Source organism: Oceanobacillus phoenicis, from assembly GCF_047238145.1.
GTDB lineage: Bacteria > Bacillota > Bacilli > Bacillales > Amphibacillaceae > Oceanobacillus.
The window spans coordinates 230686-617500 of sequence record NZ_JBDFME010000001.1 but is presented as its reverse complement, the minus strand read 5'-3'; the positions used below and the strand labels follow the sequence as shown (position 1 = coordinate 617500).

Here is a 386815-nt window from a genome sequence, read left to right as displayed (position 1 = left end):
AATCCGTCTGGCAATTTCAAGCTGTGATGGGGAGGGAAATTGAGTACCGAAGTTCCGGATTTCACACTGCCAAGAAAAGCCTCTAGTTAGATCATAGGTGCCCGTACCGCAAACCGACACAGGTAGGCGAGGAGAGAATCCTAAGGTGAGCGGGAGAACTCTCGTTAAGGAACTCGGCAAAATGACCCCGTAACTTCGGGAGAAGGGGTGCTCCTTCATAGGAGGAGCCGCAGTGAATAGGCCCAAGCGACTGTTTAGCAAAAACACAGGTCTCTGCGAAGCCGAAAGGCGAAGTATAGGGGCTGACACCTGCCCGGTGCTGGAAGGTTAAGGGGACGAGTTAGCTCTTCGGAGCGAAGCTTTGAACCGAAGCCCCAGTAAACGGCGGCCGTAACTATAACGGTCCTAAGGTAGCGAAATTCCTTGTCGGGTAAGTTCCGACCCGCACGAAAGGTGCAACGACTTGGGCACTGTCTCAACGAGAGACCCGGTGAAATTATACTATGCGTGAAGATGCGCATTACCCGCGACAGGACGGAAAGACCCCGTGGAGCTTTACTGTAGCCTGATATTGAATGTTTGTGCAGCTTGTACAGGATAGGTGGGAGCCTTTGAAACGTGAGCGCTAGCTTACGTGGAGGCACCCGTGGGATACCACCCTCGCTGTATGAACATTCTAACCCAGGACCGTGATCCGGTTCGGAGACAGTGTCAGGCGGGCAGTTTGACTGGGGCGGTCGCCTCCCAAAGAGTAACGGAGGCGCCCAAAGGTTCCCTCAGAATGGTTGGAAATCATTCGTAGAGTGTAAAGGCAGAAGGGAGCTTGACTGCGAGACCTACAAGTCGAGCAGGGACGAAAGTCGGGCTTAGTGATCCGGTGGTTCCGCATGGAAGGGCCATCGCTCAACGGATAAAAGCTACCCCGGGGATAACAGGCTTATCTCCCCCAAGAGTTCACATCGACGGGGAGGTTTGGCACCTCGATGTCGGCTCATCGCATCCTGGGGCTGTAGTCGGTCCCAAGGGTTGGGCTGTTCGCCCATTAAAGCGGTACGCGAGCTGGGTTCAGAACGTCGTGAGACAGTTCGGTCCCTATCCGTCGTGGGCGTTGGAAGTTTGAGAGGAGCTGTCCTTAGTACGAGAGGACCGGGATGGACACACCGCTGGTGTACCAGTTGTTCCGCCAGGAGCATGGCTGGGTAGCTACGTGTGGAAAGGATAAGTGCTGAAAGCATCTAAGCATGAAGCCCCCCTCAAGATGAAACTTCCCATCACTTCGAGTGAGTAAGATCCCTCAGAGACGATGAGGTTGATAGGTCCGAGGTGGAAGCGTGGTGACACGTGCAGCTGACGGATACTAATTGATCGAGGACTTATCTAAGTATATAAAGCGACAGGATCTGTACATCAACGTACAGACTGGACGTTCTCTGAATGAGATAAAGGAAATACAAAGAGTCGTTAGACGATTTGATATTGACTTATCGTAAGGAAGAGAAGGAAGTCTGCTAGTTGATAGAGACTGGAGCTAGAATAGAATGATGTCACGTTACTCTTATTTAGTTTTTAGGGTACAATCCTAAAAAAGTGTTGCATTTTGTCTAAGAAATGCATATAATATAACTTGTCCTTATTTTTTTTGGACTACATATTACACGAAAGTCTGGTAGCGATAGCGAAGAGGCCACACCTGTTCCCATGCCGAACACAGAAGTTAAGCTCTTCAGCGCCGATGGTAGTTGGGGCTTTGCCCCTGCAAGAGTAGGACGCCGCCAGGCAACGAAAAAGAGTTAAGCAGAGAGTGCTTAACTCTTTTTGTTATAATTAGATTCATATGTAATTAAACAATAGCATAATTATATACTTGGTTGAATCAATTTCATAATAAGATATTTTGAATGAAGTCTGAATGCTACACTGTTTAACATTGCAGACTAAAGTTTTTAGCAGGTTAACTTAGTTAATTAATAAAGAGGGGAGGTACGTGTATGACTTCCTTAATGGAACATTTAATGGGGGAAGACTTTTTAGTTATTGCTGGTAGGTTGTTTATTGCATTAATACTATCTGGTTTAATCGGATTTGAACGAGAAATTAATAACCATTCAGCAGGTTTTCGTACACATATATTAGTAGGTGTTGGATCTTGTCTAATGATGATATTATCACTATTTGGATTTTTAAGCTTTATGGAAATGCATGATAATGTTCAATTTGACCCTGCTCGTATTCCTTCTTATGTTATTAGCGGAATAGGGTTTTTAGGGGCGGGAACCATTATTGTTTATGGAGGGACGATACGTGGGCTTACTACAGCAGCATCCATTTGGACCGTAGCAGGTATTGGTTTGGTTATAGGGGCAGGAATGTATAGTGTCGCTATTGTAGCTACTCTAATTATCCTTGTTAGTTTAATCTTCCTTAATCAAATAGAAAATCTATTTCCGAAATATAAGTCTAGCTTCTTTTTAGAAATCATTGTAACTGATGGATTTCATCTGTCTACAGCTGTAGAAGTAATTGAAAAAAATCATTTCACCGTTAAACGAGTTGAGATTCAAACGCTAGAAGGTGGACAAAGAAAAATACATGTTTGGACAAATATAAGAAAAAATAAAGATTTAATGAATGTATTTGATGAAATTTCAAGTATGGGCTCTGTTCTAAATATATCTAAACTAAATTAACCTTATATCGTAAGTGATACTTGAAATAAAAAAGGTCTCTTACGATATAAGGTTTTTGTTTTGATTTTAGTATTATTTGTCTAAAATAAGATATGTAATCTATTTGCAACTTCATTTATTTCGCGTATAATAAAGATATAGTCAAAGATAGTCAAAGTCAAAGAAAGAATTGTCATCTTAATATGATATGAGGTGCAAATTATGAGCAATATATCTGACATAATCGAGCAATATTTAAAGCAAGTGTTACAGTCTCAAGGGAAAGATGTTATTGAAATTAAGCGAAGTGAGATTGCTGATCAATTTCAATGTGTACCTTCTCAAATTAATTATGTAATCAACACAAGATTTACAATAGAAAAAGGATATATTGTAGAGAGTAAACGTGGTGGGGGTGGATATATTCGAATTATGCGGATTCAGCATCAAAGTCAATCCGTTTTAATTGATGAGATTATCCAATTAATCGGTGATTCTATCCCACAGCGATCTGCAATCGATATTTTGGAAAGGTTACTGGAAGAAGATCTAATTACAGAGCGAGAAGCTAAACTAATGCTTTCTGCGATTGATAGAACGACGCTTGCGTTTCAATTACCTATACGAGATGAAATACGTGCTCGTATTTTAATATCTATGTTAACAACACTTAAGTATTTGAATAAATAATTCATGTAAGGGGGAATGATTTTTGGAATGCCAAGAATGTCATGAAAACCCAGCGACACTTCATTTTAAACATGTAATCAATGGAGAGGAACGAAAGTTAAGTCTTTGTGAAGCGTGTGCAAAGAAAAAAGGTTATGTTACTTTTCCTGAAGAAGGGTATTCCCTTCATGACCTACTAACTGGATTATTTAATGTAGAAACATTAAATATGAGTTCAACAAGTACGAATCAAATGAAGCAGTTAAAAGAAGTGACATGCTCTTCATGTGGAATGGCTTTTTCCGAATTTAAAAAAATTGGAAAGTTCGGTTGTGCTAATTGTTATTCTTCATTTGCACAAAAGGTTGAACCAATATTTCGTAGAGTTCATGCAGGTAACACAAAACATAATGGAAAAATTCCAAAACGAACAGGAACAAATCTACAAACTAGACGTCAGATTGAAATGTACAAACAAGAATTAAAAAACTTTATTGATGATGAAGAGTTTGAAAAAGCGGCGGAGTATAGAGATAAAATTAAGGAACTACAAGCAAAAACTTCTAAGAAAGATTTGAAAGAGGGTGATGATCAATGACATTAGATAAATTTATTGATCAAGCAATCAGCCCCTGGATGCGTGAGGAAGGACCAGATAAAGATATCGTAATGAGTAGTCGAATCAGACTTGCTAGAAATTTTGCTGATCAAACGTATCCTATATTAGCTAATGAAGAAAAACTAGTGGAGATTCAAGAATTTATTCGAGACGAATATGCAAATAAATCTTTTCAAACGTATAAAGATTTGCAGTATGTTCCTTTGACGGACTTATCACCGGTTGAAAAAAGTGTGTTAGTGGAAAAACATTTAATAAGCCCACACTTAATAAAACATTCCGATTATGCTGCTACATTAATTTCTGAGAATGAGCAAGTGTCCATAATGGTTAATGAGGAAGATCATCTTCGCATACAAGTATATTATCCAGGTCTTCAATTAAAAACTGCTTTAGAGCAATCATTTGCATTAGATGATTGGCTAGAAGAAAAAGTCGATTATGCATTTGATGAGACAAAAGGGTACCTAACAAGTTGCCCCACGAATGTTGGAACAGGAATGAGAGCTTCTGTAATGATGCACTTACCTGCGTTGGTACTAACTAAACAGATTAATCGTTTAATACCTGCGATTAGTCAATTTGGTCTCGTAGTTAGAGGCATTTATGGTGAGGGTAGCGAGGCACTCGGAAATATTTTTCAGGTGTCAAACCAAATCACGTTAGGGAAATCGGAACAAGATATTGTCGATGATTTAGAAAGTGTTGTTCATCAACTTATTGAGCATGAACGAATGGCACGTAATCATATACTAGAAAGAACAGGAACAAAATTAGAGGATCGCATTTTCCGTTCATACGGGACACTAGCATATAGTCGTATTATGGACTCCAAAGAAGCATCTAAATGTATTTCGGATGTTCGACTTGGAATTGACTTAGGTTGGATAGACAACACTTCTGGAAACATTTTGAATGAATTAATGGTTCTCACACAACCAGGATTCTTACAACATTATGCAAATCGATCTCTTCGTCCGGATGAGCGTGATGTTTTACGGGCATCAGTTATTCGAGAGAGATTGAAGCTAGAAGAGTAACAACCTTTAGTTACCTGTTTTATAAGATGTTTAGAGATATGAAATGTAAGGGAATAAGTTAGAAGGCTTCTATTTCTACGTATAAACACATTTTTAATATATAGCCGATATTCGACCTACCGACTATCGATTAAATCTCAGAATAATAGGAGGAAAATCCTTATGATGTTTGGACGCTTTACAGAAAGAGCACAAAAAGTACTTGCATTATCACAAGAAGAAGCAGTACGTTTAGGACATAATAACATTGGTACAGAACACATTTTACTAGGACTTGTACGCGAAGGAGAAGGAATTGCTGCAAAAGCTTTACAATCTCTTGGTTTAGAGGTATCGAAAATACAAGAAGAAGTAGAAAAATTAATCGGTGTAGGGAAACAACCTACACAATCGATTCATTATACACCTCGTGCAAAAAAAGTAGTTGAACTTTCTCAGGATGAGGCAAGAAAATTAGGCCACTCTTACGTAGGTACAGAACATATCTTACTTGGATTGATAAGAGAAGGAGAAGGTGTCGCTGCTAGAGTTCTTAATAATTTAGGAGTTAGTCTTAATAAAGCAAGACAACAAGTACTACAATTATTAGGAAGCAATGAATCGCAAGCAGGTCGTCAAGGACGTGCAGGGCAGCAGTCAAATGCAAGCACACCGACGTTGGATTCATTAGCCCGGGATTTAACCGTTAGTGCAAAAGAAGGTAAGATTGACCCGGTAATTGGGCGCTCAAAAGAGATTGAACGAGTAATCCAAGTGCTTAGCCGTCGTACAAAAAATAACCCAGTCTTGATTGGGGAACCTGGTGTAGGTAAAACGGCAGTAGCTGAAGGGCTTGCACAGCAGATTATTGATAATGAAGTGCCAGAAACATTACGTGATAAACGAGTAATGACATTAGATATGGGTACGGTTGTTGCTGGTACGAAATATCGTGGTGAATTTGAAGATCGCTTAAAGAAAGTAATGGAAGAAATTCGTCAAGCAGGCAATATTATTCTATTCATCGATGAGTTACACACACTTATTGGAGCTGGTGGAGCAGAAGGGGCTATTGATGCTTCGAATATCTTAAAACCATCACTTGCACGCGGAGAATTACAGTGTATTGGCGCAACTACGCTAGATGAGTATCGAAAATATATTGAAAAAGACGCTGCATTAGAGCGACGTTTCCAACCAATTCAAGTTGACGAACCAACATTGGAAGAAACAATCCAAATTTTAAATGGCTTGCGTGATCGTTATGAAGCACATCATCGCGTAACCATTACTGATGAAGCAATTGAAGCAGCGGCGTCACTATCCGATCGTTATATTACTGATCGTTTCTTGCCAGACAAAGCGATTGATTTAATTGATGAGGCTGGATCGAAAGTAAGGTTACGTTCTTATACCGTTCCACCAAACTTAAAAGAGTTAGAACAGAAACTTGATGAAGTCCGTAAAGAAAAAGATGCTGCAGTACAAAGTCAAGAATTTGAAAAAGCCGCATCTTTACGAGACTCGGAGCAACGTTTCCGTGAAGAGTTAGAAACAACGAAAAATGAATGGAAAGAAAAACAAGGTCAAACTGATTCAGAAGTTACCATGGAAGATATTGCTGCAGTTGTTTCTACATGGACGGGAGTACCCGTATCAAAATTGACAAAAGATGAAAGTAATCGCCTTCTAAACATGGAAACAATTCTTCATGATCGTGTGATTGGGCAATCTGAAGCGGTCAATGCAGTTGCTAAAGCAATCCGCCGTGCTCGTGCAGGATTAAAAGATCCGAAGCGTCCAATTGGTTCATTTATCTTCTTAGGACCAACGGGAGTAGGTAAAACAGAACTTGCTCGTGCGTTAGCAGAAGTAATGTTTGCAGATGAAGATGCAATGATTCGTATTGACATGTCGGAGTATATGGAAAGACATGCGACTTCACGTTTGGTTGGTTCTCCACCAGGATATGTCGGGTATGAAGAAGGTGGACAATTAACCGAAAAAGTTCGTCGTAAGCCTTATTCTGTAGTTCTATTAGATGAAGTGGAAAAAGCGCATCCAGAAGTATTTAATATTCTGTTACAAGTTCTTGAAGATGGTCGCCTAACCGATTCAAAAGGAAGAGTGGTTGATTTCCGTAATACGGTTATTATTATGACTTCTAATGTTGGAGCAAGTGAATTAAAACGTAATAAATATGTTGGTTTCTCTTTAGATGATGAGGAGAAAGACTATAAAGATATGAAATCAAAAGTGATGGAAGAATTGAAGAAAGCATTCCGTCCAGAGTTCTTAAACCGTATTGATGAGACTATTGTCTTCCACTCTTTAGAAAAAGAACATATGAAGGATATTGTGACGTTGATGGTAAAACAATTACAAAAACGATTAAAAGAACAAGACCTACATTTATCATTAACGGATAAGGCAGTTGAAAAAATTGCTAATGAAGGCTTTGATCCAGAATATGGTGCTCGACCATTACGTCGATCCATTCAAAAAAATATCGAAGACTTGTTATCCGAAGAGCTATTAAAAGGAGCCATTGAAAAAGAGCAACAGGTGAAAATAGGATTAAATAATAAAGGTGAATTTATTGTTTTACCATAGAAAAAGGTAATATGATGTAACAGAGATAAAGCTAGAGGACTTGATTCTTCTAGCTTTTATTTCCATTTAAGGAATTTTAATGTCAAAACGCTCGGTTGTGGCATAAATATGGAAGATGGATTTGTAAATTGATAGCTTTCTGTAACCTACTACATAAAAAAATAGGCTACAATAATAGAGAAGGGGTTAATAAATTTGGCAAAAAGAAAAACAAAGTTTGTATGTCAAGAATGTGGTTATGAATCAGCTAAATGGATGGGGAAATGTCCGGCTTGTCATCAATGGAATACCATGGTGGAGGAAATAGATCCAGCTTCGGTTAAAGGTCGGACAGGCTATGCTACTAGTACGACATCTGCAGGTAAGCCTGAAAAAATTACAGCAATTGAATCGAAAAAAGAACCTAGAATCACTACAAATATGAAAGAGTTCAACAGAGTGCTTGGCGGCGGAATCGTACTAGGGTCACTTGTTTTAATTGGAGGAGATCCGGGTATTGGTAAGTCAACTCTATTACTCCAAATATCCTCCCAATTGGCAGAAAAAGATATGTCGGTACTTTATGTTTCTGGAGAGGAATCAACTCGTCAAACAAAATTGCGTGCAGATCGACTCGATATTGCAACTGATCAGTTGTATGTTTTATCGGAAACAAATTTATATGATATTAGTAAACAGATAGAAGAAGTAAAGCCGTCCTTTGTAGTTATCGATTCGATACAAACCATATTTAAAGAAGAAGTAACGAGTGCTCCAGGAAGTGTTTCTCAAGTACGTGAATGTACCATGGAGCTTATGAAAATAGCAAAATCAAATGGAATACCTATTTTTATTGTAGGTCATGTAACGAAAGAAGGTTCCATTGCTGGTCCTCGATTATTAGAACATATGGTAGACGCTGTTCTATATTTTGAAGGGGAGCGACATCACACATATCGTATATTACGGGGAGTAAAGAACCGTTTTGGTAGCACAAATGAGATGGGAATATTTGAGATGAAAGAGGAAGGATTACGAGAAGTAATGAATCCGTCTGAGATATTCTTAGAAGAGCGATCAGAAGGGGCAGCCGGATCGACAGTTGTGGCATCGATGGAAGGAACGAGAACGGTATTGGTAGAAATACAAGCATTAATTTCTCCTACTAGCTTTGGGAATCCTCGTCGTACTGCAACAGGAGTAGATCATAATCGTGTACCGCTGTTAATGGCCGTTTTAGAAAAACGTGTAGGGTTGATGCTTCAAAATCAAGACGCGTATATAAAAGTCGCTGGTGGAGTAAAGTTGGATGAGCCAGCTATTGATCTAGCATTAGCTATAAGTATTGCTTCCAGTTTTCGAAATCAACCAACGAATCCGAATGATATTTTTGTAGGTGAAGTAGGATTAACTGGTGAAATTAGAAGGGTTTCGCGAATTGAACAACGTGTACAAGAAGCGGCAAAACTAGGTTTCAAACGTGTGATATGTCCAAAGAATAATTTGGATGGTTGGAATTACCCTAGCGGAATTGAAGTCATCGGTGTATCAAGTGTACAAGAGGCTTTAGATATCGGATTACGTCATTAATAATTCTTTTTATTCTATGAAAAAACCTTATGGGATACTTTTCCAAATAATAGGCAATACTAAGGTTAGGAGGTGAGCGATGGTGCTTAAAAAGATAGTTCATTTATTCTTTATTATATTAGGTGGTACCGTCGGGTATTTATATATACCGGAAATTTTTAGTTTGTTAAACGTAACAGATCCCGCATGGTTGAATTCGCCGATATTAGGTATGATTATTGGTGCTATTATATTCTTCATACTTTCCTACTTATTGGTCGATTATATTGTAGGTTTCTTACGCTGGGTAGAGGATGCACTTATTAAACTCCCAGCAATGGATTTGTTTTTTGGAAGTATTGGTCTAATCGTAGGTTTAGTAATTGCATATTTTATTAATATACCGCTTCAAGATACTGGAATTCATATCTTGTCACAAGTATTACCATTTTTCATTATGATTACTTTTGGATATCTAGGATTCCAAGTAGGTTTTCGTAGACGTGAGGAATTTGGTAATTTAATGCGTGCTAATAAAAAGGGACGTCGTATTCCAGAAGAAAATGCAGCAGCACCGGCTGACAAACCAAAGGCGAAAATATTAGATACAAGTGTAATTATTGATGGAAGAATTGCAGACATTTGTCAAACAAATTTTCTAGAAGGAACCATAGTCATTCCACAATTTGTTTTAGGAGAGTTACAGCATATTGCCGATTCATCGGACACACTAAAACGAAACCGTGGCCGTCGTGGATTGGATATTTTAAATCGTATTCAAAAGGAATTACCGATTCATGTGGAAATTTATGAAGGTGACTTTGAAGAGATCCAAGAAGTTGACAGTAAACTAATCAAATTAGCGAAAGTAATCGATGGTATTGTTGTGACGAACGATTTTAACTTGAATAAGGTTTGTGATTTTCAAGGAGTCAACGTTCTGAACATTAATGACCTAGCAAATGCTGTGAAACCAGTCGTATTACCTGGTGAAGAATTACATGTACAAGTAATTAAAGATGGTAAAGAGCAAAACCAAGGTGTTGCTTATTTAGATGATGGTACGATGATTGTCGTTGAAGAAGGTAGAGACTATATTGGAAAAAATATAGAAGTAGTTATTACAAGCGTTCTACAAACTTCTGCAGGTAGAATGATATTTGCAAAACCAAAATTACTTGAAAAAGCGCTCTAAAAAGGGTATAACTGATAAAGGACGAAGAAAAGTGATAACATGAAATATGTTATCACTTTTTCATATAGAACTTATTCGATGATAAACGAATTCATATTTATTTCCTAAGGAGGCAACAAGTAATGAGTCAAGAAGTTCGCGTGCGTTATGCACCAAGTCCAACAGGGCATTTGCATATTGGGAATGCACGTACTGCATTATTTAATTATTTATATGCAAAGCATTTTGATGGGAAGTTTATTATCCGTACGGAAGACACAGATGATAAAAGAAATGTTGAAGGTGGCGAAGAAAGCCAATTAAAATACTTAAAGTGGTTAGGGCTCCAGTGGGATGAAGGCGCTGATATCGGTGGAGATTATGGCCCTTATCGTCAAACAGAACGCCTTGATATTTATCAAAATTACCTTGATGAATTATTTGAAAAGAACTTAGCCTATAAATGTTATATGACAGAAGATGAATTAGAAGCAGAACGTGAAGAGCAACGTCAAAATGGACAAGTTCCAAAATATTCTGGAGCTCATCGCGATTTAACTCCAGATCAAATCGAACAATTTGAAGCAGAGGGTCGTCAACCAAGTATCCGTTTCCGAGTTCCAAAGAATACGACGTATACATTCAATGACCTAGTGCGCGGACCGATTACATTCGAGTCAAGTGATTTTGGTGATTGGGTTATCGTGAAAAAGAATGGAATTCCAACGTATAATTTTGCTGTAGCGATTGATGATCATTTAATGAAAATCAGTGATGTTTTGCGAGGAGAGGAACATATTTCGAATACTCCAAAGCAAATGATGATTTTTGAGGCATTTGGTTGGGAAGCTCCACGTTATGGACACATGACACTGATTCTTAACGAAGAGCGTAAGAAATTAAGTAAGCGTGATGAACATATTCTCCAATTTATTGAGCAATATCGTAATCTTGGTTATTTACCAGAAGCGATGTTTAATTTCATTAGCTTACTTGGATGGTCTCCGGTTGGGGAGGAAGAGATGTTCACCCAAGCGCAACTAATTGAGATTTTTGATCCAGAAAGACTGTCTACCTCTGCTGCAATCTTTGACCAACATAAGCTGAAATGGATGAATAATGAGTACATTAAAGCTGCGGATCTTGATAGAGTTATCGATCTTGCGTTGCCGCATTTGATAAAAGCAGGAAAACTGCCAGAGGAAATGGATGATGAAACTCATCAATGGGCAGAAAATGTAATCTCACTTTACCGTGAACAGTTACGTTATGGTGCTGAAATCGTGGAACTTACAGAACTATTTTTCCAAAAAGAAATTTCTTATGATGAAGCAGCACGAGAAGTACTTAACGGGGAACAAGTTCCGGAAGTACTACAAGTTTTCACGGATAAATTGATTCACTTAGAGTCGTTTGATAAAGACTCTATAAAAGCGCAATTTAAAGCAACACAGAAAGAGACTGGGCATCGTGGTAAGAAATTATTTATGCCAATTCGTGTTGCAACAACTGGACAGATGCATGGTCCTGAACTCCCGTTTGCAATTGAATTATTAGGTAGAGACATTATTCTTAATCGATTGGATAAACTATTGAAAGAAATGGGAGCATAAGGATTCACATTTAGGCGGATTTGTAATATATTAAGCATATAGAAATCCGATAAACATGAGCTATTAAAATAGATAAAACGTAGAAGAGGGAAAGTAAGATTAATTTGTTTACACAGAGAGAACCACGTTTGCTGAAAGTGGTTTTAGACAATTAATTTGAAGTGCTCCTCGGAGTCTGTGATGGAATACAGAGTACATCACAGCGGAAACTCTGCCGTTATAAGAGCCAAGTTGAGAGAAGCAAAGCTACTTCTCTAAACAGAGTGGAACCGCGCGAGAGGCGTCTCTGTGTATATCATACACAGAGGCGTTTTTTAATGGTCTAGGAAATTATAAAATTTTGGAGCTTTGGCCGTCCAGGACATACGGTGATAAACGGGCGCTTGCGCTTTTGTTAATGAAGGAAGGAGGTTTTCCGTTTGGGTATCTTTAAAATGATGAAAGAGGATATGAATGTTGTATTTGAACAAGACCCTGCTGCTAGAACGAATGTTGAAGTTATGCTTACGTATTCTGGGTTACATGCTGTATGGTCGCATCGAGTTGCCCATTGGTTTTATAAAAAGCGATTGTTGTTTATCGCACGTGTTATTTCACAATTAAGTCGGTTTATCACTGGAATCGAAATACATCCCGGCGCGAAGATTGGTCGTCGATTATTTATTGATCATGGTATGGGAGTTGTCATTGGGGAAACATGCGAAATAGGCAATAACGTTACCATTTTTCAAGGAGTAACCCTTGGTGGTACCGGTAAAGAAAAAGGTAAACGCCATCCAACTATAAAGGATAATGCGCTGATTGCTACGGGCGCTAAAGTGCTCGGTGCAATTACGATTGGTGAAAATTCTAAAGTCGGTGGCGGATCTGTCGTGCTAAAGGATGTACCAGATAACTCAACGGTTGTAGGTGTTCCTGGGCAAGTGGTCGTACAAGATGGAAAAAGAGTACGAAGAGATCTTGATCATCATAAATTACCAGATCCTGTCTCTGATAAATGTGACCATTTACAAACGCAAATTGATGAGCTAAAAGCGGAACTTGCTTCGTTGAAAGAGGAAAGGAGAGTCTTAGAAAATGACCATTCAAATATATAACACGTTAACAAGACAAAAAGAAACGTTCAAACCAATGGAAGAAGGAAAGGTAAAAATGTATGTATGCGGTCCGACTGTATACAACTATATTCACATTGGTAATGCAAGGCCCGCGATTGTGTTTGATACCGTACGTCGATATTTAGAATATAGAGGATTTGATGTAGATTATGTATTAAACTTCACGGATGTTGATGATAAAATCATTAAAACAGCAAAAGAAGTAGGTGAAGAAGTTCCGGCGTTAGCGGATAGATTTGTAAATGCATATCTAGAAGACGTTGGAGCACTTGGTGTAAAAAAAGCTACTAAAAATCCACGGGTAATGGATACGATGGATGATATTATTGCCTTCATTTCAACCTTAATTGAGAAAGGCTATGCGTATGAAGCGGATGGAGATGTATATTTTAAACCAAGATCCTTTGACTCTTATGGCAAACTATCCCATCAATCTATTGATGAGTTACGTTCTGGAGCACGTATTCAAGTAGGAGAGAAAAAAGAAGATCCACTTGATTTTGCATTATGGAAGAAAGCAAAAGACGATGAAATTGCTTGGAAATCTCCTTGGGGTGAAGGAAGACCAGGCTGGCATATTGAATGCTCGGCGATGGTGAAGAAACATTTAGGAGATACGATTGATATTCATGCTGGTGGTCAGGATTTAACCTTCCCACATCATGAAAATGAAATAGCGCAATCGGAAGCAATGAACGGAAAGACTTTTGCAAACTATTGGATGCATAATGGGTATATTAATATTGATAACGAGAAAATGTCGAAGTCACTTGGTAACTTTGTGCTTGCCAGAGATTTAATTCGAGCGCATGATCCAAGAGTGTTACGCTTCTTTATGTTATCTGTCCATTATCGTAATCCGATTAACTTCACAGAAGAACTACTTGAGAGTGCAAAAACAAGTTTAGAGCGTATTCAAACAGCTTATCATAATCTATCTCATCGACGCGATTCAAGCTTAAACTTAACTAACGATGATGCCAAGTGGCTGCAAATCGTAGAAGTTGCTATGAGCAAATTTGAGCAAGATATGGATGATGATTTTAATACAGCGAATGCGATTTCTGTTTTATTTGATTTATCGAAGGAAGCAAATGTTTACCTACAAGAAAATCAAACTTCTACGAAAGTTATAGATGCTTTTCAAGATGCGATTGCACAGATTCTAACAGTATTGGGAATTAATATATTAGAAGATGAAGAAACACTACTTGATGAAACAATTGAAGCGTTAATTGTAGAAAGAAATGAAGCACGTAAAAATCGTAATTTCAATAGAGCGGATGAGATTCGTGATATGCTCAAAGAAAAAAATATAATACTCGAAGATACTCCGCAGGGTGTACGTTGGAAAAGAGGTAAGTAATGAAACAAAGTGATGTGAAGCAGCTAAAAAGCCTTGCCCTTGCTTATATAGGTGATTCTATATATGAATTATTTATTCGAGAGTATCTCTTAGAGCGTGGTACAGTAAATCCTAATAAGTTACATCAATCTGCAACATCGTATGTTGCAGGGAAAACACAGGCAATGGTTATTTTACATTGGTTGGATGTCGATGGATTTCTTACCGAAGAGGAACAAAAAGTTGTTGCACGAGGAAGAAATGCTAAATCAGGATCAGTACCAAAGAATATAAGTGTCCAAACGTATCGGTATAGTACCGCGTTTGAGGCACTTATTGGATATCATTATATGTTAAAGAATCATGATCGATTAGAAGAACTTATTCAAGATGCAATTGAATACGTGGAAGAAAGGAGAGATAACCATGGATAATGAGGTCATTATGGGAAGAAACCCTGTTATGGAAGCTTTAAAATCGGGGCGATCAGTGAATAAAGTAATGGTTACAGAACAAATACAAGGTTCCACATTTCAAAAAATTAATCAATTGGCAAGAGAGGCTGGAACAATTGTACAAAAAGTGCCTCGTTCTAAATTAGATCAGATGGAATTGGGGAATCACCAAGGGGTGGTAGCATATGTAGCATCTTATGCGTATGCCTCTTTAGATGATTTATTTGATCGGGCCAATGAACGTGGAGAGGATCCCTTCTTTATTTTATTAGATGAGTTAGAAGATCCACATAACTTAGGTTCGATATTACGAAGCGCAGATGCGACAGGGGTCCATGGAGTTATTATTCCTAAACGACGTTCCGTTGGATTAACCGCAACAGTAGCAAAAACAGCAGCTGGAGCTATGGAACATATTCCTGTTGTGCGTGTAACCAATATGTCGAATACTATTGATGAATTAAAAGAGCGAAATGTTTGGATTGTAGGAACAGAAGCAGAAGCAGATGAAGACTATCGACAATTAGATGGATCCTTGCCTATTGGTATCGTAATTGGTAACGAAGGTAAAGGCATGAGTCGGCTCGTTCGAAAAAAATGTGACTGGACAGTGGGTTTACCAATGGTCGGACAAGTATCTTCTCTTAATGCGTCGGTAGCTTGCGGACTCTTACTTTATGAAGTCTATCGTAAACGCCATTCTCTTGGAGATCAGTAATGAAAGAGGTCTTGATTGTCGATGGATATAACGTAATTGGTGCTTGGGGAGAATTACAACGACTAAAAGATAAAGATATTGGTCAAGCAAGAGATCGACTCATTGAAATATTGGCGGAATATCAAGCCTTTACTGGAAAGCATGTTATTCTTGTTTTTGATGCCTACTATGTACGTGGTGTAGAGAATAAACAAGAAAAATTTAACATGGACATTATTTATACGAAAGAAAAAGAAACGGCAGACGAGTGTATCGAAAAACTAGTTAAAGAAGTGAAAAACATTCAAACGCAAGTCTATGTAGCAACATCGGATTACGCTGAACAACGGACTATTTTTGGACAAGGGGCATTACGTAAGTCTGCTCGAGAGTTGCTTATTGAAGTGCAGGATATGGATAGAGAGATACATTTCAATTTAGAAGTTCATCGAAAAGCAAAACCACAAGCAAAAATAAAAATTGATAAAGAAATCATGGAAAGGTTCGAACGAATGCGCAGAGGAGAATAATAGCTCGTATGTCTCATCAAAATCATACAATTCGACAAATTATGACCCTAACCGAGTTTAGGTCAAGTTGACGGTATTAAAACGCTTCCTGTATAATATTTCCTATACTATAGAAGCGGAATTGCAGGAGGCGATCTTTGGTGAATATCGGGCAAATAGATACGAGCAACAAGGGTTTAGAACAGCTTGATGATACTGATTTGCTACAATTCATTCGTCAAGGGAATAGTCATGCGTTAGACCTCCTTATACAACGATACATTAGTTTTGTGCGAGGAAAAGCACGGACATATTTTTTGGTAGGTGCTGATAAAGAGGATATTATTCAAGAAGGAATGATTGGTCTATATAAAGCAATACGTGACTATGATGTGGACAAGCTCTCCTCTTTCAAAGCATTTGCAGAATTATGTGTAACAAGACAAATTATTACGGCAATAAAAACAGCAACTCGTCAAAAACATATTCCATTAAATTCATACGTCTCCTTGGACAAGCCGATTTATGATGAAGAATCAGATAGAACACTGCTAGATATAATAGGTGGGTCTATCGATGTCGATCCACAAGAATTATTGATTAGTCAAGAAGATTATGGAACGTTGGAACATAAATTATCGAAATTATTAAGCGACTTAGAAAAGAAAGTATTGCAATTATATTTAGATGGACGTACGTATCAAGAGATTTCAGAGCATTTAAATCGCCATGTGAAATCGATTGATAATGCGTTACAGCGGGTAAAACGAAAATTAGAGCAACTAATGGAATCTAACGGAGTATCTTTGTAAAAAATATAAAACTTATCGACAATAATCGACAACAAGAATCTGAAAATTATGGGAAAATTTTACTGTTTCTTGTAATTGGTGTGATAGATTGCTGTGATGCCGTTGACATAATTCGTGCTAGGTGCTACAGTAATATAGTCTATAATCCCTTCACAAGGGGTGGAATAATGAGTAAAAAAATTACACTGGCATGTGCTGTATGTTCAAGCAGGAATTATTCGACAAACAAAAATGTATCCAGTCAATCTACAAGATTAGAAGTAAAAAAGTTTTGCAAAACATGCGGGAAACATACATTACATCGCGAGACGAAATAAAAGAATGCAATTTACGTTGCATCCGTCTTCAAGATTCGCCTCCAATTAGGAGAAGTAAATCTATTGAAGAGAGGAATTACGGATGGTCAAATTAATGCATTCACTTAACATCAGTTGGGGCTAGGAACCCCGGCGAATGAAGTTTCGTTTTATATAGAATCGTGTGGGTTCGGGGGGTACAATGAATGTTTAAGTTTTTAAGAAATGTATCTAGAGAGATGAAAAAGGTAAGCTGGCCAAAAGGAAAGGAACTTAGAAATTACACTGTTGTCGTTATTTCTACAGTAGTTTTGATGGCCGTATTCTTTTTTGTTGTAGATTTAGGGATTTCTCAACTTTTAAATGCATTTTTTGAATAATTAAGCTATAATAAGGTATACTGTACTAAGCGCATATATATTTAAACTAAAAACCCGGCATTTGCGGGTTTTTTAATGTTGGTAGAAAAAATTTTCTAAAAGACTAATATTTAGTATGTTTGTGAAATTTAATAGCAAGGGAGGGAAGGACAATATATTGTCCTAATAAAGATGGAGAAAAACTGGTATGTCGTTCATACTTACTCAGGGTATGAAAATAAAGTAAAAATGAATCTAGAAAAACGTGTTGAATCTATGGGGATGGAAGATAAAATCTTTCGAGTAATTGTCCCAGAAGATGAAGAGGCTGAGATCAAAAACGGCAAGAAAAAAATGGTGAAGAAAAAGTCATTCCCTGGATATGTGTTAACGGAGATGGTAATGACAGATGACTCATGGTATGTTGTTCGTAATACACCAGGAGTAACTGGATTCGTAGGGTCTAGTGGACATGGTGCAAAGCCAACTCCACTAATGCCTGGTGAGATTGATGTAGTACTAAAACGTATGGGTGTATCTGAGCCAACTGTACAAGTAGATTTCGAGATAAAAGAAAACGTCCGAGTTACCGATGGTCCGTTTACGGACTTTACAGGGTCTATTGAACATATAGACACGGACAAGCAGAAAATTAAAGTACATGTAAATATGTTTGGTAGAGAAACTCCGGTAGAATTAGACTTTTCACAAGTAGAAAAACTATCATAAATTCTCCATCGCTCAAAGCTTGCATTTTTTTGAAATACATGCTAAAATTCTTTTGTTATTCATGTGCCCCAAAGTGGTGCAGATGGTAAATTTGAGTGGGAGGGTTTACCAAATCTTATAACCCTATTACCACATCACGGACTTTAAGGAGGTGTGTCTCGTGGCTAAAAAAGTAATTAAATTAGTTAAATTACAAATCCCAGCTGGTAAAGCTAACCCAGCACCGCCAGTAGGACCAGCACTAGGTCAAGCGGGTGTTAATATTATGGGATTCTGTAAAGAATTCAACGCTCGAACACAAGATCAAGCGGGTATGATTATTCCTGTTGAAATTACGGTATTCGAGGACCGTTCATTTACATTTATTACTAAGACTCCACCGGCAGCAGTACTATTGAAAAAAGCAGCTGGAATCGAGTCTGGTTCTGGTGAACCAAACAAAAACAAGGTCGCTTCTGTTAAACGCGATCAAGTTAAAGAAATCGCTGAAACAAAAATGCCTGATTTAAACGCAGCTGATGTTGATGCGGCAATGCGTATGGTAGAAGGTACTGCACGTAGTATGGGAATCACGATTGAAGACTAATCGATTCCACTATTCAATCAATATGATTTGATTGAAGTTTACAATAAGGGGGTTGCGGCTGGATAACATCCGCAGCCTTATTCGTGAGATGCTAACATGGTATTTTGTTAGTGTGCTTGATAAAAGCCTTGTGCTTTTATAAGTGGGAGGTACAACCGTTATAACCACAATAGAGGAGGAAATAAAATGGCAAAAATCGGTAAGAAGCATCAAGAAGCATTAAAGCTTGTTGATCGCTCTAAATCATATGAAATTCAAGAAGCTGTTGAATTAGCAAAAAAAGCAGCTAAAGCAAATTTTGATGAAACTGTAGAAGCGGCTTTCCGTCTAGGCGTAGATCCGAAGAAAGCAGACCAACAAATTCGCGGTGCGATGGTGTTACCACACGGCACTGGAAAAACACAACGTGTATTGGTATTTGCTAAAGGTGAAAAAGCGAAAGAAGCAGAAGCTGCTGGTGCAGACTATGTAGGTGAAGCAGACTACATTAACAAAATCAACCAAGGTTGGTTTGATTTTGATGTAATCGTAGCTACACCTGATATGATGGCTGAAGTAGGGAAACTTGGCCGTGTACTTGGACCAAAAGGTTTAATGCCAAACCCTAAAACTGGTACAGTAACATTTGAAGTTGAGAAAGCTGTTAACGATATTAAAGCTGGTAAAGTTGAATATCGTGTAGACAAGTCAGCGAATATTCACGTACCGATCGGAAAAATTTCTTTTGATGATCAAAAATTAGTGGATAACTTCGTTGCTCTTACAGAACAATTAGTAAAAGTGAAGCCACAATCTTCTAAAGGTATTTACATGAAGAACGTTTCTATCACTTCTACTATGGGACCTGGAATTAAAGTAGACGTTTCTAACTACCGTTAATTGGTAGTTGACTTTTGTCGGAACGTTCGATATACTAATTTCGGTAATTAAAAGAATACGTTATACCGTAGACAGTGGGGGCTTAAGTAGCTTAATTATCCTGCCGAGGTGTTTATGATGAAGATAGTTTCGCGTTATTAATGCATTGCTATCTGCCATATATAAGCTCTCATGTCTGCATGAGAGCTTTTTACATGTCTAGCTCTAACGTAAGGATCTTGCGTTTTGTATGAATATGTAAAGCACATACAAACGGTGTAATGAGGAATTTTATAGGAGGTGGAACAATGTCAGGGATCATTGAGAAAAAGAAACAAGTGGTTGAAGAAATCGCTGAAAAATTCCGTGCTAGCCAAACAGCTGTTGTTGTTGACTATCGTGGTCTTGACGTAGCAGAAGTAACTGCACTGCGTAAAGAACTACGTGAAGCTGGTATCGAGTTTAAAGTCTACAAAAACACAATGACTCGTCGTGCGGTTGAAGCTGTAGAACTTACAGACTTAAACGACACGTTAACTGGACCAACAGCTATTGCGTTCAGTAACGAAGATGTCGTAGCGCCAGCACGTATCTTGAATAATTTCAAGAAAGAGCATGAGGCATTGGAAATCAAAGGTGGCGTAATTGAAGGACAAGTCGCTACACTTGATCAAATCAAAGAACTTGCAGACCTTCCAAACTACGAAGGTATGGTTTCTATGTTGCTTAGCGTACTTCAAGCTCCAGTTCGTAACTTTGCTTACGTTACAAAAGCTGTTGCTGAGCAAAAAGAAGAACAAGGTGCATAATACACCAATCGGTTTACAAATAAAAATTAATTACAATTAATAGGAGGATTCAATCATGACTAAAGAAGAAATGATTAGCGCAATTAAAGAAATGTCTGTATTAGAACTTAACGACCTAGTAAAAGCTATTGAAGAAGAATTTGGAGTAACTGCTGCTGCACCTGTTGCTGCTGCGGGAGCTGCTGGTGGAGCTGCTGAAGAAGAAAAAACTGAATTTGACGTTGTTCTTAACAGTGCTGGCGCATCTAAGATCAAAGTTGTTAAAGCAGTACGTGAAATCACTGGTCTTGGCTTAAAAGATGCTAAAGACTTAGTAGATAACGCTCCTAAAGCAATCAAAGAAGGCGTTTCTAAAGAAGAAGCTGAAGAAGTTCAAGGTAAACTTGAAGAAGCTGGAGCTACTGTAGAAGTTAAATAAGGAAACCTAAATAAATAAGGAGCTCGCCGTTTTTTTTGGCGGGCTCTTTATCACGAAACCTCCTAACACAATAAAGGAGTAGTAATAGATAGAAGTAAACCACCGGTATAGAAGAAAAAGCACATGCTAGTCAGCTAGGATATTTTTCGGTTATTCGGTGGTTTATTTTTAGATTATAGAGTCTCCAACAAACATTTCATAGTAAAGTAGGTGCCTAAATGTCAGAGCATTACTTTTCCAATAATCCTCAGTCAAAAACTTCACCAAGAACGTGGATGTATGAATTGCGAGGTAGATCCTTTCATTTCACAAGTGATGTGGGTGTCTTTTCAAAGAATGATATTGATTTTGGTTCTCGTCTTCTTATTGAACAATTTCAAGAGCCTCAGATTAAAGGGGATATACTTGATGTGGGCTGTGGGTATGGGCCGATTGGACTTTCGTTAGCTGCGGACATTAAAGACCGTTCAGTTTTGATGGTTGATGTCAATGAACGAGCGGTAGAATTAGCGAAACAAAACGCGAGTGCAAATAGTATAACAAACGTAACCATACAAACAAGCGATCTGTACAGTGCCATTGATGACGCTTCTCGTTTTGCTGCGATTGTTACTAATCCACCGATTCGTGCCGGAAAAAAAGTAGTGCATCAGATTTTTGAAGGTGCAAAGGATTTACTGCTTCCTGACGGAGAGTTGTGGATTGTTATACAGAAAAAGCAAGGTGCCCCATCTGCCAAGGAAAAGCTAAATGATTTGTTTGGTAATGTAGAGGTAGTGAAGAAAGATAAAGGCTATTATATATTAAAAGCGCAAAGCGTTTGACCATCACTTCCGGATATGCTAAGATAGGAAGATGCTAAGATGAGGATACCTTTGTCAAGGGGTATATTCATTAAAAGGAAATGTATATTTTGATCATTAGAGGTAAAACTGATAGAATCGGAAAAATACTGACCGGTTCATTGTTTTCTATAGTTTACCAAAATTTTAGCAATCTGTACAATCAGATTTATGATTGTATAAGAATTATTGCGTGAATGAAGCCATCTGCTCTATCGAGAGATTCATTCTAATAGACAGATGCTTACTTGTTACATGTTGTTAGTTTCAAAGAACATATCTGATTCAAATTGTTCAGTAGGTTCTTTTAAATATGATTCACATTTTTTTAGTAAAGTGCTATTAAAATGTAAGATTTAAGGGGTGAAGCAGTTGACAGGTCAACTAGTTCAGTATGGACGGCACCGCCAACGCAGGAGCTATGCGCGTATCAATGAGGTGTTGGAATTACCAAACCTAATCGAAATCCAAACCGCTTCTTACGATTGGTTCTTAGAAGAAGGTTTACGAGAGATGTTTCAGGATATCTCGCCAATCGAAGACTTTACAGGAAATCTATCGCTTGAATTTGTTGATTATAGTTTAGGTGATCCAAAGTATCCTGTAGATGAAGCGAAGGAAAGAGACGTAACGTACAATGCTCCGCTTCGCGTGAAGGTTCGTTTAATTAATAATGAAACCGGTGAAGTGAAGGAACAAGAGGTATTTATGGGTGATTTCCCGCTTATGACAGAAACGGGAACATTCATTATTAATGGTGCGGAACGAGTAATCGTATCGCAGCTTGTACGTTCTCCGAGCGTATATTATAACGAGAAGATCGACAAAAACGGAAAACGAGGTATCGCTGCAACGGTGATTCCAAACCGCGGAGCGTGGTTGGAATTTGAAACAGATGCGAAAGATATCGCGTATGTTCGTATTGATCGTACTCGTAAGTTACCAATCACTGTACTTTTACGTGCATTAGGATTCGGTACAGATCAAGAAATCACAGATTTACTTGGTGAAAACGAGTATTTACGTAACACACTAGAAAAAGACAATACAGAGAATGCTGAGAAAGCTTTATTAGAAATCTATGAGCGTTTACGCCCTGGAGAACCACCAACTGTAGAAAACGCAAAGAGCTTATTAGTATCTCGTTTCTTTGATCCAAAGCGTTATGATTTGGCGCATGTTGGACGTTATAAAATGAATAAAAAACTTCATATGAAGAATCGTTTATTCAACCAAGTGCTTGCTGAACCAATTGTTGATCCAGAAACTGGTGAAGTGATTGCTGAAAAGGGAAACAAATTAGAACGGAAGTTACTTGATAAAATTCTCCCTTATTTAGAGCGCGCAGAAGATCGTTTTGGAGAATCTGTTCTATCCCCTCACGAAGGTGTGTTAGAAGATGAAATTACGATTCAGTCTGTTAAGATTGTTGACCCGACAGATCCTAATGGAGAAAGAGAACTTACTGTAATTGGTAACGGAGGAGTTACAGATGATGTAAAAAACATTACTCCTGCTGATATCTTATCTTCCATCAGCTATTTCTTCAACTTGCTTCATGAGGTTGGAGGAACAGATGATATTGACCATTTAGGTAATCGTCGTTTGCGTTCTGTTGGAGAATTATTACAAAATCAATTCCGAATCGGATTATCTCGTATGGAACGTGTTGTTCGCGAAAGAATGTCTATTCAAGACACATCTAGCGTTACACCACAACAACTAATTAATATCCGACCGGTTATTGCATCGATTAAAGAATTTTTCGGTAGTTCACAGCTATCTCAATTTATGGATCAAACAAATCCACTAGGTGAGTTAACGCATAAACGTCGTCTATCTGCCCTAGGACCCGGCGGTCTTACGCGTGAGCGTGCAGGCTTTGAAGTTCGAGACGTTCACTATTCCCACTATGGGCGTATGTGTCCGATCGAAACGCCAGAAGGACCTAACATCGGGTTGATAAACTCGCTATCTAGTTATGCGAAAGTGAATAAATTTGGTTTCATTGAGTCTCCTTATCGTCGTGTAGACCCTGAAACTGGTAAAGTAACAAATAAAATTGATTACCTTACTGCGGATGAGCAAGACAACTATATTGTTGCCCAAGCAAACTCTCCGTTAGATGAGGAAAGTCGTTTCCAAAATGAAGAAGTAATTGCGCGTTTCCAAGAGGACAACATTGTGGTTTCCCGCGATAAGATTGATTACATGGACGTATCACCGAAACAGGTTGTTTCTGCTGCGACAGCATGTATTCCATTCTTGGAAAATGATGACTCCAACCGTGCACTAATGGGTGCGAACATGCAACGTCAAGCAGTTCCATTGATGAAACCGAAAGCTCCGATCGTAGGAACCGGTATGGAGTATGTTAACGGAAAAGACTCAGGTGCTGCAGTTATTTGTCATCATGAGGGTGTTGTTGAACGTGTTGAAGCGAAAGAAGTTTACGTTCGCCGCATATCTTATGTTGATGGCAAAGAAGTTGAAGGCGACTTGGATCGTTACGGATTACAAAAATATAAACGTTCCAACCAAGGAACTTGCTATAATCAGCGTCCAATCGTAAGTCAAGGAGACCGTGTAACAAAAGGTGAAGTTCTTGCAGACGGACCTTCTATGGAAGATGGCGAACTTGCACTAGGTCAAAACGTTCTCGTTGGTTTCATGACATGGGAAGGTTATAACTACGAGGATGCCATCATCATGAGTGAACGTCTTGTGAAAGATGATGTATATACTTCCATTCACATTGAAGAATTTGAATCGGAAGCTCGTGATACAAAATTAGGACCTGAAGAAATTACAAGAGATATTCCTAACGTTGGGGAAGATGCACTGAAAAATCTTGATGAGCACGGTATTATTCGTGTTGGTGCTGAAGTAACTGATGGAGATATCCTTGTAGGTAAGGTAACTCCAAAAGGAGTAACTGAGCTTTCTGCAGAAGAACGCTTATTACATGCCATTTTTGGTGAGAAAGCTCGAGAAGTGCGTGACACATCTCTACGTGTTCCACACGGCGGCGGTGGTATCGTTCTTGATGTGAAGATATTTAACCGTGAAGATGGTGACGAGTTACCACCAGGTGTGAATCAACTCGTGCGTGCTTATATCGTGCAAAAACGTAAAATCCATGAAGGGGATAAAATGGCTGGTCGTCACGGTAACAAAGGGGTTATCTCTAAAATCTTACCGGAAGAAGATATGCCGTATCTACCAGATGGAACACCAATCGACATTATGTTGAACCCACTAGGTGTACCTTCACGTATGAATATCGGACAGGTGTTCGAACTTCATTTGGGAATGGCTGCAAGACAGCTAGGTATACACGTGGCAAGTCCAGTATTTGATGGCGCTCGTGAGGAAGATGTTTGGGAAACACTTGAAGAAGCAGGCATGCCTCGTGATGCAAAAACTGTCTTATACGACGGAAGAACAGGTGAAGCATTTGATAACCGCGTATCCGTAGGTGTTATGTATATGATTAAACTTGCGCACATGGTTGATGATAAGCTACACGCTCGTTCAACTGGACCATACTCACTTGTTACACAACAACCACTTGGTGGTAAAGCACAATTTGGTGGACAGCGTTTTGGTGAGATGGAGGTATGGGCACTCGAAGCATATGGAGCTGCTTATACACTACAAGAAATCCTTACCGTTAAATCGGATGATACAGTTGGTCGTGTGAAGACATACGAAGCAATTGTTAAGGGTGATAATGTTCCAGAACCTGGCGTTCCAGAATCCTTTAAAGTATTAATTAAAGAACTTCAAAGTCTTGGAATGGATGTTAAAATGCTTTCCAGCAATGAAGACGAGATTGATATGCGCGAATTAGAGGAAGAAGAAGTTCAGGCTGCAACAAAGCTAAATATTGATGTCGAAGAAAGTGAATAAAACAATTAGCACAGAAGGTTTTAGGGCGACAATCCGAGAACCTTTCTGTTGCTTTCTATATATAACCTGATCCAGTGGTAAAATCGCACATTAAAAAGGGAGGATTGCCCCTTGTTGGATGTAAATAATTTTGAGTACATGAAAATAGGTCTCGCATCACCTGAAAAGATTCGTTCTTGGTCATACGGTGAAGTTAAAAAGCCGGAAACGATTAACTATCGGACTTTGAAGCCAGAAAAAGACGGTCTTTTCTGTGAGCGTATTTTTGGACCACAGAAAGACTGGGAATGTCATTGTGGTAAATACAAGCGCGTACGTTATAAAGGCGTAGTTTGTGATCGTTGTGGAGTAGAAGTAACAAAAGCGAAAGTACGTCGTGAACGTATGGGACATATCGAGCTTGCGGCTCCAGTGTCACACATTTGGTATTTCAAAGGAATCCCAAGTCGTATGGGATTAGTATTGGATATGTCACCACGTGCACTAGAAGAAGTTATTTACTTTGCAGCATATATCGTTACAGATCCAGGAAGTACACCACTTGAGAAAAAACAACTGCTTTCTGAGAAAGAATTCCGTTCTTATTATGATAAGTACGGCAATACGTTTAAGGCGCAAATGGGTGCGGAAGCGATCCGCAAACTTCTTCAAGATATCGACCTTGAAAAAGAGGTTGATGCATTAAGAGAAGAATTAAAATCTGCGCAAGGACAACGTAGAACAAGAGCTATCAAACGTTTAGAGGTAATGGAAGCATTCCGTAATTCTGGTAATGATTCAAGCTGGATGATTTTAGATGTTCTTCCAGTAATTCCTCCAGAAATACGTCCAATGGTTCAATTGGATGGTGGACGTTTTGCAACGTCAGACTTGAACGATTTATATCGTCGAGTTATTAACCGTAATAACCGTTTGAAACGTCTTCTTGATTTAGGGGCACCTAGCATCATCGTTCAAAACGAAAAACGTATGTTGCAAGAAGCTGTTGATGCGTTAATCGATAATGGTCGTCGTGGCCGTCCGGTTACAGGACCTGGTAATCGTCCTTTAAAATCTCTTTCTCATATGTTAAAAGGGAAGCAAGGTCGTTTCCGTCAAAATCTACTTGGTAAACGTGTTGACTATTCTGGTCGTTCCGTAATCGTCGTAGGTCCACATTTGAAAATGTATCAATGTGGGTTACCGAGAGAGATGGCATTAGAATTATTTAAACCGTTTATTATGAAAGAGCTTGTTTCTAGAGGATTAGCTCATAATATTAAATCAGCAAAACGTAAGATCGAGCGTGTGCACCCAGATGTATGGGATGTACTAGAAGATGTTATCAAAGAACATCCAGTACTTCTAAACCGTGCACCAACACTTCACCGTCTAGGTATTCAAGCGTTTGAGCCAACTCTTGTAGATGGGCGTGCAATTCGTTTGCATCCACTCGTATGTACAGCGTATAACGCAGACTTTGACGGTGACCAAATGGCGGTTCACGTACCACTTGGTGCAGAAGCGCAAGCAGAAGCACGTATTTTGATGTTGGCTGCTCAAAACATTCTAAATCCAAAAGACGGTAAACCTGTAGTTACACCGTCACAGGATATGGTGTTAGGTAACTATTACCTAACCTTGGAACGCGAAAATGCTATCGGAGAAGGATCTTACTTTAAAGATACAAACGAAGCATTAATTGCATACCAAACTGGTTATGCTCATCTGCATACTCGTGTTGCTGTTCAAGCATCAAGCTTAAACAACAAAACATTCACAGAAGAGCAAAACAACAAATTGTTACTAACTACTGTAGGTAAATTAATCTTTAATGAGATATTGCCGGACTCGTTCCCGTATATCAATGAACCAACACAACTAAATCTGGAAGAAAAAACTCCGGAGAATTATTTTGTTGATCCTGGTACATCCATTAAAGAAGAAATCCAAAGTCGTGAACTTGTTAAACCGTTTAAAAAAGGTTTCTTAGGAGATATCATTGCTGAAGTCTTCAAACGATTCCAGATCACGGAAACATCTAAAATGCTTGACCGCATGAAAGACCTAGGATTTAGTTATTCTACAAAAGCCGGTATGACAGTTGGTATTTCTGACATTGTTGTACTTGGTGAAAAACAAGGTATCTTAGATGAAGCTCAAGCTAAAGTGGATAAAGTACTCAAACAGTTCCGTCGTGGTTTAATCACAGAAGAAGAGCGTTATGATCGAGTAATTGCTATTTGGTCTGAAGCCAAAGATGTTATTCAAGATAAGTTGATGGACTCCTTGAGCAACCGAAACCCAATCTTTATGATGAGTGATTCCGGTGCCCGTGGTAACGCATCTAACTTTACGCAGCTTGCTGGTATGCGTGGTTTGATGGCCGATCCAGCTGGTAAAATTATTGAGATTCCAATTAAATCAAGTTTCCGTGAAGGTTTAACCGTAATGGAATACTTTATTTCTACTCACGGTGCTCGTAAAGGTCTTGCCGATACAGCATTGAAAACAGCTGACTCAGGTTACTTAACTCGTCGACTTGTTGATGTTGCGCAAGATGTAATCATTCGTGAAGACGATTGTGGAACTGATCGTGGTTTAACTGTTTCAGCATTAGAAGATGGTTCTGAAGTAATCGAGCCACTATTGGATCGTTTAATCGGAAGAACATCTTTTGAAAATGTGAAACATCCTGAAACTGGAGAAGTGCTTGTTGAAAAGAACGAGCTTATTTCTGAAGACCAGGCGAAAACAATTGTTGAGTCTGGTGTACAAGAAGTGACTATTCGCTCTGCGTTCACTTGTAATACGAAGCACGGTGTGTGTCAAAAATGTTATGGCCGTAACTTAGCAACTGGTTCTGATGTAGAAGTTGGAGAAGCAGTAGGTATTATTGCTGCACAATCCATCGGTGAGCCAGGAACACAGCTTACAATGCGTACCTTCCATACTGGTGGGGTTGCAGGAGATGACATCACACAAGGTTTACCTCGTATTCAGGAATTATTTGAAGCGCGTAATCCGAAAGGGCAAGCAGTAATTACTGAAATTGCTGGTACCGTGCATGAATTCAAAGAAGTTAAAGATAAACAAGAAATCGTTGTTCAAGGCGAAGTAGAGCAACGTAGTTACGCAGTACCTTATAATGCAAGAATGAAAGTATCCATCGGAGACACCGTAGAAGCTGGTCAAGAGTTAACGGAAGGTTCCGTTGATCCTAAAGAACTCTTACAAGTTAAAGGTGTTGAAGGGGTACAGGATTACTTGCTTAAAGAAGTACAACGAGTATACCGTATGCAAGGGGTAGAAATTGGCGATAAACACGTTGAAGTAATGGTTCGTCAAATGTTGCGTAAGATTCGTATCGTATCATCTGGAGATACTGAAGTATTACCTGGATCGTTACTTGAATTACATCAATTCAAAGAAGCGAACCATAAAGTATTAATGGAAGATGGAGATCCTGCAACTGGACGTCCAGTACTACTCGGTATTACAAAAGCATCACTAGAAACAGATTCGTTCTTATCTGCTGCATCATTCCAAGAAACAACACGAGTTCTTACAGATGCTGCAATCAAAGGAAAACGCGATGAGCTTCTAGGTCTGAAAGAGAATGTTATTATTGGTAAGCTAGTACCAGCTGGTACTGGAATGCCACAGTATCGTACTCTTGAATCAGGATTAGATATGCCAGAAGCTGTTGAAGAATCTTCAGAAGAAGAAACACAAACAGTTTAATTATTTGAAGTTCTATAAAGACCTTTGATCGTCAATTATAAATAAGCAAACGGAAGCACCAAAAAAATACCTTTTTAGATATTGACATTAAAATTCTAGAATGGTACTATATTCAAGGTGCTTCCGATTATGCTTACAAAGTATTTTCGGGTGTAAAAGTGTAATCGGAACTTACGGATTACAAGTTAACACTAAATGTATTACTAGACTAATCAACGAACAGTGACTAATGTTGATTGATACAAAGAGATATAAGGTTTTTGTGTATATAATACGCAGAGACGTTATTTTTTCCCTAAAGATGAACCACCTGGATGTGTGGTATTACAAATCATGATTCTACGGTCACCGATTGATTAATCACATAAACAAATGAAGGGAGGACATAATCATGCCTACTATTAATCAGCTAGTGCGTAAAGGTCGTGTCAGCAAAACAAAAAAATCTGACTCTCCTGCACTTAATAAAGGCTACAACAGCTTTAAGAAGAGAATGACTGATGAAAACGCTCCTCAAAAGCGTGGTGTATGTACTCGTGTTGGTACACTTACTCCAAAGAAACCAAACTCTGCACTTCGTAAATATGCGCGTGTGCGTTTGTCTAACAATATGGAAGTAACTGCATACATTCCTGGAATTGGTCACAACCTTCAAGAGCACAGCGTTGTACTAATCCGTGGCGGTCGTGTAAAAGACTTACCAGGTGTGCGTTACCATATCGTTCGTGGAGCGCTTGACACTGCAGGTGTTGAAGGCCGTATGCAAGGACGTTCTAAATACGGAACTAAAAAACCTAAAAAATAAATAAAATAATCAACTAGAAGAAAGGAGGATGTAACGATGCCTCGTAAAGGACCAGTACCAAAACGTGATGTATTGCCAGATCCGCTTTATAAATCTAAGTTAGTAACTCGCTTAATTAACCAAATTATGGTTGATGGAAAGCGTGGGAAAGCACAAAAAATTCTTTATAATGCGTTTGAATTAGTCGCTGAAAGAAGTGGACAAAACGCTATGGAAGTTTTTGAGCAAGCTATGAAAAACGTAATGCCTGTACTTGAAGTTCGCGCACGTCGAGTGGGTGGATCAAACTATCAAGTACCAGTAGAGGTTCGTCCAGAACGTCGTCAAGCATTAGGATTACGCTATATTGTTAACTATTCACGTTTACGTGGAGAGAAAACAATGGAAGAACGTCTTGCTAATGAAATTCTTGATGCTTCTAATAACACAGGAGCTGCTGTTAAGAGACGCGAAGATATGCATAAAATGGCAGAAGCGAACAAAGCATTCGCTCATTACCGTTGGTAATATAAATCTAACAAAAGCTTTTATTTTAGGAAGGAGAAGAATACATGGCTAGAGAGTTCTCCTTGGAAAAGACGCGTAATATTGGTATTATGGCCCACATTGATGCGGGTAAAACAACCACTACTGAGCGTATTCTTTTCTACACAGGACGCATTCACAAAATTGGTGAAACTCATGAAGGTGCTTCTCAAATGGACTGGATGGAGCAAGAGCAAGAACGTGGTATTACAATCACTTCTGCTGCAACAACAGCCGCTTGGAAAGATCACCGTATCAACATCATCGATACTCCAGGACACGTAGACTTCACTGTAGAAGTTGAACGTTCCTTGCGTGTACTTGATGGTGCGGTGACTGTACTAGATGCACAATCTGGAGTTGAACCACAAACTGAAACGGTATGGCGCCAGGCAACAACTTATGGCGTACCACGTATCGTATTCATCAACAAAATGGACAAAACAGGTGCTGACTTCTTGTATTCTACGGGTACATTAAAAGAGCGCTTAGGTGCTAACGCACATCCAATTCAGATGCCAATTGGTGCTGAAGATGATTTCCACGGAATTATTGACTTAATTACAATGGATGCTTATTTCTATCTAGATGACTTGGGTCAACGTTCTGAAACACGTGAAATTCCTGCAGAGTTAAAAGATGAAGCAGAAGAGTTACGTGCAAGTTTAATCGAAGCTGTTGCAGAAACTGATGAAGAGCTTATGATGAAATATCTTGAAGGAGAAGAAATCTCCAACGATGAATTAAAAACTGCTATTCGTCAAGCAACACTTAATGTTGATTTTTATCCAGTACTTTGTGGTTCAGCATTTAAGAACAAAGGTGTTCAGTTAATGCTAGACGCAGTACTTGACTACCTACCTGCACCAACTGATGTACCTCCAATCGAAGGTATCATTCCTGGTACAGAGGAAAAAGTTACTCGTCCATCTTCTGATGATGAGCCTTTCTCTGCATTAGCTTTCAAAGTTATGACAGACCCTTATGTAGGTAAACTTACATTCTTCCGTGTGTACTCTGGAACATTAGATTCTGGTTCATACGTGAAAAACTCAGTAAAAGATAAGCGTGAGCGTGTAGGACGTATTCTACAAATGCATGCTAACTCTCGAGAAGAAATCTCAAGAGCATACTCAGGTGAGATTGCTGCAGCAGTTGGTTTGAAAGATACATCTACAGGGGACACTCTTTGTGATGAGAAGAACCTTGTTATCTTAGAGTCTATGGACTTCCCAGAACCAGTTATCTCTGTTGCGATTGAGCCAGAAACAAAAGCTGACCAAGATAAAATGGCAATTGCTTTATCTAAATTAGCTGAAGAGGATCCAACTTTCCGTACTGAAACAAACCCGGAAACTGGTCAAACTATTATCTCTGGTATGGGTGAACTTCATCTTGATATCATTGTTGATCGTTTGAAACGTGAATTTAAAGTAGGAGCTCAGGTAGGGGCGCCTCAAGTTTCTTATCGTGAAACATTCCGTGGATCTGCTGAGGTTGAAGGTAAATTCGTACGTCAGTCTGGTGGACGCGGACAATTCGGTCATGTTTGGGTTAAATTCGAGCCAAACGAAGAAGGTGCCGGATTTGAATTTGAAAACAAAATTGTTGGTGGTGTAGTTCCTCGTGAATACATTCCAGCGGTACAACAAGGTATCGAAGAATCAATGGAAAACGGGGTTCTTGCTGGATATCCGTTAATCGATATCAAAGCGACACTTTATGATGGTAGCTACCATGATGTTGACTCAAACGAAATGGCGTTTAAAGTTGCAGCATCTATGGCTCTAAAAGCTGCTAAAAACAAATGTAACCCAGTTCTTCTTGAGCCAATGATGAGAGTTGAAGTTGTTGTACCTGAAGAGTACATGGGAGATATTATGGGTGACGTAACATCTCGTCGTGGACGTGTAGAAGGTATGGAAGCGCGCGGTACAGCACAAGTTGTTAAAGCGTTCGTACCACTTGCAGAAATGTTTGGTTATGCAACTGCACTACGTTCGAACACACAAGGTCGCGGTGTATACACAATGCATTTTGATCATTACGAAGAAACACCGAAAAGCATTACTGAAGAAATTATTAAGAAAAATGCTGGTGAATAATTGATTTTTTTATAAATCTAACGTATAACATTTAGTAAAGGCCGAGAAATACATTACTGTATTTCTTGGCACTAATACAAATTGGTATTTAATTAAAGGAGGAAACATAAATGTCTAAAGAAAAATTCGATCGCTCGAAAAGTCACGTAAACATTGGAACTATTGGACACGTTGACCATGGTAAAACTACTTTAACTGCAGCTATCACTACTGTAATGGCTAAAAGAAACGGTAGCGGAAATGCTATGGCTTATGACCAAATCGATGGTGCTCCAGAAGAGAAAGAACGCGGAATTACAATCGCAACTTCTCACGTAGAATATGAAACTGAAACTCGTCACTATGCACACGTTGACTGCCCAGGTCACGCTGACTATGTTAAAAACATGATCACTGGTGCTGCACAAATGGATGGAGCTATCCTTGTAGTATCTGCTGCTGATGGTCCAATGCCACAAACTCGTGAGCACATCCTACTTTCTCGTAACGTTGGGGTTCCTACAATTGTAGTATTCCTTAACAAAACAGATATGGTAGACGATGAAGAACTTCTTGAATTAGTAGAAATGGAAGTTCGCGATCTATTAACTGAGTATGACTTCCCTGGTGATGATCTACCAGTTATCAAAGGTTCTGCACTTAAAGCACTTGAAGGCGATGAAGAATACGAAGAAAGAATCGTTGAATTAATGGCTGCAGTTGACGAATATGTTCCAACTCCAGACCGCGACACTGAAAAACCATTCATGATGCCAGTTGAGGATGTATTCTCAATTACTGGTCGTGGTACTGTTGCAACTGGACGTGTTGAGCGCGGACAAGTAAGTGTTGGTGATGAAGTAGAAATCATCGGTCTTGCTGAAGATTCTTCTAAAACAACTGTAACTGGAGTAGAAATGTTCCGTAAGCTTCTTGACTATGCTGAAGCTGGTGACAACATTGGTGCACTTCTTCGTGGGGTTGCTCGTGAAGACATCAACCGTGGTCAAGTATTAGCTAAACCAGGTTCAATTACTCCACATACTAACTTCAAAGCTGAAGTTTATGTACTTTCTAAAGATGAAGGTGGACGTCACACTCCATTCTTCTCTAACTACCGTCCTCAGTTCTACTTCCGTACTACGGACGTAACTGGTGTAATCGAATTACCAGAAGGAACTGAAATGGTAATGCCTGGAGATAACATTGAAATGACAGTTGAACTTATCTCTCCAATCGCGATTGAAGACGGAACTCGTTTCTCAATTCGTGAAGGTGGACGTACAGTAGGTTCTGGCGTTGTTTCTTCTATCCAAAAATAAGTAAACTAAGTAAAAAAACAGACAATGGATTTCCGTTGTCTGTTTTTTTTGATGCATTCTGTTTTAGTACTAAATACTTTAGTACGTACAATTGATCTAATAAAGATAGAACGCTAACCAGATGTATATAGAATTAATCAACTAACATACTCACTTTTAAAAGTAACTATCATGTAATGAGAGAATGAAAACTTCTTACTTATGAAAGTTTCATTATATAAGGAAATTAAAGGATTTAATTTCTTCAATAAAAACCTTGAATTCCCCTTGCAATTACTTATGAAACTATGTATAATAAAAAACTGTGCAAACTTATAGGTATTCACATAATAAGCTTGCATTGACCAATAGTTTTTAGTATACTATTAATGTTGGTCACTTGGTGCGTTGATGCGGAAGGTTGTTGGCACACCCGGCCCCTTTGCCATGGCGAGGGTGTCGAGAAATTTCCGCGGAGAATGTCTATATGAATATGGGCGATAAAGGAGGGAAAATAATGGCAAAAGAGAAAATCAGAATCCGATTAAAAGCATATGATCATCGTATTTTAGATCAATCTGCTGTGAAAATTGTGGATACTGCGAAACGTTCCGGAGCGAAAGTGTCTGGTCCGATTCCATTACCAACTGAGAAATCTGTTTATACAGTTTTGCGTGCGGTGCATAAGTACAAAGACTCTCGTGAGCAATTCGAGATGCGCACACATAAACGTTTAATCGATATTCTCGAGCCTACACCGAAAACAGTTGATGCGCTAATGCGTCTAGACTTACCATCTGGTGTAGATATTGAAATCAAATTATAATTCGTTCTTAATATAGGAGGTGTAACGGATGACGAAAGGAATCTTAGGTCGTAAAATCGGCATGACTCAGCTATTCTCTGATAATGGAGAGTTAATCCCAGTAACAGTAATTCAAGCTGAGCCAAATGTTGTATTGCAAAAGAAAACATTAGAAAATGATGGTTACGAAGCGTTGCAAATCGGTTTTGCTGATAAAAAAGAATCACGTACTAACAAAGCGGAGAAAGGTCATGCTGAGAAAGCAGGCACTGCCCCTAAGCGCTACGTTCGTGAAATCCGTGGCGCAGAGGTTGATAGCTTTGAAGTTGGGCAAGAGATCAAGGTTGACATCTTTGAGTCTGGAGAAAAAATTGATGTAACAGGTACATCTAAAGGGAAAGGTTTCCAAGGTGTAATCAAACGTCATAATCAGCAACGTGGACCTACTACACACGGTTCTCATTTCCATAGAGCTCCAGGTGCAATGGGTGTAATTGATCCAATGCGTGTATTCAAAGGTAAAAAGCTACCAGGTCACATGGGATCTGAACAAGTAACGATCCAAAACCTTGAAGTTGTAAGTGTAGATACGGATAAGAATCTACTATTAATAAAAGGTAACGTGCCTGGCGCGAAAAAATCTTACGTTAAAATCACAAGTGCAGTGAAAGGTAACTAATCACACAAACGAAGGGAGGATATGTCATGCCTAAAGTAGCACTTTTAAAACAAGACGGAAGCAATGTTGGAGACATCGAGTTAAACGATTCTGTTTTTGGTATTGAGCCTAACACTCATGTACTACACGAAGCAGTAGTTATGCAACGTGCATCATTACGTCAAGGTACTCATGCTGTTAAAAACCGCTCTGAAGTACGCGGTGGCGGACGTAAACCATGGCGTCAAAAAGGAACTGGTCGTGCACGTCAAGGTTCAACTCGCTCACCACAATGGGTAGGCGGTGGAACTGTTTTCGGACCAACTCCACGTAGCTACAGCTACAAATTGCCAAAGAAAGTACGTCGTTTAGCACTAAGATCTGCATTATCTTCTAAAGTAAATGAAGAAAGTTTGGTTGTTTTAGAGAACATCACTATTGATGCTCCAAAAACAAAAGAAATTGTAAATATCTTGAAAGGTCTTCAAGTAGATGCGAAAGCACTTATCGTTCTTTCAGAGAAAGACGAAACAGTAATTCGTTCTGCTAACAACCTACAAAATGTTACAGTATTAACTGTTGAAGAACTAAACATTCTTGACTTGCTTACGCATGACAAGCTGATCATCACAAAAGATGCAGCTGAAAAAGCAGGGGAGGTGCTCGCATAATGAAAGATCTACGCGATGTAATTAAACGCCCTGTCATCACGGAACATTCCGCTGATTTAATGGCAGAGAAAAAATATACGTTTGAAGTATCCCCAAAAGCAAATAAAACGGAAATCAAAGATGCTGTAGAAACAATCTTTGGTGTTAAAGTTGAAAAAGTAAACACAATGAACCAAAAAGGTAAATTTAAGCGAATGGGCCGTTACGGTGGTTATCGCCCGAATCGCAAAAAAGCTGTTGTTCAACTAACAGAAGACAGTAAAGAACTAGATTTCTTTGAAGCTTAAAAAATATACTCAGTGAGAAGGAGGGACAACGATGGCGATTAAAAAATTCAAACCAACCTCTAATGGTAGACGTAATATGTCTGTGTCAGATTTCGCAGAGATTACTACAGATACTCCAGAGAAATCCCTACTAAGCCCAATTAGAAAACGCGGCGGTCGTAACAACCAAGGGAAATTAACGGTTCGTCATCAAGGCGGCGGTCATAAACGTCAATACCGTATCATCGATTTCAAACGTGATAAAGATGGTATACCAGGACGCGTTGCTACAATCGAATATGATCCAAATCGTTCAGCGAATATTGCTTTAATTCATTATGCTGACGGTGAAAAGCGTTATATCATTGCTCCTAAAGGAATTAAAGTAGGGCAAGAAATTGAGTCTGGCGAAAATGCAGATATTAAATTAGGTAATGCACTACCGCTTGGAAGTATTCCAGTAGGTACTGTTATTCACAATATCGAATTAAAACCAGGTCGTGGAGCACAAGTAGCTCGTTCTGCTGGTGCAGAAGCTCAAATCCTAGGACGTGAAGAAAAGTATACGCTAGTAAGACTTTCTTCAGGAGAAGTTCGTTTAATACTAACTACTTGCCGTGCTACAATTGGTCAGGTTGGTAATATTGAACACGAACTTGTACGCGTAGGTAAAGCTGGACGTTCTCGTTGGAAAGGTATTCGTCCAACTGTACGTGGTTCTGTAATGAACCCTAACGATCACCCACACGGTGGTGGTGAAGGACGTGCGCCAATCGGACGTAAATCACCAATGTCACCATGGGGCAAACCAACACTTGGTTACAAAACGCGTCAGCGTAATAAACCATCTGATAAGTATATCGTTCGTAAACGTAAAAAATAAACTTAAGTAACGGACGGGAAATAACACCCGTCTTCAACCTGGGAAGGAGGCTTATCCATGGGTCGTAGCTTGAAAAAAGGACCTTTCGCAGATGACCATTTGATGAAGAAAATTGAAGTGCTTAACACAGACGACAAGAAACAAGTTGTTAAAACATGGTCTCGTCGCTCAACAATTTTCCCAACATTTGTAGGTCATACTATTGCAGTTTATGATGGACGCAAACATGTGCCGGTTTATATTACAGAAGATATGGTCGGTCATAAATTAGGTGAATTCGCACCAACTCGTACGTATAGAGGACACGCTGGTGACGACAAGAAAACAAAACGCTAATGAGAGGAGGTACTAGGCATGCAAGCTAAAGCCGTTGCGAAATCAGTTCGTATTGCTCCTCGTAAGGTTCGTTTAGTTGTAGATCTAATTCGAGGAAAAGAGGTTGGCGAAGCCATCGCTATTTTAAATCATACACAGCGTGGAGCTTCTCCAGTCGTAGAAAAAGTACTAAAATCTGCAATCGCAAATGCAGAACACAACTATGAAATGGACTCAGATAGTCTGGTCATTTCTGAAGCATTCGTAAATGAAGGTGCTACATTGAAACGTTTCCGTCCACGCGCTCAAGGACGTGCAAGCAGAATTAACAAGCGCACAAGCCACATTACAGTAGTGGTAACTGAAAAGAAGGAGGGGTAGTCAGTGGGTCAAAAAGTGAATCCAACGGGTCTTCGCGTAGGTATCATTAAAGACTGGGAGTCTAAGTGGTATGCTGGCAAGGACTATGCAGACTTACTACATGAAGATATTAAAATCAGAGAATATCTTGAAAACCGTCTAAGCACAGCTGCTGTTTCTTCCATTGAAATCGAGCGTGCTGCAAACCGTGTTAACATCACTATTCATACTGGTAAGCCAGGAATGGTTATTGGTAAAGGCGGTTCTGAAGTAGAAGCTTTACGTAAATCTTTAAACAACTTGACTGGCAAGCGAGTTCATATCAATATTGTAGAAATCAAGAAAGTTGATTTAGATGCAACATTGGTTGCTGATAGCATTGCTCGTCAATTAGAAAATCGTATTTCATTCCGTCGTGCTCAAAAGCAAGCAATTCAACGTGCTATGCGTGGTGGAGCAAAAGGAATTAAAACACAAGTATCCGGACGTCTTGGCGGTGCAGATATCGCTCGTGCGGAACATTACAGTGAAGGTACAGTGCCACTTCATACTTTACGTGCAGATATTGACTATGGTACAGCAGAAGCTGATACTACGTACGGTAAACTAGGCGTTAAAGTATGGATCTATCGTGGAGAAGTCCTTCCAACTAAAACTGATAAGTAAAGGAGGGGGCTCATTACTATGTTAATGCCTAAACGTGTTAAATATCGTAGACAACATCGTGGTAAAATGAGAGGCCAAGCAAAAGGTGGAACAACCGTTGCTTTTGGTGAGTACGGGTTACAAGCTACTGAAGCTTCTTGGATTACAAGTCGCCAAATCGAGGCTGCTCGTATTGCAATGACTCGTTACATGAAACGTGGTGGTAAAGTTTGGATTAAAATCTTTCCAGACAAACCATACACAGCTAAACCTTTAGAGGTTCGAATGGGTTCTGGTAAAGGTGCTCCTGAAGGATGGGTAGCAGTAGTAAAACCAGGAAAAATTATGTTTGAAATCGCAGGTGTACCGGAAGAGGTTGCTCGTGAAGCATTACGTCTTGCTTCTCACAAACTACCTGTAAAAACAAAATTCGTAAAACGTGAAGAAATTGGTGGTGAAAGCAATGAAGGCTAATGAAATAAGAGATCTAACCACTGCCGAAATTGAACAAAAAGTAAAATCTTTAAAAGAAGAGTTATTTAATTTACGTTTCCAACTAGCTACTGGCCAATTGGAAAACACTGCACGTATTCGTGAAGTACGTAAATCAATTGCTCGTATGAAAACTGTTATTCGCCAACGCGAATTAAGCGTAAATAACTGATTCTACAGAGAGGAGGTTAGCCTCAATGACTGAACGTAATGATCGTAAAGTTTATACTGGCCGTGTCGTTTCTGACAAAATGGATAAAACAATAACTGTTTTGGTTGAAACGTATAAATTCCATAAATTATATGGGAAACGTGTTAAGTATTCTAAAAAATTCAAAGCTCATGATGAAAACAATGTTGCTAAAAATGGTGATGTAGTTCGTATCATGGAAACTCGTCCGTTATCAGCTACAAAACGTTTCCGTTTAGTAGAAGTTACTGAAGAAGCGGTAATTATATAATTAAAGTTCGCTCGGAAGGATTCCGAAGGGAGGTCACAGCGTTATGATTCAACAAGAAACTCGTTTAAAAGTTGCAGATAACTCTGGTGCTCGTGAAGTATTAACCATTAAAGTATTAGGTGGATCTGGTCGTAAAACTGCTAACATTGGTGATGTAATTGTTTGCACGGTGAAACAAGCAACACCAGGCGGCGTTGTCAAAAAAGGCGAAGTTGTAAAAGCAGTTGTCGTTCGTTCTAAATCTGGTGCACGTCGTAAAGATGGTTCATACATCCGTTTTGATGAAAATGCTGCCGTAATTATTCGTGATGATAAAAGTCCAAGAGGAACTCGTATCTTCGGACCGGTTGCACGTGAATTACGTGATGCTCAATTCATGAAAATCGTATCTCTAGCTCCAGAAGTTTTATAAGAAAGAATTACCTTGTCAAGGAGGTGCGTAAAGCATGCATGTAAAAAAAGGTGATAAAGTAAAAGTACTATCCGGCAAAGACCGCGGTAAGGAAGGTACTGTATTAGAAGCATTTCCAAAGAATGAGCGCGTATTAGTAGAAGGCATCAACATGGTTCAAAAACACGCGAAGCCTTCTCAAGAAAACCCACAAGGTGGAATTCTTAATATCGAAGCTCCAATTCATGTTTCTAATGTATTACCAATCGATCCAAAATCCGGAGAACCAACTCGAGTTGGGTACGAAGTGAAAGACGGTAAGAAAATCCGCATCGCTAAAAAATCCGGTGAAGCATTAGATAAATAAGTTGTCTGTGAAAGGAGGGCTACACTATGAACGAATTGAAACAGAAGTATCAAGATGATATCGTATCATCTCTAATGGATAAATTTAATTATAATTCCGTAATGGAAGTACCAAAAGTCGAAAAAATCGTTATCAACATGGGTGTTGGTGATGCAGTTCAAAACTCAAAAGCATTAGATAGTGCTGTAGAAGAACTTTCTCTAATTTCTGGTCAAAAACCATTGATCACTCGTGCGAAGAAGTCTATCGCTGGTTTCCGTCTACGTGAAGGAATGCCAATCGGTGCAAAAGTAACTCTTCGTGGAGAGCGTATGTATGAGTTCTTGCAAAAACTAGTTGCAGTTTCTCTTCCACGTGTTCGTGACTTCCGTGGTATCTCTAAGAAAGCTTTCGACGGTCGTGGAAACTACACTCTAGGTGTGAAAGAACAATTGATTTTCCCAGAAATTAATTATGATAAGGTAAGCAAAATTCGTGGTATGGATATTGTTGTAGTAACAACATCCAACACTGACGAAGAAGCTCGTGAACTTTTAGCTCAGCTAGGCATGCCTTTCCAAAAATAAGCTAAAAGCTAATACAAGGAGGGAAAATTGTGGCTAAAAAATCAATGATTGCGAAACAAAAACGCCCGCAAAAATTCAAAGTACAAGAGTATACTCGTTGCGAACGCTGCGGACGTCCACATTCAGTAATTCGTAAATTTAAACTTTGCCGTATTTGTTTCCGTGAACTTGCCTATAAAGGTCAAATTCCTGGTGTCAAAAAAGCAAGTTGGTAAACCCCGATTCGGGAAGGAGGTAATTAGTAATGGTTATGACAGATCCAATTGCAGATATGCTTACTCGTATTCGTAATGCAAACATGGTAAAACATGAGAAGCTAGAGCTTCCTGCTTCAAATATTAAAAAAGAAATCGCCGATATCCTTAAGCGTGAAGGGTTTGTTAAAGATTACGAGCTAATCGAAGACAACAAACAAGGTGTATTGCGTATCTTCTTAAAATATAGCGCAAATGAAGAAAAAGTAATTTCAGGTATCAAACGTATTAGTAAACCAGGTTTACGTGTTTATGCCAAAGCTGATGAAGTTCCACGTGTACTTAACGGTTTAGGTATTGCAATCGTATCAACATCTAACGGTCTGCTTTCTGACAAAGAAGCACGCTCTCAAGCTGTTGGTGGCGAAGTACTAGCGTACGTTTGGTAATCACTAATTTTTAAATGAGGAGGTGCTAGGTATGTCTCGTGTAGGATTGAAACCTGTAGAGATTCCTGAAGGTGTAGAGCTTAAGTTCGACAACAACACGGTTACTGTTAAAGGACCTAAAGGCGAATTAAGTAGAGAACTACATCCTGATATGAAAATAAATATTGAAGATAATGTACTAACAGTTGAACGCCCAAGTGATCATAAAGAACACCGTGCTTTACACGGTACAACTCGTAGCTTGATCAACAATATGGTAATTGGTGTAAGCAAAGGTTTTGAAAAATCATTGGAAATTAACGGTGTAGGTTACCGTGCTCAAAAGCAAGGTAACAAAACTGTAATTAACGCTGGTTATTCTCATCCTGTAGAACTTGAAGCAATCGACGGTATTGAAATCGAAGTTCCTAAAAACACACAAATTACTGTTAAAGGTATCGACAAAGAATTAGTAGGTGCAATTGCAGCGAACATTCGTGCAATCCGTCCACCAGAGCCTTATAAAGGTAAAGGTATTCGCTATGCGGATGAATACGTACGTCGTAAAGAAGGTAAAACTGCTAAGTAAGCTTAGTTAGGCGAGAAAGGAGTGACCCAGATGATTACAAAACCTGACAAAAATGTCATTCGTAAAAAACGTCATAATCGTGTACGTAGAACACTTTCAGGAACAGCGGAACGTCCTCGTTTAAACGTATACCGTTCTAATAAGAACATCTACGCTCAATTAATCGATGATATCGCAGGAGTTACTGTTGTAAGTGCTTCTACAGTTGATAAAGAGCTAGGAATCGACGGAGGTAACGTTGAAGCTGCTAAGCAAGTTGGCGCAGCGATTGCGAAACGTGCTATCGATAAAGGTTACAAATCAATTGTTTTTGATCGTGGAGGATATTTATATCATGGCCGCATCAAAGCATTGGCAGAGGCTGCCCGCGAGGAAGGTCTTGAATTTTAAAAGATAAAGGAGGTAACCATTGTATGAAGACTAACATTGATCCGAACAAATTAGATCTTGAAGAACGTGTTGTTACGGTAAACCGTGTCGCAAAGGTTGTTAAAGGTGGACGTCGCTTCCGCTTTGCAGCACTTGTTGTTGTTGGTGACAAAAACGGTCATGTAGGCTTTGGTACTGGTAAAGCACAAGAAGTACCAGAAGCTATTAAAAAAGCCGTAGATGATGCGAAGAAAAACTTAATCTCTGTACCAATCGTTGGTACTACAATTCCACATGAAATTCACGGACAGTTTGGTTCTGGTAACGTATTAATGAAACCAGCTGCAGAAGGTACTGGAGTTATCTCTGGTGGACCAGTTCGTGCAATCTTAGAATTAGCAGGTGTAGGTGACATCCTAACAAAATCATTAGGATCGAACACACCAATCAATATGATCCGTGCTACTTTAAACGGATTAACAAACCTAAAAACAGCTGAAGACGTAGCGAAATTACGTGGAAAGTCTGTTGAAGAACTGTTAGGATAAGGAGGGAAACACTATGTCTAAAAAGTTGGAAATAACCCTCAATCGCAGTGTCATCGGTGGCACTGATGTTCAAAAGAAAACAGTTGAAGCATTAGGGTTAAAGAAAATTCGTCAATCCGTTGTACGTGAAGATACTCCAGCCGTTCGTGGTATGGTAAACAGAGTGTCCCACTTATTGACAGTTAAAGAAGTTTAATTAATCATTAGTGTAAAGAGGAGGTGCTCGCATGAAACTTCATGAATTGAAGGCAGCAGAAGGAACTCGTAAAGAGAGAAATCGTGTTGGTCGAGGCATGTCTTCTGGTAACGGAAAAACTTCCGGCCGTGGACACAAAGGACAAAAAGCACGTTCAGGCGGTGGTGTACGTCCAGGATTTGAAGGTGGTCAAATGCCTTTATTCCAACGTCTACCTAAACGCGGATTCACCAATGTGAATCGTAAAGAATACGCAATTGTTAACCTTGATACGTTAAATCGTTTTGAGGAAGGCACTGAAATCACACCAGAGCTATTACTAGAGACAGGTGTCGTAAGCAAACTAAATGCTGGAATTAAGATACTTGGTAAAGGTACTTTAGAAAAGAAACTAACAGTAAAAGCTCATAAGTTCTCCGCTTCTGCAAAAGAAGCGATCGAGACAGCGGGCGGTCAATCTGAGGTGATTTAATTTGTTTCGTACACTCTCCAATTTTATGCGCGTAGCTGATATTAGAAATAAAATCATTTTCACATTATTACTGTTGATTGTATTCCGAATCGGTACATTTATTCCTGTACCATTTACAGATAAAGCAGCAATCGACTTTATGAATGACCAGCAAAATGTATTTGGCTTCCTAAACACATTTGGTGGTGGAGCCTTACAAAACTTTTCTATCTTTGCGATGGGGATAATGCCTTATATAACAGCATCCATCATCATGCAGCTACTGCAAATGGATGTAGTACCTAAGTTTGCAGAATGGAAGAAACAAGGGGAAATGGGACGTAAGAAGATTGCTCAAGTAACTCGTTACGGGACAATTGTTCTTGCATTCGTTCAAGCAATTGCAATGTCAGTCGGCTTCAATGCGATGGCAGGCGGCATGTTGATTGCAAACCCTAATGTTATGAAGTTCTTAACGATTGCGATCGTGCTTACAGGTGGTACAGCATTCCTTATGTGGATGGGTGAGCAAATTACAGCACATGGAGTAGGTAATGGTATCTCTATCATTATCTTCGCTGGTATTGTAGCCGCACTTCCTAACGGTGTTGGACAGTTATACAGCCAGTATTTCGCTAATCCTGGAAATGACTTGTTTATTAACATCGTTATTGTTGCGCTAATTGCTCTTGTAGCAGTTGCTGTAACAGTTGGCGTTATTTTTGTAAACCAAGCATTGCGTAAGATTCCGGTTCAATATGCTAAAAAGCTAGTGAATCGTTCTCCAGTAGGTGGCCAATCTACTCATCTTCCTATTAAGGTGAATGCTGCAGGGGTTATTCCAGTAATCTTTGCAATTGCATTTATGATGGCACCAACGACAATTGCTGGTTTCTTTGAAGGAAATCAAGTAGCAGATTTCATCATTCGTACTTTTGATTATACTTCCCCTGTGGGAATGGTCATTTACGTAGCGATGATAATTGCTTTCACATATTTCTATACGTTTGTTCAAGTTAATCCAGAGCAAATGTCTGAGAATCTACAAAAACAAGGTGGATATATTCCAGGAATTCGTCCAGGTCATAATACGGAAGAATACTTGACTCGCGTAATTAACAGATTAACTTTTGTTGGCGCATTGTTCTTAGCAGTTATCTCTGTATTTCCAATGATCCTAGGTAGTCTTGCGAATCTACCTTCTGCAGTACAAATTGGCGGAACAAGCTTACTAATCGTTGTAGGTGTTGCATTGCAGACGATGAAACAATTAGAAGGACAGCTCGTGAAGCGTCACTACAAAGGATTCATTAAGTAACTTTTGAAGCCAACAAAAGCGAGGGGAAACAATTGAATTTGATTTTAATGGGCTTACCTGGTGCTGGTAAAGGTACACAGGCTGCAAAAATTAATGAAAAATATAACATCCCTCATATTTCAACAGGAGATATGTTCCGTTTAGCTATTAAAGAGGGCACTGAACTCGGTAAACAAGCGAAGGAATATATGGATCGAGGAGATCTTGTTCCAGATGAAGTTACTGTTGGGATTGTTAAGGAACGTCTAGCGAAGGATGATTGTGCAAATGGATTCCTTTTAGATGGATTCCCTCGCACAACCCGACAAGCTGAAGCATTACAAGAACTATTGTCTGATTTAGGTAAGTCAATAGATTATGTCATCCATGTGGATGTACCAGAAGAAAATTTGGTAGAGCGTTTAACTGGACGGAGAATTTGTCCGACTTGCGGAACAGCTTATCATGTAGTGTATAACCCTCCAAAAGAGGAAGGCATTTGTGATAAAGATGGCTCCCAGTTAATTCAGCGAGATGATGACCAACCAGAAACAGTTAAAAATCGTTTAGCTGTTAATATAGAGCAGACACAACCATTACTTGATTTTTATCAAGATAAAGGTTATCTTGTGAAAGTAAACGGAGATCAAGATATCAATGTAGTTTTCCAAGATATTGAATCTATTTTAGAAAAAAAATAATTCACTTATTATCTACTATTCAGTTTAGGTGCATTTCCGTTACTGAAAAGTTATAATGAAACAAGTAATGTGTATTGCTTTGAAATAGTAACAGAAATGATTGGTTATTCAACCTTGATATAGATACTAACGATTGCCTAAGTGATGGTTAGCGCTGATATACGATGACAAATCGATTCCGAGCAGGGTCAGTTTGTACGTATGAAGCAGGAACTGACTTTAGGTCAGCACACAATTCATTATATGAATGTGAACGACCCGGTTTGTCCTGCTGCTGGCCGACGGGGATAGCGTGAAGTCGATCGACCATATAAAGAAGATGGAGCAGCACAGAGTAAATTGCTGTGTTTCCCCGTGAAACCATACAGCCTTCTAGAAACTGGTCGAGTCACAAATAGGAATTTACGGTTTGTCCTAATGTAGATAAGGTTGTGACTGATTTGAAGAAGGGAGATCACACGATGGCGAAAGATGATGTTATTGAAGTAGAAGGTACAGTAACAGATACATTGCCAAATGCGATGTTTAAAGTAGAGCTTGAGAATGGCCATACAGTATTGGCGCATGTATCTGGTAAAATCCGTATGCACTTTATTCGCATTTTACCAGGCGATAAAGTAACGGTTGAACTTTCTCCGTATGATTTAACCAGAGGACGAATTACGTACCGTTATAAATAAACGAGCTCCGATATAAAAGGAGGTAATGATGATGAAGGTAAGAGCATCAGTAAAACCAATTTGCGAGAAATGCAAAGTCATCAAACGCAAAGGTAAAGTAATGGTGATTTGTGAAAATCCAAAACACAAGCAAAAACAAGGCTAATAAACAGGAGGTGCTACTAAGCTATGGCACGTATTGCAGGTATTGATATTCCACGTGATAAACGTGTAGTAATTTCTTTAACTTATATCTATGGAGTCGGAAAAACTACTGCACAACAAATCCTTAAAGAAGCAGGCGTTTCTGAGGACACTCGTGTACGTGACTTAACCGAAGATGAATTAGGTAGAATCCGTCAAGCAGTTGATCAATACAACACTGAAGGTGATTTACGCCGTGAAGTGTCACTAAACATCAAACGTTTGATCGAAATCGGTTCTTATCGCGGAATTCGTCACCGTCGCGGATTACCAGTTCGTGGTCAAAAAACAAAGAACAACTCTCGTACTCGTAAAGGCCCACGTAAGACAATGGCTAACAAGAAAAAGTAATGTAAGGAGGTAAGCTAACGAATGGCACGTAAAACTAATACACGTAAACGTCGTGTGAAAAAGAATATAGAATCTGGTGTTGCACATATCCGTTCTACTTTTAACAACACAATTGTTACAATTACGGATACTCGCGGTAATGCTATTGGATGGAGTTCAGCTGGTGCATTAGGCTTTAAAGGTTCTAAGAAATCAACTCCGTTCGCAGCTCAAATGGCAGCTGAAACAGCAGCTAAGTCTGCTATCGAAAATGGAATGAAAACTTTAGAAGTAACTGTTAAAGGCCCTGGTGCAGGACGTGAAGCTGCAATCCGTTCTTTACAGGCTGCTGGTCTAGAAGTTACAGCTATTGTTGATGTAACTCCAGTACCTCATAATGGTTGCCGTCCGCCAAAACGTCGTCGTGTTTAATTATACCGTATAGAATTTGTCACCCTGTCTATAATGGATGATAAAGCTTAACGGTTTAAAAGTTATATAAATGAATAACGACATCCGAGACAGTTCGTACGAAAGAAATACAGGTAGCGCAGAAACGCCAACTGCCTTATTTGAGGAATTTCGGTTAGACCATATGTCTAGCCGGGGTTTCGACGTTTTAAAGGAGGGTTATGGAATGATCGAAATCGAAAAGCCAAAGATTGAAACGGTTGAAATTAGCGAGAATGCTACATTTGGAAAATTCGTGGTTGAACCGCTTGAACGTGGATATGGTGCCACACTTGGAAACTCCTTGCGTCGTATCTTATTATCCTCACTGCCAGGTGCTGCTGTAACCACAGTACAAATTGATGGAGCTTTACATGAGTTTTCAACAGTTGATGGTGTTGTAGAAGATGTTACAACAATTATCCTCAATCTTAAAAAACTAGCTCTAAAAATTTACTCCGAAGAACCAAAAACATTAGAAATTGATGTTCAAGGTGAAGGTGCTGTAACTGCTGCAGACTTAACGTATGACAGTGATGTGGAAGTAATGAACCCGGATTTGCATATTGCAACGCTTAACAGCAAAGGCAATCTTCATATGAAGCTAATTGCAGAGCGAGGCCGTGGTTATCGTCCAGCAGAAGAGAACAAAAGTGATGATCAACCAATCGGTGTCATTCCGATCGACTCCATCTTCACACCTGTTTCGCGCGTGACTTATCAAGTGGAAAACACTCGTGTAGGTCAAGTGGCAAACTATGATAAATTAACATTGGATGTCTCTACAGATGGAAGCATTCGTCCTGAAGAAGCTGTTTCTTTAGGTGCTAAAATTATCACAGAACATCTTAATATTTTTGTAGGTTTAACAGATGAAGCACAAAATGCCGAAATCATGGTGGAAAAAGAAGAGGATCAAAAAGAGAAGGTTATGGAAATGACCATCGAAGAACTTGATCTATCTGTTAGATCTTACAACTGCTTGAAACGTGCTGGAATCAACACGGTTCAAGAACTTGCGAACAAATCAGAAGAAGATATGATGAAAGTTCGTAATTTAGGACGTAAATCTTTAGAAGAAGTGAAAGTAAAATTAGAAGACCTAGGATTAGGTCTACGAGATGATGACTGATCCAACCAGTCACCTTTAGAGTTTCGAAAAAGGGAGGGATAGTCCGTGGCTAGAAAGTTAGGACGTAAAACAGACAGTCGTATGGCTCTTCTTCGCAACCTTGCATCTGATTTGATTATTCATGAACGGATTGAAACAACAGAAGCAAAAGCGAAAGAGTTAAAATCGATTGTAGAAAAAATGATTACGCTAGGAAAACGTGGCGATTTACACGCTCGTCGTCAAGCTGCAGCATTCTTATACAACAAAGAAGCAGATGAAGACAACAATGTTATTCAAAAGTTATTTGATGATGTTGCTGCACGCTATGAAGATAGACAAGGTGGATACACACGCGTTCTTAAACTTAATGAACGCCAAGGCGATGGCGCTAAAATGGCAATCATCGAATTGGTATAATCTACTCTACATGCGGCAAGGGGCAGGACTCAATCTCTCTCAGAGGTTAATCCAAGCCCTTTTTTTGTAGATTTAATTATATGGTCGCTCAGTATAGTACGGGTGTAGTTGCCCCGTCTCCTAGTGACAATAGGAGATGGTGGCTTCTATCTCCTGATTCTATCGTAAGTTAAATGTCTTTATAAAAAGTATCGCTTCGCTCTAAAACGTAAAATGAATGACAATGGTATAATTTCTCATAACCAAAAAGAAGAGAATCAAGGAGTTTATGTACAATAGAATACTTCTTAAAACTAAAATAGGTGAAAATTAAGGAAATAATGTACTTTATAATTGAGCTCTAAAAGCAATTCAACGGAAAAGCTTAGATGATTTTACATTCAAATGGTTCTTTTTAGTAAACATTATAGTTCCAGTCAGGACGCGCGCTCGTACAGTTATATGATAATTAATCTTTAGGATCAATCGATTTTTTAGTGTGTATTTGACTACTCCAAGCTTTTCACCACAAACCCCAAATATGTCATTCCACAGATTAATTCCCCTAATGTTATAATAATTACCGGACGCATAGAAGTAGTAGTGCTAGTAGTGTACAAGCATTATAGGGTTGCTTAGGTATTAGAGGAGGTTTATAGATGAGCCGTAAAATAGTAGAGTTTAGAAATGTGTCTTTTCGTTATGACGAAGAAGGACCATGGGTATTAAAAAATTGCTCCTTTGAAATATATGAGGATGAATGGCTAGCTATTATTGGTCATAATGGTTCCGGAAAATCAACGATTGCGAAGTTATTAAATGGACTGTTATTCCCGCAAGAAGGGGAAATATATATCGGTGGTACAAAAGTCGATGAAAACACGATATGGGACATTAGAAAAGAAATTGGCATGGTGTTTCAAAATCCCGACAACCAATTTGTCGGTGCAACTGTTCAAGACGATGTTGCCTTTGGAATGGAGAATCGGGGAATACCAAGAGAAATCATGAAAAAGAGAATTGATGAAACCTTACAAGCTGTTCGTATGCAAGATTATCTGTTAACCGAACCTCATCGTTTATCAGGCGGGCAAAAGCAGCGTGTCGCTATTGCTAGTGTATTAGCAATTTCACCTAAAATACTTATATTAGATGAAGCGACTGCCATGCTAGACCCAATAGGTAGAACAGAAATTATGCGAACCGTTAACTCGATTCAGGATTCACAAGGATTGTCTTTGATTACAATTACACATGATTTACAAGAAATAACACGAGCTGATCGAGTAATCGTTATGAATAATGGAGAACGGTGGGATGAGACAACCCCAAGCCAGCTATTCAAAAGAAAAGATGAGCTGAGGGAAATTGGACTAGATGTTCCTTTTGTTGCGCAATTAAGTGATGCATTCCGACGCAATGGAGTAACAATTGAAAATTCACCGTTAAGTCATGAGGAACTGTTGGAGGAACTATGGACATATCATTCAAAAATGTAAGCTATATATATCAAGAAAATACACCTTTTGAACATCGAGCTATAGAGGATTTAAGCTTTACCATTGAGTCTGGCTCCTTTGTTGCAATCATTGGCCATACAGGTTCAGGTAAATCCACACTGATCCAGCATTTGAATGGTTTAACCGTTCCATCGCGTGGTGAAGTAAGGGTTGGAGATTTTGTCCTTAATCAAGATGGAAAGCCAAAAGATATCCGCAATCTACGTAGTAAAGTGGGAGTAGTTTTTCAGTATCCTGAGCACCAACTGTTTGAGGAGACGGTACAAAAAGATATTGCATTTGGACCACAGAACTTTGGTGTTAACGAACAAGAAATTAAGGAACGCATTGCCTCAATAATGCCTTCGGTGGGCCTATCTGATTCGGTGCTAGAACGGTCCCCATTTGATTTAAGTGGGGGACAGAAGCGTCGTGTTGCCATTGCAGGAGTATTGGCAATGAAACCAGAAGTTCTTGTATTGGACGAACCAACTGCAGGTTTAGACCCTCGTGGTCAGAAAGAAATGATGAATATGTTTGACAGCATACATCATAATCAAAATTTAACGACAGTATTCGTCACACATAATATGGAAGATGCGCTTCAATATGCAGATAAAGTAATTATCCTTAATAATGGGAAGAAATTTATGGAGGGCAATCCTCTCGAAGTATTTCGCCAAAGAGAAAAGCTCCAACAAGTTCAATTGGATGTGCCTGAAGTGATTGACTTCATTGATAAGTATAATCAGCTTTTTGGTGATAATCTTGTTTATCAAAACGAAACCATTGTAGATATAGCGACAGAGATGAAGCGAAGATTGGACGGTGGCCGTCATGAATAATGCATTAATAATCGGTCAATATGTACCCGGAAATTCCATCGTCCATCGCTTAGATCCACGTACAAAAATAACGATTGTATTCTTTTTTGTTTTTATCGTGTTCTTGGCGAATAATGTTCCGAGCTACAGCTTATTAACTGTATTTGCACTTTTATGTATGTTTGCATCACGTGTTCCAATTCGATTTGTTGCAAAAGGCTTAATACCTGTTTGGTTCTTAATTGTATTTACATTTATTTTGCATTTATTCGTTACGAAAGAAGGAACATTACTTTTTGATTTTTGGTTTATAGAAATATATTCAGGTGGTCTTATTCAAGGTTTTGCAATTTCATTAAGGTTCTTTTTATTGATATTAGTAACGTCCTTATTAACGCTAACGACCACACCTATTGAAATCACTGATGCTGTAGAGGACATGCTTCATCCTTTGAAAAAGATGAAATTCCCTGTACATGAACTTGCACTAATGATGTCAATTTCTTTACGTTTTATTCCAACGTTAATGCAAGAGACAGATAAGATATCACGTGCACAGGCATCTCGTGGAGTTGACTTCCGAACAGGCCCGATAAAAGATCGTGTGATGGCGGTCATTCCATTACTTGTTCCACTATTTGTCAGTGCATTTAAACGAGCAGAAGAACTTGCGATGGCTATGGAAGCACGTGGATATCAAGGAGGAGAAGGGCGTAGCAAACTACGTGAATTAAAAATTGGACCGATGGATATAAGCATCATGGTTGGATTTGCACTCATCGTTATTGCTTTATTCTTAATAAGAATATATTAGGAAGGAAAGAGGTTGAAATTGGTGAAAAGATTAAAATGCACCATAACGTATGATGGATCTGATTTTGCGGGATTTCAAGTGCAACCAGATCACAGGACGGTACAAGGTGTTTTGGAAAAAGCCTTATTGCAAATGCATAAAGGCCAGTCTATACGAATACAAGCTTCTGGAAGAACCGATACAGGGGTTCATGCTGTAGGGCAAGTCATCCACTTTGACAGTCCTTTGGAAATTCCTGATCGAAATTGGAAACAAGCACTAAATACGTTACTACCGGATGATGTTCGTATTCAGAAAGTAGAAAAGCAAACAGAAGAATTCCATGCTCGGTACAGTGTGAAAGAAAAAGAATATCACTATTTTGTCTATAATGAAGAGGATCCAGATGTGTTCCGTAGAGGATATGTTTATCATGAACCTCGAAAACTGGATTTTGAGCGAATGCAAGAAGCATGTCAGTATTTAGAAGGCACACATGATTTTACGAGTTTTTCTTCAGCAAAGTCTTCGGTGAAAGGAACAAAGATTCGTACATTGTATCATGTTTCTTGTCACCAGACAGGATCTAACATTGAATTTGTTTTTCGGGGAAGCGGATTTTTATATAATATGGTACGTATTATGATGAGTGTATTATTGGATGTGGGTAAAGGAAAGCGTAATCCAGAAGATATTATTGATTTACTAGCTAGTAAAAATCGACAACAAATAGGGAAAACAATAGCTCCACAAGGCTTGTATTTATGGCGAGTCTCCTATGAAGAAAATGGTAATGAAAATTAACAAATTATTTCACCGGCAGCTTGACTTTTACGGCAAGTCGTTATATTATGGTATATGGCATTTTATTTCTAAACCATGATTAGCCCCGGAATCTAATTATGTTAGAATATAAATATTGACAACGAATTTAAATGAATGATTGATATATGGAGGGAAAACTATCATGCGCACAACTTTCATGGCGAATGAAGCGAATATTGAACGCAAATGGCTTGTTGTGGATGCTGAAGGACAACGTCTTGGTCGTTTAGCAAGTGAAGTAGCATCTATCCTTCGTGGAAAGCATAAAGCTACTTACACACCACATGCTGATACTGGAGATAATGTCATCATTATTAATGCTGACAAAATCGAATTAACTGGTAACAAAATCAACGATAAAATGTACTATCGTCACTCTAACCACCCAGGTGGATTAAAAGAGCGTAACGCTTACGAAATGCGTACTAAATACCCAGAGCAAATGCTTGAAATCGCGGTTAAAGGTATGCTTCCAAAAGGACCTCTAGGACGTAAAATGGGCAAGAAATTGCACGTTTACAGAGGAGCAGAACACAACCATCAAGCGCAAAAACCAGAAGTTTATGAGCTTCGCGGATAATTAAAGGGAGGTAAATGAATTGGCACAAGTACAATACTACGGCACTGGACGCCGCAAAAAGTCAACTGCCCGTGTACGCTTAGTACCAGGTACAGGTAATGTAACAATCAATGGTCGTGATGCACAAGACTATTTTCCATATGAAACTCAACTTTTAATCTTGAACCAACCATTAGCTGCTACAGAAACTCAAGGAACTTATGATGTTCTTGTAAATGTAGATGGCGGTGGATTCACTGGTCAAGCAGGTGCAATCCGTCACGGAATCGCACGTGCATTATTACAAGCAGATCCTGAGTATCGTTCTACACTTAAATCAGAAGGATACCTTACTCGTGACGCTCGTATGAAAGAACGTAAAAAATACGGTCTTAAAAAAGCACGTCGTGCGCCTCAGTTCTCAAAACGTTAATATATCAAGTTTTACAAAACCCTCAACCATACGTGGTTGGGGGTTTTTACTTTGTCTAAAGACGTTTAAAAATCTGGAAAAATTCACACATAGCATACATATAACATACACGTAGCATACAATCTATTTTTAATGAGAAAGCAGCCTTTCTCATAGCATATCAATTGCTATAAGTAGCTGCTCGATGTCCTTGTGTGTATAGACTTTATCGGTGATATCTTGGGATGCATGCCCCATGATGCGTTTAATAGACAATTTATTAGCTCCTGCATTATCCATCATGGTCGCAAATGTATGTCTGCAATCGTGTGGCTTGTGCTTTAAGCCTAGCTGTTCCATAATCTTTTTAAATTTTTCATGATAATAAACATAATAGCTCAATTGATTTCCTTCAAAGTTTGTAATTAAATATTCATGATTAGGATCCATACGGTTTTCGATTAATTTATAAATTTTTTTGTGGATAGGTATTAACCTATTCGTACCAGCTTCCGTTTTAAATCCACCTCGGAAAAATCTTCTATCCAAATCTATTTTTTTGTTTTGTACTTCGACAAGTTCCCCGGGTCTTAATCCGGTATATATCATAATCAAAATTGAATCTATATCATCAAAGCGGTCGATATTTTCCCAAAGAATATTAATTTCATCCATTGTAAATGGTTTCCTTGAGCTTTTGGAGTCGTTTTTGGGGAGCTCGACAAACCTAGCGTAATCTTTATGCGTCAGATCGTTTTCCATAGCATGTTTATACATCTGATTAAATAACACTTTTATTTTCTTCTTAGTGCCCCATGACTTATCACAATTATCAATCACTGTCTGCAGGTGTACCTTTCTGATATCATTGAATTTCATATCATGTAAAGACTCTGATCTCTTGAAACTCATCTCGTAGCCAAGTTGGTTCGACTTTGAAATTTTAGGGAACCTTTCTTTCTTAAACTTTTCATATACTTCTTTAAATGTAAGCTTTCCAGATGATAAATCATAAGGATTATTGTTGTAATCAGCTAATGCAACCATAGCTTCTTTTCTGCTTTTATAATAACCTAGATACTCTCGTCTTTGCTTTCCTTCATCATTCCATCCGGTAGTAATTACAACAGCGAATGGTTTTCTTCTGTTGCTAGACAGTTTATATATAGAACCGTACCCATTTGGATTTCTCATTTAATAAAACCTCCTTAAACATAAGCAAGTGTTCTTCGTTTTTGCATGACTGCATTTTTTCTACTTTCATACATTTCAACTCTTCTTACAGAAAAACTATAGTCTACGTTAAATATGCGACTCACTTCTGCAGGTGTAATGGTGTGTAATTCATCTAACATTACTGTTGGTACGCAAAAATAATACATAAATGTGTTTGCTTGCCACTCTTGTAGTTGCACAAATTCATAAGGTAAGTTTTCTTGTCTACCTACATGTAAATATAGATGACCTATTTCATGAACTAAATTCTGCCATCTTGTTATTTCATTAGAATAATTGTTTAAAAAGATAATATTTTTTCCTTTTCTCTTTACAATTTCACTTTCAAACTCCCAATACTTAACTTTAATCCCTAACCCCTTTGTGATTCTCTCGAAGTTTAATTCATTTGGATGATTCACTCGGAGTTTCATCAATAACTGTTGAGTAATTTTCTCAATTCTGGTAGTAGTTAGCATGATGTGACCCCGCTTTATGAGAATATGTGTTCGGTTTATGTGTAAAAGAGATGGCGCACAAAAATTTGTACACCAAGTCTTGGCTATTTCATTGCATCATGTACCCAATATTCATCTGCTATCTCTGGCACACTATCGGGATTTATATTTTCGTAATTAATTTTATCTATTGTTTCTCTACTAAAGTCAGTTCGATAAGCTGCTTTGTCCTCTTGATTTCCGTAACTATCGGAGAATGTCTGTGTAATATCCACTTGGACACTTGTGATTTCTTCTTCATTTTGAAGTTTTTCAAGAAAGTCTATTGTATCCGAGTGCATACCGAAAAGGGCAGTCTCTTCGTCCCAACTTTCGCTACCAATAATGTATACATATGCATTTCCTTCAAGGAAACTTGCTTCATCCACGCTATCTTCACCAAATACCTCTGTAGCATAATATTCAATTCGTTCATCTATTTTAGAAGGTAATTCATCTTCTTTACTTTCTGCAGTTTCCTCGCTATCTGTACCTAGCATAGTTCCGCCTATAGCTACAAAAATGATTGATGATACTAATAATATAAATGCTTTAGATGCTTTCTTCTCTTTCTTTATAACCCCTATAATTGCTAATACAAGACCTACTAAAAGTCCTACTATTCCTAGTAAAATAAAAATTGCCCCCAAGATTAGCCTCCTAAACAAAATGATTTTATATCTATATAAACGATGAATTTAATCATCTTCTTTGAAAGCTTCCCAAATCTTTCTGAGTCTTCTTAAATCTTCTTCTTTACTTTTAGGTAATTCTTTATACCATCTTTCTAAATCTGGATCGTTAATAAAAGCATCGAATGCTTCATCTTCTGTTAAATGTGGTTGATCAGAGTTACCTAATAGGTAATCTGTAGTGACATCAAAGTATTCAGATAGCTTTAGAAGAGTTTTGTGATCAGGTTCGCTATTACCATCTTCATATTTGGCATAGCCTTGTCTAGAAATTCCTAAGTAATCCGCCATATATTTTTGTGTTTTATCTTTCGATTTTCTTAAACTTTTTAGTCTATTAGAAAACATTTGATATCTCCTATCTATATTATATATAAGAGTATACAGCAACAAATAGTTGCTTTAAACGATTGGTAACTAAAAGTTGCAAAAAAGTATTGACAGTAACTAAAAGTTGCGTTTATACTACATATATAGCAACCAAAAGTTGCGGGAAGGTGGTGCTCAGTTTGGAACATTTAAAGCAAACTTTAATAGATGCTAGAACAAAAAAGGGTTTAACACATCAACAAGTGGCGTCTCTTACTGATAAAGGTATAACTAGACAGTATTACGGAATGATTGAAAATGGTTATAGACGACCTTCTGTAGAAGTAGCTATGGCTATTGCAGATGTACTAGATATTGATTGGACAATTTTTTTTAAATCTAAAAGCAACCAAAAGTTGCAAAATAAATTCATGAAGGAGGTAATTTAATTGGAACAACTAACAAAAATATTTGAAGGTCAGCATTTAAGAATTATCGAGCAAAACAACGAACCGTGGTTTGTTGCAAAGGATGTTTGTGAAATCTTAGAAATCAAAAACAGTCGTGATGCTGTCTCAAGGCTAGATGATGATGAGAAAGCTAGTGTCGGTTTAACCGACGGTAGACAAAAACGAAACTATCAAGCTGTTAATGAGTTCGGTTTATACAATTTAGTTTTATCGAGTCGGAAACCAGAAGCAAAACAATTTAAAAGATGGATTACTCATGAAGTTATTCCTTCAATTAGAAAAACAGGTTCTTATGAATTTGATACTTCTCAATTAAGTCCAGAACTACAGCTAATGAATGGACTTGTTAAAGAAATGAATCGACAAGCAATCGAATCATCAGAAACAAAGAAACTGGCAATGCAAGCAAATGAGTCGGTAAATAACATTTCGAACATCGTCTCCATGTCTAGTGACGAATGGAGAAAGACAACAGAAGTAGTTCTAAAAAAGATAGCTAATAAATGGTCCGGAGTTGAACCGTATAGAAGCGTTAGAAATTTGAGTTATGAACGCTTTGAAAAAAGAGCAAGGTGCAAACTTGATATACGACTTAATAACAGAAAAGAAAGAGCTTTAGCACAAGGAATGAATAAGTCATATATCAACAAGATCAATAAGTTAGATGTTATCTCCGAGGATAAGCGATTAGTTGAGATATACATCCAAGTAGTAAAAGAAATGGCTATTCAATTTAAAGTAGATATCAATGATTTTCAAGAAGTTATTTAACCCCTTAATCCACCAAATTAAGGGGTCATGAAAACAAACAATTTGCCAACTGAGGGGTCGGTAATTACATTATAACGCTACAAACATTGATTTACTGTGCACCCCTTGCACCGTATGACAAACGTGCAAACACTGCACGAAAGGGGTGAAATAGATTGTTAGGTTACAAGCAAGTTGAACTACAACTTGATGAATTAAGCGATGAGGAAATAGGTAAACAGCTTAAAAAAATGAGAAAACGCAAAGGTTGGAGTCAAGACGAGATGGGAGATCATATGTATCTTTCCAGAAGTAATGTATCAAGACTCGAAGCAGGTCTCTTATCAATACGTCAATCTCAATTTGTTAGATGGGTAAACAAAACTGATTCACAGGATATTTTCCTTTCAATCATCTTTAATGTTGACCCAAACGTAGCTATAGAAATTCTATCTAATATAGCTAACACAGGAGGAACTGTAGGAAGCATCTTACTAAGTTTAGGAGGGATGATTATATGAAAAAAGATGATGGAGTAGCTTATATCGGTCTTATCATTCTGTTTTTCTTATTAATCAATCATGTATAGGAGGTTATTTCAGTGGAATTAAAGCAAGAACAAGAAACACTTAATATTAGGGTTTCTGATGCAGCTAAGGTTCTTGGCAAATCAGAGCAATTTGTAAGAGTTGGTTTACAAAGGAATCTCTTACCTATAGGCACAGCGGTTAAATTATCTAGCAGATGGACTTATCATATTTCACCAAAAAAATTAAGAGATTATGTAGGAGGATGACACATGACAATAGCAGAGTTACTAAAACAATTAGAAGACGAAAAATACTGTTACAAGTATTGCAGGGAGCAAGAAGGAAAGGCATTAAAAGCAGGGGATTTACAAAAAGCAGTCCTTTATTCAGAAAATGCAAATAGATCATTAAGAGAGATTAAAAGAATCGATTTTTCTATTAGAACTACGAAAGAAGCAGATAGTTTATTAAGAGCAATATTTGCAGAAGAAAAACGCAGAGAGGAGTTAGGAAAAAGATGGACTTAAGAAAGTGGGTGATTAGTTTCTTCATAGGTGAACCGGATCAAACAACCGTACACGATGAAAAAGTATTCTACGCAATTATGGCAACGCCTATCGTTATAGCGTTAGTGACATTCATTATTACATGAAAAAAGAACCCTTTGCAGAGGGCTCCTTAAATAAAAGAATGTAATTTCATTATAAAGCCGATCAATTCAAAAATCAAAACTAATTATGGAGGTCTGAAACATGAAAACAATTCAATTGCACGAGCTTCATTTAAGAAATTTCAAAGGCATTAGAGATTTAGTCATAACTTTTGATGGGAACACAGATATTTTCGGGGATAATGCAACCGGAAAAACAACCACCTTTGATGGGTTTATGTGGCTGTTGTTCGATAAAGATAGCAATAACAAAAAAGATTTTGATATTAAAACCATTGATGATAACGGAAGTGTACAACATGGTCTAGAGCACGAGGTAGAAGCTATTCTCTACGTGAATAACCAGAAGATACAACTTAAAAAGATTTATAAGGAAAAATGGACCAAAAGAAGGGGTGCTCCAAAAGCAGAGTTCACTGGACATACTACAGATTATTTTATCAATGAAGTTCCTAGCAAAAAGAAAGAATTTGAATCAAAAGTACAAGAAATAGTGGACGAGAATGTATTCAAGCTCTTAACGAATCCTTCTTACTTCAACACTCAATTAAATAAAAAAGAGCGCAGAGATCTCTTATTAGAAATTGCAGGAAACGTTACTGATCAAGAAGTGCTCGATAAAAACAAAGAATTACGAGAATTAGAGTCAATACTGGACGGGAGAAGTATTGAAGAGCATAAAAAGGTCATTGCTGCTAAACGGAAAGAAATAAATAAAGAGCTTGACCGCATACCAATCAGAATTGATGAAATAGGTCGAAGTATGCCAGACCTATCAGAACTAGATAAAGAAAAGCTTGAACAAAAAATAAATCAAGTGGATAGCGATATCGACGGAAGGCAAAGCGAGATATCAGAAATTCGAAATGGTAATGCCTTGCTTGATAAAAAAGCTGAAATTCAAAAAGTAGACTTGGAACTTAGTGATATTAAACGTAATCATGAGTCGGATTCTAAAGATGAAATTTATAAATATCGTGCCAAAGTGCAAGAAGAGACATCGAATATGGCTTTACTCCAACGAGATCAGCAAACCATTAAGCAACAAATTAATCACAATGAAGACAATATTAAATCTATGAATCAACATCTTAGTGGACTTCGTGATGAATGGAAACAGATAGACGAAGAAGAATTTACGCACAATGATCAATGTGAATGCCCTACGTGTGGTCAATCTCTGCCAGAGGAGCAATTAACCGAAGCTAGAGAAAAAGCTTTATCAGATTTTAAGATGAAAAAATCGCAAAAACTTGAAGAAATAAATGCCAAGGGCAAACGTGGAAAGGAACAAAAAAATGAACTTGAATTAGAAAATAACAAACTACAAGTGAAAGTCGAAAAGCTTCAATTACAAATAGATGAAAAAGCTTCATCGATTGAAAAGTATAACACCAAATTAGAGCAACTAACTGAGCAAGAATTAGATATTACGGAAAATCAAGATTATATAGCTAAATTAGAAGTGAAAAAGAATCTTAATGACGAACTTAACCAACTAAAAGAATTTGCTGAGGAATCTATTCAGAAGTTGCAACTAGAAATATCGGCTCTTAAGAAAGATAGAGAATTACTGCAATCGGAGTTAAGTAACTTTGCCCTTGTAGATAAATCAAAAGCGCGAATTAAAGAACTTGAATCAGAGCAGGAACGTCTGGGAGAAGAATTTGAACAACTAGAAAAAGAGCTATATCTAACGGAAGAATTTACAAGAACTAAAGTAGATTTACTTGAAGAGAAGATCAATAGCAAGTTTCAATATGCTCGGTTTAACCTTTTTAAACAAAATATTAATGGTGGTTTAGAAGAGGTATGCGACACAACTTATAAAGGAGTGCCTTATGCATCAGGATTGAATAACGCTGCTAAGATCAATATCGGCTTAGACATTATTAATACTTTGTCCAAGCACTATGAAGTAGAAGCGCCAATATTCATTGATAATGCAGAATCGGTTACTGAGTTCTTAGAAACCAACGCACAAATTATAAGCTTAATAGTTTCTAAAAATGATAGTCAACTCAGAGTGGAAAAATTAGAGAAAGCGAGTGTTGCATAAATGACTAATAAAAATCAAGTAGCAGTATTACAAAAGGATATTACGGATGATGTAAATAACAGTTTAACAAGGCTCCAAGATGATGGACTAAAACTTCCGACTAGCTATAACGCTAGTAACGCTTTAAAAAGTGCATTCTTCAAATTGCGTGAAGTAAAGGATAAAAACGGAAAGCCTGCTCTTGAAGTTTGCAGTAGAGAGTCGGTTGCAAATTCATTACTGGACATGGTTGTTCAAGGGTTAAGCCCTGCTAAGACACAATGTTATTTCGTTGTTTATGGTACCCAGTTGCAAATGACCCGTTCCTATTTCGGCACACAAGCAGTTCTTAAACGATTAACAAATGTTAAGGACATTTGGGCAAACGTAATATTTGAGGGTGACGAGTTCGATTATGAGATTGATGGCGGTCGAGAAAAACTATTAAAGCATAATACTAAATTTCAAAATAGAGATAACAAGGTAATTGGTGCTTATGCAGTTGTAAAAACCAATGAGGATGAGGAATTACTAACAGTTATGACTAAAAAAGAGATTGATTCAGCATGGGGACAATCTAAAACTAAACAATCAGTTCACCAGAAGTTTCCTCAAGAAATGGCTAAACGTACCGTAATCAATCGTGCTGCTAAAGCCTTTATAAATACAAGTGATGATAGTGATCTGCTTGTAGAAGCGATAAATAATTCAACGGAAAACGAATATGACAATAGTCGTGTTGATGTAACTCCAGAAGAAGAAGCACAGCAACAAATAACAGAACACGCTAATAGTGAATCTTTAGATATAGATGATGGTGAAGAGTTTACAGAGTACACCGATGTAGATGAAGAGCAAGAAGAACAAGAGCCGGTTACTACTTCTTCAAGTGGGGGACCAGATTTCTAATGATTAACATTCAAACAATCGCTTCTAGTTCGAAGGGAAACTGCTACTACATTTCGGATGGTAGCACTCCCTTACTACTAGAGGCAGGAGTTAAATATAAAGAGATCCAAAAGGCATTGAATTTTAATACTAAAGATATTGCCGGTTGTTTAATAACTCATGAACATGGAGATCACAGCAAAGGCATAAAAGACCTTCTGAGAGTTGGAAAGAACGTCTACATGTCACAGGGAACTAAAGAAACTCTACAGCTAGAGAATAGCAGAATTAAAACGGTAAAGGCAAAGAAACAGTTTCAAATAGGAACGTGGACAATACTTCCTTTTGAAGTAGAGCATGATGTATCTGAACCAATAGGTTTCTTATTGAAAAATAAAGCAGGTGACAAGCTTTTGTTTGCTACTGATACCTATTACATTCGATACAAGTTTAAAGGGCTCACACACCTGTTAATTGAATGCAATTACAGTATCGATATTCTTAATGAGAATATTGCTACAGGTAGAGTTCATAAAGGAATGAAAAAAAGATTAATTCAGTCGCATTTCAGTCTTGAAAACGTAAAAGAGTTCTTGACTGTCAATGATTTATCAAAGGTACAGGAGATTCATTTACTCCACCTTTCGGACAGTAATAGTGATGAAGCTAGATTCAAACGAGAAGTACAGGAACTAACAGGAAAACTGGTTTTTATTGCTTGAATGGAGGTGTATTAATTGGCTAGACCAAAGAAAGAAGGTATGGACTATTTTCCACATGATACAGACGCAGTGAATGATGAAAAATTGGAGGCATTAAGAATGCTTTACGGAAATGATGGATATGCATTTTATTTCATCATGCTGGAACGTATTTACCGCACAAAAGATGCAGAACTTGATATTTCTGACGCAGAAACTATCCAGATACTAAGCAGGAAAGTGTCAGTAAGTCTGGAAACATTCCACAAAATGCTAGAAACATGTTTCAAACGTGACATATTTGACCGGAATTTATATGAACAACATGGAGTATTAACTTCAAAAGGAATACAAAAAAGGGTTGCTCCTGTGGTAGAGAAAAGAGAAAAGATGCGCCAAAAGTACAGTCGTAGCAAGGATAATGGAGTTTCTGACGCAGAAACCGAGCAGAAACCTGACAAAGTAAAGGAAAGTAAAGTAAAGGAAAGTAAAGTAAAGGAAAGTAGAGTAGTAGAAGAACAAAAAATCGACGCTACTACTCCATCGGATGCTATTGTTTTTTATCAAAACAATTTTGGAACGATGCCACCATCCATATCACAGCAAATACTGGACTTCATAAAAGATTTTGGAGATGAGATGGTGACTGCAGCTTTAAATAAAGCTCTTGAACAGAATAAGCCTCATTGGGGCTATGCAAAAAGTATTTTAAATTCTTGGCATAAGAAGGGCATCAAAACGTTAGATCAAGTGAAAGCAGAAGAAATTCAATTTCAAAATCAAAGGAATAGTAGAGGGGTGCATCTTAATCAAGAATCAACTGTTCCAGATTGGTTTAAAGAACGTAGAAAGAATAAGCAATCTTCTTCACCACCAGAAAAGCAAGAAGATAATCGCCTTGATCACGAGGATGTTAATAAACGATTGCAAGAATACTTGAAAGCTTCGGGAGGGAGTTCATGATCTTATTACCACCGATCAAACGAATGAAGGTGAAAAAGCCGAAAGATGGACTTGTATATTGCCTAGAAGATATGAACCGAGTTTATTCAGAAAGCACTATCGAAGAAGTTACACAACTACATGATATGGGTTATTGCATCGAGGATATTGCAGGTCTATTTAATAGAGATGCCGATGAGATATTCATAGGATTATATGATCAAGCAAGGAAAGGGAATTTAAAGCGACCGATTTTTATACAGCCGAGGGAAAGCATATGAAAAAAGATGTCCTAAATGGTGCAATTTTAATCGTCGCTATGTTAATCACAACTTTAATGATTTTTGTATTAGCACCTAAAAAATCACCAGAAGAACCAGAGTTACGTGAATACGAATTAGATATGCCAACACAAGAGGAGATAGAGCTCTATAAGGAGTTCTATCAAGATAAACCTAGTAAATTTAACGACCTATAGGAGGAATAAGAATGCCAGATGTAACTTATGTACTTTACGGAACAACACTAGACAATAAACAAACTTTTCTTTATGCAGGATTGAAAGAATCAGAACTAAATGAAGCAATAGAGGAACACGCTGATATCTATGAGGTTCTTACCTACGATATTTGGAAAAACAGCCATAAGATTTTAAGCAAGCGTAAAACAGTAAATGATCAAGACTTTCAAAAAACTTTTGATCTTATCAATGATTTACAAACTGAACTAGATAGCACTATTGAGAGACAATTAGAAATAGAGAATTTGCTTGTCGAGATTAACGGGGAAGAGCAGGAGGTTTAATATGATCTCACATGCTAACAGGGGGAAGTCCTTTGAACAAGTAATCGAATCATCCAATATGCAGTACCAGTTAAAGAAATGGGCAACGGTTCAAAAAGTGCCCACCCCATGGAGAGTTATTCGCAGAGGAAAACAGATAGTAAGTGCACACCCCGAGAAAAAGAGCACTGTTGACTTTGTAGGGGTGGCAAAAGGAAAGGCAATTGCTTTCGATGCGAAATCAACAAGAGAAACAACACGCTTTCCCATAGGGAACATTGAAGAACATCAAATGCGCTTTCTTAAGAACTACCAAGATCAAGGCGGTACATGCTTCGTATTAATCGAATTCACAAAGTTAAACGAAACCTATTTTGTACCGTTTGATAGTGTATTAGATTACTGGAACAAAGCTATGACCGGCGGTCGCAAGAGTATTCCCTATAAAGATATGGGGCAGTTCCCGAGGATCTTATCGGGTCGAGGGATTGCTTTAGATTATCTTGCAGCAGTCGGATTATAAATAAAATATTTGGAGGTATTAATTATGGACAAACAAATCGTAGACTTAAATGAATTTGCAGGTGGAGCAGTTGCAGAACGTTTCAATTTAGAATTACAAAAGGTGCTAGAAAACTTCACAGATTTAAACACAGATCCAACAGCTAAAAGAAAGATAAATCTAACTGTAACGTTGGTAGCTGATGATGCTCGGGATGTTGTGAAAGCAACTGTACAAGCAAAAACTACACTTGCTCCAGCGAAAGAATTAGAATCGAAAATACTCATGGATTATGACGATGGTGGAGACGTAACAGGCGCAGAGCTAAAATCTGGGATTAAAGGGCAGTCTTATGTTGATATGGAAACCGGAGAAATTAAAGAGGATACAGGAAATAAAATATACAGCTTTAAAAATCCAAAAGGTGAGGTGCAGTAATTATGATAAGAGAAGCTATTCAGTACATTGTCGAACTAGGAAAAACGGATATTCATTATGAAAATGGTCAATCTTTCTCAACAGGGAGATTGCACCTTATTGAAGAGCCCACAGCTTCAAAATTACAGGTTAGGAGTTTATCGGGGTTAGTAGATTACTTGAAGTCTGATTTTGATGATGATGGACAAATTATGATTCAAGTAAATTCCCCCACTCGTGTAAGTGCATTTAAACAACTAAACTCCGATAGAAATCGTGAATACTTGATCGATGCCGAGGCAATGATACCGGAGTTCTACTTTGAAGAATGGTACGACCCAGAAAGTTTTAATATCAAATTGCAATCAACTTTTGTAAAGAATGAAGATAGAGACATTGTTTTAAAAGTAGTTGGTAATATTCGTGAAGAAGATGTAAAAAGCGTTGGTGATAATGGAGTTAGTCAAAGTGTAACCGCAAAAGTAGGCATCGCTCAAGTGGGGCAAGTAGAAGTACCAAACCCTGTACTACTTAAACCGTATCGAACATTTGTAGAAGTTGAACAGCCTGCAAGTGATTTTATATTCCGAATGCAGAATGGTCCAAGATGTGCCTTTTTTGAAGCTGACGGAGGCAAATGGAAACTTGAAGCTATGAGAAACATTAGAGAGTACCTGGAGAAAGAATTGGAACAGAAAATTAACGATAAAAAAATTGTAGTCATCTCATAAAAAAGTGGTGGGGGCTTCTTATCGGAAGTCCCCCATATCACAGGAGGGGTATTGTGAAAATGGTTGATGTACACGAGGATAGCATGAAGGCTTATGTGATAGGTCAGTTAAGACGATTTGGCTTCTTTGAAACAGAAGGAAAATCTTTAAGAGAATTAAAAGTTAAATTAGCGATTTTAAGAGAAACCAGACTAGGGAAATAAGGAGGGCTACAGTGGGACAGTTAAACAATGAGATAAAAACTGCTCAACGAATGGAAGAAATAAGGAATTTCCTTAGAAGTCAAGGAATTACAAAATTAAAAGACGGTACAAAAATAGAGGATGCGGACTATCATGCTTTAGAAAATGCAAATATTAACGTAAAAATTTATCAAGCAAACATGATTAATCAAAGAGATTAATTGTAACTGAGGGGGAAGCATCATGAAAACAAACAATGCCCAAATAAACCTTAATGAGGACGCAATTTATATTGTTCAAGATGGTAAGAAGACAAAGATTATTCCAAAGTATTTTGGAACGGACACGATTGTATATCAAAGAGGCAAGGTGCTAGATATTGAACGTAGTGAACGGGTAAGAGTTGAGGGTCAGGAAAAAATTTAATTGGAGGATGCATATGGAAGCAGTGTGCATAGATGCAACAAACAGTAATGTATTGCAAGAAGGAGTTCACTATTTTGTTTTTCCGCATGGTGAGACCTCCTTCTACGTATCCAAGCTTAACAAAAAAAGCTCACATACAGGCAGTTACAGCAAAGATAGATTTAAAGTTGTTGAAGTTCAACAGGAAATTCCAGAACCGGAAAAAGTAGAGGAATATGTACAAATGGATCTCTTTGAGATAATTTTAGATGATGTTGAAAAGCCACAAACCGAAATGGTTATTATATCTAAAGAATTATTGTCGCCACTAGAATGCAATAAAAGCATGAAATCGAAAGCTTTTAAAGATGTTCAGCAGGAATGGAGCAAACAGGTTAAAGCAATTCAAGATTTTTATAAGTGTTCTTGGTTTGAAGCTAGGGAGATGCTTATACAACATCGAGATGATGAAAAGCCAATAGAATTAAAAATTTAATATTTAAGTCCTTACGGAAAAACCGACGGACAATAGCGAGATTGAGGGGTCTTGCTGTTGTTCGTTTTTTATTTATTGAGAGGGGTCGGTATTGATGAATAGCAAGCAATTAGAAAATTGGGCAGATCAATTATTAATTGAATACGAGGAAGGTCGAAAAGGGCTTAGAACGATGGCTGATGAACTTAATCCGGATGAAAATCCAATAGATAAAGAGGATAAAAGACAGATTAATAGCATGATCACAGATATGAGTTATGCAATGGATTGGATGCGTACTGGAAGAAGACCCGGAAACTTGAGGGGAGTAGATAAGCGTTCTGCGTATCAAAAGCGTGTGCTCTATGATATGGAGTTATTTCCTTCTTTGGATATTGAACCAGAAGAACGAACACTAAGCGAAGAAGAAAAAAAGCAGTTATATGATATCTTAATTGAATTATCTAATCGAGAAAGGCAATGTTATTTGCTTCATATGGCTAACGGAGCAAGTATGAATGAAATATCCAATCAATTAGGTATAACGAAGTCCTCTGTTCAGACGTTTATACAACGAGCGAAGAAAAAAATATCTTGTCATCCAAGTGTCGTACGAAACCGCATTGAGGATGAAAGGGATGTTATATAGTATTTATATTTTATTAAGATTTATAAGCTTTAATTAAAGACCGTTAGGTCTATCTAGATTAAGCACTATAAATATTATGTAGTGGGGGTTGGTGAGTATGTAATGAATTGGGATTCGATTAGAGAAGAATGGGAAAATAGTAAAATTACTTTAAAAGACCTTGCTGCTAAACATGATATAAAAATAGGCACTTTAAAAAGCAGGAAGAGTCGAGAAAGATGGTCAAGGGGTTCACCTAAAAAAGATGCAATTAAATCTAAAAAGGTTGCAACCCCTAAAGAAAAAGATGCACCCATAGAAAAGGTCGAAATTGATGCTCCCGAGCTCACAGATAAACAAAAGAGATTCGTTGAGGAATATATTATAGACCTAAACGCTACTCAATCAGCAATAAGGGCAGGATATAGTGAAAAGAGCGCCAAGCAACAAGGAAGCTACTTATTGACCAATCCGAACGTTCTCACATATATAAAGAAGTTGCGAGAAGAACAAAAAGAAAAGTTATTTCTCGATTCACTATGGGTGCTTGAAAGATTATCTCAAGTAGTGGATAGGTCAATGCAAGCAGAGCCTGTTATGACTTTTGATTACGCAACTAAAGAGATGATTCCTACAGGTGAATATCAATATGATTCAACAGGAGCAAATAGAGCCCTTGAATTAATTGGAAGACATCTAATGATGTTTGATCCTAAAGCTAAAAACATTGATGAAATGACCAAGGCGCAGATTGAAAAAATAATGGCTGATACAGAGTTCACTAAAGCAAGAACACAACTCTTAAAAGGACAGAAGAAAGATACTGGTTTGTTAGATGCATTAATTGAAGGGCGTAAGCGATATGAGCAAGCTAAAGATTGAGTTCTCGGATAAACAGCTAGAAACCATATATCGACCTTATGATTACACCATGGATGTGTTAGAAGGTACTCCAAGAAGCGGTAAAACGACTGCTGGTCATTTCCGTTATGCAGACTATCTAACAAATTCTAGAGATTCAAACCACTTAATTACTGCTTATAACCAAGAGCAGGCATTCCGTTTGTTTATTGATGGCGATGGAACTGGATTAATGCATATATTCGCTGATCTAGCAGAAATCAAACACGATGAACATGGGGATCATTTACAAGTTCATACTCCAAATGGAATTAAGCGTGTTTATTACAAAGGTGGAGCAAAGGCAAATAGCGTTGGTGCTATAACTGGTATGTCATTAGGTAGCGTTGTATTTTGTGAGATTAACCTACTTAATATGGGCATGATTCAAGAATGTTTCAGACGTACTTTTGCAGCACAAGATAGGTATTTCTTGGCTGACCTTAATCCACCTGCACCGAATCATCCTGTTATAAGTGAGGTATTCGATGTTCAAAACACTAGATTGACACACTGGACCATACAAGATAATCCGATAATTAATGAAGAACGTAAACAAGAAATATTTGAAACACTAAGTAAGAACCCGTATTTACTTGATCGTGACTGGTATGGAAAAAGAGTGATGCCAGAAGGCGTTATTTACTCCATGTTTAACCCTGCCGAGCATGAAAAAGCTACATTACTTGGTAAACCCTATGAAATGTTTTTTGTTGCTGATGGTGGTCAATCGGATGCGACTTCCTGCAGTTGTAATATAGTTACACTTTATGATGGGAAGTTTCGCTTAAATAGGGTCGCAAATTATTATCATTCTGGTGCAGAGACGGGACAAGTTAAATCAATGAGCAAATATGCGAAAGAAATAAAGAAATTCGTCCAATGGTGTACCAATAAATATGAGATGCGCTTTTCTGACATGTTCGTTGACCCTGCTTGTAAATCGTTGCGAGAGGAACTACATGATATCCATATTGATACATCTAGGGCAGATAACAACGCATCGGACGCTAAGAAACAAGGCGGGGGAATTGAGGTAGGTATAGAGCGACTTCAAAACTCCATGACCAATGATCAATTTTTCTTGGTTGAAAATGATGAATATGATCATTACAACTTTATTAAAGAAATTGGAATGTATGTCCGAGACGACAATGGAAAGCCAATTGATGATTACAACCATGCTATGGACGAAGCACGATATGCGAACAATCACTTTTATCACAACTATGTATTGTAGGTGGTGAATTAATGTTAAAACGAATTATAGATGCAGTGAAAGGAGGCTTGTATCGAATGGGGTTAATTAAAGGCATAGACAAGATACAAAACCACAAACACATCAATATCAACCAGAATATGTATAACAAAATGTCGATATGGCAAGCATTGTACAAGGGATATTACCCAGATTGGCATGATATTTACGAGTATACGATATCTGGAAAAAAGCATCGTAAGAAAGACACGTTGATGATGGCAAAAACTGCTGCTGCAGAAATGGCTAGTCTGGTATTCAATGAAAAGTGTAATATCAGCATTGGGGATGGAGAGAATAAAACCGCAGAATTTGTGGGAGAAGTGTTAAAACAAAATAAATTTAATAAAAAGTTTCAAGATCACTTAGAGTATAACTTTGCCTTAGGCGGTATGGTCATTAAACCATTCGTAAAAGAAGGTAAGATTATGCTCTCTTTTGTTACTGCAGATAGTTTTATCCCGACAGCTTGGCATAATGATGCTATTACAGAAGGTGTTTTCATTGGAGAATATCATAAAGGCGACAAAAAATATACGCATTTAGAATGGCATACATGGGATAAGAAAGCTAATCAATACATTGTAGACCATGAATTATACGAATCAAACGGTACGGAGTTAGGTGTGCGTGTTTCATTAGAGATCATTTTCCCAGATATGAAAGAGCAATATCGCTTTAACAACTTGAAAAAGCCTTTATTCACTTATTTCAAGCCGAATACTGCAAATAATATTGATTTACAGTCACCGATGGGAATCTCCATATTTGCGAATGCTTTAGATACATTAAAAGCCATCGATACTGCTTTTGATAGTTTTCATAGGGAGTTCAGGTTAGGGAAAAAACGGATTATTGTTCCTGCTCACATGGTTAAAACTGTTGTAGACCCGAAAACACAAGAAATCCAACGTTATTTTGATGATACAGATGAGACATATGAAGCAATGAAATTCAAAGATGATGAAGAAGGGATAAAAGATATTAATGTGACTCTTCGAATTGATGAACATATCGCAGGTATTAATGCTTTATTAAATCTCTATGCTACACAAACAGGCTTTTCTTTAGGCACATTTTCTTTTGATGGACAGAGCGTGAAGACTGCAACGGAAGTAATGAGCGAAAACAGTAAAACATTTAAGTCTAAAAAGTCTCATGAGACGATTATCGAAGGCGGTTTACAAGATGTAATAGAATCGATTATCGCTATTGCCAAGGTCTATAACATCTTTAATGGCAATCAAGATATTGATATTACGGTTACATTTGATGATTCTGTCATCGAGGATAACGCTGCAGAACTAGCTCGAACAATTCAAGAGGTATCTAATAAGCTATTGCCTCGAAAACGAGCAATCATGCGTATATATGGTCTAAATGAAGAGGAAGCACAGGCATGGATGGAGGAAATCAATGAAGAAAATCAAAGCACAAATGCTAGTGATGTTGATTTCTTCGGTACAGGTTCGGATGATGACTAATGGATAAATGGGTATCACAAAACCTTACTAAGCCCGTAACCGATGTTTATTTGTCCATTGAAGACCAGATATTAAGGAATATTGCTAAGAAGATTGCAAGAGATAACAGTATTCTCGCTGATATTGAAAGCAACGGAGATAGGCAATTAATTGAATCGTGGAGGCTAAGTAGATTAAGTAAGCTTGAATCTATTAATAAAGATCATATACAAATCATTGCTTCTCGATCAGGTAAAACCATGCAAGAATTAGAGAAGATGTTATCTAATGCGGGATATAGCGCAGTTGATGAAATAGAGGGAGACATGTTCGAAGGCGCTAAAAAAGGCAAGTTGTTAATGCCACCAGAAGGTGCAAAAGATAGTGACTCCTTAAAAAATGTATTGCTTGGATATCAGCGACAAGCGAAAAATACGCTTAATCTTACAAATACAACCATGATAGACCTATCAAGGCAAAAGTACCTCGATGTTATCAACGATACAACTGGAAAGGTGCTTGCAGGTGTTTCTACTCCGCAACAAGCATTAAGAGAGTCTATCAAAGAACTTGCAAACAAGGGTGTACCTGCTTTAGTAGATAAAAAAGGTAGAGAGTGGTCAACAGAAGCCTATGTAAGCATGGTGATGCGTTCAACAAGCAATAATGTTGCCAATGATATGCAAGATGCTCGCATGGATGAATATGAAGTGGATCTTGTTGAAGTCAGTTCACATGATGGAGCTCGACCTTTATGTGCTCCGTATCAAGGACGAATATTTTCTCGTTCTGGAAATCATCCGAAATATCCGGCGTTAGGTGATACCAGTATGGGACATCCTGCTGGCTTATTTGGCGTGCATTGCGGTCATGTAAAGTATCCATACTTTGAAGGTACAAAGAAAACATACAACCCTGTAAGTAGCGAGAAGAATGATCGTATTTATGAAGAAAGTCAAAAACAGCGTTATCTGGAAAGGGAAATCAGAAAAGCAAAGCGTGAAATGGCTATGATGATTGATCTTGATGATGATATAGGAATTGTTGAAGCTGACGACAGAATAAAGGAGCGTCAAGCGAACTTAAGAAGCTTTATTAAGAGCACTGGACGTACTCGAAATAATGAAAGGGAACAAATACGTTAAGGGGGTGAGGGCTTGCCAGTAAGTAAAAAAGAGCATGAGAAATTAAAGGAACAAGTGGATGGATTGGAAAAAGCATTCTTTCAATTGACGGAAGTTGTAAAGGATTTGAAGGAAAAAGAAAAGGGACCAACTTATTTTAATTAGTCCTTTGAGAAAACCTTGTATATTCGGGAGGCGGTGAGAACATGAAATTAACGAAAAAACATTTAATCGAACAATTCGATAAAGCTAGAGAAGAAAATGCACCATTTGTTTTCGTTGGTATAGAAGCCGAGGGAGTTCAAGAAACAATCTGCATTCCAGAACGTTCATTTGATGAAAAACAAGCATTCTATGATCGTAGTTATACAGATGAATTAGTGCATGTGATGAATAAGAATGTATTTATCAGAGGATTATCTCGTGGAGAATCAAACCAATTAGATATTATTGGTTAATTTGCACCTAGCAGGCAAGCGCTGGGTGCTTTTATTATGCAATAACTCGTAGCTATGCGATAAATAGCAACCTTTACGTGGACTCGACCATGTTAAAAAATGTAAAAGGAGAATGGATATGGACAGAGATTTTTTAAAGAACCTAGGTTTAGAAAGTGAAAGTATCGATAGGATTATGGTTGAACATGGAAAATCAGTAAATGACTTGAAGGAAAAAGCGGAAAAGGCAGATACGCTTGAAAGCCAAGTCAACGATTATCAGCAACAGATTGCTGATCGTGACACACAACTGAAAGACCTCGGAGAAAAGGCAAAGGGTAATGAAGATTTAACTGCTGAAATCGATCGTTTGAAGGAAGAGAATGAAACAACTACGTCAGAGTTGAAACAGAAATTGGAGAAACAAGAGTTTGATCACAAGTTAGAAAACACATTGAAAGATGCCAATGTGAAAAATCCAACTGCTGTTAAAGCTTTACTTAATCTAGATGAAATTAAATTAGATGGTGATAAGTTGCGTGGATTAGATACGCAATTAGAGGGATTGAAGGAATCAGATGATTATCTGTTTCAGTCTGACCAAAGCGCTAATGACCCTAGTTTGGAATATACTCCGGGAAGTCATCAACAAAACGGAGGCGCAGAAGATGCCTTCGCACAAACATTATTAGGAAAATAGGAGATGATTAAACATGCCAAATGCAATTAACTATGCACAAAGATATCAAACGCAATTAGACCAAGTAATAAAACAAACAACACTTACAAATGACCTTGAAACACAAGGAGTAAACTGGATGGGTGCAAAAACGTTCCATGTACCTCATTTATCTGTATCTGGTTATAAGCAACATACCCGAAACGGTGGCTATAATCGAGGTACTGTAGACGTTACACATGAGCCATATACACTTAGTTTTGATCGTGACGTTGAATTCTTCGTCGACCAAATGGATGTAGATGAATCAAATCAAGCTGCAAGTGCTGCAAATGTAACTCGTATATTCTTAACAGAGAATGCGGGTCCAGAAATTGATGCATATCGTTTCTCTAAACTAGCGCAAAAAGCGCAAGAATTGGAACAAGCGAAGGATGAGAACGTAACGGATGGCACTCCGAAAGACGTATTTGAACGATTGAAAGCCGACATTCGAAAAGTACGTAAGTTCGGTACTGCAAATCTTAAAGCCTATGTATCTACCGATGTCATGGATGCCATTGAGAAGTACAAGGAAGGCAAAGGGACTTTTTCTTTACAGAATCAGGATACGACAATTGAAACTCGGGTTACAAATATTGATGGGGTAACACTTATTGAAGTATTCGATATTGACCGTTTCCATACTGCGTATGATTTTACAGATGGTTATAAACCGGCTAATGATGCACAAGAATTAAACTGGATTATTGTTTATAAAGGTGCGATTGTTGCTAAAGCGAAGCTTAATTCTGTATACCTTTTCCAACCGGGGCAACATACCGAGGGTGATGGATACCTATACCAAAATCGTATGTACCATGACTTGTTTGTGCTTAAACACCAAGCTAAAGGCTTAGTTGTATCGAATAAAGCACCGTCATCTGGTGGCGGTGGAGAAGAACAATAAGGGAGGATGAACAAATATGCCATACTTTCGTAAAGACAATGTTGTGTTAAAAGAAAATAATGAAGGACGTATAAAAGAATTACTTGCAATGGGTTATCAGAAGGCAGATGAAAAAGGAAAGGTACTCGGCAAGAAGAAAGAGGAAACCGTAGCTAAATCAACCCATGAAAAAGTTGTAAAAGAAAATAAGGAACTCAAAGAGAAAGTAAAACAACTTGAGAAAGAGCAACAAGAAGAAAATAAAAAGGCATCCTCTAAATAGGGGGTGTCTTTTTGTATATTGATGCAGAGTACTATTTAGATGAGTATGAAGGTACTCCTATGGAAGATGAAAAGGAACTTAATCGTTGTATTAAACGTGCTTCTGATGTAATTGATGGAGAAACTAACTTTTCTATTGATGAGGATAAGCTAGTAGATGTACAAAAGAATTTGTTAAAGAAAGCAACAGCCATAATGACAGAGCATTTTGTAATGAATGGGGGCTATATGGCTACTAAACAACAGGGGACGATGCAAAGTGTGAATGTTGGCTCATTTAGTTACTCCATGAATGCAGAAGCTTCTACTCAAATTCCTAATGGGGTTATGCAGAATCTAGCATATGCAGGCTTGTTGTATAGAGGAATAGGTGCTTATCATGGTCATTAGTCCAATTCCAAAACATTTACTCCCTCACACAATCCAATATAAAGCATATGAGGGCTCTAGTGGATGGGATGGTACTCACGCCCCTCCTCTTAAAATAGAACACGTGAGAGTTACACCTGTAAGCAAATTAAAGCGTACTGCTAATAGTGAAGGTGAAGAAGTCAATCATGTTGTTTTAGTAGATCGAGTCAATTCGTCAGCATTCCCCACTTTTAAAATAAGATCTGAAATCGAGTTTAATGGTGTTAATCGTGAAGTGGTTGATGTTAAACCTCACTATGCGTCTGGTAGTGAACCACACCATTATGAATTGGAACTCAGGTGATTGTATGATTGAAAAAGTAACAACGGAGCTTTTTAACATCGAGAAAAAGAATAAAGAAGCCTTTCAATACTCTCAATATGTATTGGACAGCCTTGTTTTAAAAGATAGTAATTATTACATTCCTGCTCGATCATGGAATACAAGGGATAGTGGTATCACTCATTCCCGACTAGGTTCGGGGGAGGTTCGTTGGGAAACTCCTTATGTAAGAGAGATTTATTTAAATCCAAATTATAATTTTTCTACGGATAAAAATCCAAACGCCAGAGGGCTTTGGTTCGAGGAAGCAAAAGCGAATAATTTAAAACAATGGCTCGACGATTCACAAAAAGCAGCAAGATCAAAATATTAGGAGGTGTGACATGGATTTTTTGGAACGATTAAAGGCTTATACAGAACATTTAACTTACACTCCCTCTGTTATTGAGATAGGGACGTATCAAGAAAATGGAAACAGTATAGCCATTAGACCCTCACCTGCTAATATTAATGATCGCTATATGGACAAAAACAAGATATATCCTTTTCAGTTTCAACTTTTAGTGCATCACAGGGAGAACTTAGAAGCGTATAGAATGATTCATCAATTAGAAAGTCAATATGAAAATTTATCAAATAGAGCTATCACATCCAGTGATGGCTCTTTTAAATTGGTTTCGTTTCAATGTGTAACTACACCATCTTACGTACAAAAAACAAGTTACGGCACTTTATGGTCGGCATTGTTTCAAGCGGAACTATACACATAAAGGAGGATGAAAATGAAACAAGAAATGCATTTAATGAATGCTCATTTGTTTGAAATAAAAACAGGAACTGACGTTTATGCAAGAGTAGGGGCAGGCATTAATTCTGCGGAACCTGCGAATAACGAAGAAACTGACCAAACGAAATACATGATTGATGGTGGTTTCGCTAGTACAGATGTAATCGGAGCTCAAGTGACGTTAGCTTTTTCTGGTCATCGTGATTATGCTGATGCAGCCCAAAATTATATTTTTGGAAAAGTATTAGAATTAGGTCCAACTAGACGTACCGAGTTCCGTTGGACAGAACCAGATGGAACAATATTAGAGGGGGCTTGTACAATCGCTAACATATCGGGTCCAAGTGGTGAAGCAGGAGCGAAAGGTGAGATATCCTTTGAAATCCATTTCAATGGTAAACCAAAGATATCTAGAGAAGGTGAAAATGATGGAGGTACTGGTGGAGGCTCTGAACAATAAATAGAAAGAGGAGATATACATGAGAAAGTTCGAATTTAGTAAAAAATCATATGAAGATATTGATGTACATGGGAGAGTATTTCGTTTGCACCTAGATGATGACAGCATCGCTAAACAGCAAAAGCAAATAAACGAATATTATAAGATCACAAATGATATAAAAACGGATTTAGAACAATTAGAGGTTGAAAAACAGCATGAATTCATTGAGGAAATCAAGGGGATGACGAAAGAACTCTTAAATACATTCTTTGATGAAAATGATGCGTTTGATTTCTTATATGAGGAATCGGGCAGATCTATGTACAACTTAACAGAGATTGTCGAGGTAATTGGTGAAATCATAATGGAACGCTATGAGGACTTGGAGGAAAGAAAAGGTCAGTCCTATCTACAGAAGAAAACTAAAGAGTTCGTGCAATAATGCGTTTAACCGATGAAATTCAAGATCAATTTCTTTACAGAGGGCAAGCAGTCTATTTAGACCTTGCCTTTTCTACTGTAATGAAATTACAAGACCTTGAAAATGATGACCAATTAAGTGATATCTCAAAGATCTCTATTGGGTTACAGATGCTCATAAAAAATTACGATGAGATTGAAATACCAGACTTAATGACCAAGATTAACATGTATAAATTTATTGTCAGTGAGTTTATAAGCTTGAAAGACGAACAAGAGGCACAAGAACAAACACCCAACGAATCTGAGAAGTATGATTCGGGGGCAGAAATATTTGATTATCACGAAGATGCAGAGCGACTCTATGCATCTTTTTTAGTTGATTACAATATCGACTTAATCGAGCAGAAGCACACCCTACATTGGTATAAGTTTATTGCTTTATTTCGTGGACTTAGTAAAGATACGCCAATGAAAGAAGCTATCTACTATCGCACAGTAAAAATACCTGCAGAAACAAAATATAACAAAGAGCATGTTCAGCAATTAAGAAAAGCGAAAAATGCAGTCAAGCTCAAAAAACAGACGAACACACTTCAAAGTGGACTTGCAAAAGCTTCTCAATTCCTAAAGGGAAGCAGGTGAAATAAGTGGATGGCGTAATTAAGATAGGAACAAAGATAGACACCAAAGGTGCTGAGAAAGGCATAGCAGATTTACAAGGCAAATTAAAGTCTGCAGGTGGAAAAATGAAATCCGCAGGTACAGCGATGTCTGTAGCTGTTACTGCTCCCTTAGTCGCCTTAGGTACTATGGCAGTGAAGTCGGCGGATACACTGGACAAAGCCTATAACAATATCCAAGTTGGCACAGGAGCCACAGGTAAAGATTTGGATAAATTAAAAGATAGCTTCAAAGAGGTTTTTAAAAATGTGCCTGCAGATGCCGATGCTGTTTCAAATGCTTTAGCAAATCTTAACACTTATACGGGTGCAACAGGTGACTCTCTAGAAGAAATGACCAGTAAAGTGATGAGAGCATCTAACATGTTAGGTGAGGATGGTGTAGCAAATTCTGAAGCATTCGGTAAAGCCATGAAACAGTGGAAAATTCCTACTGAACAAGGTGGTCAAGCATTAGACGGATTATTCAAGTTAACGCAGGACTATGGTGTTTCGTTAGGTGGGTTATCTGGTCAACTAACAGAATTTGGTCCAGTTCTAGCCAATGCGGGATTTTCGATGGAAGAAACCGCACATTTTATGGCAAGTATGGAGTCAGAAGGCATATCCATGTCACGTGTTATGCCAGCATTAAACGCCTCTTTTCGTAAATGGGCGGGAGAAGGAAAGAACTCTCGTAAAGAATTTGAAAAAGTAATAGATACAATTAAGAATACGGAAGATAGTCAAGAAGCTCTAGCGTTAGCGACTGAGGTGTTTGGTGCTGAGGGAGCACAGCGACTCATGAAAGGTATTCGAAATGGAGCTATTCCTGCATTCGACGAACTAGGCGGTGTAATGGAAGGTACACAAGGTCATATCGATAAAACATATGAAGATACGGAAACCCTAGGAAAAAGGTTTGAACGTTTTAAAAATGAAACCACAACAAATCTTGAGCCTATCGGGAGAATCTTTCTTGATCTAGCTGAAAAATGGATACCTCCATTGATTGAAAAAGTTCAAGCAGTAATGGAGTGGTTTAATAATTTGTCCCCAACCGCACAAAAAGTAATTGTGGTAATAGGTGCAATTGCAGCAGCAATTGGACCCGTTCTAGTTGTATTAGGTTCACTTATAACTGCTATCACTCCAGTAATAGCAATCATCACCAAAATGGGTGGAGTAATGGGGCTTTTATTAAATCCTATAACAATGGGGATAGCGTTAGTAGCTTCATTGGCGACAGTCATTATTTACTATTGGGATGAAATATGGGCAGTAACAAAGGAAGTATTCACTTGGATAGGCGAGTTTTTCGTCACCTTCTGGGAATGGTTAAAAGAAACTTGGAATGAATCAGTAGAAAAACAGAAACAAATGATCAGTGATGCGTGGACGTGGATTAGTGAGACCACATCCTCCATATGGAATGGGATAAAAGATTTCTTTGTTGAATTATGGACAACTATCTCTGAATTCTTCACTGAAACCATAGATGCAATAGTAAAATTTATCGTTGATAGTTGGCAGAAACAAAAAGAAGAATCAGAAAAGAAATTCAAAGAATTATCCACCTTCTTCACCAATATATGGAACACTATCAAGGAGACATTTACTAATGTAATAAAGGCAGTAATTAAGTTTGTTACGGATTCATGGAACAACATTAAGAACACTACATCCAATATATTCAGCGCTATCAAAAGTACGATATCGAAATGGGTCAATGACTGGAAAAATACGATTACAAATATCGTAAATAATATCAAAAATTCCGTAGTCAAAATATGGAACAATTTGAAAGACACCACGAGTAACGTATTCAATAAGATAGGGGACGTAGTATCGAAGGTGTGGAATGGAATCAAAAATACCTCATCTTCCATATGGAATGGGATTAAGAATACCGTATCTGGTGTCGCAAATGGATTGAAGAATAGTATTTCTAATGCATTCAATTCGATTAAGAGTACCATATCCAATGTATGGAATGGTGTCAAATCTACTACCGATAGAATATGGGATGGGATAGTAAGAGCGGTCAAAGGAGCTATTAACGGTGTCATAGGTGCAATAAACGGAATGATTAACGGTTTAAACCGTATTAAAATTAAACTTCCTAAAGTACCAGATTGGGTTCCGGGAATGGGAGGACGGGGTGGAAATACATTAGGTTTTAGCATCCCCAATATCCCTAAGTTAAACATTGGTACGGACTTAATCACACAAGATGGTCTTGCAATGTTACACGCTGGAGAAGCAGTTGTACCCGCAGAGCATAATGGAGCCTACACAGGGGAAGGGAACGGAAAAAGTAAACAACCTGCACAAATTAATCTAGTGATAGGTGGTAAAACATACTCTGCCTTTGTGGAGGATATAACTGATGAACAAGATCGCCAGAATTACAGACTGAAAAAGAAATAGAGGATGATAGTTTATGATATTCAACGGTGTTGATCTTTCACCTTATTTTAAAATTAAATCTATTACAGGTAGAGGGTTCACAAACAACCAACTACTTATTACCGAGATTTCGGGTGCAGATGGAGCTTACGTACATGGCTCAAAAAGACAACCTAGAACACTTAGTATAAATGGGGACATCATTGCGCATGATGAGGAATCTCTTAGATTAACTGTTGATTATCTAAACGGAGTCCTCAATGTTGCAAGAGATGTCCCTATTATTTTTTCTGATGAGCCAGATATTACGTATTATGGCAGACCGTCAGCATCGGAAGAAGGAGAAGAAAAATTCTTCAAAGCAGACGGAACACTTACAATATTCTGTGGTGATCCAAATAAATACGGAAAAGAACACGAACAGCAGATTAATAATAAAGATGGTAATATTGATGGATCTAATAAACTACTGCTTAAAAAGGGCATGAATGAAGTATATCTTGATTATGAAGGTGCTGACCCAAGTGGAATAGGTGTGAGGACTGATGATGGTTTTGACTATTCCTTGTCATTAGGTAGCAATGTGATCAATGTCGATGAAGATATTGAGGTACGACCTTTTATGGTTGCTGATCATCTAGTAAATCTATTACCTACATTTGATTATACAAATGTGTGGACATATACCAATAACTCAGAGACAACAATATTATCTCCCACAAGGATAGAAATGAAAAATGTTAATGAAGGCGACAATGGTGCTATGTATATGAATATTGAGTTGGAAAAAGGTAAAACGTATACACTTTATTGTGATCATAATAGACTTTTAATGGGTCTTTTTATTGATGTAAATGGCAGTGAAATACAAGATTTAGGTAGACCATTCAACTATATAGAGAATAAATTGGTCGTTTTCACAGTTCCAGATGATGATAGAATAGTCGGTTTAAGATTGTTTCTACACACTAACAGAGGAGCACTAGGGACAACTTTCTATTATCAAAATGCCATGTTATTTGAAGGGGAGATATCGGATAGTAAATTACCTAAAAATTATATATATGGTATACAGGGGATAAAAAATCCAACGTTTTATATTACTCATGGCAGTAAAAGAAATTTATATATTGGCTCTAAAGAAATAATAGCTAAGACATCATGGATTTCCTTTTCAGAAAATATAAAAATACGTGAAGGAGACATCATCACTATTTCTTTCTGGGCTAAGACCAATAGTAGGAGTAGTGATAGACTACCGACTCAACTAGTGGGATATTATGGAGATAATGGTACTTTAGATAGAACAAGTACACATCCTTTTGATGCTTATCCCAGTAATACTTGGAGATTTTTCAGCAATACATTCGAAGTAGCGAGTGGGACAAAATCAATGCAATTTTATGCCAGAACAGACCATGATGACATATTGATAAGAGATGTAAAAATAGAAAAAAGCAATTCTCCTACTGATAGATCTGTAGCACCAGAATTGGATACAAATAGGATAATAAAATTCAATGATGAATTCTTCAGAGAAGATTATCTTACTATATCGAGTCTCAATATAACCAAAAGCAGGAGAAGGGTGATGAGGGATGTAGAAAATAATTTTAATACTCTAGCTTCTATCCATGAGGATGTTAATAGTGATGTATCTAAGATAATTAGAATACACCAATTTATGGACTTAAATATATACGACTCTGGAACTTTCGAATCAACAAAGTATGACGGTACTGTACTAAAGCAAACTGCCAATAGTGCTCTGATGGTCGAGGGGGACATGATTCACACTGGCAGTTCATTCTATTTCGTGTCCGTATGGAATAAGGATTCGGGATGGGGAGCAGATTATACACCAACGGACGAAGAGATAAAGGCATATTTGTTGGGATGGAGGATGTATGGAGAAAACTGGTCTGTTCCTTATAATGGTACAGGAACTAAAGTATGGAGGAAAATTCTAAAAGACGGGAAATATGGAGCAAACCCAATAACAAATGTAAATGAAGCATTAACAGATCCAAATGAGGAAATTGGTCGATATAGAGTACTTGCTAGAGAGAAAATTAGACATGTCTTTCCTTACGGTGTGCCAATATTAGTATATAAAGGAACTCAACAAGCCAATACCCATACGATAGACATGACAGTACAGGAAACAACGGATCGTATATCACTATTCAATGGTGACAAGGAGTTACGCTTGATATATCAATTCTCTGCGGGAGACAAAGTATTCTTAGATTTTAAGAGACGCAAAATCCTTATAAATGACGAAATAAGCATGAATGTGATCAGTATGCTTGCCCCTAAATTCTGGGATTTAAATATTGGAGTTAACAACATCAGGATTGAGCCATTGAAGATAGATGCGGTTCTCAAATATAGGGAGGTATATAGATAATGGAAAGAGCAAATGTCTATATATTTGACGATGAAGATAAGTTAATACATGTATCTGATGAATACGTAGATGATGAATCCATATTAGAAGAGGATATCGACAACGACAGTAATAATCTTACTGTCGTTTTTCCTTATACTGCAGATGCATGTGATTATATTGAAGGTGAAAATCAAATTGTTGTAAAAGACCTTCGAGGCGTATACCGCCTTTGGACGATTAAAGAGTTCGAAGATGTTAATGGTGATGAAGGAAAGCTGAAAATGGCAATATGTATGCCTTCTTATGTTGAGCTTAATGATGCTTGGGTTTATGAGAGACGACCACAGGATATGCCAATTAGTGACGTGTTAGATGTTGTACTAGATGGAACTCGATTTGAAAGAGGGCGTACAGGAGATTATGGTACACGCTCAACTAGTTTATACTATCAAAGTGTTATGGAATCTTTAAAACATATTCGCTCCGTATGGGGAGGGGAATATATAGATCGAGTAGAATTTGACGACCATGGAATCACTGGTCGTTTTATTGATTGGGAAAGAAGAGGCGTAAACAATGGTAAACGCTTTGAAATAGATAAAGATATACAATCGATAAGGCGTACTGTGCTACATTATCCTAAAACAGCGCTTATCGGTCGTGGTGGTAGTGTTGAGGTAGGCGAAGGAAATAGTAGAAAGATAACTTTTGAAGATGTGGAATGGAATGTACTAAATGGAGATCCAGTAAATAAGCCGAAAGGTCAAAAATATGTCGGTGATCCAGAAGCACTTGAAAGTTATGGTATTAAAACAAAAGAAGGCAAGATACACCGCATTGGCATCTATGACAATGACAACATCACAAACCCAGAAGAATTACTGCAGGTTACTTGGGAAAATGTTCAAAATAATAGTAAGCCACAGGTGAAATATGAGATGTCTGTCCGTACGTTCTATGGTATTGCAGATTATGAACATGAGCAAGTCTATCTAGGTGATACAGGATACATTATTGATGAAGAGATGCGCCCAGCTTTAACTGTTCAATCGAGAATTATAAAAGTTTCATATAGTATTGGAAATCCATCGGTTGGTGATATAACGGTAGGTAACTTTCTAAGAATAAAAGGTGACGAGAGTAAGTTAGACTGGGTTATTAGTAAAGTAACCGAGAATAGCGGTTCATGGGATAGTGGGGGAATAATTGACGACGATAGTTTTCCAAATGTAAAGCCACCTGCACCAGATAATTTGCAGGCAACTGGGTTATTTTCTTCCATTATGTTGAAATGGGACTATGATCCTTCTGTATATATAGCGGAATATCGTGTATACGGTAGTACGAATGCAAACTTTGTACCATCCGATAGTGATAATTTTCTCTATGCTACTAAGTCCGGAGGATATGCACATGATGCGGAAGTAAACGAACAATGGTATTTCGTCGTATGTACGGTCAATACCCATGGGCAGCGCTCTGATTTTTCGCAAATGGTAATGGCTCAGACCAAGAAAATAGATGGTAATACAGAAGTATCCGAACAAACCATTACGAAAGAGTTACTAGCGCAACAGGCAATGATTGATGAAGTACATCTAAATAACGCTATTATTACAGATGCCCACATTAATGGAAGATTAACAGCTAATGTATTAATGATTGGTGATGGAGCCTTATATGACGATGGATATGATCCCTCAGACAAAGCCGATAAGACATACGTAGATAATGCGATCAATAATCTTGATTTCGAGGGCGCAGATAATTTACTTTCTGATACTAAATTCGAACGTTTTGCTATAGATGGAAATGAAGATCAATGGAGATTCGCCATATTTGGAACTGCAACAGATGTGCAGGGGTATCAACAAAGAGGTGGAGCAATAGGAATATATGTGGATGTAGATGGCTCAGTGAGGTTATATTCCCCTCCATTCATACAAGAATTAAACCTTAATGAGGATATAGTAGTATCTTATGAGGCAAGAATAGTATCAGATACGCTAAGACCATACGTAATGGGGGCGCTAGTAGATAATTTGGATCCTGCTCAGTATAGCCTAACCAATTTTTTAACTGACGAATTGCCAATAGATGATGACTGGACTAGATATATATATAAAATCCCTGCGGGTACTTTCCAAGGTTCTAGCGGAAATGGTTTTTTGGCATTTTATACTAGTTGGGATACAGATGGACGAAGGGACATCCATATAAAAAAGCCAATGGTTATACAATCTAGTGGCGCACAAAAATATAGACCATCACCAGAAGATCAAATAGAAGAATATACACAAAAGAAATACAACTTGTTGCAGAATGGAAGTTTCAATATTGGCAAGCAAGGGTGGAATTTCAGTAATCAATATGCCAATGCCAGAACCACGATACTAGCGCCAGAATCAGACAAACCTAATAGCCATATAGTGCATATTAATCAACAGATTTACAATGGTTTATATTCAATCCAGAATAATAGATATGTATTATCGCAGGCGGGTAACTTTTTCACATTGACTCTTGATGTTAAATTCGATGAAATAGTTGACCCTACAACACAGGATTTTAGAATTATAAGAATCTTGACTTCACCAAATACTGAAGATAATTTGATGAAAGCTGACGGTATACGATTCTCAAACCCTGCACCCAGCACTTGGTCTAATGTAATAATGTTTAGCGATGTTATGGATCAATACCCTAATCTACAAGCGGGGGAATGGGCTAAGTTGGATTTCGAGATACTCATCACCCAAAGGGATATAGAAGATTGGTGGGGAGTGCAGTTTTTAACAACTGGTTGGATAGATGACGATCAAACCATACGAACTACAGACTACTATATTCGTGAGGTAATGCTTGTAAATGGTGGTATACCAAAACAATTTGCTGAAGATCCCACGAGTTTGTGGGCTTATCGCAATTCGATTTATATGGATGGTGGCTCTCTTTATGCTAATTCAGTAACTGCGAATGAAATAGCAGCGGGAACAATAACTGCAAATAGTGGAATAATAGCAAATGCAGCCATTACCAATGCGATGATTCAAGAAATCAGTGCGGAAAAATTAATGGCGGGCAGTGTTATTGCAGAGGATGTTACCATAAAAGGAAGATTGGAAGGTGTATCTGGCACATTTAGTGAATCACTAAATGCATATGATGAGGGGATGTTCAGTCATGACGGTGGATTTGTAAGAGCCATAACCAGTGCATCGAATCTAACTAGTAGACACATTTCCTCTGCAAGATTCCCAACACCATACGAGAGAGATCGTCCAGAACAAACTTTCGTTAAAGGTGGTTATTCTCTAGCGGGTGACAGTTTGCTATTTGTAGAATATACAAGCAAAGATATGATAGATGCAGGACAGGATGAAAGATTTGATAGTGTAGGAAATGTATTAGATGCATTGATATCTCAAGACTATTTCCGATCAAGCCTTGAAATAAATGGTGGGGGGTTGACTTTTACTAGGGGAGCAACAAACCCCAACAATGAAACAGCTACAACAGAAGAAATATTCAATTTGAACTATACAACCTATTCTCAAACGCCATCAGTATCATTCGAATTTTTCGATGATATGAATACTTATATGAGATGGTCATATCAGAGAGACTTGAGAATGAGTGCACGCCATGAACGACATATACTAGATGGTAGTTTCATGATAGACAGTGATGGAGATATTGAGCTAAATAGTGACCTCATTCAGATGACTGATATGATGAAATTGAGAAAAGTAGAATCCAATGATTCAACTAATTTCCACGGTTGGTGGATTACTGAGAAGCTAGACTTAGCTAAAAGATTTGTAGTGCAATTCTATGATGAATACTATGATGATTTTAATGGTAGTGGATATTATACCTATTTTGGGGGAAGATATTCGACATTCTTCGGGATTGAGAGTAGTAGGATTCATTTGGTGGCGGGTCATGAACATTTAACTCAATCCGCCACATTCCATTTGCATGATGATGAGTCTTTATGGCAGATCGATGGATTTAAGAAAATGGGTATAGCAATGGAACAAATGGGATATATAATCATGGGACAAGATATCGATAATATAAATAGCACATCTAATTATCATTTGAAATTTGATTTTACTGGACCTAATAGTAATATAGCTATTGATAGTAATGCACCAGTAGTTTTTAATGAAGTATTGGCATCTCATAAGAATATCGAATCTGGCGGTACTATATTTGGTAGTTCTGGTAATTTTGGAGACATATATTCTAATGGTACTATAACCACAGGACGTGGTAATTATCAAGTAAAAATACATGATGATATGATTGAAGGTGGAAACTCAAGGCTTTATATTAATGGATCTTCTAATACAAGTGGATTTGCGGGTTTGAGATTGCGGGGAGATACAGATCAAACACTAATGTATTTCAATGGGGACAGTACTGGAGGAAGAATATATAGTGATACTATATTCGACAGAACCTATTCTAACTCACCAAATATGTATATTACAGGTTCGGGAACTCTTGGTAGATCAACATCAGCTTCTAAATATAAACTGAATATTGAAGAAGCAGAAACAACTATAAACGAAAGAATTTTAGATTTAGTGCCTAAAAAATGGAATGACAAAGAGAGCACAGAAGCATATGCAAGATATTTAACTAAGAAAGAAAATGGCGAATGTGGGGATGAATTTCTAAAGGAAAATGATATTCCCGTTCTTAAGAAACATTATGGGCTTATCGCTGAGGACTTGGTAGATGTTGGTCTTGATATGTTCGTTCAATATGGAGAACCAGACGAAAATGGGCATGCAGAAGTGGAAGGGATAGAATATGATAGGGCGTGGGTATTATTAATCCCATTAGTGAAAGAGCAAAAATCAAAGATAAAAGAATTAGAAGAAAAAATAGATCAAATTTTAGCCATGATAGAATAATATCATGGCTTCATTATAGTTTATATTTTCAATAGGCAATTAAAAACAATAAGGGAGAGATTTAAATGGATGGATTACAACAACAAATAAGTAACATGTCAAAAGAGGAACTACAACAACAATTATTAAGATCATTTGGTGTTATTGATAAGTTAAAAAAACAATTAGGACAGAAATCGGAGCATATCGCTCTGTTAGAGGTTGATGTAGATGCTTTATCCTCACAATTAAAAAAAACTAATTCTGATATTGCTCAACAAGAAGAAAACGCTGAATAAGCGTTATTTTTTATGATCAAACATAGAGAGTTAGGGGGTCAGCTATGACGAATAAAGAGGAGATGGACAACATGCCTATTTGGCAAGACCATGAGAGGAGAATTACAACCTTAGAAAATACATTCTCTGCTATGTCTCACGAAATGAAGGATGTTAAGTCTACAGTAGAAAAAACAAGTGATGAACAGAAGAAACTACTAAATACTTTAATAGACCACCATCTGTCAACTAACAAGATGAAATTAAGTAATTTTTGGAAGTTGATATTAAATATAACAGGTGCCGGTGGTTTATTAATTACAGTTATTTACGCAATAGTTCAATTCATTAATTAAAGGAGGTGAGAAACATGGACAAGGCGACATTAACACGAACAATCGTATTATTCTTGGCATTAATTAACCAGTTCTTAGTTACGTTTGGACTTAACCCTATTCCAGGTACTGAAACATTGTGGGGGGAAATAGTAACGGTTATCATTACAGGTGTTACTGCTACTATTGCTTGGTTCAAGAACAATTATGTAACTGCAAAAGGTAAAAGCCAGAAAGAAGTATTACAAAGAAATAGACTTATCAAGTAGACACCATAGAAGGTGTTTTTTTAATGCCTAAAAATAATAGGGAGTGATTTAAATGTTAGCAATAGGTAACCGTGGACATGCAGTAAAAACATTGCAACTAGATGCAATTACATTGGGATTTGGTGAATTGTTAGGGAAAGCGGGTGCTGATGGCATTTTTGGTGAGGATACTGAAAAGACTATTGAAGCATTGCAAAAGTGGCTGAAAATCGAAGTGGATGGAATAGCGGGTCCACAGACAAAAAGTTCTATCAGCAAAGCTAAAAATAACGCAGGATTAAAGGGCACACGCAACTTTAACATTCACGAATTTTATTGTAAGGGTTCAAATACGATACTCTCTGGTGGAATGGACAAAAACTTAATTCTTAACTTAGAAACTTTGCGATATGAACTAGGTAATAAGCCAATAAGCATCAACAGTGGCTATCGTACTAAATCTCACAATAAAAGAGTGGGTGGTGCATCAAAATCACAACACTTATACGGTAAAGCTGCAGATATCAAAGTAAAAGGTATTAGTGCATCTAATGTATATAATCAAGCTAATAAAATATTTACTACTGGTGGAGTTGGAAAATATAATACTTTCACTCACGTTGATACTCGTAGTGGCAGAGTTAGATTTACTGGATAAAACAAAAAGCCCTCCTAGTGGGGGCTTCCTTACTTTTTGCCCTTCATTTGTCGTACGGAAGATGTACGAACCCACTTAATTAGTGAATCCCAAATACTAATAAAACATTACAGTATTGTTACGTATATATTTCTTTTATTGCAGAAATAATCAATTTCCAGTACATTTATTTTAAGAATATGTTAAAATTGTTACAAAATAGTAGCAATATATTCCAATAAGTGATATCTTATATTAAGTAACAACTAAATTTGTTAATAATATTCAGATAATTTTATTGGTGTATGGACTAAATTTGGGGTAATAAATATGAAACTAAAGCAATACAATGGTTATCATGGTACAGAAAAATCTTTTGCGGATAGAATAATACAAACATCATTTGTAGTAAATACTCGTCATCAAGGTTCATTGGGAACGGGTATATATTTTCTGGAAGAAAACAAGGACTTAACTAGAGAATATGCTCGATTTCGTCACCCTAATAAAATAATCAAGATCCTTGATTGCAAAATTGAAGTCTCTGAGAATGAAGTGTTTGATACAACAACTCCAGAGCATAGAGAAATTTATAAAGTATATAAAGATATAATCAGGGAAATGATGAAAGAAAACGGATATGATTTCCAGTATGGGTATAGAAACAGCTTTGATGGAGCAGTATATGATTACCTTGCTAAAGATAAGGGGTATTTATTAATTAGAGCAGAAACGTTTACTCCAAGTATAGAGGAACGTGAATTGAAAATTCGATCTAACGTTCCGAATGGAGTAGAATTATGTTTGAGAAATCCTATTAAGGTTATAGATAAACAAATAGTATAATTTAATTCCACTAAGGAGTGGTAATATGAATCATGAAGAATTGAAAAAAGAGTTGAGAAATCGATTTAGAAGTATGACAAAAGAGGAATTTAAGCAGACGTTTGAAGAGTTGGGTGCTATAGTTTCTGAAGGTGAAGGAAAAGTAATATATTCTGAAGAGAATCTATATGAAGACTCAAATGGTGACTTACACACTGGAAATTTTGATATAAATATTAGTAAAATGGTTGACTATGGAAAATATAGTCTTAATTACTCGAAAAAGTTCAAAGTAAACGAAGAAAAGCGAGAGTTCTCTTATGACATTTTAGTTGCCTAATCAGTCTATGAGGCTATTAATTTATAAATTTTGGAGAGATATTATGAATGAAGATTTAAAAAGTTATTTAATATTTGAGGATTACTCTATTTCAGAAATGAATTTTCAGCGTAATTATGATTTTAATAATAAAGAAGAAATCGATTTAAATTTTTCTTTTAATGGATCTGCTGACATCTCTGAAAAAAGAGACCAAGCACAGTTGACTATTACATGTAAGATATTCGAAGAAGAGTTCAATGTTGGAGAAGCTCCATTCTTTCTTAATATACAAATTATCGGTAATTTTAGTTTGAATGTACAAGAGGAAGTTTTTGATATAGAGGGATTTCAAATGAATGGCTTAGCAATTTTGTTGCCTTATTTAAGATCCTTAATAACTAGTTTTACTTCACAATCGGGAATGCCACCGGTTATATTACCTGCGATTAATGTTTATAATGCATTTAAGCTGACTAAAGCAGAAGAAAATGACAAATAAAAGCCCTCACTCTTGTGGGGGCTTATTTATTTAAATAATTTTCCTATACCTTTACCTGCAGCACGTCCAACAATTCTTCTTCCAATCCTTTTTCCGACTTTTCCTTTTTTAACTGCATCAACATCGTTCCAGATGCGCAGAAACTTATATATACTTGATTTCAAACTCATAGTATCCCCCTACGCTCGTCCAATTTAATTAATTTTTCCCTCATTCTTTTTATAAAATTCATGTAATTTTATAGCATTATCTAAACTTATACTTCCGATGTCAATTTGACCTTTCCGAAGTCTAGAAATATTACTCTCGGATATTCCTGTTTCTTTGTTAATTTTGTAACCAGTAATATTGGATTCGATCAATTTATGGATTTCCTCTTTTATTTTTTTAGCGCTCGTTTGGCTCATTGCTATCACCTTTCATAATTACATATAATTTAAATACAAATACAAGTACCCACATGGCTGATACTATTAAGCCACTCCAACTGAGTACATTCATATTGTTGAAATTAGTATCACCAATAAATAAAAGTATTAACATTATCATTAAGAAGTCTTCTGCTGCTATTGTTTTTCTCATAATTTTGAGGAGAATGTGGTATAATATAATTGGGAGAGGGGCGTTGCCCCTCTTGTGTTAGTCTTCGTCTTCGCGGTATCTGTCAGCTATTTCAAGTAGCGCCTTGATTGTTGTGACAACTCCTGCGATGATGAGGACTATATTTCTAACATCCTCCATTTCCTACCTCCTTTCTATACTTTAATTATACTATAATACTCCCTTACATGCAAGTGTTTTTTTACAAATATTCCACTTTTTTCATGTTTACACCTTTTTATTTTTTGTTATAATAAGAACAAACGTTCGTAACAGGAGGGTGAAACATGAAAGGGTTACTTGAAAATTCGAAGGAACTAAAGAGTAAGATAATGATTTATTATATAGACAATAATAATGAAGTAACTCAACGAGTAGTAAGCGTTGTTGAATTAAAAAGAGAACACGTTATAGCTTACTGTCATTATAGAAAACAAGTTCGATCATTTAAGTATGAGAACATCCTTTCATGTGGACCAGTCAAAAGGAGAGTAGGGGCATGAGTGTTAATGACAGAGGTACAATAAAATGGACAGCTATGATGATGCCTGAGCATGTAGAGTTATTGAATCAATTAAAAGAAAAACAAAACAGGAAGCAAAAGCCAATACTTGATGAACAGCAATTTGAGGAAAACGGATTTCAATTAATGATTGCACATAAGGACAACCTTCTCGTAAATATAAAGTATTATTCGAATTATGATTACCACAACATTAAAGGTTACGTGGATAAAATAAATTATCAACATAAATATGTATCTGTAGTTGAAAAGATAAGCTCAGAAGATGATACAAGAATAAATTTTGATGTGATTTTAGAAGTTACTATATTATAGAAGGAAAATCTCTGTTTTTATAGAATATAGGCATATACAACTATAAAAAAGGCGGAGGTTTAATGGCGACTTTATTGGGTTCATATTGGTGTGGATGTTGTAAAGAAGAATTGAAATCAAAAGATGGCGTCATTGTTGGAAATTTAAGGACAATGGTACATATTAAATGTCGTTTATCCAATGCAGAGGATGAAATAGACAGAGGATATGTGGAAGACATGATACTTAAATATAATTTTGGCGAGCCACTCGAATAAGAGTGGTTTTTTTATGTTGATTTAAATGGTATACTGCAGATATCAAATATATAAATTTTATCCTCAGTTTCTTTGGAAGCCTGTGGATAAGTTCGTATAACATACATGTAACATACAAAAACGCCTGCGAGCGTTGAATTTACTGCCCACCTCAGTTCTCAAAACGTTAAGTTTTTGGAATATCAGAAAACCCTCAACCCTTATGGTTGGGGGTTTTACTTTTGCCTAAATTTACTAATTTAATTTATATTCTATTTAAAAGCGAGTGTTATCTTGTAAAAAACTTACCTATTACATATAAAAAGATAGTACTTCATATTTAAACTACTTATACAATGTTAAAACAACAAACCATCGGATATAGTTATTAGTATGGGGAATACAAAAGCCTATCATGCCTTCTATTCATCAGTCGGATTATTGATAATAATTGGGTCTTTATATTAATCAAAATAGAGACAGGACTTAAGTGAGTAGAAAGGAGAGTTATTAGATGAGAAGTTCGCAGAAATGGAACCAAGGTCAAGGTAATTGGGGAGGCAACCAGGCTAATAACTGTAGTAGTACGTCAACAGAATATTGCCCGACAAACGTTTCTCCAACAAAGCAATATGTTAAAACGAATGTATCTAACACGGAAGTGGCTCATTACCACCCAAGCCATACGACGACAGTAAACAAACACATGACTACGCATAAGCATTATTTTCCTCATACGGAATCAGTAGTGAATGATGTTCAAGAGCAGCATATTATGTGTGGCAAGCCACATCATCCATGTCCACCTTGTGACCCTTGTCATAAAAATATACGTTTTTATTAATTCGCATAATAGCCCCGATCACATATACCCCCTATTCTTGGGGGGGTTTATTTGTAATGAATGTGAATAGATGAGATTTTATATAAACAGAATTAATGCAACGAACTGGTTAACTTTTCAACATTGAGCATGGCGAATTTATGCAACATTTATTCCAAACCTTCATTAATAGCAATATAATCTATGCTCATGGGTCGCTATTCTTATATAGAACTAATTTTAAAATAACTAATTAATATATCAGTATTGGATGATTATAAAGAATATATTTTAAGGTTATGGAAAAAATACTCCTGAATATGAACTGAAGGAGGGATAGTATGACTCATCCGAAACCAGATGATAGATCTGATAACGTTGAAAAGATTCAGAATACCATCGACCACACATTAGAAAATCTTAATGAATCAAAAGATTACATTAATGCTCACTCAGAGGAACTAAGCAGTAAAGAAAAAGAAGAATTATTGAGTAAAAATGAAAGAAGAAAAGAAAGTGTAGATGGATTACGATCAGAAATAAAAGATGAAGCGGATTCACAATAAGTGAACTTCTTTTAGTATAAGCATTTTTGCCCGTAGAAAGCAGTGAATCAAGATAATAGGAAACCGAACTATAGCCTCGATGTAAACATCCCTGTCTACTTGACAAGGTAGTTTACGATAAACTATATCTTGGGGTTGTAGTTCGGTTTTCTAATTATTCTGTTCCGTGACCATAGTAAGAACCTCTTACATATTCTCTTCATCAGCTTGGTTTTTATAATAACGTTGCTCTATGTTGTTGTTTCTAAATGTTTTCTGTCCTGGGTGGTGTGCTTCTGCGAAACTACCGCCAGTAACGTCTTTTACTGTATGCACTACGGTAAATGCCGTCTCATCGATACTTTGAACGAGCTTCTTTAAGTAAAATAGACGTTGTTTTGGGATAGCTACATAAATTAAATTTTCTTCGATACCTTTATCATTCTTTTTGGCCGTTAATACAGTTGTATGCGCACCAAGGTTAGTTTGAATGGCTTCTTCGACTTCTTCAGTTTTTTGAGAGAAAATATGAACGACTTTCTTTGATTCAAAACCTTCTAATACATAGTCTGTTACTCTTTTTCCTATGAATAACGCAAGTATTGTATACATCGTATATAAAGGTCCAATTACAAATATACCGGAAATTACTATAGCAGCATCGAGTACAAAGTTCGTACCGGTTAATTCCCAGCCAAACTTGTAATTTAACATTCGCGCAATGGTTGATGTACCTCCAGTTGTGCTTCCTGATCTAAAAATGAATCCAAAGCCAATCCCGGTAAAAACACCAGTAAATAATGCAGCCAGTAGCGGATCTGGTATCCCTGGAACGGAACCTTCTAATAGGTATATAAAAATGGAGAAGAGTGGAATGGTTACGATTGATTTCACTATCATATCTTTTGGTAAGTAGCGATAACCTATTAGGAGCGTTGCTACATTTATAATGAAGGTAGTAAGTGCAGGTGATATGTCCATTCCATGATACATAAGCAGTGCAAGCCCTGGAACCCCACCTTCAGCAAGGGAATTTGGCATTGCAAAAATCGCCACGGAAACCGCAAAGAAAAAAGTACCTACAATTAAAAACATATAATTCTTCATTTAAAAGTGTCCACCTTTTATTTAAAATCAATAGAATGGAATTCATTGTACCATACTAGTTATAACGATACGAGGTATTAATGATAAGTCAACTGTACACTGGAGATAATTTCACAGAAAAGGTAAATGGAGTTAGATATTGTACCTTTCTTAAGTTAGTTGAAAATGTGTATTCTACTATGAACCTTGTCTAATCCATTCAGTTCTTTTATTCATATTATGTAATATGATAGGAGGGAATAGAATGTGTTGTAAAAAGAAGGATCACTATCCTTGTCGACAACAAAGAGAATCAGTAAATCATGGCTGTAAAAAGGTTAATTACTATGACCAAAACACAAATAAGTGTCATAAGAAAGAAAAACGGAAGTATTGCTTCTGTTGCGAAAGGTACTACTAAACCTTTTTATTGCTATACCTCTTAGTTTTAATAACTGAGAGGTACATAAATTAAATGAGAAATAGAGTTAACTGGCGGCCCTTAGGGATTGTTGCAAGGTCATCAAATGTGTAGTATTAATTTGAGTAACAATATAATTTTTATAATGTTAAACTATTGTTAACTTAACATCGCAACCAATTTAGATAAAGATATTTAAGAAGTTATAGAACTATATCCATTAGATTAAAAAAAGGTAGTGGATTTAGCTTATAAATGGCAACTATAATATTATAAAGACATTACCAAGTGTTCAAACTATATGGTTTAGAAAGGGGAAAATTTATTTTGTCTAAGATATTGTCGCAAGAACAACAAGTAAAACTAATGGAAACGCTGAAAGTGCGATTTGAAAAGAATCCGAATCGACATAAAGATATAAAATGGGAAAATGTACAAGCAAAGCTAGAAGTAAATAGCGAAAAGCTTTGGTCTCTCTATGAAATGGAAAGAACAGAAGGTGAACCGGATGTAATTGAATATGATTATAATACCGATGAATATATTTTTTATGATTGTTCTAAAGAGAGCCCAAAGGGGCGCAGAAGTATTTGCTATGATCGTGAAGCATTGGAATCAAGGAAAAAGCATCAGCCAGATAATAGTGCAATTGACGTTGCTGCTGAGATGGGTATTGAGCTATTAACTGAACAACAATATCGCATATTACAAGAGGTAGGTGACTTTGATATGAAAACATCCAGTTGGATAAAAACACCTTCCGATATTCGTGAAGCGGGAGGGGCTATATTTTGTGATTATCGTTATGGACATGTGTTTGTCTATCATAACGGGGCTTCCTCTTATTATGGTTCCAGAGGATTTCGTGGTCTGTTGAGAATATAATTACTGCACATTATTCTTTTAGGTGTTTTTTTATCAATTAAATCTATTTCATATTTGTTAAATTTTATAAAAAAACGAACATTTTTTGATATATCATATATAACTCGCGGATTACAGTTTTTGTTTCTAATAACGAGCAAAATATTGTAGGAGGTAATAATGAAGAAGGCTCATATAACTTTTGTGGTTGTTATTATCGTTTGTATACTAGTTGTTTACCCGAGAGTGTTTGCTTATGGACAATCGAGTACGATTCATGACTTTCCGATTCCAAAAGCTGCTGAGTTAACTCAAATCAATCAACATACGAAGATTTATCATTGGAGCAAGGCTTCTGAAGAAAAGGGAATCCCATCAAGCTATGAATCCTTTATTGAACGGACGGGATGGAAAAAAGGAGAACAAGAAGGTGCTTCTATCATTTTTACAAAAGGGACTAAGACAATAGAATTAATTTCAATGACGAATCAATTAACCATTATTTATTAGAGTGGGAAATTGGTTTCCTACTACTAAATTCGCTATAATAGGGAATGATTCATTTCAAAATAATTATAGAGAGGAAATGATGAGTTGATGAAACAACAAATCGGAGTTATCGGCTTAGCCGTTATGGGAAAAAATATCGCACTTAATATGGAAAGCAAAGGTTTTTCCGTAGCGGTTTTTAATCGTTCTTACGAGAAGACAGAAGGTTTCTTAGCAAATGAAGCAAACGGAAAAAACTTCGTTGGTGCAAAAACAATCGAAGAATTTGTAGATTCTTTGGAAAAACCACGTAAAATCATGTTGATGGTAAAAGCAGGTCCAGCAACAGATGCGACCATTGAATCATTGAAACCACATCTTGATAAAGGTGATATTCTTATCGATGGTGGAAATACATTATATGAAGACACAATTCGTCGAAATAAAGAATTAGATGAATCAGGTATTCATTTCATTGGTACAGGAGTGTCGGGTGGAGAAGAAGGAGCGTTAAATGGTCCATCCATTATGCCAGGAGGACAAGCAGAAGCATATAAATTAGTTGCTCCTATTTTTGAAGCTATTTCCGCAAAAGTAGATAATGATCCTTGTGTAACATATATTGGACCAAATGGTGCAGGTCACTTTGTGAAAATGGTTCATAATGGAATTGAATATGGAGATATGCAATTAATCGCAGAAGCATATGATTTAATGAAAAATGTTCTAGGACTTGATGCAACTGAGCTTCATAACGTATTCAAGGAATGGAATGATGGAGAACTAGACAGTTATCTGGTTGAAATTACTGCAGATATCTTCACTAAAGTGGACGAAGAGACCGGTAAGCCATTAGTGGAAGTAATTCTGGATAAAGCAGGTCAAAAAGGGACTGGAAAATGGACAAGTAAGAATGCGCTTGATTTAGGAGTACCGCTTCCGTTAATTACAGAGTCCGTGTTTGCACGTTTTATTTCTTCCTTAAAAGATGAACGTGTTCGTGCAAGCAAAGAATTAAATGGACCAACGAATGTATCGTTAGATGAAAGTAAAGAGGAACTTATCGAAGCAATTCGCCAAGCACTTTATATGAGTAAAATCGTATCTTATGCGCAAGGATTTGCTCAAATGCGAGCAGCTTCTGATGAGTACGATTGGAATTTAAGTTATGGTGACATCGCGATGATTTGGCGCGGCGGATGTATCATTCGTGCGAAGTTCTTACAAAAGATCAAAGATGCCTATGACAGAGATGCTCAATTACCGAACTTAATGCTCGACCCTTATTTCAAGGAGATTGTAGAAGGTTACCAGTCATCATTACGAAAAGTTGTATCCCTAGCGGTTGCACATGGTATTGCAGTTCCGACATTCTCAAGCGCAATAGCGTACTATGATAGCTATCGTTCAGAAGATTTACCAGCAAATCTAATTCAAGCACAACGTGACTACTTTGGCGCACACACGTATGAGCGAAAAGATAAAGATGGTATATTTCACTCTCAGTGGTTCTAAATTTTAAAGATAAAAAGGATCTGATTAACAATATGTTAAACCAGATCCTTTTTTCTGCCTTATTGTAGACCAAGGGTATTATCAATGTAATGCTGCCTAAAATGTTAGTCTTTTTATAAGTACATTATTTTTTATCTTAAAAGATTGAAAACGATTCTCATTATCATTATAATTACAGATATAAGATGTTTTGTCATTGTAGTACTTGTTGAATAATTTAGTTCTTCATATCTTTTAGGGGGTTGAATAGCAAATGGAAGTCTTTGACGTAACGATTGTTGGTGGTGGTCCCGCGGGTTTATATTCTGCTTTTTATAGTGGTTTGAGAGAAATGAAAACAAAAATCATTGATTATCAAGCAGAACTAGGTGGAAAGGTGCATATTTATCCTGAGAAAGTCATTTGGGATATTGGTGGATTAACACCAATGTCAGGTGAAAACGTGATAAAGCAAATGGTAGAACAAGCAATGACGTTTGATCCAACCGTTGTATTAAATGAAAAAGTGGAATCCATTGATAAAAATGAAATGGGATTATTTCAGTTACATACCGGATCTGGAGAAATTCATTATTCAAAGACTATCATTGTAGCAGTAGGTGGCGGCATTCTACATCCTAAAAGATTAAATATAGAAGGTGCAGAAAAATACGAAGTGACGAATCTAAACTATAAAATAACATCTTTACAACGTTACAAAGATAAACGAGTAATTATCTCTGGTGGTGGTAATTCTGCCGTGGATTGGGCAAACGAGCTAGTAGATATTGCGAAAAGTGTTTATCTGACGTATCGTAAAGATGTTTTGTCCGGACATGAAGCTCAAGTGACAAAATTAATGAAAAGTTCAGCGGAATGTTACTTTAATTGCTCGATCACCAAACTTATCTCTGAAAATAATCAGTCTATCGAACACGTAGAGTTAACTAATCATGAATCTGGGGATATTCTAGCTCTTCCAATTGATGAAGTCATCATCAATCATGGATATGATAGAGATATTGATTTGCTAGACAATAGTCCTTCCCTAGGTGTAGAGATAAAAGATGGGAACTTTATTGCAGGTTCGCCGAATAGTGAATCTTCTGTTCCAGGAATATATGCAGCTGGAGATATACTTCATCATGAAGGGAAGCTACATTTAATTGCAGGTGCTTTTCAAGATGCTGCAAACGCGGTTAACCAAGCGAAAAAGTATATTGATCCACAAGCAAATACATTTGCAATGGTCTCATCACATAATGAATTATTTAAAGAACGTAATGAAAAGTTTAAAGAATCAGCTGCTACAATATAGATGTGAACAGTGCACTGTTTCTTTTGGACTGTTAACTTAGAGTCTTATCCCTATACAAATTGCTTACAATCATTTTTTCGAAAACATGCAGCGTTTTTCTGCATGTTTTTTTATTTTGGCTTAAATAAATTCATTATCTATTGTAGTATGAAGAAGTAATCCAATTTTTCGGAAAAAGGGGGATTCGCCTTTGTTAAAAAAACTATCTTCACAAAATGATGAAATCTATCAATTATCGGCATTTGCTTTTCAGTATGAGTTAACACCAGAAAGATTGGAAGAAAGTAAAAATAAAAAACGGAAGGAGACAGTATGGGGATGGATGGAAGATGATCGTTTGGCAGCGAAACTTCACATCGTTCCTTTAGAAGTTTCTGTACAAGGTAAGCCAATCAAAATGGGAGGTATATCTGCTGTGGCAACTTGGCCAGAATTTCGTAGAAAAGGTATTGTACGAAATTTACTTCAACATGCGCTACAGGAGATGAAGAAAGAAGGACAAGTGCTTTCCTATTTACATCCATTCTCCATACCATTCTATCGCCGATTTGGTTGGGAGATTACGTTTGATGAGAAGGAATACAATATCCCAATGCATCATTTTAAGAGAGATTGGCAGCTAGATAGTGGTAGGGTACAACGAGTGCACAAAGATGATGTATCGATAGTAGAAACAATTTATGAAAAATATACAAATCAATTGAACGGAATGCTACTGAGAGATTCCCACTGGTGGGAGCATAAAATTTTATCGAAAAAGAAATTAATTGCAGTTAGCTATGATCCACAAGGCGAACCAGATGGATATATTCAGTATGAAGTTAAGAAAAATATATTAGAAGTAGAGGAACTCGTACACCTGACACTAGCAAGTAGACGACGTTTGCTTCATTTTATTTCTAATCATGATTCAATGGCGAAAGAAGTAAAAATGGTAGTATCCGGATCTGATGCACTGCCATTACTATTGGATGATCCGCGTTTTGAACAAAAAGTAAGCCCATATTTTATGGCGCGAATTGTCGATGTTTCTGCATTTCTACAACAATATCCATTTTTAGCACCGATGGAAAATTTGTCGATTGAATTGGAGATTACAGATGAATTTGTAGAAGCGAATTCCGGCAAGTATCGACTAAAAAGTAATAAAAAACAAATCTATGTAGAAAAGGAGTCTGAAGAAGCGGTATCCCCAGTCTCCATTACGGTACAACAGTTAGCATCGATAGTATTAGGGTATAAACGTCCGGTAGAGTTAATGGAGCTAGGTCTAATCAAAGGCGAAAAACACCAAATTGAATCGCTTGATCGCATAATTCCACAAACCAAACCATATTTTGCTGACTTTTTCTAATAGGTCTTCATGACTATTGTCGACGAATTAATCAAAATTTCATAGTATTTCATCAGTTATTAAGGTAAAATGACAATTATAGGAAAAGAATGGATAATGCAAAAGGAATGTGACGAAATGACTTATTATGCGCGTTTGTTTCGAATGATTTCGCAGACAAAGGATGAAAGTTTTCGACTAAATAAGGCAGAAGAAGTACGAGGAATATGGAAGATAACTGTGATTTTATCCCTCGTATCAATGGTTATTTACGGAATAACGGCTTTTTTAGGGGTTGGTTCCGAGGAAATATCAAAAAATGGAGTAATGTTAAGTTCTAGCGATTTTGAAGCTAGTAAACTTTGGTTTGTGTTAGGCAGAATGATCTATGGGCTTTTATTTGCAGCACTCGTGATTTTTTTACCATCTCTATTATTCTATTTACTTACAGGAATTCCTTATAAAAAGTTGATCATTATTCAACATACTGCGTTAATAGTGTTATTAATAGAGCGATTGTTGTGGATTCCATTAGCCTTATTTGCTGGATTAAGTTGGCATGTGTCACCGCTCTCTTTTGGAATAATCGCTTCTTACATAACTAATATTCCATGGATTATATACTTTTTTGGAGCGATATCCTTATTTCAAATATGGATTATTTACTTTCAAGCCAATTTTTTGGCGAAGTATTCCGATGTGAGAAATCGTTTTGTTTGGTTAAATGTAATTTTAATTCACTTCTTAGGATGGGTTATTGCAAGTGTTATGGCAAATGTTGATTCATACATCATAAGTGGGTGGTTTGGATGAGGAAATATAAGAAGCATATATTGTGGATAGCGATTACTGCGTTTGTCGTAGTGAATTTTGTCCTCGTTTTATTTGATAAAGAAGAAAAAATAGATCGTGTATCATTTGTACATAGCTGGACTAATAGCCATGAGGCAGACCTTGTAGAAATGTTATATAAGCCTGGTGTGGTTGATGTTGCTGGAGAAGAACATATTTATTTTGATACTTCAAGCGGTGTTTTTCAAGAGTTTATGGTGCAAGAAGGCGATGTGGTGGCTAGCGGCGACCCGCTATTCTCCTATGAAGTCCAAAGCTATTATGAAACGGAAGTAAACTTGAATCAACAAGTCTCTCAAGTGGAAGGTGAGATTTCAGCGATACAGTCTGCTATTACACAAATGGAAACGTATCAAATTCCTGAAGGGGCTACTGGTACACCAAGTGATGTGACGATAAATGAAGAAGAGCTTGAGATAAAATTTCCGCAAAACACGGTGGAAGCAGAATTGTTACGTGAGCAATACTTGATTGAAAAAGAAAACGAACTTTCCCAGAAAACAGCTGAATTACAGAGTTTAGAATCGCAGTTAATGGAATTACAATCATCTGGAAATGTGATTACCGTGAATAGTCCTTTTGATGGTCGAATAAGTGAGGTAAAAGACAGTTTAGAAGATCCTGTAATTACCATACAAGATACAACACTCCATGTTACTGGAGAATTTACGGAAGAAGAAAGAACAAAAGTGGAAGCTGGACTTGCCACACAAATGGAAATAAATGAACTGCCAATAGCACTAGAGGGGACAGTAAGTGAAGTGAGTGATCATCCAACGGAAGTAGGTTTAGAATCAACAAGTGTGTATCCGTTTTCTGTATCGATAACGGAAGAGGATCCAGAAGTATTAGATGCATTGCTACCGGGTTACCATACAGAAGTCGGAATTATCATGGAAGAAGCATTAGGAGCCACTACCCTATTTGAAGATTCAATTGATACGAATCATGTATGGAAGATGCATACGAACGGACAACTTATGAAGAGCCCGATTGAAAAGGGATTACATGTCGATGAGCAAGTAGAGGTTGTGCAAGGGGTAGAGATTGGTGACATGGTTGCAGACGAACCTTCTTCTCAATTCCGGCATGAAGCTACATTTATTACCCCTATCCACATAAAAGAATTATCAAAATCGTCTTTTACATGGGATCAATGGGCACGAAGCTTTGTAACAGGTGTATTATCAAGATAATAAAAATCCAAACTGGCAAAGATAGCCGGTTTGGATTTTTTGGATTGTACGGAATTCTAGATGCCACAACATCCACCTAGAAGTTAATAAATTGAGCCAATTTCATTAAAAAAACTAATTAGTGATAATTTAAACACTAATGTTCGGTTTAGAGGAAATACTTGGGCTTTGATTGGAATGGAAGAAGGAGACTCCTAATCAGAACAACAGAGCTTGAAAAATCCTAGAAAAAGCGGGTTTCTTTTCCTAATTAGTTGAAGCCGTGCCTGCTAAAAAGCGACCATCTGCAATGGAAATCAAACAGAGCAACATTCGGATTTTATACCAAATATCGTTCTTTATATATTTGCTGCATGAGAATACGTAGGATCTTCTGCTATTTTTTTCTGATGATACATAACATTTATAATACCGCCAATAAGCAGGATTATCCCTGTCAAGAAGAACCAAATCATTAAAATAATCACTCCGCCAAGACTTCCATACATATTCGAATAATTTCCGAAGTTTGATACATAAATAGAGAATCCGAATGAAATGATAAGCCAGAGGATACTAGCTGTTAATGTTCCAGGTATAATATGCTTGATTGGAAGTGTCGCATTTGGTGCAAAACGATATAACGCTAGCAATAATAGTGTAATTACTGCAATACTAATTGCAAAACGTGAAATTTGTAGAATCCATTCAAACGATTCATTAATCCCTAAGATAGATATGATCATTGTTAGAATGACATCCCCAAAAACAGGTAGTATAATAGCTGTAATAACTGCAAAAATCATTGCAATGGTAAGGCAAAATGCAATTGCTCTTGTCTTTATAAATGAGCGAGTTTCTTCCACTTCATAGGATTCATTCGATACTTTAATGAATGCATTTATTCCGTTGGAAGCAAACCATAACGTCCCTAAGATACCAACTGTTAATAAGCCACCACGAGGTGTCTCTACCAGGCTCACGATATTATCTTGGAACGTGCTTGCTAGTTCTTCGGGTAAAATAGAAGAAATAAATTGTATGGCATCCTGTGGACTTATATTAAAATAAGGAATAATAGCAAAGGCTACTACGAGTAATGGAAATACAGATAATAAAAAGTAATAAGCTAATGAAGCTGCAAGTAATGGCACATCGTCTTCTTTAAATTTAGTCATAAACGTTTTTACAAAGGATTTTATCTTCATTGGGTCAACCTCCATATCTGGTACTATATGGAACCTATACCCATTCCATAATAAGATTAATCTTTCCTAGAGATAGGAAACGTTTTATTTCTGAAGACAGGTGGTATAATATTGTCTAAGAGGAGGGAATTTTACATATGGCTGTCATTTATGTTGGAATTTTGTTCATCGCAATCGCATTTGCAATTGTTGCATGTTATGCGGCATTCGCATTAAGTCGTTTTTCAGATACGATGCGATCACTTGGAAAATCGATGACGGAATTAGAAAAAGAAATGCATTATATTACACCTCAATTGACGGAATCACTGCAGGAAGCAGATAAATTGGTCGATGATATTAGTGAAAAAGTAAACGCAACCGACAGTGTATTTGATCACGTAGAAGATGTAGGTACTTCGGTACAAACCATGAATCAATTATACCTTCAACAAAAAGAAACACTGTCTGAAGCGGAATTAGAAAAGAAATTACAACCATTTATAACAGGAATTACGTGGAGCGAAGCATTTATGCAAGTATTTAAAATGTATCGAACAGGAAAGGGGTCGTCGATGAACGATTCAACTTCTGTAAATACAGGAAGAGAGGGATAAGCAAATGACGTTAATCGGCATAGGTGTCATTATTATTGGGGTAGCGGCTATCATTTTAGCTATTTTCATTGGACATACGTTAAATAACTTGGCAAGTGTACTAAGTGGAGTAGATAAAACAGTTCAACAATTGCCGGCACAACTGGATGGCATCTTTAAAGAAACTGGGGATATGATTCATGAGAGTAATCAAACTTTAGCAGATGTTAATGACAAATTACAACAGTTAAGTCCGCTTTTCTATATGGTTGGAGATGTAGGAAATGCAACAAGAAAATTCTCCTCTTCTTTAGTAGATGTAACGGATTCCGTAAAAGCACGTACAGAAGCAGGGAGAGATATTGCGGATAAGAATAATCTGGGTGGTTTGTATGGTAGTTTTGCTTTAGGTTACTATTGGTTGAAAAAACGCAGAGAAATGAAGCGCGAGGAAAGGGATTATACCAATGAATAAGCGAGGTAAGCAAACTGCTATCGCTATAAGTGCAGCACTGGGCGCTTCATTAGGATGGATGGTCAGTTCATACATTTCTAACAAACGTTCTTTAGCGGAGAATCAACCACTCCTCGAACGATTGAAAGACTTTGAAAAACAGCTTTATACGGATGGATTTGAAAAGGCGAATGACCTACAAGGTATTCGTCAAGAAGTGGAAAATCGCATCTAAGAAAATAGGATGGAAAAAAGCTAAACGATTGCCGCACCAACGGCCTCATCGTTTAGCTTTTTTAAATAGATAAGAAAGTATAAAAACTTTGGGTTTCAAATTTTCCGTGGACAGAAAATGCCACGTCCAGCTCCAGCGCCCAGAAACTAGGCGACTTCACGAAATCGCCCTACGATAAGTCATCAGCGATTCGTCGCCTCACCGTGATTCCTTTATCTCAGTTGATTCGCTCCACTCGCTACGTTTCTAAACGGGCGCTTACGCTTTTGTTCATAAATATGTTTAATATGTTTCATTATTTATTTCGTGTAGCCAGGAAATAACCAATGGTTGCTAAACCATAAATCCCTTGTAAGTTTTTACTTGCAATCATAGCGTTCGCCTCTTCTGTTCTTTCTTGCAGTCCATCAGCGGTCTTTAAAATAGAAGAAGTTAGTTGATTTGTCGCACGACCGGTATCTCCAATTAAATGAAAGATGGGCGATAACTCTTTAATTTGTTGATTTACTTGCTGTAAAGTGTCGACTCCGGTACCAAGAACGTCTGTAGCTTGAGACGTAATAGTCTCTACTGTGTTTGGTAATTGGTCCGTTGTTTTTTGGACGCTTTGGAATAAATCAGCTAGTTTCATTAATGGCTTAAATAATGCTCCAGCAAGCCCTAATAATGCTATACCAATAATTATAAGGCCAATTCCTATCCATATCATGAGTGTTTCCCTCCGTTTAAGTAATTCTATGGTTAATTGATACCACTGTGTTTGTAGAAGTAAACCTACCTCGTAAATAGCATACCACAAATGTTAAGTCATAAACTGCATTCTTGTCCCATAAATTTAGTAAAAGAGAAGTGAGAAGGAAGGAGCACAAAATATATGGGAAGAAAAAAGAAAATTGCTTTTTGGCTATTAGGTGTATTTTTACTTGCGTATTTATTACAATACCCAATAAATGAGACAAATATGACGGCAAATCAAGGATGGACATTACCTCTTACCGGAAAAACAATTGTGATTGATCCTGGACACGGTGGACCTGATGGTGGAGCGGTTGGATCCGATGATACCGAAGAGAAAGACATCGCTTTACAAGTATCGAAACTTATTCAGTCTTATTTGCAACAACAAGGAGCACTTGTTTATTTAACCAGAGAACAAGATAAGGATTTAGCTGCAGAAGATACGAGTGGACTAGCTCGAAGAAAATCTGAAGATATTCGTAATCGTTTGAAATTCATTCATGATAAAGAACCGGACTTTTTTCTATCCTTACATTTAAATGCATTACCTTCGACACAATGGCGTGGAGCACAAACGTTCTATTATCCAACAAAAGATGAGAATAAACATTTAGCAACGATGATTCAACAAGAAATCATACGAAATTTAGAAAATACAAACCGATCTCCGTTAGCATTAAATAGTATGTATTTATTAAAACATGCCGAAGTTCCAGGAGCTTTGGTGGAAATTGGGTTCTTGTCTAATGTAGAGGAAAGAGAATTGTTAAAAGACGAAGATTATCAACGAAAAATGGCGGCAAGTATTTATGAGGGAATATTACGATATGCGACAGAGGAGCCAGAAGACGAGGAAGAGACAGACTGAAACCGTCACCAAATAGCATATTACTTAGATTTTTTGTGTTTTGTGTTATACTAGCAGGTGGATACAAACACAAGGGATGGTGATGTTCAATGCTAACTAAAGAGAGGGTTGTAGAGCTATTAAGCTCAGTAAAAGATCCTTTTTTACATATAACATTGGAAGAAACTGGGGGAGTTAAGTCTGTTACGATTAAGGAAGACAAAAAACATGTCAGCGTGAAAATCGGTATTTCCAAGACGAATACAGCAGAGCAAATGGAATTACAACAAGAAATCGTTGGTATCTTAAAACGTGATGGGGCAAATACAGTAGGGCTTCGTTTTGAAGCACTTCCAGATGAAGTTATTCAAAAATATCAACCCGCGGCAGAGAAAGCGAAAGAAGCTTCTCTCATGGGTGGTAATTCAAATACAAAATTTATCGCAGTTGCGAGTGGTAAAGGTGGCGTAGGTAAGTCTACGGTTACCGTAAACTTAGCAGTATCATTAATGCGTTTAGGGAAAAAAGTTGGAATTATTGATGCTGATATTTATGGATTTAGTGTTCCAGATATGATGGGTGTAGAGAAAAGACCTGTTGTACGAGGAGAAAAAATAATTCCGGTAGAACGTTTTGGAGTTAAGGTAATTTCCATGGGCTTCTTTGTAGAAGATAACTCACCGATTATTTGGCGCGGCCCAATGCTTGGTAAAATGATAAATAGTTTCTTCTCTGAAGTAGAGTGGGGAGAATTAGATTATCTATTATTAGACTTACCACCAGGTACAGGTGATATCGCCATGGATGTACATGAGCTATTACCAACTTGTAAGGAAGTAATTGTAACGACACCGCATCCAACTGCTGCTTTCGTAGCGGCACGCGCTGGCCAAATGGCAATAAAAACAGACCATGAAATTCTTGGCGTGGTTGAGAATATGGCTTACTTTGAAAGTAAAACAACCGGAGAGAAAGAATATGTATTCGGTAAAGGCGGAGGCAAAAAACTTGCTGATGTACTAAAAACAAAAGTATTAGGACAGCTCCCTCTACAACAACCTTATGAGGAAGAAGATGTTTTTGCGCCTTCTGTGTACCAAGAAGATCACCCAATTGGAAAAGAATATCATAAGATAGCAGCTAAAGTAATTGCCAAGATGGAAGAATAAAGCGAAACAGTGATGTTTTACTTCCCGTTACATGCGGGGTAAAGAATTAGGGTGTCCTGATTGATGGCGGGCACCCTATTCTCATACATATCCAGCCGATTATGGTTAACCACCGCCGCCAGACTCGCTATTGGAACCAGACTGAGACTCTCCAGATCCGCCTTCTTGACCGGATTCATTTGAAGAACCACTTGATTTGCTTTGTTCTTCCGCAGCCTTGAGTAAAATTTCTTCAATTTTGGCTTGGAAAATAGGGGATTGTAAGGTCTCCTGAATCGTTTCTTCTAAATGAGCTCGAAATTGTTGGCTTTTTACAACAGATAGCATTTGCTCAGTAACTTCAGGATTGTTTAACAGTTCAATCATTTGTTTTTGGAATTGACTGTCGTTCATGAGATCTTTCATTAAATTTTTTTGTTCATCAGATATGGTTTGCGCATATGTCTTAACGAACTCTGGATCTTCGAACATCTTTTCCCATGATTTTTTGCTTTCTTCTGAGGTAAGAGCTTCATTAACAGCATTTTTTACGCTGTCTGATTCCATAACTAATAAGTTTTTAAGTTCTTCATCATGCATAATTTCGCGGAGCGCTTTTTTACCATCTTCAGTTTGAAGTATATCAACAACCATTTTTTTGGTTGAATCATATTCGCTTTCGCTTTGACTGTTTTCACCACCACCACAAGCGGCTAAGAATATAAAGAAGGATAAGCTAAGGAGTACAGTACATAGATGTCGTCGTACCATTTTTAGTCCTCCTTTCTATATACTTAATATGTATGATAAATAATTAAAATATGCACATACACAAGAGAAATAAATGTCGTATCATGGTAAAATATTGGGGGAACTGACAGTATGTGCAATAGGAGTGAAAAAGTTTGAATACACGAATCCTTGTAAGTTTTTTATGGAAAACATTTTGGCTAGGTGGACTGGCCGGATTAATTGCAAGCTTCTTTGTTAAACCAGAGCAATATTTAAACTATTTGCAACCGTTTGATGGGATGGAAATTCTAGGACTTATCGTATTCTTTTTAGGATTAGGGTTAACGTTTGCAACCATTAGTTTAACTGGATTTTTTGCGTATTTATTTGTTCATCGGATGGGATTAAGTTTATTCAAAGGGTATTGGCCGACGGTACAAGTAGGTCTAATCGTTTTTGTACTTTTTGACATTATTTATTTTCCTTATCAATCAGCAGATAATGTGGCGCTGTTTTGGTTTATCTTATTAGCAGCAGCGATATTATTAATTGGTTGGATAGTTGCTAAGATTAAAGCCAAAGAAACAAATAAAAAAGCATTTGTTCCAGCGCTATTCTTTATGGTGGTATTTACGACCGTTGAATGGGTGCCGGGATTAATGGTAGATGGAACAGATTATGCATGGCTTATGGTTGTTCCATTACTTGTGTCGAATACATACCAAATTTTGAATTTACATCGATTAAATTTTCAAGAGAAGAAGCCACAGGTTCAAGAAAGTAATGGGCAGGCTAAAAAGAAAGAGAATGAAAAAAAGAAGAAAAAGTAATGTAAAAGATCTCTTTCCTTTTTGGAAAGAGATCTTTTTTAGTCAACGATTTCAGTATTTGCTTTTGCTTGATTAATGATTTCTGAAATGGTTACCGGTTCATAGCCTTTGTTTTTTAAGCCTGGGAGAATGGTTTCTAATGCACCAGCAGTTTGTTTTGCACTATCTGATGCATGCAATAGAACAATATCTCCATTATCAGTCTCTTTCATGATGTAGTCCACAATTACATCTGTACCTGGGTTTTCCCAGTCATTTGGATTTACATTCCAATGAACTACATGGAAACCGAGATCTTCAGCAAGTTCAATAACTTCTTCGTTAAAATGACCATGAGGCGTGCGCAATAAATTAACGTTTTCATATCCTAACTTTTCAAACGCTTCTTGTGCATACAATAGATCTTTTCTTACTTGATCTATCTCTTGATCTAGATAACTTTTGTATCGATAACCAAGCATTCCAATTTCATGTTCTCCATCCGAAATAGCTTGTAGTAGGTCTGGATGACGTTCTGCCCACTCACCACTAATGAAGAACGTTGCTTGTACATCTTCATTTTCTAATTGCTTTAAAATTTCTTTTACCCTCTCTTCACCCCAACTAATATTAAATGTAATTGCGATATCGGGTTCGTCAGCATTACCTTTTGATAAAGCTACAGGTTCTTCGCCGTTAAATACGGAGAGTACTGCATCTTTTTGTGTCCATGCTATAAGAGCGACGATAAATGCTAATGCGATTATCCATGCAGTTCTTTTTCCTCTTAGACGAAAGGAATAGAAATGATCCATTCGTTCTCCTCCTCTACATATACCTTTAATCATATCTATGCATTACACTAATAAATTATGTACAAGCCTGTTTTGTCGAAATCTCTTTAAGAAAATAATGGATGAAATATAGGGTGTTTGGGGAATAGTATAGGATATACAACTCGACCGACAAAATTCATTTGTTTTTGCGAATACTTGTAATACTTAAGTCATTGGAACAGAAAAAGACTTAATGAAATATATTAATAGCAATATATGAATTCATTTAACGGAATTATTTGGTGATATATGAGGTGATCGCATGATTGGATTATTAGTAAATGAGATGGAACAGAAGGAAATGGAGTATTTAATAAAGCGTGAGCTTGAAGAAATCTTATTAGATTTAGATGATACTCGGATTGATCAAATGGTGAAAAGCGCAATGCGAGAACGATATCGATTATTATTTCAATTACTCCGCAGAGTAGCAAGTGAGCAGGAGTGTATGAAGTATATCCCTAAAAGAAAAGGGAATATTTAATTCGGTACCTTTTGTGGTGATCGATGTTATTACTACAAAAGGTTTTTTATCGAATTTTATTTTTTTCTTTAAAAACTATTGCTGAATAAAAAGGATTATGGTATATTAATTTTTGTTGTCGCTTGATGAAACATTTTGCAAGTCACCTTGAACAAACATTTTAAAAAAAGATTTAAAAAAGTGTTGACATCAAATGGATAACGTGATAAATTGTATCTTGTCGCAAAAAACGACAAACACTGAAATTGCTCTTTGAAAACTGAACAAAACAACCAGTACGAAAGAAGAAAAACACCTCGTTTTTCTTAAAAAGAAATGAAGTCAGAAGTTGACTTCTGAAGCACAAGAAACACAACTTTTATGGAGAGTTTGATCTTGGCTCAGGACGAACGCTGGCGGCGTGCCTAATACATGCAAGTCGAGCGCAGGAAGTTATCTGATCCTTTTCGGAGGTGACGATAATGGAATGAGCGGCGGACGGGTGAGTAACACGTAGGCAACCTGCCTGTAAGACTGGGATAACTCGTGGAAACGCGAGCTAATACCGGATAACACTTTTCATCTCCTGATGAGAAGTTGAAAGGCGGCTTTTGCTGTCACTTACAGATGGGCCTGCGGCGCATTAGCTAGTTGGTAAGGTAACGGCTTACCAAGGCGACGATGCGTAGCCGACCTGAGAGGGTGATCGGCCACACTGGGACTGAGACACGGCCCAGACTCCTACGGGAGGCAGCAGTAGGGAATCTTCCGCAATGGACGAAAGTCTGACGGAGCAACGCCGCGTGAGTGATGAAGGTTTTCGGATCGTAAAACTCTGTTGTTAGGGAAGAACAAGTGCCATAGTAACTGATGGCACCTTGACGGTACCTAACCAGAAAGCCACGGCTAACTACGTGCCAGCAGCCGCGGTAATACGTAGGTGGCAAGCGTTGTCCGGAATTATTGGGCGTAAAGCGCTCGCAGGCGGTTCTTTAAGTCTGATGTGAAATCTTACGGCTCAACCGTAAACGTGCATTGGAAACTGGAGGACTTGAGTGCAGAAGAGGAGAGTGGAATTCCACGTGTAGCGGTGAAATGCGTAGAGATGTGGAGGAACACCAGTGGCGAAGGCGACTCTCTGGTCTGTAACTGACGCTGAGGAGCGAAAGCGTGGGGAGCGAACAGGATTAGATACCCTGGTAGTCCACGCCGTAAACGATGAGTGCTAGGTGTTAGGGGGTTTCCGCCCCTTAGTGCTGAAGTTAACGCATTAAGCACTCCGCCTGGGGAGTACGGCCGCAAGGCTGAAACTCAAAAGAATTGACGGGGGCCCGCACAAGCGGTGGAGCATGTGGTTTAATTCGAAGCAACGCGAAGAACCTTACCAGGTCTTGACATCCTCTGAACACTCTAGAGATAGAGTTTTCCCTTCGGGGACAGAGTGACAGGTGGTGCATGGTTGTCGTCAGCTCGTGTCGTGAGATGTTGGGTTAAGTCCCGCAACGAGCGCAACCCTTGATCTTAGTTGCCAGCATTTAGTTGGGCACTCTAAGGTGACTGCCGGTGACAAACCGGAGGAAGGTGGGGATGACGTCAAATCATCATGCCCCTTATGACCTGGGCTACACACGTGCTACAATGGATGGAACAAAGGGAAGCGAACCCGTGAGGTCAAGCAAATCCCACAAAACCATTCTCAGTTCGGATTGTAGGCTGCAACTCGCCTACATGAAGCCGGAATCGCTAGTAATCGCGGATCAGCATGCCGCGGTGAATACGTTCCCGGGCCTTGTACACACCGCCCGTCACACCACGAGAGTTGGTAACACCCGAAGTCGGTGAGGTAACCTTTTGGAGCCAGCCGCCGAAGGTGGGACTAATGATTGGGGTGAAGTCGTAACAAGGTAGCCGTATCGGAAGGTGCGGCTGGATCACCTCCTTTCTAAGGATATATTAAAAAGGCTGAAGCGACTGTTCAGCAACGTACGAACTGGACTGAGCCGTAGGAGATAAAGGAAACACGATGAACGATAGTGAATCGATGTTGATTTATCGTACGAAGGTAAAGGAAGTTCGCTAGTTGCTAGGAGCTGAAGCTAGATTATTACGGAATCGTACTTGGTTGTTTGGTTCAGTTTTGAGAGAGCAATTCTCTTTAAATTTATAATTGAGATGGGCCTGTAGCTCAGCTGGTTAGAGCGCACGCCTGATAAGCGTGAGGTCGGTGGTTCGAGTCCACTCAGGCCCACCATCTAACACAATAGATATATGGGGCCTTAGCTCAGCTGGGAGAGCGCCTGCCTTGCACGCAGGAGGTCAGCGGTTCGATCCCGCTAGGCTCCATTTTTGTACCTTGAAAACTAAATAAGAGTAACAACGACATCAAACAAAAAGATGAAGCAACTATTAAATTAGAAGCTGAATCTATTTAATGTTTTTTTGAAACAAGGCTATTAAATTAGCACGCTTATTTACTGAAATAACTTAGTTAAGTGAATAAGGGCGCACGGTGGATGCCTTGGCACTAGGAGCTGAAGAAGGACGGGACTAACACCGATATGCCTCGGGGAGTTGTAAGTAAACTTTGATCCGGGGATTTCCGAATGGGGAAACCCACTGTTCGTAATGGAGCAGTACCTATACCTCAATACATAGGGTATAGGGAGCAGACCCGGGGAACTGAAACATCTCAGTACCTGGAGGAAGAGAAAGAAACCTCGATTTCCTGAGTAGCGGCGAGCGAAACGGAAAGAGCCCAAACCAGAAAGCTTGCTTTCTGGGGTTGTAGGACACTCCTTTGGAGTTACAAAGAAATTCTTTAAATGAATCGATCTGGAAAGGTCAGCCGAAGAAGGTAACAGCCCTGTAATTGAAAAAGAATTTCCTCCGGAGTGTATCCTGAGTACGGCGGAACACGTGGAATTCCGTCGGAATCCGGGAGGACCATCTCCCAAGGCTAAATACTCCCTAGTGACCGATAGTGAACCAGTACCGTGAGGGAAAGGTGAAAAGCACCCCGGAAGGGGAGTGAAATAGAACCTGAAACCGTGTGCCTACAAGTAGTCGAAGCCCGTTAATGGGTGACGGCGTACCTTTTGTAGAATGGACCGGCGAGTTACGATCTCATGCAAGGTTAAGTGGAAGACACGGAGCCGCAGCGAAAGCGAGTCTGAATAGGGCGAATATAGTATGTGGTCGTAGACCCGAAACCGTGTGATCTACCCATGTCCAGGGTGAAGGTCAGGTAACACTGACTGGAGGCCCGAACCCACGTATGTTGAAAAATGCGGGGATGAGGTGTGGGTAGGGGTGAAATGCCAATCGAACACGGAGATAGCTGGTTCTCTCCGAAATAGCTTTAGGGCTAGCCTCAAGATGATGAGTACTGGAGGTAGAGCACTGATTGGACTAGGGGCCCCTACCGGGTTACCGAATTCAGTCAAACTCCGAATGCCAGTTACTTAAACTTGGGAGTCAGACTATGGGTGATAAGGTTCATAGTCGAAAGGGAAACAGCCCAGACCGCCAGCTAAGGTCCCAAAGTATACGTTAAGTGGAAAAGGATGTGGAGTTGCCCAGACAACCAGGATGTTGGCTTAGAAGCAGCCACCATTTAAAGAGTGCGTAATAGCTCACTGGTCGAGTGACTCTGCGCCGAAAATGTACCGGGGCTAAACGTATCACCGAAGCTGCGGATTGTTCTTACGAACAATGGTAGGAGAGCGTTCTAAGTGCTGTGAAGTCAGACCGTGAGGACTGGTGGAGCGCTTAGAAGTGAGAATGCCGGTATGAGTAGCGAAAAAAGAGTGAGAATCTCTTTCACCGAATGCCTAAGGTTTCCTGAGGAAGGCTCGTCCTCTCAGGGTTAGTCGGGACCTAAGCCGAGGCCGACAGGCGTAGGCGATGGACAACAGGTAGATATTCCTGTACCACCTCATGATTGTTTGAGCGATGGGGGGACGCAGTAGGATAAGGAATGCGCACCGATGGACGTGTGCGCCCAAGCAGTGAGAAAGTCAGATAGGCAAATCCGTCTGGCAATTTCAAGCTGTGATGGGGAGGGAAATTGAGTACCGAAGTTCCGGATTTCACACTGCCAAGAAAAGCCTCTAGTTAGATCATAGGTGCCCGTACCGCAAACCGACACAGGTAGGCGAGGAGAGAATCCTAAGGTGAGCGGGAGAACTCTCGTTAAGGAACTCGGCAAAATGACCCCGTAACTTCGGGAGAAGGGGTGCTCCTTCATAGGAGGAGCCGCAGTGAATAGGCCCAAGCGACTGTTTAGCAAAAACACAGGTCTCTGCGAAGCCGAAAGGCGAAGTATAGGGGCTGACACCTGCCCGGTGCTGGAAGGTTAAGGGGACGAGTTAGCTCTTCGGAGCGAAGCTTTGAACCGAAGCCCCAGTAAACGGCGGCCGTAACTATAACGGTCCTAAGGTAGCGAAATTCCTTGTCGGGTAAGTTCCGACCCGCACGAAAGGTGCAACGACTTGGGCACTGTCTCAACGAGAGACCCGGTGAAATTATACTATGCGTGAAGATGCGCATTACCCGCGACAGGACGGAAAGACCCCGTGGAGCTTTACTGTAGCCTGATATTGAATGTTTGTGCAGCTTGTACAGGATAGGTGGGAGCCTTTGAAGCGTGAGCGCTAGCTTACGTGGAGGCACCCGTGGGATACCACCCTCGCTGTATGAACATTCTAACCCAGGACCGTGATCCGGTTCGGAGACAGTGTCAGGCGGGCAGTTTGACTGGGGCGGTCGCCTCCCAAAGAGTAACGGAGGCGCCCAAAGGTTCCCTCAGAATGGTTGGAAATCATTCGTAGAGTGTAAAGGCAGAAGGGAGCTTGACTGCGAGACCTACAAGTCGAGCAGGGACGAAAGTCGGGCTTAGTGATCCGGTGGTTCCGCATGGAAGGGCCATCGCTCAACGGATAAAAGCTACCCCGGGGATAACAGGCTTATCTCCCCCAAGAGTTCACATCGACGGGGAGGTTTGGCACCTCGATGTCGGCTCATCGCATCCTGGGGCTGTAGTCGGTCCCAAGGGTTGGGCTGTTCGCCCATTAAAGCGGTACGCGAGCTGGGTTCAGAACGTCGTGAGACAGTTCGGTCCCTATCCGTCGTGGGCGTTGGAAGTTTGAGAGGAGCTGTCCTTAGTACGAGAGGACCGGGATGGACACACCGCTGGTGTACCAGTTGTTCCGCCAGGAGCATGGCTGGGTAGCTACGTGTGGAAAGGATAAGTGCTGAAAGCATCTAAGCATGAAGCCCCCCTCAAGATGAAACTTCCCATCACTTCGAGTGAGTAAGATCCCTCAGAGACGATGAGGTTGATAGGTCCGAGGTGGAAGCGTGGTGACACGTGCAGCTGACGGATACTAATTGATCGAGGACTTATCTAAGTTCTTAGAATGATGTCACGTTACTCTTATTTAGTTTTTAGGGTACAATCCTAAATAACAACAGACCAATTAGTCTGGTAGCGATAGCGAAGAGGTCACACCTGTTCCCATGCCGAACACAGAAGTTAAGCTCTTCAGCGCCGATGGTAGTTGGGGCTTTGCCCCTGCAAGAGTAGGACGCCGCCAGGCTGATTTTTGTTATCCAATTATTCTACTTATTCCACAGTAGCTCAGTGGTAGAGCAATCGGCTGTTAACCGATCGGTCGTAGGTTCGAATCCTACCTGTGGAGCCATATGCTTCCATAGCTCAGTTCGGTAGAGCACTTCCATGGTAAGGAAGGGGTCAGCGGTTCAAGTCCGCTTGGAAGCTCTTTAGGTAAACGCTTGTCCTATATAGGATAGAGCGTTTTTTTTGTGTTTATTGCAGGGGAGAAAACTCCATTACAGGCTTGACAATTAGAACGATTAGCGTTCGCAGAAGGCCTTAATAATATGTTCAGCAATAAAATATTAATATCTATTGCAAAAACTCATAACAAATCTATCGCGCAGGTTATACTACGTTGCCTATCGAAACAAAACATTGTTTCTATACCTAAATTGGTGAATAATGAGCGTATAGTTGATAACTTTGACATTTTCGATGTTAAGTTAAACTTAGATGAAATCAATCAAATTAAGTCTCTTGATACCGGAGAAAGTCTATTTTTATCCTACCAAGATCCGGAAACTGCAAAAATGTTAGGTAACTTAAAAGTTGAGTTTTAAATTCAACTTTTCATAAGGTATAGTCTGCTGCAGATAGAGAAGAAGAGTTTAAAGTGACTTTTTAGTTAAGGAGTAAAGCGGTTTAAGTCCGTTGGAAATCTCTAAAAAAAACACTTTTCCCTATAGAGGAAAAGTGTTTTTTTTGCTTTGAATGACCAACTCGGTGTGAAAATTTACTTCATGGAAATTAGTAGGAATATTAGCTGTAGGTACATTTTTTCTGTGGCAAAAAAAATTATAAGATAACCTCAGTAGTAAATTAATTAGGAAAGAGTCTTTTAAAATATATAAGAAAATTAATTCAAGTAATTTATACAATCATCAACAAAGCAACTTTTCTATAAAATAATCAAAGTAAATTATATGTTAAATTTCTGTTTTAGTTATATTAAAATCGAGGAGTTTACTCATGACTAATTATTTGAAAGGGAGGCTTCCGTACCATCCGTCAAATTAAGAAAAAATCCGGTTTATATTAACAGAATAATTCGATATCTGCGCAAAAATAGTTAGAATCTATTATTTTTATGATCAAAAAGTAACCCAAATAAATAATTTCCAATAAATATAAAATACTATATTTGGAAAATAAATGGAAATTGAGTCAGAATTACTATTTCCCTGTCGTTAAATGCCGGTTATAGTGTAGGTGCAAGATATCGTAGTCACTGAAGTAGCGATTAGATTAATAAAAAAGGAGTGATAGGTACCTACATTGAAACGAAAAAAGTTCCAAAAGATTTTCAATCTCGATCGTGTTTAGAAGGCACAGAGCGGTAAGTGTTTTGTCATTTTTGGAAAATGACGCGTTTTCAAAAGGTGCTTATTTGAGTTTTTTATTAAAAGATCTAGGTAACCAATTTTAAAAATGATAATAGAGGTGAAAACATGTTGGAAGAGTTTCTAATCATTTTGTTATTAGCTTCCTTAGCTATTTTCTTTGGAGTTAAAGATAAGATGGTTAATGATAAAAATGTTGCAAGTATACCGGTACGTATAAATGTAAATGGAATTAGAGGTAAATCTACTGTTACTAGATTAATAACAGGGGTTTTACAAGAAGCCGGTTATCATACCGTTGGCAAAACGACAGGAACGGATGCGAGGATGTTATACTGGTTCGACTCTCAAGAGGCTCCTATTAATAGAAGATTGGAAGGTCCAAACATAGGTGAGCAAAGAAAAGTTATTTCGAAAGCATCCGATTTAAAAGCTGATGCTTTAGTAAGTGAATGTATGGCAGTTAAGCCTGATTATCAAATAGTATTCCAAGAAAAAATACTACAAGCGAATATTGGGTTGATTGTTAATGTTCTAGAAGATCATATGGACGTATTAGGGCCAACATTACAAGAAGTTGCAGATTCGTTTTCTGAAGCAATCCCTCATAATGGGGATCTGATTATTAATGATAGTCCCTTTGCGCCACACTTTAAACAGATGGCAAAACAAAGGAATACGAAAGTACATGTATGTGACACATCTATTATCTCGGAAGACTTTCTCAAAAAATTTGAGTATATGGTTTTCCCAGAAAATGCAGCACTAGCTCTAGCTGTGGCTGATGTTCTTGATATTGATCATGATACGGCTTTTAAAGGAATGCTAAAAGCTTGGCCAGATCCTGGTGCTATGCAGATAATTCCAATTGGGGATATGGATAATCCAAGCTTTTTAGTTAATGGATTCAGTGCGAACGATCCAATGTCTACTCTCAATATATGGGAGCGTGTCAAGCAATTGAGTTATCCTACAGACGAGCCAGTTGTTATCATGAATACCCGTTCGGACCGCTTAAATCGTACAGAACAGTTTATCAAACAAGTTTTACCAAATATAGAGGCAGAGACACTAATTGTAATGGGGGATAGCACAGGACTTATAGTAGAGGAGTATAAAAAAGGAACATTTCCTGTTAAGAACCTTTTAGATTTAGAAAAGACAAGCACCGATGAAATTGTACGAGTACTTAAGCCATACTTATCAGATAAGACTATCTATGGTATTGGAAATATCCATGGCGGGGCTGATGAATTAGTAAATCGACTTGAACAAATGAAAATAGTAAAAGAATCTGCTTAGAGAAAGGAATTAAAAAATGTTTGTATTTGATACAGGAGATGTTTATTTAGCTATAGCTGCCGGAGTAATTCTTAGTTTGTTTTATACAGAAAGGACAGGAATTATTCCAGCTGGATTAATTGTTCCGGGATATATTGCCATGATGGTTAACGCCCCAGTGAGTATTGTTGTTACATTTATGATTGCTTTTTTGACCTATTTAATTGTTATGAAAGTAATTGGCAAATTTACGATTTTATACGGAAGAAGAAAATTTACAGCTATGATTATCATTGGAATCATCATGAAAACAATTTTCGATTTTGGGCTACCGGGATATGCAATTCCAGAAGCAGTAGGTGGATTGGTTGCTATAGGGATTATTGTTCCTGGATTAATTGCAAATACGATTGAGAAACAAGGAGTCATACCAACAGTTGGAAGTACAATATTGCTTAGTGGATTTACGTTAGGAACAGTTGTATTAACAAATCTTATTTAGGAGGAATTTAAATGGAAGCTATTTTAGAAAAACCAAAAAAGAAACAACAATCAAGACTGACGTTCAAAGAGTGGGTATTAAAAACAGTTAAAATGCATAAGAAAAGAACAAGCATGGATACAGTTATGGGGTTAATCATCACTACGGTCGTTTTTTTATTATCTTTGGTGTAATTGAAAAATGAACAACAAGAAGCGTTTCATATATAATAAACGTTTTTACATCATTGTTATTGGCTTGGTTATATTGGTATCTTTAATTGTCTTGGGAGTTAAAAACTCAGGAAATGGTATTGAAGACGGCTCGACGGATAATGGTGATTTCACGCTCAATGATTCACCTTCAGAGGATAGCGGTCCCTACGGCGTATCGTCCGACAGTTCAATTGCAACGGAAGTTGGGATGAAAATAATTGAACAAGGTGGCAATGCTGTTGATGCTGCTATCGCAATTAGCTTTGTTTTAGGTGTAGCAGAACCGTATGGATCTGGAATTGGTGGTGGTGGAACGATGATAATTCATCCTAATAATAATCAAGACCCAGTAGTTTATGATTATCGTGAAACCGCACCAGATGATAATGTATCTTCAAGTGGCATAGGGGTTCCAGGTTTTATTAATGGAATGTACCGAGTTCATGAAGATTTTGGAATAATGGATATGGAACAGCTTATTGATCCTTCCATTCATTTTGCTGCAAATGGTATTACGGTTACAGAAACGCTGCATAATGCATTGAAAGCCGATGATGATCGTCTATCCGATTTAGATCATTTATTTCCAGATGGGGAGCCTATTCAAGAAGGAGAAGTTTTAGTACAAGAACAATTAGCAGAAACGTTAGAAGATATTCAAGAAAATGGTCCCCATGCTTTCTATCAAGGCGATATTGCGAATGAGATTACTGAAGAAGATAGTGATATCGAAGAGAAAGACTTGGAGACATATAAAACAGAAGTAAAAGATCCTATACAAGGGAAATTCGGCGATTATGATGTTTTAGCTCCTCCCCCACCATCGGGGGGTGTCATGTTAATTCAGGTTTTGGAAATGGCGGAGTCATTACAAATTGAAGAGACCAAAGACCACCCTTTGGCTTTTTCTTTAAAAATGGGATTAATTAATCGGATAAGTTATAGTGACCGTTTAGAAAATGTAGGTGACCCTAACTATACCGATGTCCCAATAGAAGAAATGATTTCAGAAGACCATATTCAAAATCTCGCATCAAAATTCCAAGGGCTTGATTTATCGGAAGAATATCTTAAAGAGTTGGAATCAGATGCTGATATAGAGAATCACGAGAACACGACACATTTTGTAGTAGTAGACAAAAACGGTATGATGGTTTCCGTAACGAATACACTAAGTGATTTATTTGGATCAGGGGAATATGTGGATGGATTTTTCTTAAATAATCAATTGAAAAACTTTAGTAATAAAGAGGATTCGCCAAATCTTCCTGAGGCTGGCAAGCGTCCTTTTAGTTACACATCGCCAACAATATTAACGAAAGACGATTCTCCTGTAATAGGCATTGGTAGTGCTGGTGGAAGAAAAATTACATCAATGATTGCTCAACAGTTAGTGAAAACCATTAAATTCAATGAACCAATCCAAGCGTCGGTGAACAGTCCTAGAACGTTTCTAGAATTTAACGAGGATGTACTGCAAGTTGAGAAGGATTCCATATTTTTAACGAATCCTGAAGATCTTGGCCTCGATGTTCAATATGTGGATGACACGTCTTATCACGGAAGTGTCCAGGGATTAATTATTGATAATGATAAAATACATGGTTTTAATGACAATAATAGAGACGGCACTTGGAAATCAAAATAATACAATGCTGATGAAGCGTCCGATTCCCATCAACTAACATGTCGTGGACAAGAAGCCCCGGCATGTTAGTAAAAATCAGATCAATATAAGCTGGGAAACAACCTGCCGAAAAATATTAAAAAAGACTTTCTCTTTTATATAGAGCAAGTCTTTTTTTGTGAAGATCAAAATGACTGACTATTCATTCATTTTTGTGGTAAAGTTATAGTAAACGTAAAATTATAAAGGAGAGTGAACCAGTGTGCTTGAAATTTATGATAAAGAAAATATAACCTGTGTTGAAATGACTGCTCCTAAAATGAGTAAAGTATTTATATTTTTAGTCGATGGAATGTTAGTCGATACTGGTCCACAACGATTTGAATCGGAGTTAATTGATTTTTATAAGAATATAACATTTGATTCCGTAGTTCTTACCCATAATCATGAAGATCATACTGGTACAGCTCCCTGGATACAAGATCATTTAAATGTACCAATTTATCTGCATTCTAAAGGAATAGAACTTTGTTCTGACGACACTCCTTATCCGAAATATCGTCAATTAACCTGGGGAGTAAGGAGACCTTTTAAACCTATTGCTGTTAAAGATATGGTTCAATCTCAAAAGAAAGAATGGGAAGTAATCTATACACCAGGTCATGCGAATGATCATATTTGCTTGCTGGATAAACAATCAGGAACGCTGTTTTCTGGTGATTTATTTGTATCATCAAAAACAAAAGTAATCATGAAAGATGAATCGATTCCTCAGATCATGAATTCAATTCGTACCATCCTTAGCTACGATATTCGATCAATATTTTGTTGTCATGCTGGGTATGTTCCAAATGGAAAAGAGAAGTTGAAGCAAAAATTAGATTATCTTGAAAACCTTTATGGAGAAATTAAATTTTTATATGAAAAAGGCAGCTCTATAGAGGAAATTCATTCGAAATTATTTCCAAAGAATTATTCAATAATAGCTGTATCGAATGGAGAATGGGATTCTATGCATATTGTTACTTCCATCGTTAATGATTTAAGGTAATAACAGAGCCCCCCGCTCTGGAGGGCTTTGTTCAACTATATCGTATTATTCTTCTATATTATCATCCCTTTTTTCTTCTGTTGCAGTTCCTTCTGAAGTTTTCGGTTCATCTACGGCTGCGACTTCATTTTTGGGTTGATTAATTTTCGATGCAAGGGCTTGTATGGGCTCTTTTGTATCGGTTGTATTATTTCCTCCACCTGTAATGCGGTTTAACATCGCATTTAAATCCAAGCCAGTCATTTGTTTTAAACTATCTTGCATGTTGGTCATCATTGATGTAACAGAATTTGGAATGCGGTCCATGCCTTTACCGTCGCCATTGTCTAATATGCGGATAGAGTCTACATTGGAGATTGGTTCGGATACTGCACGAGCAAACTCCGGAAGCATTTCAATTACCATTTCAAGTAACATAACTTCTTTGTGTTCATCAATCGCTTTCGCACGCTCACGTATTGCTTGCACTTCTGCTTGGCTCTTCTTAGCAATAACTTCTGCCTCTGCTTCCCCAGCACGTTTTTTCGCTTCAGCAGCAGCCTCAGCGCGTTTTACTTCCTCATAATAATCTGCCTCAGCAGCAGCTCTACGTACTTCTACTTCTTTTTGTTCTAATTCAACTTTACGCTGTCTCTCTAATAATTGAATGTCTAATTCTTCTTGTTTTTTCTGACGATCAACTTTAAGTCGTTCACTTTCGACTTCTAGAGAGCGTTCTGCTTGCTCTAAGGAGTATGCAGCTTCTGTTCTTGCACGCTCCCGATCTGTTTCAGCCTTAATTTTCGCATCGGTAAGTTCCTTGGCTTTTCGAGACTCAGAGATACTGATTTCTTTTTCATAACGTTCAATTTCCACTTGTTCATTCATCTGTGCTTTATGAATTTCTGTTTCTCTTCTGTTCGTAGCTTCTGCAATCTCAGCATGTTTTCTAATTTGTGCAGTTTCCGGTCTACCTAAGTTCGTTAAGTAATCGCTGTTATCTACATCACGTAAATCAGTTAGACCTAAACTAGTGATACGGAATCCCATATCATCAAGCTGTTTCTGGGCGATTTCTGTAACTTGTTGGTTAAAGCTCTCTCGATCATTATTAATATCTTCAACTGTTAACTTGGCAAGAATGGCCCTTAAGTTAGCAGCTAATACTTCGGTAATTTCTTCATCGATCTCATCTTGGTCTTTACCTAGAAATTGTTCTGCGTATCTAGCAATACCTTCTAGAGAATCAGCTACCTTTAACATAGCGACTGCCTCAGCTTCAATGGGTACCCCTTTTAATGTATGTACAGTTGGACTGGTTATTTGTAATTGAAATGCTGTTAAAGGAACTGGTGTAGATGTTTGGAACATTCTCAAACGGTGTCCACCACCACGAATGACTTTCATATATCTGCCTTGATCATCCTGAAATATATTTCTTTCTTTTTCTGGGTCTCCGAGCTTTGGCCCTGTAATTATTAAAGCAACATTTGAGGGAACAGTTTTATAACGTAGTTTCATATAGATAAACCATACAATACCCCCAATAATTGCTAAACCTAGTAATGCTAATAAAATCGTAATGATTAACATAGACTCCATCAAATCACTCCTATAAAAATATATAATTTCCTGCTAGTACTTTTGGCACCTCTCTTTCTATTCAGTCACTAACATTCACAATATCAAATGTATTTGATTATTTCTATAAATTATTAAAATTTATTTGGAAAAATCAGAGAATCTGACCTACTTATTCTTTAAGTGGCTAGGACCGTATAAATGATTTTGTTGATACATTTCTAGTCGGCGTGAGGCAAATGGTTCTGTTACTTTAAATGTTCTTGCTATTGATAAAGCATGCCAATTTTTTTGTTGCACTAGCATAAATGTTGGGATGCAAAAATGGTATGAAAAATAATTTGCTTGATATTCCTGGAGTTCGAAAAATAGAGGATGCATCAATAGCTGATTTCCACTATGTCTCAAGTAATGACACACCTCATGACCAAATTCTTGCCATTTTTGTTCTTGCGTACCTTTGCGAAGAATGATTTCATCATTAAAGCGAAAAGCAACATTTCCATAACTTACTTTAATTCCTAAACGATCGGCAATAGTAATAATATTTAACTGGGAAGGAGAAGAGACTTTGATTGATTTATAAAGGTGATGGATATAATCTTCTAGGTGTGAGTAATGCATGATTACCTCCAATTAAGAACGTATGTTCTATTTTATGTTATAAAAAAAGGTGCTTTCTTCATTGCACCTTCCAATTATTACCTTAATTTGGTAATTATAGTATAAGGTCCTTCTATAAAAATTGCAATAGAACTTAGGCGTTATTTTCATTTTGACTTTTCTTGAATTTGATGTAGTCATAAACATCTTGGATATCTTTCGAGGTAAAGTTTGCTAAATCATTAAACATTAACTCTGCTTCTGGAAACTCTTCTTGAATTTTTTCAATGAATTGCTGTTTTTCATCGTTAGTCTTCAGCTTACCTTCATTTGTACGTCCTAATAAAAAGTCCGTAGATACTTCAAAAATAGAGGCAAATCGACTTAGTTCGTCTCCACGAATTGGCCTATCCCCTGCTTCAATTCGATTCATTACACTTACATTAATTTGAGCAACTTTCGCTAATTCTTTTTGGCTCCAATGTTTCGCTTCGCGTAATTGAATAATACGATTTCCGATATCCATTATTTCATACCACCTATATTTTCTGATTTAGAAATTTATTATAGCATATTTAATAATTGACTGCTAATTTATTTCTTTTTCGGAAATTTTATTGTTGACATTTTTGAAATAGAAATGTACGATAAGTTTACGATTTCTAAAACAGAAATTAAGGAAAGGAGGATAAATATGCGATTAAAAGATATCCTCGTTCAAGAAGATCACTTGCCTTATTCCGCCAAAGAGGAGGACAAGCCTTTTGTTATTGTCTACTCAAATGGAAAAACAAAGATGTCGTATTTGCCGGATCATGGAGAGACAAAAATCATAACTCATCAAGGACAAGTAAAACGTGTTTGTTTTGATGAGGGAGAAGAGTTCAAATAGTATCGCGTGCTACCAGCTAACTGGAGGACATGAGATAACGTTACTGACGTTGCTCATGTCCTTTTTCATTTTAAAGGAGGGATTATTAATGGGAAGAAAACTTGAAGATAAAAATTGGGTAGATCACTTATTAGCAGAGTACGAACATGGAAAAAAAGCATTAGAGGATATGAAGAAAAAATTAGACCCAGAAGTTGAAATGGAACAAAAAGATATCAAAGTAATTGATGAAATGATCAAAGATATGTCCTATGCCATGAATTGGATGCGTATTGGACGAGAACCAGACAGTTATGGTGGAGTTGATAAACGTTCAGCATACCAGCGTAGAGTTATGTACGATATGGATTTATTACCATCCTTAGAGATAGAACCGACGGAAAGAAAGCTTACGGAAAACGAGAAAGTCATGATAACGGAAATATTGTTGGTGCTATCTGCACGAGAAAGGCAGTGCTACCTGTTGCATATGGCGCAAGGGTGGAGTATGGGTGAAATATCTGAGGAACTTAACATTGCGAAATCTTCTGTGCAACAATTTATCCAAAGAGCGAAAAAGAAAGTCGCTTGTCGTACGAAAGACATACAAGCCCACCTATAGGATGAAGGGGGACAACAGAAAATTAGTATTCTCTTCAACAAATTAGATATTTATAGGAGGAATTTTAAATGGCAGAGATGTTACAGGGAAAAAACAAAGTTTTATTATTTCGTTTACTAAATGAAAGTACAAATCAGGCTGCAAAGCTAGTGTTCCAAACGGAACATACATTTTCATACTCACGTGCACTTGATCGTATTATCACGAAAGATGGAACAATTGTAAAAGTTGGGGAATTAGAGTCTGAAGTAAGTATTGAGGCAATTCAGTCTAAAGATGACCCAGTACGAGAAATGTTAGAAGGTGCAGTGAAAAAAGGTGAAAAAATTGAGTTATGGGAAGTAACCGTAGATGAAGCACTAAAAGAGGGAGATAAATACCCAGCTGTATATGCTCAAGGATACTTAGATTCATGGGAGAGTGCTGCGAATGCGGAAGAACAAGCAACAGTATCAAGTAACTTCATTGTAGAATTAGAGCCTCAAGTTGGGATGGCCACATTAACTGCTGAACAAGAAGAAGCTGTTCAGTACGTGTTTCAAGATACTGTAGTAGAAGAAACACCAGTAAATGAGTAAAAAATAAAGAGAGCACAATACGTGCTCTCTAAATCTTGTAAAAGGTGGTATTTCGTATGGAATTTAAAGTTAATAACAAAGAGTATGCATTAAAATTTGGTATAAAGTTTATTAGACAATTAGATGAGGTATATAAAGTTGATTATCAAGGGTTGGAATTCGGAATGGGAGTGAACTTAGCTTATATCAATTTAGTACAAAAAAACCCTACTGTTTTGGTTGAGGTTATTAAAGCTGGGATTTCACATCACACTAATACCCCGAAACAATCAACGATTGAATTAGCTATTGAAGAATATGCAGAAATACATGACGGTTTATCAACTTTATTCACTGAATTATTGGATGAGCTGGGAAAGTCGGTAATGGTCAAAGACACACTCAAAGACTTTCAGGAAAAAGCGGTAAAAAACAAGTAAGGGAAACCTCAAGGGATACGTACGAAACAATTATTATTAATTGTTTTCGATATCTTGGGTTTACATCGTTGGAAGATATTGACTGTTTAACGATGTACGAATATACACTCAGAATGCGATCGTATTATTTAACTAGAGTGGACAAAGAGTATGATATGCACCTTCAAGCATGGCTAAATCACCAAGTTAAAACCAAGCGAACCAAAGGATCCTCTAAAAATCCAAAGCAGGAGTATGTGTATAAAACGTTTCATGATTTCTTTAATTATGAAAAACGATTAAAGAAGGTTGATATAAATCATAAAGATGTTACCACAGAGGAAAAGAAAATGGCTATGGTGGCTGAAGGAGTGAACAAAAGGGAGGAGGTGGAATAAATGTCTAACAGTTTATCTGTAGAGCATTACTTGGAAATAACCGGAGTTAAAAATTATGTGAATCAATTCAAAAATATGTCTAACGAAGTAGGTGCGCTAGGTAATCAACTTATTGATACGGGAAGTTCAGTAAATGGGCTTGTAGATCAATTAAGTGCAGTAAGCGGAGGAATTGGTCCGTTTAAACAATTACAGGATTATCTACAATCTGATACAGTCCAAAGTTTCACAGGGGTATTTACAGGTTTGGTTGGTGCTGTTGATAATACTACTGCTGCAATCCAATCGATGCAAGATGTGGCCAAGAGCCTTCCTAACGCATTTAATTCAATCCAATCAACTGGGAAGAAGTTGTGGGGGGTATTAAAAGCAAATCCTATTCTTACTATTGTTTCTGTGATAGCTGGATTAATAGGGGTTCTTTTTCAATTATATCAAACCAATGAAACGGTTCGAGGAGCAATTGACTCTGCATGGGCAGCAATACAGTCGGTATTTACAGGTACGGTCGATTCCATGAGTAGTATTGATATATCAGGTATTATTTCTACCATCGTCACTACTTTAACTACTATGCTCCCAGTCATGCTAGAAACAGGAATTAGTTTTTTACAAGGTTTTATTAATGGTGTACTTCAGCAAGCACCTCTATTAATAGAGATGGTGACGAGCTTAATCCAGACCATTTTAGGTACATTTACAACCATGCTTCCATTACTAATTGAGGTATTCTCAGGAGTAGTAACATCACTCATTGATTCTATTGTGATCATGTTACCATTACTAATTACGACGATAATTATGTTAATAACAACTATTACTGAAACAATTATCTTATATCTTCCTATGATTTTAGATATGGGAATCCAATTAATAACGGCAATTATCAATGGTTTATTAGTTGCTTTACCAATGATTGTTGAAACTATATTAACAATTGTGACCACATTTATAAACTTAATTGTGGAAAGTCTACCAATGGTTATCGAAGCGGGGATTAGTATATTAACGTCATTAATAAACGGGATAATTACTGTCATACCACAATTATTAAATGTTGGTATGCAACTCATTACATCACTTGTTAATACGGTAATCCAGCTATTACCTGGTTTGATTCAAACGGGTATTCAACTATTAATGTCTTTAATACAAGGTATATTACAAGTACTGCCGTCCTTAATTAGTACAGGAATTCAATTAATTATGCAATTAGCGAAAACAATTTTATCTATGCTACCACAATTATTAAGTGCTGGTGTACAAATCGTACTATCACTATTAAATGGTATTGGTAGTTTACTTGTTCAACTGTTATCGATCGGTAGAGATTTAGTTGCTCGAGTGTTAAGCGGAATTGCTGAAAAGGTGTCCGGACTAGCTACGGCAGGAAAAGATATGGTATTTAAAGCAATAGAGGGTGTGAAAGAAGCAGCGGATAGGTTTGTAACAGCAGGTAAGGATCTTATCTCTGGAATGATTACAGGTATAAAAGATAAGGCGAAAGATCTGGTTAGTTCTGCTGTTCAAGCAGCCAAAGATGCAGTAAACGGTGTATTAAGTTTCTTAGGTATTAAATCTCCATCAAGGTTATTTATGGGGATTGGTGATGACACAATGGAAGGGTTTATTGTTGGAGTTAACCAAATGTCAGGTAAGCTAAGTAAAGCAATGATAAATGTAACAAACGGTGCAACAAAGGCATTTCATGCAGAGATGAGCCCTAACTTGGATTTAGCAGGAGAAGTTAATAACGTACACCAATTTTCTAATCCTCAAAATGTAGCAGTTCAATCGAATATCGAACAAGCAAATCAACCAGCATATATTAATCTACGAATTGGAAATAGCGATTTTCAATCTTTTGTGGAAGATATCTCACATGTACAAGAAAGAAAAGCTTTTCGAACTAGAAGAGTATAAAAAGGGGGAAAGTATATGTATGTATTTACGGATACAACTCCTAGAGAGGAGCCTTTTACAGGCTCCTTTTCTCTACAAACCATTTTCAATAACGTAAATATAGATAATCTTTTATCGGATAAACAAGGAAGGTTTATAACTACGTCTATTTCCGGAAGAAATCTGGCTTCAAAGTCTATAGAAACAAATGAGTATCTAGGTATGCATGGTTTAAGAGAAGGAGATTTTAAATACGAACCAAGAGAAATAGTTGTGAGTTTTTTACTGGAAGATAAAACAAACTCAGGATTTCGCCATAAATTCCAACAACTCTATTCTGTTTTGCAAGGTCAAAAAAGAAAGTTAAGGTTTACTGATGAAAATGCCTACTATCTCGCGACATTTAAAGAAGTGGATATACCAGAGGAGAATTCAAATTCCATAGAAGGAAGTTTGATCTTTTTGTGTACAGATCCCGCGAAATACTTTGAGCGTATAGAGACAGATATTCATCTGGGGAGTGATTTGTATTCTATTGAGTCAATAGAGCCAACATCTTGGGAGATAAAGGTTAATTTTACGGAGAATGTAAGTTATTTTTCATTTAATGAAAGTAATGGAATTTATCTTTATCTTAACTATGAATTTATTGAAGGGGATCAATTGTCCATAGAATTCGATAAGAGAAGAGTTTTACTTAATAGTGAACATGACCTAAGAAAAACTGTTAGTGTACAATCGCGTTATCACCAATTAGTACCTGGAGATACGGAAATTATTACAAGCCACGATTGTACATTAATTTATAATAAAAAAGATTATTCATAGAAAGGAGGGAGTCTATGAGTGAATTATTCATTTTTGATCAAAAAGATCAATTAAAAACTATTATTTCGGAAGATACAGGTTTACTTCAAACGCGTTTCAGGGAGGAAGTTAATCAAATACCGGATACACCATTTCAATTTGAAGTTGAAGCGAACGAAGACATAATGAAATATGTAAAAGAAGAAAATCAAGTCGTATTTCGTGATCGAAGCGGAGACTATCGTTTATTTACTATAAAGGAGATAGATGATACTACAGATATGGGGGTCTCCATTACTACAGCGACTTGTACTTCTGCATTAATGGAACTGAATGAACATATTATAGAAAAGTTGAATTTAAAAGATCAGTCCCTTACTGTAGCGCTTGAAAAGATATTTGAAAAAACAAGATGGCAATTCCAAACTGATTTTATCACTACTCATGCAAATTTAGATATCGAATATCAATCTTCATTAGAAGCTATGTTGATGATTGTTAATATATGGGGAATCGAATTTAAAGATACTATAAGTATTGATGACAATAATAAGATTACTAGAAATGTATCGTTTCAGTATCGTTTAGGTGAGGATAATGGGCTAAGGTTTGAAATAGACTACAATGCTACCAATGTGAATCGGACAATTATTAGCTATCCGAAAACGGCTCTTTATGGACAAGGAGGAACCGTAGATGAGGAGATTATTGACTTTTCTACTGTAGAATGGAAAGTCCAAAATGGTAATCCTGTTGATAAACCTATAGGTCAAAAATGGGTCGGCGATCCGAATGCTCTTAGTAAGTATGGGTTAGATAAAGATGGTACATTAATGCATAGACAAGGTGTTTTTAAAGATACTCAAATTGAAAAACCTGAAGAATTGTTAGAAAAGACATGGAAAGCATTGATTCTAGCACAACAACCAGAAGTAAATTATCAACTTTTGGTAGACATTACTGGAGAACGTATACAGTTAGGCGATACAGCGATATGTATTGATCGTAACTTTGCAAGGCCAATTGAAATACAAACAAGAATCATTGCAATCGAATATGATGTCCTTAGTTCTTCTGATACAGTTCAAGTTGAAATGGGGCAATTTTTAAACTTACATGATGATAGAATTGATAAAGTTATTGAAGATATAGATAAAAATCGAGAAAAGTGGGAAAGCGTCGGTACGATATCCAAAGATAGCTATCCAGATAATAAACCCTCTCCTCCAACGAATGTAGAAGCTTATGGAGCATTTAAGACCATTCAAATATATTGGGATTATACAGATGAAATATATGTTAACGCGTATGAGGTATATGGCTCACAAGTAAAAGAATTTGAACCAGATTCTCAACACTTATTATGGAAAGGAAATGTTTCTGCCTTTTCTCATATAGTTGAGACAGATCAGAAATGGTACTACTATGTTCGGGCTATCAATCATCATGGTACTGCTAGTGATTGGTCAGAACAAGTTGAAGCAAGCACGCATCGTGTGATTAGTGAAGATATATTATTTGGTGAAGAACTAGCAGAAAGAATGCGTGAACTCCATAATATTAACGATATTATCGGTACAGGTGGAGTAAGTTTTGAACAGATATCCCAAGAAGCTAAAAGTCTGATTAATCAACAAGCAAGTGAATATACGGACCGTGAAATTAGTGAAACTCGTGATGGGATAATGGAGAGTGTAAGTAATTTAACGAATGACTTGGAATATGTAGAAGGTCAACTAGTAGATAAAGTGAATACCAATGATGTATATACGATTACCGATATTGACAACATGATAAGCAATAAAGTGGGCTTAACAAGATATGAAACAGATTATAATGGTGTTGTGCAAGATTTAGAGCAACATTCTTCTTTGATTGAAAAAAATGAGAAAGAAATTCGAAATAGAGTAGAGCAAACTATATTTAACAATGAGACTGGCATTCTTAGGCAGTCTATTAGTGATGTTCAGCAATTTGCAGAAGGTATAGAAACGACAGTAAGTAATATTGAATTGGATGTAACTGATAATCAACATCGAATGAATCAAGCAGAATCGACTATTAATCAATTATCAAATGAAATTGATTTGAAAGTAGATGTAGATAATATAGTCTCACAAATCAATCTCAATCGTGAAGGAGTAAAAATAAAAGGTAACCTTATACACCTTGACGGAACTACATTAATTAATGATGGGGTTATTCAGAATGCTCATATTGCTAATGGAACTATTGAAAGAGCAAAGTTAGAGAGGGCAATTATTGGTGAGGCACAGATTGAAGACTTAGCTATTACAAGTGCAAAAATAGCTAGTGTCAATGCAGATAAGATTAACGCCTCTAGATTATCATCCATTTCAGCTGACTTAGGAACTGTTCGAGCTGGAAGATTATTGAGTAATAATAACAATATGGATTTAAATTTGAATACAGGAAGTCTTACAATGCGGAATGCTGAATTTACGTTTGGTGGTGGGGCGAAAATTCAGTTTACAGATAATGGTAATTGGTTGTATTACACAAACGGAGATGTTTACTCCGGTTTGCTTTTTGGTGAATCATTGCGAGGGAACGGTAGACCTTTCGTTTCTTTAGGAGTTAGTGATTATAGTTTAAGTGTAAATGATAATTCATTTAACGGTATTCGTATCCATAGTGGTTGGGTAGAGAATAATGCTGATGGGGTAATGACTAATATTATTTCAAATAGACTATGGTTAAATTCAAGCCCCAGTTATGATGGAGGGGGTTGGATAATTGAAAATGCTTGGACGGGGAATCATTATCGAACAATCTATGGTGCTAATTCAGCTTCTTATAATTATAATTTAGGATTACCAGGCAGTCGTTTTTATAGTATTTATACTGATAGAATCGAAGGAGACAATATTTATTTTAACTATCCTTTTAGCGGAAGTAGATTAGGATATATTATGGAAAATACAGTGAAAAGTGGAAGAAATCCTGCTTTTAGACCACAATATGGTGGCGAATTGTATTATGATTTAGGTACGAGTTATCATAGATGGACGAATATTTACTCCCAAAACAGTTTACAAACCCCTTCTGACGAAAGATTAAAAGAAGATATAGAAGATAATACACTAGGATTAGATTTTATCAAAGATATTGGAACTATAACATACCGTTTAAAACCGATTGGAGATAATACACAAAAAAGACCTATTCAATTTGGAGTTTCAGCTCAAAGTTTTAGAACAGTACTTGAAAAATATGATGTAGACATTAATGATTATGAAATTCTACAAATTGGTGAGGATGGTATGTATGGAATGAAGTATGAACAACTTGTATCACCAACTATAAAAGCTGTTCAAGAGCTAGATAGAAAATTAGAAGAAGAAAAGAACTGTCAAAGTACTAATTATGAGTTACTAATTAATGAGTTAAATAAATTAATGAAAGAGATTAAAGAATTAAAGGAAAGGTAACATAATTCTAATAGTAGTTAGAATGATAAGTAGGGGATCTGTTAAAAGTACAGGATACTGCACTATTATGAGGGTACATTTCTATAATAGCGATGAAGTAGAGTTTTCCTATCTAACCTTATTTTATTCTATATAAAATAAATACTTTTGATACTAATATGTGATATATATAATGTTAAATGAAAAAAGTTATTAGATTTGAAAGTAACTAAGAAGTGACTTCTAATATTTAAGAAAGTAACACTTGGAGGTAATACAAAAATGATCAAAATACAGAACAAACACTTAAAAGATGCTGCAGAATTCTTACAGAATACGATTTCAGCTAAAGGAAATGAAAACATTCATCGAATGAGGGTTGTAAAAGCAATAAACGAAAAATATGAGAGTATTGCTGAAGAGGAGTTAATATTATTAAAAGAATATGCTAATACAGATATCAATGGAGAACTAATAAAAAATGAGTCCGGTGGTATTGAGATTAGTGATCCATATGGGTTTAATAAACAACATAAAGAACTATTTGATGAGTATTATATATTTGATGATAAAAATCTTGAATCTGCCAGCCAAACAGTGAAAAGATTGGTAAATGATTGTGATAAAGAATTATCGGGGAAAGAAGCTGAAATACATTTTATTTTAGTAGAATCCTTTGAATCTAACGATAATCAATAGATCAATAAAGCTATTAAATTTAACGCTGGATAAGCGTTATTTTTTATGATGAAAACTTATAATTTCCAACCGATAAAGAAAAGTGGAGGTGCTAAATGCAGATAGACTGGAGTCCATTAAGTTCATCAATGGATGCATTATTGGTTGGAATGTTAAAAGTCTTGGGTATCCCTTTCGTAGTTTCGATAGTTGTTATTATCATTCTGTCTTTGTTAAAGGTCCCCAACAAGATAATCTCTATTATTTACCCAATAGTCTTCCTTATTACTTGTTATATGTTGTTTATGAGTTTATAGGATTAGAATGATAAGCGATGAGGATAGGAGGTAAGAATGCTAAATAAAGAGGTGGAGCCTATGGACAAAACACAGCAGGATATTTTAGAAATTCGAAATGATATAAAAAATATAAAAGATGATGTTAATAGATTACAAATGAATGATGCTAAACAAGATGAAAAAATCGTTAATTTACAGTCAACATTGGCATCTATACAAGATGATACAAAGTGGATTAGACGTATGATTACTAAAGCAATTGTTACCGCACTTATTACAGGAATAATAAGCGGAGCAATTGCTTTGTTTTTAGCAAAATTTTAAATGAGGTGATTGTATGGATAAAGCAACTGTTACGCGCACTTTAGTATTGTTCATAGCGTTAGTCAATCAAATTTTAGTTACGTTTGATCTTAATCCTATCCCAGGCAATGAAACAATTTGGTATGAAACCATTACAACAATACTAGTGTTTAGCGCTGCTATATGGTCTTGGTTCAAAAACAATTACATTACCTTACGTGGTAGAAAGCAAAAAGAAATCCTACAGGAACACCAGTTAACTCGTTAAAGAAGAAGCAGTCAGATATGATTGCTTCTTTTTTATATAAAAACTTATTTAAGGGGAGATATTATGGCGAAAATTTATTTAGATCCAGGACATGGTGGAAATGACCCAGGTGCAGTAGGCAATGGTTTGCAAGAGAAGGATGTTAACTTAGCAATCGCTTTGAAGGTTAGAAACTACCTTAATACTAATTATAGTGGGCATTCCATTCGTATGAGCAGATCAACGGATACAGCTGTTTCACTAGCTCAACGTACTAATGATGCAAATAATTGGGGAGCGGAATATTTTGTATCGATTCATATTAATGCTGGTGGTGGTACAGGATATGAAGATTATATCCATAGTAATCTATCGGATAGTTCAGCTACCGCACAATATCGTAATTTAATGCATGAAGAAATTATGAAGCAAGTAGATTTTAGAGATAGAGGGAAGAAGAAAGCGAACTTCCATGTTTTACGTGAGTCAGCTATGTCAGCCATCTTAACGGAAAATGGCTTTATTGATACGGTCGCAGATGCGAATAAATTAAAGTCAGATGCTTATTTAAATCGTATTGCCTTAGGTCATGCCAATGGGATTGCTCGTGTATTTAATCTGCCGTCTGCTGGTGGACAAGATACCTATACGGTTCAACCTGGAGATACGCTTTGGAGTATTTCACGAGCATTTGGTATGACTGTACAAGAATTAAAGGATCTTAATGGTTTAACCGATGATACGATTTATCCTGGACAAGTTCTTATTGTCAGAGGAACGGGATTTGAACAAGGACCGGTGTATCATATTGTTCAAGCAGGAGAGTCTTTATGGGGAATTGCTCAGGAATATGAAACAACGGTAGAAAATATTAAGTCTTTAAATGGGTTAACCAATGACACGATTCAACCTGGTCAACGTTTACAAGTGAAATAATTGATTCACAAAAAATAGACCCTGCAATCTTAACATGCAGGGTCTATTCTATATTATTTTGATAATGCTTCTTCTAATGCTTCAATATTTTTCTCCATTAAGCTAAAGTAATCTTCTCCGTTATCGATGTCTTCTTGCGTGATGGTTTCCATATTTCGAAGTGTAATACTATCTGCGCCAATTTCTGATTGAATAATTTCACTCACTTTACTACTTACATTATTTTCAAATGCTACATATTTTAAGTCGTGTTCTTCAGCAGCATTGATAATCTGTACTAACTCGGATTGAGAAGGCTCTTGTGTCGGGGATAACCCATGAATGCTTATTTGTTCCAATCCATATCGTTCTTCCCAATAACCATATGCAGCGTGTGAAACAATTAAGTGGTTAAGGTCTGCGTTATCAAAGGTTTGTTGTAAGTCTTGATCAACTTGCTCTAATTGACTTTTTACTTCCTCAAAATTAGCAGTAAAGTATTCTTCTTGCTCAGGTAGTAAGTCAATTAACGTGTTTTTAATATTCTCTGCTAGTTGAATACTTAATATAGGGTCAATAAATACATGAGGATCTCCAATTCCACTTTCCCCATCATGATTATCAATTTGAAGCTGTACCGCCTCTGATTCTGCAACAACTTCATTATTGTCATCAGATAAAACGACCTTTAATTCGATTGATTCATCAATCGTACCATTATATTGAGAAGTTGATTGGCCATCCACTTCTACCCATTCCTCGGAAGAATCGGTACGAGAATACCACTTCCAGTTGTCAACATCTGTATCTTCATCTAAATGTGCTTCTAATTCAACGGTATCACCTGAATGATAGTGATCATTTACACCGTCGATGTGGATGGAAGCTGAATTTTCATTGTGGTCATGGTCATGGTCATCACTTTCATGTTCGTGAGATGCTTCTTCATCTCCGTGATTGTGGTTATGTTCACCTCGTAAGTGCACACCTTCCCCTAAAGGAACGACTGCTACATCTTCATCGGCTAAAATTTCCTCTGCTTTTTCAGCAAATGGTTCCATACCAACACCGGAGTACAGAAATGCATCATTTTTAGCTAGTTCGACCATTTCTCTAGAGCTAGGTTCGTATGTATGAGCATCTGCGTTCGGGGGATAGATACTTTCTACATCTACATAATCACCGCCAATTTTTGAGATGAAATCTTCTAAGGCGAAGATAGTTGTGGATATTGTTAATGAATTTTCATCATCCCCGTTAGTAGCATCTTCATTTTGGCATGCAGATAAAAGAATGAGAGTTGTTAATAATAAAAATAGAAGACGTTTCACTATGTTACCTCCAAATTTCTAATAAGATATTATAAGTTAATATTCCAAATCAGTATAAAAGTAGTCATTATTATAAAACGTACGTAATGATTACGAATCGTAATTGTTACGATTTAAAATTTACACCTATTTGGATTATATGTCAAGGTCTACTTTTATATTTTAGAAGTTTATTAAAAAAGCAAAATAAAAAACCGGTAGTAATCATCTACCGGTTCTCTAATAACATAGCAATTTATAAAATTGGCATGCTCTGAATAACTAAATAATTGAATCAGCAACAAGCGGCGCAAGGGCCTTTTTGCCGTAATATTATTTAGGTAAGCCAAGAATTGTTTTTGGTTCTAGGAATTCCTCAATCCCGTAGTCACCCCATTCGCGGCCAATACCAGATTGACCAAATCCACCAAATGGAGCGGAGAAGTCTGCTTTACCATCATTAACTGTAATTCGACCAGCTCTTATGCCTTTAGCAGCTTTTGTTAATGTCTCTGGATTTTCACCAACGACATATCCTGCTAATCCATAGATGGTATCATTTGCTATATCAATTGCTTCATCTAAATCATTGTACGTAATGACGGATAGGACTGGACCGAAGATTTCTTCTTGAGCGATCGTATCATCACGATTTACATTCGTAAAGACAGTTAGTTTAGAATAGTATCCTGTTTCTAAACCATCTGGTTTACCAGTGCCGCCTGCTACCAAGGTTGCTCCACTATCGATTCCTTGTTGAATATAATCTTGAACCGTTTTCCACTGTTCTTCGGAAACTTGTGGACCGGTAAAGGTGTTTTTATCTTGCGGGTCACCAACAGGAAATTCAGGTAATAATTCTTTTACTGCCTCAATGAACTCATCATGCATGGAAGCTGGTACAAGTGCTCTTGTTCCTGCAGTACATACTTGCCCTGTGTTAGCAGCGATATTTGTAATTGCATTTTTGGCAGCATATTTCACATCTGCATCATCTAAAATAATAATTGGAGATTTACCACCTAATTCAAGAGATACTTTCGTAATATCTTGAGCTGCATTTTCCATGATTTTTGTTCCGACTCCGCCCGAACCAGTAAACGATACGAAATCAATATCTGGATGTGAGCTAATTGCATTACCGATTTTACCACCAGAACCATTTACAAGGTTAAATACACCTTTAGGAACACCTGCTGCTTCAAATACTTCTGCGACTAGCATTGCAGCAAATGGAGTCTGCGATGCTGGTTTTAATATTACTGTACTACCAGCAGCAATCGCACTAGCTAGTTTTGTTGATAATTGATTTGTAGGGAAATTCCATGGTGTAATTAACCCTGCTACACCTATTGCATCTTTCTGAATAAATGATCCTTCACGTTGTTCGGTGAACTCAAAGTCACGTAATATTTTTGCTGTTTCTCTAAAGTGACGAAGACCCATTTCATATTGTGTTTGCTCCGTAAAAGTAACTGGAGAACCTAATTCCTGGGTAATTACGTTGATAAATTCATCTTTTCTTTTTTCATATTCATCTGCTATACGTTCTAATAATTGGACTCTTTCTTCCTTTGCAGTGTTTGAAAAGGAAGGAAATGCTTTTTTAGCAGCTTGTACAGCTTTATCTAAATCTTCTTCTGTACCTGCACTAATCGTACCCATTTTTTCTTCTGTTGCTGGATTTATAACATCAATTGTTTCATTGCCTGTGGATTCTACCCATTCACCATTAATAAAGTGTTTTACATTGTTAAACATATATTATCAAGCTCCTTTGTCTTGAATTGTTGTACATAATTAAATGTTCCCGATGTGTATGATAATAAACATAAGCATAAAAAAACCTTCCCAAAAAATGAGAAGGTATTATTAATCTTTTATATTTTATCCACCAATAATATGGAAGCCAGAATCAACATGTAAGACTTCTCCAGTTATACCACGAGCCATTTCACTAATTAGGAATAAGGTTGCATCGCCAACTTCATCTTGATCAACATTTCGGCGTAATGGAGCTTTCTCTACAATAACATTAGCTTTCTCATTAAAGTTAGAAACACCTTTTGCGGAAAGGGTACGGATCGGTCCTGCAGAGACAGCATTTACACGGATACCGTATTTACCCATGTCTTCGGCAAGGTAGCGAACACTTGCTTCTAGGGAAGCTTTTGCAACCCCCATCACATTATAACCAGGAATAACGCGTTCGGAGCCTAGATAGGTTTGTGTAACGATTCCACCACCTTCAGTCATAAATTCTTTAGCTGCCTTCGTGACTGCTACTAAGGAGTAGGCACTAATTTCTTGAGCGAGTAAAAAGCCATCCCTTGATGTATTTGCATATTCCCCTTGTAATTCATCACGATTTGCAAAGGCAACAGAATGAACTACGCCATGAATGACTCCTACTTTTTCACCAACTTCATTAAATGCTTGTTGAATACTTTCATCAGAAGCAACATCACAAGAGATAATGGCAGTTGCTTTCATTTCATGCTTGTCTAGTAGTTTCACCAATTTTTGATAAGAACGTTCTTGTCTATTTGTAAATATTAGATTAGCTCCTGCATTGTGCAGTGACTTGGTAATTCCCCAGGCGATGCTTCGTTCATTCGCAACCCCCATAACTACAATATTTTTACCTTCTAATAGTTTCGTCATAGTTTACCTCCAAATGATTCATTATTTACTTATTATAACTTATTAGTACCTGGTAATGAAACCAAAACATAAAAGTGTTGTTTTATAGGTGGATAAGGAAGCTGAAAAGTGCGATTATTCCAGCAATGAGACGGTTTTTAAGTGAAATAAAAAAATCCAAAAAATTTTCCAATTTACTCTTTACAAACTGGGTTATACTCGATATAATAAAATTCGTCAGTTTGCGAGACATGCTATCAAAAAGCTGTCGAAAAGCATCATGGCCCGTTGGTCAAGCGGTTAAGACACCGCCCTTTCACGGCGGTAACACGGGTTCGAATCCCGTACGGGTCACCAATATTATGGAGGATTAGCTCAGCTGGGAGAGCACCTGCCTTACAAGCAGGGGGTCGCAGGTTCGAGCCCTGCATCCTCCACCATCAAGTTTTATATGATGTAGAAATATATTCTTGCAACATAAATTGAAGTTTGATACTATTTCATTTGGTTGGCTCATGAAACGTGAAAATAATTGAATACTATAATCTTAATAATGCCGGCCTAGCTCAACTGGTAGAGCAACTGACTTGTAATCAGTAGGTTGGGGGTTCAAGTCCTCTGGCCGGCACCACTTGAATTTTAATTGTATAATCTTTATTTTATGGTTAACAATATCTACGGAGGGGTAGCGAAGTGGCTAAACGCGGCGGACTGTAAATCCGCTCCCTCGGGTTCGGCAGTTCGAATCTGCCCCCCTCCACCATTTTTGTTGTTGGGCCATAGCCAAGCGGTAAGGCATCGGGTTTTGATCCCGTGTACCCCAGGTTCGAATCCTGGTGGCCCAGCCATACTTTAATTAAGGTCTTTTTTTTATGCCTTTTTTATAAACTATATTAATGAAATATCTCATTTTATATTATACGAGCCATTAGCTCAGTCGGTAGAGCATCTGACTTTTAATCAGAGGGTCGAAGGTTCGAATCCTTCATGGCTCATAACATGGAACAAACAGGAACGATTAGTCGGACCTGTTTGTTTTTATATACAGAGAAAACAATGAAAATAACTTTACAGAAGATAAGGAAATAATTGAAAGTTCATTACTTAACACATATCGGAACTTCTAAATGAAAAGTCATTATATTTCATGTTATAATTTACATAGTTTAATTTGGGAACGATATATTAAATTTTTTAGTTCGATGAATTTCAATAGATTAAAGGATGAGCGAGGAATGAAATCTTCTAGAATTCCAGGTTTTTATAATATGTCAGTAGAACAACGACGCGAATTATTGAAAAATAATCATGAACTGACGGATGAGCAGATGAGTAGTCTCACGAGTAATCACCCATTATCTTTAGATACAGCCAATAATATGATAGAAAATGTAGTAGGTACCTATGAGCTTCCTTTAGCGATGGGATTGAATTTCGTGATTAACGGGAAGGAATACGTAGTACCGATGGCAATTGAAGAAGCTTCAGTTGTAGCATCTGCAAGCCACATAGCAAAAATTGTTAGAAGTGCAGGTGGATTTGAAGCCGAGTCTCGGGAAAGATTAATGATAGGACAAATTCAAGTTGTAGGGTGTTCTAACTTCAATGAAGCAAAAGAAGCGGTTCTTAACCAAAAAGATACGTTGATGCGAGCTGCTGATGATGCTTATCCAAGTATTGTAAAAAGAGGCGGGGGTACGAGAGACCTCGATGTGCGTATTCTGAATGATCATGAAGATTCAACATACTCGCAGATGCTTATCATGCATATATATGTAGATACTTGTGATGCGATGGGAGCAAATATGATTAACACTATGGTAGAAGCTATTGCTCCTATTGTTGAAGAAATAACTAATGGCAAGGTTTACCTTCGAATTTTGTCGAACTACGCTGACCGAAGCCTAGCAAATGCAAAATGTGTGATTCCGCCTTATCTTTTAGCAACAGGTGATTTCACTGGTGAGGAAGTCAGAGACGGTGTTATACATGCCTATGAATTTGCTGCTTCTGATCCATATCGTGCTGTTACGCATAACAAGGGTATCATGAATGGCATTGACCCAATTGTCATAGCTACAGGAAATGATTGGCGTGCTGTTGAAGCTGGCGCTCATGCATATGCAGCAAAAGATGGCCAATATGGTTCGATGACCACATGGTCTAAAGATAACGAAGGTAATTTGGTTGGTGAAATTGAGTTACCAATGTCTGTTGGAATTGTTGGTGGAGCTACAAGGGTACATCCTTTAGCAGAACTTTCTCTTTCAATAATGAATATAAAATCTGCGGCTGAACTAGCACAAGTAATTGTTGCAGTCGGTTTAGCACAGAATCTCGGTGCTTTGAAAGCTTTAGCAACTGATGGAATTCAAAAAGGCCATATGGCTCTTCATTCGCGTTCTGTTGCAATTGCTGGAGGGGCTTCAGGGGAGATGATTGATGTGATAGCGAATAAATTAATTGAACAAAAAGAAATCCGTGTCGGAAAAGCTAAAGAATTGGTGGAACAGTATAAACAATGAGTTTAGAAAAAGTAACAGCCTCAGAGAAAACAGCTATTGGTGTAGCTCATAGTAAACTTATTTTAATCGGAGAGCACGCAGTTGTACACGGACAACCAGCGATTGCTATTCCATTTCCTTTAATAGGTGTAGAAACCGTTATTGAGTATGTCCCGGGTACGGTAAAAGTGGACAGTTCTTTTTATCATGGACCATTACGACATGCACCTGATTATCTTCAGGGTATTGCTAATTGTGTTGATGAGACACTAGCTTATCTTGAAATTCCTAATGAGGACTTACTTATTCGTATTAATTCCTCAATTCCACCAGGTAAAGGTCTTGGTTCGAGTGCTTCAGTAGCGATTTCTGTTATACGCTCTTTATTTGACTATGCCGATCGAACATATACAACAGAAGAGCTACTGCGTTTAGCGAATGTAGCAGAAACCTATGCTCATGGTGATCCAAGTGGGCTTGATACGCTTACAATAACATCAGATTTACCGGTATGGTTTGAAAAAAATAACCCTGTCGATTATATCGAACTTGGTGAAGATTTACACTTTATTGTAGCTGACTCAGGCCGAATTGGTGATACCCGCACCTCTGTTGAATCTGTAGCTCGTCTGTTAAAGATGGCGCCAAAACGAATACATGCCAAAATCGAGCGCATCGGAGAGTTAACGCATCATGCAAAAGACGCGTTAGAAAAAGCGAGTAAGCAATTTCTTGGACAATTGTTGAATGAAGCACAAAAAGAACTGGAAGCTCTTGGCGTTAGCGATGCTGGATTAAACAAATTAATTCACCATGCACGTGAAGAAGGAGCTTTAGGTGCGAAATTAACAGGCGGCGGAAATGGTGGTTGTATAATTGCATTAGCACAAAATGAAGTCCATTCGAAACAATTAGCGGAAAAACTTCGTAAGTTTGGTGCTAATTCTGTTTGGCCGTTTGTATTGAAGAAACAAAGTAAGTCTTAGACGAGATTGAGGAGTAATTCAATGAAAGCAACAGCAAAGGCGCATACAAATATCGCATTGATAAAATATTGGGGAAAGCGAAATGAACCAATTATATTACCAACAAATAGTAACCTATCTCTTACGTTAGATGGGTTTTCAACTGTAACGACAGTTCATTTTCAAGATGATTTAAGTTCGGATGAATTTTTCTTGAATGATAAATTTGTAGAAGGCGAAGCGAGCAAACGTGTGATAGGGTTCTTAGATAAAGTTAGAACTATGGCAGGCAAAGATATGTATGCTAGAATACATTCTTTAAACCATGTTCCGACTGCTGCGGGATTTGCCTCCTCGGCGTCAGGATTTGCAGCGTTAGCAGCAGCTAGTACGAAAGCAATCGGTTTAGAACTAGATGATCGGGAACTATCCATATTAACTCGACAAGGCTCAGGTTCAGCATGTCGTTCTATTTTTGGTGGTTTTGTCGAATGGCAAATGGGAGAAAGAGAAGATGGATCTGATTCTTACGCAGTACCTGTTGCTTCAAAGGATCACTGGGATATTAGAGTGGCTGCTGTTGTCCTTTCAGCGACGGAGAAGAAAGTATCCAGTCGTGATGGCATGCGAAGAACCGTAGAAACTTCTCCTTTCTATGATGGATGGTTACAACAAACACCAAAGGATTTAGAAGAAATAAAAACCGCAATAATTGATAAAGACTTTGAAAAAACGGGGAATATTGCAGAAGCCAATTGCATGCGAATGCACGCAACTACATTAGGCGCTAATCCTCCTTTTACGTATTGGCAAGACACAACAATGCGTGTGATGCAAAATGTACAACAAATGAGAGAAGAAGGAATTCCTGCTTACTTCACCATTGATGCTGGACCAAATGTTAAAGTATTATATTTACCAGAAGATGAACAGAAAGTGAAGCAAAGACTTCAGCAAATTACCGGCGTAGAAGAAGTGATTGTTAGTAAACCAGGAAAAGGAATAAGTTATTTGTAGGGGTTGGACAAGTTGAGTAAGAAACAAATTACCGTTAAAGCGCCAGGGAAACTTATGATTGCTGGAGAATTTGCAGTTTTAGAACCTTATCATGAACTTGCGGTGATGGCAGTTAATCGATATGTGTATGCAACGATTACTGAATCAACCGACTTTCGACTTTCGTTGGAGGACTTTGGATTGCATGATATTCCATGGTCTTATAAAGCGGATAAAGTTCAAATACAGTCAAATGACAAGCGTTTTTCATTTGTTGCCGATGCGATACAGATAACTTTAACGTTCTTAAAAGAACAAGAGAAACAAATTCCTCCATTTCATTTAACTACTCGAAGTGAATTAGATGATGCTTCAGGTGTAAAATATGGCTTAGGATCTAGTGCGGCTATTGTAACTTCTGTGGTTTCAGCTATTCTGCGATTTGTTGCACCTCGTTACGCAACAAAGGAAATCATTTTTCGTTTAGCGGCGTTGTCTCATGTCTGCACACAAGGTAACGGATCTGGTGCGGATATAGCGGCTTCTACATATGGCGGGTTCCGCCAATACAGTTCTTTTCAAGCAGATTGGTTATTGAAGACATATCAAAATGCTTCCACTATTTCAGAGGTTGTTGATATGGAGTGGACATATTATCAATCTAAAAAAATTCGAATGCCTGATTTTCTAAATGTATGTGTAGGTTGGACAGGTACTGCTGCATCAACAAAGAATCTTGTTCAACAAATTCGTTTATTAAAATCAAGTGATTCAGATGCATATGAATATTTTCTACAAAGTAGTGAAGAAGCAGTACGTCTCTTCCTAGATGGAATGAATAAAGAGAATCTAGATATGTTGATGACCGGAGTGCAAAAAAATCGGCAAGCATTAGTGTATGTAGGTGAAAAAGCTAATACACCAATTGAAACACCGATGCTGTCCAATTTATGTGATCTTGCTGAGCGGTTAGGTGGTGCAGGAAAACCATCAGGTGCAGGTGGTGGAGATTGTGGAATAGCATTTATGTATTCTAAAGAACAAGTAGATAATCTGTTTCATGCTTGGAAAGAAGTTGGAATTAAGCCCTTAACATTACAGCCTTCATTAGAAGGTGAATGTACCCTAACAAATGAAGAATAAGACACATAAAAAAGACATTCCGACGATTGTATGTGGATGTCTTTTTACCCTTTTATTTTCTCTTTTTATATTATTTTTTCATAGTCATTCATTAGTTGATCTAGCTTCATGCTTGTTGATATAACAGTATCTGAGGTGAGATCGTATTTCCCGTATAGATCAAGCATTTCTTTCCTGCATTGCTCGATTTCCTCAAATAATGTGTGTTTATCCACAAAATTGCCCTCCTTTTTAGTATAATAGTTACTATATACCCTTTTTTTTAAATACATAAACAGTTTAATAAATTTTTTATAAAAAAAGTGAAACCTAATGCAGGTGGAATTCGTACAATGAGTACCGCATGGATAGCGGAGGTAGTCAGATGGATCAATTTATCATAGAAAAGATAAAACAAGTAAAAAAAGGAGATCAATCCGCATTTGCTGAAGTGGTTTCCTTTTACCAAAATAAAATATTTCAGCATTGTTATCGTATGCTCGGTAACAAACATGAAGCGGAGGACATAGCGCAGGAGGCTTTTATTAGAGCGTATATAAATATAGATTCGTTTGATGAAAAGCGTAAATTTTCAACTTGGTTATATCGTATTGCAACGAATCTAACGATAGATCGTATACGAAAGAGAAAGCCAGATTATTATTTAGATGCCGAAGTTAAGGGAACAGAAGGGCTAGATATGTATTCCCAATTGGCAAGCACAGAACGCCTTCCAGGTGAAGAAGTAGAGAGTAGAGAGCTACAACGATATATACATCATGAGATATCACAATTACCAGCAAAGTACCGGAGTATTATAATGCTTCGATATTTAGAGGAATTCTCTTTACAAGAAATAAGTGAAATACTCGATATCCCTTTAGGGACAGTGAAAACGAGAATTCATCGGGGAAGGGAAGCCCTACGAAAGAGGCTTCGACATGTGTAAAGGAGCGTGTTCTACGTGAGTTGCAGTAAAGATTATTTAAATTTAATGCATATATATTTAGATGGAGATATCACAAGAGAAGATGAGTCGAGATTGCGTAGGCATCTGGAAGATTGTGAATCATGTCAGAAACATTTTCATGAATTAAATCGTACGATAACATTAATGCGTAGTGCAGAACGAATAGAAGCACCAGAAGAATTTACCGAAAATGTTATGGCAAATCTCCCATCGGAAAAGAAGACAGTGAAGTATCGACGTTGGTTTAAACTTCATCCAATGTGGACTGCGGCTGCTATTTTCCTTGTCTTGATGCTCGGGGGTATGATTTCTACATGGACACAATCTACCGACCAGCTTGTTGTCTCAGCTCAAGAGGAATTAATTGTCGATGGAGATACAGTTATTGTGCCAGCTGGAGTTACTGTACCTGGTGATGTATTGGTGAAGAATGGAAATTTATTATTATTGGGAACAGTTGATGGAGATGTTACCATTTTCAATGGGAAAATTCTAGATAACGAAATGGAAATGAATGGGGAAGGGTTAATGGCCTCAGTTGGAGGAGTTAATGGCGAACTAGAGACAATTGATCGAATGTTTGAGTGGATTTGGTACAATATTAAAAATTTCTTCAAAGGTGTATTCTCTTTTTGATGATAAATAGTAGTATCTAAGTATCGAAATGGTATTTGGATACTATTTATTTGAGTATTTTTAGGACGTGTTTGAATTTCTTAAAGGGTAATTTTTGAGTATCCGAATTATTTAGATATTTTGAACGCTTTTTTAGTTGGCATCGGCGGCTTTTACTTTCGGAGAGAAAACTTTGGCTAATTGCTATCAGCACTAAAAACCTTGTTCTTCGCTTAAGATTTGGTATAGAGATGAGTTCTATTAACTAATAATTCTACGTTGTTTTAAATAGAATAATTAATTAAGAAATTGACTCATTATTAAATAAAGCATCAGATAAATTAATTACTACCCCCATTAATAAAAAAGCAAGCTCGAAAACACTTACGCAAGGGTCTAAATCATTTGTTTTATGTTATAATTAATAACGTTCGATACATGAAATTTGTAAAAAAGGAAAAGAATGTAAAAGTAGGCTTTTTTGACATAGATAAATTAAACTGGCAAAGGATGTGTGGGCATGCTTGATGGGGGATTTGACATATTAAATCTGTTACGTATTGGCGTAGATATAGCTCTCGTCTGGTATGTATTATATAAATTAATAATGCTAATCAGAGGCACAAAAGCAATTCAATTATTAAAAGGAATTGCCGTAGTGATTATTGTATGGGGAGTAAGTCAAATTCTTAATCTCCAAACAATCCAGTTTTTTACAAACCAAATTATTAGTTGGGGACTTATTGTAATTATAATACTTTTCCAGCCAGAATTGAGGCGGGCACTCGAGCAATTAGGTAGAGGAAATTTATTTGCTCGAAGTGCTAAGTCACAAGAAGAAATTATCCAAAATGATATAAGTGCTATTTTGCAATCCTGTAATTATATGGCAAAACGAAGAATTGGGGCACTTATATCGATAGAAAAAGAAACAGGAATTGGCGACTATGCGGAGACAGGAATTTCGATAAAGGGTAAGCTTTCTCATCAGTTACTTACAAATATTTTTACTCCAAATACGCCATTACATGATGGAGCAGTAATTATAAAAAAAGGCGAAATCTCCGCTGCAGCTTGCTACTTACCATTATCGGAAAGCCCTTTTATTTCAAAGGAGCTAGGAACCAGACACCGTGCAGCGATGGGTATTAGTGAAGTAACTGACGCATTAACGATTGTTGTATCAGAGGAAACAGGTGCTATCTCGTTTACAAAGAACGGGGAACTACATCGAGATATTGATCAAGAAAAACTAAGTGATGCGTTGGCTAAACATATGTCATTAGTTCCAAAATCCTCAGAAAGAAAATCGAGGAAACGGAGGACTGATAAAGATGGATAATTGGTTTCGCAGTAAATGGTTTGTCCGCTTGTTTTCATTAGCTTTTGCGATATTCTTATATGCATTTGTAAATGTTTCTGATGATAATGATCCAGGAAATTCCGATTCAACATATTCTAGTCTGGGAGAACAATCTGAATTATTAAGTGATGTGCCGGTAGAAATTCAGATTGACCGAGATAAGTATGTAGTTAGTGGAGTTCCTGAGAGCGTCCAAGTTAGTTTACAAGGTACTTCCGGCAGTGTTACACCGTTAGTTCTCCAACGTAACTTTGAGGTTTTTGTAGACCTAGAAGGATTAGGGGAAGGAACCCATGTTGTTGAATTAGAGCATACAATCAATAAAAACGATGTGAAAGTGTATATTGAGCCGAAAACAATTGAGGTAACGATAGAAGAACGAGCCTCAGAAGAATTTACGGTCGTTGCAGATTTTATTAATGAAGACAAAATGGCGAATGGTTTTGAAATGACTGATTATAGAATAGAACCATCTACCGTCACAATCACTAGTTCTCGAAGTGTTATTGACGCGATTGGTACTGTGAAAGTTTATGTTAATTTAGAAGGTGTAGATGGATCAATTAATAGTAGAGAGCTCCCGATAAATGTATATGATTTACAAGGGAACGAGCTAGATGTTCGTTTAGATCCGGAGAATGTACAAGTCTCCGTAGATGTTAATAATCCAAGTAAGTCTGTACCATTATCCGTTGAGACAACAGGAGAATTACCAGAGGGCTATTCATTAAATTCAATTTCTGCTAATGTAGAAGAAGTCGAAATTTATTCAACTAGCAGTCGTCTAGATGAAATTTCTGAAATAAGTACAGAGGAAATCGACTTATCTGAGATAAACGAATCCGGTACAATTGAAGTACCAATACAATTACCAGAAGGCGTTTATGCTCCTGAAATGGAAATGGTAGAAGTAACTGTCGATGTTGAATCGTCAAGAGTATTTGAAAATGTTCCGATAGAGGATGAGGGTCTAAGTGATGGATTAGCTTTTGATTTCTTAGATCCTTCCTCAGGGGAATTAAATATAACTACTTCTGGTGATGCAACAATTATTAATGATTTATCAATAGAAGATTTTCGAGCATTTATAGAATTGACAGATTTAAGTCCAGGGTCACATCAATTACCTATAACGATTGAGGCTCCGAATGAAGAAGGAATTAATGTCACCACTGAAGTCGAAGAAGTTAGTGTAGAGATTAGTGGGTCTGAGCAAGCCAATCAATCCGAGCAAGACGAAGACCAAAATCAAGATTAACTAATGTATGTATTGGTAACTAAAGGAGAGGTATGTAATGGGTAAATTTTTTGGAACAGATGGCGTGAGAGGAGTAGCAAACGAAGGTCTAACACCTGAACTTGCATTTAAGTTGGGACGTTTCGGTGGATATGTACTTACGAAAGAAAGTGAAAGACCTCGCATATTAATTGGACGAGACACACGTGTTTCTGGCCATATGCTAGAAGGCGCTCTTTTAGCTGGTCTGTTATCCATTGGTGCTGAGGTAATGCGATTAGGAGTTATTTCTACTCCGGGTGTTGCATATTTGACGAAGGCAACTAGTGCTCAAGCAGGAGTAATGATTTCTGCTTCTCATAATCCTGTAGAAGATAATGGAATTAAATTCTTTGGCCCAGATGGTTTTAAATTAACTGATGCACAAGAAAATGAAATTGAATCACTGATGGAGGGTGAGGATAATTTACCTCGACCAACAGGAGCAGATATCGGAGTTGTCAATGATTACTTTGAGGGTGGACAGAAGTATTTATCTTATCTAAAAGATACGATTGATAATGACTTCGAAGGAATCCGTATTGCAATCGATTGTGCTCATGGAGCAACCTCTAGTCTGGCAACACATCTTTTTGCTGACCTAGAAGCAGATATTTATTCGATTGGTTCATCTCCAGATGGATTAAATATTAATGATGGTTTTGGATCTACACATCCAGACAAATTACAAGAATTTGTCTTAGAAAAAGGAGTAGATATTGGTCTTGCTTTTGATGGAGATGGAGACCGTCTTATCGCTGTTGATGAGAAAGGTAACCTAGTTGATGGTGATAAAATTATGTATATTTGTGCTAAATATATGCATGAGATAGGTATGCTACGTAAAGATACTGTGGTATCTACAGTAATGAGCAACCTTGGTTTTTACAAAGCATTAGAAAATGTAGGACTAAAAAGTAATAAAACTTCTGTCGGTGACAGATATGTGATGGAAGAGATGCGTGAAAATGGATATAACTTGGGTGGTGAGCAGTCTGGTCATATTATATTCTTAGACTATATTACTACTGGTGACGGGATGTTATCGGCCATTCAACTTGTTAATGTGATGCGTGAAACAGGGAAACCTTTATCCGAGCTTGCTGATGAAATGGTTGTCTTTCCTCAAGTATTAAAGAATGTTCGCGTAATGGATAAAAATCAAGCACTAAGTAGCTCGATTTTATTAGATGAAGTAGATGCAGTAGAAAAAGAACTTGGTGAAGATGGACGTGTATTAGTAAGACCATCTGGTACGGAGCCATTGGTACGTGTGATGGTAGAAGCAAAAACAAAAGAAGAATGTGAACAATACGCTGACCGTATTGTCGAAGTAATCGAAAAGCATTTAGGAGCATAAATAGAAAAGACAGCGCAATTGATTCGCTGTCTTTTTGTTTGCGCAAAATTTCCTTCTAGAGGCGGAGGTAAAAGCATCGTTAGACTGTTACTATATCCTAACTTCATGATAAAATTGAAAGTATACAAATAATCAGAAAATATTAAGGGGTGTTATGAGATGATTGATTTTCCTAAATCTACGGTTGAACAGTTTTTTCGCACATATACAATCAACCATTTTAATGTGAATAAAGATGAAAGTAAATTAGTGTTTGCAACAAATATAAATGGGACGTCAAATTTATGGGCAATGGATTTAAAGCAAGGGAGCAAGTTTCCTTATCAGTTCGCACAAAAAGGAGAATCCTCTAATTTTACAGTTTTTGATCCCGAGGGGGGATATGTCCTAACAGATTTTGATAGTGATGGTGATGAAAATTACCAAATCTATGCCCTTCCCTATGAAGGTGGGATTCCCAAACCATTAATTACAGGAAAACCTGACGATAAATTTTTATTTAGTCACCTAAGTGAAGATGGAAAACGTATTTATTATAATACCTCTGTGGGCAATCCTTCTTTTTTAAATACACGTATGAAAGATTTAGAAAATGATTCCGATACGTTGATTTATGAAGGAGATAAAGGACCAACCAGTATAGAGGCTGTGTCTGAAAATGAAACGTCTTTTGTCTATATTCGTATGTTTGCTAATACGTATAATAACGCTTTTGTTCAAATGGGAGAAGAAACGGTATTTTTAACCCCTAACCCGGAGAAAGTACACGTATCCTATGACCCAATATTTACAGATGATACGACGATTTATTTCCTGACCGACTATGATAGTAACTATAGCTATCTAGCCAAGTTTGATTTGAGTACGAGGAATTTTGAGAAAGTATTAGAACTAGAAGAAGAATCATTAAATACATTAAAGTACCATAAAGAATCGAAATCCTTTTATATAGTTACGGAAAAAGGTGTCTTAGATAAACTATATCATTACAAACTGACTGATAACAGTGTTACAGAATTAAATACACCATTTGATATTGTTGAGCAATTGAAAGTCATGAAATCTGGAAACGTATATGTATTAGGACGTACAGCCACGCTACCGTTGAATATTTTTGTTTCTACTAAAGAACCCGAATGGGAGCAATTGACCACGAATCGTGTGCTCGGAATTGATGAATCAGAGTTAGTAGATCCAGAAGTGGTTACGTATAAATCATTTGATGGAATGGAAATTGAGGCACTGTTATTTAAAGCGAATTCGGAGAACGCCAATGGCTATACAGTATTTTGGCCACATGGTGGACCACAAGCATCTGAACGGAAATTTTTCCGTGCGATGTTCCAAAGCATTCTGCATCGTGGTTACAATATCTTTGCACCTAATTTCCGAGGTAGTACTGGGTATGGTTCAGAATTCGTGAAATTGGTAGAGCAGGATTGGGGATACGGTCCACGACTTGACAATGTAGAAGGAATCAAATGGTTATTTGAACAAGGTATTAGTGATCCTGATCATTTATTCTTAGTAGGAGGAAGCTACGGTGGCTATATGGCCTTGCTCTTACATGGTAGACATCCAGAATATTTTAAAGCCGTTATCGATATATTTGGTCCAAGTAACTTATTTTCATTTGTAGAGTCTGTTCCAGAGGATTGGAAGCCAATAATGGAAAATTGGGTGGGAGATCCAGAACGTGATAAAGAGAGATTCATTCGAGATTCTCCAGATACGTATTTAGATACAATGACGAAACCGATGCTAGTGATCCAAGGGGCAAAAGATCCACGCGTGGTAAAAGCAGAGTCGGATCAAATCGTAGAGAAGCTAAAAGCAAAAGGAAGAGATGTAGAATATTACGTATTAGAAGATGAAGGGCATGGATTTTCTAAGAAAGAAAATGAAATAAAGGTCTACACATGGATGCTTGATTTTCTTGATAAGCACCAAGGATAACATGTAGAAGAATAAGTTGTAGCTAAATGTGAGATGCTTATGGTACTTGTACTACTGTTCACAGTAGAGCAGATTACATTTAGCTTCAACTTTATTTTTACTAGAATCGTTTGAAGCCCTTGTAAATTCTGTGCTAACTTGAGAAGTTCTAAAACCCAAAATCAGAAGTGAAATCCGGAAAAGTAGTGAATAGTAGTGCTAGTCTAAAAAATGGACACGCATAAATGAGATTAATCATTTATAATCAAATTAACCAATAAAAGGACGTGTTCATCATGGCTTACTCTCAAGAGTATAAAGATTATATTTGTAAATTAATAGTTGATGAGAATCGGGTGGTAAAAGAAGTTGCTTATGAATTAAATATTCCATATAGTACGCTGGGGAGATGGGTGAAAAATTATAAAAAGACCGTGAAGCCTGAGACCATAAGTCAGAAAGACCGGTTTATAAGTTCGGAGGATCATCAAAAAGTTTTAAGTGAAAGAGATAAAGAAATATTAAAGCTTAAAGAGGAAAATGAAATTTTAAAAAAGGCCATGCACATCTTCACAAAAACCAGGAATAAGATATCAATTTATCTACAGTCATCAAGATGAGTATCCAGTGGTGAGGATGTGCGAAGTCCTAAGAGTTTCTAGAAGTGGGTATTATAATTGGCTTTCTAACCAAGAAAAGGAAGCCTCTGATAGAGAGAAAAAAAGAGAAGAATTGAAACGAAAAATAAGTCAATCTTTTCATAATAGCTTTGGAACCTACGGAAGCCCAAGGATCCATAGTGATTTAATTGAAGAAGGATATATTATCTCGCAAAAGACCGTGGCTCGTATCATGCAGGAAATGTCACTGAAAGCGATCATTTCGAAAAAGCGCGTCCATACAACGGATTCCAATCATCACCTTCATATTTATCCGAACCTGCTTAATCAAGAATTCTCTGTTGATGAACCAAATCAAGTGTGGGTATCCGACATTACTTATATTTGGACGATAGAAGGATGGGTGTATCTTGCTTCTGTTTTGGATTTATGTTCTAGAAAAATAGTTGGTTGGGCGCAAGCGCCTCATATAAAAAAGGATCTAGCCTTGAAAGCTTTGAAAATGGCAATGACTACTAGAAATCCTGGAGAAGGGTTGATTCATCATTCTGATCGAGGATCTCAATATTGTTCGCATGAATATATCAATGAATTAAACAAGATAAAAGCGAAAATAAGCATGAGTCGAACAGGAAACCCTTATGACAACGCTTGTATAGAATCTTTTCATGCCACCATAAAAAAAGAGTTAATATACAGAAATAGATTCAACACACGAGATCAAGCTGTGAAGGCAGTTAATTATTACATTCGTCATTTCTATAATGAAAAAAGGAAACATTCTGCATTAGGTTATGTATCTCCAAATAAATATGAAAGACATTATAATAAAACACAAAATGAAAATTACTCAAAAGTAACTCAATAGGCTTTAGAGAAGGAAAGTTGTGCATTTAAACTTTTCATCTCCAAAGTCCCAGTAAGCGAAGCGCGGTAGGCACTTAGCTTTTACTTAGTAATGAAATTTAGTGTCCATTTTCTTGACATAAGTCCAATAGAGCTGTTCTAAAACCCAAAACAAGAAGAGAAATCTGAAATAGTAGTGAATAGACAGGTTCTAAAACCCAAAACAAGAAGAGGAATCTGGAAAAGTGGTGAATAGAGCCGTTCTAAAGTCCAAAACAAGAAGAGAAATTTGGAAAAGTGGTGAATAACACCTACCTCTAGCCCCAAAACTCCATAAGAAATCCTGAATAAATAGTGGATAGTACCTCAAAAATTTAAAATAGTTAAGAAATCCATCAAAAAATACTCTAGATTGCATTTTTAACTCAAATTGTATAGCTATTCCTATGAGAGAACTTTCTTTATTTAATGGTTCCGAGGCACGTGTCGTAACCTTTCCGACATAAATTCATAAACTGGTTGCAGGAAAACAAGAAAATAGTTGACCAATTTTCTATCTTTCCGTTAGAATAAAGAGAGTTCTTGTTTTTCCTACGTAATATAAGTCCGAAAGCAAGGGCAACTAGTACAGGAAAGGAGCTTATAGAGCGTAATTTTAGGAATTATAATCACAAGCGCCAGGACTATTCTTCGGACGGATTGAAAGGATAGTTGACGAGGTGGAGGTTATCGATTTTTCGGCGGGTGCCTCCCGGCTGTCATCACAGTCGAAGCTTTATCTTTAAAACAGTAGGGTGACCTATTGCACAAAAGGATAAAGAAAGATGTCTTATTAAATACTAAAATACACGGGAAAGGGGCAGCAATAGGCCCCTTCACTAAAAGAAGATGTTCATAGGGGTTATAAAAATTCTCCCTATTTGAACACTCGCTTAAAGTCGGTCTTTTTGTCTGCCCCTTTAATTCAAGGAGGACATCGACATGTGCGGAATCGTCGGTTATATTGGACAAAATGATACAAAAGAAATTTTACTAACAGGATTAGAAAAGCTAGAATATCGCGGATATGACTCTGCAGGAATTGCAACGCTAAATGATAATGGCGTTCATGTAACAAAAGTAAAAGGTCGTATTGCTACATTACGTGAGGATGTAGATGCAACTGTAGAATCTACAATGGGTATTGGACATACGCGTTGGGCGACACATGGTGTACCAAGCGTAATGAACGCTCACCCACATCAAAGTACTTCTGAAAGATTTACTATTGTTCATAACGGTGTTATTGAAAATTATATCGATATTAAAAATGAGTACCTTGCAGATGTATCTTTTGTAAGTGAAACAGATACAGAAGTAATCGTACAGCTAATCGAAAAACTTTATGAAAAACATCAAGATACGAGGAAAGCATTTAGCGAAGCAATGAGCCTGCTTAAAGGTTCGTACGCAATTGGATTAATTGATGCGGAAGATAGCGAAACGCTATACGTTTCTAAAAACAAAAGCCCATTATTGGTTGGTTTAGGAGAAGGATTCAACCTTGTAGCAAGTGATGCCATGGCTACATTAAAAGAAACAGACCAATATTTGGAGATTTTTGATAAAGAAATCGTACTTGTAAGCCGCAATCATGTAGAAGTACAAACATTGGATGGTCAAGTAGTAGAGCGTAAGCCTTTCACTGCTGAAATCGATGCAAGTGATACAGAAAAAGGAACTTACCCTCACTTCATGCTGAAAGAAATCGATGAGCAACCAATTGTAATGCGTAAAATTATCCAAGAGTATCAAGATGACAAGGGTCAGTTGAAACTTGATCAAGATATTCGTACAGCAATGAAAGATGCAGATCGAATTTATATCATTGCAGCAGGAACAAGTTACCATGCTGGATTAGTTGGGAAAGAATTTATTGAAAAACTAGCGAATATTCCAGTAGAAGTTCATGTAGCAAGTGAATTCTCATATAACATGCCATTACTATCTGAAAAACCATTATTTGTATTTATTTCACAAAGTGGAGAAACAGCAGATAGTCGTGCTGTATTAGTAAAAATTAAGGAATTAGGACACCCAGCACTTACACTAACAAATGTGCCAGGTTCTACCCTTTCTCGTGAAGCAAATTATACGATGCATTTACATGCAGGACCTGAAATTGCTGTTGCTTCTACAAAAGCATACACTGCACAAATAGCAGTACTGGCAATTTTAGCTGTAGATACAGCAAGAGTAAAAGGTCTAGCATTAGACTTCGATCCACTTCAAGAGCTAGCAATTGTTGCAAATGCGATGGAAGTATTAACGGATCAAAAAGAAGAATTAGAACAATTAGCAAGAGATTATTTCGGAACAACACGCAATGCGTTCTTTATCGGACGTAGCACAGACTACCATGTAGCTCAAGAAGCGGCATTAAAGCTAAAAGAAATTTCTTATATCCAAGCAGAAGGTTTTGCTGGAGGGGAATTAAAACATGGTACGATCGCGCTAATTGAAGAAGGAACACCAGTTATTGCGTTAACGACACAAGAAAATGTAAATTACTCTATTCGCGGAAACGTGCAAGAAGTTGTTGCTCGTGGAGCAAATGCAATGGTCGTAAGCATGAAAGGCTTAGAGCAAGATGAGGATGCATTCGTAATCCCACATGTGCATGAGCTATTAACACCATTAGCAAGTGTTATTCCAATGCAATTACTTGCATACTACGCTGCACTTCACCGTGACTGTGACGTTGATAAGCCAAGGAATTTGGCAAAATCTGTGACGGTTGAGTAATTGAGGGTTTAAATAAGTAATAAATATGTCCCTGTTACTTTCCACTTCCCCACGCTAAAAAGTCGGTACCTACTGTTAAATAGTTGGTACATTAGAGGGAAGAGTGTGGAGGAAAAAAGAGCAGACGAGCAATATGTATTCAATCTTGATTCAATCATAAAATCAATATCAACTCAGGCTGGATCCAATAGTGGTCCAGTCTTTTTCTATGTATCCAATAACCCACCAATCCTTTGTCCAATAAGGGTTTCAATAGCCTTTTCAATTTCTAAATCCGTAGGATTTCCAATCTCTATTCATTTTGTTTCCTAAATGTAACACCATCCTACAATTGCTATATTTCCTTTCTTTTCTCTTGATTCTTCTCTCTGTTCGGTACGAACTCTTTAACATTGTCCGAATATTCGATACAACCCAGAGCGGGAAAAAGAGGGCGAAAATGGGGGTTTTGGGGAAGAACTTAATAACATTGCCTTTAGGCGTAAAAGAGTGAGTGAAGCCTTGGGGGATAAGGGGTTGAGGGGAGATTGGTGAGGGAAGGAGAAAGTAACAGGGGGATATAGTAGAAGAAAGTGAGAATAAAGAGTTAATAGACTAATAATATTGGAGATATAAGATAAAATGGGTATAGTCCAATAAAGGATGAGCAATTATGTGTTACCAAAAATATCTATAATAAACAAAGAAAGTTCTTACTTTTGTAATTCATAACCAGTCTACAAAGAACTTGAATTTATCATTAGAAATAGTAAAAGACCACCGAGGATTTAATTAAGATTGGTATGTAAATTTTGTTCATGTATTTTTCTTTGATTTTTATTGAAGTATCACTTGGAAGTTTATAATGGAGAATTAAAAAAGAAAATGGATATATGTGACAGATAATAGATATGGTGAAAAATTGATGCAAAGGTAAACAATAAATAAATCAATTATGAAAAGAACGGTAAAATCTTCAAAAAGGGCTTTTCAGGAATATTATTTAGATGAATTTCTTAAAAACATAGATGTTGGGATGGAATCCACAAAATTATGGTTGGCCTCAATTACAAGAAAACATCGAAAATCATTTCATCCCTATTATCATATTCTATTACTTAATTTTCTTGGATTAGAAGTTAATGAAGTTTTCCGAAAAACTCCATTAGAGGTTGAACCTTTTGGAAAACCAAAGTGGCCCTGTTTAAACATAGTTTGTCCAAATTACAAGAAAGATGTTATTCAGGAAGTCCGATTAGAAGCTGTGAGAGAACGAAACAGCCTATTGATAAGTTTTCTTGTAAACATTGTGATTTTACCTATACTAGAAAAGGTCAAGAGCAGAATGGAGTAGATCGTTTTAGATATACCAGAATAATGAACTTTGGTTACCTTTGGAAAAAGGAGCTTAGTGTATTGGTTGAGGAGAAATTAAGTTATCGGGAAATAGCTCGTAGGCTACATGTTGATCCTAATACGGTGGTTAAATATGCAAATGCAGACGTAAATGAATCTAAATCTACGGAATTTTTGAATGTAGATAAAGCTGATTCAATGGTATATCACCATAAAGCATGGTTGCAATTGCAACAAGATTATCCGAATCTATCTAAAACAAAACTGAGAAACAAAAAGCCGTCAACGTATGCCTACTTGTATAGAAATGATAAAGAATGGTTACATAATAATTCACCTAAACTACTAAAAGGAAATAGAGAAAATAAACGGATAGATTGGGAGAAACGAGATCAATAAATTTTAGATAGGGTTCAGAAGGCAACATGGGAACTTAGAAACCGGAATGTAAAACCAAAGAGGGTAACAGTTAAAAGCATTGGGGATGCAATAGGTGAAAGAGCGTTATTAGGGCAAAAATTAGATAAGATGCCGAAAACCAAAGCATTTATTAATGAGGCTTGGGATCCGAACAAGAATTTCGTTTACGTAGGGTAGAGCAAGTTATCCAAGACATGAGTAAAGCGGTTGAAGTAGTAAGGTTATGGAAGGTGCTAAGAAAGGCAAATATAAAAAAGAAATTTTATATTGAAATACATCAGGTAATTCAGATTCATATGTTTAGAATAACTAATATTAAAGATAAGTCCCTTGATTAAAACAAAAAACATCAAGAGGCTTTATATATTATACTTCTAATCTCCTTGATGTCTTATCACGATTGGCTTTCGGGCTTTTACTCTGGCACTTAATTGGGATTATTTCTGATCTTATTCCTGGCTCTTTCTTAGGCATTTAAGACCGATCTAAGGGAAAAGGTAAAAAAGGATGATAATAAGAGTGAAGAAAAGCATGAAATGCCTTCCGCAAATATCTATTGTTAGAAAAAATTGAATGACTTGGCTTGGAATTTTAATGAGATTAGAAAGAAAGAATTTTTACCAGCATGGATAGCGGAGGCAGAAAATCTTGAATTAAGTGAATTAAATAGTTTTCGAACGGAATAAAAAAGGAGATGGATACAGTCCAAAATGCATTTACGTTCTCCTATAATATCGGAGTAGCTGATGGAAGTATGAACAAGTTAAAAACAAACAAACGCATCATGTCATGTATGGCAGAAGCAATTTTGAACTTCTACGGAATAAATTATTACTGCTTGAATCACGTAAATTCGACTAGCTTTGGAAAGAACCTTTTTTACGCTTACTCTTACTATGTATATTTGTACCCATTTATCAAAATTTAGTAGAGGAACATTATAGTTTGATAAGTTAGAATAAAAAAACTATAATATCTTGTTTGAATTAAAATAATTTTCTGATATAATAATAGGTAGTAATTACCACATTAGTGGAGTGTAGTTACTATATTAATAGGAATGGAGGATGAATAAATGAAAAAAAAGGTGTTTGTTTTAATGTTTTCTACGTTATTATGTTTCTCCGCATTTGGAAATCCAGTATTTGCAGAAGAAAGTGTGGCTGTTGAAAAGGAAGGCGAAGTTAATCCAGAATGGGCACCGGTTACAAGAATTTGGCATGAATTCGGACCGGTTGCATATCAAGGACGCACGGTGTATATACAAACAACTAAATATAGAGCGTCCTTCGAGGGGTACGTATCTGCTAGAAATGTAGGTGGAGGACTTTTCATGTATGAAGGGTATTTATACAATTCTCAAGGGCCTATTCCGATACCTTCTAAAGTTAAGGAGGATAAGTAATGAAATTTTTAACTAAAATTTTAGCTTTTACATTTCTGCTGACGTTTGGCTCTATTATTCTAGTTAGTCAAGGAGCTAGTGCAAACGAGCTTGATGGTGATAATGTGGAATTACAAAGTGCCAATTCTATAAGAGCAGCTACTCATATTGACAAACCAATTAGAGATTTCGACAGAGGATTGGTATCGTTCCCAGATAAAATTTGGCATACTAGAGGAGAGTATCGTGGATATTTATACGTAAGGAACTTTGAAGAATTAAGCAACGGTATGCTTAGAGCAAATTACGTAGGTACTTTATATAAATACGTAAGTCCAGTTAAAACTGATCCGGAATTAGAGTAGTAAGAAAAAGAGGTAAATTTACTTATGTCTTCATCATTCAAAAAATTCCAGCAATCAAGGTGCAATTGCTGGAATTTTTTCTTTTTAGTTATATTAAAAAAGATTCGAACTTGACTAGAGATAGAATTGCTTCTTATTTTACTGTCATTGACATTTATCCTGACTTTGGAGAGCCGGGGGTTCTGAAAGCTCTTAAAAAGACTGAAGTCCATTATTGAAATTTTTTATCTTTCAATAAATTCAACGTGAGAATGTGATAAATTCGTGTAGATATTTTTATATTTACTTACTTGCTCAGAATCCTCAATTTGGAAATCTGAATCACTGATCTCTGCTGAATACTCGCTAAAGTCTTTATCACTTTCTTTTAGTGTAAATTCTATTTCTAAAGATTCATTCTCATTTTCAAACTGAATCACAAGTTCATCATCTTTCAGCTCATATGTTCCTTCTTCGCCATCAATAGCATCAGTAATTACCTTTCCATCTGTAAATTCTAATGTCATTATAGAGTCATATTTATCAGGAGTGTTAGGTGATGAAACCACACTAACATCGAACGTTTTTCCCGATAAATTGCCGCTGTTGCTACAAGCTGTTATGATGAGTATGGATAAAACTGCTATTAGTATTATAAAGCTTTTTTTCATGTAAAAATTCCTCCTTTTATTAGTAATACGATGAAGGATGTTTATAAGTTTCAAAAAATTATGGTATTTTTATTTTTCGTTCAAAATAACCACCTAACTTTCTCGGGGTAATTCAATTTTCCTTATCCACATCTGCTACATCATAATTTTTAGTCCGTAAGATGGGTCGTCAACTTCGCCTATTCATCCCCAATGATTAGAGCATTCCTATCTCTTATAATCACGAGGACCTGAGTAGAGTAGTTTTTAAACCACACATGATAATTTAATAGGAATTATAGTGAAAAAAAGACTATCTAGCATGTAGCGAATTAATGCAAACCATATAACGGGCAACCAAAACGTTTCCTGTCATTTTTTAAACTTTGATAGTATTTTCAAAGTTGCCATGAAATCAATATGGCATCGTTCTTGCTTCATCAACACTTCTTCTTTCCTTCGCTGTTGGAAAACTCAAGTTGTATTAGCGTATGTATTCGGATGGTTTTTCAATCCTCTTCCAATTACTTTTTTAAGTCAATACAATTCATGCTTCGGTTCCAGTTCTTTTGCTCAAATTCCAATTCTGAAAGTTTGACGGTGCTTTTCCGGTGGATGATCCCAACTAATAGATTCATAATACTTCTTGCCCGTCTTAATCCCGTAAGGCGGTAAGAGAAACATTGAAAAAGAATGAAAGACGACTTCATTCATCACTGGACTCCTTTGTTAGGTGGTATGTTATTCAGATGGTCATTAAATAATACAGTCTAAAAAGTTAACTTGTTCCCATCCCAAAGGAGATATTTGAGGTACGATGATAGTTGTGTTTTGTGGAAAAGTGAATAGGTTTAAATAGAAATCAGCCTGTATCAAAGGTTATTTTAATCTAAGCTACAGGCTTTCGATTTCAAAATGTGTTTTAATAGAGTATTTGGTAACGGTTATGCACTAAATTAATTTACCATTGTAGGTTCTACAATATCTTTTCTTCGATAAACGTTCAGAATAAGGCCTAGTAGTGCAGAATAAACTAGCAACATGCTTCCTCCATAACTAATAAACGGCAGGGGTACTACCATGGTTGGGACTATTCCAAGACCCATTAGAATGTTCCAACAAGCGGGAACAATAAATAATACAGCCCCTCCGATTGCTAATAATCTACCGAATAAATCCTTTGTTTTAAAAGCATTTAATGAAATCCGCAAAATAAATACAAAGAGGAGTAGAGAAAGGATAATTCCGAATGCCCAGCCAAGAGAATAGACGAGAAATGGGAATACAAAATCTGTATGTGCTTCATGGAGCTTTAGATCATTGTAAAGTCCCTTGCCGAACCAACCAGCCTCTGAAAGGATATCTTTCAATGGTATAAGTGTATCAGAGAGATAGCTATTAGGGAGATTAAGAATCATCGTGCTAATGAAAATGATACCTATAAGCAGATTACCAATGGCTACTTTAATGGCAAATTGTTTATGAACATAAGAAAAAATATACATTGCTAATACGCAAAAAAAGTATATTATACTAAACATAAATTGTGGGACCATGATGTAGAGAAGGACTGGAGTCCAAAATAGGAATAATAGCATTCCTTGTTTTTTCCAACCTTTAAACTCATTGATTTTGGCAAAAATGCCGGCCCACGCTAAGAAAAACAAAAATAAGGATATAGCTGGAACATCTATCGTAATACCCCCGAAAGAAATCCATTTTTTTGCTCCGTTAATCTCAATGCCAACTAAAAAAGTTGTGAAAAACAGGATTAAGCCACCTCCATAAAAATAGATCCACAAATTTTTCAGTTTCCTGTAATCAAAGAATAGAAATCCTATGAGAGCAAGAATAGCAAGGACGAGCCAGACTACTTGTTTTTTTATTAAAAAAATACTAGGTACTGAAAAACCACCAATCAGTGGAAGAAAACTAATGCCTGCAAGAATGACAAATAAAACAATAAGGAGCCAATCCATTCTCGGTTTATGAAGATGATTCATGTTTTTACCAACGGTAGAGGGATCCCCCATTTCCTGCATTGCCTTTTTATCCGCATCTTTTATAGATAATCCTCTCTCTTGAAAAGATTGACTTAGCTCTTCCATATGATCACTAAGCTCTTTTTTGATCATACTGTGAGCTTCCTTGGATTTCACTTTAGAGATTACTTTACTTAAATATTCCTCAAATTTAGAAGAACTCATAAAGAAGCCTCCTCAATTAAATGTTTCAGTGATGCGCATTGTTTAGAACCTTTATGTTCCCACGCAGCTACATATTTTTTTCCTTTCGTAGTTAAGGAATAGTATTTCCTGTCTTCAATCCATTTTGAAGTAATGATTTTCTTATTTTCAAGAAGATGTAAAAGGGTATAGAGCTGGCCTTCATTGCTTTTGAAGCTAAGCTCATTTTTTCGAAATAGTTGGGTGGAAATATCGTAACCATGCTTTGCTCCATTTTGCAGTGAATCTAATATATTTTTAAGGGTTTCTACTTTCCAATAATGAAGTTCTAGGTGAGATTGTTTCCTACGGATCGTTTCTTTTACCGCATTTTTTCTCTCCTCGGAAAAAGAAAGACCTGCAAAATCTTTTTTTATAGAATTCTTTAAGTTATAGAATGGATCGCCCATGATTAAACCTCCTTTTTCATCTTGTTCTTTAATAATTTTCTGGCATGCTTTAACCGAGTTTTTAATGTATTACTATTTACACCCGTAATCTTGCTGATATTTGCTAAAGAAAGCTCCTCGTAGTAATGTAAAAAAACAACTTCCCTGTATTTTACTGGTAAATCCATAACAGCACTTGTTAAACTGTTTACTACATTTTTTGAGATTATTTCCTCTTCAATATGTTTTGACTTGGATGGGATATGGTCCCAAGTTTTATCGCTAAATTTTAACTTGCGATAATGCCAACTACGCAAGTAATCCTTACAATGATTAATGGCAATTCGATATAGCCACGTTTTTATTGATGACTTATTATTAAACTGACTTAGTTTTTCATAGCACTTAATAAATATCTCTTGCGTTAAATCCTCAGCTGTCGCTCGATTCTTTACATATGAAAAAACAAGATGCAGTACATCATCGCTGTAGTTATCCATTAATTGGTCGATAATTTGTTCAGTATTTTCTATGCTATTAACATTTATTGTTATTTCTTCATCACCCATCTAAGTTCACCCCTTTCACCATTTTAGACGAAGCAAGCATCATTTTGGTTTGGAAAAGTTTAAAGGAAAGTAAAGGAAATAATTATGTTTATATTGGAATTGAAATTTTAAAGATTATGTTTTCTATATAAGGAACTACAGCTAAATCATCGCAGGTGTATGTCTTTCATATTATTATTAGTTCCATTCTTTTTTCAGTAAAGTAACAAAAGTATCCCTATCATTAGGAGTTTTTTTCTAATTACAATTATTGTAACCTTTTTCGGGAATTTCCTATACCAATCATGGGATACGGAACTCACCAGGTATCGGTTATTTAATTGCTATCACTTTGGTTAATAAAATGAGTAGATGGGATGTTTTAAATACTCTTTAATAAAGGGGCTCAACTTCAATTACGTAACTTAAACGATCGAGGTGTGATTGTGCAACAAATAGCAATTCAAACAACTTTATTGTCATTGCACATGTGTTATCCCATGACTTTTTTTCTACCCCACACTAAAAATTCGGTACCTACTGCTATATAGTTGATACATAGTAGAAGAGTGGGGAAACAAGTATAGCAAGACAATTATTTAAGGTTAATCAAAATCACAATATGAATCCAGGCTGGATCCAATACGGGTCCAGTCTTTTTTCTTTTGATCAATATCTGTCCAATAAAAGTTCATACGTGTTCAGTTGGTTGTCATTTTGTTTTTATACAGTTTGTAAGAAATGGGCTTTTGGGTAAGGAATTAATAACATTACCTTCAGGCGTAAAACAGTGGAGAAAGGATGGAGAGAGATTTGGTGAGAAACCAAGAAAGTAACTAAGGCATAGCAATTAATTCCGGTTGTGTAGGATTTGTGTAATTCGGGTATTGTAATTATAGACATCATGGAAATGTTTGTTTCCATTCTTAATTTATTGCAAGATTTTTAAAGGAGATGAGATTTTGACTTTAAATAATAACGGTTTTACCCTAAATGATGGTGCAGAGCTTCCTTTTGTAGGATTAGGTACGATCGGTATTAACGGGGATCAGGGCACATTTGAAATTTTAAACGCTTTAAATATAGGATATCGCTTAATCGATACTTCAACAAACTATGACAATGAAGGGATTGTCGGTGAAGCTGTGCGTCGGTCCGCGCTACCTAGAGAAGAAATTTTAATTAGTACGAAATTGCCCGGTTCTTACCATGAATATGACAAGGCATTTATCTTTATTCAAGAATCTCTACGCCGCACTGGATTAAAATATTTTGACAAGTATTTAATTCATTGGCCGAATCCTAAGGACGGTAAATATGTAGAAGCTTGGAAGGCTTTAGTGGATGCTCAAAAACAAGGATTAATCAGAACTATTGGCGTTTCAAACTTTGAACCAGAACATCTGGACGACATTATCGAAGCAACAGGGGTGACACCTGCTACAAACCAGGTGGAGCGTCATCCATATTTTAATAATAACCGTATGGTGGAAGAAAATAAAAAACGGGGCATTCTCACTGAATCCTGGAGTCCTTTTGGTCGAGGTTATCTGAATGACGTGCTAAAAAATGCCACAATTAAAGAAATTGCAGATAAGTACGATAAAACCCCGGCACAGATTATTTTAAATTGGAATTATCAAGCCGACGTATTTTCTATACCAAAATCAAGTAATCCAGCGCATCAAAAAGATAATTTTAATAGTACCAAGTTTAAATTAGCACCTAAGGATATTGAAACAATTGATTCATTGGATAAAGGAGAAGCCGGCCGTGTAGAAGGGCAGGACCCAAATGAATATCACGAGTATGTATAGGCAGGACACTATAAACATCGTATAGTATTCGTTTCATAAAACCAATGTCGTTTTTGATACGATATTCGGTGAAACTCTAAGTTAGATATTTAGAACAATAGATAAAAGGAGGGTCTGCTTATAGCAGATCCTTTTTTTATCTTTAAAATATCTCCCTGCTTTTTTCTACCTCACGTTAAAAAGTCGGTACATACTGCTAAATAGTTGGTACATAGCAGGGAAGAGCGGAGAAACATGTATAGAAAGACAATTATTTAAGGTTAATCAAAATCACAATACGAATCCAGGCTGGATCCAGTCTTTATCTTTTGCTCAAGATTTGTCCAGGGTGTCTAATAAGGGTTCAGGTAAGAAACCAAGAAAGTAACAGAGGTATACTCATACACACACGAAATAGAAAAAGGACTTCTCTACAAGTCCCTTTTCCCCTTATTTTCATACCGTTACTTCCGATTCAAAATAAATATAGCTCCACCGAACCCTAGAATGCACCATACTATTAAATTAATATAATTTCCCATTGTTGCATCAAAGGTAGAAGCAGCCAGTGAAGCGCGCATCACTTCTGCCATCGAATAAATTGGTAACACTTCATGAAGTGACTGAAGCCAGTCGGGTAGGCGTTCCATTGGAAAATTTACCGGTGAAAACATAAGCGCTCCAAATACAACAATTTGGGAAATACCCATCGATGCTGTAGGTGACAACAGATAGGAAAATCCATATCCAACACCAATTGAAGTTAATGCAATCATTAGTAATGCCGGGACTACCGTCCAGGAGATATCATATCCCGGAGTGAACATGAGTTGTGCAACAATAGAAGAAACGATTATTCCCGGCAAGGTAATCAATAACCATATGGTTGTATCTGCCCCAAGGATAACAGAGCGACTAACAGGCCAGGTACGCATGTACTCCATATATCCGTCTGTTTTTGCAGTACCAATTTGCTGAGGCAGTATAACCATTCCTGCAATAATCAAAACAATCGTCGGGGCTCCTGTTGCTAAAAATAGAATCGTTTCCGTATCCGGGTTTGGTATAAGATAGGAAAATCCTATAACAATTCCAGTGGATATCAGTATTTGTAATAAAGCCATAAATATAAAAAACCCGGCATTTCTAAGAAGCTGCATTTGAAAAACATACTTATAATTGCTGACCATATTCATTACGAAACTGCCCCCTTTTAGAAGTTAATTCGATATAAACATCCTCAATTGTAGTTGGAGACAGGGAATAGTCTATAACAAAGCCTTTATCTGTCTGATTCTTTGCCCAATCAATCGTAGATGATACTTTTGGTGGGTCTACAGAGAAAATAAGACGGGATCCGTTCTGATGCGGGGAAAGTGCCCAGTCAGGAACCTCGATATTTTTAAATTCGTTTTCCAGACTAAGTTCAATTCGCATCCGGTCTTCTACTAAACTTTTTACTTCTGAAGGATTCCCTTGTGTCAATATTTTTCCTTTATGCATAATAGCCACCCTGTCCACTGCCTTTTCCGCTTCAAGAACATTGTGCGTTACTAAAATAACGGCGCTCCCGTTTTTCGTCAAGTCACGTATTACCTTCCAAAGGTAACTTCTGCGAACCGGATCAACATCATTGGTTGGCTCATCAAGGATAACTAACTTACCTGGGGCAATCACCGCCATACAAAACGCTGTCAGCCTTCGCACTCCACCTGACAGTTTTTCGCCTTCTGTATTCACCCAAGCCCCCATATCCAATGCTTCAAAGAGCACTTCTACCCGCTTTGGCTCAAATTTTTTCCCCATCCGCATTTTCCCTATCAGCGTCACTGCCTGCTTTGGAGTAAGTAAGCCCAGTGACACTTGGGATTGCGGCTGTATGGAACAAATGGACCTGGCATGAGCAGATGATTGTGTTACTGATTCCCCCAGTAAATGTATATCCCCATGATCAGGTGTTAACAGTCCTAATATTTGATTAACCAACGTTGTTTTACCTGCACCATTATGTCCAAGAAGGCCAAATATTTCTCCTTCATTAATCGTAAATGTGATATTGTCATTAGCAACATTTTTGGATTCTCCTTTACCATGAAAAACCTTCGTAACACCTTTAACATCCAGAATCATTCTTTTAATTCCTCCTTTGCAATAAAAACACTTTCAATGAATTGAATAACTTTTTTGTTCATTGGGTAAAAAACAATGCCTTCCTTTAAATTACGCAGCGCTTCCCACATATCTCCAAGTAATTTTTCATCATTTCCATAAAATTCCTTTGCTTGATTTAACCAGCTTTCCACCAACTGCTGTGCTTTTTCTGAAGCTGGGTCAATGTTAAGATTATTTTTGATATCATGAATGACCTTCATCCATTTCCTTATGTCTTCCTCACTTATATTTTGCACATTCATATCCATGATTTTTTTCATTTCATCGTCATTCAAGTAATCTTTATATTGTTGTAAGGCTTCTTCAGGATCCTGTTGATACAACTGAATAATACTAAAAATAATTTTCCAGTTAATTTCTCCCTCGATCTCAATGGAATACGAAACACCGAGCAGTGCTTGCTCCAGGATCTGCAGACGTTCCTGTTCTCGTTTAACCAATTCCAGTTGCTGTTGGATCGACTCCTGCCAGGTCGAAGTAGAATTTTGCAAGATATCTTTAATTTGCTCCAATGAAAATCCCATATATTTTAAAGCTAAAACTCTTTCCAGTCGCATAACGTCCTCATCACTGTATAAGCGGTGTCCTCCCTCTGTTTTTGATAAAGGTTTAATCAAATCAATTTCATCATAATAATCCAATGTCCTCACAGTAACTCCTGTATTCTTCGAGAGCTTTCCAATCGTGTACATTAGTTCACCTCATCTTTATTTTCTATAGTATAAAACAGCACGTTACGTGTAGTTCAATAGGTAAATGAAAAAATTATAAAAGAAATTTACTTTTACCTGTAAGGGTGAAGAAAACTCTTCGGTTATGGAACTTAATTTATAGTCAAGAATTAAACAAAATGGCTATATTTGACGATGGTAAGACGCTTGATGAAGTATTGTCAGAAGATGTATATAATCAACTTTCAGATATATTTGAGGAAAATGGCGTAGTAGTGTACCGAGCACTCTTAAAGAAAAAGGGTACGATATTGAGAGAGTATATTAGGAGATAATTCTTAAGTTTCATTCGTCATTAAATGATGGATAAATAAAATTACAGCTTTCCTGAAGTAAAGGGAAGTTCTTTTTTTATGGATCAGTATGATAGTTGTAATATAATTAATGAAACGGTTTGTTCATATTCCCTTCTAAAGACTAAAAGTTTTTTTACATATAAGCACTTCGGCATTTTATTTATCATGAAGTTTATTCCACACGATAAATACTGTTAACAATTGGTCACGAAAAGATATAAAATTGTTTTATGATTATAGGAGAGGATTCTTTGAAAGCTAAATGTATTCAATTTACTAATTTTGGAACTCCCAACGAAGTACTTAATGTTGAATATAAAGTCATTCAACCCCCTAAAGAAAATGAGGTACTTGTACGGATGATAGCCAGACCAATCAACCCATCTGATTTAATACCGATAAGAGGTGCTTACGCTCATAGAATTTCACTACCAAGTATTCCGGGATATGAAGGAGTTGGAATTGTTGAAGATGTAGGTTCTGCAGTATCTCCTAGTCTTGTCGGTAAACGTGTTTTGCCCTTAAGGGGAGAAGGGACTTGGCAGGAATTCGTTAAAACATCGGCAGAGCACACAGTGGTAATTCCAGAATCTATTGATCACTTTACAGCTGCGCAATTGTATATAAATCCAATTACAGCTTGGGTCATCTGTACCCAAGAGTTAGGGTTAAGTCCAAATGATGTTCTCTTAGTTAATGCATGCGGTTCATCTATCGGGCATTTATTTGCCCAATTATCAAAAGTTATAGGCTTCCGATTAATTGCAATAACCAGGAATGATAATTATTCAAAGGAACTAGTAAGACTTGGTGCTTCCTATGTGATTAATACGACTTCAGTCAATTCATTGTATGAAGCAGTAATGGATTTAACTGATGGGGTTGGAGCCAATGCAGCTATTGATTCAATTGGAGGTACAGACGGTAACCACTTAGCATTTTGCGTGCGTCCTGAAGGTACTTTTTTAACCTTAGGTCTTTTGTCAGGAGTCCAAGTTGACTGGGCGAGCATTACAAATAATGCAAAGGTAAATGCGAAACTATTTCATTTGCGGCATTGGAATAAAAGAAGTTCAATAGACGTCTGGCAAGAAACATTTAACCAATTAATAACATTGATCCAAGACAAAAAGTTAAGACTTATGAGACCTAGATCATTTTATAACTTAACGGAAATAAGGGATGCCGTACATAATGTTGAAACGATGGGAGCAAACCAAGGCAAGGTGTTTCTAATGAACTGAGAAATTGCTAATCTGGTGTTTTATAATGGACATCCCCACAAGATGATAAGGATGAAACAGTGGTTCCTTCTAGCCATATTAAAAAAATAGGTCAACCAGTAATAACTGGCTGACCTTATTATATTCGGTCTAGTTTAATTGAAGAAGTAATTTATTGAAAATCCAAATTTTCTTCTGTATTAGAGCGCTTATTTCCTTGATAAATGAAATAAACAGCAATAATCATAAATAACATTGCAACGAGTCGTTTCCAGTCTAAAGTTATTACTAAACTATTAAACCATCCAAAATGGTCAATAATTATACTGCTAACAAGTTGCCCACTGATAATGGCAACATTGGTAGCTACGACCCCGATTCTTGGAACCGCTATGACAGAGAGAAGTAAGAACGCCGTACCTAAGAATGCCGCGCTTAACTGCCAGACTGGAGCTGTGAGAATTCCCAATATATCCCCTTGACCGAAAAAAATGATAATAATTGTCAGAAACACTAAGCCAGTTAACATGGTTAAAAATGTCGTTTCGATTGTTCCGGCTTTTCTACTAAATGTTCCATGGATGGATGATTGTGCGCTTAACGTGATACCAGCTAATAAGGTAAATAGAATCATTAATGTATCCATTATTAGACCTCCTAGTTAATTAATATAAGGGCAATTATCATTGAAATAACTGCAAATACTTTTTCTTTATTAATTCTGGTTTGCTTAATACCGAGCCAACCAAAATGTTCAATAACCATACTCATTATCAATTGACCAATAATTACTGTAACCATCGTTATACCAACACCCACATAAGGAACACTAATAACGATAGCTGTTAAATATACAACCCCTAAGACTCCTCCAAGGAGTGACCATTTGGGTGCTTCCATCGCATAGGAGAGTCTACCTTTTCCAAAGAATAACCATAATAATCCCATTATGAGAGAACCCATAAAAAAGTTATAAAAACTCGTTTCCAGTTCTCCTATTGTTTCTCCTAGTTGACCGTATATTGCGCTTTCGAAACTAAGTGCTGCCCCAGCTAATACTGCTAAAATATATGCTAAATAACGCATTAAATAATAACCTCCCTAATCCTTATATTTAAATATCTAGAATAATCGATATAAAAAGCATAAAAAACAGAAATCTACAATCGACTTAGATTTCCGTTTTAAAATATTCAGCTAACCTAGAAAAAGTTTCTTCGTTTCGCCTATAATAAGTCCATTGACCATAACGAACAGATTCCAGGAGACCTGCATTCTGCATCGTATTTAGGTATTGGGAAACGGTAGATTGAGAAGCTTTGGCTTTTTCTTGAATATCTCCTACACACACTCCTCCTTTGATACTTACCCCCTTTGGTAGATGAGCGCCTTGTTTAGGAAAATGCTTCTCTGGTTCCTTCAACCACTTTAAAATGTTAAGTCGAGTTTCATTTGATAACGCCTTAAATACATCAATCGGTTCCATGGTTTTCATTATATCGATGTTTTACGATATGTCAATAAGTGTACATTAAACGAATGGTATCTTTATATTTTCTATCTTATCAATCTTGAATATTGAAAGGTAAACTTACTTTATATGGTTTGTTAGTGGAACGGCAGATAGATACAAACGACAAGCGATCTGTCGAAATCCTTATCAAGGAAAAAGGAAAAGAATTCTATCATGAAATGCAGCTACTGATTAATGAAAGTTTACATTCCCAGATGAGCAAGAGGGATATACAAAATATAAATAGATTATTTGATTAATTTCAAGTGTACTGTACGAAGGCAATGTTTAACAACAGACATTTGCTTAGGTAAGATAGTTTTTGGAATTGTAATAGAACCATGAATTCGTTCAGAAGGTGAAACGTATACATTAATAAAATTGACTTTACTTTTTTATGAAGGCATAGTATGATTGAAAACACAAAATTAGATTTCAATGAAAGTAACTATATAATAATAAGAGGTGCTTTTTGTGAGTGCGGTAGGTATTAAATAGGTAAAAATTAATGGAATAAACACGGTAGCAGAAGGGAATTATTTTCATAATGTCCTTATATTTTACTGTGTCTTTATTCCAAATCCTATGAAGATACCTACAGTACTACTTTATAAAGCGTGTAATGGCAAGGAATGGACTATGTTAGTATAGTTTGTTTATGCAGATTACACATGCCTTATAAACGTATATAAAAACTGCGGTATCCCCGCAGTTTTTTTGTGTTTATTTAAATGAATCAATTTCATAATTAATATATTTGATGTAAAATCCGTATGTTGCGTTGTTTGATTTCCATTGCAAACGGCGCTTTCCGCAGGCACCGGTTTTTAGCTAACTTGAAAAGAAGAACACTTTTTTAGTGGATCTTCAGCTCGTGCGGTTCCTGCAGGATTCGGTGTCTTCCATTACAATCACAGCCAAGTTATTGCTATAAGCCGAACATTAAATATAATAACCTCTAAAACGTTCACTTTTAGAGAATTTAGCAATTATGAAATTTATAACATTTTTTAGTTGCAATATCATTGAAATCTAATGAGTAGGTATCTTCATTCATAATCTAAAATATAAGAATGAGGAGATTACAAAATGAATAATGCAACTTTCGAGAAGTTACAATACAATGAATTAAAACAAATAGTTAAATCTTACTGTGTAAGTGGATTAGGTAAACAATTACTAGATAAATTAGAACCAAGTTCAAATCTAAAAGTAGTTAAAAATCGATTGAATGAAACAACAGAAGCGCGAAAAATCATAGATGCGAAGGGGCATATCCCATTTTTAGGAGTATCTAACATTGATAGCATCATACAAAATATTGAAAAAGATATAATACTTGATCCAAGTGAATTAATAAGTGTGTCAGACTTTTTAAGAGGTTGTAGAAAAATTAAAACGTTTATGATGGGACAAGAATTTTTTGCCCCAGTACTAGCATCTTATGCAAATTCAATGACTGAATTTCAGCATATCGAAGAGGAAATTAATTTTTCTATCAAAGGGAACAGCGTTCATTCAGGTGCAAGTAGAGAATTAAAGAAGATTCGAAGTAAAATTGAAATAACGGAAGAAAAGATTAAAGACCGCTTAAATAAATTTTTAAATAATGATATGAACAAGAAGTATATTCAAGAGGCCTTTATTAGTAAAAAAGATGATCGTTATACGATTCCTATTAAGGCTTCTTACAAAAATCAAGTATCAGGTGCCATCATTGATGTATCTTCTAAAGGTACCACCGTGTTTATAGAACCAAATACAGTTACCAAATTAGGGGGAGAACTTGCGAGTTTAAAAGCGGAACAGGCGATGGAAGAATATCAAATATTAGCTACTCTATCTGGAATGATCTTAGAGAATATATATGAAATCAAGATTAACATGGAACTTATTAGTCAATATGATATGGTATTCGCAAAAGCAAAGTTCAGTAAGGAGATTGACGGTTTAGAACCGAAATTAAACGATTACGGCTTTATAAAATTAGTGGATTGCAAGCACCCGCTCCTAGTAGGAGAAGCTGTACCACTTAATTTTGAGATAGGCCATGATTATCGTAGCCTAATCATCACCGGCCCTAATGCTGGCGGGAAGACTATTGTGTTAAAGACAATTGGATTACTGACTTTAGCAACCATGTCAGGTTTTCATATTGCCGCAAATAAGGAAACAGAAATAGCCGTATTTGAAAACATCTTTGCAGATATTGGGGACAATCAAAGTATAGAAAATGCGCTAAGTACATTTTCATCTCATATGAAAAACCTCTCAGAGATCATGCGGTTATCCAATAATAATACCCTGTTACTATTCGATGAAATTGGAAGTGGGACAGAACCGAATGAGGGATCTGCTCTTGCGATTTCGATCTTAGAGGAATTTTATCACATGGGATGCATCACCGTAGCGACAACACATTACGGAGAAATAAAGCGATTTTCAGAAATACACGATGACTTTATGAACGCAGCAATGCGATTTGATAATGATACTTTGGAACCTTTGTATCAATTGGTAATAGGAAAATCAGGTGAAAGTAACGCTCTTTGGATTTCTAGAAAAATGAATGTTCCAGAGAATGTTTTACAAAGAGCGAGTCATTATATGCAGGGCAAAGGTTATCAATTAGAACGTGTCAATGAGGATAAAATCAGGAAACCTAAAATCAAAAAAGATAAAAATGTTCAGTATAAGTATGAATATAGCAAAGGTGACCGTGTGAAGTTATTAGAACATGATGATTTTGGGATTGTATATAAAGAAATGGATAATTTCTATAATGTTGTTGTGTTTTATAAAGGAAAATTTATGGAAGTAAATGTGAAGCGTATTTCTTTAGATATTGCGGCGAAGGAATTATATCCGGCAGGCTATGATTTAGAGACATTGTTTGTTGATCATCAGACTAAGAAAATGGAACATGATTTGGAACGAGGGTCCAAAAAAGCACTTCGAAAAGTTGAAAAAGAAATTAAAAAGAATAGAGAATGAAATAAAAAGATAATTAGAACACAAAAAAAGAATTAGGGAAATGATATAATTAACTTGTTAAAACAAGAAATGGAGGTTTCAATATGTGTGCTAACGTAGCAGTAGTAGAGTTTACTTTATCTTTTTCATAATGAAAAGAATGGAAAGGAGGTAAAGTATGGGTATATTTTCAATATGTGTCTTTAAAAGAGTTCGTTATCAACCAGATCAAAAATAATTGGTTATAATGAACTCTTAAGACCAGTTTGTTATAACCAGCAAGGAGAAGGTTATAATGAACAGAAAAAATCCAAGAGACACGCAAAATTTTATTACTTCTAAAAAGCATGTAAGAGAAATATTAGCTCGTACGAATATTAGTAAACAAGATAATGTGCTAGAAATCGGGTTAGGAAAAGGGCATTTTACAAAAGAACTAGTTAAAATAAGTCGATCAGTGACGGGTATAGAAATCGATGAAGAATTATGCCGAATCACTCAAAATGCAGTGCGTTCTTATGAGAACATAAAGGTGATCCATTCGAATATTTTAAATTACGCCTTTCCTAAAAATACAAAGTATACAATATTTGGTAACATCCCATTTAATATAAGTACGGAAATTGTTAAAAGAATTACCTTTGAAAGTAAGGCAAAATATAGCTACCTTATCGTTGAGAAAGGTTTTGCAAAAAGACTGCAAAACTTGCAACGGACTTTAGGTTTGTTATTGATGGTGGAAATGGATGTAATTATCATTAAAAAAATACCAAAAGCGTATTTTCATCCGATGCCCGGAGTGGATTGTGTATTAATCCTTCTTGAACGACACGAACCATTGATTTTAAAGAAAGACTTTAAAAAGTACGAAACCTTTGTATATAGGTGGGTGAACAGAGAATACCAAACTCTTTTTACTAAAAATCAATTCAGACAAGTCTTGAAACATGCAAATGTCACGAATATTAATAAACTCTCAAAGGAACAATTTATCTCAATATTTAATAGTTACAAGCTGTTTCATTAATTGAAAACATCGCAACACGTCCTCTACCCTTTATAGGGTAGAGGACGTGGTTATTTATATTCATCATCTTTAAGTCGATTCAGTAATTAGATTAATTATCTATTCATTTTGAACCCAGATCAGTATAAACTTAAGAGAAGGTTTTCAATCCTGAAATTTAGAGAAGACAATAAAATAATGCATTTATATTAGGGGGAAATTATATGAGGGCATGTGTATTACAAACAAGAGATTATGAACAAATGAAAAAATTATTTTTAGACGTATTTTCAAGTGAACCCTGGTTTGATAAGTGGGATGAAAAGCAACTAGACTTATACATGAAAGACCTGACAGAGAATAATAACTCGCTTTCGATAGCTATGTATGATGAGAAAGAAGAGCTTATTGGTTGCTCGTTAGGGTATGTATTTAACTGGTGGGAAGGACGGGAATATTATATTAAAGAATTTTTCATTTCGACAAATATACAAGGTCAAGGTAAAGGCAGTACCTTTCTCAATTTAATGGAAGGCATGCTAAAAGATAGAGATATTAAACATATACTATTATCCACTGAAAAAACGGTTCCAGCATACCAATTTTACAAGAAAAATAAGTTTACGGTTTTGAATGATTCCGTGTTTCTAGTGAAAAAAATTCCAGAATAAGATTTGTAGTTTTAAATTAAGGTGTAGAAAGTGTTGCACAAAAGTGCGTTGAGCGACGGGGCCGAATTACTTTATTGAGACTAATTAATCTTGGCTGCAACGTATTTCCACAAAAACTATTAGTCTATAAAAAGAGTAAAGGAGAAACTAATAATGTTGATTTATCATAAAGTTATTGGAGAAGGATATCCTATCGTCATGATTCATGGCTGGACACTTGATCATCAAGTGATGTTACATGCAATGGAACCTTTATTTGAAGGAAGGAACGGATGGAAGAGAATATACATAGATTTACCTGGTATGGGTAATTCTGAGGCACAACCATCGATTCAGAATTCGGATGATATGTTAGAAGCAGTTCTAAATCTTTTAGATAATGTAATTCCAAATCAATCGTTTATTCTTTGTGGGTATTCATATGGTGGTTACATTGCTAGAGGTATAGTCCATCAACGTAAGAATACAGTTCATGGGTTAATGCTATTAGCACCGATGATTATCCCTGAATTTAAAAATAGAGAATTACCACAGCAAGCCGTTTTAAAAAGAGATAATAACTTGATTTCACAATTGTCTCATGAAGAGGCGAATGAATTTTCATCAATAGGGGTAGTTCAAGGTCAAGCGGAATGGAAGAGATTTAAAAGGGAGATTTTACGTCCCTCTAAACAGACTAATAATGAATTTATTAATCGTATTTCTCAAAATGGTTATGGCTATACATTCGATATTACTTCAAAACTTGAGTGTTCTACTTTAATAATCACAGGTCGTCAAGATCATGTTGTTGGATATCAGGACGCGTGGCGACTAATGGAGGATTATCCAAGGGCGACTTTCGCAGTTATTGATATGGCTGGACACAATTTACAAATAGAACAGCGCGACTTATTTAACGCATTAGTTCATCACTGGCTAGATAAACTTGAGTCTGAAATTTTTTAACTTAATTGGCTGGTTCCTGTTGTTTTACAATTGTTTATAAGCAAATTCCCTGTATCTAATAAAATTATGTTTATCATAGAATTTCTTAGTAATTTCATAAATCCTTTTTTCTTATTCTTAAAAAAGTACTAAGGGCCTCTCAGATTGTTGAGAGGCTCTAGATTTAGAATGTTATTTTTTAACAGCGTGAATGTAATGAATCGTTTCAAAGGCGGTTAAATAATCATTTCGATTGCTAAAATATCGTTTTTTTATGTTGGCAGGCGATAAATGTTCATAAATTAGCAAACCAGATTTATCTAACATTTTCTCCATTTCTGATAATGAAAAACATGATTTCATTGGTTCCCCGCTAGCCATAGCCATTTTCACCATGTTCTCTACTCTGTTTGAGAACCCTTTTTCTTCAAAAAGTCTTTCATCAGCATAATCGAAAACAAGAGAGCTTCCAGTTGGAACATTGGCGAATAAATGATCTAGTAAACTGGAAAGTTCATCTTTAGTTAAATAATAAGAAACTCCTAGTAAACTAAAAAAAGTTTTTTTATAACTAAAGGCTTTTTCAACTAGCTTTTCATACGAAAATATTTTCGTGAAATCCATTGGGACAAAATGAAGATTACTCGGAATTTTTAAATCAACTTCAGCTAATTTTTGTATTTTATACTCTTGTGTTGAAGGGAAATCAATTTCAAAAATTTCAACAGTATTTTCTAATCTTGGATGTCGGAAACAAAATGTATCTAAGCCTGCTCCGAGTATGACATATTGCTTTAGTCCTAATCTTATCTCACTTTTTAATACATTTTCGCAATAGGCCGCACGTGCCAAAGGTGTAGGTGATAACTGTACTTGTGTTATCCATTTTAATATTTCATCTGAATTATCCTTAAATTTTTCTGCAATTTCTTTGTTGAAGAACTGAATGCCTTCAACCATATTTTCTTCAATGTCATGATACTCTTTTTGTGAAATTAATTGTATAGCGATAGAATCATCAAAAATTTTTGGCGAGTCATATTTGCTATGATATGCTCTGCCGAAAGCCGATACTAAAGAAGTTAAACTGGATTCATTTTGTTTCATTCCAATTTCCTCCTAAAAAATAAGATTCCCCCTGGCCAGGAGAATCTTATTATATACAATAAAATTATAAAAGTAAATTATAGCATAAATGAATTTTTTTGTCAAATATATCGATCGTGGCAAAATGATATTCTCGACTACTGAGGTGGCAATTGCTAATATTGATATACGCTCTCTTAATAGTTCACTGAGCACTTTGGTTAGTATCTTTTACTGATAGAAAAACAATTGGGGGAAGGCGGTAATCTATGGGCTGGTGAGGAGTCTCAAAAAACGATTCTATTCGTTAGTTTTTTGATTACATAATAAAGTCAGCGATAAATTCAGAACTACCAGGAGTAAATAAAAAAATGGATAACGTTACCAAGACAACACCTACTACAAAAAATAAAATATTTCTTTGTTTTATCGAACCTTTTTTATATGCTTCTAATCCAGCTTTTACTATTAAGATTATCCCTATAAAAAGAATGATCAGATAATAAAGTCCCACTATACCCCCTCCTCATCTAATTTAGTATATTAATGATAACACAATGCTCTGTAAACTTAATTATAAATTTATACGATACTAGTAAGATTCTAATAAACTGATTTCGAATATGCTTTTCCATGTCTTTTAGAAGAAGTTAGTTTGTTTTTCGATTACAATAATAAATAGATATTTTAAAATATTCTAAAGGGGTGGAAGAAGTGTTTGAAGAGCTTAGGGATGCTGAAGAAAAGTATATAAATGAATGTAAAACCGTACATATTATCTGCGGTGAATCTGCTGCTGGTTCGCTAAAAGTAGGTTTAAATCGACGTACGGATAAGGTGATTGGCTTTCCAGATTTTTTTGCTGTTGGACCTATTTATCAGCTTCATAAAGAAATTGGTCTTAATAAAAGATATGAATGGTTGGATAGCAGGTTGAATGTTGAAAATGATTATTTAGAGAAGTACCCAGATCGGTTTAAGAAGACGATAAAAGAGATTCATTCCATACCTAATGATGTTTCTATTGTGCTATGGACTGCAGAAAATGCAAACGAACAAAGTGGTATCCTTTTTTTCACATACCTAATACAAAATAAACCAAATGATGTTTATATTTTAAATACAACGGTTGGATTTCATGAACTATACAATGCTCATGATGTTGATTATTTTATTCGTCATTCGGGAGAGATTAACTCAACACAATTTAGAACTATTTTTGAAGATCGGTTAGAGGATCCGCTTACAATGGAAGAAAGAAAACAGTTTGAAAACAAGTGGATTTTTATTTCCGATTCAAAAAAATTACTACGTATTTGGGAAAGTTCAAAGATTAAAGAAGTCGAAGAAAATTATTTTGACTCATTTATAATTAATTCATTAAGAAACTTACATAATGAACAGAATAAGATAGATTTTATGAAAGTAGGAAAGTTAATAGGTGAGGTTTATGGTCAACTAGATGAACCTATTAGCGATACCTTTATTGAGTATAGAATTAGAAAGCTAATCGACCATGGGTGTTTAGAGAAAAAGGGAACCCCAAAGAATATAAGGTCGTATAGTGTGAAATTGCGATAATGATTATTCGGACTTTAAAGAATATTATTCTTTAAAATAACCTTGAAAGTGAAGTCTTGAAACCCTTTTAAATATTGGATATAATTTCCTGGAGTTCACTAATCTTAATCTTTGAATCAATTGTAAGGAGATTTATTATGATTGCAGAAATGTATAAACGGAGAGTCACGACGAGTTACATTTTGTTAGGCTTGGTAGCTTGCGTTATTGTTGGGTACGCCTATGTTGAACCGCCTAAAACTACAGCGGATTGGGGAGAATTTGCTGTTTTTCTTATTCCTGTTGTTATGTTAGTGACAATCGTAGTTCTGAATAAAAAACATTATAACAAAACAGTATCGGTTGATATACCAAACTCCGCTAGGCTAATATTTGATTTGGATCATTTTGTTATGAAGAAAGACGTTGCTTTTTTCCCGAGGTTATTGTGTTTTGAGAAGGATGGAAATTACGTGGGTTCCCTTGAACCAATAAATATACCTTGGTATGTCTATCCATTTGGGTTCTTTTATTCATCATTGGTGGTACACTTCCCGTTAACATATGCATTTATAGATAATCAGGAAAACACATTATTTACTTTTAAACAAAAGGGATTTAAGACAACGGTATTAACTATATATAATGAGCATGATCAAAAAATTGGTATTTATAAACAGGAAGAATTTAAAAGTCTCCTAAATATTAAAGGAGAATTGTTTGATGAAAATAATGAATTTCTATTACCGATTACAGTTTCTGGAGCGTCTGGAAACTTTTCATTAAACTGTGAAGAGGAACAGTGGGCTTATTTTTACAATGGACGTTTTCCACATGAGTATACAAAAATATTCCGTGATGTGGACAACGATATCGTCGAAGTTTCCGATACATTATCTAAAGAGAATAAAGTGCGGCTGTTAGCAGTTATAGGTTTCTTATTTATTGCAAGAATACGTAACAATTGATTTGCTGATTAATGATCGCGTTTAAAAGTGTGAAGAAGTAGTGGAATAGAGCCGTTCTAAAAACCAAATCAGCATTGAAAATCTAAGGAATATGTAATAGAATCCGTATAAATTAGGGACCCGTCAAAATTAGGACGTCAAATTTACGAATTCACCTAACTAAGAGCGATTGTGGCTTCGTAATACCACAACCACAATCACTCCCGGTAATAAAAAACTATTTAGCATTTACTTCAGGAAAATGTATTGTATCGCTTATACGGATGCATCAACTGATAAAAATTTGGACAATGTTTGTTCATGCTTATCAAGCATAATCTTTTCCGGGTTGATGCCCTGTTCACGCAGTACTTCAATGTTCTGTTCTAGGAATTCGTCACTGCCTACGATGTAGAATAGGCCGTCCTTATCTGCAGCAAGATTTTTTACTTCTTCATAGTAGTCTTTACGATTATCAACGAATTGTGAAGTAAAATTCTTGTCAGGTGTAGTTTCAAAAACATTTTTGAATAAGAAATCTTTTGAAGAATCGATGTTTAGGGAATGAATTTGATTGACGTTATCTGCACGTTTGAAATATTCAAGTACAATCGGTCTGAAAGTTGCTAGTCCGACACCTGATGATAGCAGATAAACATTTTTGCCTTCTCTTTTAAGTGGTACATTCGAATGTGTCTTAAATAGTGCAACATCACTGCCCACTTCAAGGCTTCTTAAAATCGTTTTATACTCAGAGCACTGCTCTTTAATGCGTGTTGTGATACCGATCGAATTTTCATGCGGTAAAGTAGAAATGGACATATGGCGAACTAAGCTACGGTTTGGTTTTTCTCCCGCATTAAAACCTTCTAGTGCCAAATGTGTGTGGGCGCCCTCTTCCCATGTGAATCCTTCTGGGCAGTCGAGCATATACGTTTTAACCTCCGGTGTTTCTTCAATAACCTTATTTATCTTCGTCCAGTATATTTGCATTAAAATACTCCCCTTATCCACTATTTCTATCGTTATCCTTTACTATACAATAATTGATAACAATTCTCAATTAAACTAGATTATTAATTTTCAAACTTAATAAAACACGCTTTAGTTATACAATATTTCATTCCAAAGGTTTTGATTGTCTATCAGAAAAGAAAACTATATACGAATGTACGTTCTTTTGATAAAATATTCGTATAATTAGGAGGAGAGACAATTGCATAAGCCAGAACAAGTAGAATTACATTTATTCAGAGATGAGTTTGAAGATGAACTAAAAAGCTTTACTTTACCAGATGATCAAGAGCGCTTTACTGCTCTACCGGATAAAATACTAACGGTCACGGATGGACAATATCGCGTTGTCATTTTAAACCAAGGAACTCCAGTGGGATTCTTCATATTACATTGTACGGAAAGAGTTCAAGAGTATTCAAATAATCCCAACGCGATGTTATTAACTTCATTATCGATCAATCATAAACATCAGGGGAAGGGATATGCCAAAAAAGGAATGCTTGCATTGGAGCGTTTCATCGTAAGTAATTTTCCGGACTGTAATGAAATTGTTTTAGCGGTAAATCATAAAAATCTTCCTGCTCAACAACTTTATAAACATGTAGGGTTTACTGATACTGGAAGGAGAAAAATAGGTGCAATCGGAGAGCAATTTATTATGGAATTGCGAATGAAAGAATAAGGGGAGTCATTATGGAAATTATTACAATTCAACATTTGCCAACAAACAAAGTTGTCGACTTCTTTAACAAACACTGGGGTAGTACAGAAATGGTGATATCTAGTGGTATTTATGATTGTAGTACTTTAGATGGTTTTGCAGTGTTAAATGGTGATCGAATTATTGGTTTAATTACCTACATAATAAACAATGATAAGTGTGAAATTATCTCTTTAGACAGTCTGGAAGAAGGGAAAGGGATAGGTACAGCTTTATTAAGAGAAGTAGAAGAGTTAGCTAAGAACCAAAAATGTAAAGTTATTCATTTAATAACAACGAATGATAATCTCATAGCTTTAAAGTTTTATCAAAAAAGAGCTTTCTTACTTTCTGAAATCCTAAATAATGCAGTAGAAAAAGCAAGAAAGTTAAAACCAGAAATACCTTTAGTGAGTGATGAAGGCATTCCTATTAGAGATGAAATAGTTTTGATGAAAAAACTAGATATTGATATCAGTTAAAAATGCAAGTAATAATGAATAGGAGACGTTTATGAGAGAAGAACAATTATTTGAACAAATGAAGTTGTGGCGGAACTGGTCTGTTAAATTCTTACGTTCTATTTCAGAATCCTATGTAGATATTATTCCAGAAGGACATAACAATAGTATACGTTGGAATGCTGGGCATATTTTAGTAGGGTGGGATAACACTATGTTTCCCACAGTTAACGAACACAGGAAAATGCCTCTATCTTATCACTTACTTTTCCCTAGTGGTAGTAATCCAGGCGATTGGAAAGAACAACCTCCTTCAATGAATAAGTTGATAACCCACCTTGAAGAACAGCCGTTTATGATTGAACAAGCCTGTTCCGGACATCTCGATGCTCCATTAAGAGAGTCTTTTTTAGGCATGAAAACACTAGGTGATATGGTGATTTTTCATATGAATCATGAGAATTTACATATGGGACTAATTAAGAGCATGAAACAAACATTAGCATAGAGTGAGCTATTCGCTCACTCGGTATATTATCAATACTAAAAATGAAACCTGCGTACAATTTCGTTTTTCATGGTTTTCTCAGAAAATAGTACCATGCCAATTAGTGTTAACAAAGCATATAATGCGGTTGCAGCGCTTGGCCATAATACAGTTGACCAGGAACTTAAGAAAAGGAGCACAGGTAGAAAGCCAAGTACAACCATAGTTGTCATGTATCCAATATATTCCCGCCATTTCATGGGTTTTCGTAATACGATAATCGTTACAAATAAGGTGGCGAGTGTAACGAGAAATGGTATTACGTAATGAATCGACCACCGGGAACTTCCAGAAGCCGCGTCTAAGATGAAAAGCGTTACGGATAGTGCGATTACTTGAAATATCACTTTTGATCCGGTGTGAGCCCTAGAAAGTATCGTGTGATTAATAGTTAGTAACCCATATAATGTTGGCCCTAGTACGTATAAAAACCACAATCTATCCGAGTTAGTCAGTAAATTTATCAATAAGCTCGTACTGACTGCGAAGATAGCAATAAATAGTACAAGACGCTGTACAAAACGTCGTCTTTTTACCTTCATTTCATACACAGGATAGTATTCATTGTCTCCTGCTTTTTCAGAAAGCTTATTCTTACATAACGGACAGTATTGTTGTTTGGTATAAGTGTTACAGTTACTGCAGTAATGTTGCATCATTTTCACCTGCTGTCATTGGAGTATACTTCTATCTCCAAATTATATGTTTGAGAAAGTTCTCGAAAGAAAGTACGGATAATATCTGCTTCCTTCATGATTCGAGAAAAACTAATCACAAGCTCATCTCCAACTGCAATCATCGCACTATTAATTGGACTTTTCTTTGTTGGATATAGAATTAGTTCCATATGAGAGATATGGGATTGCATTGATTCTGGAAGCTGGACTCGGCCTACATTTGTCATTGTCATTGATTTTGTGCGCTCACTAAAACTTTTGTATCCATAACGTATGGCGTGATATTTCAGTGGGAGCGGGATAAATCTTGCTGTGAGTCTGGTCTGCCATTTCACTCGATCATTAATACTGTGCTGCAAGTTTTCTTTTTGAACTTTTTCACGTAATTGTTTTGAAACTTCTAAGATAATTTCTTCCATTGTTGTTTTATCGTTAACCGCCATACCAACATGAACAACTCCAAAGAAATTCCTTAGTGTTGCAGAAGGGAAGAATTTTCTTAGATTGACTGGAATAGCAATCTTTATTTCTTCTTGGTAAGCACGGAATTTTAATCTTTCTTTATATATCGCCGCAATAAGAAGCGATGAAATAAAAGCAGTAATTGTTGTTCCATGATTTTTGGCAAGCTGATGAAGACTTCCTGCACTCATTTTCCCATGAATAACAACTGTCTGATCAATAGCTCCGCCGCGAATTTGATAAGATGACGTCTCTTTGAATTTTACTTGTCTCTTTGTATTGGTTACGTAGTTTTGGTAACTGTCATCACGTTCGTAGTAGCTTGGACGGTCGTTAAGATCAATTAGGCTACTTTCATAACTGACATCTTTTCCTATATGAACAAGATAGTAATAAACGAGTGCGTTTACGAATTCTAAAGCTCCTGTTCCATCTGTGACAGAATGAAAAAATTCCACTGCTATTCTTTTATTATAATATGTGACACGGAGTAAAAACCCACTTGTTTCGATTGGGTCAATCGGTGCACATGGATATTGACTTTCCGGCTGAACAAACAACCTCTCATTATTTTCCACAAGGAAATCCCAGAATACACCTTTATTAAGCTTTACAGCAAACATCGGAAGACGTTTAATCACATCGTCTAACGCAAGCTGAAGTTTATCTGGATCTACCGTTTCTTTCATGACCGTAGCTAATCGAAAGACGGACGAATTAGACTGTTCGGATACCGCATGAAACATTTTTCCAGCATTATCAAGTTTGTACCATTCATCCATTTTTTGAACCTCTCTTATAGTTCTATATATAACATCTATATTAATAATTTTAGTAAAATCAAGTGTCTATTAGTAGTGTTAGTTTTTACTTTAACAGATGAAGTCCTTTTTTTATACTCTTAAAGAGATGTAACTAGCATAAACGGTTCTTAAGGAAATATACTTGTGAATTAATGGCCAACTGAAAGATAAGAATAGATCTCAAATCATTTGATATCAATGATTATTTAAAAGCACTTCTAGAAAAAGGAGAAGAGTTATAAATAGTTAACTAAAATGAAGGACTTTAACCATATGATGTTGAAGTCCTTTCTATTAGTGAGAGTTCTAAAAATCGCGTTAGGGAGTGTCAACGTTGAAAGAAACAAGAAGTAGGAAAGGTAATCTTACGTTAATAAGTGTCGTTGGGGGAGGGATAGCTGGATGGATCGTTAATTTTGGCTTAAGCATTTTGAGTAATTCAGATATCACACACTTGTATGGTATTTCCATTTTCTTGGGAGTGATTGTTGGTTTACTTTGGGATATTTCAGATAAGTTAAATAGAGAATAAGAATTGGTTTATTGTAAGAGAGTAATGCAATTTTTTATAACATGTTATGGATAAGCCTTGTTTATGTTCGTAATACTAAACTGAGGTGGAAATCCATGAAGAAGTATTTCCTAGTCGTGTTAATAGTGATGTTTATTAGCTTTCAAACAACTGTTTATTCTCAGACAATAAATAATGCTGATACTGAATTATGCGATACACTTAAGTATGCATTTATAAACAGCTTAAAAGAACCTATTGATGAAGCTATAAAAGAAATTTATAAAGATGATGCCTTTGCTATAAATGAGAGACTGTCTTGGGCTCCGTTCCAAACAGATATATTAGAAATTAAGCAGTTAAATGGAGTAGGTGGTGAATATGAGGTTACGTTGAAAATATACCCTTATTACCGTGCTCATAATACTTATGGAGAAGATATAGTTGTAGTTAATACTGATGGTGAGTTAATAAGTTATGAGCATGTAAAAACTTATCCGAAGAAGAAGGGGGGACATAAATAAAATAACACTTTTATTTTATGGCTTACATCGATAATAATTATTAGTCGTAAGTACTACTCTCTCTTTTTCTTAAAGTTAGAGGATAATTTCATCGCTATTAACTGTGGAATTAAATTTAAAACAGTGACTAAAATTACTAACTGGTATGGCCAAAAAGGCTTGAAATAACCAGTCCAGTGATCGTTATCAGCTAACTGGCTAGTAAAGTATAATGAAAACATCAGTGATAGAATATTTCCTAAAATGATAATAAATGAATTACGAAAAAATGTGTTTATGAAAGCAAGAATTGCAGTAGAAACAACCATAATGAGATATCCAACAATTAAATTACTTTGAAAATCAGTATACATAGAAAAATAAACAAAAGGAAAACAGTACAGGCATAGTGTGCTAATGCCAATAATTGGTCTTAACATGAATTCACCTCTTAACTTCTTACAATTTTCTTTACCATTAGTTTCAATCCTAATATTGAGCATTTTCATATTTCCGGCATCCATTGCTTCTTCTAACCTGGAGACGTCAATTGTTGTATAGATTTCAACTTGCTTTCTTTCATTTTTATGTAATTTTAAATTATGTGGAGCACCATTGATAACGATTTTTACAATGTCATGTTCTTCATCACTGTATTTATCCACAAACGACAGTAATAATTCACATCGCTGTTACTATGATTGGTTAACATAAGGTTACATTCAACGATTAAGGTAGTATCTCCATTCTTTCAAATATCCCATTCACTAATCTCTTGTTTGTAAGATATTGCAATTGCTCAGTTTCGAGTGTCTTTTGATATGTATCAGCAAGATATCGAGGAAGTAAAGTTGCTAATAAGATTCCTATAAGAATAGTGCTTTTCTTATGATTTTACAGCTAGAGTAAGACTAGTAAACAGCAAAATTAAAACTATAATACCAAAATAATTTAATCCACCCAATGAATGATGGCAATATTGAATATAAAGACATTATTCTCCAAAATCGTCATGAAAGAAAGGAAAACTTAACACTTAGTAAAAATAACCAATGAAATATGAAGATGCTTTTTGTTTTTATAATGATTTCACTGTCCTTCAAATCGCTTATACAGAACTTTTTACCTAATTTTATCACAGTATTAAATGATTGAAAATTTAATTTTTATTCGATGTTTTGTGTTAAAATAATAGTGGTTTTTTCAGATGTTTATTCGGCTTCATATTTAAATTGGTGGTGATCACTATATTTCTAGTCATACTTGTTTTTCCAGCACTAATTTGTCTATGTTCATTTTATATAGCAATAACGACAATGAACAAATTAAGTAAGTATATAGGTATCACTTTAGGAGTAGTATCTCTATTATGGTTAGGATTCTATGTTTTTGTTTTTCATAGAATGTTTGGTGTTTAGGTAAACTAAAATCGAGAAAGGATACCTTGTTATAGATGCTTTCAATATGATATTAATTTTATAACTGAATCAATTTCATAAAAAGATATCTTGTATAAGATCTGAATATTGCCCTGTTTATTAAATGATAGGAGGTTGAATATATAATAATGAAGCTTGTTTTAGCAACGTGGAATCAAGAAAAAATTAAATGGCTCCGAAGAGATTTTTCCAAATTAGGTTTTAATGTTATTACTTTATCAGAATATGAATTTGGTGATGTTGATGATGTAGAAGAAGTGGGTCAAACATGTGCAGAGAACGCAACAATAAAAGTAGATGCTGTAAGGAGTGATGGAAATTCAATTATCATTGGTGAAGATTCAGGGTTATTTATAGAAGATCTTAATGGCTTTCCAGGAGTTAAAACTGCTAGGTGGATGGAAGGGACAGATGAAGATAGAGCGCAAGAGATACTCAATAAAATGGAATTCTCTAATGAAAGGACTGCTTATTTTGAGAGTGCAATTGCAGCCAAATTCCCAGATGGTTCAATAGAACATAGTATAGGGCGATTACAAGGCACGATATCACAAGAGCGGAGAGGGGATTTGGGAGAAGGTTATGCAAGGATATTTGAAGTTGAGGACAGCTTGACAATTGCTGAAATAGGAGCGGACCAAATAGCGAAATCAGATCATAGAAAAATCTCAATAAGTAAAATGAGTAAGAAAATAGTGCTGATAAATTAACGATGTTTTTCACCTGGAGGGCTCATATGACTTCAAAAATAATTTTTGGATCTAATAGATTAGGAGAAGTAACTAACACTCAGTTACAGTCAATGCTTGATAAGTATGATTTAGGAAAACTCTTAACTTCAAGTAAAACAGAATATGGAGTTATGGGACAAACAATGTTTGTTACGTCAACAAAAGGAAATTTTGTTCTTAAAGGTAACCCTCTTTATCTCGGTCAGTTAGTCGAAGAGAAATTTTTTATTGATAATATTAATGAAAGAACAAATGTGAAAGTACCGAAGCTCTATATAATTGATGATTTCGATGATATCTTTGGTTGGAATTATTCTGTTATGCAACGTCTTGAGGGGAAGCATTTAAATTCAAAAGAATTGAAAGATAGCCTGTATGTAGAGGAGAAAATTAATATAGCTGAATCTATTGGACAAACTTTATCCTCTTTTCATACTTGGAAGGTCAACGCGTTTGGTGAATTAGACATAAGAAGCCTGGAAATAGTACCTTTTAAAGATAGCTATAGGAAATGGTTATTTAACAGAATACTGTATTGGTTAGAAGATGCGAAGAGATTCTCAAAAATAACATGCGAAGATGTGGAATGGGTAAAATCGTTATTAACTGAATCAGAGGAAGATTTCAATCATTTTTGTTCACCAACATTTGTGATGGGGGATTTTAAACCAGGAAACTTTTTAGTCGATAAAAGTTGTAGCGGTTGGAAAGTAAGCGGCGTATTTGACTTTACAAATGCTTATTTTGCTGATCCAATATCAGATTTAATAAAAATGATTACATATTATATTGATAAAAAAGAAATAACGCTAGCTAAGTATTTGATGGATACTTATTTTAACGGGGTTCCTGGAAAAGAGAATGTGAAAAAAAGAATGAAAGTGCATATGCTTCATCAAAGGGTACTTGATTGGGGAAGTGCAAAAGCGACGAATATGGTTACTTGGGATGATGAACTTTCATTTTCATTATGGGTAAAAGAATATACGGATTTGGCCGAAACTCTGTTAGAGTAAACTTGTATTACTTTAAAGGGGTTTTTCTTTTGCGTCCCCTATGATGCTTATTACCTGTGAATCCTGGGTGTGTAATGGGTCTAAGATCATTGATATAAAATATTGTTGGTAGGTTAATAGTAATGGATAATATATTTTGATTATTGACAATATCATAGGATTAAAGTATATTAATTGATAATGATTATCATTATTAAAATGGAGTTTAAAGGTCGAAAATCGTTAATCCAAAAAATTAAATAATAGATAGGAAGGGCTTACATATGTTTAAAAAGAAATCATTTTTGCTAGTATTAATGTTTACTATAATTGCTACTTTAGTATTAGCAGGGTGTTCGGATCCATCCTCAACAGAGGAGACAGAAGAGCCAGAAGAATCGAATGATTCCGCAGAAACAGAAGATCAATACCCAATAACAATTGAACATGCTTTGGGTGAGACAGTTATCGAAAGTAAACCAGAAAGAATTGCAACGATTCAGTGGGGAAACCATGATGATGCTTTAGCTCTTGGAGTAGTTCCAGTAGGTTTTTCTGCTGCAAACTATGGTGTTCAAGATGATAGTGGGATGTTACCTTGGACTGCAGAAAAAGTTCAAGAACTTGGTGAAAATAAACCCAATCTATTCCAAGATACGGATGGTTTAGATTTCGAAGCAATTGCTGATAGTAATCCAGACGTCATTCTTGCAGCATACTCAGGTATAACGCAAGAAGATTATGATACATTAACTCAAATTGCTCCAGTTGTTGCATATCCCAATGCTCCTTGGTTGACTACATGGAGAGAGCAGTTAGAAATGAATTCTACTGCTATGGGAATGAAAGAAGAAGGCGAGCAATTAATAACAGATGTAGAGAACCAAATTGATGAAAAAGTTAGTGAATATCCTGAACTTGAAGGGAAATCAGCTGCATTCTTAAGTGTAAATGCGGAAGATTTATCTAGTTTCTTTGTCTATACACCTGCAGATCCACGTGGTGGGTTTCTTTCGGAGCTAGGGATGGATTATCCTGAAAGTATTACAAATGAAATACCAGATCCAGATAGTTTCTATATAGAACCGAGTGCCGAAAACGCAGATATGCTTAATGATGCAGATATCTTGGTAACTTATGGTGATGAAAATACACTTGAAGCGCTACAAGCAGATCCAATTTTCGGGAAAGTGCCGGCAATTGAAAGAGGTTCTGTCGTAGTTATTGGAGATAATACGCCACTTGCAGCATCAGGTACACCAAGCGTACTATCTATTCAATACACTATTGATGAATACTTAAACTTACTCTCAGAAGCTGCTAATAAAGTCGAATAAAATGAATAATCTATCCGTTTCAGAAAATAAGCAGTTACATTTACCGAAAAATTTAATAAAAGTACTTATACTTTCAATTGTATTGCTCGGTATAAGTATATTGGCTTCACTTGCTTTTGGGTCTCGTGTGGTTGGATGGAATGATTTAATGGATGGTTTATTTCATCCGGAAGTACAGTCCCACGGAGCAAATGTGGTTCGCCAACGAATTGCGAGAACTGTATTTAGTTTAATGTGTGGTGCTGCACTTGGAGTTTCTGGAGCACTAATGCAATCAGTCACTCGAAATCCGATTGCAGATCCTAGTATATTAGGAGTTAACACAGGTGCAGCGTTATTCGTTGTGTGTGGAATAGCCTTTTTTAATATTGGTAGTGCTAGTCATTATATTTGGTTTGCATTAATAGGAGCAATTTTAACTGCCATTTTTGTATTCGGAATTGGTTCGATGGGGAGTGGCGGTGCCACGCCCCTTAAACTCGTTTTAGCGGGTGCGGCGACGAGTGCAGCATTATCTTCACTTGTAATGGCAGTTATGATTCCTCGCTCCAGCGTTATGGATGAGTTTAGATTTTGGCAGGTAGGTAGTGTAGGGGCTGGAGATTGGAACTCTGTCTCTCTGTTTATTCCTTTTCTCCTAGTGGGGATAATAATAGCGATTGCTACTTCACCAGCTCTAAATGCATTAGCATTGGGTGATGAAGCAGCTACAGGGTTAGGTGTACGTACAGGGACACTTAGACTTATTGCGGCTTTTGGAGGTGTAATATTGTGTGGTGCAGCGACAGCACTAGCAGGTCCTATCGGTTTTATCGGCTTGTTAGCAACACATGTTATACGACTGTTGATTGGTCCTGATTTACGATATGTTATCCCTCTATCCGCTCTAGCAGGTGCCGTTATTTTAACGATATCTGATGTATTCGGTCGAGTTATCGGAAGTCCTGGTGAGCTTGAAGTTGGTGTGGTTACGGCCTTTATCGGAGCTCCTATATTAATTTTAATAACTATGAAAGCGAAAATGCGTGCTTTATGATGAATAAATCAATGAATCTTATTATGGTAGGTAGAATAAAGAGACGTCGTCGTTTTATTTTTGTCACTTCTTTACTGGCAATCACTGCTTTTGTGCTTAGTTGTACAATGCTTATGCTAGGAAATACAATTTATCCTATTTCGGATGTGGTCAGTGTATTGCTTGGTGAGGAAGTTCAAGGGGCTTCATTTGCTGTTGGAACGATTCGTTTTCCAAGAATGGTCGCAGGTGTATTTGCAGGGTTTGCCTTTGGGGTTGCTGGATATGTTTTTCAAACGATGTTACGTAATCCACTTGCAAATCCAAATGTTATCGGAATAACAACTGGTTCTAGTGCTGCTGCTGTTTTCTGTATCATTGTTCTTCAAGCAAGTAATACCGTTGTTTCGATTGCTTCTATTATTGGTGGACTTGTTACAGTAATTGTTATCTTTTTATTAGCAAGAGGTACCTCTTTTTCAATTGGTAGATTAATATTAGTAGGTATTGGCATTCAGGCTATGCTAAATGCCGTAATATCTTACTTATTAATGATTGGTCAGGAAAATGATATTCCTACGGCAATGAGATGGCTTAATGGTAGTCTAAATGGTGCTAAGATGGAGGATGTTTATCCTCTTATCATTGCTGTTATTATCTTCACGCCAATTATCGTAGCGCTTGGAAAGCAATTGGATATGCTAGAACTTGGCGAGCAAACCGCCATTTCACTTGGAGTCAACACGGATAAAACGAGAGTAATACTAATTATCACCTCCGTACTGATTCTTGCGTTAGCTACCGCTACAACAGGACCTATCGCATTTATTGCATTTCTATCTGGGCCAATCGCTAAAAGGCTAGTTGGTGTAGGTTTTTCCAGTATTATTCCAGCAGGACTTGTTGGCATCATTTTAGTTTTAGCATCAGATCTTGTAGGACAATTTGCATTCGCTGCTAGGTATCCTGTAGGTGTAATCACAGGTATTATCGGAGCACCATACTTGATTTATTTGCTAATCCGAATGAATCGAAAGGGAGATTTATAATGAAACCGACACATGATTTTCATACTGAGGGAATTACTGCTGGATACGATAATAAAGCTATCTTACACGATGTAGATATTTCCATTCCAAGTAATAAAATCAGCATTATTATTGGAGCGAATGGTTGTGGGAAATCTACTCTGCTTAAGACAATGGCAAGGCTTATAAAGCCTTCCTCTGGTCAAGTTATCCTAGGGGGGAAATCAATTCAAAAAATTCCCCCAAAACAGGTAGCTAAAGTATTAGGATTATTACCACAGTCACCAATTGTTCCTGAGGGAATAACAGTTGCAGACTTGGTAGGAAGAGGAAGGTTTCCACATCAAACATTTCTAAAAGGTTGGACAAAAAAGGATTATGAAGCGGTTAGTGAAGCAATGGAAATAATGAATATCACTGAATTTGCCGATCGACATATTGATGAGCTTTCAGGTGGCCAAAGACAACGTGTATGGATTGCGATGTCTTTGGCACAACAAACAGATATCTTACTCCTGGATGAACCAACTACCTTTTTAGACATCACATATCAGGTGGAGATTTTAGATTTACTAACGAAATTAAACCGAAAATACGGTACAACCATTGTGATGGTATTGCATGATATAAATTTATCAGCACGGTATGCAGACCATATCTTTGCGATTAAAGAAGGCAAACTTATAGAAGAAGGAAATCCAACGGAAGTACTAACAAGTGAACTCGTTAAATCAGTATTTGATTTAGATTGCATTGTTATCCCAGATCCTATTTCACAAACTCCATTAGTAATTCCAAAAGGTCGGTATCATGTAAAAGCTTAAGACTCAAGTGATTATAGTGTCTTATTGCATCTCATGAGAATATAAGCTTAATAGTTTATAAATTCGTGTAGTTACTATATTCTAAGTAGAAGGAGGTGCATGACATTATGTCTATATATGAGTATCAAGTTGAAAAAAGTAATGGAGAAGAAATTTCATTATCACAGTATCGTGACAATGTCTTACTAATTGTTAATACAGCAACCAAATGCGGATTCGCGAATCAATTTGAAGGATTAGAGGAATTGCACCAAAAATATCAAGAAGAGGGACTGCGTGTACTCGGATTTCCAAGCAATCAATTTAATGAACAAGAACCAGTCAATGATGACAAAATGGAAGAAGCGTGTAAGGTTAATTTTGGCGTTACATTTCCATTGTTTAAAAAGATTGATGTAAAAGGTCCCAATGCCGCTCCTTTGTATAAATATTTAACAGAGGAACAAAAAGGGTTGCTAGGTAGTAATGTGAAATGGAACTTTACGAAATTTCTAGTAGATCGAAATGGTAATGTTGTGAAGAGGTTCGCACCAAAAGATAAACCAGCAAAAATAGAAGATGATATCAAAGCACTTTTATAAGCTTTGGCAAATTTAGAGCTGATTTATAAAAAGATATAAAATTAATGAGGTTGGGACTAAAGTATTTACAAAAAAATAAATCCGAATGAATTGGAATGGGTTTTGAAAATCCGCTTCAGAAATATACTCCGCTTTCCGTGGGCGGCTGGTAAGCCTCCGGATGCTCCGCATCCCGGGGTCTAACCTATGCCTCACTCCCAGAGGAGTCTCTGTATATTTCTTACGTTTATTGTATCTATTATTCGCCTTTTGGAAATTTTTTTGTTATGTCCTACCCTCTTTTTCGTTGCATAGGAAGTTAAAATTTGTATGCTGTGAATCAATAAATAACTGAAAAAGCCAAGTCCCTAGCAAGCGTACAGCAACTAAATCTCCCTCAATAAATGAAGAAGACCTGGTGAATGTTATTGAGGAGGTATAGTAGCACTTATACATCCTGAGGTGGAAATCAATACTGGTTCGCTACTAACTTCGTCGATTACTCCCAATTTAATTCTTGATTAGTAGTATTTGCAAATTTAACCATAATTGCTTTTAAATATTCATAATCCATTGATGGAAGACTTTGGATGTCTATCTCTTCTAGGATATAACTGTTAAAGTCCCAAAGTTCTTTTTGGATTGACTGATTGCTGACAACTGCACATTTATATAATGCGTTTACGATGTTAGTTATAACAGATATATCATCTTTGCCGTAATGTTTAATTTGATGAAAGCTTTTATATAGATAATCGCGGAATCGCTTTTGTTCCATTATTAATCTTAAATCCCCTTGATTATCAGAGAAGTACGTAACTTCTCGGTAATTTCCTGCTAATTCGGTTAATAATCCACCGAGACGATGAATACAGTTAATTGCTGTGTTTGGATCGTTCATCCCTGTTGAAAGAGCCTTTACAGCAATTTCAACTAATTTGTCCATCGAGAATTCAATATCTTGCAGATTTGTTCGTTCATTCCCTATCGTAAGAAACTGGTCATGTTCATATTCAGTTACTACTTTGTCGTTAAATGCCCAATAATAAAATACTGGCATCCCCTTCGGTACATAATCTCCCACTTGGAAATTTGCTTCCAGCACCATTTTATTTTTACTTGCCCAGTTAATAAGGTGGTTGTAATCGATATGCTGAATATATCCTGAACGTAATGCATACGTTGTTTGTTTGTCTTTTTCCTTTATCCCTTTAATCTGGGAATGATCCCAATGTTGATGCTCACCATATGTTCTATCTGCAAAGGTTTCTTTAATTAATTTCGATGTTTCATTCCGAACAGTAGAAATTAAGAAATTCACTTGTACATAGCGCGCAGCATAGTGGATAAACAAGATGAAAAAGCCTAAAGAAATAATCGTGAATATTACTGTGAAAAAGGGACTGAGTAAATCCTTTTGCTTTGATTCTGTTAGAAGCCATAAATTAATCAGCACAAATATAAACCCAAATGTAAACACACCTAAAACATGTTTAGTAATTTTACTTCGCATAAAATCTTGTAAAGCACGTGGTGAAAATTGAGAAGAATAGGTGGTTAAAACAACCATGATTGTTGAGAAACTGATTGTTATCATAGTTAGCATGGCGGTGATTAGAGCTGAATATAAATTTTTTGCGATGCTTTGTCCTGTTAAAAGTATATCTGGAATACTATTTGAAAAACGTGGTACGAACTGAACATCGATTAAAGTAACGACGCCCACAGTAATTATCGCACAAAGTCCATATACAATTGGTAAGATCCAAAAACTATCACGTAATTTGGAAGAAGTTTTGGTGGCGTTCATTTTATAACCTCTTTTCTGTAATTCTTCGATGTCTATTATCATATTTCGTATATGTTCCCCCACTAAATGTATGTAAAACGTATAAGAAATAATCCAGGTTAGAATGTGGGTATCGGTTAGAAATGAACAAAAACCAACCTTTCTTGTGAAATATTTACTGTTTTTCCGCAGAAAATTTCTTTTCTGAGTAGCAGGAAAGGAATAAAAACCTTTCTGATTTGAGTGAATGATTGAATTTCTTTATTGATATTTACAATTACCTAGTTTAATTGTTACCTTTGCTTGTTTTGCTGTGTGCTAATTGTCCAGCAAGCCACATTCTTCAAATTTATTTCTTCTTGTTAAGTCATCTTTGTAATATACTATACGGAATTTGAAAATGTTTAGTAGCGGTGATTGCAGTAAAAATTTCATCTAAAGTAAGGGGAACCTTAATCCTTCCCCATAGGAGAATGATCAAATTGTTCCCATACTCGAAGAATATGTTGAGGTGTTAGCATGTCGATTTCAATCACTTTCTAAAAATAATTAAAAGGCGCGTTGTTTTCAATGTTGATTTATCTCCCATATTTCAGGCATATGGATGTACTTATATTTTTTTAGCAATACAAATCATTTCTGCAAAGTCATTTGTTATAGTTTTATCAGGATTAATCTCCAACTCATATCTCATTTTCTTCAATCCATCTTGGTAATCTTGATCATTAATCAGAGTTAATATAGATATGTCCCTGTTTTCTGCATTTGCTATATAGTCGGATAATTTAATTCTTTCTAACCGGTATTGAATCTGGATATTAACTTTAAATCCTCTTATTGAAAGTCCATTAAAAATCACTTCTTTTTCCCAAAATCTTTTTAAATCCTCATAATAAGCTGTCGGAAAGTAATGATATACCCACCATTGTTTCATATCATGTATAGCAATATTGTAAAGTTTATATACACTGTTTTTCTTTAAGACACGATAAACTTCATTAAGAGATTGCTCTTTATTAATAAAGTGATGGAAGGCATAGTTATTTGAAATATAATCAAACTTTTCATCTTCGTATGGCATATTTTCAGCTAATCCATTAATGATAGAAGCATTTTCAACTTTTTCTTTTGCTTTATTTAGCATCTCTTCTGAAGCATCAAGACCATTCCAATCAATATTAAAATTATTAAAGAATTTTATTTGTTTATCAAGATAAATTCCAGTACCACAAGCCAAATCTAAAACCTGGTACACTGATTTCGGATTTTTATCAATATACTCCCTTAAATCGTTATCATATTGAACATTTTCTAATCTATATTGGTTTTTCTCATATTTGTTAGCGATTTTTGAGTAATCAGTAACTTTCATATATATCATACATCTCCCTTTAATTCATTATTTCAGAATTGCACATTTTACTGAACTTCATGTCAATTAATATCCCCTAAATAAACTGGAGATGCTTCCTTATTTAAATGTCTTATTATATATTTTCTTAATTGTTTGGGATATATCCGACATTCGAGTAAATGGTTAATGTGTATCCATACTATACCTACTTGATGGCTATCAGTATTGGTAGGAACTTTATAATTGTCATTCACTAAGTTACAAACAAAGTAATATTCAACTTAATGGGCGTTAAAGTCAAATGTTGATTATTCATGATTTTTCCCTAAGTATTCACGAATATGAAGAAGTTCACCGATTTCTATAAATGTTGCCTTGTGTCGGTTACTAACGGGTGTTCATGAGAAACAGGATTTGAAGAAGCGGTCAGAGCAGCTGCTAAAACAGCAAAGCGTGAATCTATTCGAATGTCTATACCATGTTTTGTTCGATATTTCATAGTTGATTACTCCTCTCTTCTATATATTTCTAATTTTTATGACTAAATGAAAGAACCGCTATGATTAGTGTGCCAAAAGAAATCATCCATAATGAGTTTCAAACAATGTCATAGATCTCTCAATTTTTTACAAATAATGAGTTACTGTCCAAGAAAAAACTTATGTCCGTATTAATGATAACACAATTTTCTGTAAATTTAATAGTAATTCATATTCTTATTCCTTAGTAGGGTCATTTTAACAATTAAAAATTATCCTATCTTTATTACTACTCCAGCTATATGTTAAAATTTTATAAAAAGTTTTGAAAATTAGCAACGATTGGAATTGAGATATGGATGAAGTTAGTTATAATATTTGGTCCTCAAGCTGTTGGAAAGATGACGGTTGGACAAGAGTTAGTTAAAATCACGGATCTTAAGCTTTTTCATAATCATATGACGATCGATTTAGTAAGTAATTTTTTTGATTATGCGACAAAAGAAGGGAAAAGATTAGTAAATTTCTTTCGCCAAGAGATATTTGAAGAGGTATCGAAGAGCAATTTATATGGAATAATTTTCACTTTTGTATGGGCTTTTGATTTACAAGAGGACTGGAATAACGTTAAGAGACTTACTGAGTTATTTGAATCTAGAGGCGGAACGACATATTATGTGGAGCTTGAAGCAGATTTAGATGAAAGACTAAACAGGAATAAAAGCGTGAATAGACTTGAGCATAAACCTTCAAAGAGGAATATTGAGTGGTCAGAGAATGAATTGAAAAGGTCGTTGGAGAAGCATAGGCTTAATTCCATTGACGGTGAGATTTCCTATCCCAACTATGTACGAATAGATAATACATGTTTAGAAGCGGATGAGGTAGCTATTTTAATCAAAAAACAATTTAATTTGTAATAAGAAGTGTAGGTGTTGTATGAACGTTCAATTAATTAACGCTACAAAGGATAAAGAAGAAACTTTATTAAATCTATTTCAATTCTATATTTATGATTTCTCTGAGTTTATGGAGATAGATATTGAGCCTAATGGCCGTTTTGCTGAATACCCTATTAATGATTACTTGGAAAAAGAAAACTATTACACTTATTTTGTTAGTTTTAACGATAGTTACATTGGATTTTGTATAATACAATACAATCAAAATGAGGGAGATAAACAGTATTTTTCGGTTAAAGAATTTTTCATTATGAAAAGGTATAGACGCATGGGTATAGGGAAATTCGTAGCAAACAAAGTATTTAATATGCATCAGGGTTGCTGGGAAGTATTTCAAATGAAGAGTAATTTACCTGCGCAGCGTTTTTGGAGTAAGGTAATACGTCATTTTACAAAGGGGGATTTCACAGAAAGGAGAAGATAAAAGAATAGTGCAGGAATTTTATAGTGGAAAACGATGTTAATCTACTGAACTTGGTAAAAGAAAGGATAATATTATGAAAAAGATTGCTTTAATCGGGTCAGGTGGTTCTGGTAAATCTACATTGGCTCGTCAATTAGGAGAGGAGTTAAAAATTGAAGTCCATCACCTGGATGCACTTTTTTGGAAACCTAATTGGGTTGGTGTATCAAAAGACGAACAACGTAAAGTTCAAGAAGAACTAGTGGGGAAAGATTCTTGGATTATTGATGGTAATTACGGTGGTACGATGGAGATTAGATTACATGCAGCAGATACTATTATTTTTTTAGATATATCAAGGTTCACTTGTTTGTTCCGGGCAATAAAAAGAAGTATTAAATATAGAAATAGAACGCGTCCAGATATGGGAGAAGGTTGTGATGAAAAATTAGACATAGAGTTTTTGAAGTGGATTTGGCATTATCCAAATAATAAAAGACCTCATATCTTAACGAATCTTAAACAACTATCAGACACCAAACAAATTTTTATTTTGAAATCACCAAAGGAAGTTAGGTGTTTTACGGAAAATGTTTTAGGTAATACAAAGATTATTTAGCCCCATGGGAGTTAAGGGGCTAATACCATATCTACTACTGTCTTTTCTTTGTTTTTTTATTATTAAACTTTTCTTCGGCTGTTAATGGCTCATTGGCAAATTCATGATCAAATTGCTTGGAAAGACTTCCTCTGACCGCTTGTTCGTCACTGATATTAGCACGATCTTTCTTTGACTTTTTATCCATATAATACACCTCCTAATTTATTTTTCCTCTGGTAAGTAAATATATGTAATAAATACCTAGTAAATGTGATAGATATACTAAATACTTTATTAAAAACAAGCGGATACCTTAGAGTATCCGCCCCCACCAATAAAGAAAAACTGCATAAATTATCAATGTAAAGTAAAGGGGGGAAATAATATGTGGAAAAAGTATGATAAAGATGGGAATCAAGAATTCAGTTTTTCAAAAGCACGCGCGCAAGCAGATGCAGATTCGAAGTCAAATGTTGATTTTGATTCTGATATAAAGCTTGACAACGATAATGATAATGACAACGATAACGACAACGACAACAAATTAAAGAACAGAAATCGCAATACCAATATTGCAAAAGTAATTAACAGTGGAAATTCATATGTAGATGTAAAATCTGATTCTGATTCTAAATCTAAGTCTAAAGGAGATACTGACGACAATAATAGCGTTAACGATAGTGGTAATGTAGCAGGTGAACAAGATAATAACGACGATGATCGTGATAGAGATGGTCATCATCATTGTTGCAAAAAAAGAAAAAAATATTAATACAATGCATTTACAAAGTGGGATATATAGCTGTCCCACTTTCACATATTTTGGTGAAAAGGAGGTTGTAATCGTGGCGAATATAGATAATTTATATGATATTAAAGGTAAAAGAAGAAGACCTTATTCAAACGATACACAAGCTATCGAGTCAACGATAAGGGAAAGTGGAAATTCAGATGTCGATATTAGTATTCTTGTTGATACTAAACCAATAGCGTATGCGATGTTATGTTCATTACTAGCAACCAAGCAATTTACGAGACGTGAATTTGAAAAAGCGGTTCGTGAGCTAGAAGAATTAACTTATAACTCTAACAGAAATGATGTTTCCAATGTAAGACTTTATGAAGATAAATGAGAAGGTAAAAATCTGCCTTCTTATTCTACATAAGTTCTATTCGGTAATAACAAGTGAACTAGCCATTTTTATTCCTCCTATGAATATGTGTTATGGTAAATATATAGTACTTCTTTTTAATCTATAGAGAATCCTTTTTAATACACTAAAAATATCTTATGAAACTATGTGAGGAGGAAATTCGATGATCATTAAACAATGGAAAGTTGGCATTTTTTTATTTGATGATGTAGAAGTTTTGGATTTCGCAGGGCCATTTGAAGTGCTCTCGGTTACTTCATTCGATGATGGTGCAAAGCCATTTCAAGTGGAGACAGTTTCTGAACAAGATAAAATAATATATGCGCGTAATGGTTTAAAAGTAAAGGCAGATTATTGTTTTGACAGTATGCCTAAATTCGATATCCTTATTATTCCCGGTGGTCTGGGGGCAAGAAAAAAAGAGATACATAATAATAAAGTCATCGATTGGATAAAAAGGGAAATGAAAAATGTGCAGATTATGTCCTCGGTATGCACAGGCGCATTACTTTTGGCAAAAGCGGGATTATTAGATGAAAAGAAGGCCACGACACATTGGGCAAGTGTGAATAGACTTAAAAATGAATTCCCGCAAGTAGACGTTCAACAAGGTGTTAAATATGTAGATGAAGAAAGTATAATTACATCAGCTGGGATATCAGCGGGTATAAATATGTCATTTCATATCGTTAGAAAGCTTTTGGGTGTAAACGTAGCGTTAGATACGGCAAAGCGAATGGAATATGATATAGAATTCAAATAAATATTACTTCTCAAATAAGATCACTACCCCAAAAGTGGATGTTTGTTATAATAATTAACGGAATCTTATGTCAATAATTTAATCAAACGTTTATTTAAAGGAGGAGTAAAGGATGAGTAACCCAATTAAAAATCGTACCAATACCATTTTTATTCATGTGAGTAATTTACAACGTTCGGTACAATGGTATAGTAAATTGCTAGGGGAAGAAGTAGATGTAAGTAAAGTAGCCGATCCAGTACATAACTTAAAGATGGATCAGAATACAGGTATAACGTTAGATGCAGGACCTCCAGGAATGGCAAAAGATATTCAGCCTTTGCCTTACCCACTATTTAACTTCCACACAGATGATATTTATCAAGCATATGACTATCTTCAAGAATTAGGGTTTCAAATAGAGTCAGATATCGTTGAGTTTGATGATTTTTTTTTTTAATATAAGCGACCCAGATAAAAAAATATGATTATGATTTGTACTGGATAAATAATTATATAGAAGAATGAGAGGATTGTTTTTTTATGATCAGTTAGGCTGGTATAATTTATTAACTGGCCTTTTTATATTGTCAAAAATTCATCTGGATAGGTTGCTATATTATTCAATGAAGCGTATATTAAGTTGTTAAAGAATAATGTGCTCCGATAGAAAGAAGGTTCATCATGGTAGAGTCTCAAGGGAATCAAAAGAATAACAATCAGTTTCAATTTCTACTCTTAGTTATAGGAATTATCGTTGTGGCATTTAATTTACGCCCAGCCATTACATCTGTGGGTCCTTTAATCAGTCTTATTCGAGAAGATATTGATATTTCAAATGGCACGGCAGGGTTATTAACGAGTTTGCCATTGATAGCATTTGCAATTATTTCACCTATGGTGCCAAATTTTGCTCATAAATTAACGAGAGAAAAAGTATTAATCTTTGGACTTATATTTATTATAATTGGAATCTTAATTCGATCTATTTCTTTATTTCTTTTATTACTAATAGGAACCTTAATCATCGGTGCAGGGATAGCGATATGTAATGTATTATTACCAAGTTTGATTAAGAGTTACTTTCCGTTAAAAGTGGCATTGATGACAGGTATTTATACCACGGTTATGAATATTTTTGCTGCAGCTGGTTCTGGGTTAAGTAACCCTCTTGCGAAAGACCTAGGGTTGGGTTGGCAGTTATCTTTGTTTATATGGGCAGCACCTGCTGTGTTTGCGGCAGTGATATGGATAATCATCATAAGAACAGACACAACGAAAGAAGAAAGCATTCCCCCATCAAAAAAAGGAATTCTATCTGGTAATCGTATGTGGCGCATTCCGCTAGCATGGATTGTTGCAGCATTTTTAGGCTTACAATCAACGCTTTTTTACGTTACGATTTCTTGGCTTCCAGAAATTCTGCATGATTTTGGTATGAGTATGGCGACTGCTGGATGGCTTCTTTCTATAACACAAATTATTGGATTACCAGCGAGTTTTACTGTCCCAATTCTAGCTGGTAAGTTACAAAAACAATCCTTTATAGCTTGTTTGATTGGTGTTTTCTCGTTGATTGGATATGGAGGATTGTTATTGGGAGATTCATGGGCAACAATAATATTCAGTTTGCTTTTCATTGGGATTGCATTAGGTGGAGGATTTGCTTTGGCTTTAACTTTCTTAGGTCTAAGGTCTAAGAATGCAGAACAATCAACGGAGCTTTCAGGAATGGCACAATCTGTCGGTTATTTACTTGCAGCTATCGGCCCTTTTGCAATCGGTTCTATGTATGATGTTACAGCAAGCTGGTCCTTCCCATTGTTAACATTGATGATAGTAGCGGTTTTATTGATCATTATTGGATATCAAGTTGGTAAAGACAGGTATGTGATCGAGTAAACTAAAGGTGGTGTGTTCGTATTTCAACATTTAGTTGGAAGAAACGATTGTTTGTATTATTATCAATATTCATTTTAGGAAGTGTTGCTTTTTTTATAGCTTTTATTTATCCGGTAGGTAAATTGTTTACAGCATCTACAGACTTAAGTGGAGAGAGTATAGGAGAATTTTCGCTAAATGAAGAGCTAGACGCACATCACATAGAACAATTAGCTGATTTTGAAAAGAGGGACGAAGATAACGGAATAAGTTATCGTCATAACGATTTCTTTATTCGCACGAATGAAGAGAATGAAATAACTTCTATCTCGATGGGTGAATCCTATAGTACGTCATCAGGACTTAGTATAGGCGATTCTAGGAATGATGTAGAGGAAATCTATGGAGAAGATTACTATACGTATAGTGAAATGGGACTTGGAGATGCAATGGTCTACATTGATCGTGAGAATAATATAGAATTTACGATTTGGACACATGAAGAACACATTAGATATATCTGGTTAGCAAGCAGTGATTAAAGAAAGATACTTCCGGGGAAAATGGAGATTGAGAAACAATAGAATTATTTCAACACCTTGGAGGTAAGCAGAATGAAATGGATAAGTATTTTTGTCATTATGGCAGCTATTACCGTTGGAGCGGTTTATTTTTATATACATCCAGGGGACGAACAAACTAATCACTCCGATCATAATACTTCGATGAGTGGAACATTGGATGTATCGAGCTTGGTGGAAGAGATGAGTTTAGATGAAAAAATCGGCCAGATGATCGTTGGTGGAATTGACGGAACAGAACTAAATAATGATACGCAAGACATGATTGAAAATTACCATGTTGGAGGAGTTATTCTATTTGCGGACAATATTGAAAGCAAGACGCAAACCACAAATCTTATGAATGACATAAAAAAGGTGAATGACAATAATCCATATCCATTGCTTCTTGGGGTTGATGAAGAAGGTGGAAGCGTAACAAGAATGCCAGACGAGATTATAAGTCTCCCACCAAGTGGATCTATAGGAAAAGAACAAGATCAGGAACTTGCTTTTGAAGTTGGTACTCTTCTTGGAAAACAAATGAGAGGATTAGGATTTAATTTAGATTTCGCTCCGGTTCTTGATGTGAATAGTAACCCAGACAATCCTGTTATTGGAGAGCGTTCCTATGGAGATGACCCACACCTTGTTAGTGAAATGGGAGTCCAAACCATGAAAGGAATTGAGAATGAAGGGATTATATCCGTCGTCAAACATTTTCCTGGGCATGGGGATACAAGTGAGGATTCACATTTAGAGCTTCCGAAAGTCGATAAGAGTTTGAAGGAACTTTCAGATCTTGAACTGATTCCTTTTGAGAATGCAATTTCCGAAGGTGCAGACGTTGTTATGATTGCACATATCCTGTTGCCTCAAATAGAAACCGAGTATCCATCCTCTATGTCTGAAGATATCATTACAGGACTATTGAGAGAAGATATGGGATTTGATGGAGTTGTTATCTCAGATGACCTAACGATGGGAGCGATAACGGAGGACTTTAGAATAGAAGAAGCGGCTATTCAATCTGTAAAAGCTGGCAGTGATATAGTACTGATTGCACATCATCCAGATGCGGTGACTTCTGTTCATAAGGAGTTGAAAGCAGCCGTTAAAAACGGTGATATTAACGAAGAAAGAATTAACGAAAGTGTAGAAAGAATCATTCATCTAAAAAGGAAATATAAACTTTCAAATGAGGAAACTCCACAGGCAGATTTTAAATTGATTAACGAGAAGGTGCAAGAGATTTTAGATAAAGTCTCTTGACCTTTTTTAATATTTAATGGGGGTATAACGAGATTCTTAATTTAATTTTAATTGGATATTTTTAACATATACTTCAAACTGCGCTATTTAATGGATTTTTTTCATAATAAAAGAAAAAAGAGCAAAAAAACACTATAATAAATTGTTATTTCTCCTTAAACTCTATGTTAATGCACTGTGATTTTCATATGATAGATTAGGTACAGTGGTAAAATATGATGGATTTTGTCGGTAGATAATCATATTTTACTAGTATAGTAGAGAAACAAAGGAGGAATAACGTTGGCACAGTCCAATCTATCAGCTAAGAAATACGTGCTTTCTACAGCATTTGTTACTTCTTTAGCATTAACACCTATTTTTGCGGGAAGCGTGTTTGCTAATGCTGGAGCAGGAGCTTCAGAAGGAGATATACCTGCTAGTGAAAGTAACCTACCTAACGTAACAGAGCAAGAAGAAACTTCATCTAGTGTAGGACTCATTCAGTTGGGGGATGTAAATTCCTCAGTGGAAGACTTACAAGAGGAGTTACAAGATCAAGGTTATTATACATATAACATTGATGGGATCTTTGGTCCAATTACTGAAGAAGCAGTAAGAGAATATCAATCAGACCAAGGTTTACAAGTGGATGGTATTGTCGGACCAAATACGAAAGAAGCGTTGGCAGTAGAAAATGAAGGTTCTGATGAAGAATTAAATATTGTAGAGAAAGACGAAGATGAGAACGCATCTGAGTCCGGAGACATTAACTCTGATATTGTTGCAGCAGCAGAGAGTGTTGTCGGTACTCCGTATGTATGGGGAGGAACAACTACAGATGGAATGGATAGTAGTGGATTTATTAACTATGTATTCGATCAAGTAGGTATTGATATTTCTCGTACGCATAGTGAAATGTGGGTAAACGATGGAGTACATGTAGACTCTCCTGAAGTTGGAGATGTTGTATTCTTTGAAGGAACCTATGACACTGAAGGAGCGTCTCACAGTGGTATCTATATTGGTAATGGTCAAATGATTCATGCTGGAAATGACGGTGTAAGTGTCGCTGATTTCACCATTGATTACTGGCAAGATCATTACATTGGCGCAAAATCTTTCACTGAATAATACAATCTAAAATTAGTATGATTACTCATTGAAAAGAGGCTATAAAATCTAGCCTCTTTTCTTTATGTTTCATAAGTACACCAGAAGGTATGCTTAGACATGTCAAGTTACATGGGGTTTCTACTAGATATCAAGGATAGCTCGTTCTAGGTTCTGTTTTAATTGTTCTATCCGAATAAATCTGCTTTCCCTAAATAATTCTTTTTGGTCTAGAAGCAAGAACATGGTAGGTACTGTAAACACCAAGTATTCCCCTGCAATTTCTTTCACTTTATCTGCATCCACTTTTCCGACCAGAATTTGTGGGTAGTCACCTAATAATCCTTGAACCTTTGGCCACACGGCATGACAAACACTACAGTTGTCTCTAGAAATATATATGAATGATAATTGATTGTCTCTCGTAAATTCTCTAACCATTTCGATAGAAGTTAGTTGTGTGTATTCTTTCATACAGTGACTCCTTTTTCAGTTAAGTGTCATCTTTTACTCTAAGCAAGCGTAAGCTGTTGAGCGTTACGATTAATGTTGCACCAATATCTGCAAAAATCGCTAACCAAAGAGTTAACCATCCTGGAATAACGAGTAATAGCGCTGCTAGTTTAATTCCTAATGAAAAGATAATATTTTCTTTAATTATTCTTAGCGTTTTACGACTTAAGTTCATCGTATATGGTAATTTATTCAGGTCATCCGACATTAATACGATATCGGCGGTTTCTAAAGCGGTATCGGTACCTGCACCACCCATTGCAATGCCGACAGTAGAAGCTGCGAGTGCTGGAGAATCGTTAATGCCATCTCCTACCATCGCTGTTTTTTGATGGTTAGTTGATAACTCTTTAATGTACTTCAATTTATCTTCTGGCAATAGATTTGACTTAACATTGATGACACCTACTTGGTTTCCAATTGCAAAAGCAGTATTATAATTGTCACCAGTTAGCATGACAGTCTTCATTCCAAGTTTATTTAGCTTAGTCACTACGTTTTTGGATGCTTCTCTCACTTTATCTGCGATGGCATATAACGAGAGAATATCTTGATGAGTTCCTAGGATGATCACCGTTTTTCCTTCTAATTGTAAGTCTTCTATTTGTTTTACGATAGTCGGCGTGAAGCATGTGTGTAACTCTTGAAAAAAGTCAGGGCTACCAACAAAATAATCTTTGTTGTCTATCGTAGCTTGAACACCTTTTCCTGTGATGGATTTGAAGTTCTCCATCTCTACATGGTTGAATGCAATATTATTCTCATTTGCTTTACGTATAATCGCAGCAGCTAGTGGGTGCTGGGATCCATTTTCAATTGCGGCGATGAGTGATAAGTTAGAACTTTCCTCGCCTTGATAGGAAACAATATCCGTAACATGTGGTACACCTTCTGTTAATGTTCCTGTTTTATCAAAAGCAATCGATTGTAATGATCCAGCTTCTTCTAAATACACGCCTCCTTTAATCAGTACACCATGTTTAGCGGCATTACCAATTGCAGTAACAATCGCAACAGGTGTAGAGATTACCAGTGCACAAGGACATCCGACGACTAATATAGCTAATCCTTGATATACCCATGTACTCCAATCTCCTGTGATAGCAGAAGGGACGATGGCAACCATGAGAGCAATGAGCATGATTACTGGAGTATAGTATTTAGCAAATTTATCTACGAAGGCTTGTGAAGGAGCACGTTCCGCCTGTGCCTCCTCAACAAGATGAATAATTTTGGAAATAGTGGTGTCTTCCACTTTTTTCGTAACACGTATCTCTAATAATCCATCTTCATTAAATGTGCCTGCAAAGACTTCATCATCCGTCATTCGAGTAACAGGAATACTCTCTCCTGTAATAGCTGATTGGTTTACAGAAGAAGACCCCTTTATGACAATGCCATCCATCGCTATCTTTTGTCCAGGTTTCACAATCATTATATCGTTTAACTGTATGTCGTTGACATTGATTGTTTGCTCTATATTACCTCTTCGTATAAGCGCTTCGTTTGGTGCGATGTCCATTAAGGATTGGATAGACTGTCTTGCTTTATCCATAGAAAATCGCTCTAAAGCTTCACTTATCGCAAATAGAATGACAACAGCTGCTCCTTCTAACCATTCTCCTATTAATGCTGCGCCAATAACGGCGATAGTCATTAAAGTATTCATATCAAAATGGAATTGGATTAAATTCTTTAGTCCTTTGAGAAATAGAGAGTAGCCGCCGATCAGAATTGCTGCACCAAAACCTATAGTTGGGATTATGCTTTGTTCATTTAAAGAATAACTAACGATAAGACTGATAACTATAATAAAAGCGGCAATGTAGAGACGGATATTATCTTTTTGTTTCCAAAATGAAATCTGCTTTTCGGAATTACGGTCTCTTTCATTTGTAATTTTGAGATTCTCGAATGATCCTGCTTTTTCTAAATCTTGAATGGTTGTATTTCCCTCAACATAAACTTTGGATGCTCCGAAATTCACTTGTGCATTATTTACACCAGGTAGTTGTTTTATATTTTTTTCAAATTTTGCTGCACAGTTCGTACAACTTAACCCCTGTATACGATATGTTTCTACATTGGGACTTGTATTTATTTGGCTATGAGACATGGTTTTCCACCTCTTGATGATGAATTAGTGCAATAGATACAAGTTGGCGAATATGATCGTCATCTAGAGAGTAGAAAGCGAGCTTTCCCTCTTTACGGTATTTCACAACTCCTTGTTTATATAATGTTCTCAAGTGATGAGAAGCTGTCGCAACTGATGTCTCGATGATATTCGCAATATCACAGACACAAAGATCATCCTCTTCACATAAGGCATAGGTGATTTTTGCTCTATTTTGATCAGATAGGGCTTTGAATATCCTTGCCATACCTTCTAAATCATTGTTTTTCATCTTGACTTGAACACGGTTGACCTTCTCTTCGTTATGACAATATATATCGCAAGTATCTTTAGTTATCATGAAATTCACGTCCTTATTCAAATCTTCATTTGAATGTATTGTAATACTAAATTTATTTATATTCAAGTATTCATTTGAATGTTCTTTTGTATACTTCATAAAGGAAAATAAGGATAGAGATAGAATAGTAAATAAGAGATAAGTTAAAGGGGGATATGGTGATTAATCATACATTTATAAGAAAAATACCAGAATTACATGATTGTAAGGAAATTATCCAAATTGAAAAGGGGTTCTCTGCGGATAAGAAATATACTATTCATACAGAGGAAAATCAGAAACGATTACTACGTATATTTGATAGCGCTGACATGAAACAGAAACAACAAGAATTTATAATGTTAAAGAAAATGGAAGAGAACCTAATAGCTTGTTCAAGACCTGTTGCTATTGGTGAGGTCGATCAACAGGGATATATGATTACTTCATATATCGAAGGAGAAGATGCGGAAATAGAAGTTCTTAAACTATCTGAAGAAAAGCAATTTCAGGTTGGCGTGAAGGCGGGGAAGAACTGAAGAAGATACATCAAATTCAAGCGCCACCACAGATTTCATCTTGGTATTCCAGAAAAGTGAGTAAACACCAAAGGTATATGGATGCCTATCAAGAGTGTGAAGTGCAAGTAAAGAATGATGGAAAAATCATTCGTTTTATTGAAGATCATATGCATTTGATGAAAAATCGTCCGAATTTATTTCAGCACGATGATTATCATCTTTCTAATCTGATTATTTATAAAGGTGAGTTTGCAGGAGTAATAGATTTTAATCGATACGATTGGGGAGATCCCATTCATGAATTCTTGAAAATTGGTATCTTTAGTCGAGAGGTAAGTATTCCGTTTTGTATCGGACAAATTAAAGGTTACTTCAATGGAAGGGAGCCAGATGAAGCGTTTTGGCAATTGTATTCGCTTTATTTAGCAATGTGTGTTTTCTCAACGGTTGTATGGACATTGAGAACGATACCAGAGAATTTAGACCAGATGATGGATAAAGTATACACATTTCTAGAGGATCACAATTATTTTGAAGAGATTGTACCGAAATGGTATAGAAGTTAAGGAGGGCATTGATTTGATCAAGCAACTACTATTAATTATCGATGTGCAGCAAGATTTAGTGGATGGTAATGAAAATGAACCGGCTGTTTTTTTGAAGGATGAACTTATAAGTAATATCAATCGTGTGATTGAGAAAGCACATAAAGATAGTATTCCTGTCGTATTCGTCAGGGATCTTGATGTGGCTGAAGGTAGTGGTGGAGGATTTGAGGTTCATCGAAACATACATGTACCGGAAGATGCGAGATTTTTTAATAAATCGGCAACGAATGCTTTTTACGGGACTGGTCTATTAGAGTATGTGAAGGCTGAAGAATTCAATCATTTAATTATTATGGGTTGTGAAACTCAGCATTGTATTGATAGTGCTGTAAGAACAGCAACGATAAATGGCATGGATGTGACGCTAGTAGGAGATGGGCATTCGACAAAAGGGAATGAAGTGTTAAGCGGAGAACAAATTATTCAACATCATAATGCAACACTTCATGGTCATTATAATGTAGATCATTTCTCTCTCGTTCGGGATTCAAATGAAGATTTGTTTGTTCCTACGCATGATAACTATAGGTGAATAGAGAGGGATAAATAAATGAATTCAAAAATAATTACATTATTAAATGAGAAATATCCGCTGCATATTACGCAAATTGAAGCGGTAACGAATGAAATGTATCGATGTGAGGCAGAACAGGGGGATTTTTACGCCAGAATTACCAACTATAAATCTTTTGATGAACAAATGGATGAAATTCGTTATACGAACTTCCTATATGAAAATGGGATATCCGTTCCAATTGTACCTTCTTTGCATCATAATCTGATTGAAACAATTACATTAGACAAAGCGTATTTTACAGTTATGTATGAAGCAGCTCCAGGTATTCATCTTCAAAGAAAGGAATGGAATAGTTCTATATTAAGAGAGTTAGGTAGGCAAGTAGGAAAGTTACATCGAGCATCTCGTCAGTATGAACAAACATTTCCTGAAAATCACATCAATCATTGGTATGACAATGAAGAATATGCGTTTATGAAGTACATTCCTAATAAAGAGAAGAAAATTAGAGAAAAGGCAGCACAACTCATAAAGGAGATTAAAGGATTACCTAGAGAAGACATGGACTATGGCTTACTTCACGGTGATTTATGTTTGGAAAATGTTTTAGTAGATAAGGAAAGAAATATTACGATGATAGACTTCCAGGACTGTGAGAAACACTTTTATATTTTTGATTTAGCAGTTCCCATATATTCAGCCATGGAATACTCTTTTACTGGAAATGAAAATATTACGGACTATGGAAGGTCCATCGCTGCGGCAATAATAGCCGGATATCAAGAACAACATCATCTATCACAACAAATGATAGATAAGTTACCTCTGTTTATTCAATTAAAAGAGATGTTTGATTATAGTTTGATGCATATGTACTGGGATCAAGATAAGCTAAGTGAGGAACAGGTGCGGATTATGAATCACTTTAGAGTTAAGATAGAAAATGGCTATACTTTATTAAATCTTAGTGATATGTATATTTGATCGGGAATTATTTATTTGAAAGCATTCTAACAATAATTGGCGTATTTTACCTTCTATAAAAATGATTAAAACTATGGTATTTGGGAATATAGATTATATAGCCAAATTTAATAGGAGGTATAATTATGCCATTTGTTAAAGCTTATACAAACGATGAAACACTTGAAAATGATATTAATACGTTAAAAGAAAGTGATATTAACGCTAAAGAAATTTTTGTGTTATCACATGATGATGATCGTACAGCACGAATTGTAAGTAATACTGATATCTCAGGAATTGACTATAATAAAGAAAACATCGGTTCCTTTGAAAAACAAGGTGATGAATTAAGAGAAAAACTTATTGAATTAGGAATAGCTGACGCAGATGCTCATGAATTTGAAGAGGACATGGATGAAGGAAAAGTCTTTCTAATTGTAAAAGATGAAAGAGCAGAAACGGTATTAAAATAAAGGTTGTAATTTAGAAATCGCTTGGAGCTTAGGCTTCAAGCGATTTTTTATGTTTAATTACTTTCTGATTCGTTTTTAATATAGGTATATACTGAATTTGGTAATGGAATTCCTTCTGTTTCTCTCTTTTTAGCTGTTATATTTTCTATTTCTCCTGGAATAAATACTCTTTCCACATTACTACTAGGATTTGTTTTACGTAATTCTTGAATCATAGTATCGAGTCTTGTTGTGAATACTTCAATTGATACAAATTTAGATGGGTCAATTGCCATGAAGAAGTGTCCAAGTTCCCTGTTTTTATCATAATCTCCATACATTTTAGAAATATGTGGTCCAAAAGCAGCCCCGGTAAGCATAGAAGAGAATATTTCAACGACCATTGCTAAGCCATATCCTTTTGGACCCCCGAATGGTGACAAAGCTACAACTTTATTAGGATCTATAGTAGCTTCTCCATTTTTGTCTACCCCCCAACCATGAGGGATTTTCTCTCCTTTTTCTTTGGCGTTTAAAATTTTTCCTAATGCAACAGTACTTGTAGCGAAATCTAAAATTATTGCTTCTTCTTTATCTGTCGGAAAACCGAAGGCAATTGGATTTGTTCCAAAGAACGGTTCTGCCCCACCAAATGGAACAACTACTTTATCTGTATGGGTCATAGCTATGCCAATTAAGTTATCTTTTGTAGCTTGTTGAACGAAATACGATAACGCTCCACAGTGACTACTGTTCTTTACTGCAACTGCGCCAGTTCCTGTTAGTTTCGCTTTATTAATTGCTATGTTCATTGCTTCTTTGGAAATATAATGTCCAAATCCGTTATCACCATTTAAAATGCTAGTAGACGGAGCTGTGTCTGTTTCTTGTAAGATCGGTTTAGGGTTAATTCCGCCTTCTTTAATCCGTTTAATATAGTGTTCTACTCTTAATACTCCATGTGAATCGACCCCTCTGAGGTTAGCGTGAATAAGTACGTCGGTAATGATTTCAGCGATCTCTTCTTCAATGCCATATTTTTCGAATACTTTCTTGGTCATATGTGTTAACTCATCTTTTAGAATCATATAAATTAAACTCCTTTCTTTTGAAAACGCTTAAATTTATACTAGCATACTTGTATGGTAGTATGGTAGAATTATTTTCAGAAAGGAGTGAATTATATGTTAAACAGAACGAAATTTAAAAATTCTACAAGGGATTTTGTATATGATACATTGCGGGAATCTATCATGAACCTTGAAATGACACCAGGTACAACAATCTCGGAAAAAGAAATTGCTGAAGAATTAGAAGTTAGTCGTACGCCAGTTAGAGAGGCTTTCTTAAGATTAACTCAAGATGAATTATTAACGGTTTTACCGCAGAGAGGCTCGTTTGTTGCACTTATTGATTTAGACCATGTGGAGGAAGCTCGTTTTTTACGTGAACAAGCAGAAGTAGGAATTATTCGTTTAGCTTGTGAAGTACTAAATGAGAATTATCTAGAAAGGCTCCAATCAAATTTGGATGAGCAGAAGAAAGCAAGAGACAATGATGATGAAGACGCCCTGTACATTTTAGATAAAGAGTTTCATCGTATATTTGCAGAAGGAACTGATAAACATCGTGTGTGGAATGTTATTCAGAAGATGGATACGCATTCCAACAGACTTAGGAAATTGAGTATCGAAATGAAACTAAATTGGAGAAAACTAGTTGATCAACATGAAGCGATCCTGAATGCTGTTAAATCAAATAAACCAGATCTAGCTGAAGATATCATAAGAGAGCATTTATCACTCTTAATCTATGATCAAAAGGAGCTAAAAGCGAATTATCCTGATTATTTTTATTAAATAAATTAAGGGGTTGGAAATGATGAACAAAAATGTAGTATTATTTGTTTTACTTATTTTCCTTTTCTTAAGCGGTTGTGCAACAAATCAAAGTACTGCGAAGGAGGATGATGTTACCTATTGGAAAATGACCCATATTTCCGATTCAAGCCATTTATGGCATCGAACTGCAGTTAAATTTGCAGATCTTGTAAAAGAAAAAACGAATGGAAAAGTAATGATTGAAATTTTTCCAAACAGCCAGCTTGGAAGTGAAGTAGATAATATTAATTCGATTCGTTACGGTGCTACGGATCTAACTATTACGGGGGAAACTTTAGAGGTATGGACACCAAACGCTGTTATGTTAGCGGTACCCTATGCTTTTGAAAGCAATCAACATATGAGGGAGGTCATTGAAGGTGACATTGGGGAGAAAATCGAAGAGGATATTAAGCGTGATGTTGGTCTGACTCCTTTATTTTATATGGAACGCGCTCCAAGAAACTTGACTTCAAACTATCCTATCTCAACACCGGAAGATTTGCGAGGATTTAGCATGCGGGTTCCAAACGTACCGCTATTTTTAGATTCGTGGTCAGAAGCTGGTGCTCAACCACAAGTAATGAGTTTAAGTGAAGTATTTACTGGATTGCAACAGGGGGTTATTGATGGTCAAGAAAATCCCAATGACCTAATTGAAAGTAATGGGTTTTATGAAGTGCAAAATTATTTAAATTTAACAGAGCATGTTCGTTCCTGGATTTATGTCGTGGTAGGTACGGAACAATTGAAAGCGCTACCTAAAGATCAACAAGAAGCGGTCAAAGTAGCTGCTATAGAAGCAGAGCAGTATGCACAAGATTTATTAGAACAAGAGACAGAAGAAGTCCGACAAAGATTAATTGATGCTGGTATGCAAATTAATGAAGATGTTGATACAGATGCATTTCGTGAAGCAATGTTACCAGCGTTAAAAGAATATTTTAAAAAAGAACAATTAGAACTTTACCAGGATATATTAGACGTTGCCGATGAAAACGGAGGTAATCAATAATGAATGTAATGAGAAAAATAGATAAAATTATCGGAATAATAGCAATGTTATTATTTGCTGCTTTATTGCTAGTTGTTATTATTCAGATTCTAAGTCGTTATTTTCCGTATGATTTTATATGGACGGAAGAGCTTTCTCGGTATCTATTTGTCTATTCTATTGTAATAGCAGCACCACTTGCTTTAAGAAAACAAGAATTTATAAGAGTAGATATGCTTATTGAACTTTTGCCAAAGCATGTTCGAAGAATTTATGAGAGCGTAATCGCTGTTTTAATTTTGCTGTTTTCAGTGGTTTTATTCATCTATGGGTTTAATTTAGTGACATTGGGTATAGATTTTTATGCTCCTACCTTAGGGTTTTCTATGGCGTATACCTATGCAGCAATTCCATTATTAGCGGTTTTATTAATGGTCTATTCTGTAGTGTACATTGTCGATCAATTTCGTAATGTAAGTCAAGAGAATGAGGAGGAGCAAGTATGATGGCTTTATTGCTTTTTGGTCTGTTCTTAATACTCATTGCTTTTGGAGTTCCAATTGCATTTAGTTTAGTATTATCTTCTTTGGCTTATCTATTAATAGCAGGAGTACCATTAACCGTTATACCACAAACCTTATTTGCGGGATTAGATTCTTTTGTCATGCTTGCGATTCCCGCATTCATTTTGGCAGGTAATTTAATGAATGCTGGTGGGATTACAAACCGTATTATTGACTTTGCAAACGCAGTAGTAGGTCATATAAGAGGTGGCTTAGGTTTAACAAACGTAGCTTCTTCTCTAGGATTTGCAGGGATATCTGGAACAGCTTTATCTGATACAGCAAGTATAGGGTCTGTAATGATTCCAGCGATGAAAAAACAGGGGTATGGTGCTGGGTTCTCAGCAGCAGTAACTTCAATATCATCAACTGTGGGACCAATGCTTCCCCCATCTTTACCAATGATTATCATCGGAACTTTAGCCAGTATTTCTATTGGTGATTTATTTTTAGCCGGTGCAATCCCAGGGGTGTTATTAGCATTAGGATTTTTACTCGTTACATATATAATTTCTGTGAAACGTCAATATCCTAAAGGTGAAAGACAGACAATTGCTGTAGTTGGTAAAACCTTTATAGGAGCATTTTGGGCGCTATTAATGGTAGTTATTATTCTTTGGGGGATTTTAGGAGGATATTTTACACCGACAGAAGCAGCAGTAGTTTGTGTGGTGTATGCATTTATTGTAGGGAAATTTGTATATAAAGAACTAGACTTAAAGCAAGTACCTGCTATTTTACTTACAACGTTAAGATCCACGGCTTCAATTCTATTACTTGTTGGATTTGCAAATACTTTTGGTTGGATTTTAGTAAGCGAAGGTGTGCCACTGCTAATTGCGGATGGAATTCTATCTGTTTCTGAAAACCCAATATTTGTAACTTTATTAATTATATTGTTGCTTCTTATGGTGGGAATGTTTATGGAAACAATAGCTGCATTAGTTATCTTATTCCCTGTATTGTTGCCAGTGGCAGAAAGTATAGGAATGGATCCAATTCACTTTGGTGTGGTGATGGTATTATCCTTAATGATAGGTCTATCAACTCCGCCTGTAGGTGTTTGTCTATTTGTAGCATCAACATTCGCAAAAGTTCCAATTACCAAAACGGTAAAAGAACTACTTCCTTTTTTTGGTATCGCCATTCTTGTGCTAGTTATTGTAGCCTTTGTACCTTCGCTATCTTTGTACTTACCGAGTCTATTTGAATAAAGGATGTGGAAAGTGATGAAAGCAATACGGGTAGAAAAACCTGGGAAATTAGAAATTGTAGAAATGAATAAACCTACTATAAAAAATGACTATGACGTCATTGTAAAAGTGAAACGAGTTGGAATATGTGGTTCAGATGTTCATATATACCATGGGACTAACCCTTTTACAAAATACCCAAGAGTAATTGGTCATGAAGTATCTGGGATGGTGGAAGAAGTTGGGTATAAAGTTAATAGTATCAAGAAGGGTGATCTAGTAGCATTAGAACCAATTCTCTACTGCGGGAAATGCTATGCATGTAGAAAAGGTCAACCTAATGTTTGCCAATCATTAGAGGTTTTTGGTGTACATCGCGATGGAGGCATGAGTGAGTGGCTTAAAGCTGAAGAAAAGAATTGGCATAAAGTCTCAAGTCATGTATCTGAAGAAGCAGCAGCTTTAATTGAACCCTTAACAATTGGAGCGCAAGCAACGTATAGAGGGGAGGTTAGCGAAGGGGATAATGTTTTTATTATTGGTGCTGGTCCTACGGGTATTGCTTGTCTGTTATTAGCAAAAGAACGAGGTGCTTCAGTATTCATCGCTGACTTTAATCAAACAAGATTAGATTATGCAGATTCTATTGGGGCAGATGTTACCATACAGCCCAAAAAAGTTGATGTATCAGCAGAAATAGATAGATTAACAGGTGGGGAGCTAGCAAATGTTGTAATCGATGCTGTCGGATTACCTGAGACTTTTCAACAAGCAGTTGAACTTGCTTCAATTGCGGGTACGGTAGTTACATTAGGTTTTAATGAAGAACCATCTTCAATACCGTCACTGTTATTAACGAAAAAAGAATTAAAAGTAGTCGGATCGAGATTACAGTCAAATCAGTTTAGAAATGTAATTGATAAAGTTAATGCAAGAAAGTTAGACCCAAGTAAAATAATTTCTCATCAATATCCAATGGAGCAAATAAAAGATGCGTTTGACTTATTAGAAAACCATCCAGAAGAAGTTAGAAAAATCGTACTAACATTTTAGTTTTAGGAGTGATTGAAGAATGCGAATGACATTTAGATGGTATGGTGAGAATAATGACTCTGTTTCATTAAAACACATTAAGCAAATTCCTGGTGTAGAAGGTTTAGTATGGGCATTGCATCATCGGTCAGCAGGAGAAGTATGGCCGCTAGATGAAGTATTGGAAGTAAAGAAGTTAGCAGATAAGTACGGTTTTCACTTGGATGTTGTGGAAAGTATTAACGTACATGAAGATATTAAATTAGGAAAGGATTCAAGAGATCAGTATATAGATAATTATAAGGAAAGTATTCGAAATGTTGCAGCAGTTGGAGCGAAAGTTATTTGTTTTAACTTTATGCCTGTTTTTGATTGGACGCGTACTGACCTCTTCAAAGAGCTAGAGGATGGTTCAACCGCATTGTTCTATGAAACCTCAAAAGTGGATCAAATGGATCCGAATGAGTTGATTAAGCAAATAACAAATTCCGGTTATACAATGCCTGGCTGGGAACCTGAGCGTTTAATGACTATTAAAGATTCATTTAAAGCTTATGAAGATGTAGATGAAGAACAACTGTGGGTGAATTTAACATATTTCTTAAATGAGGTGTTGCCTGTAGCAGAAGAAGAGGATATCAAACTGGCTATTCATCCGGATGATCCACCATGGCCAGTGTTCAATCTACCCCGAATTATTACGAATGAACATGCGATTAAAAGGTATCTAGCAATTTCCGATAGCCCAAGTCATTGTATAACTTTATGTAGTGGATCTTTAGGTGCAAATCCTAATAATGATATCCCTGGGATTATACGAAGATTTCATAATCGCATTGCTTTTGCCCATGTTCGTAATGTGAGAATCTATGAAAATGGCGACTTTATAGAAACATCTCATCGAACGAGAGATGGATCTGTACCAATTGACGAGATTGTAAAAGCATATCATGACACTAATTTTAAAGGATATATTCGCCCGGATCATGGAAGACATTTATGGAACGAAGAATGTCGTCCTGGTTATGGACTATATGATCGTGCTTTAGGTGTAATGCATCTTTGGGGATTATGGGATGCTTATGAATTAGTGAAGAGAGATGGAAGGAATGAATGATATTGTTACCAAACTATGAAGGACTAGATGGAAAAGTAGCAGTTATTACTGGCGGTAGCGGTGTGTTATGTCAAGCAATGGGAAAAGAACTTGCACGTCAGGGTATGAAAATCGCTATTTTAAATCGTAATGTTGAGAATGGAGAGAAGGTTGCTGAAGAAATTATAGAACATGGTGGTATAGCAATTGCTGTTGGTTGTGATGTATTAAGTGAACAGCATGTAAAGGAAGCTTATAACATAGTAAAAAAAGAACTAGGAGAATGTGATTTATTAATTAATGGGGCTGGAGGAAATCACCCAGATGCTATTACAGACAAGGAGAAATTTGAAACAGGAGACATCGATAACGATACTGTAAAATCTTTCTTTGATTTGCAATTAAGTGGATTTGACTATGTATTTCAGCTGAATTTAATTGGGTCACTTATTCCTACACAAGTATTTGCACGAAATATGGCTACACGCGGGGGGAATGTTATCAATATTTCATCTATGGCGGCACCTGCACCAATGACAAAAGTTCCAGCATATAGTGCTGCTAAAGCTGGGATAGATAATCTTACTAAATGGTTATCCGTTCATTTCGCCGAAGCGGGTATTAGAGTTAATGCGATTGCTCCTGGATTCTTTTTGACCAACCAAAATAGAAATCTTTTACTAAATGAAGATGGTTCTTTATCTAATCGTGCAGAAAAAATCATTAATCAGACTCCACAACGCCAATTTGGAAATCCGGAAGATTTATTGGGGACTTTACTTTGGCTCGCTGATGATAATACATCTGGATTTGTAACGGGAATAACAGTACCTGTTGACGGAGGGTTTATGGCTTATTCTGGTGTATAAATATAAGATTACATGTAAACCTGCTTGAATTTTGATGCAAGCAGGTTTGTTTAAGCCTATTAACCAACTCCCTAATTCCCAAATTTAACCATATTCTAATTTGTTTCTAAGAAAGCCCTAATAGCTATCTCATTATTCATCATTAAAATGTTGTTTATAACTTAAAAGATGATATTGGAGGCTATCTTATGAAAATTGTAATCATACCATCTGGATTTAAAGAGTGCTTAAACGCAGAAGAAGTTGCGAGTTCAATGGATACGGGAATTCGTCGGTTTGATCGAAATGTAGATACAGTTGTCATTCCCATGATTGATGGTGGGGAAGGTTTTGCGGAAACCATTATCAATATTAAAAAAGGAGAACTTATTTACAAGCGAGTCACTGGCCCGGTAGGCGAACAGATAATGAGTCATTTTGGCGTTTATGAAGAGAAAGGGGAAAAGACGGCTGTAATAGAAATGGCTGCTGTGGCGGGATTAAAGTTAGTTCCTCGTTCCATGCGTAATCCTTTGAAAACGACTACATTTGGTGTGGGTGAACTAATAACTGCCGCTCTAGATGAAAACGTCGATCATATAATTATCGGGTGTGGTGATTCGGGAACCTCCGATGGTGGAGCTGGGATGGCTCAAGCATTAGGTGTTCAATTTCTTAATCAACAGAATCATTTATTGGATATACGTGGAGGCGGGGACTTAAGCGAGATCTCACATATTGATCTTTCTTCTTTGGATGAAAGGATATCTAAAGTCAACATTGATGTTGCTTGTAATTGGCATAATATTCTTTGTGGGGAAAAAGGAGTTGCCCGTGTATTTGCTCCACAAAAAGGCGCTACGCCTCGAGAGGTAGAAATTTTAAGTCATGGATTAGAACACTATGCATCTTTGATACAAGAAGCAAAGGGTATTGATGTTAGAGTAGTACCGGGAAGTGGTGCTTCAGGTGGACTCGGAGCGGGATTGCTAGCCTTCACACATGCTGTGCTTCATCCTCGATATGATATTATCATGCAATATATTCAGCTTGAAGAGCATATACAGGATGCTGATCTGGTTTTAACAGCAGAAGGGTGTTTAGACGGACAAACGCCAAATGGAAAAATACCGTCGGAAGTTTCAAGGATTGCTAAACTAGCAGGAGTCCCGGTGATTGCTATTACCGGAACCATTGGCGAAGGTGCAAGTATTAATTATACTAGTGGAATTGATGCGTATACGAGTATTATTCAAAAGCCGACTTCATTAGAAAGTGCTATGGAAGAAGCAGCGATTTGGATTGCCGATAGTGCAGAAGCGGCGATAAGACAAATACAAATAGGATATAACATTGCAGAGCGCAAGTATAAGCGGGATGTAATATGATAGGCGATACCCGAATAGAAAGAAGAAATGCGAGAATATCTCCGATCACTAAACATGTTAATGAGATGTCTTATCGTTCTGTATTACTATACAGTATATTCATTATATTATTTGTAGCTATCTCGTTTACTAGGTCGTTAGAGTATGAGGCGAAAGTTACGCTAATTATTTTTATTATTGCGATGGTATTATGGATAGCCACAAAGCTTCCTGCAGGGTATGTAGCACTTGGATCATTATTATCTATCATTCTATTAAAAGGGGCTAGCACAAGCTTATTATACGAATCATTTTCACTTGAAATAGTTTGGCTAATGATTGGAGCATTTATAATAGGAGAGGCAGTGAAACGTTCTGGATTAGCTGATCGAATGATGAACTCGATTCTTCATCGTTCTACGAGTTACAACGGACTTTTATTTTATGTCATGATAGCGCTGTTTCCGTTGGCAATTTTTATTCCTTCTACATCAGGGAGAGCAGCGTTAACATTACCGGTTGTAAAGGAATTGGGTAGACGAATCAAGGATGAGAAACAGAAGCAAACACTTGCTTTGTTTGTCCCGATCATTATTTTGATGACAACATCAGCTACTGTCATTGGAGCGGGGTCACACCTCATAGGGATTGAACTATTAAATCAAACAACAGGTGATTCGATTTCCTATTTTAAATGGCTAATTTGGGGTTTACCATTTGCCTTGTTTATTAGTTTTATTACTTACTTTGTAATCAAACTATATATGGTACGACAAGGTTCAAATACTGTATCTATGGAAGTAGTTAATGATTCGGCTGAGTATGAGAAAAAAGTAATGACAAAAAAAGAGTCGCAAACCTTAGTAATCATCGGCATACTGGTTCTTCTTTGGTTAACAGAAGCAGTGCATGGTTATGAAATTGGGTTTATCACCATTTTGGGAGCAATTGTATTAATGAATCCTAAATATGGCTTGATTTCGTGGAAACAAGGAATAAAGGCAGTATCTTGGAATTTAATTATATTTGTATCGGCTGCAACAGCTTTAGGGATTAACCTAGTGGAAACGGGAGTTGTTGGATGGGTCGAGGAAAATATCTTTCAATTTATTACAACTTATTCTGGATTCAGTCAATGGGGAATACTTTGCGTGATCCTGCTTATTTCCATTACGAGTCATTTATATGTGACCTCTCACACGACAAGAGCCATTGTATTTCTACCTGGATTTCTTATGTTGAGTACGTCACTAGATTTGAATTCTACTGCAGTTTTGTTTTTAAGTTTGATTGGTATGAATTATTGCGTGACTTTTCCAGTAAGCTCCAAAGCATTGCTTGTTTATTTTGAACAGGAGGACATGAATTTTGAAGCTCGGGAATTAATGAAGTTAAGCATGATACTAATGCCTGTGTATTTTATTACTATGTTGATATTCTATTATACGTATTGGACTTGGACTGGATTATCACTTTAAAAATTTTCCGTATAGTGGTTTTCGCTAATTATGATGCATAAGATCATCCTAGTTACAAACGCTAAACAGAGGTGATTTTTCAATGAAAAGAGTGTTTGTTTTAACGTTAATCATCAGCTTGTGTAGTTTTGTTCAACCTGCTTTTGCAAAGCCCATTAATGAAGCGGATACGGATTTTACTAAGACTCTCGAATATGCACTTGTCATTAGTCTCAGGGAACCAATTGACGAAGCGATTACTACCATATACAAAGATGATAAAGATGCTCCTGAAGATTTAGTGTGGTCCGCCGATGAAGTAGAGATATTAAAGATTAAACAAATAGGGGAAGTTGGAGAAGCATATGAAATCACATTGAAAGTTTTTCCGTACTATGGTGATAAACAAATATACGGTGAAGATTTGCTTATTGTTCAGGCTGGTGGAGAATTAGTAGAGTTTCATCATTTGGACACGTATCATGTGAAAGATGAACAAAAATAGGTTTGGTATTTACTTTTGTAAATAATCGAGGTAAAATAATAAAAATTTATACAAAAGCATTGAAGAGAAGAGTAAGCATCTGAACAATCTACAGAGAACTCCGGTAAGCTGTGAAGGAGCGTGCGTGACGATGTTGAATCAAAGCTTGGAGCTGTGCATTGGATTAGAGGTACTTTTTCATGATAGTGCAACGGGTTCTCCCGTTATAGAGATAGAGTATCGCAGTTATTATTTTGCTGTACTTGAAGAGGTCTTTACAGTGATGTAGAGACAAATAGAGGTGGCACCGCGAATAATCTCGCCCTCAAAACAATTTGTTTTGGGGGTGAGTTTTTATTTGTTTTCCTAATTTTTGATTCAAATAAAAAGGAAGTGGTGTGATTGTCTAACTGGAAATACCCAATTTTATTACTAGGTGGAATTGGTATATCTAATATCGGTGGATGGGTGTATTTAATTGCATTAAATCTAGTAATACTAAATGAAACGGGTTCTCCTTTTGCAGTAGCGATTTTGTACATTTTAATACCACTGGCTACAATGTGTTCAAATTTTTGGTCAGGTAGCGTGATTGATCGAGTGAATACACGAAAACTTATGATTAGTCTTGATGTATTTCGAGGGTTGTGTATTGCTTTGATACCGATAATTCCATCATTACCATTGGTGTATTTCGTTGCATTTATTATTAATATGGGGACATCGATATTTGAACCTGCTTCCATGGTTTATATGACGAAGTTAATTCCCAAGAAAGATAGACAACGTTTTAATGCATTAAGAAGTGTTATTAACTCTTGTGGAGCATTGATTGGACCTGTCATTGCAGGAGGTATATTTTGGTTAGGAACACCACATACAGCTATTTATGTAAATGCGCTTGCAATGTTTTGTTCTGCTATAATTATTTGTTTCTTGCCAAATGTGGAAGCACATCAAATTAAGGGTCAAGACTTTAATTTCAATGTAATTCGTAAGGATATAAAAGTGATATTGGATTATAGTAGAAAGCATTTGTTTGTAACAAAAGTATATTTATTTTTTTGTGGTACGACCATTTTTATGTCAGCGATAGATTCATTGGAAGCATCCTTTGCAAAAGGTGCTTTATTATTATCAGACACCAGTTATGGATTATTGCTAAGTTTGTTTGGATTAGGTATTATAGCGGGCTCTATCATGAATACAGTCTGGGCAAGTCGATTCAAAATCAATTATTTAATTACCTTTGGGACTATATTTACTGCGTTAGGATATCTGATTTTTTATAGCTCTCAAGGATTTGTAACAGCCGTTTGCGGAGTAGTTCTTATTGGATTTTCAGTAACTTTTGCGAACACTGGTTATTTAACTTTCTATCAGAACCATATTCCTGTAACTATTATGGGACGTTTTGCAAGTTTTTTTAACATCATAGAAGCAATTTTTATTATTTGCCTAACCATTTTAATAGGATTCCTAGCGGATATAATAGCTATACGTTCCGTAGGATTAGGAAGTTCTATCTGTTTTTTAATACTAGGAATGGTGGTAATGGTCTCCGTATCCAAAAGTAATCGCAATTATTTTTTCAATATGTCGGACCTGCATTAGTTGGTTATTTCAGAAAAATGGGAAATATGGTATTCTAATGTTAAAGAGGGGGAGATCTCCATGTGTAGATTTCAAGTGTGAACATCCTAACTAAATGATCCTTACCATATGTTATCAAAAAATATTAAAGGACATTTAGGAGGATATAAATAAGATGAGCGAACTGATTCAACGTGTTAATAAAATAGCTAATGAGATTCATTTTTCAGGAACTGTTCATGTGAAAAATTCAGAAGGAGTAACAACAAAAAGTTACGGATATTCCAATCGTGCGGAAAGAATTAAAAATCATACCAATACTCGTTATGGGATTGCTTCAGGATGTAAAATCTTTACTTCTATTGCTATTTGCCAATTAATTGAAGAGGGTAAAGTATCTTTTGATACTACATTAAGTCAATGTTTGGATTTTGATTTTCCCTATTTTGATGAGAATATCACAGTACATCATTTATTAACTCACACTTCAGGCGTTCCGGACTATTTCGATGAAGACGAGATGGACGATTACGAGGAACTGTGGGTATCCATGCCAATGTACCATATTAGAAGTCTAAAAGATTTTTTACCATTATTTAAAGATATGAAGATGAAAGCGGAAGTTGGAAGTTCTTTTTCGTATAATAATGCTGGTTATATTCTACTAGGGTTAATTGTCGAGAAAGTCTCTGGATATGTATTTAGTGAGTATGTCCAGAAATATATATTTCAAAAGGCAGGAATGAAAGACTCTGGCTACTTTGAAATGGATGATTTACCAGAACGAACTGCTTTCGGTTATATTGAAAAGCCAGGTGGAGGTTGGAAGACAAATATATATTCTCTTCCAGTCAAATCAGCTTCTGATGGTGGTGCATATGTGGCAGCGAGAGATATGGCATTATTCTGGGATGCGCTAACGCAAGATCGCCTTTTATCAAAAGATATGACAGATCAGCTCTTAAAGCCGATCGTCCAAGTGGATGATGATATTTACTATGGCTATGCTGGTTATATGCAAGTAATGGAAAACAAAACAATAAAGCATATTCTGATGGGATATGATCCGGGAGTCAATTTTCGATTTGTGCACTATCCGGATACATCGTTAACGATTGTCGTGTGTTCGAATAAATCAGAAGGTGCATATGAGATCTTAAAGAAAATAGAAGATATATTGATATAAGTAGGGTATAAGTACAAGGTAGGGCTGGGCATATAATTGTCCAGCCCTTTTAAAATAAGAAATTCTTGGAAAGAAGGAAGGCTTTTGAGAACAACATACGTAAACTGGGGAGATTCTAAAACGAAGTTAACATGGACACCGAATAAGGTGTTACCATCTCTTCATCTAATTACAAGTGTGCATGGATTATGCTTTCAAGATGGAAAGTTATTATTGATTGATTTGAAAAAGCGTGGCTGGGATTTTAGAGTAAGATAGCTTTTAAAATATAATATAGATATAAAAAAGTTTTGAACGGAAAGGTGGTTTCAGTAGTTACCTCCAAATTAGTTCAATGCTTTTTTTATAGGTGGGATAAGTGAAAAACTAGATTTAGATATTTTGTCATATATCATTCACGATAGTTTCACAATTTACTGTTAAAGTATGTAGTTTTTTAAAATTCTTCCGTTTATAATATGATGTATATTGTTATAAAGTGTTAAAAAGTAACATGATAGGAGTGTTGAAGATGTCACCTGAAGAGAGAAAAACTGAAATTCGTAAATTAATTGAAGAAGAAAAGACATTGAAGATTAGTGACTTAAGTGAAAGGTTTAATGTTTCCGAAATGACTATACACCGAGATGTTAAACCTTGGATTAAAGAAGGGATCGTAAAAAAGACTTTTGGCGGTATTATGTTTGTGGAAGAAGCAAAACCAAATGCGCAGAAGTGCTGTTCTTATTGTTATAAATCAACAGATCATAATAGTAAGTTAACTTACCAATTAATTCTTGATAATAACCAAATTGAAGTAACATGCTGTAGTCATTGTGGAATGTTAAGGCACGATCAATTAGGTGATAAGGTATCTCAAGCGTTATGCTATGATTTTTTAACAAATATTACTGTAAGTGCAAAGATGGCTTGGTTTGTTATGGACACGACCTTGCAAATGAACTGTTGCGAGCCGCAAATCCTAAGTTTTTCCAAAAAAGATCACGCGGATAGATTTGCGCGGGGATTTGAGGGTAAGGTGCTATCGTTTGAAGAAGCAATGCAGAAGTTGAAATCAGAAATGGGATTAGTTTCAAGCTGTTGTAGTAATCATCATTAAATTCATATAATCTATTAAAATTTATGTGATTTCGACCCAAATGGAGAGAGGGGAAACAATGAAAAAGAATAGTTATAATCGATTTTGGAGGTTACATTTTTATGCCGCTCTGTTTATAACTCCGCTCTTAATTACATTAACCTTGAGTGGAATTGGTTATTTGTTTTATACAGATGTGGAAAATGTATTGTATGATGATTTATTCTTTGGTGATAGTGATATAGAAGAATCTCAAACGGTAGACCAAGCAATTGAGCAAGCGAATAATACGTATGACGGTTTTAGCGTATCTAGAGTGATTATGCTTGAAGATCCTTATAATACAAGACTTACTTTAGCAAATGAAGACGGCGACCAAAGGTATGTTTTTTTAGATGAAAATAATCAAATTGTCGGCGGACAAAATGCAAATTACACGTATTCGAATGTGCTTAGAGCATTACATAGTTCTTTATTTGTTGGTGGGACAGCTGTAAATTACTTAGTAGAACTTGCTGCATGTTGGGCAATTTTCTTACTGATATCAGGAGTTTATATGACTTTTAAAGGAAAGGTGCTTAAAAATAGAAAGAAAACAAACACAAGACAGAGAACGAAAAAGTACCACGCTTTATTAGGGTTGATTATTACGATTCCAATGGTCATTATTATTTTTACTGGGTTGCCTTGGTCAGCAGTTATGGGTAATGTTATTTCTACGGTTTCACAAGAAAACCCAACTATTGGAGCACCAGAATTAAAAACAACCCCGCCCAATTCAGAAATCAATGAAATACCATGGGCTACACGAAAGAATGAAGCACCGAATTCAGAGTCTCATAGTCATCATCATGGGGAACATGCAGGGTCAGGTTTACATGAAGAAATGATGATATCAATTCAAGATTTAACTTCTCAAATTGAGGGCCAAAATATAAATAAACCATATTCTATTATTTATCCATCTGACCTAGAAGGAACATTTACTGTGTCAAAAGGAAGTAATTCTGGTGTGACAGGTCTAGATGTTTCTCCGGATGAAGAAATTACAAATTACTTTGATCAATACAGCGGTGCATTTATTGATTCGGTAAGTTACGAAGAGTATGGAATCTTGCAAAAATGGTTTTCTTGGGGAATTCCACTACATGAAGGGCACTTATTCGGTTGGCCGAATAAAATACTTAATCTATTAGTCTGTATAGGATTTCTAACGGTGATTTTCTTAGGATTTAAAACATGGTTTTCCCGGAAGAAGAAAGGAAGCTTATCTGCACCGATAAAGGTATCTACTACAGTATCTACAAGTTTTATTCTGTTAATGATAGCCTTGGGTATTATTATGCCGCTATTTGGATTATCGCTTATCCTTATAATGATAATGGAATTGCTTATTAGGCTATTTTCTAAACGTAAGCAGGAAACGTGATAAAACACAAAATGACACTACTCGTTGAGTAGTGTTTTTTTGTTTACCTAAAGCATATTAACTGCAAATAGGCAGAGGATACAAACAAAGTAAACTCCCCAGGCTATGTTTAAATTGCTTTTTGGAGTTTCTTTGTTTTTAAACTTTTAATAGCCTTATAAGTTAAATAGATGAAAAATAGTATGGATATGATAAGGGCATTCCTCAAATTATACCCCTTCTTTTTTAATGTTTAATGCGAATTAATATTAGATTAGCATACTTACTTTATTTATATAGCGGAAAGGAGAATAATATTTGCAAATAAGACACATCCAAAGCTCAGATTATAATACTATATCCCCATTATTAAATGAGTGGTGGGGAGGTAGACAAATGACAGATACGCTACCTAAATTATTTTTTAATCATTTTAATGATACTAGCTTTATAGTGGAAGACGATAAAGAAGAAGTAGTAGGGTTTTTAATTGGATTCTTATCGCAAAGTAAGAAGAATACGGCGTATATTTATTTTGTTGGTGTACATCCCGATTACCGCAACCAACAAGTTGCGAGAAGGCTTTATAACACTTTTTTTAAGGTGATTCAACGTAAAGGAAGAAACATTGTCCGTTCTGTAACATCTCCTGTCAATAAAGGTTCTATAGCTTTTCATAAGCAGATGGGATTTGCTGTTGAAGAAGGAGATAAAGAAGTAGAGGGAATAAAAGTTGCATCCAATTACGATGGACAAGGGCACGATAGAGTCTTATTTATGAAAAGAGTTTAGAAATCAACAACTAAGTAAATATATTATAAAAGGAAAGGAAGCGGTGATTTCTCATGCCAACAGAACAAGAAATGAAAGCAAGCCTGCAAAAGTATTTAGATGGATTCAATGAAGGGAATTCGGAAAAAGTAATTTCGTTATTTGCAGAAGACGCACGTGTAGAAGATCCCGTTGGAAGTGAGCCTTTAAAAGGAAAAGCATCCATTACATCATTCTTTCAACAATCTGTTCCGTCGGTTAAAAAATTAGAATTAGCAGCACCAATACGTGGGTCACATAGTAATGCAGCAGCAATGGCTTTTAACATTTACGTTGAAGTGGAAGGAAAAGAAGCGGTTATTCGCTGTATTGATGTGATGACATTTAATGATGAAGGATTAATTATGGATATGAAAGCGTATTGGGGACCGGAGGATATTCAGGCATAACGTAAACTTTTTAATTTTTATTGTATGTAAAAATAATCTATGTTAACCTTTTAATATAATGATCGTTCTATCTAAGGAGGGTAAGCATGAAAAAATCAAAGAAAAGAGAAGATTTATTGGATGCAGCGGAAGCCCTATTTTACAAACAAGGATTTCACACTATTGGTATAAAGCAAATCTTAAACGAAGCTAATGTCGCTACAATGACAATGTATAATCATTTCGATTCGAAAGAAGCATTAATCACGGAAGTATTAAAGCGTAGAGAGAAAATTTATTTTGATTTGTTAAAGTCCCATACTTCTGAGAAAACAGATGTAGAAAGTTACATGGACTCGTTAATTGATTTTCATGTTGATTGGCTAGTAAAAGACGGCTTTAATGGTTGTTTATTCTTACGAGCGAAGCAAGAGTACGAAGGAATTAATGAAGAGATTACATCATTAAGTGTTGAGTATAAGCAGAATCTAATTGATAAAATTAGTCAGGACTTGGCTAGTTTGGATTTGGATGATAACTATTCTGCCAGTATGCAAATCACACTTATCTTAGAGGGTGCGACTTCCATGTTTCAAATTTTGGGTACAGAGGTGACCAAAAGAGAAACAAAAAATGTTGCATCGAAGCTGATTGGAAAATAGATGGCGATCTATTTTCTTTATTTTAAAATTAACTATAATGAACGTTCTATATAAATTGGAGGGTGCATAATGAAATCAAAGACATTAATAATGGCTGGTCTACCGATGATAGCAGTAACGTATGGTTTATCAAGATTCAGTTTTGGGTTGATGCTTCCATATATTCGTGAATCATTAACAATTAGTCAAAGTGTGTCGGGAGTTATTTCATCATTATCCTACTTTGCTTATTGTATTGCTATTATCATGGCGATGATTTTTGCAGTAAAAATTGGTTCCAAAAACATCATTATCCTAGCTGGTGTTTTTTCTATCTTAGGATTAGGGTTGATTGCCGGTTCAACTAATTCCTTAATATTGGGAATGGGAGTGTTTATCGCTGGGTTAAGCACTGGATTAGCTTCGCCGCCTTATGCAGATATTGTTAGCACTAAAATCAATTCAGATAAAAAAGATCAGACAAACTCCTGGATAAATTCAGGCACAAGTATTGGAACTGCATTTACAGGTATGATCGCACTCACGATGACGAATGATTGGAGACAGGTTTATGTTATTTTCGCAATTGTAGCTTTAGCAGTTCTACTACTTAATTATTTTAGTCTTCCACGTAAAAATATCTCTAAAAAGGAGGCATCACCATTATCATTTTTTCCTTATAAAAAAGAGTGGAAAAATGCTTTTGGATTAATTAGTGCTTCCATCCTTTTAGGAATCTCTAGTGCAGCATACTGGACCTTTTCACGTGATTATATAGTTGGGATCGACGAATTGCCAACGTTATTAGGTGATTTATTCTGGGTCCTTATAGGATTATCTGGATTAGCTGGTGGTATGGCGGGTTACTTTGTTTCCAAAATAGGACTCTCCAAAGCATATGTTATTACAGTTATTTTGTTATCCACCGCTTCTTTATTATTAGGGTTATTCCCAACAAATACGCTAAGCGGGATTATTTCTCCAATCCTATTTGGAAGTTCTTATATATTTGTAACAGGATTACTGATTGTGTGGGGAACAAATACGTTTATTACTAATGCATCGTTTGGTTTAGGGGTGCCATTTTTATTATTAGCCTTAGGGCAAGTGTTTGGTTCAATTATTGCAGGAACAATAAGTGAAGCGATGGGCTACCCATTCTTGTTTATTTTCTCTGCTCTAATAGGCTATTTAACCATCTTTATATGGCCGAAAACAAAGAATAAACTAGAAGCTGAGCCATTGCGTGGCTCACAGTGATGATCCATGAACTGACTGAAATGAAATTAGTTAATGATTTAATGACATTCAATGAAGAACCATATATGATTGATATATTGGAGGACGGAGGATATATACGTTTTTTATAAAAACCATTTTTCTAACGGCCATAAAGAGGTGGGGATTTAATGAATAAAGAAGTTGTTGGCAAATGTAAGGTATGTGGGGACAACGTTTATTGTTCAGGTGGTTTTTTAGAAGGAGTTGTACAAGAAAATAAAACACTCTTATGTTTGTCTTGCGCAGGAAGGGATAAAAAGGATTGACACTCTAAGTGACTGTCAATCCTTTTTTTCTTTACTTCGAAATAGGTTCAAGAGGTCCAAATAATTCCATGTGAATATCTTTATCGGAAACATCCATATTTTGCAGGTCATTGTTTATAGCACTCATGAATGGCTTAGGTCCGCACAAATAAAAAGCAGCATCTTTTGTAGGAATTACCTTTTTTAACCAATCATAATCGATATATCCTTGTTTATCTCCATCAGTGATATTTGTAGGTTTACTAAATACAACATATTGCTTCACTTGATCATAAGAATTTGCTATTTCAGATACACTTGATCGCATTGCTTGATGATCAATAGATTTGGAAGCATGAATGAATATAACACTCCGACTAGGCTGAAGTTCTACAACGGACTCTAGCATGCTGATAATCGGAGTTAAACCAACGCCACCACTAATCAAAACGAGAGGACGTTGGTCACGTACATCTAAAATAAAATCACCAGCAGGTGCACTAATTGGCAAAACAGACCCTTCCTCCACGGAATCGTGTAGATAATTTGATACAATACCAACCGGGTTTTTTGAAGCTTCTCGTTTTACACTAATACGATAAAAATCTTTTCCTGAAGCAGTTGATAAGCTATATTGTCGTAAATGTTCATATGGTTCATTTTCTATTTGCGCTTTGATTGTAATGTATTGCCCGGGTTTGTAGGTAGGGATTGGTAAATCATCAACTGGCTTTAAATAAAAGGAAGTAATGTCTGTACTTTCTTTCACTTTTTTAATAACGGTAAAATTACGAAAACCGGTCCAACCACCGACCTGGTTTTCTTTTTCGTTGTACATCTCTTTTTCTACTGATATAAAGATATCCGCAATAACAAAGTAAGCTTTTTTCCAGGCTCCTATGATTTCGTCGGTAGCTGCATCTCCTAATACGTCCTTAATCGCTATTAGTAAGTATTTACCAACAATCGGATATTGTTCTGGTTTAATATTTAAACTTGTATGTTTATGTGCAATTTGTTTGACATATGGTAATATCTCTTCCAATTTCTCAATATTAGCCGCAGCAGCATATACTGTATTTGCTAATGCTTTAGATTGAGCTCCTTTACGTTGATTTGTTTGATTAAAAACATTACGTAGTTCTGGATTATTTTCTAAAAGTATTTTATAAAAATGTTTTGTAATGGATTCTCCATGTTCTCTCAATACTGGCACAGTGGCTTTAATAATTTCTGTCGTTTTTTTGTCTAAAAGTAAGGTTGTGTTTGACATGAAATCACTCCTAATAAAAGATGTATTTTCTATACATCTTTTATTTTATATGTTTAAATTGCTATTACAATAAGTTAAAATCAACTTTGTGTTACAATAATGTGAAAGATTTGACAAGTGGGTGTGTAAGATGAACTTAAAGAAATATACGGACTATGCATTGCGTGTATTAATTTTTACTGGTTTAAAATCGGATCAAGAGCTTGCGAATATTAAGGAAATAGCCGAGGTTTACCAAATATCACAAGAACATCTGAGGAAGGTTGTACATGAATTAACGAAAAAAGAATTAGTTGTCACGATTCGCGGGAGAAATGGTGGGATAAAGCTAGCAAAACCAGCTTCAGAGATTAATATAGGTCTTTTAATCAGACAGTTAGAGAATGATTTTGTTTTATTAGAGTGCTTCGATAAAGGGACGAACCATTGTGTTATTTCTCCTGGATGTACACTCAAACATGTGATTAATAAAGCATTGGTAGCTTTCTTTAAAGTTTTAGAAGAATATACACTAGAAGATTTAATTAAGAATGAAGAAGAATTGCTAGCACTAATGGGAATGGAAAGGAATAATTGATGAAGGTGGAGAATAAAATGACGATTGTCTTACAAAGAATTTATGAAAACTCTGAATCCAATGGATATAGAGTTTTAGTGGATCGAGTATGGCCTAGAGGAATTTCAAAATCGACCGCTAATTTAGACGACTGGGCGAAAGATATTACCCCTAGTCCAACTCTAAGAAAATGGTTTAATCATGAACCGGAAAAATTTAATCAATTCAAAAAGGAATATAAAAAAGAACTACTTGAAGATCAAATAAAGATAAATAAATTATTAGAGTTAAAAGAAATTCTAGAAAATCAAAATCTGATTTTGCTTTATGCAGCAAAAGATAAAAAACATAATCATGTTTTGGTTTTAAAAGAGGTTTTGGAGAATTATAAGTATTAAACCGGAACTTTCTCAGCCAATAGAGGGCGAGAACCAACTATATTAGCTGAAAAAGGATTTGGCTGGCTTTTTAAGAATGATTAAGTAATAGTATTTTATTTATTTCTCACTGTTAATAAATAATATCCATTAACTAAGAGTAATCCGATAGTCATAAGGAAAATAGAAAAAATCTGACTTTCATTAAAAATGGAATACACAGTTGCTAAAAATATAGCAAAGACTAGCAAGAAGTTTAGTAAGCTATGTGATTGGTATAATCCATCTAAAATAACTTGCTTCTCTCCGTCATCAGTCATATCAAGAACTGATTGAGTATAATCAGTATTTATTTCTCTATTTGGGTATGTCTGCTTCATAATATGTGTCATATAGAATGATAAAACGAGTGAAACGATGATCAATATAATAGCAATAGTTGTTAGGAAGACATTTTTAGTGCTGATAATACTTAAGCTAAGTGCCAGGACGGATAAAATAAAACTAATATTGGTATATAGCGAATAATCCGCAAATAATTTATATTTTTTGTCTTCTATTTCATCCTCTTCATCTCCACTAAATTGTTGTTTATTTAGGAATTTTATTTTTTTAAATCGGTATAAACTTAAAACAATAAGAATGGACGATACGACTAATAAACTAATAACTGTTATAATGCCTGCAAAATTAAATTCAGAAAAATTCATAAGAAAGTACATCACAAAATATCCAACAATTGCTCCTACCAATCCACCGCTAAATAATTTTATAACTGATTTCATTTATAATTCACTCTCCTCAAATTGGAATACTTTTTCGATCGGTTCTTCAAATATCCGGGCAATTCGAACCGCGATTAGTAATGAAGGCATATATTCTCCACGTTCAATTAAGCTTATGGTTTGTCTGGATACTTTCGCAAGTTTGGCAAGTTGTGTTTGATTATATCCGTCACGTGCTCGAAGTTCTTTTAAACGACTTTTCACATTACATCACCTTCAATTCTAATTCTGATAACATTATTGTATACTATACTTATCGTTATGACAATTATATTTGTCAAAAATAAAATTATTTTTGTCATTTTGATAAAGTAAAACTAGTTCACCATTACCCATAGTATCTATAGTTCAAGAATAGGTATATACTTTATAAAACATAAAATTAAATACAAAATATTAACCAAACCCATATCTTTTTACTGTAATTGATCGTTTATATATATGAGAAGCGTAAAAGGAGTGATTAAAATGTGCGCTAGGCCTAGCACAAGTTATTTTGAAGAAGAGAAAGATTTTTTAGAGAAGTATTCTCAACTTTCGCATTACTGCTTTTTCTTATCCCAAAATAAATGGGATGGAGAAGAGCTGTTACAAGATACAATATATAAAGCATTGACAAACTACGGAAGCTCTAATTCTTGGACTGTAAGTTTGTTGAAAAAGATTGCTTATCATAATTGGATAGATAAGAAACGTAGAGAAAGATATGCACCTATACAAAATATAAACGATACGTTCGTACAGAAAGACAATCATGAAGAAATTGAAGCACTTGTTGAAATGTTACTGTCGAAGATGACAATGAAACAACTTGCCGTGTTCTTATTGAAAGATGTATTTAGATATAAGATTGTGGAGATAGCCGATATTTGTGGTTTATCAGAAGTTGCGGTAAAAGCTTTATTACACCGCAGCAGAAAACATTTAGACAGTTTAGAGTATACAGATGAATTCTATTTTAATGAGGTTCCTCAAGAAATGAATTCAGAAATTGTTAAAATAATCGTGAGTGTTATTAAAGCAGATGACCCTTATCTTCTAATTAAACTCGTTCCAACGCTATTTAAAGATAATCGTACTGTTATGGTGTTACCTGTAAAATCTTTGAGATCTTCCATTTCTCCTTCTTACGCTCTCTCAATGGCAGCATAAAAATCGACTGATGCTTATGCTGATATAAGGAGGATAAAGATGAATACTGTACCTTATGTGATTGAACAATCGAATCGAGGAGAGAGATCCTACGATATTTTTTCCAGGCTGTTAAAGGATCGAATTATTATGGTTAGTGATGAAATAAATGATCAAATGGCCAATAGTATTGTAGCTCAGCTATTGTTTTTAGCGGCAGAGGATGCGGAGAAAGATATATCTCTTTATATTAATAGTCCTGGCGGCTCCACTTCAGCTGGTTTTGCGATTTTTGATACGATGCAATATATAAAACCAGATGTACGAACTATTTGTACGGGAATGGCAGCATCATTTGGTGCAATGTTGTTATTGGCTGGAGCCAAGGGAAAACGTTTTGCACTCCCCAATAGTGAGATTATGCTTCATCAACCCCTTGGAGGTGCGCGTGGCCAGGCAACAGAAATTGATATTTCTGCGAAGCGGATAATTAAACTAAGAGAGAAGATTAATCAAATAATTGCTGAACGGACAGGGCAATCAGTGGAGAAGGTAAGAAAAGATACCGATCGTGATTATTTTCTGACTGCAAATGAAGCAAAAGAATACGGCTTGATTGATGAAATTATATAAATAAAACGTTAAGAAGAGCTTCTGTAGAGGGGGCTCTTCTTAACGTCTTTTTATCATATAACTTTTAAAAATAGCTAAGCGAGTTAGATATTAAATTAGTTATTCTCTTTCATCGATCTATCAGCTAACTGCATAATTGTCATATCATCCATCGGAGGGTTGTGTAATCCCGCTCGAACGTCACGATAGTAGCGTTGTAAATTGTTTTTCTCGGATAAACTTTTTGCTCCGACAATACGCATGGCTATATCAACGGCTTGCACAGCCTTATTGGTAACCGATAGTTTAACTGCACCAAGTTCAGGTCCCATCACAACTCGAATATTTTCATCACCATTATCCCATTGTTTTGCAACCGAATGAAGGAAATGCTTGGATTCCATTAATAATAATTCAAGGTCACCCATCTTTTGTTTCACATTAGGTAAATCAGAAATAGTTCCGCCAATACTATTTGGTGAATAATTCATAGCGAATTGTACAGCTTCTTTTTGTGCTGCTTGAGCTATTCCAAGGTAACAAGCGGGTATGTGAAGTAGCCACCCAGCCGGTTTTCTTTTCTTACTTGATAGCATCTCAACTAGACCCTCCTCATCTAGGTGAACATTCTCTAATACAAGATCATGACTTCCGCTACCACGCATCGCAATAGAATCCCATGTCTCTTTTACTTTCACGCCCTGTTTATCCCGTTTGATTAAGAAATTGCCGACTTCACCTGTCTCATCAATGGTTGCACTTACAACAAAGTAGGTAAGAATGGGAGATAATGTTGTGAATGTTTTTCTGCCATTAATTATCCACTTGTTACCTTGTTTAATCGCGTGCGTTTCTGGTTTGCCGCCCCGTGTAGGGCTCCCAGTAGCTGGTTCTGTTGCTGCATTGTTGAGTAGAGCTCCGTTCAGAATAACATCATTTGCTACAGCGGAATATATATCTTCTTTCCATACTTTATTTTCACCAAGATATTTCATAATTCCCATATGCCAACCGATTGATAAAGCGGTAGAACCATCTGCATTTGCAATGATCTCTTGATATGTCAGTAATTCATCTAAGGATATCCCGGCCCCTCCGTATTCCTTTGGTATTGTTAAACTAGGATAACCAATCGATTGTAAATCTTTAAAGTTTTCAAATGGAAAAGACACGTCTTTATCATGTTTTTGTGCTCGTTCATTAAATGGCGCAACGGTATTTTTTATTAATTGTATGCGTTTATCTATTGTATTTAGATCAAGTAAATTACTCATTGTTTTCAAACCTCCTCTATAAATGCTTAGTAAGTCAATAAGTATAATCCTTATTATTTCATTGTTAAAAATAAAATTCAATTGACGAGTAATGTTTTAGAGAAGAGTTATAAATGTAGATTCGATTTTATAGTATATAATGGAAGTATAGAAAGGGGAGAATATGATGAACAATAACGAGTTATGGGAGAATGTCGATCACTATTTTGAAGAAAAACTTCTACCGGAAGATAAGATATTAAATCAAACTCTAGAGAATAATCAATTAGCAGGATTACCACAAATCGATGTGGCACCTTTACAAGGGAAGTTATTATACCTATTAACAAAAATGAAATCCGCTAGACAAGTGTTAGAGATTGGAACATTGGGTGGTTACAGTTCTATATGGTTTGCCAGAGCAGTGACTCAGAATGGAAAAGTAGTAACATTGGAAGCGAATCAAAACCATGCGGAAGTTGCCAGGGAAAATATAGAAAACGCAGGATTCAAACAAACGGTGCAAGTACTTGTTGGAAATGCTCTTGATACTCTTCCTACTTTAGAAAATGCAGGGGAATCTTTTGATGTTATTTTTATCGATGCCGATAAACAAAATAATCCCAAGTATTTAGAATGGGCATTACGATTAGCGAATGAAGGAGCACTCCTTATTGCAGATAATGTTGTGCGAAATGGAGAAGTTATTGATCAACGAAGTGAAGATGAACGTATCCAAGGATTGAGAGAATTTACGAATATGCTTGAAAACGAAGAGCGTATTGAATCCACTGCTATTCAAACAGTTGGTTCTAAAGGGTATGATGGTTTCGTGATTGGGATAGTGAAGTAAACTGACTCTTCAAATTGGAAAGGAAATTTACAAACACGTATAGAATGAGTAGTAAGAAACCCTGGTCTAATCATTGATCAGCTTTCGTTAAATTATCACAGAGAGCTTATCAACGTAGAAAACGCAAGTCATGATATCCATATGGGATAGACCAGGTGTTATCAAAAAAGCGATAGGCTAAATCGTGTCTAGAAGTTAATGAACAAAGGTAGTGTTGAGTTTTGGTCAATCTATGTCTCCGATTTTTATACGACCCTCAAGTAATTCGAAATTGTGGTATTTGATATCACCTGTTAGGACGAAATAGCTCAAACTAGAAGTAATAAGATGAGTGAATAAGTTGGTGAATAGGAATGAACTTAAGGAAATTAATTGCAAAAGGAAATACAGCGGATATTTACGATATTGGTGATCAAAGGGTTGTAAAACTTTTTAAACCACATTTTCCAGGAGTTGAAGCGGAAAAAGAGGCGAAGAAGCAGCGATTTGCTAAAAAATGTGGGTTAGATGTACCAAAAATATTTGATGTGACTGTAATAAACAATAGTCAGGCGATTGTTATGGAATATATGGATGCTATACCACTTGGCGAATATATCTCCTGCAAAACAAAGACCATCGAAGAGGTTTTGACAATTTGTGTTAAGGTCCAACAATGTATCCATCAAATTGCAGTAGAGGACTATTCAATTGAATCGATGCATGAAAAGCTTGAATACCAAATAACGAACAATACTGTATTAACTGAAACACAAAAGAAGGATTTACTCAAAGAATTAAATAAAATGGATTATACAGCATATCTTTGCCATGGTGATTTTCATCCGTTTAATGTGTTAATGGGTGAGAAAACGGATGAAACCATCATTATTGATTGGGTTGATGCTAGTGCTGGAGATATTTGTGCAGATGTTTACCGTTCTTATTTATTACTTTCTGGTTCTGATCAAGCGTTAGCTGATCTTTATGTGAATCTGTATTGTTCTACTTCATATATTACTAAAGATGACATTTTTCAATGGGCACCTATTATTGCAGGTGCACGGTTATTTGAGTTGGTTCCCTCTGAAAGTAAGCAACGTTTAATAAATATTGTAAATGAGCTTTATCGATAGTGTTTTACTTGATATGGAGCGAAAATATGTAAGACGCTTCTCCTTGATCCCAATAACCAATGATTTCATAGATAGTTTTCCCTTTGTTTGTTAAATCTATAGAATCTGAAGAACTCACAACATCATCCTTTTCCAAGATTCTCACGGAATACTCATTGGGTTCGAGTTCAAAGCTTAATGTAACATTAGAGTTTGCTTTTACGGTAGGTGGGTTGAATTGATTTGCTAGTTCAAATGGTCCGTCTATATCTACGGACGTATGTGTCATAGTCCCATCATTATTCTCATATTCCCAACTGTATGTTCCTTGAATAGGTGTGATTGTTTCCTTGCCAATATCAATTGATAAACGTGGTGGCTCCAACAGTTGATTTTCTTTAGGATTTGAATGAGCTGGTTCATCAGTGGCTATCGTTTCTTCCACACATCCTACAAGGAAGAGAAAAGTACAACATATAATCATTAAATAGAATGGCTTCATGATATACCTCCAATACATTTTTAAATTTAATATACCATAAGTAATTAGAATATTGGGCATATTTATAAATTGCTAGGAACGGGTACACTGAAAGAAAATGAGAAAGGATGTGTAAACAATGGATCAACAGCAGAACTTTAAACCCTTAGCTGAATCATTTTACCAAGTATCAACACTCGAATTAGCGAAGAATCTATTAGGTTGTATTTTAGTGAAACAATTGGAAGAAGGAACGAGTTCAGGAATTATTGTTGAGACAGAGGCTTATCTGGGAAATACAGACAGAGCTGCGCATGGTTATGGGAATCGCAGAACAAAACGTACAGAAATTCTCTATGCTAAACCAGGGCATGCATATGTGCACCTTATTCATAATCACCGTCTGATTAATGTGGTTAGCAGTAAAGAAGGGGAGCCAGAAAGTGTGCTAATTAGGGCAGTCGAACCTTTTTCCGGAATTGATGAAATGCTTCTGCGAAGGCAAGTGAAGAAGTTTCAAAATTTAACCAGTGGACCAGGAAAATTAACACAAGCAATGGGGATTCACATGGAGGATTACGGCCATTTCATGCTTGAACCTCCTTTATTTATATCAGAAGGAAAATCTCCAGCATCAGTGAGAAGCGGGAGTCGGATTGGTATTGATAATACGGGTGAGGCAAAGGATTACCCGTATCGCTTTTGGGTCGAGGGTAATCCATTTGTATCAAGATAAAACACCGTCATTCAATGAAAAGACGGTGTTTTATTGTTGTGTAAATACGTTAACCACTTAATCATGAATTTTTGAAGACATACATAAAAAAGGGATTCATATATTTATGTAGAATTAATTTAGGTAGATGTATTCATAGATGCTATAAATTATTGAAAATAGGGAGGTAAGGAATGAATAGCAAAGAAATCTTATTAGCCCAAATGGACGCTTGTTTGGAAAACACATGGTTTGTATCGTTAATTCATTCAATTGAGAGACTGACAGAAGATGCAGCAGATTGGAAACCCTCAGATGATGTAAACTCTATTCGAGAAATAGTAAATCATCTGATCTATTATAATGAAAGACATTTAAACAGATTTAAGAACGAACCATCAGACACAAAAAAAGTTGAATCCACTTTTTTGAATAGAGATGGACTTACTTGGGATGATGCACGAGAACGGATTACAAAGGGAATCGAAAGCTGGATAAAAGAATTGCAAAATGTAGATATGACCAGAGTGGAAGAGCGAGCAGAGGTAATTGCCCATTTAACAATTCATATAACTTACCATACTGGTCAAATTATACTCCTTAGGAAATTACAAGGCAGTTGGAACTCAGAAGATGGTGTGAAGGGGTGAAAATGATGAGTGAAAAGCTTTGGAGAATTGGAACAACATATATTCCGGTAAGCAAGATAGAACTTTCTGCAAGTTGGTACGTAGAGAAGTTGGGTGCACAGGTGAACTATCAAGATGATGATAAATGTATTCTAAATCTGGCAAATCAAAGCATTTTTCTTGTTAAGTCTCCGTCTGGTCAAAATGCTAATTTTATAGATTTAGCTGGGAAAGAACACTTTTCATTAACGTTTGAAGTCGATGGAGTAAAATCACTAGAATCACTCCGACTCGAATTAGCAGAAGATGATGTTCGTGTAGGAGATCTTGAAGATAGAGGACATGCGGGAAGAAATTTCGTATTTTATGATCCAGATGGCAATAAATTTGATGTGTGGAGTGAATTGAGTCCTGGTTTTAAGGAAAAGTATAGTTTGTTGGAGGGGTGAAATGTCTCGTATTGTAAATCTTGAAGAAGAATCAAGTGTCGTAGTAAACGGGCTGACGAAGCGTTTTCAGAGTGAAGTAGTTTTAGACAATGTAGATATCACCATCTTTAAAAATGAGATCCATGGAATAATTGGTCGAAATGGTGCAGGGAAGACCACGTTTATGGAATGTATTACAGGATTTATGCCTTTTGAAACTGGAGAATTACAGCTTTTGAACATAGAGGGGGAGGGTAAACAATACCGAGAAGAAATCATGCAACATACTGGCATACAACCTCAAGTCGGGAACTTGTTGCCAAGACAAACGGTCTATGAAACGATTCAATTGTTTACCAGTTTCTATAAAGATTCTATTCCTATTGGGAAATTAATAGATTTACTGGCTTTAAATCAATTGGAGACTAAGAAAATAAAAGATCTTTCCGTTGGTCAAAAACAACGGCTGCTAGTTGGTTTAGCATTGATTGGTAATCCGTCACTAATATTATTAGATGAACCTACTACTGGTATTGATCCTCAAATCAGACACTTAATATGGAGTGTCTTGAAAGAAGTTAGAGATTCTGGAAGTACAGTTTTATTAACCACACACTATATGGAAGAAGCTGAGAAGTTATGTGACCGAATCTCTATCTTACATAACAAGAGATTTATAGCTACTGGCACTCCGGAAGAAATTATAAATAAGTATAAAAAACGTTCAACAGACACTTTAGAAGATGTATTCCTTCATCTTACCGGAACGGATTTACGAAGGGAGATTGATTAGGGATTATGAAAGATCGGACTATTGTTCAAAATTTAGTTGCTGTTGGTTTAAAAGAAATTATTCGGGATCCCAAAATTTTATTCTTTTCAATGATCTTTCCTTTGTTTTTCCTTGGTTTATTTTATGGAATGAGTTTTGTTATTCCTGCATCAGAAGTTATGGAAATGACGATGATCGAGTTTATGTTTCCAGGTATTTTAATGATGGCATTTGCAAGCATAGGCTTTTTAGGCACATCTGTACCAATTATTGAACTGAGACAAAAAGGGGTATTAAAAACATTTCGAACTACGCCATTGAAGGAAAATTCATTTATAATGTCACAGGTTATTGTCCGATTGGTCCTTGCCTTTATACAATTAGTCATATTTGTTGTGATAGGTATTTTCTTAAATATGATAGATATGAGTAATTTACTGCTTTTTCTGGGCATTTCATTATTGGGAATCTGTATGTTCTTGATATTTGGTTTTCTATTTGGTGGTCTTTTTAATCATGTTGAACTAGCTTCAGGTGTTCTAAGCTTTTTGATGGTTCCTCTTATAATGCTAAGTGGTGCAATGATGCCATTATATATTTTACCAGATGTATTTCAAACCATTTCTTATTTTATTCCTATTACCTATTTAACGGATATTTACCATCAATATTTGTTTGGTGTAGAAGGGAATATGCCTATTATTGCTAATGTCCTTATTATTATTGGAATCAGTATCGTCATTTATTGGTTAACCATTAAGACATTTAAATGGTATTAGTGTTACTTGATGGAGGTGATTAGGACTGGATGATTTTTATTGGTATGGTTTAATTTTTTGGATATTTACTATTTCCGGAGTTGTTTTTTTAATTGGAAGTCTATGGTTTAAAGAATGGAAGTTTTCATTTGGAAGCGGGGTGCTATTTTTATTTCCTGCAATTTATTTTCTAGGTGCAGAGAATTGGCTCCGACTTTTTATCTTCCTTCCTGTGATTTCTTTTGTTGTGGCGTTATTTCTATATCGAAGCGTTGAATAGTTTTATAGATACAAGAAGGTGAATGTAAATGGTTGTCTTATTTATTATTGTTTTATTAATCGCGCTATATCTTAACAAAGATAGACTTAAAAAATTAACGATGTTGCAAATTTTTGGAGTCGCACTGACGTATGTTTTAGGAATATTAATCGGGACCGGTCTTATTCTTTACTTTGGTTACTTGGTAGGCGAGTTTTTCCCTGATGGAAGTGTAAGAACAGTACTGCAGATTTTAGTTGTAATTATTTCATTTTTGGTTATTTTCATGATGATGAGAAAGGTCGTAAATCGAATTATCGGAAAAGATTTTACTGGCTTATAGGTCTGATCAAATTCAATAATGGAGGGATAGAGATGTCAGAGCAGTACGCGGTATTAGAAGGAGCAGAGCCATTTTATTTTGAAGGGAATCGTGTAGGAGTGTTGGTTTCTCATGGTTTTACTGGTACGACACAAAGTATGCGACCGCTTGGGGAAGCATTTGCAGAATATGGATATACTGTATGCGCGCCTAGATTGAAAGGACATGGAACGCATTATGAAGATATGGAGAAGACGACATTCCATGATTGGATTGAATCTATTGAAGAAGGCTATCACTGGCTCCAAGAGCGTTGTGACACGATTTACATGTGTGGCTTGTCAATGGGAGGAACATTATCTCTATACATGGCAGAAAAGTACAGTGAATTAAATGGTATTGTCTTAATAAATGCAGCTATCGAAGTGCCAGATATGGAAGCTGCGACAGAAATGAAAGATACTCGATTTATTGATGCAATAGGTTCTGATATTAAAAAGCCGAACATCCAAGAATTAGCATATGAAAAAACACCCGTTCAATCAATAAGGGAGATTGTTAAGCTAATGGAACAAATACGATTAGATTTAAATAAAGTTACTTGCCCCGCATGCATATTTGTATCGGATGAGGATCATGTTGTTCCACCATATAATTCGGAGGTCATATATAAAGAAATTCAATCTGATGTGAAAGAAATAATTCCATTAAATGAGAGTTATCACGTGGCAACGCTGGATAATGACCAAGCATATATAATTGAAAAAACGTTGGAATTTTTAAATGAACATTAGTTTGAGAGAACATATTGACTCATGTTAATGGCAAAGTTTTGTAGATATTTTAATATAGAGGAGTCTAGTTTAATCAAACTTCCCGACCTAGCAGGTTCTTTTGCGATAATTGAATGTCAAAGTCAGTATCTATTATGCTTTAATACATTGAGAAGGCAATGGGAAACTACCTGCAGGAAAAAGAGAGGATAATGAGTCTCCACAAGAGTGTGCGATTAGGGAACTGTATGAAAAAATGGACCAGTCCATATCTGATATGGACTTATTGGACTGTTAACTTCTAGTGATAGACTTCGGGAGATTACATATAACCCACTGCTTCATGCACAAGTAATGAGCTTCCACCGTTTTTATCAAATAATAAGACTTCAGATTTGAAGCTCTGGAATCAAGCAGTAAAAAATTAACCCGATAGATTCTATTGATGAGATACTTTTAAAACATATATCTCGAATTTTAAAAGGAAATCCGTTAGCCTTCCACCATCTTAAGATATGGAATTTCTCTGTTATCGACAATAGCAATATAAACCTGCGTATCGGTTTCGTAAATTTTCGTTCCTACAGGTAGTTTATTAGCAGTACCATTTTCGAAATCTTTAGCGTTATTCGATTGATAGGAGATTTCTCCAATTTCATCTCCTCTCGTATAGTCTTCTTCTTGTACCCACTCAATATTTGTAGCGTTAGAAAATACAAAGTCATCTAAAAGAAAAATGTCTGCGTTTTCATTTTGAAGGAATTCATATGGAGTTGGGTTATTGGTTACGGCTTTTTCTTCTTCCTCAGTACAACCGGTTAATGTAAAGATTGGAACGAAGATAATGATCATAATGATACGTAACACTGTTTTTTCCCTCCTTGATAATTTATGTATGTATTTATTCAATAGTATATCGGAAATTCCCTTTAAATGGTAATTATTAATTTGCGGAGGAGATGTAATGAAAGATATAAGAAATCGCATGAATGCAATAGAAGCAGCTAGGAAAATAGTAGAGCAACATTTCCCCTCTTGTACTGGAGCGGTTTTAGCAGGAAGTGTAGTACGCGGCGAAGCAACAAATACATCTGATCTTGATATCGTTATTTTTGATAAAAAATTACCAGCTTCTTATCGAACTTCATTTAACGCTTTTGGGTGGCCGGTGGAAGCATTTGTACATAATAGTGAATCTTACAAGTTTTTCTTTGAGTCTGATCGCAAACGAGCTAGGCCATCTTTGCCGAATATGGTAGCTAATGGAGTAATTATCAAGAATGAGGATGCGATAATAGATAAGATTAAAATAGAAGCGAACCAAATTTTAACGAATGGACCAGATAAGTGGACGAAAGAAGAAATTGATGTAAAACGCTACTTTCTAACGGATGTGTTAGAGGACTTTATTGGTAGTGAAAATAGACCAGAGGAATTATTTACATTAAATAAGCTCGTTGATCTTGTAAGCGAATTTTTATTACGAACAGATAATCAATGGGTAGGAGATTCGAAAGGAATGTATCGTGCGCTACAGAAATATGATGCTACTCTAACGGAAGAATTGATAGAAAGTATGGATACTTTCTATCAAAATAGCGAGAAGAAGTCTATGATTGATTTTGTGGATAGAATCTTAGAACCATATGGTGGAAGGTATTTTACAGGGTTTTCTGTAGGGAAGGACGATAAATAAGCATCATCTTGATTCATAATAGTGGTCGCTTAAATTAAGTGCCCGGAATCGAAGAGAGAAGAAAAAAGTGGTCGCTCATAAGGAAGATGAGTGCCCAGAATCAAAAGAAGAAGAAAAAGGTGGTCACTCATAAGGAAGATGAGTGCCCGGAATTAGAAGAGGAAGTAAAGAATGGTCGCTCATAAAGGAGATGAGTGCCCAGAATCAAAAGAAGAAGAAAAAGGTGGTCGCTCATAAGGAAGATGAGTGCCCGGAATTAGAAGAGGAAGTAAAGAATGGTCGCTCATAAAGGAGATGAGTGCCCAGAATCAAAAGAAGAAGAAAAAGGTGGTCGCTCATAAGGAAGATGAGTGCCCAAAATTAGAAGAGGAAGAAAAAGGTGGTCGCTCATAAGGAAGATGAGTGCCCGGAATTAGAAGAGGAAGAAGAAAGTGGTCACTCATGTAATTTTTTGAAATAGTGCTTTGGTGTATGGTTTTATCCCATAAACTAAGGCGGTAATAAATGGAATAACGAAACTGTTCGATTTTTTCTGAAAAATATGTTGATTTTTGACTGATTATGCGTTTATAATAATTAGCAATCACTCTAGATTTTTCGGATTCGGACTATTAAATATATAGAAGTAGCCTTAACTACAGAGTGAATTTTCAAAATAATTGATTAATTTTCATCAAAGAAGAAGGAGGGCTATTTCATGATCAGTAATCCACTGGTTGCTACAACACTTATTTTTGCATTAATTGCTCTAGGAGAATATATCTCTATTATTACAAGGGCGCGAGTTCCAATGTTACTTACTGCGATGGTTGGATATCTGATTTGTGTATGGACAGGCATTTTTCCAACTGATTTGCTCGCAACTTCACAGTTCGCAGCGCTTGGGGCTATCTTGGTTGGACCGGCAATTTTGCATATGGGGACGATGATTCCTTTTTCACTTTTAAAGAGTCAATATAAAGCGGTACTCATTTCTTTAGGTGGACTAGTTGTATCAGGTGCACTCGTATTAATTATCGTAAGCTTGATTTTTGATTATCCTACTGCTGTAGCGGGCGTTGGCCCATTAAGTGGAGGTATAGTAGCACTTATTGTTACTTCAGAAAGACTAACAGAACTTGGTTTAACGAGCTTGGTGGTAATTCCTGCTTTAGTTGTCGCTTTCCAAGGTGTACTAGGTATGCCTCTAGCACAGTATTTCTTGCGAAAATATGCATTTACTATTCAAGAGAAAATCGATAACGGGACCTTTGTTCCGATAAACCAAGAAGAAGCAGGTGCAACTCAAGAAACAGCGAAACCAGATGGTCCAATTAAATCAAGTGCGACATTAAAGTTGTTCTTTATCTTTGTTGGGGCATCTATCGGTATTGTGCTCGGAGAATTAACACCAATACATTACAGTCTCTGGTGTCTGGCAATTGGTGTTGGTGGCTTGAAATTGGGTATCTTCCAGCATAAATCACTAGAAAAAGCCAATTCGTTCAATTTAACAATGATTGGAATTATCTTTGTTGTTATTGGAACGATGGCTGATGTTGGGCCACAAGATGTGTTAAACAATTTACCGAGTATCATAGTGTTGCTGTTACTTGGTACACTCGGTCTTTCGATTGGTGGATATATTGTATCTAAGTTGCTTAAATGGCATCCGTATAAAGGAATGCCTGTCGCATTAACGGCATTATTTGGATTTCCAGCTGACTATATTCTTTGTGAAGAAGTGAGTAGGAGTATTGCCCGTAATAAAGAAGAGGAAAAAACTATATTTGATGAAATTCTTACACCAATGTTAATCGGTGGATTTACAACAGTGACTGTAGCCTCTGTTGTAATCGCAGGTATATTAGTAGAAACATTATAATTTTTTGGAGGTAATATCATGAAAACTATATTGATAAAAAACGGATTATTTATAGATGGAAATGGCGGTGAACCACAAAAAGACACCATTGTTGTAGTAAAAGATAATCAAATTGCTTACGTAGGACCAGAAACGGCTTATTCAATCAGTGGTGAGGAGCAGGTAGTAGATGCTCAAGGTGGAACAATACTTCCTGGAATGATTGATACACATGTGCATATGATGATGGAATTTTCTCCAGTTGCAGAAAGATTAGAGACACCTTTTTCCTTTATGTATTATCAAGCAGCAAAATACTTGGAGACAACGTTAAAAGCAGGAATAACTTCAGTACGAGATGCCTTAGGTACAGACCTTGGTGTAAAGAAAGCGGTAGAAGAAGGTTTGATCTCAGGTCCACGATTACAGTTAAGTATTAATGCACTTACGATTACTGGTGGACATGGTGATGGGTATACTGTTTCTGGTCGTGAAGTCGATTTACTGCCATCAGATTATCCAGGGATGCCAAATGGAAAATGTGATGGTGTAGAAGAAGTACGTAAGAAAACTCGTGAAATGTTACGTGCTGGGGCAGAAGTTATCAAAGTCCATGCTACGGGTGGCGTGCTAAGTGCTACCGATCATCCAGAGTTTACTCAGTTTTCCGAAGAGGAACTAGAGACGATCGTCGAAGAAGGACGTTTCCGTAAAGGCGTTAAAGTAATGGCGCACGCTCAAGGAGCAGAAGGAATTAAAAACGCAGTAAGAGCTGGGGTCCATTCGATTGAACATGGAATCTTTCTTGATGATGAGGTAATCGACATGATGATAGAAAAAGGAACTTTCCTTGTTCCGACGTTATTAGCACCAGTAGCCGTTCTTGAAACCGCAAAGGAAACAGGAATGCCAGAAACAGCAGTACAAAAATCAAAAGAAGTCATCGAAATTCATAAAGCAAGTATTGCTAAGGCACATAAAGCTGGCGTGAAAATTGCGATGGGAACCGATGCTGGTGTGATGAAACATGGAACAAATTTACGTGAACTTGGTTTGATGACAGAAGCTGGAATGACACCGATGGAGGCTATTACAGCTTCTACTAAGACAGCTGCAGAGTGTCTTGGTTGGGAAGACAAAGTTGGGACTATTGAAGAAGGAAAGTTAGCAGATATTATTATTGTTAAAGGAAATCCATTAGAGGATATTAACTTGCTAGCGAATAATGAAAATATAAAAACGGTTATCAAAGACGGGAAAATAGAAAAATAAGGATTTAATAAAAACCGACTAACGCACCAGCAAAGGTGTTAGTCGGTTTATTTTTTATGTATTTAGCCACCAAAGAATAAATCAAATGCATTACTAGCAGCAGAACTCTCTTTATTATAGAACTCAGAGTACCCGCAATCTTGACAGTACACTACAGTGAACTGGTTATTTTGGACATCAAATATTTTTGATAATCCTGAACCAGTCATGGATACATCCTTTTGATCAGCATTTGTACTACCACACTTTATACAACCTTGTCCTTGTTTCATTTATCATCACCTCTGTTAATTAATACGATTAAATCATATGAAAAGTTTCATAGATTTTTGATACAATAATTCCCATCATTAGATTATGTTTAAGATATAAAATGATGAGAAATAGGAGGCGATGAATAGTGAAACTACATGAAGCTTTAAATAAAAAAATTGGACTAGGCACTGCTCCATTAGGGAATTTGTATCGAAAGGTGTCTGAAGAAGAAGCGCAGGAGACTATCCAAAATGCATGGGATCAAGGTATCCGATATTTTGATACCGCACCATTGTATGGATCTGGACTATCGGAAATGCGCCTTGGAGAAGCATTGTCAGATAAAAAACGAAGTGATTATCTTATAAGTTCAAAAGTAGGTAGGATTATTTTAGATGAAACGGAAGAAAAATCTGGTCTGTATAAAGATGCACGTCAAAATAAGATTCTAACAGATTATTCAGAGGATGCGACTTTACTTTCCATTGAAGATAGTCTTAACCGATTGAACACAGACTATCTGGATATGGTATTTGTCCATGATATTTCACCAGATTTTTTAGGTGATGAATGGATTACAAAATTTGATGAAGCTCGAAATGGTGCATTTAAAGTGCTGGATCGACTTCGCGATGAAGGAGTAATCAAATCATGGGGACTTGGTGTCAACACAACTATTCCAATTGAAGTAGTAATGGAATTAGAAGAAGCGAATCCAGATCTTTCTCTGACAGCAACACAATATACACTAATGCAGCATGATCGTGCATTAGAACGTATGATGCCCCCTGCTGAAAAAACAGGAAAAAAAATTGTGATTGGTGCTCCATATAACTCTGGGGCGTTGCTTGGAGGAGATCATTTTAATTATCAACCAGCAAGCGAAGAAGTAAAAAAACAAGCACAGCAATTAAAACAAATTGCAGATAAACATGGAATTAGCCTAAAAGCAGCTGCACTACAATTTTCAACTGCACATCCTGCGGTTAGTGCGGTAATCCCAGGTTCTACAAGACCGAGTCGTATCAAGGAAGATTTAAGCGCGATGCAAGAATCTATACCTGCTGCATTTTGGCAAGAGCTAATTAGCAAAGGATTAGTTTCTGAAAAAGCTCCATTACCAAAATAATGATTATATAGATTAAATGTTGTTGTTTGCAGATAAAAAAGAGATTCAATTTAGATGTCGATTAATGTTTTAGCATAATGAAAAGAAGTAATACTCAATTCCGTTCCTTCGTGAGGAAGCTTAGGTAAGAGCTCACAGGATAAAGCCTGGGAGCTCTCCAACCTGCCCTTGGAAAGTGAAATATATTTAATAAAGCTTCTAATAAACTATTAGAGAAGCTAAGTTTAAGAAAGAAGGATTAAGAGGATTTCTTTACCAGAGTGGAAAATCACATGATCAGTATACTTTCTCGTTATTAGAATCGATTGAATCGACTTGTGAGGAATGGTAGTTAAGGCAACCTCAGGACATAGAAATGCATAATAAATCATGCATTTCTATGTCCTGAGGTTTTTTAGAAGTTTAACTAGTATTTTTTCATATTTAAGGGATTCAATATACCTATAAAAATTTTAAAAAGTAAAAAACACATTGAAAAAGTAATAGGTATAAGGTATTATTTATTTGACCCTCAACCAGTAGTAATCTCCAAATATGGAGAAAGGAGGAAATATTAATAAGTAATACTAAACAAGATTTATGACCAGAATAACTACATATTTTTTTATATTAGCCTTATGGTATTAGGATAGTTGACCGCATGGTTATTTATCGGTTTTCTATTTTTGGGTATCTAGTGGATTACTGATGAAATAAGAATGAACCTAAACAAAAAATCAATAAAAACTTGAAGAGACAATTATGCGAGATTTTCTTCATAATCGTAAGTAGAAATTATATTTATTTTTTTTGTTTTGGCTATCCTCACTCATGATGGTAGTCAATTTTTGAATATTATTAGTGTTAATCAAGGTATATTTCACTAATTGTGGTACGAATATTCAACATTTAAAGAACCTTCTTTAAATGCTAAGTAGTTATTTGAATAGCTAGATAGTATCTTAAATAAATATGGAGGTATATATGAATTATTGTGAAAAATGTGGTCATAAAAATGAAAATCCAGACCAACAGTTTTGTGTGAATTGTGGACAACCGTTTGAATCGAACGATACAAGTTCGAAAGGAGATATGGATGATCGTCTATTGTCTACTAAACAAGTAAAACAAGAAAAGACACCGATGACGAAGAAGCACAAACGAATCATCATATTTAGTTCTGCAATCACCATAGTATTAGTCGTATTTTTTTTAATAGGGAACTATATAACCTCTCATGAACGGCTAGCTGATAATTTTGTTGAGGCATTAGAAGAAAAAGATCCAGATAAAGTTGCAAAGTTATTATCTTTCTCTAAAGGAAAAGAAGAGATTGATTCCGCAGATACTAAAGGATTTTTGAAATATCTAGAAGAAAATCCAGAAATAGCGGAAGATATAGGACAGTCTGTTTTGGAACAATCGAAAATATTAGATAGTAAAAATGAGATTCGTTCAATGGAAGAATATACTGATAGGGTCTTTTATGGTAATGGCAATGACATGGTTTTATTAGCAAAAGGAGAGAGATTTCTGTTCTTTGATACATATGAACTAATAGTAGAACCAGTTTACGTAAATTTGAGTACGAATGTTGAAGATGCTGCATTATTTGCAGGAGATGAAGAGGTGGCAAATTCTGATTCTTCCGATTATAGCAAAAAGGTTGGACCTTTTTTACCTGGAACGTATACTTTTAGTGCTGAAGTTGACACAGATATGGTAGCGTTAACGACTGAGAGCCAAGCTACGGTACTGAACCAAGTAGAAGATGTCGGATTATATTTTGATGTGTCTTATATTAGTTTTGAGGTTCCGTTTGAAAGTGAATTGAAGAGTCGTGTCCTACTTGATGATAAGGAGATTGATTTTAATATTTATGGAGGAGAGGAATTTGGGCCGGTATTGTTAGATGGCTCCATGAATATAGCGGTTGAAGTAGATTTTCCTTGGGGTACGATGAGAACAGCAGATCAGCCACTAGAAAGTAACTATGTTCCAGTGGTCTTTGAAATTAATGAGGATCTACAGGAACAAATGAAACTAACATTGCAATCTTATACAGACTTATACATGGAGAGCTTAATAGATAATGACATAGCTGCACTAAATGGTTTTTCAGAAAATTTGCAATATCAATATGAAAGTGATTTCTCCATACATAATTATCTGGATACTTATACTTACTACCGGCAAATAGCAGGTATGCACGTAGATAAGGAAAATGTGGATGTTTATCTCGATGATGATACATTTTATTTGAATCTCCTTATAGAAGAAGAATATAAATATGGTTCTTACTATAAAGATGAAGGTATGGATGAAGGTTCGGAAAGTGACACGTCCATTTATAATTACGAGTTGATATATAAAGATAATTCTTGGAATGTATATGATAAATATAGTCAGTATTATTCAGAGTTAACATCTCCAGTTGATTTAGAGGTTTCAACAGATCTCATTACAATAGGGGAGGGTTCTCAAGAAGTATCCACTAGTGCATCGGCAGATGAATTAAACGAATCAGAAATGGAAGATTACATGGATAGTTATTTCCAAACAATGGTAAGTTCGATTAATGAGCGTGATTTTTCCATTAGTGAAGCCGTTTTAGATCCAGCAGGTAGTTATTACAGTGAACATAAGGATTACCTTGTATATTTAGAGGAAAAAGGAATTACTGAAGAATTACTCGATGTTGAGCTTGTTGAATTTGAACAAGTTGATGAAGGCTATAATGTTACCACTAAAGAAGAATATAATATTTATTATGATGACGGAACTGGAAAGAATAAGCTATTTGAATCTGAATTCTTAGTCACTCCAGTTGATGATGGGATCAAGGTAAATACGTTAGTATCAACAACGGAACTGGAGAGTAAAGATTTATAAATGTTTTATAATAAACAGTAAAAATTGAAGGAGTTATTATATATGGTAGTATGTCCAAATTGTAAAAATGAGCAGGAATCAGGGAAATTCTGTGGTATTTGTGGAACAGGTTTGGTTGAGTCCAATAGTATCAAAGAAGAGCAGCCTAAAGAAGTGGTGAAATCTCAATCAGTAACAGCTGCCACAAATGAACAGACACAGACGAGCAATCAGGAAGGTGTAGAGACAGCTAAAAAAGCAATCGGTGACTATTGGTCTTATTTCATTCAACTATTAAAGAATCCTACCAATTCATTCAATGCTACTGAAAATCATTTTGTATATGGTATTATAACGATGGTATTGTATGCAATGGCATTTTCATTAGGTATTTATTTCTTAGCGAATTCATTTGCTAGAGATAGTATATTTATGGATTCTCTACCGTTTTTTACTCTAAACATAAGGCTCATCTTAGTAGTTAGCATAGTATTAGCAATCACTTTCTTTAGTGCCTTTGCGATAACAAAATTGGCAAAGAGTACGAGCTCAATTAAAGTGATTGTATCACAATATGGTGGATTGCTTGTTCCTTTTACAACATTAAATATTGTTGGTATGTTGGGCGGTTTAATTGGGTCCAATATTTTAACGTTAATCCCATTGTTAATTTCATCTGTCATGGCATTCACGTTTATTCCAGTGCTTTATGTTTATGAAAAAGCATCTCAAGTAAGCAAGAGTGGACAAAGGGTTTATCTAAGTTTAGCAACCACTATTCTAATAGCAATCATTTATGTGATTTTTGGTGAAATAATGTTTAATGAAATGCTCGAAGAACTAGAGTACATTTTTTAAGTTCTTGTGACTTCTCAGATTTTGCAGTGGCAGATATCAACTATTTCTTCAGGAATATTGATTAATGAATGTTAATTTCTGAGAAGCGCCTTTACTATAATAAAAAAACGCTTAGACTAGTCTAGGCGTTTTTTTGTGGGTTAACTTACTAAACAAATATTAATGAACGTTCACTGATAGGTATAAAATTTTGTTAACTGCAGTAGTAGTGAAGAGTAAGGAGGAACTATGATATAATAAAAATAATCTGAAAATTATGAGATGTGTCTGAGCAGAGTTCTTTGAACTATTAATAGAATGGGCAAAGTTCTGGAAAATAACAGGATGAATATATCATCATTATTAAAAATCGATTATCAATTATGAAGGGCGGTAGCTGAATGTATGAATTGTATCAAGTAAATATACTCCAAAGTAGGGGAAGTGCCTTTAATATTGGATATTACATGGGTCAAAAACTTAAAAATAAGACTATTATAGGTGTTTATAAGGAAAAGATGAAACCTGCTATAGATATACAGCAGATGGAATCCGTATTTTCTGCCTTTGCACCACATCTTATAGAAGAGTTAAAAGGAATTTCAGAAGGATTAGAGATTTCTTATAAAGAAGCAGCAGCAATATTTAGTGGCTATGATATTCCAAAAATGGATGCAATGGGATGCTCAGCAACAATTACAAATGATTACTATGTTCGAAACTATGATTTTACTCCATTATTATATGATCATATATTTAGCTTAGTAGACTCAGAGGTTGCTTATGCTACGGCTGGTTTTACGCAGCAAGTTCTCGGGCGACTAGATGGGGTGAATAGTGAAGGTCTAGTAATGGGTCTTCATTTTGTGAGTTTTAAGGAGTTTCAGACTGGTATATCGGCTTGGACAGCGATACGCATGGTACTGGATACTTGTTCTGACACGGATGAAGCTGTAAAAATGTTGAAGGAGATTCCACATGCGGCTTGCTATAATTTTTCGATTGGTGACAGATCGGGAAATATTGCAGTAGTGGAAGCCAGTCCAATGCAAGTTGTAGTAAGAGAAAATGTAAGTTATCTGACCTGTGTTAATCATTTCCAACAACCGGAGATACACAAGAAAAATCGGGAACATATCGGATTTTCACAGAAAAGGGATGCATTTATGCAAGATTTGAAGTATCAAAATTTATCCATAAATAAAATGTTTCAACGATTCAAAGATACACAGTCTCCGCTATTCTTTAAAAATTATGATGAATTATTTGGGACGCTTCACACCTTTGCGTATTCGTTTTCTGATTCGCAGGTAACAACGTGCTTAGCGCAAAGTAATCAAGTACTATCTTTTCGTTTAAGTGATTGGCTTAAAGGGGAAGAGTTACTTCTATCTCAAATGTCAGGAACAATAGAGAGGGAAAATGTATGATTAAAGAAATGACTGAGAAAGAAGTGGAAGTTGCTGCAAGCCTAGCGATGATGTTATGGCCGAGTCATACACTAGAAGAATTTTATGAAGAGATGGATTCGTTAGCAGTAGATGAAAATGCTGTTATTTTCATTGCTTACAAAAGTAGTGAAGCAATTGGGTTTGCACAATGTCAGCTAAGGTATGATTACGTAGAAGGAACTAACTCAAGCCCTGTCGGATATTTAGAAGGACTGTATGTATTGGAGAGGTATAGAAAGTCAGGGATAGCAAGAGAATTGGTGAAGGAATGTGAACATTGGGCAAGAAGAAAGGGGTGTTATGAGTTTGCAAGTGACTGCGAACTGGGTAATGAACAAAGCCTTGCTATGCATCTACATCTAGGGTTTACAGAGGCGAATCGAATTATTTGCTTCCGAAAAGAGATATAACTAATCTATTTGTCTAGAAAGGAGTGTATTTAAGTTGATTCAATATCAAGATAAGAATCTTACCGTTTTTCAAAGTGCCTTATACAAGACAACTACTGTTGTAATACACACGGAAGAAGCAATTATTATGACTGATCCGAATTGGCTACCAGAAGAAGTGCAAGAAATTAGAAACTATATATCGCAACATATTGGAAATAAAAAATTATACATCATTTATACGCATAGTGATTTTGATCATATTATTGGAGCTAGTGCCTTTCCAGAAGCCTATGTAATTGCTTCAGTAGAATTTAGTATCAATGAACATAAGAAAGAAATTATGAAGCAGATTGAAGAGTTCGATCAGAAGTATTACTTATATCGAAATTATACACCGTCGTATCCTATCGTGGATTATCAAGTAGTCAACGATGGAGAAACATTACAGATTGGTGAGGTCACATTACATTTTTATAAATCGCCTGGACATACGGCCGATGGAATATTTACGGTCGTAGAGCCGTATGGAATTTTCTTGTCTGGGGATTATCTATCAGACGTGGAATTTCCTTTTATTTTTAGTGGGTATCGAGACTATGTTCATACAATAAATAAAGCTTATGAAATCTATCAAACGTATAATATTAATTACCATGTTCCCGGACATGGAACCACCACTGGTGATAAAGAAGAAATGGCAAGAAGAGTGGAGGTATCTCGGTGTTATTTAGAACAGTTATCTAGAGGAAATGAACAGTTGGAGGAATTTTGCAAAAAAGAATATGACTTTTTTGAGGGCATGAAGGACATTCATGAAAGTAATAAGGAGAAAGTAGATTAACGTTATTTAATACCAAAGGAGTGATAGATCTTGAAAGTGAGATTAACAGCGTATACGCCTAATTGGATAACGATGTATAAAGCAGAGAGATAACCTTGAGCAAGTATTTGGCGAGGAGATACTTCGTTTCACATTTTGGTAGTACTGCAATACCTGGGATGCTTGCTAAACCCGTAGTCGATATGATGTGTATCGTAAAAGATATTCATTGAATTGATACATATACTTCTTTTCTAGAAAGTCTCGGATATGATGTAGCCGGTGACTGGGGTATTAGAGGGAGAAGGTTATTAAGAAGAATATTTTAATGGAGGATCCAAAATGAAAGTAGCAGAGTTAACAACAAAAGATCAATGGTTAGAAGCATTTCCTATCATGAAGCAATTAAGAACACATCTCGATATAGCGTCTTATGTTAGTCTCGTTGCGGAAGCGACTTCCAAAGATAGTTATCGTATGTTTGCCTTGTATGATCAGCAAGAAATTGTCGCTATTGTAGGATTCAAACCAATGATCACGCTTTATTATGGCAGATTTGTATGGGTGTGTGATTTAGTTACAGATAATGCCTGTCGTTCGAAGGGCTATGGTGAATATCTATTAAACTATGTACAAACATGGGCAACAGATAATGAGTACGAAAGTATTGCCCTCTCATCGGGAATCCAACGTCATCAAGCCCATCGTTTTTATGAAGAAAAGATGGATTATGAGAAAGTCAGTTATGTATTTAAATCAAAATGAAGGCCTTCAATCCTTCACGTATAGTCACTAATATGCTAGTTTAGAAGAAGTTGGATTTTTTTACATAGGAGTGTTTAACAATGAGTGATAAAAAAGCAGTAGTGATATTAAGCGGGGGATTAGATAGTACGACATGTATGGGAGTTGCTAAGGATGCAGGATATGATTTGTATCCAATTACTTTCCATTATGGGCAACGGCATGATCGTGAAATTGAGAATGCTAAAAATGTAGCTACCTATTCTAATGTAGCGGAACATAAGATTTTTTCATTGGAATTTTTAAAAGAGATTGGTGGCAGTTCTTTAACAGATCAATCACTAGAAGTGAATCAAGAAGGCGTGGGTGAAGATGTACCGAATACATATGTTCCGGGAAGAAATACAATTTTCCTGTCAATTGCTGCTTCCTATGCAGAGGCAATAGGTGCTGAAAAAATATATGTAGGTGTATCTGCAGTTGATTATAGTGGTTACCCTGATTGTCGCCCAGAATTTATAGAAGCAATGCAACAAACCATATATCAAGGGACTAATGCAGATCCTGCAATAACAATTGAGGCTCCACTGATTGATCTATCCAAAGGAGATACAGTCAAATTAGGTATGAAATTAAACGTTCCTTATCATTTAACTACATCTTGTTACTTAGGTGGCGAAGAAGCATGTGGTGAATGTGATAGTTGTAGATTAAGGTTGCAAGGGTTTGAAGAAGCTGGTGCTACGGATCCAATTAAATATATGTAGTAGGTAAAACATGATACTGCAAGGAGGTTGGTTTATGAACACATTTGATGAATTTTTAGAGACAATAGAAAATCCTAAACATCGTTCAAGAATGGAAGAAATGTTAGATTGGATAACAAAAAAATATCCTGATTTAAATCAAGAAATTAAATGGAAACAGCCAATGTTTACTGATCATGGTACGTATATTATTGGTTTTAGTGTTTCTAAAAAGCATATAGCTGTAGCTCCTGAACAAGTGGCGATTAATCAATTCTTAGAAGATATTAAAGTTATAGGTTATGACCATACAAAGGAGATTATCCGTATACCTTGGAGCAGTGAGATTGATTATTCACTACTTGAAAAATTAATCGAATTTAATATTATTGATAAATCTGAATGTACTACGTTCTGGCGATAGTTCAGAAAATAGAAGGAATAATGGAACATGCTATAGTTGATCGTACTTCTATTTTGGGAAATGTATTAGGGGGTTAATCTAACCAAGTGGAGGAGGAATAGAATGGATCGTATAACTAAGATTCGATATGAAGAGAAATTATATCATGATAAATGTTATAAACAGTACAGCTTATTTGAGAAAGGGTCTTGGCTATATAAACCTGTTCAAACTGTACTGGATATTATTCCGTATTTTAAAGGGGTAGAACCGTTAGAGGTACTGGATTTAGGGGCTGGGGTTGGAAGGAACAGTATTCCGGTAGCAGAAGCAATTTCTGTTGGGAGAGGGAGCGTTACCTGTATCGATCTATTAGATTCGGCCATTGATAAGCTTAGGAAGTATAGCAAAACATACCGCGTAGAAGATCGAATTCAAGCAGTGAAGCAGGATATTGCTACCTATCCAATTCACCCAAATACATACGATTTTATTATCGCTATTTCCAGTCTAGAACATGTTCGAACAGAAGAAGAACTCGATCAAGTGCTATACAAAATGGTGGACGGAACGAAATCAAAAGGAATAAACTGTATTATTATAAACTCTGAAGTTAAAGAAAAGGATATACAATCACGTTCACATCTAGAAGCTCAGATGGAAGTGAATTTATCGACAACAGATATGACAAAGAAATTAAAAAAAGCGTACCAAAGCTGGTCAATCATGAAGCATGTAGTGAAACCACTGGAATATACGATTGAAAGACAGGGAAAGCCTGTATTAATGACAACGAACGCGATTACCTATGTGGTAAAAAATGATGCTTGATTATGAAAATAAATCAATCCCAAATTGTGTAAGGACTCCTATTATGATTCCGTAAATGCCAATGCTTATTGCGGATGAGAGAAACAGCCGTTTTTTATCCATCCCAATTACTTTACCGATCACACCAATTGCCCATGAACCGAATAATGGGGTACCTATTAGTACTATCATAAATCCACCTTTATTTAAACGTTGGCTTGTTTTCGAATGAGTTAACTTATAAAAATATCTTTGAATCCTCTTAAATTTCGTTAACCAATCATAACTATATGCGATAAAAGGAATTGCAAAGAAATTACCAAACCATGCCCATATTATAGAAGATACCATATCTAATCCTAAACCCATACTGGCTGGAATCGCTAAATAAACTTCGAACAAAGGGAAGAACCCCATAAACCAAGCAGTAGCCGCTAATATAATGTACTCCATCATACAAATCACCTCTGAATACGTAAAATAAAACCGAACGTTCGGTAGCTAAATTTTAACATAAATATTACCCTTTTAGTAACTATAAAAGCTCAAAAATAAATGTGGAGTGAGAATTAGTGAAAGATAGAGGGTCGATTGTATTAGTGGTAAATAATAAAGTAGCAGTCATCAAGAGAGAATTTGAGGATAAAGTTTATTATGTTTTTCCAGGCGGAGGAATTGAAAAAGGTGAAACGCCCCAAGAAGCTGCACAGAGAGAAGCTTATGAAAAGTTAGGACTACATGTGATAGTTGGAGAGTGTATTGCAGAAATAGCACATAATGGTATACAATATTATTTTGCTGCTCGAGTAATCGATGGGGAGTTTGGAACAGGAAAAGGAGCAGAGTTTTGCAATAGAGGTAGAGGGTCTTATACACCTGAGTGGATGGAAATAGATAATCTTTCTATTGTTGATATGCGCCCTCCTGAATTAGTGGGGGTAATACAAACTTATGGTGATTACTACAGCAAAAGAAATAAATAATATATCTGGGGAGAAAGCAATGACGGGAAAGACACATATCATGGGAGGTATTGCGGCTGCAACAGCCTATGCCTACTATTCAAATTATGATCCTACTGCATTAATTATTTCAGGTGCTATCGGTTCCATCATACCGGATATTTGTCACGGTGGAAGTAAAATTGGAAGGCGTTTTCCGATTTTATCAAATATTATAAATGCTATTTTTGGACATCGTACCATTACACATAGTTTGATATTTCTAGTACTAATTGGATATATACTTACGCTAATCACCGATAATCAGTCAATTATTATGGGTGTGGTGATAGGAATGGCAAGTCATTTGATTTTAGATGCATGTACAAAAAATGGCATAAAGCTTTTATATCCTGCTTCGGTAACAGTACGTTTACCAATAACGACAAGAACTGGTGGGATGGTAGAGAACATTGTTCTTATTGCTTTAACAATTGTAACGATTTATTTTGGAAAAGAATTTATACTCTAATCATGTACATATAAAAAGGAAGTGCCAATCGGAGGCACTTCCTTTTTTGGTTGTTGTGTATTGTTTCATTTTTATTTTTCACGTTGTTATGATTTTGAGCGTAACATATCTGCAACGGCATGGAATACTTCTACTCCTTGATACGTAAAGACTGACAAGGCTGTTAATGAAAAGAACCCAACAATTATATAACGAATAATCATTGATCGATACCTCCTTTGAAAACTTGTTTTACTTTATGTTTGTCAAAGGAGATTCGCCCAGATAACTCGACTGATAAAATATTGGAGTGAACTGAATTCTGCGAATAACTGATGAAACTTCAAAATTACGTAAACGTTGTTGAATCAAACTAATAATAATAATAGCTGAAAAAATCGAGAAAAATATAACCTTATCGGTATATCCGCTTTGAGAATAAGATAAATCAAGCGTGCTCTGATGTTCTACAATATTGGCTTTGTCTAAGCTTACGTGACTATGCGAGCCGTCTGTTAATTGAGAAATCGGCAATATAAGAATCATTAATGCAATTATTAAATAACGATTCATCATGTCACGTCCTTTTTCACAAGATAAGAAAGTAAATATATAGAAGTTCAACCATTTGTCGAATCACCCCCCAAAAAACAAGGGAGCAATCGCTACGTTTCTAAACAGGAGCTTGCATTTTGTTCTGTACTCTTACAATATGTTATTGATCTGAATTTAGTACATCAGATCAATAAGCATGAGAATTATACTTATTAAATAATTTTATCATATAAACTTATCATAATTATGAAATACACACAATGAAAAATATTCCATTTGCAAATAAGAGAAACTAGTTGTAAAATCAATTACAGACAACAAAGGTCTATAATGGTTCTTTGAGAAAGGGTAATAACATGAAGTTTTCTAAAGCGACGAATTATGCATTACACACAATGGTGTTTTTAGCGGATACGCCAAAAGGGGCGTCAATCGGTGTAGATCGATTAGCGGAAACACAGAAGTTGTCTCCAACGTATCTTTCCAAAATATTGACCAAATTAGTTAAAGCGGGATTAATAGAATCTACGCCGGGTGCTAAAGGTGGGTATCGATTAGCGAGAAATGCAGACAATATTACGTTTTTAGATGTTATTCATGCTATTGAAGGACAAACAGTGTTATTTTATTGTTCTATAGATCATGATGATGACTTTTCTAGAAATGAAGAATGTTTAATAGAGAATGCTATGATTGAAGCAGAGGAAAGAATGAAAGAATCCTTAGATCGTAAATATATCATGGATATTGCGAAGTTAATGCGCTCTCAAAAAAACCTTTAAGAGAGTGTTCTTTTTTAAATTAATTATAGATATTATGAGTCTTTAATATATTTGTTATAAGGAGTGTATGATAAATGTTTGATAGTATTGTTATTGGTGGAGGTCCGGCAGGTTTAAGTGCGGCACTTGTATTAGGGAGAGCGAGGAAAAGAGTAGTTGTCTTTGATGATGATAACCCCAGAAACAAGGTGACCCATGAATCTCATGGTTTTTTAACGAGAGATGGTATTCATCCATCTGAACTTAAAGAATTAGGGAAACGGGATATATTAAAATATCCGACGGTAAGTGTGGAAATTCAACGTGTTAGTGAAATCCATAGAGAGAAAAATCATTTTCAATTAATGACGGAACAGGGAAAATTATATCAAACAAAAAAAGTTCTTTTAGCAACGGGGCTTAAGGATGTTTTTCCAAATGTGAAAGGACTCGATAAGTTCTATGGTTCCAGCTTATTCAGTTGTCCGTTCTGTGATGGCTGGGAAATGAGAGACCAAGCCTTAGTAGTCATTTCCGAGAATCAAGAAGCAGCATTTAATATGGGTAAAAAGTTATCTAATTGGAGTAAAGATATTGTCGTGTGTACGAACGGAAATCGAGTATTAACTGAAATACAAAAACGTTCCTTTGCTAAAAATGGTATTCAAATATTGGAAGAGAAGATAGATGAACTTATAGGTGAAAATGGGCAGCTACAGAAGATCAGATTTATCAGTGGAGATGAAATTCATCGTGAAGGAGGCCTTGTTACAGTAGGTTTAAAGCAAGCGTCTCCTTTTGCTGAAAGTTTAGGTTGTGTGATTTCAGATAATGGAGGGATTAAGACGGATGGTTTTGGTAGAACAAATATTCCTGGTATTTATGCTAGTGGTGATACTACGATTTCCACTCCTTCCCAATTAATTATGGCTGCTGCTGAAGGCAATAAAGTAGGAGCCATGATTGTTTCTGACTTGATTGACGAATCGTTTAAATTATAAAAAAGATATATGTGGGCTTATTTAGGATTCTATGATTTAAATTTGTACAATATGGGAATATATAAATAGATAACACAGGTATAAAGGAGTGTACAACATTGAGTGAACGAATTTTTATAAGCCCAGCAAAATATGTACAAGGAAAGAATGCAATCCAACGAATTGGTGAATATGTGAAAGATATTGGTAATCAAGCTATTGTTATTGCTGATGAAACTGTATGGGAAATTGCAGCAAATGATGTTGTTAAGCATTTAAAAGAAGAAAGTATTGAAGTAGAGGAAGTCGTATTTAATGGAGAGGCTTCGAAAGCTGAAATGGAGCGGATTTCTAAGATTGCAGAAGAATCTAATTCATCTGTAGTTGTTGGAGTAGGTGGAGGTAAAACGCTAGATACAGCAAAGGCTGTTTCTGATGAAGTAAAAGGACAGACTGTTATTGTGCCAACAACAGCTTCAACGGATGCTCCGACTAGTGCGCTTTCTGTAGTTTATTCAGATGAAGGTGTGTTTGAAGGGTACCGTTTTTACGATAAGAACCCAGACTTAGTAGTTGTAGATACGAAAATAGTAGCAGGAGCTCCTAAACGTTTCTTATCTTCAGGTATTGCCGATGCATTAGCAACATGGGTAGAAGCACGGAGTGTAATCGAAAATAAAGGTAAAACAATGGCGGGTGGATATACTACTATTGCAGCACAAGCTATTGCTGAAAAATGTGAAGAAACCTTATTTAAATACGCAGAATTGGCATACGAATCGGTTAAGGCCAAAGCTGTGACTCCTGCTCTAGAGAATGTTGTTGAAGCAAATACATTATTAAGCGGACTTGGATTTGAAAGTGGAGGATTAGGTGCAGCACATGCAATTCATAATGGTTTCACTGCGTTAGATGGTGACATACATCACTTAACTCATGGCGAGAAAGTTGCATTTGGAACCCTTGTTCAATTGGCTTTAGAAGAACGCTCTAAAGAAGAGATTGAGCGTTATATTAAATTATATATTAGTCTTGAACTTCCGGTAACGTTAGAAGACATTAAGTTAAAAGATGCAACTCGTGAAGATATTATGAAAGTAGCTGAAGCAGCTACAGTTGATGAAGAAACAATTCACGAAGCTTTTAAAGTAACGGCAGATGATGTGGCTGATGCTATCTATGCAGCAGATCAATACACGAAAGCCTATAAAGAAAAGTTACAGAAGTAATCACTGTGATTAGAAAAAGATATAGGAATAACAATCGCTTGTGATTAAAAATCAATAGCATTGCCATTGTTAGAAAGTCCATACGGCCATCAGCTTTTTAGGATATTATTTTCCTTAGAAAGTAGGTGGCCGTTATTTATGTTGAAGTTAGTATTATTATCTGCTTGGTAGTATTTTGATTTGGGTCTTATACTAATGAAACTTTTCATCTGCGTTCATCGTCTAACTATATAATTACTTTATTGACGAGGGGGAAAATGAAAGATGATCAGGAAAAGATATATTTCTCTTGCGTTATTGTCGTTTTTTCTAATTGGATGCTCTCTTTTTGGGAATGGATTGATAAATGGTGGAGTGAAAAGCATTCGCATATATGAATCGATGGGGTTTGCAACCAAAGTCAGTGATAATGTTTTTATAGAATTGACGGAGGAAGAAGAGATTGAAATTTTCAAGAATGCCATTAATAGTGCTGTACAACAACCTGGGGTAGTTGATATGATGGATCCAAATTACGATGTTAAATTGATTTTTGACGATCGTCCTACAAAGGAATTTTATCTATGGCTAAATGATTCTTCTGGTTCGGTAATGGCGGTGGAAGATACGCATACTGTATATTCAATTTCGGAGAAAAATGCTGAAAAACTATATGAAATCTTAGAGGAATAACTTCCCCCTTTTTTAGTTTGCGCATAATACAAAGCTATTTAATGATTGAAACTCTGATGGTTGGTTCATTAGACCGTAATAACTTTGAACAAGTGTTTGTATCATTGGCGACGCATCGGAAAATGATTCACTAAGCGAATTTGCATAGGATATCTCCCATTGTCCATCTTGTAAGTAGCTCGCATCGACAGTACATTGATCGTAAATGTTAAATCCGGCATCTTCTATATACGTTTGTATCTGTCTCTTATCAAATAGATGTTGTATATTTCCATCATTTGATACGAAGTTTGAATATAGTGCTAAGATGGATGCTGCAAGAAAGTGTGGTCGTTGTTTTTTGTTTGAATATGCTAAATCCCATTCAGCAACACAAAGCTTTTTAGTGATTTGACGTAATTTTTTCAGGTGATTTTGAAGCTGAATATTGCTATTAAAATACCAAGAGGAATGTGACAGAATAGCCATATCAAATGTTTCTTTCGTCTCGAATTCTAAGAAATCGGTGTCTAAATAAAATGAAATTCTATCTCCTAAAGGCGATAGCTTAATAACCTTATTTGCCTGATCTAATGTTAAAGGTGCTCCATAATCTCCTTTTGCAATATCGATTGCGACAATTCTCCCGCTTTCACCTACCGCATCAGCTAATGCGGCTGTTGTATCTCCTTGACCACATCCAATTTCGATAATACGCATTCCTTTTTCTACTTTAAAAGCTTTAACTAGATCCAATCGATGATTTAATTGGACTTGTTGAATAGTATCATCTCTATACAGGTTATATGTATTAATAAAATGGTTTAGTTGATCTGTAGATTGAAAACTCGTCAATTTAATCGACCCTCTTCAGAAATAATTATTTCCTGTTAACATGCAGTGTGGGAGAACGAAAATCCCCATTGAATATACTTCATGCTTTGATATGAGATAAGTATAGATCTTTCATAATTTCTAACTGTCGTCTAGGCTCTACCTCTACATCATAGTAGTTAACAGCTTTCATTAGTGCCAATTTACGCGCGAACAGACCAAAGTTGTTTACGAAAGATATCATCGTTTCTTTTATATCTATATCATCACGAATCGAATCGTCACTTTCACCTTCTCGTATAAGTGCAGACATTAGTATATAGATTTCTTCTCTAACTGAATCGTATAAAACTATATCTTCTAAAGGTTCCTTGGAAATAGCTACGTAGTTTTCAAATGCATCAATAAACTTTGTAGAGTCTTTAGAAGAATGTGTCACAATTTGACTTAGGAAATCAAATATCCGTTCCAATTTTTTATATGCATTTTCTGTGTCATTGATAATTAATTGAAACTGGTAAAGTTCTTCTTCCATGATAGATGTTGCAACCGCAACAATAAGTTTATCTTTCCGTGGAAAGTATCGAAATAAAGTTGCAACCCCAATTCCTTCTTCGTCCGCAATATTTTGCATTTTTATATTCTCTAACCCTGATTCTGCAAATAATCGTTTCGCAGTTTCAACGATACTTTGATAACGCTTGTTTCTATTTTTTTCTCGCAATCCTGTTTTATTGGAAGCGTCCATAACAATCTCCTTTATGATAAACCTATTATTTAATTTATACATGGAATCAAATTATTTTGCAATTATATCAGAATTCGTATACAATTTAAGTAATGATAGAATGACTATCATTACTTTATCCAGTGAAAGCATTTTTGGATAGAATTCGCTATTATAGCGTGTATCTATATAAAACATTTTATGGGAATGGTTATAAAAGTAAGCATTTTCATAAAGGATGGAGGAAATACAATGGGGCGATTAGAGAATAAGGTGGCAATTATTACTGGAGGAGCAAGAGGTATGGGTGCTTCTCATGTGCGTCTTTTTGCAAAAGAAGGAGCAAAAGTAGTCTTCACGGATTTAAATGAAGAAGGCGGAAATGCTTTAGCAAATGAATTAGGGGAAAATGTTAAATTTGTGAAGCAAGATGTAACAAACGCGGATGACTGGGCTACGGTTATTTCTGAGACAGAAGAAGCATTTGGCCCTGTCAATGTATTAGTAAATAATGCTGGGATCAGTATGAGTATCTCAATGATGGAAATGACTGAGGAACAATATCGTAAAATTATTGATATTAACCAAGTATCCGTATTTTTAGGAATGAAAGCTGTAGTTCCTTCTATGCAAAAAGCAGGAAGCGGATCGATTGTGAATATCTCCTCTATGAATGGGATTGTAGCAGGTGCAGTTGGATATACAGATTCTAAATTCGCTGTACGTGGAGCTACTAAGGCAGCAGCTGTCCAACTAGGTGGATTAGGAATTCGTGTGAACTCTGTTCATCCTGGTGTAATCGAAACTCCGATGGTTACGCAAGGGGATGCAGTAGAACAAATTAAAGAATTTGCCAAACAAATCCCATCTCAACGCATGGCTCAGCCAGAAGAAGTATCCAATATGGTACTATTTCTTGCATCTGACGAATCTAGTTACTCTACAGGTTCTGAATTTGTCATCGATGGTGGATTAACAGCAATGTAATGGATAGATTTTAAGGCACCTCTATGAGAAGGATGATTCTTTCTTATAGAGGTGTTTTTATTTTTGTCTCATACGTAACTGGCAGTAATCCCCCATCGTAAGACAATGGGGGCGTATCTTGTTTGATTTATTGTAGAAGACCTCTCCCACTGAATGAAGTTTCACTATATGATATTTTACTTTAAACTTTAAGAATAAAAACAGAAGCGTATAATTAAGTCTAGGTATCTACTCTAGAAATTTAAAAGAATCGAGGAAGAGGAATGCATGTAAGAAAGAAGCAACAAAGGAAAACAATGATAATTGTACGAGGAATGATGATTATTATCGGAGGATTTATTACTGCTTATGGATTAGAAGCAGTGTTAATTCCAAACAGTGTATCCGACGGGGGAGTAACCGGGTTAAGTATTGTTGGCTCACAATTGATAGGGTTACCACTAGGATTACTAATAGCTTTACTTAATATTCCATTTGTTTATTTAGGATATAAACAAATCGGAAAAAGCTTTGCTGTATATTCTGTCATTGGAATTATTTCATTAGCCGTAAGCACGAGTCTGATGCACCATATCCCAACCATTATTGAAGGAGATACATTGTTGATTACGGTTGTCGGTGGTATTATTATTGGTTTTGGGATGGGGTTAGCACTTCGTAACGGAGGAGCATTAGATGGTATCGATATGCTTGCTGTATTGTTATCTCGGAAACTACCATTCGGTACAAGTGATCTTATTCTATTTTTAAATATGTTTGTTTTTATCATTGTCTCTACAGTATTTGGACTACAAGGAGCGATATTATCAGCCATAGCATATTTTATTGCTTCCAAGGTGATTCATATTGTTGAAGAAGGACTAAGTGGTTCAAAAACTTTCAATATTATTACAGATGAACCTGAACAGATGGTTAATACGATTTATGAACGATTAGGTCGAGGAGCTACATATAAAACTGTACAGGGAAGTTATTCAAAAGAATCTTATAGAGAAATTTCATGTATAATCAATCGGTTAGAAGAAAGTAAAATGAAAGAAATTATCCAGGAAATTGATCCGAAGGCTTTTGTGACAGTGTATGATGTTGCTGAAGTTCGAGGTGGAAACTTTACAAAACATGATGTGTATTAGTGAATAGCCATCAAGGAGTCGTATTACTCTTTTGATGGCTTAATTATTTCAAAACTTTTTGTTTGCTTCATGTAGAAGGCCTTATATAGTGTTTCAATCAGAGGTGTGGAAAATTGGATTTTTGAAGTAGAAGATATGTTATTGAATGATATAGATACATACGGCAATTAAGGCGGAGAGGATACCAATTCCTCCTGCCTTTAATCCGAAATTAGTTCGATAATGGCGTTGTTCTTTTGATTGCGAGTAATGATCAGCACGATTATCAGGTCCTGTTTTCCATGTTCCAAGTACTAGTCCGGATATAATCAAACTAATCAAGCCTATTAGAAAGAATATATAAAACATTGCTTCTAATAATGTTGATAGCAATTAACTCCCCCTCCTTTTTAGTTGTTTTTTGGTGATAAAACTAAAGAAAGGATATCTGATATAGTATCAAATATCCGCTGTTCCTACCTATCTTATTCAGGATAGTTAAGGGATATGCTTTTTATTGTGGATAATATATAATTACCCGTAATTGAACTATGTAAATCGTCGAAAAGGTGGGGACAATTTAATGAAGGATTTAGAGTTTAAATCAGAAGTAGATGGAGGCTACAAGTTATTTCTATGTATTGCGACGCTCATTTTATTTGTAGCTTGCATATTCCCGCTTATCATTCTTCCTTTTAATTGGATAATTTTGATTATACTTGTTAGTGTATTTGTTTTATCTACATTACTTATTTTGTTGCCATACTTTAATCTTTATTATTTCTTTTGTTCCGATCACCTTTTTGTTAAAAGTGGTTTATTCCGGTTTCATATTCAGTATAATCAAATAACTAAAGTAGAAGCGACATCCAATTTTTTAATTGGTACAAGAGCAATGATGGCGACAAAAGGGATTGTTATCTATTATTCGGGTGGGATTATGGGAGAATTAAAAATTTCACCTGCTAATCAGGATACCTTTCTAGAAATTCTACAAGAAAGAGCCCCGCAAGCGTATATTAATGTAAAGTGAAGGAGCATATTGCTAAACTACTTTATTTAGTCAATTAAGAAAACGAATAATCAATAAGAATAAAACACTAATGTTCGTTTTATAGGAAATTCTCGGATTTGACTGGAATGGAAGACGACGACCCTTACTCAGAACAGGGAGCTAGAAAATCCACTAAGAAAAGGAGTTTTTCTTTTCCTAGTTAGCTGCTTAAAGGCGGCCGTCTGCAATGGAAATCAAACAGCAATACATTCGAATTTTACAACAAATATATTAATTAAGAAATGGGCAATTAGAAAAACACCTATTGTGAACATAAGTGGTTTCCTTTAATATTAGAATATACAGTCTTTAATGAATTTTTTGTAGAGGATGATCGGATGAAACTCTTTGGTAGACTTCTACTAATCGTTGGAGTGGTATTGATTGGGATAGCTGGTTTTCATTTATTTCAGACTGAAAAATTGCAAGATGAAGCTTTGCATGAAGCAGAACAACGGATAAAGCAAGGATTAACAGAGGTTGAAGAATCTGCCTCTGTTGATGAAACTGAGCCAAAAGAGTTTCAAACAGAAACTGGAGAAGCGTTTGGAACTTTAGAAATTCCCAAACTAGATAAAACACTACCGATTGTAGCTGGAACAGATCCGGATTCATTAGATCGAGGAGTGGGGCATTTAGATAATTCTGTGCTACCTAGTCAAGGAGAGCAGATTGTTCTATCTGGTCATCGTGATACTGTCTTTCGAAATTTTGACCAAATAGAAATAGGGGATCAATACATTGTCCACTTACCTTATGGATCATACACATATGAAATTAAAGAAACAGAAATTGTTCCAGAGGATGATACATCAGTAATTAGACAAATGGGGGAAGAAGTTTTAGTCGTAACGACATGCTATCCATTCCACTATGTAGGTAATGCTCCAGAACGTTTTGTAACCTATGCTTATCCTGTAGAGATGCATGCAAATGGCGATTAATTGAGCATCGATTTGGGTTGTCCGCTGCGGGTGCGAACACTCGATTTGTCCCAAAACAAAATATAGAATCATAGGAATCTTTGAGAAACGCTTGGTTAATAAGAGAAACCACTGGATACTTCAGCAAGATTGGTAAATGAGGTTAATTCAATATATGAGAAGGTGAGAAACAAATGGAAAAATCTTTTCTATCTATTGATTTAGGAGGAACATATACAAAATATGGTTTAGTGGATCAAGAGGGTAACGTAAGCAACACACATAAGATAATTACACCAAAAGAGTTGTCTGGGTTATTAGAAGCAGCAAATGTCATGGTGAATCAATATCCAAATATTGAAGGTATTGCTATTAGTGCTCCTGGAGCGGTTTCGCATTCAGGTGTCATTCACGGAACGAGTGCAATACCATACATACATGGTCCAAATATTAAACAATTGATGCAACAACATACTGGCAAAATAGTTTCAATTGAGAATGATGCAAATTGTGCTGCCTTAGCAGAAAGTTGGAAAGGGAACGCACAAGAAATAGATAATGCTATTGTCATTGTTGTAGGAACTGGAATAGGTGGGGCTTTTATTCATCAAGGGGTTGTACAGCAAGGGAAGCATTTACATGCTGGTGAATTTGGTTATATGTTGCTAATGCATGAAGGGCAATGGCATACTTGGAGTGAAGTGGCCGCGATGTCATCATTAAGAAAAGAAGTTGCTAGGCAAAAAGGAGTTCCATATGAAAGTATATTCACTGGAGAGCAAATTTTTGAAATGGCTGCAAAAGGGGATCCAGAATGCATACGTGCGATTAAACAATTTTTTTATTACCTTGCAGTCGGGATTTATAATATCCAGCACATGTATGACCCCGATACTATTCTTTTTGGCGGAGGAATTAGTGCAAGAGATGGGTTCATAACGGAGTTATATCGTGAGTATGACATTTTAACGGCAGATATGCATTTTGAAACGGTTAGACCGATACTAGATACTTGTTCGTTTAAACAACATGCGAATCTAGTTGGATCGGTAAAGCATTTTCTACAGTCAGAAGTAAATTAATCAAACGTTTAATTAAAGTTAATATTATAATTTCAAATATTCATGAAAACGTGAAATAATATCTAATATTAAAAACTAAAAAAGGTAGGTCCACAGCATGAGTGAAAAACTAACATATAGAAACGCTACGATAGAAGATTTACCAGAAATAGTTGCTATATACAATTCAACGATTGAAAGCAGAATAGCAACAGCTGATACAGAACCTGTAACAGTAGAAGATAGGAGTCATTGGTTCAGTGAACATGATTCTGACAGACGACCTTTATTAGTAGCAGAATTGAATGGAGAAATCTGTGGCTGGATTAGTTTGGAATCCTTCTACGGACGCCCTGCCTATAATCATACTGCTGAAGTAAGTATTTATATTGATGAACGTTTTAGAGGGAAAGGGTTAGGAAAAAACTTACTGAGCTATATCATTGAAAAAAGTCCTGCTTACGGAATAGAAACATTACTAGGGTTCATATTTGCACATAATGAGCCAAGCGTTAAACTATTCGAATACTTTGGATTTGAACACTGGGCTCATCTACCAAATGTTGCAAAACTGGATAGTATAAAGAGGGATTTGATCATTCTCGGGAAACATCTAATTAAATAAGTAAGTAAGAAGGATTAACTAGTGTAATCCTTTTTTAATGGAAAAATATACCTAAAATTCACTTTACAACATGCGTTATTTGTTTTAATATTAATATTCTGATTTTTGTTGAAGGGGAGAATAGTTTAGGTGAATAGTAAAATCTCGCATTTATCACGTGTAGATATCCTAAGAAGAGGATTTATCATCATCGCGACTTTTGTTATCCTTTTTCCTTATGTTACCGATTCTATAATTATTAGCATATATCGTCTTCAAGAGTTTGGAGCCGAGGCAAATAGTGATGTTCAACATATTGAAGATGTAAACATCTCGATAAAACTTAAACATGATTGGATTTATATAAAACAAATCGTATTAACGGAGTATGCAACGACGATAAACTACGAAATGATACCGGTAAATCCCTTGAAAAGTGAACTAACTTCTAACGCTATTTTATTAATGAATAATCAAGGAGAAGAACTCTCTCCAACCACAGGGATTGCTAAGCTATTATTCACTAGAGAATTTGGGCAACGTAGTTTTGAAGCTATTCCTTCTGATCAAGATAGGTTGGTGCTCGGTATATCGCATTATGGACAAGTGATTAAAAAGGAAATTGAGATACATAGGTGAGGAGTTTTTAAATGAGATCATTTCATGGAAAGCAAAAAGGGGTATGGAATTTGCTTGAGTGGGCAGTTGTTATTTTGTTGTTGTGCTTCATTATTATAAAATGGTTCGATTACACACAATATTATTTTTCTGCAGATGCTGCTTTTGAAGAAAAGCAAGATTTAAATTATTTCGGACCATCAAAGAAAATTGAAAAAGTGGATGTAGATGATCGAGTATTTTACTTGAATACTTATGAAGACCAATTCTCTGTTGGAATTTTAAAGACGGATTATGGATTTCTATGGAAATATGAAAATTCCTTTTTTAGTATAGAAAGAGCAGATGAAGACGCCATAACATACTTGAGTAATGGATATATGGAAAATAGTGATGTGTACTCTATATATCTCGTTGGAGTCGTCAATGACCCTGAAATTGAAAAGGTACGATTACAGTTAAATGATGAAAATACACTTGTATATCCAATAGAAGATAGTGGTATGTTTGCATTTTTCTTTGAGGATAATCATGTTGGTTATGGTAATTGGGAGAAATTATCTGGAATAAATAAAGACGGAGAAGTAGTCTATGAGAAAGCAATATAAGTTGATAGTAGTTAACATACAACAAATGTTAAAATAATAATTGCTAGATGGACGATATAGAAATGAGGGTTTTCTATGACAGAAATATACTTAGTTAGACATGGCGAAACGAATTGGAATAAAGAAGGAAGAGTGCAAGGAAGAACGGATATTCCTTTAAATGAAACAGGAAGAATGCAAGCAAAACTTTGCTTTAATGGAGTAAAGGCGTTTGGGCCATCTATATTAATCGCAAGTCCTTTACAACGAGCTAAGGTAACAGCTGAAATTCTAAATGAACATTGGGAGTTACCTATTATTGAAATGGAAGAATTTAAGGAACGATCCTATGGTGATGCGGAAGGAATGACGTTAGCAGATAGAGAAAGATTCTTTCCTGAGAAGGATATTCCGAATATGGAAAAATTGGAAGATGTAAAACAACGGGGAATTGAGGGGATAAAAAAAGTGTGTCAACGATTTCCAAATGAAAAAATCGTAATCGTGGCACACGGAGCGTTGATTAATGCGATTTTATCAGTAATATCTAAAGGGGAAATTGGATCCGGAAAAACACATCTAAATAATACGTGTATTAATAAACTCACTTTTATTGATAGTGTTTTTGAAATTATAGATTATAATAACACGGATCATCTAATAACGGTGAATGATTAATTTAATCGTAAATACACTTTGAAAATCCTGAGTAAGCATGTATAAAAGCTTACTCGGGATTTTTAAATTTGGTGATATGGTAAAAAGAAAATAACTTTATTTAATCAGGTGTTAAGAACTAGTTCAAAAGGACTTATAACCAGAAATTAGTCATGATTTTCTTTGTGAAAACAGTACTATTTACCCTGCAATTAGAAGAGATGTTTTATTATAATGATGCATAGATATAGGAAAATAAAACCAATCCGGGATGTTATCTCGGGTATAAAGAGGTGGTATTAGTATGGATGAATTTTCTATTAATACAGAATTGAATCGGCTACAACATCGTATTTATCTAAATAATATAGATTTACAAGCAAAGCAAGATGATTTAGAACGATTAAGACGTACATTGAATAGCCTTGAATCCAAGCAAGGTGACTTTCATGGAAACAATCAATTATGTACGAAACCAGAATGTTCAAAGTCTACTTTCTTTGGAAGCAATGCAGATAACGTTGAAGGTTTACGTGATAGTGATATCATTCCTAGTTATAATGACATCACTGACAAGCAATTACATGGGAAGACAGACCGGATTAGGCTTAAGATTGAAGAACTTACAGGAGATATAAGTGCGCTAAATAGTTCTATTAATACGATGGAATCTAATAGAAGAAGTTTGATTGATAAAAGAAGCGAGATTAGGAGGTTGTCATGAGTCAGGAAATTCAACTGAATCACAATCTAGTAGGTATAAAATTTTTAGAAGTTCAGAATGCTAATGAGTCTGTAGAATCGAACATATCAGGGGAAATAATTGACGAGGATATACTGCAAACCACGACAATATATAATGTAATAATTAATGACTATTGTAATTTATTAGAGGACTATAAAGGGTTATTGAGCGATAATTTAGCAGTTACACAAACGAGTGTTGAGTCGTTTGTACAAGCGGAAGAGCAGATGAGTATTTCTACAAATGATCCGATACGGATAAGATAATAAGTAATAGAGAACCCCCCTTCAAGACTCGTTATCTATAGAGGGGGCAGTTATAATCACCATTTTGAAATAGAACTCATTTCAAAAGCTTCCATTTTTTCTATTAAAGTTTTAGGGTTTGGTTCGCTAATAATTAAATCTAAATATGATTCTTTCATAAATCCCTCTTTGACCGTGTTTTTTAACATGCTTATTAAAGGATCATAAAACCCATTTACATTTAGAAATCCACATGGCTTTTTGTGATAACCTAATTGTAGCCATGTAAAGACTTCAAACCATTCCTCGAGAGTTCCAGCTCCTCCTGGTAATGCAATAAAACCATCTGCTAGTTCTGCCATCTTCGCTTTTCGTTCATGCATATCAGCGACAGTATGTAATTCAGTTATACCTTCATGAGCGATTTCAACATCTACCAATTTTTGAGGAATCACACCAATGACGTGTCCGTGATTAGTAAGAGATGCATTCGCTAATGCCCCCATGCAACCTACTTTTGCACCACCATAAATTAATTTTCTATTGGTTAATGCCAAGAGCTTTCCGATGTCATTGGCTGCTTTTAAATAACTTTCATTCGCTCCATTACTTGAACCACAGAAGATAGCAATATTATTTAATTTCATTGTTTTTCCCCTCCTCCCTCACTAGCATTATAGTATATTTTAGAATTATTTCCATGGTGTTCGCGGAGTTTCTAGTATTTCTTTAAAACTGAATTAAATCGCAATAATGAAATTGAATCAACTAGTAAACTTGGATAATTTTGTGTCATAATATAAGTATTATAAGTTACTAAAGTGAGGGATTTCTTATGAGAATCAGAAGTTATATGAAGAAGGATAAGGGGAGTTTTTTACGTTTATCTAATCGATTAACAAATGTGGATTTCCCTCAGTATAGAGATAGAGAAATTATGGATATAAAACAAAAGCAGCTTGCTTTGAAAAGTCTTGAGAATAATAAAGATAATATATTTATTGCTGAAGTTGAAGGAGAATGTATTGGTTTTATCGAAATGAAAGAAAAACACGATTTCTTCTCCGATAAGATACATGCATATGTTGCAACTTTAGTCGTAGATAAACAGGCAGAAGGTAAAGGCGTTGCAAAACGATTGATGAAGCATGCAGAAGAATGGGCGGTACAACGGGATATACCTGTGTTAACATTAGATGTATTTGCTTCAAATAATCGTGCGAGACAGTTTTATCAACATCTGAACTTTGAGGAAGATGTTATTAAAATGACAAAAGAATTATCATGAAAATGAATTGCCTTTGGGATGAGAAGGAGAATAACAGATGAATGTCGACTATGTAAAAGTGGAGGTATACTTACCAGAAGAATATGTAGAAACCATGAGGAATGAGTTAAATGACCATGGTTTTTTAACCGTTGGTAATTACGATCATGTTATTTCCTACTCAAAGGTAAAAGGGTTTTGGAGACCGCTAGAATTAGCTACTCCTTTTGAGGGAGAGTACGGGAAAATATCTCATGGAACAGAGTGTAAAATGGAGTTTAGCTGTATGCGAGATCAGATTGAAAAAGTTCGGAAGATAATTGTTGATAATCATCCATACGAGGAACCGATTATTTACTTTATACCTATTTTAGTATAATACATAATACAGTAGAAGTTTGCTTTGGACACAGAATTTTTTAGCCAAAAGAAGGGTGTTAATCAGAATGAAGCGTAAGAAATATACGGAGGCTCCTTGAAAAACAAAAATCGATTTCTTGCGTGCGATGCAGTCGAGGTCTTCCTTGTCCTGTGGAAGGATGGCCTAAGTGAGGCTCCGATGCATAAGCATCCGGAGGCTCACCAGCAGCCTCTTGATAAGCAGAGTATATTTCTGGAGCGGGTTTTCAAATCCTATGCATTCGGAAGTATGTTTGTGTAAATATTTTTGTTCGGCCCTAATTTCTTATTTTTCTGAATCTTATTTCTAATAAAGGTGTTGAAAAGATGCAGAAAAGACAATTCCTTATCTTTATCTTCGTCTTTGGCATAATGTTAACTACTGGTTGTATGCAAAAAGAAATTCCAGAATTAACTGTAACTGCGGATGGTAAAGAAGTTGAAGTGCAATTATCTAGTTATAGTTGGAATGGAACGGAAACAAGCGTGATTGATCCAGTAGAAGCTGCAGAAGAAATGAAAACAATAGTTGTAAGTGAGACTACTAATTTGGAGTGGACAATTAGTGACGAAGCAGATTCCTATCGCTTTTCTACATGGAGTGGTGAGGAGTGGATAGATCATAAAGAGATTAATCTGCCTATCGAAAAAGGGAGAACCATCTATATGATGGTCGCAGAGTGGGGTAATGGAGATTACGCTAACTATTTATATGTAATCGAATTAGTTTAATAGGTGTTGGGGGCTATAATGGATTTTAATTTATATTTTTTGATTGCTATGGGAATAGCTTCAGTTATGCGATGGTTATTTCGTCATACACTATACCGAATATTAGGTGTGGAAAGAAGAACGCGTTTTATAGACGATGAGCATAAGTACAAGAATCATATTATAAGGATAATTTTAGTATTAGTACTAATTTTTGGTGTAACTCTATCATTTATCTTTAATCACAATTTGTTTCTTGTGATTAGTATAATCATTGTATTTATAATGTTTATTGGTATGAATATACATCAAGTACGCATAGAAAAAGTGCTTGAACCAGGGACAAACAATTATCTTCATTCGATTTATATATTAATGTTTGATATCGTTGTTATTATCGTTATGCTTATCCTTCTTTATCACGAAGATATGATTTTAATATTTTGAGAGGAAAATAAAATGAATGAATAACGATATCTTAGGAAATGTATGGTTGGATATAGCAGTTTTTGTTGGAATTATTTTAGTCCTTCATTTTGTCTTTAGTAAATTAATGAGACGATTACTTAAAGTGAAAAAAAGGAAGGCTTTCTCCTATAACAATGTAAATGAGCAGCATAAAAAAGTAGATAAAATAATACGGATGGTAGTTATTATACTAACTTCTATTACACTAGCAATATATTATTTCCCTGAGATAAAACCTGGTTTCCCAGTACTTTTAATAATAGCAATGCTACTTCAGTTAATTCCTGAGTTATATCGAGTCTATATGGAGAAAAAGTATCAATCGCATTTAAATAATTATAAATATACGTTGGCTGAGACTCTATTTTGGACTGCAATTATTGTAATTGGAATTTTATTGATATATCTTTTATATTGAATTAATTTCATAATTAATATAATTGGTATAAAATCCGAATGTTGCGTTGTTTGATTTCCATTGCAGAAGGCGCTTTTTAGCAGGCACAGCTTCAACTAACTAGGAAAAGAAACCCCTTTTCCTAGTGGAGTTCTAAGCTCTGTTATTCTGAGCAGAGTCGCCGTATTCCATTCCAATAGAACCCCCTGTAATCCGAACATTATGATATAAAATACCAAATAATGCTCGTCTTCCAATAAAACTTAGCAATTATGAAATTGATTTTATTATCTTTAAATTTTAGTTTTCATAGAAGTTGAGATAATTTCAATTTGTCTCCGCGTCTTTTCTATATATTCGTATAAATATAAAGGAGATAAAAAAACTAACTTGTACGAATAACTTTGTCTATGTATAATATCGATAAGGAGGTAATAATATGAAAATTAAAAATATTAATCCTGTCGAGTTGGAACTAGATGATAGTAATGTGAAATCATCCATACTTCCGCGAAAAGTAACCATTGAAATGGAAGATAATGTGGTTGGAGAAATTGGTGTTTCGTGGGAAGACCTGAATAAGAAAGAGTTAAAAGAAACAGGAGAAACAGTAGTCTATGGTGAAGTACAAATAACTGATTACCCCAACCCTTTAATTGAACAACGAGCAGATCCCTATATATATAAACATGTAGATGGGTATTACTACTTTACAGCCTCATATCCACTGTATGATCGCATCATTCTGCGAAGGTCGAAATCCATTCAGGGGCTTATCGATGCGGAGGAAGTTGAAATTTGGCATAAACATGAAAAAGGAATTATGTCAGAACATATTTGGGCACCAGAAATTCATTTTATAGATAATCAGTGGTATATTCACTTCGCAGCTGGTGAGCGAGATGATGTATGGGCTATACGACCGTATGTGATTGAGTGTACTGGAAAGAACCCATTAGATGGAGAATGGGTGGAGAAGGGTCAAGTAAATACGAGTTTTCAAAGTTTCTCATTAGATGCGACAACGTTTAAACATCAAGGGGAAAGATATCTCGTTTGGGCGCAAAAAGTAAAAGAGGATACAATATCAAATTTATATATTTCCAAAATGGAAAACCCTTGGACTCTAAAGGGGGAGCAGGTACTTTTAGCGACACCGGAATACGATTGGGAACAACAGGGATTCTATGTGAATGAAGGTCCAGCTTTTGTAAATAAAAATGGAAGGGTTTACATATCTTATTCGGCTAGCGCAACAGATGACCGTTATTGTATGGGATTACTCTATGCAGATGAGAATAGTGATTTACTAGACCCTCGTTCATGGACAAAATCATCAAAGCCTGTAATGGAATCGAATCACTATGAATTTGGGCCAGGGCATAATAGTTTTACAATAGATGAGTTTGGCGGGGATGTGCTTGTTTATCATGCAAGACCGTATAAAGAAATAGAAGGAAATCCACTTTATGATCATAATCGTCACGCTCGCGTGCAACAATTATTATGGAAAAAGGACGGTTTCCCATATTTTTCTTCACCAGGTATGCGATTGGAAAATACGACGTTGAAGGCTAAAGCTATTTTAAAAGTAAAAAAAGACCGAGTGGTTAATTGAATTTGGTTACAAGCTATCCACTATAATTTGAACGTATAAGTTTTTTGTTGTATTCTGATAGTTAATAACAATCAGAGTACAATTTTTATTTTTGATGAGCGAAAGGGGGAGTTTAATTGAAAACAAAATATAGTATGGTAAAAGAATATATTCTTTCAAAAATCTTAGATGGTACATTCAAACCCAATCAAAAGATTAGTTCTGAAAGTGAATATATGAAGCAATTTAATGTAAGTCGTCATACAGTTCGACTTGCGATTGGAGATTTAGTTTCTCAAGGATATTTATACAGGGAGCAAGGGGCAGGCACTTTTTGTGCAGATCGTAAGAATATAGCGAATGCTGCATCGATGGTAAACCAAAAAAACATTGCCATAATGACAACGTATATTTCTGATTATATTTTTCCGTCCATAATTAGAGGTGCTGAATCGGTCCTTAGTCAACAAGGTTATCAAGTAAGCTTGTTTAGTACGAATAATGATCATGAAAAAGAGAAACAATTTTTACAACAAATCCTAACGCAACCTTTCGATGGGGTAATAATTGAACCAACGAGAAGTTCGATATCAAATCCAAATATTAATTATTATTTAGGTTTGGAGAAATCGCAAATACCATATATTATGATTAATTCATATTATGATGAGTTGGAACCATTAAGTCTTACGATGGATGATGAAGCAGGTGGCTATAAACAAACGGAACATCTCATTAACTTAGGACATAAGAATATCGTTGGAATGTTTAAAACAGATGATATCCAAGGAAATAAACGGATGAAAGGATATTTAAAAGCCCATAGAAAAAATAACTTGACCATTGATCCTACAAATATAGTGACCTATTTTACGAATGAAAAAGAATCAAAACCATTAACAGAACTGAGAAGGTTACTTGATGGGTCAGCAGAGGAAAGACCAACTGCAATTGTTTGTTATAACGATGAACTGGCGATTAAATTACTGGATGTTCTTAGAGAGAAAAATATATCAGTACCTAATGATATGTCAATCGTGGGATACGATGATTCATTTTTAGCAAAAGTTTCGGAAGTGAAATTGACTACCATTGCTCATCCATTAAGTGAAATGGGATCAAAAGCAGCTGAAATGATACTGAGTCTGGTAAAAAGCAATAAATCATTAACAAGAAAAAATGAATCGATCGTTTATGAGCCAGAGTTAGTGATAAGAAATTCGACGATCTCCATAAATAAACAAGAAGAAGAGATGCCAATATAAAGGCATCTTTTTTACTTGTGCGTATGAGTTGCGAACATAATAACTATAAGTTATTGACTAATTTTTGTTAAAATGCTAATATTTACACAATAAAACAACTTGTTAATTCAACTAGAATTTATACGTACATTTATGTTAGGTATCTTTCTTAATGAGGGGGGAAAAGAATTTAGTAGATAAATTGTAAGCGCTTAATAAAAAGGAGGGGTAAAATGAAAAAGTTCCATTTATTTATTTTATTAATTCTTTCCACTCTATTAGTTGCATGTGGTGGTGGCGGTGATGAAGAAGCACAGGCTGATGAAACGAGTGTTATTGGTGATGATATTGAAGGAGCTACGGAATTAACCTATTGGACATTCGCAACACAACATGTCGATTTATTTGAAGAATCTGCTAAAAGATGGAATGAAGAAAATCCAGATAATCCAATTAAATTAGTTGCAGAAGCTTATCCATTTGATCAAATGCATAATAATCTTTTACTATCTTTACAATCAGGAAAAGGCGCACCAGATATTGTAGATATTGAACTTGGTAGATTTGCAAATTACTTACAAGGTGAACCTCAACTAGAATCAATGAATGAGTATGTTGAACCTATAATCGATCAAGTGGTAGACTCACGTTTTGAAATTTATGCAAAAGATGGAGAATATTATGGTATACCAACACATGTGGGTGCAACTGTGATGTTTTACAATACAGAGATTATGGATGAAGCTGGTGTAGATATTGATTCTATTAAAACTTGGGATGATTTTATAAATGCGGGTAAAGAAGTTGTTGCTAATACGGATTCAGTTATGTGGAATGTCAGCACAACAGATTGGTTAATGGACTATTGGCCAATGATTTCCCAGCAAGAAACGGATATGTTTGATGAGGATGGCAATCTAATCATGGATAGTCAGACACATATTGATACATTACAATTCTTACAAGATGCCATTTATGAACATGAAATAGCAGAGTTAACTCCTGGTGGTATGAACCAATCTGAAGAATTCTACGGATACATGTCGGAAGGGAAATCAGCAAGTATATTAGCTCCTATTTGGTATATGGGACGTTTTCTTGATAATATGCCGGAATTGGAAGGAAAGATTGCTATTAGGCCGATGCCTGCATGGGAAGAAGGTGGAGATCGTTCAGCTGGAATGGGAGGAACTGGAACTGTAGTTACGAATCAAACCGAAGAAGTAGAACTTGCTAAAGAGTTTTTAGCATACACAAAATTATCTGAGCAGGGTAGTCAGGATCTTTGGACGGTACTTGGATTTGATCCTCCAAGATGGGATGTATGGGAAAGTGAAGCGGTGAGGGAAGATAATAAGTATTATCAATATTTTGGTGATAATATATTCGATGTATTGTTAGATGTACGAGATGAGATCAATGTTTTAAATATTACAGAATACACTCCAGATGTAGTAACCGAGTATAATACAAACGTGGCGGAGAATGTTTTAAGACAACAAGCACAAACGCCGGAAGAAGCGCTAAAACAAGCTTCCGAGACAATTAAGTCTAGTATGAATGAATAAACTAAAAGAAGAGTAGGATGGTCATACCTGCTCTTCTTTTATGTAAAATAACAAAAATATTGAATTATTAGAATAATAATGTATAATAACCATAACGTAACTTATACGTACGAATTATAAACTGGAAATGAAACCGTATACAATATATGGATTAAGGAGAGTGAATTATGGTAAATCAAATGAAAGCGAAAATGTTACTGGATAAAAACTATAAAATTGGAGTTGTTGATAAAAGAATCTATGGTTCATTTATCGAACATCTTGGTAGAGCGGTATATGGTGGGATTTACGAGCCTGATCATCCAGAAGCTGATGAGCAAGGTTTTCGAAAGGATGTTATCAATCTTGTAAAGGAATTACAAGTTCCAATTGTTCGTTATCCTGGTGGAAATATGGTTTCTGGTTATCATTGGGAGGATGGCGTTGGTAATGCGAGCAACCGACCTAAACGTCTCGAATTAGCTTGGAGAACAATTGAAACGAATGAAGTGGGTACGAATGAATTTATGGATTGGTCAAAAAAAGTAGGTGCTGAAGTGATGATGGCTGTTAACCTTGGTACAAGAGGAATTGATGCAGCCCGGAATTTAATTGAATATACAAACCATTCTCATGGAACGTACTGGAGTGATTTAAGGAGATCGCATGGCTATGAAAATCCGCACAATATAAAAACATGGTGTTTAGGAAATGAGATGGATGGACCATGGCAAGTAGGGCATAAAACGGCAGTTGAATATGGAAGAATTGCACAAGAAACAGGCAAGGCAATGAAGCTAGTAGATTCATCGATCGAATTAGTTGCTTGTGGTAGCTCCAATACGGATATGCCGACTTTTCCTGAATATGAAGCAACGGTATTAGATATAGCTTATGACGAAGTAGATTATATCTCACTTCATCAATACTATGGGAATAAGTCTGATGATACTCCTAACTATTTAGCAAAGAGCATGGATATGGATCATTTTATTCAGACAGTTATTTCTACATGTGATTATATAAAAGCAAAAAAAAGAAGTAAGAAAAAAATCATGTTGAGTTTTGATGAGTGGAATGTTTGGTATCATTCCAATGAAGCAGATCAACAGGTAGAGCCATGGAGTGTTGCACCTCCGTTATTAGAAGATATCTACAACTTTGAAGATGCTTTATTAGTAGGAAGTATGTTAATTACACTATTAAAACATGCGGATAGAGTGAAGATGGCATGTATGGCTCAACTCGTTAATGTTATTGCCCCTATCATGACAGACAATCAAGGTTCCGCATGGAGACAATCTATTTTTTACCCATACAAACATGTTTCTGTGTTTGGGAGAGGTCTCTCTCTACACTCCATAATAGATTCTCCTAAATATGATAGTAAGGACTTTACAGATGTACCTTATATAGACAGTGCAGTTGTATATAACGAAGAAGAGGAAGAGCTTACTATTTTTGCGGTGAATAAACATTTAGAGGAAACTATTTTACTAGATGTCGATATACGTAGCTTCCAAGGGTATGAGTTAATTGAACATATCGTTTTGGAAAATAATGATTTAAAAGCGACGAATACCGTTCATCATTCAAATGTAGTTCCGCATAACCAAGGGGACTCAGTAATTGAAAATGGAGAGTTGCAAATTCAATGTACATCGGCATCATGGAATGTTATTCGGTTAAAAAACAATCATGAATAACAAAAAAGATTTGAAATAGGAGGGAATAAAATGGAGTCGATGACAAATTCTGAAGAACTCTCACATCACAACCCTGGATCTATTCAAAAAGGAAAACCACCAAAACCCAAAAAACCAAACAATAAATTCCTGAACTTTATTAATTCGAGAAAAGTCGTGCCATATTTATTTGTTTCGCCATTCCTATTGTCTTTCTTGGTATTAACGTTATATCCAGCAATACAAGGAATAACCATGAGTTTTCAGCAAATCCTCCCTGGACAAAATACATTTATTGGTTTTTCTAATTATGAACGATTGTTTAATCCAGTATTTTTCAAAGCACTTTCGAATACATCTCTTTATGTTTTATTTACTGTGTTGATTCTAACGGTATTACCATTGTTTTTAGCGGTGTTTTTAGATTCGAAATTTGTGAAATTTAAGACTCTGTTCCGTGCCTCTTTATTCATACCAGCTTTAACATCAACAATTGTCGGAGGTATGATTTTTCGGTTAATGTTTGGTGAACAGGATACGGCCGTAGCAAATCAGATTATCCATTTTCTTGGTTTTGAGACGATGAACTGGCGATTTACTGCATGGTCAGCTATTTTCTTAATGGTCATTTTAGCATCGTGGCGTTGGATAGGCGTTAATATTTTATATTTTCTTGCCGCATTGCAAAATATTCCTCGGGAGTTATATGAAGCGGCTGAAATTGATGGAGCATCAAAATGGCAAAAACTTCGATTTATTACTGTACCACAATTAAAACCGATCATTATTTTTGTTAGTTCGATTACGATTATCAATGGATTTAGAATGTTTGAAGAAAGTTTTGTTTTTTGGGAAGCTGGTTCTCCTGGGAATATCGGTCTATCAGTTGTTGGTTACATTTATCAAGAGGGAATCCGTCAAAATGATATGGGATTCGGAGCGGCAATAGGTGTAGTTTTAATGTTGATAATTGCTGTTGTAAGTATGATTTATTTGATTGCAACAGGTGCCTTTAAGAAAGGGGATCAGTAAAATGATGGAGAAAAGAAAAAATAAACTACTTACTTGGGTAGGCACAATTAGTTTTACGATTATATCCCTTATAGCGTTATTCCCAATTATTAGTTTGATAATATCATCGTTTCGTCCCTCTTCAGAATTAATGCGACAAGGAATATCTTTTAAAATCAATTTGAGTGAATTAAGTCTTGATAATTATACTTACTTATTTACTCAAGCAGCAGAATATTGGGCATGGTATGGGAATAGCTTGGTCATTTCAGCTTTGACCATCATTCTTTCATTATTTTTTTCTTCCATGGTTGGCTATGCATTAGCGGTGTATGATTTTAAAGGGAAAAATCTATTCTTTGTCTTAGTTTTATTAATACTTATGATACCTTTTGAAATCTTGATGTTACCTCTTTATCAGTTAATGATAAATACACAATTAATTGATACGTATTTTGCGGTTATATTACCAATGGTGGTGGCTCCAGTTGCTGTATTTTTCTTTAGACAATATGCATTAGGTTTGCCAGTACAGTTAATGGATGCAGCTCGAATTGATGGAAGTACCGAATATGGTATTTTCTTTAAAATAATGTTGCCTTTAATGGGTCCGTCTTTAGCAGCAATGGCAATTCTACAAGGATTATCAAGCTGGAATAACTTTTTATGGCCGTTATTGGTACTCCGATCTAATGATATGTTTACGCTTCCTTTAGGATTGGCTACGTTACTTACACCATATGGAAATAATTATGATGTACTTATTGTAGGATCAGTTTTAACAATTATACCAATTGTAATTTTGTTCATTTTCTTCCAGCGTTATTTTATTGCAGGATTAACGACCGGTGGAGTAAAAGGTTAAAAACAAAGGTGGAGGTATATGATGTACTCTGGTGGCTGGATACATTCAATTGATCAAATTTTTGCTTGGATCTCTAAAGCAGTGTTACTCCAATTAATCTGGCTATGTTTTACCATTGCTGGTTTAATAGTTCTAGGTATATTCCCTGCAACGATTGCTGCCTTGGGGATAGCGAGAAAATGGCTGCAAGGAAATGACGATATTCCTATTTGGAAGACATTTAAACAAATATATGTTAATGAGTTTAAAAGATCAAATATATTAGGATGGGTACTGCTTATTGTAGGTGTAGTTCTATATGCGAATTTCAAGGTATTAGAGAGTTATCCAGTGAATTTACCAATAGTAGTACCATTTTCTTTTTATTTGATTATACTGTTTTATTTCATCATATTTGTGTGGTCCTTTCCACTATTAACACACTATAATACTTCTGTTATTAAATTATTGAAGAATGCTTTTATTATCGGAATCTCAAAAATTCATGTTTCTCTACTGATTATGATCAGTTTATTTTCCATTGTATATGTTTCTTTGCAATTTCCTGCTTTTCTATTTTTATTCTTTTCCAGTTTGATTGCAGTAGTGTGGATTTGGTTCTCCCTGGGCGTTTTTAAGAAAATGGACAGGGGGCAGAAGAATGAAATGATTTAAAACTAGTGGAGGGATAGTATGGTTTGCTTAGAAAAATTAAATAATCTTGCTCAAAATTTAAATTCGGAACATATCGATTTACCGTCTATTTTTCTTGGTAAAGGAGTAATAAAGGAAATAACGAACTATCTAAAACAAAATGAGTTCCAACATATTACATTTGTCGTCGATAATAATACGTTTAAAGCTGCTGGTGAAACAATTAAATCAAATATATTAAATGAGGGATTCGAAGCTCATGTAGTCGTTCTAACAGATAATGGAAATCAACAAGTTATTGCTGATGAACAAACGTTAGTAGAACTTTTTACAAAAACACCAATGGATACGGATGTGTATATTGCTGTTGGAGCAGGTACTATTCATGATATCACTCGTTTTTGTGCTTACTATATGAAACTACCATTTATATCGGTGCCAACTGCTGCATCTGTCGATGGTTTCACATCGAAAGGCGCACCTGTCATATTGAAGGGAGTGAAGGAAACATTACAAACTTCCTCACCGATAGCAGTTTTTGCAGATACGGACATTTTAGCAAGCTCTCCAAAAGAACTGACCGCAGCAGGGTTTGGGGATATGATTGCTGAATATACATCGCTATTAGATTGGAAGATTTCGGCATGGATAGGACATGAACCATATAATCAGCAGGCAGCAGAGATTACAAAAGATGCTTTACAACTTTGTGTAGATCACTGTGAAGAAATTGCAAATCATAGCAGCTATGGATTGGAAGTCCTTATGAAAGCATTAATAGAATCTGGATTAGTTATGCTATTATTGAATTATTCACGCCCAGCTTCGGGAGCCGAACACCATCTATCTCATTATTGGGAGATGTCATTATTAAAAAACGGTAAAAAACAACTATTACATGGGGCAAAGGTTGGGGTAGCTAGTACGATTATTATCGATGAATATAAAAATAAATTGGCAACTAAAAATGTCGATTCCTTTACTGGAACTACTCTTGGACAACGACTAACGCAACATTGGCAAGAGATAATGACTGTAATAGATGACCTGCCTTCAGCAGTGGAAGTAGCTGAGATGCTTTCACTTGTTCATGGACCTTCAAAGGTTGAAGAACTAGGGTTAGAGAAAGAGCTAGTACTAGAAAGTTTGCAGAACGCGCACACATTGCGGGAAAGATGTACAGGTCTCTTTTTATTAAATACATTATTATCTCCTAATCGGATTATAGGTTTATGAGTTGTAAAGGATGTAATAGGAAAACTGACTTTTCCTCGAGCCAAGTAGATGAACTTATAAAAGAACAGCTTGCTTTGGAAGAAAATCTAGTCGATGACATTGTATACGAGCGTAGAATAGACAAATGTAATCAATGTACTGCCTTGCTCAATCAAACGACATGTAGTTATTGTGGTTGCTTTGTAAAGTTTAGAGCACGCTTAGCTTATAAAACATGTCCCTACCCATCTGGTGGGAAGTGGGATATATGATATTAGGTTTGGAGATGAGTAGAGATGAAAAAACCAATTATAATTGCGATATCTTCTGTTTCAGGTGGTGGGAAAACGACCATTTCAAAAGCGCTCCAAAAAGAGTTAGACCTATCAAAGGTAATCCATTTTGACGATTATGACATTCCGGGACCAGATGATTTAATTAAATGGATCGAGAATAGTGGTGATAATAATGATTGGGATGTACATAAAATACATGAAGATATACAAAAATTATACAAGCAAAATTGGAAATATATTATTTTAGACTATCCATTTTTATATGAGAATCGACAGTTAGCAGATAAAATTGATATTGCGTTTTATATTAATACACCGTTAGATATTGCAATGGCAAGAAGAATATTAAGAGATGCAGAGGATATATCTTTACTAAGAAGCGATCTTCAAATTTATTTAGGAAATGGCAGAGAAGCATATTTGCAAATGGAAAAAGTGATTCAACCAAATGCTGATTATGTTATTTCAGGCCAACAACCCGTGAGTGATATTGTTAGTGAAATAGTTAAACGAATCTAGTAAACAGAACAGTGTGTACTATTGACATAGGAAAGAAGGTATCAAATTTAATTTGATACCTTCTTTTTGTATACTACAACTCAGAAGAAAAAATAAAATTCGTTCTTTTAGCTTATTTTTTCCATTTTATGTAAGAAAATCTAACAAACTCCTCGATATCTATTTGGATAAAGATATGATTTTAGTAGAATCATTCTTTCAAAATAAATTTATAGGAGGCGGAAACCATGAGTTTTAAATCAATGGTGAACAACACTGTAGCAATCTTTGTACTTTCATTTACCCTACTGATGGGAGTGGTCTTTACTCCGACTGTTTTCGCAGAAGAACAATTCAGCCTTGAAGAGATTACTGTTAAAGAGTTAAAGCAGGGCTATCAAGATGGTGATTTTACAGTAGAAGAAGTAGTAGGGGCATATTTGGAAAGAATTGAACAATATGAAAATACGTATAATGCATTCACCTTTATGAATGAGGATGCACTAGAACAAGCAAAAGAAATGGATCAAAAATTACAAAGTGGGGAAGATGAAGGCGAACTTGCTGGGGTGCCAATTGTAATAAAAGAAGCAGTAGATGTAACTGGTTTTCCTTCCACTTTTGGATGGAAAGGTTTTAGTAAAGCGAACGGGGGTGTAGAAATTATGCCAGAAGTGGACGCACCTATTGTACAAGAGTTAAAAGAAGCTGTAGCAATTATTTTAGGGAAGACAAATATTCCTGCATTTAGCGCTTCTGGAACGAATGCTAGTTCAAGTTGGGCAGGAGATACTTATAACGCTATTAACCCCAAATTTGCACCGGGTGGAAGTAGTTCAGGTACAGCAACAGCGATTTCTGGTAATTTCGCAGTTCTAGGTATTGCTGAAGAGACTGGTGGATCGATTCAAAATCCAGCAGCCGCTCAAGGTATTGTAGGTGTGAAACCGACGTTTGGATTGGTTCCTAGCGCAGGTACAACACCTTTAGCTGCTAATACTAGAGATGTATTAGGTCCTCATGCTAGGACAGTGGAAGATGCTGCAGCGATGTTGGATGTGATTGCCGGACCGAATGACCAAGATGAAAATACGGAGCAAGCGGTTGTTCCAGAAGACGGGTATACGGGAAATCTGAATGATTCAAGTTTAGAAGGAAAACGTCTAGGAATATATGGTGACGGTTGGCGTGATGAAGAGCTTTCTAAAGAAACTCAAGAGATGTACGATCGTGAAATCAAAGAGTTAGAAGCACAAGGAGCAAAGATAGTCGAAGATCCGTTTGCTGATACGGGCTTTAAGGAGTTTGTGGAAGAGTCTGGGAATATTGGCTATGATGCACTAGTAAGCGATATACAAAACTATCTGGATCGTATGGACCCGGAAGGAAACATGCCCACAATATCAGAGATATTCAATCAGGTAGAAGAAGTTCCTTGGGCAGAAGGTGGCCCTCTAAATCACTTTAAAGAAGAACGCGGAATTAATTTTGAAGAAGACTTAAAGGACCCATACGAAGTACCAGACTTAAGTGAATTTGAAGAAGTTAGAAAGAAGTATATTGAAATAATCGATCAAGTTATGGCGGAAAATGATTTAGATGGTTTCGTTTATCCTCAAATGTCACAAGAAACACCTCTTTTACATGATGAAGATAGCAGTATTGAAGCAACAACAGTATCGGAAATTAATATAAGCGGATTACCACTTGTTACAGTTCCTGCAGGTTACTATGAAAGTGGATCACCATTTGCACTGGCATTCTTCGGGGAACAATGGAGTGAAGCAGAATTATTAGCTATGGCGTATGATTATGAGCAAGCTACGCAACACCGTGAAGCACCTGCACTACAAGTAGGTGAAGAACTACCGCAAACTGCAACTAATAATTTGAATTATGTTATGTATGGAGCAATGATGATCATTTTTAGTGTTATATTAATCGTTGGAAAAAGAATAATTGTAAGAAGAGCAAACTAAGTAGGTGTATCTGAGACTGTAACTAGGGTTGAGACAAAATATTGAATCGACAGAGAAAATGAAGCTTGATTCAGGGGATGGGATTACTGCCTGTTAAATGCCGGGCGAATTCTTGAAAAACGCAAAAGAAATATACTCCTTAAGCCGAGCGGTAGTTATCCCTTTCTCTAATTGATTAAACCCCGTATAGCAATTCCTGAGTTTTCAAGAAATTTATACGGGGTTTTCCCTTTAATGGGCACATACACTTACATAAAATCTTACTCTATCATTTCTTTTTATGCTGCATACTGATTTTCTTCCATTTCTTTTTCTCTTCAGAGGCCAATTTTGCATTTTGTTTCCGTTCGATATAAGCCAACTCACGTTGTAACTTAAGATAACTATTCCAACGTCCCTCATCAAGATCACCCGTTTGTAAAGCATCTTTAACTGCGCAGTCTGGCTCCGTATCATGTTTGCAGTCTGTAAATCTACATTCGGCTATTAAATTATTTATATCTGAGAAAGTATGGCTCAATGTATCATTATCTTCTGTCCATAATTGTAATTCACGCATTCCGGGGGTATCGATAATTACTCCGCCAGTTGGTAAGATAAATAGTTCCCGATGTGTAGTGGTGTGCCTACCACGCTTATCATCTTCTCGAACAGATCCCGTCTTCAGGACTTCCACTGCCATAAGTGCATTGATAAGCGTAGACTTTCCAGCCCCTGAACTTCCAATTAACACGACAGAATCATCTTCGTGAATATTTGCCAAAATGTCTTCTTTTCCATCTTCTGAAGTCGCATTCCATTTGAATATGGGGATACCAAAAGCAATGCTGTCAGCATGTTCAATAATTGAATCAATATCGCTTGCGAGGTCTGCTTTTGAAAATACAATATATGGAGACGCTCCACTCTCCCAAACAGCAGTTAGATAACGTTCCAATTTCCGTTCATTTAAGTCTTCATCCGCACTAATGACAATGAAGACTTTTGTAACATTACTAGCAACGATTTGTGCGTCTGTCTTCAAGCCAGCAACCTTTCGTACAATACTGCTAAATCTAGGTAGTACGTCATCAATAATCACGATATCATTAGAGTCTTTTTCTTGTAAGACTACCCAATCTCCAACTGCTGGATAATCTTCTCTAGAGATAGCTTCATGTCGCATTTTTCCTTTTACTACAGCTGGTTTAAAACCGTTTATTGTCTGTAAAATATATCGTTCTTTTTGTTCTGTTACTACGCGGGCGAGTAAATCCGCTTGTCCGTTATAATTTATTTCTTCTCGATATGCATATTTTTGTTGAAATTCGTTCAAGTTCATTTCCTCCTAGTGTTTTGTAGGCATAAAAAAATTCGGATAGGCACTCGCCAACCGAATACAAAACACTAGATTAAACATATACACATAGTTATATGTTAAATGGCGTCCGACGTATAGGTAGGCAAGTGCATTAGAAAAATTTGAGCGTTTACATTTACAATTTTCATCACACATCACCTTCCTCTACATTATTTTCATTCATCATACATCAATTTGAAATTAATGTAAAGAAAATATTGAAAAATTAGGCGATTGACAGATGGTTCATGGTAAAGTAAATGAAAGAGAATAAGACAAAGGATGATTCCATTGATAAATGTATTACTAGAACCTTTAAAGTTAGAAGATGCACATGAACTACTTTCTTTTGAGAAAGAAAATAAGGATTATTTTGAGAGGTTTGTCCCATCAAGAGGAGCGGATTTTTATGACAATTATAGTTTTATGCACCGTATGGATAATTTAATGAAAGAGCAAAAGGATGGAATTGGAATTTACTACTTAATTAAAGATAACCATGGAAATATTTTAGGGCGTATCAATGTTGCTGAATTCGATAGGGAAAGTGGCCATGGAATTCTAGGCTATCGAATTGGGAAACTATACATAAAAAGTGGAATTGCTAGTAAAGCACTACAAATGTTATTAGATAATGCAGTTACTTTAGGAATCCATAGTTTAAGCGCTCAAACTACGATAGAAAATAAAGGATCACAAAAGGTTTTACTGCGAAATGGTTTTGTTGAGGATAGTTCTGTGGAGAAGTATAAAGTATCGTTTAATGATACAACTGACGATTTAATTACCTATAGGTGGATGAGATAATGTTAAGTGAAACGGATTTTAAAACTAAATTGAAACGAATATATGATGCAGAAAAAGTTAGATTAGGAGATAATGATTTAGAGTATGTAGTAAATCATATGTTACGTTATATCGGCAGTACGGACAGTGAACTGAGAGATAATCTTATATATCCATACTTCTATAAGTTATTAAGGGATGATTGTTTAAGTAAAGAACACTGGTACCGTATTATTGAAGTATGTATTGGTGAGGATTATTTATTTTATAAAATCGATGAAGGGCAATCTGATGGAGTATTTAAGCGTTCATTTACCGTATTAGTAATTGGACTATTTCTTGAAAAAGATAAAGAAAAAAGGTACTTTGATGAGATTTTTTCTATAAACGTAATGAAAGCAGTAATTTCCTATATAGAGCAAGAAAAAGATACTAGAGGATTTGTGGAAGGGAAAGGATGGGCACATAGTGTAGCACATGTTGCGGATGTATTTTGTATTATGACTGAACACCACTATTTTAACGAAAAAGATATCCCAAAAGTATTATCTGCAATAAAAACATCAATTATGGTTGAACATCCTTATATAGATGATGAAGAAGTAAGACTGTCTTTTATACTCCCAATGTTATTAAAAAAAGAATTAGGAGAGAATATTATTTTGAATTGGTTCAATGGGATCAATGAAGATTTGGAAATGTGGATAGCTGAAAATAAACAAAGTCTTAGATCTTATCGTCTTAAGTGGAATGTTATCAACTTTTATAAAGCGTCATATTTCTATATGAATCAAAAGAATTTATCCATAAATATACAGGAGAGACTGTTGGATTACATACATGAATGGAATGAGAATGCCTATAGTTAATGGAGGGTAAGAGCTTTGATAAATTTATTTGAATATAATTGGCAAGTTCGTGACGAGTGGCTTAACTGGTGTGAAACTATTCCTGAAGAAGAGTTATTTAAAAGAAGAGTCGGTGGAGTAAATAGTTTTCATTTTACGTTATTTCATATTATTGAAGTCGAGTATAGCTGGATAAGAGCCATTCAAGAGAAGCAAGATGTCCCGATAAACTATAAAGACTATCCATCAATGGAGTCATTACAATCCTTATCCAAAGACTGTCGACTTGAAATAGCTAGTTTCTTCGTTGACAATCCTACCTTTGATGGTAACAAACAAATTCAGCCAGAATGGGAAAAAACAAGCTTTTCCATACAGGATATTTTACATCATGTCATTGTTCATGAGGTTCATCATATCGGTCAATTATCTATCTGGGCGCGGGAAATAGGAGTAGAACCTATATCTGCTAGCTTTATTGACAGGGATATGAGGGAGGTGTCAGATTATTTGGAATAGAAGGAAGTGAACAAGGTTGATAAAAGCTGTCCTGTTTGATTTAGATAACACATTATTAGACCGAGATGAATCCATTAACCGATTTATCGAGAGCCAATATAGTCGGCTGAAGCATATGTTTGTTGATATTAGTCAGCATTATTATGTGGAGCGCTTTATTGAATTGGATAACCAAGGATATGAACCTAAAGATAAGGTATATAATGTGCTAACTCAGGAACTTTCTTTACCTGTTTTTGCTAAAGATTTACTTTATGAAGACTATATGAATAACTTTCATCAATATTGTGTACCATTTCCGCATATATTTGATACATTGAGTAATTTAAAACAATCGGGATATCAATTAGGGATTATAACAAACGGATTGACGGATTTTCAGTGGGCAAGCATTAAGGCATTACGAATAGAGGGATTTTTTAATGTGATTGTTATATCAGAAAAAGAGAGAATCAAGAAACCAAACCCTAAAATATTTCAACGTGCTTTAACTTCGTTACAATTATTACCGGAAGAGGCGATATTTATTGGGGACCATGTTGAAAATGATGTGAAAGCAGCTGAAAATGCAGGTTTACATAGCATATGGAAAATTAGAAATCAAGAAGCCGTATGTAAATTTCCAACATTTAGTGATTTTACTGAACTCATTTTCATAATTGACAAGCTACAGTTCGTGAATAAATAATTTATATTTAATTTGGATTGAAGGGCCGCGAATCACCAGGAATATCAAGATCTGAAAAGGTTGAATTGAAATGGTTTCTTCAAAATTTGATGCCTTTTCCTTTCCAAATTAACAAAAATAACCTTTGGATGAAGACAAAGGCTATTTTGTTAATCTATAAATTAGCATGGTGCAACCCATTATTGCCGATTTCTGTAATTATTCTAGTCATTTCTTCTGTTGACTCCTTCATTCCATCTTCTAGCCAACGTTCAATGACGTTAATACTTCCACTAATCACATATAAACTAATGTACTTTGAGCGGGTTTTATTGGAAATTATATGGTCATGGGTTAAAGAATCTATGATATGAGATTGAGCAGCTTCCATTACTCTATGCTGAAAACCCTTATTACCATGATCACTAAAAAGAATTCGGAAATGTTCACTTCTACTAACTACATAGTCAAGCAAGTATTTTGCCATTGCAAACATTTCTTTTTTATTTTGATAATTATATTGTCGTAAACTTTGGTCCAATTCTCTGATTATCTCTTCTTCAATGTGATGGAGTAAATCATATTGATCAGTGAAATGGCTATAAAAAGTGGATCGGTTGATATCCGCTTGAGAACAGAGCTCCTTAATAGTTATAGAAGAAATGGGTTTTTCATTTAAAAGTTCCATTAAACTATCCTTTAATACCATTCGTGTATATTTTTTTCTACGATCTAATTTCTTTTCCATATAAAAACCCTTTCATTTTGTGTTTTCCAACATTTTTTAGATAAGTGTTGTTAAAGTAACAAAAATTAACCGACTGTTTGTTGTGTAACTAACATCATGTATATATAATGTTAATGTAAAATCATTAAATCATCAAGATGTGGGGAAATTACATTGTCAAATTTAATTATTCGATATAAAAAATCTGTGGTCATTCTATTCTTCGTATTCATGATTACTTCAGCAGTTGCTTTCTTATTTGTAGATGTAAATTATAATATGCAAGATTATCTACCAGAGGATGCAGAATCAACTGTAGGATTAGATGTAATGGATGAAGAATTTTCCAGCGGGGTATCCAATACGAGTGTTATGATCGAGGATGTCACAATTCAAGAAGCAATGGAGTATAAGCAAGAAATAGAGTCACTTAACGGTGTCACCGAAGTGTTGTGGTTAGATGATGTAGTCGATCTTCGTGAACCAATTGAAGTAGCTGATACCGATACTGTAGAGAATTATTATAAGGATAATAAGGCTCTTTTGGCTGTTACGATAGAAAGTGGTGCCGAAGTAGAAGCTACCGATCAAATTTACGAACTAATCGGTGAAGAGAATGCGATTTCTGGTGAAGCTGCGAATACGGCGGCACAACAGAAAATGGCTGGTAGTGAAACAATGTATGCTGCGGCTTTACTAATCCCGATTATTATTATCATACTTGTTCTATCGACGAATTCGTGGTTAGAACCGGTATTTTTCCTAACAGCAATTGGTGTATCTGTACTGATTAACTTAGGTACAAATATCTTTGTAGGTGAAGTTTCTTTCATCACTCAATCAGTAGCGCCTATATTACAACTGGCAGTATCGCTGGACTATGCCATATTCCTATTACACAGCTTCCAGGATTATCGTAATAGGGGGAATAAGCCTGAAGAGGCTATGAAACTAGCAATGAAAGAATCTTTCCCAGTTGTTAGTGCTAGTGCCTTAACTACTTTCTTTGGATTCACAGCACTTATGTTTATGGACTTTGGAATTGGTGCTGATTTAGGGTTAAGTCTTGTTAAGGGTATTTTATTGAGTTTTATTAGTGTAATGGTATTTTTACCTGCATTAACATTGTTACTTTATCCTTGGATTGATAAAACACAACATAAATCACTTATTCCAAGTTTTAAAGGTGTAGGAAAGAAATTAATCAAGTTACGAATTCCAGTTTTTATTCTTATAGCACTGGTAATTGTTCCAAGTTTTCTTGCGCAAAGTAGTACTGAATTCACTTATGGTATGGGAGAGCAGCCAGAAAACACTCGCTTAGGTTCTGATATAAATCAGATTGAAGAGACGTTTGGAGAATCAACGTCTGTTGTACTATTAGTGCCTAACAATGATATCGGAAAAGAACAAGAAATGATCCAAGTAATTGATTCAATAGACCATGTAACATCCGTTGTGGGTTACGCTAATATGGTTGGGAGCACAATCCCACAGGATTATTTAGAAGAGAATGTAACCGAACAATTTCTTTCGGAAAACTACAGCAGAATTATTATAAATACTGACGTTGGTGCAGAAGGAGATGTACCATTTAAGTTAGTTGAAGAAGTTAGAGATGTGGCTACCACTTATTATGGAAATGAAGCATTAACACTGGGAGAAAGTGTTGCACTTTATGATATGAAAGAAACGGTCACTGCGGATAACAAATTAGTAAATATCCTTACTATTGTAACCATAGCACTAGTATTGTTATTCAGCTTCCGATCGATATCTATACCAGTTGTATTATTGCTAACTATACAATCTGCTGTATGGATTAACTTATCTGTACCATATTTCACAGATACATCCTTAGTGTTTGTAGGATATTTAATCGTGAGTACCGTACAGCTAGCTGCGACGGTAGATTATGCAATTCTGTTAACGGAGACTTACAAACACAATCGTAAAGATATGGCTGCTTTACCTGCCATCAAAAAGACGATTGATGATAAATTATTCTCCATAGCAGTATCTGCATCTATACTGTCTAGTGTTGGATTTATATTGTGGATGACATCATCGAATCCGATTGTAGGATCAATTGGTCTATTACTTGGTAGAGGGGCGTTATTAGCCTTTATTCTAGTAATTACGTTATTGCCAGCATTGCTTGTTATTGGAGATAAGTTGATATGGAAGACTACACTCGGTACGAAAGTTTATAAGGAGGAAAAACATGAAGATAATTAAATGGTTATGGCTTACACTAGCAATCTTTTTCTTTCCTGTATTGATTACAAATGCAGAAGCGAATACTTCTGATTCTGATGATATAGATAGTGAAAATACAGAAGCTGGAGAGGTTTCTAGTAAGAATGAAGTTATTTACGCAAATTTACAGGCCGGCGGAAGCTTGAAAGATATGTATGTTGTTAATGCGTTTGAATTATCAAAGCCCGGTTTGATTGAGGATTATGGTAATTATCAAGGAGTAAAAAATCTAACAGATACGTCACCTGTAGAACAGAATGATAATAAGATTTCGATGATTGCAGAAGATGATTCTTTTTATTATCAAGGCAATATTGCTAAAGAGTTACCTTGGTCATTTGATATCTCGTATTATCTAGATGGTAAAGAAATGAAACCAGAAGAAATGATTGGTGAATCGGGAGAAGTTGAAATAACCATTGATGTTCAAGAGAATGATATAGATACATCTGCATTCTTTGAAAATTATATGCTTCAAATCTCATTACCATTGAGTACAGATCACTTTCAAAATATAGAGGCGCAAGATGCAACAATAGCTAATGCAGGTAAGAATAAGCAAATTGCGTTCACTGTAATGCCTGAAGAAGAAGAACAATTTTCCATTAAAGCACAAACGGATAATTTTGAAGTGGACGGCTTAGAAATTTCTGCATTACCATCTTCTATGTCTATAGATAGTCCAGATACAGAGGAATTAACGAGTGAATTCGATTCGCTCACAGATGCAGTTGGAGATATCGATGACGGTGTAGGGGAATTAAATAATGGCATAACTGGATTAGCTTCTGGATTGTCTGAGTTAGAAAATGGATCATCCCAATATAAAAATGGGATGGATGAATTGAATCAATCTAGTAGTCAATTAACAAATGCTTCATCCCAAATTAATGACGCGCTATCTACGATTCAATCAGAAATAGGTCAAGCAAGCGGTGCAAGTGGATTAGAGCAATTAGAAGAATTAGACACTGCTGTAACTGAAATGGCCAGTGGATTAGAAGAACTAGCGAATGGCATGGATGAATTATCTTCAAACTACAGCGATGCTAATAAGGCCTTGGAGAATGCAATCAACCAGATTCCTGAGAGCTCGATTTCAGAATCAGATATTGAAGGGCTATATCAAAGTGGAGCAGATCAAGAGATTGTTGATGAATTGGTAAAAACATACGAAGCTGCTCAGACAATAAAAGGAACGTATGATTCAGTTGCAGAAGCTTTCGGTGCTGTTGAACCGAGCTTGACAACCTTTAGTGAGTCTACGAGAGAAGTATCGAGTCATTTACGCGATTTAGGAGCTGGTTTGGAAGAGTCTATGAATCAAGTAGATGTTGATGAAGGACTGAATGAACTTGTAACTGGATTAGAAGAAATGTCAGCTAATTACAGCCAATTTCATGATGGATTGATAGAATATACAAATGGCGTTAATGAATTAGCTAATTCCTATGGTGATATTCATAATGGAATCGGTGAATCTGCTGATGGTGCAGGTCAAATTGCTGAAGGTGCTAGCGAATTAGAAGATGGTACTGGACAGCTTTATGATGCAACTTCAGAAATACCTGATGAAATGCAAGAAGAAATTGATTCCATGATTTCACAATATGATAAATCTGACTTTGATCCAATCTCATTTGTATCCGATAAGAATGATGAAGTAACAGATTCTGTTGAATTTGTTATTAGTACAGACAGTCTTGTAAAAGAAGAGCCTGAGAATACGGAAGAGGAAACTGAAGAAGAAAAAGGGTTCTTAGAAAAATTAAAAGATTTATTTCGATAATTTTATGTAGAAATCATGAGGACTATCAAGTTTAATAGCTTGGTAGTCTTTTTTGTTACAAGAACCAAAAGGGTAATTTGGGATAAACTGGGGAGAAGAACGAAAACCTAAATTGAATGAAGTTTCACTTTATGGAGTTGAAAAGAATAGAAGGGGTATGTGAAAACGGAACAGAAGGACTAATGCTGTAAAACAATGATTTTACTAGGCAGTAAAGAATTAAAATTCCAGGAAACTTATCAATAAAAATTGAAAAATATCTCGAAAAATGGAGGTAAGTTTCCCAACTTAATTATCTATAAATCTAATATTATCAATGATATGATTAAAGTAGAAAAAGTAAACATGTGGTATTAGCATAAAAGCTTCCCCCCACTCACATGTTTACTCTTTTTATGTAAAATCTATAAATCGCCAATATAGTCGATGTTCATACGTTTTAGTAGGTATTCTTGAGACATTTGAAAGTATATAGAAGCGAGTTTATACTTTCCTCTTGTTTTGAATCCGTTAGCAAGCCATCCGGAATATTTTAGACAATGTCTCAGGTCTTGTATTCCATCAAAGTAATTAATTGCTGCCACACCTACTTCTTCTGTTATATATTGATACTTGGCAAGGTCTTGATACACTTTCAAATGATGCGTGTACTTTGGGTGAGCTTCCGGTGCGTTTTTTATTAAGGTAAATCCTTGATCTATCCAGTAAGAAACCTTATCCCATTTTTCATATTTTGCATATTCAATTACGATAGAGAAAATGGTAATAAGTTTGTTATTTGCTTTTTGTTTATAGGATAAGCTTTTTTTATAATATGGAATGACCTTTTCAGGCTGTAAATGAGAGCTCAAGGAACCTAGATTTTGATAAATTACTCCTTTTAAGAGTTCAACATCCTCTAACATTCGAGTTTCATTTGTCATTTTTAAAGCTAGCTCATAAGAATCGAGTGCTTCTTTAAGATTATTTCCTTTCTTATAAGCAATTCCAATTAGCAGATAACAGTCAATAGTTCTGTTGATAATGAAGGCACGCTGAAAATACTTTAAAGAGAGTTTTCCATATTCTATTGTATTAATTACTTCGTCACAGGAGTTATATGCAATGGCAAGCATATATTGATGGTCAGCTCTTTCCCATCCTTCTAGTACAATATCACTTGATATTACTAAAGCCTCTTTAAAATACGTTAAGGCTTGATGAATATCAGCATACGTATGATGGAAAATCGCTTTGCATTGTAAAAATAAAAATTGTTGGTTCGGTGTAAAGTTGTCTTTTTCTTGTTCTAAGTAATCTAGATAAAAAGTACTACGTTCTTTGTCCTCAAAGAAAAGTGTTAATCGTAAAATCAGTAATTGCAGTTCTAAAAAAGTCGTTTTACGGTAAATATTCTTTATATATTGCAGTTCATTTAATTTTTCTTCAATAAATTTGTATTCTCGATAAATTCGAGCTCGCTTAGAAATGGCACGTATTTCCTCAATAAATGCATCCTCATTTTTTTCTTGATCTGAAAGCTCAATATTTAATTTTTGCAATAAAAGATTAATGACCTCATCACTTGCTGTAGTTGTATTATTTTCGATTTTACTTAAGTAGGATGTGGAACAAATACCTTTTGCCAATTGAGTTTGTTTAATTTGCTGCTTTAGTCTCTCTAGTTTAATAATGTCCCCAATATTATTCATATTTCTCCCCCACCTTGCATATATCTATAGAATTATTATTTTTGTATATTAATTAGAATTGTCTGTTATTATTAGTTTAACGGTAATCATATAAATGAACAATAAAAATAGGTAAATTTGTATAATTTTGTATGGGGACACCAATACAAATTCCTAGAATAGCAGATTTCGTATTGGATGTTGTGGAGGGATTATAGATGGAAGACGGGATAATAGATATAGTAGAGCAATCCGATCGGCAGGTGCTACTATCACGATTAACTTCTATAAAAGAATTGGAAGGTAATCCGATGGGAGTTGAGTTCCTTCATATTGATACATGTACTGCATTTACAATAGGAAAAATTCCGGGCCCTTCGTTTAATAAAGTAATTGGATTTAGAGATGACCATATAAAAGAGCTATCAACGATTCTTTCTTTTTACCAACATAAATCTATTCCAGCTAGATTTGAGTTAATACCTTCAAATGATACAGCAAGAACTAAAGAGATATTAAAAAACAGGGGATATGTCCAAACAGATTCTCATCAGGTGTTATATCAAGATGTGGATGATTTGAACAAAAATAACGATCTGAACAAAAATGATTATATACATATAAGAGAGTTATATGAATCTGAATTTAATCTTTATGCAAAAATTTATGTTGAATCTTTCCATATGCCTTACTTTCTAGAAAAGTCTGTTTCACAGAATAATGCTATTTTAAGATTTAATCCTGAATGGAAATTTTATGTAGCTTCAATAGAGGAAACAGCTGTAGGGATAGCGGCGCTTCATATTAAAGGGAGTATTGGAACCTTGGCAATTGCGGCTACCTTACTTAATTATAGAAATAAAGGTGTTCATACTAAGCTCTTACAAAAAAGGATGACAGATGCTAAAGATGCTGGATGTAAATTAATAGTAGGTCAAGCAGCATGTGATTCAGTTAGTCAACGGAATATGGAAAAGGTAGGGATGAGGATAGCTTATACGAAGTTCATTTGCGAGAGAAATCTATGAACAAATGGATAGGTGCAGCGGCAGTTTGTATAAATAACCAGAGAGAAGTTTTCATGGTTCTTCAAGGAAAGAAAGAAGAAATCAAAACGTGGTCCGTTCCTTCTGGTGGGATAGAAGAAGGAGAAACGCTAGAGGAATGCTGTATACGTGAGTTAAATGAAGAAACGGGATATATTGGGAAATTAAATGGTAAATACCCAATTAAGACTAAAAACAGAATAGAAAAAGGTATATCTGTAGAAGTAAAATATTATAGAGTTAAGATTGTTGGCGGGAGTATGCATATACAAGATCCAGGTGGATTAATCTATGATATTAGATGGATTAATTTACTAGAGTTACGTGATTTAAATTTAACATTTCCAGAAGACCGCAAGTTTTTAGAAGGTTTACTAGAATAAGTTTAACCAGGAGGATAGTAGAATGTTGTATGTAGATGAGATATATGGTGAGTTTGAAATTGATGGAGTGCTTGTGGATTTAGTAGAAAGCGATCCTGTACAGCGATTAAAAGGTGTCTATCAAGGTGGTGCCAGTGCGCTAGTAAGTGATGAATGGAATGTTACTAGGTTTGAACATTCTCTCGGTGTTATGTTGCTGGTAAAACGATTAGGTGGATCTTTGGAAGAACAAATCGCAGCTTTACTCCATGATGTATCACACACTGCTTTTTCACACGTCATCGACCATGTGATGGGTAATCAACAAGAAAATTATCATGAGTTAATCTTTCAGAGGCTTATTGAAGAATCTACTATTCCAACTATATTAGAGAATTATGGATACAACTACCAAACGATTCTTCTCCATAATGATCAATGGAGAATACTCGAACGAGATGCTCCTCACTTATGTGCAGATCGTGTGGATTACACCTTGCGCGACCTATATCGTTCAAGACAGATTGAACGCCAAGATATAGAACAATTTTTAGAAGATCTTACAATAATGGATGGCTATATGTATTTGCGTACCATTAGTATTGCAGAGTGGTTTGTTCAAATCTACTATCAAGAGGTGTTAGATTATTTTTTACATCCGAAAAATATATACGCCTATGATCAGTTATCGAAAGTATTAAGATATGCATTAGATGAAAATGTGCTTGTTGAGGATGATTTTCTAAAGCAAGATAGTCAGATATTAGAGTTATTGAATAAAGTGGGAAATAAGGATATAACAGAGATGTTAAAGTCTATCCATAAAGGTATTCAAGTGGAAACCGTTGACGATAAATTCGATATATACATAAAAATGAAACCACGCTTTATTGATCCAGGTGTTGTTATTGGCGATGAAGTTATTCCAGTGTCTCATGTTTCTGCGAGAGTTAAACAAATGAATAACTATGCTAAAGAAAGAGCTGAAAAAGGAACTGGGATACGCATTATACAAATCTAAATATGAAGGAGAATGATCGTATTGAATACAATTGAAAAGAATCTGATAGAATCCTATAATAAAATGGCGGAGGAAAGAGATAAACTCCGTATTAGTGAATGGAAAAGGCAAGAGAGAGATGTATTTGAGCAATATATATTGAAAAAAGATAGTAAAAATTTACTTGAAGTTGGTGCTGGGACAGGTCAGGACAGTCTTTATTTTCAAAAATTAGGATTAGAAGTAACTAGCGTGGACTTGTCACCAGAGATGGTAAAGCTTTGTAAAGATAAGGGGCTACATGCGAAAGAAATGAGTGTCTTTGATTTGGAATTTCCGGATGATACCTTTGATGCGATTTGGTCACTAAACTGTTTATTACATATATCAAAGAATGATTTACCACGTGCATTGCAAGAAATTAAACGAGTACTAAAGCCTGAAGGGATTTTTTACATGGGGGTATATGGAGGAAAGGATTCTGAAGGTGCTTGGGAAAAAGATACGTACAATCCAAAGAGATTCTTCTCTTTTTACCCAGATGAAAAGATTCAAGATGCTGTAGAAAAGGTTTTTAAAGTAGAGTATATCAATATTATTCCTAAAAAAATTATTGGTGGAGAGCTAAGCTTTCAATCAATGATATTAAAAAAATAAGGAAAAAACCTCCATATCTATGAGAAGAATGTATGGATTGGAGGTTTAATTCGAAAGCTAAGAAAGTATAAATATTTGGACCTCATATTTTCGTAGAAAGAAATTGCCACGTCCAGCTTCAGCGCCCAGAAACGAACCGACTTCACAAAATCGCCCTACAATAAAGAAGACTTGCCGAATGTTCTTTATGAGGCTTAGTCACACTTATACCTTTGTGGTGAAAGTCATCATCGGTTCGTCACCTCACCGTGATTCCTTTATCTCAAAGCAAGAAGTTCGACCAGTCGAACCACCCCTTGAAAGACAGGGGCGCACTGATCTCTAGTAATTCACCAGAGGCAGGAAATGTTGTTGAAGAGATAACAGCTTATCAAATGGAAGGTGAAGAGGTTAAGATTTTATTTCGCTACTTCTAAACGGGCGCTTGCGCTTTTGTTCTCGTGTTCTCTTGAAGTTTCTGCTGTTTACGCATAGTGTGAGCCTGTCCCCATTCATGCATTGCATGAAGTAAATCTTCTAAGGTTCTTCCGTATTCACTTATCGAATATTCTACACGAGGAGGAACTTCAGGATATACAACCCGATCAATGATCTCTTCATTTTCTAACTCTCGTAGATGTTTTGTAAGCATTTTTTGTGTGACTCCTGGAATACTACGTTTAAGATCACTAAAACGAACGGTTCCTTTTTCCATTAAATGTAATAGAATAATTGGTTTCCACTTCCCAACCAATATACCTAAGGCATCTTCTACACTACAATGATTAGCATCAATGTTCATTTGCTCATCCCTTTCATAATAACAATAGTATCTTTTAGGAAACTATGTTTCTTCTAGGTGCGTACTTCTAAAATAACACTATATCATTCATAATAGCATTAATAGAAAATATCGAACAGAGACAATTCAAAACATTAGAGGTGTTGGTAATGGAGAAATATCGTATCAATCCAAATCAAGGATTAGAATTTGGTTTATATACATTAGGGGATCACATGACAGATCCAAACACGAATAAGCGCATTTCTGCTGAACAACGATTAAAAGAGATTATTCGTCTTGCTCAACTCGCAGAACAAGCTGGAATTGATTTTTTTAGTGTTGGTGAGAGTCACCAAGATTATTTTGCTACGCAAGCACACTCGGTTGTACTGGGTGCCATCGCACAGGCAACAGAGAAAATAAAAATCGCTAGTTCTTCCACGATAATTAGTACATTAGATCCGGTTAGAGTGTATGAAGATTTTGCGACGATTGACCTTATTTCTGGTGGACGGGCAGAGATTATTGCTGGACGAGCTTCTAGAGTGGGAGTATTTGAGTTATTAGGCTATGATTTACGTAACTATGAGGAACTGTATGAGGAGAAACTGGATTTATTATTAAAGCTTAACGAAAATGAAGTTGTAAATTGGGAAGGGGAATTTCGTGCTCCTTTAAAAGACGCTAGAGTGCTACCTCGTCCTAAAGATGGAAGCATGCCTATATGGCGTGCGGTAGGTGGACCTCCCGCTAGTGCCATTAAAGCTGGATATGCCGGTGTTCCAATGTTCCTTGCGATGCTTGGAGGACCAGCACAAAGCTTTAAAACTTCCATAGATGCTTACCGTGAAGCAGCGCGTCGAGGGGGACATGATCCTGAACAACTTCCAATTGCTACAGCGGGATTCTTTTATGCTGCGGAAACAACACAGCAAGCACAACGTGAGATGTACCCTTTTATTAACGAAGGAATGAAGCTCTCCAACGGAAGAGGATTTCCGAAGCAACATTTTGCTCAAGGGGCAGACCCAAGAGATGTCATGAATATAGGTAGCCCTCAAGAAATTGTCGAGAAAATTCTTTATCAACATGAAATGTTTGGTCACCAACGATACATTGGCCAAATGGACTTTGGCGGGGTGCCATTTGAAAACTTAGAGCGGAATATTGAATACATTGGTAATGAGATACTACCTCAAGTACGAAAATATACAGCGAAGAAATAGGAGGATGTGTCGTGAAGATAGTAGGATTATCAGGGTCAGTAGTCGGGTCAAAAACGAGAACGGCAATGAACTATACGATAGAAAAGTTTAAAGAGAATTATCCAGAGGAAGATATTTTGCTCCTTGACTTAGCTGACTATGACGTGCAAATTAGTGATGGCAGAAACTATTTAGACTATACAGGTGATACAGGATATGTTGCGAAAGAGCTTATGGGAGCAGATGTAATCATTATTGGTACTCCCATATTTCAAGCATCCATACCTGGAGCATTGAAAAATATCTTTGATCTTTTACCAGTGCAAGCTTTCCAAGATAAAGTTGTAAGCATAATTGTGACAGCGGGTTCGACTAAGCATTTCTTAACGGTAGAACAACATTTGAAACCGATTCTTGGTTACATGAAAGCAACAATTGTGCAAACCTATGTATTTATTGAGGAAAAAGATTTTTATCAAAAAGAAATCACTAATGTTGATGTACAGTTCCGTATCGAACGATTAGTGGAAGACACCATAGATGTAACGCATGCTTTTCAAAAAATTCGAGAAGAAAAAGATGACAAATATGATTTTTAAATAACGGTTTAGTGCGAAAAAAACTTATCTCTTAGGAGGTAAGTTTTTTTAGTCTTTAGGCTTGATGGAATGAGCGCTCGGAATTGGATAGGCAAGAGAAAACGGCCACTCATCAGGATTATGAGTGTCCGAAATAAGAGAAAGCAAGTTCAACTGGTCGCTCATAAGGCTAATGAGAGCCCGAAATAAGAGGAAGCAAGTTCAACTGGTCCCTCATCAGGAGGATGAGCGCCCGAAATAAGAGAAAGCAAGTTCAACTGGTCCCTCATCAGGAGGATGAGCGCCCGAAATAAGAGAAAGCAAGTTCAACTGGTCGCTCATAAGGCTAATGAGTGCCCGAAATAAGAGGAAGCAAGTTCAACTGGTATTTCATCAGGCCGATGAGCGCCCGAAATAAAAGAAAGCAAGTTCAACTGGTCACTCATAAGTCTGATGAGAGCCCGAAATCAGAGAAAACAAGAGAATATGGTCCCTCATAAACGATAGCGATCGTAATAGGGATGATAATTGAACGGAAAAAATGTAGAATAAAAGAAATGTTAAAACCTTAAAGGTGGATGAATGCAATATGAATATATTAATTGCGGAAGACGATAAGACGATTGCGACAGGATTAGAGTACTCGTTAAAACAAGAGGGCTATGATGTGGTAGTTTGTCATAAAGTCCAGGAAGCACGGATGAAAATAAATAATGATTTAAATGATATATCTCTTTGCTTGTTTGATTTGTCTTTACCGGATGGGAGCGGATATGAACTCTGTGAAATGGTAAAGCAACGAGCAGATATCCCGGTGATTTTTCTTACGGTAGTGGATGATGAAGTAAATGTTGTTATGGGGCTTGATATGGGTGCTGATGATTATATTACGAAGCCTTTTCGGATTCGTGAGTTAATTTCTCGCATAAAAACAGTTCTCAGGCGTTATGAAAAAAGTAAACCAAGTATAGAGCAATCATCCAGCATTATTTCTATCGGTCCGATTGACGTCCATACGCTTGAAGGAAAAGTGTACAAAGATAAAGAGGAAATACTATTAACAGCCTTAGAATATCGTTTGTTAATGATTTTTGTGAACCATCGCGGGCAAGTTCTGTCTAGAAAGCAATTACTCGAATTAATTTGGGATGTAGCTGGTGACTTTGTGAACGATAATACATTAACTGTATATATTAAGCGCCTAAGGAAAAAGATCGAAGATGATGCACAATATCCAACAGTAATTGAGACTGTTCGAGGGATGGGATATAGGATGGTAGATACACATGTTAAGAAATAATGAGGTTCGTAGATATTTGTTTATCTCCATTGCCATTCTAATAATTAGTACTGTTTTGATATCATTTATTTCGACTGTTGCTGCTGTTATTGTTTTTGTATCAACTTCTTTAATTATTACTGTTTTTTTATGGATGACAAATTGGCGTTATAAACAAATTGAAAAACTTTCTCTTTATTTACGACAAATATCAGCTGGAGATACTTCACTTGATGTACGTGATAATCGGGAAGGAGAACTGAGTATATTAAAGAATGATATTTATAAAATGACCTTAATGCTATCTGAGCAACGTGAAGACCTAAAAAAAGATAAACAAAAATTAACAGATGCTATCTCTGATATCTCGCATCAGCTAAAAACTCCACTTACATCAATGACAGTAATGGCAGATTTACTTAGTGATGAGACGATGGATGATGATAAAAGATTGGAGTTCACACATAATATTCGTAAACAACTGGAACGCATGGATTGGCTAGTATCCTCCTTATTGAAATTATCAAAAATGGACGCAGGTACCGTCCAGTTTGCGAAGGAACGAGTTATTGTATCTGGTTTAGTAGATGAGGTCATTGCTCCTTTAGAAATACCGATAGAACTAAAAGACATCGATTTCCAAAAGCTTGGTAGTAAAGATGTTACTTTTTTAGGAGATTACAATTGGACGAAAGAAGCGTTGATTAATATTATAAAAAATGCGATTGAGCATACGCCAGAGGGTGAGCGTATCACCATAAACTTTGACGAGAATGCACTTTATACAGAAATTATCATACAGGATACAGGGAAGGGAATTGCAAAACAAGATCTTCCTTATATTTTTAAGCGATTTTATAAAGGTGGAAATGCTACCGATGGAAGTGTGGGGATTGGATTAGCAATGGCGCATAGCATTATTACGAATCAACAAGGCGACATTGAAGTAGCAAGTGAAGAAGGAAAGGGTACAATGTTTACCATCAAATTCTATAAACGTGTGATTTGAAGTAGAAAGTGACGAAATTGTCACTGAAAAAGTCACCGGAACGTCATTTTAGACAAGTATGATGAAAGTAAAGCAATACATTAGGAGGATAATTTATGGAAATGTTAAAAATAGAAAACTTGTCTAAAGTGTATGGAAAAGGTGACACAGCAGTAAAAGCATTGGATAACGTATCGTTTAAGGTAAGCAAAGGCGAATTTGTAGCAATAATTGGTCCGTCAGGTTCAGGTAAGTCTACATTACTTCATTTACTTGGTGGAGTTGACCAACCGTCAGAGGGCAAGGTATTTGTTGATGGCACGGACATGTATCAACTTAATGAGACACAATTAGCGATATTTAGAAGAAGACAAATTGGACTAATTTATCAATTTTATAATTTATTACCGATATTAACTGTGGAAGAGAATATTACATTACCTTTATTGTTAGATTCCCATAAAGTAGATCAAAAACATTTTAAAGAAGTAGTAGACATTTTGGGTTTACAGAAACGTTTAAGTTACTTGCCAAATCAATTATCTGGTGGACAACAACAACGTGTTTCCATTGGAAGAGCACTTATTAGTAATCCATCTATTATTTTAGCGGATGAACCTACTGGTAACTTAGATAGTAAGAACAGTAAAGAAATAGTAGATCTATTAAAACTGTTTAACCGCACATATAATCAAACACTCATAGTTATTACACACGATGATCGAATTGCACTACAAGCAGATCGTGTTATTTCAATTGAAGATGGAAGGATTGCTAAAGATGAGGTGATCCGTCCGTGAATATCGTAAATAAAGTGACATTAAGGCATTTGAAAGAGAATAAACGACGTACCCTTGTCACCATTATAGGGGTAATTATCTCTGTAGCCATGATTACCGCAGTAGCAACATTAGGTCTGTCTTTTTTAGATCTAAATCAGCGTCAAACTATTGAAAATACTGGAGAATGGCATTATAGCTATAACGATTTAAATGAAGAACAATATCAAGCAGTGAAAGAGCATGACAAAACGGATACTATTGCTCTAATGAATGAACTCGGGTTTGCTCCATTAGACGGTGAAGGAAGTAAACCTTATGTGTATGTTCATCAATTAAATAAAGCAGGAATGGACCAATTTCAAGTCAAATTACAGGATGGTCGGCTTCCGGAGAAATCAGACGAGGTTGTTCTATCTGAAAAGTTATTACAATCAGGTTATGATAAAGAAATTGGCGATTCAATTACATTAGAAGTTGGGGAACGTTATTCCTTATCAGAAGAGATGGAAGGGGAAGGCCCACTAAATCAATCCGTATCAGCAGAAAAAGCGGAAGATGGATTGGCAGAGGAGTTAAGAAATACAGATGAACATACGTTTACAGTTGTTGGAACAATAGAAGAACCTCTATGGGATTATTCTTGGTCACCTGGATATAGTATGCTTTCGTATATTGATGAAGACATTCTTGCCACAGAGGAAAATGTAACAGTTTTTGTGAAAAGCAATGATATTTCAAACTCGCTTTTTGATGCTATTCCAGAGTTTGCCAAGAAGCAAAACATAGACCTTGAACAAATTCGCTTTAATGATAACCTTCTCGAATCATATTTAGTATCATCGAACGAAGGTGCATTGACGACTGTTTTTGGCTTAATGGCAATCATCATTGTTATTATCATGATAGGTTCCATAGCGCTTATATATAATGCATTTGCCATTTCTGTATCTGAACGATCACGTTACTTAGGGATGTTATCTAGTATTGGAGCGACAAAACGGCAAAAGCGGAACTCTGTATTTTTTGAAGGAATTATTATTGGTTTAATTAGTATACCTTTGGGTGTAGGAGCGGGACTGTTAGGAATAGGAATTACGTTATATTTTGTAAACCGAATTCTTTCCGCAGCTCAGTTTGATGTGGATTTACAGCTCGTTGCATCATTTGGTTCAATCGGGATTGCGGTTGTAATTTCTTTTATCACGATTATGATTTCAGCATATATTCCAGCGATTCGAGCATCAAAAGTAACTGCAATTGATGCTATTCGGCAATCGAAAGATATAAAACTAACAAAGAAAAAAGTGAAAGCAAATCCACTTGTGCGAAAAATATTTGGCTACGAAGCGGAAATTGCTTTAAAAAATCTTAAACGAAATAAGAAACGGTACAATGTTACAGTTCTATCTTTAATTGTAAGTATAGTTTTATTTTTATCCGTAGGGTACTTTACGAGCACGCTGACAAAATCATTTGAATTACAATCAAATCAATTAAATTATGATATAGCCGCCTCTTCTTCTACTGGTTATGGTGGGGTGGAAGAGTTGAAACAAGTAATGAATAATATCCAAGGACTTCAAGAAGTAAATGACGCAATAATGTATCAAAAAATGTATATGACTGGGATCGTAAAAGAGGAAATAGCAGGGGAGCCAATTACATCTTTGGAAAATGCTTCTGATTATATTAGTGATCAAGGAGTACAATATTTCATGGAGTTTATTGCTTTGGATGATAAAGCTTTACGAGATTATGCTGAAGAAAATGAAATCTCATACAGTGACATAGATGAAGGGGAAGGCATACTAATTAATCATGTATCCTACCCAGATGATAATCAGGGCAAGTATGTAGAAACAGAAGTGCTTGATGCAGAAGTTGGAGATTCGGTGATAGCAGCTGAAGAAAATTACGATGAAGAGACTGGAGAAGCTTCCTATGAAAGAGTATCCCATGTGGATATAGCTGGTTTAACCGATCATTTTCCGATGGGATATTTTCATGCCTCACCGAACACATTATTTTTTGTGGTATCTGAAGAGACATTGGCCGCCATTGATGAACGGACAAATTATCAACCAGATGCAATGACATTATATATTCAAACGGAAGATCCGATAAGTACACAAGAACATATGGAAGGATTAGAAGCAGCTAGTGAACTTCATATTGCCAATCAATATTTTTATGAACAACAAGATAGACAGATGACGTTAATCCTTTCTATATTTGTTTATGGATTCATTACGCTAATAACATTGATCTCTGTCGCGAATATCTTTAATACTATTTCAACGAGTGTAGCATTAAGAAGAAGAGAATTCGCCACCATGAAGTCGATTGGGATGACACCTAAAGCCTTCCGTAAAATGATTCAATTTGAAAGTGTTTTTTACGGGTTGAAGTCTCTTTTATACGGGTTGCCGCTTAGTATCGGTGTTATGTATTTAATTTATAATCAGTCACAGAATACTTTTTCCTACTCATTCTCTCTACCGTGGATTAATATTGGAATTGCTATATTAGCTGTATTTGTCATTGTTAGTGTAGCTATGTTATATTCTATATCGAAAATTAAGGACGATAATATTATTGAAACGTTAAGACAAGAAAATATTTAATTAGGAAGCGCATGTAATTAAGGATTATGTCCGGTGAATTACATGCGTTTTTTATGAGTAAATTATCGAACATTCTGTGAAATAGAAGGAGAATGCTACCGTTTAGAAGAATATTGAATAAAGATAGTTGAGGTGATCGAATGGGTATACATAATTGGAAACATCCGTCCTTGTTACTTACATCGATAGGAATTGCAAATATTGGCGATTTCATTCATTTAGTAGCAATTAATATTCTAGTATTTCAAATGACTGGATCTGCAGCCGCAGTAGCGGGACTTTGGTTAATTGGACCATTAACCAACATATTTGCAAAGTTTTGGACAGGAAGTTTTATTGATTATCGTAGTAAACGTAAAGTGATGATGATAACTTATGTTCTTCGAGGAGTTTTTATATGCATTCTCCCATTTGCGAATAATATTATACTTTTATATAGTGTTTTAATCATTTTAAGCTTAGCGAAGGCGTTCTTTAGCCCAGCTTCGATGACGTATGTTACGATGGTTGTTCCAAAAGAGATGAGAAAAAGATTTAACTCTATTCGTTCTTTTGCTTCATCTAGTGCGTTTATCATTGGCCCATCTATAGGTGGTGCATTAATATACACTACTTCTATTGAGGTAACCTTATGGATTAATTCCATCTTTTTCCTGCTATCAGCAGTTCTGTTAATCCCTCTTCCAGAAGAGGAAAAGAAAATAGATCAAATACCAAAATTGACTATTAAACAAGTTGTAAAAGATTTTACGGTTGTACAGTCATTTATGCAACATAATCGATATGTAACGGGAATATACTTTGGTTTTATTCTAGTTTTGTTATGTACATTTGCGATGGACGCACAAGAAGTAGTATTCACTCAACAGGTGGTTGGCCTTTCAGAAGTAGACTATACATTACTAGTTAGTATTACGGGTGTTGGTTCAGTCATAGGGGCTGTTCTATTATCCTTATTTTCCAATAGATTATCATTGCGGATGATGATAGTCATAGGTTTAATGTTTGTGGCAGTAGGATATATTATTTATGCACTTTCGTGGTCATTCTTATCCATTACGATTGGATTTATGATCATCGGGTTCTTTATTGTGTTTTTAAATGCTGGAATGATGACTTTTTATCAAAATAATATCCCTGTCGATTTGATGGGGAGAGTGACGAGTATCTTTGATTTGATTCAAAGTATGTTGCAAGTATTAATTGTTCTAGCGGTAGGTGTACTGGCAGATATGATATCGTTGCGAGGCACAATCGTTGGATTATCTGTTTCGATGTTCATATTATCGATAATGTATATGTTTTTTGTATTAAAACCAGCTTATGAGAATTTATATCAAGACGCATCCTAGTTCATTATATTGACTTTCTTTCTTGCTTTCGATACTATATTCTTACAGTTAATAATATGAAATAATTCGATGACGAGAACGAGTAATTAGGCACGTCTTATCTACAGAGAGTTGACAATTGCTGAAAGTCAATGTTAGGAAGCTTAATGAACATCCTCTCCGAGAAGCAAAGTTGAACGGTAACTGGTAAACTTTGACGGCTTCCAACCGATATTTTGGACGCGTATGATGGTACGTAGTGCTAATTAGAAAAAACCGCTACGATGGTTTTTTATTTTTGTCTAATAATGGTAATACTCGATTCTACGTGGTGGATTCGAGTTTTTTTAATTTAATGAAGAGGTGAATGGAATGGATCACGCACAACGTGAACGCAGTATGAGGAAACATTGGAAAGACAATAGAACGTTTCAACGCTCCATTGAAAATAGAGAAGGTCAACAAACGTATGTATTTTATGAAGGCCCACCAACGGCAAATGGAATGCCACATGCTGGTCATGCTTTAGGACGTACAATTAAAGATTTTGTTGCCCGTTATAAAACAATGTCTGGTTATCAAGTATTACGTAAAGCGGGCTGGGATACTCATGGTCTACCAGTAGAATTGGAAGTGGAAAAACAGCTTAATATTCGTGGGAAAGATGATATTGAGAAATTTGGTGTAGAACGCTTTATTGAAAAATGTAAAGAAAGCGTCTTTGTTTATGAAAATGAGTGGAAGGAATTCACGGATAAGCTTGGGTATTGGGTAGATATGGAAGACCCATATAAAACATTAAATAACCCATATATCGAGTCTGTTTGGAATATACTTGCAACGATTCATGATGAAGACTTGCTTTACAAAGGCCATCGTGTAGTACCATATTGCCCAAACTGTGAAACATCTTTAAGCTCTCATGAAGTAGCGCAAGGTTATAAAGATGTCACTGATTTATCGGTAACTGCTAAATTCCGTATCAAAGGTAAAGACAATGAATTTATCCTTGGATGGACGACAACTCCTTGGACATTACCTGGAAATGTTGCACTTGCAGTTCATCCAGAACTGACCTATGTAAAAGTAAAACAGGGTGACGAAATCTATTACGTCGCCAAATCGTTAGCAAATTCCGTTTTAGGTGAAGAATACGAAGTGATAGAAGAAGTTGCTGGAGAAGGCTTAATCGGTATCCATTACGAAGCTCCATTTAATTTTATTTCTTTAGACGATGGTCACTATGTTATCGGTGCAGATTTTGTTACAGATACAAGTGGTACAGGTATTGTTCATCTAAACCCAGCACACGGGGAAGACGACTATAACGCTATTCAGGCAAAAGGTATGGACTTTGTAAATGTAGTCGATTCAAAAGGAAGATATAAGGATGTCATAGCTCCACTTGCTGGACAATTTGTGAAAGATAGTGACGTAGATATCATAAAAATGCTAGCAAAAGATAATACGCTTTATGAAAAACAGAAATATGAACATAGCTACCCTCATTGCTGGAGATGCGATACACCATTGCTTTACTATGCAATGGAAGGATGGTTTATTAAAACTACCGCTGTAAAAGAAAAAATGCAAGAAAATAACCAAGGGGTGGAGTGGTTCCCACATCATATGCGTGATGGACGTTTTGGTAACTTCCTTGATAATTTGGTCGATTGGAATATCGGGCGTAATCGCTATTGGGGAACTCCATTAAATGTATGGGTATGTGACGATTGTGGTAAACAAAAATCTCCTCACTCGATTAAAGAGTTACGGGACTTCGCAGATAATGACGTACCGGAGGATATTGAATTGCATAAACCATATGTAGATAAAATTACGTTTGATTGTGAATGTGGCGGCAAAATGCATCGTACAAAGGAAGTTATTGATGTTTGGTTTGACAGTGGATCGATGCCATTTGCACAATATCATCACCCGTTTGAAAACGATGAACTATTTAATAAACAGTTCCCAGCTGATGTAGTTATTGAAGGAGTCGATCAGACACGTGGTTGGTTCTACAGTCTGTTAGCGGTATCCACGCTATTCACAGGAAAAGCACCATACAAACGTGTACTTTCTCTCGGACATATTTTGGATGAGCATGGACAGAAGATGTCTAAAAGTAAAGGGAATGCTTTAAATCCTGTAGAACTTATTGAAGAATTTGGCGCAGATGCACTTCGCTGGGCGCTGCTTGCAGATAGCTCACCGTGGAATAATAAGCGCTTTTCGAAAAAGACAGTGAGTCAAGCAAAATCAAAAGTGATTGATACGCTGTTAAATGTGTATTCTTTCTACTCTATGTATGCTGATATTGATAACTTTAATGTTAAAGAACATGCAGGTGATGCTAAAACAACTATGGATCGTTGGATTTTATCTCGAATGAATTCGGTGATTAAAGAAGTAACAACTAGCCTTGATCAATATGATATTACAAAAGGTGCCAGATCTATTGCATTATTTGTAGAAGAGTTAAGTAATTGGTATGTACGTCGTTCCAGACAGCGTTTTTGGAGTAGTGGAATGAATGAGGATAAGAAAGCTGCTTTCACTACATTACATGAAGTGCTTACAAAGCTAACACAATTAATGGCACCATATACGCCATTTGTTTCAGATGACATTTATACAAAGCTGCAAGGGGATAGTGTACATGTATCCGATTTTCCGAAAGTAGATGAAAAAGCAATTGACGAAAAGCTAGAAACAGATATGCAAGGTGTACTTGAGGTCATTGAAGGAGCGCGTTCTCTGCGTAATGAAGTAAATATAAAAACAAAGCAACCATTAGCAGAATTGGTAGTAGTTCCAAATGATCAACAATTGCGTACTGGATTACAGTCTTATACTTCTATTATTGAGGAAGAGATTAATGTAAAGCAAGTTAGCTTTAAAACAGACACTATAGACTTCTTAGATACAGAAATGAAACTTAACTTCCCAGTTGCAGGTCCGAAATTAGGAAAGCAAGTAGGGCAAGCAAAATCAAAAGTGGAAAACTTATCTCAAGACGAGAAAGATACGTTCATAGCAAACGGTCAAATTACTGTTGAACTTGCAGATGGAAGTAGTGTAACTCTTGAACAAGAGGATATTCTTGTAGAGAAAAAAGGGCAAGAAGGGTATCAATTGTTTGAAGGAAATCGCTTCGTTCTTCTTTTGGATACGAACTTAACAGAAAAGCTAAAGGAAGAAGGATTTGTAAGAGAGTTTATTCGCGCAGTACAGACTTATCGTAAAGAACTTAATCTTCCTGTTGAACAACGAGTTGATGTTTACGTGAATACTGATGAAAATGCTGAACGTATATTAAAAGATTTTGATACATTGATTCATGATGGATTGATTATCAACGGTCTTCAATTTGCTGAAAAAGATGATATGAAACAAGTAAAAGTAAATGATTCAGACATGGGATTGTTTATTTCTTAAAGTAGAAAAGGTTGGGACATAACAAAAAGTTTTGTTCAAAAGACGGATGATAACTAGAGAATGAGCGTAAGAAATATATTTAAGACTCCTGTGGAAGCAAGGCATAGATGAGCCCCGATGTATAGGTGTCTGGAGGCTCACTACCTTCCACTGGATCAGCGCAGTATATTTTTGAAGCCTATTGTCAAGACCAGTTCATTCAGATTTAACTTTTGAGTAAATACTATTGTCTCAACCTTTTTCCTATAATGTTTTTATCCTACAGCTTTACCCACCCCTTCCTATAATTTCTCTGCATATCCATAATCGGTGTGAAAATTTTTCCTCTTCCTTTTATAAAAACAGCGTTTGAAATATGATGATCGTTATTTTCATTCCGCAAATATGGATAATTTAATTTATATACAAAAAGCAGGAATATTCCTTATTTATGTCGAATAATTATTAGGATAAGGAGGAAAAACAATGTCTAAACATATAGGTTCTATCAATAAAGATCAACACGTTTACATTGCAGAAAAGGATGATATGAAAGGCATTATCCGTTTGTTAAAGGGAGTCTCCTCTTGGTTACAGGAGAGTCGTCTTAAACAATGGGAGTTTCTAAATGAAGGTGGAGAAGATCCAGAAATCAAACAAGCGATTGAGGATAAGAATACCTTTGTTGTAAAAGAAGGTGACGAGCTAATAGCTACCTTCACATTATATGAAATTCAAAATCCTTGGGATAAAAATATTTGGGGGCAATCGAGTGATGATGCCTTTTATTTACATAGGCTATCGGTTGATCACTCTCGATTAGGAACAGGACTTGGTAGTGATGTTATGACTTGGATGGAGACGTATACAAAGACACAAGGAATGAAGCGGATTCGGCTAGATTGTGTAGAGAATAATGAGAAGCTTAATTCCATTTATCGTAATCTTGGTTATGATTATCAAGGAACCAATCATGAACATTGTCGATATGAAAAGATGTTATAAATAATAAAACGCATATCCTTTTTGTTGGATATGCGTTTTTCATGTTAATGCATGGAATTGTTAGAAAGTTGCTCCATCGATTGAACAAGTTGCGAACTTTCTTTATTCATACCTGTAATTCGGACAGATATATTATTTGTCTCAAACTTTGTTTTTATCTTATCTAAAACACCGACTGCGGAGTCATCCCAAATATGTGAGTCACTAAGGTCTATTTCTACGCTACTTACACTTTCATGAAAATTAATTTGTGATAATAAGTCCGTCACAGATGCAAAGAATATCGGACCTTGTACAGTATAATACCTTTTATTCGAATTACTATCTAAATTGGTTATCACTTTAACTTTTGAAATCTTAGCAGCAAAGAATACCATGCTGAGAAGAACGCCTGCAAGAACACCATATGCTAGGTTATGCGTTAATACAACGGTTCCGACAGTAACTATCATTACTGTTGCATCGGTACGTGGGATACGGTGAATATGTACAACCGAACTCCAATCAAATGTACTAATCGATACCATAATCATAACTCCGGCTAAAGCTGCCATTGGTATTTGTACGACAATATCTCCTAAAATTAAAATCAAGAACATTAAAAACACACCAGCTACTAATGCAGAAAGACGTCCTCTACCACCAGATTTCACATTGATAACAGATTGTCCTATCATCGCACATCCAGCCATTCCTCCAAAGCAACCAGCTACAATGTTAGCAATTCCTTGACCTCTAGTTTCTTTATTTTTATTACTTTCAGTGTCTGTCATATCATCAACAATATTAGCGGTTAATAGTGATTCTAGAATACCAACGATTGCTAAAGCAAGTGCATATGGAAAGATAATCAGTAGTGTTTCCATGTTTAATGGAATATTAGGTAAAGCAAACATAGGTAACGTCTGTGTTAATTCGCCCATATCGCCAACATTACGTATACCTATATTCATGGTTAATACTATAATAGTAATAACAATAATTGCTACTAGAGTAGACGGTACTGCCTTAGTGATTCTAGGGAATAGATATATAATTGCTAGAGTTAAAGCTACTAAAGCATACATTATCCATGTTTCTCCTACAAAATGTTGTAATTGAGATGTAAAGATTAGAATCGCCAATGCATTAACAAAACCAGTCATTACGGATCTAGGAACAAATTTCATAAATCGTGCTAGTTTAAATACACCAAATAAAATTTGCAGAACACCAGTTAAGATTGTAGCAGCTAACAAATATTCGATTCCGTGATTCGCAACTAAAGTTACCATTAATAAAGCCATAGCACCTGTTGCAGCTGATATCATACCTGGGCGTCCGCCTACAAAGGCAATGACTACTGCAATACAAAAGGAAGCATAAAGCCCAACCATTGGATCTACTCCTGCAATTATAGAAAATGCAATTGCCTCAGGAATTAATGCAAGTGCCACAACAATTCCTGCAAGTATATCTCCTTTTATGTTTCCAAACCATTGTTCTCTCCATGTTTGTTCCATGATGAATACCTCTTTTATTCAAATAAATTAATAGACAGATTTTAAACACCATAATAACTTACAATAAATATTATGAAATAACAAGCAGTTATTTTTGAAACGTTTTTATAAATAATTCAAAATCATCTAACAAGTAATTGAAAAAGTTTTACTATATAGATAAAATAATATTAATCTATGAATAAGTAGTTAGAATGGACGTGATGTGAATTGATATTTCATTCAAATCAAATATACATAAGAGAAGCAACGAACAATGATATTGGGTATATGATAAGTGTAGAGAATAATGAAGAGAATAAACCTCATATTCTACCTTGGACAGAGGAACAGCATCGCGAGACTATGCAGGAGGAGGATTCCTATTATCTGATCGTTGTTGAGAAAATTACGAATCGCAATGTCGGATTTATTATTTTAAAAGGATTGACCAATACGAATAAAAGTATAGAGCTCGTCCGTATTGCCATAGAAATAAAAGATAAAGGCATTGGGAAAGAAGCATTGAGTTTAATTAAAGTATGGGCGTTTAATTCCTTTGAAGCGCATCGAATGTGGTTAGAAGTAAAAACCGATAATAAAAAAGCAATTAATCTTTACAAAAAAGAAGGATTTACTGTAGAAGGAACATTACGAGAGTGTTTGAAAGTAGGAGAAACATATGAATCACTACATGTAATGTCCCTATTAAAACATGAGTTTAAAAGAAATTAGGTCTTTCTTTTAAACTATGTATATTGCAGAAGAATATTTCCTGACTTAAATCGATGCATTAAACTTAATTTTAATGCTTTTGAGTGAGTGTGAGATAGCTTCTTTCCACCGCCTAATATAACGGGATTAAAGATACATTGATACTCGTCAATAATATCATTTTTGATAAGCGATAGGGCTAGATCTCCACTTCCTAATAAAACGATATTTTCGTTATTGTTCTTGTATTGCTCAATACTATTTTGATAATCTGAGCCTAACAATGTAGTGTTCTTCCAATTTGCTTCAGTCAGAGTTTTCGAAATAACAAGTTTAGGTTTTTCGTTCATAATTCTTGTAATAGATGGGTTATCATCTAGTGCTACTTCTGTATTCCAGTAAGCTTCCATATGTTCATATGTTTTCTTACCAAATAGAATAAGATCAGCTTGTTGAAGGTTTCCAAAAGCAAAAGAATGGTACTCATCATCGACGTGATGCCAGGATAAGTCACCTGCAATTCCTTCATAATAGCCATCGATACTTAGCATAATGTGCCATGTTAATTTTCCCACGATTACCACACTCCTTAGACATATTTTAATGAATTTAGATATATCAAATTTCTTTTTAATTGCTTTATTATCAAAGTAGGTTCACATCGAAAGCAGGAAGTTTACCATCGAGAATTTGCAAAGAAAAACCATTTGGTTGCTAACCAGTGAAATAAAACAAATAAATATTTAAAATTACTAGGAAAGATTATTCAAGATATATCCTACTACAATGCAGCAAGATATTTTGACTTTGGGCTTATATTAGATGAATAATCATAAGGCGGTTGTTGATGAAGTGGCTAGGTGTTTGCGAGTATGTTACTTTAAATAGAATATATAATAAACAAGAGTTTACTATAGTTGTACTTTTTATATGGAAGGAAGAATCATAGAAAAAATAATATAATACTATCTTGAATTCTTATAAATATCAGAGTAAACTATAAATAAGGTCATCAGATGACCTTATTTATTTTGTCATCTATGAAATCGCTTCATTGGGGAGGAAGAGGGGTTTTGATGTATTTACTTATAGCACTAAGTGCGATTATTGCACCGTTTATTTTTTTAGTGTTATTACGTTTTCCTGCAACAAAAGGAATGACGTGGAGTGCGTTAATTGTAATTTTATTCGCAATTACTGTATGGGGAATGGAAGGGGAAGTTATTGTATCATCTATACTCCAGGGGACGCATAAAACATTAACTATTTTATGGATTTTATTTGGAGCACTTGTATTGTTGAATACTCTTCGCAATACCGGGGCAGTGGATCGAATTAATCAAGGTTTTCAAAGCATTTCGGCAGACATGAGAGTTCAAGTGATTATTGTTGCTTTTTTATTTGGGGCTTTAATTGAAGGGGCAGCAGGATTTGGTACCCCTGCAATGGTTACTGGACCTTTGTTAGTGGCTTTAGGCTTTCGGCCATTGGCGGCGGCTACAATTGCCTTAGTAGCTGATAGTGCTTCAGTTGCTTTTGGAGCTGTAGGAACACCGATTGCCGTTGGATTAAGTAATGTTCCTATAGCAAATGCTACGTTCTATGATGAAATCGGTATCATGGTAACGATACTAGATCTTTTTGCAGGAACATTTATTCCATTTGTATTGGTTATATTACTCACCATATTTTTTGGTAAAAACAAAAGCATAAAGCAAGCCTTACCTATGCTACCGTGGTCTCTAGTGATTGGTCTTTCCTATACAGGTTCCGCACTTTTTTACGCAGTTGTGTTCGGACAAGAATTTGTCGCTATTTTAGCATCCTTAACGGCATTAACTGTTGCAACATTTACAGCAAAAAAAGGCTGGCTATTGCCAAAATATACGTGGAGAGAAGCTGTTAGAGAAGGGTTTGTCGTTAAGGAAAAGAAATCAGAGATGGGTATTATAGCAGCTTGGTCACCGTATGTTGTTGTCGTTGTTTTATTACTTATGACGAGAATAATACCTTGGCTAACCGAATTTACACAATCAGCTATTGATTTATCCTGGACGAATATTTTGGGTGTGGACGGCGTTTCATCAAATTGGGAGTTTCTGTACTCTCCAGGTACGATATTAGCATTGGCAGCGGTTCTATCTATATTTTTACATAAAAAAACGTTCCGTACATTCGTCACCGCATCAAAAGAGTCGTTATCAACGATGAAGACCACGTCCATTTCATTAATTGCTACCTTAGCAATGGTACATGTATTTACGAATTCAGGAATGAATCTTAATGAACTAGCTAGTATGCCACAATACATTGCAGAATCATTAGCCAATTCATTAGGATTTATTTGGTTACTTGTAGCACCATTTTTAGGAGAATTAGGTTCTTTCATTACAGGAAGTGCTACGGTTTCTACACTTACATTTTCGCCGATTCAATATAGTGTAGCCAATCAAATAGGGTTAGATGTAAATGCAGTGCTTGCAGCTCAAGTAATTGGAGCAGGTGCTGGGAATATGATTTGTGTGCATAATGTTGTTGCAGCAAGTGCAGTAGTAGGATTGAGTGGTAAAGAAGGGGATATTATACGAAAGACGTTACTTCCTGCTATTCTCTATGCTTTAATTGTTGGAATCGTTGGATTTATTATTGCTCATTTCTTTTTGTAGATTATCGTAGTCCTTACCATCAGCTTTTCAAACCTCTTCGTTTCGATTAAAATGGTCACAAGCGATGAGGAGTTGAAAGTGAATGGAGTACAAACGTATTAAATCCAAAAAAATATATGAACAAGTTGCAGATTCATTAATAGATATGATTAAACAAGGTCGCCTACAGCCTGGAGATAAGTTAGAATCCGTAGAGCAATTAGCTCAAAACTTTGGTGTAGGCAGATCAGCGATTCGTGAAGCGTTAAGCGGATTACGTTCTATGGGGCTAGTAGAAATGAAGCAAGGTGAAGGTACATATGTAAATACCTTTAATCCAAAAAGATTTACATTACCAGTAAGTACAGCGTTTCTTATGAAACAAGATGATGTAAAAGAATTATATCAAGTCCGTAAAATACTTGAAGGTGGAACGGCGAGATATGCTGCAGCGAGTTACGAAGAAACAGATTTAATAAAGATGGAGGAAGCTTTGCAAGTAATGAAAGATGCAAGGGGAGATGATGTATTAGCAGAACAAGCAGATACGGAATTTCACTTAGCGATTGCCCAAGCGACACATATGGATTTATTAATTCATTTAATGGGCAGTGTGTCTGATTTGATGTCAGAAACAATTCGAGAAACAAGACAGATTTTATTGTATTCAGAAGACCGGGCGGATGCATTATATGATGAGCATGCACGTATATATCGAGCAATTAAAAATAGACAACCAAATGAAGCGAGAGACGCAATGTATGATCATTTAGAAAAAGTGGAGATGCTCTTATTTAAAAATCTAGATATGTAATTCTAGCCTCGGTCATAGTTTAAATTAGAAGAGGTGTAACCAAATGAAAGTATCGTTATTCATTACATGTGTGAGTGATATTGTATTTGCAGATGTAGGTAAACATACTGTTGAAATTTTAGAGCGAGTAGGTTGTGAAGTTGATTTTCCAGCTGCGCAGACGTGTTGTGGCCAACCAGCTTATAATAGTGGCTACCTACAAGAGGCCAAAAAATCAATGAAACAGATGATAAAGGCATTTAAAAATTCAGAGTATGTGGTTGGTCCTTCCGGATCTTGTGTGGGCATGTTGAAAGAATACCCACATATCTTTAAAGGTGATCCAGAATGGGAACAACCTGCTATTGATCTTGCGAATAAAAGCTATGAAATCACTCAATTTTTAGTGGATGTATTAGGAGTAACGGATTTAGGCTCAACTTTCAAAGGAAGAGTTACGTACCATCCTTCCTGCCACATGACGAGGGTACTAGGTGTAAAAGACGCACCACAAAAACTACTGCAGAGTGTGAAAGGTATTGATTTTGTTGAACTTCCTGTAAAAGAGGACTGCTGTGGATTTGGTGGAACCTTCTCCGTGAAAAACTCGGAAATATCAAGAGAAATGGTAAAAGAAAAGTCTCAGCATGTGTCCGAAACAAAGGCTGAATACCTAGTTGGTGGAGATATGGGTTGCTTAATGAATATCGGTGGCAGAATGCGCCGTGAAGGTAAAGATGTCAAGGTAGTACACATTACAGAAATACTAAATACACATAGTGAAGGAGGAATAGCATGAGCGTAAAAATTGGTGATGTTTCCTATAAAGACCGAATTGATAAGGGAATTGAAAACGACTTTATGCGTCAAGCCGTTTCTTCGGCACAAGGGAGATTTCGTAAGGGACGTCTTTCCCAAGCAGAAGAACTAGGAAATTGGGAAGATTGGCGTCAACTAGGTTCAGAGATTCGAACCCACACATTAGAAAACATAGATTACTATCTTCATCAGTTAAGTGAACAAGTAGAAAAACGTGGAGGTAACGTATTTTTCGCACAAACTGCTGAAGAAGCCAATGATTATATCGAAAATGTTGTGAAGAAGAAACAAGCGAAAAAAGTTGTAAAAACAAAATCTATGGTTACCGAAGAAATTGGATTAAATGAAGCTCTAGAAAAATCGGGAGCAGAAGTAGTTGAATCTGATTTGGGAGAATGGATTCTTCAATTAGATGAGGATCCGCCATCACATATTGTTACACCTGCTTTGCATAAAAACCGTCAACAAATTCGCGAAACATTTGCGGAAAAGCGTGGTTATGATAAAACGGATTCACCAGAAGAACTGGCAGCCTTTGCCCGTGAGCAACTGCGACAAGATTTTCTTACTGCTGATGTCGGTATAACTGGTTGTAACTTTGCGATTGCAGAATCTGGGGCAATTACACTAGTAACCAATGAAGGAAATGCAGAAATGGTTACGTCATTACCAGATACACAGATTACAGTGATGGGGATGGAGCGATTAGTACCGACGTGGGAAGACATGGAAGTACTTGTTAGTTTATTAACACGTGCAGCAGTTGGTCAAAAACTTACAAGTTACATTACTGCCTATACCGGAGCTAGATTAGAAGAAGAGATAGATGGTCCAGATGACTATCATCTAGTAATCGTTGACAATGGTAGATCCAAGATATTAGGAACGGAATTCCAATCTGCGCTTCATTGTATTCGTTGCGCAGCTTGTATTAATGTATGCCCTGTTTACCGTCATGTCGGTGGTCATGCATATAACTCGATTTATCCAGGTCCAATTGGTGCTGTATTAACACCACTTCTCGATGGATATGATGATCATAAGGAATTACCATATGCATCTTCCCTGTGTGCAGCTTGTACAGAAGCGTGTCCGGTAAAAATTCCGTTGCATGAGCAATTAATTCGTCATCGTGAAATTATTGTAGAGAAGGAGAAAAAATCTCCGGTATCTGAAAAAATTATGATGAAAGGTTTCGCGCAATGGGCTTCGAATCCAGCGGCTTATAAGTTAAGTACGAAAGTTGCCAGAACCGCATTAAAACCGTGGACGAAAGATGAGTTTGTCGAGAATGGACCAGGACCATTAAAAGGATGGACGGATGTGCGTGATTTTCCTGCTCCAGGTAAACAATCTTTCCGTGCTTGGTGGAGTGAACGTGCGAAGGGAGAAAAGCAAAATGCCAATTCATAATCGAGATAAATTTCTAAGTAATTTAGCTGCCAACCTTGGCCGTCCTCGGAAAACCGCAGGCGTAGAAAGACCGGAGTATAGTGTCCAGCCACAATATGAAGTTCTAAAAGGTGCCTCACAAGATGAGTTAATTAATGTATTAGAGAAACATTGCGAAGTGATCCATACGGATTTTGTGCGTACAAGTAAACAAGAGCTACCTAATGTTGTACGACAAACCATTGATCGATATGAAGCGAAGTCCGTCATTGCTTCCAATGATAAACGTAATGCGGAATATGGGATGGAGCAAGCGTATAATCAGCTTTCAGAAGAGCTTGATGTGCATATTTGGGATGCTGCGATTGGAAAAGAAAATCAAGTTATTGCAGAAAAAGCGGATGTTGGAATCTCCTTTAGTGATATGACACTTGCAGAATCAGGGACAGTAACTTTAAAGAACGATAAAGATAATGGTAGATCGATAAGTTTAATGCCTAAAAGTTATATCGCTATTATTCCAAAAGAAACAATCGTACCTCGAATGACACAAGCGGCAAAACAAATTCATGATGATCATGTCAATGGTATAAAAACACCATCAAGTGTATGTTTTGTCACCGGTCCAAGTAATAGCGCTGATATTGAAATGAATTTAATTGTAGGTGTTCATGGTCCCGTTAATGTTACGTATATTGTGGTAGATTAAAAGAAGAAGTTTTCGTTTAGTGAGAAAAAGTATAATAATTTAATAACAAGTCGAGAGCATTCGTTTTAATAACAGATGCTTGATAGATGAAATACAAGAGATTCCTAGGATTCGAAAATTCAAATACAAAGCACTTGTGCTTGGTAGATTGAAAAGGATGGGAATGTGACCGTATTTCATCTTTTTTTAATTGTAAAATCTCTTCTTTCATACTTTTGTGAGTTATTTTCTGTAGTTGATCGCCTTTTCTTAAAGTTTATCAGAATTTTAAATTAGAACGTTTTCCTCTTATGGGCATATGCTGATTTTAGATTCTATGAAAGGCAGGTTAATGAATACATGTATTATATTCCATATTATCCAAATGATCTTCGTTATGCTTCTCAGTCTCCCTCGATCACGGAAAAGGAGAAAGAAGAATTAGCAGAAATTACATTAGAGAACTTACAAAAAGATGTTGTAACCATCCAATTATTAGATCAGTTAAGCACATCTACAAATCAACAACAATACCTGAATACACTAAACTACACACGTGAGATCAAATTGAGAAACATAAATCAATTGGATTATTTATATAGGACTATCACCGGTAATGCCCCAAATTATCAGACAGCCAGCGAAGCTAGCAGAAATACAGAAATAGGTATACAGGATGTTGTGGAACGATGTATTGAAGATTATGAGGGAAATTATAAAGCAAGTCTAAAAAGTAGTAGCTCAGCTGTTCAACAATTATATTATCAATTATCATCAGTAGGTTATATGGCAGCTAATCAATTGTATAATATTTATCATTATTCTAGAAAAAGTAACTCGGCCACGACTCTGAATAGGCAGCTGGAAGATCACGGTGGAGAGCCATTCGTTATTGATATAGAGGAGGCTGCTGAACAAAATACAGCTTATCGAACAGCAATTTGGACCGGCGAACATCTTCAAGTGACGTTAATGAGCATTCCTATCGGTAATAATATTGGTTTAGAAGTACATCCAAATCATGATCAGTTCATTCGAATTGAAGACGGTGACGGTGTGGTTCAAATGGGAAATCAAGAAAATAATTTAACATACCGACGTCAGCTCTCTGATAGTAGTGCTGTGATGATACCTGCAGGAACATGGCATAATATAACCAATACAGGAGATGAACCACTGAAGTTATACACTATTTATGCACCGCCAGAACATTCTTTTGGTACTGTTCATCAGACAAAAGCGGATGCACTCGCTTCAGAATAAATAAGAATATGTTATAACGCATGAGATCGGAGTAACCCTCTAGGCTCATGCGTTATTTTTATAATTAAAAAAAGGCGAGTAACTTCAATTTGTTCACCGTTATACCATCTGCTAACTTACAAGTCTTTGGTCTATAGACTATGGGATTAACTATCTAAAAAAATCAAAACAAATAGGATAAAAATGTGAATTACAATCAATATTTAACTTGACGATATCTATTCGGAATCATATAATTAAATCGTAATGATTACGATTTAAAAGAGGAGTGTATGAATGAAAAGTTTGTTTACTAGATACATAGGGGCTGTTGTTGTTATTTCTATGATGTTAGGAGCTTGTCAGGCCGATAATACTGAGAAGGAAGAAAATGACTCACAGGGTCAAACTTCTAATGAAACACATGAAGTTAATGAAAATATTGCAATCCAAGGGTTAGCTGATCATTATCATACAGGAGATACAATTGAATTGAGTGCCGAGTTAGAAGAAGATTCAGAGTATGATCATTGGCATTGGTATACACTGTCGCCTGATCAGGACCCTGAAGATGAAGAATCTTGGGAAGCAGTTCCAGATAATGGAACGGATACTTATACTGGTACAGCTGAAGAAAATGGTGTACAAATTCAAGCTAAATTATTTGATAACGATCACAATGTAGTTTCTCAAAGCTCACCAGTAACTATTACTATTGACGATCATCATGGAAGCGATAACGATCCTGTGGCACAAAGAATTTACGAAGGATTCTTTTACTATGACGAGGTTGGAGAAAGAGAATTATCCGACTTTGAAGGAGATTGGCAATCAGTATACCCTTATCTTTTAAATGGTGACTTAGATGAAGTCATGGAAGTTAAAGCAGAGAATGATGATGAAATGACAAAAGAAGATTATATTGAACATTATAAATCAGCATATGAAACAGATGTTGAAAGAGTGATCATTACAGATGATTCCTTTACATTTTATTATGATGATGGCCGCGAAGAAAGTGCAAAATATGAATCTGATGGATATGAAATTTTAGAAAGAGATAGTGGAAACCGACAAGTACGATTTGTCTATAAACGACAAGATGATACAGAAGAAATGCCAACGTATATGATTTTTAGTGATCATAATATAAATACAGCAACTGCATATCACTTCCACCTATATTTTGGAGAAGATCGTGAAGCGCTTTTAGCAGAGCGCTCTCATTTTCCAACATATTATCCTTCAGAGTTGGATGGTGATGGATTAGTAAGAGATATGCTCGCTCATTAATTAAGAAAGGTAAATGGAGTAGCAAACAAATTAAGGGAGAAGTTAGATTCCTAGTGCCACCAGAACATTCTTTTGGCACTGTTCATCAGACAAAAGCGGATGCAATTGCTTCAGAATAAATAAGAATATGCTACAACGCATGAATTCGGATCAAAACTCGGAGTTCATGCGTTTTTTGATAAAAAAAAGTAGTTGTTCGCAAATAAAAAGAAATATGGAAATGGTAACTATGATACATTTCTTTTAAAAGTATTTAACTTCGAAGGGAGAAAAGTATGAGTAGGAAAATTATTTATTCACAAATGGTTTCATTAGATGGTTATATCGAAGGAGTTAATGGTGAATTGGAATGGAGTGTACCAAGTGATGAATTATTTCGATTTATAAATAAGAAGGAAGAAAATATAGACGCGCATTTATACGGAAGGAAGATGTATGAAAATATGTCTATATGGCCAAGTAAAGGACAATCGCCAAATGCTTCACAGGAAGAAAAAGATTGGGCAAAACACTGGATGGAAATAAAAAAGTATGTGATCTCAAGTAAATTAAAGCAAGAAGATTTAGAATGGAATACAGAGTTGCTGAATGGTGATATGGTATCATCTGTCTTAGAATTAAAAGAAACCACAGGCAAGGGTATTTCTTTAGGGGGAGCGAGTTTAGCGGGGGAATTTTTTCGTCATGACTTAATAGATGAAGTTTGGTTATTTATTTTTCCAATATTACTTGGTGATGGCAAGCCGATGTTTCCGACTATGCAAAATCAAAGAAACTATCATTTAAAAGAATACAAGCGTTTTGACGATACTGTTTTTTTAAATTATGAACGAGTAAACAATATATTGAAAGGAGATTTATAGTATGGGGAAGGTATATGTAGATATTTCCATGTCCTTAGATGGATATATCACTGGAAAAGATGATTCCACACAACAACCGCTGGGAATAGGTGGAGAATCATTACAAAACTGGATGTTTCAAGGTTCATTTGCTAGTGAATACAATGATTTTTTTACCATGTCTGAAGTGAATCGACGTATATTTGACCACCCCATACGTTCGTTAGGTGCAATGATGATAGGGAAAAGAACTTTTGATATTGTAAACGGGTGGAATGGCAGTCATCCAATCTCAGGTATTCCTATTGTAGTGGTAACGCATGAACCACCAAACGAATACGCAGAAGAGGATACAACATTTCATTTTGTAAGTGGTATTCATAAAGCAATGGATACGGCAAGACAATTGGCTGAAGATAAGGAGATTAGTATTGGAACTGCCAGTATCGCACAGCAATGTTTGGCAGCAAAATTAGTAGATGAACTACATTTACATATTGCGCCTGTACTATTAGGAGATGGTAAGAATTTATTTGCAAGAAGCAATCAACAAACTCCGCTTAAATTAATAAAAGCAATAGATGGCGATGTAGTCACACATCTTTTTTACCAGGTAATTTCATAGGCAAATGAAAAAGACTTGTCCTCCTCTCATATGGGTATATTCCAAACTACTGATTAGTATGGATGTATTAAACAGGAGGGGATCGAAATATGTCAATCAAATTAAAGCGTAATACAGGAATGATGGGTGGAGCAACTCAAATTACCGTTAAAGCAGACAATGAGAAGTTGACGAGCTTAAAACAGAATGAGGAAACACACGTTGGTTTGCCAGAAAATCAAGCGCAAATTACTGCGAACCAATGGTTTTTTGGAAGTAAACCAACTTCAGTAAAAGATGGCGATAACGTGGAAGTACGCATGAACAATTCCTCTCTCGTATTATATATTTTTTCCATGATTGCATTATTCACTGGTTTGTTTACCAGTTATTTAATTATCCTTATTATTGGTCTCGTCTTAATTATTTTTACTACCATTTATGCTATTAACAACTGGTTTGTGGTTAAGGTGGAATCCTGATTATATTAAGCATCATTTATATTATTGAGTGAAATCAAAAGAGAGAATGAATGACGAGAATGGTTCTAAAACCGAAAGATTGGTTGAAAATTAGGTAAGTAGTAAATAGACGCTGTTTAAATACCAAACCAGCATGGGAAAACCGAAAAAGTAGTGAATAGAATCTTTCTAAAACACGAGCCAACTCCAGAAATCCGTGAAACTGTTCAATTGATATATTACTTCTTTCTGAATACACATACTTGGCAAGAATGACACTTGCGACTTTGGTGTCACTTTACCATTTCGAAGGGGTTTTATCTTTATTGCAAGCAAAAATACATTGCTAACTATTCTGAAAAATAAGTGATATTCATGTATAATAAAAGCAATATATTATACTAAAATTAAAAAACAAGCTTCCTGTGGAGGAGAGAATAAGTTGGAATTAAAAAAAGCAACATCCTATTTGAACATAGCTGCTTTTTTAGCGAAAGAAAATTGTGATCCTTCAAAAAAATGCGGCTATATTGGAGAGAATCTAAATGAGATAGAAGAAGTGTTGGTAGAGGATTTTAAACTAGATGAGATAATTGTTGCAATAGAGGGAAAACAAATTGTAGGTATGCTTGCTTTTGATCATGAAGATGGCGAAGCAGAAGTTTGGGGTCCAGTAGTAACAAGTGCAGATCCAATTCAAACTGCAAACAAACTCTGGTCTAGCCATCCGTTCACAAGAAAAAAATGGAATTTTAAATTTTTTTACCATGTAGATAATCATGAGATGAGAAATTTTGTAGAAAACTTAAATGCGACAGTAAATGGATATCACACTGTTCTTCAATGCAATAAGTTAAAGAGCACTAGTAATCTAAATTATGAAGAGATAGATATAAATAATAAAAAAATGATAGAAAGTTTTAAGTCATTACATGATACGCTTTTTCCTAATACATATTATCCAGCGGAAATAATTCTAAATCGTCTAACGGATGAACACCGATTATTAGTTCGAACGAATGATGTCAATAATGTAGTTGGATATGCTTATTTAGAAGGAAGTAAACAGTTTAAAGAAGGTAGTATAGAATTTATTGGAGTTGATTCTGCTTATCGAAAACAAGGAGTAGGAAAGCAATTATTACAGCAAAGCATGAAACTACTTATGAATGCGATGGAAATACCATCTTTGTACTTGACAGTTAATGATGAGAATATAGGTGCCATTCGTCTCTATGAATCAGTTGGGTTTAGACAGGTGAATAATTTTGTGCACTATGAACTAGGTTGATTATATAAAGGAAATAGAGAGGAAATTTTAATGATACGAAGATTGCAAGATGGAGAAATTGCTCCAATGAAACTACTATTAATGGCGGATCCATCTGAAAGTATAGTGAAGGAATATTTGCGAAGAGGCTTTTGTTATGTATTAGAGAAAAACAATCTATTAATTGGAGAATATGTGCTTATCCCAACTAGACTAGAGACTGTAGAAATTGTAAACGTGGCAGTTGATGAAAACTTTCACGGTCAAGGGTTTGGAAAGGAACTGATTCTTCATGCAATTGAAGAATCAAAAAGATTAGGTTATAAAACAATAGAAATAGGGACGGGGAATTCTAGTGTTAATCAACTAGCGTTATACCAGAAATGTGGATTTCGAATGATAAGCATTGATCGTGACTTTTTTCTGCGACATTATAATGAACCAATTTTTGAAAATGGAATTCAGGTAATTGATATGGTGCGTTTATCGATGGAGGTTTAGATAAACATGTAACAGCGGAAACATACAATGACATTAAATGAAGAACAAGAGTCACAGTGCAGAAACTTCAATAATAAGTTCATCATAAACATTGAAAATCAAAGTATATTTCCTTTGTGACATTATTGCCTGTCGTTATTTTTTTACTAATCAATTTGTCTTGTTATAGGGATCATGATATCGAAGTGAGGTTGAATGAGATCTCGATGTATAGGGTAAACTTCATGTTTAATTGGCAAATCATCGTAGTATTCGATGTTCGGTTCCATGTAAGGGATATAGGCACAATCTTTTAACCAATGATAAATCTTCATATATGTTTTTCCTACATCATGCCCTGCTTGGTGATGTGTAATAAGGTAGGTTAACTCTGGAATATGGATATCCATCATTCCAATAGGGATTTTCGTATTTTCGTCCACTTGAAATCCGGAATAATGTACAAAACCATCAGGTCGAGTATGGTAGGATAAACCAAGTTGTTTTTGAGAATCAATGAGGTCTTTTAACTCAGTGGAGCGATTATACATGTTTTGAATGGTATGTTTCAGCTCATTGACTTCAGTATATGGTCCTTCCCATTTCAATCCAATTAAGCGATATCCCGGTAAAGTCCGTATATGGAAAGTATCTTCCATACCAATGCCTCCTTTTTCAGAATGTATTTCAATTTATTTTCGACAAATATAATGAGATTCCTTCTTATAAAATAAAAAATACCTAGTTGAATCAACTTCGTAAAAAGATTAGATTATTAATTCCAAATGTAGCGCTGTTTAAATTCATTATAAAGATCTTGATGGAGGTGAAAATGTATGAAAATGACTTGGAAGATTATTTTGACTGGTATGCAAAGTTTATTAATATACGTCATGCTGCTTATTATAGTTCCTTTTGTTTTTCTTGTTTTTGGTGATACACCAGGTAGTAATACTTTTCATCTTCTAGGGAGCGATATTATGCTTATATCGACAAAAGATAATGGATTTGTTGCAGAAGGAACATTGTTCGGGGTGTTACTTTTCTTTGGAGTAGCGGCATTTATTCATGTAATGCATTTACTTCTTAAGCGAGATACTTCTTGGAAGGTGAATGAGTAAAAAAGTGATAAATAGCTGAAGACTTTTATTCAAGATTTCGATTTGTTTTAATCGCATATGTAATGGTGAGTAACCTGTATTGTAAGACAATGAGGCTTGAGCAAAAAAGATAGGTGCTGAAAAACTTCCTGTTATTGTTTGCTGCTGAATAACTAACAGTCCGTAGGGAAGAAGGTCCCCCACGGACTAAAGTTATTTACTCAAACTGTTGAAAGACGGCTTTTTGAGGGACAGGATAAATACTTTTTCCAGCAATAGAATTAATAATTTTTTGATTGCGAAGTACAGATAAACCTAAGTTAGTTGCACTAGAACCATGAGAATGCTCCAGATTGGTTAATGTATAAATATGATTGTTGCGATCCTCTTTAAAAGTTAAACGATAATCTTTTGTAACTTTATAAAGTTTTTCATCTTCCCATTCAATTAAATCAGAAAATCGATGTAACCAATCCGGAAGATTCGGTTTATATCCCGTTGCAAGAATGACTTTATCAGAAGGATATGTAAACTGTTCTTTCTTTTGCCATTGCTCACAGACTAACTGATAAGTCGATTGGGTCGAATCTTTATTAATATCCCTTACCGCAGTGGAGGATTGGATAGTTACAGATGGATTGTCTGGGTGAATAGAACGGTTATACAGAATTTCATAGATTTTATTTAACATGTTAGGGTCGACACCGTTCCGAACGCTATCCAATGTTTCCAGCGACTCTTGTCTTCCTTCAAAAGATAGTTGATGGAAGTAATCGATAAACTCAGGAGAAAAAACTTCTTTTCCAAGACTTGTTTCATCCTTTTGAAAGAACCCGCCAGAACGAGTGAACCAGGTTAGATCATATCCATGCTTTTTTTGATCCTTTAACAAATCATAAAAAACCTCCGATGCACTTTGTCCAGAGCCGACTACTGTTATAGAATTGGAATTTTTGAGTGAATCTTCAAGATATAGATACCTACTTGTATGTGTGACATCTTCATCAGGTAAACCTTGTAATGGATCAGGGATATTCGGGATACTTCCTGTACCTAATACGATATGACGAGAGAAGTAAGACGTTGTTGTTTGATCAGCGAGATTTTCCACAACCACCTCAAAATGAGACGGATTCACATTTTGATGATCAATAACATCAACCACGCGCATCCCGAAATGACAGTGATTGAGATTAGAAACAACCCATTGGCAATAATCATTATACTGTTCTCTTGGTATGGTAAAACGATTAAAGAAATAAAATTGATAGAGCCGATTATGTACATGTAAATAGTTTAAAAATGAATGAGGGCTCGTAGGATTAGCAAACGTTACTAAGTCTGCTAAAAATGGTGTTTGCATATCCATTCCTTCTATAAGCATGCCCGGATGCCAATTAAACTCCGGTTCTTGCTCAAAGAACATTGCATCAACTTCTTCTGTTTCATCTGTTAAAACAGCAAGACTTAAATTAAATGGACCTACTCCGATGCCAATTAAGTCGTTTATTTTCTTGTTCATTTATTTCCTCCGAAAAAATAAGTATTTAAAATTAATCTATGTTATCTATTCCCTAATTGAATACGATATAAACGAAAGGAGAGAAAGAATTGGAACTATATACTGTTATTGGTTTTATCGTAATTATTTTGTTTTTGGTTGTTGCACTATTTCAAGTCTTATTGGTTATTGGCTATCCATTAGGGGAGTTTGCCTTAGGGGGAATATATAAAGTTTTGCCTAAGAAGCTGCGATTGTTAAGTGCTATTAATGCTTTCGTGCTGTTGGTCATGAGTGGCGTATTTGCTGTTTACACTGGTTTGTGGAGTGTATCCTCTTCTATTAATTTGCATATAGTCGCCAGTATTATCACAGGGTTTTTAGTATTAAACACGATTGCCAATCTTTTTTCGAGGAGTAAAAAAGAAAAATATGTTATGACACCATTATCTGGAATAATGTTTTTATTGTGTTTATATCTCGTTTTGTTTAAATAAAATATAAAAAGGATTGAAGGGCGCTAAGGCATGTGTAAAGTACATATAATTGGTTCGGTGGGCAGTGGGAAAACTACATTGGCAAGAGCATTAAAAACAATTTTAGATATTCCTCATATCGAGTTAGACAATATTGTTTGGATTCGAGACAGTAGAGGGGATATAAGGAGAGGATTTAAGGATAGAGATGCTTTACTCTTTTCCCATGTTCAACAAAATCATTGGATTATAGAAGGGGTTCATATTTCCTGGGTCGATCCTAGTCTAGAAGATGCAGATATAATTATTTTTTTAGATATACCATACCGCACACGAATTTACCGAATTATACGTCGGTTCATACTGCAAAAGCTAGGAAAAGAACCAGCGAACTACAAGCCAACAATATCCATGTTTTTTCATATGATTCGGTGGAATCGTGATTTTGAAAAGAAAAGTCGAAGGACTATTTTTGCCAAATTACAACCTTATCATGAAAAAGTACATATATTACAATCCTCTAAGGATGTAGAATATTTCTTGCTTCATTTCAAAAGCGCAAATGAGAAGATTTTATGAAGATGAATAAGCCTGAAAAATACAGGCTTATTCTGTTTTTATCGAGAAGTATACAATTAACCCTATAGTTGTTGCTAGTAAAATCGCAAAAATAGACACAAATAAGTATCCGACTGGTATTGATACGACAAAAAAGTCGATAATGAACAACAAGAATATTAATATAATCGAAATCGTATAGGTACTGAGTGTAACTTTTCGTTTATTCATGATGTGTCCCCTTTCGGCTTGTCCTTAAGTTCAGTTTACCCGATGAACTTTTTCTTAAAACAACTAAAAAATGTATTGACCTTTACGCAACGTAAACCCTTAAACTGAAAATTGTCAGGAGGTGATGAAGTGGATTATACCGTGAAGCAAGTAGCAGACATATCGGGTGTTAGTGCACGAACACTACGATATTATGATCAAATTAATTTACTCAGTCCAAAGATGGTGAATGATTCCGGTTATCGCATTTATGGAGAGGAAGAAATTAATCGTCTGCAGCAAATACTCCTTTATCGGTCGATGGGGATGAAGTTGAATCAAATTCAATATGTTCTTGATGATTCAACTTTTGATATCCATATTGCTTTAGAAGAACATCGTAAACAACTGTTAGCACAACGGGAGCAAATTGATCATTTATTACTGACTGTCGATAAGACAATACGTTACCAAAAAGGAGAATTGAATATGTCTAATAAAGAGAAGTTCGAAGGGTTTAAGCAAGAACGATTAGAAGAAAATGAGAAGGTATTTGGTGAGGAGATTCGTCAAAAGTATGGGGAAGAGACAGTAGATGCTTCTAATCAACAATGGATGAATATGGGTGAAGAAGATTTTGAGAAGATGCAAGAGATAGAAAATGAGTTGTTTACGACATTAGACCATTTATTTCAATCAAAAGATCTAGATTCCAAAGAAGCGAAACAAGTATATGACCTTCATAAAAACTGGTTAATGTTTAGTTGGTCAGAGTATTCTGCTGAAGCACACAAAGGGTTAGCAGAAATGTATGTAGCAGATGATCGTTTTAGAAAGTATTATAATGAGAAAGCGGATAAGGAAATTGTAGAGTTGCTTCGCGATGTTATAGTAAAACATGCAGATCGCCAATAATGGATTATGAGCCTCTAGTCATTGGTACTAGAGGTTTCTTTTGTTTTGGAAACTTTTTTAGCGCTGAATCGTACAACAGTTGATACATTTTTAATAATGAAGGGTACAGAAGGTTGACTGTAGTAAAAATTAGATTTTAAATCATAGAATTTAAGTTTGGGAGGACTGTTATGGAAACTATAATAACTTACCAATGGGAGATATTTATCGCAGCGGAAATCTTATCCGTGATAATGCTGCTGTTATTTGGAATAACAAGATATCTACTAGATAGAAAACAGCTTAGTGTTATTTTTATATTTTTATTTTTAGTTCTTCTTATTATGGAAGCTATACTCGGTATTATGGTTTATCAACGGACGGGAGATATTTCTAACTTTCAAATCATTATTACCATATTTATAGTCTATGCCTGTACATTCGGTATCACCGACTTTAAACGGTTGGATCGATGGATGAGAAAAATAATTGGTAAATGGAGAAGTAAAGAACTCTTAACGGAGAGAGATAAAGAGATAATGGCAAAACAAAAGAATCCAAAGTATATTGCGAGGAAATATCGTTATTCTTCTATCATTCATCTCATTATCTTTGTGTCTATACAATTCATTTTATGGATGTATGGACTAGGCGATACGGAAAGTATAATGGGTTATATAACTGATTTATCATGGATTGAAAATGGCGACTATAGGCAATCCCCATATGCAAACGAAACTGCATTTGGATTATCCATGGTTTGGGGAATCATCTTTATTGTCGATTTCATTTATTCTTGGTCGTATACTATCTTCCCGAGTAAAAACAGTAAATAATTGAAGAAAAAATTCCGATAATTTGGTAAACTGTTAAAAAGGGATGAGGAGGATAGCATGCAAATAAATCAAAATCATCAGCAATATATGGCAAAAGCAATTGAATTAGCAGTTAGTAATATCTCAAAAGGTGGGGGGCCATTTGGTGCAGTCATCATAAAAGAAAATGAAATAATTGCAGAAGGAACAAACCAAGTTACCAATCACCATGATCCCACTGCACATGCCGAAGTTCAAGCAATTCGTCAAGCATGTGAGAAGCTTTCCACTTTTGAGTTAAATGGATGTACACTCTATACAAGTTGTGAACCATGCCCAATGTGTTTAGGTGCTATTTACTGGGCGAGGATCGATGCGGTGTATTTTGGTGCGAATCGGAAAGATGCTGCCAAAATTAATTTTGATGACGATTTAATTTATCAAGAAATGGAACTATTACCAAGTGCGCGCAAACTTCCGTTTATCACAATCTCTACAAACGATTCTTTACTTCCATTTGAAACATGGGAAAAGTATACGAAAAGAACACATTATTAGATGTCAAATATGAATTTGACATCTTCTTTTTTTGACGTATAATAATTAGTAATTATAAAATTACAAATTACTAGCGAAAATTGAGGTGAAGTTATGCCCAAATTCGATCAAGAGCAGCAAGAATTTTTACAATCGTATAATACAAATAGACATATAACTCCGGATGGGTATACGAGTGATATTGCTGTTTTTACTATCGTATCAAATACAGTTAGTGAAAATGCGAGTAAACGAAAAGTACTACCGAAGAAATTGTTAAAGCTACTTTTAATTCGTAGGGTTGAAATAGACAAGCATGGAAATCCGAATGTTGAGGGCGGAAAATGGGCTTTGCCGGGAGGATTTGTGGATGCAAAACACCAGGAGACAGCTCATGAATCAGCTATAAGGGAATTAAATGAAGAAACTGGTGTAGATCAAGTCTACCTAAAACATTTTGGTGTTTATGATGCATGGGGGCGTGATCCAAGAGGTTGGATTATATCCAATGCCCATTATGCTATTGTTCCTGAAGGTAAATTAACTAACCGCAAAGCAGCGGATGATGCAGCTGAAGTAAAATTGTTTTCTATTGAAGAAGTACTTGAATTATCATTAGCGTTTGATCACCGTCAGATTATTGAAGATGCCTTAAGATGGATTGAAAGAGATATGCTAAATACAGATATTGCGAAGAACTTTTTATTAAGTGAATTCACGCTTTCAGAACTTCAAGGGGTATTATTAACGGTATCTAATCATCCTAAAATAGCAAATAAATCCGTTTTTTTTACAAAAGCACCGAAACTTCCTTTTTTAGAAAAAGTTGTTGATGAAAATGGAAATTGGAAGAAAACGGAGCGAAACTCTTATCGACCATCACAATTATATCGGTTTACGAATCAAGTAGTAGTACCATCCATCTGGGAATAAATTGATTTCGCGCTTATGAATACATAGAAAGTAGCGCATTCTATTATTTAGGAGGAGAACTATGAATTATATCGATGACAGCTTAGCACTACATACGGACTTATATCAAATTAATATGGCAGAAACATATTGGAATGACGGAATTCACAACAGGAAAGCGGTGTTCGATCTTTATTTCCGTAATCTTCCATTTGGGAATGGGTATGGAGTCTACGCTGGCTTAGAACGAATAATCGAATATATGAATAATTTTCGATTTACAGATGCGGACCTAACTTATTTAAAAGAGATTGGTTATCAAGATGATTTCATTGAATATCTAAAAAGTATACGCTTTACTGGTACGATTAAGTCAATGAAAGAAGGTGAAATCGTATTTGCTAACGAACCAATTCTTCGAGTGGAGGCAAATCTTGCTGAGGCACAATTATTAGAAACAGCTCTATTAAATATTGTTAATTACCAAACGCTAATCGCTACCAAAGCATCACGAATTCGCCAACTTGTTGGAGATCAGCTTGTAATGGAATTCGGAACGAGAAGAGCACAGGAAATGGATGCGGCCGTTTGGGGTACACGAGCAGCTTTTATTGGAGGGTTTAGTGCAACGAGTAATGTCCGCGCTGGGAAATTATTTGGAATCCCTGTCTCAGGAACACATGCGCATTCGATGATTCAAGCATATCGAGATGAATATAAAGCGTTTATGAAGTACGCAGAACGTCATGAAGACTGTGTGTTTCTTGTGGATACATACGATACATTACGTTCGGGAGTTCCCAATGCTATCAGAGCAGCAAAGGAATTAGGGGATAGTATTAATTTCCAAGGAATCCGGTTAGATAGCGGAGATTTAGCGTATTTATCAAAAGAAGCAAGAAGAATGCTCGATGAAGCTGGTTTTCCAGATGCAAAAATTTATGCATCGAATGATTTAGATGAATATACTATTGCAAGTCTCCTTGCACAAGGAGCAAAAATTGATGTGTGGGGAATTGGCACAAAACTAATTACAGCATATGACCAGCCTGCACTAGGAGCAGTATATAAACTTGTGTCTATTGAAGATGAAAATGGTGAGATGAAAGATACGATCAAATTATCAGGAAATCCAGAAAAAATGACAACACCGGCTATGAAAAAGGTTTACCGAATTATAAATAAGGAAAATCAGCATAGTGAAGGAGATTATCTTACGCTTGAAAATGAGCATCCAAATGAACAAGATGAAGTAATGTTATTCCATCCGGTACATACGTACTATAAAAAGTTTGTTTCTAATTTTGAAGCAGTAAATCTCCATCATGATATTTTCGTTGATGGGCAGATTGTTTATGAATGTCCTGACTTGGTAGAAATTCAAACATTTACTACGAATCAACTCCATTTATTCTGGGACGAGTATAAAAGAACAAATTATCCAGCGGAGTATCCAGTCGATTTAAGTGAAGCATTATGGAATAATAAGATGAATCATATTGAACGAGTGAAACAAGCGGTAAAAGATAAAATTAATAAACATTAAATTGGAGGAGAAATATGTATGAGTGATTTACAAAAAACTATTATTGAAGATCTGCATGTAGAACCTGAAATTGATCCAAAAGAAGAAATCCGTAAGCGAGTGGCCTTTTTAAAAGCGTATTTGAAAAAGCATTCATTTTCAAAGGGATATGTACTAGGTATGTCTGGTGGGCAAGACTCCACACTGTTATCGAAGCTTACCCAGATTGCAGTAGATGAATTGAATGAGGAAAACTCTACAGATGCCTACCAGTTTATTGGTATGAAGTTACCTTATGGTGTTCAAAAAGACGCTGGTGATGTAGACGATGCTATTAAGTTTGTTGATCCAAGTAAAGTAATAACAGTAAATATTAAAGAATCTGTAGATGCAAGTGTAAAAGCTTTACATGAAGCAGGTGTGGAAATTAGTGATTTCTTAAAAGGAAATGAGAAGGCAAGGGAACGTATGAAGGCGCAATATAGTGTAGCAGGAGCACATAATTATTTTGTTTTAGGAACGGATCATGCTGCAGAAGCAGTAACAGGTTTCTTTACGAAACATGGTGATGGCGCTTGTGATTTAGCACCTTTATATGGTCTTAATAAACGTCAAGGCAAACAGATGTTAATTGAATTAAACTGTCCAGAGCATTTGTATAATAAGAAGCCTACTGCGGATTTAGAAGATGATCGACCAGCGTTACCAGATGAAGAAGCATTAGGGGTTACTTATGAAGAAATTGACGATTTCTTAGAAGGAAAAGAAGTTTTGGAAGACAGTAAAAAAACAATTGAAGGACATTATTTAAAAACGATGCATAAGCGTGAAGGCGAAGTAACGATATATGATCAATGGTGGAAATAATAAAAATAGCAAAGGATGAGCTGAATGTGAGCTCATTCTTTTTTTGTGAACAAAACGCTGTTTTAAAGATTATGCTATAGGATCTAGATTTTTGTTTGCTAGTAAACCATAGACAAGAGTATGATTTTGTCTAAAAATGAACAGACTTAAAGGGAAAAAGAAGCTATAAGTTGCGTTATAGTTAACTCTAAGATATAAAATAATATTATAAAGTGGGAATTAGCTTTAATCTATTAACATAAATAAACGCTAGGATAAAAGCAATTAACCCTATAAAAATCCAAATATCAAAAGGTTGGGATAGAGATTTTAAAGCGATTGTTTTTTATGCTGTTAATTATATTATTGGCTTTTTGGACGAAACCATATTGGGAAGATACTGTTCGTGATATTATTCCTGAGTCAATCAGTGATACTTTTCATTCTGCAACTGACCTTGCTACTCAAAGTATAGAAAATGAATTTGACTTTGATTTTGATAGAGTGAAAGATCAAGTTTCTATGCTCTACTCTTCCGTAGTTGATTCTATTCAAAATTCAGAACAAGAACCAGAAACTGAACCAGTAGAAAAGCCTGAACTGACAACTCCTGATGAACAATCATTTTCTGTTGGGAATGTAGAACTTGGAGATACAAAAACTGTGGTTGAAGAAAAGTATGGAGAACCTATGAGAGAAAATGCAAATGAGTATGGTGTGCAATGGTCTACCTATCATGAAAACTATCAAAATTTTATGATGGTTGCATATGATGAGCAAGACGTTGTGCGAGGGTTATTTACCAATCAGGATTTGGTTTCTTCACAGCATGACTTAAAATTAGGTGTTTCGAAAACGGCTGTGAATGAAACACTAGGTGAGCCAGAAGAAGTAATTCGTAATGGTTGGTTTAATTATCAAATCAACAGCGAAGGAGAATATGATATCTATCATATGGATGGAAGTTATGTAACGATTTTTTACGATATACATGAAGATGATGAAATGACGGCAATTCAATTAATAGATGAGGACTTAGAATCATCAAAAAAAGCGCTCTATACTCCGAGTAGCGAGCAATTAAAAGAAGGTTTTGAATATCAGCTTTTTGACCTAACTAATGCTACTCGTGTAAATCATGGATTATCTGTCTTAGAATGGAACGAAGACGTACGGGGTACTGCAAGGGATCACAGTACGGACATGGCAGAGAATCAATATTTTAGTCATACTAATCCAGAGGGGCAGTCTCCTTTTGATCGGATGCAAGAAGATGAGATTACATTTTTAAGTGCTGGAGAGAATTTAGCTTATGGGCAATTCAGCAGTATTTTTGCTCATCAAGGTCTAATGAACTCGCAAGGTCATCGTGAGAATATCGTAAATAGTAGATTTACCGAGTTAGGAATTGGTGTTGACTTTAACGAAGATAATCAGCCATTTTATACGGAGAATTTTTTAGATAAGTAATTGTAGTAATTTTAACCGTTTGGTAATGCTAGCCAAGCGGTTTTTTATTAATTAAGAGGGGAAGGTGGTTTTGATATGATGTCTGTTTTAAACAAACGCTTGATTAAGGGAGCTAGACTGGTGAAAGATGCTAGAAAAATTATAAGTCTCCTATTAGAATACAAAGCAATACAAAAAATGAATGGTAAATAGCGTAAATCTATTTACCATTCATTTATATTTATTAATTGTTTATTGGAATCATAAAAGCTGTCAGGTTGCTGATTTTACTTCCCGTAAAAGTGTAGATGTCACAAAAACCATAGGCTTTCTTATTGCCATTTTCATCAGAGAAATGCATCTCACCTTCTACAATTGCTGAATCTTTGTCTGTGAATATTCGGTTAACCTCATATTTATCAGCTACAAATCCGCGCATAGGTTCCATGTTGTTAATAAAAGCTTCCCTTCCTTTTAGAGAGGAATCTCCTATTTGATTCATTACCACATCATCTGTAATATGCTCGTATAAAAAATCGACATCTCCTACAGAAAATGCTTTATTAATTTTCTCTACCAATACCAAATCAATCGACATCATATTTCCTCCTTCATTTCCATATTTATAAAACCATTTTAAATAATTTTGCAGGTTTCTATTTCTTTTCATTTGCTAACTTTACTCGTATTTCTTTCTCTTGTTATAAAGTTTTGCATGAGCAATGAAAGAGACACTAGAATTGGTGGGTCGGAAATCCTAGGTTCATGAAGAATTAAATGTTCTGATGCTAGTTTTGATATTCCATCGACTGTAATGGGCTCTAGTTTTCGCACTCGTAATGTATGATGAGGTATGAGAATAGATGTAGAAGTACTACTCCATGGAAAGCCTGTTGCCATAAGATAATAAATACCTACAGGGATATCTTTGAGATGAAAATTACCTGTATTTCTAACTACTGTTCCAACTATAGGAAGGCCTTCTGGTATTGGTTTAGTGAAGAGACCAATGAAGATAATACCTTCAAACAGCGTTTCAGCTTCAACAGTACCAGATAGAGTGTTCGTAACTGGAGAGTGTAATGCCAATTGTTCAGAGGGAAGCTTTTCAATTTGTTTTACATAGAGTCCTGTTGAATTGTGCATTCTGCGAAATTGATTTGGGGATACACCAACACTTTTGGTAAATCGAGAAGTAAAGGTACCTAAACTTTGCTGTCCCACTTCTAATCCAATATCACGAATAGTAAAGTTAGTTTGCAATAGTAATTCCTTTGCTTTTTGTAAGCGTACAGAAGAAATGTAGTACTGTGGAGATACACCAACGTGTTTTTTAAAAACACGCGAAAAATGATAAGGACTATAGGCTGCATATTGGGCAAGCTTAGATAAAGTTAGATCCTCATCTAAGTGTTGATGAATATAGAGTATCGTATGTTGGATGGTATCGTTTTGAAACGTAGTCATAGTAAAGCACCTCCAAAAGGTATCTATATACATATTCCATTAAAAGAGAAAAAACCCTTTATAAAGGTTGTTCAAAAAGTCCGGTGAAAATGACATATATCAGGAGGACCTCCTGCTAGTCCTATGGGCAACAAGGGCTTATACAATTTGTTACCTGGTTATCTTCTTCCTATCTTTCACTTTAAAGAAAAAGGTTTGTGAAAAAAAGATTTAGTTATGAATTCCGTCTTGTTATGGAACGATTTTTACAGTATAATCTAACTATTCGAAGAAATGGACGGAGGTGAGTAGAGATGTTTTTTCATGAAATGATGCATGCGAATTGGATAGAATTCCTTTATTTTTGTCGTGCGAAATTTGCTGTAGTTGCGAATAACGGGATACGTGTGTCCTTTTTTAGTAGCTTAATAACAGTGAATGAATCGTGAAAAAGCATCTCTACATGCACATAAGAAGTAAATCCTATTAAATATGGAACTTTTTTAGCACAAAGAGGCTCGGATGCTCTTTGTGCTTTTTCTTTCTTCTTATTCTCATGAGAGGTGACATGAAAATAAAGGAGATATTTACATGATTACGTGTAGTATACAAAATATTAAAAAGATGTACGGTGGGAATATTATTTTCGATGGGATTAATTTGGAAATAAATGAAAAAGATAGAGTTGGGTTCGTTGGTAGAAATGGAGCTGGAAAGTCGACGTTGCTCAGGATAATGGCAAAGATAGAAGCCGCTGATGAAGGTAGGGTTCATTGGAGAAAGCATACAAAAGTTGGTTATTTAGAACAGATACAAGACGAAATGAATGGTTTAACCGTTTATCACGTTTTGAAAAATGCATTTGAGACTCTAAACGATTTAGAAAAGCAAATGCAGGAATATGAGGAAAAGATGAAAGACCCTTTAGAAAATGTATCCGATCTTGTTATCCAATATGGGGAGGTTCAAGAACGTTTCTCTTTTTTAGGTGGCTATGAAAGAGATGCGCAAATTGAAAAAGTCTGCCGAGGGATAAATATAATTTCATTATTAGAGCTGACATTTCAAGAATTAAGTGGTGGAGAAAAGACAAAGGTTGCTCTGGCAACAATCTTATTGAAACAACCTGATTTTCTATTGTTAGATGAACCTACCAATCATCTTGATATATCTGCGGTTGAATGGTTAGCTTCATATCTAGATGATTACCCAGGAACAGTGGTTATCGTGTCTCATGATCGTTACTTCCTCGATGAAACAGTAACGAAAATTATTGATTTAGAAGATGGGGAAGCAGTTTTGTATGAAACCAATTTTAGTAATCACATAAAGGAAAAGGAATCCAGGTTGTTAAAGGAGTTCCAAGATTATCAAGAACAGCAAAAGAAAATTAAGAAAATGAGAGAAGCAATCAAACGACTACGTGAATGGGCGAACCGTGCTAATCCACCGAATGAAGGATTGCATAAACGTGCAAGAAATATGGAACGTGCTATAGAACGAATGGAAAAGATCGATAAACCACTACTTCATCGAAATAAGATGGGATTAGATATAGAAACAGCAGATAGAAGTGGAAAAGATGTTGTTAGAATGGAAGACGTTAAAAAGCAGTTTGAAGACCATTTACTCTTTGAACATGTAGATATGCACATTCGATATCAAGAAAGGGTAGCGATTATAGGAGAAAATGGAACGGGAAAGTCTACATTAATTAAACTGTTATTACAGTCTCAACAACCCGATGCTGGAACTGTTTATGTCGGTATTAACGTGAAGATAGGTTATTTATCGCAACATGTTTTCCAAGATATCGATCCTACTTTAACGGTAATAGAAGCCTTTCGTGATGAAGTAGCTGTTGTAGAGGGAAAGGCAAGACATATACTTGCGCGATTTTTATTTTATGGATATGCGGTGTTCCGTAGGGTCTCTGAACTTAGTGGAGGAGAAAAGATGAGACTGCGATTAGCTCAACTCATGTATCAAGATATAAATACACTTATATTAGATGAACCCACCAATCATCTCGATATAGACTCACGGGAAGTGCTAGAAGAAGCTCTAGAAAACTTCCAAGGGACAATAATTGCAGTAAGTCATGACCGATATTTTCTTGATAAAATCTTTCAAAAGATATATTGGATAGAAGATAAAAAAGTCCATTCTTACAATGGAAATTACTCTTGGGCAAGAGAAAAAATGAGAGAGCAACTTTTGAAATTAAAAGACATACTGGTGAAGCCGGATAGTAAAATAAATAAAGATAACTCACCTCCACATGTAAGTAACCAATTAAAGGGAAATGACCAGAAAATTCTTCTCGAGGAGATCGATAAGCTCGAAAACGAATTAGCAATTATCGAAAAAAAGATGGAAGAATCAACAGATGTGGAGCAATTAATCCAGCTTCAAGAGAAAAAGGAAGAAATTGAACAGCTCTGGGAGAAAAAATATCTTTTAGTAGAAAAGTAAAATTATAGTAAAAAAGGCAGGTATTGTAGGCGATACCTGCTTTTTTATGCTAGGATATAAGTAGGAGGTTAAAATTACTTCCTTTTGGAGAAAATAAATATTATATCATATTCTGATAATTAATATTATTCTTTTATTGTTGTTGAATTTACTGTTAAAGAAGGTGCCGAGTTGGGAATTAATGATAACAAAATAGGATTATTTAAGCGTTTTTTTCTTAACAATCGCTTTGTGTTATTTCTCACAATTCTATTGTTAATTGGGTTAAACATACTTATTTTTACAAATATTTCTTTTGTGTTTACACCTTTTGTTGTACTTGTGAAAACAGTAGTTTTGCCTTTAGTATTATCAGCAATAGCTTACTATCTATTAAATCCACTTGTAAACTATTTAGAGAAGAAAAATATAAAACGGATCTATTCGATATTTGGATTGTTTATTGTAATTATTGGCCTTCTGACAGTTTTAATTGTTTCAGTGATCCCCGTTCTTCGTGAACAAATAATGAGTTTAATTGAAAATTTACCTCCGTTTATTAATGACATTGAAGACATGGTGGAGAGTTTAATAGGAAGTCAAGTGCTGAATCAATCTCAAATATTAAGTAGTTTAGATATTTCTAGTTTTGTTTCACAGATATCTGAAAAGTCATTAGACTTGATAGATACTGCCTTTAGTAATATTGGTGGCGTGATAGGAACGGTTACAGAAATTGTTCTTGCGATTGTAACGTTGCCTTTTATTTTGTTTTATTTATTAAAAGATGGTGAAAAGCTACCAGGGTATTTTCTGAAGTTTTTACCAGTTTCATTTCGTGATCAAACATATACGGTACTTAAAGAAATGAATACACAAATTAGTGCATATATTAGAGGACAGATTATCGTTGCTTTTTGTATCGGTGTATTAATGTATATTGGTTTTACTATTATTCAATTAGATTATGCTCCAGTATTAGCATTGATTGCCGCATTTACAAATGTAGTGCCTTACTTAGGTCCAGCGATTGCTATAACACCAGCATTAATCGTTGCTCTGGTAACTTCTCCTTTTATGTTGATCAAATTGATTGCGGTTTGGACGGTAGTGCAGCTGATCGAAGGGAAGTTTATTTCTCCACAGATTATGGGGAGAAATCTACGCGTGCATCCAATCACTATTATCTTTATCATTTTAACTGCAGGGAATCTGTTTGGTGTAGTCGGAATCTTGTTAGCAGTACCTGGATATGCTATATTAAAAGTTATTACTACACATCTGTTTGAATTCTTTAAACGAAGAAGTAATTTATACAATGAGAATACGATGACTCAAGATTCAAAAGAATAAAAGCGATGATCAGGAAAAGTAATCTCGACAAAATCGAGATTGCTTTTTATTTTTTTATTGCATCTGTTATAAAAATGTGTATATAATGTATATACTGTATATATACATTATATATGAAAGTGAAAACCAAGTAGCCGAATCAGAAGGGGATACCTATCGAAATAGGATAACTATTAATTATCAAACATTTAATTTAACATTATAAAAAACATAAAATTAGAGGGATTAGCATGAAAGTAATAATTTCAAACAGTTCAAAAGAGCCCATATATGAACAAATCACAAATCAAATTAAATCGTTAATCTTATCAGGTGAATTGCAAGAAGGGGTGTCATTACCATCTATACGCCAACTTGCAAAAGATTTGAAGATAAGTGTAATCACTACAAAACGTGCTTATGAAGAACTAGAAAAAGATGAATTTATTTATTCTATCGTAGGTAAAGGATCATTTGTAGCGGAACAAAATCTAGAGGTTATTCGTGAAAAAAAATTAAAGGTAATTGAAGAACAACTAAATGCTGTAATTATAAACAGTAAAGAGATTGGTCTTTCATTAGAAGATTTACAACAATTATTAGACATTTTATATGAGGGGTGAACTATATTGGAGAATGTGGTGGAAATAATGAATGTGTCGAAGGAATTGAAAGGTTTTTCTATTAGAAATATGGACTTACATATTAAAAAGGGATTTATTACTGGATTTATTGGTGCGAATGGAGCCGGAAAATCCACTACAATAAAAATGATGATGAATCTATTACGGCCGAACTCTGGAGAAGTGAAAGTATTTGGTTTGGAATATTCGATGCACGAAAAAGAAATTAAGGAACGTATTGGCTTTGTTTATGATGGTAATGTGTTTTTTGAAGGCTTAAATCTAAAAGATATTAAGCGAATTGTTGCGCCAGCTTATAAGAGATGGGATGATAAAATCTTTCATCAATATGTGAAGCAATTTGATCTACCACTAAACAAACCAATAAAGAATTTTTCTAAAGGGATGCAAATGAAGGCGTCTCTAGCTATAGCTTTATCCCATCATGCAGAACTAATTATAATGGATGAGCCCACAGCTGGACTAGATCCAATTTTTCGTAGAGAGTTGTTATCTATATTACAAGATTTGATGATAGATGGAAATCGTACCATTTTCTTTTCAACCCATATCACTTCTGATCTAGATAGAATAGCAGACTATATATCATTTATTAGAAATGGAGAAATTGTATTACATCAAACAATCTATGAAGTTTTAGAAAATTATGCTTTAGTAAAAGGTGAATTAGACCTCTTAGATAGAGATACTGAACGATTCTTTGAAGAAATACAACGTACATCTACAGGATTTGAGGCATTAACGAAAGACATTGATCAAGTAAAGCAAATTTTTGGAGATGAAGTTATTATTGATCCAGCTTCTCTTGAAGATATCATGTTTTATTTAAAAGGGGGTAAACAACATGTTTAATCTGATTAAAAGAGATTTAATTCTTCAGAAGAAGCAAATAATCATCTATATGCTTATCTCAATAGGTTTCATTTTGTTAGATAAACATCATCCTGCATTTATATTCTTAATCTCTAGTATATTTATTCCATTTAATACACATGTCTACGATGAAAAAACGGAAACGAATATACTTTTAAACTCGCTTCCATATACGCGTAAACAAATTATCGCAGCGAGATATATAGGCGCTGTTGTCTATATGTATTAGCAATGGGGTGGACGAGTATTGGGTTTGTTATTTTTGGTAAATCCTTTACATTGACTGATATTTCGGTAGGTATTGGCTTGTTTCTTACTTTTGTTGCATTTGCTTATCCGTTATTTTATATCTTTAAGCCGGGAAATATTAGCATAATTGTTCTGGTTGGTTTTCTTGTTTTTTCTGCTTTGTCCTCATTTATTGTTCCATTTTTATCACAACACGCAACATTTTTAATGCAACTAACCGAAACAATGCTATACACTTCTGGGGCAGTATTCACGATACTTATGTTTACGTTATCATGGGGTATTACACATACCATTTACCAACGTAAGGCATTTTAGATAAGTATTAAAACAGAGTTTGGTTTTCTTCAGAAACGAATGATATTTATGGCTCTATAGGAGATCGCTATATTGAGAACCTCCTGGACTCTTCGAAAGTGGATCATGTTACCGGCTTGAGGTGAAAAATTTTCGCAATTTATCTGGTTGAATTTAGCTCGCATATTAGACTTAGCAAGAGGATTCGTGGGGGAGAGACGCCCCCCACGAATGAATGCAACATTTATAATTTCGTTGGTCGCTTTTTACTGGAGTACATGGAAGATTCAATTAGGATTTCAATAACAACTGCAAAAATAAATACAATCCAAGCATATTGAATTCCTGCTAACATCCAGAGAATAATAAAGATTCCAATGGCACCTACCCACAGTGCTCCAGATAGCATGCCTCTTTTTGTAGCATGTTCAGGGTTTTGATAAGCATTGGAATAGTACTCTTCCCATTGAGCTTCCTCTTCAATAACCCAAGGTTTTAAACGTTTTTTCTCTGTGAGTAATAAAAAGCCGATTGTTAATAAGGCAGGAAGTAAAAATGGAATTAATATACCAATTACAGCGACTGCCTCACTATTCTCCATAAAATACTGGGAAGTAGAAATCGTTGCTCCAAAAAGAATGGATGCTACAGCTATAGCATATATCAATGCACGTCCCCGATGCATAGGGTGTTTTCTTGATGTTTCTGTTGTTAAAACTAAATAAACCAAAGTAGCTCCTGCAGGTACAAGAAACGGTAAAAATGTTGAAATCGCATAGAATAGATTATCAGTTGCAAAGAAGGTAATCATACTGGTAATTAAACCAAATAATAGCACCCCTGCTGTTAAAGTATAGGCAATTGCATAACTGATGCTAAGTTTTGATGTAGAATCTATATACATTTTACCTATTAGTTCCTTACGTTTTTCTTTACTAAAATCATCAGCAATCTCAGTAATATTCCCTAATTCAGATACAGCATTTGTAAAGGCGTCTTCCGATGAATATCCTTTTTTCTGTAAATCATCAATACGATCTTGTAGATTGAAAATAATCTCTTCTTTAAAATCTTCTAATTCAAGTGTGGGTTCATAGTTGTGAAACAGATTGTTCACGTATAATCGAATATCGGTATTCATATTTACTCCTCCTCCAGAAGTCGATTAAGAATTTTTTGGGTGAATTCCCAATCCACTTTATTTTGTCGATAACGTTCTTTGCCTGAATCAGTAATTCGGTAATATTTCCTTCTTCCTCCTTGGCTTTCGTCACCCCAATAAGCAATAATGAAACCGTCTTTTTCTAAACGCTTATAACTTGAATACAGGGTGGCTTCTTTCAATTGATATAATCCATCGGTTCTTTCTAAGATGGTTTTATATATTTCATAGCCATAGTTGTCTTTATTCATTAAGATACCAAGGACAATCGTATCTGTATGTCCTCGTAGTAAATCTGCTGAAACTCTACCCTCCACGAGTTTACCTCCTTTTCCTAAATCCATCGCAAAAAATTATTATGACAGACATAGTAATTATTTATATCATCATATTACTATGTCTGTCATAGTAAGTCAACGTGTAAATATATATAAAACAAAAAAACCGCCATTATGGCGGTTTTTAAAGTTAATCAGCATTTTTAATTTTTTTCCATTGTCTTAGGTAAAGAAACGTAATTACAATTAAGAAAATCATTAATATAATTGTTACAAAACTTAGTGTCCATTGATCGGAAAAGTTTTTAACTGCAATTCCACCCATTGACCATAAGAAAACAAGTAATATACTCCAATCGCGTACCGAGAATAGTACAGCCATACTAATTAAGATGATTACGGTAAGTGCGAGGTAAGCAAGTAATAATTGTGTAGAATTAGTAACTTCTAACGTTGCGACACTGAAGTAGATTATATTGGTTGCAAAGGCAACAATTAACCATCCAAAATAAATAGATACGGGAATTATCATTGAATAACTTGCTCGTTGTTGGCGTTGATAGGCATATAGGATGAATACAGATAATAAATGTAATCCAAGGACAATCAGTGCTATTCCATCAAATAAATAATGCCAAAAAACAATCCAAAGGGCGTTAAATACACATGTTGATATAAATATCCACATTAACGTAGCAGTGACTGGTTGCTTATGAAAGCTAATTCTTATCAACCAATAAAGTAGTCCGATATAAATAACTGTCCAAATGCTAAACGTATAACTTGCTGGTGTAAAATATACAGTATACATATTAGATACTTCACCTGTGCTATATCCGTTTAACGGAAGGATATTTGCTAAAGCATTGACTGCAATCATAGCGAAAAAGGCTATGTACATAGATATTAGTTGTATCGTTCGTTTTTCCATCGTATCACTCCAAACTGCTTTTCATATATGTACCCAAATTTTTACAATTTTAATCATCATTACTAAACCATTTAAGAATAAAGACAAGAGAGTTATAATGTAATAAAAAAGAAGAAGTGAACATCATGTATAGGACAATGAGCATTACATTTATAGTTGGATTAATTGGAGCTTTTGTATTCTCAGTTATAGGTTTACCTATGCCGTGGTTATTAGGACCACTATTTTTTGTTTTAATTACTCAATTAAAGGCTCCGATTTCATTAACATGGCATCCTTTCTTTAGAAATATAGGATTAGTTATAGCCGGTTATGTTATAGGATACGCATTTACATTGGAAGCATTACAACAAATGGTACATTTTTTTCCGTTAATGATTGCTATTAATGTACTATTTTTTCTATTATTTTTAGTAATTAGTTTTGTATTATCCCGATTATCTAAAATGGATTTAGGGACTGCAATGACTTGTTGTGTTCCAGGAGGATTACAACAAGTTATAGTATTTGCTGAAGAACAGAAGGAGATGGATGTAACACTTGTGACGTTTTACCATGTATTACGCGTGCTTGTTATCGTTTCAATGGTTCCATTTATCGTTTCCATTCAAGGACCAAATCTTCCTGTTGATACTATACAAGACGGACAATATAGTCTTATACTATTGGGGTTAATGATATTAGCATATTTTGTCGGTATGCTTTTTAAAATGATTAAGGTGCCTACAGCTTATTTATTGGGTCCAGTATTTTTTTTAATGATATGTAATTTACTTGGATGGCAGGTACCAGTAATGCCAGATTCGGCTTTACATATAGCTCAACTGTTTATCGGTATTTATATCGGTTTATTACTAAAACGAGATAGCATTAAAAAAATGAGCAAGCAATGGGTGTATGCTTTGCTGTCATGTGTGATATTAGTTAGTTCTGCACTCGGTATTAGTTGGTTTGTAAAGCAAGCATATTTTGATTTTTCTACAAGTTTTTTAAGCGTTGTTCCCGGTGGTCTAGATCAAATGGGGATTATTGCTGCATCTGTGCAAGCAGATGTCACGATTGTAACTGCATTTCAATTATTCCGGATATTATTTTTATCAGCGCTTGTGATTCCTTTTGTGCAATATGTGGTGCGGAAAAAAGATAGGGAGTAGGACATGATAGACAAGGAGGGATTTATATGATTAATATTGGTTTAACTGGTTGGGGAGATCATGAAACACTATACACAGCCGATACGAAACCACAAGACAAATTGCAAGATTACAGCAGTCATTTTCCAGTAGTGGAATTGGATGCTTCCTTCTATGCAGTTCAGCCAATTCGCAATATTGAAAAATGGATAAAAGAAACACCAGAGAAGTTTCAGTTCGTAGTAAAGGCATATCAAGGGATGACTGGTCATCAGCGTGGAGAAAGTTCATTTGAAACTAAGCAAGCTATGTTTGAAGCGTTTAAAGAATCAATTATTCCTCTTCAAAAAACAGGTAAATTAGCTACAGTACTATTCCAATTTCCACCTTGGTTTGATTGTAAAAAAGAACATGTGCAATATATTCGATACTGTAAAAAACAGATGGGGGATATTCCGGTTGCCTTGGAGTTTAGACATCAATCCTGGTATAGTAATTCTTTCCGAGAACAAACGATTTCTTTCATGAAGGCTGGGGGATGGATGCATTCCATTGCAGATGAACCTCAGGCTGGTAAAGGTTCTGTACCTTTTGTTCCTGTATCTACACACCCTGATACAACAATTATTCGATTGCATGGACGTAATTTTCATGGATGGACGAGATCTGGAAATGAGAACTGGAGAGAAGTTCGTTATCTTTATGACTATAACAAAGAAGAATTATTAACACTTGCGAATGAAATCTCCCAATTAAATCAGTCCAATCACGATGTTATTGTGCTTTTTAATAATAATTCCGGGGGACACGCTGCAAATAATGCAAAACAATTGCAAGAGATACTCGGGATAGATTATCAAGGTTTGGCACCTAAACAATTAGATTTATTTTAAACATATAAAAAAGAGTCCTGTATTACTAAAAGAACTCTCTTTAAGATATATTTTGATTTCTCCCAAAAAATTTTTGGTATATTTTCTGTGCGTATCGTTTAAATGTTTTTGATTTATCTAGATTTCTTTCTTTGGTAAATGATTGAAAGGCGGCTCGTTTATCAGCGTCGTTTTTATCTATTTTATTTTCAGTTGCAATTTGTAACAAATCACGTTCCGATAGCTGAGAAGCGTTTTTTTCCTGTTCCTCATTGAGATAGCCAGCTCTTTTTAAAATCCGCAAAGGCTGTTTCATTGATTCGGGAATGCCCGCAAACTCATCACGTAGATCTAATTTTCCCCCTTTTCCAGGGAGATTTTCAAATTCACCATTTTCGATCGATTCTTTAATTTTATCTTCAACGAAATGATACATGGTTTCCCTCCTCTACTTTCTTCATAGTATGAAGAAATAGAAGAGGTCATTCAACTATAAATTATTGTCAATATGTTGAATGATTTGTTTGACAGCATACTCACCGTTTTTTTGCCAATAGGATTTATCATCAATTTCACCATCAGAATCTACAGGTTTTTGAAATTGACTAAGGCCAGTGGCAGTTGCTAAATCAGATCCTTCTTTTTCTAATCCAGTATTTACGACATGTTTAATAAGAAATGGTGTGTCAAATTCAAGTAGTGCATGATCACTATCTAATTCACCACTAATGACATGAAAAGGGAGGCGTAAATAAATTGTCTCTGCCTCTTCGCGAGATAGTATTCCATCGAAATATCCTTCATCATATTGCCATGATCCTGCCAAACTAAATCCTAATTCTTTTAATCCTCCCTGTAATTTACCAAAATACGCTTGTTTTCCTTCAATTCCTGTTTCTAGTTGAAGCATACTTAACTCACCTCGTTCATCCATTTTAGTTCTATTGTTGCCACTTCTAATGGAAACATACGGATATCTAGGCATAGAAAAAGTGAAGGCAGTAAAATTTGCCTCCACTTTACGATTTCTATTTGAAAATAGTTAATAACGATATTCAATTCTATTTTAGGTGCTTAGGTCATGCCCTTGTTGGTACCAACATTGAGTGGGTGGAGAATAACATCTGCACTATATGAAGTTTTGCTTTATGCTTCTTCATTTTTCTTTAGTGATGTCTTCCTTCTTTTAATATAAGCATCCTCTTTTAAGGCTTTATATAAGGAAATCACCATTAATATAACCACAAAGGAGAATGGTAATGCCGCAACAATAACGGTGTTTTGCAGGGAGCTAAGGCCTCCTACATATAAAAGAATAAGCGCCACTGCTGATATAGATAACCCAAGTGCAACTTTAACAGAATTTGGGGGTGAAAGTGATCCTCCGGTTGATTGCATCCCTAATACAAATGTTGCTGAATCTGCTGAAGTGATAAAGAAAATAACCAATAAAAATATGGCAAGTAGAGAGATGATCGTTGATAAAGGTAGGTAGTCAAACATATTAAATAGAACGAGTTCTGTTGGGAATTGAGTTAAATCAATAATTCCTTGTTGCTGCATATCTCCTGCAGTCGTACCAAAAACAGTAAACCATGCAGAAATTACTAGAACTGGTACAATAATTACACCAAAGATGAATTGACGAATAGTTCTACCTCTAGATATACGCGCAACGAAAATACCTACGAATGGTGCCCAAGATATCCACCATGCCCAGTAAAATATGGTCCATATATCCAACCATGCTCGATTATCTGATGCTAGAGGAGCGGATCGAAAGCTCATCTGAATGAAATTCTGAAAATACAGGCCGATTGATTCCGAGAACATATTAAAAATTAATAAGGTAGGTCCAACGGCTAATACGAAGATAAAAAGTATTAAAGCTAGTAAAAGATTAATATTGGATAATGTCTTAATTCCTTTGTTTAACCCACTCCAAGCAGAAATAATAAATAATACTGTAACAATTAATATGATAATTGCCTGTACCCCGATGTTTACTGGAAGATCAAATAAATGGGATAACCCAGCATTAATCTGGATTGCACCTAATCCAAGTGACGTAGCCACACCAACAACAGTTGCGAAGATTGCTAAAGCATCAATTGCTTTACCGAACCCCCCATTCATTCGTTCTCCAAATAAAGGTTTTAATGTAACGGAGATAAGTCCAGGTTCATCTTTTCTAAACTGAAAGTACGCGATAGCAAGAGCAACGAGCCCATACATGGACCAACCATGTATACCCCAATGAAAGAATGAATGCGATAAAGCTTCTTTGAATGCTTGTGCAGTCCCTGGTTCTGATAGTGGTGCATCAATCATATAGTGAGCAAGTGGTTCGGATGCTCCATAAAAGACTAAACCAATACCAATCCCAGCAGCAAATAACATCGCCACCCAAGAAATATTAGAAAAATCAGGACGATCGCTGTCTTTTCCTAGGCGAATATTACCGTAAGGACTAACAGCAATAAATAGTGCTACAGCAACCAAGACAGACATTAGTAATAAATAATACCAACCAAAGGTAGATGAGACCCATGCTTGAACGGTTTGTGAAATTTCTTCAAACTGCACTGGAAAAATGGCGCCAAGTGCTACCATAATACCAACTAAAATTACTGCGAAGTAAAAAACATTCGTGACTTTTTTCATGTGTTCCCCTTTCGTATTGAAAAGCATTTATTAATAGATATATAAAACTACCCTTTTTTGAATATTTTTAAACTTTCTTTTTAAATGTTGAATTGGGTACGAGTAGTATGAAACGAATATAATTTGTTATACATAAAACACGAACAAGAAAATCTTATGCTATAGTGGAAGAATCAATATATAAAGGAAGAATCAGATGAAAGATTATCGGTTTGATAAATATTTACATATACGTACTCAACCTCAAAAGCACTTAGATTATCCAGATGAAATACAATATAACCCGTATGAACCAACTCCCTATGGCGCATTAGAAGAGTTAAGTCGTGTATATACTCCTACAAACGGTTATCTTGTTGATTATGGATGTGGAAAAGGAAGGGTGAGCTTTTATTTTCATCACTATTCAAAGATGGGGGTAAAAGGAGTGGAAATGGATGAAAATATAATTCAAATGGCGATGGATAACCATAATTGTTATCGTGATTATCATGGTAGTGGTGAGGTAGAATTTATTTGTTGCCTTGCGGAAGAATATTTTGTCTCAAAAGATGACTGCAACTTTTACTTTTTTAATCCGTTTACTATTCATATATTTCGAAAAGTTATACAGAACATACTAACTTCTATTGAAACACACCCAAGAAATGTAGATATAATCATGTATTATCCACATCAAGAATATATTTATTTTCTGGAAAACTCTACACCATTTGAATGTGTTCAAGAAGTTCCTTACTCGATCCTATATGAAAATAATCCGGATGAACGATTTCTAATTTATCGTTTTTCCAGCATGTAACGTAGATTTATCTCCCACATCAAGACGATGAGGATATGTGGGGGATAAACTTCCTGTACTGATTCGGTTCTGTTCAATGAACTTAAATGGATTGAGTTTGTTCTTCGCTAACAGGTGGTTCTTTTATTTGTTGGATATCTTTATCAAAAAATACATATACTCCTGTACAGAAAATCCAAGCTCCTGAAAGAAGGAATACGATGTTCACATGGAATGTGTCTGCCAACCAACCACCGAGAAGAGAACAAATTGGAATTAAAAATCCTGAAATAGCTCCTATAATTCCAAAGACACGACCACGCACTTCATCATCGACCATTGTAATTAAATAGGTATTGAATTTAATGTTTAAGGCTACAATTACAAAAGTGAATGAAAAATATAGGAGGATTCCAATAACAGGGATACTGGTTAGAGTAAGAAGCATTAATGTAATCCCAGCAATTAAAAATGAGTGAGAAAAAATTTGAGCGACAGATAATTTCGCGGTTAGTTTTGTAATCATTAATCCAACAATAATACTTGCGATGGAGGCAGCTGCAGAAAAGAATCCGAACATGATTGCACCGCCATTATATTGAACCTGAACGAGTACAACGAATAAGGGAAGTACCATTGTGCTCACATTTACAACCATAGCCAGGATAATTAGTTTAAAAACTTCCGTCTTCATGCGCAAATACTTATATCCATGGATTAACTCCTGAAGAAGAGATGTTTTAGTATTTGACGTTATTTCTTCACTAGAGGCTGCTATCGCTACCTCACCTATGTTAGCTGCTTTTGCTTTACTAGTAATCTCAATTAAAAACATAAGAATTAGACTAGCAATTAAATAAATAAGTGAATGAGATAACATGACACCCACAAATCCAATAAGAGCGATTGCAAATCCGCTAATCGAGGTACCGATCAACGTTGCAACTTGCCCTGAAGAACTAATGAAACCATTCACTTTTAATAGATTTTTTTGAGCAACAATTCTTGGTAGCAAGCGGTTCTTGGCTGGAGCAACGATAAACATTCCTACATCATGTAATATAAGCCCAAAATAAACAACGATTAAAAAATAATCAAAAAAGAACTGAAAACTAATCGCCATAAAAATTCCAACAGTCATCATGACAAGAAATCCGATTTGCATAAAACGCTTTGGTTCAAAGCGATCTGCAAAAGTTCCTAGTAAGGGTCCAATCAATATTTGCGTAGCAAAAGTTAATGCTGTAATAATGGAAGCTAATAATGCCGATTGTGATACTTCATAAACATACCAAAAAATTGCAATATCATATATACTATCTGCTAATTGAGTTAAAAATTGATTGGAAACAATGATTTTCATGTTTCGATTTTTCATTATAAACCCCTCCGCTACCTAATCTGATTTTAGTTTAATAGGAAAAATGGTTTTTCTTAACAGTAACTGGATGGATTTTATCTAAGTCTAAAGACTGATATTGTAAATAACTGCAACGTGCTATTTTTAATATAAACAGAATTAGAATCGAAAGGATGAGAACTATGGAAAAACAACAAGTACACCCATTCTTCATGTTTCAAGGAGAAGCTGAAGAGGCTGTTAACTTATACCAATCTGTATTCTCTGATGTCGATATTCCTTTTATCGAAAGATATGGTCCAGAAGTGGAAGGTATGGAAGGGAAGATATTACGAGCAGTAATTGTAATTAAAGGGCAGGAAATAATGTGTAGTGATAGTTCCATTCAACATGATTTTTCTTTTACTCCTTCGATATCTCTTTTTATTACATGTCAAGATGAACAAGAATTGCATGATGTTTTTACGAAGTTTTCTCAAGAGGGACAAATTCGTATGCCCATTGACAACTATGGTTTTAGTAAGCAATTTGGCTGGGTGGAAGATAAATTTGGTGTGAACTGGCAGTTAAATATTGAATAATAATCTTGGGAGTTCTTGTTGTACAGCGTTTGAATAAACGTGGTTTATCTATAATTTCAATAACCCCCATAGATAGATCAAATTTGTTTCTATCTAAAGGGGTTTTTAATCGATCTCTCCATTACTTTTCTTCAACTAAGTTAATTGGAATTCTTTAGCGAGTAATTCAATTGCTGTTTTTCTATTCTCGATACCTGGAATGTTAGGAATTATTATGACTTCATCGCAATTATATTTAGCAATCAGCTTTTGTAATTCTTCCTTTACGTAATGGGAGTCACCAATAATAGCTCTTTTACGGATGTTATTTATTTTCTGCTTTTCAAAAGGGCTAAACTGTTTTCTTGATGCAGTGACTACATTTGGAAAATATGGAGGATTCTTAGCAGTCTCTAAGGATGCCATCCATAAATCAAAGGATTTAGCGAGCTGTTCAGCTTCATCTGTCGTTTTTCCGACAACGACAAAAACTGCAATTGCAACGTAAGGTTTGTCTTGAAATAAGGATGGCTTAAATTGTTTGCGATACGTATTAATGATTTCAATTCCTACATCAAAAGGTTTAATAAAATGCGCGTATGTGTAAGACGTACCAAATTCAGCGGCAATTTTTGTACTTGAACCTCCCGCACCTAGCATCCACATTTCAGGGTGTGTAGCTGTCACTGGTGTAGCGATTAGTTTTTGGAAACGATGACTAGATTTGGTATCGTCACTCAAATATTTTTGGATATCTCTTACTTGTTGCTCATACGTTAATCGCTCCTCTTTCTCCTCATTTAAAGCATGGTTAACTAATCTTCCTCCCGTGCTATTTCCAATACCCAAATCAATTCGGTTAGGGTGAATGGCTTCTAACGTACGAAAAATCTCAGAAACTTTGAAGGGGCTATAATGCGGAAGCATAATTCCACCAGAACCGATCCGTATTTTTTTCGTTTGTCCTGCTAGATGCATCATTAATAACTCGGGTGAACTGCTGGCAATCGAAAGTGCGTGATGTTGTTCCGGTACCCAAAAGCGATGATATCCCAAATCATCTGCAAGTTTTGCCAATTCTGTAGTGTCATGAATTGCATCTCTAGCTGTTTTTCCTTCATCAATTAATAAATAATCTAAGATGTTTAGACGTGTCATCACTTTCTGCCCTCCGTTTGTTCTTTATTCATTATTATTTGCTTATACAATCTATTTTAAACGATTGATGTGAAAGAGTAGAGTTGTAGCACATAATTTTAATTATTAAATTTTTTGTATCTTAATGCTAATGATGTAAAAATTAATGCCGTTGAAGTATATTGATGGTTAATATAGAATGATAGTGAAATAACAATTAGGGAAAGAGGGTTGAAAATGGATGTAAGATTTCCAATTGGCAAATTACAAGTTCCCGAAAAAGTAACATTTAAAAATATTCAAGAATGGCTAAAGCAAATCGAAACATACACGAATCGATTAAGGCAAACGGTAAACTCATTAAGTGATGAGGAATTAAGTAAAACTTATCGTGAAGGTAGCTGGACCATTCGTCAACTTGTTCATCACATCGCTGATTCTCAGTTGAACATGTATCAACGCTTGAAGTTGGCTTTAACAGATGAGAGTCCAACAGTACCTGCTTTTGATCAAGAAAAGTGGGCTATTCAACCGGATGTAAAGCTTCCTGTAGAAAGTTCTATTAAAATGTTGGAAGGTATAAATGAACGAATCGTATCTTTGGGGTATAGTTTAACTGAAGAGCAATTAGATGAATCTTTTGTTCATCAGGTAAATGGTGAAATATCAGTTGCCACAAAGGTTGCAAAATTAGCTTGGCATGAAGAACATCATTTAGCCCATATAAAAATTGCATTATCTAAACCATAATCTTTCAAGGAATTGGTTTAGAAATTTGATAAGGATATGATTTGGGTAAAAGTATCAGTATCGAATATATATAAATAACCGTTAGTAGAAAAAAGTATAATATATAAATCTTAGATAAACATAAACCTCCTAATCATAGGTATGATTAGGAGGTTTATGTTTAACAGAATTTTTTTACCCCATGAATATAATGAATGCAGACATAGTCTGTATGATACTGAAATAATTGCTAGTGCTAATGCATTAATTCCTGATCTAATTTCATTGAGTTTTGGTCATAAAATTATAGAATTCTACTCTATGTTCAGCTATCCCTTTTTATTGCGCAAGTTTCGTAGAGACCAGTATTTGTTTGGATTTAAAACGGAAATAGAGCAATCCCAGTGTTGCTGTTATACAAGTGAGCGAACCCATTATGATAAACGTTAAACGTATAGTGAAAAGTTCACTTATAAATCCTCCAATTAATATTCCAATAGGTAACATGATTCGAATAATTAACATTCGTATCGATAGTAATTGAGTGCGCTGATTATCAGAAATACTTTGCTGGAACATGGTTAGATGCCAAATTGTAAATATACTCATTGCAATTCCTGCTAAGACTTCAGAGCTAATGGCAATCCAAACATGATTTGTGAACCCATTAATAATATAAGTACAGCCGCCAATAATTAAACATAATAACATCCAACGTGGTTTATTGTTTACGTTTAAATATTTGATACATAATGATCCAATTACATATCCAAGAGGAAATCCTGCCATGAAGAACCCATAGATAGACATACTACTCTCATGGACAACGGTTATATAAGGCAAGTTCAAAACGATGGATGCACCCACTCCTAATTGCACAATGGCAAGAAATCCAGCCAGTATTAATAACAACTTATGTTGAAAAAAGTTATTCCATCCATTCTTTAGTTCGTCTTTCCAGGCTTGTTTTTGTATCTGTATTTGTTTTTTCTCGTTAACCCCAAATAAAATAGCTCCGGAGATGGAAAATAAACCAATAATGACGATTAAAGTTGTTTCTATACTTAGAATATCCATGATTAATCCTGCAATAAGCGGTGCGATGAGCATCATCGTTCTTGTTAGACTATCGAGATAAGCATTACCTTCAATTAGTTGAGGACTGCTCACTACTTGTGGTAATAGTGACTGAGAAGCAGGGACATATAGTGGTGTTAGTAATCCAACAAAAAATTGAATGATATAAATACTCCATACAGACGGAGTATCAAACAGTAGCATAACCAATGGTATGGTGAATAGAAAAGCTCTGCACCAAAGGACAGTGATCATTATGGTCTTCTTTCTCCAATGGTCCAGGTAAGGACCGATAAAGAATTGTATCAGTATGGACGGTACGTAATATAGTAACCACATACTGCCTAATGCCAATTCTGAACCAGTTAGCATATATACATATACAGAATTACAAAATGTACCTAGAGCACCACCTAATTCTGATATTCCACTACCAAACCATAAAGAGCGAAAAGAAGCGTTTTGCCATATCGTTTGGTTATTCTTCATGTAGATAATCCTCTAATTTCCTCCAATTTTTATGTAATGTATCTTGATTAAGATGATACTTTGATTGGTTTGTTTCAAGTATTCGTGCTGATCGCATAAGCTTTAAGTGATGGTGAATGGTTGTTTTCCCTACATTTGTTTTTGAAGCAAGTTCAGATAAGCTGTAATCTTTTTCGGATAAGAGTTTTATCAACCGCAATCGTGTCTCGTCGCCTAACATTTTAAACACTTGGAGCATTCGATAATCTGGAACTAAGGTATCTTCAGGGTGAATACTTTCATTTGTTACCGGATAATAAAATACTTGATAAGAAGGTAATTCTAAATAGATAACCCAAGGACGATAGGTGATTTGTGGAATAAGTACAATATTGGTCTCAGCATCTTCTAAACGGAATTTCTGATCATCTAGTACCAGCTGGATGAATGATAGAGAATCCATTTGTTGCTGCGCAAGCCTTTTTGATTTTATATCTCTGGCCAATACAGCTTCTGTACTGTCTTGAACGGGATAAACAACTTCCTCTAACCATAACTGCAAAACATTGATGAGGTGATGTTTTAATTGACTAATATCACAACTTACAATAAACGTAATATAGCCCGGTAAGAAATTTGATGTAGCTTCTTCAAATAAGTTAACACTTTCTATCTCTCCCTGAGCAGCCTTTTTCCGATTTCCCTCGTAATTATTTCCAATATAAGGAATGACATTATATCTTAAATCTATATCTGATGTTTCTAGTAGTCTATCTTTAAATTCATCGATGTGCTGAATATTCCAAGTGTGAATTAATAATAATAGAGATTTCCATGTGTTATGTGTTTCAAGATAGTTTAATTCATGAAGAAGTGCGGACGAAAAAGCTTTACGAAGTTTCTTAAACTCCGTTTCTTTTTCTAGAGTAGATAATAAAGGTTTGTTTGTAATTGCGGCTATGCCTAGTACAGCTTCATGAATAATGGAATGGTCCATAGTTACATGAATGTGATTTTCCTTTGTTGAGCTCCAATTTAATATATCCATATCCTCACCTTTTTTCTTTTTTTATAAGTATACTAATATAACACTAATTATTCAATTTATTTTGAACAAATCGTTCAAATATTATTGAATATAGAATGTGCAATAGGAATGCAGGTCCTGAATCTTGATATGTATGACCCAGCTAAAGGGATGATATTCCACATTTAACCAAAACTAAAAAAGCCCGGAAACAGTTGTCTCCGAACTCTTTATAGGTATTAACCTTCATTTAGTTGCTGATTACGTTTTTTCTTAAATAGTTTTGATAGAATTTCATAAACAATTGGAACAATGATTAACGTTAATAATGTGGAACTTGTAAGTCCACCAATAACCGTTATGGCCAAACCTTTGGAAATGATTCCGCCACCAGCAGAACCAATAGCTAAAGGTATTAACGCACCAATAGTAGCAATTGCTGTCATTAAAATTGGACGTAATCTAGTTGCTCCTGCTTCTAATATCGCTTCACGCATATTTAATCCATCACGTTCCATATGAATGATCCGGTCCACTAATACAATTGCATTGGTTACAACGATACCAATTAACATTAACAGACCCATCATAACCGATACAGAAATTGTTTCATCCATAAGCAATAATCCAACAAGTGATCCGATAATCGTAAATGGTAAGGAGAATAAAATAGCAAATGGTGCTACCCCTTCACCAAATGTAACTACCAGGATGAAGTAGACGATGGCAATTGCCGCTAACATAGCAACACCTAGCTGTGTAAATGTGTCATTCATATCTGCTGCTACACCAGCAACGCCTACTGTTACACTTCGTGGTAAGTCGAGATTATCGATAGCTTTATCTGTTTCTGAAGTTACTTTGGTTATATCATCTTCTAAAATAGTTCCAGAGACAGTTGCATAATATTCTCCTTCACTTCGTTGTAACGTGTTTAACGTTGTACCTTCTTCTACGTTTACAAGTTCTGATAGTGGCATCGTGTCACCGAGTGCTGTTGGAATTTCTGTTTCCAACATTTCATCTATCGATTTTGGTTGTGTATCGTCATCTTGTTTTACAGTAACATCTAATGTATTACCGTCTTTTTCTACAGTAGTTAATACATCATTTGTATTTGAAGGATTTAGCATCATTACGATTTGGCCAGTGGTGAGACCGTATTGAATTAAATCATCTTGTTCTACTTCAAACGTATACTCGACATATGCATCTTCTGTAGTTGAAGTAACATCTTCTAGTCCTTCATTTTCATTCATTTCATTCTCGACAGATTCTACAGCTTCGTTTAGGTCATCTAAATTTTCGCTGTAGAACGTATAGCTAACTTCGTTTGTCGCCATTCCCATGGAGGAGAAGTCTTGGCTTTTCCATTCACCGGATTGATCGATATTGAATACATAGTCTTCAATTTCTTCTTTCACCTCAGAGAAGTTTTCCATATCTGGGTCGAAGATTAAGTACATTAATCCTCCGTTTCCTCCGCCGCCCATCATAGCCGCCATTTCATCGCCGCTTTCAGTAACAGACAATTGAAGGATATCAATATCATCTCGTTTTAATAATTCTTCCTCTACTTCCGCAATGTTGTCTAGTGTATCGTCCATTAATTCACCAGTCTCTGGCGTGTATGTTAAGTAAACTACTTTTTCTTCTTCACTACCCATAAAACTAAAACCGATTAATGGAGTTAATGCTAAACTTCCAACTAATAATACAATTGCTATCAATGAAGTAATGATTTTATGATTTAATGTCCATCTTAGTATTCCTTTATACCAGTTTGCTAATTTACCTGCTTCTTTATGTTGGCTTTCTGTTTTTGCACCATATAGTTTTTTCTTGAATAAGAAATGAGATAGTGCAGGTACAATCGTAATAGCTACTATGAGTGATGCAACCAACGCAAAGGTCATTGTTAAGGCGAATGGCATAAATAATTCACCGACCATACCACCTACAAAAATAAGTGGAGCAAATACAGCTACTGTTACTAATGTGGAAGATAAGATTGGTTTAAACATTTCGATGGTTGCTTCTCGAATTAATGCTCTTCCTGATAGTTTCTCATCTTTTAAATGTAGCCGCCTGTATATGTTTTCTACGACAACGATAGAGTCGTCAATTACACGTCCAATCGCAACTGTAATTGCTCCAAGTGTCATTATATTTAAGGAAATATCTAACCAGTTTAATAGTAATAATGCCATAAATATCGATACTGGAATAGAAATAATCGAAATAATGGTTGATTTAAAATCTCTCAAGAATAATAGAATAATTAATACTGCGATTAAACCACCAAATAAAGCTTTTTCTACCATGGTAAATACAGAGTCTTCAATCGGTGTCGCTTGATCTAGTGAAATATCAACTAGGAGACCTTCGATAGCTTCTTTTTCATCTTCAACTAAATCTTTTACGTTATTAACAACTTCAACTGTATTGGCTTCTTGCCCTTTAACAATTTGAATTGCAATCGCTTCTTCTCCGTTTGTTCTTGATACGGATTCTACTTTTCCTACTAAATCAATGGTTGCTAGTTCATTTAATTCTACAAAAGGTCGTGGATCTGTTTCAGAAGGTGTCACTGGGATAAGCATTTCATTTAATTCATCCATCGTCATGAATTTCCCGTCAACAGCTACTGCTTGTTCGCCTTCTTCAAATTCTTGCAGACCTAACGAAACTGCTAAATTACTAGCTTCAATCATCTCTGCAACATCTTCTTCTGTTAACTCATATTGTGCAAGTTTCTCTTCATTATAGGATAATTCCACTTCTTCTATGTGTTGACCAGATATTGTCGCTGATGCCACACCATCAATTTTTTTAATTTTAGGAAGCAGACTTTCTTCAACGGTTGATGTTAGTTCAACGATATCTTCCGTTTCACTACTTACACTTAAAGCTGCTACTGGCATCATATTCATGCTTATTGCAGAAATAGTTGGTTCTTCTGCATCTTCTGGTAATTGTACATTTGTATCAATGGCCGATTGTAATTCTCGGCGTTTTTCATCCATATCTACACCGTAGTCGTATTCTACTTGAATACTAGCGAAATTAGGATTTGATGTAGAATAAACGGCGTTTACATCCGCCAGATTTTCAATGGTCTCTTCCAGAGGCATCGACACTTCATCCATAATTTTTTCTGGTGTTGCACCCGGATATACATCAGTTATCATAAGATATGGAATAGATATATCAGGAATGGTCTCCATTTTCATTCGTGTACTCGAATAAATACCTGATATAATAATGATAATAGTAAGTAACCATACTGCTAATTTATTTTTTAGTACAAAATTGACTAACCCTTTCATTTTACACCTACCCTTATTGACATTTTTGACTCACATAAATAGACTAATGACTAATCAGTCATATGTCAATGAGATTTAATGGGAGCGATATGTATGAAAAAACAATTGATTATGGATAAGTCTTTAGAACTATTTGCAGAACAAGGGTTTGAGGCTACTACAGTTCAACAAATAACAAATTATTGTCAAATTTCTAAAGGGGCTTTTTATTTATATTTCACATCAAAAGACGAGTTAATATATGAATTAATTGATCAGTTTATGCAGAAATTTATATCAGATATTGACCATATAGTCATAAATGCATTAGAGAAGGATCATCTTTTATTCATATTTTATAGCACTATTTTTGATTCTTTTCAGAAACACTCTGACTTTGCTAAAATTTTGCTAACAGAACAGACAAATCTATTTAACAAGGAATTGATTCTAAAGTTACGCTATTTTGATAAGCAACTAGGAAACATTATTTTGTCTATCGTACAGAGGGTTTATGGGGCCGACATTAATTCTTCCAAGTATGACTTAGTATATTGTATAAAAGGGTTTATAGATATTCATTCTCGCTTATTGCTATTCAAAAAAAATGATGTTGACTTAGAGTTACTATCAAAATCGTTAGTAGAGAAAACAGACCTATTAGCAAAAAATATATCGATTCCTTTTATTACCGAGGATGTTATGCACATTGTTGAAGATCCAGTCGAAGTGAACGTAACAAAAGAGCAAGTAATATCAGAAGCAAGTGAGAAACAAAAGGAACTTAAAGAGGGAACCATTGAAGAAGAGTCGGTATCATTACTATTACAACATTTACAAGAACCATTTTTAAGTAATGCTATTGTAAATGGTTTAATTGAAAATATAAAAAATCATCAACAATGCAGTTGGTTTGTATATTTATTACGAAAGTATTTGTGTAAAGATGCTAATGAAAAAGGGGGGGCGTGATAAACAGAATCTCCTATAAATGGTATGATATAGCACAGATTGATTTTTCTAAAAATAGGTGGTTGATAGAATGATAATGGACATATTAATATTGATCCTCTCCTATGTATTCATCAGTATTATCGTTGGGTTGTTTTACGTGGTGGTGCTTCTTTCAGTATTCTTCCTTATGAAAAAAGTATTCCGTATGAATGAATCAAAATGGACATCTCTTTTCAAAATGCATAAGGGCTTAGGGTTGTATTATGCTTTAATTATCCCTTGGTTAATAACGATACTGATTATGTTTCCAATCATAGTTACGTGGTTTGAATTTATTGGGGTTGAAAATAATATGCTTGCTTCTGTGTCTATTATACTAATATTACTCGTATCAACTGCATGGAAGTTTTATAAAGGTCGAGAAGATCTTGCTAAAATTAGTAGATAGGGGATTTGCTTTGTGGAATGGGTGAGAGGGTTTTATGAGAAACAATATAGCATGTGGGAACTGAACGATACAGAAGAGCTCGAATATCAACAAAAATTACTGAATACATTGAAAAAATATGCACCATCCTTATCTGGAAAAGTCCTGGAATTGGGAGGTGGACGAGGCTATTTTGCTGTTGCTGCGGCAAAGTTAGGATATGAAGTTACTGTTATCGAGTTAGCGAAAAATGCAGTGCAGTATACATACCAACTTGCTAAGCAAGAAGGTGTACTATCTAAAATTACCGTCATACATGAGGATTTTTATAAAGTAGAACTAACCGAGCAATATGATGTGGTATGTTATTGGGATGGATTTGGAATAGGAGTCGATCAAGAGCAACAGGTTTTACTAAAACGAATACATCACTGGTTGTGTCCAGATGGGACAGCATTGATTGACATATACACGCCATGGTATTGGGCGAAAGTTTCGGGAATGACAATGCAGATAAAGGCAGGAGTATTTAGGGAATATGATTTTGATGCATTAAATTGTAGGATGATAGATTCTTGGTGGGAAGAAAGCAGACAACAGGAGAAAATTACACAATCTTTACGATGTTATTCACCAGCTGATTTAGAGCTGCTAATTAGTGATATTCCATTGACATTAACAAAGTGTGGACCAGGCGGGGAAATGAATTACGAGCAAGGTGTATATACAGAATCAGTTTCGCTGGGTAGAGCAATGAGTTATCTGGCTGTTTTAAGAAAAGAATGATGGTAATTATAAGTAGAGAGTATATAGATGAAGAAGCATTTCTATAATATAGGGGTGCTTTTTTATTTTCGGTAAATATTTATTGATATTCGATAAAAATATGTTAATATATAATAAATAAATGCTTGGTGAGGTGGTTTTGATGAAGCGAGAAACACAAGTTTTAAAAGTTGCCGTCTTTCTTATTGGTATTCCGGTATTAGCTTTATGTATATTTTTAATGCCTGGAGTTTTATCGATAACTGAACGTAATGGAGAATATTTTTATCTACTTCCTTTATTTATAATTTATTTGTATTTAACAGCTATTCCTTTTTATTATGCATTGTTTCAAGCATATAAGTTATTACAGTATATAGATCAAGGTAAAGCATTCTCTGAACAGTCGATAAAATCTCTAAAGATTATACGATTTTGTGCAACGGTTATCAGTGTGATGTATGTGATTAGCTTACCCATTTTTTATATAATTGCTGAAATAGATGATGCTCCAGGGCTATTGGTAATTGGTTTAGTGATTACTTTTGCTTCATTGATAATCTCCGTTTTCGCTGCCGTATTACAAAAGTTATTTAAGAATGCGAATGATATAAAATCCGAGAATGATCTAACAGTCTGAGGTGAATAACATGGCAATTATTATAAATATTGATGTAATGCTCGCTAAACGGAAAATGAGTGTTACAGAACTATCAGAACAAGTAGGAATTACAATGGCCAATCTTTCTATATTAAAAAATAGTAAGGCAAAAGCTGTTCGTTTTTCGACGCTGGAAGGCATTTGCAAAGCATTAGATTGTCAGCCTGGAGATATCTTAGAATACAAGCCTGATTCAGAAGGTTAGAGTTATATTTAGTTGTGAGAGGAGTGGAGAGGTGAAAGCATTAAAACAACTTATTCGTTTTGGTTGGGAGCAAGCTTTATCTTGTTTATTCCCAGTGGTTATTTTTGCTTCACTAGCAATTACACAAATCATCTCATTACCTTTTTTGCCACGATATGATTGGTTATTAATCATTTGTTTATTCATGCAGTGGTTCATGCTGAAATCAGGTTTGGAAACAAAAGATGAATTAAAAGTGATCACATTATTTCATATAATTGGCCTTTGTTTAGAACTGTTTAAAGTACATATGGGTTCTTGGGCTTATCCTGAGGAAGGATATACGAAAGTTTTTGGGGTACCTTTGTATAGTGGTTTTATGTATGCCAGTGTGGCAAGTTATCTATGTCAGGCATGGCGAAGACTTGATATTCAGTTGATGCAATGGCCTTCATCCTATATAGTAGCGCCTTTGGCATTAGCTATTTACTTGAACTTTTTCACACATCATTTTTGGGTAGATATTCGATGGGCCTTATCTATACTTGTGGTTGTTGTTTTTTGGAAATCGTATGTTGTTTATAAAATAGGTGAGTCTAAATATCGCATGCCAATTGTATTTTCTTTTATTCTTATTGGTTTTTTTATATGGATTGCAGAAAATATAGCAACCTATTTTGGAGCATGGGAGTACCCAAATCAAACGGATGCATGGAGTTTGGTTCACTTAGGGAAGATTAGTTCCTGGTTGCTACTTGTGATTGTTAGTTTTCTTATTGTTGCAACATTAAAACGAGTGAAAGGAAAAGATCCGCGTACATTGGAGATTAATGTAAGTCGTTATTATGAATCTTAGGTTTATTTTAGATATAGTTGTAATCAAATTCATAATTACAAAATTTAATTTAAAAAACGAACATTTTAGTTCGGGTTTTAGCGGAATTGGGTTTGGTTGTAATGGAAGACGGCGACTCCTGCAGGGACAGCACGAGCTGAAGATCCACTTGAAAGTGTTCTTCTTTTCAAGTTAGCTGAAGCCGTGCCTGCTAAAAAGCGTCCGTCTGCAATGGAAATCAAAATAGCGAACATTCGTATTTTACACCAATATATTAATTATAAAATTGATCCGAGTAATAAAAAACACCCCCTAAAGATAGATTTTGTTCTATGCTTCGGGGTGTTTCATTTTTTTAGTTGATGATTGTTATTTCTGCTTTTCCAACTCCAGGATATACGGCTTCGTAATGACCAATTTCTAATGGAATTGGAGGAATAAAAGTGCCTGAAGAAATGATCATTCCTTTTTTTAAGGTTGTTCCATGTAGTGCCAATTTTTGACTTAACCAACGAACGGCATGAATTGGATTCTCTAATACAGCAGAAGAATATGCTTCTTTAATCTTCTCTCCGTTATGATATAGTTCTAATGGAATAGTTCCTAATTGTTCTAGTGTTAATATAGGTGCAGATTGGGCAATTACTACTTTGCCAGTTGCAGTATTATCACTTAATAAATCGATAAGAGAAAAGTTTGGGAACCAATCAATATAGCGTGCATCGGGAATTTCAATTCCCGCAGCGATACTAGTCTTTTGAAGAATCTCGGCTTCTTCTGCGTTCAGTGTTAGATCTTCATTGACAATAAAGATTAATTCAGGTTCTAGTAAAGGCTGAAAAAGTTCCGATTTTGATAGTTGGCTTCCTGATGGTACTACATGATTCGGTAACAATGTGCCATATGCTGGTTCATGTGTACTCGCTATTGCTTGTGTCTCTTTACTTGTCATACTAACTTTATATCCTGAAATAAGTACATTTTTTTCTTCAAGTTGATCTTTAATAAATAACTCTTGCACTTGATAAGCTTCCTCTTCTGTTAAATCGAATGTATCTCGAATAAAGGGAATAGGTTGTTTGGATTGATGTGCTTTCTTTAGTTGATGAACAATTTCAAGTATACTCTCTTTACTCATTTATATCTTTCCTTTCGAGTCGATTTAAAATAGTTTTAATTCTTCTATACGTTTCATTGCTTCCACAATACGTTGTTCGTCAACAAGCAATCCTACGCGTATGTATCCTTCACCGAAAGTGCCAAATCCATTTCCAGCTGCAACAGCTACATCGACCTGTTTCAATAAATAATCAGCAAAAGTTTCACTGGTGAAACCTTTTGGTACCGGTAACCAAGCGAAGAAGGAGCCTTCTGGTGCTTTGATGTTCCAGCCGATCCGCTTACATTCAGAAATTAACGTATCCCTTCGTTTTTGATATAGGGTAACTAGATTTTGTACACTGCTTTGGTCACTTAATAATGCTTCTGAAGCCGCTCGTTGTATTGCAGGAAAGACACTAACGAATAAATGATCTTGCAAAATATTAATGGCTTCAATCATTTCTTTATTACCAGCTGCAAAACCTATACGCCAACCTGCCATATTATACGTTTTGGATAGCGTATACAGCTCAATTCCAACGTCTTTTGCCCCTTCAGTTTGAAGAAAACTAATCGGTTTTTTTCCATTGAAGCCGATTGCACCATAAGCAAAATCATGAACAATGCCAATATCGTGATCCTTTCCAAGTTCCACAGTTTCTTTAAAGAAATCACTATTTGCAGTAGCTCCAGTTGGATTGTTTGGATAATTTAAATATAACAATTTTGTGCGTTCTTTTTGATTTAATGTAAGTTGTTCATAATTTGGTAAAAAATTATTTTCTTCTAAAAGAGGCATTGTATCATATTGAATATCAGCTAATGGTATGCTCGACAAATAATCGGGGTATCCTGGATTAGGGAGCATTATCCATTCATTAGGATTCATTAGTGCTAATGGAAGTTCTACAAGGCCAATTTTACTTCCAAATAATACAGCGATTTCTGTGTTAGGATCCAAATCTACTTGATATTCGCGTTTGTAGAACGTAGCAGCTGCTTTTCGAAAATTTTCAGTTCCGCGAAAAGGGGAATACTTATGTGTCATAGGATCTTCTGCTGCTAACTGTAAAGCTTTTATAATATGAGGTGGAGTAGGTTGATCTGGATTACCTTGACCTAAATTAATAACATCTCTTCCTTCAGAAATGGCTTGATTGACTTTGTGTACGAGAGATGCAAAGAATTGTGGAGGTAATTGTTTTAAACGATTGGATTGTTTCATGTTGTATCCTCCCTTATTTTGCAATGTTCAAATTACTATAAATATTAACTTCATTCCTTGTATATGTCTACCTTTAAATAAAGAAATTTTTACCATGAAAATATTTGTAGAAACTTGTCAAAATATGTTGCATTTATATGAAGTAAGGTGTATTATTATTTTCGTTGTACTTCTTATACTAAAAAATCAGATAATTCCAAGAATTTTTCGGCTATGTTGGAGGGAATCACAGTTATGGATAATAAATTACAAGTAAGACAATACTTAGCAATTGCATTTATGCTTTTCGCGTTGTTCTTTGGGGCGGGAAATCTTATTTTCCCAGCACAACTAGGGCAACTGGCAGGAGAAAATATTGTTCCTGCAATCATTGGATTTTTAACAACGGGGGTAGGCTTACCTTTACTTGGGATATTAGCAATGGGATATTCAGGAAAGAAAAATCTTCAAGAATTGGCAAGCAGGGTACATCCAATCTATGGAGTTGGATTTACTGCATTACTTTACCTTACAATTGGACCATTTTTTGCGGCGCCAAGAACAGGGACGGTAGCATTTGAAGTAGGTATTGGACCGTTTATTGCAGAAGAATCATTTCAAACTGGTTTGCTTATTTTTACAATCATATTTTTCCTAATTACTTTATTATTTTCATTATATCCAGCGAAAATTGTTGATAATATTGGGAAAATCCTTGCACCATTGTTAATCATTTTGTTAGCAATACTATTGATTGTTTCCTTTTTCAATCCAATGGGATCCATTCAAGAACCACAAGAAGCTTATCAATCATCTAGTTTCTTTAAAGGCTTCTTAGAAGGATATAACACGATGGATGCATTGGCGGCACTTGTATTTGGAATTATCGTTATTCAATCTATTCGTGCTTTAGGAGTAAAATCGAAACAGGGAATATTAGTTGCTACAGCGAAAACAGGAATTACCGCTATTTTGTTATTAGCAGTAATCTATGTTGGGATTTCATATTTAGGGGCAACAAGTGTTAGTACTTTAGGATATTTTGATAATGGTGGACCGGTATTAAGCGGTGCAGCGAGTCATTATTTTGGAACATTCGGTAGTCTGTTAATGGCAGTTCTAATTTCACTTGCTTGCTTGACCACCGCGATTGGTTTAGTAACAGCAAATGCAGAGTATTTTAATACTTTATTTCCGAAGATAGGGTATAAACCCTTTGTTTTCTTCTTCTCTATTTTAACGTTTATTGTTGCTAATTTTGGATTGACGAACATCATTACATTCTCTATTCCAGTATTAATGTTCTTGTATCCTCTAGCGATGGTGCTTGTATTATTAACATTTGTTTCACCATTGTTCTATCACTCTCGTTGGGTGTATATACCAACTATTGGAGTTACTTTTATACTCAGTATCTTTGATGGCTTAAAAGCATTGTGTGATTCTTTAGGAATTGAAAACTTTGCTTGGATGCAACCGGTTCTTAATGTATTTGAAACGGTGTTACCATTTTACAATGAAGGTTTAGGATGGATAGTACCAGCATTAGTAGTTACTATCATCATGATGGCGGTTGTTCGTTTTCGTCAAACCAATGCTAGTTAATGTGAATATCAAAAATGCCCGATACCTAAAATTGGTTATCGGGCATTTTATTCTGTAAAAAGTCATGCCAATCAATGATACGTGGAAAACTTTTAAAATTCCGATTGTAAGATTGGTCTTTAATAAGAAGATTCGTATTCGTTTTAGCCAGTGTATCTAAAACACCAGGCTTATCATCTACATAGTAGTCTAGGTCAAGATGTTGAATGATCTCTACTTTTTCATTATCCTTCATCCCATAAAAAAAGTGACTATCTAAAACAGGAAACCCATTTTCACGTAACCAAGCTTTCGTTTGCTCACCATGTTGTTTGGGACGAGCAGTAATATAATAAATCTCATGACCACGTTCCTCTAATTGTTGAATGGTTTCCAATGCACCTGGGTAAAGTGGACAATTCGTAAAGTATATTTCTTCTAGAGAATCTTCCCACATCTGTTTCCCTTCCTGGTCATTCATGCTGAATAATTCATGAATTTCTACACGGTCAAGTTGATCAAATTTTTCTTGTTCCACTTGTTGGTTTAGCTTTCTTTGATAGATGTGAAAAGCATGTTCGCGTAATCCTATAAGTGTGTCGTCAATATCAAAACCAAATTTCATTTATGGAACTCCTAATCATTTATTTCTTTAAAAACAGGGTAACCGACAAATCTAAAATCAGGTCCAACCTGATCCACCTTTAAATTAAGTAAATCGATAGCAGCTTCCATCCGCTCGATACCTGGCCCTTCAAAAAAGGTTGGGGCATCTTTTCCGCCACTTAATTTTGGAGCCAAATAAAGGACTACCTTATCAACGAGTCCAGCTGCTAAGAAAGAAGCATGAATATTTCCCCCACCTTCTAATAATAAGGAGGAAATTTGTTGCCTTCCGAGGTGATTAACAACATCCTGTATGTCGGTCTGTTTCTTACCAGAAGTTATAACTACTTCTACACCAAGAGATTCTAATCTTTCCTTCTTTCTTTGATCTACGTCTTCTTTTGTAAATATCATTGTGTGAGCTTTTTTGTCTTGAATTAGTTGTGCATCAAGAGGGATACGTAAATTTGAATCAAGTACAATCCTTATTGGATTTCGTCCATTCGGTATTCTGGTAGTTAGTGCTGGGTTGTCATGAAGTACAGTTTGAATGCCAACTAATATAGCAGCATGTTCATTTCTTAGATGGTGAACATCCTCACGTGCTTCTTCAGACGTAATCCACTTACTATGATTTGTCTTTGTTGCTACTTTTCCGTCTAATGTAGATGCTGCCTTCAATGTAATAAAGGGAAGTTTTTGAGTAATAAATTTATTGAATACTTCATTCATCGAAATAGATTCTTCTTCTAATACACCGACTTCTACTTCAATTCCAGCATCTTGTAGTATTTTCACACCAGTGCCAGCTACTAAAGGATTTGGATCAAGCGTTGCGATAACGACGCGTTGTATACCTGCTTCAACTAGTGCGCGGGCACAAGGGCCTGTTCGACCTTGGTGTGAACAAGGTTCTAGTGTGACATAGACCGTTGCTCCTTTAGTGTTATCACCAGCCATTTGTAGCGCATGAATTTCCGCATGTGGCTCTCCAGCTTTGAGATGGGTACCTACACCGACAATTCGATTATGATTAACAATAACTGCACCGACTAAAGGGTTTGGGTCTGTTTGACCTTTCATCGCTTTTGCATTCTCTAATGCAAGTTTCATATATTGCTTATCAGTAGTCATTACTGCATTTTCCATCCTCTCGCAAGTGACCAGATTTTATCACTTTAGTATCTAGATATTTTTGGTTATATTCTGACCGGTCTCCCCACAAAGGAGTTCGTCCAGATAGGTGTAACCCAGCATTTTCAAGAGCTTCTACTTTGAGTGGATTGTTTGTGATCAGTGTAACTGGCTTGCTGCGAAGTGTCTGCAGAACTGCAATTGCATCTTTATAATCTCTTGCATCATTTACATACCCAAGACTTTCATTTGCTTCTACAGTGTCATATCCATTCTCTTGTAGTACGTAGGCCATCGCTTTACTAAATAAGCCTATACCGCGTCCTTCGTGATTTGCTAAATAGAACAAGGCACCAGTCCCATGCTCTCTAATTTTCTTCATTGATTCCTTTAATTGAAAACCACAGTCACAACGTTTGCTACCAAAAATGTCACCAGTATGGCAAATCGAATGCATACGAATAAGTGCTTCTTCTGCATGAGCAAAATCTCCATAGACTAAAACACTAGATTGTTGGTATTCAGCTAGATTTGCAGAGGATAACTTTTCAATCATTTTTTCATAATCCTCTGTTACTTCATCATAATTTAACCAACAATACCATTGAAAAACAGTAGTCTCTCCGTCTAAATTTATCGGAAGTTGGATTGGTCCAACCAAATATATTGCATGATCATTTTGTTGAATAAGTTGTATTTTATCTTTTAAAAGGGCAAAAGCCTGTGATTCTAGTTTTGTATTTAACATTCTGAAAGACTCCTTTCAATTGATTCATAGTATAGTGTATTACTGTTATCAAATCAATTGTTCCAACTCTGACTGATAAGGGCTTAAGCCCTATTGGTTTTTGTTTCCTGTAATACCATAGAAAAAGATTTGCGTTAATTCGTCCGTAAGTGGCAGTGCTTGTGAAATAACATCTTCTCGCCGCATATAATCTGTAAACATTTGCATATAAAACATGATCGCCTCATTACTTAGATTTGGATCGATTGCCTTTGCCTCTCGACCTTGATTGAATAATTCCATAACGGATGGAATAATCTCTTGTTGATAGAGATTGGTTAAATAACTATCATTCTTAGACAGCTCGTCTATTAAATAAGCATAAAATTCCGTATGAATTTTCCTTGCTGCTTCCGCTTTATCAAACATTACTATTCTTAATTTCTCTGTAAATGATAAATTGCTATCAATCAATGTTTTATATTCGTTCCAATAATCATGGATAAATTGAATGAGTACTTCGTATTGTAACTTTTCTTTACTCTCAAAGTAATTGTATATGGTCACTTGTGATACATTTGCATGTGTTGCAATTTCATTTATAGAAACATTTTTAATTCCATTTTGTTGAAATAATTCTAAACCAGCATGGATAATGGCTTGTTTCTTCATTTGTTTTCTACGTTCAAAACCATCCACCCTAGACACCTCCACTATTATCTTAATAAATTTTTTGAAATATAACAATGAAATTATTTCAAAACTTATTGTCAATTGTAACCAAACCGTATATTATGAAATAAAAGATTATAAATATTTCATAACTTTTGGAGGTGTTCGGTTCATGTCTGTGATCGAGGTAAAAGACGTCAATAAAATGTTTGGCGCATTTAGAGCATTGAATGAATTATCGATGGAAGTTAATCAAGGAGAAATATATGGATTTATAGGTCCAAATGGAGCGGGGAAATCGACGACAATACGTATTCTACTTGGGATGTTAAAACCAACAAGTGGCAGCGTATCTCTTTTTGGTAGAGATGCGTGGAAAGATGCAGTTGACATTCATAGGCGTTGTGCCTATGTCCCTGGCGATGTACATGTTTGGCCAAACTTAACAGGTGGAGAGGTTATTGATTTATTTTTGAAAATGAATGGTGAATTCTCTACAAAAAAAAGAGACGAATGGATAGAAAGGTTTCAATTTGATCCATCAAAAAAGTGTCGATCTTACTCAAAAGGGAATCGACAAAAAATTGCTTTAATCAGTGCCTTTGCTTCTGAAGCGGATTTGTTTATTTTTGATGAACCCACTTCAGGATTGGACCCATTAATGGAGCAAGTCTTTCAACAAGGTGTAAAAGAAATACGAAATGCTGGAAAAACTGTACTTTTATCGAGCCATATATTATCGGAAGTAGAAAAATTATGTGATCGGGTAGCGATAATTCGACATGGTGAAATCATTGAAGATGGAACAATACAAGAACTGCGTCATCTCACTCGAATGAATATAATTGTTGAAACAAAGCAGCCGTTTAAGAGTATAGAAGCCATTAATGGAATACATGAATTACGTAAAGAAGGTTCTGTTGTATCGTTTGAGGTAGATACAGAATATATGGATGAAGTAATCTCGTATATTAGTAGTTACGGTATCATTCGTTTAGAGAGTAAGCCGCCTACATTAGAGCATTTGTTTATGAGACATTATGAACAGAAAGGGAATAAGGAGGAGCAATCATGAAGCTCTTTCGAGGGAGCAACATATTATTTCCGTATTTACTACGTCAACACCGATTGCGTTTATTCCTATGGATTATTGGAATTGTATTAGTAACATTAGCAACTGCATCCAGTTACCCTTCAATGTATCCGAATGAACAAGCTCGTGAAGCTTTTGGATTGACGATGGAAAACCCTGTTATGATTGCTATGTTAGGTGTCGGCTATGATAATTATGAAGTGCTTGGAAGTCTATTTGCTATAGAAATGTTGTTGTTTACAGCAATGGCAGTAGCTATTATGAATATTCTATTTGTCAGTAAGGCCACTCGAAATGATGAAGAAGAGGGAAGAGTGGAGCTCATTCGTGCATTATCAACTGGAAAACTTAGTTACATTCATACAACAATGAGTCTGATGGCGATATCGAATATACTGATTTCTATTGGTGTAACTTGTGGATTAATTCTTATTAATAATGACGGTATGAATATAAAAGGAGCGATTTTGTATGGTGCCTTACTAGGTGCTACAGGGTTATTATTTGGTTCAATGACTTCTGTAATTGCTCAAATAGTCGAAACAAGTAGGACTACTTCGATTATTGCATTTTTAGCGTTGTTACTATTTTATCTTGTTCGGGCCACAGGAGATGTCAGTGTAGAAGGGATTTCTTATCTATCTCCGCTGGGATGGATTGTGCGCTCAGAAGTGTTTGTAGAGAACAGCTGGTGGCCGGTATTGGTATGTCTTAGCATATCGGGATTGCTTCTTATACTAGCTTACTATTTGCAGTATATTCGTGATTTAGGTAGAGGGTTTATTCCAGATAAAAAAGGGAAATCACACGCATCATTTTTATTGAAAACAAAGCTTGGATTTGTGTTTACACTACAGCGCACAATGATCTTGACGTGGCTTGTCTCTATATTATTTTTGATCGGAGCATTTGCTGCAATATTAGGCGACTTAGAAGTATTTATTGCAGATAACGAATTTATCCAGTCCTTTCTATCGGCAGAGGGTTCATTAGTGGAAGAATTTATTATATTATTTATGTCGATCATGGCCGTTATTTTATCAATCCCAGTAGTGATGAGTATTTTAAGGTTAAAAGGAGAAGAAAATGCACACAGAATAGAGCCTATTATTAGTCGTTCATGGTCGAGGAATCAAGTCTTAGCTACGTATGCTTTACTAAGTGTGTTGATATGTATTGGTTTTCCAATTGTTATGGGGTTGGTTTTTTGGTTGATTGGAACCAATGTGATGGAAGAAGGATTCTTAAGTTTTAGTGAAATCATGGGTGCATCTATGGTGCATATCCCTGTTATTCTACTTGTTGCAGGAATAACAATATTTTTGCTTGGATTTATGCCAAAATTCACATCGTTCATTTGGCTATTTATTGTATACGGTTTTATTGTCGTTTATTTTGCGGATATACTTGATCTACCTGGCTGGGTAAGAAATCTTTCTCTGTATGAGCATATACCTGTTTATCCAAGAGAAGATATAGATATGATAAATATAATTATTTATAGTGTAGTTGCAGTTCTTTTAGGAATAGTTGGATTTATTGGTTATCGAAATAGAGATATCCAAGGGTAATATAAAATGTAAATGCTCCATAGAAAAGGATGTTCGTCTTTTTCTGTGGAGTTTTTATTTCGAGATAAGAAAGTATAAAATTTGGACCGAATATTTTTGTAGACAGAAATTGCCACGTCCAGCTCCAGCATCCAGAAACTAGGCGACTTCACGAAATCGCCCTACGATAAAGAAGACTTGCCGAATGTTCTTTATGAGGCTTAGTCACACTTGTGCCCTTGCGGTGAAAGTCATCATCGGTTCGTCCCTCACCGTGATTCCTTTATCTCAGAAGAAAAAAGGAAGTTCGACCCTTGTCGAACCACCCCTGAAAGCAGGGGCGCACTAGCTACGTGGGCCCGGAGGATCCGGGTCATGTCGACGTTGCCCCAGGACGGGGCGTTCTTAGTCGGCTTTCCTTAAAACGGGCGCTTGCACTTTTGTTCTAAAAAAACTTGCGGCTAACGTAACGTGAGGTGATATGATTTTCTTAGGGAAGGGGATAATTCATGACAAATGATATTTTTTCCGTGAGTGAATTTGCTGAATACACAGGTTTATCGATACGAACGTTGCACTATTATGATGAGAAAGGGATATTAGAACCGAAGAGAGATAAGAATACAGGACATCGGAAGTATGTAAAAGAAGATATGCTTCGTTTGCATCAGATTTTAACATTGAAATTTTTAGGGTTTACATTAGAAGAAATTAAAGAAATCATCATCTCGACAAGTGTTGATTTGAGTTTTATTGAAACACTAAGATTACAAGAAGCAAAATTAGTAGAAGAGAAAGAAAAAATTGAAGTTTCTATGGAGATGATACAACGAACTGTACAACTTATTGAAGATGAAAAAGAAATTGATAAAGACGTGTTAGTAAGCTTGCTTGCGAGTATGCAAACAGAAAAACAACAGAAAGAAATTTCAAAAGGAATTATGTCAGATCAAGCGATTGATCAATTATTTAAAGCGACTGGTAGTGAAAAGTTGCTGTGGGAGAAAGAAATGTTGCGTTTTTATAAAGAAACGAAACGGTTAGTAGGAAGGTCAAGTGATGATCCAGAAGTAATGGAGCTGTTTCAACGTTTTTTCAATTTTATTCTAGATATATTTAAAGCGGAAGGCTTTTACGAGCTTGAAAGCATATTAAAATCGGAAAAAGCGGAAGACGTTAGTGATGAAGAATTGGATCGTTTTATTTTAGAAATGGAGAAGTTAGTTCCGACCCCGCTAACAAAGGCAGAAGAACAGTGGATCGATGAAATGATGACAACATATATGACGGAAAACAGCGATTTTTGGAAGGGAGAAGTATGGAATGGAAAAAGGTCAACGTAATAATAAAGCATTTCTATCATTAATTTTAACAGCGAATATCCCAAAGTTTATTCTTGCTTTAGGATTAATTGGGAGTATCATCACGACACTGGTAGGACTTACCATACCATTGTTAACAAGAGAGTTAGTAGATGGATTTTCATTAACTTCACTAACATTGAACTTTATTTTACTTATTATAGGTATATTTGTATTGCATGCTCTGATTGATGGATTTTCTAATTACGCATTAGCCTACGTCGGGCAACGAGTAGTGGCGTATTTAAGAGAGTCTATTTGGCAAAAGATGATTCGTCTACCTGTCAGGTATTTTGATCAACAACCAAGTGGAGAATCCGTTAGTAGAGTAATTAATGATACGGGGATTGTAAAAGATTTGGTCTCGCAGCATTTTCCGCAATTTATCTCCGGATTAATATCTATTATTGGTGCAGTCACCATCTTATTGATAATGGATTGGCGTATGACATTAATGATGTTGGTTGCTGTACCGATAACAGTAATTGTTATGATTCCATTAGGAACACGTATGTCAAAAGTGTCCCGGAAATTACAAGATGAGACAGCTTCTTTTCAAGGGGATATTCAACAAACGATTAGTGAAATTAAACTGATGAAATCATCTACCGCTGAGGAAGCAGAAAAACAAAAGGGTTTAAAAGGTATTGGCAATTTATTTCGCACAGGATTAAGAGAAGCTAAAATCTTCTCTATCATTGGCCCATTTATGTATATGGTCGTAATGCTCGTCATTGTAGTTATTATAGGATATGGCGGGATTCGAGTGGAAGAAGGTACGATGACGACAGGAGCATTAGTTGCTTTCTTGCTCTATTTATTTCAAATTACATTTCCAATAACTACGTTTGCTATGTTCTTTACTGAATTGCAGAAAGCAAAAGGTGCTACTGGAAGAATTGTTGAAATTCTTGAGAAAGATGTAGAAGAAACACATAAAGGAATCGATAAAAAAATAGATAATGAAGCTTTACAGTTTTGCGATGTTTCCTTTTCTTATGAAAATGGAGAAGAGGTACTAAGAAATATTTCTTTCCAAGCAAATCCAGGGGAGATGATTGCTTTTGCTGGCCCAAGTGGTGGCGGGAAGACGACGGTATTTGGTCTGATTGAACGATATTATCAACCTGGTAAAGGAGAGATATTAATTGGAAGTCAACCAATTCATGAA

Annotated in this window: 426 protein-coding genes, 10 tRNA genes, 5 rRNA genes, 4 pseudogenes and 3 other annotated features (2 of these 448 running past the window's edge); of the genes and pseudogenes, 360 read left to right on the top strand and 85 right to left on the bottom strand. The window is 35.9% G+C overall.

Translation table 11 applies throughout. The features are described 5' to 3' along the window. The 65 genes from ABC346_RS03440 to rpsI all read left to right on the top strand — a co-directional run. Positions 1-1381 (top strand): 23S ribosomal RNA (locus tag ABC346_RS03440) (it extends 1541 nt beyond the left edge of the window). Between the two features lie 281 nt (positions 1382-1662). Continuing rightward, positions 1663-1778, top strand: a 5S ribosomal RNA gene (gene rrf / locus ABC346_RS03435). Between the two features lie 210 nt (positions 1779-1988). Next, positions 1989-2687 (top strand): MgtC/SapB family protein, encoded by a 699-nt coding sequence (locus ABC346_RS03430; protein WP_413233551.1) that lies wholly within the window; start codon positions 1989-1991, stop codon positions 2685-2687. Positions 2688-2888: 201 nt separating this feature from the next. After that, positions 2889-3356, top strand: coding sequence for a CtsR family transcriptional regulator (locus ABC346_RS03425; protein ID WP_413233550.1), 468 nt, complete (start codon positions 2889-2891; stop codon positions 3354-3356). A gap of 22 nt (positions 3357-3378) precedes the next feature. Beyond that, a complete protein-coding gene (gene mcsA, locus ABC346_RS03420; protein ID WP_413233549.1) occupies positions 3379-3933 on the top strand; it encodes a protein-arginine kinase activator protein McsA in 555 nt (184 codons plus the stop codon). Next, positions 3930-4994: a protein-arginine kinase McsB gene (gene mcsB / locus ABC346_RS03415; RefSeq protein ID WP_413233548.1), complete on the top strand. Its 1065-nt coding sequence runs from the start codon at positions 3930-3932 to the stop codon at positions 4992-4994. Before mcsA ends, mcsB begins: the two co-directional genes overlap by 4 nt. 162 nt (positions 4995-5156) lie before the next feature. Next, the gene (clpC, locus tag ABC346_RS03410) at positions 5157-7586 is read left to right on the top strand and encodes an ATP-dependent protease ATP-binding subunit ClpC (protein ID WP_413233547.1); all 2430 of its coding nucleotides are present in this window, start codon (positions 5157-5159) and stop codon (positions 7584-7586) included. Between the two features lie 195 nt (positions 7587-7781). After that, positions 7782-9155 (top strand): DNA repair protein RadA, encoded by a 1374-nt coding sequence (gene radA / locus ABC346_RS03405; protein WP_413233546.1) that lies wholly within the window; start codon positions 7782-7784, stop codon positions 9153-9155. A gap of 82 nt (positions 9156-9237) precedes the next feature. Continuing rightward, the gene (locus ABC346_RS03400; RefSeq protein WP_413236502.1) at positions 9238-10329 is read left to right on the top strand and encodes a PIN/TRAM domain-containing protein; all 1092 of its coding nucleotides are present in this window, start codon (positions 9238-9240) and stop codon (positions 10327-10329) included. A gap of 122 nt (positions 10330-10451) precedes the next feature. Further along, the gene (gene gltX, locus ABC346_RS03395; RefSeq protein ID WP_413233545.1) at positions 10452-11921 is read left to right on the top strand and encodes a glutamate--tRNA ligase; all 1470 of its coding nucleotides are present in this window, start codon (positions 10452-10454) and stop codon (positions 11919-11921) included. 71 nt (positions 11922-11992) lie between these two features. Beyond that, positions 11993-12212, top strand: a binding site (T-box leader). A gap of 134 nt (positions 12213-12346) precedes the next feature. Then, on the top strand, positions 12347-13018 hold the full coding sequence (gene cysE / locus ABC346_RS03390) for a serine O-acetyltransferase (RefSeq protein ID WP_413236501.1): 672 nt from the start codon (positions 12347-12349) through the stop codon (positions 13016-13018). Continuing rightward, entirely contained in the window at positions 12999-14405 is a 1407-nt protein-coding gene (cysS, locus tag ABC346_RS03385) for a cysteine--tRNA ligase (protein WP_413233544.1), read from the top strand. The genes cysE and cysS overlap by 20 nt, the downstream gene beginning before the upstream one ends. Next, entirely contained in the window at positions 14405-14818 is a 414-nt protein-coding gene (locus tag ABC346_RS03380) for a Mini-ribonuclease 3 (protein WP_413233543.1), read from the top strand. The genes cysS and ABC346_RS03380 overlap by 1 nt, the downstream gene beginning before the upstream one ends. Then, positions 14811-15557, top strand: coding sequence for a 23S rRNA (guanosine(2251)-2'-O)-methyltransferase RlmB (gene rlmB / locus ABC346_RS03375; protein WP_413233542.1), 747 nt, complete (start codon positions 14811-14813; stop codon positions 15555-15557). Before ABC346_RS03380 ends, rlmB begins: the two co-directional genes overlap by 8 nt. Further along, positions 15557-16066: an NYN domain-containing protein gene (locus ABC346_RS03370; RefSeq protein WP_413233541.1), complete on the top strand. Its 510-nt coding sequence runs from the start codon at positions 15557-15559 to the stop codon at positions 16064-16066. The genes rlmB and ABC346_RS03370 overlap by 1 nt, the downstream gene beginning before the upstream one ends. Before the next feature lie 137 nt (positions 16067-16203). Continuing rightward, positions 16204-16857, top strand: a complete 654-nt coding sequence (sigH, locus tag ABC346_RS03365) for an RNA polymerase sporulation sigma factor SigH (protein WP_413233540.1) — start codon at positions 16204-16206, stop codon at positions 16855-16857. Positions 16858-17024: 167 nt separating this feature from the next. Beyond that, positions 17025-17174 (top strand): 50S ribosomal protein L33, encoded by a 150-nt coding sequence (gene rpmG, locus ABC346_RS03360; RefSeq protein ID WP_413233539.1) that lies wholly within the window; start codon positions 17025-17027, stop codon positions 17172-17174. A gap of 185 nt (positions 17175-17359) precedes the next feature. Then, positions 17360-17533, top strand: a complete 174-nt coding sequence (gene secE, locus ABC346_RS03355; RefSeq protein ID WP_413233538.1) for a preprotein translocase subunit SecE — start codon at positions 17360-17362, stop codon at positions 17531-17533. A 171-nt stretch (positions 17534-17704) separates the two neighbouring features. Beyond that, entirely contained in the window at positions 17705-18241 is a 537-nt protein-coding gene (gene nusG / locus ABC346_RS03350) for a transcription termination/antitermination protein NusG (RefSeq protein ID WP_011064509.1), read from the top strand. 160 nt (positions 18242-18401) lie between these two features. After that, positions 18402-18827, top strand: a complete 426-nt coding sequence (rplK, locus tag ABC346_RS03345) for a 50S ribosomal protein L11 (protein WP_011064510.1) — start codon at positions 18402-18404, stop codon at positions 18825-18827. A gap of 186 nt (positions 18828-19013) precedes the next feature. Then, the gene (rplA, locus tag ABC346_RS03340; RefSeq protein ID WP_413233537.1) at positions 19014-19706 is read left to right on the top strand and encodes a 50S ribosomal protein L1; all 693 of its coding nucleotides are present in this window, start codon (positions 19014-19016) and stop codon (positions 19704-19706) included. 47 nt (positions 19707-19753) lie between these two features. Continuing rightward, positions 19754-19908: a sequence feature (ribosomal protein L10 leader region), on the top strand. A gap of 85 nt (positions 19909-19993) precedes the next feature. Continuing rightward, entirely contained in the window at positions 19994-20494 is a 501-nt protein-coding gene (rplJ, locus tag ABC346_RS03335; RefSeq protein ID WP_413233536.1) for a 50S ribosomal protein L10, read from the top strand. A 55-nt stretch (positions 20495-20549) separates the two neighbouring features. Then, entirely contained in the window at positions 20550-20912 is a 363-nt protein-coding gene (gene rplL / locus ABC346_RS03330) for a 50S ribosomal protein L7/L12 (protein WP_017795112.1), read from the top strand. A gap of 218 nt (positions 20913-21130) precedes the next feature. Continuing rightward, positions 21131-21736, top strand: a complete 606-nt coding sequence (locus tag ABC346_RS03325; protein ID WP_413233535.1) for a class I SAM-dependent methyltransferase — start codon at positions 21131-21133, stop codon at positions 21734-21736. A 390-nt stretch (positions 21737-22126) separates the two neighbouring features. After that, positions 22127-25666 (top strand): DNA-directed RNA polymerase subunit beta, encoded by a 3540-nt coding sequence (gene rpoB / locus ABC346_RS03320; RefSeq protein WP_413233534.1) that lies wholly within the window; start codon positions 22127-22129, stop codon positions 25664-25666. Positions 25667-25777: 111 nt separating this feature from the next. Further along, complete coding sequence (rpoC, locus tag ABC346_RS03315) at positions 25778-29389, top strand: DNA-directed RNA polymerase subunit beta' (RefSeq protein WP_413233533.1); 3612 nt, start codon at positions 25778-25780, stop codon at positions 29387-29389. Between the two features lie 391 nt (positions 29390-29780). After that, on the top strand, positions 29781-30194 hold the full coding sequence (gene rpsL / locus ABC346_RS03310) for a 30S ribosomal protein S12 (protein ID WP_413233532.1): 414 nt from the start codon (positions 29781-29783) through the stop codon (positions 30192-30194). Positions 30195-30230: 36 nt separating this feature from the next. Next, positions 30231-30701 (top strand): 30S ribosomal protein S7, encoded by a 471-nt coding sequence (gene rpsG, locus ABC346_RS03305; protein WP_011064518.1) that lies wholly within the window; start codon positions 30231-30233, stop codon positions 30699-30701. 44 nt (positions 30702-30745) lie between these two features. Next, entirely contained in the window at positions 30746-32824 is a 2079-nt protein-coding gene (gene fusA, locus ABC346_RS03300) for an elongation factor G (RefSeq protein WP_413233531.1), read from the top strand. A 110-nt stretch (positions 32825-32934) separates the two neighbouring features. Further along, a complete protein-coding gene (tuf, locus tag ABC346_RS03295) occupies positions 32935-34125 on the top strand; it encodes an elongation factor Tu (protein WP_413233530.1) in 1191 nt (396 codons plus the stop codon). A 496-nt stretch (positions 34126-34621) separates the two neighbouring features. After that, positions 34622-34930, top strand: a complete 309-nt coding sequence (gene rpsJ / locus ABC346_RS03290) for a 30S ribosomal protein S10 (protein ID WP_413233529.1) — start codon at positions 34622-34624, stop codon at positions 34928-34930. 28 nt (positions 34931-34958) lie between these two features. Continuing rightward, positions 34959-35588, top strand: a complete 630-nt coding sequence (gene rplC, locus ABC346_RS03285) for a 50S ribosomal protein L3 (protein WP_413233528.1) — start codon at positions 34959-34961, stop codon at positions 35586-35588. A gap of 26 nt (positions 35589-35614) precedes the next feature. Further along, a complete protein-coding gene (gene rplD / locus ABC346_RS03280; RefSeq protein WP_413233527.1) occupies positions 35615-36238 on the top strand; it encodes a 50S ribosomal protein L4 in 624 nt (207 codons plus the stop codon). Continuing rightward, positions 36238-36525 carry a 50S ribosomal protein L23 gene (gene rplW / locus ABC346_RS03275; RefSeq protein ID WP_017795121.1) on the top strand — a complete coding sequence of 96 codons (288 nt, stop codon included), beginning with the start codon at positions 36238-36240 and terminating at the stop codon, positions 36523-36525. Before rplD ends, rplW begins: the two co-directional genes overlap by 1 nt. Positions 36526-36556: 31 nt before the next feature. Next, the gene (gene rplB / locus ABC346_RS03270; RefSeq protein WP_413233526.1) at positions 36557-37387 is read left to right on the top strand and encodes a 50S ribosomal protein L2; all 831 of its coding nucleotides are present in this window, start codon (positions 36557-36559) and stop codon (positions 37385-37387) included. 57 nt (positions 37388-37444) lie between these two features. Further along, on the top strand, positions 37445-37723 hold the full coding sequence (gene rpsS, locus ABC346_RS03265) for a 30S ribosomal protein S19 (protein WP_413233525.1): 279 nt from the start codon (positions 37445-37447) through the stop codon (positions 37721-37723). 18 nt (positions 37724-37741) lie between these two features. Beyond that, positions 37742-38083 carry a 50S ribosomal protein L22 gene (gene rplV / locus ABC346_RS03260; RefSeq protein ID WP_413233524.1) on the top strand — a complete coding sequence of 114 codons (342 nt, stop codon included), beginning with the start codon at positions 37742-37744 and terminating at the stop codon, positions 38081-38083. 3 nt (positions 38084-38086) lie between these two features. Beyond that, positions 38087-38728 (top strand): 30S ribosomal protein S3, encoded by a 642-nt coding sequence (rpsC, locus tag ABC346_RS03255; protein ID WP_413233523.1) that lies wholly within the window; start codon positions 38087-38089, stop codon positions 38726-38728. Between the two features lie 18 nt (positions 38729-38746). Further along, the gene (gene rplP, locus ABC346_RS03250; protein ID WP_413233522.1) at positions 38747-39181 is read left to right on the top strand and encodes a 50S ribosomal protein L16; all 435 of its coding nucleotides are present in this window, start codon (positions 38747-38749) and stop codon (positions 39179-39181) included. Then, positions 39171-39371: a 50S ribosomal protein L29 gene (rpmC, locus tag ABC346_RS03245; protein ID WP_011064530.1), complete on the top strand. Its 201-nt coding sequence runs from the start codon at positions 39171-39173 to the stop codon at positions 39369-39371. The genes rplP and rpmC overlap by 11 nt, the downstream gene beginning before the upstream one ends. Positions 39372-39396: 25 nt before the next feature. Continuing rightward, the gene (gene rpsQ, locus ABC346_RS03240; RefSeq protein ID WP_069686521.1) at positions 39397-39660 is read left to right on the top strand and encodes a 30S ribosomal protein S17; all 264 of its coding nucleotides are present in this window, start codon (positions 39397-39399) and stop codon (positions 39658-39660) included. Between the two features lie 43 nt (positions 39661-39703). Beyond that, positions 39704-40072 (top strand): 50S ribosomal protein L14, encoded by a 369-nt coding sequence (rplN, locus tag ABC346_RS03235; protein WP_413233521.1) that lies wholly within the window; start codon positions 39704-39706, stop codon positions 40070-40072. Between the two features lie 34 nt (positions 40073-40106). Continuing rightward, positions 40107-40418, top strand: a complete 312-nt coding sequence (rplX, locus tag ABC346_RS03230) for a 50S ribosomal protein L24 (protein WP_017795127.1) — start codon at positions 40107-40109, stop codon at positions 40416-40418. Positions 40419-40444: 26 nt separating this feature from the next. Next, complete coding sequence (gene rplE / locus ABC346_RS03225; protein WP_413233520.1) at positions 40445-40984, top strand: 50S ribosomal protein L5; 540 nt, start codon at positions 40445-40447, stop codon at positions 40982-40984. 29 nt (positions 40985-41013) lie between these two features. Continuing rightward, a complete protein-coding gene (rpsN, locus tag ABC346_RS03220; protein ID WP_011064535.1) occupies positions 41014-41199 on the top strand; it encodes a 30S ribosomal protein S14 in 186 nt (61 codons plus the stop codon). 29 nt (positions 41200-41228) lie between these two features. Next, complete coding sequence (gene rpsH, locus ABC346_RS03215; RefSeq protein ID WP_260049566.1) at positions 41229-41627, top strand: 30S ribosomal protein S8; 399 nt, start codon at positions 41229-41231, stop codon at positions 41625-41627. Between the two features lie 31 nt (positions 41628-41658). Continuing rightward, positions 41659-42195: a 50S ribosomal protein L6 gene (rplF, locus tag ABC346_RS03210; RefSeq protein WP_413233519.1), complete on the top strand. Its 537-nt coding sequence runs from the start codon at positions 41659-41661 to the stop codon at positions 42193-42195. Positions 42196-42225: 30 nt separating this feature from the next. Next, entirely contained in the window at positions 42226-42585 is a 360-nt protein-coding gene (gene rplR, locus ABC346_RS03205; protein WP_413233518.1) for a 50S ribosomal protein L18, read from the top strand. A 23-nt stretch (positions 42586-42608) separates the two neighbouring features. Beyond that, positions 42609-43112: a 30S ribosomal protein S5 gene (rpsE, locus tag ABC346_RS03200; protein ID WP_413233517.1), complete on the top strand. Its 504-nt coding sequence runs from the start codon at positions 42609-42611 to the stop codon at positions 43110-43112. A gap of 13 nt (positions 43113-43125) precedes the next feature. Continuing rightward, positions 43126-43308: a 50S ribosomal protein L30 gene (rpmD, locus tag ABC346_RS03195; protein ID WP_413233516.1), complete on the top strand. Its 183-nt coding sequence runs from the start codon at positions 43126-43128 to the stop codon at positions 43306-43308. Positions 43309-43339: 31 nt separating this feature from the next. Next, positions 43340-43780 (top strand): 50S ribosomal protein L15, encoded by a 441-nt coding sequence (gene rplO, locus ABC346_RS03190; protein ID WP_011064541.1) that lies wholly within the window; start codon positions 43340-43342, stop codon positions 43778-43780. Position 43781: 1 nt separating this feature from the next. Next, a complete protein-coding gene (secY, locus tag ABC346_RS03185) occupies positions 43782-45077 on the top strand; it encodes a preprotein translocase subunit SecY (protein WP_413233515.1) in 1296 nt (431 codons plus the stop codon). Positions 45078-45109: 32 nt separating this feature from the next. Then, entirely contained in the window at positions 45110-45757 is a 648-nt protein-coding gene (locus ABC346_RS03180; RefSeq protein ID WP_413233514.1) for an adenylate kinase, read from the top strand. 461 nt (positions 45758-46218) lie between these two features. Beyond that, positions 46219-46437, top strand: a complete 219-nt coding sequence (gene infA / locus ABC346_RS03175; RefSeq protein ID WP_010652072.1) for a translation initiation factor IF-1 — start codon at positions 46219-46221, stop codon at positions 46435-46437. Positions 46438-46468: 31 nt separating this feature from the next. After that, on the top strand, positions 46469-46582 hold the full coding sequence (gene rpmJ / locus ABC346_RS03170; RefSeq protein WP_010095733.1) for a 50S ribosomal protein L36: 114 nt from the start codon (positions 46469-46471) through the stop codon (positions 46580-46582). 23 nt (positions 46583-46605) lie between these two features. Continuing rightward, entirely contained in the window at positions 46606-46971 is a 366-nt protein-coding gene (gene rpsM / locus ABC346_RS03165) for a 30S ribosomal protein S13 (protein ID WP_011064544.1), read from the top strand. A 21-nt stretch (positions 46972-46992) separates the two neighbouring features. Continuing rightward, positions 46993-47382, top strand: a complete 390-nt coding sequence (gene rpsK / locus ABC346_RS03160; RefSeq protein WP_413233513.1) for a 30S ribosomal protein S11 — start codon at positions 46993-46995, stop codon at positions 47380-47382. Positions 47383-47587: 205 nt separating this feature from the next. Further along, positions 47588-48532 (top strand): DNA-directed RNA polymerase subunit alpha, encoded by a 945-nt coding sequence (locus ABC346_RS03155; protein WP_413233512.1) that lies wholly within the window; start codon positions 47588-47590, stop codon positions 48530-48532. Positions 48533-48577: 45 nt separating this feature from the next. Then, positions 48578-48931, top strand: a complete 354-nt coding sequence (gene rplQ, locus ABC346_RS03150) for a 50S ribosomal protein L17 (RefSeq protein WP_413233511.1) — start codon at positions 48578-48580, stop codon at positions 48929-48931. A 638-nt stretch (positions 48932-49569) separates the two neighbouring features. Then, entirely contained in the window at positions 49570-50409 is an 840-nt protein-coding gene (locus ABC346_RS03145) for an energy-coupling factor ABC transporter ATP-binding protein (protein ID WP_413233510.1), read from the top strand. Continuing rightward, positions 50385-51254: an energy-coupling factor ABC transporter ATP-binding protein gene (locus ABC346_RS03140; protein WP_413233509.1), complete on the top strand. Its 870-nt coding sequence runs from the start codon at positions 50385-50387 to the stop codon at positions 51252-51254. The genes ABC346_RS03145 and ABC346_RS03140 overlap by 25 nt, the downstream gene beginning before the upstream one ends. Then, positions 51247-52047 carry an energy-coupling factor transporter transmembrane component T family protein gene (locus ABC346_RS03135; RefSeq protein ID WP_413233508.1) on the top strand — a complete coding sequence of 267 codons (801 nt, stop codon included), beginning with the start codon at positions 51247-51249 and terminating at the stop codon, positions 52045-52047. Before ABC346_RS03140 ends, ABC346_RS03135 begins: the two co-directional genes overlap by 8 nt. A 21-nt stretch (positions 52048-52068) precedes the next feature. After that, a complete protein-coding gene (truA, locus tag ABC346_RS03130) occupies positions 52069-52830 on the top strand; it encodes a tRNA pseudouridine(38-40) synthase TruA (RefSeq protein WP_413233507.1) in 762 nt (253 codons plus the stop codon). A 163-nt stretch (positions 52831-52993) separates the two neighbouring features. Beyond that, positions 52994-53431: a 50S ribosomal protein L13 gene (gene rplM, locus ABC346_RS03125; RefSeq protein WP_011064552.1), complete on the top strand. Its 438-nt coding sequence runs from the start codon at positions 52994-52996 to the stop codon at positions 53429-53431. A gap of 19 nt (positions 53432-53450) precedes the next feature. Further along, positions 53451-53843, top strand: a complete 393-nt coding sequence (gene rpsI / locus ABC346_RS03120; protein WP_011064553.1) for a 30S ribosomal protein S9 — start codon at positions 53451-53453, stop codon at positions 53841-53843. A gap of 150 nt (positions 53844-53993) precedes the next feature. On the opposite strand, the gene ABC346_RS03115 is transcribed toward rpsI, so the two are convergent. The 4 genes from ABC346_RS03115 to ABC346_RS03100 all read right to left on the bottom strand — a co-directional run bounded on the left by ABC346_RS03115 (position 53994) and on the right by ABC346_RS03100 (position 56574). After that, positions 53994-55016: a tyrosine-type recombinase/integrase gene (locus tag ABC346_RS03115; protein ID WP_413233506.1), complete on the bottom strand. Its 1023-nt coding sequence runs from the start codon at positions 55014-55016 to the stop codon at positions 53994-53996. A gap of 14 nt (positions 55017-55030) precedes the next feature. Further along, the gene (locus tag ABC346_RS03110) at positions 55031-55516 is read right to left on the bottom strand and encodes an ImmA/IrrE family metallo-endopeptidase (protein WP_413233505.1); all 486 of its coding nucleotides are present in this window, start codon (positions 55514-55516) and stop codon (positions 55031-55033) included. Positions 55517-55599: 83 nt separating this feature from the next. Further along, positions 55600-56184, bottom strand: coding sequence for a hypothetical protein (locus ABC346_RS03105; RefSeq protein WP_413233504.1), 585 nt, complete (start codon positions 56182-56184; stop codon positions 55600-55602). 48 nt (positions 56185-56232) lie between these two features. Beyond that, positions 56233-56574, bottom strand: coding sequence for a helix-turn-helix domain-containing protein (locus ABC346_RS03100; RefSeq protein WP_413233503.1), 342 nt, complete (start codon positions 56572-56574; stop codon positions 56233-56235). Between the two features lie 152 nt (positions 56575-56726). On the opposite strand from ABC346_RS03100, the gene ABC346_RS03095 reads away from it, so the two are divergent. The 47 genes from ABC346_RS03095 to ABC346_RS02865 all read left to right on the top strand — a co-directional run bounded on the left by ABC346_RS03095 (position 56727) and on the right by ABC346_RS02865 (position 90575). Next, on the top strand, positions 56727-56984 hold the full coding sequence (locus tag ABC346_RS03095; RefSeq protein WP_413236500.1) for a helix-turn-helix transcriptional regulator: 258 nt from the start codon (positions 56727-56729) through the stop codon (positions 56982-56984). Then, the gene (locus ABC346_RS03090; protein ID WP_413233502.1) at positions 56985-57776 is read left to right on the top strand and encodes a BRO-N domain-containing protein; all 792 of its coding nucleotides are present in this window, start codon (positions 56985-56987) and stop codon (positions 57774-57776) included. It abuts the gene before it with no gap. Between the two features lie 155 nt (positions 57777-57931). Continuing rightward, a complete protein-coding gene (locus ABC346_RS03085) occupies positions 57932-58276 on the top strand; it encodes a helix-turn-helix domain-containing protein (protein WP_413233501.1) in 345 nt (114 codons plus the stop codon). Positions 58277-58356: 80 nt separating this feature from the next. Then, positions 58357-58551 carry a hypothetical protein gene (locus ABC346_RS03080; RefSeq protein ID WP_413233500.1) on the top strand — a complete coding sequence of 65 codons (195 nt, stop codon included), beginning with the start codon at positions 58357-58359 and terminating at the stop codon, positions 58549-58551. A gap of 3 nt (positions 58552-58554) precedes the next feature. Then, a complete protein-coding gene (locus ABC346_RS03075) occupies positions 58555-58812 on the top strand; it encodes a hypothetical protein (RefSeq protein WP_413233499.1) in 258 nt (85 codons plus the stop codon). Then, entirely contained in the window at positions 58803-58937 is a 135-nt protein-coding gene (locus tag ABC346_RS03070; protein WP_413233498.1) for a hypothetical protein, read from the top strand. Before ABC346_RS03075 ends, ABC346_RS03070 begins: the two co-directional genes overlap by 10 nt. 100 nt (positions 58938-59037) lie before the next feature. Continuing rightward, entirely contained in the window at positions 59038-61014 is a 1977-nt protein-coding gene (locus ABC346_RS03065; protein ID WP_413233497.1) for an AAA family ATPase, read from the top strand. Continuing rightward, entirely contained in the window at positions 61015-61902 is an 888-nt protein-coding gene (locus tag ABC346_RS03060) for a recombinase RecT (protein WP_413233496.1), read from the top strand. Further along, positions 61902-62603 (top strand): MBL fold metallo-hydrolase, encoded by a 702-nt coding sequence (locus tag ABC346_RS03055; protein WP_413233495.1) that lies wholly within the window; start codon positions 61902-61904, stop codon positions 62601-62603. Before ABC346_RS03060 ends, ABC346_RS03055 begins: the two co-directional genes overlap by 1 nt. Positions 62604-62618: 15 nt before the next feature. After that, positions 62619-63545 (top strand): Lin1244/Lin1753 domain-containing protein, encoded by a 927-nt coding sequence (locus ABC346_RS03050; RefSeq protein WP_413233494.1) that lies wholly within the window; start codon positions 62619-62621, stop codon positions 63543-63545. Continuing rightward, complete coding sequence (locus ABC346_RS03045) at positions 63542-63805, top strand: hypothetical protein (protein ID WP_413233493.1); 264 nt, start codon at positions 63542-63544, stop codon at positions 63803-63805. The genes ABC346_RS03050 and ABC346_RS03045 overlap by 4 nt, the downstream gene beginning before the upstream one ends. Further along, a complete protein-coding gene (locus ABC346_RS03040) occupies positions 63802-64002 on the top strand; it encodes a hypothetical protein (protein WP_413233492.1) in 201 nt (66 codons plus the stop codon). The genes ABC346_RS03045 and ABC346_RS03040 overlap by 4 nt, the downstream gene beginning before the upstream one ends. Before the next feature lie 11 nt (positions 64003-64013). Continuing rightward, positions 64014-64328 carry a hypothetical protein gene (locus tag ABC346_RS03035; protein ID WP_413233491.1) on the top strand — a complete coding sequence of 105 codons (315 nt, stop codon included), beginning with the start codon at positions 64014-64016 and terminating at the stop codon, positions 64326-64328. A 1-nt stretch (position 64329) separates the two neighbouring features. Further along, positions 64330-64830, top strand: a complete 501-nt coding sequence (locus ABC346_RS03030) for a Holliday junction resolvase RecU (protein ID WP_413233490.1) — start codon at positions 64330-64332, stop codon at positions 64828-64830. A gap of 24 nt (positions 64831-64854) precedes the next feature. Continuing rightward, positions 64855-65247, top strand: coding sequence for a replication terminator protein (locus tag ABC346_RS03025; protein ID WP_260049135.1), 393 nt, complete (start codon positions 64855-64857; stop codon positions 65245-65247). 2 nt (positions 65248-65249) lie between these two features. Beyond that, on the top strand, positions 65250-65957 hold the full coding sequence (locus ABC346_RS03020; RefSeq protein WP_413233489.1) for a hypothetical protein: 708 nt from the start codon (positions 65250-65252) through the stop codon (positions 65955-65957). Positions 65958-66010: 53 nt separating this feature from the next. Beyond that, positions 66011-66160: a hypothetical protein gene (locus tag ABC346_RS03015; protein WP_260049133.1), complete on the top strand. Its 150-nt coding sequence runs from the start codon at positions 66011-66013 to the stop codon at positions 66158-66160. 11 nt (positions 66161-66171) lie between these two features. After that, positions 66172-66360, top strand: a complete 189-nt coding sequence (locus tag ABC346_RS03010) for a hypothetical protein (protein ID WP_413233488.1) — start codon at positions 66172-66174, stop codon at positions 66358-66360. 22 nt (positions 66361-66382) lie between these two features. Next, positions 66383-66565 (top strand): DUF3954 domain-containing protein, encoded by a 183-nt coding sequence (locus ABC346_RS03005; RefSeq protein WP_413233487.1) that lies wholly within the window; start codon positions 66383-66385, stop codon positions 66563-66565. Positions 66566-66578: 13 nt separating this feature from the next. Beyond that, positions 66579-67040 (top strand): hypothetical protein, encoded by a 462-nt coding sequence (locus ABC346_RS03000; protein ID WP_413233486.1) that lies wholly within the window; start codon positions 66579-66581, stop codon positions 67038-67040. Positions 67041-67134: 94 nt separating this feature from the next. Next, positions 67135-67668: a sigma factor-like helix-turn-helix DNA-binding protein gene (locus ABC346_RS02995; protein WP_413233485.1), complete on the top strand. Its 534-nt coding sequence runs from the start codon at positions 67135-67137 to the stop codon at positions 67666-67668. A gap of 102 nt (positions 67669-67770) precedes the next feature. Next, complete coding sequence (locus tag ABC346_RS02990; protein ID WP_413233484.1) at positions 67771-68529, top strand: terminase small subunit; 759 nt, start codon at positions 67771-67773, stop codon at positions 68527-68529. Next, positions 68510-69787, top strand: a complete 1278-nt coding sequence (locus tag ABC346_RS02985) for a PBSX family phage terminase large subunit (protein WP_413233483.1) — start codon at positions 68510-68512, stop codon at positions 69785-69787. Before ABC346_RS02990 ends, ABC346_RS02985 begins: the two co-directional genes overlap by 20 nt. A gap of 11 nt (positions 69788-69798) precedes the next feature. Next, positions 69799-71289 (top strand): phage portal protein, encoded by a 1491-nt coding sequence (locus ABC346_RS02980; protein ID WP_413233482.1) that lies wholly within the window; start codon positions 69799-69801, stop codon positions 71287-71289. Beyond that, positions 71289-72413: a phage minor capsid protein gene (locus tag ABC346_RS02975; protein WP_413233481.1), complete on the top strand. Its 1125-nt coding sequence runs from the start codon at positions 71289-71291 to the stop codon at positions 72411-72413. Before ABC346_RS02980 ends, ABC346_RS02975 begins: the two co-directional genes overlap by 1 nt. Before the next feature lie 12 nt (positions 72414-72425). After that, the gene (locus tag ABC346_RS02970; protein ID WP_413233480.1) at positions 72426-72557 is read left to right on the top strand and encodes a hypothetical protein; all 132 of its coding nucleotides are present in this window, start codon (positions 72426-72428) and stop codon (positions 72555-72557) included. Positions 72558-72598: 41 nt separating this feature from the next. Continuing rightward, a complete protein-coding gene (locus ABC346_RS02965; protein ID WP_413233479.1) occupies positions 72599-72850 on the top strand; it encodes a hypothetical protein in 252 nt (83 codons plus the stop codon). Between the two features lie 118 nt (positions 72851-72968). Next, on the top strand, positions 72969-73529 hold the full coding sequence (locus tag ABC346_RS02960; RefSeq protein WP_413233478.1) for a phage scaffolding protein: 561 nt from the start codon (positions 72969-72971) through the stop codon (positions 73527-73529). A gap of 13 nt (positions 73530-73542) precedes the next feature. Beyond that, a complete protein-coding gene (locus ABC346_RS02955) occupies positions 73543-74457 on the top strand; it encodes a hypothetical protein (protein ID WP_413233477.1) in 915 nt (304 codons plus the stop codon). A gap of 16 nt (positions 74458-74473) precedes the next feature. Then, complete coding sequence (locus ABC346_RS02950) at positions 74474-74719, top strand: hypothetical protein (protein ID WP_260049119.1); 246 nt, start codon at positions 74474-74476, stop codon at positions 74717-74719. A gap of 11 nt (positions 74720-74730) precedes the next feature. After that, the gene (locus ABC346_RS02945) at positions 74731-75108 is read left to right on the top strand and encodes a head-tail connector protein (protein WP_413233476.1); all 378 of its coding nucleotides are present in this window, start codon (positions 74731-74733) and stop codon (positions 75106-75108) included. Beyond that, on the top strand, positions 75098-75433 hold the full coding sequence (locus ABC346_RS02940) for a putative minor capsid protein (RefSeq protein ID WP_413233475.1): 336 nt from the start codon (positions 75098-75100) through the stop codon (positions 75431-75433). The genes ABC346_RS02945 and ABC346_RS02940 overlap by 11 nt, the downstream gene beginning before the upstream one ends. Before the next feature lie 4 nt (positions 75434-75437). Beyond that, positions 75438-75785 (top strand): minor capsid protein, encoded by a 348-nt coding sequence (locus tag ABC346_RS02935; protein WP_413233474.1) that lies wholly within the window; start codon positions 75438-75440, stop codon positions 75783-75785. A gap of 10 nt (positions 75786-75795) precedes the next feature. Beyond that, positions 75796-76182 carry a phage tail terminator protein gene (locus ABC346_RS02930; protein WP_260049114.1) on the top strand — a complete coding sequence of 129 codons (387 nt, stop codon included), beginning with the start codon at positions 75796-75798 and terminating at the stop codon, positions 76180-76182. Positions 76183-76194: 12 nt separating this feature from the next. Next, the gene (locus ABC346_RS02925; RefSeq protein ID WP_413233473.1) at positions 76195-76659 is read left to right on the top strand and encodes a phage tail tube protein; all 465 of its coding nucleotides are present in this window, start codon (positions 76195-76197) and stop codon (positions 76657-76659) included. Positions 76660-76678: 19 nt separating this feature from the next. Beyond that, positions 76679-77083 carry a hypothetical protein gene (locus ABC346_RS02920; RefSeq protein WP_413233472.1) on the top strand — a complete coding sequence of 135 codons (405 nt, stop codon included), beginning with the start codon at positions 76679-76681 and terminating at the stop codon, positions 77081-77083. Continuing rightward, complete coding sequence (locus ABC346_RS02915; RefSeq protein WP_413233471.1) at positions 77083-77706, top strand: Gp15 family bacteriophage protein; 624 nt, start codon at positions 77083-77085, stop codon at positions 77704-77706. The genes ABC346_RS02920 and ABC346_RS02915 overlap by 1 nt, the downstream gene beginning before the upstream one ends. A 5-nt stretch (positions 77707-77711) precedes the next feature. After that, positions 77712-80153: a phage tail tape measure protein gene (locus ABC346_RS02910; RefSeq protein WP_413233470.1), complete on the top strand. Its 2442-nt coding sequence runs from the start codon at positions 77712-77714 to the stop codon at positions 80151-80153. A 13-nt stretch (positions 80154-80166) separates the two neighbouring features. Continuing rightward, positions 80167-82542: a distal tail protein Dit gene (locus ABC346_RS02905; RefSeq protein WP_413233469.1), complete on the top strand. Its 2376-nt coding sequence runs from the start codon at positions 80167-80169 to the stop codon at positions 82540-82542. Continuing rightward, entirely contained in the window at positions 82542-87452 is a 4911-nt protein-coding gene (locus ABC346_RS02900; RefSeq protein ID WP_413233468.1) for a phage tail protein, read from the top strand. Before ABC346_RS02905 ends, ABC346_RS02900 begins: the two co-directional genes overlap by 1 nt. Positions 87453-87517: 65 nt before the next feature. Beyond that, on the top strand, positions 87518-87730 hold the full coding sequence (locus tag ABC346_RS02895) for a hypothetical protein (protein ID WP_413233467.1): 213 nt from the start codon (positions 87518-87520) through the stop codon (positions 87728-87730). A 44-nt stretch (positions 87731-87774) separates the two neighbouring features. After that, positions 87775-88065 (top strand): hypothetical protein, encoded by a 291-nt coding sequence (locus ABC346_RS02890; RefSeq protein ID WP_413233466.1) that lies wholly within the window; start codon positions 87775-87777, stop codon positions 88063-88065. A gap of 14 nt (positions 88066-88079) precedes the next feature. Continuing rightward, entirely contained in the window at positions 88080-88313 is a 234-nt protein-coding gene (locus tag ABC346_RS02885; RefSeq protein WP_413233465.1) for a phage holin, read from the top strand. A 52-nt stretch (positions 88314-88365) separates the two neighbouring features. Then, positions 88366-88950, top strand: a complete 585-nt coding sequence (locus ABC346_RS02880) for a D-Ala-D-Ala carboxypeptidase family metallohydrolase (protein WP_413233464.1) — start codon at positions 88366-88368, stop codon at positions 88948-88950. A gap of 309 nt (positions 88951-89259) precedes the next feature. Continuing rightward, positions 89260-89775: a hypothetical protein gene (locus ABC346_RS02875; protein WP_413233463.1), complete on the top strand. Its 516-nt coding sequence runs from the start codon at positions 89260-89262 to the stop codon at positions 89773-89775. Between the two features lie 25 nt (positions 89776-89800). Further along, positions 89801-90094, top strand: a complete 294-nt coding sequence (locus ABC346_RS02870; RefSeq protein ID WP_413233462.1) for a hypothetical protein — start codon at positions 89801-89803, stop codon at positions 90092-90094. A 43-nt stretch (positions 90095-90137) separates the two neighbouring features. Next, a complete protein-coding gene (locus tag ABC346_RS02865) occupies positions 90138-90575 on the top strand; it encodes a protein-export chaperone SecB (protein WP_413233461.1) in 438 nt (145 codons plus the stop codon). Between the two features lie 26 nt (positions 90576-90601). On the opposite strand, the gene ABC346_RS02860 is transcribed toward ABC346_RS02865, so the two are convergent. Next, entirely contained in the window at positions 90602-90745 is a 144-nt protein-coding gene (locus ABC346_RS02860) for a hypothetical protein (RefSeq protein ID WP_413233460.1), read from the bottom strand. Positions 90746-90962: 217 nt separating this feature from the next. Continuing rightward, positions 90963-91124: a hypothetical protein gene (locus ABC346_RS02855; protein ID WP_413233459.1), complete on the bottom strand. Its 162-nt coding sequence runs from the start codon at positions 91122-91124 to the stop codon at positions 90963-90965. A 338-nt stretch (positions 91125-91462) separates the two neighbouring features. Here ABC346_RS02855 and ABC346_RS02850 point away from each other — a divergent pair, with 338 nt between their 5' ends. From ABC346_RS02850 to tlp, 5 genes are all read left to right on the top strand, one after another. Next, a complete protein-coding gene (locus ABC346_RS02850; protein ID WP_413233458.1) occupies positions 91463-91678 on the top strand; it encodes a hypothetical protein in 216 nt (71 codons plus the stop codon). Then, positions 91675-92013, top strand: coding sequence for a YolD-like family protein (locus ABC346_RS02845; protein WP_413233457.1), 339 nt, complete (start codon positions 91675-91677; stop codon positions 92011-92013). Before ABC346_RS02850 ends, ABC346_RS02845 begins: the two co-directional genes overlap by 4 nt. 62 nt (positions 92014-92075) lie before the next feature. Then, positions 92076-92270 carry a hypothetical protein gene (locus tag ABC346_RS02840; protein WP_413233456.1) on the top strand — a complete coding sequence of 65 codons (195 nt, stop codon included), beginning with the start codon at positions 92076-92078 and terminating at the stop codon, positions 92268-92270. A 493-nt stretch (positions 92271-92763) separates the two neighbouring features. Further along, positions 92764-93093, top strand: coding sequence for a CotD family spore coat protein (locus ABC346_RS02835; protein ID WP_413233455.1), 330 nt, complete (start codon positions 92764-92766; stop codon positions 93091-93093). Between the two features lie 320 nt (positions 93094-93413). Then, positions 93414-93638, top strand: a complete 225-nt coding sequence (gene tlp / locus ABC346_RS02830; RefSeq protein WP_017795211.1) for a small acid-soluble spore protein Tlp — start codon at positions 93414-93416, stop codon at positions 93636-93638. 186 nt (positions 93639-93824) lie between these two features. Here tlp and ABC346_RS02825 read toward each other — a convergent pair whose 3' ends face one another. Beyond that, complete coding sequence (locus tag ABC346_RS02825) at positions 93825-94724, bottom strand: YitT family protein (RefSeq protein WP_413233454.1); 900 nt, start codon at positions 94722-94724, stop codon at positions 93825-93827. Positions 94725-95490: 766 nt separating this feature from the next. Between ABC346_RS02825 and ABC346_RS02820 the strand changes: the two genes are divergently transcribed. From ABC346_RS02820 to ABC346_RS02790, 7 genes are all read left to right on the top strand, one after another. Further along, positions 95491-96009, top strand: coding sequence for a DUF4256 domain-containing protein (locus ABC346_RS02820; RefSeq protein ID WP_413236499.1), 519 nt, complete (start codon positions 95491-95493; stop codon positions 96007-96009). Positions 96010-96168: 159 nt separating this feature from the next. Next, a complete protein-coding gene (locus ABC346_RS02815; RefSeq protein ID WP_413233453.1) occupies positions 96169-96498 on the top strand; it encodes a hypothetical protein in 330 nt (109 codons plus the stop codon). Positions 96499-96582: 84 nt separating this feature from the next. Beyond that, positions 96583-97992, top strand: a complete 1410-nt coding sequence (gene gndA, locus ABC346_RS02810; protein WP_413233452.1) for an NADP-dependent phosphogluconate dehydrogenase — start codon at positions 96583-96585, stop codon at positions 97990-97992. A 253-nt stretch (positions 97993-98245) separates the two neighbouring features. Beyond that, on the top strand, positions 98246-99289 hold the full coding sequence (locus ABC346_RS02805; RefSeq protein WP_413233451.1) for an NAD(P)/FAD-dependent oxidoreductase: 1044 nt from the start codon (positions 98246-98248) through the stop codon (positions 99287-99289). Positions 99290-99479: 190 nt separating this feature from the next. Continuing rightward, entirely contained in the window at positions 99480-100643 is a 1164-nt protein-coding gene (locus ABC346_RS02800; RefSeq protein ID WP_413233450.1) for a GNAT family N-acetyltransferase, read from the top strand. Between the two features lie 96 nt (positions 100644-100739). Continuing rightward, positions 100740-101435: a hypothetical protein gene (locus ABC346_RS02795; protein WP_413233449.1), complete on the top strand. Its 696-nt coding sequence runs from the start codon at positions 100740-100742 to the stop codon at positions 101433-101435. Continuing rightward, positions 101432-102670 carry an efflux RND transporter periplasmic adaptor subunit gene (locus tag ABC346_RS02790; RefSeq protein WP_413233448.1) on the top strand — a complete coding sequence of 413 codons (1239 nt, stop codon included), beginning with the start codon at positions 101432-101434 and terminating at the stop codon, positions 102668-102670. The genes ABC346_RS02795 and ABC346_RS02790 overlap by 4 nt, the downstream gene beginning before the upstream one ends. A gap of 338 nt (positions 102671-103008) precedes the next feature. Here ABC346_RS02790 and ABC346_RS02785 read toward each other — a convergent pair whose 3' ends face one another. Further along, complete coding sequence (locus ABC346_RS02785) at positions 103009-103857, bottom strand: YihY/virulence factor BrkB family protein (RefSeq protein ID WP_413233447.1); 849 nt, start codon at positions 103855-103857, stop codon at positions 103009-103011. A 137-nt stretch (positions 103858-103994) separates the two neighbouring features. Between ABC346_RS02785 and ABC346_RS02780 the strand changes: the two genes are divergently transcribed. The 3 genes from ABC346_RS02780 to ABC346_RS02770 are packed head-to-tail and all read left to right on the top strand — an operon-like array spanning position 103995 to position 105121. Next, positions 103995-104453, top strand: a complete 459-nt coding sequence (locus tag ABC346_RS02780; protein ID WP_413233446.1) for a DUF948 domain-containing protein — start codon at positions 103995-103997, stop codon at positions 104451-104453. A gap of 4 nt (positions 104454-104457) precedes the next feature. Further along, positions 104458-104907 carry a DUF948 domain-containing protein gene (locus tag ABC346_RS02775; RefSeq protein WP_413233445.1) on the top strand — a complete coding sequence of 150 codons (450 nt, stop codon included), beginning with the start codon at positions 104458-104460 and terminating at the stop codon, positions 104905-104907. After that, positions 104900-105121 carry a hypothetical protein gene (locus tag ABC346_RS02770; RefSeq protein WP_413233444.1) on the top strand — a complete coding sequence of 74 codons (222 nt, stop codon included), beginning with the start codon at positions 104900-104902 and terminating at the stop codon, positions 105119-105121. The genes ABC346_RS02775 and ABC346_RS02770 overlap by 8 nt, the downstream gene beginning before the upstream one ends. A 295-nt stretch (positions 105122-105416) precedes the next feature. On the opposite strand, the gene ABC346_RS02765 is transcribed toward ABC346_RS02770, so the two are convergent. Continuing rightward, complete coding sequence (locus tag ABC346_RS02765; RefSeq protein ID WP_413233443.1) at positions 105417-105830, bottom strand: DUF948 domain-containing protein; 414 nt, start codon at positions 105828-105830, stop codon at positions 105417-105419. A gap of 165 nt (positions 105831-105995) precedes the next feature. On the opposite strand from ABC346_RS02765, the gene cwlD reads away from it, so the two are divergent. Both cwlD and ABC346_RS02755 read left to right on the top strand, forming a co-directional pair. After that, on the top strand, positions 105996-106727 hold the full coding sequence (gene cwlD, locus ABC346_RS02760; RefSeq protein ID WP_413233442.1) for an N-acetylmuramoyl-L-alanine amidase CwlD: 732 nt from the start codon (positions 105996-105998) through the stop codon (positions 106725-106727). An 89-nt stretch (positions 106728-106816) separates the two neighbouring features. After that, entirely contained in the window at positions 106817-107875 is a 1059-nt protein-coding gene (locus tag ABC346_RS02755; protein WP_413233441.1) for an Mrp/NBP35 family ATP-binding protein, read from the top strand. 105 nt (positions 107876-107980) lie between these two features. On the opposite strand, the gene gerD is transcribed toward ABC346_RS02755, so the two are convergent. After that, a complete protein-coding gene (gerD, locus tag ABC346_RS02750) occupies positions 107981-108625 on the bottom strand; it encodes a spore germination lipoprotein GerD (RefSeq protein ID WP_413233440.1) in 645 nt (214 codons plus the stop codon). Between the two features lie 134 nt (positions 108626-108759). Between gerD and ABC346_RS02745 the strand changes: the two genes are divergently transcribed. Then, entirely contained in the window at positions 108760-109416 is a 657-nt protein-coding gene (locus ABC346_RS02745; protein ID WP_413233439.1) for a KinB-signaling pathway activation protein, read from the top strand. A 38-nt stretch (positions 109417-109454) separates the two neighbouring features. On the opposite strand, the gene pdaB is transcribed toward ABC346_RS02745, so the two are convergent. Next, entirely contained in the window at positions 109455-110210 is a 756-nt protein-coding gene (gene pdaB / locus ABC346_RS02740; RefSeq protein ID WP_413233438.1) for a polysaccharide deacetylase family sporulation protein PdaB, read from the bottom strand. Positions 110211-110493: 283 nt separating this feature from the next. Between pdaB and ABC346_RS02735 the strand changes: the two genes are divergently transcribed. The 14 genes from ABC346_RS02735 to ABC346_RS02670 all read left to right on the top strand — a co-directional run bounded on the left by ABC346_RS02735 (position 110494) and on the right by ABC346_RS02670 (position 122306). After that, positions 110494-110715 (top strand): hypothetical protein, encoded by a 222-nt coding sequence (locus ABC346_RS02735; RefSeq protein ID WP_413233437.1) that lies wholly within the window; start codon positions 110494-110496, stop codon positions 110713-110715. 357 nt (positions 110716-111072) lie between these two features. Next, a 16S ribosomal RNA gene (locus ABC346_RS02730) occupies positions 111073-112636 on the top strand. Positions 112637-112868: 232 nt separating this feature from the next. Next, positions 112869-112945, top strand: a tRNA-Ile gene (locus ABC346_RS02725). Between the two features lie 19 nt (positions 112946-112964). Further along, positions 112965-113037 (top strand) — tRNA-Ala (locus tag ABC346_RS02720). Positions 113038-113180: 143 nt separating this feature from the next. Continuing rightward, positions 113181-116102 (top strand): 23S ribosomal RNA (locus ABC346_RS02715). 73 nt (positions 116103-116175) lie between these two features. Then, positions 116176-116291 (top strand): 5S ribosomal RNA (gene rrf / locus ABC346_RS02710). Together the 16S, 23S and 5S rRNA genes with 4 tRNA genes alongside form the textbook arrangement of a ribosomal RNA operon. Before the next feature lie 30 nt (positions 116292-116321). After that, positions 116322-116396, top strand: a tRNA-Asn gene (locus tag ABC346_RS02705). A 3-nt stretch (positions 116397-116399) separates the two neighbouring features. Further along, positions 116400-116473 (top strand) — tRNA-Thr (locus tag ABC346_RS02700). Positions 116474-116595: 122 nt separating this feature from the next. Further along, positions 116596-116871 (top strand): aldo/keto reductase, encoded by a 276-nt coding sequence (locus tag ABC346_RS02695; protein WP_413233436.1) that lies wholly within the window; start codon positions 116596-116598, stop codon positions 116869-116871. Between the two features lie 888 nt (positions 116872-117759). After that, complete coding sequence (pgsB, locus tag ABC346_RS02690; protein WP_413233435.1) at positions 117760-118953, top strand: poly-gamma-glutamate synthase PgsB; 1194 nt, start codon at positions 117760-117762, stop codon at positions 118951-118953. 16 nt (positions 118954-118969) lie between these two features. Further along, the gene (gene pgsC, locus ABC346_RS02685; protein ID WP_413233434.1) at positions 118970-119434 is read left to right on the top strand and encodes a poly-gamma-glutamate biosynthesis protein PgsC; all 465 of its coding nucleotides are present in this window, start codon (positions 118970-118972) and stop codon (positions 119432-119434) included. A gap of 11 nt (positions 119435-119445) precedes the next feature. Next, positions 119446-119607, top strand: coding sequence for a hypothetical protein (locus tag ABC346_RS02680; protein WP_413233433.1), 162 nt, complete (start codon positions 119446-119448; stop codon positions 119605-119607). Between the two features lie 7 nt (positions 119608-119614). Then, the gene (locus ABC346_RS02675) at positions 119615-121276 is read left to right on the top strand and encodes a gamma-glutamyltransferase family protein (RefSeq protein WP_413233432.1); all 1662 of its coding nucleotides are present in this window, start codon (positions 119615-119617) and stop codon (positions 121274-121276) included. Between the two features lie 241 nt (positions 121277-121517). After that, positions 121518-122306: an MBL fold metallo-hydrolase gene (locus tag ABC346_RS02670; RefSeq protein ID WP_413233431.1), complete on the top strand. Its 789-nt coding sequence runs from the start codon at positions 121518-121520 to the stop codon at positions 122304-122306. 45 nt (positions 122307-122351) lie between these two features. On the opposite strand, the gene ABC346_RS02665 is transcribed toward ABC346_RS02670, so the two are convergent. From ABC346_RS02665 to ABC346_RS02655, 3 genes are all read right to left on the bottom strand, one after another. Further along, on the bottom strand, positions 122352-123887 hold the full coding sequence (locus ABC346_RS02665) for a flotillin family protein (RefSeq protein ID WP_413233430.1): 1536 nt from the start codon (positions 123885-123887) through the stop codon (positions 122352-122354). A 147-nt stretch (positions 123888-124034) separates the two neighbouring features. After that, complete coding sequence (locus tag ABC346_RS02660) at positions 124035-124490, bottom strand: ImmA/IrrE family metallo-endopeptidase (protein ID WP_413233429.1); 456 nt, start codon at positions 124488-124490, stop codon at positions 124035-124037. Between the two features lie 133 nt (positions 124491-124623). Then, on the bottom strand, positions 124624-124995 hold the full coding sequence (locus ABC346_RS02655) for a helix-turn-helix domain-containing protein (protein WP_413233428.1): 372 nt from the start codon (positions 124993-124995) through the stop codon (positions 124624-124626). Positions 124996-125163: 168 nt separating this feature from the next. On the opposite strand from ABC346_RS02655, the gene ABC346_RS02650 reads away from it, so the two are divergent. The 12 genes from ABC346_RS02650 (at position 125164) to ABC346_RS02595 (ending at position 135939) form a co-directional block, all read left to right on the top strand. Further along, positions 125164-125361, top strand: a complete 198-nt coding sequence (locus tag ABC346_RS02650) for an XtrA/YqaO family protein (protein ID WP_413233427.1) — start codon at positions 125164-125166, stop codon at positions 125359-125361. An 88-nt stretch (positions 125362-125449) separates the two neighbouring features. Then, positions 125450-125962 carry a sigma factor-like helix-turn-helix DNA-binding protein gene (locus tag ABC346_RS02645; RefSeq protein WP_413233426.1) on the top strand — a complete coding sequence of 171 codons (513 nt, stop codon included), beginning with the start codon at positions 125450-125452 and terminating at the stop codon, positions 125960-125962. Positions 125963-126030: 68 nt separating this feature from the next. Beyond that, positions 126031-126540: a phage major tail protein, TP901-1 family gene (locus tag ABC346_RS02640; protein WP_413233425.1), complete on the top strand. Its 510-nt coding sequence runs from the start codon at positions 126031-126033 to the stop codon at positions 126538-126540. A 56-nt stretch (positions 126541-126596) separates the two neighbouring features. Further along, positions 126597-126959, top strand: a complete 363-nt coding sequence (locus ABC346_RS02635; protein WP_413233424.1) for a tail assembly chaperone — start codon at positions 126597-126599, stop codon at positions 126957-126959. Positions 126960-127027: 68 nt separating this feature from the next. Further along, positions 127028-127336 (top strand): hypothetical protein, encoded by a 309-nt coding sequence (locus ABC346_RS02630; protein ID WP_413233423.1) that lies wholly within the window; start codon positions 127028-127030, stop codon positions 127334-127336. Next, the gene (locus ABC346_RS02625; RefSeq protein WP_413233422.1) at positions 127337-129259 is read left to right on the top strand and encodes a phage tail protein; all 1923 of its coding nucleotides are present in this window, start codon (positions 127337-127339) and stop codon (positions 129257-129259) included. Between the two features lie 15 nt (positions 129260-129274). Then, a complete protein-coding gene (locus ABC346_RS02620; protein ID WP_413233421.1) occupies positions 129275-130066 on the top strand; it encodes a distal tail protein Dit in 792 nt (263 codons plus the stop codon). 14 nt (positions 130067-130080) lie between these two features. After that, complete coding sequence (locus ABC346_RS02615; protein WP_413233420.1) at positions 130081-133497, top strand: phage tail protein; 3417 nt, start codon at positions 130081-130083, stop codon at positions 133495-133497. Positions 133498-133758: 261 nt separating this feature from the next. After that, positions 133759-134175 carry a hypothetical protein gene (locus ABC346_RS02610; RefSeq protein WP_413233419.1) on the top strand — a complete coding sequence of 139 codons (417 nt, stop codon included), beginning with the start codon at positions 133759-133761 and terminating at the stop codon, positions 134173-134175. Between the two features lie 332 nt (positions 134176-134507). Next, complete coding sequence (locus ABC346_RS02605) at positions 134508-134777, top strand: hemolysin XhlA family protein (RefSeq protein WP_413233418.1); 270 nt, start codon at positions 134508-134510, stop codon at positions 134775-134777. Between the two features lie 13 nt (positions 134778-134790). Then, positions 134791-135024 carry a phage holin gene (locus ABC346_RS02600; RefSeq protein WP_413233417.1) on the top strand — a complete coding sequence of 78 codons (234 nt, stop codon included), beginning with the start codon at positions 134791-134793 and terminating at the stop codon, positions 135022-135024. Between the two features lie 63 nt (positions 135025-135087). Continuing rightward, positions 135088-135939, top strand: a complete 852-nt coding sequence (locus tag ABC346_RS02595; RefSeq protein WP_413233416.1) for an N-acetylmuramoyl-L-alanine amidase family protein — start codon at positions 135088-135090, stop codon at positions 135937-135939. A gap of 53 nt (positions 135940-135992) precedes the next feature. Here the strand turns inward: ABC346_RS02595 and ABC346_RS02590 are convergent, their stop codons facing one another. The 3 genes from ABC346_RS02590 to fabI all read right to left on the bottom strand — a co-directional run bounded on the left by ABC346_RS02590 (position 135993) and on the right by fabI (position 139892). Next, positions 135993-137249 (bottom strand): metal ABC transporter solute-binding protein, Zn/Mn family, encoded by a 1257-nt coding sequence (locus ABC346_RS02590; protein WP_413233415.1) that lies wholly within the window; start codon positions 137247-137249, stop codon positions 135993-135995. 312 nt (positions 137250-137561) lie between these two features. Then, the gene (locus tag ABC346_RS02585) at positions 137562-138989 is read right to left on the bottom strand and encodes an aldehyde dehydrogenase family protein (RefSeq protein WP_413233414.1); all 1428 of its coding nucleotides are present in this window, start codon (positions 138987-138989) and stop codon (positions 137562-137564) included. Positions 138990-139115: 126 nt separating this feature from the next. After that, positions 139116-139892 (bottom strand): enoyl-ACP reductase FabI, encoded by a 777-nt coding sequence (fabI, locus tag ABC346_RS02580; RefSeq protein WP_413233413.1) that lies wholly within the window; start codon positions 139890-139892, stop codon positions 139116-139118. Between the two features lie 261 nt (positions 139893-140153). On the opposite strand from fabI, the gene ABC346_RS02575 reads away from it, so the two are divergent. From ABC346_RS02575 to ABC346_RS02530, 10 genes are all read left to right on the top strand, one after another. After that, positions 140154-140228, top strand: a tRNA-Glu gene (locus tag ABC346_RS02575). A 7-nt stretch (positions 140229-140235) separates the two neighbouring features. Next, positions 140236-140311 (top strand) — tRNA-Val (locus ABC346_RS02570). Between the two features lie 115 nt (positions 140312-140426). Then, positions 140427-140502: transfer RNA gene (locus tag ABC346_RS02565), tRNA-Thr, on the top strand. A 48-nt stretch (positions 140503-140550) separates the two neighbouring features. After that, positions 140551-140634, top strand: a tRNA-Tyr gene (locus ABC346_RS02560). A 10-nt stretch (positions 140635-140644) separates the two neighbouring features. Next, positions 140645-140719: transfer RNA gene (locus ABC346_RS02555), tRNA-Gln, on the top strand. Positions 140720-140793: 74 nt separating this feature from the next. Continuing rightward, a tRNA-Lys gene (locus tag ABC346_RS02550) sits at positions 140794-140866 on the top strand. 240 nt (positions 140867-141106) lie between these two features. Next, entirely contained in the window at positions 141107-142396 is a 1290-nt protein-coding gene (locus ABC346_RS02545) for a hydroxymethylglutaryl-CoA reductase, degradative (RefSeq protein ID WP_413233412.1), read from the top strand. Beyond that, positions 142393-143361: a mevalonate kinase gene (gene mvk, locus ABC346_RS02540; protein ID WP_413233411.1), complete on the top strand. Its 969-nt coding sequence runs from the start codon at positions 142393-142395 to the stop codon at positions 143359-143361. Before ABC346_RS02545 ends, mvk begins: the two co-directional genes overlap by 4 nt. Positions 143362-143382: 21 nt before the next feature. Further along, entirely contained in the window at positions 143383-144357 is a 975-nt protein-coding gene (gene mvaD, locus ABC346_RS02535) for a diphosphomevalonate decarboxylase (RefSeq protein ID WP_413233410.1), read from the top strand. A 12-nt stretch (positions 144358-144369) separates the two neighbouring features. Further along, positions 144370-145479 (top strand): phosphomevalonate kinase, encoded by a 1110-nt coding sequence (locus ABC346_RS02530; RefSeq protein ID WP_413233409.1) that lies wholly within the window; start codon positions 144370-144372, stop codon positions 145477-145479. A gap of 65 nt (positions 145480-145544) precedes the next feature. Here the strand turns inward: ABC346_RS02530 and ABC346_RS02525 are convergent, their stop codons facing one another. Then, complete coding sequence (locus tag ABC346_RS02525; protein WP_413233408.1) at positions 145545-145694, bottom strand: Spo0E family sporulation regulatory protein-aspartic acid phosphatase; 150 nt, start codon at positions 145692-145694, stop codon at positions 145545-145547. A gap of 149 nt (positions 145695-145843) precedes the next feature. Here ABC346_RS02525 and sigW point away from each other — a divergent pair, with 149 nt between their 5' ends. The 12 genes and pseudogenes from sigW to ABC346_RS02465 all read left to right on the top strand — a co-directional run bounded on the left by sigW (position 145844) and on the right by ABC346_RS02465 (position 160731). Further along, a complete protein-coding gene (gene sigW, locus ABC346_RS02520) occupies positions 145844-146407 on the top strand; it encodes an RNA polymerase sigma factor SigW (RefSeq protein ID WP_011064629.1) in 564 nt (187 codons plus the stop codon). A gap of 15 nt (positions 146408-146422) precedes the next feature. Further along, positions 146423-147064: an anti-sigma-W factor RsiW gene (gene rsiW, locus ABC346_RS02515; RefSeq protein WP_413233407.1), complete on the top strand. Its 642-nt coding sequence runs from the start codon at positions 146423-146425 to the stop codon at positions 147062-147064. A gap of 499 nt (positions 147065-147563) precedes the next feature. Next, positions 147564-148385, top strand: a complete 822-nt coding sequence (gene cdaA / locus ABC346_RS02510) for a diadenylate cyclase CdaA (protein ID WP_413233406.1) — start codon at positions 147564-147566, stop codon at positions 148383-148385. Then, positions 148378-149664: a CdaR family protein gene (locus ABC346_RS02505; RefSeq protein WP_413233405.1), complete on the top strand. Its 1287-nt coding sequence runs from the start codon at positions 148378-148380 to the stop codon at positions 149662-149664. Before cdaA ends, ABC346_RS02505 begins: the two co-directional genes overlap by 8 nt. Before the next feature lie 37 nt (positions 149665-149701). Next, positions 149702-151042, top strand: a complete 1341-nt coding sequence (glmM, locus tag ABC346_RS02500) for a phosphoglucosamine mutase (protein ID WP_413233404.1) — start codon at positions 149702-149704, stop codon at positions 151040-151042. A 159-nt stretch (positions 151043-151201) separates the two neighbouring features. Further along, positions 151202-152998, top strand: coding sequence for a S9 family peptidase (locus ABC346_RS02495; RefSeq protein WP_413233403.1), 1797 nt, complete (start codon positions 151202-151204; stop codon positions 152996-152998). Positions 152999-153273: 275 nt separating this feature from the next. After that, a complete protein-coding gene (locus ABC346_RS02490) occupies positions 153274-153597 on the top strand; it encodes a transposase (RefSeq protein WP_413233402.1) in 324 nt (107 codons plus the stop codon). A gap of 16 nt (positions 153598-153613) precedes the next feature. Next, the gene (locus ABC346_RS02485; RefSeq protein ID WP_413236498.1) at positions 153614-154465 is read left to right on the top strand and encodes an IS3 family transposase; all 852 of its coding nucleotides are present in this window, start codon (positions 153614-153616) and stop codon (positions 154463-154465) included. Positions 154466-155424: 959 nt separating this feature from the next. Further along, positions 155425-157227: a glutamine--fructose-6-phosphate transaminase (isomerizing) gene (glmS, locus tag ABC346_RS02480; protein ID WP_413233401.1), complete on the top strand. Its 1803-nt coding sequence runs from the start codon at positions 155425-155427 to the stop codon at positions 157225-157227. A gap of 934 nt (positions 157228-158161) precedes the next feature. After that, a pseudogene (locus ABC346_RS02475) lies at positions 158162-159159 on the top strand (TnsD family Tn7-like transposition protein). A gap of 898 nt (positions 159160-160057) precedes the next feature. Continuing rightward, a complete protein-coding gene (locus tag ABC346_RS02470; protein WP_413233400.1) occupies positions 160058-160387 on the top strand; it encodes a hypothetical protein in 330 nt (109 codons plus the stop codon). Beyond that, positions 160387-160731 (top strand): hypothetical protein, encoded by a 345-nt coding sequence (locus ABC346_RS02465; RefSeq protein WP_413233399.1) that lies wholly within the window; start codon positions 160387-160389, stop codon positions 160729-160731. The genes ABC346_RS02470 and ABC346_RS02465 overlap by 1 nt, the downstream gene beginning before the upstream one ends. A 224-nt stretch (positions 160732-160955) precedes the next feature. Here ABC346_RS02465 and ABC346_RS02460 read toward each other — a convergent pair whose 3' ends face one another. The 5 genes from ABC346_RS02460 to ABC346_RS02440 form a co-directional block, all read right to left on the bottom strand. Further along, complete coding sequence (locus ABC346_RS02460; protein WP_224935522.1) at positions 160956-161381, bottom strand: hypothetical protein; 426 nt, start codon at positions 161379-161381, stop codon at positions 160956-160958. A 552-nt stretch (positions 161382-161933) separates the two neighbouring features. Then, on the bottom strand, positions 161934-162074 hold the full coding sequence (locus ABC346_RS02455) for a hypothetical protein (RefSeq protein WP_413233398.1): 141 nt from the start codon (positions 162072-162074) through the stop codon (positions 161934-161936). 242 nt (positions 162075-162316) lie between these two features. Beyond that, positions 162317-163567: an FtsW/RodA/SpoVE family cell cycle protein gene (locus tag ABC346_RS02450; RefSeq protein ID WP_413233397.1), complete on the bottom strand. Its 1251-nt coding sequence runs from the start codon at positions 163565-163567 to the stop codon at positions 162317-162319. Then, the gene (locus ABC346_RS02445; protein WP_413233396.1) at positions 163564-163995 is read right to left on the bottom strand and encodes a PadR family transcriptional regulator; all 432 of its coding nucleotides are present in this window, start codon (positions 163993-163995) and stop codon (positions 163564-163566) included. The genes ABC346_RS02450 and ABC346_RS02445 overlap by 4 nt, the downstream gene beginning before the upstream one ends. 2 nt (positions 163996-163997) lie before the next feature. Beyond that, positions 163998-164543 (bottom strand): sigma-70 family RNA polymerase sigma factor, encoded by a 546-nt coding sequence (locus ABC346_RS02440; protein WP_413233395.1) that lies wholly within the window; start codon positions 164541-164543, stop codon positions 163998-164000. Between the two features lie 941 nt (positions 164544-165484). Here ABC346_RS02440 and ABC346_RS02435 point away from each other — a divergent pair. Next, positions 165485-166339 (top strand): aldo/keto reductase, encoded by an 855-nt coding sequence (locus ABC346_RS02435; protein WP_413233394.1) that lies wholly within the window; start codon positions 165485-165487, stop codon positions 166337-166339. A 443-nt stretch (positions 166340-166782) separates the two neighbouring features. Here the strand turns inward: ABC346_RS02435 and ABC346_RS02430 are convergent, their stop codons facing one another. The 3 genes from ABC346_RS02430 to ABC346_RS02420 are packed head-to-tail and all read right to left on the bottom strand — an operon-like array spanning position 166783 to position 169182. Then, positions 166783-167514, bottom strand: coding sequence for an ABC transporter permease (locus ABC346_RS02430; protein WP_413233393.1), 732 nt, complete (start codon positions 167512-167514; stop codon positions 166783-166785). After that, positions 167492-168448: an ABC transporter ATP-binding protein gene (locus ABC346_RS02425; RefSeq protein WP_413233392.1), complete on the bottom strand. Its 957-nt coding sequence runs from the start codon at positions 168446-168448 to the stop codon at positions 167492-167494. The genes ABC346_RS02430 and ABC346_RS02425 overlap by 23 nt, the downstream gene beginning before the upstream one ends. Then, on the bottom strand, positions 168445-169182 hold the full coding sequence (locus ABC346_RS02420; protein ID WP_413233391.1) for a MerR family transcriptional regulator: 738 nt from the start codon (positions 169180-169182) through the stop codon (positions 168445-168447). The genes ABC346_RS02425 and ABC346_RS02420 overlap by 4 nt, the downstream gene beginning before the upstream one ends. A gap of 158 nt (positions 169183-169340) precedes the next feature. On the opposite strand from ABC346_RS02420, the gene ABC346_RS02415 reads away from it, so the two are divergent. Both ABC346_RS02415 and ABC346_RS02410 read left to right on the top strand, forming a co-directional pair. Beyond that, the gene (locus ABC346_RS02415) at positions 169341-169496 is read left to right on the top strand and encodes a hypothetical protein (protein ID WP_413233390.1); all 156 of its coding nucleotides are present in this window, start codon (positions 169341-169343) and stop codon (positions 169494-169496) included. A 272-nt stretch (positions 169497-169768) separates the two neighbouring features. Further along, the gene (locus tag ABC346_RS02410; RefSeq protein WP_413233389.1) at positions 169769-170761 is read left to right on the top strand and encodes a zinc-dependent alcohol dehydrogenase family protein; all 993 of its coding nucleotides are present in this window, start codon (positions 169769-169771) and stop codon (positions 170759-170761) included. Positions 170762-170912: 151 nt separating this feature from the next. Here ABC346_RS02410 and ABC346_RS02405 read toward each other — a convergent pair whose 3' ends face one another. From ABC346_RS02405 to ABC346_RS02395, 3 genes are all read right to left on the bottom strand, one after another. Then, positions 170913-171386 carry a DMT family transporter gene (locus ABC346_RS02405; protein ID WP_413233388.1) on the bottom strand — a complete coding sequence of 158 codons (474 nt, stop codon included), beginning with the start codon at positions 171384-171386 and terminating at the stop codon, positions 170913-170915. 11 nt (positions 171387-171397) lie between these two features. Further along, positions 171398-171826 (bottom strand): DMT family transporter, encoded by a 429-nt coding sequence (locus tag ABC346_RS02400; protein ID WP_413233387.1) that lies wholly within the window; start codon positions 171824-171826, stop codon positions 171398-171400. Positions 171827-171911: 85 nt separating this feature from the next. Further along, positions 171912-172226: an ArsR/SmtB family transcription factor gene (locus tag ABC346_RS02395; RefSeq protein WP_413233386.1), complete on the bottom strand. Its 315-nt coding sequence runs from the start codon at positions 172224-172226 to the stop codon at positions 171912-171914. A 1116-nt stretch (positions 172227-173342) separates the two neighbouring features. On the opposite strand from ABC346_RS02395, the gene ABC346_RS02390 reads away from it, so the two are divergent. The 5 genes from ABC346_RS02390 (at position 173343) to ABC346_RS02370 (ending at position 177851) form a co-directional block, all read left to right on the top strand. Continuing rightward, positions 173343-175247 (top strand): endonuclease MutS2, encoded by a 1905-nt coding sequence (locus tag ABC346_RS02390; RefSeq protein ID WP_413233385.1) that lies wholly within the window; start codon positions 173343-173345, stop codon positions 175245-175247. A 157-nt stretch (positions 175248-175404) separates the two neighbouring features. Then, on the top strand, positions 175405-175464 hold the full coding sequence (locus tag ABC346_RS02385; RefSeq protein WP_139136384.1) for an erythromycin resistance leader peptide: 60 nt from the start codon (positions 175405-175407) through the stop codon (positions 175462-175464). Positions 175465-175521: 57 nt separating this feature from the next. Continuing rightward, positions 175522-176253, top strand: a complete 732-nt coding sequence (gene erm / locus ABC346_RS02380) for a 23S ribosomal RNA methyltransferase Erm (RefSeq protein WP_413233384.1) — start codon at positions 175522-175524, stop codon at positions 176251-176253. A 203-nt stretch (positions 176254-176456) separates the two neighbouring features. After that, on the top strand, positions 176457-176903 hold the full coding sequence (locus ABC346_RS02375) for a GNAT family N-acetyltransferase (protein WP_413233383.1): 447 nt from the start codon (positions 176457-176459) through the stop codon (positions 176901-176903). Positions 176904-177056: 153 nt separating this feature from the next. Continuing rightward, positions 177057-177851 (top strand): alpha/beta fold hydrolase, encoded by a 795-nt coding sequence (locus ABC346_RS02370; protein ID WP_413233382.1) that lies wholly within the window; start codon positions 177057-177059, stop codon positions 177849-177851. A gap of 171 nt (positions 177852-178022) precedes the next feature. Here the strand turns inward: ABC346_RS02370 and ABC346_RS02365 are convergent, their stop codons facing one another. Beyond that, positions 178023-178937: a class I SAM-dependent methyltransferase gene (locus tag ABC346_RS02365; RefSeq protein ID WP_413233381.1), complete on the bottom strand. Its 915-nt coding sequence runs from the start codon at positions 178935-178937 to the stop codon at positions 178023-178025. A 298-nt stretch (positions 178938-179235) separates the two neighbouring features. Continuing rightward, entirely contained in the window at positions 179236-179430 is a 195-nt protein-coding gene (locus ABC346_RS02360) for a hypothetical protein (RefSeq protein WP_413233380.1), read from the bottom strand. 200 nt (positions 179431-179630) lie between these two features. Between ABC346_RS02360 and ABC346_RS02355 the strand changes: the two genes are divergently transcribed. Beyond that, the gene (locus tag ABC346_RS02355; RefSeq protein ID WP_413233379.1) at positions 179631-180497 is read left to right on the top strand and encodes a DUF1835 domain-containing protein; all 867 of its coding nucleotides are present in this window, start codon (positions 179631-179633) and stop codon (positions 180495-180497) included. A gap of 137 nt (positions 180498-180634) precedes the next feature. Then, entirely contained in the window at positions 180635-181444 is an 810-nt protein-coding gene (locus tag ABC346_RS02350) for a hypothetical protein (protein ID WP_413233378.1), read from the top strand. Positions 181445-181699: 255 nt separating this feature from the next. On the opposite strand, the gene ABC346_RS02345 is transcribed toward ABC346_RS02350, so the two are convergent. Beyond that, complete coding sequence (locus ABC346_RS02345) at positions 181700-182416, bottom strand: dihydropteridine reductase (protein WP_413233377.1); 717 nt, start codon at positions 182414-182416, stop codon at positions 181700-181702. A 223-nt stretch (positions 182417-182639) separates the two neighbouring features. Between ABC346_RS02345 and ABC346_RS02340 the strand changes: the two genes are divergently transcribed. The 3 genes from ABC346_RS02340 to ABC346_RS02330 are packed head-to-tail and all read left to right on the top strand — an operon-like array spanning position 182640 to position 184109. Continuing rightward, on the top strand, positions 182640-183122 hold the full coding sequence (locus ABC346_RS02340; RefSeq protein ID WP_413233376.1) for a GNAT family N-acetyltransferase: 483 nt from the start codon (positions 182640-182642) through the stop codon (positions 183120-183122). Between the two features lie 11 nt (positions 183123-183133). Next, positions 183134-183622, top strand: coding sequence for a GNAT family N-acetyltransferase (locus tag ABC346_RS02335; protein ID WP_413233375.1), 489 nt, complete (start codon positions 183134-183136; stop codon positions 183620-183622). Between the two features lie 31 nt (positions 183623-183653). Next, entirely contained in the window at positions 183654-184109 is a 456-nt protein-coding gene (locus ABC346_RS02330; protein WP_413233374.1) for a DinB family protein, read from the top strand. Between the two features lie 35 nt (positions 184110-184144). Here ABC346_RS02330 and ABC346_RS02325 read toward each other — a convergent pair whose 3' ends face one another. After that, complete coding sequence (locus tag ABC346_RS02325; RefSeq protein ID WP_413233373.1) at positions 184145-184807, bottom strand: DUF6320 domain-containing protein; 663 nt, start codon at positions 184805-184807, stop codon at positions 184145-184147. Positions 184808-184809: 2 nt separating this feature from the next. Next, on the bottom strand, positions 184810-186069 hold the full coding sequence (locus tag ABC346_RS02320) for a condensation domain-containing protein (protein ID WP_413233372.1): 1260 nt from the start codon (positions 186067-186069) through the stop codon (positions 184810-184812). A 355-nt stretch (positions 186070-186424) separates the two neighbouring features. Here ABC346_RS02320 and ABC346_RS02315 point away from each other — a divergent pair, with 355 nt between their 5' ends. Both ABC346_RS02315 and ABC346_RS02310 read left to right on the top strand, forming a co-directional pair. Beyond that, positions 186425-186622 carry a hypothetical protein gene (locus tag ABC346_RS02315; protein WP_413233371.1) on the top strand — a complete coding sequence of 66 codons (198 nt, stop codon included), beginning with the start codon at positions 186425-186427 and terminating at the stop codon, positions 186620-186622. 95 nt (positions 186623-186717) lie between these two features. Next, positions 186718-187125 carry a DUF3888 domain-containing protein gene (locus ABC346_RS02310; RefSeq protein ID WP_413233370.1) on the top strand — a complete coding sequence of 136 codons (408 nt, stop codon included), beginning with the start codon at positions 186718-186720 and terminating at the stop codon, positions 187123-187125. Between the two features lie 53 nt (positions 187126-187178). Here the strand turns inward: ABC346_RS02310 and ABC346_RS02305 are convergent, their stop codons facing one another. Next, the gene (locus ABC346_RS02305; RefSeq protein WP_413233369.1) at positions 187179-187769 is read right to left on the bottom strand and encodes a hypothetical protein; all 591 of its coding nucleotides are present in this window, start codon (positions 187767-187769) and stop codon (positions 187179-187181) included. A gap of 902 nt (positions 187770-188671) precedes the next feature. Here ABC346_RS02305 and ABC346_RS02300 point away from each other — a divergent pair. From ABC346_RS02300 to ABC346_RS02270, 7 genes are all read left to right on the top strand, one after another. Next, the gene (locus tag ABC346_RS02300) at positions 188672-189253 is read left to right on the top strand and encodes a non-canonical purine NTP pyrophosphatase (RefSeq protein ID WP_413233368.1); all 582 of its coding nucleotides are present in this window, start codon (positions 188672-188674) and stop codon (positions 189251-189253) included. Positions 189254-189279: 26 nt separating this feature from the next. After that, complete coding sequence (locus ABC346_RS02295) at positions 189280-190290, top strand: aminoglycoside phosphotransferase family protein (RefSeq protein ID WP_413233367.1); 1011 nt, start codon at positions 189280-189282, stop codon at positions 190288-190290. Between the two features lie 263 nt (positions 190291-190553). Further along, positions 190554-191606: an iron-siderophore ABC transporter substrate-binding protein gene (locus ABC346_RS02290; protein WP_413233366.1), complete on the top strand. Its 1053-nt coding sequence runs from the start codon at positions 190554-190556 to the stop codon at positions 191604-191606. Between the two features lies 1 nt (position 191607). Further along, on the top strand, positions 191608-192642 hold the full coding sequence (locus ABC346_RS02285; protein ID WP_413233365.1) for a FecCD family ABC transporter permease: 1035 nt from the start codon (positions 191608-191610) through the stop codon (positions 192640-192642). Next, complete coding sequence (locus tag ABC346_RS02280) at positions 192639-193670, top strand: FecCD family ABC transporter permease (protein WP_413233364.1); 1032 nt, start codon at positions 192639-192641, stop codon at positions 193668-193670. Before ABC346_RS02285 ends, ABC346_RS02280 begins: the two co-directional genes overlap by 4 nt. Next, entirely contained in the window at positions 193670-194473 is an 804-nt protein-coding gene (locus ABC346_RS02275; RefSeq protein WP_413233363.1) for an ABC transporter ATP-binding protein, read from the top strand. Before ABC346_RS02280 ends, ABC346_RS02275 begins: the two co-directional genes overlap by 1 nt. Positions 194474-194580: 107 nt before the next feature. Further along, on the top strand, positions 194581-195054 hold the full coding sequence (locus ABC346_RS02270) for a glutathione peroxidase (protein WP_413233362.1): 474 nt from the start codon (positions 194581-194583) through the stop codon (positions 195052-195054). A 478-nt stretch (positions 195055-195532) separates the two neighbouring features. Here the strand turns inward: ABC346_RS02270 and ABC346_RS02265 are convergent, their stop codons facing one another. The 4 genes from ABC346_RS02265 to ABC346_RS02250 form a co-directional block, all read right to left on the bottom strand. Further along, on the bottom strand, positions 195533-196843 hold the full coding sequence (locus ABC346_RS02265; protein ID WP_413233361.1) for a DUF2254 domain-containing protein: 1311 nt from the start codon (positions 196841-196843) through the stop codon (positions 195533-195535). Between the two features lie 589 nt (positions 196844-197432). Beyond that, on the bottom strand, positions 197433-198194 hold the full coding sequence (locus ABC346_RS02260; RefSeq protein WP_413233360.1) for a class I SAM-dependent methyltransferase: 762 nt from the start codon (positions 198192-198194) through the stop codon (positions 197433-197435). Positions 198195-198537: 343 nt separating this feature from the next. Next, positions 198538-198675, bottom strand: a complete 138-nt coding sequence (locus ABC346_RS02255) for a hypothetical protein (RefSeq protein ID WP_413233359.1) — start codon at positions 198673-198675, stop codon at positions 198538-198540. 29 nt (positions 198676-198704) lie between these two features. Continuing rightward, entirely contained in the window at positions 198705-198761 is a 57-nt protein-coding gene (locus tag ABC346_RS02250) for a putative holin-like toxin (RefSeq protein ID WP_413236497.1), read from the bottom strand. A 253-nt stretch (positions 198762-199014) separates the two neighbouring features. Between ABC346_RS02250 and ABC346_RS02245 the strand changes: the two genes are divergently transcribed. The 3 genes from ABC346_RS02245 to ABC346_RS02235 all read left to right on the top strand — a co-directional run bounded on the left by ABC346_RS02245 (position 199015) and on the right by ABC346_RS02235 (position 200639). Next, positions 199015-199575: an AAA family ATPase gene (locus ABC346_RS02245; RefSeq protein WP_413233358.1), complete on the top strand. Its 561-nt coding sequence runs from the start codon at positions 199015-199017 to the stop codon at positions 199573-199575. 19 nt (positions 199576-199594) lie between these two features. Continuing rightward, on the top strand, positions 199595-200041 hold the full coding sequence (locus ABC346_RS02240) for a GNAT family N-acetyltransferase (protein ID WP_413233357.1): 447 nt from the start codon (positions 199595-199597) through the stop codon (positions 200039-200041). Between the two features lie 73 nt (positions 200042-200114). Next, positions 200115-200639: a DNA topology modulation protein gene (locus ABC346_RS02235; RefSeq protein WP_413233356.1), complete on the top strand. Its 525-nt coding sequence runs from the start codon at positions 200115-200117 to the stop codon at positions 200637-200639. Positions 200640-200673: 34 nt separating this feature from the next. Here the strand turns inward: ABC346_RS02235 and sspO are convergent, their stop codons facing one another. Then, positions 200674-200826, bottom strand: a complete 153-nt coding sequence (gene sspO / locus ABC346_RS02230) for a small acid-soluble spore protein SspO (RefSeq protein ID WP_413233355.1) — start codon at positions 200824-200826, stop codon at positions 200674-200676. 180 nt (positions 200827-201006) lie between these two features. Here sspO and ABC346_RS02225 point away from each other — a divergent pair, with 180 nt between their 5' ends. From ABC346_RS02225 to ABC346_RS02190, 8 genes are all read left to right on the top strand, one after another. Continuing rightward, the gene (locus ABC346_RS02225) at positions 201007-201393 is read left to right on the top strand and encodes a hypothetical protein (RefSeq protein WP_413233354.1); all 387 of its coding nucleotides are present in this window, start codon (positions 201007-201009) and stop codon (positions 201391-201393) included. 73 nt (positions 201394-201466) lie between these two features. Then, positions 201467-201754, top strand: a complete 288-nt coding sequence (locus ABC346_RS02220; protein WP_413233353.1) for a hypothetical protein — start codon at positions 201467-201469, stop codon at positions 201752-201754. Between the two features lie 184 nt (positions 201755-201938). Further along, positions 201939-202538 carry a DJ-1/PfpI family protein gene (locus ABC346_RS02215; protein WP_413233352.1) on the top strand — a complete coding sequence of 200 codons (600 nt, stop codon included), beginning with the start codon at positions 201939-201941 and terminating at the stop codon, positions 202536-202538. 112 nt (positions 202539-202650) lie between these two features. Further along, positions 202651-202977 carry a VOC family protein gene (locus ABC346_RS02210; protein WP_413233351.1) on the top strand — a complete coding sequence of 109 codons (327 nt, stop codon included), beginning with the start codon at positions 202651-202653 and terminating at the stop codon, positions 202975-202977. 224 nt (positions 202978-203201) lie between these two features. Further along, on the top strand, positions 203202-204419 hold the full coding sequence (locus ABC346_RS02205; protein WP_413233350.1) for a CynX/NimT family MFS transporter: 1218 nt from the start codon (positions 203202-203204) through the stop codon (positions 204417-204419). A 47-nt stretch (positions 204420-204466) separates the two neighbouring features. Next, entirely contained in the window at positions 204467-204940 is a 474-nt protein-coding gene (locus ABC346_RS02200; protein WP_413233349.1) for a hypothetical protein, read from the top strand. A gap of 72 nt (positions 204941-205012) precedes the next feature. Further along, positions 205013-206230 carry a beta-N-acetylhexosaminidase gene (gene nagZ / locus ABC346_RS02195; RefSeq protein ID WP_413233348.1) on the top strand — a complete coding sequence of 406 codons (1218 nt, stop codon included), beginning with the start codon at positions 205013-205015 and terminating at the stop codon, positions 206228-206230. A 282-nt stretch (positions 206231-206512) separates the two neighbouring features. Then, positions 206513-207343 carry a C40 family peptidase gene (locus ABC346_RS02190; RefSeq protein ID WP_413233347.1) on the top strand — a complete coding sequence of 277 codons (831 nt, stop codon included), beginning with the start codon at positions 206513-206515 and terminating at the stop codon, positions 207341-207343. A gap of 123 nt (positions 207344-207466) precedes the next feature. On the opposite strand, the gene ABC346_RS02185 is transcribed toward ABC346_RS02190, so the two are convergent. The 3 genes from ABC346_RS02185 to ABC346_RS02175 are packed head-to-tail and all read right to left on the bottom strand — an operon-like array spanning position 207467 to position 210312. Beyond that, on the bottom strand, positions 207467-207796 hold the full coding sequence (locus tag ABC346_RS02185) for a thioredoxin family protein (RefSeq protein WP_413233346.1): 330 nt from the start codon (positions 207794-207796) through the stop codon (positions 207467-207469). Positions 207797-207815: 19 nt separating this feature from the next. Next, on the bottom strand, positions 207816-209951 hold the full coding sequence (locus tag ABC346_RS02180) for a heavy metal translocating P-type ATPase (protein WP_413233345.1): 2136 nt from the start codon (positions 209949-209951) through the stop codon (positions 207816-207818). Next, positions 209941-210312, bottom strand: a complete 372-nt coding sequence (locus ABC346_RS02175; protein WP_413233344.1) for an ArsR/SmtB family transcription factor — start codon at positions 210310-210312, stop codon at positions 209941-209943. Before ABC346_RS02175 ends, ABC346_RS02180 begins: the two co-directional genes overlap by 11 nt. A 155-nt stretch (positions 210313-210467) precedes the next feature. Between ABC346_RS02175 and ABC346_RS02170 the strand changes: the two are divergent. From ABC346_RS02170 to ABC346_RS02155, 4 genes and pseudogenes are all read left to right on the top strand, one after another. After that, a pseudogene (locus ABC346_RS02170) lies at positions 210468-211378 on the top strand (aminoglycoside phosphotransferase family protein). A gap of 16 nt (positions 211379-211394) precedes the next feature. Beyond that, positions 211395-211952: a cysteine hydrolase family protein gene (locus tag ABC346_RS02165; RefSeq protein ID WP_413236496.1), complete on the top strand. Its 558-nt coding sequence runs from the start codon at positions 211395-211397 to the stop codon at positions 211950-211952. An 18-nt stretch (positions 211953-211970) separates the two neighbouring features. Continuing rightward, entirely contained in the window at positions 211971-212921 is a 951-nt protein-coding gene (locus tag ABC346_RS02160) for a phosphotransferase enzyme family protein (protein WP_413233343.1), read from the top strand. A 125-nt stretch (positions 212922-213046) separates the two neighbouring features. Beyond that, on the top strand, positions 213047-213376 hold the full coding sequence (locus tag ABC346_RS02155) for a YflT domain-containing protein (RefSeq protein WP_413233342.1): 330 nt from the start codon (positions 213047-213049) through the stop codon (positions 213374-213376). Positions 213377-213429: 53 nt separating this feature from the next. Here ABC346_RS02155 and allD read toward each other — a convergent pair whose 3' ends face one another. Continuing rightward, complete coding sequence (gene allD, locus ABC346_RS02150; RefSeq protein ID WP_413233341.1) at positions 213430-214443, bottom strand: ureidoglycolate dehydrogenase; 1014 nt, start codon at positions 214441-214443, stop codon at positions 213430-213432. Positions 214444-214539: 96 nt separating this feature from the next. Between allD and ABC346_RS02145 the strand changes: the two genes are divergently transcribed. From ABC346_RS02145 to ABC346_RS02050, 20 genes are all read left to right on the top strand, one after another. Beyond that, a complete protein-coding gene (locus ABC346_RS02145) occupies positions 214540-215214 on the top strand; it encodes a GntR family transcriptional regulator (protein ID WP_413233340.1) in 675 nt (224 codons plus the stop codon). Positions 215215-215236: 22 nt separating this feature from the next. Then, positions 215237-216250 carry a TRAP transporter substrate-binding protein gene (locus tag ABC346_RS02140; protein ID WP_413233339.1) on the top strand — a complete coding sequence of 338 codons (1014 nt, stop codon included), beginning with the start codon at positions 215237-215239 and terminating at the stop codon, positions 216248-216250. After that, positions 216250-216735, top strand: coding sequence for a TRAP transporter small permease (locus ABC346_RS02135; RefSeq protein WP_413233338.1), 486 nt, complete (start codon positions 216250-216252; stop codon positions 216733-216735). The genes ABC346_RS02140 and ABC346_RS02135 overlap by 1 nt, the downstream gene beginning before the upstream one ends. Next, positions 216732-218006, top strand: coding sequence for a TRAP transporter large permease (locus ABC346_RS02130; protein WP_413233337.1), 1275 nt, complete (start codon positions 216732-216734; stop codon positions 218004-218006). Before ABC346_RS02135 ends, ABC346_RS02130 begins: the two co-directional genes overlap by 4 nt. A gap of 15 nt (positions 218007-218021) precedes the next feature. Then, positions 218022-219038 (top strand): zinc-binding alcohol dehydrogenase family protein, encoded by a 1017-nt coding sequence (locus ABC346_RS02125; protein WP_413233336.1) that lies wholly within the window; start codon positions 218022-218024, stop codon positions 219036-219038. Between the two features lie 19 nt (positions 219039-219057). After that, a complete protein-coding gene (gene uxuA, locus ABC346_RS02120; protein ID WP_413233335.1) occupies positions 219058-220134 on the top strand; it encodes a mannonate dehydratase in 1077 nt (358 codons plus the stop codon). 2 nt (positions 220135-220136) lie between these two features. Further along, a complete protein-coding gene (locus tag ABC346_RS02115) occupies positions 220137-220982 on the top strand; it encodes an SDR family oxidoreductase (RefSeq protein ID WP_413236495.1) in 846 nt (281 codons plus the stop codon). A 188-nt stretch (positions 220983-221170) separates the two neighbouring features. Continuing rightward, entirely contained in the window at positions 221171-222349 is a 1179-nt protein-coding gene (locus ABC346_RS02110) for a glycerate kinase family protein (RefSeq protein WP_413233334.1), read from the top strand. Then, positions 222346-223806 (top strand): SLC13 family permease, encoded by a 1461-nt coding sequence (locus ABC346_RS02105; protein ID WP_413233333.1) that lies wholly within the window; start codon positions 222346-222348, stop codon positions 223804-223806. The genes ABC346_RS02110 and ABC346_RS02105 overlap by 4 nt, the downstream gene beginning before the upstream one ends. A gap of 82 nt (positions 223807-223888) precedes the next feature. Next, complete coding sequence (locus ABC346_RS02100) at positions 223889-224290, top strand: DUF3888 domain-containing protein (RefSeq protein WP_413233332.1); 402 nt, start codon at positions 223889-223891, stop codon at positions 224288-224290. A gap of 50 nt (positions 224291-224340) precedes the next feature. Then, positions 224341-224599 (top strand) — a binding site (T-box leader). A 72-nt stretch (positions 224600-224671) separates the two neighbouring features. After that, complete coding sequence (locus tag ABC346_RS02095; RefSeq protein ID WP_413233331.1) at positions 224672-225883, top strand: MFS transporter; 1212 nt, start codon at positions 224672-224674, stop codon at positions 225881-225883. 154 nt (positions 225884-226037) lie between these two features. Further along, on the top strand, positions 226038-227048 hold the full coding sequence (locus ABC346_RS02090; protein WP_413233330.1) for a serine hydrolase domain-containing protein: 1011 nt from the start codon (positions 226038-226040) through the stop codon (positions 227046-227048). Between the two features lie 84 nt (positions 227049-227132). Next, positions 227133-227306, top strand: coding sequence for a hypothetical protein (locus ABC346_RS02085; protein WP_413233329.1), 174 nt, complete (start codon positions 227133-227135; stop codon positions 227304-227306). Between the two features lie 253 nt (positions 227307-227559). After that, positions 227560-228147: a DeoR family transcriptional regulator gene (locus ABC346_RS02080; RefSeq protein WP_413233328.1), complete on the top strand. Its 588-nt coding sequence runs from the start codon at positions 227560-227562 to the stop codon at positions 228145-228147. 58 nt (positions 228148-228205) lie between these two features. Beyond that, positions 228206-229555 (top strand): PepSY-associated TM helix domain-containing protein, encoded by a 1350-nt coding sequence (locus tag ABC346_RS02075; protein WP_413233327.1) that lies wholly within the window; start codon positions 228206-228208, stop codon positions 229553-229555. Between the two features lie 297 nt (positions 229556-229852). Further along, entirely contained in the window at positions 229853-230326 is a 474-nt protein-coding gene (locus ABC346_RS02070) for a GNAT family N-acetyltransferase (protein ID WP_413233326.1), read from the top strand. A 53-nt stretch (positions 230327-230379) separates the two neighbouring features. Then, positions 230380-230754: a steroid Delta-isomerase gene (locus tag ABC346_RS02065; RefSeq protein ID WP_413233325.1), complete on the top strand. Its 375-nt coding sequence runs from the start codon at positions 230380-230382 to the stop codon at positions 230752-230754. An 86-nt stretch (positions 230755-230840) separates the two neighbouring features. Then, positions 230841-231395, top strand: coding sequence for a TetR/AcrR family transcriptional regulator (locus ABC346_RS02060; RefSeq protein WP_413233324.1), 555 nt, complete (start codon positions 230841-230843; stop codon positions 231393-231395). Between the two features lie 69 nt (positions 231396-231464). Beyond that, positions 231465-232634: an MFS transporter gene (locus ABC346_RS02055; protein ID WP_413233323.1), complete on the top strand. Its 1170-nt coding sequence runs from the start codon at positions 231465-231467 to the stop codon at positions 232632-232634. Between the two features lie 149 nt (positions 232635-232783). Further along, the gene (locus ABC346_RS02050; RefSeq protein ID WP_413233322.1) at positions 232784-232921 is read left to right on the top strand and encodes a hypothetical protein; all 138 of its coding nucleotides are present in this window, start codon (positions 232784-232786) and stop codon (positions 232919-232921) included. Positions 232922-232952: 31 nt separating this feature from the next. Here ABC346_RS02050 and hmpA read toward each other — a convergent pair whose 3' ends face one another. Further along, the gene (gene hmpA, locus ABC346_RS02045) at positions 232953-234173 is read right to left on the bottom strand and encodes an NO-inducible flavohemoprotein (protein WP_413233321.1); all 1221 of its coding nucleotides are present in this window, start codon (positions 234171-234173) and stop codon (positions 232953-232955) included. A 130-nt stretch (positions 234174-234303) separates the two neighbouring features. Between hmpA and nsrR the strand changes: the two genes are divergently transcribed. Both nsrR and ABC346_RS02035 read left to right on the top strand, forming a co-directional pair. Beyond that, complete coding sequence (gene nsrR / locus ABC346_RS02040; RefSeq protein WP_413233320.1) at positions 234304-234750, top strand: nitric oxide-sensing transcriptional repressor NsrR; 447 nt, start codon at positions 234304-234306, stop codon at positions 234748-234750. A 17-nt stretch (positions 234751-234767) separates the two neighbouring features. Beyond that, complete coding sequence (locus ABC346_RS02035; RefSeq protein WP_413233319.1) at positions 234768-235127, top strand: DUF488 domain-containing protein; 360 nt, start codon at positions 234768-234770, stop codon at positions 235125-235127. A gap of 95 nt (positions 235128-235222) precedes the next feature. Here the strand turns inward: ABC346_RS02035 and ABC346_RS02030 are convergent, their stop codons facing one another. Both ABC346_RS02030 and ABC346_RS02025 read right to left on the bottom strand, forming a co-directional pair. Continuing rightward, entirely contained in the window at positions 235223-235891 is a 669-nt protein-coding gene (locus tag ABC346_RS02030) for a DUF3169 family protein (protein ID WP_413233318.1), read from the bottom strand. Continuing rightward, a complete protein-coding gene (locus ABC346_RS02025) occupies positions 235892-236095 on the bottom strand; it encodes a helix-turn-helix transcriptional regulator (protein ID WP_413233317.1) in 204 nt (67 codons plus the stop codon). Positions 236096-236359: 264 nt separating this feature from the next. On the opposite strand from ABC346_RS02025, the gene ABC346_RS02020 reads away from it, so the two are divergent. Continuing rightward, on the top strand, positions 236360-237043 hold the full coding sequence (locus ABC346_RS02020; RefSeq protein ID WP_413233316.1) for a sigma factor-like helix-turn-helix DNA-binding protein: 684 nt from the start codon (positions 236360-236362) through the stop codon (positions 237041-237043). Between the two features lie 39 nt (positions 237044-237082). Further along, positions 237083-237655 carry an ATP-dependent Clp endopeptidase proteolytic subunit ClpP gene (gene clpP, locus ABC346_RS02015; RefSeq protein ID WP_413233315.1) on the top strand — a complete coding sequence of 191 codons (573 nt, stop codon included), beginning with the start codon at positions 237083-237085 and terminating at the stop codon, positions 237653-237655. Positions 237656-237750: 95 nt separating this feature from the next. On the opposite strand, the gene ABC346_RS02010 is transcribed toward clpP, so the two are convergent. Further along, the gene (locus tag ABC346_RS02010; RefSeq protein ID WP_413233314.1) at positions 237751-238908 is read right to left on the bottom strand and encodes an acyl-CoA dehydrogenase family protein; all 1158 of its coding nucleotides are present in this window, start codon (positions 238906-238908) and stop codon (positions 237751-237753) included. Between the two features lie 166 nt (positions 238909-239074). Here ABC346_RS02010 and ABC346_RS02005 point away from each other — a divergent pair, with 166 nt between their 5' ends. Together ABC346_RS02005 and ABC346_RS02000 are read left to right on the top strand one after the other, a co-directional pair. After that, complete coding sequence (locus tag ABC346_RS02005; protein ID WP_413233313.1) at positions 239075-239740, top strand: O-methyltransferase; 666 nt, start codon at positions 239075-239077, stop codon at positions 239738-239740. 353 nt (positions 239741-240093) lie between these two features. Then, a complete protein-coding gene (locus ABC346_RS02000; RefSeq protein ID WP_413233312.1) occupies positions 240094-240855 on the top strand; it encodes a phosphotransferase family protein in 762 nt (253 codons plus the stop codon). 4 nt (positions 240856-240859) lie between these two features. Here ABC346_RS02000 and ABC346_RS01995 read toward each other — a convergent pair whose 3' ends face one another. Continuing rightward, positions 240860-241336, bottom strand: coding sequence for a hypothetical protein (locus ABC346_RS01995; protein WP_413233311.1), 477 nt, complete (start codon positions 241334-241336; stop codon positions 240860-240862). Between the two features lie 118 nt (positions 241337-241454). On the opposite strand from ABC346_RS01995, the gene ABC346_RS01990 reads away from it, so the two are divergent. From ABC346_RS01990 to ABC346_RS01955, 8 genes and pseudogenes are all read left to right on the top strand, one after another. Then, positions 241455-242051 carry a DNA-3-methyladenine glycosylase gene (locus ABC346_RS01990; protein WP_413233310.1) on the top strand — a complete coding sequence of 199 codons (597 nt, stop codon included), beginning with the start codon at positions 241455-241457 and terminating at the stop codon, positions 242049-242051. 173 nt (positions 242052-242224) lie between these two features. After that, positions 242225-242680 carry a DinB family protein gene (locus ABC346_RS01985; protein ID WP_413233309.1) on the top strand — a complete coding sequence of 152 codons (456 nt, stop codon included), beginning with the start codon at positions 242225-242227 and terminating at the stop codon, positions 242678-242680. Positions 242681-242685: 5 nt separating this feature from the next. Continuing rightward, positions 242686-243108 (top strand): VOC family protein, encoded by a 423-nt coding sequence (locus tag ABC346_RS01980; protein WP_413233308.1) that lies wholly within the window; start codon positions 242686-242688, stop codon positions 243106-243108. A gap of 1 nt (position 243109) precedes the next feature. Further along, positions 243110-243880, top strand: a complete 771-nt coding sequence (locus ABC346_RS01975) for an ABC transporter ATP-binding protein (protein WP_413233307.1) — start codon at positions 243110-243112, stop codon at positions 243878-243880. A gap of 5 nt (positions 243881-243885) precedes the next feature. Beyond that, complete coding sequence (locus tag ABC346_RS01970; protein ID WP_413233306.1) at positions 243886-244638, top strand: ABC transporter permease; 753 nt, start codon at positions 243886-243888, stop codon at positions 244636-244638. Between the two features lie 287 nt (positions 244639-244925). Next, positions 244926-245219, top strand: coding sequence for a hypothetical protein (locus tag ABC346_RS01965; RefSeq protein WP_413233305.1), 294 nt, complete (start codon positions 244926-244928; stop codon positions 245217-245219). Positions 245220-245251: 32 nt separating this feature from the next. After that, positions 245252-245992 (top strand): alpha/beta hydrolase, encoded by a 741-nt coding sequence (locus ABC346_RS01960; protein WP_413233304.1) that lies wholly within the window; start codon positions 245252-245254, stop codon positions 245990-245992. A 211-nt stretch (positions 245993-246203) separates the two neighbouring features. After that, a pseudogene (locus tag ABC346_RS01955) lies at positions 246204-246269 on the top strand (hypothetical protein); the annotation flags it as partial. Between the two features lie 194 nt (positions 246270-246463). Here ABC346_RS01955 and ABC346_RS01950 read toward each other — a convergent pair. Beyond that, positions 246464-246838: a hypothetical protein gene (locus tag ABC346_RS01950; RefSeq protein WP_413233303.1), complete on the bottom strand. Its 375-nt coding sequence runs from the start codon at positions 246836-246838 to the stop codon at positions 246464-246466. 97 nt (positions 246839-246935) lie between these two features. Between ABC346_RS01950 and ABC346_RS01945 the strand changes: the two genes are divergently transcribed. From ABC346_RS01945 to ABC346_RS01935, 3 genes are all read left to right on the top strand, one after another. Then, positions 246936-247667 (top strand): nucleotidyltransferase domain-containing protein, encoded by a 732-nt coding sequence (locus ABC346_RS01945; protein ID WP_413233302.1) that lies wholly within the window; start codon positions 246936-246938, stop codon positions 247665-247667. Positions 247668-248364: 697 nt separating this feature from the next. Continuing rightward, the gene (locus ABC346_RS01940; protein ID WP_413233301.1) at positions 248365-249531 is read left to right on the top strand and encodes a hypothetical protein; all 1167 of its coding nucleotides are present in this window, start codon (positions 248365-248367) and stop codon (positions 249529-249531) included. Positions 249532-249549: 18 nt separating this feature from the next. Then, a complete protein-coding gene (locus ABC346_RS01935) occupies positions 249550-250782 on the top strand; it encodes a metal-dependent hydrolase family protein (RefSeq protein ID WP_413233300.1) in 1233 nt (410 codons plus the stop codon). A 62-nt stretch (positions 250783-250844) separates the two neighbouring features. On the opposite strand, the gene ABC346_RS01930 is transcribed toward ABC346_RS01935, so the two are convergent. Beyond that, positions 250845-251054 carry a zinc ribbon domain-containing protein gene (locus ABC346_RS01930; protein WP_413233299.1) on the bottom strand — a complete coding sequence of 70 codons (210 nt, stop codon included), beginning with the start codon at positions 251052-251054 and terminating at the stop codon, positions 250845-250847. Positions 251055-251182: 128 nt separating this feature from the next. On the opposite strand from ABC346_RS01930, the gene ABC346_RS01925 reads away from it, so the two are divergent. The 11 genes from ABC346_RS01925 (at position 251183) to ABC346_RS01875 (ending at position 261240) form a co-directional block, all read left to right on the top strand. Beyond that, complete coding sequence (locus tag ABC346_RS01925) at positions 251183-252166, top strand: aldo/keto reductase (protein ID WP_413233298.1); 984 nt, start codon at positions 251183-251185, stop codon at positions 252164-252166. Positions 252167-253129: 963 nt separating this feature from the next. Continuing rightward, a complete protein-coding gene (locus ABC346_RS01920; RefSeq protein ID WP_413233297.1) occupies positions 253130-255037 on the top strand; it encodes a zinc ribbon domain-containing protein in 1908 nt (635 codons plus the stop codon). 42 nt (positions 255038-255079) lie between these two features. Next, positions 255080-255874, top strand: a complete 795-nt coding sequence (locus ABC346_RS01915) for a hypothetical protein (protein WP_413233296.1) — start codon at positions 255080-255082, stop codon at positions 255872-255874. Between the two features lie 380 nt (positions 255875-256254). Next, positions 256255-257283 carry a C45 family autoproteolytic acyltransferase/hydrolase gene (locus ABC346_RS01910; protein ID WP_413233295.1) on the top strand — a complete coding sequence of 343 codons (1029 nt, stop codon included), beginning with the start codon at positions 256255-256257 and terminating at the stop codon, positions 257281-257283. Next, positions 257280-257714 (top strand): aminoglycoside 6'-N-acetyltransferase, encoded by a 435-nt coding sequence (aac(6'), locus tag ABC346_RS01905; protein WP_413233294.1) that lies wholly within the window; start codon positions 257280-257282, stop codon positions 257712-257714. The genes ABC346_RS01910 and aac(6') overlap by 4 nt, the downstream gene beginning before the upstream one ends. 34 nt (positions 257715-257748) lie before the next feature. Next, a complete protein-coding gene (locus ABC346_RS01900; RefSeq protein ID WP_413233293.1) occupies positions 257749-258537 on the top strand; it encodes an MBL fold metallo-hydrolase in 789 nt (262 codons plus the stop codon). Positions 258538-258632: 95 nt separating this feature from the next. Then, entirely contained in the window at positions 258633-258749 is a 117-nt protein-coding gene (locus tag ABC346_RS01895) for a GrpB family protein (RefSeq protein ID WP_413233292.1), read from the top strand. Between the two features lie 109 nt (positions 258750-258858). Then, positions 258859-259281, top strand: a complete 423-nt coding sequence (locus tag ABC346_RS01890) for a GNAT family N-acetyltransferase (protein ID WP_413233291.1) — start codon at positions 258859-258861, stop codon at positions 259279-259281. An 80-nt stretch (positions 259282-259361) separates the two neighbouring features. Then, positions 259362-260027: a 7-cyano-7-deazaguanine synthase QueC gene (queC, locus tag ABC346_RS01885; protein WP_413233290.1), complete on the top strand. Its 666-nt coding sequence runs from the start codon at positions 259362-259364 to the stop codon at positions 260025-260027. A 34-nt stretch (positions 260028-260061) separates the two neighbouring features. After that, complete coding sequence (locus ABC346_RS01880) at positions 260062-260430, top strand: iron chaperone (protein WP_413233289.1); 369 nt, start codon at positions 260062-260064, stop codon at positions 260428-260430. A gap of 102 nt (positions 260431-260532) precedes the next feature. Continuing rightward, positions 260533-261240: a class I SAM-dependent methyltransferase gene (locus ABC346_RS01875; RefSeq protein WP_413233288.1), complete on the top strand. Its 708-nt coding sequence runs from the start codon at positions 260533-260535 to the stop codon at positions 261238-261240. Here ABC346_RS01875 and ABC346_RS01870 read toward each other — a convergent pair whose 3' ends face one another. Continuing rightward, positions 261241-261675: a small multi-drug export protein gene (locus ABC346_RS01870; protein ID WP_413233287.1), complete on the bottom strand. Its 435-nt coding sequence runs from the start codon at positions 261673-261675 to the stop codon at positions 261241-261243. A 116-nt stretch (positions 261676-261791) separates the two neighbouring features. Between ABC346_RS01870 and ABC346_RS01865 the strand changes: the two genes are divergently transcribed. Both ABC346_RS01865 and ABC346_RS01860 read left to right on the top strand, forming a co-directional pair. Then, positions 261792-262202 carry an NUDIX hydrolase gene (locus ABC346_RS01865; RefSeq protein ID WP_413233286.1) on the top strand — a complete coding sequence of 137 codons (411 nt, stop codon included), beginning with the start codon at positions 261792-261794 and terminating at the stop codon, positions 262200-262202. A 19-nt stretch (positions 262203-262221) separates the two neighbouring features. Then, the gene (locus ABC346_RS01860; protein WP_413236494.1) at positions 262222-262692 is read left to right on the top strand and encodes a metal-dependent hydrolase; all 471 of its coding nucleotides are present in this window, start codon (positions 262222-262224) and stop codon (positions 262690-262692) included. Between the two features lie 231 nt (positions 262693-262923). Here the strand turns inward: ABC346_RS01860 and ABC346_RS01855 are convergent, their stop codons facing one another. Continuing rightward, entirely contained in the window at positions 262924-263295 is a 372-nt protein-coding gene (locus ABC346_RS01855; RefSeq protein ID WP_413233285.1) for a hypothetical protein, read from the bottom strand. A 287-nt stretch (positions 263296-263582) separates the two neighbouring features. Between ABC346_RS01855 and ABC346_RS01850 the strand changes: the two genes are divergently transcribed. From ABC346_RS01850 to ABC346_RS01835, 4 genes are all read left to right on the top strand, one after another. Continuing rightward, on the top strand, positions 263583-264008 hold the full coding sequence (locus ABC346_RS01850; RefSeq protein ID WP_413233284.1) for an Rrf2 family transcriptional regulator: 426 nt from the start codon (positions 263583-263585) through the stop codon (positions 264006-264008). A 74-nt stretch (positions 264009-264082) separates the two neighbouring features. Then, complete coding sequence (locus ABC346_RS01845; protein ID WP_413233283.1) at positions 264083-264988, top strand: NAD(P)/FAD-dependent oxidoreductase; 906 nt, start codon at positions 264083-264085, stop codon at positions 264986-264988. A gap of 98 nt (positions 264989-265086) precedes the next feature. Beyond that, a complete protein-coding gene (locus ABC346_RS01840; RefSeq protein ID WP_413233282.1) occupies positions 265087-266196 on the top strand; it encodes a glycerol dehydrogenase in 1110 nt (369 codons plus the stop codon). Between the two features lie 264 nt (positions 266197-266460). After that, complete coding sequence (locus ABC346_RS01835) at positions 266461-266868, top strand: YhfM domain-containing protein (RefSeq protein WP_413233281.1); 408 nt, start codon at positions 266461-266463, stop codon at positions 266866-266868. Positions 266869-266880: 12 nt separating this feature from the next. On the opposite strand, the gene ABC346_RS01830 is transcribed toward ABC346_RS01835, so the two are convergent. Both ABC346_RS01830 and ABC346_RS01825 read right to left on the bottom strand, forming a co-directional pair. Further along, on the bottom strand, positions 266881-267702 hold the full coding sequence (locus ABC346_RS01830) for a class I SAM-dependent methyltransferase (RefSeq protein WP_413233280.1): 822 nt from the start codon (positions 267700-267702) through the stop codon (positions 266881-266883). A 79-nt stretch (positions 267703-267781) separates the two neighbouring features. After that, positions 267782-268429, bottom strand: a complete 648-nt coding sequence (locus ABC346_RS01825; protein ID WP_413233279.1) for a TetR/AcrR family transcriptional regulator — start codon at positions 268427-268429, stop codon at positions 267782-267784. Positions 268430-268660: 231 nt separating this feature from the next. Here ABC346_RS01825 and ABC346_RS01820 point away from each other — a divergent pair, with 231 nt between their 5' ends. After that, positions 268661-269395: a glucose 1-dehydrogenase gene (locus tag ABC346_RS01820; RefSeq protein WP_413233278.1), complete on the top strand. Its 735-nt coding sequence runs from the start codon at positions 268661-268663 to the stop codon at positions 269393-269395. A gap of 263 nt (positions 269396-269658) precedes the next feature. Beyond that, positions 269659-270528, top strand: a complete 870-nt coding sequence (locus tag ABC346_RS01815; RefSeq protein ID WP_413233277.1) for a YitT family protein — start codon at positions 269659-269661, stop codon at positions 270526-270528. A 138-nt stretch (positions 270529-270666) separates the two neighbouring features. On the opposite strand, the gene ABC346_RS01810 is transcribed toward ABC346_RS01815, so the two are convergent. After that, a complete protein-coding gene (locus ABC346_RS01810) occupies positions 270667-270900 on the bottom strand; it encodes a DUF5316 family protein (RefSeq protein WP_413233276.1) in 234 nt (77 codons plus the stop codon). 190 nt (positions 270901-271090) lie between these two features. On the opposite strand from ABC346_RS01810, the gene ABC346_RS01805 reads away from it, so the two are divergent. The 9 genes from ABC346_RS01805 (at position 271091) to ABC346_RS01765 (ending at position 277022) form a co-directional block, all read left to right on the top strand. Further along, complete coding sequence (locus ABC346_RS01805) at positions 271091-271540, top strand: PH domain-containing protein (RefSeq protein WP_413233275.1); 450 nt, start codon at positions 271091-271093, stop codon at positions 271538-271540. A 359-nt stretch (positions 271541-271899) separates the two neighbouring features. Beyond that, positions 271900-272505, top strand: coding sequence for a class D sortase (locus tag ABC346_RS01800; RefSeq protein WP_413233274.1), 606 nt, complete (start codon positions 271900-271902; stop codon positions 272503-272505). A gap of 173 nt (positions 272506-272678) precedes the next feature. Beyond that, positions 272679-273566: an ROK family protein gene (locus tag ABC346_RS01795; protein WP_413233273.1), complete on the top strand. Its 888-nt coding sequence runs from the start codon at positions 272679-272681 to the stop codon at positions 273564-273566. 97 nt (positions 273567-273663) lie between these two features. Then, entirely contained in the window at positions 273664-274170 is a 507-nt protein-coding gene (locus ABC346_RS01790; protein ID WP_413233272.1) for a GNAT family N-acetyltransferase, read from the top strand. Between the two features lie 129 nt (positions 274171-274299). Continuing rightward, positions 274300-274788, top strand: a complete 489-nt coding sequence (locus ABC346_RS01785) for a hypothetical protein (protein ID WP_413233271.1) — start codon at positions 274300-274302, stop codon at positions 274786-274788. Positions 274789-274799: 11 nt separating this feature from the next. Beyond that, on the top strand, positions 274800-275375 hold the full coding sequence (locus ABC346_RS01780; RefSeq protein ID WP_413233270.1) for a hypothetical protein: 576 nt from the start codon (positions 274800-274802) through the stop codon (positions 275373-275375). Positions 275376-275450: 75 nt separating this feature from the next. After that, positions 275451-276032 carry a histidine phosphatase family protein gene (locus ABC346_RS01775; RefSeq protein WP_413233269.1) on the top strand — a complete coding sequence of 194 codons (582 nt, stop codon included), beginning with the start codon at positions 275451-275453 and terminating at the stop codon, positions 276030-276032. A 283-nt stretch (positions 276033-276315) separates the two neighbouring features. Continuing rightward, on the top strand, positions 276316-276735 hold the full coding sequence (locus ABC346_RS01770; RefSeq protein ID WP_413233268.1) for a YwqH-like family protein: 420 nt from the start codon (positions 276316-276318) through the stop codon (positions 276733-276735). After that, positions 276732-277022 (top strand): DUF5344 family protein, encoded by a 291-nt coding sequence (locus ABC346_RS01765; RefSeq protein WP_413233267.1) that lies wholly within the window; start codon positions 276732-276734, stop codon positions 277020-277022. The genes ABC346_RS01770 and ABC346_RS01765 overlap by 4 nt, the downstream gene beginning before the upstream one ends. Positions 277023-277078: 56 nt before the next feature. On the opposite strand, the gene ABC346_RS01760 is transcribed toward ABC346_RS01765, so the two are convergent. Beyond that, positions 277079-277648 (bottom strand): LOG family protein, encoded by a 570-nt coding sequence (locus tag ABC346_RS01760; protein WP_413233266.1) that lies wholly within the window; start codon positions 277646-277648, stop codon positions 277079-277081. A 188-nt stretch (positions 277649-277836) separates the two neighbouring features. On the opposite strand from ABC346_RS01760, the gene ABC346_RS01755 reads away from it, so the two are divergent. The 16 genes from ABC346_RS01755 to ABC346_RS01680 all read left to right on the top strand — a co-directional run bounded on the left by ABC346_RS01755 (position 277837) and on the right by ABC346_RS01680 (position 292813). Next, the gene (locus tag ABC346_RS01755; RefSeq protein WP_413233265.1) at positions 277837-278289 is read left to right on the top strand and encodes a GNAT family N-acetyltransferase; all 453 of its coding nucleotides are present in this window, start codon (positions 277837-277839) and stop codon (positions 278287-278289) included. Positions 278290-278326: 37 nt separating this feature from the next. Next, entirely contained in the window at positions 278327-278647 is a 321-nt protein-coding gene (gene cutA / locus ABC346_RS01750; RefSeq protein ID WP_413233264.1) for a divalent cation tolerance protein CutA, read from the top strand. 347 nt (positions 278648-278994) lie between these two features. After that, a complete protein-coding gene (locus tag ABC346_RS01745) occupies positions 278995-279399 on the top strand; it encodes a hypothetical protein (protein ID WP_413233263.1) in 405 nt (134 codons plus the stop codon). A gap of 18 nt (positions 279400-279417) precedes the next feature. Then, entirely contained in the window at positions 279418-279825 is a 408-nt protein-coding gene (locus ABC346_RS01740; protein ID WP_413233262.1) for a DUF4181 domain-containing protein, read from the top strand. A 16-nt stretch (positions 279826-279841) separates the two neighbouring features. Then, positions 279842-280264 (top strand): DUF4181 domain-containing protein, encoded by a 423-nt coding sequence (locus ABC346_RS01735; RefSeq protein ID WP_413233261.1) that lies wholly within the window; start codon positions 279842-279844, stop codon positions 280262-280264. 418 nt (positions 280265-280682) lie between these two features. Continuing rightward, positions 280683-281861: a glycoside hydrolase family 43 protein gene (locus tag ABC346_RS01730; protein WP_413233260.1), complete on the top strand. Its 1179-nt coding sequence runs from the start codon at positions 280683-280685 to the stop codon at positions 281859-281861. A gap of 116 nt (positions 281862-281977) precedes the next feature. Next, positions 281978-283105, top strand: a complete 1128-nt coding sequence (locus ABC346_RS01725) for a GntR family transcriptional regulator (protein WP_413233259.1) — start codon at positions 281978-281980, stop codon at positions 283103-283105. A 212-nt stretch (positions 283106-283317) separates the two neighbouring features. Then, positions 283318-284652 (top strand): ABC transporter substrate-binding protein, encoded by a 1335-nt coding sequence (locus tag ABC346_RS01720; RefSeq protein ID WP_413233258.1) that lies wholly within the window; start codon positions 283318-283320, stop codon positions 284650-284652. 167 nt (positions 284653-284819) lie between these two features. After that, on the top strand, positions 284820-286337 hold the full coding sequence (gene arfA, locus ABC346_RS01715; protein WP_413233257.1) for an arabinosylfuranosidase ArfA: 1518 nt from the start codon (positions 284820-284822) through the stop codon (positions 286335-286337). 30 nt (positions 286338-286367) lie between these two features. Then, positions 286368-287348, top strand: a complete 981-nt coding sequence (locus ABC346_RS01710) for a carbohydrate ABC transporter permease (protein ID WP_413233256.1) — start codon at positions 286368-286370, stop codon at positions 287346-287348. A gap of 1 nt (position 287349) precedes the next feature. Beyond that, entirely contained in the window at positions 287350-288192 is an 843-nt protein-coding gene (locus ABC346_RS01705; RefSeq protein WP_413233255.1) for a carbohydrate ABC transporter permease, read from the top strand. Between the two features lie 18 nt (positions 288193-288210). Next, the gene (locus ABC346_RS01700; RefSeq protein WP_413233254.1) at positions 288211-288846 is read left to right on the top strand and encodes a YesL family protein; all 636 of its coding nucleotides are present in this window, start codon (positions 288211-288213) and stop codon (positions 288844-288846) included. Positions 288847-288864: 18 nt separating this feature from the next. After that, positions 288865-290061: a sn-glycerol-1-phosphate dehydrogenase gene (locus ABC346_RS01695; RefSeq protein WP_413233253.1), complete on the top strand. Its 1197-nt coding sequence runs from the start codon at positions 288865-288867 to the stop codon at positions 290059-290061. After that, complete coding sequence (locus ABC346_RS01690; protein WP_413233252.1) at positions 290058-290312, top strand: DUF6171 family protein; 255 nt, start codon at positions 290058-290060, stop codon at positions 290310-290312. The genes ABC346_RS01695 and ABC346_RS01690 overlap by 4 nt, the downstream gene beginning before the upstream one ends. A 24-nt stretch (positions 290313-290336) precedes the next feature. Further along, positions 290337-290855 (top strand): nucleoside/nucleotide kinase family protein, encoded by a 519-nt coding sequence (locus tag ABC346_RS01685; protein ID WP_413233251.1) that lies wholly within the window; start codon positions 290337-290339, stop codon positions 290853-290855. 227 nt (positions 290856-291082) lie between these two features. Beyond that, entirely contained in the window at positions 291083-292813 is a 1731-nt protein-coding gene (locus ABC346_RS01680; RefSeq protein WP_413233250.1) for an amidase, read from the top strand. Between the two features lie 268 nt (positions 292814-293081). Here the strand turns inward: ABC346_RS01680 and rsgA are convergent, their stop codons facing one another. Beyond that, complete coding sequence (gene rsgA / locus ABC346_RS01675) at positions 293082-294134, bottom strand: ribosome small subunit-dependent GTPase A (protein ID WP_413233249.1); 1053 nt, start codon at positions 294132-294134, stop codon at positions 293082-293084. A gap of 309 nt (positions 294135-294443) precedes the next feature. Between rsgA and ABC346_RS01670 the strand changes: the two genes are divergently transcribed. Genes ABC346_RS01670 through ABC346_RS01655 form a run of 4 tightly spaced genes read left to right on the top strand, consistent with a single transcriptional unit; the run spans position 294444 to position 296993 of the window. Beyond that, complete coding sequence (locus ABC346_RS01670) at positions 294444-294959, top strand: GNAT family N-acetyltransferase (protein WP_413233248.1); 516 nt, start codon at positions 294444-294446, stop codon at positions 294957-294959. Beyond that, the gene (locus tag ABC346_RS01665) at positions 294959-295807 is read left to right on the top strand and encodes a DUF2785 domain-containing protein (protein WP_413233247.1); all 849 of its coding nucleotides are present in this window, start codon (positions 294959-294961) and stop codon (positions 295805-295807) included. The genes ABC346_RS01670 and ABC346_RS01665 overlap by 1 nt, the downstream gene beginning before the upstream one ends. A 15-nt stretch (positions 295808-295822) precedes the next feature. Beyond that, positions 295823-296305, top strand: a complete 483-nt coding sequence (locus tag ABC346_RS01660; RefSeq protein WP_413233246.1) for a DinB family protein — start codon at positions 295823-295825, stop codon at positions 296303-296305. Positions 296306-296321: 16 nt separating this feature from the next. After that, positions 296322-296993, top strand: coding sequence for an HAD family hydrolase (locus tag ABC346_RS01655; RefSeq protein ID WP_413233245.1), 672 nt, complete (start codon positions 296322-296324; stop codon positions 296991-296993). Between the two features lie 154 nt (positions 296994-297147). Here ABC346_RS01655 and ABC346_RS01650 read toward each other — a convergent pair whose 3' ends face one another. Beyond that, on the bottom strand, positions 297148-297720 hold the full coding sequence (locus tag ABC346_RS01650; RefSeq protein WP_413233244.1) for a TetR/AcrR family transcriptional regulator: 573 nt from the start codon (positions 297718-297720) through the stop codon (positions 297148-297150). A 153-nt stretch (positions 297721-297873) separates the two neighbouring features. Between ABC346_RS01650 and ABC346_RS01645 the strand changes: the two genes are divergently transcribed. Next, positions 297874-299937 (top strand): efflux RND transporter permease subunit, encoded by a 2064-nt coding sequence (locus tag ABC346_RS01645; protein ID WP_413233243.1) that lies wholly within the window; start codon positions 297874-297876, stop codon positions 299935-299937. Next, positions 299924-301747, top strand: a complete 1824-nt coding sequence (locus ABC346_RS01640; protein WP_413233242.1) for a methyl-accepting chemotaxis protein — start codon at positions 299924-299926, stop codon at positions 301745-301747. Before ABC346_RS01645 ends, ABC346_RS01640 begins: the two co-directional genes overlap by 14 nt. A 404-nt stretch (positions 301748-302151) precedes the next feature. On the opposite strand, the gene ABC346_RS01635 is transcribed toward ABC346_RS01640, so the two are convergent. After that, a complete protein-coding gene (locus ABC346_RS01635; protein ID WP_413233241.1) occupies positions 302152-303438 on the bottom strand; it encodes a helix-turn-helix domain-containing protein in 1287 nt (428 codons plus the stop codon). Between the two features lie 197 nt (positions 303439-303635). Between ABC346_RS01635 and ABC346_RS01630 the strand changes: the two genes are divergently transcribed. From ABC346_RS01630 to ABC346_RS01615, 4 genes are read left to right on the top strand one after another with little or no spacing between them, the layout of a single operon-like run. Then, the gene (locus ABC346_RS01630; RefSeq protein WP_413233240.1) at positions 303636-304445 is read left to right on the top strand and encodes a GNAT family N-acetyltransferase; all 810 of its coding nucleotides are present in this window, start codon (positions 303636-303638) and stop codon (positions 304443-304445) included. Then, positions 304442-304846: an NUDIX hydrolase gene (locus ABC346_RS01625; RefSeq protein ID WP_413233239.1), complete on the top strand. Its 405-nt coding sequence runs from the start codon at positions 304442-304444 to the stop codon at positions 304844-304846. The genes ABC346_RS01630 and ABC346_RS01625 overlap by 4 nt, the downstream gene beginning before the upstream one ends. A 22-nt stretch (positions 304847-304868) precedes the next feature. Continuing rightward, positions 304869-305846, top strand: coding sequence for an HD domain-containing protein (locus ABC346_RS01620; protein WP_413233238.1), 978 nt, complete (start codon positions 304869-304871; stop codon positions 305844-305846). A gap of 21 nt (positions 305847-305867) precedes the next feature. Continuing rightward, the gene (locus ABC346_RS01615; RefSeq protein ID WP_413233237.1) at positions 305868-306482 is read left to right on the top strand and encodes a class I SAM-dependent methyltransferase; all 615 of its coding nucleotides are present in this window, start codon (positions 305868-305870) and stop codon (positions 306480-306482) included. 412 nt (positions 306483-306894) lie between these two features. Here ABC346_RS01615 and ABC346_RS01610 read toward each other — a convergent pair whose 3' ends face one another. Continuing rightward, entirely contained in the window at positions 306895-307263 is a 369-nt protein-coding gene (locus ABC346_RS01610; RefSeq protein WP_413233236.1) for a winged helix-turn-helix transcriptional regulator, read from the bottom strand. A 149-nt stretch (positions 307264-307412) separates the two neighbouring features. Between ABC346_RS01610 and ABC346_RS01605 the strand changes: the two genes are divergently transcribed. From ABC346_RS01605 to ABC346_RS01565, 9 genes are all read left to right on the top strand, one after another. After that, the gene (locus ABC346_RS01605; protein WP_413233235.1) at positions 307413-308471 is read left to right on the top strand and encodes an LLM class flavin-dependent oxidoreductase; all 1059 of its coding nucleotides are present in this window, start codon (positions 307413-307415) and stop codon (positions 308469-308471) included. An 11-nt stretch (positions 308472-308482) separates the two neighbouring features. Further along, positions 308483-309049: an NADPH-dependent FMN reductase gene (locus ABC346_RS01600; protein ID WP_413233234.1), complete on the top strand. Its 567-nt coding sequence runs from the start codon at positions 308483-308485 to the stop codon at positions 309047-309049. A 568-nt stretch (positions 309050-309617) separates the two neighbouring features. After that, a complete protein-coding gene (locus ABC346_RS01595; protein ID WP_413233233.1) occupies positions 309618-310328 on the top strand; it encodes a response regulator transcription factor in 711 nt (236 codons plus the stop codon). After that, complete coding sequence (locus tag ABC346_RS01590; protein WP_413233232.1) at positions 310315-311316, top strand: sensor histidine kinase; 1002 nt, start codon at positions 310315-310317, stop codon at positions 311314-311316. The genes ABC346_RS01595 and ABC346_RS01590 overlap by 14 nt, the downstream gene beginning before the upstream one ends. A 95-nt stretch (positions 311317-311411) precedes the next feature. Further along, a complete protein-coding gene (locus ABC346_RS01585; protein WP_413233231.1) occupies positions 311412-312095 on the top strand; it encodes an ABC transporter ATP-binding protein in 684 nt (227 codons plus the stop codon). Continuing rightward, complete coding sequence (locus ABC346_RS01580) at positions 312092-314701, top strand: ABC transporter permease (RefSeq protein ID WP_413233230.1); 2610 nt, start codon at positions 312092-312094, stop codon at positions 314699-314701. The genes ABC346_RS01585 and ABC346_RS01580 overlap by 4 nt, the downstream gene beginning before the upstream one ends. A 140-nt stretch (positions 314702-314841) precedes the next feature. Then, positions 314842-316053 (top strand): MFS transporter, encoded by a 1212-nt coding sequence (locus tag ABC346_RS01575; protein WP_413233229.1) that lies wholly within the window; start codon positions 314842-314844, stop codon positions 316051-316053. A 351-nt stretch (positions 316054-316404) separates the two neighbouring features. Beyond that, entirely contained in the window at positions 316405-319473 is a 3069-nt protein-coding gene (ileS, locus tag ABC346_RS01570; protein WP_413233228.1) for an isoleucine--tRNA ligase, read from the top strand. A gap of 465 nt (positions 319474-319938) precedes the next feature. Next, complete coding sequence (locus ABC346_RS01565) at positions 319939-320457, top strand: GNAT family N-acetyltransferase (RefSeq protein ID WP_413233227.1); 519 nt, start codon at positions 319939-319941, stop codon at positions 320455-320457. Positions 320458-320501: 44 nt separating this feature from the next. Here ABC346_RS01565 and ABC346_RS01560 read toward each other — a convergent pair whose 3' ends face one another. Beyond that, positions 320502-321959 carry a SulP family inorganic anion transporter gene (locus tag ABC346_RS01560; protein WP_413233226.1) on the bottom strand — a complete coding sequence of 486 codons (1458 nt, stop codon included), beginning with the start codon at positions 321957-321959 and terminating at the stop codon, positions 320502-320504. 210 nt (positions 321960-322169) lie between these two features. On the opposite strand from ABC346_RS01560, the gene ABC346_RS01555 reads away from it, so the two are divergent. After that, the gene (locus ABC346_RS01555; RefSeq protein ID WP_413233225.1) at positions 322170-322673 is read left to right on the top strand and encodes a GNAT family N-acetyltransferase; all 504 of its coding nucleotides are present in this window, start codon (positions 322170-322172) and stop codon (positions 322671-322673) included. A 14-nt stretch (positions 322674-322687) separates the two neighbouring features. On the opposite strand, the gene ABC346_RS01550 is transcribed toward ABC346_RS01555, so the two are convergent. Then, positions 322688-323227 (bottom strand): dihydrofolate reductase family protein, encoded by a 540-nt coding sequence (locus ABC346_RS01550; RefSeq protein ID WP_413233224.1) that lies wholly within the window; start codon positions 323225-323227, stop codon positions 322688-322690. Positions 323228-323728: 501 nt separating this feature from the next. Between ABC346_RS01550 and ABC346_RS01545 the strand changes: the two genes are divergently transcribed. From ABC346_RS01545 to ABC346_RS01490, 12 genes are all read left to right on the top strand, one after another. Then, positions 323729-325318 carry an L-lactate permease gene (locus tag ABC346_RS01545; RefSeq protein ID WP_413233223.1) on the top strand — a complete coding sequence of 530 codons (1590 nt, stop codon included), beginning with the start codon at positions 323729-323731 and terminating at the stop codon, positions 325316-325318. A gap of 82 nt (positions 325319-325400) precedes the next feature. After that, positions 325401-326111, top strand: coding sequence for a FadR/GntR family transcriptional regulator (locus ABC346_RS01540; protein WP_413233222.1), 711 nt, complete (start codon positions 325401-325403; stop codon positions 326109-326111). Between the two features lie 43 nt (positions 326112-326154). Then, positions 326155-326889, top strand: a complete 735-nt coding sequence (locus ABC346_RS01535; protein ID WP_413233221.1) for a (Fe-S)-binding protein — start codon at positions 326155-326157, stop codon at positions 326887-326889. Beyond that, a complete protein-coding gene (locus tag ABC346_RS01530) occupies positions 326886-328322 on the top strand; it encodes a LutB/LldF family L-lactate oxidation iron-sulfur protein (RefSeq protein ID WP_413233220.1) in 1437 nt (478 codons plus the stop codon). The genes ABC346_RS01535 and ABC346_RS01530 overlap by 4 nt, the downstream gene beginning before the upstream one ends. Beyond that, positions 328309-329010, top strand: a complete 702-nt coding sequence (locus ABC346_RS01525) for a LutC/YkgG family protein (RefSeq protein ID WP_413233219.1) — start codon at positions 328309-328311, stop codon at positions 329008-329010. The genes ABC346_RS01530 and ABC346_RS01525 overlap by 14 nt, the downstream gene beginning before the upstream one ends. 339 nt (positions 329011-329349) lie before the next feature. Next, positions 329350-330252 (top strand): cupin domain-containing protein, encoded by a 903-nt coding sequence (locus tag ABC346_RS01520; RefSeq protein ID WP_413233218.1) that lies wholly within the window; start codon positions 329350-329352, stop codon positions 330250-330252. 276 nt (positions 330253-330528) lie between these two features. After that, positions 330529-331524: a ZinT family metal-binding protein gene (locus ABC346_RS01515; RefSeq protein ID WP_413233217.1), complete on the top strand. Its 996-nt coding sequence runs from the start codon at positions 330529-330531 to the stop codon at positions 331522-331524. 275 nt (positions 331525-331799) lie between these two features. Then, positions 331800-332387, top strand: coding sequence for a dihydrofolate reductase family protein (locus tag ABC346_RS01510; protein WP_413233216.1), 588 nt, complete (start codon positions 331800-331802; stop codon positions 332385-332387). 1 nt (position 332388) lies between these two features. Further along, positions 332389-332991, top strand: coding sequence for a dihydrofolate reductase family protein (locus ABC346_RS01505; RefSeq protein ID WP_413233215.1), 603 nt, complete (start codon positions 332389-332391; stop codon positions 332989-332991). An 89-nt stretch (positions 332992-333080) separates the two neighbouring features. Continuing rightward, the gene (locus ABC346_RS01500) at positions 333081-333452 is read left to right on the top strand and encodes a hypothetical protein (RefSeq protein WP_413233214.1); all 372 of its coding nucleotides are present in this window, start codon (positions 333081-333083) and stop codon (positions 333450-333452) included. Positions 333453-333873: 421 nt separating this feature from the next. Continuing rightward, positions 333874-334722, top strand: coding sequence for a GNAT family N-acetyltransferase (locus tag ABC346_RS01495; RefSeq protein ID WP_413233213.1), 849 nt, complete (start codon positions 333874-333876; stop codon positions 334720-334722). A 30-nt stretch (positions 334723-334752) separates the two neighbouring features. After that, positions 334753-335202, top strand: a complete 450-nt coding sequence (locus tag ABC346_RS01490; protein WP_413233212.1) for a GNAT family N-acetyltransferase — start codon at positions 334753-334755, stop codon at positions 335200-335202. Between the two features lie 146 nt (positions 335203-335348). Here ABC346_RS01490 and ABC346_RS01485 read toward each other — a convergent pair whose 3' ends face one another. After that, positions 335349-335840, bottom strand: a complete 492-nt coding sequence (locus tag ABC346_RS01485) for a GyrI-like domain-containing protein (protein WP_413233211.1) — start codon at positions 335838-335840, stop codon at positions 335349-335351. A gap of 177 nt (positions 335841-336017) precedes the next feature. Here ABC346_RS01485 and ABC346_RS01480 point away from each other — a divergent pair, with 177 nt between their 5' ends. Beyond that, positions 336018-336302, top strand: coding sequence for a hypothetical protein (locus ABC346_RS01480; RefSeq protein WP_413233210.1), 285 nt, complete (start codon positions 336018-336020; stop codon positions 336300-336302). A 196-nt stretch (positions 336303-336498) separates the two neighbouring features. On the opposite strand, the gene ABC346_RS01475 is transcribed toward ABC346_RS01480, so the two are convergent. After that, a complete protein-coding gene (locus ABC346_RS01475) occupies positions 336499-337803 on the bottom strand; it encodes a lysine N(6)-hydroxylase/L-ornithine N(5)-oxygenase family protein (RefSeq protein WP_413233209.1) in 1305 nt (434 codons plus the stop codon). 89 nt (positions 337804-337892) lie between these two features. Between ABC346_RS01475 and ABC346_RS01470 the strand changes: the two genes are divergently transcribed. Further along, positions 337893-338279: a hypothetical protein gene (locus ABC346_RS01470; protein ID WP_413233208.1), complete on the top strand. Its 387-nt coding sequence runs from the start codon at positions 337893-337895 to the stop codon at positions 338277-338279. A gap of 30 nt (positions 338280-338309) precedes the next feature. After that, positions 338310-338837: a P-loop NTPase family protein gene (locus tag ABC346_RS01465; protein ID WP_413233207.1), complete on the top strand. Its 528-nt coding sequence runs from the start codon at positions 338310-338312 to the stop codon at positions 338835-338837. Positions 338838-338864: 27 nt separating this feature from the next. Here ABC346_RS01465 and ABC346_RS01460 read toward each other — a convergent pair whose 3' ends face one another. Beyond that, entirely contained in the window at positions 338865-339047 is a 183-nt protein-coding gene (locus ABC346_RS01460) for a hypothetical protein (RefSeq protein ID WP_413233206.1), read from the bottom strand. A 129-nt stretch (positions 339048-339176) separates the two neighbouring features. Between ABC346_RS01460 and ABC346_RS01455 the strand changes: the two genes are divergently transcribed. The 7 genes from ABC346_RS01455 (at position 339177) to ABC346_RS01425 (ending at position 346025) form a co-directional block, all read left to right on the top strand. Continuing rightward, the gene (locus ABC346_RS01455; protein ID WP_413233205.1) at positions 339177-339941 is read left to right on the top strand and encodes a MerR family transcriptional regulator; all 765 of its coding nucleotides are present in this window, start codon (positions 339177-339179) and stop codon (positions 339939-339941) included. A 170-nt stretch (positions 339942-340111) separates the two neighbouring features. Beyond that, positions 340112-340756, top strand: coding sequence for a hypothetical protein (locus tag ABC346_RS01450; protein ID WP_413233204.1), 645 nt, complete (start codon positions 340112-340114; stop codon positions 340754-340756). A gap of 57 nt (positions 340757-340813) precedes the next feature. Continuing rightward, entirely contained in the window at positions 340814-341293 is a 480-nt protein-coding gene (locus tag ABC346_RS01445) for a nucleoside deaminase (RefSeq protein WP_413233203.1), read from the top strand. Positions 341294-341386: 93 nt separating this feature from the next. Next, complete coding sequence (locus ABC346_RS01440; RefSeq protein WP_413233202.1) at positions 341387-342205, top strand: NUDIX domain-containing protein; 819 nt, start codon at positions 341387-341389, stop codon at positions 342203-342205. A gap of 61 nt (positions 342206-342266) precedes the next feature. Further along, positions 342267-343730 (top strand): nicotinate phosphoribosyltransferase, encoded by a 1464-nt coding sequence (locus ABC346_RS01435; protein ID WP_413233201.1) that lies wholly within the window; start codon positions 342267-342269, stop codon positions 343728-343730. Between the two features lie 18 nt (positions 343731-343748). Then, positions 343749-344576, top strand: coding sequence for an NAD(+) synthase (gene nadE, locus ABC346_RS01430; RefSeq protein ID WP_413233200.1), 828 nt, complete (start codon positions 343749-343751; stop codon positions 344574-344576). Positions 344577-344894: 318 nt separating this feature from the next. Continuing rightward, positions 344895-346025 (top strand): CAP domain-containing protein, encoded by a 1131-nt coding sequence (locus tag ABC346_RS01425; protein ID WP_413233199.1) that lies wholly within the window; start codon positions 344895-344897, stop codon positions 346023-346025. Positions 346026-346248: 223 nt separating this feature from the next. Here ABC346_RS01425 and ABC346_RS01420 read toward each other — a convergent pair whose 3' ends face one another. Both ABC346_RS01420 and ABC346_RS01415 read right to left on the bottom strand, forming a co-directional pair. Beyond that, the gene (locus ABC346_RS01420) at positions 346249-346602 is read right to left on the bottom strand and encodes a nuclear transport factor 2 family protein (protein WP_413233198.1); all 354 of its coding nucleotides are present in this window, start codon (positions 346600-346602) and stop codon (positions 346249-346251) included. Positions 346603-346670: 68 nt separating this feature from the next. After that, entirely contained in the window at positions 346671-347471 is an 801-nt protein-coding gene (locus ABC346_RS01415) for an AraC family transcriptional regulator (RefSeq protein ID WP_413233197.1), read from the bottom strand. A 293-nt stretch (positions 347472-347764) separates the two neighbouring features. On the opposite strand from ABC346_RS01415, the gene ABC346_RS01410 reads away from it, so the two are divergent. From ABC346_RS01410 to ABC346_RS01385, 6 genes and pseudogenes are all read left to right on the top strand, one after another. Then, entirely contained in the window at positions 347765-347899 is a 135-nt protein-coding gene (locus ABC346_RS01410) for an RAxF-45 family protein (protein ID WP_413233196.1), read from the top strand. Positions 347900-348041: 142 nt separating this feature from the next. Then, positions 348042-349925 carry a ribosomal protection-like ABC-F family protein gene (gene abc-f, locus ABC346_RS01405; RefSeq protein WP_413233195.1) on the top strand — a complete coding sequence of 628 codons (1884 nt, stop codon included), beginning with the start codon at positions 348042-348044 and terminating at the stop codon, positions 349923-349925. A gap of 171 nt (positions 349926-350096) precedes the next feature. Further along, positions 350097-351257 carry an AI-2E family transporter gene (locus ABC346_RS01400; RefSeq protein ID WP_413233194.1) on the top strand — a complete coding sequence of 387 codons (1161 nt, stop codon included), beginning with the start codon at positions 350097-350099 and terminating at the stop codon, positions 351255-351257. Between the two features lie 230 nt (positions 351258-351487). After that, entirely contained in the window at positions 351488-351859 is a 372-nt protein-coding gene (locus ABC346_RS01395; RefSeq protein ID WP_413233193.1) for a GntR family transcriptional regulator, read from the top strand. A 6-nt stretch (positions 351860-351865) separates the two neighbouring features. Beyond that, on the top strand, positions 351866-352732 hold the full coding sequence (locus ABC346_RS01390; RefSeq protein WP_413233192.1) for an ABC transporter ATP-binding protein: 867 nt from the start codon (positions 351866-351868) through the stop codon (positions 352730-352732). Then, positions 352725-353320 (top strand): annotated as a pseudogene (locus ABC346_RS01385) (ABC-2 transporter permease). The gene ABC346_RS01390 and the pseudogene ABC346_RS01385 overlap by 8 nt, the downstream one beginning before the upstream one ends. A 223-nt stretch (positions 353321-353543) precedes the next feature. Here ABC346_RS01385 and ABC346_RS01380 read toward each other — a convergent pair. The 3 genes from ABC346_RS01380 to ABC346_RS01370 form a co-directional block, all read right to left on the bottom strand. Further along, the gene (locus tag ABC346_RS01380; protein WP_413233191.1) at positions 353544-354440 is read right to left on the bottom strand and encodes a permease prefix domain 1-containing protein; all 897 of its coding nucleotides are present in this window, start codon (positions 354438-354440) and stop codon (positions 353544-353546) included. Positions 354441-354442: 2 nt separating this feature from the next. Further along, complete coding sequence (locus ABC346_RS01375; RefSeq protein WP_413233190.1) at positions 354443-354778, bottom strand: PadR family transcriptional regulator; 336 nt, start codon at positions 354776-354778, stop codon at positions 354443-354445. A 151-nt stretch (positions 354779-354929) separates the two neighbouring features. Then, positions 354930-355670, bottom strand: coding sequence for a TspO/MBR family protein (locus ABC346_RS01370; protein ID WP_413233189.1), 741 nt, complete (start codon positions 355668-355670; stop codon positions 354930-354932). A gap of 125 nt (positions 355671-355795) precedes the next feature. Between ABC346_RS01370 and ABC346_RS01365 the strand changes: the two genes are divergently transcribed. Both ABC346_RS01365 and ABC346_RS01360 read left to right on the top strand, forming a co-directional pair. Further along, complete coding sequence (locus tag ABC346_RS01365) at positions 355796-356824, top strand: AbrB family transcriptional regulator (RefSeq protein WP_413233188.1); 1029 nt, start codon at positions 355796-355798, stop codon at positions 356822-356824. 26 nt (positions 356825-356850) lie between these two features. Further along, positions 356851-357696 carry a DUF72 domain-containing protein gene (locus ABC346_RS01360; protein ID WP_413233187.1) on the top strand — a complete coding sequence of 282 codons (846 nt, stop codon included), beginning with the start codon at positions 356851-356853 and terminating at the stop codon, positions 357694-357696. A gap of 40 nt (positions 357697-357736) precedes the next feature. On the opposite strand, the gene ABC346_RS01355 is transcribed toward ABC346_RS01360, so the two are convergent. From ABC346_RS01355 to ABC346_RS01345, 3 genes are all read right to left on the bottom strand, one after another. After that, entirely contained in the window at positions 357737-358111 is a 375-nt protein-coding gene (locus ABC346_RS01355) for a DnaJ family domain-containing protein (protein ID WP_413233186.1), read from the bottom strand. 54 nt (positions 358112-358165) lie between these two features. Continuing rightward, the gene (locus ABC346_RS01350; protein ID WP_413233185.1) at positions 358166-358585 is read right to left on the bottom strand and encodes a YugN family protein; all 420 of its coding nucleotides are present in this window, start codon (positions 358583-358585) and stop codon (positions 358166-358168) included. A gap of 236 nt (positions 358586-358821) precedes the next feature. After that, positions 358822-360339, bottom strand: coding sequence for a BCCT family transporter (locus ABC346_RS01345; RefSeq protein WP_413233184.1), 1518 nt, complete (start codon positions 360337-360339; stop codon positions 358822-358824). Positions 360340-360535: 196 nt separating this feature from the next. On the opposite strand from ABC346_RS01345, the gene ABC346_RS01340 reads away from it, so the two are divergent. Next, positions 360536-361141 carry a class I SAM-dependent methyltransferase gene (locus ABC346_RS01340; protein ID WP_413233183.1) on the top strand — a complete coding sequence of 202 codons (606 nt, stop codon included), beginning with the start codon at positions 360536-360538 and terminating at the stop codon, positions 361139-361141. An 82-nt stretch (positions 361142-361223) separates the two neighbouring features. On the opposite strand, the gene ABC346_RS01335 is transcribed toward ABC346_RS01340, so the two are convergent. Then, positions 361224-362498, bottom strand: a complete 1275-nt coding sequence (locus ABC346_RS01335) for an MFS transporter (protein WP_413233182.1) — start codon at positions 362496-362498, stop codon at positions 361224-361226. Between the two features lie 164 nt (positions 362499-362662). Between ABC346_RS01335 and ABC346_RS01330 the strand changes: the two genes are divergently transcribed. Then, positions 362663-363061 (top strand): VOC family protein, encoded by a 399-nt coding sequence (locus tag ABC346_RS01330; protein ID WP_413233181.1) that lies wholly within the window; start codon positions 362663-362665, stop codon positions 363059-363061. 135 nt (positions 363062-363196) lie between these two features. Here the strand turns inward: ABC346_RS01330 and ABC346_RS01325 are convergent, their stop codons facing one another. Next, complete coding sequence (locus ABC346_RS01325; protein ID WP_413236493.1) at positions 363197-364198, bottom strand: LLM class flavin-dependent oxidoreductase; 1002 nt, start codon at positions 364196-364198, stop codon at positions 363197-363199. A 216-nt stretch (positions 364199-364414) separates the two neighbouring features. Between ABC346_RS01325 and ABC346_RS01320 the strand changes: the two genes are divergently transcribed. Then, positions 364415-364927: a YfiT family bacillithiol transferase gene (locus ABC346_RS01320; RefSeq protein ID WP_413233180.1), complete on the top strand. Its 513-nt coding sequence runs from the start codon at positions 364415-364417 to the stop codon at positions 364925-364927. A gap of 318 nt (positions 364928-365245) precedes the next feature. Here ABC346_RS01320 and ABC346_RS01315 read toward each other — a convergent pair whose 3' ends face one another. The 3 genes from ABC346_RS01315 to ABC346_RS01305 form a co-directional block, all read right to left on the bottom strand. Further along, positions 365246-366472 carry an MFS transporter gene (locus tag ABC346_RS01315; RefSeq protein ID WP_413233179.1) on the bottom strand — a complete coding sequence of 409 codons (1227 nt, stop codon included), beginning with the start codon at positions 366470-366472 and terminating at the stop codon, positions 365246-365248. Next, complete coding sequence (locus tag ABC346_RS01310; protein ID WP_413233178.1) at positions 366462-367499, bottom strand: ArsR/SmtB family transcription factor; 1038 nt, start codon at positions 367497-367499, stop codon at positions 366462-366464. The genes ABC346_RS01315 and ABC346_RS01310 overlap by 11 nt, the downstream gene beginning before the upstream one ends. A gap of 218 nt (positions 367500-367717) precedes the next feature. Then, positions 367718-370807 (bottom strand): efflux RND transporter permease subunit, encoded by a 3090-nt coding sequence (locus tag ABC346_RS01305; RefSeq protein ID WP_413233177.1) that lies wholly within the window; start codon positions 370805-370807, stop codon positions 367718-367720. Positions 370808-370900: 93 nt separating this feature from the next. On the opposite strand from ABC346_RS01305, the gene ABC346_RS01300 reads away from it, so the two are divergent. From ABC346_RS01300 to ABC346_RS01275, 6 genes are all read left to right on the top strand, one after another. Beyond that, complete coding sequence (locus tag ABC346_RS01300; protein WP_413233176.1) at positions 370901-371758, top strand: TetR/AcrR family transcriptional regulator; 858 nt, start codon at positions 370901-370903, stop codon at positions 371756-371758. 70 nt (positions 371759-371828) lie between these two features. Next, positions 371829-372188, top strand: a complete 360-nt coding sequence (locus ABC346_RS01295) for a hypothetical protein (RefSeq protein ID WP_413233175.1) — start codon at positions 371829-371831, stop codon at positions 372186-372188. Between the two features lie 12 nt (positions 372189-372200). Further along, entirely contained in the window at positions 372201-372953 is a 753-nt protein-coding gene (locus ABC346_RS01290; RefSeq protein WP_413233174.1) for an SAM-dependent methyltransferase, read from the top strand. Positions 372954-373095: 142 nt separating this feature from the next. Continuing rightward, a complete protein-coding gene (locus ABC346_RS01285; RefSeq protein WP_413233173.1) occupies positions 373096-373572 on the top strand; it encodes a DUF2975 domain-containing protein in 477 nt (158 codons plus the stop codon). 10 nt (positions 373573-373582) lie between these two features. Then, positions 373583-373798, top strand: coding sequence for a helix-turn-helix domain-containing protein (locus tag ABC346_RS01280; RefSeq protein WP_413233172.1), 216 nt, complete (start codon positions 373583-373585; stop codon positions 373796-373798). 31 nt (positions 373799-373829) lie between these two features. Next, entirely contained in the window at positions 373830-374633 is an 804-nt protein-coding gene (locus tag ABC346_RS01275; RefSeq protein WP_413233171.1) for a DUF817 domain-containing protein, read from the top strand. A gap of 334 nt (positions 374634-374967) precedes the next feature. On the opposite strand, the gene ABC346_RS01270 is transcribed toward ABC346_RS01275, so the two are convergent. Together ABC346_RS01270 and ABC346_RS01265 are read right to left on the bottom strand one after the other, a co-directional pair. Next, on the bottom strand, positions 374968-375750 hold the full coding sequence (locus ABC346_RS01270) for a 2-keto-4-pentenoate hydratase (protein ID WP_413233170.1): 783 nt from the start codon (positions 375748-375750) through the stop codon (positions 374968-374970). A gap of 24 nt (positions 375751-375774) precedes the next feature. Further along, positions 375775-376938 (bottom strand): pyridoxal phosphate-dependent aminotransferase, encoded by a 1164-nt coding sequence (locus ABC346_RS01265; RefSeq protein ID WP_413233169.1) that lies wholly within the window; start codon positions 376936-376938, stop codon positions 375775-375777. A 234-nt stretch (positions 376939-377172) separates the two neighbouring features. Between ABC346_RS01265 and brnQ the strand changes: the two genes are divergently transcribed. Continuing rightward, the gene (brnQ, locus tag ABC346_RS01260) at positions 377173-378522 is read left to right on the top strand and encodes a branched-chain amino acid transport system II carrier protein (RefSeq protein WP_413233168.1); all 1350 of its coding nucleotides are present in this window, start codon (positions 377173-377175) and stop codon (positions 378520-378522) included. A 25-nt stretch (positions 378523-378547) separates the two neighbouring features. Here the strand turns inward: brnQ and ABC346_RS01255 are convergent, their stop codons facing one another. The 4 genes from ABC346_RS01255 to ABC346_RS01240 all read right to left on the bottom strand — a co-directional run bounded on the left by ABC346_RS01255 (position 378548) and on the right by ABC346_RS01240 (position 381667). Then, positions 378548-379126: a 5' nucleotidase, NT5C type gene (locus ABC346_RS01255; protein WP_413233167.1), complete on the bottom strand. Its 579-nt coding sequence runs from the start codon at positions 379124-379126 to the stop codon at positions 378548-378550. An 11-nt stretch (positions 379127-379137) separates the two neighbouring features. Beyond that, complete coding sequence (gene ribD, locus ABC346_RS01250; protein ID WP_413233166.1) at positions 379138-380241, bottom strand: bifunctional diaminohydroxyphosphoribosylaminopyrimidine deaminase/5-amino-6-(5-phosphoribosylamino)uracil reductase RibD; 1104 nt, start codon at positions 380239-380241, stop codon at positions 379138-379140. Next, a complete protein-coding gene (locus tag ABC346_RS01245; RefSeq protein ID WP_413233165.1) occupies positions 380231-380989 on the bottom strand; it encodes a GTP cyclohydrolase II in 759 nt (252 codons plus the stop codon). The genes ribD and ABC346_RS01245 overlap by 11 nt, the downstream gene beginning before the upstream one ends. 90 nt (positions 380990-381079) lie before the next feature. Beyond that, positions 381080-381667: a TetR/AcrR family transcriptional regulator gene (locus ABC346_RS01240; protein WP_413233164.1), complete on the bottom strand. Its 588-nt coding sequence runs from the start codon at positions 381665-381667 to the stop codon at positions 381080-381082. Between the two features lie 145 nt (positions 381668-381812). Here ABC346_RS01240 and ABC346_RS01235 point away from each other — a divergent pair, with 145 nt between their 5' ends. From ABC346_RS01235 to ABC346_RS01220, 4 genes are all read left to right on the top strand, one after another. Then, complete coding sequence (locus ABC346_RS01235) at positions 381813-382715, top strand: ABC transporter ATP-binding protein (RefSeq protein ID WP_413233163.1); 903 nt, start codon at positions 381813-381815, stop codon at positions 382713-382715. After that, complete coding sequence (locus ABC346_RS01230; RefSeq protein ID WP_413233162.1) at positions 382712-384304, top strand: ABC transporter permease; 1593 nt, start codon at positions 382712-382714, stop codon at positions 384302-384304. The genes ABC346_RS01235 and ABC346_RS01230 overlap by 4 nt, the downstream gene beginning before the upstream one ends. 488 nt (positions 384305-384792) lie before the next feature. Continuing rightward, positions 384793-385626 (top strand): MerR family transcriptional regulator, encoded by an 834-nt coding sequence (locus ABC346_RS01225; protein ID WP_413233161.1) that lies wholly within the window; start codon positions 384793-384795, stop codon positions 385624-385626. Next, positions 385607-386815, top strand: partial view of an ABC transporter ATP-binding protein gene (locus ABC346_RS01220; protein ID WP_413233160.1) — the 5' portion only. The gene runs 525 nt beyond the window's last position; only the first 1209 of its 1734 coding nucleotides appear in the window; its start codon is at positions 385607-385609; its stop codon lies beyond the right edge, outside the window. The genes ABC346_RS01225 and ABC346_RS01220 overlap by 20 nt, the downstream gene beginning before the upstream one ends.

Bases quoted from the DNA above. Each gene is read 5' to 3' on its own strand.
- cwlD (WP_413233442.1), top strand. From the start codon at position 105,996: ATGGGAAGAAAAAAGAAAATTGCTTTTTGGCTATTAGGTGTATTTTTA.
- ABC346_RS03020 (WP_413233489.1), top strand. From the start codon at position 65,250: ATGATAAGAGAAGCTATTCAGTACATTGTCGAACTAGGAAAAACGGAT.
- ABC346_RS02605 (WP_413233418.1), top strand. From the start codon at position 134,508: ATGCTAAATAAAGAGGTGGAGCCTATGGACAAAACACAGCAGGATATT.
- ABC346_RS02840 (WP_413233456.1), top strand. From the start codon at position 92,076: ATGGCGACTTTATTGGGTTCATATTGGTGTGGATGTTGTAAAGAAGAA.
- rplO (WP_011064541.1), top strand. From the start codon at position 43,340: ATGAAACTTCATGAATTGAAGGCAGCAGAAGGAACTCGTAAAGAGAGA.
- ABC346_RS02925 (WP_413233473.1), top strand. From the start codon at position 76,195: ATGAAACAAGAAATGCATTTAATGAATGCTCATTTGTTTGAAATAAAA.
- mvk (WP_413233411.1), top strand. From the start codon at position 142,393: ATGAGTTTAGAAAAAGTAACAGCCTCAGAGAAAACAGCTATTGGTGTA.
- ABC346_RS01790 (WP_413233272.1), top strand. From the start codon at position 273,664: ATGAGTGAAAAACTAACATATAGAAACGCTACGATAGAAGATTTACCA.
- ABC346_RS02980 (WP_413233482.1), top strand. From the start codon at position 69,799: ATGTTAAAACGAATTATAGATGCAGTGAAAGGAGGCTTGTATCGAATG.
- ABC346_RS01930 (WP_413233299.1), bottom strand. From the start codon at position 251,054: ATGAAACAAGGACAAGGTTGTATAAAGTGTGGTAGTACAAATGCTGAT.
- ABC346_RS01335 (WP_413233182.1), bottom strand. From the start codon at position 362,498: ATGAAAAATCGAAACATGAAAATCATTGTTTCCAATCAATTTTTAACT.
- cdaA (WP_413233406.1), top strand. From the start codon at position 147,564: ATGCTTGATGGGGGATTTGACATATTAAATCTGTTACGTATTGGCGTA.
- ABC346_RS01820 (WP_413233278.1), top strand. From the start codon at position 268,661: ATGGGGCGATTAGAGAATAAGGTGGCAATTATTACTGGAGGAGCAAGA.
- ABC346_RS01460 (WP_413233206.1), bottom strand. From the start codon at position 339,047: ATGAATAAACGAAAAGTTACACTCAGTACCTATACGATTTCGATTATA.
- rpmJ (WP_010095733.1), top strand. From the start codon at position 46,469: ATGAAGGTAAGAGCATCAGTAAAACCAATTTGCGAGAAATGCAAAGTC.
- ABC346_RS03060 (WP_413233496.1), top strand. From the start codon at position 61,015: ATGACTAATAAAAATCAAGTAGCAGTATTACAAAAGGATATTACGGAT.
- rpmC (WP_011064530.1), top strand. From the start codon at position 39,171: ATGAAGGCTAATGAAATAAGAGATCTAACCACTGCCGAAATTGAACAA.
- secE (WP_413233538.1), top strand. From the start codon at position 17,360: ATGTTTAAGTTTTTAAGAAATGTATCTAGAGAGATGAAAAAGGTAAGC.
- ABC346_RS02845 (WP_413233457.1), top strand. From the start codon at position 91,675: ATGAGTGTTAATGACAGAGGTACAATAAAATGGACAGCTATGATGATG.
- ABC346_RS02130 (WP_413233337.1), top strand. From the start codon at position 216,732: ATGATGGCTTTATTGCTTTTTGGTCTGTTCTTAATACTCATTGCTTTT.
- ABC346_RS02010 (WP_413233314.1), bottom strand. From the start codon at position 238,908: ATGAGTAATTTACTTGATCTAAATACAATAGATAAACGCATACAATTA.
- ABC346_RS02940 (WP_413233475.1), top strand. From the start codon at position 75,098: ATGGTCATTAGTCCAATTCCAAAACATTTACTCCCTCACACAATCCAA.
- ABC346_RS01995 (WP_413233311.1), bottom strand. From the start codon at position 241,336: ATGAAGCCATTCTATTTAATGATTATATGTTGTACTTTTCTCTTCCTT.
- ABC346_RS02625 (WP_413233422.1), top strand. From the start codon at position 127,337: ATGTCTAACAGTTTATCTGTAGAGCATTACTTGGAAATAACCGGAGTT.
- ABC346_RS02275 (WP_413233363.1), top strand. From the start codon at position 193,670: ATGAAACCGACACATGATTTTCATACTGAGGGAATTACTGCTGGATAC.
- ABC346_RS02695 (WP_413233436.1), top strand. From the start codon at position 116,596: ATGTTCAGCAATAAAATATTAATATCTATTGCAAAAACTCATAACAAA.
- ABC346_RS02600 (WP_413233417.1), top strand. From the start codon at position 134,791: ATGGATAAAGCAACTGTTACGCGCACTTTAGTATTGTTCATAGCGTTA.
- ABC346_RS03045 (WP_413233493.1), top strand. From the start codon at position 63,542: ATGATCTTATTACCACCGATCAAACGAATGAAGGTGAAAAAGCCGAAA.
- ABC346_RS02235 (WP_413233356.1), top strand. From the start codon at position 200,115: ATGAAAAAGATTGCTTTAATCGGGTCAGGTGGTTCTGGTAAATCTACA.
- ABC346_RS02860 (WP_413233460.1), bottom strand. From the start codon at position 90,745: ATGAGTTTGAAATCAAGTATATATAAGTTTCTGCGCATCTGGAACGAT.
- ABC346_RS01875 (WP_413233288.1), top strand. From the start codon at position 260,533: ATGGATCGTATAACTAAGATTCGATATGAAGAGAAATTATATCATGAT.
- ABC346_RS02920 (WP_413233472.1), top strand. From the start codon at position 76,679: ATGAGAAAGTTCGAATTTAGTAAAAAATCATATGAAGATATTGATGTA.
- ABC346_RS02805 (WP_413233451.1), top strand. From the start codon at position 98,246: ATGGAAGTCTTTGACGTAACGATTGTTGGTGGTGGTCCCGCGGGTTTA.
- ABC346_RS01805 (WP_413233275.1), top strand. From the start codon at position 271,091: ATGAAGGATTTAGAGTTTAAATCAGAAGTAGATGGAGGCTACAAGTTA.
- ABC346_RS02890 (WP_413233466.1), top strand. From the start codon at position 87,775: ATGACGAATAAAGAGGAGATGGACAACATGCCTATTTGGCAAGACCAT.
- ABC346_RS03380 (WP_413233543.1), top strand. From the start codon at position 14,405: ATGAAACAAAGTGATGTGAAGCAGCTAAAAAGCCTTGCCCTTGCTTAT.
- ABC346_RS03325 (WP_413233535.1), top strand. From the start codon at position 21,131: ATGTCAGAGCATTACTTTTCCAATAATCCTCAGTCAAAAACTTCACCA.
- ABC346_RS01625 (WP_413233239.1), top strand. From the start codon at position 304,442: ATGAACAAATGGATAGGTGCAGCGGCAGTTTGTATAAATAACCAGAGA.
- abc-f (WP_413233195.1), top strand. From the start codon at position 348,042: ATGATTACGTGTAGTATACAAAATATTAAAAAGATGTACGGTGGGAAT.
- ABC346_RS01910 (WP_413233295.1), top strand. From the start codon at position 256,255: ATGTATGAATTGTATCAAGTAAATATACTCCAAAGTAGGGGAAGTGCC.
- ABC346_RS02610 (WP_413233419.1), top strand. From the start codon at position 133,759: ATGATCAAAATACAGAACAAACACTTAAAAGATGCTGCAGAATTCTTA.
- ABC346_RS01640 (WP_413233242.1), top strand. From the start codon at position 299,924: ATGAAGATAATTAAATGGTTATGGCTTACACTAGCAATCTTTTTCTTT.
- ABC346_RS03140 (WP_413233509.1), top strand. From the start codon at position 50,385: ATGGACATATCATTCAAAAATGTAAGCTATATATATCAAGAAAATACA.
- ABC346_RS01520 (WP_413233218.1), top strand. From the start codon at position 329,350: ATGTATTATATTCCATATTATCCAAATGATCTTCGTTATGCTTCTCAG.
- ABC346_RS02505 (WP_413233405.1), top strand. From the start codon at position 148,378: ATGGATAATTGGTTTCGCAGTAAATGGTTTGTCCGCTTGTTTTCATTA.
- ABC346_RS02770 (WP_413233444.1), top strand. From the start codon at position 104,900: ATGAATAAGCGAGGTAAGCAAACTGCTATCGCTATAAGTGCAGCACTG.
- ABC346_RS01755 (WP_413233265.1), top strand. From the start codon at position 277,837: ATGAGAATCAGAAGTTATATGAAGAAGGATAAGGGGAGTTTTTTACGT.
- ABC346_RS01330 (WP_413233181.1), top strand. From the start codon at position 362,663: ATGGAAAAACAACAAGTACACCCATTCTTCATGTTTCAAGGAGAAGCT.
- ABC346_RS02950 (WP_260049119.1), top strand. From the start codon at position 74,474: ATGCCATACTTTCGTAAAGACAATGTTGTGTTAAAAGAAAATAATGAA.
- ABC346_RS02495 (WP_413233403.1), top strand. From the start codon at position 151,202: ATGATTGATTTTCCTAAATCTACGGTTGAACAGTTTTTTCGCACATAT.
- ABC346_RS03030 (WP_413233490.1), top strand. From the start codon at position 64,330: ATGATCTCACATGCTAACAGGGGGAAGTCCTTTGAACAAGTAATCGAA.
- nagZ (WP_413233348.1), top strand. From the start codon at position 205,013: ATGAAATGGATAAGTATTTTTGTCATTATGGCAGCTATTACCGTTGGA.
- ABC346_RS02290 (WP_413233366.1), top strand. From the start codon at position 190,554: ATGTTTAAAAAGAAATCATTTTTGCTAGTATTAATGTTTACTATAATT.
- ABC346_RS01690 (WP_413233252.1), top strand. From the start codon at position 290,058: ATGAGTTGTAAAGGATGTAATAGGAAAACTGACTTTTCCTCGAGCCAA.
- ABC346_RS02655 (WP_413233428.1), bottom strand. From the start codon at position 124,995: ATGGATATCGGAAATCGTATTATTCAATTACGCGAAGCGAAACATTGG.
- rplE (WP_413233520.1), top strand. From the start codon at position 40,445: ATGAACGAATTGAAACAGAAGTATCAAGATGATATCGTATCATCTCTA.
- ABC346_RS01235 (WP_413233163.1), top strand. From the start codon at position 381,813: ATGTCTGTGATCGAGGTAAAAGACGTCAATAAAATGTTTGGCGCATTT.
- ABC346_RS01595 (WP_413233233.1), top strand. From the start codon at position 309,618: ATGAATATATTAATTGCGGAAGACGATAAGACGATTGCGACAGGATTA.
- ABC346_RS02205 (WP_413233350.1), top strand. From the start codon at position 203,202: ATGGTAGAGTCTCAAGGGAATCAAAAGAATAACAATCAGTTTCAATTT.
- ileS (WP_413233228.1), top strand. From the start codon at position 316,405: ATGGATCACGCACAACGTGAACGCAGTATGAGGAAACATTGGAAAGAC.
- ABC346_RS02615 (WP_413233420.1), top strand. From the start codon at position 130,081: ATGAGTGAATTATTCATTTTTGATCAAAAAGATCAATTAAAAACTATT.
- ABC346_RS01265 (WP_413233169.1), bottom strand. From the start codon at position 376,938: ATGAAACAATCCAATCGTTTAAAACAATTACCTCCACAATTCTTTGCA.
- tlp (WP_017795211.1), top strand. From the start codon at position 93,414: ATGACTCATCCGAAACCAGATGATAGATCTGATAACGTTGAAAAGATT.
- rplV (WP_413233524.1), top strand. From the start codon at position 37,742: ATGCAAGCTAAAGCCGTTGCGAAATCAGTTCGTATTGCTCCTCGTAAG.
- ABC346_RS02675 (WP_413233432.1), top strand. From the start codon at position 119,615: ATGAACAACAAGAAGCGTTTCATATATAATAAACGTTTTTACATCATT.
- pdaB (WP_413233438.1), bottom strand. From the start codon at position 110,210: ATGGATCATTTCTATTCCTTTCGTCTAAGAGGAAAAAGAACTGCATGG.
- ABC346_RS02325 (WP_413233373.1), bottom strand. From the start codon at position 184,807: ATGATGCAACATTACTGCAGTAACTGTAACACTTATACCAAACAACAA.
- ABC346_RS01730 (WP_413233260.1), top strand. From the start codon at position 280,683: ATGAAAATTAAAAATATTAATCCTGTCGAGTTGGAACTAGATGATAGT.
- ABC346_RS01305 (WP_413233177.1), bottom strand. From the start codon at position 370,807: ATGAAAGGGTTAGTCAATTTTGTACTAAAAAATAAATTAGCAGTATGG.
- rpsJ (WP_413233529.1), top strand. From the start codon at position 34,622: ATGGCAAAAGAGAAAATCAGAATCCGATTAAAAGCATATGATCATCGT.
- ABC346_RS02155 (WP_413233342.1), top strand. From the start codon at position 213,047: ATGCCATTTGTTAAAGCTTATACAAACGATGAAACACTTGAAAATGAT.
- ABC346_RS02485 (WP_413236498.1), top strand. From the start codon at position 153,614: ATGTGCGAAGTCCTAAGAGTTTCTAGAAGTGGGTATTATAATTGGCTT.
- ABC346_RS02865 (WP_413233461.1), top strand. From the start codon at position 90,138: ATGAATGAAGATTTAAAAAGTTATTTAATATTTGAGGATTACTCTATT.
- ABC346_RS02035 (WP_413233319.1), top strand. From the start codon at position 234,768: ATGACGATTGTCTTACAAAGAATTTATGAAAACTCTGAATCCAATGGA.
- ABC346_RS02185 (WP_413233346.1), bottom strand. From the start codon at position 207,796: ATGAAAGAATACACACAACTAACTTCTATCGAAATGGTTAGAGAATTT.
- ABC346_RS01635 (WP_413233241.1), bottom strand. From the start codon at position 303,438: ATGAATAATATTGGGGACATTATTAAACTAGAGAGACTAAAGCAGCAA.
- ABC346_RS02020 (WP_413233316.1), top strand. From the start codon at position 236,360: ATGTGCGCTAGGCCTAGCACAAGTTATTTTGAAGAAGAGAAAGATTTT.
- ABC346_RS03145 (WP_413233510.1), top strand. From the start codon at position 49,570: ATGAGCCGTAAAATAGTAGAGTTTAGAAATGTGTCTTTTCGTTATGAC.
- nusG (WP_011064509.1), top strand. From the start codon at position 17,705: ATGGAGAAAAACTGGTATGTCGTTCATACTTACTCAGGGTATGAAAAT.
- ABC346_RS01845 (WP_413233283.1), top strand. From the start codon at position 264,083: ATGTTTGATAGTATTGTTATTGGTGGAGGTCCGGCAGGTTTAAGTGCG.
- ABC346_RS01735 (WP_413233261.1), top strand. From the start codon at position 279,842: ATGAATAACGATATCTTAGGAAATGTATGGTTGGATATAGCAGTTTTT.
- erm (WP_413233384.1), top strand. From the start codon at position 175,522: ATGAACAGAAAAAATCCAAGAGACACGCAAAATTTTATTACTTCTAAA.
- ABC346_RS01510 (WP_413233216.1), top strand. From the start codon at position 331,800: ATGAGTAGGAAAATTATTTATTCACAAATGGTTTCATTAGATGGTTAT.
- ABC346_RS02350 (WP_413233378.1), top strand. From the start codon at position 180,635: ATGATTGCAGAAATGTATAAACGGAGAGTCACGACGAGTTACATTTTG.
- ABC346_RS02975 (WP_413233481.1), top strand. From the start codon at position 71,289: ATGGATAAATGGGTATCACAAAACCTTACTAAGCCCGTAACCGATGTT.
- ABC346_RS01505 (WP_413233215.1), top strand. From the start codon at position 332,389: ATGGGGAAGGTATATGTAGATATTTCCATGTCCTTAGATGGATATATC.
- ABC346_RS01890 (WP_413233291.1), top strand. From the start codon at position 258,859: ATGAAAGTAGCAGAGTTAACAACAAAAGATCAATGGTTAGAAGCATTT.
- ABC346_RS01485 (WP_413233211.1), bottom strand. From the start codon at position 335,840: ATGGAAGATACTTTCCATATACGGACTTTACCGGGATATCGCTTAATT.
- ABC346_RS01440 (WP_413233202.1), top strand. From the start codon at position 341,387: ATGCCCAAATTCGATCAAGAGCAGCAAGAATTTTTACAATCGTATAAT.
- ABC346_RS02595 (WP_413233416.1), top strand. From the start codon at position 135,088: ATGGCGAAAATTTATTTAGATCCAGGACATGGTGGAAATGACCCAGGT.
- ABC346_RS02215 (WP_413233352.1), top strand. From the start codon at position 201,939: ATGATCATTAAACAATGGAAAGTTGGCATTTTTTTATTTGATGATGTA.
- ABC346_RS02620 (WP_413233421.1), top strand. From the start codon at position 129,275: ATGTATGTATTTACGGATACAACTCCTAGAGAGGAGCCTTTTACAGGC.
- ABC346_RS02270 (WP_413233362.1), top strand. From the start codon at position 194,581: ATGTCTATATATGAGTATCAAGTTGAAAAAAGTAATGGAGAAGAAATT.
- ABC346_RS02110 (WP_413233334.1), top strand. From the start codon at position 221,171: ATGAAAATTGTAATCATACCATCTGGATTTAAAGAGTGCTTAAACGCA.
- brnQ (WP_413233168.1), top strand. From the start codon at position 377,173: ATGGATAATAAATTACAAGTAAGACAATACTTAGCAATTGCATTTATG.
- ABC346_RS01540 (WP_413233222.1), top strand. From the start codon at position 325,401: ATGGAGTACAAACGTATTAAATCCAAAAAAATATATGAACAAGTTGCA.
- ABC346_RS02660 (WP_413233429.1), bottom strand. From the start codon at position 124,490: ATGCATTACTCACACCTAGAAGATTATATCCATCACCTTTATAAATCA.
- rplC (WP_413233528.1), top strand. From the start codon at position 34,959: ATGACGAAAGGAATCTTAGGTCGTAAAATCGGCATGACTCAGCTATTC.
- ABC346_RS02995 (WP_413233485.1), top strand. From the start codon at position 67,135: ATGAATAGCAAGCAATTAGAAAATTGGGCAGATCAATTATTAATTGAA.
- fabI (WP_413233413.1), bottom strand. From the start codon at position 139,892: ATGACGAAACTATTAGAAGGTAAAAATATTGTAGTTATGGGGGTTGCG.
- ABC346_RS02885 (WP_413233465.1), top strand. From the start codon at position 88,080: ATGGACAAGGCGACATTAACACGAACAATCGTATTATTCTTGGCATTA.
- ABC346_RS02135 (WP_413233338.1), top strand. From the start codon at position 216,250: ATGAATGTAATGAGAAAAATAGATAAAATTATCGGAATAATAGCAATG.
- ABC346_RS01745 (WP_413233263.1), top strand. From the start codon at position 278,995: ATGCAGAAAAGACAATTCCTTATCTTTATCTTCGTCTTTGGCATAATG.
- ABC346_RS02815 (WP_413233453.1), top strand. From the start codon at position 96,169: ATGAAGAAGGCTCATATAACTTTTGTGGTTGTTATTATCGTTTGTATA.
- ABC346_RS01815 (WP_413233277.1), top strand. From the start codon at position 269,659: ATGCATGTAAGAAAGAAGCAACAAAGGAAAACAATGATAATTGTACGA.
- ABC346_RS03040 (WP_413233492.1), top strand. From the start codon at position 63,802: ATGAAAAAAGATGTCCTAAATGGTGCAATTTTAATCGTCGCTATGTTA.
- ABC346_RS02960 (WP_413233478.1), top strand. From the start codon at position 72,969: ATGGACAGAGATTTTTTAAAGAACCTAGGTTTAGAAAGTGAAAGTATC.
- ABC346_RS01225 (WP_413233161.1), top strand. From the start codon at position 384,793: ATGACAAATGATATTTTTTCCGTGAGTGAATTTGCTGAATACACAGGT.
- ABC346_RS02790 (WP_413233448.1), top strand. From the start codon at position 101,432: ATGAGGAAATATAAGAAGCATATATTGTGGATAGCGATTACTGCGTTT.
- ABC346_RS03425 (WP_413233550.1), top strand. From the start codon at position 2,889: ATGAGCAATATATCTGACATAATCGAGCAATATTTAAAGCAAGTGTTA.
- ABC346_RS01410 (WP_413233196.1), top strand. From the start codon at position 347,765: ATGTTTTTTCATGAAATGATGCATGCGAATTGGATAGAATTCCTTTAT.
- ABC346_RS03070 (WP_413233498.1), top strand. From the start codon at position 58,803: ATGGACTTAAGAAAGTGGGTGATTAGTTTCTTCATAGGTGAACCGGAT.
- ABC346_RS02470 (WP_413233400.1), top strand. From the start codon at position 160,058: ATGAAAAAAAAGGTGTTTGTTTTAATGTTTTCTACGTTATTATGTTTC.
- ABC346_RS01575 (WP_413233229.1), top strand. From the start codon at position 314,842: ATGGGTATACATAATTGGAAACATCCGTCCTTGTTACTTACATCGATA.
- ABC346_RS02390 (WP_413233385.1), top strand. From the start codon at position 173,343: ATGAATAATGCAACTTTCGAGAAGTTACAATACAATGAATTAAAACAA.
- ABC346_RS02335 (WP_413233375.1), top strand. From the start codon at position 183,134: ATGGAAATTATTACAATTCAACATTTGCCAACAAACAAAGTTGTCGAC.
- ABC346_RS02300 (WP_413233368.1), top strand. From the start codon at position 188,672: ATGAAGCTTGTTTTAGCAACGTGGAATCAAGAAAAAATTAAATGGCTC.
- ABC346_RS02425 (WP_413233392.1), bottom strand. From the start codon at position 168,448: ATGATTCTGGATGTTAAAGGTGTTACGAAGGTTTTTCATGGTAAAGGA.
- ABC346_RS02295 (WP_413233367.1), top strand. From the start codon at position 189,280: ATGACTTCAAAAATAATTTTTGGATCTAATAGATTAGGAGAAGTAACT.
- gerD (WP_413233440.1), bottom strand. From the start codon at position 108,625: ATGGTACGACGACATCTATGTACTGTACTCCTTAGCTTATCCTTCTTT.
- ABC346_RS02465 (WP_413233399.1), top strand. From the start codon at position 160,387: ATGAAATTTTTAACTAAAATTTTAGCTTTTACATTTCTGCTGACGTTT.
- ABC346_RS02065 (WP_413233325.1), top strand. From the start codon at position 230,380: ATGCCAACAGAACAAGAAATGAAAGCAAGCCTGCAAAAGTATTTAGAT.
- fusA (WP_413233531.1), top strand. From the start codon at position 30,746: ATGGCTAGAGAGTTCTCCTTGGAAAAGACGCGTAATATTGGTATTATG.
- ABC346_RS01285 (WP_413233173.1), top strand. From the start codon at position 373,096: ATGAAGCGAGAAACACAAGTTTTAAAAGTTGCCGTCTTTCTTATTGGT.
- sspO (WP_413233355.1), bottom strand. From the start codon at position 200,826: ATGGATAAAAAGTCAAAGAAAGATCGTGCTAATATCAGTGACGAACAA.
- ABC346_RS01765 (WP_413233267.1), top strand. From the start codon at position 276,732: ATGAGTCAGGAAATTCAACTGAATCACAATCTAGTAGGTATAAAATTT.
- ABC346_RS02075 (WP_413233327.1), top strand. From the start codon at position 228,206: ATGAAAAAGAATAGTTATAATCGATTTTGGAGGTTACATTTTTATGCC.
- ABC346_RS01975 (WP_413233307.1), top strand. From the start codon at position 243,110: ATGTCTCGTATTGTAAATCTTGAAGAAGAATCAAGTGTCGTAGTAAAC.
- queC (WP_413233290.1), top strand. From the start codon at position 259,362: ATGAGTGATAAAAAAGCAGTAGTGATATTAAGCGGGGGATTAGATAGT.
- ABC346_RS01255 (WP_413233167.1), bottom strand. From the start codon at position 379,126: ATGAAATTTGGTTTTGATATTGACGACACACTTATAGGATTACGCGAA.
- rplD (WP_413233527.1), top strand. From the start codon at position 35,615: ATGCCTAAAGTAGCACTTTTAAAACAAGACGGAAGCAATGTTGGAGAC.
- ABC346_RS02965 (WP_413233479.1), top strand. From the start codon at position 72,599: ATGAAATTAACGAAAAAACATTTAATCGAACAATTCGATAAAGCTAGA.
- rplM (WP_011064552.1), top strand. From the start codon at position 52,994: ATGCGCACAACTTTCATGGCGAATGAAGCGAATATTGAACGCAAATGG.
- ABC346_RS02585 (WP_413233414.1), bottom strand. From the start codon at position 138,989: ATGTTTAACAATGTAAAACACTTTATTAATGGTGAATGGGTAGAATCC.
- ABC346_RS02395 (WP_413233386.1), bottom strand. From the start codon at position 172,226: ATGGAACCGATTGATGTATTTAAGGCGTTATCAAATGAAACTCGACTT.
- ABC346_RS01770 (WP_413233268.1), top strand. From the start codon at position 276,316: ATGGATGAATTTTCTATTAATACAGAATTGAATCGGCTACAACATCGT.
- ABC346_RS02415 (WP_413233390.1), top strand. From the start codon at position 169,341: ATGGCTATATTTGACGATGGTAAGACGCTTGATGAAGTATTGTCAGAA.
- ABC346_RS01295 (WP_413233175.1), top strand. From the start codon at position 371,829: ATGATAATGGACATATTAATATTGATCCTCTCCTATGTATTCATCAGT.
- ABC346_RS03370 (WP_413233541.1), top strand. From the start codon at position 15,557: ATGAAAGAGGTCTTGATTGTCGATGGATATAACGTAATTGGTGCTTGG.
- ABC346_RS02875 (WP_413233463.1), top strand. From the start codon at position 89,260: ATGAAACTAAAGCAATACAATGGTTATCATGGTACAGAAAAATCTTTT.
- ABC346_RS03430 (WP_413233551.1), top strand. From the start codon at position 1,989: ATGACTTCCTTAATGGAACATTTAATGGGGGAAGACTTTTTAGTTATT.
- hmpA (WP_413233321.1), bottom strand. From the start codon at position 234,173: ATGTCAAACACAACCTTACTTTTAGACAAAAAAACGACAGAAATTATT.
- ABC346_RS01500 (WP_413233214.1), top strand. From the start codon at position 333,081: ATGTCAATCAAATTAAAGCGTAATACAGGAATGATGGGTGGAGCAACT.
- ABC346_RS02260 (WP_413233360.1), bottom strand. From the start codon at position 198,194: ATGAAAGTTACTGATTACTCAAAAATCGCTAACAAATATGAGAAAAAC.
- ABC346_RS02365 (WP_413233381.1), bottom strand. From the start codon at position 178,937: ATGAAACAAAATGAATCCAGTTTAACTTCTTTAGTATCGGCTTTCGGC.
- rpsE (WP_413233517.1), top strand. From the start codon at position 42,609: ATGAAGACTAACATTGATCCGAACAAATTAGATCTTGAAGAACGTGTT.
- ABC346_RS02440 (WP_413233395.1), bottom strand. From the start codon at position 164,543: ATGGGTGATGAAGAAATAACAATAAATGTTAATAGCATAGAAAATACT.
- ABC346_RS02125 (WP_413233336.1), top strand. From the start codon at position 218,022: ATGAAAGCAATACGGGTAGAAAAACCTGGGAAATTAGAAATTGTAGAA.
- ABC346_RS02915 (WP_413233471.1), top strand. From the start codon at position 77,083: ATGCGTTTAACCGATGAAATTCAAGATCAATTTCTTTACAGAGGGCAA.
- ABC346_RS02870 (WP_413233462.1), top strand. From the start codon at position 89,801: ATGAATCATGAAGAATTGAAAAAAGAGTTGAGAAATCGATTTAGAAGT.
- ABC346_RS01650 (WP_413233244.1), bottom strand. From the start codon at position 297,720: ATGGAAAAGAAATTAGATCGTAGAAAAAAATATACACGAATGGTATTA.
- pgsB (WP_413233435.1), top strand. From the start codon at position 117,760: ATGTTGGAAGAGTTTCTAATCATTTTGTTATTAGCTTCCTTAGCTATT.
- rplA (WP_413233537.1), top strand. From the start codon at position 19,014: ATGGCAAAAATCGGTAAGAAGCATCAAGAAGCATTAAAGCTTGTTGAT.
- rplR (WP_413233518.1), top strand. From the start codon at position 42,226: ATGATTACAAAACCTGACAAAAATGTCATTCGTAAAAAACGTCATAAT.
- ABC346_RS02455 (WP_413233398.1), bottom strand. From the start codon at position 162,074: ATGAATGAAGTCGTCTTTCATTCTTTTTCAATGTTTCTCTTACCGCCT.
- ABC346_RS01490 (WP_413233212.1), top strand. From the start codon at position 334,753: ATGATACGAAGATTGCAAGATGGAGAAATTGCTCCAATGAAACTACTA.
- ABC346_RS03000 (WP_413233486.1), top strand. From the start codon at position 66,579: ATGGAAGCAGTGTGCATAGATGCAACAAACAGTAATGTATTGCAAGAA.
- ABC346_RS01990 (WP_413233310.1), top strand. From the start codon at position 241,455: ATGGATCAACAGCAGAACTTTAAACCCTTAGCTGAATCATTTTACCAA.
- ABC346_RS02990 (WP_413233484.1), top strand. From the start codon at position 67,771: ATGAATTGGGATTCGATTAGAGAAGAATGGGAAAATAGTAAAATTACT.
- rlmB (WP_413233542.1), top strand. From the start codon at position 14,811: ATGGATAATGAGGTCATTATGGGAAGAAACCCTGTTATGGAAGCTTTA.
- ABC346_RS02930 (WP_260049114.1), top strand. From the start codon at position 75,796: ATGGATTTTTTGGAACGATTAAAGGCTTATACAGAACATTTAACTTAC.
- ABC346_RS01415 (WP_413233197.1), bottom strand. From the start codon at position 347,471: ATGACTACGTTTCAAAACGATACCATCCAACATACGATACTCTATATT.
- rpsK (WP_413233513.1), top strand. From the start codon at position 46,993: ATGGCACGTAAAACTAATACACGTAAACGTCGTGTGAAAAAGAATATA.
- ABC346_RS01450 (WP_413233204.1), top strand. From the start codon at position 340,112: ATGGAAACTATAATAACTTACCAATGGGAGATATTTATCGCAGCGGAA.
- ABC346_RS01915 (WP_413233296.1), top strand. From the start codon at position 255,080: ATGGTAGTATGTCCAAATTGTAAAAATGAGCAGGAATCAGGGAAATTC.
- ABC346_RS02755 (WP_413233441.1), top strand. From the start codon at position 106,817: ATGCTAACTAAAGAGAGGGTTGTAGAGCTATTAAGCTCAGTAAAAGAT.
- ABC346_RS03100 (WP_413233503.1), bottom strand. From the start codon at position 56,574: ATGTTTTCTAATAGACTAAAAAGTTTAAGAAAATCGAAAGATAAAACA.
- ABC346_RS01445 (WP_413233203.1), top strand. From the start codon at position 340,814: ATGCAAATAAATCAAAATCATCAGCAATATATGGCAAAAGCAATTGAA.
- rplF (WP_413233519.1), top strand. From the start codon at position 41,659: ATGTCTCGTGTAGGATTGAAACCTGTAGAGATTCCTGAAGGTGTAGAG.
- ABC346_RS01280 (WP_413233172.1), top strand. From the start codon at position 373,583: ATGGCAATTATTATAAATATTGATGTAATGCTCGCTAAACGGAAAATG.
- uxuA (WP_413233335.1), top strand. From the start codon at position 219,058: ATGCGAATGACATTTAGATGGTATGGTGAGAATAATGACTCTGTTTCA.
- clpP (WP_413233315.1), top strand. From the start codon at position 237,083: ATGAATACTGTACCTTATGTGATTGAACAATCGAATCGAGGAGAGAGA.
- mcsB (WP_413233548.1), top strand. From the start codon at position 3,930: ATGACATTAGATAAATTTATTGATCAAGCAATCAGCCCCTGGATGCGT.
- ABC346_RS01245 (WP_413233165.1), bottom strand. From the start codon at position 380,989: ATGTTAAATACAAAACTAGAATCACAGGCTTTTGCCCTTTTAAAAGAT.
- ABC346_RS01665 (WP_413233247.1), top strand. From the start codon at position 294,959: ATGTTAAGTGAAACGGATTTTAAAACTAAATTGAAACGAATATATGAT.
- ABC346_RS03115 (WP_413233506.1), bottom strand. From the start codon at position 55,016: ATGAGAAATCCAAATGGGTACGGTTCTATATATAAACTGTCTAGCAAC.
- ABC346_RS02105 (WP_413233333.1), top strand. From the start codon at position 222,346: ATGATAGGCGATACCCGAATAGAAAGAAGAAATGCGAGAATATCTCCG.
- rpsL (WP_413233532.1), top strand. From the start codon at position 29,781: ATGCCTACTATTAATCAGCTAGTGCGTAAAGGTCGTGTCAGCAAAACA.
- ABC346_RS01710 (WP_413233256.1), top strand. From the start codon at position 286,368: ATGGAGTCGATGACAAATTCTGAAGAACTCTCACATCACAACCCTGGA.
- ABC346_RS01365 (WP_413233188.1), top strand. From the start codon at position 355,796: ATGTATAGGACAATGAGCATTACATTTATAGTTGGATTAATTGGAGCT.
- ABC346_RS02895 (WP_413233467.1), top strand. From the start codon at position 87,518: ATGGATGGATTACAACAACAAATAAGTAACATGTCAAAAGAGGAACTA.
- ABC346_RS01870 (WP_413233287.1), bottom strand. From the start codon at position 261,675: ATGATGGAGTACATTATATTAGCGGCTACTGCTTGGTTTATGGGGTTC.
- gltX (WP_413233545.1), top strand. From the start codon at position 10,452: ATGAGTCAAGAAGTTCGCGTGCGTTATGCACCAAGTCCAACAGGGCAT.
- ABC346_RS02080 (WP_413233328.1), top strand. From the start codon at position 227,560: ATGTCACCTGAAGAGAGAAAAACTGAAATTCGTAAATTAATTGAAGAA.
- ABC346_RS01315 (WP_413233179.1), bottom strand. From the start codon at position 366,472: ATGAAGAATAACCAAACGATATGGCAAAACGCTTCTTTTCGCTCTTTA.
- ABC346_RS01860 (WP_413236494.1), top strand. From the start codon at position 262,222: ATGACGGGAAAGACACATATCATGGGAGGTATTGCGGCTGCAACAGCC.
- ABC346_RS01880 (WP_413233289.1), top strand. From the start codon at position 260,062: ATGAACACATTTGATGAATTTTTAGAGACAATAGAAAATCCTAAACAT.
- ABC346_RS02400 (WP_413233387.1), bottom strand. From the start codon at position 171,826: ATGCGTTATTTAGCATATATTTTAGCAGTATTAGCTGGGGCAGCACTT.
- rplL (WP_017795112.1), top strand. From the start codon at position 20,550: ATGACTAAAGAAGAAATGATTAGCGCAATTAAAGAAATGTCTGTATTA.
- pgsC (WP_413233434.1), top strand. From the start codon at position 118,970: ATGTTTGTATTTGATACAGGAGATGTTTATTTAGCTATAGCTGCCGGA.
- ABC346_RS01680 (WP_413233250.1), top strand. From the start codon at position 291,083: ATGAGTTTTAAATCAATGGTGAACAACACTGTAGCAATCTTTGTACTT.
- ABC346_RS03065 (WP_413233497.1), top strand. From the start codon at position 59,038: ATGAAAACAATTCAATTGCACGAGCTTCATTTAAGAAATTTCAAAGGC.
- ABC346_RS01935 (WP_413233300.1), top strand. From the start codon at position 249,550: ATGAAAACTATATTGATAAAAAACGGATTATTTATAGATGGAAATGGC.
- ribD (WP_413233166.1), bottom strand. From the start codon at position 380,241: ATGACTACTGATAAGCAATATATGAAACTTGCATTAGAGAATGCAAAA.
- ABC346_RS02100 (WP_413233332.1), top strand. From the start codon at position 223,889: ATGAAAAGAGTGTTTGTTTTAACGTTAATCATCAGCTTGTGTAGTTTT.
- ABC346_RS02160 (WP_413233343.1), top strand. From the start codon at position 211,971: ATGAATTCAAAAATAATTACATTATTAAATGAGAAATATCCGCTGCAT.
- ABC346_RS02280 (WP_413233364.1), top strand. From the start codon at position 192,639: ATGATGAATAAATCAATGAATCTTATTATGGTAGGTAGAATAAAGAGA.
- ABC346_RS02225 (WP_413233354.1), top strand. From the start codon at position 201,007: ATGTGGAAAAAGTATGATAAAGATGGGAATCAAGAATTCAGTTTTTCA.
- ABC346_RS02795 (WP_413233449.1), top strand. From the start codon at position 100,740: ATGCAAAAGGAATGTGACGAAATGACTTATTATGCGCGTTTGTTTCGA.
- ABC346_RS01970 (WP_413233306.1), top strand. From the start codon at position 243,886: ATGAAAGATCGGACTATTGTTCAAAATTTAGTTGCTGTTGGTTTAAAA.
- ABC346_RS02855 (WP_413233459.1), bottom strand. From the start codon at position 91,124: ATGATAATGTTAATACTTTTATTTATTGGTGATACTAATTTCAACAAT.
- rpsM (WP_011064544.1), top strand. From the start codon at position 46,606: ATGGCACGTATTGCAGGTATTGATATTCCACGTGATAAACGTGTAGTA.
- ABC346_RS03155 (WP_413233512.1), top strand. From the start codon at position 47,588: ATGATCGAAATCGAAAAGCCAAAGATTGAAACGGTTGAAATTAGCGAG.
- ABC346_RS02640 (WP_413233425.1), top strand. From the start codon at position 126,031: ATGGCAGAGATGTTACAGGGAAAAAACAAAGTTTTATTATTTCGTTTA.
- ABC346_RS02445 (WP_413233396.1), bottom strand. From the start codon at position 163,995: ATGGGCGATCCATTCTATAACTTAAAGAATTCTATAAAAAAAGATTTT.
- ABC346_RS02775 (WP_413233445.1), top strand. From the start codon at position 104,458: ATGACGTTAATCGGCATAGGTGTCATTATTATTGGGGTAGCGGCTATC.
- ABC346_RS01530 (WP_413233220.1), top strand. From the start codon at position 326,886: ATGAGCGTAAAAATTGGTGATGTTTCCTATAAAGACCGAATTGATAAG.
- ABC346_RS01435 (WP_413233201.1), top strand. From the start codon at position 342,267: ATGAATTATATCGATGACAGCTTAGCACTACATACGGACTTATATCAA.
- ABC346_RS02680 (WP_413233433.1), top strand. From the start codon at position 119,446: ATGGAAGCTATTTTAGAAAAACCAAAAAAGAAACAACAATCAAGACTG.
- ABC346_RS01700 (WP_413233254.1), top strand. From the start codon at position 288,211: ATGATGTACTCTGGTGGCTGGATACATTCAATTGATCAAATTTTTGCT.
- ABC346_RS02030 (WP_413233318.1), bottom strand. From the start codon at position 235,891: ATGAAATCAGTTATAAAATTATTTAGCGGTGGATTGGTAGGAGCAATT.
- ABC346_RS02835 (WP_413233455.1), top strand. From the start codon at position 92,764: ATGAGAAGTTCGCAGAAATGGAACCAAGGTCAAGGTAATTGGGGAGGC.
- ABC346_RS02880 (WP_413233464.1), top strand. From the start codon at position 88,366: ATGTTAGCAATAGGTAACCGTGGACATGCAGTAAAAACATTGCAACTA.
- ABC346_RS01475 (WP_413233209.1), bottom strand. From the start codon at position 337,803: ATGAACAAGAAAATAAACGACTTAATTGGCATCGGAGTAGGTCCATTT.
- ABC346_RS02320 (WP_413233372.1), bottom strand. From the start codon at position 186,069: ATGGATGAATGGTACAAACTTGATAATGCTGGAAAAATGTTTCATGCG.
- ABC346_RS03075 (WP_413233499.1), top strand. From the start codon at position 58,555: ATGACAATAGCAGAGTTACTAAAACAATTAGAAGACGAAAAATACTGT.
- ABC346_RS02905 (WP_413233469.1), top strand. From the start codon at position 80,167: ATGATATTCAACGGTGTTGATCTTTCACCTTATTTTAAAATTAAATCT.
- rplB (WP_413233526.1), top strand. From the start codon at position 36,557: ATGGCGATTAAAAAATTCAAACCAACCTCTAATGGTAGACGTAATATG.
- glmM (WP_413233404.1), top strand. From the start codon at position 149,702: ATGGGTAAATTTTTTGGAACAGATGGCGTGAGAGGAGTAGCAAACGAA.
- ABC346_RS02405 (WP_413233388.1), bottom strand. From the start codon at position 171,386: ATGGATACATTAATGATTCTATTTACCTTATTAGCTGGTATCACGTTA.
- ABC346_RS01705 (WP_413233255.1), top strand. From the start codon at position 287,350: ATGATGGAGAAAAGAAAAAATAAACTACTTACTTGGGTAGGCACAATT.
- ABC346_RS02780 (WP_413233446.1), top strand. From the start codon at position 103,995: ATGGCTGTCATTTATGTTGGAATTTTGTTCATCGCAATCGCATTTGCA.
- ABC346_RS01355 (WP_413233186.1), bottom strand. From the start codon at position 358,111: ATGTATCATTTCGTTGAAGATAAAATTAAAGAATCGATCGAAAATGGT.
- ABC346_RS01560 (WP_413233226.1), bottom strand. From the start codon at position 321,959: ATGGAACAAACATGGAGAGAACAATGGTTTGGAAACATAAAAGGAGAT.
- ABC346_RS02345 (WP_413233377.1), bottom strand. From the start codon at position 182,416: ATGCAAATATACTGGACGAAGATAAATAAGGTTATTGAAGAAACACCG.
- ABC346_RS01940 (WP_413233301.1), top strand. From the start codon at position 248,365: ATGATCAGTAATCCACTGGTTGCTACAACACTTATTTTTGCATTAATT.
- ABC346_RS01825 (WP_413233279.1), bottom strand. From the start codon at position 268,429: ATGGACGCTTCCAATAAAACAGGATTGCGAGAAAAAAATAGAAACAAG.
- ABC346_RS02460 (WP_224935522.1), bottom strand. From the start codon at position 161,381: ATGAAAAAAAGCTTTATAATACTAATAGCAGTTTTATCCATACTCATC.
- rsgA (WP_413233249.1), bottom strand. From the start codon at position 294,134: ATGAACTTGAACGAATTTCAACAAAAATATGCATATCGAGAAGAAATA.
- ABC346_RS01695 (WP_413233253.1), top strand. From the start codon at position 288,865: ATGGTTTGCTTAGAAAAATTAAATAATCTTGCTCAAAATTTAAATTCG.
- ABC346_RS01565 (WP_413233227.1), top strand. From the start codon at position 319,939: ATGTCTAAACATATAGGTTCTATCAATAAAGATCAACACGTTTACATT.
- ABC346_RS02545 (WP_413233412.1), top strand. From the start codon at position 141,107: ATGAAATCTTCTAGAATTCCAGGTTTTTATAATATGTCAGTAGAACAA.
- ABC346_RS01795 (WP_413233273.1), top strand. From the start codon at position 272,679: ATGGAAAAATCTTTTCTATCTATTGATTTAGGAGGAACATATACAAAA.
- ABC346_RS01535 (WP_413233221.1), top strand. From the start codon at position 326,155: ATGAAAGTATCGTTATTCATTACATGTGTGAGTGATATTGTATTTGCA.
- ABC346_RS01585 (WP_413233231.1), top strand. From the start codon at position 311,412: ATGGAAATGTTAAAAATAGAAAACTTGTCTAAAGTGTATGGAAAAGGT.
- ABC346_RS03005 (WP_413233487.1), top strand. From the start codon at position 66,383: ATGAAAACAAACAATGCCCAAATAAACCTTAATGAGGACGCAATTTAT.
- ABC346_RS01760 (WP_413233266.1), bottom strand. From the start codon at position 277,648: ATGAAATTAAATAATATTGCTATCTTCTGTGGTTCAAGTAATGGAGCG.
- ABC346_RS02955 (WP_413233477.1), top strand. From the start codon at position 73,543: ATGCCAAATGCAATTAACTATGCACAAAGATATCAAACGCAATTAGAC.
- ABC346_RS01985 (WP_413233309.1), top strand. From the start codon at position 242,225: ATGAATAGCAAAGAAATCTTATTAGCCCAAATGGACGCTTGTTTGGAA.
- ABC346_RS03035 (WP_413233491.1), top strand. From the start codon at position 64,014: ATGCCAGATGTAACTTATGTACTTTACGGAACAACACTAGACAATAAA.
- ABC346_RS01420 (WP_413233198.1), bottom strand. From the start codon at position 346,602: ATGTCGATTGATTTGGTATTGGTAGAGAAAATTAATAAAGCATTTTCT.
- ABC346_RS02375 (WP_413233383.1), top strand. From the start codon at position 176,457: ATGAGGGCATGTGTATTACAAACAAGAGATTATGAACAAATGAAAAAA.
- ABC346_RS01850 (WP_413233284.1), top strand. From the start codon at position 263,583: ATGAAGTTTTCTAAAGCGACGAATTATGCATTACACACAATGGTGTTT.
- ABC346_RS03055 (WP_413233495.1), top strand. From the start codon at position 61,902: ATGATTAACATTCAAACAATCGCTTCTAGTTCGAAGGGAAACTGCTAC.
- ABC346_RS02055 (WP_413233323.1), top strand. From the start codon at position 231,465: ATGAAATCAAAGACATTAATAATGGCTGGTCTACCGATGATAGCAGTA.
- ABC346_RS01320 (WP_413233180.1), top strand. From the start codon at position 364,415: ATGGATGTAAGATTTCCAATTGGCAAATTACAAGTTCCCGAAAAAGTA.
- ABC346_RS01380 (WP_413233191.1), bottom strand. From the start codon at position 354,440: ATGAATACCGATATTCGATTATACGTGAACAATCTGTTTCACAACTAT.
- ABC346_RS02000 (WP_413233312.1), top strand. From the start codon at position 240,094: ATGAACTTAAGGAAATTAATTGCAAAAGGAAATACAGCGGATATTTAC.
- ABC346_RS02255 (WP_413233359.1), bottom strand. From the start codon at position 198,675: ATGAAATATCGAACAAAACATGGTATAGACATTCGAATAGATTCACGC.
- ABC346_RS01835 (WP_413233281.1), top strand. From the start codon at position 266,461: ATGATCAGGAAAAGATATATTTCTCTTGCGTTATTGTCGTTTTTTCTA.
- ABC346_RS02430 (WP_413233393.1), bottom strand. From the start codon at position 167,514: ATGAATATGGTCAGCAATTATAAGTATGTTTTTCAAATGCAGCTTCTT.
- ABC346_RS01300 (WP_413233176.1), top strand. From the start codon at position 370,901: ATGAAAAAACAATTGATTATGGATAAGTCTTTAGAACTATTTGCAGAA.
- ABC346_RS02765 (WP_413233443.1), bottom strand. From the start codon at position 105,830: ATGATATGGATAGGAATTGGCCTTATAATTATTGGTATAGCATTATTA.
- ABC346_RS01465 (WP_413233207.1), top strand. From the start codon at position 338,310: ATGTGTAAAGTACATATAATTGGTTCGGTGGGCAGTGGGAAAACTACA.
- ABC346_RS01720 (WP_413233258.1), top strand. From the start codon at position 283,318: ATGAAAAAGTTCCATTTATTTATTTTATTAATTCTTTCCACTCTATTA.
- ABC346_RS01780 (WP_413233270.1), top strand. From the start codon at position 274,800: ATGAGATCATTTCATGGAAAGCAAAAAGGGGTATGGAATTTGCTTGAG.
- ABC346_RS01965 (WP_413233305.1), top strand. From the start codon at position 244,926: ATGGTTGTCTTATTTATTATTGTTTTATTAATCGCGCTATATCTTAAC.
- ABC346_RS01775 (WP_413233269.1), top strand. From the start codon at position 275,451: ATGACAGAAATATACTTAGTTAGACATGGCGAAACGAATTGGAATAAA.
- rplP (WP_413233522.1), top strand. From the start codon at position 38,747: ATGTTAATGCCTAAACGTGTTAAATATCGTAGACAACATCGTGGTAAA.
- ABC346_RS01800 (WP_413233274.1), top strand. From the start codon at position 271,900: ATGAAACTCTTTGGTAGACTTCTACTAATCGTTGGAGTGGTATTGATT.
- arfA (WP_413233257.1), top strand. From the start codon at position 284,820: ATGGTAAATCAAATGAAAGCGAAAATGTTACTGGATAAAAACTATAAA.
- glmS (WP_413233401.1), top strand. From the start codon at position 155,425: ATGTGCGGAATCGTCGGTTATATTGGACAAAATGATACAAAAGAAATT.
- ABC346_RS01630 (WP_413233240.1), top strand. From the start codon at position 303,636: ATGGAAGACGGGATAATAGATATAGTAGAGCAATCCGATCGGCAGGTG.
- ABC346_RS02145 (WP_413233340.1), top strand. From the start codon at position 214,540: ATGTTAAACAGAACGAAATTTAAAAATTCTACAAGGGATTTTGTATAT.
- ABC346_RS01370 (WP_413233189.1), bottom strand. From the start codon at position 355,670: ATGGAAAAACGAACGATACAACTAATATCTATGTACATAGCCTTTTTC.
- tuf (WP_413233530.1), top strand. From the start codon at position 32,935: ATGTCTAAAGAAAAATTCGATCGCTCGAAAAGTCACGTAAACATTGGA.
- ABC346_RS01360 (WP_413233187.1), top strand. From the start codon at position 356,851: ATGATTAATATTGGTTTAACTGGTTGGGGAGATCATGAAACACTATAC.
- infA (WP_010652072.1), top strand. From the start codon at position 46,219: ATGGCGAAAGATGATGTTATTGAAGTAGAAGGTACAGTAACAGATACA.
- ABC346_RS03135 (WP_413233508.1), top strand. From the start codon at position 51,247: ATGAATAATGCATTAATAATCGGTCAATATGTACCCGGAAATTCCATC.
- rplX (WP_017795127.1), top strand. From the start codon at position 40,107: ATGCATGTAAAAAAAGGTGATAAAGTAAAAGTACTATCCGGCAAAGAC.
- ABC346_RS01395 (WP_413233193.1), top strand. From the start codon at position 351,488: ATGAAAGTAATAATTTCAAACAGTTCAAAAGAGCCCATATATGAACAA.
- ABC346_RS01230 (WP_413233162.1), top strand. From the start codon at position 382,712: ATGAAGCTCTTTCGAGGGAGCAACATATTATTTCCGTATTTACTACGT.
- ABC346_RS02310 (WP_413233370.1), top strand. From the start codon at position 186,718: ATGAAGAAGTATTTCCTAGTCGTGTTAATAGTGATGTTTATTAGCTTT.
- allD (WP_413233341.1), bottom strand. From the start codon at position 214,443: ATGATTCTAAAAGATGAGTTAACACATATGACCAAGAAAGTATTCGAA.
- mvaD (WP_413233410.1), top strand. From the start codon at position 143,383: ATGAAAGCAACAGCAAAGGCGCATACAAATATCGCATTGATAAAATAT.
- ABC346_RS02240 (WP_413233357.1), top strand. From the start codon at position 199,595: ATGAACGTTCAATTAATTAACGCTACAAAGGATAAAGAAGAAACTTTA.
- ABC346_RS02050 (WP_413233322.1), top strand. From the start codon at position 232,784: ATGAATAAAGAAGTTGTTGGCAAATGTAAGGTATGTGGGGACAACGTT.
- ABC346_RS02140 (WP_413233339.1), top strand. From the start codon at position 215,237: ATGAACAAAAATGTAGTATTATTTGTTTTACTTATTTTCCTTTTCTTA.
- ABC346_RS02210 (WP_413233351.1), top strand. From the start codon at position 202,651: ATGAGTAACCCAATTAAAAATCGTACCAATACCATTTTTATTCATGTG.
- ABC346_RS02985 (WP_413233483.1), top strand. From the start codon at position 68,510: ATGAGCAAGCTAAAGATTGAGTTCTCGGATAAACAGCTAGAAACCATA.
- ABC346_RS02900 (WP_413233468.1), top strand. From the start codon at position 82,542: ATGGAAAGAGCAAATGTCTATATATTTGACGATGAAGATAAGTTAATA.
- ABC346_RS01270 (WP_413233170.1), bottom strand. From the start codon at position 375,750: ATGAGTAAAGAGAGTATACTTGAAATTGTTCATCAACTAAAGAAAGCA.
- ABC346_RS02735 (WP_413233437.1), top strand. From the start codon at position 110,494: ATGATTGGATTATTAGTAAATGAGATGGAACAGAAGGAAATGGAGTAT.
- ABC346_RS02370 (WP_413233382.1), top strand. From the start codon at position 177,057: ATGTTGATTTATCATAAAGTTATTGGAGAAGGATATCCTATCGTCATG.
- ABC346_RS01340 (WP_413233183.1), top strand. From the start codon at position 360,536: ATGAAAGATTATCGGTTTGATAAATATTTACATATACGTACTCAACCT.
- cysS (WP_413233544.1), top strand. From the start codon at position 12,999: ATGACCATTCAAATATATAACACGTTAACAAGACAAAAAGAAACGTTC.
- ABC346_RS02285 (WP_413233365.1), top strand. From the start codon at position 191,608: ATGAATAATCTATCCGTTTCAGAAAATAAGCAGTTACATTTACCGAAA.
- ABC346_RS02665 (WP_413233430.1), bottom strand. From the start codon at position 123,887: ATGGAGTCTATGTTAATCATTACGATTTTATTAGCATTACTAGGTTTA.
- clpC (WP_413233547.1), top strand. From the start codon at position 5,157: ATGATGTTTGGACGCTTTACAGAAAGAGCACAAAAAGTACTTGCATTA.
- sigW (WP_011064629.1), top strand. From the start codon at position 145,844: ATGGATCAATTTATCATAGAAAAGATAAAACAAGTAAAAAAAGGAGAT.
- ABC346_RS02450 (WP_413233397.1), bottom strand. From the start codon at position 163,567: ATGAGTTCTTCTAAATTTGAGGAATATTTAAGTAAAGTAATCTCTAAA.
- ABC346_RS02785 (WP_413233447.1), bottom strand. From the start codon at position 103,857: ATGAAGATAAAATCCTTTGTAAAAACGTTTATGACTAAATTTAAAGAA.
- rpsH (WP_260049566.1), top strand. From the start codon at position 41,229: ATGGTTATGACAGATCCAATTGCAGATATGCTTACTCGTATTCGTAAT.
- rplW (WP_017795121.1), top strand. From the start codon at position 36,238: ATGAAAGATCTACGCGATGTAATTAAACGCCCTGTCATCACGGAACAT.
- ABC346_RS01590 (WP_413233232.1), top strand. From the start codon at position 310,315: ATGTTAAGAAATAATGAGGTTCGTAGATATTTGTTTATCTCCATTGCC.
- nadE (WP_413233200.1), top strand. From the start codon at position 343,749: ATGAGTGATTTACAAAAAACTATTATTGAAGATCTGCATGTAGAACCT.
- ABC346_RS01610 (WP_413233236.1), bottom strand. From the start codon at position 307,263: ATGAACATTGATGCTAATCATTGTAGTGTAGAAGATGCCTTAGGTATA.
- ABC346_RS01740 (WP_413233262.1), top strand. From the start codon at position 279,418: ATGGATTTTAATTTATATTTTTTGATTGCTATGGGAATAGCTTCAGTT.
- cutA (WP_413233264.1), top strand. From the start codon at position 278,327: ATGAATGTCGACTATGTAAAAGTGGAGGTATACTTACCAGAAGAATAT.
- ABC346_RS03025 (WP_260049135.1), top strand. From the start codon at position 64,855: ATGGACAAACAAATCGTAGACTTAAATGAATTTGCAGGTGGAGCAGTT.
- ABC346_RS02245 (WP_413233358.1), top strand. From the start codon at position 199,015: ATGAAGTTAGTTATAATATTTGGTCCTCAAGCTGTTGGAAAGATGACG.
- ABC346_RS02820 (WP_413236499.1), top strand. From the start codon at position 95,491: ATGGAAACGCTGAAAGTGCGATTTGAAAAGAATCCGAATCGACATAAA.
- ABC346_RS02330 (WP_413233374.1), top strand. From the start codon at position 183,654: ATGAGAGAAGAACAATTATTTGAACAAATGAAGTTGTGGCGGAACTGG.
- ABC346_RS02175 (WP_413233344.1), bottom strand. From the start codon at position 210,312: ATGATAACTAAAGATACTTGCGATATATATTGTCATAACGAAGAGAAG.
- ABC346_RS01525 (WP_413233219.1), top strand. From the start codon at position 328,309: ATGCCAATTCATAATCGAGATAAATTTCTAAGTAATTTAGCTGCCAAC.
- ABC346_RS01685 (WP_413233251.1), top strand. From the start codon at position 290,337: ATGAAAAAACCAATTATAATTGCGATATCTTCTGTTTCAGGTGGTGGG.
- ABC346_RS01980 (WP_413233308.1), top strand. From the start codon at position 242,686: ATGAGTGAAAAGCTTTGGAGAATTGGAACAACATATATTCCGGTAAGC.
- rplJ (WP_413233536.1), top strand. From the start codon at position 19,994: ATGTCAGGGATCATTGAGAAAAAGAAACAAGTGGTTGAAGAAATCGCT.
- ABC346_RS01920 (WP_413233297.1), top strand. From the start codon at position 253,130: ATGAATTATTGTGAAAAATGTGGTCATAAAAATGAAAATCCAGACCAA.
- ABC346_RS02935 (WP_413233474.1), top strand. From the start codon at position 75,438: ATGATTGAAAAAGTAACAACGGAGCTTTTTAACATCGAGAAAAAGAAT.
- rpsS (WP_413233525.1), top strand. From the start codon at position 37,445: ATGGGTCGTAGCTTGAAAAAAGGACCTTTCGCAGATGACCATTTGATG.
- ABC346_RS03110 (WP_413233505.1), bottom strand. From the start codon at position 55,516: ATGCTAACTACTACCAGAATTGAGAAAATTACTCAACAGTTATTGATG.
- ABC346_RS01960 (WP_413233304.1), top strand. From the start codon at position 245,252: ATGTCAGAGCAGTACGCGGTATTAGAAGGAGCAGAGCCATTTTATTTT.
- ABC346_RS02090 (WP_413233330.1), top strand. From the start codon at position 226,038: ATGAGCGAACTGATTCAACGTGTTAATAAAATAGCTAATGAGATTCAT.
- ABC346_RS02635 (WP_413233424.1), top strand. From the start codon at position 126,597: ATGGAATTTAAAGTTAATAACAAAGAGTATGCATTAAAATTTGGTATA.
- ABC346_RS02650 (WP_413233427.1), top strand. From the start codon at position 125,164: ATGCGATTAAAAGATATCCTCGTTCAAGAAGATCACTTGCCTTATTCC.
- ABC346_RS01350 (WP_413233185.1), bottom strand. From the start codon at position 358,585: ATGCTTCAACTAGAAACAGGAATTGAAGGAAAACAAGCGTATTTTGGT.
- ABC346_RS02060 (WP_413233324.1), top strand. From the start codon at position 230,841: ATGAAAAAATCAAAGAAAAGAGAAGATTTATTGGATGCAGCGGAAGCC.
- rpmG (WP_413233539.1), top strand. From the start codon at position 17,025: ATGAGTAAAAAAATTACACTGGCATGTGCTGTATGTTCAAGCAGGAAT.
- ABC346_RS01480 (WP_413233210.1), top strand. From the start codon at position 336,018: ATGAAAATGACTTGGAAGATTATTTTGACTGGTATGCAAAGTTTATTA.
- rplN (WP_413233521.1), top strand. From the start codon at position 39,704: ATGATTCAACAAGAAACTCGTTTAAAAGTTGCAGATAACTCTGGTGCT.
- nsrR (WP_413233320.1), top strand. From the start codon at position 234,304: ATGAACTTAAAGAAATATACGGACTATGCATTGCGTGTATTAATTTTT.
- ABC346_RS02645 (WP_413233426.1), top strand. From the start codon at position 125,450: ATGGGAAGAAAACTTGAAGATAAAAATTGGGTAGATCACTTATTAGCA.
- ABC346_RS02265 (WP_413233361.1), bottom strand. From the start codon at position 196,843: ATGAACGCCACCAAAACTTCTTCCAAATTACGTGATAGTTTTTGGATC.
- ABC346_RS01620 (WP_413233238.1), top strand. From the start codon at position 304,869: ATGTTGTATGTAGATGAGATATATGGTGAGTTTGAAATTGATGGAGTG.
- ABC346_RS01345 (WP_413233184.1), bottom strand. From the start codon at position 360,339: ATGAAAAAAGTCACGAATGTTTTTTACTTCGCAGTAATTTTAGTTGGT.
- ABC346_RS01605 (WP_413233235.1), top strand. From the start codon at position 307,413: ATGGAGAAATATCGTATCAATCCAAATCAAGGATTAGAATTTGGTTTA.
- ABC346_RS02490 (WP_413233402.1), top strand. From the start codon at position 153,274: ATGGCTTACTCTCAAGAGTATAAAGATTATATTTGTAAATTAATAGTT.
- ABC346_RS01945 (WP_413233302.1), top strand. From the start codon at position 246,936: ATGAAAGATATAAGAAATCGCATGAATGCAATAGAAGCAGCTAGGAAA.
- ABC346_RS02850 (WP_413233458.1), top strand. From the start codon at position 91,463: ATGAAAGGGTTACTTGAAAATTCGAAGGAACTAAAGAGTAAGATAATG.
- ABC346_RS01545 (WP_413233223.1), top strand. From the start codon at position 323,729: ATGTATTTACTTATAGCACTAAGTGCGATTATTGCACCGTTTATTTTT.
- ABC346_RS02420 (WP_413233391.1), bottom strand. From the start codon at position 169,182: ATGTACACGATTGGAAAGCTCTCGAAGAATACAGGAGTTACTGTGAGG.
- ABC346_RS01310 (WP_413233178.1), bottom strand. From the start codon at position 367,499: ATGGATATATTAAATTGGAGCTCAACAAAGGAAAATCACATTCATGTA.
- rpsG (WP_011064518.1), top strand. From the start codon at position 30,231: ATGCCTCGTAAAGGACCAGTACCAAAACGTGATGTATTGCCAGATCCG.
- ABC346_RS02005 (WP_413233313.1), top strand. From the start codon at position 239,075: ATGAACAATAACGAGTTATGGGAGAATGTCGATCACTATTTTGAAGAA.
- ABC346_RS01325 (WP_413236493.1), bottom strand. From the start codon at position 364,198: ATGACACGTCTAAACATCTTAGATTATTTATTAATTGATGAAGGAAAA.
- rpsQ (WP_069686521.1), top strand. From the start codon at position 39,397: ATGACTGAACGTAATGATCGTAAAGTTTATACTGGCCGTGTCGTTTCT.
- ABC346_RS02180 (WP_413233345.1), bottom strand. From the start codon at position 209,951: ATGTCTCATAGCCAAATAAATACAAGTCCCAATGTAGAAACATATCGT.
- rpmD (WP_413233516.1), top strand. From the start codon at position 43,126: ATGTCTAAAAAGTTGGAAATAACCCTCAATCGCAGTGTCATCGGTGGC.
- ABC346_RS01515 (WP_413233217.1), top strand. From the start codon at position 330,529: ATGAAAAGTTTGTTTACTAGATACATAGGGGCTGTTGTTGTTATTTCT.
- ABC346_RS02825 (WP_413233454.1), bottom strand. From the start codon at position 94,724: ATGAAGAATTATATGTTTTTAATTGTAGGTACTTTTTTCTTTGCGGTT.